Below are 461,373 nucleotides of genomic sequence, written 5' to 3' on the forward strand. Positions count from 1 at the left end.
GATGGACCACTTCGTCTACTGCGTCGACCTGGTCGGCATCGACCACGTGGCGTTCGGCCCGGACACCAACTTCGGTGACCACGTCGGGCTGCACGACAGCTTCACCGGCCACCTGGCGATCGGCAAGGCGCACGGCGCCGTCGACCACCCCCGGGTGCCCTACGTCTCCGGCCTGGAGAACCCGGCCGAGTGCTTCAGCAACATCGTCGGCTGGCTGGTCACGCGCGGCTACTCCGACGACGAGATCGCCAAGGTCATCGGCGGCAACATCATTCGCGTTCTTCGGGAGGTTTGGTGAGCAGGACATTTTCCGGCCGTACCCGCCGGTGGCGGGTCGCGGTCGCGCTCGGCGCGGCGGTCGCACTCGGCCTGTCCGGGTGCGGGCTCAACGAGGACAACTCGTCGTCCGGGGAGAACTCCGGCGGCGGTGACGTGCTGCGGATCGGCACCACCACCGACGTGTCGAACTTCAACCCGCTCCAGTCGCTGAGCAAGACCGACTCCTGGATCCTCAACGCGATGTACCCGCACCTGCTGCGGATCGACGAGAACGCCAAGAAGGCGCCGGAGCTGGCCAAGGAGTACACCTACGAGAACGGCGGCAAGACCGCCGTGTTCCACCTGCGCGACGACTTCACCTGGACCGACGGCAAGCCGGTGGTGGCCGAGGACGTCAAGTTCAGCGCCGAGTCGATCATGAAGTACAAGCTCGGCAACGTGGCCGCCAAGCTGACCTGGGTCACCTCGATCGAGGCACCCGACGCGACCACGGTGAAGTTCCACCTCTCGCAGCCGTACGCGCCGTTCGCCGAGGGCGTCGGGTTCTGGATGTCGATCGTGCCGAAGCACGTCTTCGAGGGCGCCGGTGACCTGTCGAAGTTCGCCAACGACTCCGACTGGGTCGGCGCCGGGCCGTTCGTGCTGGAGAGCGCCACCAAGGGCCAGCGGTACGTGATGAAGCGCAACGACAGGTACCCGCTGGCGCCCGGCGGCAAGCCGGCGGTCGGCAAGGTCGAGTTCCGGCTCTACCCGGACGTCAACACGATGATGCTGGCGCTGCGCAACGGCGACATCGACCTGATGGGCACCCCGGTCCCGGCGTCGGCGGCGAAGACCTTCGCGAACGACTCGAAGATCAAGCTGGCCAAGGTCGGCGCCCTCGGTTTCGCCCACCTGACCTACAACATGAACAACAAGGACCTGGCCAAGCAGGAGGTCCGGCAGGCCCTGTCGATGGCGGTGGACACCAAGTCGATCATCTCGTCGGTGCTCCAGGGTGACGCCCAGGAGATGTCCGGGCCGATCTCGCCGATCTTCGCCGACTACGACAACACCGAGATCCAGCCGTACCCGTTCGACCCGGCCGGGGCGAAGGCGAAGCTGGCGGCGGCGGGCTACTCCGACCGCGACGGTGACGGCCTCTTCGACGGCCTCGACCTCGGTGTCGCCTGCGACCAGTCGAACGCCAACATCACCCGGGTGGTCCAGCTCTTCCGGGAGAGCGCCGCGAAGGCCGGCATCAAGCTGACCAACGAGTGCGTGGAGCGGAACACCTTCCTCTCCCGCACCAAGGACGGCGAGTACGACATCGACGCGTCGCAGTGGGGCGTCTTCGACAACCCGATGGACCAGTTGCGCAGCACCTACCTCTCCAGCAACCCCGGCGGGATCAACTACAACCTGCTCAAGTCGCCGGAGATGGACCAGCTGATCAACGACGCGGCGGCCACCACCGACCCGGCGGCGTTCGCCACGAAGATCAAGAACATCGACAAGGTGGTGCACGAGCAGGCGTACCTGACGCCGCTCTACGTGGAGAACTTCCAGTTCGCCTACAACGCCAGCAAGTTCACCGGCTTCGTGGCCTCGCCGTCCGACCTGCTCGGCATGGTCACCGCCTACTCGCTGGCCCAGGTCAAGCCGGTCGGCTGACCGGCGCGACGAGGTAGAAGGGAGGGGTCCCCCACGTGGCACGCTTCATGCTCAACCGGGCGCTGAAGGCCGTACTGACCGTCTGGATAGCGATCACCGCGACGTTTTTCCTGCTCCGGTTGCTGCCGGGGGACCCCACGACCCTGATGGTCGAGGGGGACATGACGCCGGAGATGCGGGCGGCGCTGCTCGAGACGTACGGGCTGGACCGGCCGCTGCTGGAACAGTACGTCTCGTACCTGCGCGAGCTGCTGCACGGCAACTTCGGCATCTCGTTCCGGCAGATCCAGCCGGTCACCGACATCCTGCTCGACCGGCTGCCCTGGACCCTGCTGCTGGCCGGGGTGGCGTTCCTGCTCACCATCGCCGTCGGCATCCCGATCGGGGTCTCCGCGGCGGCACACCGGGGCCGCTGGCCGGACAAGCTGCTCCAGGGCTTCGGCATCGCCGGGCACGCCCTCTTCGTGCCCAGCGTGGCGATGCTGCTGCTGGTCTGGCTCGGCGCCCGGCTCGGCTGGTTCCCGATCGGCGGGGCGATCGACCCCGACACCCGGGGCCTGGCCGCGTACCTGAGCCTGGCGCACCACCTGGTGCTGCCGGTCGCGTCGCTGGTGCTGGTGCAACTCGGCCCGTACGCGCTGACGCTGCGGACCAACCTGATCGACGTACTCGGCGAGGACTACATCCGGGCGGCCCGGGCCCGGGGGCTCTCCGGCCGGCGTCGACTGTGGAAGCACGGCCTGCGTAACGCGATCCTGCCGGCGCTGACCCTGATGGGGCTGCAACTCGGCACCCTGGTCGGCGGCGCCGTGCTCACCGAGACCGTCTTCGCCTATCCCGGCGTCGGCCGGCTGATCTTCGAGGCGGTCGGGCAACGCGACTATCCCGTCCTGCAAGGAGCGTTCATCATGCTCGCCATCACCGTGGTGGTCGCCAACGCGCTCACCGACCTGCTCTACGCGGTCCTCAATCCCCGGATCCGGCTATGAGTGCGCCGTTGGTGACCGAGGCGGAGGCGGCGGCGACCGCCCCGGCGGCGGAGCCGACCCTGGCCCGCTCGGCGTGGCGGACGTTCTTCCGGCAGCCGTCCGGGCTGCTCGCCGCGATCGTGCTGGCCGTGATGGTGCTGCTGGCGGTCTTCGCGCCGCTGATCGCCGACGAGCCGGGCGGGACCAGCCCGGACGTGCTCCAGTCCCCCTCCGGCGGGCACCTGTTCGGCACCGACGACCTCGGGCAGGACATCTTCGCCCAGGTGGTCTGGGGCACCAGGACCAGCCTGCTGATCGGGGTGGCGGCCTCGCTGATCGCGATCGTGCTGGGTACGGCGATCGGGCTCGCCTCGGCGTACTTCCGCCGGGTCGACGCGGTCGGCACCGTCGTCACCGACGTGATGCTGGCGCTGCCCACACTGCCACTGATGATCATGTTGGCCGCGATCGTCAACCCGAGCGTCTGGACGCTGACCGTGATCATCGGCGTCTTCGCCTGGCCCGAGGTGGCCCGGCTGATCCGCTCGCAGGGGCTGGTGGTCAGCGCGATGCCGTACATCGACGGCGCCCGGGTGCTCGGCGCCACCGGCTGGCGGATCGTCACCCGGGAGATCATGCCGGCGGTGGTACCGCTGATCGTGGTCAGCGTGCTGCTCACCGCCTCCCGGGCGGTCATCTCCGAGGCCGGGCTGAGCTTCCTCGGCCTCGGTGACCCGGACGCCTGGTCGTGGGGGCGGATCCTGCTCAACGCCCAGCGCAGCGGCGTGGTCGCCATCGCCTGGTGGCAGACCCTCTTCCCGTCGCTGGCCATCCTGCTGCTGGTACTCGCCGCGACGGTCGCCGGCATGCGGTTCAACGACATCCGAGACCCCCGCCGGAACGGAGGCTGACCCCGTGCGTCTGCCCGACAGTTTCTACTCGTCCGTCCGGGCCCGGCTCGCCGACGCGCTCGACGCGCGCGGCCTCGACGGGTTCCTGGCCACCTCCCCCGCCGACGTGGCCTTCCTCTCCGGGTTCTTCTACATCGCCACCGAACGGCCGGTCTATCTCTGGATGCCCCGCCAGGGCGACCCGCTGCTGGTCATCCCCCGCCTCGACGAGGAGTACGCCGCACAGCAGGGCGTCGGCGTCGAGACGCTGAGCTACTTCGAGTTCCCCGGCGTGGTGAGTGCCGAGCAGACCCTCGGCACGGCGCTGGCCGGCCGGATCGCGAAGCAGATCGGGGTGAGCGCCGGACTGTCGATCGGGGCGTACCGGGCGCTGTCCCGGGCGCTCGGCGGCAGCACGCTGGTCACCACCGACGCGGTGGCGAAGCTGCGGCTGCGCAAGTTTCCCGAGGAGATCCCGTTCCACGAGGCGGCGGCCCGGATCTGCGACGAGATGCTCGCCGCCGGCCGGGAGCTGATCGCCGACGCGCTGCGCCGGGGCGCGGAACTCCCCCGCGAGGACGAGATCGCCCGGCACGTGATCGGCTACGGCACCGACCGGATGTACGCCGACTACGACCTGGTCGTCTACACCACCAAGCTGGCCGGCGGACTGGTCTACGCCGGCCCGAACTCGGCGCTGCCGCACGGCCTGCCGACCCGGCGACGGGTACGGCCCGGCGACACCCTGATCCTCTCCCTCGGCGCGGCGGTGGCCAGCCGGTTCGTGGAGAGCGAACGCACCTTCGTCATCGGCGAGCCGACCCCGGAACAGCGGCGCTACTACGAGGCGGACCGGGAGGCGCAGGAGGTGGGCACCCAGGCGATGCGGGCCGGCCGCACCTGCGCCGAGGTCAACAGGATCTGCCTGGACGTGCTGCGCGGGCACGGGCTTGGCGAGTACATCCGGCACCGGCAGGGGCACGGGATCGGGTTGCAGAACCACGAGGCGCCCTGGGTCGCCGACGGCGACGACACCGTGCTGGAGCCCGGAATGCTGCTCTCCAGCGAGCCCGGCGTCTACGTACCCGGGCACGCCGGCTACCGGATCTCCGACACCGTACTCGTCGAGGAGGCCGGGCCGCGCCGGTTGACCGGATATCCGCGCGATCTCGCGTCCAACATCATCGAGGAGGTCCGATGACCGTCGACAGCACGCCCAGTTTCGCGGGTCGACTGAAGATCAATGGTGCCGAGCTGGTGGTCGAGGCGTTCGGCCCGGAGGACGCACCGGCGATAATCGTGCACCACGGGGCACCCGGGCTCGGCTCCCGGTCCGAGCCGAAGCGGTCGTTCGGACCCTTCGCCGACCGGTACCGGGTGATCGTCTTCGATGCGCGCGGCTCCGGCGAGTCCAGCGACGACGAGCCGTTCACCCACGCCCAGTGGGTCGCCGACGTGGACGCGATCCGGGAGCACTTCGGCTACGAGACGATCGTGATGGCCGGCGGCTCGTACGGCGGCTTCATCTCCCTCGAATACGCCGTCGCGCACCCGGACCGGGTCGCCGCGCTGATCCTGCGGGACACCGCCGCCGACAACGGGCACAACGAACTCGCGGTCGAGAAGGCGAAGAACACCGACCGTACGACGATTCCACAGTGGGCGATCGACCGGATCGGCACCGGGCACTTCGAGAGCAACGAACAGCTCCGGGAGTACTGGAAGGCGATCCTGCCGCTCTACGACCACCAGCACGACCCGGCCAAGGACGCCGCGAAGCTCGCCGCCACCCGGTTCCACTACCGGACCCACAACGCCGCGTTCGGGCAGAACATGCCACGCTACGACCTCAAGCCGCAGCTCCCCTCGATCACCTGCCCGACCCTGGTCACCGTCGGCCGGCACGACTGGCGTACCCCGGTCGCCGCCTCGCAGGTGATCGCCGACCTGATCCCGAACGCGCGACTGGTGGTCTTCGAGCACTCCGGGCACTCGCCGCAACTGGAGGAGCCGGAGCTGTTCCAGCGCACCGTACGCGACTTCCTCGACTCGGCCGGGATCCGGTAATGGCCCTGCTGGAGGTCGAGGAGCTGCGGGTCAGCTTCCCCGGGCCGGGCGGCGACGCCGGGTCGGCCGGCGCGGTGCGCGCGGTCAACGGGGTGTCGCTGGCGCTGGAGTCCGGCCGGACGCTGGCGATCCTCGGCGAGTCCGGCTCCGGCAAGAGCGTCACCGCGCAGGCCGTGATGGGGATCCTCGACGCGCCGCCGGCCCGGGTGAGCGGCTCGGTCCGGCTGCGCGGCCGGGAGCTGCTGACCCTGACCCCGAAGCAGCGGGACCGGGTCAGCGGCGAGGAGATCGGCATGGTCTTCCAGGACGCGATGGCCGCGCTCAACCCGGTCTACACCGTCGGCGAGCAGCTCGGCGAGCTGCTCCGGGTCCGCCGGGGGCTCTCCCGGTCCGCCGCCCGGCGCCGCGCGATCGAGCTGATCGACCGGGTGCACATCCCGGCGGCAAAGGATCGGGTACGCGACTATCCGCACCAGTTCTCCGGCGGGATGCGCCAACGCATCATGATCGCGCTGGCGATCGCGCTGGAGCCGGACGTGCTGATCGCCGACGAACCGACCACGGCGCTGGACGTCACCGTGCAGGCGCAGGTGATGGAGCTGATCGCGGAGATCCAGCGGGACAGCGGAATGGCGCTGCTGCTGATCACCCACGACCTGGGCGTGGTGGCCGAGGTCGCCGACGACGTGGCGGTGATGTACGCCGGCCGGATCGTCGAACGGGCCACCGTACGGCAGATCTTCGCCGGCCCGGCGCACCCGTACACCGAGGGACTGCTCGCCTCGATGCCCCGGATCGACCGGCGCGACGAGGAGCTGTACGCCATCCCCGGCGCCCCGCCGAACCCGGCCCGGCTGCCCAGCGGCTGCCCGTTCCACCTGCGCTGCCCGCGCGCCGACGACGTCTGCCGGGCCACGCTGCCGGCGCTGGAGCCGGTGCCCGAGGGCCGGGCCAGCGCCTGCCACCACCGGGAGGAGTTGCTGCATGTCAGCCGATGACGAGCTGGTGCTCCGGGTCGACGACCTGGTCCGGCACTTTCCGGTGAAGGGGCGGCTGCCGTTCACCTCCGGCGGGGTGGTCAAGGCCGTCGACGGCGTCTCCTTCGTGCTGCGCCGGGGCGAGACCCTCGGCATCGTCGGCGAGTCCGGCTGCGGCAAGAGCACCCTGGCCCGGATGCTGGTCGGGCTGGAGCGGCCGACCGCCGGCTCGGTGCGTTTCGGCGACGCGGTGGTGCACGCCGCCCGGGGCCGGGACCTGCGGGCGCTGCGCCGACGGATCCAGATCGTGCTCCAGGACCCGTACACCTCGCTGAACCCGCGCCGGACGATCCGGGAGATCCTGCTCCAGCCGTTCGAGATCCACCCCGACGTGCTCGACCGGGGGCGCCGGCTGGACCGGATCAGGGAACTCCTCGACCTGGTCGGGCTCGATCCGAGCGTGCACCTGGACCGCTATCCGCACCAGTTCTCCGGCGGGCAGCGGCAGCGGATCGGCATCGCCCGGGCGCTGGCCCTGCAACCCGACGTGATCGTCTGCGACGAGCCGGTCTCCGCACTCGACGTCTCGGTGCAGGCCCAGGTGGTCAACCTGCTGGAACGGCTTCAGCGGGAACTGGGCGTGGCGTACGTCTTCATCGCGCACGACCTGTCGGTGGTCCGGCACATCTCCGACCGGGTGGCGGTGATGTATCTCGGCAAGCTCGTGGAGAGCGGCCCCGAGCAGTTGCTGTACGACGCGCCGGCACACCCGTACACCAAGGCGCTGCTCTCGGCGGTGCCGGTACCCGAGCCGGTCGGCCGGGGTGAGCGGAAGCGAATCCTCCTCGCCGGCGATCCGCCCAGCCCGGTCGACCCACCCTCCGGCTGCCGGTTCCGGACCCGCTGCTGGCAGGCGACCGAGACCTGCGCCATCACCGAACCACCGCTGGCCGGCGGCGACCGCGCGGTCGCCTGCCACTATCCGCTGGCCGCCGCCTAGCCGCTCGCACCGTCTGCGTTTCGTAAGGAGAAAGTCTTGCTGCAAGAACCCGCTTCCCGGTACCAGGGCCACAAGTCCTACTCGTACCTGGAGCCACACGCCGACTACCGGGTCTTCGAGCTGGCCCCGGAGATCGGTCGGGTGCCCGAACACGACCTCGGGCTCTCCGACGCGCAGCGGCAGCGGGTCACGCGCCTGCTCGCCGAGCACATCGCGATCTCCCTGCACGAGCACCCGGTGATCCTGCCGGCGGACGTCACCGAGCTGCGCGCCTACAACCGGACCGCCCGGCAGCGGACCGGCTACGAGGGGCTGGCCCGGTCCGGGCTGACCGCCGTCTTCGACAACTTCATGGCCGGCGCCTCCTGCGTCACCAGCGAGAACGGCTGGAAGTGGAACGACCTCATCTACGCCCTCGGGATGCGGATGAGCGACCTCTACCAGCAGGACTACGTCACGCTGGCCACCTCGCTCGACGACATCCGGGCGGCCAAGCGGGACGGCAGACTCGCCCTGGTCGCCGGGCTGGAGTGCAGCAGCCCGATCGAGAACGAACTCGACCGGATCGACATCCTGTACGGCTTCGGGGTGCGGCAGCTCGGCATCGCGTACAGCCAGGCGAACATGCTCGGCGGTGGGCTCTCCGAGGCCCGGGACGGCGGGCTGACCCACTTCGGCCGACGCGCCGTCGACCGGATGAACAAGCTCGGCATCGCCATCGACATCTCGCACTCCGGCGACCAGACCTGCCTGGACACCATCGAGGCGAGCCGGGTACCCGTCTTCATCACCCACGCGGGGGCCCGGTCGGTCTGGAACACCTCGCGGATGAAGCCGGACGAGGTGATCCGGGCCTGCGCCGAGCGGGGAGGGGTGATCGGCATCGAGGCCGCCCCGCACACCACGCTCTCCGAGGCGCACCTGGATCACTCGCTGGAGTCGGTGATGGACCACTTCACCTACTGCGTCGACCTGGTCGGCATCGACCACGTGACGTTCGGCCCGGACACGATGTTCGGCGACCACGTCGGGGTGCACAAGACGTACGCCGGCAACTACGGGCACGACTCCGGCAACAAGCCGGAGCACCCCCGGGTCGAGTACGTCTCCGGGGTGGAGAACCCGGGCGAGGCGTTCGGCAACATCGTCGGCTGGCTGGTCAAGCACGACTACTCGGACGACGAGATCGCCAAGGTGATCGGCGGCAACACCATCCGGGTACTGGAACAGGTCTGGTAACGACGTCGGGTGGTTGGGGTGCACCCGCTCGGACGTCGATCCGGCGGGTGCCCAGCTACTACACTCCGTACGCCGTAGCTGGCGCGGCGGAGCGAAGAGGTGAGGGTTGATGGCTCGGCGCGAAACCGCGCTACAGACCGCGCAGGTCCAACTGCGCGATCTGATCGGCAGCGAGTTCCGGACCGGTGACAAGCTGCCCAACGAGCGGGAGTTGGCCGAGCGGCTGGCGGTCAGCCGGGCCACCGTACGGGAGGTGCTGGGGCAGCTCGCCGCCGAAGGCGTACTGACCCGGACCTGGGGGGTCGGCACCTTCGTCAGCGAGCCGGCCGAACGGGTGCCGGTGTCGATCGGTGACGTCACCGCGCTGCGGGACCGGATCACCGCCTCCGGGCACCGGCCGGCGTTGCAGGACGCGGCGGTGAGCCGGGCCGAGTGTCCGGACGACTGCGCGAAGATCCTCGGGCTGGACGTCGGCTCACCGGTCTGGCGGGTGGACCGCCTCTTCGCCGTCGACGGCGTCGCGGCGGCCTGGATCCGCGACCACCTGCCGCTGCGGGTCGGCGAGCGTGACCTCGACCCGTCCGGCCTGGTCAGCATCGACCTGGACATGTTCGAGTTCCTGGCCGGCGCGACCGGGATGCCGGTACGCCGGGCCGAGATCGAGTTCGCGGCTGTGCTCGCCGACGAGGCGGCGGTCGACCGGCTCAAGGTGCCGGTCGGGCATCCGCTGGTCAGCGCGACCCAGATCGGCTACAACGCGGAGGGGTTGGCGCTGTTCCACGGGCACATCACGGTCCGGACCGACGTGCTGACGCTGCGGATCACCCGGGGCGCCTGAGCCTCCCCCGCACGCCGAAGCCTCCCGGGTCTCGTAGCGGGAGGGCGTCGGGGTCAGCCAGCGCCCAGACCGAGAGCGGTGAGCCCGGTCGTCAGGTCGGCGGCGGTGACCAGATGACGTAGGGTCCCCTGCTCGCGTACTCCGATCCGGCAGTCGGCGCCGCTGAACCGGACGGTCACCCACTGTCCGGCACGGTGCGCGCCGAGCCGGCGCAGCATCGGCTCCGGGTCGGCGATCGGCTCCGACATCGGCGCCTGCGGCACCGCGATCGGTTGCGCGGGGTCGTCCGGTACCGCCTCGGCCAGCACGCTGCCCAGGTAGTCGAGGGCATAGGCGATCGCCCCGACCAGCGTCGGCCGGCTCGCCGGCTCGGCCTCCGGCGTCGTAGGTGTCGGGGCGACGGTGAACTCGACGTACCAGCAGATGCCCTGCGCGCGCAGCGGGTCGTCGGCGTTGTGCCGGTTGTCGCGTACCGAGACGTCGACCGCCAGGCCGAGGCCGGGGGCGAGCCGGATCAGGTGCGGCAACGGCGGCACCTCGGGTGGTGCGGCCAGCACGATCAGCCGGCCGCCGGGCCTGCCCCGGCCGGACTGGGCGAGGTGCTGGGTCAGCGGCTCGACGCCGGTCACGTGCAGCGTGACGTACCCCTCGCGGAGATCCTGGTCGACCGGCCAGCCGCCGTCGGCCTCGGTGAGGTCTTCCGGTCGTACCCCGAAGGTGCTGGCGTGGGTGGCCAGCCGGAAGCACTCCGGTAGCTGGACCACCGGCTTGCCGCCGGGTTGGGTCGCGACCAGCCGCGCGGGCGCGGCGTCGCCGGCCCGCCAGTTGAGGTGTACGACCTGGTGGTCCAGGTCGGTGAGGGTGACGACCATGCCCTGGAAGATCCGGTGGCTGTCCAGGCAGGTGTGGCAGGTCAGCATCCCGGCGCGCAGGCCGCTGCCGGCGCAACTGTCGCAGTCGGGATCGACCGCGGTGGCGCCGACGGTGCAGTAGCAGGGCCGCAGCCCGTTGCCGGGGTCGCAGGCCGGGCACGGGGTGTGCGCGATCGCGTCGCCGAGCCAGTCGGGGTCGGGTGGTTCCCAGCCCCGCCGCAGCACCTCGGTGCGGCGGCGCAACAGCTGGCCGGTCTCCCGCTCGACCAGCCGTTCGGTCCGGTCGGCGACCCGCAGGCCGGTGTACCACCAGCGCCCGTCCCGCCAGATCGCGCAGGCGCCGGGCAGCGGCTCCCCGGTGCGCAGATCGACACACTCGGAAACCACCCGACGCTCGACCTGGTCGAGGTCCCGGACGGGCCGTGCCGGGTCGGGCGCCGACTCGACCGAGGGGACGAGGTACCGGGCCGGCGCGGCCAGGCCGCGCGCCGCGATACCGGAAATCGCGGACGAGACGGTCACGGTGCCGAGCGCCTCGGTCAGGCTGTACGCCGTTCCGCGCCGGGTCGCCGGCACCGCCGCCCCGGGTACGTCGAAGCGGATGTCCCAGAGCAGATCGTCGTGGCCGTGGCACAGCCGGCGTGCCTCCAGCACCAGGTCGAGGCAGAGCCGGTCGGCGAGCTCGCAGAGCTGGCCGAGCCGCCGCTCCGGGACGACCGCCGGCGGGGCGATGCTGCGGCCGAGGTACACCTGCCAGCTCTCGCCGGGGTGGCCGGCGATGGCCCGGATCTCCAGCGCCAGCCGCTGGTCGTCGGGTAGCTCCGGGCTCCACTCGCGGGGCAGCAGCACGGCCGACCCGTCGCCCGACTGCCCGTGGCAGTCCGACCAGGTGGCCGCGCCGACGGATTCGGCCAGCTTGTTCACCAGCGGTTTCAGTGGCAGATGCCAACCGCCGCCGGGCGCCGGCCGGGGCGGCACCGCGCCCGGGACGACACTGGCCGAGGCGACCTCGCCGGTGTCCACGTTGGCCACGGTCAGTACGAGCTGCGCCCGCCGCTCGCCGCGCTGCCCGCACCGATGGCAGGCGGTCGCGACCTGTCCGACGCCGCGACACACCTGGCATTCCCGGTACGGCTCGCGGGGTGCCGGATCGTCGGTGACCAGGATCCGGTTGCCGTATCCGACGCAGAGGCAGGCGCCGACCGTGAATGTCAGCCCGTCGCAGCTCGGGCAGGTGATCACCACGGCCCGGCCGGTCATCGGCCCGCCCGCCACTGCCCGGTCTGGCGTGAGCCGTCGGTATCGCGATCGGGTCGGTGGCGGTAGGTGGAATGAATACGACAGAGATTTGCACGCACGGCGGCATCATCCTTTCGCCGAGGATTGTTGATCAGCGCGGCGACCCAGCCGAAAACTTTATGGACGGTCGCTCTCGGAAGCCATCTTGTAGCGTGTGACGGGTGGGTGGCAACGAATTCTCGCGAGAAATCGCCATCGCCTGTTGACTTATTTTCGGTCAACGGATAAACGTTTTATCGGAGGCGGCAGGATGTTGCAGAATCGAACGCGGGGAGTGATCAAATGACCGAGGACATGGGTTCGACCGTGCCGCGCCGCCAGCTCGGCCGCACACTCAAGCAGCTCCGCACCGAGGCCGGGGTGACCCTGGACGCAGCGGCCGACGCCCTGGAGTGCAGCCGACAGAAGGTCTGGCGGATCGAGAGTGGACTCGGCGTCGTCCGCTCGCTCGACGTCAAGGCGATGTGCGCGCTCTACGACGTCAAGCCGGAACTGGTCGGCGCCCTGGTCGGGCTGGCCAGCCAGACGAAGGCCAAGGGCTGGTGGCACGCGTACGGCGACGCCATCCCCGAGTGGTTCGAGCTGTACGTCGGCTTGGAGTCTGTGGCCTCGCGACTGCGCTTCTTCAAGAACACGCTGATACCGGGCATCGTCCAGACCCGTGGATACGCCTCAGGGATGTATGGCATCGACCAGCCGGAGATGAGCGACGAAGATCGGGAGCGCGCAGTCGAAGTGCGACTGCAACGGCAAAGCCTGCTGACCCGGCGCCTGCCGCCCGCGCCCAACGTAGAGATGGTCCTCTCCGAGGCGGTGCTGCTGCAGCCAGTCGGTGACCGGTCCCTAATGGTCGAACAGCTCCAACACATGATCGAGGTAGCTGACCTGCCCAACGTCTCGGTTCGAGTGCTACCGCTGGCTGCCGGCCCACACCACGGCACCGTGGCGGGTGAGTTCGTCCTGCTCGACTTCCCGTCCGGTAACCGCAATACGCCCGAGCCACCGATCGTCTACAGCGAGTCACTAACCGGAGCCCTCTACCTCGACCGCGCAGCCGAATACGCCGCCTACGAGAAGGTCTGGGCCAGCCTTAGCCGGCTGGCGCTGGATGAGGGACAATCGAAGAACCTGATCAACAAATTCATCGGGGAGCTAACCCATGGTTGACCTGACCGACGCCGAGTGGCGCAAGAGCAGCCGGAGCGCTGGCAACGGTGGCGAGTGCGTCGAGGTCGCCGACAACCTGACACACGTCGTCGCCGTACGCGACAGCAAGGACCAGGCCGGGCCGGTCCTCGCCTTCTCGCCGTACACCTGGTCCGCCTTTGTCTCCGGAGTCAAGACCGCCAGCATCGTCCGCTGACCGACCCGCTCCAACCAGTGCCCTCGGCCTTCGGCCGGGGGCATCTGCTGTTCTCCCCATTCCCGAAGCGCAGGACCTGACCTAGTCGGACGCTCAAGTCTCTCAGCCCATGCTGTCGGCTCCAGGGCAGCGACCGATCGATCACACCCGATAGGGTCCGGCCATCGGCCAGACGTGGAGCTTGAATCGGTTCGTGTCCCGACGGCTCGCGCCGATGGCTAGACGACGACGGCGATCTGGAGGACCAGCGTGGCCAGCAAGGATGGCGTGAGGGTGGCACTCGCACGAGCGGCCGACCAGGTCAGCGGCACCGTACCCCAGACCACTGGCTGATCCGGGGCAGGCAGTGACGATCGATGAGGTCAAGGCCACCCTCCGCGCCGGCATCGAGGCAATCGAGCGCGGCCGCTCCACATTCGAGCAGGCTGCCTCCGACGCCGCCGAAGCCATCGCGCGTGCCCACCAGCTCCTGCACGACAGTCAGGATGGCGAAGTCCAGAAGGTGCGGAAAAACCTGACCGAGGCGGAGGGCGAGGTGAGGCCGACGGTCGGCCGATTCCTCGCCGCCGAGAACAACGCCACGTCCTACCTCGCCGACCTCGGATGACCGGCAGCGTCGGCGATGTCGTCGCCCAGTTGCTTGCCGTGCTCCGAAGCCTGGACGCCGCCGCCGTCACCGCATTGCGTGCCCAAGCCGACGCCGACCAGGCCGAAGCACACTTCACCGAGGTCGCCAGGGGCACCAACCACAGCCACATCCGTCAGGCCGTCACGGCCAGCCACACCGCGAGCGAGAAGGCCGCCCGGTACGCCCGGCTCCTCTCGAAGGCAAACGAGAGCCTGACCACCTACATCAACAAAATCGCACCAGGCTCAACCCCCACCCACCAGGCCGTCGAAGCCGCAGCACCGTCGGGCGAGCGACTCGTGGCCGAAGCGGAGAGTGCTGGGAGCAGAGCGGAGACCTTCCTTCGGAGGCATGTGAAGAAGGCTGACGACACCGAGGATGCGCTCAAGCAGACCGAGCAAGCCGTCACGACTGGTGTCAAGGAGATGTTCGGCGGTTTCAAAGGCGGGCCAGGCACGACCGGCACCCCAGGTTCGACCACACCGAGCACCAACGCGCCGGTCGAACGGCCGCAGTTGGAACATCCGGTTACGGCCGTCATCATGGCTGCTGGCGCAGTTGTAGTTGGAGTCCGGGCAATGTGGAAGACAGGCAAGAGGCACCGCGAGAGGAAACGCCATGACGATCAGCCCTGAGATGGTCGAATACATCCGCACGATGGTGAAGGGCGACCACGCGGCCAACGACCGGATCGAGGCCGAGCTGGATGCGCAGGGATGGGATGACTTCCCGACCTTGCTCGGCGCTGTCTTCTACTTTGCGGTCAACCGGCGCTTCAACGCGAGCGCGACGGCAGGCGAGGTCATGCTGTTCGTTGCGGAGATGCGGGCTGCCGCACCCGCCGGAGCGCCAGAGATCGACGCGAACGCTGCGGAAAGTTTGGTCCGAGCCGCCCTCGACCCAAGTCTCGACCTTGACGTCGACCCCCAGATGGCCGGTCGCATCCAAGGACTGGCCATCCTGCACCTTCTCGGCGGCCGGCACACCACCGACAAGGATCTGGATGACCTGCTGGCGAACGCCGTCGAGGCTGCGGAGCGGGCCTGAAGATCAGCCTGATCACGCCGGACCACACACTGCGGGAGAGCGGCGTCGGGCGGTCCGACTCACGTTGCACCTGGAGATCGTGCTACTTCAGGGAAACAGTGCCCTCCGACGCCGAGCGAAGGCACTACTTCCCTGAAGTAGCACGACCTTTCCCGGAAGTAGTACGACCTCCTCCGGCCGAAGCCGGCGTACCCGTGGTCAATGCCGCCTGGACGATCCGGATGGCCTCGTCCGGGTCAATGCCGAGGCTGGCGACCACGGCCGCGTACTCGGCGGCGGCGCGTCGTACCCGCTCACGCCCCTGCGCGCCGGCCGCCGACACGAAGGAGCCCGCCCGCCCCCGGGTCTCGATCAGCCCAGCCTCCTCCAGCTCCCGATAGGTCCTGGCCACCGTGTTGGCGGCCAGACCGAGATCGGTCGCGAGCTGGCGGATCGGCGGCAGGCGGGTACCCACGACCAGGGCATGATCCTGGATCTGCCGGGCGAGCTGTGCACGCAGCTGCTCGAACGGCGGCACCGTCGACGCCGTGTCGATGACTATCCCTGGTACCGCGTCCAGCGCGCCCCTTCCCACCATGCCTCCACTCATGTAGCAACCGTTGTAGCAGGACAATACGCCATAATCCGCAGCGCGACCGGCGAAGGATCGGCGACCAGCCGTGAGATGAGTCATTGGTTAGAATGCGCCGTCCGCTACGGGGAGGACGCGAGACGCTGTGGTCGAGGTTCCTGACGAAGTCGTCGATGTTCCTGACGAGGTTCTGGCGGAGTTGGCCGGAGCGGTCGCCGCCGCGTTGCCGCTGCTCGTCGCCCGCGTGCCGCCGGCACCGGCGGCCGAACTCGGTCGGCTACGGGCGATGGCCGACGACGACTGGCCGATCCGCGAACCGACCGCCCCGCACGTGGCGTTCGCCGGGATCCCTTCCGGCGGTCGGGCCCGAGCCTTCGCCGGGGTTCGTCCCGGCGGCCAGGCCGGGGCGAGCCGCTCGCCGGTACAGGACGCACTGGGCACACTGCCTGCGTTGCTGACCGAACGCCTGCTCGGTGCGCTGGAACTGGCCGTTGCGGAGCTGGACCTGACCGGCGCCCCGGACCTGACCGGCTTTCTGCCGGAGCCGTTCACCGGCAACGTCGCCATCGCCACCATGGGCGGGCAGAGCGAGGCGGTCAGCGGTGCCGCCCTGCTGGGGCAGATCCGGCCCGGTGCCGTACCGCTGGTCGTCGCGCTGGCCCGCCGGCTGGCCGCGCATCCGCAGGTGTCTCCGCGGCTGGAGGTCGCGCCCGACATCACCGACGAGTCCGCTGTCGCTGCCGCGCACGGCGCGGCATGGCTCGGGCTGGCCGTGGCCACCGCCGCCGCCGTCCTGCCCCGGGTGGGCATCCCCCGCTGGGCCACGGCGCCACCGGCCGTGCTCGGCGTCGGGATCGGCACGGCGGTACTGCTGCTGCGCGACACCCCGATGCCGCCCGGTTACGCGGCGGCGGTCCTGGCCCGGGCCAGGGCGGAGTACCTGCTGCCCTGCCGGTCCAGCGGATCGGTGCCGGTGTCGGGACACCGGTTCGCGCTGCTGGAGGGCGATCAGGTTCCGGAGGTCGGTTTCGGCGGCAACGGGCTGGTGACCGTCGTCCCGGGCGGCGCGGTGATCCGCACCGGTGCCGAGAGCGGACACGTCCGGCTGCTCCTGACCATCCTGGACGGACCGCCGCCGGAGGTCGCGACCGGTTGGGAGGAGATCGTCGAGGTCAGCTGGCGGGCGGCCGTCGGCGGCGCCTCGGTGATCGGACCCGACTCGGGTGAGCCGGGGCTGCGCCGGGCCACCCCACCATGGCCGGGCGACTACCGGCTGCGGGTACACGCCCGAGGCAGGGACGACACCGACGAACCCGACCGTGAGTACTACGAACTCGTGGTGTGGCAGGCACCCAGCGCACCCGAAATCGTGTACGCCCGCACCGACCGGCTCGGCCACCGGCTGCGCGGCGAACCCGAACCCGTGCGCCCCGAACGGCCGGAGGCCGCCTACCGGTGGGTGCGCCGCAGCGCCCTCGCCGAGGCCGCCACGGTCACGGTGGTGACCGGGGCGAGCGCCGACGAGGTGCTGCGCGCCTTCGGTGCGGACCCGGACCGGCCGGAGTCGCTGCGGTCCATCGGCGAGGAGCTGATGAGCCGGCAGTCGATCGATCCGTGGGTCGCGGTACTGGATGTCGGCGATGCCGTGGTCGCCGTCGAGTACAACGGCTGGCAGGGTTCGACCGAACCCGTGCTGACCCGGGCCTCCGCCAGCGGGCGGGCCGCCAGCATGTACTGGAACGTCAACGCGCTGACCCGGCTGTCGTTCGCCGAACAAGGCGAGGTGCTGCTCTCGGTGGAGCCGTTCGGCGCGATCGAGGCGCCACCGCCGGTCGCCGTGACGCTCGCCGACCTCGACTTCGCCGACCACCACCGTGGCAAGCGGCTGATGGGGCTGGTCGCGGTGGAGCGGTTCACCGGCCACGGCATCACCGCCGAAGCCCTGGCTCGGATCGAGGCCGCCGACGTCGCCTTCCGGATCGTGCCGGACCTACCGACGCTGTACCCACGCCGGTCGGGACCCGGTGACCTGCTCGCGGACGTCGCCGAGACGCTGACCGGACTACCCGAACCGCAACTGCGGGACCTGGCCTGGCAGGTCGCCGCAGAGGCCGCCCGGTACGCCGGCATCGGCGCCGACCCGGACATCGTCGCCAGCATCGCCGCCCGTGCCCTGACCACGGACGCGCACCTGCGCGCCCGCCGATCCCAACTCAACGACGGTACGCACCGATGGGTCTGGCTCGCCCTGCACCGGGCGACGAACCCGGACCCGGTCGCCGCCGTCACGGACACGGTCGACGCGGCCCGCTACGCCGCCGGCCCGCACGCGGCGGACCTGCTCGCCGAGGCCCGGACCCGGATCGCCGAAGCCCGATCCGGTGCCGGCGGACCCGGGTGCGACGACATCCTTGACGTCAAGCACGGTTGAGCTTCTAGCGTCGTCGGCGACGAGAGGGGTGCGACTATGACGACGCTTGTTACCGGGGCCACCGGCAACACCGGACGACACGTGGTGGCAGAACTCGTCCGCCGGGGAGAACGCGTCCGGGCCCTGACCCGGAATCCGGCCGCTGCCACCGGCAGGTTTCCGGCCGAGGTGGAGCTGGTGGCCGGTACGCACACCATGCCGGAGAGGTTGGACGCCGCCCTCGACGGCGTCGACCGATTGCATATCACGGTGACGACAGGGCTCGCCGAGGTCGGACCGGAGTTGGTTCGACGTGCGGTCGCCGCGGGGGTGGAGCGGATCACCGTGCTGTGGGGTGGCGAGGTGGGGCCGGTCGAGCGGGCTGTGGCGGACTCGGGTGTGGGATGGACACGCCTGGAACCGCAGGAGTTCATGTCCAACACGTTGACCTGGGTCGAATCGATCCGGACCGAAGGGGTCGTGCGCGAGCCGTACGACTTTCCCAGTGCGCTGGTCCACGAAGCCGACATCGCGGCAGTGGCTGCGGTGGCACTGCTCGACGACGGCCATGCAGAGCGTGTGTACAACCTGACCGGACCCGAAGCGCTGACGACGCGCGAGCGGATCGCGATCCTGTCCCGGGCCATCCACCGCGACATCACCTTCGTCCCGATCACGCATGAACAGGCCGTCGACAGGCTGATCGCCACCGGCGTACCTCGGGCGGAGGCCGAATACGTCGTCGGCTGGTACGCCGCTCCCGACGAGGCCGCCAGGACCGTCGTGGACACCGTCGAGCAGGTGACCGGCCACCCGGCACGCACGTTCGCGCAGTGGGTGGCCGAGCACGCGGAGAGGTTCCAGGCGCCCCCGGTCGAGCCCGGCTAGCTGTGCGAGCCAGCCAGCCAGACGGACCGGGCGGGCCGGGTGGCGGCGCTGGCGATCAGCGGCCGAGGCGCTGGTACTGGCGTACGGCCAGCGGGAGGAAGATCGCGGTGATCACCGCCGGCCAGAGTACGGCGGTGGTGACGGCGTGCTCCTCGATCCAGTACCCGCTGGCCACGGCGGGAGACTCGAAGAGTTCCCGGATCGCGCCGGCGGTGGAGGAGACCGGGTTCCAGGCGGCGACCGCGCCGAGCCAGCCGGGCATCAGGTCCGGTGGTGCGAAGACCGAGGAGACCATGCCGAACGGGAAGGCGAGCGCGAAGAGGTTCCCGGCCGCCTCGGTGTTCTTCAGCATCAGCCCGAGTTGGATTCCGACGAAGATCAGGGCCGTACGCAGCCACAGCAGCAGCGCGAAGGCGGTCAGGGTCGCGGCGAGGCTGCCTCCGGGACGCCAGCCGAGTACCAGCGCGATGACGACCAGGATGGCCAGGTCCACCGTGGCGTGGATGACGTCGGCCAGGCCGCGTCCGGTGACCACCGCGGACGAGGCCATCGGCATGGAGCGGAAGCGGTCGATGAAGCCCCGTTCCTTGATCATGGTGACGGCGAAGGCGGTGTTCATGAAGCCGAAGGCCATGGTCATGGCGAAGAGACCCGGCATGGCGAACTCCAGGTAGCCGGCGCCGGCCCCCTGCCCCGAGACGTCCATGGCGCTGCCGAAGACGTAGACGAACATCAGCACCATGACGATCGGGAAGCCGAGCTGCCAGGCGAAGTTGGAGGGCTGCCGGACGAGGTGCACCATCTCCTGGATCAGGATGGTCCAGCAGTCGACGACCGCCCACTTGAGTCGGCTGCCGAGGGTGTCGGTGGTCTCCGGTGCGAGAGGGATCGTCGTCATCTGCTGGCCTCCAGCTGCGCGGTCGGGCGGATCGTGCCGGTCTGCGTGTCGACGCCCCGGCGTTCTTCGGTCAGGTGCAGGAAGGCCTCGTCCAGGGTGGGGCGGCGCAGCCCCAGGTCGGCCACGGCGATGCCCCGCTGACGCAGCTCGGCGGCGACCTCGGTCAGCGCGGCGACGCCGTTGTCCACCGGAACGCTGACCGCGAGTACCCCCTCGTCCACGGTCGCCGTACGTCCGGCGGCGGCGACCTTCGCCACGAGGGTGCGGATCGTCGGCAGGTCGGCCGGTTCGGCGGCGACGATTTCGAGTCGTTCGTTGCCGATCCGGCGCTTCAACCCGTCCGGGGTGTCCTCGACGACGTTCCTGCCGTGATCGATGACACCGATCCGGTCGCAGAGCCGGTCGGCCTCGTCGAGGTAGTGGGTGGTGAGCACCACGGTGGTGCCGCGCGAGGCGAGGTCTCCGACCGCCTGCCACACCTCGCGTCGTCCGGCCGGGTCCAGCCCGGTGGTGGGCTCGTCGAGGAAGAGCACGTCGGGCGCGAGGATCATGCTGGAGGCGAGGTCGAGCCGGCGACGCATCCCGCCGGAGAACTTCTTCGGGGTCTTGTCGGCGGCGTGGGAGAGGCCGAACTGGTCCAGCAACTCCTGGGCGCGTTGCCGGGCGGCGGCGGTGCCGATGTGGAACAGCCGGCCGAACATCACCAGGTTCTGCCGGGCGGTGATGTTGTCGTCGACCGCCGTGTTCTGCCCGGTCAGGCCGATGCGGCGGCGCACCAGGCGGGGCTCGGTCCGTACGTCGTGGCCGGCGACCTCGGCACGGCCGCCGTCCGGGCGGAGCAGTGTGCACAGGATGCGTACGGCGGTGGTCTTGCCGGCTCCGTTGGGGCCGAGCAGGCCGTAGACCAGACCACGCGGCACGGCGAGATCCAGCCCGGCCAGTGCCTGGGTGTCGCGATATCGCTTCTGTAGGCCCTCGGTGACGACGACGTGGCCGGAACTGGGCACGGAAAACCCCCTAGACTGGGTACGGTGTACGGAGATTAGCGTACGCCGTACCCAGATCACAACCGACTTGTAAGATGACCGCACCATGACGAGCGAGCTCAGCCCCACGGAGCAGTTGCGACGCAGCATCGACCTGCTCTGGGGCGGCACCGAGCGCCCCGCCCGTGGACCGAAACCGACGCTGACCCTGGACCGGATCGTGGACGCGGCGATCGCCGTCGCCGACCGGGACGGCACCGCCGCCATCTCCATGCGTCGGGTGGCCGGCGAGCTCGGGGTCGGCGCGATGACCCTCTACCGGTACGTCCCCGGCAAGGCGGAACTCCTCGCGCTGATGCTGGACCGGGTCAGCGGTCCGGGCGAGGAGGCGGTTCGGGCCGCCGAGAAGGGCTGGCGGGAACTGCTGACGGCGGTGGCCCGCGACTCGTACCGACTGCACCTGGCGCACCCCTGGCTGCTACAGGTCAACTGGACCCGCCCGGTGATGGGCCCGAACAGTCTCGCCGGGGCGGAGATCGTCGTCGCCGCGCTGGCCGACCTCGGTCTCACCAGCCAGGAGCGGATCAGCGTGATGGTCACGCTCGACGGCTTCGTCACCGGCTACGCCCGGCATCGGATCCTCTACGACGCGGCGGCCGAGGAGACCGGGGTCAGCGACGAGGAGTTCTGGAGCCAGCATCTGCCGGTGCTGGAGCGCGCCATGACGTCCGGCAACTATCCGGCGATGGCCGCACTCGCCGAGGACGCGTTCGACGCCGGTTGGGACGAGACCTTCGAGTTCGGCCTGAGCTGCCTGCTCGACGGCTTCGCCACGTTCTTCGCCGCCCGCCGCTCGAACCCGCCGGCCGGTACGACCGGGACCGATCCGTCCGCCGGCTGCCCGTGACGTCCTCGGGCGACCCCGGCACCTCGTACGCGACCGCCGGCCACCTGCCGACCGCAGGATCGGCATCGCCGGCACACCACCCCGACTCCGGTGGCCCGGGGCTCGTGGGTGTACCGAGCCCCGGGCCACGGCGAGCGGGTCGCCTCCGCGTCCCCGGCTACCGTCGCTGCTGCCCGGTGCCGTGCTCCGCGTCCCCGCCGCGCTGGATCGTCTCGGCGATCCGCTTGATGCGCCGGAGACGGGAGTCCCAGGCGGCACCGACGTCGGCGAGCTGGGCGACGGCGCGGGCGAGTTGATCCTGATCGACGCGGAACTGCTTCTCGCGGCCGGCGGCGGTGGCGTGCACCAGACCGACCCGGTGGAGGACGACGAGGTGCTTCGCCACCGCCTGCCGGGTCACCGGCAGGTGCTCGCTCAGGCTGGTCGCCGTACCGCCGCCCTCGCTCAGCAGCAGGTCGAGCATCCGGCGCCGGGTCGGGTCGCCGACCGCCGACCAGAGGTCGTCGTCGACCGTCACGCCTACGCCCCCGCCCCGACCTTCGCCGCGTACGTCGGCAGGCGCGGCAGGTAGAAGTCCCAGCCGGTGACGTGCGCGGAGTACTCCGCGACGACCTTGGCCTCGTCCCAGCCGCGCTCGCGGAAGCCGCTCTCGGTCATCCGCAGCAGCGTCCCCGTGCCGGCGGGTTCGAGCTCGAAGACGACCAGGAAGGAGTTGCCCGGACCGGCCACCTCGCCCTCGGCGTGGGTCCACCGGAAGGAGAAGAGCCGCGACGGTACGGCGTCGACGACGGTGAACTGCTCCCAGGTGCCATCCTGCGACACGTCCCCGAAGCCGATCCGCCCCGCTCCCCCGGGCACGGCCGGGAACTCCGCCTCGTCCGGCCACCACCCGCGCAGATGCTCTGGACTGCTCACCACGTCGAAGACGACCTCGGGCGAGGCTTCGATGTGGATCTCTCGTTCGATCGTTCCCAGTTCCATGCTCGTCACCCTCTCGCAACGTTTGGTTGCACATCAGGTTAGCGAACCCACCGGACATGCGCAACCGTTGGTTGCATGACGGCCGTCGGCTCAGCCGCCCGACCGCGGCACCCACCGGTCGCCGAGGGCATCGTGCAGGAACAGCAGCACGGCACCGACCAGGATCGCCGCGAGAACGCCGAGGCCGAACCCGAGAGCGCCACGGTCCCGCCGCTCGCCGCCGCCGAGCATGCCGACCGGCGCCGTCGACCGCGACCACGGGCGGTCCCGGCCCAACCAGAAGAGCAACCCGAGACCGTACGGTGCGATCGCCACCAGCCAGAACCAGAACCACCGGGTGCCGTGTACCGGGGCGGGCCCGGCGACGAGAACACCGAGGAAGACGGCGCTGAGGAGCAGGCCCAACCCGGTGACGGCGGCGGCTCCCAGCGGGTGGACGTCGCCGGCCCGGTGCTCCAGGCCGGCCGCCCGGAGGTGCTGGGCGATGCCGACGGCGCCCGGTCCGGAGTAGTCCGCCGGCTCGACGGTCCCGCCGAGGGTCACCTGATCGAACCTTCCGGTGTCGGTCCAGTGCACCCGGCCGTCGGGCGTCCGCCACACGAACAGCGGACCGAGGGTGCCGGAGGCATGCAGGGTGGGAGCGTGGAACCACGGCAGTGGATCGACATCCCAGCCGTCGCCCCACTGGTACGCGCTCACCCGGCCGTCCAGCACGTCCGCCCTCGCCCGGTCGTAGCTCTGCTCCCGGGGCGCCGCCCACCAGGCCGTGCCCGCCGCGAGCAGCCAGAGCAGGACCAGCGCGACCCGCAGCGGACCCCACCAACGCCAGGTCGGCGCGGCCGACACGACCGGCGCGTTCTGCCTCATGGACACATCGTCCCAGCACGCGAGCCGGGACGAGTGCCACCGCTCTGCGTCGGGTACCAGACTCTCCGACCGGGGGCATCGGAGGGAGTGACCGCATGAGCAGGGTACCGAGGGCCGTCCAATGGCTGCTCCTGGCCGCTATGACGTGCACGTTCGTGGGCCAGGTCCTAACTGGATTCGGCCGACCGGTCAACGTTGTCGCGGCATGGTTGTCGGGCGTCCTCGCGCTCTGGTGCGCCGCCAGCCTGTACGTCGGACGCCGGGACCGTCCCACCCGGTGAACGGCCCGCCGGAACCGGCGACGTACCGCCGCTGTGGACCTGCGGGCCGGAGGTACCGCGAGGTTCAGAGGAAGCCGGGCCTGGTGAGCCGCCAGGCCGCTCCGATGAGGCCGACGTGTGACAGCGCCAACGGAGTGTTGCCGAGGTGCGCGCCGGTGCGCGGGTCGATCTCCTCGGCGAAGAGTCCGAGGTCGTTGGCGAGGGCGGCGGTGCGTTCGAAGAGCGCGACGGCACGCTCGGTCTCGCCCGCCATCGCCAGGCACTCGACGAGCCAGAACGTGCACGCCACGAAGCCGGCCGGATCGTCCGGCCAGCGCCGGACCAGGCCCTCGGTGCTGAGACCGGTCGCGATGGCCTCGATCGTCGCCCGCATCCTGGGATCCGTGGCCGCCACCATCCCGGTGCCCGGCAGCACCAGGACGGAGGCGTCCAGCTCCGCCGAGCCGAGCACCCCGGTGTAGGCGCCGACCCGCTCGTTCCAGCCGTCCCGCAGTACCGTGCTCCGGATCTCGTCGCGGACGGCGGCCCACCGCCGGGGGTCGGCACGCGGGCCGAGGATCGGGGCGAGCTTCACCGCACTGTCCAACGCGCCCCAGCAGAGCGCCTTCGACGCCAGGTAGTGCCGCCCGGGACCGCGTTCCTCCCACATCCCGGAATCCGGTTCCCGCCAGTGTGTGGCCTGCTCGGCCAGGCCGACCAGCAGCGCCTTGGACTCCTCCGACAGCTCACCCAGCGCGTCACGGAGCAGGTACGCGCTGAGCAGTACCCCGGGTACGTCGTGCTGCCGCTGCCGCCAGGCGTCGTTGCCGACCCGCACCGGCCGGCTGTCGGCGTACCCGCGCAGGTGGTCGAGGGAGTACTCGGAGAGGTCCCGCTCGCCGGCCACCCCGTACATGATCGGCACCGGCTCGTCACCGGTGCGCCCCGCCGAACGGGCCGCCCAGCCGAAGAGCCGCCCCGTCTCCTCCGGACACGTGGTCACCCAGAGCGCCCGCATGGTCAGGAAGAAGTCCCGCAGCCACGCGTACCGGTAGTCGTAGTTGTCGGTACCGCCGAGCCGCTCCGGCAACGAGGTGGTGACCGCCGCCACCACCGCCCCGGTGGGCCGGTAGGTCAGGCCCTGCACCACCAGCGAACTGCGCCGCACCGACTCGGGATAGCGGCCGTGGTAGGGGTGCAGGTCCCGGATCACCCGCCACGCCTCGACCGTCTCCGCGAGCGCCGACACCGGCTCCAGGTGCCGTGGCGGCGGGCCGTAGGCCGGCGCGGAGACCAGGTCGAACCCGAGCACCTGACCGGCGACCACGTCGAACTCGGCGTGCGCCCGGCCGTGCGCACACGCCAGCGGCACCGGGCTGCGCAGGGCCAGGGTCAACGGGCCGGCTTCGGCCAGTACCTCGTCGCCGCGACAGTGCAGGTACGGAACGACCAGCCCGTACTCCGGCCGCGGCACGTACTCGCAGCGCATCCGTACCCGGCCGGTCAGTCCCTCGACGACCCGGGCCAGCAGCATCGGGGAGTTCTGCCCGAGCTCGTGCCCGCGCGCTCCGGGCTCCGCGACCAGAGCCTCGGTGACCGCGACCTCGCCGCCTCCGGTGTGGTGGACGGTCCGCAACACCAGCGAGTCGTCGAGGTAGGCCCGCTCCGCCTGCCCGCCCGTCCCGTCCGCCGGGCAGATCCGCCAGTGGCCGGCGTCCGGATCCAGCAGCCGCCCGAACACCGACGGCGCGTCGAACCGGCCCGGGCACCACCAGTCGACCGAGCCGTCCCGGCTGACCAGCGCCGCCGACGCGCAGTCGGAGAGCAAACCGTAATCGGCGATCGCCGCCTCGGACATTCCGCGCGACTACCCGGTTTCGGCCCGGTTAGTGGTCCGGGGCGGAGGGCCGGGCCCGGGACGCGTCTCCCCCGGCGCCGCCAAAAATCGGCACGGACCGTCATGATCGGGCACGGGCGTCGATCCGGCATAGTGGGTTCGGATCGGGGTCGACGGGGAACCAAGCGCCGACCTGCGCGTCACCGGTCACGGCAGGTGTCATTATGATGCGATGACGGACGGAAGGTGGGAGATGTCCCCGGATCTCGAATCCACCGCCGCCGAGCTGTCCTTGACGGTGGTACGCGACGGCGCCGAGGTCCGGGTAGCAGCCGACGGCGAAGTCGACATGAGCACCGCCGACAGCCTACGGGACTGTCTGGACGAGCTGCTGGACCAGAAGCCGGAGAAGGTCGTGGTCGACCTGGCCGGCGTCACCTTCCTGGACTCCAGCGGTATCGCCACCCTCGTCCGTGCCTACAACCGCGCGATCAACCAGGGTGCCGGGCTGAACGTGGTGAACTGCCAGGCGAACGTTCGCCGGGTCCTGGAGCTGACCGGCCTGCTCGCCGTCATGACCGAGGGCACCTGAGCCGGCGGGCCGGTCACGTCCCAGGTTCGCCCGGTCGAGTAGCCCGGGCCGGTTCTGGGTAGCTGGACGTCCGTGAGCGCTATCCCGCAGGTTCTGGTGATCGGACAGCTGGCCCGCGATCTCGTACTGGTGGTCGACCGGATGCCCCCGGCCGGCAGCGCCGCCGACGTCCGGTGCCGGCGCGAGCTGCTCGGCGGGAAGGGCGCCAACCAGGCGGTCGCGCTGGCCCAGCTCGGCGCGCGGCCGATCCTGCTCGCCGTGGCCGGCGACGACCGGGTCGGCGACGATCTGCTGGCCCAGGCGCGTCGGGACGGTGTCGACGTGTCGCAGGTACGCCGTCGGGTCGGAACGCTCACCGGGCTGATCGTGGAGGCGCTGGACGCCGACGGTGGCTGGCGCTACCTGCAACACCTGCCCGACGAGATGCTGCTGACCGAGGCGGACGTGCTGGCGGCCACCGAGGCGTTCGCCGCCGACGCCGTACTCGTGCAGCTCCAACAGCCACCGCAGGCGGCGCTGGCGGCGGCGCGGCTCGCCCGGGAGTCGGGCCGGCTGCTCGTACTCGACGGGACCCCGGCCGACGACGAGCACCGCCGGCCGCTGCTGGCCGCCGCCGACGTGCTGCGGGCCGACGACCGGGAGACCGGGCTGTTGACCGGCGTCTCCGCCGACGACCCGGGGCAGGTCCGCGCCGCCGCCGAGAAGCTCCTGCACGCCGGCCCCGGTCTGGTCGTGCTCGGCCTCGGGCCGGCGGGAAACCTCTTCGTCTGGGCGGACCGTCGCTGGGGCCAGGGACATCTGCTGGTGCCGCTCACCGAGGAGCGGGTCGTGGACACCACCGGCGCGGGAGACGCCCTGACCGCCGCCCTCACCGTGGCACTGCTCCGCGGCGATCCGCCGCCGGACGCGGCCCGGTATGCGGTGGCCGCCGCCGGAGCCAGCGTCGGGCATCCCGGTGGCCGCCCGGCGCTCGACGGCAGCACGCTGCGCAACCGGGTGTCGGGGCTCGACCCCGAGCCGGGCGGGGACCCGCGGATCGGCGGGCCGGCGTGACCGTCGAGACCGGCCCGACCAGCGGACGACGGCACCCGACGATGCCGGTACCACGAGCCAGGACCGGCCGGCCGGCCCCCGCCGCAGAACCGACCTGGGAGATCCGCGAGGAGGGCCTCGGGCACCGGGCCCTGGCCGACCTGGAGTCCGTCTTCGCGCTGGCGAACGGCCGGCTCGGGGTACGCGGCACGCTCGAGGAGGGCGGCGTCAGCGCCAACCCCGGCACCTACCTCAACTCGTGCTACGAGGAATACGACCTCAACTACCCGGAGAACGGCTACGCCTTCCCGGAGCAGAACCAGGTGCTGGTCGGTGTGCCGGAGGGGACCCGGTTCCGGCTCTTCGTCGACGACCGGCCGGTCGAGCCGACCGCCGGCGGCACGCACCGGCACGAACGGGTCCTCGACCTGCGCGACGGCACCCTCCGGCGATCGTTCGGCTGGACCGCCGAGTCCGGCGCGGCGGTGGAGGTGCGCAGTACCCGGCTGGTCTCGTTCGTCCACCCCGGGGTGCTGGCGATCCGCTACGAGGTCGTCGCCGCCGACCGACCGGTCCGGATCCGCCTGCACTCGGAACTCCGGGCCAACCCTGCGCTGCCGGAACGGGACAGCGACGACCCGAGGAGCCCGAACGTCCTCGAACGCCCGCTGCTGCCGCGGCGGCACAGCATCGACGGTCTCGGCGGCCTGCTGGGCCACCAGACCCGGCGCAGCGGACAGCGGATCGTCGCCACCGTCACGCACCTGCTCGACGGCGCGCGGGCCGAGGCCGACGTCGACACCGGCCCGGATCTGGTGCGGGTCGCCGTCGAGGCCGAACTCGCGCCGGGGCAGCGGCTCCGGGTGACCAAACTCGTCGGGTACGCCTCGTCCGGGCAGCGGCCGTTCGACGAGCTGGTCGCCGAGGCGACCACGGCGCTCGCGGAGGCGACCCGACGTGGCTGGGCGGGGCTCCGCGCCGACCAGCGGGGCTATCTCGACCGGTTCTGGGACGACGCGGACGTGGTCGTCGACGGCGACCCGCAGCTTCAGCAGGCCGTACGGTTCGGGCTCTTCCACGTGTTGCAGGCCAGCGCCCGGGCGGGACAGCGTCCGCTGCCGGCCAAGGGCCTGACCGGCAACGGCTACGACGGCCACACCATGTGGGACGCCGAGACGTTCGTGCTGCCGGTACTCACCTACCTGCGGCCGGAGGCGGCCGAGGCGGCGCTGCGCTGGCGGCATGCCACCCTCGACCGGGCCCGGCAGCGCGCCGGTGAACTGCGGCTCGCCGGCGCGGCCTTCCCGTGGCGGACCATCGACGGCCGGGAGTGTTCCGGATACTGGCCGGCCGGGAGCGCGGCCCTGCACGTCAACGCCGACATCGCCGCTGCCGTGCTGCGGTACGTCGCCGCCACCGACGACCTCGCGTTCCTGCGCGACGCCGGTCTGGAGCTGCTGGTCGAGACGGCCCGGCTCTGGAACCGGGTGGGCCACCACGACGACGCGGGCGGATTCCACATCGACGGGGTGACGGGCCCGGACGAGTACACCGCGCTCGGCAACGACAACCTGTTCACCAACGTCATGGCCCGGCACAACCTGCTCGGGGCCGTCGCCGCCACCGAGCGGCTGCCGGAGCGGGCCCGACAGCTCGGCGTCGAGCCGGCGGAGCTGTCCGCCTGGCGGAGGGCGGCCGAGGCGATGCACCTGCCGTACGACGCCGAACGGGGGGTGCACCAGCAGTGCGCCGGGTTCACCGCCCTGCAGGAGTGGGATTTCGCCGGCACCCGATCCGACGAGTACCCGCTGTTGCTGCACTACCCCTACCTGGAGCTGTACCGGCGGCAGGTGATCAAGCAGGCCGACGTCGTACTCGCGATGCAGCACTGCGCCGAGCTGTTCACGCGAGAGCAGAAGGCCCGCAACTTCGACTACTACCACCGGCGTACCGTCGGCGACTCGTCGCTGTCGGCGAGTGCACAGGCGATCATCGCCGCCGAACTGGGGCACCTGGAACTCGGCTACGCCCACCTCGCCGACTCGGCCCTACAGGACCTGCACGACTTTCCGGAGCAGAGCCGGGACGGCCTGCACGTCGCCGCCCTCGCCGGTGTCTGGCTCGCTTTGGTGGCGGGCTTCGGCGGGCTCCGTGACCAGGGCGACGAACTCGCGTTCGCGCCCCGGCTGCCGGCGGCGCTGACCCGGCTGGAGTTCTCGCTGCGCTGGCGGGGTCACCGGCTCCGGGTCACCGTGACCGGCGACTCGGCGACGTACCTGCTGCGGGACGGTACCGACCGGGACGATGCCGACCGGGACGATGCCGACGAGGCGGGGATCCGGCTGCGCCACCACGGGACGCCGCTGCACCTGCGGCCGGGCCGATCCCGCCGCCTGCCGCTGCCGGCACTCCCCGACCCCGGGCCGGAACCCCCCGCACCGCCCAGCCGGGCTCCCCGGCGCCGCCCGGCCGGGAAGCCGGTGACCGCCATCCGGCCGGCCGGGTCGGACGCGGACGAGGCCGCGCCGCCGCCGGCCCGGCCCGGTCCGGCGGCTCCGGTACCCGGGTGACGCCGCTGCCGACCGCCGGTCCGGCACCGCTGCCGGCCGCCGGTCCGGCACCGCTGCCGACGGCCGCTCCGGCACCACTGCCGACCGCCGGTCCGGCACGCCGAACGCCGTCCGGGACCCGCCGGATCAGCCGGACAGTTGCCGGCGGCGGGTCCCGGACGGCGCCGGGTGGACGTTACGACCGGGACCCGGAGAGGTCACCCGGGCCGGTGGGCAGCTCGGTGGCCTGGCCGGCGGCCAGCGGGGAGGCCACCCGGTCCTGGGCGTCCTCCGCACCGGAACTCCCGCCGTCCGGCGCCACCTCCCCGTCGTAGTTGTAGACCAGGTACGTGCCGTCGCCGACCTCTCTGGTCGCGGTCGTCCGGATGTACCGGTGGATCAGTCCGTCGATCTCCAGTTCGATCAGCCCGGTGTCGCCGGCCGCCACGAGGCTCTCGTCTCGCGGGCCGCCTATCAGGATCGAGTCGTCATGTGTCGTCATGACTGCCCACTACCCAGGGTCGGATCCGTTCACTCACCCGTCGCCCGGCCGACGAACCAGGAATGACCTGGGCGGTACGGGGGCAGAGTGACGGCATGGACGAGCGGGCGGGCACAGGGAACGAAGCCGACCTGGTGGTCCAGGGGCAGCGGTCCGCGGAGTGGGGGCCGCTGCACCGCGCGGATCAGGACGACCGGGGCGGGCGGCGAGGCTCCTGACCGACGTCGTGCCCGCCGCCCGCCCGTGGACGACCTGTCCGGCGGCGGTTCAGCCGTTGCCGCCGACGGCGGGCAGGACATGCTTGGCGTAGAGCTCGAAGAGTCCCTGATAGTGCGGCCCGGTGTTGGCCACGTAGACCTCGTCGAAGCCGGCCTGCGCGTACTTGTCGATCATTTCGAGGTGCGCCTCGGGGTCGTCACCGCAGACGAACGCCTGCTTCACCTGCTCCTGGGTCACCAGTTGGGCGGCCTGTTCGAAGTGCCGGGGCGAGGGCAGCACCTGGGACAGCTCGCCCGGTACCCCGGCGTTGGGCCAGCGTTCGTAGGCGATCCTCGCGCCCTCCTCGACGCTGCTGGCGTACGCCGCCTTGAAGCCGGCCTGGCACGGCTTGTCGCCTCCGCCGTTGGCGCGGAACCGGCTGACCATCTCGGCGTCCGGGCTGATGCTGATGTAGCCGTCGCCGATCCTGGCGGCGAGGTCGATGGCCTTCGGCCCGAACCCGGAGATGTAGATCGGCGGCGGGGTCTCCGGCCGGGTGTAGATCCGGGCGTTCTCGACCCGGTAGTGCTTGCCCTGGTGGTCCACGAACCCGCCCTGCCACAGTTCGCGGATCACCTCGACGGCCTCCTCCAGCATCTCCAGCCTGGTGGCGGCGTTCGGCCAGGCGTCGCCGAAGATGTGCTCGTTGAGCGCCTCGCCGCTGCCGACGCCGAGCACGAACCGGCCGGAGTGCAGCACCGCGGTGGTCGCGGCGGCCTGGGCGATCACCGCCGGGTGGATCCGGACCGTGGGACAGGTGACGGCGGTGGTGACCGGCAGCGAAGAGACCTGGCTCAGCGCGCCGAGCATCGACCAGACGAAGCCGCTCTGCCCCTGCGCGTCCACCCAGGGGTGGTAGTGGTCGGAGATCCAGAGTCCCTGGAAACCCGCCGCCTCCGCCCCGCGTGCCTGCTCCAGCAGTTCGGCCGGGGTGTACTCCTCACTGGACAGGAAGTAGCCGATGCGCATGCCGTCCTCCTCGAATAGGGGTGACCTCGCCCTACCCGGATCGTCGGAAAATCAGTCATCGCGACCGGAGAGTCGGCACCGGCCGGAGCACCGGCCGAGGCAGAGGGCGGGACACCGGGCGAGGGCAGGGCATCCGGTCGAGAGCAGGGCATCCGGGCGAGGGCAGGGCATCCGGGCGAGGGCGGAGACGCCGGTGGGCTCGACGGCGCCGGTACCGTCGAGCCCAGGTGTGGGGCGGGCGGCCGGCTCCCGGAGGTGCCGTCCACCCGGTGTGCTGCGTTCGGGTCAGCCCTGCGAGATGGCGTCGACCAGGTCACCGACGGGCCGGTCGGGCAGAGCCCGCGCGACGTCGGCCACCGCGACCACCCCGACGAGGTCGTGCCCGTCGATCACCGGCAGCCGGCGTACCTGGTGGCTGCCCATGGTGCGCAGGATCTCCTCGGCGTCGTCGTCCGCGCCGATGGTCACCGGCTTGCCCTGGGCGAGTTCCCCCGCCGTCACGCTGCCCGGGTCACGGCCCTGGGCGAGTACCTTCACGACGATGTCGCGGTCGGTGAGCATGCCCTTGAGCCGGTTGTCACTGCCGCAGATCGGCATCGAGCCCACCCCGAGTTCCGACATCCGGCGGGCGGCCGTCAACATGTCCTCACTCTCGCCGACGCAGGTGGGATTCGGCGTCATGATCTCCCGTGCGGTTGTCATCACAGATCACCTTCTCTTGGGACGGGGCTTGTCGGTCCTCCTACCCAGAAGCTGGGGATTCGATGCCGGTCTTCGCCTCCGCGACGGGCGATGTGACCCAGCCGTGCCGGCCGGTGGTCATCCCTTGCGGCCGGTGGTGGCGATGCCCTCGACGAAGTGCCGCTGGGCCAGGAAGAACAGAATGATCATCGGTACGGTGGCGATGACGCTGCCGGCGAGGACGATCTCCCACTGCTGTTCGCCGCCGTACCCGAACCGGTCCAGCAGCACCTTCAGTCCCCGGGGCAGGGTGTAAAGCTCCTCGTCGCGGAGATAGATCAGCGGCTTGATCAGGTCGGTCCAGCTCGCCTTGAACTCGAAGACGAAGGCCACCAGCAGAGCGGGCCGGATCAACGGAAACGCCAGCCGCCAGAAGAGTTGCGGATAACTGGCCCCGTCGACCCGGGCCGCCTCGAAGTACTCCCTGGGCAGCGAGAGCAGGAACTGCCGGATCAGGAAGATGTAGAACGCCGACCCGAAGAGGTTGCCGGCCCAGAGCGGCACCTGGGTGCCGGTGAGGCGCAGTTCCGACCAGATCAGGTACGTCGGGATCATGGTGACCGCGAACGGCAGCATCATGGTGGCGAGGACCAGGCCGAAGAGCAGGTTCCGGCCGGGGAACCGGAAGTAGGCGAAGCCGAACGCGATCCAGGCACTGGAGACGGTGACCGCCGCCGCGGCGGCGACGCCGACCACCAGGCTGTTGAAGAGCCAGCTCAGCAGCGGTATCGCCGACCACGCCTCGGCGTAGTTCTCCGGGGCGAAGGGCACGGGCAGGAAGCCGGTGGAGAAGATGTACTCGCGGGGGCGCAGCGAGGCGGTGACGAGCCAGGCGAACGGGAGCAGGAAGAGCAGCGCCGCGCCGACCAGCGCCAGCACGAACGGCAGCCGGCGCCACCGGGAACGGCCGCTCGCCCGCTCCGGTGCCGATCCGGCCCGATCCGGGGGCAGTGGTCCCGGGCCGGCCGGCGGTACGACGAGGGCGTCGCCCGTCCGGGCCGCGGTCTCGGTCATCGGTCCCGCCCCTCGTAGTAGACGAACCGCCGGGAGAGCCGTACCTGCACGGCCGTGATGGCGAGGATCACCAGGAAGAGCAGCCAGGCCATCGCCGAGGCGTAACCCATGTGCAGGAACTGGAACGCCTCCTGGAAGAGCCGGATCACGTAGAACGTCGCCGCGTCGGAGTTGAACCTGTTCTGCGTCTCCCGGTTCCCGAAGTACATCGTGTAGACCTCGGTGAACATCTGGATCGAGGCGATCGTGTTCACGACCAGGGTGAAGAAGAGCGACCCCGAGATCATCGGTACGGTCACGTGCCGGAAGCGCGCCCACGCCCCGGCGCCGTCGATGTTCGCCGCCTCGTACAGGTCGCGCGGCACGTTCTGCAACGCGGCGAGGTAGATCACCACGGTCGAGCCGAGGCTCCAGAGGCTCATCAGGACGATCCCCGGCATCACCCAGTCCGGGTCGGTGGTCCAGGCCGGGCCGTCGACGCCGACCGCCGCCAGGCCCCGGTTGACGAGCCCGTCCTGGGTGTTGAGCAGCAGCAGGAAGAGCACCCCGATCGCCACCGCCGGGGTCATCACCGGCAGGTAGAAGACGGTACGGAAGAAGCCCTGCAACCGGCCCACCCGCAGCAGCAGCATCGCCAGCCCGAGCGAGACCGCCATCGTGAGCGGCACGTGCAGCACGGTGTAGTACAGCGTGTTGGTGAGACTGCGCAGCACCATCGGGTCGTCGGCGATCCGCCGGTAGTTGTCCAGCCCGGTCCAGGTCGGCGCGCTGACCACGTCGTACTCGGTCAGGCTGAGCCAGAGGCTGGCCAGCATCGGGCCGGCCTGGAAGACGAGGAGGCCGACCAGCCAGGGCGCGATGAAGACGTACGCCCAGCGCATCTCGTGCCGGGCCAGCGGCTTCATCCGGCGGCGTCGCCGGGTCCCGGCGGCCCGCTCGGCCGCGGGAACCTCGACGGTGGTGGTCGCCATCGTCGGCCTACTTCGCGGCCCGGTCCAGCGCGGCGGTCGCCTCGGACTGCGCCCGGCGCAGCGCCTCGGCCGGCTCGCTCTGCCCCGACAGGACCCGGTTGACCGCGTCCATCCAGGTCTTGTCGAACTCGGCGCCGGCCCGGGACGCCGGGATGGTGAAGGCGTGCTCCTGCACCGAGAGGATCGTCTGTACGGCGTTGTCGAACCGGGGGTTGCCGCTGGGCCGGTAAATCTCCGACATGATCCGGCGGTCCGCCTCCGCGTTGCCGGTGTAGAGGCCGGTGAAGGGCGCCCCGCTCGCCTGCCGGGCGGTGACCCGCGCCTTCGCCGCCGCCACCCAGGTCTCGGTCGCGGTCATCTGCTTGGCGAACTCGCAGGCGGCCTCGGGGTTCTTCGCGCCCTTCGGGATCGCCCAGGACTGACCGCTGACCAGGGTGAGCGGGTTGCCCTGCCGGTCGACGAAGGGCTTGACGACCAGTTGCGCGTCCGGGGTGTTCTTGGCCACCTGGTTGAGGAACCAGTCCTCCATCGGCCAGACCCCGATCTGGTGCCGGGCCAGCGGGCTGTCGGCGCCGAAGAAGTCGAAGGTGTCCCGGAAGCCCTTGAACCTGTCCCAGCCGGCCTGCCGCTGGAGCAGGCCGTAGGTGGTCTGCAACGCCTCCAGCACCTTCGGGTCGTCGAGTCGGGCGGTCCGCCCGTCGGCGGAGAGCAGGTCGGCTCCGTTGGCCTTGGCCCAGAGCGGCAGGAACTCGGGGATCTTCGGGTCGATGCCGATCCGGCTGAGGCGGCCGTTCGAGACCCTGGCCAGTCGGTCGGTCAGGGCCGGCAGCCCGGCCCAGTTCGCCAGGTCGACCTGGTCGGGGGTGACTCCGGCCTGCCGGAGTACGGCCTCGTCCAGGTAGACGACGCGGACGCTGTAGAACTCGGGGATGCCGTAGAGGACACCGTCCAGGGTGACCTGCTCGCGCGCCACCGGCCGGTACTGGTCGACGTCGATGCCGTGCTCGCGCACACAGTCGGTGAGCGGGGTGACCGCGCCCCGGGTGGCGTAGCTGCCGATGAGCTTCCGGTCCAGATAGACGAGATCCGGCGGGTTGCCGTCGGCGACCGCCGAGAGGAACTGCTGCTCGTCGAAACCACCCTCGGTGATCTCCACGCTGATCTCCGGGTGGGCCTGCTTGAAGGCGTCGACCCGGCTGGTCGCGATCTCGTCCGAGAGGCTGAAGCCGAGGGTGCTGAGCCGGCCGGATCCGCCGGTGCCGCCGCCGCCACCGCCGCCACCGACCCCGCCGCAACCGGTGAGCCCGAGGAGCAGCGCCAACGTCGCCGCCAGGCCCGAATGTCTCCGCATGATGCCCCCTCCCCCGCGTCTCCCGGCCGCCCCGGGCAACACGGCGGGTCACTACTTCCACTCGGCCGTCCGGTTGAAACGCTCGACCGGTTCATACCGCGTGATCTGCACCATCTGCCGTCGGCGGAGCCGCGACGGGCACGGCCACCGGTGACTCACGGCGACGTGCCATGACCGTGCGGAGTCGACCGCTCGGGTGTCACCCGGCGCCAGCGTGGACGGTCTACGTTGGTTGACGCAGCCGACACCCGGGTAGCAGTTCCACCATCCCCACTGTCGACGGGAGGCGGACACGGTGAAGGCGTTGACATGGCAGGGCAAGCGCGACGTGCGGGTGGCGGAGGTGCCGGACCCACGGATCGAGGAACCGACCGACGCGGTCATCCGGGTCACCTCGACCGCCATCTGCGGTTCCGACCTGCACCTCTACGAGGTGCTCGGCGCCTACCTGAAACCGGGCGACATCCTGGGCCACGAGGCGATGGGGATCGTCGAGGAGGTCGGCTCGGCGGTGGACCGGCTCCGTCCCGGTGACCGGGTGGTCGTACCCTTCAACATCTCCTGCGGCTCGTGCTGGATGTGCCAGCGCCAGCTCTACGCCCAGTGCGAGACGACCCAGGTCCGGTCCGAGGGCAAGGGTGCGGCGCTGTTCGGCTACACCTCCCTCTACGGCTCGGTACCGGGCGGCCAGGCCGAGTACCTGCGGGTTCCGCACGCGCAGTTCGGCCCGGTCAAGGTGCCGGCGACCGGAGCCGACGAGCGGTACCTGTACCTCTCCGACATCCTGCCCACGGCGTGGCAGGCGGTACGGTACGCCGACGTACCACCGGGCGGCACGCTCGCCGTCTTCGGGCTCGGACCGGTCGGGCAACTCTGCGCCCGGGTCGGCCGCCATCTCGGTGCCGCCCGGGTGATCGGGCTCGACCTCGTGCCGGAGCGGCTGGCGATGGCCCGGCGGCACGGCGTGGAGACCGTGGACGTCACCGATCTCGACGACGTGCCGGGCGCCCTCCTCGACCTGGTCGACGGCCGGGGCCCGGACGCGGTGATCGACGCGGTCGGGATGGAGTCGCACGGCTCCCCGTGGGGCAAACTCGCCCAGACCACCGTGGGGATGCTGCCGGACGCGGTGGCGCGGTCGATGACCGACCGGTTCGGGGTGGATCGGCTCAGCGTGCTGCACGCCGCGGTCAAGTCGGTACGCCGGGGCGGCACCGTCTCCCTCTCCGGCGTCTACGGCGGGGAACTCGACCCGATGCCGTTGATGGAGATGTTCGACCGTGGCGTCCAACTGCGGATGGGGCAGGCACACGTACGGCGCTGGACCGACGAGATCATGCCGCTGCTGGCCGAGGAGGACGATCCGCTCGGCGTGCAGGACCTGCGTACCCATCGGCTGCCGTTGCAGCGCGCGCCCGAGGGCTACGAGATGTTCCAGAAGAAGACGGACGGCTGCATCAAGGTGGTGCTGAACCCGTAGCGAGGTCGGTGCCGGCCCCGTGGCGACGCCGGTCCCGCAGCCGTCGGTACGGCTGACGGTTTAGCGCGGGGCCGGCGGGGCATCATCCGACCCGACCGACTCGCGGCGGGCTGCGCGGCCGGCGCCGACCGTCTCGGCGAACCGTTCGTCAGACCGAACCGTTCCGCAGACTGGATCGTTCCGCAGACCGGATCGTTCCGCAGACCAGCAGGGAGCACCGACATGACCGACACCTCAGGCCGGCCGCTCGCGCTGGTCACCGGCGCGTCCAGCGGTATCGGCTACGAGTTGGCGAAGGAGTTCGCCCGGAACGGCTTCGACCTGGTCGTCGTCGCCGAGGACGACCGCATCGGCCAGGCCGCCCGGGACGTCGAGGCGCTCGGCGCCACGGTCGAGGCCGTACAGGCCGACCTGGCGACGCCCGACGGCGTGCAGCGGGCGTACGACCGGGTTCTCGCGACGGGTCGCCCCCTCGACGCCTTGGTGATCAACGCCGGTATCGGCGTCAACGGACGGTTCGCCGAGACGGACCTCGCCGACGAGCTGCGGCTGATCGACCTCAACGTACGGTCGTCGGTGCACCTGGCCAAGCTCGGGATACCGCAGATGGTCGCCCGGGGCGCCGGACGGGTCATGTTCACCTCGTCGATCGCGGCCACCCAGCCGGGGCCCTTCGAGGCCGGGTACGCCGCCTCCAAGGCGTTCCTGCTCTCCTTCGCGGAGGCGCTGCGCAACGAACTCGAGGACTCCGGGGTCACCGTGACCGCGCTGATGCCGGGCGCCACCGAGACCGACTTCTTCGATCGTGCCGACATGCGCGACACCAGGCTCGGTGCCGGCCCGAAGGACGACCCGGCCGAGGTGGCCCGGCACGGCTTCGAGGCGATGATGGCGGGCAAGGACCACGTGGTCGCCGGTTCGGTGCACAACCGGCTGCTCGCCGGCGCGGCCAAGTTGCTCCCCGAGCGGGTCAAGGCGGAGCTGCACTCCAGGCTCTCCCGTCCCGGTTCGGCCGGCGACTGAGCCGCCGGCCGAACCGACCGAACCCACCGAACCGGGCCACCGAGCCGCCCGGCCGAACCGACCTGGCCGGGCCACGAGCCGCCCGGCGGGACCGGCCGAACCGACCGGGCCACCGGGCCACCGGGCCGCCCGGCGGCCTGAGCCGCCTGGCGGCGCTGGTCCGGCCAGCGGCACTGTCCTCGACTCCACTCCACATACCGCCGCCCACGAGCCGTTCGGGACAGAACGGATGACCGGTGTGATCGCGTCGACTATCACTGTCGCCCCTGGTCACGGGGCGCGAAAGGTCGGTAGCAGTCGGTATATCAGCCGATCGGCGGGGTAACCGGCCGCCGACACCGCGGGCGAAGCTGGGGGCGGATATGACACAGCACAGTAATGCCGACCCGACCGGTGACGGTCACCGGTCGAAGACCCAGGTTGCGCGGCATGGCGCCACCGAGACCGGACAGCGGTTGGCACAGACCGGAGGCGGTCTGGCGCACAACGCCGCCGATCGGGGCCGGGACGTCGCCGCCGAGGCGGGACGGCAGGCCAACGAGCTGATGGGGCAGGCGTCGGCCCAGCTCAAAGAGCAGGCCAGCGCTCAGCAGCATCGCGCGGCGTCCGGTCTGCGGGCGCTCGGCGACGAACTGCGGGCGATGTCCGAACGCAGCGAACAGCAGGGGGTCGGCAAGGACCTGGTCCAGCAGGCGGCCGACCGGGTCCAGCGGGCGGCGCAGTGGCTCGACCAGCGGGAACCCGGAACGGTACTCAACGACGTGCGCGACTACGCCCGCCGCAACCCGGGACTCTTCCTCGCCGGGGCCGCCGTCGCCGGTGTACTCGCCGGCCGGCTGACTCGGACCCGCGACGCGTTGCAGGGCGGCGGCGGATCCGAGCCCCATCCGGACGGACGGCAGACCGAAGCCGGCCATCCCGACGCGGGGATGCTCGGACGGCCGGCCGGGATGACCGGCCCGTCGCAGGCCGGGCAGCCGCACGGCAACCCGGAGGCGGGGCAGCGCGGCGGGTCCGGTGACGGACGAGCCACCGAGGTACGGCGGTGAGCGTCTCGGCGGGTGGTCTCGGCGCGGACCGGGAGCAGGACCCCACCCGCGCCTCGATCGGCGAGCTGCTCGGCGCCGTCACCCGCGACACGTCGACCCTGGTCCGCCAGGAGATCCAGTTGGCGAAACTGGAGCTGCGGCAGGAGGCGCGCACCGCCGGAAAGGCCGCCGGGATGTTCGGCGGCGCCGCACTGGGCGCGCTGATGGTGCTGCTGTTCCTGTCGTACGCCCTCTGGTGGGGGTTGTCGAACGTGATGGACCAGGGCTGGGCGGCACTGGTCGTCGCCGGAGTGTGGGCAGTGATCGCCGCCGTCCTCGTCGCGGTGGCCAGGCGCCAGGCGCGCAGTCTCCGGCCACTGCCGCAGACGTCCGAGTCGATCCGGCGGATGCCTTCCGCCATGCGTGACGGGACACACCATCGATCGGGGGGACAAGGATGAGTACGGACCCAGGCTCGATGCGGGCCGACGTCGACCGCACCCAGGATCGCCTGGGCGAGAACCTGAGCGCGCTCGGCGACCGGATGAACCCGCGCAACATCGGCGACCGGGTGAACCCGCGCAACATGGCGCAGCACCAGGCCGGCCGGGCCCGAAACGCCTGGCAGCGGGTGCGGGAGTCCGTGATGGGTACCGCCGAGCACGCCCGCCAGGACATGGCCGGCGCGGTCGATCGGACCCGGGAGGGTGCCCAGCAGGCGCGCGGCGGCATGCAGCGGGCCCGGGAGACGTCGCAGGCGGGGATCTCCTCGGCCGGCCACCGGATCCAGGAGTTCGGGCAGCAGACCCGGAAGATGCCCGAAGGGCACCCGCTGGCCGCCGGGCTCGTCGCGTTCGGGCTCGGTGTGCTCGCCTCCGCGCTGCTGCCGGCGAGTTCGGCGGAACGGCGGGCGGTCGGCAAGCTCCGCGACGAGGTCGTCGAACATTCCGACCAGATCAAGCAGCAGGCCGGCGGCATCGCCCAGCAGGCACAGCAGAACCTGCGGGGACCGGCCCAACAGGCCGTCGAGTCGGTCCGTTCGCGCGCCGGCCAGCACGCGGGCGAGATGCGGGACCAGGCGCGCTCCTCGGCGGAGGATCTGCGCGGGCAGACCCAGGAGACGATGGGCGAGGTACGTCGGCGCTGACCGCGTCGGCGTACCCCGCGCCGGGCCGCCGTGCCGGGGTGTCGGGTCAGTCGCCGAGCAGGGCGAGCACCGCCTGCTCGGCCGCCTGGCCGGACGCCCCTTCGAGGGGCCCGAGCCGACTGTCCCGATAGAGATCGAGCAGCCGGGGGTCGACGTACGACGCCCGGGCCACCGCCGGGGTGTTGCCGAGCAGCTCGGACACCTCCCGCATCACCCCGGCCACCACCCGTCGTCGCTTCGCCTCGGAGTTGCGCGGTCCGGCCGCGCAGAGCCGGGTGGCCGCGAGTACGGTGGCGTGCCAGGTACGGAAGTCCTTCGCCGTCATGTCGGTACCGCTGGCCTCGCGGAGGTAGTCGTTGACGTCCTCGGCGCGTACGTCCCACCAGCGCCGCCGCTCCCAGTAGCCGAAGAGCCGCTCCCGGCCCCGGCGCCGCCGCCGCAGGTTGCGGAGCACCTGGCAGACCTCCGGATCGGTCACCCGTCGGCTCTGCTTCACCCCGCCCTTGGCCGGGAACTCCAGCACGACGCAGCCGCCGGACCCCCGGGCGTGCTCCGGCCGGAGTGTGGCGACGCCGAACGTCGGTGCCTCCCCGGCGGCGTACTGGTCGCCGCCGATCCGGAACATTCCGAGGTCGAGCAGGCGGGCGACGGTGGCCAGCACCCGTGGCCGGGTCAGGCCGCGCTCGCGCAGATCGTGGTCGACCTGCTTGCGGAGCTGGCCGAGGTGTCCGGCCACCTCGAGGACGTGCGCGAACTTCTCCCGGTCCCGCCGCTCCCGCCACACCGGGTGGTAGAGGTACTGCTTGCGGCCGGCCTCGTCGATCCCGGTGGCCTGGATGTGGCCCCGGGGGTCGGGTGAGATCCACACCTCCCGCCAGGCCGGCGGAATGGCGAGTCCCCGCAGCCGGCGCAGCTGCGCCGGGTCGGTGACGGTCCGCCCCTCGGAGTCGAGAAACGTCACCCCGCGTCCCCGTCGACGGCGGCCGTAACCGGGCGCGCCCAGGTCAGCGCGACGTAGCTTCATGTCTCACCATCGCTGCCATGCCTGCTGTTCTACCCCCGGACCCACTCGGGCACGCCAGGTCGGTCGGGACCGCCGATCGGAACGGAACCACATCCATCAGAATGGATTTCCGGTTTCCCCTGCCGCCTCCTGGGTAGCTCCTATCCGAGAAGCAGACAGGAGGCGCAGAATGCCCGACCGGGCGCAATACCACGTGATCCCCGAAATCGACTGCTGGAAGGTGGAACGCGACTCGGCCGTCGTCGGGCGCTACGGCAGCAAGGAAAACGCGATCGTCGCCGGTCGCAGGGTGGCCCGGGCGAATCCGCCGAGCCGGCTCGTCGTACACCGGCCCTTCGGGCAGGTGGAAATGGAACACACCTACCAGCACGACCCCCTTCCGCCGCTCGGGCGCTGATTTCGTCTGCCCGCCGCCGGCAACCTCCATTCTGTTCGTTCGGCCACGACACGCCGTGACCAGGTTTTCCGCGAACCTGGGCCGGGAAGCATCGCCCGGGTAGGAGGGATTTCCCCCGACCCGGGAAGTGCACCTCCGGGGAAAGGAGGTCCCGGCATGGGACAGCAGACCCTCGCACCGGGGCGGCCCGGAGCACGCCCCGCGGGCGCGCAGCCGGTCCGCCGGTTCCGTCGCTGGCTGCGGAACAACGGGTTAGCCGTGACGATGTTCGGCGCGTTCCTGCTCTTCCTCGTGCTGCAGAGCCTCTTCGGCTGGCAGACCCGCAACGACGATCTGGTCCAGGCCGGTCTGCGGCCCGAGGGCTATCTCGGCTACCTGGGTACCGGGCACTTCGCCGAGGCGGTCTTCGAGAACTGGGAATCGGAGTTCCTCCAGATGGGCGCGTACGTGCTGCTCACGGTCTATCTGGTGCAGCGGGGTTCTGCCGAGTCCAAGCCCGACCCCGACCAGGACCGGCCCGGCGACAATCCGACGAAGGCGAAGTCGAACTCGCCCTGGCCGGTACGCGCCGGTGGCCTGGTGCTGGCGCTCTACCGCAACAGCCTCTCCATCGCGCTCTTCCTGCTCTTCGGCGCCTCCTTCGTGCTGCACCTGCTCGGCGGCACCGCCGAGTACAACGAACAGCAGATGCTGGACTCCGGTGCGTCGCCCGTCACGGCGTGGCAGTTCCTCGGCAGCAGCGAATTCTGGTTCCAGTCGATGCAGAACTGGCAGAGCGAGTTCCTCGCCGTCGGCACACTGATAGTGCTCAGTGTCTTCCTGCGCCAGCACGGCTCGCCGGAGTCGAAGCCGGTCAACACCCCGCACCACGAAACCGGGACGTGACAGCCCGGCGGTCCCGATCGGAGCCGACATCCTCTCCGATGGCGCAGCCACGGGTGTCATGATTCGCTCGACACGTGTTGTGGACCCGCAATTTCTCGTACTATCTGGTGGCCCGGGCGGTCTCGCTCTTCGGCGACGCGATGCTCGTGGTCGGCGCCGGATTGGCGATCGGAGGGATCTACGGCGCGAGTGGCGTCGGATTCGTGCTCGCCGCCTGGATGATCCCGTTCCTCGGCTGCATCCTCTTCGGCGGCGTACTCGCCGACCGGTTCAGCGCCCGCCCGCTGATGGTCGGCGCCGACCTGACCCGGATGCTCGCCCAGGCCGTCGTGGCCGCCGCGTTCTTCCTCGGCACGCCGCCACTGTGGCTGCTCCTGCTCTGTTGGGCGGTCAGTGGGGCCGCCGCCGCGATGTTCCAGCCGGGCGTGAACAGCATGGTGCCGATCGTCGCCACCGACCTGCAACGGGCGAACTCCACCATCAAGGTCGCCAACTCGCTCGCCGAGATGCTCGGCCCGGCAACCGCCGGCCTGCTCTTCGGCTTTCTGGGCGCGGGTCCGGTCTTCACCGTCGCGGTCGGCGCCTTCGCCGTCAGCGCCGCCTGCCTCGCCGGGCTGCGTCTGGGCCGGCTTCCGGTGGCCGGCACCGGCGGCTCCATGCTGCGCGACCTCGCCGACGGCTGGCGGGAGTTCCGGTCCCGTACCTGGATGTGGAACGTGATCCTGATCTGGGCGGTTTACGGGATCGTGCTGTTCGGCCCGCTGATCCCGCTCGGCGCGGTGCTGATCAGCCAGCGCCTGGGCGCCCCGGCGTACGGCTGGGTCCAGTCGGCCGTCGCCGTCGGCACCATCCTCGGCGGGCTCGGTGCGCTGCGCGTCAAGCCGCACCGGCCGCTGGCCGCCGGTGCGGTGATGATGTTCGGCTACGGGCTGCTGCCGCTGGCGATCGCCCTGCACGCCCCGCTGACGGTGCTGATGGCCGCGGCGACCGTCAACGGCCTGGCCTGGGCCTTCTGGTCGATCATGTGGCAGACCAGCGTGCAGACCCACATACCGCCCCAGCTGCTCAACCGGGTCACCTCGTACGAGGTGCTGGGCTCGAACGGAAGCCTGCCGATCGGTCAGGCGCTCTCCGGTCCGGCGGCCGGTCTGGTCGGTGCCGAACGGGTGCTCGCGACCTCGGTCGCGGTCGGCGTACTCGGCTGCGTCGCCCTGCTGCTCGCTCCGGCGGTACGCGGGCTGCGCCGCGTCTCCGGTCCCAGCCCGTCCGCCGAGGCACCCCTGGCTGCGGCTCGGGCAACCCCGCGCGCGGGTGTCGAGTCCGGCTGACGGTCGACCGGACCGGTGGCAGTGCCGGCCATCAGGGGGTGGAGACAGCCAAAAGCTTTTGTTAGGTTCCTACAAACAGGGGTGCGTACTGTTCGGTGCGTACGACATGGCGCCGCCAGCCGCCAGGCAGCAGGGTGATCACTGCCGGGGGCAGCCGTCCCGTGGCGAGTTGATCGTGGGTCTACCGGAGGGGTCGGTCGGGTGTTCAGCCGTATCGCCATCGTCAACCGTGGTGAGGCCGCGATGCGGCTCATCCACGCGGTCCGAGAGCTGGCTGCGCAGACCGGGACCCGGATCGAGACCGTCGCTCTCTACACCGACGTCGACCGTACCGCGACCTTCGTCCGGGAGGCGGATCTCGGCTACTACCTCGGCCCCGCCTCGGCGCGCCCGTACCTCGACATGGCGGTGCTGGAGCAGGCGCTCGTCCGGTCCGGCGCCGACGCCGCCTGGGTCGGTTGGGGCTTCGTCGCCGAGGATCCGGCCTTCGCCGAACTGTGCGAGAAGCTCGGCATCACCTTCGTCGGGCCGAACCCCGACGCCATGCGCCAACTGGGCGACAAGATCGGCGCGAAGCTGATCGCCGAGGAGGTCGGCGTACCGGTCGCCCCCTGGAGTCGCGGCGCGGTCGAGACCCTCGACGCCGCCCTGGCGGCGGCGGCCGAGATCGGCTACCCGCTGATGCTCAAGGCGACCGCGGGCGGCGGCGGGCGCGGCATCCGCGTGATCACCAGCGATGCCGAACTCTCCGACGCCTTCGAGCGGACCCGCCAGGAGGCGGCGCGGGCGTTCGGCAGCGGCGTGGTGTTCCTGGAACGCCTGGTCACCGGTGCCCGACACGTCGAGGTCCAGGTCATCGCCGACGGCCAGGGCACCGCGTGGGCGCTCGGCGTCCGGGACTGTTCGGTGCAGCGACGCAACCAGAAGGTGATCGAGGAGTCCTCCTCGCCGGTGCTCAGCCCGCCGCAGGCCGCCGAACTCAAGGCGTCGGCCGAACGGCTGGCCGTCGCGGTCGGTTACCGGGGCGCGGCGACCGTCGAGTTCCTCTACCACCCCGGTGACCGCCTCTTCGCGTTCCTGGAGGTCAACACCCGGCTACAGGTCGAGCATCCGATCACCGAGGCGACCACCGGGTTCGACCTGGTCAAGGCGCAGCTGCACGTCGCCTCCGGCGGGCGGCTGGAGGGCGGGCCGCCGGTGGAGCGCGGGCACGCCATCGAGGCCCGGCTGAACGCCGAGGACCCCGACCGGGACTTCGCGCCCTCGCCGGGCCGGATCGTCCGGCTGGACCTGCCCGCCGGGCCGGGCATCCGGGTGGACACCGGCGTCAGCGAGGGTGACACCATCCCCGCCGACTTCGACTCGATGATCGCGAAGATCATCGCGTACGGCCGGGACCGCGACGAGGCGCTCGGCAGGCTGCGCCGGGCGATGGCGGAGACCACGGTGGTCATCGAGGGCGGTGCGACGAACAAGAGCTTCGTCCTCGACCTGCTCGACCAGCCCGAGGTGATCGACGCGAGCGCGGACACCGGCTGGATCGACCGGGTCCGGGGCGAGGGCCGGCTCGTCGCGCACCGGCACTCCGCCGTCGCGCTGGCGGCGGCGGCCATCGAGACGTACGAGGAAGAGGAACGCGTCGAGCGGCGGCGGCTGCTGGCGACGGCGTCCGGCGGGCGCCCGCAGGTGCAGCACTCCAGCGGCCGGCCGTTGGACCTCAAGCTGCGTGGGGTCGGCTACCGGCTGCGGGTGGCCCGGATCAGCCCGCACCGGTTCCGGGTCGGCATCGAGACGGGCGGCGGCGTCCGCACCGCCGACGTCGAACTCGACCGCTTCGACCGGCACAGCGGACAGATCGTCGTCAACGGCAACCGGTACCGCCTGCTCACCGGCACGCACGGGCCGATCCACCTGGTCGAGGTGGACGGCGTGACGCACCGGGTCAGCCGGGACGAGGGCGGTGTCGTCCGCTCCCCGATGCCGGCCCTGGTCGTCGCCACGCCGCTGCCGGTCGGCGCCGAGGTCGAGGCGGGTGCCCCGGTACTCGTGCTGGAAGCCATGAAGATGGAGACGGTGCTGCGGGCGCCGTTCCGGGCGCGGCTGAAGGAATGTGCCGTGTCGGTGGGCAGCCAGGTGCAGGCCGGTGCGCCGCTGCTGCGGCTGGAGCCGCTCGGTGAGGAGGCCGCCGACGATCCGGCCGCCGCCTCCGTCGAGCTGGACCTGCCGGTGGCGCCCGGGGAGATCCCGGCCCGGCAACGCGCCCGGCGCGGCCAGGAGAACCTGCGCGGCCTGCTGCTCGGCTTCGACGTCGACCCGCACGACGACCGTCGGGTGCTCGACGACTACCTCGCCACCCGCCAGGTGGCGATCGAGGAGGGCCACCGGCCGCTGGCCGAGGAACTCGACCTGGTCAACGTCTTCGCCAACCTCGCCGAACTGAGCCGCAACCGGCCCTCCGGTGAGGACGGCGGCGGCGAGGCGCACGTGCACAGCGCCCGGGAGTACTTCCACACCTACCTACAGAGTCTCGACGTCGAGCGGGCCGGACTGCCGAGCGCGTTCCAGGCCAGGCTCGCCCGGGCGCTCGAACACTACGGTGTCACCGAACTGGAGCGCTCCCCCGCGCTGGAAGCCGCCGTGTTCCGGATCTTCCTCGCCCAGCAGCGCGCCTCCGCCGACGCCACGGTCGTCGCCACGCTGCTGCGCGCCTGGCTGCGCGAGCCGCCGCCGGACGAGACGCTGCGCGAGCCGGCCGGTCTCGCGCTGGAGCGGCTGGTGGCCGCGACACAGGTCCGGTTCCCGGTGGTCGCCGACCTCGCCCGAGGCGTGGTCTTCGCCTGGTTCGCCCAGCCGCTGCTGCGCCGCAACCGCGCCCTGGTCTACGCCCGGGTCCGCAAGCACCTGCGCCACCTGGACGCCCACCCCGACGCGCCGGACCGCGCCGAGCGGATCGCCGAGATGGTACGCAGCACCGAGCCCCTGGTCCGGTTGCTCGGCCAGCGACTCGTCCGCGACGACCTCGACAACGCGGTCATGCTGGAGGTGCTGACCCGGCGGTACTACGGCAACAAGGGGCTCACCGGCGTCGACACCCGCCAGGTCGGCGGCTGCACGTTCGTGGTCGCCCGGCGGGCGGACTCGAGCCTGGTCTCCGCGGCGGTGCGCTTCGACGCGCTGGGCGGCGCGCTGCGCGGGCTCGCCGAGGTGGCCGGCGGCGAGGACTCCGTCGACGCCGACCTCTACCTCGGCTGGGAGAACCAGCCGGCGGACTTCGACGCGATGGCGGCCGGGCTGCTGGAGGTCATCGGCGCGCACCCGCTGCCGCCGCAGGTCCGCCGGCTCACCACCACCGTCGCCGGGCGGCACGGGGCGGTGATGCACCACCACTTCACGTTCCGCCCGTCGACCACCGGGATGGCGGAGGAGCGGCTGATCCGCGGCCTGCACCCGTACATCGCGCAGCGGATGCAGTTGGAGCGGCTGCGCGAGTTCGACCTGACCCGACTGCCCTCCCTGGACGAGGAGGTCTATCTCTTCCAGGCGGTGGCCCGGCAGAACCCGTCCGACGAGCGCCTCGTCGCGTTCGCGCAGGTGCGCGACCTGACCGAGCTGCGCGAGCAGGACGGCCGGCTGGTCTCGCTGCCGACGACCGAGGACACCGTCGCCGCCTGCCTCGACTCGATCCGCCGGGCACAGGCGCGGCGACCGTCGAAGACCCGCTTCAACACCAACCGGATCGTGATCTACGTCTGGCCGCCGAGCGATCTCACCCGGGAGGAAATGGAGATGATCGCCGGGCGGGTACGCCCGACGACCGCGGGCGCCGGCCTGGAGGAGATCCTCTTCATCGCCCGGCAGCGCGACCGCAGGACCGGCGAGCTGACCAAGATCGCCGTACGGATCTCCTTCGACGCCACCGGCGGAGCCGAACTGACCGTCGGCGACCCGCCGGTCGACCCGGTCGAGCCGCTCGACGACTACCGGCTGAAGGTGCTCCGGGCGAGCAGCCGCAACACCGTCTACCCGTACGAGCTGACCGGCCTGCTCGGCGACTTCGTCGAGTACGACCTCGACGGCGACCACGCGCTGGTTCCCGTCGACCGGCCGAAGGGGCGCAACAGCGCGGCGATCGTCGCCGGGGTGGTCAGCACCCCGACCGCCGGGCACCCGCAGGGCGTCACCCGGGTCGTGCTGCTCGGCGACCCCACGAAGTCGCTCGGTGCGCTCTCCGAGCCAGAGTGCCGTCGGGTGATCGCCGCGCTGGACCTGGCCGAGCGGATGCGCGTGCCGCTGGAGTGGTACGCGCTCTCCGCCGGAGCCCGGATCTCCATGACCTCCGGCACCGAGAACATGGACTGGGTGGCCGCCGCGCTCAAGCGGATCGTCGAGTTCACCCAGCACGGCGGTGAGATCAACATCGTGGTCGCGGGGATCAACGTCGGCGCGCAGCCGTACTGGAACGCCGAGGCGACGATGCTCATGCACACCAGGGGCATCCTGGTGATGACCCCGGACTCGGCGATGGTGCTCACCGGCAAGCAGTCGCTCGACTTCTCCGGCGGCGTCTCGGCCGAGGACAACTTCGGCATCGGCGGCTACGACCGGGTGATGGGCCCGAACGGGCAGGCACAGTACTGGGCGCCGAACCTGACCGCCGCCCGGGACGTGCTGATGGCGCACTACGAGCACACGTACGTCGCCCCCGGCGAGGAGACGCCCCGGCGTGCCCCCACCAGCGACCCGGTCGACCGCGACGTCTCCGACTTCCCGCACGCCATGCCCGGCAGCGACTTCAGCACCGTCGGCGAGATCTTCTCGGTGGCGGCGAACCCGGACCGCAAGAAGCCGTTCGACATCCGGACGGTGATGCGGGCGCTGGCCGACCAGGACCACCCGGTGCTGGAGCGCTGGGCGGGGATGGCCGACGCGGAGACCGCGGTGGTGCAGGACGTGCACCTCGGCGGCATCCCGGTCTGCCTGCTCGGCATCGAGTCGCGTACGGTGCCCCGGCGCGGCTTCCCGCCCACCGACGGCCCGGACACCTACACCGCCGGCACGCTCTTCCCGGCCTCCTCGAAGAAGGCCGCGCGGGCGATCAACGCGGCCAGCGGCAACCGGCCACTGGTGGTGCTGGCGAACCTCTCGGGCTTCGACGGCTCGCCGGAGTCGATGCGGAAGCTGCAACTGGAGTACGGCGCCGAGATCGGCCGGGCGATCGTCAACTTCCGTGGCCCGATCGTGTTCTGCGTGATCTCGCGGTACCACGGCGGCGCGTTCGTGGTCTTCTCGAAGGCGCTCAACCCCGAGATGACCGTACTGGCGCTGGAGGGCTCCTTCGCCTCGGTGCTCGGCGGGGCCCCGGCCGCCGCGGTGGTCTTCTCCGGTGACGTCGACGGCCGCACCGCCGCCGACCCGCGGGTGCGGGACCTGGAGGCACGGGTCGGGTCCGCCTCCGGCGCCGACCGCGCCGCGCTGACCGCGGAACTCGACGAACTCCGCGCGTCGGTCCGGGCGGAGAAGCTCGGCGAGGTGGCCACCGAGTTCGACCGGGTGCACAGCATCCAGCGCGCCGTCGAGGTCGGCTCCGTCGACGCCGTCATCCGGGCGGCCGAACTGCGGCCACGCGTCATCGAGGTCATCGAGTCACGTCTGGGTCAGACCGGTCGGGGCGCCGCGAGGGCGGTGGCCGGGTGAGACCGGCGGCGGCGCCGGCCCGTCCAGCGCCGAGGCCCGAGCCCTCGCTCTGCCGAGCGCCCGCCGGAAACTAATCTCCGGCGGGCCGTTCCCGGTCACCGGTGACGCCCCCGGCCGGTGCGTCGCCGGGGCTCTGCCCCGGACCGGCGTCCCCCGCCTTCGGCGACCCCCGCGCGGCCGCGGCGCGATCGCTCGCCCTCGGCGCACGTCGGGCGAGCAGGAAGACGCCGACGACGAGTCCGCCGAGCGCGGCGAGTTCGCCGAACAGGCTCCAGGCGTCGCTCCGGATCCGCTCGTCCAGCCAGAGCAGCCCGACCGCCATGGAGACCAGGGGATCCGTGACGGTGAACGTCGCAAGCGCCGGCGCGCCGAGCGGCCCGGCCTGGTACGCGTTCTGGCTCAGCAGGACGCCGATCGGGCCGAGCACCACGATGCCGTACGTCTGCCACTGCCCCAGCACGGCGATGGGCCCGTCGCCGAAGGCGTGCGCGAGGCTGCTGACCAGGCCGGCCGTGACGCCGTAGCAGGTGCCGGCGGCGACCGCCAGCGGAAGTGGGCGCGACCGTCGGCCCAGGCGGGCGGCGAGCAGCAGGCATCCGGCGACGGTGCCGACCAGACCGGCGGCCAGCCACGCCGCGTCGTGCATCGAGTCCAGGCCCTGACCGCGGTTCCTGGTAGGAGCGGCGATCAGCAGGAACGCGGAGAGGCCGACGAGACAGAGCAGCGACTCCAGCAGGATGGGCCCGTCCGGGCGGTGGTGCTCCAGGGCGGCGAGCAGGAGGACGTACCACAGCAGACCGGTCACCAGGACCGATTGCACCAGAATCAGCGGGACGAGGGTGAGCGCTGCCGCCTGTAGCCCGAAGGCCGCCGCCGCCAGCGGGACCGACCACCGCCAGTTGCGCCGGTGCACCAGCCGCCACAGCAGCTTCGGCTGGGCCACCCGTTCCTGGGGTACCCCCTGGTTCGCCCGGTACTGGAGGACCGACGACGTACCGAACGCGGCGGCGGCGGCCACCGCGAGCGCCGTACCGAGCGCCAGTTGCGCGCCCTGGTTCACGGACGAGCAGGTCCGGGCATCGCATCTCCTCAACCAGGTATCCGCGCCATGGTCCGGGCCGGCGGCTGACGACACCGGGGCCGCCCCGGCGCCGGGCTGGCCGCCCGGGGCGTTCCCCGGCGCATCGCCGGCAAACCTCCGCGGAAGCGGCGCGGCCGGCGCCGGTTTACCCGTCCCGAGCACGGGTAGCCGGCTCGCCGGACGCAGGCGTGGGGCGGAACGGACGTGAGCGGGTGGCCGAGGCGGGCGGCGTCGGGCGGCGTTGGCCGCGGAGACCGGTGCCGCTGCTGCTCGCCCTGACCGCCGGTCCCGCCGCGATCGAGGCGGCGGTGCTGAGCTGGACCGCGAACCCGTCCGCGCTCGGGATGGCCCCGCAGGCCGCCGCCGCCAACCCGTTCGGGATCTTCCACGATCTGCGCTGGGTCTTCGTGTACCACAACTCCTGGCTCTCCTTCGCCGTCGCGCTGCTCGCCGCGATCGTGGTGCGGACACTGCTCACGGTCGCGATCGTGGTCGTCGCGTGGCCCCCGGAGCGGCCCCGTCCACCGGTACGCCGGCTGGCAGGTACCGGCCTGGTCGTCACCGCGGCGACCGTGTTCGCGCTCGCGCCGTGGACGGCGATCACCGTGGCGGCCGGTGCCACCGCGCTGTCCTGGTTCTCGGTCGGTACGGTGCTCGCGCTGTTCGTCCTGGCCCTGGTGCTGCAGCGAGGGCCGATGACGGGAGTGTGGTGGCGTGGGCTCCCGCCGCCCTGGACGGTGCTCTGGGCGGCGGCCACGTTCGCGGCGCTCACCGTGGGAGCCCTGGTCGTCGGCGTCGGCCCCGACTGGGCGGCCGTGCCGCTGGCCACCGCCGCCGGCGCCGTCAACGCACCGCTGTGGCGGGCGCTGGTCGCAAGCGCGGTACTGGGCCGATCGCGCCTGCCGCGGTTGCCGACGGTACCGGTCGTGGTAGTGGTGCTACTGCTCGCCCTCGCCGGCAGCGGGCTGCTGGCCCGGTCCGGCTCCCGCGCCGCGGCCCGACCGCCGCCCGCGCTGGTGCAGCGGGACGGCGACCTCGCGCCAAAGCAGGCGCTGCTGTACGTCGGCGGCTACGACTCCCGCTACGACGGCTCGACCGGGCAGCTCCCCGACCCGGCGGGCCGGACGTCGCTACCCGTCCACCGGTTCTCCTACGCCGGGCTCGACCGGCAGGGCCGGCCGCTGCCCTACTCCCCCGCCGACACGCACCAGCCGCTCACCCGCAGCGCGCAACTCCTCGCCGGCCAGGTGATCGAGGTACGTCGGCGGACCGGCCGGTCGGTCGCACTGCTCGCGCACAGCCAGGGAACCCTGGTGGTGCGCGCCTACCTGGACGACGACCCGCATCCCGACGTCGACGCCGTCGCCCTGCTGAGCCCGCTTCCGCAACCCGCCCGCGTCTACTATCCGCCGGCGGGGGCCCGGACCGGGTGGGGCATCGCGACCGGCTGGCAGTTGCGGATCATCTTCGCGGTGGTCGCCAGGATCGGCGGGTCGGACCTCGGCAGTGACAAACCCTTCGCCCGGTCGCTGCTGGACGAGGCGCCGCGGTACCGCGACCGGATGCTCCATCCGGTGGCCGATGTACGGATGATCGCGTTCCTGCCCCTGATCGACGCCATAACGAATCCGCCAGGCCCCGATCCGCGGATCCCGGTCGTCATCGTTCCCGAACGGCACGCGATGGACTACGGCAGGGCGAGGACCCAGCGGCTCCTGATCGCTTTTCTCGACGGCCACTCCCCCCGCCGGGGCGGGGACGGCGGGTACCGGGCGCTCCGCGCCGCCGGTGCCGCCTGGCAGGCGCCGAGCCTGGCTTTCTCGCTCAATCCGGTCTGGCAGACCCGTCCGGCTCCGCCGTGACAATCTGAGCATGGACGACGGAGGTCCCGTCGCCCGAGGCGATCCGCGCCGCCGACCTGGACCGGGCGGTCGGCCCGGGGCCGCTCGACGAGGAGACGGCATGACTGACAAGGGTGGCAGCGCGCTCGGTCGTGTGGTCAGCCGTCGGCTGCCGGACACGCCGTCGCACCCACCCGTTCCGGGGGCGACCCCGCGTCGGGTGCTGATGGTCTCGGCCGACATCGGCGGTGGACACGACGCGACCGGCCGGGCGTTACAGGAACGGATCCTGGAGTTGTGGCCGGGCAGCACGGTGCGGTGGCTCGACACTCTCGACGTGATGGGGCCCGGTGTCGGGCCGGCCTTCCGCCGCATCTACGTCACCAACGTGGAACTGACCCCCTGGCTGTACGAGTTCTTCTTCCGCTCGCTGTGGCGGTACCCCTGGCTGACCCGGGCGTCGAAGGCGTTCACCGGGGCCTGGGCCGGGCGCCGGCTCGGTCCCCGGGTCGAGGCCTTCGACCCCGACCTCGTCATCTCCACGTACCCGCTGGGCAGCGCCGGTCTGGCCTGGCTGCGTCGCCATCGCGGGCTCGGGGTACCGATCGGGGCCTGGGTGTCGGATTTCGCCCCACACCCGTTCTGGGTCTATCCGCAGCTCGACCTGAACCTGGTGGTCCACCCGCAGGCGGTACCAATGGCCGCCGCCGCCGCACCCGGGGCACCGATCGCGGCCTGCCCGCCGCCCGTGCTGAAACGCTTCCACCCCGGTGACCAGGCCGCCGCCCGAGGCCGGTTCGGGCTGGACACCTCCCGGTACGTCGTCGTGGTCGCCTGCGGTTCGTTCGGCTTCGGGGCGGTGGAGGAGGCGGTCCGGGGACTGGCCACGCTCGCCGGCCCGGTGCAGGTGGTCGTGGTGTGCGGGCACAACCGGCAGCTCGTCGACCGGCTCAACCGGCTGGGAGCACCGGCAGACCGGCTCATGGTGCTCGGCTGGGTCGACGACATGCCCGCCCTGTTGCGCGCCGCCGACCTGTTGGTGACCAACGCCGGCGGCGCGACCGCGCTGGAGGCGTGGGCGACCGGTACCCCGATGCTGATGTACCGTCCCATCGCCGCGCACGGTGCCGCGAACGCCGCACTGATGACGGCCTGTGGGCTGACCGACACCTCCCAGGACCTGCCGGACCTGCTGAGGCGGGTACGGCTGGCGGCGCAGGACCGGTCCTCCCCCCGCCCCTACGCCGGGCCCGACGGCGGTACCTGCCTGACCGAGTTCGGCCTGCTCGCCCTGGCCGCCGCGACCCCGCCACCGTCGGTCCCGGCGCCGCCCGCCCCCTCCTCGACCCCGCCGCCGGCCGCGTCGACATCACCGGTCGCCGGCCCCGGGGCCACCGACCCGCGGCGGCGCCGACCCCGGCGTCCCCCGAGCTGGCCGCTACGCGCCCAGGACGCCTTCTTCCTGCACGTCCAGTCCCCCACGGTCGCGCAGCAGATCGGCTCCGTGCTGGAACTCGGCCCGTTGCCGGAGGGTCGACCCGTCGAGCGCGACGAGATCATCGATTTGCTGGCCCGGCGGCTGCCCGCGATCACCACACTGCGTCGCCGGCTGTCGGAGCGCGGCCGGTGGCGACGGCCCGGCTGGGTCGTCGACCCCTGGGTCGATCCGGCGGAGCACGTGGACGAGCACCACCTGCCGCCCGGCTCGGGGGACGACGCCGCCGAATCGGCGATCGACGTCTTCTGGTCGCAGCCACTCCCGATGCACCGACCGTTGTGGCAGATGCTGCTGGTCACCGGCCTGCCCGACGGCCGTACCCGGCTGGCGATAAAGCTGCACCACAGCCTCGGTGACGGGCTGTCCGTGATCGGTACGGTGCAGCGCCTGTTCGATCCGGCCCCCGGACCGAACGGCCACGGCAAACTCCCCGGGCCGGCCCGCCGACCCGCTCTCCGGCACCCCGGGTCGGCACTGGTCGAGGCGGCCAGGACGGGCACCCGGCGCACCCTCGGCGTGATCCACGGACTGGCACGACTGGCCGTGGCCGGGCGGGCCCCCCGTACGCCCGTCAACCGCCCGTTCCGCACTCCGGGCCGGGTCTTCGTCTCGACCACCCTGCCCAGCGACGAACTGCGTCGGATGGCACGACGCAACGGCGCGCACGTCAGCGAGCTGATGTGCGCGCTGGTCGCCGACGCGCTGGGGAACACCTACCTGCCACCGGCGGCCCCGACCGGCCTGCGCGCCATGTTCGCGGTCTCGGTGGATCCCCGGAACCGCTCGCGGACCCACGGGAACTGGACCGGGGCCATCGCCCTCGACCTGCCGGTCGGGCCGCTGCCACCCCTCCGGCGTCTGGCCGCAGTACGTGATCGGTTGCGGAGCAGTGTGACCGCCGGACAGCCGCTCGCCGCCATACTCGTGATGAGGGCCATGGGTGCGCTGCCGGCACCGGTTCACGGTGCCCTGGCCCGCCGGGTCTACAGCCACCGCTTTCTCAACGTCATCGTCTCCTACCTGAGCGAGCGCTCGCCGCGGCCACACCGGCTGGCCGGCGCGCCCGTACGCGCCGTCACCCCGGTCGTCGCACTGGCCGACGGCGTGCCGATCGGTGTCGGCGTGCTGCGCTGGGGCGACACCACGAACGTGGGCATCCTGCTCGACGAGACCCTGGCCCACACCGCGAGCCCGTTCGTGGCGGCGCTGCACGCCGCCTTCGCCGAGATGTCGCGCAGCCATCCCGACCCGGCGCCCGGCAACGGGGGTTGACGGCCCGGCGTCGGCCTGCCTGTCGCGTGCACCGGGCCGGGGCCGGTGACGGCGCGGGGCCGCGGCTGCGTGCCGGGGTCGCGCGGTCTCAGCCGCCGGGCTGCCCTGGCGGCTCAGTGGCCGCGGTACAGCGCCTCGACGTCTGTCGCGTAGCGGTCCTGCACCACGTCGCGTTTGATCTTCAGGGTGGGGGTCAGTTCGCCGTCGGCCTCGGTGAACTCCCGGGGCAGGATGCGGAAGGTCTTCACCTGTTCCGCCCTCGACACCGTCCCGTTGGCCCGGTCGACCGCGGCCTGGATCTCGCGCCGGAGGTTCGGGTCGTCACGCAGCTCCGCCACGGAACTGTCGGGGCGACCGTGGGCGGCGCGCCACCGCGGCCATGCCTGCGGGTCGATGGTGACGAGCGCGGCGACGTAGGGCCGGTCGTTGCCGACGAGCATGCACTGGCTGACGAGAGGGTGTACCCGGACCTTCTCCTCGACGGGTTCGGGAGCGAGGTTCTTTCCGGCGGCGGTGACGACGATCTCCTTCCTGCGTCCGGTGATGCTCAGGTAGCCGTCGTCGTCGACGCTGCCCAGGTCGCCGGTACGCAGCCAGCCGTCGGTGAAGGTGTCCCGGGTCGCGTCGGGGTTGTTCCAGTAGCCGTGGAACACCACCTCGCCACGGGCGAGGATCTCACCGTCGTCGGCGATCCGGATCTCCACACCGGGCAGCGGGCGTCCCACAGTGCCGATCCGGGTCGCCGACGGCAGGTTCACCGTCAACGCGGGCGACGTCTCGGTCAGCCCGTACCCCTCCAGCACGGTCACGCCGGCGCCCCGGAAGAAGTGGGCCAGCCGCTCGCCGAGCGGGGCGCCGCCGACGATCGCCATCCGGCAGCGCCCACCGAGGGTGGCGCGTAGCCGGCGGTACACCAGGGCGTCAAACACCGGGCGGGCCAGCCGCAGCAGCGGTCCCGGGCCGCGCCGGGTCTGCACCGCCCGACTGTGCCGGACGGCGACGCTCTCGGCGGCGGCGAACAACCATCCGCGGCGGGCGTCGTCGGCCGTCTGCCGGGCCCGGGCGTACATCTTCTCGAAGACCCGGGGCACCGCGAGAATGAACGTCGGACGGTACCGGCGCAGTTGATCGAGTACTCCGGCGGTCTCGGCGCCGTGTACCAACGTGGCCCGGTTGTGCACCATGCCGACCTGGATCAGCCGGGGGAACGCGTGGGCGAGCGGCAGGAACAGCACCGTCGTCGCGCCGGGATGCAGCAACTGCGACAGCACCGCGGTCGCGGCGGCGACGTCGCAGGAGATGTTGCGGTGTGTCAGCACGCATCCCTTTGGCCGTCCGGTGGTGCCACTGGTATAGACGATCGTCGCCACGTCCGCGGCGGTGACCGCCCGACGACGCGTCTCCACCTGCTCGTCGTCGACGGCGCGGCCGTGTGCGGCCAGCTCGATCAGGTCACCGGAGTCGATCCGCCACGTCTGCCGCAACGCCGGCAGGTCGGGGCGGAGGCCGGCGAGCATCGCGGCGTGCTCGGCGGTCTCCACGACACATCCCACCGCGCCGGAGTCGGACAGTATCCAGCCGAACTGCTCGGGGCTGGACGTCTCGTACACCGGGACCGTGACCGCCCCGATCGACCAGAGCGCGTAGTCGACAAGCGTCCACTCGTAGCGGGTACGGCTCATCAACCCGACCCGGTCGCCGGATCCCACCCCGGCCGCGATGAGCCCTCGCGCGAGCCCCTGCACCTCATCCCGGAACTGGCGGCAGGAAACCGGGACAGCCCCACCGGTCCCGGTGCGCCGCACCGGCCACGACCGGGGATCCGGATCCGGGCGTACGAACTGCACGGCCTCCGGATCCTGCCGGGCGTTCTCCCACACGACCTCGGCCAAGCTCGACGGTCGAAGACCGGCGAGCGGCGGCGCCGCCGTCACGTCCCGCACCCGGCCACCTCGCAATCACCCTCGCCGGCCCGGCCACCGCACCGCGGCCAGGGTCCGCTCCGGCCATGATGTCGCACCGACAGCCCGGCACGGCGGCGAACTGGCGAAACCAGGCCGGAGCGCACGCCGTCCGGTCACATCGACCGTCGTCGACACCAGCCACCCCGCCGGACCGCGACCACCGGTGGCAGCCACCCCGCCGGACCGCGCCGGACGCCGGCAGGCCGCGGTCCGGTCAGCGCCCGGCGACCGCCCCTGGCCCCGTCCGCTCGACCTCCTCGACCGCCGCCAGGACATCCGCCACTCGAAGTGACGCCAACGCCGGGTGTGGCCCGGACCCGGTCGGCGCCGGTCCCTTCCGCCGGTGCGCAGGTTCCGGCTGTCCCGACGGCTCGCGTCCCGGCTGCCGGGCGGCAGGGATGTCGGGCGTCGGGAGCCGCCACCCGATCGCCGGCCCGGCCCAGAGGGCGCGATGGCAGAGGCGGTCGGCAGGCGGTCCCCACAGCGCCGGTGACACGGGCCCGAAGAGCAGTACCGACGCGGTGCCGTATGCGGTGGCGAGGTGGCCGATGCCGGTATCACCGGCAACCACCAGCCGGCCGTGCGCGACCAGCGCGGCCAGCTCGCCGACGTCGGTGCGCCCGGCCAGCACGGCCGACCCGGGCAGCCCGGCCCGGGCGGCGACCTCCTCGGCGAGGTCGCGCTCGCCCGGTGCACCGGTCACCAGCACCCGGTGTCCCCGGCGGGCCAGTTCCCGAGCCACGGCGGCGAACCGGTCGGGCGGCCAGCGCCGCTCGACGGCCTTCGCACCGGGGTGCACGATGCTGGCCCCGACGGGCAGTTCACCCGGCGTCGGCCGGTGCAGCGCCAGGTCGGACGGGTCGGTGGCGATGCCGTACCAGTCGAGCAGCCGACACCAGCGGGCGACCTCGTGCTCGTCGGGCCGCCACACCGGGCCGACGTGGTGGCCGGCCTCGGCGCAGGCGAAGGCCATCAGCTGCCGGGGCTGGGCGGCCCGCAGCAACCGGTGCGACTGCGGCCCCCGACCGTGCAGGTTCACCGCCCGTTCCGGAGCCATCGGCGGCCACCGGTACGGGCCCAGCCCGTCGACGTCGACCTGCTCGTCGATGCCGCCGACCAGCTCGACCAGGGGCCCGAGCCAGCGCGGTGCGGCCAGCACCAGCCGCTCTCTGGCGAAGGCGGCACGGAGGGCGCGGAGCGCCGGCACGGCGGTGGCGAGGTCGCCGATGCCGAGGGCGCGCAGCACGAGGATCACGGGTACGAACTCTCCCGCTCGGCGCAGACCACCAGCTCCCGTACGGCGCACCCCGGCGGCTGGGAGAGCGCGAAGAGTACCGCGTCGGCGACGTGCCCGGGGTCGTTGAGTACCGCGTCGGCGCCGGGCCGGTACTGCTCGTCCCGGCCGTCGAAGAACGCGGTACGCATGCCGCCCGGGACGAGCAGGGTGACGCCGACCGTGCCGGCCAGTTCGGCGGCGAGAGCCCGGGTGAAGCCGACGACCCCGAACTTCGCCGCGCAGTAGGCGGTGGCGTCGCTGACCGCCTTGACCCCGAGGGTGGAGGCGACGGTGACGACCGTGCCGTGCGAGCGTTCCAGCGCCGGCAGGGCGGCGCGGACGACCGCGGCGGTGGCGAAGAGGTCGACCGTGACGACCCGTTCCCAGACCTCGGCGGGGACGTCGGCCAGCCGTCCGGGCGTGTCGACACCGGCGGCGGTGACCACGCCGTCGAGGCCGCCGGCCTGCTCGGCGAGCTGCCGGGTGGCCCGCTCGGCGGCCCGGGTGTCGGCGAGGTCGCACTCGATCCACGGCACGCCGTCGGCCGGTGCCTGCCGATCCAGCACGTACGGCCGTCCGCCGGCCTTCTGCACCGCGGTCACGACGGCGGCGCCGAGTCCGCTGGCGCCGCCGGTGACCAGGATCGCCTTGTCGGTCAGGTTGTTCATCGTCGTCCTTCCGCGAGTTGACGATCGCCGGCCCGGGCGGCGGCGATGGTGCCGGAGGTGGAGCGGCCGTCGAGGTACGGCACGAGTACCGTCTCGCCGCCCCAGCGCCGGACCTGCTCGGCCTCGGGCAGGTCCGGCTGGTCGGGGTCGGCGCCCCGGGCGTAGTCGCCGCCCTTGACCCAGATGTCCGGGCGGAGCCAGGAGAGCACCGCCTGCGGCGTCGGCTCGTCGAAGATCACGACGGCGTCGACGCAGTCCAGGGCGGCCAGCAGGCCGGCCCGGTCGGCCTGCGGGGTGAGCGGTCGCCCCGGACCCTTCAGCTCGGCGACGCTGCGGTCGGAGTTGAGGCAGACGACGAGGCAGTCGCCGAGCCGCCGGGCGGCCCGCAGGGTGGCCAGGTGACCGGCGTGCAGGAGGTCGAAACAGCCGCCGGTGGCGACCACCGTCCCGCCGTTCGCGCGGGTCCGGGCCAGCACGGCGGAGGCCGCCTCGCGCCCGTCACCGTCGACCCCGGGCGCGCCGACCGGATGCCCGCCGTCCGCTACCGCGCCTGCGACGTCGCGCGCCCCGCCCGGACGGGCTGCGGCGTGCGATCCGGCGGCGGCGTGCGATCCGCCCGCTCCGGCGGCGGCGTGTGATCCGCCTGGGCCGGCCGGTCCAGGGAGCGTGGCGGCACCGGTCGGTCCAGGGAGCGTGGCGGCGCCGCCGGCCGCGACATAGGTCGAGGCGACCCGGACCGCCTCCTCCACCGCCTCCGACAGGAGCGCCCCGTCGGCCAGGGCCGCCGCTGCGGCGACGGCGAACCGGTCACCGGCACCGCAGGTGTCGCCGGTGGCGGCCACCGGCGCGGGTACGACCAGCGGGGCCCCGCCGTTGTGGCAGAGCAGGCTGCCGTCGCCGCCCATCGTGACCGCGACCGCGGCGGCCCGCCACCGGTCCCGCAGCAAACGGGCCGCGCGGGCCACCCCGGACAGTCGCGGCCCGGAGCCGGCGTCGCCGGTGAGCCGGAACAGCTCTCCCTCGTTCGGGGTCACCAGACGGCTGCCGGGCACCGCCGCCGGTCCGCGCGGATGCGGGTCCCACACCACGGGTGCGGTGCTGCCGGCGAGTGCCTGGCGGATCGCCGACAGTCCGGCCACGCCCCGCCCGTAGTCACTGACCAGGATCGCGCCCGCACCGGCCAGGATCTCCAGCGCGGCGTCCGGTGGTTCGCCCGGAGGTTGCGCGTCACCGCCCCGGTCCAGCCGGAGCAGCGTCCGGCCGCCGGTCCGCAGCCGGATCTTCTCCGGAGTCGCGCCGGGCAGCGGCAGCGGATAGAGCCGTACGCCGGCGGCGGTGAGCAGCGCGGTCAGCCGGGCCCCGGCCGGGTCGTCGGCGAGCGCGGTGACCAGCGCGACGTCGTGCCCGTCGGCGGCGGCGAGCAGGGCGGCGAGCCCGGCCCCACCCGGCCGGTCGGTGGCCGACTCCTCCGCCAGGACCGGCACCGGGGCGTCCGGGCAGAGCCGGTCGACCCGACCGTCGACGTCCCGGTCCAGCAGCGTGTCGCCGACCACCACCAGTGGGCCGCTCACGAGCACGCCTCCTCGGTGGAGAGCACGGTGAGCAGCCGCCGCGCGCCGGAGGGATCCCACCCGTTCTGCGCCATGGGCGGCGGCGCCGTACCGTCCCGGGCGGCGACCGGCCGGCCGTTGCCGGGGTGGCGCGGCCGGGACAGGGCCTGGTCGACGTAGGAGCAGAGCAGGTGGGTGGAGACCAGGTGCAGCTCCTGCACCACCTGCGGTTCGGGCGACGGCACCGCCAGCACCTCGGCACAGGCGTCGGCGAGCGGGTTGGGCGCCGGGCCGGTGAACGCCCAGCAGGTCAGTCCGGCCCGCCGGCCGGCGTCGGCCGCCGCGAGCAGGTTCTCGCTGCGGCCGCTGGTCGACATCAGCAACAGGACGTCGCCGGGCCGGCCGTGTGCCCGTACCTGCCGGGCGAAGACCTCGGCGAAGCCGTAGTCGTTGCCGATCGCGGTCAGCGAGGAGGTCTCGGCGGTCAGCGCGATCGCGGAGAACGGGGCACGGTCGTCGCGGAGCTTGCCGACCAGCTCGGCGGTGAGGTGCTGGGCCTCGGCGGCGCTTCCACCGTTGCCGGCGGCGAGCAGCCGCCCGCCGTCGGAGAGGATCCGGGCGAGCTGGCCGCCCCACCGGCTCAGCCGCCGGGCCGCGTCACGGTAGCCGGGCAGGGCGCGGGACAGCTGGCTCAGGTGCGCGTCGAGAAGAAGCTGTTCGGACATCAGGCCACCGCCCCGCTGGTCTGGGGCGTACCGCAGACGGCGGTGTAGACGGCGCCGAGCCGCGCCGCCGTCCGGGTCCACGAGTAGCCGGTACGGATCCGGTCCACGGCGGCGAGACCGTAGCGGTGGCGCCGGTCCGAATCGGCCAGCAGATGGCGCAGCACCGCGCCCAACGTCTCCGGGTCACGGGGCGGTACGAGGTCGCCGGTGAGGCCGGGCACGACCGTGTCGGTGAGACCGCCGACGGCGGTACCGAGCACCGGTACCCCGCAGGCCATCGCCTCCAGCGGGGTCAGCCCGAAGGGTTCGTACCAGGGGGTGGCGACGAGGATGTCGGCCGACCGGTACCACCGGGGCATCTCCGCGCGGGGTACCGCCCCGACCAGGCGTACCCGGTCGGCGACCCCCTCCGACTCGGCCAGCGCACGCAGCCGGTTGGCGAACCCGTCCTCGCCGAGCCGGGCCGCCGGGGGGCCGCCGATCAGCACGTACTCGGCCTCGGGCACCATCCGCAGCGCCCGGACGACGTCGAGGAAACCCTTCCGTTCGACCAGCCGGCCGACGCCCAGCAGCCGGGGCCGGCCCGGTTCCCGGCTGACGGCGGAACCGTCCGGGGTGAAGACGTCCGGGTTGACCCCGGAGGGTACGACGCTGATGGCGGAGCGGGGTACGCCCATCCGGGTCAGTTCGGCCACCTCGTCGCGGCACTGCGCGACGACCCGGTCGACCCCTCGGCCGAGCATCCGCTCGTATCTGATCCGCTGTGGCGGGCTGGTGTCGGCGGCGCCCTGGTGGCGGCGCTTCACGGTGCCGAGGGCATGGTAGGTCTGCACCACCGGCACCCCGCTCTGCCGGCCGGCGACGAGGGTGGCGAGGCCACTCATCCAGAAGTGCGCGTGTGCGACGTCGGGCCGCCACAGCCCGTCCTGCCAGTGTCGGGCGAGCCAGCGCCCGAAGTCGGCCATGTACGGCAGCAGCTCGTCCTTTGGCACCGGCTCCGGCGGGCCGGCCGGCACGTGCAGCACGCTGACCCCGTCCCGCATCGGCACCACCGGGCCCTGGTGCGGCTGGTCGCGTCGGGTGTAGACGTGCACGTCGTGGCCCTGGTCGGCCAGCGCGGCGGCGAGTTCGGCGACGTGGGTGTTCTGGCCGCCGGCGTCCGGGCCGCCGAGTTCGGCGAGCGGACTGGCGTGTTCGGAGATCATCGCGATGCGCATCGTTCCTCCTGAAGCAGTCGGTCCCAGTCCGCGAGGAACCGGTCGAGGCCGTAGCGGGTGGTGGCGGCGTGCCGGGCCCGTTCACCCATGGCCCGCGCGGCGGCCGGATCGTCGATCAGCCAGGCGGCGGCCTCCCGCAGGGTGTCGAGGTTGGTGGAGAGGACGCCCGCCTCGGGCGGTACGGCGGCGACCGCCTCGGTGCTGGCGAGTACGACGACCGGCATCCCGATCGTCATCGCCTCCAGGAGGCTGAGCCCGAGCGACGTCCAGCGGCACAGGTGCAGGTAGGCCCGGCGTCGGGCGAGCTGCTCGTGCAGCCGCGCCTGGGGCAGGTCGTAGGTGCCGAGGCGGTCGGCGGGCAGGCCGACGGCGTCGGGGAGCGCGTCGACGCCCATGCCGAAGACGTCCAGCGGGGCGACCGTGGCGAAGTGTCCGAACAGGTCGGTTCCGGTGACCCGCCAGCGGCGGACCGGTTCGTTGGTCACCACCGCCAGCCGGTCGAGGCTGCCGTCGTACCGGACCGGGGGTGGGACGATGCCGTGTTCGATCACGGCGGTGCGGGTGGCGCCGGTGTCCCAGAACAGGTCGTTGAAGTGGGTGACGTGCGCGACGAGCAGGTCGTCGCGGTCGGCCATCGGGTGCCGGGTGTTCGGTACGTCGCCCTTCGGGGTGTTGTGCTCGACGTAGATCGCCGGTAGGTCCCGGCCGGGGCGCCGGCCCAGCCAGCGTTCGGCCAGCTCCAGTTCCTCCGGCCGTTGCAGGATCACCAGGTCGACCGGTTCGGCGGCGAGCCGCTCCGGGGGCAGTTCGCGTACCGTCGCCGGCCAGTCGTAGGTCCGGGCCCGGCCGAGGCCGTACGGCCCCCGGTCCGGCGTGACCGGTACCAGGTAGTGGTGCTTGCCGTGGACGAACGCGGTGGTCCACGAGCCGTGCACGTGCCACAGCAGGATGTTCACCCTGCGCCTCCTCCTGCTGTCGGGTGGCCGACCCCGAAGCCGGAGCCGGCCGGTGCTCGTGGTGGTGGCGGTCGGGATGCGAGCAGGTCGACGGCGGCGAGCACGGCGGCCGGGTCGAGTCGGTCCAGGCAGGGATGGCCGGGCAGCGGGCAGACGCTGGCGCGGCTGTCCCGGCACCCGGCGCCGGCATCGCCGAGCCGCACCACCGGTACCCGGTAGGGCGCCCACTGTCCGAACGGGACGGTGGGCGCGAAGAGACTGACCACCGGGGTGCCGACCGCGGCGGCCAGGTGCGCCGGCCCGGTGTTGCCGACGACCAGGCAGGCGGCCCGGGTCAGCAGCGCGGCCAGCTCGCCGAGCGAGGTACGGCCGCCGAGGTCGACGCCGCCGCTTGCCGCCACCCGTGCGGTCAGGTCCCGCTCCCCCGGGCCGCCGGTGACCAGTACCCGGTGACCGGCCCGGGTGAGCGCGGCGACGATGTCGGCGCAGCGCTGCGGCGGGCAGGCTCGGGCCGGTACCGACGCGCCGGGGTGCACGACGACGTAGCCGGCCGGCAGGTCGGCGGGCGGTCGTCCGGTCAGCGCGTCGGCCCGCAGCCGCAGCGTTGGCTCGTCGCCGGCCGGCAGCGCGAAACCGGCGGCGGCGGCCAGCGACAGCGCCCGCTCCGGCTCCGGCACCCCGGTCGGCACCCGGTGCCGCAGGTCCAGCAGGCTGCCCGGATAGTCGTCGCTGATCGCACCGACCAGCGGTACCCCGGCCATCCGCAGCAGCAGGGCGAGCGGCAGGGCGGACTGGTGGAAGGAGGTGAAGATCAGCGCCTGGTCCGCCTGCACGGCGGCGAGCCGGGCGGTCAGTTCCCGCATGTCGTCCGGCCGCATCGGGGCCGGTGCCGGGTCGATCCAGGGCAGCGGCCACTCGATCAGCTCGTCGACGCCGGGCAGCAGCCGGGCGGCGCCCCGGCCCCGGGGGCCGCAGAGCATGACGACGCGATCCGCACCGGCGGCGACCGCCCGGATCGCCGGCCCGGTGACCAGGACGTCCCCGGCCGAGTCGCTCCGCGCCACCAGCACCGTGCCCGCTCGCCCGCCGGCCCGGCGCGGCGCCGTCGACGTCCGGCCGGTGGTCGATCCGGTGGGCAGCAGTGCCTGCCGGCGGAGCAGTTGGTCGACCGCGTCGGCCAGGTCGGCGGCGACCGCCGGGGCGGCGGCGACCTCCTCCGGCCGGGTCACCGGGGTCGGTACCAGGATTCCGGTGGCGCCGGCCGCGAGGGCGGCGGTCATGTCCCGGCCGATGTCGCCGATCACCGCGCAGCGGCGCGGGTCGGTGCCGAGCGCCCGGGCGGCGGCCTCGACGAGTCCGGGTGCGGGCTTGCGGCACCGGCAGCCGTCGCCGTCACCGTGCGGGCAGATCTGCCAGGTGTCGAAGGGGCCGAGCAGTTCCTCCACCCGGGCGTTGACGGCGGCCAGCTCGGCGGCGGTGAAGAGGCCACGGGCCAGCCCGGACTGGTTGGTGACCACCCCGAGTCGCAGTCCGGCGGCGCGCAGCCGGGCCAGCGCCGCCCCGGCGCCGGGCATCGGGCGTACCTTTTCCGGGTCGCCGTTGTAGGGCACGTCCTCGATCAGGGTGCCGTCGCGGTCGAGCAGTACGGCGTCGAAGAGCGGTCCGGGCGGCCGTGCCGGCCCGGTCATCGCCGGTCACCGGGGTACCGCCCGATCGGGCGTGGCAACTCGGCGCGGTGCCGCCACCAGCCCCGCAGCCAGTGGGTGACGGCGAGCGGCGGGATGACGGCGCTGGTCACCAGCATCGTGCCGACCTCTGCCGGGGTACCCGGCCCGGGCGCGATCCGCGCGGTTGCGAACCGGGCGGTACCGGCCAGCCAGGCGGTGCCGGCCAGGGCGGCGACGGCGGTGAGCGGGCGGTGCATCCGGGAGCCCCGGGCGGCCACGGCACCGCCCAGGGCGGCGACGGCCAGCACCGCCGCGCCGGTCAGGGCCGCGTGCCGGTGGCGTCGTCCGGCCGGTATGCCGAGTTCGGTGCGCCAGCTCGGGCCGTAGAGCCGGCGCAGCAGGGCGTCGTCGGAGTTGCCCCGCTGGGTGCGCAGGCTGATCCAGCGGCTCTCCGGGCGTACCGGATGGCGGACGCCGCGGGTGCCCCGGAGCAGTCGCCAGCCAGCCAGGCGTACCCGGTGGGCCAGCTCCGCGTCCTCCCGGTAGGCCCGGGGGAACCGTTCGTCGAAGCCGCCGACGGCGGCGAGCGCGACCCGCCGGTAGGCCATGTCCGCGGTGATCCACTCACCGTCGGCGAGGCCCGCGGTGACCCGTTCCCAGTCGGTCGGCCGGCGACCGGCCGGCAGCGGCACGCGTATCCCGCCCTGCACCCCGCCGACCCGGTCCGGCACGGCGAGGTCCGTCCGCAGCCGCGCCAGCCAGTCCGGCGCCGGCAGCACGTCGTCGTCCAGGAACGCCACCCAGGGATGCCGGGCCGCCCGCCAGCCGAGGTTGCGGGCCGCCGCCGGGCCGGCGCCACGTCCGCGCAGGACCTTGGTGTACGGCGCGAGCGCCCCCGGTACGGCCAGCTCGGTGCCGCCGGTGGGCCGGTCGTCGACCAGGAGGATTTCCAGTTCACCGCCCTCGGTCACCTGCCCGGCGAGGATGCCGAGCAGGTCGGCGAGGCTGTCCCGGCCGAGGGTCGGTACGACGACGCTGATCACCGCCCCGCTCCGAGGTCGCCGCGGTGCACGGCGTACGGGCCGATGGCGAGCAGGTCCACCGGTGCGGAGCCGAAGAGTTCCATCGCCTCGCGCGGGGTGTCCACCATCGGCCGGCCGGCGGTGTTGAGCGAGGTGTTGACCACCACCGGCAGCCCGGTGAGGCGGTCGAACTCGGCCAGCATCTCGGCCACCAGCGGTTCGGTCCCCGGGTCGACCGTCTGCACCCGGGCGGTGCCGTCGACGTGCACCACTGCCGGGATCCGGTCCCGCCACTGTGGCGCGACCCGGTGCACGAAGAGCATGTACGGGCTGGGCAGTACGCCGTCGAAGATCTCGGCGGCCCGTTCGGCCCGGACCATCGGAGCGATCGGGCGGAACTGCTCCCGCCCCTTGACGTCGTTCATCCGGCGGGTCGTCTCGGGGTCGCCGGGGTGGGCCAGCAGCGACCGGTGACCCAGCGCCCGTGGCCCGTACTCGCTGCGTCCCTGGAACCAGGCGACGATGCCGTTGTCGGCGAGTACCCGGGCCGCCTCGGCGGCGATCGAGTCCGGTCGCCGGTACGGCAGCGCCGCGCGGCGCAGTTCGGCCTCCAGTTCCTCGTCGGTCCAGCCCCGGCCGAGGTCGACCCCGGGCATCGGCGCGGTGGTGTCGCCGAGCACGCTGTCCAGGTGCAGCGCCGCGCCGAGTGCGGTGCCGGCGTCACCGGCCGCCGGCTGCACCCACACCCGCTGGTAGGGGCCCTCGGCGGCGATCCGGGCGTTGGCCACGCAGTTCAGGGCGACCCCGCCGGCCATGGTCAGCGTGGTCGGGCCGTCGGCCGCCTCGTGCAGCCAGCGGGCGAGGTCGAGGATCACCTCTTCCAGCCGGGCCTGCACGCTGGCGGCGAGGTCGGCGTGCTCGCCGGTCATCTCCGCGTCCGGCGGGCGCGGCTTGGCCAGCGAGGCCCAGTCGATCCGGTCGACGGTGAAGCCGCCGTCGTCGGTCACCCGGACCAGTTCGCGCAGCAGCCCGAGGTGCCGGGGCTCGCCGTAGGAGGCGAGGGCCATCACCTTGTACTCGTCGCTGGAGTGCAGGAAGCCGAGGTGCCGGGTGAGGTCCTCGTAGAGCAGGCCCAGCGAGTGCGGCAACTGCTGGGCGGCGAGCTGCCGCAGCCGTCCCTCCCGGTAGACCCCGCCGAGGTGGCTCGCGGTCTCGCCCCGGCCGTCGAGCACGAGTACCGCCGAGCCGGTCGTGCCGGTCGGGTCCGGGGGTACGGCCAGCCCGGCCGAGGCCGCGTGCGCGACGTGGTGCGGTACGAACCGTACGATCTCCGGGTCGAGGCCGGGCAGCACCTCGGCGAGGAACTGCGGCGCCCGCTTGGCGTACTCGATCCGCAGCCAGTCCCACGGGTCGGTCAGGCCGAGTTCGGCCGCGTCCCGGCACAGGCCGGGGTCGAAGGAGTAGGCGACCGCGTCGAGGCTGGCGGCGTCGATGCCGGCCTGCCGCAGGCACCAGGCGGCGGAGAGTTCGGGCAGTTCCCAGGCGGAGAAGGCGACCGGACGCTTTCCGTGCTTACGCCGGCTGAACCGCTCCTCCTCGGCTGCGGCCACCACCCGGCCATCCACGACCAGTGCGGCCGCCGGGTCATGGAAGATCGCGTTGATCCCGAGTACGCGCATGCCGGCGCTCCTACCCGGCCCGGGGCGCCCTCACACGGAAGATCAGCAACTTCCCATAAGTGAGGGGTGTCCAAATAGTCCCTTGACCGCTCCGGCTGCCGGGCACCGCCACCGGCCTGGACTACGAGGCGCGGTGCTCCGGGTAGCCGTAGAGGTCGAGTAGGCGGGTGCGGGTGGCCTGGAGCCGGTCCAGCATCACGGCCATGAACCGGCGGTTGAGTTCGTACCCGAACGTCGTGTCGTCCGCCATCAGGTGCCGTACCCCGGACGCGTCGAACTCGACGGCCCGGACCGGCTCCACCGCCACCGCCCCGAACTGCCAGCGCTGCGGCGCGAAGAGCCAGGACCAGCCCAGCACGTCGCCGGGGCCGAGAGTCTCGATGACGACGTCGCCCCGGCCCGGCGTGGGCAGGTCCAGTGCCACCTGTCCGGAGCGCAGCAGCCAGAAGCGCGTCGCGGAGCGCCCCGCCGCGAACAGCCGGTAGCCGCGGTTGCGGTACACCGGGTGGGCGTAGGCGGTGAGCCGGTCGAGCCAGGCCGGGGCCAGGCCGTCGAGGAACGACTGCTCGACCAGCAGGTCGCGGGTGCTCGTCATGACTTCCCCAATCGCCGCTCGGGTACGCCGTTCCGTCCGCCGCGCGGTTTCCTCCCTCCATGACACGCCGACCGGCCGGGATCGGACAGGGCCGAAGGACCCGAATGTCACTGCCAACCGGCCCCGCTCTTCCGCATCGGGCCATACGGGCCCGCCGGGGCGGGTACAGGGTCCCCTACCGAACCGACCATCGGCCCTACGCCGCAGACGTCACGCACTGTTACGGTTTGTGATAGGAGCCCGGTAGGCGGAAATTTTCCGGGAAGTCCGGTTGGAGGAAGTCATGAACGTACGCCCCATCACCGTCGGCTACGACGGGTCCGACGGCGCCAGGGCCGCCCTCGGCTGGGCCCTCGACGAGGCGGCCCGTACCGGCGCACAGGTGTCGCTGCTCTTCGCGTTCGAGTGGCCGGCCGTCGCCAGCACGGTCGCCCCACTGGCGACGACTTGGCCGGACCAGGGTGTCCGGGACGACGCGCAGAAGATGCTCGACGCCGCGATCCTCGACGCCTTCCAGACCCACCCGCAGGTGCTGGTCACCCGCACCGTCGCGGACGGTCCGGCCGCGCTGCTGCTGCGGGAGCGTTCCCGACAGGCAGGTCTGCTGGTGCTCGGCAGCCGTGGTCACGGCGGCTTCACCGGTCTCCTCCTCGGCTCGACCAGCGTGGCCGTGACGGCGCACGCGCACTGCCCGGTCGTCGTGGTGCGGGGCGAGCGGGAGCGGCCGGACGGGCCGGTCGTGGTCGGCGTGGACGGCTCGGAGTGCGCACAGCTCGCCCTCGAGTACGCCTTCGCGCAGGCAGCGGCCCACGGCGCCGAGCTGCGGGTGGTCCGGGCGTACCAGCCGGTCGCCTCCGGCGAGCAGCCGTCCGGGTCCGGCCCGGACGAGCAGGCCGGCGCCGAGCGGGCCGAACTCGACGAGGTACTCGCCGACGGACGGAGCAGGTACCCGCAGGTCCAGGTGACCGTCGACGTGGTCCCCGGCCCGGCCGGTCGGGTCATGGTCGACGCGAGCCGGGACGCCCGACTGGTGGTCGTGGGCTCCCGGGGCCGGGGCGGCTTCGGCGGGCTGCTGCTCGGCTCGATCAGCCAGCAACTGCTGCATCACGCGCACTGCCCGGTCGCGGTGATCCGGGAACTCCCGACGACCACCGACTGACCACGCGATCGGGAGTTGGCGGGGGTGTTCCGGCACGCGGTGCCGGGGCGCCGGGGCCTTGTCACCCGCCGGCCGGCCGGGTGACAAGGCCCGGGTGGCTCAGCAGGACAGGTTGGCTCCGGCCGGCACGCCGAGAATGCCGACGAACTGCTGGTACCTGTTGATCCGGCTCTGCACCTGCGCGGGGTTGCCGCCGTTGCACTCGATCGAGCCGTTGATGCTGCGGATGGTCTCGCCGAACCCGGCGCCGGTGACCATGGCGTTGTGCGCGGTCATCCGGCCCGGACCGTTCTGGGTCATCCAGTACCAGATGGCGGTCTTCCAGGCCACGGCCGCGTCGTTCTGCACCAGCCAGGGGTTGGTCAGCAGCGGTAGCCCGAGGGCGTTCCCGGCGGCGTTGTAGTTGAAGCTCCAGCTCAGCTGGATCGGCCCGCGCCCGTAGTAGGCGGCCTGCCCGGCGGGGCAGCCGTAGGGCTGGCCGGCGTCACAGTAGTGCGGGTAGTTCGCGGTGTTCTGCTCGACGATGTGCACGAGTCCGCCGGTCTCGTGGTGCACGTTCGCCAGGAAGGCGGCCGCCTCCTGACGCTGGACGGTGGTGTTGCCGGTCCGGGTGAACGCCGGGTACGCGCTGAGCGCGGCGACCAGCCCGGTGTACGTGTAGAAGGAGTTGCGGCCCGGGAACATCTGGTTGAACTGCGCCTCGCTCACCGCGAAGCTGCCGCCCGGTGGCGGCGGCGTGGTGCCGCCGCCGCAGGTGCCGAGGTCCCGCCAGACGCCGGTGGTGCCCGGCGGCCTCTCGTTCTGGGTCCACCAGTTCGCCTGGTAGTTGCGACCGCCGTGGGAGACCTGGTCGCCTCCCCAGTAGACGGCCGAGGACTGCCACGGTGCCGCGCAGGCCGCCGCCGATGCCGGGGTCGACGGGACGACCGCCACGAGTCCGGCGGCGACGACCAGCGCCGCGAACGCGACCAGAGCGCGCAGTCTCGACATGGTCACTCCTTCCTGGGTACGTGCGGGCGGTGGACGCCGCACATCGATGGAGGTGACCGTAACACGTTCTGTTCACAAACTTTACTAATCTATCAACATGCTTTACTAATAATTCTCCTGACGGCTGGAGGCCGAGCGCTCGCGTCCTGCGGCCACGGGTTGGACCACCCCGGCCCGGTCAGCGCCGGGCGGGCTCCACCGGCCCGCCGGTACGCAGGGACTCGACGACGGCCTCGGCCGCCGCGACGCCCCAGCATGCCTCCTCGACCGGCATCACGTCGGGCTTCCGCCGGCCGGTGAAGACCGCCAGGGCGTACCCGACCTCGCGGCGCAACGCCCCGCCGACCACGCCGTCCTCCTCCGGCCAGAGCGACAGGTCCGGAACCTGGACCCCGGCCGGGGTCCACTCCACCAGCGCGTCGCTGACCAGCCGAGCCTTGAGGATCCCCTCCAGACCCAGCACCTCGACCTCGCCGACGATGGCGCCGTCCAGGGTCAACGGGCCGTCGTCCAGGGTGCCCGGTGCGGTCGCCGGCACCAGCCAGGCGGATTCCACCGTCGCGATCACCCCGTTGTCGAACTCGAGGAGGGCGCTGACCACGCTCGGCGCCGCGTCACCGGCCGCACCGCTGCACATCGCCGTCACCCGGCGCACCGGGGTACGGGCGAACGAGATCGCCAGGTCGATGTCGTGGATGCAGGATTCCCAGACCGGATGCACCCGGTCGCCGAAGCTGAGGAACCAGGCGCGGCTGAAGTCCCGGCGCAGCCGCAGCGCGCAGGGTGTGCCGACCGCGCCCCGCTCGACGCCGGCTCGCATCCGGGCCATCGGCGCGGTGAACCGGGAGATGTGCCCCACCACGACCTGCCGCTGGTGCGCGGCGGCGGTGTCGGCGACCCGCCAGGCGTCCTGGCTCGACAGGGCCAGCGGCTTCTCGACGAAGACGTGGCTCCCCGCCTCCAGCGCGGTCACCGCCAGCCCGACGTGCGATGCCTCGTCGGAGGCGATCACCACGACGTCCGGACGGACCCGGTCGAGCAGCGGGGCGAGGTCGCTCCCCGTCTCCGCCACGTCGTGCGCCCGGGCCACCTCGGCGAGCCGGTCGGGGTCCGGGTCGGCCAGGCCGACGAGCCGGGCGCCGGCCTCGGCCCAGACGCGGGCGTGCAGGGCGCCGAACCGGCCCACACCGGCGATGGCGACGGTCGGTCCGGTCATGAGTTCCTCCCGAGGGTGGTGCTGGACGGTTCGTGCGGGTCCGGGCCGGTGAAGCCGGTCGGGTCGTGCGGGCCGGGGCCGGTGCAGCCGGTCGGGTCGTGCGGGCCGGGGCCGGTGCAGCCGGTCGGGTCGTGCGGGCCGGGGTCGGTGAGCAGGTCGAGGGTGGACGGCTCCTTCGCGCCGTGCCCGGTGAGCACCGCGACGGCGCGCGACCCCGCCGGAACGGCGGAGGTGTGCAGGGCCGCCACGGCGGCGGCCGCCGCCGGCTCCACGAAGAGCCCCCGGCGGGCGAGCGTGCGTCCCGCCTCGGCGATCGCCGACTCGTCGACGGCGACGAGGGCGCCGGCACTGTCCCGGACGGCGGCCAGGGTGAGCAGGCCCTCGTCCTCGTAACCGCGCAGCGCGTCGGCGATCGCGGTAGCGGCGGTCGGGGCGACAGCCAGCGGCTCGCGCAGCGACGACTCCCAGTCCGGCACACCCCAGGCCCGCACCAGCGGCGCACACGCCTCGGCCTGCACCCCGACCATCCGGGGCAGGCCGGTCGTCACGCCCGCGTCCCGTAGGTCGGTGAAGCCGAGCCAGATGCCGCGCAGCAGCGGACCCGCCCCGACCGGTACGACCACCACCTCGGGTACGCCGCCGCACTCCTCGACCAGTTCGGCAGCGATCGGCCGGTACGCCTCGGTCAGCAGCGGGTTCCGGTAGGTGGTGGTGACGTTGAGCCAGCCCTCCTGCTCGGCGCGGGTCGCGGCGGCGTACGCGTCGCTGTAGTGGCCGTCGACCAACTCCACCTCCGCACCGTGCGCCCGGGCGGTCCGCACCTTCGCCCCCGCGTTCGAGCCGGTGGCGCAGAAGACCCGGCAGCGCAGTCCCGCCGCCGCCGCATAGCTGGCGGCCGAGACGGCGGCGTTGCCGGTCGAGGCGAGGACGAGCCCCTCCAGTCCCCGGTCCAGCGCGGCGGACGCGGCCAGCGCCATCGCGCGGTCCTTGAACGAGAGCGACGGGTTCAGCGACTCGAGCTTGACGTGCGCGTCGACACCGTCGAGCCGCAACGGCAGCAGCGGCGTGGCACCCTCGCCGAGGGTGACGGCGTGCCCGGTCCGGGGCAGCATCCCGGCGTACCGCCACACTCCGCTCCCGGAGCCGGGCCGGCAGGCGGCGGCGGAGACCGGGGCCAGCTCCAGCACCAGCGGCGATCCGCAGGCCGGGCAGCGGTAGGCGGGAAAGCCGGTGCTCCGGTGACACCGGAGACAGCCGACGGTGAAGTGCCTCATGGCGCCGTCACCGGCGCGGAGGGCGGCTCCGCCGGTGCCGGACGCGGCTGCGGGGTCCGGTCGACCGGGTCGGCCTGCGGGTCGGTGGTGTCGCGGATCGGCGCACCCGGCCAGCCGAGCTGACCGGAGAGGTCGGCGGCGGCGGCCCGGACCTGCGGGCCGAGCCGGCCGGCGGCCTCGGCGTCGAACCGGGTCGCCGGGGCGGAGATGCTCAGTCCGGCGACGACGTGCCCGGTGTGGTCGAAGACCGGGGCCGCGACGCAGCAGATGCCGTGTTCGCTCTCCTGGATGTCCCGGGCGTAGCCGTCGGCCCGCACCCCGGCCAGCAGCGCGTCGACCTCGGCCCGGTCCGTCCGTTCGCCGGAGAGCCGCCGGTGCGCGTCGACCACCTCGTCCAGCACGTGCGCCGGTGAGTGGGCGAGGATGGCCCGGCCGATCGCGGTGGTCAGCGCCGGGTTGGTCTGGCCGACCCGGCTGTGCATCCGGACCCGGGACGGACTGTCGATCTTTTCGATGTAGACGACGTGCACCAGGGCGAGTACCCCGAGGTGGCAGGTCTCGCCCGTCCGCGCCGAGAGCGGCCGCATCACCCCCAGCGCCTCGTGCCGCAGGTCGAGCCCGTCCAGATAGGAGCGGGCCAGCGTCATCGTGCCGGCGGCCAGCGCGTACCGGCCGTCGGCCGTCTCCCGGACCAGCGCGGTACCGCGCAGCACACCGAGCATCCGGTGCAGGGTGGTGGCCGGGATCTCCGTCGCCTTGACGAGTTCGGTCAGCGACGCCCCCGACGGGGTCTCCGCCAGCGCCGCCAGCACCGCGACGGTCCGTTCGACCGCCCGTAGGCCGTCGGGCTTCCGCTCGTTGTTGACCATCTTCATGCCCTCACCCCGGCGTCGGTCTCCAGCGGGCGCACCGACAGCATCCGCTGCGCCATAGCACAGTAGACCTCGGCCGCGCCGCGCAACTGGTCGACGAGCACCCACTCGGCGAGGGAGTGCGCCTGGGCGATGTCACCCGGTCCGCAGACCGCCGCCGGGGTGCCGGTGGCGGCGAGCAGCGCGGCGTCGGTCCAGAACTGCAACCCGACCGGCTCGGGGTCGGCGGCGACGGCGCAGAGCATCCGCAGGTACGGGTCGTCGGGCGGGCAGTCCAGCGGGGCGTGCACGAAGGTCGACGTACCGGCCATCTCCTCGACTGTCGCGTCCACCCGGGGGTCCGCCCGGCGCAGCTCCGCCACGACCTCGCGCAGCTCGGCGAGTACCTCGTCGTGCCGTTCGGACGGCAGCCACCGCCGGTCGAGTTGGACCACGCAGGAGGCGGGAACCATCGGCGGGCGGTCGCCACCGGCCACCACCCCGACGTTGACGGTCGCGGGCCCGAGCAGCGGATGACGGCGCCGGTCGAGCCGGGGTACCAGGTCCCGCTCGACCGCCGCGATGAACCGGGCCGCGTGGTAGACGGCGTTCACCCCGTCCTGCGGCACGCTGCCGTGCGTGGCGACGCCGCGGAACGTCGCCTCTGCCCACATCGCGCCCTTGTGCGCCCGGCCGACCCGCAGCATCGTCGGCTCGCCCACGATCGCGAAGTCGGCGCGTACGCCGGCCTCCACCAGCGCCCGCATTCCCGGGCTGCCGTTCTCCTCCCCGGCCACCCCGGTCAGCAGCAGTTCACCGTCGAAGGTGACGTCCGGGGCGGCGAGCAGTTCGACGACGGCGATCATCGCCGCGAGCGCGCCCTTCATGTCGACGGCGCCCCGGCCCCAGAGCCGGCCGTCGGCGACCCGGGGCAGCAGCGCGTCCGGCATGCCGTACGGCGGCACGGTGTCCAGGTGGGCGTTGAGCATCAGCGTCGGGCCGGGCCGGTTGCCCCGTACCCGGGCGATCACGTTCGCCCGGTCGCCCCGCACCGGTTGCAGCTCCACCTCGGCGCCGCAGCCGCGCAGCCGGTCGGCGAGGTAGTCGGCTACCGGGCGCTCCTGCCCGGGATGGTCCTGGTGGCCCTCGATCGCGATCAGCCGGGCCGCCTCCGCCAGCACCGCGTCCGGGTCGATCCGCCCGATCATCCGGCACCACCACCTGCGAGGGCCGGGTCGCGGTGCAGCGCGGCGACGGCCGCCGAGGCGGCGGTGTAGCGGTGCCGGGCCCGCCGGTAGGCGCTCCGGTGCGCGTCCGGGGCGGTCAGCGGCGCGCTGTCGTCCAGCACCGCGCAGGCGGCGGCGACGTCCGGCCAGATCCCGGCGCCGATCCCGGCCAGCGCGACGGCACCGCGCGGCGAGGCGTCCTGGCCCAGCCGTCGCACCGGCGCGTCGCAGGCGGCGGCGAACGCCTCGCACCAGACCTCGGAGCGGGTCACCCCGCCGCCGACCCGGATCTCGGTCGCGGCACCGGCACCGTCGAGGAGTTGCTCGACGGCCGCCGCGCAGGCGTACGCGACGCCCTCCAGGACGGCCCGGGCGATGTCGGCGGGTCCGTGTTCCGGTGCCACGCCGAGCAGGGCGCCCCGGACCGCCGGGTCGTGGATCGGGGCGCTGGCGCCGAGCAGGTACGGCAGGAAGGTCAGCCCTGCGGCGCCGGGGCGGCTGTCCCGGGCGAGCCGGTCCGCCGTACCGTCCGGCACCTCCGGGGCGGCACCGGCGAGCAGGTTCCGCTCGGCCCAGCGGATCGCCAGCCCGGCCGCGTACGAGGAGACCATGCCGAGGAAGCCCTCCTCGCCGGCCCGGGCGAAGACGAACCGGTCGACGCCGGCCCTCGGCTCGGCGACCGGGGTGACGATCTGGGCGGCGGTGCCGACGTTGACGTAGACCCGGCCGTCGGCGACCGCCCCGGCGCCGAGCGCGGCGCAGGAGACGTCGCCGCCGCCGGCCACCACCGGGGTACCGGCGGGCAGCCCGGTCGCCTCGGCCGCCTCGGGTCGGACCGTTCCGACGATCTCCGCCGAGCCCTGCACCCGGGGCGCCAACCGCTCGTCCGCCCCGCAGCGGGCCCAGAGCCGGGGCTCCCACCGCCGCCGTCCCACGTCGTAGAGCAGGGTGCCGGCCGCGTCGGTGGGGTCGGTGCCCCAGTCGCCGGTGAGGTGGTGCCGCAGCACGTCCTTGGGCTGGACCAGCCGGACGGCCCGGCGTACCGCCTCGGGTTCGTGCCGGACCAGCCAGGCGAGCTTGGGGGCGCTGAACGCCTCGACCACCGGGTTGCCGGTCAGCTCGCCGAAGAGGTCGTCCCGGTCGCGCAGTTCCCGCACCTCGGCGACGGCCCGCCGGTCCGCCCAGGTCATCGCCGGCCGCACCGGCCGGTCCCGGTCGTCGAAGAGCGCCACCGCGTGCATGTGGCCGCTCAGCCCGACCCCGGCCACCGCGCCGGGGTCGAGGTCGGCGAGCGCCTCCCGGACGGCGCCGGACGTCGCCCGCCACCAGTCGGCCGGGTCCTGCTCGTGCCGCCCCGGCCGGCCGGTGTCCGACGGGTAGTCCCGGTAGGACCGGGCCGCCGTGGCGCCGGTCCCGGCGTCGACCACCACCACCTTCACCCCGGTGGTACCCAGGTCGATGCCGACCAGCAGGGCGTTGCCCGGTACGGCGCCGGTCAACGGCTGCGCCGGGGGACGAAGCCGAACTCCATCAGGTATTCCAGGGACTCCTCCGCGACCCGGTCGAAGTCGGCCAGTCCCACCCCGGCCGGCTCGCCGACGCCGATGTTGCCGCCGACCTGCCAGCCCTCCCACTCGACGCTGACGTACCCGTCGAAGTTGATCTCTGCGAGTGCCTCGTACGTCTCCCGGAAGTCGACCAGCCCGCCGCCGAACCAGATGTGGTTGCAGTGCACGATCGTCGGCAGCCCGACCTCGTCCTTGATCTGCACGATGTCGATGTACGGCCCGAGCCGCTTGATCGCCTCCTTGACGTTCATGAACGGCTTCACCGCGACGTAGAAGGCGCCGGTGTCCATCGTCATCCGCAGGTTGCTCGCGCCGACCTCGTCGAACATCCGCTCGATCAGCTCGACCCGGTTGAGGATGGTGCCCTGCAACAGTTCGATGCTGACGTTGAGCCCGAGCGTCGAGGCGTGCGCGGCCACCTCGGTGATCGCCTCCCGGCACTGCCGCCAGGCGTCCTTCCGGCTGAGCAGCACGTTCAGCGGCGGGTCGTAGTAGCCGTCGCCGATCAGCGTGCAGACCGACTTCGCACCGAGTACGGCCGCCGCGTCGAGGGCCTTCTTGAAGGACTCGATGCCGCGCTCCCGGTCGAACTCCCGGGGGCTGACGAAGGTGGTGTGGTGGCCGAGGTAGCCGATGTCGATGCCGACCCGCTCCGCCGTGGCCCGCACGTCCCGCAGTTGCTGGTCGTACTCGGCCTTCGGCGCCTCCAGCAGCTTCGCGAAGATGAAGTCGACGCCGTCGTAGCCGTACTTCGCGGTCTGCTCCACGCACCAGGTCGCCGGCTTGTCCCCCCAGGAGTTCCAGGCCGGGCCGGCGGCCTCCAGCCGACCCCAGGGCATGTTCGGCCAGACCTCAAAACTGATCTTCACCGGGTCTCTTCCCTTCCTCAGATGTGCGACGGGCTACAGGTGCGGGACGAGGTCGGACATCCGCCGCGCGGCCTCGCTGTTGTGCTCGGCGGCGCCGGGCATGTTCGCGCTCATGAACACCTCCGGCGTCTCGCCGCGCCGGATCTGGATGCCGAGCGCCTCGACGATGATCGCGTCGAGCAGGGCCAGACCGACCACACTGGACGACGGTCCGGCGGACGGCAGCCCGGGGCCCAGCTCGACGAGCGCGTCGCCGGGCGGGCAGTGGTTGTCGACGACCACGTCGGCGATGTCGTGCAGCCGTGGACCGGGCCGGGAGATCGCCGAGGCGTACCGGCGGGAGGTGATCGCGATCAGCGGCAGTCCGCGCGCCTTGGCCGCCTGGGCGACCTCGACGGGCAGCGGGTTCGCGCCCGAGTTGGAGGCGACCAGCAGGACGTCCCGCTCGCCGTCGAGCCGGTACCCGGCCAGCAGCGCCTCGGCGTGCCCGTGCTCCCGTTCCAGCACCGTGCTGCGTACCGCGCCCTCGTGCAGCATGTGCGCCGGCTTGAGGATCGGGCAGACCCGCACCGCGCCGCCGGCCCGGTAGAACGCCTCCTCGCCGAAGATGTGCGAGTGGCCGCTGCCGAAGACGTAGAAGAGTCCCTTCTCGGCGAACGACCGGGCGACCAGTTCGGCGGCCCGCCGTACCGCCGGCAGCTCCTCGGCCAGGGCGCGGCCGAGGACCTCCTGCACGCGTGCCGCGTACCCGCTGGCGGTGACGTCCTGTGGCGACCACGCCGCGCCCTCGGCGGGCGCCGCGCCGCTCACTTGACCGCTCCGGCGGTCAGCCCGCCGACGAAGTAGCGGCCGGCGAAGAGGAACGGGACGATGGCGGGAATGACCGTGCAGACGGTACCGGCCATCAGCAGCCCCCAGTTCACGGTGTACTGGCCCATGATCGCGCTGAGCCCGATCGGCAGCGTCTTGAGCTGGTCGCTGACGATGAGCTGCGAGGCGAAGACGAACTCGGTCCAGGAGAAGACGAAGGCGTAGACGGCGACGGTCGAGATGCCCGGCGCGAGCAGCGGGAGCACGATCCGCAGCATCATCCGGACCGGGCCGGCCCCGTCGACGGCGGCGGCCTCGTCGATGTCCCGGGGGATCGCGAAGAAGAAGCCGCGCAGCAGCCAGGTGCAGAACGGTGCGGTGAACGCGACGTTCACGATCACCAGCGCGTTTCTGGTGTCGATCAGCTCCACCGCCGCGAACGCCTGGTAGAGCGGCACCAGCAGCAGCGTCCCCGGAATCATGTACGCCACCAGGATCGCCCCGGCCAGCTTGTTGCCGCCCGGAATGCGCAGCCGGTAGAGCCCGTACGCCGCCGCGAACGACACCAGCACGGTGCAGAAGGCGGTGGAGAGGGCGATCACGAAGCTGTTGGTGAGATAGCTCGGATAGTCCGTCGCGGTGAAGAGCTGCCGGAAGTTGTCCAGGGTCGGGTGGGTCGGGATCAGCGTCGGCGTCGTACGCAGGATCTCCTCGCGGTCCTTGAACGCCGAGATCGTGATCCAGTAGAGCGGGCCGAGCACGATGGCGGTGAGCACGGTCCAGGTGACCAGGCGCGGCAGCCGCGCCCAGGACAGCCGGGACGTCACGGGTGGCGCGGATGTCACGAGTCCTCCTTCGGCTTCGCGACGCGGATGTAGAAGAAGGCGACGGCGGCCAGCAGGATGATCGTGATCACGCTGACGGCGGCGGCATCGCTCGCCTGGAACTGGTTGAAGGCCTTGTTGTAGATGAAGATCGGGGCCGTCGTCGTCGCGTCGGCGGGCCCGCCCTTGGTGACCAGGTAGATCGAGTCGACGATGTTGAACGACCAGAGCGACCCGACCAGCCCGAGCGCGAAGAGCACCGGCTGGAGCAGCGGGAAGGTGATCCGCCAGAAGATCCGCCAGGCGTCGGCGCCGTCCACCCGGGCGGCCTCGTAGATCTCGCCGGGAATCGTCCGCAGCGCGCCGAAGATGACGACCGCGCCGAGCGGGAACCAGTGCCAGCTGTTCATCAGGATCAGCGCCGGCATCGCCAGCGCGCTGTCCCCGAACGGGCTGCCCAGCCCGTCGATCCCGACCGCGGCGGCGAGCTTCGGCACGATGCCGTAGTTGCTGTTGCTCAGCCACTGCCAGATGACCGCGACCGCGACGGTGGGGATCACCCAGGGGATGAGCACCCAGGTCCGGGAGGCCCGGGCCCAGCGCCCGGAGCGGCCGATCAGCAGCGCGGTGCCGAAGGCGATGAGGGTCTGCACCAGCAGGTTGCCGGCCAGCCAGATCCCGGACCGTCCGATCGCGGCCCAGAACGCGCCGTCGCCGAACGCCTCGGTGTAGTTGTCGAGGCCGACGAAGTTCGAGCTGCTGCCGACGACACCCTGGTCCTGGAGGCTGAGCAGCACCGTGTTCAGCAGCGGATAGCCGATCACGCCGAGCATCAGCAGCACCAGCGGCGCGACGAGGCCGTACCCGAGCAGGTGCGTGTGCCAGGGCCGGCGACGGCGGGCGGCCGTCGCCGGCCGCCCGGCCGCCCGGGTACCGGGGAGGACCTCCCCGGTACCCGGCACCGCGTTGCGGCTGCTCACTTGGCGACCGCCGCACGCATCTGCTCGTCACCCCACTTGGCCGCCGCCTCCGGCGACTCTCCGCTGCTGTACATCCGCTGCACGACCTGGGCCAGGATGTTCTGCCCGGAGATCTTGCCGACGGAGTCGACGTACTGGCCGTCGACGAAGCCGAACAGGGCGCCGGTCTTCGACTGTTCGAGCATGGCGTCGACACAGCCCCGGTACTTCTGGATGACCTCGTTGCTGGTCCACGACTCGGCGGTGGCACCGTCGGCGGTCAGCGGCAGGAACAGCCCCGGCTCGGAGTTGAGCAGCGTGCCGTAGTTCTCCGGCTGGAGGACGTACTTCAGGAACGCCTCCGCACCGGCGGCCTTGGCGTCGTCGTTGGACATCACCATGGCGGCGTTGGAGTAGTAGATGCTGCCCGGCTTGCCGCCGGATTCCGCGACCGGGATCGGGGCGCAGCCCAGGTCGCTCGCCGGACGGCCGGACTCGGACTCGAACGGCGCCAGGTACTGCCCCTTCTCGATCGCCATCGCCGCCGCGCCGCTGTTGAACGCCGCCTGCGGCTCGCCCCACGAGTAGTTGCCGCTGTCCGACGGCGACTGCTTGAGCAGGTCCCGGTAGAGGGTGAGGGCCCGGACGGTTTCCGGGGTGTTGAAGTTGATCTCACCGGTCGGACCGAAGAAGTTTCCGGCTCCGCTGGTCAGCATCAGGCTGTAGAGCACCTGGTCGGTGGCGAGGTTCTTGCCGGCCGGCAGCGCGATCCCCTTCTGGTTGCCCTGGGTGAGCTTCTGGGCGGCCTCCAGCAGCTCGGCGGTGGTCTTCGGCGGCTCGTTGATGCCGGCCTTGCCCAGCAGGTCCTTGCGGTACCAGAGCATCTGCACCATGCCGTAGAGCGGGACGGCCCAGTACTGGTCGTCGTCGCGGTACGGCGCCTTGGCCGCCTCGCCGAAGGTGTGCGCCTTGTCGAGTTCCTCCACCAGCGAGGTCACCGGCCGGACGGCGCCGAGCGGGCGTACGTAGGTGGTGAAGTCGGGGATGGTGAAGAGGATGTCGGGCTGCGTCTTCGACTGCACCGCGCCCGAGATCTTCGTGTAGATCTGGTTCCAGTCCTGGACCTGCGCCTGGACCTTGTATTCCGGGTTCGTGGCGTTGTAGCCGTCGATCAGCTTCTGGAAGCCCTCGACCCGGTTCGGTGGCTGTTCCATGTGCCACAGGATCAGTGTCTTGTCGTCACCGGCTGGCCCACTCGAACCGCCGCACGCGGCGGCCGAGAGCCCGACCACCGCGGCCACGGCCACGGCGGTCAGCCGCTTGACCTTCCCGTACCTCATGAGCTGGTACTCCTCTCACGGCCTTCAGGTGTTCCGCGAGCTTCCGGATCGTCACGACTCTTCGTGCGGCTGACGACGACGCTGCGGACTAGACGGACCGAGCGGTGTTGGAATAATGTTCCGGACCATACCGAGGCGGTCTAGACCAGTCAAGAGCAAGGGAGTACCGGGTCTGGACCGGACCTGGCCGGGTACGGCCGCCAGCCGGAGATACGGGATGCTCACTTCATGTCAACGCCGAAACACGTCGCGATCACGAACGCTCTCCGCGAGCAGTGCCGGAACCTGCCGGTCGGGTCCCGGCTGCCCTCGGAGAAGGATCTCGCCGTGCGCTTCGAGGTCAGCCGGATGACGGTCCGGCAGGCGCTCGACGCATTGGCCACCGACGGACGGGTGGAACGGGTCCCCGGCCTCGGCACGTTCGTCCGCCGACCCACCGTGGCCATGGGCCCCAACCTCTCCTCCTTCACCGAGGACATGCGCTCCCGGGGGCTGCGGCCGAGCAGCCGGCTCGTCGCGATCGAGGAGGTCGCCGCCTCCCCCGAGGTCGCCGTCGACCTCGGCGTCGAGGTCGACAGCCCGGTCATCCGGCTGGAGCGGCTGCGCTTCGCCGACGACGAGCCCATGTGCCTGGAGGACGCCCACCTGCCGGCCCGGTTCCAGCGCATCCTGGAAACCGCCGAACTGGAGGGGTCGCTGCACGAGGTACTCGCCAGGGCCGGCGTGGTGGTCGCGGCGGCCCGACGTCGAGTACGCGCCGTGCCTGCACCGTCACGCGATGCTCAACTTCTCGGCCTGCCGGAACACGCCCCGGCGCTGGAGATCGTCGACATCTTCTACGACACCAACCGCCGCCCGGCGCAGCGTTCCCGGTCCCGTTACCGCCACGACCGCTACGAGGTCATGTCCGACCTGCACCGCCCCAGCACCGAACCGAGGGAGACCGTCAAGTGACCTGGACCGCCCACACCAGCCCGGACCTGCCCGAACCGGCCGGACCCTACAGTCACGTCGTCGACACGGGCACGCTGGTCTGGACGGCCGGTTTCGGACCGAAGAACCCGGCCACCGGCGTCGTCCCGGAGGGGATCACCGCGCAGACCGAGCAGGTGCTCGACAACGTCGAGGGCGCGCTGCGCACCGTCGGGCTGGGCCTCGGCGACGTCGTGAAGGCCACCGTGCACCTGCAACACCTCGACCGGGACTTCGCCGCCTACAACGAGGTGTACGCCAGGCGCTTCCGGCCGCCCTACCCGGTACGCACCACCGTCGGCAGCACCCTCGCCGGGATCCTGGTCGAGGTCGACGTCGTGGCCGTACGCCGCGACCCGACCCAGGCGGGCTGAGCGCGATGGGCGCGGTCCCCCTGCTCGACTCCGTCTGGCTGGTCGGCAGCGGCAGCCACCCCGACGCCCGCACCGACCCGCACGACTGCCACTGCTACCTGATCTGGGACGGCGAGGACGGCGTACTTGTCGACACCGGGACCGGTCTCGGTGCGCGAGCCTGGCTGGCCGCCGTCGCCGAGGTCTGCGACCCGGCCGCGCTCACCGGCGTCATCGTCACGCACTACCACGCCGACCACGCCGGTGGTGCCGCCGCCGCGCAGGCCGCCGGGCTGCCCCTGCTGGCCAGCGCCGAGACCTCGGCCGCACTGGCCACCGCCGACGAGTCCCGCAGCTCGCTGGCGGTGGCCCGGGCGGCCGGCGTCTACCCGGCCGACTACCGGCTCGCACCGGCCACAGTGGACCGGGTACTGGCCGGCGGTGACGTCGTCCGGGCCGGCGACCTCGACCTCCGGATCGTCGACGCACCCGGCCACTGCGACGGCCACCTCGTCGTACTGCTGCGGCGCGCCGGCCGCACCATCCTGTTCAGCGGGGACTGCCTCTTCGCCGGCGGGCGGGTGAGCATCCAGGCGATCCACGACTGCCGGCTCGACCGGTACGCCGAGACGGTCGTCGCCCTCGCCGGACAGGAGGTCGACGTCCTGCTCCCCGGGCACGGCGAGCCGGTGCTGACCGACGCCGGGGTGGAGATCGCCCGGGCGGCCGAATCCTTCCGCCGGCTCGTCCCGCCGCCGAACGTCCTCGGTTCCTGACCGTCCGGTGCTCCTGGCGCTGCACGGCCGACGCTCTGTCGGTGGGCCGCCCTAGACTGCGGCGCCATGGCGATGGTGAGTTTCGTCGACGAGACGACCGCGGGCGAGCGCAGCGCCGCATGGCACCTGGAGATCTTCGAGGAGCGCCTGCCGCTGCGCGAGGTGATCCGCCGACGTGTCTTCCAGGAGGTCGCCGAGCACAACGCGAAGGGCGGCGACCTCTTCCGCGGCCTGGTGCAGCCGACCGACACCGAGCGGACGCTCAACGGTTTCAAGCTCCGGCAGCCCCGCCGGATCGACCCGGAGGAGCAGGCCGACCGTGCCCTGGAGGCGTTCTCCCGCAACGGTTTCATCGTCCTCGTCGACGACCGGCAGGTCGACGAGCTGGACGCGGTGGTGGAGCTGACCCGGGGGACGCGGATCACCTTCCTCAAGCTCGTACCGCTGGTGGGTGGCTGATGTCGACGCCGCTGCTCTTCCCCGAGTACGCCGAGCGGATGGCGGCGCTGGCCCGGCACGGTGACGTCGAGGGCCTCGCCGACGAGACCATGGCCTACACCGCCAGATACACCGGCGACTGGGGCGCGGAGAGCCGGCACGTGACCGACGCGCTCGGGCTCGTCGCCGCCGAACGCAAGCCCGAGCTGCTGATGGCGATCCTCGACCGTTGCTGCCTGGTCACCGGGGCCGAGCAGCGCGACGCCACCAACGAGCTGTTGAAGATCCTCATCAAGCCCTACAGCAAAATCCGCGGCCCGGAGTCGGCCGAGGTCGCGCTCGCCTTCGCCGCCCGGCACACCGCCTACTTCGGCGGCGACGAGCTGCGGCGGATGGCCGAACTCCTGCTCGACGCCGGGCGGCCGTTGCCGCCGGAGGTCGTCGCCGTGATGCGCCGCACCGTCGCGCACGGCTACTGGGGCTCGGCCGACGCGCTCAAGCCGCTGCTGGCCAGGCTGGACGCACCGGCGCTCAACCCCGGTGAGGCGTGGGCCGACCGCGCCCTCGCCGACGTCGCCGCGCTCGACCCGGACCAGGCCCGTCGCTGGCACGAGCTGTTCCGGCACGCGGCGACCGCGACCAGCGCCAGACCGTCGCGGAAGTGGGAGGCGACCGCCCGCGAACTCCTCGGTGGGCTGGCCGAGCGCGGTGACCGGCTACGGAGCTGGCTCGCCCTGGTCGGGCAGCCGCGCACCCTCCGGCTCAACCGCACCCAGTGGGAACACGACGTCAACGAGTCCTTCGACCAGTTCAACACCACCCCGCTGCGGGGACTGGTCTGGCTGCTCTCCTTCCTGCCCGACCACCCCGAGACCGCACGGCTGCTCGGCGCGCTCGTCGAGACGTCACTGCGCAAGGTCGCCGGGCTCGGCCCGCGCAACCCCAAGATCGCCAACGCGGCGGTCCACGCGCTGTCGCGGATCCCGACCGAGGAGGCGCTCGCCCAGATCGCCCGGCTCGCCGCCCGGGTCACCTTCAAGGGCACGCTCAAGGAGCTGAACGCGGCGCTGGACGCCCGGGCGGCGGCGCTGGGCCTGACCCGGGACGAGGTCGAGGAGCTCGCCGTGCCGGCGTACGGGCTGACCGAGGTGGGTGTGCGGGTCGAACGCTTCGGCGACGCCTCGGCTACCCTGGACGCCACCTCCGGGACGGTCACGGTCACCTGGCGCAACGGCGCCGGAAAGACGGTCAAGTCCGTACCGGCCTCGGTGCGGTCCGCCCACCCCGAGGAACTCGCCGACTTCAAAGCCGCCGTCAAGGACGTCGAGAAGATGCTCTCCGCCCAGGCGGAACGCCTCGACCGGCAACTCCTCGCCCAGCGGGTCTGGCCGTTCGACGCCTGGCGCGCCCGCTACCTCGACCACCCGCTGGTCGGTACGCTGGCCCGCCGGCTGATCTGGCTCGTCGACGACGTGCCCTGCGCCTTCGCCGACGGCGCGCTGCGCACCCACGAGGAGAAGGAGATCGTGGCCGGCGAGACGGTCCGGCTCTGGCACCCGATCGGCCGCGAGGTGGCCGAGGTGCTCGCCTGGCGCGGCTGGCTGGAGACCAACCGGATCACCCAGCCGTTCAAGCAGGCACACCGCGAGGTCTACCTGCTGACCGCCGCCGAGGAGAAGACCCGGGTCTACTCCAACCGGTACGCCGCGCACGTGCTGCGCCAGCACCAGTTCCACGCCCTCGCCGCGGCCCGCGGCTGGCGCAACAAACTGCGGATGATGGTCGACGACGCGTACGAGCCGGCCACCCGGGAGCTGCCGCAGTGGGGGCTGCGCGCGGAGTTCTGGATCGAGGGCATCGGCGACGAGTGGCAGGAAGACACCACCGAGTCGGGGGCGTACCTGCGGATCGCCACCGACCAGGTCCGGTTCTATCCGATCGACGCCCCGGAGCACTACGCGCACGCCGGTGGCGGCGGCTACGAGCAGTGGGTCTCCCAGGAGGCGCAACCGACCGAACCGCTACCGCTGACCGAGATCCCGCCGCTGGTGCTCAGCGAGATCCTCCGCGACGTCGACCTCTTCGTCGGCGTCGCCAGTGTCGGCAACGACCCGACCTGGCAGGACGGCGGTCCCGGCGGACGGTTCCGCGAATACTGGGCGTCCTACAGCTTCGGCGAACTCAGCGGCACCGCGCAGACCCGCCGGGAGATGCTCGAACGCCTCGTCCCCCGGCTCGCCATCGCCGAGCGGGCGCAGGTCGACGGCCGTTTCCTCGTGGTCCGGGGCGACCTGCGCACCTACCGGATCCACCTCGGCTCGGGCAACATCCTGATGAGCCCGAACGACCAATATCTCTGCATCGTGCCGAAGCAGACGGGCGGCTCCTCGACCGGCGACGTCTTCCTGCCGTTCGAGGGCGACCGGGTGCTCGCCGTCATCCTCAGCAAGGCGTTCATGCTGGCGAAGGACACCCAGATCACCGATCCCACCATCACTGGGCAGCTCCGGCGCTGACGGACCGGCGTCGTACGGTGGTGCGGTGATCACCTGCGTCGTGCACTACACCATCGACCCCGCGCAGATCGAGGCGTTCGAACGCTTCGCCCGCGCGTGGATGCGACTCGTGGCCCGGCACGGGGGTGTGCACCACGGCTACTTCCTGCCGGCCGAGGGAGCCAGCGACCGGGCCGAAGCCCTGTTCAGCTTCGAGAGCCTGGCCGCCTACGAGCGTTACCGGGCGCGGTTCGGCGTCGATCCGGAGTTCGTCGCGGCCGACCGGATCCGCGACGAGTCGGGCTGTGTGCTGCGGTACGAGCGGACCTTCATGCGTCCACTCCTGCCGACCGACTGACCCTCGACCGGTCGACGGCCCGCCCCGTCGGCCGGGCGTGATCCGCGTCGGCGTCCCCGGGCCACCACGCCAGCCGACCGGGCTTCGTAGAGTCTTCGCAGTCCACGGGGAATGGGGAGACGGGCATGTTCGACGACACCGGGCTGCTGCGACCGCAGGAGGAGCGGGCGTACCGGCTGCTGCTGCGCCTCTCCGCGGCCCGGCCCGCCGATCTCGCCCGGCTGGCCGACGTGCCGCTCGACGAGGCCGCCGACGTGTTGGAGGCGCTGCGGAGCAAGGGACTGGCGGTGGCCCGCCCCGGCCCGGACCCGGTGTTCGAGCCGCTGCCGCCGGACGTCGCGCTGGGCAACACCCTGCTGCGCCGGCAGGAGTCGCTGGAGAGCGCCCGCCAGGCGGTGGCGGCGCTGACCGAGGAGTACCGGACCAGCGCCCGGCGCCGCAACGCCGACCATCTGGTGGAGGTGGTGGTCGGCGCGGCCGCGTTGCGCGACCGGCTGCGTGACCTCCAGGACTCGGCCCGGGAGGAGATCCTCTGGTTCTGCCGGGCCAATCCGCTGGCCATGTCCGGCTCGGAGAACGCCGAGGAGTCCGGGGCGCTGGCCCGTGGGGTGCGCTACCGGGCGATCTACGAGCGCGCCCTGCTGGAGACACCCGGTGAGCTGGAGAGCATCGCGGAGAGTGTCCGTGCCGGGGAGGAGGCCCGTACCCTGCCGACGTTGCCGGTCCGGATCGCCATCGCCGACCGGTCGACCGCGATCTGCCCGCTGGTGCCGGACGACGAGCGCGACGTCGGGGAGCCGACCGCCGCACTGATCCGGCGCAGCGAGCTGCTGGACGCGCTGCTGGCGCTCTTCGAGAGCCACTGGGACCGGGCGACGCCGATCCGCTGGGACGCCGACCAGGGTGGACTCACCGACGCGGCACCCGACGACGCCCTGGACGACGGCGAGCGGTTCCTGCTGTCGCTCTTCGTGGCCGGCTTTCCCGACAAGTCGATCGCGTCGCAGCTCGGAGTCAGCCGGCGTACCGTGCAGCGCCGGCTGGAGCGGTTGATGGCCCTGGCCGGGGTGGACACCCGCACCGGGTTGGCCTTCCAGGCCGCCCGCCGGGGCTGGCTCTGACCGGTCCGGGCGGGACGGCGCGCTGCCGTCCCGCCCGGTACCCGCTCAGCGCAGGCCGTACGCCCGGATCACCGTCTGGGTGACCGCGTTGCCGGACCGGTCGGCGGCCCGGACCCGCAGCGAGACCGTGCCCTTCCCGGCCGGAACACTCGCCCGGTAGCCGTTGCCGTGCCCGGTCACCCGGACGGCCCGCCAGGTGGCGCCCTCGTCGAAGGAGACCTCGGCGGTCAGGCGGGTCCCCCGCGGAGTGGCGTGACCGTCCTGGTGCCGGACGGTCAGCCCGACGGTGTGCGGCCGGCCGCTGGCCCGGCCCGTCAGGTCCACCGGCGCGGCGTAGTCGACCTGCAACAACGGCAGCGGTCGGGCCTCGTCGCCGGGCCGCTGCCCGGACCGGAACTGCCACACCGTCTCGGTACGGGTGCCCCAGCTCCACTCCTCGCCGGTGCGTTCGGTCGTCAGGGCCAGCCGGTAGCCGGCCTCCGGCCCGGTGGTGGGTACGTCCCGGCGGGCGTCGGGCAGCTCGGCGAGGAGCTTCCCGTCGCGCCAGAGCGTAGCGGCGACCCGGGACGCCTCGCCGATCGTGTAGTGGCCCTCGGCGTCGACGAACTCGGGCACCCGCAGCTCGAGAGTGTTGCCGGTGCGGGTGGAGACCAGCTCCGGTATCCCGCGCGGCGAGGCGGGGCGGACCACCGGGGCGAGCCAGGTCTGCTCGGCGCTACGGGCACGGTAGCTGGTGGGCCGCTCGGCCATCCCGCTCTGTAGCGCGCCGAAGTCGTTCCACGGCCACTCGTGGCTCACCCGGTGCTGCCAGACCGAGTCGCCGGTGGTCACCCACTCCTCGCGCTCCTTCGGTGTCGCCACGAACCGGGACGTGTCGTTCCATGCATAGGTCTGCCAGGGGCGCCATCCGAACCGCTGCTCCTTTGCCCAGGGGAATCCGCCGTTGTCGGCGTACCGGGTGGTGATCCGTGTCGAGTTGGCCGGGGTAACCCGGTAGACGATCCGGTCCGGGATCCGGTTCCGTTCCACGTGCTGTACGTCGTAGAGGTAGGGGCTGGAGGTGGTCAGGGTCAGGGCCAGCGTCGCCCGGCCGCGCTGCGCCCGCGCGATCAGCCGCTGGCCGTCGTCGTTCGCCACCGCCAGCATCGGGATCGGCTCGCGGTCGCCGGTGGGCCGCCACACCGTCCAGGCCGACCAGTCCGCCGGGCGCACCATCAGGGTCACCGCCGCACCGGCCCGGGCCGCCGCCGCGGTCACCTCGCTCTCGCTCGGCGCGTCCTCCCCGCCCGGCTCGTTGCTGGACTCGATGAGTACGGCCGCGCCGCGCACCTTCGCCTCGGCCAGCTCCGCCGGGGTGCCCCGGCCGGCGTACACGAGCGGGAAGCGGCGGGTGCCGTGGTACGCCGGGGACTGCCCGGTCAGGTTGACGTCGAGCGGGCCGGAGACCCCGGCGACCTCGGCGCGGACCATCGGCGCGACGAGCTGCCAGCGCGACGAGAACTCGTATCGGCCGCTGGTCAGCCTCCGGGTCGGGGTGACGTTGACCTGCTGGATCGTGCTGAAGTGCATGGTGCCGTGGCTGATCTGCCGGCCGGTGCCGGTGACCCGGTGCGAGTAGTAGCTGAGTACCGACTGCTGCTCGGCGGGTCGGGGCGTCTCGATCCGGATCGGGGTGCCCCGGCGGGCGTCGAGCAGTACCTCGACGTCCCGGTCGACCCGCAGTTCCGGGTCGGTGATCAGGGTGGCCTGCTCGTCGAGTACGCCGCCGTCCTCGATCAGCGCGTGCAGCAGGTAGGTACCCTCGCCGACCTCGACGGTCTTGCTCTCCCCCGCCCAGAGGAAGTCCAGGGTGTCCCAGCGGTAGCTGTCGCCCATCAGCGCGATGACCGGCACCGACACCGGCTGGCCGGCCCGGCCGACGGCGCGGAGGGTGACCCGGTGCCGGGGGCCGTCCAGGCTGATCCCCAGCGCCGTGCTGACGAGCAGGCCGCCCGGACCGGTCGCGGTGATCGAGCCGCCGAAGAGTCCCCGGTCCAGCTTCGTCAGGTCGGCCGTGACCGGCACCTGCACCGAACCCCCGGCCGGCACCGTCACGGTGCGGGAACCGGTGGTGACGGCGTCGGTCTCCGGCGCCTCGGTGGCGACGTTCTCCAGCTCGACGGCGAGGCTGAGGGTCACCGGCGCCGGCCCGTCGTTGGTGTACGTGACGACCTTGCCGACCGGCACCGCCGCCGCACCGGTACGGGCGGTGGCGGCGCCGTCCGGGTCGGTGTGCAGGCCGAAGTCGACCTGGCCGCTGGCGTACACCCGCTGGCCGGTCGCCCGGGCGACGTCCACCCGTCCGGTGCCCTCCTCGAACACCGACAGTTCCGGGTTGCTCCGGGCGGTGCTGACCAGCGCGTCCTTCAGCCGTTCCGGGGACCAGTCGGGATGTGCCTGGGCCAGCAGCGCCGCCGCGCCCGCGACGTGCGGGGTCGCCATCGAGGTACCGGAGGCGGCGGTGTACCGGTCGTCGACCGGGCGGCCCATGGTGGTGCCGGCGGCGCGGGCGGCCACGATATCCACCCCCGGGGCGGTGATCTCCGGCTTCAGCCCCTCGTCGCCGAGGCGCGGGCCCCGGCTGGAGAACTCGGCGAGCGACTCGTCCCGGTCCACCGCGCCGACGGTCAGCGCGGACGGGGCCGCGCCGGGCGTACCGACGCTGTAGTCCGCGCCCTCGTTGCCGGCGGCGACCACGAAGAGGGTGCCGGTGTCGGCGGTGATCCGGTCCAGTGCCTCGCTGAGCGGGTCGGTGCCGTCGGTCGGCCCGCCGCCGAGGCTCAGGTTGACCACCGCCGCGCCCTGCTCGGCGGCCCACTCCATCCCGGCGATGATCCAGGAGTCGTAGCCGCTGCCGTCGTCGCCGAGCACCTTGCCGGCGAGCAGGCGCGCGCCGGGCGCCACCCCCTTGTGGGTGCCGCCGGACCCGGCGCCGGTGCCGGCCACGGTCGCCGCGACGTGCGTGCCGTGGCCGTGCCGGTCGGTCGGGTCCGGGCTGTCGCTGAAGTTCCGGGCCGCGCTCACCCGGCCGGTCAGGTCCGGGTGGGTCTGGTCGACCCCGGTGTCCAGCACCGCCACCGTCACCCCGGTGCCGTCGAGGCCGGCCCGCCAGGCGGTCGGGGCGCCGATCTGGGCGACGCTGCGGTCGAGTACCGGCCGGACCCGGCCGTCCAGCCAGATCTGGCTGATCCCGGCACCGAGGGTGGCGGTGGAGCGGGCCGAGTCGGGGTCGACCGGGGCGACCGTCCGCCAGAGGCCGGCCAGCGAGTCCTTTTCGGCCGTCAGCGCGGCGCCGCCGATGCTGGGCAGTGGCCGGGCGTCGGTCGTACCGGCGAGGGCGCGGAGGGTGTCGGCGGTCGGGTTCCGGTAGCGGACGATCAGCGGCAGGCCGGCGGTGGCGCCGTCCGCGTACCCGTCGGCGATCAGCTCCTGCACGTCGAAGAGGTCCTCGTCCAGGGTGCCGGCCGAGACGTACGGCACGACGTCGCTGGGCAGCACCCGCAGCCCGCCGTCCACCTCCTGGGTGTGGAAGGTGATCCCCTCCCGTCCGGCCGCCGGGCGGACCGAGGCGGCGTACCGGCCGTCGCCGGCCGGCGATACCTCGACGACGTCGCCGGTGACCAGGGTGACCCGCGACCCCGCGCCGGCCGTACCGGGCGCGGCCGACGGTCCGGTCGCCCCCGGTACGGCGGTCGGCGGCCCGGCGCTCGCCGGTGGCGGCCCGGCTGCGGTGAGGGCGAGTACGGCGGCCAGCACGGCGGCGGTACGGCCCAGCGGAGATGACATGGCGGGTCTCCTTCGACTCTCACGAAGACGCCGTCAACGGCGACAGTCGGAGTCTGTGGCCGGAGCATTTGCCCGGTCAGCAACCTGGCGGTGCCGCAGAGGCGACATGGCGCCAAGTGGACACCGGGCCGCCACTGCGGGTACCCCCGGCGTGCACCCAGCGGGTATGCCATCCGGCAGCGGACAGTACAGCGGACGATGTACTATCGTGCCGTGCAGACGCTGACGCACGGACAGGTGCTGGCCCGGTTCGGTCACGCCCTCTCGGATCCGACCCGGGCACGACTCCTGCTCGCCCTGCGGGACGGCCCGGGTTACCCGGCCGAGCTGGCCGAGCTGCTCGGCACCACCCGGCAGAACCTCTCGAACCACCTCGCCTGCCTGCGCGGCTGCGGCCTGGTGGTCGCCGTACCCGAGGGTCGCCGGACCCGCTACGAGCTGGCCGACGCCCGGATGGCGCACGCCCTCGGCGACCTGCTCGGCCTGGTGCTGGCGGTGGACCCGGCCGCCTGTCCCGACGCCGCGACCCGGGGTTGCTGCTGATGGCCGCGCCGCTGCGGTTGCGGCCGGCCGGCCCGACACCGGCCCGCCGCGCCCTGCTCGCCCGGCGGATCCGGCTGCTGGTCGCGGCGACGATCACCTACAACGTCGTCGAGGCGGTGGTGGCGATCACCGCCGGCACGCTCGCCTCGTCGACCGCCCTGATCGGATTCGGTCTGGACTCGGTGATCGAGGTTTCCTCGGCGGCGGCCGTGGCCTGGCAGTTCGCCGGCCGGGACCCGCAGTCGCGGGAGAGGGTCGCGCTGCGGATCATCGCGATCTCCTTCTTCGCCCTCGCCGGCTACGTCACGGTCGAGTCGGTACGCGCCCTCGTCGGCGGCGCCGAGGCGGCACACTCCACCGTCGGACTCGTACTGGCCGCGCTCTCGCTGGCCGTCATGCCACTGCTGTCTTACGCGCAGCGTCGCACCGGCCGGGAACTCGGCTCCCGATCGGCGGTCGCCGACTCCAAGCAGACCCTGCTCTGCACCTACCTCTCGGCGGTACTGCTGGTCGGGCTCGGCCTGAACAGCCTCTTCGGCTGGTCCTGGGCCGACCCGGTCGCCGCGCTGGTCATCGCCGCCGTCGCGGTCCGGGAGGGGCGGGAGGCCTGGCGCGGCGACACCTGCTGCGCCGTACCGCTGAGCGCGCCGCCCGACCCCGACCCGGCCGTCGCCGCCGTCACCACCGGCGACGCGTGCGGTTGCCAACCCGGCTGCTCCGGATGCCGGGACTGACACCCCGGGGCGCGGAGGCCGACCTCGGTCGGTGACCGGGCCACCGGTCGGCTGCTAGCGTCAGACACCGTGACGGTTGACGATCCGGCCGACCTGCGGGTGACAGTGGACGGCAGCCTCGACGAGGTGCTGTCGCTACAGCGGTGGCTCGGCGAGCAGGACGACTTCGCCGGCCGGACCCGGTTGCTGCGGCCCGACCCGGGGCCGGGGCAGATGGGCGCGGTGCTCGACACGATCACCATCGCCGCGGGCGGCGGCGGTGCGGTGACCGCTCTGCTCGGCACGATGTCGGTGTGGATGCGCCACCGTGGCGCCAAGATCACCGCGACCGTCAAGAAGGGCAACCGGAGCGTCACGATCAACGCGGACCGGGTCCGGGCGGCGGACATCGCCCAGTTGAGGGAGATGGTGGCGGAGTTCTCCCGCACCCTGGACGAGAGCTGAGCCGGGCGATGCCGACCAGGGACCTCCGGCTCGCCGACCCGGACCGGTCCCGGGTGATCCTCGTCGGCACGGCGAACTACCGGTACGGGCTGCCGGAGATCCCGCCGGTGGCCGGCAACGTGGACGGTCTGGCCCGGGTCTTCCGCGACCCCCGGCTGGGTGGTCTCGGCGAGCAGAGCTGCCACACCCTGGTCGACCCGAGCAAGGATCTCGCGATCCGGCAGGTCGCGGCGTGGTGCCGGGAAGCCGACGACGTACTCCTCGTCTACTTCTCCGGGCACGGCCTGGTTGGCGAGGACGGCGAACTGCTGCTCGCCTGCGCCGACACCGACCCGGAGATGGCGGAGTACACGGCGCTGCCGATCAGCCTGCTGCGCAGGGCCGTACAGGCGAGTCCGGCCCGGACCAGGGTGCTCGTCCTGGACTGCTGCTACTCCGGCCGGGCGATCCGGGCGCTCGGCGGTGCCGACGCCGACCTGCTGGGCCAGGTGGAGGTCTCCGGCACCTACACCCTCGCCTCGGTACCGGGCGACCTCCAGGCGCTGTTCCACGAGGGCGAGCGCTACACCGTCTTCACCGGAGAGCTGATCGCCACGCTGCGGAACGGCATCCCCGACGGGGCCCCGCTGTTGTCGGTCGACGCGGTATACCGGCACCTGCTGCGCAGGATGCGCGGCAGCGGCCTGCCGGCACCCAAGCAGGTGCACAGCGACACGGCCAGCGACCTCGCGCTCGTGCAGAACGTCGCCTACCTCGGCGCCGACCCGGTGCCACCGTCCACGGGACCGCAGGGTGATCCGTTCCGGCACGTCGACCTGCTGGTACGCCGGGCCGGCGAGGAGGGCCGGGACCGGTTCGTGCTCCGCGAGGCCGCCCGGGACCGGCGCTGGCCGGCACTGGCCCGGCTGCGCATGGCGGCCGAACTCGACCACCTCGGCGAGACCGGAAGCGCCCTGGAGACGCTCCGCGACCTCGGCGTCGACGGCGATCCGCACCAGGCGCTGAAGAGGATGCGCGAGTTCAGCTCGCTGGTGGCGGAGAACCGGATCTGGGCGGCGGAACTGGTCGACTCCTGGGACGTCGGCAGCACCGACGACCCGGAAGTCCTCTGGGGACTGATGATGGCGATCTGGTTGTCCGCGAGCGGGTTGCCGGTGCCCGACCAGACCGCCGCGGCGACCGAACTCGCCGGTCACGGGTACGCCGATCAGGCGCGCAGCGTACTCAGGGGGATGGTGCGCAGACGTGGCCTGCCGGTCTCCGACCGCCGCGCGGTACAGGCCGCGATGAAGGACCTCTGACCGGCCTCAGTCGCGATCGCCGCCCAACCCGGGCAGCAGCCGGTAGACGGGCTCCTCCAGCGCCCGGTCCCGGACGGCGGCGGAGCCCGGACCGGCCAGCGCGTTGCGGCGTTGCCGGAGCGCCTCACGCCGGATCGCCCGCATGACGTTCGACACCCCGGCCACGACGACGGCGCCGCTCATCCAACTCAGCACACTCACCCACTCGGGGTCGCCACCCAGTGCCCGCGCGATCCCGGGCAGGGCGACGCTCGGGGAGAGCAGCAGAACCCCGCCGAGCAGGGCGCCCCGGACGTCGATCCGGGTCTGGGACATCGGCACCGCGTACGCCCCGGCGAACCCGGGGTGGCGCCACATCAGCCCGATGGTGTAGCCGATCGTCGACGCCGCGATCCCGGCCGCGGTCGACGCGGTCACCAGCAGCACCATCGCCCAGCCCGGCATGGTCTGCTGCCACAGCGCGACGACGCCGACGGCCAACAGCAACGTCCACATCATTGCGGTCGTCCAGAGCGCGTGCACGCTCCTCGCCGCCTGCGCTTCTTCGCGGTGCAGTACGTACCGCACCAGCGGGATGTGCACGGCCACCCCGGCCGCCACCACGGCGAGCACCGCCGCAGCCATGATCAGCGAGGACCGGTGCTCGCCGACGTCGTACCGCAGCAGCGCGCCGGTGACCGCCGCCGCGCCGAGCAGCGCCACCCAGGCCCGCCAGCGGTCGTCGCTGCGCATGCTGATCATGATCGCCACCGTCGCCGACCCCACCAGGGTCACGGCGGAGTTCAGCAGCGCGGGCCGCAGGTCCGGCGGCATCCAGGGCGAGACGGACTCCCAGAGCAGCCCGCCGGTGGCCAGGGCCACCGACAGCCCGGCCTGCACGACGGCGTCGCCACGGAACAGGGCAGCTATCAGCAGCCACGCCACCAGCACCAGCGTGCCGGTCTGGATCGCGTCACGCACCGACCCTCACCACCTTCGCGCGATGCCCGGCAGCAGCCGGTAGACCGGCTCCGACTCGACGAGTCCGCGCAGCGCCGAGGCGACCTGCGGGCTCTCCGGTGGCTCCGGACCGTACCGGTGCGAAGCGGCCCGGTCCAATATCCTGCGCAGCATCTCGCCGCCGGCCACCACACACCCCGCGCCGAGGACGAGGAGCGCAACCGTGACCGGTGTGGGTGGCCGGAGAACGTCCGGGACGGCCACCGGAATCCCCAGCATCGTCAACGCACCGGCGCCCGCCGCGCCCCAGCCGACCAGCTCGGTGTTGGCCGCTCGCCGGGTCCGCGACCACCGCCGGGCCCACGCCTTCGCGAACGCGCCGTTGCGGACGAGGATCACCACGAAGGTCGCGAGCTGCGACGCGACGACGAAGCAGGTGAAGCTGAGAAACAGCAGGCCGAGCGCGAGCCAGAGGTGTGGCGCCAGCAGACTGGCGGCGTTGACGAGGATTCCGGCCAGCGCGGTCAGCATCACCCCCCGGCACAACCGCCGGATCGGCAGGTACGTCCCCACGGCGGCGTACGGCCGCAGCACCCGCACCTCGGCGAAGATGTGCAGCGCGATCAGCACCAGGGCGGCGGTCAGCGCCCCCAGTACGACCCGTAGTGCCGGGTCGGGGTCGGCGAACCGCGATGCGCCGAGCGCGGCCAGCGCGAACACCAGAGCCACCACGATGCCGCCGACACCGTCGAGGCGGCGACGCAGGCCGAACGGGATGGCGACGGCCGCCGCCACGACGACCACCCCGAGCTGATAGCTCAGCACCGCCTCCCGGTCGGCGGGCATCCATCCGACGGTCTCCTGGAGGACCAGTCCGACACCGGCCAGGAGCAGGCAGGCGCCACCGACGCTGGCCGCCCGGTATCCGGTCCAGCCGACGAACGCCAGCAGCACCAACACGAAGCCGATCCCAAGCGACGTCCCCGACATCGGGTCTCCACGTCCTCTCGGACAGCCCACCGCGACGATGCGCTCATCCACGGCCGATCGTATCGCCCGGCAACGGTCGCCGGAGACCCCGACACGGCCGTGGAACCGACGGCTCCGGGACAGTGCCCGGTGACGGGTCCCGCACCTCCCCACCCCGCGCCCGCCCGGGCACTGTCGAGCCGCTCAGCCGGCGCCGCCCGATCCGCTCAGCCGCTGCCGCCCTCGTCGGGACGCCGGTTGGCACCGGTCGGATTCGCCGTACCACCGGTGGAGTCGGTGGCCTCGAAGCTGTCTCCCGGCCTGCCGCCGGCCCGGCGTACCTCCCGCTCCGCCTCGTCGTGCGGCAGCCCGGTCGTGCCGAGCAGGTCGGTGCCGATCGCGCGGACCTGCGCCACCACCACGCTGCCGGAGAAGCCGAGACCCTGCCGGTAGGCCACGCTCGCCTGCTCGACGGCGTGGCAGACCAGCTTCGACGCCTTCGGCAGCGAACCGCGACGAAGATCGCGTTGCACCACCCTGGCCGCCTCGGCCAGCGCGCAGAGCGAGGCCACGAGTTCGGCCGGCGCCGGCTCGTCGTCGCGGAGCAGCGTCACCGCCCGCCGGGTGAGCACCCGGGCGTTGCGTACCGCCCGTTCGAGGTATTCGGCGGCCTTCACGTACCGCTGCAACGCGGCCCGCGACCGCCAGCGCAGGGGTGCGATGGTGGCCGCCTCCCTGCCCTCGGGCAGCACGTCGTAGAACTCGTCGAGCTTCTCCTCGCCACGGGTCAACGCGGCCAGCGCCTCCTGCACGCGGTCCTGGTCGCGCTCCGCGAGGCCGCGCGCCGTCCCGGTCAGGCTGTCGACGAGTACGTCGAGTGCCGGCCGAGCCACCCGCGACACCACGGTCACCGGGTTCACCGGCAGCAGCAGGGCCATCACCGCCAACGCCACGGTGCCGCCGATCAACGCGTCGATCAGGCGGGTGAAGTAGATCCCCTCGGTCGGCGGACGCAGCGTGGCCACCAGTACCGACGAGGTGGCCGCCTGGGAGACCACGCCCGCCGACCCACCGGCCAGGATCGTCACCGTCATGGCCAGGACGGCGCCCACGCCGATCTGCCACGAGCCGGTCCCGATCAGATAGATGAGCCCGTCGCCGACGGCGATGCCGGCGGTCACCCCGAGCACCAGCTCCACCGCCCGGCGCAGGCGCTGACCGGAGGAGATCCCGAGGGTGACCATGGCCGCGATCGGGGCGAACACCGGCTGTGGGTTGCCGACCAGTTCCGCGGCGAGGAACCAGGCCAGCGCCGCCGCCACGGCGCTCTGCACCACGACGATCTCGACCGCCCGCAGTTGGCGCCACCGTTCGACCAGCGCGCCGCGAACCTTGCCGACCCGCTGGGTGCTCATCACCGTCGCCCGGACGGTCTGCGGGCCACCACAGTGCCACGATAGGAAGGAAGTACGGCGACGGCGGGCGGATCCGGCATATGCCAATCGCGGGTACGCGGGAGCCCGCCCGACCCGGTCGACTGGCGCGTTTCCGGACGCTGGGTCGAAATCTTCGCGCCCCGCCACGGGAGGCCAACCGCCGAAGCAGCGCCCGGCGCTTGAAGTCGTGCCGGACGGGAATGCTGGGGCCGACAGGCGGACGATCATGGGGAGCGAAGCGTGGGCGCGACCGGTACCGGCACCGCCACGCGGACCGCCCGTCGCGCGGCGCACGGGGAGCGCGCTGCGGCGGGTACGGACGGTTGCCGGGCGGGACCACCCGAGAGTGAACCAACCGAGAGACGGATCATGGCACGGATCGTCACACCGTTCGGGCGGCACTCCACCGCCGAGGAGGTCGTCGCCGGAATCGACCTGTCCGGACGCCGGGCCATCGTCACCGGCGGAGTCTCCGGCATCGGCCTGGAGACGGCGCGGGCGCTGGCCGGCGCCGGGGCGCAGGTGACGGTGACCGCCCGGGACGACAACGCCGGCCAGGTGGCCGCCGACATCGCGGCGTCGACCGGAAACCCCGACGTGCGGGTGGTCCCCCTCGAACTGACCAGCGTCTCGTCGATCCGGACCTTCGTCGACGCCTGGGACGGGCCGTTGCACATCCTGGTCAACAACGCCGGCATCATGGCCCTGCCCGAGCTGCGCCGCACCTCGCAGGGCTGGGAGGAACAGTTCGCCGTCAACCACCTCGGGCACTACCTGCTCGCCGTCGGACTGCGTGACGCGCTGGCCCGGGCCGAGGGCGCCCGCATCGTGTCGGTCAGTTCGAGTGCCCACCACCTCTCCCCCGTGATCTTCCAGGACATCCACTACCTCTCCCGCCCCTATCACCCGCAGCAGGCGTACGGGCAGGCCAAGACCGCGGTGGCGCTCTTCGCCGTCGCCGCCGGCAGCCGCTGGGCCCGGCTGGGGATAACGGCCAACGCCCTCAACCCGGGCGCCATCCCGACCGGGCTCCAGCAGTACATCGGCGGCGACCTGGGTGTTCCCGTGGAGCTACAGAAGAGTCCGCAGCAGGGCGCGGCCACCTCCGTGCTGCTGGCCACCTCGCCGCTGCTCTCCGGCGTCACCGGTCGCTACTTCAACGACTGCGCCGAGGCCACCCCGGTCGCCATCCAGCCCACGGACCAGGCGGAACTCGCTTCGTCCGTCGCCGACTACGCGATCGACCCGGAGAGGGCCGACCGGCTGTGGCGGATGTGCGACCGGATGGTCGGCTGACCCGGGACAGCCTGTGGTCACCGCGCTGACGGGCCGGTCAGCCGACCCGGCCGCCGGGCCGGTCGCCGTCGTCGGACGCGGCGGCGGCGTGGCTGCCGTGCAGCATCGCCTCGATCGCCTCCACCAACTGGTCCGCGCTCCGCAGCGGTACCGGAAAACGCAGCCGGACGTCGGAGTCGTGGCCCGGATGTTCCAGCCGGAGCACGATGCCGAACCGGTCCAGCGCCAGCGGACGGACCTGGCGTACCCCGTGCAGCCGGCGTGGCGGCACCAGCCTGGACAACCGCGCGAGCGTCTCGGGGTGGTGGTCGTTGAGATGGCAGAGCAGGTCGGCCTCGCTGTCGGCCAGCGGATCGGGCCGGGCGGCGGCGAACTCCGCCGGGTCGATCGGGATGGTCGTGTCGGCGGTGACCAGTTCGACCGTGGCCGGCTCGAGTACGGCCGGCAGCTCCGCGTCGGCGGCGCCCTCGGCCACGGTCAACCAGCCGGTGAGGGTGGCGCGGGCCCGGATCCGGTCACGAATCGGGACGGGTGCCAGATCCGTCGCCTCGACCAGTGCCGCCAGCTCGCCCGACTGGCGCAGGTGCCGGGCGAGGCAGCTTGCCGGGGGCAGCTCGACGATCAACCGTCCGGATGCCAGGCGGTGCCGTCCGATCAGCTCCGCCCGGTGTCCGGGCGTACGCAGGCTCAGCGAGCCTGCCGCGACGAGCAGCGAGTGCAGGCGTTCGGCCGGGGTCGCGGCCGGTGCGGGAGCGGGCTGGTTGCCAGACATGACGCCTCCAGTTAGGTTAGGCTCACCTTACACAGGAGAGATCACGGATGAACCAGACACGCCCCAAGGTCAGACGCTCCCGCGCCCTCGGCATCCCGCTCACGCCCAAGTGCGTGCGGTACTTCGAGAACCGCCCCTTCCCACCCGGGCAACACGGCCGCGCACGGCGCAAGGAGAGCGACTACAAGGTCCGACTGCTGGAGAAGCAGCGGCTCAAGGCGCAGTACGACCTGCGCGAGGGGCAACTGCGGCGTGCGTTCGACCGGGCGGCGCACCGCCCCGGCAAGACCGGTGAGGAACTCCTGATCGACCTGGAGACCCGGCTCGACGCACTCGTGCTGCGGGCCGGCTTCGCCCGGACCATCTACCAGGCCCGCCAGACCGTCACCCACCAGCACGTCACGGTCAACGGCCGGCGCGTCGACCGACCCTCCGCCCGGCTGCGCCCCGGTGACACCATCGCGATCGCCGAGCGGAGCCGCGACAAGACGCCGTTCCTCGCCGCCGCGGCCGGCGCACACGCCCCGGCACGCCCCGCGCCCTACCTCGAGGTCAACCTGGCGGGCCTGACCGCCCGCCTCGACCGGCTGCCGGTCCGCGCCGAGATACCCGTCGTCTGCGACGAGCAACTGATCGTCGAGTACTACTCACGCTGACCGGCTCCGGGCGGCGCAACGGGGGCGGCACCGAACGGTGCCACCCCCGTCACGGTTGCTGCTACCTGGCCGTACAGGTCAGGGTCGGTGCGGTGTTCGTGCCGTTCCAGGAACCGTTGAACCCGAAACTGGTGCTGCCGTTGGCGCTCAACGCGCCGTTGTGACCGGCGTTCGTGGCGGTCACCGATGACCCGGACGAGGTTATCGTCGCGTTCCACGAGTTGGTGATGCTCTGGCTGTTGGGCCAGGTCCAGCCCACCGTCCATCCGGAGATCGCGGCGTTGCCGGCCCGAACGGTGACCTGGGCGCCGAAGCCACCCGCCCACTCGTTCGTCTTCGCGTACGTCGCGGTGCAGCCGCCGTTGCCCGACGGCGGCGGGGTGGTCGGCGGCGGAGTGGTCGGGGGCGGGTTCGTCGGCGGCGGGTTCGTCGGCGGCGGGTTGGTCGGGTCGCCGCCACCGCCGAAGATCACGTCACTGCACAGGTAGTACGGCTGGTCGAGGTGGCTCGCCTGCCAGATGGTGTAGACGACGTGCCGGCCGGTGCGGTTGCCCGCGTTCACCTGCGCCTCGTACAGCCCGGTGGTCGGGTAGCTGCCGGTACGCAGCACCAGGTCCAGGTTGCCCCAGGTGAGCGGCTGGCGGGTCGGGTCGAAGCCCTGCTTGGTGATGTAGATCAGCATGTAGTCGGCACCGTGCCGGGCCCCGTCGGTCAGCGTCAGCGTGAAGTTGTTCGGCATCGGCTTCGCGACCCAGGCGCCGACCGCGTCGAGCGAGGCGTACAGCCCGCCCTGGGTACGGCCGCCGCTACAGAGCTGCCCGTCCGGGACGGCGGCCTGGTGGTTGCCGCCGACGTTCTCCCGGAACAGGCCGTTCCAGTTCCACATCGTGTTCGGGTTGGCCTGCCAGGCCTGGGCGCACATCGGGTCGGTCTGCGCCATGTTGGGGTTGAGGTGGTCGTCACCCCAGCGCTCCCAGCACCCGTAGTTCCGGGACGGCGGGTTGGTGACCGATCCGTGCGCCGAGGCCGGGCCGGCCTGGTTGATCACGACCATCGTGAGCCCGGTGACGAGTACGGCGACCGCACCGAAAATCAGACGGCGGGCTCTTCGTGCAGCTTTCATCTGTGCTCCAGCATTCCGTCGACGCCTGCGTCGCTCGACGGGATGCCCTGGCCCACGAGGAAACACGCGCCGACACCAACGTCAATGATCTCGGAACCGCAGGCAGGACTCGTGTGCTGCCCGCGGTGGCTGGGTGGCTCCCGCGGTGAGCGTACTCGACGCATCCAAATATGTGAATCTCATTGCGGGAGTTTCCCCGGCCGGCCGCCCGGGTGGGAACCGGTCGCGCGGGCTCCGGGGCTTGTCAGATCATCCCGGCGATGTGCAATATATTGCATGCCCGTCCCCAGCCACGCGCCCGCGATCGACCGTCGACTGCTGCGCGACGACGTCTACCACCGGCTCCGGGACGTCATCGTCGACGGCAGCCTCGCACCCGGCGAGCAGCTCCGCGACGTGGAACTCGCCGCCTGGCTCGGAGTCAGCCGCACCCCGGTCCGAGAGGCGCTGCTGCGACTGGCGGAAGCGGGGCTGGTCGTGGCCCGGCCGGGACGCTCCACGACGGTCAGTTCACTGGACCTGCGCGCCGTCCGGGACGCCCGCGACGTGGTCGCGGCAATGCACGAGCTGGCCGTACGCGAGGCGGTGGGCAGCCTGACCCGGGCCGACCTGGAGGCGATGCGCGAGGCCAACCACCGGTTCGGCGCCGCGATCGAGCAGGGCGACGTCGAGGCCGCCCTGCGGGCCGACGACGACCTGCACGCCGTCCCGGTGAGCGTCACCTCGAACCGGGCGCTGACCGCCGTCCTCGAACAGTTCACCCCGGTGCTGCGGCGAGCCGAACGGCTGCGCTTCTCCTCGCTCGCCGGCCGCGCCTCGCTCGACCGACACGACGAGCTGATCCGGCTCTGCGCCGCCGGAGACGCGGACCGGGCCGCAGCCGTCGCCTTCGACACCTGGCGCACCCTGCCGACCACCGAGGAGTGACGATGGCCCTCTCCGACTTCCCCCGCCACCCGCTGACCTTCGGGCCGAGCCCGGTCCACCCGCTGCCGCGCCTGACCGCCCACCTCGGGGGCGCGTCGATCTGGGCCAAGCGCGAGGACTGCAACGCGGGGCTCGCCTACGGCGGCAACAAGACCCGCAAGCTGGAGTACATCGTCCCGGACGCGCTGGCGCAGGGCGCCGACACGCTGGTGTCGATCGGCGGCTACCAGTCCAACCACACCCGGCAGGTCGCCGCCGTCGCCGCGTCGCTGGGGATGAAGGCGGTGCTGGTGCAGGAGAACTGGGTCGACTGGCCCGACTGCGTCAGCGACCGCGTCGGCAACATCATGTTGAGTCGGATCATGGGCGCCGAGGTCCGGCTCGACCCGGCCGGCTTCGGCATCGGGTTCAAGGACTCGTGGAAGCGCGCGATCGAGGACGTACGGGACCGTGGCGGCAGGCCGTACCCGATCCCGGCGGGCGCCTCCGACCACCGGCTCGGCGGCCTCGGGTTCGCGAACTGGGCGTACGAGGTCGAGCAGCAGGAGCGTGAACTCGGCGTCTTCTTCGACACCATCGTGGTCTGCGCGGTGACCGGCTCGACCCAGGCCGGCATGATCGCCGGGTTCGCCGCCGCCGAGCAGGCCGGTGCCCGGCCACGCCGGGTGATCGGGATCGACGCCAGCGCCAAGCTCGACGAGACCCGGGCCCAGGTCGCCCGGATCGCGCGGGCCACCGCGGAGTTGATCGGCGTCACCCGGCCGCTGCGCGACGACGAGATCACCGTCCTGCCCGGGTGGGCCGGCGACCGCTACGGGATCCCGGTGGAGTCCACCCTGGAGGCGATCCTGCTCACCGGCCAGCTCGAAGGCATGATCATCGACCCGGTCTACGAGGGCAAGTCGATGGCCGGGCTGATCGACCTCGTCACCAGCGGCGAGATCCCCGAGCAGTCCACCGTCCTCTACGCCCACCTGGGCGGCCAGCCGGCCCTGAACGCCTACAGCGGCCTGTTCACCCAGACCCGTCCGGTCACCCGCTGAGGCACCCGGGTCACGCCGGCCGGACAGACCGACAACCCTGGACGGCGGGTCGGTGGTGCCAGGAACCGCAGGCTGTCAGGATCACCGCCATGGGCATCACCCGCCGTACCCTGGTCAGCGCCGGTCTCGCCGCCGCCACCGCCACCCTCGCCGGCTGCGATCGCCCCGACGGCACCGCACCCGACGCGGCGTGGAGCGGCGGAGGCGGCCGGACGCGCACGACCGGGAGCGGAAGCGCGGACGTCGCCGGTACCGCGCCGACCGGTACGCCGACCCCCGGCGGCGCCCCGGGACCGGCGGGGGCGCCGGAACCGGTGCCCGGCAACCGCCTCGGGTACGCGGCGGAGGTGACCGCCCTGCTCAAGCGGCAGCTACCCGCCACCGCGAGCACCTTCCAGCACAGCGGCTTTCCCGGCGCGATCGCCACGGTCCTGGTCCGAGGGGTCGCCACCGTGCACACGGCGGTCGGCGAGGCGCTGCGCTACGGCGCCGGGCCGAAGCTCCTGCCGGCCGGTCAACGGGTCCCGATGCGCCCCGACTCGATCTTCGACCTCGCCTCGGTCACCAAGGTCTACACCGCGATCCTGCTGCTCCAGCAGGTGGAGCGGGGCCGGGTCGACCTCGATGCCCCGGTCCGCCGCTACCTGCCGGGTTTCACCGGTACCGGCAAGGACAGCGTCACCGTCGAGATGCTGCTCACCCACACCAGTGGCCTCCCGGTCGGCGCCAAGGTCACCGGCCTGCCGGACAACACGGCCCGCTGGAACGCCGTGCTGAGCACCCCGCTGCTCGCCGGTGCGACACCCGGCGACACGTTCCGCTATTCCAGCGTCGGTCTGATGGTCGCCGGCAAGATCGTGGAGAAGGTCACCGGACAGCGCCTCGACCAGGCCCTGAAGAGCAACCTCACCGGGCCGCTCGGCCTGCGCGACACCGGCTTCGTCCCCAACACCTGGCTCTCGGCCACCGCCAGGGCCACCCGGCTGGTCGCCACCGACGCCCGATCCTCCCGAGGCCTGTTGCGCGGCACCGTGCACGACGACGTCGCCAACCACCTCGGCGGGATCGCCGGACACGCCGGCATCTTCGCCTCCGCCACCGACGTCGCCGCGATCGGCCAACTCCTGCTGGGCGGCGGCAGCTACCGGGGGACCCGGATCCTGGCCGCCGAGACCGTGGCCCGGATGCTCCGCAACCACAACGCCGGCAAACCGGCCGTCGACCCGGACCGCCCGCACCGCAGCTCCGCGCACGGCCTCGGCGTGGTCCTCGACCAGCCCTGGTTCATGGGCCGGCTCTCCTCCCCGCACACCTTCGGCCACACCGGTTTCGCCGGACCCTCGCTGCTGGTCGACCCCGCCCGCAAACTCGTGCTGGCCCTGCTCACCAACCGGGCCCACCCCAACTGGAGCTGGGCGGACCCCGATCCGGTACGCGCCGCCGTGGCAGACCTGCTCGCCCGGTCCGTGAGGTGATCGGCAGGTCCGGCGCAACCCGGCCGGGACCCGCCAGCGCCCGGAACCGCCGCACGCCCACCTGACGCGACGTGGCGGCCACGGTACCCGGAGGTGCCGTGGCCGCCACGCGGTCGGGTCGGAGCCGTCGTCACCGCCGGGGCGGGATGGCGACGCCCTTGCGATAGTTCTTGCCCCGACCGTCCGGACGGTAGTTGTTCTCCACGTTGCCGGCCGCGTCCACCGAGAACCAGTGGATCCTGGTGCCGTACCGCACGGTCAGGGTCTCGCCGCCCTCCCGGATGCCGGCCGAGCCGTAGAGCGTGGACGAGTACGTCGGCTTGCGGCCGTCCAGGGTGTAGAAGACCGCCGCCGGCTCGCTCACCTCGAACCTGACGTCCACCATCCCGGGCGTGGCGCTGCGGGTGACCGAGAGGCCGCTCTCCGGCCGCCTGCGGTCGGTGTCGAAGTCCCGGGCCACCCGCATCAGCTCGACGAGTCCGTTGGCGAACTCCATCGTCTCGTCGTGCGCCTCGGCCCACTCCGGCTGGAACGAGGTGCCGACCTCGAAGTTCCAGGCGTAGATGCCGTACCTGTACCAGAGCATGTCGCCGGAGTTCCCGGCGGCCGAGTAGAGCACGTCGGAGATCGGGCCGGTACGGGCCGGCGTGACCGCCATGTTCCGGTGCCGCTTGATCGAGGTCAGGATCCGGGACGAGGCGCCCCAGAAGAACGACTCCTCGCCGAGGGTCGGCCGGGGTGCCGAGATCCGGCCCGGCGTCGCGTACGCGCCCGGCGACCACATGAAGTAGTTGCCGGAGGAGTGCAGGTTCATCGAGAACTTGATGTTCGGTCGGGAGGCGAGCCAGTCGAGGTTCCGGTTCTCCGGCTCGGACAGCTCGCCGGGTCCCGCGTAGGTGCCGCTGGTGCAGCTCGACGAGGCGCCCGAGTAGCCGTCGAAGAGGCTGTACTCGGTGTAGTTCCGGTTGTTGTCCACGCCCCAGGAGTTGCGGCCGAGAGCGTCCGCCGACCCGGTCTGCGGGCAGTGGTTCGTCATGTTCTTGCGCTGCGAGTTGAAGTCGTAGAACGAGTAGTGCCCGCCGTCGGGGTTGATCGACGGCGCGATCCAGATGTCGAGGTTGTCGAGCAGGTCCCTGGTCTTGCGGTCGTGACCGTAGTTGCGCAGCAGCCGTTCGGCGGTCTCGATCGTGACCAGCGGCGGCACCCACTCCCGGGCGTGCTCCTGGGCGTACGCGAGGACACCCAGTTTCCTGGTGCTGCGGTCCTTGCCGATCCTGATCGCGTACACCGGATGCGGGTCACGCGAGACGCTGGCCGGCGCGCTCAGCCCGTCGGTCAGCGGCGTCGAGGCGGCCGGCGCGACCACACCGGCGCCGGTGTCGCCCCGGTAGGTGTAGGCGACGACGAGCGATCCGGCGGTGGCGTTCAACGCCGCGACGACCTCGGCGGCGGTGCTGGTCACCGTGCCGGAGGCGTCGGTACCGAGGCTGACCCGGATGGCGTTGCCGGTCACCTGCACCGACAGCTGGTCGGAGGCGCCGGGGTCGGCGAACTCGACGGTGATGTCGTTGCCGCCCTCGTGTCCCCACGCCCTGGAGTCGACCGCGACCCGGCTCGGGTTCGCGGTGCCGAGCACCGCCTGCGCCTTACGCCGGTAGCCGTTCGTCTTGTACGGCAACTCGACGATCTCGGCCAGCCTCGGGTACTGCTCCGCGAGCTGGTGGATCCGATCGTAGAGTTCGGTCGGGGTCAGGTAGCTGGAGACGAAGTCCTTCTGGTAGCCGGGACCTTCCGGGTTCTCCCTCGGGATGGGCAGCCACTGGTTCACCTTGGCCACCGCCACGTCGCCGCTCGGGCTGGTGATCTGGATGTAGTTCGGCCGGGCCGTCACCGTCGAGGCGCCACGGTGGTAGAGGTACACCCCGGCGTCCACGAAGCGGGCGATGGTCTGGGTACCGCCGGAGCCCATCGGCGTACCGGGGCCGCTGTCCCGGGTGACGGTGAGGACGTCGGTGGCGGTCTGCCCCTGCGCCCACTTCGCCTCCACCGACAGCACCTGGTCGGTGCCGGAGGTGTAGTAGTCGGCCCGGATGATTTTGACGTCGGCGGGCGCCTGGGCGTCCCGGCGGGACTGGGTCTCGCGCAGCGCCTCGTTCTCGGCCGTGTGGGCCGCGATGGTCGCCTCGCGCTCGGCGATCCGGCGGGCCGAGTCGGCGGGGGTGAAGAGTACGTCGCCGAGCCGGTAGCCGCCGGCCCGCAGCGTGGCGACCTCGTTCGGGGTGACGACGGCGTGCACCACGATGCCGCTCGCGGTGCGGCTCACGTGGTGGTCGAGGTCGACGCCGGTGGCGACCAGCCTGTCCAGCTCACCGCTGTCGGCGAGCAGGACCTCCACGACGCTCGCCGCCTCGCCCGCGAGCCGGCCGAGATCGAGGTGTTCGCCGGTGTCGGAACCGGCTGGGGTCGGGGTCGGCGCGCCCGCCGTGGCCGGGCTGACCAGGAGCAGGCCGGCGAGGGCGGCCGACGCGGCGACGAGGACGCGGCGGCGCCAGCCGGGGCCAGGAAGATCTGACATGGCGTTGCAACCTTTCTGCGCAGTTCTCCCCTTGCGGGGCCGGCCGTCGGGGACACGACGGGCCGCTGGATGACACGCAGGATGCAACAGCCACCTGGAGCGGCGGCGATCGTTGCCTACTGCCCGGGCTGGATAATCTTGAAGCCGTCGTGATCGTTCTGTCAATCACCGACCACAGAGGAACGGTTACGCTCCGTCAGCTCGCTCGGCGCCGGCCCGGCTGGGCAACGTTCCGGAAAAACTGAACCGGCCCAGGACGATGTCCTGGGCCGGGTCAGACTCGACTGTCGGTCTTGCCGATCAGGCGATGTTGATGTCGCTGCACCACATGTAGGCCTGGTCGAGGTGCGACGCCTGCCAGATCACGAAGAGGATGTGGTGTCCCGTGCGTCCCGAGGTCGAGACGTTGAACGAGATGTTCTGGGCGGGCGCGTACCGGCCGGTCGTGGTGATCAGGTCGAGGTTCCCCCAACCGAGGCGCTGGGTGGCCGGGTTGAACCCCTGCTTGGTGACGTAGACCCGGAAGTAGTCAGCGCCGTGGCTGGCCTGGTCGTAGAGCTGGACGGTGAAGCTGCGGCCGACGTTGGTCGTCTTCCACGCTCCGGGCTGGTTCAGGCTGTTGTTCCTGGAGAGGCCGTTGCTGCACAGCTGGCCGTCCGGGGTGCTGCCCTGGAAGTTGGCGCGCAGACCGTCCCGCAGCGCGCTCATCCAGTTCCACATGGTGTCGGGGTTGGCCTGGAACGCCTGGTAGCACATCGGGTCCTGTTGCTGCATGGCCGGGTTGGTGTGGTTGCTTCCCCAGGCCTGCCAGCACTTGTAGGCGCGAGATGCCGGGTTGACGATGGTGCCGTGAGCTTGGGCCGCTCCGGTCCAGGCCAGCGAGCCGGCCACCATGGCGAGCACCAGGACGAGCGCTCGGAGGGACTGGTGGGCGGCGGACCGGGGTCGCCGGCCAGACTGGTCGTGGTGGTGTGAACGCACTGTGCATCCTCCTTCATCGGCGCTCAAGATCCGTCTGGGAGCGCTTCCAGAAGTATTACAGCTACGAAACGAAATATCAACGATCGTCTATTAGTGCCGCCGGGAGTCCAGTTCGCCGGAGTCGCCGCTAGTGCAGCCTAGTTTGTTGAGTTGCGACGGTCTGTGGCGATCCGGCGAGCAGCGACGCTGCCAGACATAACCCCAGGTCACAGCCGACTACCACCATCGCCGGGGCACCTGGACCCGACCCCGCGCGAGGAAAATCCCGACGCGGCGACCATCCGACCGTACCCTCCCGGCTGCTGCCGCGCTCGGCTGGCCGAGCCTCGCCTGCTACCCACGGTCACCCCTGGGGGCGGGACGTGCGCCGGAACTCGTACTGCCGCTGGAGTGCACCGTACTGCACGAACCGGTGCTGGAACGTCGCGCCGGTGCGCTCCAGGAGCCTCGTCGATCGCTCGTTGGCGTCCTGTGTCACCGCAATGAGGATCTCCTCTTCCATGTGCGAAAAGAACCATTCGACCAGGGCGTTGATCATCGCCGATGCCAGGCCGCCACCCCAGAACGACGGCCGCAATTGATAGGAGATCTCCCACTGTCCCCAGGCCGCATCGAGATGCGCCGATCTGCGGCGTCCGGGATGGTGACCGGGGTTATGCTCGCCGCAAGATCCTTCGGAGGGCAGGGGCACGGATGCGGGTGGGGATCTCCGGGACGCACGGGACCGGGAAGACGACGCTGGTCGAGGCGCTGTGCGCGCACCTACCGGGGCATGTCGCGGCGGACGAGCCGTACTACCTGCTGGAGGAGGAAGGATACGAGTTCCAGTTTCCACCGTCGCTGGAGGACTATCGGGCGCTGCTGATCCGCTCGGTGCGGAGCCTGCGCTCGTCGCCGTCGTCGCCGCCACCGCCGCCGTCGGGGATGATCTTCGATCGGACGCCGTTGGACTACCTCGCATACCTGGCCGCGACCGGCGCCGACCCCTCGGAGGAGGCCGACGTCAGCACGCTCCGGCCGGCCTTCGCGAGCCTCGACCTGCTGGTCGTCACGGTCATCACGCCCGAGACGGAAGAGGTTCTGCCGGCGGCGGAGTTGCCCGGCCTGCGTTCTCGGATGAACGACGCGCTGCTGGAACTGGCCTACGACGATCCGCTGGATGCCTGGGCGGAGACACCGATCCTGGAGCTGACCGGACCGCTCGACGGTCGACTGGACGTGGTCCTCGCCGCCCTCGGCCAGGCCCGGCGACCGAGCCCGGACCGGGTGTAGCGGAAGGCTGGGGCCAGCGGCAACGCCCCGGAAAATCGGCCGGCGGGGTCACGCCGGCTCGGCGAATCCAGCGGCCTCCCGTCGGCGTACGGTCCGGGTCGGCGGGCGCGGCAGGTGCCGGTGCGGTGGATGCTCCGGCCGGTACCGGGGCAGCTGGCCCAGCTCGCTCGGAAGCCTGCGGTGCAGGATCGCCCGGTGCAGGGCGGTCAGCTCGTCGCCCGGCTCCATCCCGTACCCGGTGATCAGTGCGACCCGCGCGCTCCGGTAGGCGGCCAGCGCCCCCGCCAGGTCGCCACCGCGATAGCAGGCGACCATGAGCTGCCCCCAGGCGCGCTCCCGGTGCGGATGGTCGCCGAGAAACTCGTGCAGCATCGCCCGAGCCGCCTCGTACTCTCCCGTCCGGACCAGCAGGTCCGCGTACTCCTCGGTGGCGGCGAACCGCTCCGCCTCCAGTACGGCGGCGCGGGCGGCCAGCGGGCCACCCTGCGGCACGTCCTGCAACGGCGCTCCCCGCCAGTACCCGACGGCGCGGCGCAGGTGTCCGCCCGCCCCCGCCAGATCACCGGCCTGGGCCGCGCGCCGCCCCTGCGCCAGCGCGGCCTGGAAGCTGGTCACGTCGAGGGTGAACCGGACCCGGGCCGGCGGGACGATCCGCCAACCAGAATCGTCACGTACCAGGTCGGCGCGGTCGGCCAGCCACGCCCGCAGCCCGGACAGGTAGGTGCGCAGGTTGGCCGGTGCCGATCGTGGTGCCGCCCGGCCCCACAGTTCGGCCGCCAACCTGGTACGCGACACGGCGCCGCCGTCGAGCAGCATCAGGGCGAGGATGCGGCGCCGGTTGCCGACCGGCGCCGTAACCGGCTCCCCGTCCTGACGGATGTCCAACGGCCCCAACAGTCCGACCGCGAGTTCCACCGCGACCGCTCCCTCCCCCGTTGCCGCAGAGCACCGTCCGTTCAGGATCACACGGGGGGCGTGGAAGAAGCGTGGAAGGGACGTGGAGCCGCCCCGATAACATCAACAAGTTCCACTGCCGGGCCGAGAAGCCGTCGAAGTGCGAGGTCGCGATGCTGTTGGTTTCGGTGCTGGGACCGCTGCGGGTGCTGCGCGACGGCGTCCCGGTCCGGCTCGGGCCGCGACAGGTCGAGGTGCTGTCGATCCTGCTGCTCAACCGGGGTACGTCGGTGCCGGCCAACCGGATGGTGAACCTGCTCTGGGGCGACGCGGTTCCGCCCGGTGCGCCGGCCACGCTGCGCAGCCACGTGTCGCACGTACGCCGGGCGCTCCGGGCGGACTCCCCCGGCGCCGCCGGCATCATCGGTGGCGCCGGCAACGCCTCCGGCCGGGGGTACCGGCTGGACCTGGCTCCGGAGCGGATCGACGCACACCGGTTCGAGCAGGAATACGCCCGGGCCCGGCAGCTCCTGCGGGCGAACGACACCGAGGCGACGACCCGGGCGGTGGCCGTACTGCACGACGCCCTGGGACTCTGGCGTGGCCCGGCCTTCGCCGACGTGGCCGACCGGCCGTTCGCGCTGAACGAGGTCGCCCGACTCGACGCACTGCACCGCTCGGCCCGGCTCGCCCACGCCGAGGCGCTCGCCTCGCTCGGCCGGTACGGCGAGGTGGTCATCGAGCTCTCCGGTGTGGTGGCCGAGGAGCCGTACGACGAGGGGTTGCGCCGGCTGCTCGCCGTCGCCCTCTATGCCGAGCAGCGGGTCGACGAGGCCGCCCAGCTCTGCCGGGCCGGTCTGCTCCTGCTGCGCCAGCGCGGCATCGACGCTCCGGGCCTCCAGGAGTTGCAGCGCCAGATCCTGCGGCGTGACGTGCCGCTGCACCGACCGCCGCACCGACGGCCGGGCAGCGCCGCCGGCACCGCTCCGGCGGTCCGGGACCCCGCCGCGAGCGGACCGTCGCCGACCTCCGCCACCGAGCCGGCTCCGGCCGCCGGGCCAGCTCCGGCCACCGGGTCCGTTTCGCCGAATCGACCGGATCGCCGGGGCGCAGCCGGCGCAGCCGAGACCGACGGACGGGGGCCGGCCGGGTCGGTCGCGCCGCATCTGCTGCCGCCGGACCCGGCCCGCTTCGTCGGCCGCGAGGCGGAACTCGACGACATCCGGCGCCGGCTCGACGACCTGACCGACCGGGCCGAGACCATCGTCATCACCGGGCCGCCGGGGGTGGGCAAGTCCAGCCTGGCGATCCGGGCCGGGCACGCGGTGACGGAGCGGTTTCCCGACGGCCAGTTGTACGTCAACCTGCGCGGCTTCGACCAGACCGGCTCGGCGCTCGGCCCCGGTGAGGCGATCCGGGGTTTCCTCGACGCGCTCGGCGTACCGCAGCAGCAGTTTCCGGTCACCGAGGCGGCCCAGGCCGGCCTCTACCGGGCGAGGCTGGCCGGCCGGCGGATGCTGGTGGTGCTGGACAACGCCCGCGACGCCGACCAGGTACGCCCGCTGCTCGTCGGGTCGCCGGGCTGCGCCGTACTCGTCACCAGCCGCAACCAGCTCGCCGACCTGGTCGCCGCCGAGGGAGCGCATCCGCTCGGCCTGGATCTGCTCTCCGAACCGGAGGCCCGGCGGTTGCTGGCCCGTCGCCTCGGCGACCGGCGGGTGGCCGACGAACCGGTGGCGGTGGCGGAGATCGTCAGCCGGTGCAGCCGGCTCCCGCTGGCGCTGGCGATCGTGGCCGCCCGGGCGGCCGGCAACCCGCGCTTCCCGCTCGAATCCTTCGCCGACGAGCTGCGCCACGCCGACCAGGGTCTGGACGGGTTCCGGGCGGCCAGTCCGGCCACCAACATCCGTACCGTCTTCTCCTGGTCCTACCACACCCTCAGCCCGGCGGCGGCCCGGCTGTTCCGGCTGCTCGCCCTGACGCCCGGCCCCAGCATCACCGCGCCGGCCGCGGCGAGTCTCGCCGCCGAGCCAGTCGACCGGCTCCGACCGGTCCTCGCCGAGCTGGCCGCCGCGCACCTGGTCGCCGAGGTGGCCCCCGGCCGGTACGCCTGGCACGACCTGCTGCGGGCGTACGCCGTCGAGCTGGCCGGCGGCGACCCGGCGGAGGAACGACGGGCCGCCGAACGCCGGCTGCTCGACCACTACCTGCACACGGCCCGCGCCGCCGACCGGCTGATCTGGCCGCAGCGGGACCCGATCGCCATCGCGCCACCCGGCGACGGGGTTACCCCCGAGCGGCTCGCCGACCAGCAGTCGGCGCTGGCCTGGTTCGCCGCCGAGCACGCCGTACTGCTGGACGTGGTGGCCCGGGCGGTCGACACCGGATCCGACGCCCCCGCCTGGCAACTCGCCTGGACGCTGGTGAACTTCTTCGACCATCGTGGACACTGGGACGACTGGTTGGCCACCGTCGGCCGGGTGATGCCGGCGCTCGACCGCCTCGGTGACCGGTCCGCCCAGGCGCACGCGCACCGGCTCCTCGGTGCCGCGTACGTGCGGTTGCAGCGCCACGACGACGCGCGGGCGGCGTACCGGCGGGCCCTGGACCTCTTCGGCGAACTCGGTCACACCGTCGGCGAAGCCTTTACCCACCGCAGCCTGGGCTGGCTGGCCGAACGGCAGGGCGATCCGGCGGGCGCGCTCCGCAGCGACCTGCGGGCGCTGCGGTTGTTCCAGCAGGTGGGTCACCTGGACGGGCAGGCCAGCGCGCTCAACTCGGTCGGCTGGTGTCAGGCGTTGCTGGGCCGGCACCGCGAGGCGATCGAGCACTGCGAGCAGGCGCTGCTGCTGCACCGCAAGAACGGCAACCGGGGCGGCGAGGCCAGTGCGCTGGACAGCCTCGGCTACGCCCACCACCTCCTCGGCGACCACGGCGCGGCGATCGGCTATCTGCGGCAGGCGGTCGCGCTGTGCCGGGAACTCGGCCAGTGGACACAGGAGGCGGAATCCCTGCACCGCCTCGGTGACGCCCAGTACGCCGCCGGAGCCGTACCCGAAGCCAGGGTGGCCTGGCGGGCGGCGCTGGCCGTTCTCGACCGCCTCGGCCGTCCGGAGGCCGAGACGGTCCGGCACAAGCTCGACCGCGAACCTTTTCGGCGGGAGCCGTAGTCGATTCCACTGCTCAACTTGATGAGGAAAAGCATCCATTGATGTTGGTCGAAGCATTGCCGAAAAGGTTTTCGTCCGTCATGGTGTGATGTGAGATCCGCGACCGCGCATCCGGACCGCCGGGTGCCGACAGCGCCCCGACGACGACACAGCCCGGTGACCGCCCCCATCGGACCGTCTCGTCGCCGGTGCCCGGTCGCTGCCTCCAGGACGCCGGGGAGTGTCGAGGCAGATCTGCCACACCGTCCCGCCTCCGCCACCTCCGGCCCGGACAACGGAAGGACGAACGAGATGGCAACCGAACAGAGGCGACCACCGACGCGGTCGAGACGTCGTGGCTGGCGCATCGGCCTGGCGATCGGCGTGGTGGTGGCGACCGTCCTCGCCGCGGCCACCGTCGCACCGCCGGCCGCGTCCGCCGCCCCGCCGAACGGGACCGTACGCGTCTTCTGGCTCAAGCCCGCCGACGTGGCGTACGACCAGCGCTATCCGGACGGCATCGCCAACGTGATGCGCGAGGCGCAACGGTACTACCGGCAGGAGCTGGGCCGGACGTTCCGGCTCAACGACCCGGTGGTCGAGGTCGTCACCGGCGACCAGCTGCGCACCTGGTACGAGAACACCCCGGCCTGCGGCGCGAAATACTGGTGGACCGTCTGCAACATGCAGGCCGAACTCAGGCGCAAGTTCGGGCTCGGCGCACCCGACAGCCGCTGGATCAACGTCGGCGAGATCAGCGCCGAGGGTGAGGGCGCCGGAGGCGGCGGCGGCAACGGCTGGGTCATCCTCAGCGGCCACGACGCCGACGGGGCGGCGGGCATCAACGGCAACATGAACCGCTGGTACGGCGGCATGGTGCACGAACTCGGCCACGCCCTGGGCCTGCCGGACTCCACCTACACCGACGGCACACCGATGTCGGCGTCCTTCTACAACTACCCGAACACCCACTTCAGCCAGGCGCAGAAGGACAGAATCCTCAACGGACGGTACGGCTCCTTCCTCTCCTGAGAACGGCGATCGAGACGGTACGCGGGCGGTGCCGCCGCCCCGAGCGGCCGAAGCCCGACGCGCCGCTCATCGACGAGGTGAAGCCGATCCGCAGAGCCGACGCACGTCACGAGCCCGCCCCCGGTCCGATCCCGGAGGCGGGCCCGCTCGCCAGGTCGATTCGGCTTTAATGGTCCCGTGCCGACGCGCCGTACCCCGATCGTGGCGTACCTCGCCGCAGCCGCTGCCCTGGCCGCCACCGCTGCCCTCGTCGTCGCCGCGGCGCAGGCGCCCGGCTGGCTCGCCGCGCGCCGCGACGCCGCCCCGGCCGAGATCGTCCCTGGCCAGGTGCGGAACCCGTGGCTCTGGCAGGCGACCGTCGACCAACATCCGGTCGGCCCCGCCTCGGTGCTCTTCTTCACCGCGAACACCCGCTATTTCGAGTCCACCGGTGTCGTGGTCGGCCGGGACGGCGGCTACCGGCTGCTGCCGATCAACATCGGCGAGGAGCACGGACTCCTCTCACCGGACGGCCGCTGGTATCTGCGTCCCGGCACCGGCGGCCTGCTCGACCTGCGCAGCGGCGACGAACGGCGTACCCACCCGCCGGGGTTGCGCCCGCTGGCCTGGTCTCCGGACGGCAGGTCGGTCGTCGCCACCCGGAACAACGACGACCAGGTGATCACGTACGGGCCGGACAACCGGCAGCTCAACGATCCGGCGAAGCCGGACGACCTGCTCGTCGTCGACCCGTGGAGCGGGGTGCAGCGGGTACTGCCGGTCGGCGTTTTCGCCAGCCACAGTGCGGCGGCCTGGTCGCCCGACGGCTCGGCGCTGGCGGTGACCGGCCCGGCGGACCCGGCCGCGCAACTGGCCGAGCGGGAGCGGCTGATGGTGGTCGACCCGGTCAGTGGCGCGGTGCGCTGGCGGGTCGAGTTGGGCGAGCGGCAACGGCTCGCCGGCCGGGCCGCCTGGACACCGGACGGCGGGCGAATCGCCCTGCTGACCCACGACGGCTGCACGACCCGCTGCGCAGACATCGCCGAGACGCTGCGCCGCTCGTGGCGGATCGAGTTCCTCGACGCCGCCACCGGCCGCCCGGCAGGCGCCCCGGTCCCGGTCACCGGCTCGGCCACCGAACTCGTCTCCTGGCGCGGCACGGACCCGGTGGTGGAGCGGCAGTCGCCGGAGACGGACCACGAGAAGCGGCAGACGGCACTCGCGGCGGTCACCGCAGGCGGTGCGGAGCAGGTGCTGCTGACCGCCCCGGCCGGGGTCAGCGACCTGGAGGTACCCGGTGACCTGCTGGCCCGGGCCGCGTTCGGCGGTTCGGATCCGCGTCCGTCCCCGTTCGCCGCGCCGCCGTGGCTGATCGCCGCTTTCGCCGTGGCGCTGCTGCTCGCCGTCCTGTTGCTGCTGCGCTGGCGGCGCCGGAGCGCAGCCGCGGTGCACTCGATCGACTAGCGCGGTGTCCTGCCGATCTTGTAGTGGTTGGCCGTTGACGATGTGCTGGCAATACGTCAAGATCCCAACGTTTAGCGAGATCGCTGATCGTCGCGTACTCCTCGCCTGTCAGCCGCACCCGATGGTCGCCCCGAAGCGCCTCGACCAGACGCTGAAAGCACGGGCGATCCTCGGTCCAGTACACGGCCGAAACATGTCATGACCAGAACTGCCCAATCCATGATCGGCAGGACAGGCCTTAGGCCACCGACTACCACCCGACCGAAACAAAGATCACACCGAGGCGGGCGTTCCGGGTGGTACGCGAAGTCGTCGGCACGGACCGCGCGACCGACGAGCGTCGACCGGGAGGGACAGGCCACGGTCCGGCGGGTGCCGAGTCGGTAACGGCCGACGATCCCTGGGTCTGACCAGCGGGTAGGCGCGCAGTAGACCGGGCCTGACCGACCGCACTCGATCACATGCCGCGACCGGGCAGTGACCTAGGTGTATTTGCCGCTAGGGTGGGCGCTCGTCGGTTCAACTCGAACGAGGACGCCGTGAGCGAGTTCTACGTCGATGTGACAGGCCTGAACGGTCTGTACAACCTGCTGCACCGGGCATCGGGGGATGCCGGCGACACCCTGCGGTATACCCAGACGCACTGCGACCTTTCGTTTCCTGATAGGGGTGTGCTGCTCGACCTGATGGGGCCGCACGAGATCGCCTACGACCAGATGACCGGCGCGCTGCAACGGCTCGGCGAGTTGTCGCAGGGAGCAGCCACCCAGGTCAATCGCGCCCAGCGGTCATACACGAGCACCGACGAGGCCGCGGCCGGCCGACTGGACCGTACCTACCCCGGGGCGAAGAACGCCGCCGAGGTCTTCGGCCTCCTCAGCCAGGGCCGGCCTGATCTGCTGCCAACTCGGTCCGCCTTCGCCACCGTCGCGGAGCCTGCGGACCATCTGGTACCGCCGGAATACGCCTCCCCCATCGAGATGTTCAAAATCAACCCGCTGTCGGATCTGATCAGTCCGGCGGCATGGCTCCGCCAGGTCAGCGTCTGGTTGTTCGACCACGACCCGTTCGAAGGCTGGGGCCAGTTCTTCAGCGGTGACTGGGACGCGTACGTGCACTGCGGCGCCGCCTGGAGCAAGATCGGCAATGCCGCCTTCGCCATCGGCCGCAACCTGAGCGCCGGAGCCGCCGACGTCTCCACGGTGTGGCGCGGCAACGCAGCCGAAGCCGAGCAGGAGTTCCAACTCGCGCTGGCCCGCGCCGCGATGGCGCTGGAGCCCGTCTGCAACCAGTACGCCGATCTCTACCGGCAGGCGGCCGAGGCGGCCAAGAACCTGTTCTCGGCCGTCACCGGCCTCATCTCGAAGCTCCTCGACACGCTCATCATCATCAACGCTGCCGCCATAGTGGGCACCGCAGCCATCGAGACCGGCATCGGTCCGGTCATCGGCTACAGCGTGGCCGCCTACTACGCCTGGCAGGCGTACGACCTGTACAAGGAAATCTCCACCCTCTACGGCAACGCCGAGGCCATCATCAAGGCAGTGGCGGGCAGCATCAGCGCGGTCAAGGCCCAGCTCGATGTCGCCGGGATCCCGTCACTCGCGCCGTACCATCATCCGGCCGTCAGCTAGGGAGCACCATGACCGAGCCGTACCGTGATGAGGTCGGCCAGCAGCCGCTGGCGCGCGCCGTCCTCGCGAAGCTCGCCGCGACGAGGAACGCCGATGACGCCGTCGGCTCCTTCGCCCGTGCCGTGCTCAACGGCGACGCGAGTCTGCGTACCGCAGCCGCCCACTCCTGGCACGGCCAGGCGCTCGGCCCGGCATTCGATCAAGCACTCAAGACGCTCCGCGAGCTGCCCGCAGACGAGCGTGATGCCATCGAACGCCAGGCCCAACGGATACGCGACCACGGAGACGCGGATATCGTCAACGAAGCGATCTCAGGCAACGGCACCGAAGAGGATCAGTGAGCACTTGGAACCGGTGGCGGCTCGCCATCCCCCTGATCGGTTTCTCTGCGCTCTTCTTTGCTGCCTCGCTGACCGGCACGGTCGTCTGGTGGTCACTCAGCACTCCGGGTGATCGCGCCGTCCGGATCGCGACTTCCGTGCTGAGCGCGGTAAGCCTCGCCGCCAGCGTCTCCATCGGTGCGATGCGCGCCGAGGACGTACCCTGGGTGCGCATTGGCGTCGTCGCCGGCGGGCTCGCGCTCTGCTGCGGTCTCGCCGCCGTGTTCTGAGCAGACGAGGACGCCGGGTGACAACCCCAAGCTAACTGTCACGCCAGCGGACCCGGGTCGGGCGGAGGCCGGTGACCGCGTACTCCAGGGCAGCGTCGCGGACCGCGCCCGGGGTCACGCTGGCCAGCTCGGACCGCAGGCGACCCGATCGCCGCCGTGATCGAACTCGATTCGTTCCACCTCGGCCGGCCATGACGGCAACTCCAGCTCGTAGCCCAAACTGGGTTGAGGCCCGGTCGAGTTGAGCGACGTAGCCAGTACCTGCTGGATCTCGCCAGCGCGCATGCGTGGCGGGCGATGACGGCCAAGCCTGCGTAACGCTGCTGGAAGCCCAGAATCTCGCGCCGCAGGAGTTCCGTCACAACCCGGACGCCGGCAAACTGATCAACGAACTGCTCCGGCGCGGACGTACCGGCGCAGAGCAGCGCCTACGGGACCTGGCTACCCGGACAGCCGTTGCAGAGTGGGGAGATTCAGTGGTGGATGTGGCGGGCAAGCGCGTGCTCTACGTCATCGCCTGCGGTGGCCGGCCTGCCGGTGACCTCGCCCCTTTCATCGCACGTTGTCAAGAGTCGGGGTGGGACGTCTGCATGATCGCCACCCCATCGGCACTGAAGTTCATGAACACCAGCGCGCTGGCCGCACAGACCGGCCACCCCGTTCGTTCCGACTACAAGCAGCCGGACGAACCCGATGTCCTGCCGGCTGCCGACGCCATGGTCATCGCTCCAGCCACCTTCAACACCATAAACAAGCTGGCGTACGGCAGCAGCGACACGCTGGCTCTTGGGCTCCTCAACGAGGCGATCGGCCTCGGCCTCCCGATCATCGCCGTTCCCACGGCAAACACCGCTCTTGCGCGGCACCCCGCCTTCCTCGAAGCGGTGATCCGCCTGCGCTCGTGGGGCGTGACGATTCTTCTGGACCCCGACCTGTATCCCCTGCCCGCCCCCAACCAGGGACCGACAGCCGCCGACCTCTTCCCCTGGGAGGCCCTGCACTCGGCGGTCGCAGACCTGGCGGGTCAGCATGGCTGACCACCTCTGGCTCGGCTGACGCCGCCGTGACTTCTCGAATCACTTCGGGCTGCCTCGGCTGACGTGTTCGGGACAGCTCGGCGATACCCGTCCGGCTCTCGGTTCGACGATGATGGCCCGGTGGCTGACACGTACTCGTATACCGACGCCGTACGTCTGCTCGGCGGCGGGCGCAGCCGGGTTGTCACCGCCCTGGACAACCTGGCCGGGGGGCTGCTGCTCGGCGGGTCGCTGCTGGTGCCCGGACTACTCGCGCTCTTCGATGCCAAGGCGGAGTTCGCCCGGCTGAGCCGGGAACTGGTCGGCAAGGCCAGCGAGCAGTGGCACGGGCTGGGCAGGTACGACCGTACCGAGCGGCTGGCCGCCGCGCACTCGGTGCTCGTGGTCACCGCCTATTTCGAGGCACTGGCCGAACTCGACCTGCCGATCTCCTTCGCCGAACTGGAGTTGACCCGCGACGAGCAGTTGCTCCTCACCGGCCACAAGATCGAGAGCACCGTACGCTCGCCACTCAGGGCGTTGTTCTCCTCGCCGGTGCCTCGGCCGGCGCCGCACGAACCGTACGGGGAATTCCGCGGCGCACTCCGACTGATGTACGAGGTCGTCACGGTACGACTGGAGGGTTTCCTGCCCGGTCTCGCCGCCTGGGAGCGGCTGCCACCCTCGGATCGGACCGCCTTCCTGACAAGCGTGGAGCCGCTGCCCGAGCAGGCGATACGCCGGTACGACGAGTTGTTCGGGCGGCTCGCGGCCGACTTCCCCGAGGTGGCGTTCTGGGCGCAGCTCCGCGAGCACGAGGGAACTCGGGCCGAGGTGCGCGGGGTGCTGGCGGTGCTGCGCGACGCGCGGGCCGACGTACGGGAGTTGGGCATCTCACTCGCCGGGCTGGAACGGACGCTCGCGCGGATCGCGGCCGGCCGGACCGCCGCCGACCTGCCGGAGGCGCTGCGTCGGGCCTACGCCGACACTCTCGACGACTCCGTCGTCGAGTCCGGTGAGGTGCCGGACTGGCTCTCGGTGCCGACCCTCGGCCAGGCGTACGTGCCGCCGCTGTGTCGGGTCGCCGAGTTGGTCGGTGACGACGCCAGGCCCAGCGACGAGTGGTGGTGGACGCAGCAGCCGGTCCGGGACGACCTGCCGGAGTTCCTGTTGGGCTATCTCACCTCGCCGCGAGCCACCCGGACGCCGCTGCTGGTGCTGGGCCAGCCCGGCTCGGGCAAGTCCGTGCTGACCCGGACGCTCGCGGCACGGCTACCGGCCGCCGACTTCCTGGTGGTCCGGGTCGAGCTGCGGAACGTGTCGGCCCTCACCGACCTCCAGGACCAGATCGAGCGCGCGGTCCGGGACGTCACCGGTGAGCGGATGGACTGGCCGGCGCTGGCCGGCGCGGCCGGTGGCGCCCTGCCGGTGGTGCTGCTCGACGGTTTCGACGAGCTGTTGCAGGCGACCGGGATCAGCCAGACCGACTATCTGGACCGGGTGGCCCGGTTCCAGCGTCGGGAGGCGGTCCAGGGCCGGCCGGTGGTCGTCGTGGTGACCAGCCGGACCAGCGTGGCGGACCGGGCGGTGCCGCCGGACGGTACGGTCGCGGTCCGGCTGGAGCCGTTCGACGCCGAGCGGGTGTCGGCCTGGCTGGAGGTGTGGAACGCCGTGAACGCCGAGAACTTCGCCCGGCGCGACGTGGCACCGCTGGCCCCCGACACCGTGCTCGCGCACGGGAGGCTGGCCGAGCAACCCCTGCTGCTGCTCATGCTCGCGCTCTACGACGCGGACGGCAACGCGCTGCGCGCTGCGGGCCAGCTCCGCCGCGACGAGTTGTACGAGCGGCTGCTGGACCGGTTCGCCCGCCGCGAGGTGACCAAGCACCGGGCGGGACTGGACCGGTCGGAGTTGGACGCGGCGGTCGCCGCCGAGCTGTACCGGTTGTCGGTGGTCGCGTTCGCACTCTTCAACCGGGGTGCGCAGTGGGTCACCAAGAAGGAGTTGGACGACGACCTCGGCGCGCTGCTCGGCCCGACTCCGTCCAGCCCACCCGCCGAGCACCGTCGCACGCCGCTGCGCCCGGCCGAGATCGTGCTCGGCCGGTTCTTCTTCGTGCACCGCTCCCGGGTGGCCGACAACGCGGCGGCCGGCGACGACGAGCTGGAGACGTACGAGTTTCTGCACGCGACCTTCGGCGAATATCTGGTCGCGCGCCTCGTCTGGCACGTCCTGGCCGGCATGGTGGCAGCGCGGCAGGCGGCGGCCGTCGCACCCTTCGGGATGCCGTTCGGCGACCCGCAGCCGGTGGACGACGGCCGGCTGCACGCGCTCACCTCGTGGGCCGCGCTCTGCGGCCGGGCGCCGGTGGTGGAGTTCCTGACCGGGATGATGTCCACGTTGGATCAGGAGCGCCGGGACTGCCTGGTCGAGCTGCTGATCGGGCTGTTCCGGGCGGCGAACTGGGCGCGCGCCGAGCACCGGTACGACCGTTACCAGCCCCGCCCGGTGCCGGTGCCGGCCCGGCACGCGGCGTACTCGGTCAACCTGTTGCTGCTCGCCGTCTGCGCCGCCGGTACCCTCCCCGGCAGCACCCTCTACGGCGCCGGCACCAACGTCGTGCCCTCCTGGCACCGGCACGTGTTGCTGTGGCGCTCACAACTGCTCTCGGCCGACTGGACCAGTTTCGTCCGGACCGTCGCGCTCGACCGGGTCGGCATGGGCGAGCACCGGGACGTCCAGCTCCGGCTGGCCGGTCCGGAAGACGAGACGCCGCCGCCGATCGACCTGGGCTGGACGATGGGCCAGGTCTGGCCGGACCAGCAGCCGGAGCACGTTCCCCGGGTTGTCACCTTCCGGTGGGGGGCCCGGGAGGTCAACCTGCTCTGCGGGGTCGGCGAGGACATGACCCAACACGCGCTGGACCCGCTGATCGCGCGCCAACCCGACGCCGTCAAGGTGGCGCGGGTCGGGCCCGCGGCGCAGTTGCGGTCCGAGGCGCACGAGCTGGTCGCGCTCCTGCTGACCCCGCTCTCCGAAACCACCCCGACCGAGCGGCTCTCCGTCTATCGGCGGTGGCTCCGGCTGTGCGAGTTCCGACCCTTCGAAACGCTGCCGCTGACGCTGCTGCTGGAGCGGCTCGCCGCCGACACCGACCTGCCGGCGCCGGTCGCGGCCGGAATCCTCTCCAGCGCCACCGGGCAGGCGCGCCAGGGGTACTTCCAGGCGCGTCCGCTGCCACCCGAGCCGTACCTGCGCTGTGTCCGGGTGTGGCTGGGTCGGGACGAGGACGCCGACCGGGAGCTGGCCCGGCTGCTACGGCACCTGCTGCCGGACCTGCTGGTCGCGTCGGATCGTCCAGGGCCGGGGACAACGACGGCGAAGCATCTGATTGCCGTCCTCGACGAGCTGGAACGACTCGACCTGCTCGACGAGGCCGGCGTGGACCCGACCCTGCCACCGATTCTGCGGGCCACCGCCACGATGGCCGGCGACCCGGCCGAGCCCGCCCCGCCCGGCTGACCGGGCTGCGGTCGACCGAGGCTCAACCGGCAGTGGTCGAGGCCGTCGACGTCGTGGCCCGCTGCATCAGCGCGACGTAACCGTCCTCAAGGGAGGGTGCCACCGGCTTCGCGTCCGGACTCGGCCGGGTCGGGCTGACCACCCGGTAGTGCGTACCGTCGGTCCGGCCGATCGCCGACACCACCACCCCGACCGTCGGCGCCGGACCGGAACTGGTCACCTCCCAGGTGGCACCCTCACCGACCCGGACCAGGTCGGTGACCATCCCGGTGTAGACCACCCGACCGGACGCCATCACCGCCGCGTGCTGACAGGTCTGCGCCACGTCCTCGACGATGTGCGTACTCAGCAGCACCGTACGATGCCCGGCCAGCCTGGCCAGCAGGGTCCGGAAGCGTACCCGCTCCTCGGGGTCCAGCCCGGCGGTCGGCTCGTCCACCACGATCAGGGCGGGGTCGCCGAGCAACGCCTGCGCGATGCCGACCCGCCGTCGCATGCCGCCGGAGAAGCCCTTCATCCGCCGGCCGGCGACGTCGGTCAACGCCACCAGCTCCAGCAGCTCGTCGACCTGCCGGCGCCGTGCCCGGGTGTCGTCGAGTCCCTTGAGCAGCCCGACGTAGTCCAGGAACTCCCGAGGTGACAGGTCGGGATAGAGGCCGAGGTCCTGCGGCAGGTAACCGAGCCGGCGCTGCACCGCCAGCCGGCCCGCGCCGGTGGTCAGGTCGTGGCCGCCGACCCGCACCTGCCCGCCGCTCGGTGGCAGTACCCCGGCGAGGATCCGCATCAGCGTGGTCTTGCCGGCGCCGTTCGCGCCGAGCAGGCCGTACATGCCGCCGGGGATGTCGAGGTCGACCGAGTGCAGCGCGGTGACCCGGCCGAACCGGCGGGTCAGACCGGTGGTCTGGATGTCCATGCGAGGTGAGCCTTTCGACAGGCGGACGCGTCAGGCGGCGTGCCGGCGACGGGACAGGAGGGTGTGCGTGACCAGCAGGGGCACGACGCCGAGCAGGACGAGCAGGGCGACGCTGAGCAGCGCGCTGCCGGCACCCGGCTCGGGGCGCAGGAAGAAGAGCCAGCCGGGTGCGCCGGCGAAGAAGGCCAGCTCGCCGGAGAGCCAGCTCGCCTGGTAGTCGCCGATCGGGGTGATCAGCGTGCCGGTCAGCGAGGGCAGGAAGTCCGGGGCGAGCATGTTGCCCCAGAACCAGTAGCCGACGAAGAGCACCCGGAACAGTGGCGCGGAGATCGCCAGCGGGCAGGTGAGGGCGAACCCGGCGACGAAGGCGAGTCCGGGCAACATGATCACGGCGAACGCGAGTACCGCCCAGCCGAGCATCAGCGGGTCGCCCCGGTGCAGTGTTTCGTAGCCACCGGCGACCAGCATCGCCAGCAGCGCCGGCAACGCGGTCGCGGCGAGCCCGCCGAGATACTTCCCGGCCAGCAGCAGACCCGGCCGGACCGGCAGGCTCTCCAGCAGCGCGGCGGTGCCGAGCCGGCGGTCCCGGACCAGCCGGTCCGCCAGCACCATCCCGAAGCCGAGCGGCACGACGATGCCGAAGAGCAGCGCCCAGCCGGCCATCACCTCCGGCGCGGTGGCGTCCGCCGGCAGGTAGCGGGGCCCGCGCGGCCCCTGGAAGAGCGCGATCACCGCCGCCAGGAGCAGCGTCGTCAGCCACAGCGACCGCTTGCGGGCCTGCATCCGGAACTCGTACCGGCCGACCGCGAGCAGTTCCGACATCCCGTTCACTCCTCCTCCTCGGACAACAGCAGATGGGGCCGGCGCAGCAGCAGCTCGACGGCACCGGCGAGCAGCAGCCCGGTGAGCGTCAGCGTCAGCCGGTTCGTCAGCCAGCCCTCCCCGGTCCCCACCCGGCTGGTGGTGAAGAGGTAGAGCGGGCGGGTCCAGTCGTGACCGACCAGCAGGCTCGCCAGGACCTGCTCGCAGAGCCACAGCCCGGCGACCGCACTGGTGGCCAGTACGACGCTGCGGCCGAGTACGGCGAGCAGCACCGCCAGCGCGCCGAGCCAGAGCGTCGGCGGCGCCCAGACCAGTACCGAGGCGAGCGGGTTCGGCCCGGTCCACCAACCGGTGATTCCGACCCCGGCGGAGTAGACCAGCGCGGAGAGCACGGTGGCCAGTGCCAGTACCCCGAGCCGGCGGCCGAGCGTGCGGGCGTACCGGGTGGGGAGCGCGAGTTGCAGTTCGCGGCAGCCGTCCCGGGCCACCAGGGTCACCGCGCTCATCGCCACGGCCAGCGGCAGCACGGCCTCCAGGCCGGTGAGCAGCAGGTCGCCGATCTGCCGTCGCCCGGCCCCGCCGTTGCCGGCGAACAGGGCCATGGTCACCGCGACCAGCAGTGCCGCCGGTGGGGTGGCGACGGCCGCCCAGCCGGCGCGCCTCGCCTCGTACCGCCACAGTTGGCGGGACTCGGCCCGCCGCAGTGGAACGTGCCAGGAATGTTGGGCCATCACGCAACTGGGTGGGCCGGCGGGCCGCCCGGGTTCACGGTGCGGCCGGTGACCCGGACCACATTCCGGGGCCGGTCACCCCGGGTGGGCGCGGCGTCCGACCGCCGGCAGGTGCGGCAGCAGTACGACGGTGCCGGCGATCAGCAGCGCCGCCACCAGCAGCTGCGGTCCGCTGGTCCGCCAGAGCGGTTCGACCAGCCGGTCCACCGTCCCGTCCAGGGCGCTGGAGCCGGCGAGCAGCCGGAGCACCCAGAGACCCATGGCGACCCCGATCCCGACCGCCGGTCGCCAGAGCACCGACAGCGCGAAGCTGACCGCCGAGAGCAGCGCCATCGGCCCGAGCCAGGCGGCGAAGAGGGCCAGTGGTGCCCCGGCGTCGACCCAGACCAGGCCGAGGGAGGCGAGCGAGGAGGCGCCGAAGATCGCCCCGAGCACCAGGGTGAGCCGGGCCAGCAGCACCGCGCGTACCCCGGTCAGGCTCGCCGCGACCAGTTCGCCGGCCGGGTCGGCGCCGCTGCCGCAGGCGCCGGCCACGCCGAGGGCCGCGACCAGGGGTACCACGATGGCCAGGACCTGTTCGGAGATCCCCGGCGGTGCCCAGCCGGCGATGCCGGTGCCGACCGCCAGCACCACGGCGGCGACCAGCCAGATCCGCCGGTCGACCAGGCGGCGCTGCGCGGCCAGGATCCGCGCCGCGCGGCGGGCGGCGGCGCCGCCGAGCGGTGCCGCATACCGGGGTACCGCCGACGCGTCGACCGCCGGCCGGGCCGACGCGATCCGGGACAGCAGCGTGTCGCGCAGTCTGGCCGGCGGTGCCGCAACCGCCGCGACACGGTCGCCGACGGCGTCGGCCACCCGTCGCCAGGCCGCCAGCTCGGCGGCGCAGCCGGGGCATTGCGCGACGTGCCGGGCCACCTGGTCGGCCCGGTCGGCTGCGAGCGTGCCGGCGGCGAAGGCCGCCAGCAGGTCACCCGGGTGGGTCATCGTGCCGCCTCCCGTCCGGAGAGCCCGACCGCCGCGGCGTCGTCGGGCAGCGCCCGGGCGAGCCCCGCCCGGGCGTGGAACAGCCGACTCTTCACGGTGCCGACCGGGATGCCGAGTACCTCGGCGATCTCGGCGTGCGCGAGCCCGGCGCCGAACGCGAGGTCCAGCACCTCCCGGTGCGCCGGAGCCAGCTCGGCCAGCGCGGCGGCCACCGCCCGGGCGTCGGCCCGGGCCAGGGCCACCGCCTCCGGCCCCGGCTCGCCGGCCGGCACCTCGGCGGCGGCCTCCATCGGCAGCGGCGCCGGCCGGTGTGCGGTCATCCGGCCGAGCGCCTGCCGTCGGCAAATGCCGAAGAGCCAGGTACGCACCGTGGACCGCCCCTCGAACGAGCCGGCGCCCCGCCAGGTGGCCAGGAAGGTGTCCTGGAGCGCCTCCTCGGCCCGCCCACGGTCGCCGCCGAGCAGCCCCTCGGCGTACGCCAGCAGCGGCTGGCCGTGCCGGGTGTACAGCTCCTCGAAGGCCCGCTGGTCACCGGCGGCCACCCGCTGCAACAGCGCGCGGTCGACGTCATCCATCCCGTCCTGGGTAGCCGGCCGACCCGCCCGGGTTCACGTCCCGGCGCGGAATGTGCCGCTCGTCACAGTGGGCTTTACCGAATCCGGCGCCGAAGGCGGTCGAACCGGCGGTTACCACCCCGGAAGATCGATCAACATCGGCGGTCGACCGGGTGCGTTCCGAAAGGCGGCAACGAGAAATGATCTTGTAACGCCGAGGAAAACCGGGGCTCGCACCATCGCCGTCACCCCCATCCCGCAACTGGAGGTCGCATTGTCCAGCCTTCCCGGTCGACTCCGGCCGACACCTCGGCGCCTGACCGCCGTACTGGTTCCGGTCCTCACCGCGGCACTCACCGCCACCGTCGTCTCGGTCGTCAACCGCGCCCCCGCACCGACGGCGGTGGCGCTCCCCCCGATCAGCGGCGCCGTCTCCGGGGTCACCGGACCGACCGAGATCAGCAGCGTCGCGTACGCCCAGGCGGTGGCCGGGGCGAGGGCGAAGAAGCCCAGGGTCACCGTGATCGGCACCGGCGGTACGATCTCCGGCGTCGCCACCTCGCGGAGCAGCTTCACCGACTACCAGTCCGGCCGGATCGCCATCGGTGACCTGGTCGCCCGGCTCCAGCCGGAGATCGGCCAGGTCGCCGACGTCTCGACGGTGCAGTTCGGCAACAAGGGCTCCGGCGGCTACACCATCGCCGAGTTCCACGCCCTCACCCTGGCCGTCGAGGCGGCCCTGAAGAAGTCGGACGCGGTGGTGGTGACCAGCGGCACCGACACCATGGAGGAGTTCGCGTACTGGCTGGACCTGACCGTGCAGAGCCGCAAGCCGGTGGTGCTCACCGGTGCCATGCGCCCGTGGGCGGCCGTCACCCCGGACGGGCCGCAGGTGATCGGCGCCGACGGACCCGCCAACCTCTACAACTCGATCGTGCTGGCGGCCAGCCAGTCCACCTACTGCTACGGCACGGTACTGCTGCTCGGCGACGAGTTCCACGCCGCCCGGGACGTCACCAAGACCAGCTCCTACCGGATGGACACCTTCCAGTCCCGCGAACTGGGCGTACTGGGCTGGGTCGACGGGCCGAACATCAAGGTCGGCCGGGCACCGGCCCGGGTCGAGGAGTGTGACACGAAGAAGCGCTGGCTGACCCCGTTCGACCTGTCGAGGATCGCGCCGACCTCGGTGCCCCGGGTCGAGGTGGTCTACGGCTACCAGCAGGCCGGCGGGGAGGCGATCACCGCCTTCGCGGACGCCGGGGTGAAGGGCATCGTCACCGCCGGTACCGGTGCCGGCGGCATCTCCTCGGCGCAGAGCAGCGCCCGGAGCGCGGCGGCGGCGAAGGGAGTCGTCTTCGTCAGCACCACCCGGACCGGCTCCGGCTCCGTCTACGGCGGCAGCACCACCGCGCCGATCATCGCCGGGGACGACCTGCTGCCGCAGAAGGCGCGACTGCTGCTGATGCTCAGCCTCGCCTTCGCCCCGGCCGACGTGGCCAAGGTGCGCAGCTGGGTCGGCACGCTCGGAAACCCGGAGTGGAACACCGCCCCCAAGGGCAGCCCGAAGGACTGACCGGCGCACCGGCGGTGCCGGGCGGACGAGCGGTGGTCACCGGAGTCCGCCCGGCACCGGTGCCGCCGCGCAAACCGCGATCTCCGTCCGGTCGCGCCGGTCGGCCGAGCCGGAGCACGGTGCGGCGACCGTGGACATCAGCGCCCCCGACCGGTTCAATTCGGGACCATGGGTGAGCCGAGCAAGATTCTGCTGGACGAGTCGGAGATGCCGCGTCGCTGGTACAACATCGTGCCCGACCTGCCCGCCGCGCCGCCCCCGGTGCTGCACCCGGGCACGCTGGCGCCGGTCGGGCCGGACGACCTGGCCCCGCTCTTCCCGATGGCGTTGATCGAGCAGGAGGTCACCGCCGAGCGCTACGTGGAGATCCCCGAAGAGGTCCTGGACGTCTACCGGCTCTGGCGGCCCTCTCCGCTGTTCCGGGCGCACCGGCTGGAGCGGGCGCTCGACACCCCGGCCAAGATCTTCTACAAGTACGAGGGGGTGTCGCCGGCCGGCTCGCACAAGCCGAACACGGCGGTGCCGCAGGCGTACTACAACGCGGCAGCGGGGATCCGCCGGCTGACCACGGAGACCGGCGCCGGCCAGTGGGGCACCGCCCTCGCCTTCGCCTGCTCGCAGTACGGCCTGGAGTGCGAGGTGTGGCAGGTGCGCGCCTCCTACGACCAGAAGCCGTACCGGAAGATCATGATCGAGACGTTCGGCGGGACCATCCATCCGTCACCGTCCGAACTCACCGCCGCCGGCCGGGCCGTACTGGCCAGCCAGCCCGACTCGCCCGGCTCGCTGGGCATCGCGATCTCCGAGGCGGTCGAGGTGGCCGCCGGGAGCCCGGACACCAACTACGCGCTGGGCAGCGTGCTCAACCACGTACTGCTGCACCAGACCGTGATCGGCGAGGAGGCGATCGCCCAGTTCGGCAAGGTCGGGCTGACCCCGGACGTGATCGTCGGCTGCACCGGCGGCGGCTCCAACTTCGGCGGCCTGGCGTTCCCGTTCCTCCGGGAGAAGCTGGCCGGCCGGATGGAGGTGACGATCCGGGCCGTCGAGCCGGCGAGCTGCCCGTCGCTGACCCGGGGCGTCTACGCGTACGACTTCGGCGACACCGCCGGGATGACCCCGCTGATGAAGATGCACACCCTCGGACACGACTTCATCCCCGACCCGATCCACGCCGGCGGGCTGCGCTACCACGGCATGTCACCGCTGATCTCGCACATCTACGAGCTGGGGCTGATCGAGGCGGTGGCAAAGAGCCAGCGGGAGTGCTTCGAGGCGGGGGTGCGGTTCGCGCGTACCGAAGGGATCGTGCCGGCCCCCGAGCCCACCCACGCGCTGGCCGCCTGCATCGAGGAGGCGTTGCGGTGCAGGGAGACCGGCGAGGAGAAGGTCATCCTGACCGCGCTCTGCGGGCACGGGCACCTGGACCTCGCCGCCTACGGGGCCTATCTGGCCGGCGACCTCACCGACCACGAACTCGCCGAGTCGCAGCTGCACGCCGCCACCGCCGGGCTGCCGGCGGTACCGGCCGGGCCGGCGTAGCCGCAGCCCACCCGTGATCCGTCAGATCGGGAGGCTAGCCCCGCGAGGAGATCTGCTGCACGGCCCAGCCGTTGCCGTCCGGGTCGCTGAAGAAGACGAATCCGACGTTGTCCAGCGGCTCCGGGACGGGGCGCGGGTTCTCGCCGAGCACCTGGATCTCGCTGACCTCGACACCCCGCGCGACGAGCTGGGCACGCGCCTTGGCCAGGTCGGCGACGACCAGTTGCAGCCCGCGCAGCGAGCCGGGCGGCGGCATGTCCGGTACGACCCCGGTGCCGATCACGACCGAGCAGCCCGAGCCCGGCGGGGTGAGCTGGACGATGCGTACGTCGTCGCCGACCCGGGTGTCGTGGTCGACGTGGAAGCCGAGCTGGTCGGCGTAGAAGGTCTTGGCCCGGTCCACGTCGGAGACGGGTACCACCACCACTTCCAGGGTCCAGTTCACGGTTGCTGCCTCTCTGCGTCTGTGGAGTTCGGTCTCCGGCCGGTGCCGGCACGATCGCCGGGCACCGTGGTCATCGGGGTGGTCACAGGGGCCGCGACCCGCTCCGCGAGCAGGTCGTCGAGCCGGTGGTAGCCCTCGGACACGCCGCGCCGCATCGGATAGCGGAGCACCCGGTCCCGACCTTCCGGGGTCGCGTACCGGATCGTGCTGGTCAGGGTGGTCACGCCGGCCCGTTCGACGAGCCGGTGGTCGATCAGGGTCTCGCCGGGGTAGGACTGGTCGTCGTACCGCTCGGTGTAGACCAGCCGCCGGGCCGGCTCGATCACCTGGTAGATCCCGCCGTGCGCCATCTCCTCGTCCCCCGGGCCCCGGGAGACGAACCGCCACGCGCCGCCGACCCGCAGGTCGATCCGGCAGCCGACGAGCTGCCAGCCTCGCGCGCCGAACCAGCGGCGGAGCAGTTCGGGGCGGGTGAGCGCGTCGAAGACCAGCCCGGCCGGGGCGTCGAAGGCCCGGGTCAGCACGATCTCCCGGTCCGTCGGGGTGGTGACGGTCAACTCCCGGCCGCCGTCGCTCATCAGGCCCGCCCCTCGTCGCCCTCGTCCTGGAGTTCGGCGAGCAGTCCGTCGAGCCGCTGGTAGCTCTCCGCCCAGTAGTCGCGGTAGTTCTCCAGCCAGTCCAGGGCGGCCTTGAGCGGTCGCGCCTCCAACCGGCAGGGCCGGCGTTGCGCGTCCCGCCCCCGGGAGACGAGCCCGGCCCGTTCCAGCACCTTGAGGTGCTTGGAGACGGCGGGTTGGCTCATCGCGAACGGCGCGGCCAGCTCGGTGACGCTCGCCTCGCCGGCCGCCAGGCGGGCGAGGATGGCCCGCCGGGTCGGGTCGGCCAGGGCCGCGAAGGTCGCGTCGAGCAGATCCGCAGTCATCTTTCGTAACCTCTCGGTTCTATAACCATGTGGTTTATATCGTCACCCGGCGCGGACGTCAAGCCGCCGCGCCCGACCTGTCCGGTGTGGACAGCGTGTCCCGGGTGGACAGCGTGGACGGCCGGTCGGGCCATACACGTGGACGGCGCCGGATCATGACCGGCGCTGACGACGATCCGGATGGATACCATGGGCCATGGCCAGACCCCGGATCGACCCCGTCGTGTGGCGACCGGAGCGGGCACCGGCCCGGGCCCGGCAGCGCGGCGGGACCGACCCGATGCCACCGGTACGCCTGCACGCCGTGCCCGGCCACGGGCCGGAGGACGTCGCGGTCGACTCCGCCGGCCGGATCCACACCGGCCTCGCCGACGGCCGACTCGTCCGACTCGCGGCGGACGGCAGCGGAGCACAGGTGGTCGCCGAGACCGGCGGCCGGCCGCTCGGCGTCGAGGTGGATCCCGACGGCCGACTCGTGGTCTGCGACGCCTCGCGCGGGCTGCTCCGGGTCGATCCCGACACCGGCCGGATCGACACCCTGGTCGCCGCCGGCACCCCGGTCGGGTCGGCGCCGCTGCGGCTCTGCAACAACGCGGCGGTGGCCGGCGACGGCTCGGTCTGGTTCAGCGACTCCTCCCAGCGCTTCGCCCTGGCGCACTGGAAGGCGGACCTGCTCGAACACTCCGGCACCGGGCGGCTGCTCCGGTGGCATCCGGACGGGCACACCGAGGAGGTGCTGACCGGGCTGCACTTCGCCAACGGGGTGGCGCTGGCCGCCGACGGGTCGTACGTGGTGGTGGCCGAGACCGGAGCGTACCGGCTCACCCGGCGGTGGCTGGCCGGGCCGCGTACCGGCGAGGTGGACCGGCTGGCCGAGAACCTGCCGGCCTTCCCCGACAACCTCGCCCGGGACGACGACGGACTGCTCTGGATCGCGATGGGTTCGCCCCGCAACGCGCTGCTGGACCTGGTCTCCGCGTGGCATCCCGCCGTGCGCCGGGCGGTCTGGGCCCTGCCGGACCCGCTGCAACCGAAACCGGCGAACACCGCCTGGGTGCAGGCGCTCGACGCCGAGGGCCGGATCCGGTACGACCTCCAGGCCACGATCCCGGGCTTCTCGATGGTCACCGGAGTACGCAGACACGGCGACACCGTCTGGCTGGGCAGCCTGCACGGCGGTGCCGTCGCGGAGTTCGCCCTGCCGACCGTGGCCCGCTAGACCTGGCGGGAGGCAGCCGAAGCCGGGCAGGAGGTCACCCGGCCGCGCGGAGGCGTTCGACGGCCTTCGCCGCCAGGTCCCGGACGTAGGGCTCGGCGCCGCTGGCGCTCTCCCAGCCGAGGTCGGCGACGACCGTGACATGGTCGCCGACCCGGGCCAGCACGGCCGGGGTGGTGGACACGACATCCTCGTCGCCATAGCTGAACCGGGCGGAGACCCGCAGGAGCATCGACTCGTCGCCGGCCACCCCGGTCTCGGCGACCTCCCACCGGTGCTGCCCCGCGCCCAGGCCGCCCGGACACCGCCGTACCGCCGCCGTGATCTCCGCGAAGGCCGCTCCGCCGTGCCCCGGGTGCAACCCCACGTACTGCAACACCACCCGGGGTGTCTCGTTCTGGCCGGGGCTGACGTACGCCCGCATGGCCACGGCCGCGCTCCGGGTCGCGTCGCTCGGGTACGGTTCGGCGCACGGCCGCGCCGGCCGCAGGTGTGCGTTGTCGCCCTCCGGTAGCGGTTCGAGCCGCGCCCCGCCGAGATCCTCGGGTTGGAGCAGTGCCGACGAGGCGATCACCTGCCCGGCGCTCGGCGACGGCGAGCCGGCCGGCCGGCTCGGCGCGCTCGTGGCCGGCCCGGTCGACGCCGTCACCGGACCGCCGCCCGGGCTCGTCCCCGCGCTGCCGTCGCCGTCGCTGTCGCCGTCGGCCGAGCAGCCGACCAGCAGGGCGAGCGCCGCCACCGCGGCGGGAAGGGCTCGTCGAGAACGGCGCATGGCATCCCCCGTCGTGATCCGGTCGCTCCGTCAGGACTGCCCGGCCGGCAGATCGGACAAACCTCACGTCGAGGAGGCGATACCTGGCCGCCGCGTGCCCTCAGGTGGCGTGGTGGAAGCTCCGGACCAGGTCCTCGACCCGGGCCCGCAGCGTCAGGAACTCCGGTGTCCGCTTCAGGTCGAGATCCCGATCGTCCGGCAGCTCCAGGGTGAGGTCGGCGGCGACCCGACCCGGATCGCTGGCCAGCACCACCACCCGCTGGCCGAGGAAGACCGCCTCCTCCACGTCGTGCGTGACCATCAGCACCGTGGTGCCGGTGTCCCGCCACACCCGCCGGATGAAGAGCTGCATGTCCTCCTTGGTCTGCACGTCCAGTGCGCCGAACGGCTCGTCGAGCAGCAGCACGTCGGGCTCGCAGGCGAGCGCCCGGGCGATCGCGACCCGCTGCCGCTGCCCGCCGGAGAGCTGCTTCGGCAGCGCCGAGCGGAGTCCGGTCAGCCCGGTCTCCGCCAGATACCAGGCGACCCGGCGGGCCCGCTCCGCCCGGTCGATCCGGAGCAGTTCAAGACCGAAGGCGACGTTGCGCTCGACCGTCCGCCACGGATAGACCGCACCGCCCTGCGACACCAGGCCCCGGTCCGGGCCGGGCCCGAGCACCGGGTTGCCGTCGAGCAGGATCTCCCCCGCCGACGGGCGGTCGAGGCCGGCGACCAGGGCGAGCAGGGTGGACTTGCCGGAGCCGCTGGCGCCGACGACGCAGACGAACGACGTACGGGCGATCCGCAGGTCGACGTCGGCCAGCGCGGGCACGTCCCGGCCGTGCCGCCGGAACACCCGGTTGACGCCGACGAGTTCGAGCAGTCCGGTGGTCACGGCACCCACCGCCCGAGCCGGTCGCGCACCATTCGGAGTACGACGTCGGCGGTCACCCCGATCAGCCCGATCACCACCAGGATGGCGAAGATCTTGTCCGTCTGGGTGAACCGCTGGGCGAGCAGGATCCGCTTGCCCAGCCCCTCCTGGCTGTTCACCAGCTCGGCGACGACCACCAGCCCCCACGCGGCGGCGAAGTTGACCCGTACCGCGTCGACGATCCCCGGCAGCGCGTACGGCAGGATCACCTTGCGCAGCACCTCACCGCCCCGGGCACCGAGCGTGTACGAGACGTTGACCAGCTCGATCGGCACCTGCCGGACCGCGTCGGCCACCATCAGCATGTTGAAGAAGACGGTGCCGATGAAGATCAACGCGATCTTCGGTGCCTCGCCGATGCCGAGCCAGATCAGCAGCAGCGGCGTGAACGCGGCCGCCGGCAGATAGCGCAGCAGCCCGCTCGCCGGCTCCAGGGCGGAGCGGGCGGCCGCGAAGCTGCCCATCGCCACCCCGAGCGGCACCGCCACGGCGACGCCGAGCCCGTACCCGTAGAGGATCCGGCGGACGGTGGCCCAGGCGTCGGTGAAGAGTTCCCCGCTGGCCGCCATCTCGATCCCGGCCGCCCAGACCGCACCCGGCGGCGGCAGGAACCGGGGCTCGACCGCCCCGGTCGCGCCGAGCAGCAGCCAGGTCAGCAGCGGCAGCGCGACGGAGGCGAGCACCAGCAGGGTACGGGTCCGGCCGCGCAGCGGTGCGCGCAACGCCAGTACGCTGCCCGGCGGCCGGGCCGGGCGGCGTCGGGGCAGCGAGCCGAAGAGTTGCCGGGCGGTCGGCGGGCGCGGAGTCGTCCGCTCCGGAGCGTCGGAGCTGATCAGGCGCTCCATCAGGTCACCGCGTGCACGAACTTCGGCTCCAGCAACCCGTCCAGCGACGGCTTGCCCGGAGCCAGCCCGGTACGGACCAGGAAGTCGGCGATCCGGTCGGCCTGAAAGTCCAGGTGGGTCGCGTCGCCGCCGGGGCTGAACGCGGCGATGTTCCGTTCCCGGTCGAAGATCGTGGTCCCGGCGTCGTACGTCCGGTAGTCGGCCTCGCTCACCCCGCCCCGACGGGCCATGATGGCGACCGCCTCGGCCTCGTTGGCCGCGATCCAGTCCAGGGTGTCGAACCAGGTCTGCACCACCTTCTGCACCTGCTCCGGATGTTTGCGGAGATAGCCGCTGTCGAAGGCGAGGTGGTCCGGGATCGCCCCCGGGAAGTCCTTCGAGGTGGCGACGGCCCGGCTGCCCGCCCGGCCCAGCGCGGTGGTGGTGAACGGCGCGAACGCCCCGACCGCGTCGACCTGCCCGGCCACGAAGGCCGCCGCCGCGGCGTCGGTCAGCAGCGGGGTCAGCACGATGTCCCGCTCGGAGAGCCCCGCCCTCTCCAGGGCGAGCAGTAGCAGGTAGTGGTCGACGGTGCCCTGCTCCACCGCGACCTTCCGGCCGCGCAGCCCGGCGACGTCGGCGATGCCGGGCGCCGCGATGACCTGGTCGTTGCCGGTCGAGTTGTCGTTGACCAGCACGATGGTCTGCTCCGCCCCACCGCTGACCGAGGTGAGGGTGTCGTTCAGGGTCTGGCTGTTGGCGTCGAGGTTGCCGGTGCTCAGCGCCTGGAGGCTGTCGGTGTAGCTGTCGAACCAGGTCAGTTCGACGTCGACGCCGTTCGCCTCGAACAGCCCCTTCTCCTGCGCGACCTGCCAGGGAAACCAGCCCGGCCAGGCGCTGAAACCGAGGCGTACCGTGGTCGACCCGGCGCCGCCGGAGTCCCCGCCGTCGCCGCAGCCGGCGGTACCGAGCAGGGTCGCGCAGGCCGCCACCGCCAACAGTCGGGTCAGCCGTCGTCGTCTCATGCTTTCCTCCCGGGGAGGTGACCGGCGCGCACCAGGCAGCCGAGGGTGTCGCAGATGACCCGGGTGGCGATCAGCGAGGTGATCTCCGCGTTGTCGTACGGCGGGGAGCACTCGACCACCTCGATGCCGGCGAGCGGCCGTTCGGCGACGAGTTGGATGAACTTGAGCACCTCGCGCGGGAGGAAGCCGCCCGGCTCTGGCCAGCCGGTGCCCGGGACGAACGCGGCGTCGAGGCAGTCGACGTCGAAGGAGAGCCAGACCGCCTCCGCACCGTCCCAGGCGACCTCGAGGGCCCGCTCGGCGGCGGCCTCGATGCCCATCTCGACGCAGTCGGTGACGGTCATGATGGTGGTGCCGCGCTCCCGGCCGACCCGCACCCCGGGCCGGGGCGCCTGCCAACCGCCGATGCCGATCTGCACCAGGTTCTTCGGCGGCACGTTCGGAATGTCGGTGGCGTGGAACCACGGCGTGGTGTGCATCCGCTCGTCGAGATCGGTCTCCTGGGTGTCGACGTGCCGGTCGAAGTGGATGATGCCCAGGTTGCCGGCCAGATGCTCGGCGACGCCGCGTACGGTGGGGTAGCCGATCGAGTGGTCGCCGCCGAGCACCACCGGGAAGGCGCCCGAGGCGTAGACGTGGCTGACCGCCTTGGAGATCTGGTCGAAGGTCTTCTCGATGTTGCCCGGGATGGTGAAGACGTCACCGAGGTCGGCGATCGTGATCGACTCCCGCAGGTCGACGCCGAGTTCGAAGCTGTACGGCCCGTAGAGCGCGGAGATCTTCCGGATGCCCTGCGGGCCGAACCGGGTCCCCGACCGGTACGTCGTACCGCCGTCGAACGGGGCGCCGAGCACGGCCACGTCGTACTCGCCGCAGGTGGTGACGTCCTCGACGTAGGGCGCTTTGAGGAACGTGTTGATGCCGGCGAAGTGCGGCAGTTCGCCCCGGGAGAAGGTCGGAATCCGCCGGTCCACTATGGAGTCGGCACCGGGCAGCCCGAGCCGCAGGCCGCGCTCGACCTCGGCCTCCCAGCGGGTGGTCGGCAGCTCCGCCTCGCGCCGCACCGCGTAGCGGGCCTCGGGGCCGTAGTTGTCGCGCGACAGCGGGTCGGGCTCGTCGGCGGTGTTCCCGCCGGGGTGGGCGTGCTGGTGCTGCGGCCGACCGGGGTGGTCGTGTGCGAAACCCATGGGCACCTCCGGGGAGGGTCGCCCGGCCGGGAACAGCCGGGTGGTGGCTGTCTCCCGGGCTTTTGTCCCGCCGTGGAACGACGCCGACCGCGCCGCCGGCCTCGCCTGCGCCTCTCGGACCAGTCCCGCCCCTGGCAGGGGCGACGGAACCCTAGGCGCGCCTCACTGGATGAGTCGCATCGAAACGTAAGGGCCGTCGGTTTCCCGCGTTTTGCCCGCCGGTTGCCGGCAGGTATCGGCCGCGATCGACATCTCTCCCGCCCGCCGCCGCGCGCGGTCCAGCCGGGTGCCGACGATCTGGAGCCGCCTCGACCGGCTCGACCTACCGGCGTGACGGTGGCAACAAACTTCCCTATCACTCCCTATCGTGGGTAGGTTAGGTGCTGATGAGTGAGGAGATGTACTCGGTCGAGCAGGTGGCCGACCGGCTCGGCCTGCACGTCCGGACCGTACGCGGCTACATCCGCTCCGGCCGGCTCAGGGCGGTACGGATCGGCAAGCAGTACCGGATCGCCCGGGCCGACCTGGACGCGCTGACCGGCGGCGCCGGCCCGCCCCGACCCGGCGGCCGTGCCACGGTCGAGGTGTCGAGCATCGTGCAGGTCGACGGCATCGACCGGTCCGGAGCCGACCGGCTCGGCACCCTCCTGCTGGCCGGGGCGAACACCAACCACACTCCGGGGCATCCGCTGCGGGTGCAGATCGTGCACGACGGGGAACGAGGCCGGATGAAGATCGTGATACTCGGCGACGCCGCCGCCACCGCCGAGCTGCTACAGCTGCTCGACGCCGTGCTGCACGGCGACAACGGCCTGCTCGGCGGGGAGGTGCCGGATGCCTGACGAGATCCAGGACCGGGCCGGCGCGTCGGTGCTGGTCTGCGACCCGGCCGGCCCGCCGGTCCGCACCGAGCAGGACGCGCTGGACCTGATCGGCGCGGCCTTCCTCGGTGCCACGGTGGTGGCGGTGCCGGCGAGCCGGCTCGACCCGAGCTTCTTCACCCTCGGCACCCGCTTCGCCGGTGAGGTGATGCAGAAGTTCGTCAACTACCGGCTGCGGCTGGTGGTGGTCGGCGACATCTCCGGGCACCTCGCGGCCAGTTCCGCGCTGCGCGCCCTGGTCCAGGAGTCGAACCGGGCCGACCACATCTGGTTCGTACCGGATCTCGACGCCCTCGACGACCGGCTCCGCGCCCTGGCCGACCGGCCGGACCGCCGACCGGCCTGACCGAGCGCAGCCACCGGTTCCGGCCCGCAGCCGCCGGTTCCGGCCCGGCGCTTCCGGGGCGGAACCGCGCGGACGCCGATGCCGGGCGCCGGGGGGCGGTGGCCGTCGTACCGGGCCGGTAGCCTGCCCGGCGTGCACAGCCAGGCGGGGGCCGGACCGGGCCTGACCGACGAGCGGGCGGCCCGACTCGCCGTGCTCGACCACATACTCGCGCTGGTCGCGGCGGCACCCTGCGGCGACGCCCTGGTGCTGCGCGGCAGCATGACGATGCGGTCCTGGGTCGGTGACCGGGCGCGCGAGCCCGGCGACCTCGACTGGGTGGTGCGGCCCGGCGCGCCGGTCCCGCTGGACGACCTGCACCCGCACCCCTACGTCGACCGCCTCGACCCGGTCCGGCTCTGGCCGGAGGCGGTGCACGGGGTGCCCCGGGACGAGCCCTGGATGTTCGAGGACTTCGACACCGGCGGCCTGCCGGCGCGGCTGCCACCGGAGGGGCTGCACTGGGTCGAGGCCGCCGAGACCGCGCTGCTGCCGAGCCCGCACCGGGACGTCGTCGAGCTGCTGCGCCACCACCCCACGGCCGTCGGCGACCTCCGGGTCGACCCGGCGGGGATCGTCGAGGACAGCACCTGGGGCTACTCGTACGACTCGGACTACCGCGCCGGGGAGGGCGGCGGGGGAAGCCGGCTCGTCGTGCCCTGGCGGGCCGGCGACGCGCTCGCCGGCACGGTCCAGCTCGATTTCGCGTACGACGAGCGGCTGCCCGAGCCGCCCCGACTGCTCGCGGTGCCCCGGCAGGACGGCACCGACCCGCCGACGGTGGTGTGGGCGGCGACGCCGCAGCTCTCGCTCGCCTGGAAACTCCAGTGGCTCTGCACCGACCAGGCGACCGACGGGCACTGCACCGGAAAGGACCTCTACGACGCGGTGCTGCTCGCCGAGCTGCCCGGGGTACGCCTCCCGGCCCGGCTGCTCCGTACGCTGCTGCGCCGCATTCCCGACCCGGAGCTGCTGCGACCGGCGGCGGTCCGGGGCTGGGCGGTGGACTGGTCCGACCTGTCCGACGGGCATCCGCCGGCCGGGACCGACCCGACGCCCTGGCTCGACCGGCTGGCCGTGGCGCTCACGCCGGACCTGCCGCCGTAGTCGGCGCTGCGGACGCTCCGCCTCGACGACCACGAGTGTGTCCTCGGGCGGCTCTTGCGGCGTCGAACGTCGGACGCCCCGGCCAGGTGGGCGGGTGTCGGGATCATCCCCGGGCGCTCTGGTCCCGCTCCTGGTAGACGTCCGGCACCCCGTCGGCGTCGGCGTCGTGCTCCTCCACCGTGCGGATGCGCTGGTAGTGCCGGTTGCGGGCCCGGAGTACGACCGCGGCCAGCAGCGCCGAGAGGAGTGAGCCGACGAGTACGCCGATCTTGGTGTGGTCGTCGCGTTCGCTGCCGGCGCCGAACGCCAGCTCGCCGATCAGCAACGACACGGTGAAGCCGATCCCGGCCAGCAGCGCCAGCCCGAACACGTCCCACCAGCTGAGCCCCTCGGCGAGCCTGGCCCGGGTGAACCGCTGCACCAGCCAGGTCGCGCCGAAGACCCCGACGGCCTTGCCCACGACCAGCCCGACCACCACCCCGACGGCGACCGAGTCGGTGAGGGACGCACCCAGGCCGCCCGCGCCGACCACCGAGACCCCGGCGGCGAAGAACGCGAAGACCGGCACCGCGATCCCGGCGGAGAGTGGCCGGAACCGGTGCTCGAAGTGCTCGGCCAGCCCCGGTCCGGGCCCGGGCTTGCGCCGCAATACCGGTACGGTGAAGGCGAGCGCCACCCCGGCGACCGTGGCGTGCACCCCGGAGGCGTGCACCAGCGCCCAGGTCACCGCCGCCAGCGGGAGCAGCAGCCACCAGGATCGCACCCGCCGCTGGACCAGCAGGCCGAACAGCGCCAGTGGGACCAGCGCCAGCAGCAGCCAGCCGAGGTGCAGCGCGCTGGTGTAGAAGAACGCGATGATCATGATCGCCAGCAGGTCGTCGACGACCGCGAGGGTCAGCAGGAACGTCCGCATCGCCGAAGGCAGATGTGTGTTGATCACGCTGAGTACGGCGAGCGCGAACGCGATGTCGGTGGCGGTCGGGATCGCCCAACCGGCCAGCGCCCCGTCCCCGGTCCGCAGGTTGAACGCCACGTAGATCAGGGCCGGCACCGCCATGCCGCCGACGGCCGCCGCGACCGGCAGCACCGCCCGGCGGGGTTCCCGAAGGTCCCCCGCGACGAACTCGCGTTTGAGTTCCAGCCCGGCGACGAAGAAGAAGATCGCCAGCAGGCCGTCGGCCGCCCAGGTCGCCAGGGAGAGGTCCAGGTGCAGGGCGGCGGGGCCGATCGTGAGGTCACCGAGCGACCGGTACGCCCCGGACCACGGCGAGTTCGCCCAGGCCAGCGCGAGTACGGCGGCGACCAGCAGCAACACGCCGCCGACGGTCTCGGCACGCAGGATGTCACCGATGCGGCGAACCTCGGGCCAACTGCCCCGGTCGAAGAGGTTCGGCATACGGCTGCCGGGGGTGGCCATCACAGTGCCTCCGGTGGGTCGACGAATGAACCGCCGACCAGACTTCCCGGCACACCGGGTCCCACCCTACCGAACCCGCGATCACCGCCCCAGCCGAGTACGGATTCCACCTTCGTGGAGCGCCCGTACCGGGGCTGACCGGCAACTCCGAACGGAAGCGGGACGACAATTGCCGCTGCTAGGTTGAAAACATGTTCATCCGGGCCAGAGGTATCGCCCGGTCCCTGCTGCTCTACCACTGCCGGCCGGCCACCCAGCGCCGGGCCGCGCGACTCTACGGGCAGTTCCTGCGCCCGGGAGATGTCGGCTTCGACATCGGCGCGCACGTCGGCGGCCGGGTGCGGATCTGGCGGCGGCTGGGCGCCCGGGTCGTCGCCGTCGAACCGCAGCCGGACTGCCTGCGCGTGCTGCGCTGGGCGTTCCGCCGGGACCACGGCGTCACCATCGTCCCGGCGGCGCTCGGCGCTCGATCCGGTCGGGCGACGATGGCACTCTCCACGGCCACCCCGACGGTGTCGACGATGTCGGCCGACTGGATCCGCTCGGTGACCACGGACCGCAGCTTCGCACGGGTGAGGTGGGACCGCGCGGTGCAGGTGGAGGTGGCGACCCTCGACGAACTCATCGAGGCGCACGGCGTACCGGCGTTCTGCAAGATCGACGTGGAGGGTTTCGAGGCGAACGTCCTCGCCGGACTCAGCCGACCGCTGGCCGCGCTGTCGTTCGAGTACCTTCCGTCGGCGCACGACGCCGCGATCGCCGCACTGGACATCGTGGACGACCTGGCTGCGCCCGTCGGCGGATACCGCTACAACTACTCGCCGGTCGAGACGATGCGGTTCGCCAGCGAGCGCTGGCTGGACGCCGCCGGCCTGGTGAGCCTGCTCGAACGCTTCCGCCCGCTGGGCCGGTCCGGCGACGTCTACGCCCGGCTGGCGTCGGCCGGGAGCGGCCCGGACCACTCCCGCGCACCGGGTCGGGCGGAGGATCGGCCGGCCAGCGGGGCCGAGGGCGCCACCGGCGGCGGGTAGGCTGCCGGATCGTGCACGCCTCGGACCGGGACCACCGCCACGCCGCGACGGATCCGCTCCGGAGCGCCGAACCCGACCGGTTCGTCCACCCCGACCTGCCACCGGTACTGCGCCGGCTGACCGGGCCGGAGGCGCTGGCGCTGCACGACCGGCTGGTCGAGACGTACGCGGCGGTGTTCTGCGCGCCGCCGTGGAACGACTCCCCCGAGCGGGTCGCCCGGTTCGGCGAGTTGCTGGCCGACTGGGCCGGGCAGCCGGGCTTCGTCGCCGTCCTGGCCGAGGGCGCCGGGCTCGCCGGACCCGATGCCGAGGACGGGACCGTTCCGGCCTTCGCGCTCGGGTTGACCACTCCGACCCCGTTCCCCGCCGACCGCGCCTACGGGCTGGTACGCCGGCTCCTCGGACCGGCCACCGAGACGCTCTCCGGCTGGCTGGAGGTCGCCGAGCTGGCCGTACGCCCGGCGGCCCGGCGGGCCGGACTCGGCCGGCGCCTGCTGGCGGCGCTGACGGACGACCGGCCGGCGTGGCTGCTGACCGTTCCCCAGGTCGCCGGCACCACCGCCTTCTACGACGCGGCGGGCTGGGTCCGGCACGGCACCGGTTACGGCATCACCGTCTACACCAACCGGCCGCTACCGCACTGAGGCGCGGCCGGCGGCGCTGCGGACGAGCCGGGCCGATCCGCACCGCTGCCGGCCCGAACGCCCCGCCACCGGAACACCACGTCACTGGGATGCCGGGCCGCATCGTGTCCAGAAAACTTGACATGATGTCTACGGCTCTTTACTCTTCGACATGTCAATAATTCTTTACCTCTCGAAGGCGGCAACCATGTCGTACGAGGAAAAGGGCACCTGGGTGGCCCTGATGGTCGGCGTCACCGTCTACCTCGGCTATCTCGCGGTCGTCCTGGGCCGGCTGGCCGGCACGCCGGTGGCCGCGGTGACATACGTGCCGACCCTGCTGCTGGCGATCGGCGTCTCGATCGTCGCGTCGATCGTGGCCCGCATCGCGGTCGAGATCGCCCGCCCCAGCGACAGCCACTCCGGCGACGTCCGGGACAGGGAGATCCACTGGCTCGGTGACCGCGTCGGGCAGCGGCTGCTGATGACCGCCGCGCTCGCGGCACTCGGCCTCGCGCTCTTCGAGGCCGAGCACTTCTGGATCGCGAACGTGCTCTACCTCGGCTTCGTCGCCTCCGCGGTGGTCGGGTCGGTGGTCAAGCTCCGCGCCTACCGCAGGGGTATCTAGCCGTGGTCAAACCCACCAGGGTCACCAACTCGATCCGTGCCCTGCGCTTCGCCGCCGGCGAGATGACGCAGGCCCAGCTCGCCGAGCGGATCGGCGTGACCCGCCAGACGATCATCGCGATCGAGCAGGGCAGATACTCGCCGTCGCTGGAGATGGCGTTCCAGATCGCCCGGGTCTTCGCGGTGCCGCTCGACGAGGTGTTCCAGTACCCCGACCCCGGAGGAGAGCAGCCATGAGAGCAGCCGTGTACCGGACGTACGGCCCGCCGGACGTGGTCCGGGTCGAGGAGGTCCCGACCCCCGTTCCCGGCGACCAGGACGTCGTCGTCCGGGTCCACGCCGCGACGGTCGGGGTGACCGACGGTACCGCCCGGCGCGGCTCGCCGGGCTACTCCCGACTCTTCTTCGGGCTCCGCCGTCCGAGGTGGACGGTGCTCGGATCCGACTTCGCCGGTGTGGTCTCGGCGGTCGGGGCCGGCGTGACGCGGCTGCGGGTCGGCGACGAGGTCGTCGGCGTCACCGGGCCGGACTTCGGCGCGCACGCCGAGTACGTCCGCGTCCGCCAGGACGGCGCCATCGCACCCAAGCCGGCCAACCTCGACTTCGCCGAGGCGGTCGCGCTGATCGACGGGACCGCGCTGGCGTTCCTGCGCGACCGGGCCCGGCTTCGCCCCGGCCAGACGCTCCTGGTCAACGGGGCCTCCGGGAGCGTCGGGAGCACCGCCGTGCAACTCGGCAGACACCTCGGCGCCCGGGTCACCGGGGTGTGCAGCACACCCCACCTCGACCTGGTACGCGAACTCGGCGCCGACACCGTGCTCGACTACACCAGGGAGGACTTCACCCGCACCGGCCAGAGCTACGACGTCGTCTTCGACGTGGCCGGCACCAGTACGTTCGGCCGCTGCCGCCGAATACTCAACCCGGCCGGACGCTACCTCAGCCCGGTACCGTCGCCGAGCCTGCTGCTCCTGACCCCGTGGACGGCCGCGTTCGGCCGGCGGAAGGCGGTCGTCTCGTTCACCGGGCTGCGGAAGGCGGCGGAGAAGACCCGCGACCTGCTGCTGGTGCGGGAGCTGGCCGAGGCCGGCGCGCTCCGGCCGGTCATCGCGGAGCGCTACCCGTTGGCGCGGATCGGGCAGGCGCACCGCCACCTGGACCGCGGCAAGTACGGCAACATCGTCGTCACCATGGACCCGGCCGGCTGAGAGCCACGGCGTCGGATCAGCACCATGGACAGTGGCCCCCCGGATCGCGGTACGCTCGCTGCGGCGGAGGAAGTTCGTCTGCTTGAGCATCCTTTGCGATGGGAGAGGACACGATGACCGCTTCTCCGGTACTTCCCCTGAAGCGCAGCTGCCCGTACGCGCCACCGGCCGAACACCTGCGGCTGCAACAGCAGGAGCCGGTGGCCCGGGTGACCCTGCCGGACGGCTCGACGGCGTGGGCGCTGAGCCGGCTCGAAGACATCCGCACCATGCTCACCGATCCACGGTTCAGCTCCGACCGGCAGCGCGACGGATATCCGTTGCAGCCCCCCGGCCGGCCGCGCGCCGCCGACGAACGACCGGTGCTGATCGGGCTCGACCCGCCGGAGCACGGTGAAGCCCGTCGCGCCGTCGTCGGCGAGTTCACCATCAAGCGGATGAACGCGATGCGCCCGCGCATCCAGGAGATCGTCGACGACTGCCTCGACGCCGTCCTCGCCGGGCCACGCCCGACCGACCTCGTGCCGACGCTGGCGCTGCCGGTGCCGTCGCTGGTCATCTGCGAACTGCTCGGCGTGCCCTACACCGACCACGACTTCTTCCAGAGCCGCTCGGCGAACCTGCTGCACCGGTCGACCCCGGCGCAGGAACGCTTCGCCGCGGCCCAGGAGATCCGCGAGTACATGGCCACGCTGATCGCGGAGAAGGCGAAGACACCCGGTGACGACCTGCTCAGCCGGCAGCTCGGCAAGGGAGCCGATCACAGGGATCTGGCGGGCCTCGGCTTCCTGCTGCTGCTCGCCGGGCACGAGACCACCGGAAACATGATCTCCCTCGGCACGATGACCCTGCTGGAGCGGCCGGAGGCGCTGGCCGCGCTGAAGCGGGACCCGGCCGTCACACCGCAGATCGTCGAGGAACTGCTCCGGTACTTCACGATCGCCGAATACGTCACCTCACGGATCGCCGTCGAGGACGTCGAGATCGGCGGGGTACTGATCCGGGCCGGCGAGGGCGTCATCACGCTCGCCAACGCGGCGAACCGGGACCCGGCCGCGTTCACCGACGGCGACACCTTCGACATCGACCGCGGCGCGCGCCACCACATCGCGTTCGGCTTCGGCGCCCACCAGTGCCTGGGGCAGAACCTCGCCAGGGTCGAACTCCAGATCGTCTTCGACACCCTCTTCGCCCGCATCCCCGACCTCAGGCTGGCGGTGCCGGCCGACGAGCTCTCCTTCAAGGACGACTCCACCGTCTACGGCCTGCACTCGCTCCCGGTCACCTGGTAGGAGACGCGATGCGGATAACGGCCGACCTGGAGCGTTGTGTCGGCGCCGGCCAGTGCGTACTCACCGAACCGGCCGTCTTCGACCAGAACGACGACGACGGCACGGTGATCGTCCGGCGCGCCACGGCCGACGACGACGAGACGATCCGCCGGGTACGCGAAGCCGTCCACCTCTGCCCCAGTCAGGCCCTGACCCTCACCGAGCCCGGACCGCCGCGCTGAGCCCCTCCGCCGGGCCGGGGTCGCGCTACTCGTGCCGGCTGACGCCCTCGGAGTGCATGCCGGTCTCCTCCTGCAACGGGTTGTTGCGGAGGTCGTCGAGCGCGGTGTCGTCGGGGAAGAACCGGCGACCCGGCCCGGGGTCGGCCGGGGCGCCGCCCGGTCCCGCTTCCGGGGTACGGGTCGGCTCGACCGAACCGAACCCGTGCTTGCCCGCCCCCTGCGGCCACGGTTGGGGCGGCTGCGCGTCGGCCCGCCGTTCGGCACGCCGTGCCGGTGGCAGGCCGGCCTCCTCGCTCCCCTCGTCCAGCGGCGAGTCCTCGGCCGCGCCCCACGGCGCGTCCCGGTCCTCCGTACCGCCGGTGGTGCCCCACGGTTCGACCGACTGCGGACCGCGGTCCTGCCCGTCCGGGGCCGCCTGACCGCCGTCGGGGTCAGCCGGCCGGAGCTGGCCGCCCGGATCCTGGTCCGCCGGTCGCCTCTTCGCGCCCATCCCCCACCACCCTCGCTGCCGCGTCGTCCCGCCCGGTCGTCCGGTGCGTGTGCGGTTCCCGGCCGACGGCGAGACATGCGGCCGGACCGGAATGGATCTCCGAGGAACGTCCGCGAGCGCCGGAGGGTACGGGGTTGGAGCAGTCTGCCCGGGGTATAGCCGGGTACCGGATGGCGGCATCCGGCCGCACGCGGCCCCGCGCCGCCGTCAGGCGCGCATGACGGTCGCGATCGGGATGCGGGCGGCCCGGATGGCCGGGATGAGACCGCCGAGCAGTCCGGCCAGCAGGCCGGCGATGACTCCGGCGACTCCCGCACGCCACGGGAACACCGTGTCCGCCAGGAACGGCGCCTGGTCGGCGAAGAGGGTGCCGGCGACGTTCAGGGCGAACGCGGACGCCCCGATGGCGGCGGCCGCGGTCAGCAGGCCGGTGAGCAGGGTCTCGGCGAGGACGATGCCGGCCAACAGCAGCCGCGAGGTGCCCACCGCCCGGCGCAGCGCGAACTCCTCGACCCGCTCCCCGACCGTCGCCAGCCCGACGTTGAGGATTCCCGCCACCCCGATCAACAGGACCAGGCTCGCCATGCCGAGGAAGATCCAGCGGATCAGCGCCAGGTCCCGGGCGATCTGCTTGCGGGCCTCGATCGTCTCGAAGTGGATCTGGTCCGCCGGTATCCCGGCCGCGGCGAGCCGGAGCGCCAGCAGCCGCTCCAGTTCGCCCGCAGTCGGGGCCAACATCACCTGGAGGCCCGGACCCAGCTCGCTCGGGTCGGCCGCCGGAGCCATCCAGGTCGCCAGTTCGTCGGCCCGGGAGTAGGCGACCGGCTGCGGGCTGCCGTCGTCGACGACGCCGATGATCCGGGGCGTCGGGTTGGCCGTCGTCCCGTCGATGCGCATCTCGGCCGGCACCTGGTGCCGGTTGAAGCCCTTCGCCGCCTCCAGGTTGAGCACCAGCCGGGGTGCCAGGGAGGGCACCGAGGTGAAGTCCAGCCACTCCCCGGAAACCTCCCGGAAGGGCTTGAACTGGCGGATGTCGCCGGTCAACGTGGTCAGGGTCAACTCGATCGCCTGACCGGGCACCGGTGTGCCCGCGTCGCCGCCCGGCGAGGTCGGGCGGCAGCCGTACTGGTCGCAGTACATGGGACCACCCGGGCCGCCGTAGCCACCGGCCTGGTCGAACGGGGCTCCGCCGGGGTTGACCGGGGCGACTCCGGGCTCGCCGACGATCGCCTGCCGGGTGACGATCGCGACCGCGTCCGGCCGGTTCGCCAGCGTCTCGGAGCTGGCCCGGACGGTCTCCCGGCTGCCCGGAAGGTACGCCTGCCGGGTGCCGTCCTTGCCCACCTGTAGCGCGAGGTTGGCCAGTTGGGCCTCTTCGAGGGTCTCGGCGCCGGCCTGCACCACCACCACGGCCAGTACGCCGAGGAAGAGGCTGACCATCGACAGGAAGGTACGCAACTTGCGGGCCCGGATGCCCTGGACGCCGATGATCAGCGCGGAGCGGAACCGCCCGGAGAGCCGGATCACCGGCCCGCCCCTTCCGGCGCCGGGACGGTCCCGAACGACGCGGTCCCGAACGGCGCTGGTGTTGCGGAGTGCGCGGCCCCGGAAGGGGTGGCTCCGGTCGCGCCCGGCTCCGGGCTCCCCGCCGGCTGGTCCGGAGTGGCGGTCGCCGGTGCGAGCACCCCGTCGTTGAGCCGCAGCACCCGGCGCATCTTGTCGGCGTGGTCCCGGTCGTGGGTGACCAGGATCAGCCCGCAGCCGCGTTCGGTGGCCGAGCGCATCACCTCGATCACCAGGTTGCCGGTCTCGGTGTCGAGCGCGCCGGTCGGCTCGTCGGCCAGCAACAGGCGAGGTTCCCGGACCAGGGCCCGGGCCACCGCCACCCGCTGCTGTTCACCGCCGGAGAGCCGGGCCGGGCGGTGCTTCGCCAGGTGGGCGATGCCGACCTGGTCGAGCGCGGCCATGGTGCGGGCCCGGCGCTTGCGGCGCGGGAGCCAGCCCTGCCCGTTGACCAGGGCCATCGCGACGTTCTGGGCGGCGGTGAGGTGCCCCAGCAGGAAGAACCGCTGGAAGACGAAGCCGAACTCGGCGCTGCGCAGGGCGGCGGCCCGGCGTTCGGGCAGCCGGGTGATGTCCCGGCCGCCGAGCAGATAGCGGCCGCCGTCGGGACGGTCGAAGAGGCCGATCAGGCTGAGCAGGGTGCTCTTGCCGGAGCCGGACCGGCCGAGGATCGCCACGCTCTCCCCCTCGGCGACGGTGAGGTCGACGCCGTCGAGGATCGTCCGGGGCGTGCGCTGCCCCTTCAACGTCTTGGTGATGCCGTGCAGTTCCAGCAGCGCCGTCATTTCCCGCCCATCGGGTCGGCCGGGCCGCCGGGCTGCCCCGGCGCCGGTTTCGCCGGTGGCAGGTTGGGTCCGGGTACGGCGACCGTCTCGTCACCGGTCAGCCCGGACTTGATCTGCACGACCTTGCCGTCGCTGAGCCCGAGCACCACGTCCCGGGTCTCCCGGTTGCCGTCCGGGCCGACCACGTCCACCTTGCCGCTGCCCTGCCCTCCGGCGACCGCCTCGACCGGGAGCACGAGTGCGTTCTTCGCCCGGGCCGTCACCACCTGGAGGGTGGCGGTGGCACCGTTGATCAGTTTGACGTTCGACGGCGCCGTGCAGACCAGCCGCATGCCGGTCGGCTCGGAGGGTTCGACCGGCCGCCCCGGGTCCGGTGGCGGGCCGACCGGTACGACCGGGCGCGCACCCGGGCCGGCGGACGGGTCGGTCGACGGCTCCGGGGCCGGCGGATCCGGGATCGTCCCGGCCGGCAGCGCGGCGATGGTGCCGAGGACCTTGCAGGCGAACGGGCCGGGGCCGTTCTTGATCTGGGCCTGCACGGTCGCCAGCGAGTCCGAGATCTGGTACGCCTGAGCGCCGTCGATCTCCGCGACCAGCCCGTACCCGATCCGCTTCGCCGATACCACCGGCATCCCGGCGGTGACGTTGGAACGGTCGTCGACCAGCCGACCGGCGAAGACGGCACCGGCCGGGACGTCGACCCGGTGCGACTTGCCCTTGGCCCAGACGCTGGCCACCCGCGTCGCCCTGGTCGGCGTGCTCTGCGGCGGGTCGACGTCGCGGTAGCGGATCTGCCCGGCGACCGGTGCCACCACGCCGAAGACCGGGTTCATGGTGACTCTGCCGGTCAGGCTGACCCGGTTGTCGAGATTCTGCCGGGCCGGCTTCGCCGTGGTCATCGTGGTGCCCCGGGCCGCCAGTCCGGGGGTCTGGGCCTCCGGGTCCGACTCGCTGCACGCGGCGCCCGCACCGACGAGCAACACGAGCACGCACGAACGCAGCAGCAGTCGCCTTCGCACCGGCACCCCTCACCGACGTAGTCCTGGATCGACACCTGACAAGACGCAGCCAGCCGGTCATCGGTTGCCTCGGGACGGATGATTCGCGACGAACGACCGGCAAGGTGCGGTGCGCGTGGTCCGCACCGCTACCGCCGTATCAAACCAGAACGCCCGCCGGGGCACTGTCCCCCGCCCGCAGCCCCGGCGCTCCGGGACGGGATCAGTCGAAGTGCCGGACCCGGGGCCACAGCTCGGCCCAGGCCGGCCCCCGGTCGTGGCACACCACGACCGGCACGCCCTGCTCCTCGTTGTCGACCCCGACCCCGTTGTCGAGCCGGCCGGCGGTCCGGCACTCGCCGAAGTAGCGGCGAAGCTCCGCCGCCTCGCCCACGCCGACCCCGATCAGCACGGTCGCCGACTCCGGCGGCGGTCCGTAGAAGCCCAGCTCGTTATGTCCACTGTAGATCGGCGGTAGCCGGTCGGCGCCGAGTCGGGTGAGCGCACCGGCCTCGCCGTAGTTGGCGGTCAGCACGACCGCCGCGGCCCGGTCGGCGGGCGCGAGTTCGTCGTACGCCCGGACCACCTGGTCGACGTAGCGGGGCCAGCCGACCGAGTCGGCGGCGGTGATGTTGATGCCGGGTACCGGCGTGTCGCCGAGCACCTCGACCGGGAGCAGCGGCAGCGCGATCACCGCGCTCGTCGCCGCGTTCAGCAGGTACGCCGCGCCGACCACGAGGGCGCGGAGCCGCCGTCGCCCCCGCCGCAGCCACTCGGCCACCAGTACGCACCCGGCGGCGAAGAGCACGCCGAGCAGCGCGTACGGGTAGTAGGGCTGACCGCCGGAGACCAGCACCAGTACGCAGACGACCAGGTACGCCACGGCGAGCGCGCGTACCGGCCCCCACGGTCGGCGACGCAGCAGCCCGACCAGGCCGGCGAGCCAGACCGCCGCCAGCAGCGGCCCGATCAGCAGGAACTGGAAGGGCAGGAAGGTGGTCCGCGACTCGGCGCCCTTGTTCTCGGCGATCGCGCCGGCCATGTCGGCCTGGGGCAGCTCGTGGCTGAGCTGGTAGACCAGGTTGGGTGCGCCGACCACCAGGGCGAGCGCCACGCCGGCCCAGAGCCAGCGGTTGGCCAGGACCCGACGCGGTCCCACCGCGAGCAGCCCGGCGCCGAGCCCGACCAGCAGGAGCGCCACCAGCAGTTTGTTGTAGAGCCCGATCCCGAGCACCGCCCCGGCCGCCAGCCACCAGCGCGGCTGGTCGCGCAGCAGCGCCCGGGTGGCACAGAGGACGATGCCGAGCCAGACCACCACGTCGAACCCGGCGGTGAGCAGCACGTGTCCGAAGATCAGCGTGGCCGCCCCGGTGCCGAGACCGAACGCGGCCAGGGTCTGGGCGAGCGCGCCGCCGCCGAGTTCGCGGGCGAGCAGGGCGGCCAGCAGCAGCGCTGCCAGCACGCAGAGGGTGGCCGGCACCCGCAGTCCCCAGAGCGAGCCGCCGGAGAGGGTGTCGGCCAGCCGGGCGACCGCCGGGGTGAGCGGCGGCTGGTCCCGGTAGCCCCAGTCGGGGCGGAGCATCAGGAAGTAGAGCTCGTCGCGGTGGTAGCCGTAGCCCCCGTTGGTGGCCAACAGCAGCGTGCCGACCAGCGCGGCGACGGCGCCGAGCGGTCGCCAGGCGACCGGGGGCGGCGCGACCCGCCCGCCGTCGGCGGTCGCGGACGACTCGGGTACTCCCGGCGGCGCGCTGTCCGCGGTGATCGCGGCCGGCCGGACGGCGTGCTCGGTCATCGGTCGCCCCTCCCCCTGGCGCGGCGGTGCCGGCGAGCCCGTGACCCGAACCCCGACCGCCTATACATAACGGTTAGAGCTTAACGGTTATGTATAGGCTGTCAACGCCCTCCGAACAGGACCGACGACCGAACGACCGGCCGGGACGACGTCCACCGTGGCCGTGACAGACCGCGGCCGGGCCGCTCGGCCGCACCGCGCCAGCTTCGACGCGAGGCGGTCCGCTCGGCCCGGCCTGGAGGTCGGGCGCCGGCTCGTGGCCGGCGGTGCGTCAGCGGTAGTCGCAGACCCCCGTCGGGAAGATCTGCTCCAGGCGCCGCCGCTCGGCGTCGGTCGGGCGCCACGATCCGTAGAGGCCCCAGGCGATCGCCACCCGGACCGGCTGCCGGTCGCAGGCGTAGACGCCGCCCTCGATCGGCCCACCGGCGACCGTCCGGGACGTCCCGTAGAGCGGGAACTGTCGGGTGCAGGCGCCGTCGGGCCGGTTGTCGAGGATGCCGTCCCAGACGCGGTCACCCCGGGCGATCTCCGTACCGTCGGTGCGGAAGCAGCGGTCGACGGCGAGCGCCGGCCTGTTGCCCTGCACGCCCCGCCACGGCCGGAGACGCAGGTTGGCCATCCAGTCGTCGATCACCGCCAGCGCCTCCGGGGTCTGGTCGTGCGCCTCGGCCGGGCGGGCGTCGGTGAACCAGATGACCTGGTTGCCGGCGTCCCGGTCGTGGTCGCGCATCCGCTGCCGGGACGCGAAGGACTGGTGCGAGTTGTGCATGTCCAGCTGTTCTTCGAGGTAGTGCCGCCAGTCGATGATGGGGATGTCGATGTCGCCGGTGAAGACGATCCCGGACTCGTACGCGGCCCGGATCGCCCGCCGGTCACCCGTGGTACGCGGTGCCGGTGTCCGACCGCCGTCCGGCGACAGGCGCATGTTCCGGGACGACCAGGGGTCGAACTGGGCCGGGTCGGCACAGGCCGCCGGGGTGAACGGGCAGCCCTCCTGCACCATCTCCGACTGCGGCTTCCAGGAGCCGACCCGGGCGTTCAGGTCGAGGAACTCGGCCGGGGTGATCCGGCCCGAGGTCAGCGCCGAGAGCCCGTACTGGACGCCGACGTTGTCCCAGGTGGACCGGGCGTACCCGTCCGGGCCGGTGCCGTAGATGTTGACCAGGTCGCCCCAGTGCGACCACTGCACCGTCTCGGCCACCCCGGGCGGGTCCATCCGGTCCCAAAGCGGGTCGCCGGGGAACCAGCGCGGGTTCAGTGCCAGCGGGGTCAGGCCGCGCCAGCCCTCGATGCACTCGGTGGAGCCGGGCGCACCACCGAGGTACGGGTTCGGCACCGTGGCGCTGGCGTTCATGCCGATCAGCCAGGTCCGGTTCTCCCAGTTCCGCCACTTCGGGTTCGCGCGATCGGTGACGTCCATGTAGTACTCGAGCAGCTCACAGTCGCCGACGTGGATCGTCTGGGTGGCCATGTCCGGATACGAGTACTGCGGAATCGCGGCGTCGATCACCCGGTTGCCGTAGTTCTGGCCGTAGACGTACTGCTGGATGCCGCCGCCGGAGCCGCCGACCCCGACCGTGTAGAGCGGAACGCCGTACTCCTCGACGAAGTGCTCCTTCAGCATCAGCGCGGTCTCGCCGCCGAGCACGAGGTTGTAGTGGGTGGCGGTGCGGGTGCCGGTGGAGTAGAGGACGGCGTAGCCGAGCGAGAGACCCTCGTGGTAGAGGTGCCCGCCGGGAAGCCGACCCTGGTCGTGTCCGATCGCCACCCCGCCGTCGAAGCGGTAGACGACCCGCCGGTTCCAGTTCCCCTCCAGCACCGCGATCGAGTAGACGAACCGGTTGATGGTGCCGCGTTCCCGACGTACGACGTAGTCGACGGTCCGGCCGTCCAGGGTGCGGGTGGTGGTCAGGTCGGCCGGGCGGCTGCCGTCCGTCGGCATCGGCTTGAACGTGCCGTCGGCGGCCCGGTAGAGCCGGTCGGTGACGGTCGGGGCGGCACAGTCCCGGCTCCAGCCGACGATCGCGCCGTCCGGACCGGACACCCGCATGCCCTGACGGTCCTGGTTGTCCACGAGCGGGGCGCCGAGTCCGTTCTGTTCGGTGCGGCAGAGGAACGGATACTGCTGTGGCCCGGAGAAAATCGGACCGGAGATCGGATGGTTGCGTACGGCCAGGGTCGCGGTACGGGCCGACCGGGCGCTCGCCCGGAGCAGGTTCGCGCCGTCCCGGAGCCCGTCGACGACGCCGCGCAGTGACCGGCCGTCGACCCGGAACGCGCGGGTGACGTCGGCGCCGTTACGGGTGACCCGGACCGAGCGCGGGTCGGTCCGGCCGTCGACGGTGACCCGGACCAGCGCGTCGCCGCCGGTGACCTGATCGGCCCGGCTGGAGAGGACCTCGATGTCGAGCCGCTGCCCGGCACCGCCGGTCCAGGCGGCGGCCGGCGTCGCCAGGCCAGCGCCGAGTACGGCGGTCAGGGTGATGCCGAGGGCACCGGTGAGGCCCCGGCGGGTGCGGGATCGGGCGGACGTGGTGCCGGTCCCGGCGGGCGGGGCGGGGCGGCTCCGTCGGCCGGGTCGGCCGGTGTGGACGGTGCCGTCAGCGGTACGCCGACGGCGAGCGAGGAAGCTGAGCGCGGACATCGTCCCTCCGTCTCCTCCCCCCGGAGCCCGGCAGCCCCGGATGGTGGCGGACACCGACGATGTCATGAGGATCGTTCGCTTGTCGAGATCGTCGGCGTCGGCTCAGCCGCGTTCGCCCTCTTCGGTCCGGAAGGTGCGGAAGCCTCGGCGGTGATAGTTGGGCAGGGCGTGCGGGTGGTCCACCGACGAGGTGTGCAACCAGATCCGCCGTACGGTGGGAGTCAGTTCCCAGGCCCGCTGGACCCCGAGCGTCAACGCGTACCCGCCCAGGCGCCGGCCGACGAACCTCGGCACCAGCCCGAAGGTCTCGATCTCCACCTCGTCGCCGGGATGGAGATCGTAGGCAACCAGTCCCGCCGGCTCACCGGCGAAAGAGAGCAGCCAGAACACCCGGTCCGGGTAGCGGGTGAACCAGGCGCGCCATTCCTCCCCGGTTCGGGTCGCGCACGGCCAGCCGTGCGGAGCGCCGATCTCGACCTGCAACTCGACGACCAACGGCGAGTCCCGGTCCAACGGCTCCAGCGCCAGCCCGGGCACCGGGTCGGCCGGGACGAACTGGTCGCGGGCCGTCAGCTCCAGGTACGTCACGATCTCCCTCACCCGCCGAAGACTACGGGCGGCCCCGAGGCGACCTCGTTCCGAGCCCGGCCGCTCAGCCGACCGAACGGCCGCCCCGGACGGCGGTACCGCGACGGGCCGCTCCCCCGGCCGGGGTGCCGGGCAGGAAGAGCGCGACGATGTCGTCGAGGCGGACGACGACGAGCGCCCCCACCACGGCCAGCGGTACGGCGAGCACGACCGTGCCGACCGTCATCCCGGTACCACCGAGCGAGACGTACCCGCCGATCCCGGCGACCACGGTCAGCACGACGTTGCGGGCGAGGTGCTGCCGGCCGAACGGGGCCGCGGCGGCTTCCCCGAAGCACCGGCAGGAGACCCGGGTACCACGGCGGAGCACCGCCGCGACCGCCACCGTGAACGCCGCCAACAGGGCCGCCGCCAGCGCGAACCCGACCGTGGTCACCTCGGCGACGGGCAGCGGTACCAGCAGCAGCGGCACCACCGCCTCGGCCGCCGTCACCGCCACCGCCAGCGGGACGACCACCCGGGACGGCAGCAGCGCCATCGCCCGCAACGAGTCGGCGAAGGCCCGGAACGCCGCCCGCCCCCGCACCTTGCTGCCGGCCGAGGCCAGGAAGACCAGTACGAGCAGCCACCGGCTGAACTCCGACACGTACGACACGCTCTCCCGCCTCCTGTCAACGCCCGCCCCACGAGGGGCTACCGTGGCGCGGTGCCTGGACCCACTCTGCTGATCGTCGCCGGCTCGTTCGTGACGCTCGGGATCGCCGTCCTGGTTGCCCGCGCCCTGCTCCAGGTCGTCGGGGTCAACGGCGACAGCATGACCCCGACGTACCGGGACGGCGATCAGCTCCTCGTGCTCCGGCGGGGATTCCGGCGGCGACTGCGGGTCGGCGCCGTCGTCGTCTGCCTGCCGCCGCCCGGCATCAGGATCACCTCGGGCGACGTCGACGCCGCCACACAGTTGATGGTCAAGCGGGTGGCGGCGCTGCCGGAGGGACAGGTCTACGTCCTCGGCGACGCACCGCGACACAGCCTCGACTCCCGCGCCTTCGGCGCACTCGCACCGGAACTGGTGCGGGGCGTGGTCGTCCGACGGCTGCGGGCCGCCGTGGAATCAGCGCCCGGCGGGCACGACGTCGCGCCCCGGGGCGAGCTCGGCTAGCTGTGCGGCGCTGTTGCTGACCCCGGCCACCCGCCCGTCGGTGCCGACCAGATAGAACGCGGGGAAGGCGGCGACCTGGAAGGCCGACTGGAGCGCCCCGTCGAGCGGCTCGTGGACGACCGCCGCCCGGGTGTCGGAGACGCCCAGCGCCGCCACCAGCTCGGCGCGCTCGCGCTCCTCCCGGTCCGGCTGCTCCGGGTGCAGCCTGGTGAGCACGACGAGCACCGCCGTCGGCGTCTCCAGCGCCTCGGCGAGCGCCGACCGTACCGAGGGGAGCTGCTCCTGGCATCCCGAACAGTCGGGGGCGAGGAACGCCACCAGGGCGCCGGCCGCGTGCAGCGAGGCGAGGGAGACGACCTCGCCGCCGGCGGTCGACGCGGTGAAATCCGGCACCCGCGCGCCGACCGTGAGGGTCACCGGCGGGCGGACGGCGGCCAACTCCTGCGTGTGCTCGCGCAGCTTCCTGACGACGCCGAAGGTGAGCAGCAGGTTCAACAGCGTGAGTGTGGTGAGGACGACGAGTACGGCGACGACGACGGTCACGGGTTCGCTCCTGACGGGAATGGGCACGAGCGCGTCGCGGCCGGGGGTGTCCGGCCGCGACGCTCTCACGGGCGGTACTTCAGCACTCGGTACCCCACCAGCACTGGCACTGGCTGTTACAGGTGCGCCACTTGAACCGGGTGTTGGTGAACCGGCAGCACATCGGGGTGTTGGTGCAGGACGGCTGGCAGACCGCCGAGGCGGTGGTCTTGGGCAGCATCAGCGCCAAGAACCGGTCCGCCAGGGTGCCGACGTGACGGGTCATCGCGTACCTCCAATCTGGATCTCTAGACTGATCGCGGACGGTAGCCGGCCGTGGTACACGGCGACCTACAACATCGATACAAAACTGGTAGAGGTGCCTTGAGCCTGCGATTCCAGCTACTCGGCCCACTCCGGATCACCGCCGCCCGTCGGGCCGTGCCGGTCGGCCCGCAGAAACAGCGGGCGATGCTGGCCATCCTGCTGCTCTCGGCCAACGAGCGGGTCTCGCTGGACCGTCTCGTCGGCGAGCTGTGGGACCAGCCGCCCCGCTCGGCGGTGGCGAACCTGCGCACCTACGCCAGCGGGCTGCGCCGGTTGCTGTCCGAACTGGAGGGCGGAGCCGCCGACGACGACCGGCTGGTCGCCGGTGCCGCCGGATACCGGCTGCGGGTCGACCCGGAGGAGCTGGACCTGCACCGCTTCCAGAGCGCGGTCGAGCTGGGCCGGGCGGCACTGGATCGCGGCGACCCCGCCACCGCCACCGCACAATTCCGGGCCGCGCTGGAGCTGTGGCGGGGCCGGCCGGCCGAGGACGTACGCCCGGGGCCGGAACTGGCCGCCCGGATCACCCTGCTGGAGGAGCAACACCTGTCGCTGGTCGAGGACCTGATCCAGGTACGCCTCGCGCGCGGCGAGCACGCCTCGGTCACCGGCGAGCTGCGGCTGCTGATCACCGCCAACCCGTACCGGGAGCGGCTGCGTCACCAGCTCATGCTGGCGCTGTACCGCTCCGGCGACGCCCCGGCGGCACTGGCCGCGTACGCGCAGACCCGGGCGGTCTTCGCCGACCAGCTCGGCCTCGAACCCGGCACGGAGCTGTCCCGGCTGCACCAGGCCATCCTGCGCCGGGCCCCGGAGCTGTCCACATCGGACGCGAGCGCCGAGCCCGTCGACCCGCCGCCGGCCGCCGTGCCCAGCGAGCCACCGGGGCCGCCCCGGCAGTTGCCGCCGGACCCGGCCGCGTTCGTCGGCCGGGTCGACGAGCTGGGTACCATCGCGCGGGCCTGCACCGCCGCGAACGGGACGCGGACCGGTCCGGCGGTGGTGGTGCTGCACGGCCCCGGCGGGATGGGCAAGACCACCCTGGCGGTACGCGCCGCGCACCGGCTCGCGGCCCACTACCCCGACGGACAGCTCTACCTCGACCTACAGGGCGGGACCTGCGGCATGCCCGGTCTCGACCCGCTGTCCGCGCTCGGTCAGCTGCTGCGCGCACTCGGCGTGCCGGCCAGGGACGTACCGCTCGACCTGGGCGAGGCGGCCGCGCGGTTCCGGTCCGAGACCGCCGCCCGGCGGTTGCTGATCCTCCTCGACGGCGCGACCGGGGCGGCGCAGATCAGATCCCTGCTCCCGGCCGGTCGGGACTGCGCGGTCCTGGTCACCAGCCGCCGGCCGGCGAGCACCCTCGACGCGCTCCGGCTCCGGCTGGACCGACTCAGCGACGCCGAGGCGCGGCAGCTCCTCGACACTCTCTGCGGGGACGGCCGGGTGGCGGTCGACCCGGACGCGACCGAGCAACTCGTGACGCTCTGCGACGGGCACCCGCTGGCGCTGCGCATCGCCGGTGCCCGACTCGCGGCCCGCCCCGACTGGTCCGTCTCGGTACTCGCCGGCCGGCTGGACGACGAGCGGGAACGCCTCGACGAACTCCGTGCGGAGGACCTCGCCATCCGGTCCAGCTTCTGGCACACCTACCGCCAGCTGCTCGACAGCGCCGATCCGGACGACCGTACGGCGGCGGCCGCCTTCCGGTCGCTGTCGCTGCTGCGGGTGCCGGAGCTGCCGCTGCCGCTCGCGGCGGTCACCATCGGGGTCCCGCAACGGCGCGCCCTGACCCTGCTGGACCGGCTCACCGAGACGCACCTGCTGGACGCGATCGGGCCGGCCCGGTTCCGCTTCCACGACCTGCTCCGGCTCTTCGGCGCGGAGCTGGCCGAGGAGGTGGATCCGACCGCCGAGCGCGAACGCGCGGTCCGGCGCGGGCTCACCGCGTATCTGACCACGGTGCTGCGCGCGGGCCAGCTGCTGCGCCCGCAGCGGGTGGCCGAGCTGGCCGCCGGGCCCACCGTCGCCGAACTGGGCACCATCGACGACGCCGTGCGCTGGGTCGACGGCGAACTGGCCGGAATCATCGCGGCGGCGCGCCAGGCGTGCGACGCGGCACCGCAGCTGAGCCGGCTCTGCGTGGAGGCGATTCCGTCGGTGGCCGTCTGGTTGCAGAAGCACAACCGGTGGGCGGAGGCCGACGCGCTGGTCGGCGTCTGTGAGCAGGCGGCGACCCTGACCCGGGACGACGCCGCCCGGGCCACCGTGCTGCCGCTGCGCGCGACGCTGCACTGGCGTACCGGATCCCCGGAGGCGGCGCGCGGCGCGCTGAAATCGGCGCTCGGGCTGTGGCGCCGGCTGGGTGATCGCGAGGGTGAGGGGCGGGCGCTCCAGAACCTCGGCTGGTTCCACCACCGGACAGGATCGCCCCGCCGGGCGGCGGAACTCGTCCGGGCGGCCGTCGGGCTGCTCGCCGAGGCGAAACCGGTGTGGCTCGCCATGGCGCTGCACAACCTGGCGGAGATCGAGTTCGAGCTTGGCGACTTCCCGGCCTCCGACGTCCACCTCACCCGCTGCCTGGCGATGCGGCGCGAAGACGACGACGCCGTCGGCGAGGCGATCACCCTGGTCGCGCTCGGCCGCACGCAGAGCCAACTCGGACGGCACCTGGCCGCGTTGACGGCCCTCACCGCCGGCCTGCGGCTGTGCCGGCGGACCGGCAACCGGGAGGACGAGTGGGAGGCGCTGCTCAGCCGCTCGGAGGTGTACCTGCGGATCGGCGACGTGGCGTTGGCCCAGCAGGACGGCGAGGAGGCGCTGACCCTGGCCCGGGAGGCCGGCGACCGGTACGGCGAGGCGGCGGCGCTCCGGCAGCTCGGCCGGATACGCGAGCGCCGTGGCGAGCGGGCGGCGGCCGACGGGTACGCCCGACGCGCCAACCTGATCTTCGCCGACCTGCCCGGCCAGCGGGACGGGGTACTCGAGACGTTCCTGGCCGGGGCGGGTCAGCCGGCCGGTGTCGTCTCCGCCTCCGCCTCCACTTCCGCCTCCGCCGGGGCGTAACCCGACGCCTGCATCCGGAAGAGCGTGGCGTAGGTGCCGTCGACCGCCAACAGCTCCTCGTGCCGGCCCGCCTCGACGACCCGCCCACCCGACAGCACCACGATCAGGTCGGCGTCCCGCAGCGTACCGAGCCGGTGCGAGATCAGCACGGTGGTCCGGCCGGCCCGGTAGTGGGCCAGCCGGAGCTGGATGTCCCGCTCGGCCTCGGCGTCCAGACCGGCACTCGGCTCGTCCAGGATGAGCAGGTCCCGCGCCGGGGGCAGTACGGAGCGGGCGATCGCCACCCGCTGCCACTGCCCGCCGGAGAGCAGTACGCCCGCGTCCGCCGGATCGCCGTCCAGTTCGAAGACCCGGGACAGCATCGTCGCGTACCCCCGGGGCAGCGCCTCGATGGTCTCGTGGATGCCGGCCCGGCGGGCGGCGTCGGCGATCCGGGCGGCGTCCTCGGCACGCACCTGGTCCGGGCCGGCCGGGTCGACGTCGCCGAGCCAGATGTTCTCCGCGGCCGTCAGGTCGTAGGTCATGTAGTCCTGGAACACCGCGCCGATCCGGGCCCGCAGCTCCGCCACCGGCAGCTCGCGCAGGTCGAGACCGTCCCAGAGGATCGCGCCCCGGGTCGGGTCGTAGAACCGGCAGAGCAGCTTGACCAGGGTGCTCTTGCCGGCGCCGTTGTGGCCGACCAGGGCCACCGCCTGGCCGGCCGGGATGAACAGGTGCACGCCGCGCAGCACCCACGGGTGGTCCGGGCCGTAGCGGAACCAGACGTCGCGCAACTCGATGCCCCGCCGCAGCGGGGGGACCGGTCGTGGCCGGGTCGGCTCCGGCAGGTCCGGCGGGCAGGTGACGACCTGCTCGTAGTGGGCGAGCAGCAGCATCGCCTGGTGGATGCCGGCGATGTGGTCGATCAGCGTGCTCAGGCTGCTCTGCACCCCGGCGACGGCGGCGACGAAGACGGCCACGTCGCCCACCGTGAGCCCGCCGGACCGGGCGGTGACGACCGCCCACACCAGGCCGCCGCCGGAGAGCGTCGCGCTCAGGATCGCGAGCAGCGCCTGGACGCGTACCTCCCGGCGTTCGAGGGCCCGGCGGGCGGCACTCGCCGTACCCAGCTCGGCGAGCATCCGCCGCCGGAACAACCCGCCCAGCCGCAGCAGGCGGATCTCCTTGGCCGCGGAGAGGCTGGTCAGCAGGCTGGCGTAGAACATCTCGCGCCGCTCGCCCGGCCCGATCTCCCAGAGCAGGTTCGCCCGTCGCCGGCTCAGCCGGACCTCCGCCACCAGCGCCGGTACGCCGCCCGCCGCCACCAGCAGGGCCATCACCGGGCTGATCACCACGAGGGTGCCGAGAAAGCCGGTCAGCAGCACCGTGCCCTGCACCAGGCCGAGCAGCCCGTCGACGCAGCGGCCGGGCCCGTCCCGCCCGGCCTGCTCGGCGAGCCGGAGCGTGTTCTGGAAGGCCGGCTCCTCCAGCCGGCGCAGCCCGGCGAGGCGGTCGGTGGCGGCGTAGAGCTGGTCCAGCGCGACGATGGCGGACGAGCGGCCGAGGTCCGCCCGCAGGTAGTTCGTCAGGTGCGGCACCAGGGCGAGGCCGATGGAGACGCCCGCCAGCGCGCTCGCCACCCCGAGGATCGGGCCACCGGAGGCGTTCGCGACCCGGTCGAGGACGAGTTTGGTGAGCCAGGCCGCCAGTACCGGCAGCGCGCCCGCGATCGGCGCGAGCAGCACGTACGCCGTCAGGTTGGCCCGCCCGGACCGCCAGACCACCGCGACGGCCCGGGCGGTCCGAGCAATGCTGATCATTGCGCGAGGGTACGGACGCCACCTCCAGGAGCAGCTACAGCGGAGGTACAGGTGCCGGTCGGGCCGGCACCGGGAATGCTGCCGGTCGTTGCCACCACCTTCGGCGAGGCCGCCCGGTTCACCGGGAACCGGCCGTCCCGGCGAGCAGCTCGACGACGGCGGATGCGGTCGCCGGATGCGCGCCCAGCAGCAACGCCGCCCCGCTCGACGGCGACCCGCCCCCGGACGCCCCGGCCGGCTGCCAGCCGGCATCGCAGCCGAGCAGCTCGGCAACGGCGTCGCAGGCGGCCGGATGCTCACGCAGCAACCCGACCGCCGGCCCCGACGACAACACCTCGACACCGGCCGGCACGGCACCCGGCCCGACCGGGGCGGTCGCGTCGGTCGACCACGGCGGCGCCCAGGCGTCGAGCGTGGCGAGGCTTCCCGGGAAGGTCCGACCCGCCTCCCGGACCAGCAGCGGAACGAGTTCCCGACCCTGCTCCCGCAGCGTCGTGATCAGCTTCGGCAGCCAGGGCAGCAGCACCGGGTCGGGCAACCGGGCGAACGCCTCGGAGATCACTTCCACGACGAAGGGGGTCAGCGTCGGCACCGGCTCCAACGCCTGGACGAAACCGCTCAGGTACTGCGGGAACGCCGGCACGACCAGCGGATTGCCCAACAGTTCGGCACAGCGGGACCGGAGCTGCGCCACCGACAGCAGCCCCAGCTGGGACTGGGCGGCCCAGAGCAGCGCCACCTTCGCCGGGGCCTCCGGATGCGACTGCCGCACCGCCAGCTCCAGTTGGGCACGGTCGCAGCCGAGGGACAACGCCAGGCTCTCCATCGAGAAGAGGAAGCCGAGCATCGCCCCGACCTGGCGTACCCCGGTCTCGTCGTCGGTGAACGCGGTCGGCAGCAGGGTGCAGTAGTGCGCGTACCCGGTCGTCACGAAACTCTCGCACCAGGCCGGCAGCTCCGGCTCGGTGTTGCGGTAGTGCGCCAGCAGCCGGCGGATCCGGCGCAGCACCTCGGGCGCGTCGTCCACGGTGCGCTCGGCGGAGAGCAGTTCGACGGCCCGCGCACCGAGTTCGTCGACGAAGCGCCGGCTGGGCAGGAAGAGGATCGCGTCCTCGACCGCCGCCAGCGCGACCGCGGCGGTGGCGTCCGGAGCCCAGACCGAGCGACGCAGCCGCTTCTCCAGCACCTGTTCGACGGTGATGCCCTCGTAGCCCAGCTCGATCACCGCGCGCTGGTGCCGGCCCAGGCCCAGGTCCCAGCTCTCCTGGATGGAGCGCTCACCGAGCCGCCGCTCCCCCATGATCGGCCGGACGACGCCGTCGGGCAGCAGCCGGTGCAGCACCCAGAGCAGGTCCGAGCAGGGCGCCAGCTCTGGACGGGCGGTCAGGTCCAGCAGGGCCCGCTGGATGGTGCGGGTCTCCAGGGCCAGCCCCAGCGGCGCGAGCCGGTCGAAGACGTCCCGGGCCAGCGGCGGCAGCGCGTCGTAGCCGACCTGGCCGATCCGGTCACCGCCGAGCAGGATCTCGCAGAGCCGGCGTACGTCCCGCCGGCCCGGGACGACGTCCTTCTCGATGCAGGTGACCGCCGCGTCGGAGAAGTCGTAGGGCGTCGGTCGGGCCCGGTGGCGGATCCCGGCCAGCAGGATCGAGGTCTCGAATACCGCGATCGCGTCGGCGGTGCTGGCCAGGTAGCCGTTGCGGCGGGCCAGCCGCACGATGTCGACGCACCAGCCGAGCAGCTCCGCCTCGTCGACCTCGTCCAGCACCGGCGGCCGGGAGAGGAAGCCGGAGAGCCGGTCGGTGACCGGTGCCGGTGCCGCCGCTGCCGCGGGCTGCTTCTTCGCCCGGCCCCGCTTGCGGCCCGCCTGCTGCCCCGCAAGCTGGTACGGCGTGACACCGCCCCGACCCACCGCCTTCGCCCAGCCGGCCTGGGCGATCGACACCGACCCGGGGGCGAGGTCGAACTGCCGCTCGATCGCCGAGTGGCTGGACGGGATGAGCCCGTACAGCCAGCGGGTGGCGGTGCGCGGGCTGATCTCCCAGTCGGGGGTGCCGGGCGCGGTGCCGAACTCCTCGACCGGGCTGGCCGCGTGGAAGGCGCCGCAGACGTAGAGGCAGCGGGACCGGTCGACGCCGGTGGCCGCCATGTGCTGACGCATCCGGGTCCACATGTAGCGCTCGCGGTCGGCGTCCCGGTCGTCGGGACCGGAACCGGCCGGTGGACGCAGTCGCCGGATCAGGCTGCCGATCAGGACCATCACCTGCCGGTACGTGTCGTAGTCGGCGTCGGCGAGCGGCTGCTCGACATACTGGTCCCACCACTCCGACCAGTGCCGCACCCTGCCGTGGTGCAGCAGGTACGACCGGAGTTCGGCGAACCGGGGACGCAGGTCGCCCATCCCGATCCCGACCGCCTCCCCGTGCAGCGCCGCCTCCTCCGCCGGCTGCCCGCCGGACCCGTCCGGAGTCGCGTCATCCTCACCGGACTCCGGCCCCGCGTCGGAGGCTGGCTCGGCCGACGCGGTGGGCGTCCACTGGAAGACGTGGTCCGCCGACCGGTCCACCAGAACCAGTTCGACGCCCGGGGTCTCCAGCGCGTACGCGATGGCCTGGTATTCGGCCGACGCCTCGCTGATCGGGGCGACGATGTTGAGCGGCGCCCAGGCCGACGGGAACCCGTCGAGATCGGAGGCGAACGCCTGCAACGCCACCGGCAGCCGGCAGTTGCGCAGCTCCTCCAGCAGCGGTCGCAGGTCCTCGCAGAGTTCCAGGTAGATGACGGCGGGCTGCTTCTCGCGGAGCCGGCGGGCCATCGCCAGCGCGGAGGCGGGCGAGTGGTGGCAGACCGGGAAGATCTCCAGCTCCTCCCCCAGCGCCCGGTCGACGTCGTCGACGATTCCGGTGAGGATCTCGGCCACCGCGCCCGGACCACCGGCGAACGTGGTCGCCGCCGCCTCGAGCTGCGCGCGCAGCGGGGCGAAGGTGCCCGCCGACCGGTCCGGGACGTCGACGCGGGTATCGGAGGGGCCGGCGCTCATGAGAGCGTCGCGATCGCCTCGCGACCGCCTTCGAGGAACTCCGGCCACGACCCGCCGTCGGCCTTGCTGCGCGGCTCGACCACGCCGTGCCAGTACTTGTTCAGGATCGCCAGGTCCTCCGGGGCACGTCGGGCCAGCGAGCCGACCAGCGAGCCGGCCAGCGTGGCGGCCCGCAGGGTACGGTCGCCGAAGAAGTGGCTGTGCAGGATCGCGTCCTCCAGCACACCGATCTGTTCGGCGGTGGAGAGCGCCGACTCCAGCTTCTCGTCGTCGCTGCCGGCCGCGGCCGCCGCCGCCCGCAGGTCCGCGAAGCTCTGCAACAGGATGTCCAGCAGTGTCGGCGGCACGTCCAGTTCGATCCGGTGCCGGCGCAGCAGTTCGGTGGTACGGAACCGGACGATCTCGGCCTCGCTGCGCTTGTTCGTCACCACCGGGATGCGGACGAAGTTGAACCGGCGCTTGAGTGCCGAGGAGAGGTCGTTCACGCCCCGGTCCCGACTGTTCGCGGTGGCGATGATCGAGAAGCCCGGCTGGGCGAAGACGATGTTGTCGTCGTCCAGCTCCGGGATGGAGACGTACTTCTCGGAGAGGATGGAGATCAACGCGTCCTGTACGTCGCTGGTCGACCGGGTCAGCTCCTCGAACCGCCCGATCACCCCCCGCTCCATCGCCGTCATGATCGGTGATGGGATCATCGACTCCCGGGACTGGCCCCGGGCGATCACCATCGAGACGTTCCACGAGTATTTGATGTGGTCCTCGGTGGTGCCGGCGGTGCCCTGCACCACCAGTGTCGAGTTGCGACAGATCGCGGCGGCGAGCAGCTCGGCGAGCCAGCTCTTGCCGGTGCCGGGGTCGCCGATCAGCAGCAGGCCCCGGTCCGACGCCAGGGTCACGATGCTGCGCTCGACGAAACTCCGGTCGCCGAACCACTTCTGCGAGATCTCCCGGTCGAGGCCGTCGGCCCGCTCGGAGCCGAGCACGAAGAGCCGGACCATCCGCGGGCTGAGCCGCCAGGAGAACGGCTTGGGGCCGTCGTCGACCGACTCCAGCCAGTCGAGTTCCTCGGCGTACTTCACCTCGGCGGGGGCACGCAACATGTCGGTCATTCGGTGGGTCTCCTAGCTGAGGAAGTTCTTGAGTTCGAAGACGAGCTTTCGGATGTGCCCGGAGAGGACGGGCGCACCGAGATCCTTGAAGCGCTGCCGGAACCACGGGTTCACGCTCTGCTGGCCGCCGCTGTTGACCGAGCCGACCGGGATCACCCGTACCCCGCTGCGGTGCGCCGCCGCCAGTCCGTCGAAGACGCCCTGCGGATTCGCCTCGTAGTAGTCCGAGATCCACACCAGTACGGTGTTGCGCGGCTCGGCGATCTTCGGGCGTACCAGGGTGAGCGCGGCGGTGCCGTCCGTCCCGCCGCCCAGCTTGGTCCGCAGCAGTACCTCGAAGGGGTCGTGCACCCACGGGGTCAGGTCCAGCGCGCGGGTGTCGTACGCCACCAGGTGCACGTCGACCCGGGGCAGCCCGGCGAAGATCGAGGCCAGGATGGTGCAGTTCACCATCGCGTCGACCATCGACCCGGACTGGTCGACCACCACGATCAACCGGGCCGGGGTGGTCCGCCGGGCGGTCTGCCGGTAGTAGAGCCGGTCGACGTAGAGCCGCTGGTCCTCCGGGTTCCAGTTGGTGAGGTTCTTCCAGATGGTGCGTTCCAGGTCGAGGTTGCGGAACACCCGCTTCGGCGGCACCGAGCGGTCGATGCTGCCGACGCTGGTCTGCTGCACCTGGGTACGCAGCACCTCGGCGACCTCGTCGACGAAGCGCCGGATCAGCGCCTTGGCGTTCGCCAGCGCCACACCCGAAAGGTTGTGCTTGTCCCGCAGCAGTTGCTCGATCAGCGACATGCTCGGGGTCAGCTTGCTGGCCAGCGCGCTGTTGCCGAGCACCTCGCGCAACTGCATCCGGCGCACCAGGTCGCCCTCGATCCCGGCCAGCACCCCGGCCAGCTCGCCGGTGCCGGGCTGGGTCCCGACGCCGGGCCCGCCGGTGGCACCGGGCCGGCCGCTGCGCAGTTGTCCCGGTTGCAGCCCGAGCGCCTGCTCGAACCAGCCGGCGTCGGACTGCCAGCGGGCCAACTGGGTGGCGGTGACGTTGCCCGAACCGGTCGCGAAGACGTTGAGCAGCAACTTCGACACCAGGGCGGCCCGGCGCACCTCGACGCCGCCGACCTGCTCGTCCGAACCACCGTCACCGTCCACCCCGCCGCCGCCGTCCACCGCGCCGTCACCGTCTACCGCGCCGTCGCCGTTCACCGCGCCGTCGCCGTTCACCGCGCCGTCGCCGTTCACCGCGCTGTCACCGCCGTGCGGGCCGGAACCGCCCGTGTGGTCCTCCTCGGCGGGTGGCGGCGTCATCAGGTCCCGCAGGTCGGTGGCGAGCTCCGGGAAGCGCTGCACGATGGTGTCGACCGAGACCGTCGGATCCAGCAGCGCCGCCGGCAGGCCGAGGTCGTCGACGATCGCCACGCTGGCCGACTCCAGTGCGGGCTGCTCGTCCGGGTCGAAAAGCCGGGCCAGCAGGCGCCAGTAGAGCACCTGCCGCCGGTTCTCGTGCATCCGGGCACCGCCGCGCGGATCTCCGCTCTGCTCGCTCATCGCCGCAGCAACCGTCCCGCCCGCTCGCGGAGTACGGCCACCGCGTCGCCGGACTTCGCCTCCGCCTTGACCACCCTGGGATCGGTCGGGCCGAGCGCCCAGTCGCCGGTGTGCGCCTCCGCCGTCGCCCGTTTCGAGCCGTGTCGCACGGCGAGCGGTTGCAGCAGCCAGCGGCCGGCGTCCCAGCGGAGCAGGCCGAGACACGCCGACGACCTGGCGACCAGCTCCGGGGTCAGCGGCGCGCAGCGGGGCAGCCGGAACACGTCGACCGGCAGGGACTGCCCACCGAGTTCCAGGGTGACTCCGCCCCGGTCGTCGGCGGTGGCGGAGTAGCCCTCCAGGAGGACGGGTTCGGCGATGCGTACCGGATGGCGGTCCAGCGGGGCGACCGCCGGGGCGACCGCCTCGGGCAGCCGGAGCCGGGCCGTGGCGAACGGGTCGGCCGGCTCGGCCGGCCGGGCCTGGTCGTCCCGCCAGACCAGGTCGCCGCCGGGCAGCAGCGGCAGGTCGGTGATCTCCACGGCGTGCCGCTTGGCGAGCGCGCCGAGCAGCACCGGGTGGCTGCCGAGCAGTCGCCAGACCGCCGGACCGACGATGGTCTCCACCTTCGCGGCCGAGACGCTCGTCCGGACCAGCCGGGCCGGTGCACCACCGGCCGGCTCGAGTACGGCGTGCACCTGCACCTGGATCGCGGTGCCGTGCTCGTGCACGTCGGCACCGAGCGGCAGCAGCCGACCGGAGACCGGCGTGGCGGCGGCCAGCCCCGCCGGCAGGCCCCCGGGCTGGGCCAGCAGCAGGGCCCGGGCCCACAGGTCGGCCCAGCGCCGGGCCGGCAGCCTGTCCATTGTCGACATCGGACAGCAGCCGCGCAGCTCGGCCGCCAGGCCGTCGAGGAGTACCGCCAGCCGGCGCAGCGCCGGCACGGCCAGCGCCGCGTCGAGGGTCGGCGCCGAGGCGGCGACCAGGTCGTGGTCGACGCCGCGCCAGCCCGCGATGGCCAGCTCGCGCAGCCACGACCGGCAGCCGGCCAGCACGTTCTCCGGCACGGACCCGGCGGTCTCGGCCGGCGCGGGTGCCGTCCAGTCCGCCCGGGCGCGGCCGAGCGCGGTGTCCAGCCGGGCGAGCAGCGCGTCGTGCACCGCGCCGAGCAGTGCGGCACGTCCGCCGGCCAGCGCGGTCAGGTGCTCGTCGGCGAGGGAGCCCGCGACCACCTTCTCCACCGCTTCCCGGACCCGTTCGCCCAGTGGCGTCACCGCGAGGGTGTCGGCCAGCGCGGCCAGCGCCGCCCGGGGCTGCTCACCCAGCCGGGCGAAACCGTGGCTGAAACCGTCGTCGAAGCCGCCGACCAGGTCGAGCGTCTCCTCGATCCCGGGCTCGACGGTGGCGAGCCCGGACAGTTGGGTGGCGAGCATCAGCCGACCGTCCCCGTCGCCGGAAACCAGTGCAGTTCGGGCAGCGGCTCGGTGCTGCCGGGGACCTCCAGATAGGACAGGTGCCGGAGGAAGCGGCTGAAGACCACCGCCGCCGGTGTCGGCTGGTGAGCGCCGTTCAGCCGGGCCGCCAGGTCGGCACCGGAGGAGGCCTCGTCGGCCACGTCGATCCGCAGATAGCGGGCGACCCGCTCGACGCCGTACTGCACGGTCGCCTCGTCCAGCAGCGCGTGCAGGTGCTTGCAGGGCGCACCACGCAACCCGCCGCACGGGCGGTTGTTGTTGGTGCTGCAGTTGAAGGCGTGGCTGCCGGCGGCGATCGACGAGACGTAGACCCGCTCGATGTCCGAACCGCTCGACACGACACCCTGCAACCGACCGTCCGCCAACTCGACGAAGGGGACCTTCGCCAGCTTGCGGGGCTGCACCGCCGGCAGCACCCGGACGACACTGCGCCGCTCCCACCCGTCCTCGATCGTTCCCACGACCCCCGCCCTTCTCGTTCGATGCCCCGAGAAGATAGACCGGCGCGGCGACATTTTCCGCCACGCCCGGACGGGCCCCTGGACAACGGCGCGGCGACCCTCCAGACGGGCGTCCGGCGGTGGCGGTACGCCCTCTCGGCAGCGGTGGCCTCCGCCGGGGCGGTGCGGCGCGCGACCGCCGTACCACCCCGACGGGCCACCGCTCAGCCGCCCCGACGGGCCATTACGTTCAGCCGCCCCGGCGGGCCATCGTGTTCAGCCGGCGCTGCGGGCCATCGCGCGTACCCCGACGGTCAGGCCGACGGCGGCGGTGACCAGCGCCGCGACCCAGCCCCAGAGCACGGTCGACGAGCCGATCTCACCGGCGAAGAGCGCGCGCTCGGCGTCGACGAGATAGGCCAACGGGTTGAACTGCGCGGCGACCCGCATCCAGCCCGGACCGGTCTCCAACGGCAGCAGGATCCCGGAGAGCAGCATCAGCGGGAAGATCAGGGTCTGCTGCACGGCCCAGAACATCCAGTCCTGCTTGCGTACGGCGATCGCGAGCGAGTAGCTCAGCGCACCGAGCCCGACGCCGAAGACCGCGAGCAGGGCCAACCCGACCAGCGCGCCGACCGGATAGAGCCGGAAGCCGAACGGGATCATCACCGCGACGATGATCGCCGCCTGCCCGGCCAGCGGCACCATCTCCTTGAGCGCCCGGCCGACCAGCAGCGAGGGGCGGGACAGTGGGGTGACCAGCATCCGTTCGTGCGCACCGGTCTGGAACTCGAAGAGCAGGTTGGCTCCGGTGGCCGAGGTGCCGAAGAGGGCGGTCATCACCAGGATGGCCGGTACGAACCACTGCCAGACGCCACCGGCGCCGAGGGTCGTACCGGCCTGGCCGCCGAGCGAGCCGACCAGCAGCGGCCCGAACAGGCCGAGGAAGACCAGCGGCTGCACCATGCCGAAGATGAGCGAGAACGGGTCGTGCCGCAGCGGGCGCAGTTCCCGGGCCAGCACGATGCCGGTGTCCCGGAGCAGGCCGAGCGGACCCGTCCGGCGTTCCGCCGGAACCAGGGTCGACGAGGTGGCGGTGGCACCGATGGCGGTCATGCGAGGTCCTTCCGGGTCTGCTGGTCCCGCGGGCTCTCCTGCGCGGTCGGGGTGTCGTGCCCGGCCTCGCGCAGGCTGCGGCCGGTGAGGGTGAGGAACACGTCGTCGAGGGTGGGTTGGTGCGCCTGGGCGGTGCCGACCCGTACTCCGGCGGAGACCGCGGCCCGGAGCAGTTCGGGCAGCGCCGCCGGCCCGTCGGCGACGTGCGCCTCGACCCGGGACCCGGCACAGACGACGTCCCGGGCGCCGGGCAGCCGGTCGACGAGCCGGGCCAGCGGCCGGGCGTCGTCCCCGGCGACGGTGACCACGATCCGGTCCCCGGCGAGCTTCGCCTTCAGCGCCGCCGCCGAGTCGTCGGCGATGATCTCGCCGTGGTCGACGATGACGACCCGCTCGGCCATCGAGTCCGCCTCGTCGAGGTAGTGCGTGCTGAGCACCACCGTCATCGCGGCCTCGGCGCGCATCCGCAGGATGTGCTCCCAGAGGTTCGCCCGGTTCTGCGGGTCCAGCCCGGTCGAGGGCTCGTCGAGGAAGAGCAGGGACGGCGCGTGCACCAGGCCCATCGCCACGTCCAGCCGGCGACGCTGCCCGCCGGAGAGGGCCGAGACCTTCCGGTCGGCGAGGTCGCCGAGGTCGAGGTCGGCCAGCAGGTCGTCGGCCCGCCGCCGGGCGGCACGCCGGTCCAGGCCGTAGATCGCGCCCTGGGTACGCAACTCGTCGCGGACCCGCTGGCTGTGCCCGGCCCCGTTGCCCTGGCCGACGTACCCGATGTGCCGGCGGACCTTGCCCGGTTCGCGTACCACGTCGTGGCCGGCGACGGTGGCGGTGCCGGAGGTCGGGGCGATCAGTGTGGTGAGCATCCGCATCGTGGTCGTCTTGCCGGCGCCGTTCGGGCCGAGCAGCGCGACCAGTTCACCGGGTTCGATCCGCAGGTTGACGCCCCGGACGGCGTGCACGGTCTGGGTGCTGCTCACGACGAAGTCCCGGGTCAGCGAGCGGGCGTCGATCATGGGCTGCCCCCCGGTCGGAGGATCGGTTCTGTCATGTCCGGAACGCTAGGCGGCATAGCGGCCACTTTCTGGCCTGAATGTCGGGCAGACTTGCCGGCATGGCGAACACCAGCTCCCGGACCCTCCGCCTGCTCTCCCTCCTGCAGACCCACCGCTACTGGCCCGGCACCGAACTCGCCGACCGGCTCGGCGTCTCGGTCCGCACCCTCCGCCGGGACGTCGACCGGCTGCGCGAACTCGGCTATCCGGTCGACGCCCACCGTGGCGTCGACGGCGGCTACCAGCTCGCCCCGGGCGCCGCCCTGCCGCCACTGGTGGTCGACGACGAGGAGGCCGTCGCGCTCGCCGTCGGATTGCAGGCCGCCGCGCACGGTGCGGTCGCCGGCATCCAGGAGTCGTCGATCAGAGCCTTCACCAAGGTCGTACAGGTGATGCCGGCCCGGCTGCGGCGGCGGGTCGACGCGCTGCGCGCGATGACCGTACCGGCCCTCTGGGGCGACGGCGGGCCGACCGTCGAGGCGGCGGTCCTCACCACCGTCGCCCAGGCGTGCCGGGACACCGAACGGCTGCACTTCGGCTACACCGCCCGGGACGGGCAGCGGACCGAACGGCACGTCGAGCCGTACCGGATGGTCTCGCTCGGCCGGCGGTGGTATCTGGTCGGCTACGACCTGACCCGGCACGACTGGCGCAGCTTCCGGCTCGACCGCCTGCACGACCCGCGCGGCACAGGAGCCCGGTTCCACCCCCGGCAACTCCCCGCCGAGGACGCCGCCGCGTTCGTCCGGGCCGGCATCGAGAACCTGCCCGCGCCCTACCGGGTCGAGGTGCTGGTCCGCGCGCCGCTGGCCGTCGTCGAGGAGCGGCTGTCCCGCTGGGCCACGATCGAGTACGTCGACGAGCGGCACTGCCGGATGGTGATGACCACCGACACCCTGGACTGGCCCGTGATGGCGCTCGGCTCGCTCGGCGCGGAGTTCGAGGTGCTCTCCCCGCCCGAGCTGACCGAGCAGCTCCGGGAGTGGAGCGAGCGGTTCCGGCGGGCGACCGCGACCGGCCAGGCGGCCAACGGCGAAGACTGATCCGGCTCACCCGTCGGCACCGCCGATACGCCAACCGATGCCGTGCGGGGCGAGGCAGGCGAGGAAGTCCCGGGGGTCGAACGCCTGCGCCGGGGCGAGTACCCCGGGTCGGGCGCCGTCGGCGACGAGGCGGCGGGCGGCTTCGACGGCGATCACCGCCGTACTGCCGTAGGTGTCGCTGCCCCGCACGATCCCCCGGAGCTGGCGCCCGTCGGCACCGACGGCGTCCACCAGGTAGCTGAACCGCTGGCCACGGCGCTCCTCCTCGTCCGGCCCCTCGGGCAGGGCGTCGACGACCTCGGGTGGCAGTGGCGCGCTCAACCCAGCGGTCAACCCTGCCTCGGCGAGGCTCTCGACCCGTCGGACCGGCACATGCCGTGGAATGGTCACCACCTCCGCCAGCGGGAACCGGGTCACCTCGGTCGGCTCCGACGCGCCGGGCAGCGTCACCGAGGTACGCCGGGGCGGCACCCCGGTACGCCAGTCACCGCCCTCGTAGGTGAGCCCGCCCGTCCTGATCACGTCGATCGTCGCCGCGAGCGACCGCAGCGAGCCACGGGACGGTGCACCGCCACCGGCGATGAAGTGACTCACCACCATCTCCTCGACGGGTCGTACGGCCTCGGCGAGCAACCGGGCGAGCAGATCAACGGGCACGCAGGCGTCGTTCGCGGCGGGTACGACGGTGACTCCCGCGCGCCCGGCCGGCGCGGCGAAGGTGTCGAAGACCGTCCGGAGATAGAACTGTTCCCCTGCGGTGTCGACGTACTGGCAGCCGGCGGCGATGGCGGCCCGGATCACCGCGTGCCCGGAGAGGGTGAACGGCCCGGCGCAGTTCAGCACAGCGGCGCAGTCCCGCAGGGCCGCGACGAGTCCCCGATGGTCGTCGGTGGCGGCCACCCGCCGCTCGGCGCCGGCCATTCCCGCCCGGGTGGCCGCCTGGCGCAACCGGGCGTCGTCCCGGCCGACGAGGACCGGCTCCGCGCCCCGTCGGATCAGTTCGGCCAGCACCAGACCAGCCTGGTAGCCACTCGCGCCGTAGACAGCGATCCTCATCTGGACTCCTTGCTCGGTTCGTCCGTGATCGGACGGGTTCCACGTCACGCTATGCCGGGATGGCGAGACGACGAATGCGTGCAACTCTTCCGGGCATACGCGATCGTCTCTGCTGATGGCCGGCGGATACGCTGCCCCGATGGACGTGCTCTCCGACGCCGTCACCGCCGTGCGTACCGGTCGTCCACACTCCGCGCGGGTACGCCGGCCGGCCCCGTTCGGCGAGCGGTTCCCAGCGGTCGACGGAGCCGGCTTCCACGTCGTCGTGCAGGGTTCATGCTGGCTCCGGCCGCCGAACGGTGAGCCGTTGCGCCTCGGCGTCGGGGACGTGGTGTTCCTGCCGCGCGGCGCCGCCCACGCACTGGCCGACAGCCCGTCGACACCACTGGCCGACAGCCCGTCGACACCACTGGCCGACAGGCCGTCGACACCGCTGGCGGCGACCTTCGCCTCGTCGGCCGAGACGTCGCCGGACGGGAACGGAGACACTCTAGGGCAGGCCGGTGGTCGGGGCCCGGAACGGCTCGGCCGGCAGCTGACCGGCGCGACCGGTGCCGAGACGGTTCTGCTCTGTGGCGCATACCTGCTGGACCGATCCCGCACCCATCCGCTGCTGCACGACCTGCCGGAGGTGGTCCACTTGCCGGCCCGGATCGAGCGGCACCCCGGACTGGCCGCCACGGTGGAACTACTCGGCGCCGAACTGCTTCAGCCCCGCCCCGGTGGCGACGCCATGCTCCCCGCGCTGTTGGACGTGCTGCTGTTGCAGATCCTGCGCGCCTGGTTCGCCGAGCGGGCCGACGACGACACCGCGACCGGCTGGGCGGCGGTGCTGCGCGATCCCGCGGTGGCCGCGGCGTTGCGGGCGGTCCACGGCGACCCTGGTCGACAGTGGACGGTCGGCGAACTCGCCGGCCGGGTCGCGCTCTCCCGGGCCGCGTTCGCCCGGCGCTTCAGCAGGCTGGTCGGCCGGCCGCCGCTGGCGTACCTGACCTGGTGGCGGATGACGCTCGCCGCCCGGCTGCTCCGGGACGGGGACGCACCGCTGGCCACGGTGGCCCGGCAGGTGGGCTACGCCTCCGAGTTCGCCTTCGCCCACGCGTTCAAGCGGGAGTACGGGTCGGCTCCGGGGCGATTCCGCCGAGCCGCGCGTACGGAGGACGCAGCGACGGTGCCCCGGGCAGACCGAGCGGAGCCGACTTGATCCGGCTCCCTCCGATGGCACGTCCCGTGATCCCGGAGGGTTCCAGGTCGCCTGCTGCTCCCGCTGACGTTGCCGGCGACACCGATGCCGCCCGGCCGACCGGCGCCGGAGCCTGCTCAGTCGGTCGCCTTCTCGACCCGGGGCCAGAGCCGGACCGCCCGGGTGGCGGCGTCGAGTATCAGCCGGCCGTCGACCTCCATCCGTGACTCGGGAATGCCGTATCCCGGCCACTCGCCGACGAACGTGACCGGTCCGGGCGGGGGCAGCGGCCAGACCCAGTAATGCGCCACGCGTCGCCGGTCGTCCGCCTCGGCGCCGCCGGGTACGAGCAACGGGCCGGCTGGCTCGGCGCCCAGCGGAGGGAAGGCGTCACGGTCCAGGTTGGTGATGCTGCTCCCGTCGGCGAAATGCACACCCACGCGGAGGAATTCGGGCGGCAGGGTCCCACCGGCCCAGTACCCCATCGGATGGATGCCGTGGTGTGCAAGGCCGGGGCGGCGATCCGGCGCCCGGAGCACGGCGGTCACGCTGAACTCGAAGCCGCCGGGGTACGCGAGCAGGCCGGTGATCGCGATCGCGGCGCTGTCGGTGTGTGCCAGCAGGCGATGCTCGGCCACGACGCCCGGAAACACGGCCTCGGGCTTCATCCACGCCGGACGGGGCGGCGCGGCCGGTTCCGGTTGTGGATCCAGCGCGGCGATCGGACGGTCGAAGAAACCCATACCGGCCACCTTCGCACAATCCGATCCGCAGCCGGCGGCCCGGCGGAGGCCGAGTTGACGTCCGCCCCGACGTAGGCGAGGCTGCTGCAACCGATTGTGGATCATCGTCCCGAGGTGTGCGGGACAGCCGAGACGCCGGGAAGCCTGGGACATGGAACAGACATTCGAGTTGACCGTCAACGGCGAACGCCGGAAGGTCGACGCCGACGCCGACAGCTCCCTGCTGCACGTGCTGCGCGAGGTGCTCGGCCTCAAGGGCTCCCGGTTCGGCTGCGGCCAGGGCCTCTGCGGCGCCTGCTTCGTCCTGTTGGACGGCCGACCCGCGCCGTCCTGCGACGCTCCACTCCGGTCGGTCGCCGGCCGGGCGGTCACCACCGTCGAAGGGCTGGCCGACGGCGACGTACCGCATCCGGTGCAGCGGGCGTTCCTCGACGAGCAGGCCGCACAGTGCGGGTACTGCGTCTCGGGGATCCTGGTCAGCGCGGCCGCACTGCTCGCCGCGCAGCCGCGGCCGGACGAGGCGACGGTCGCCGCCGCGCTCGACCGGCACCTGTGCCGCTGCGGTGCCCAGCGGCGGATGATCCGCGCCGTGCTCCGGGCCGGGCAGTCCATGGTCGACGGCTCCGCCGCGAACGGGACCAGCACCAGCCAGGCAGGCAGGGGTGACGCCGGTGGCACCGGGGCGGATCCTGCTGACCGGGGCGACGGGGTGGCGGCAACGGCGGTCGAGCGATGATTGTCGACGGGAACGGCGGCCCAACGGTGAACGCCGACGGTCCGGCGGTCAGCCGCGACCTGCCACCGCTGCCCCGAGGGGTGGTGGCCAATCCACGGCTCGCCCGCTGGATCACCGTGCACCCGGACGGCACCGTCACGGTCCGGGTCGGCAAGGTCGAACTCGGGCAGGGCATCCTCACCGCGCTGGCCCAGATCGCCGCCGACGAACTCGACGTCGACCTCGCCGCCGTCCGGATGGCAGCGGCCAGCACCGCCGAGGGGCCCGACGAGGGACTCACCGCCGGCAGCCTCTCCGTCGCCGACTCCGGCGCCGCGCTCCGCCAGGTATGTGCCGAGGTACGGGCGCTCTTCGTCGCCGAGGCGGTGCTGACCCTGCCCCTCGATCCGCAGACCGTCACGGTCCAGGAGGGTGTGATCACCGGTGCGGCCGGTGCCCGACGCACCTGCTACGGCGAGCTGGCCGACCGGGTCGACCTGGACCGGGAGGCGACCGGGGCGGTCCGGCCGAAGCCGGCGCAGCAGGCCCGCTGGGTGGGCACCAGCGTGCCCCGGCTGGACCTGCCCGACAAGCTCGCCGGCCGGCCACGCTTCATCCAGGACCTCGCACTGCCCGGGCAGCTCTCCGGCCGAGTGGTGCGGCCGCCGTCACCGGCGGCGACCCTGGTCGAGGTCGACACCGCCGCCGCCCGGCGGCTGCCCGGAGTGCAGGCGGTGATCCGGGACGGCGACTTCCTCGGCGTGGTCGCCGAGGGCGAGGCGAACGCCGAACGGGCCGCCTCGGCACTGGCCGACGCGGCGCGCTGGCACGAGGAGCCGACCCTGCCGGACGAGGACGACATCTCCACCTTCCTGCGCGAGGGTCCGGCCGAGTCGATCCCGGTACCCGAGCCCGGTGGCGCCGCCCGGCCGGACGTACCGGCGGGGCAGGCCGGCGGAGCGGTCGTCCGGCGGTTGCGGGCGAGCTACAGCCGGCCGTTCCTGGCCCACGCGTCGATGGCGCCGAGCTGCGCTGCCGCCCGCTGGGCCGAGGACGGTACGGCGGTCGCCGTCTGGAGCCACAGCCAGGGCATCCACGGGCTGGGTCGGGCGATCGGCGCGGCCCTGGGATTCGACGCCGACCGGGTCGACGTGCGACACGTCGAGAGCGCCGGCAGCTACGGGCACAACGGCGCGGACGATGCCGCCTTCGACGCCGTACTGCTCGCCCGGGCGGTTCCCGGCCGGCCCGTGCACGTGCGGTGGAGCCGCCGAGACGAGCTGACCTGGGCACCGTTCGGCTCGGCGATGGTGGCCGAGGTCCAGGCCGGTGTCGGCACCGACGGTACGGTGCTGACCTGGAGCTACGACGTGTGGAGTCAGGGGCACACGGCCCGGCCCGGTTACGCCGGCAGCCCCGGTCTGCTCGCCGCCACGCACCGGGACCGGTCCCGCCCGACGCCACCGGCGGCCGATCCACCGGCCTGGGGCGGTGGCGGGACGACCCGCAACGCCTGGCCGATCTACACCTTCCCGGAGCGCCGGATCCACGGCCACCGGGCGCTGCGGACCGCACTGCGCTCCTCGTCGCTGCGCTCGCTCGGCGCGTTCACCAACGTCTTCGCCATCGAGTCCTTCATGGACGAACTGGCCCTGGCCGCCGGTACGGACCCGGTGGCGTACCGGCTGGCCCAGCTCGCCGACCCCCGGGCCCGGGAGGTGCTCTCGACCGCCGCCGAACTCGGCGGCTGGCAGCGACGCGGCACCGAGGAGAGCGTCGGCTACGGCATCGGCTTCGCCCGCTACAAGGACCGGGGTGCGTACTGCGCGGTGCTGGCGGAGGTGGAGACCCTGCACGAGGTACGGGTACGCCGGCTGACGCTGGTCGTGGACGTGGGTCGGGTGGTCAACCCGGACGGGGTCCGCAACCAGATCGAGGGCGGTGCCGTCCAGGCGACCAGTTGGACGCTGAAGGAACGGGTCCGGTTCGACCGCTGGCGGGTCACCAGCGCGGACTGGGAGAGCTATCCGATCCTGCGGTTCGGTGAGGTGCCGCAGGTCGACGTACACCTGGTGGATCGCCCGTCGGAGCCGTCGGTCGGCGCGGGCGAGGCGGCCCAGGGTCCGACGGCGGCCGCCATCGCCAACGCGGTCGCGGACGCGCTCTCGGTCCGGGTACGCGACCTGCCGATCACCGCCGACCGCATCGTCGCCGCCCTCTAGCCAGCGAACCGTCGGCCGCTCCGTGGTGGCGAGCACTGCGTGGGCAAGGGCTTTCCTGACCGGGCGGCTTCGCACCTCCTGTGCGACTGCCGCAGCCGGCGGATCGATAGCCTTCGGTCATGCGAGGCTCGCGGGAAGACGACGGTTCGGCCGAACTCGACGACGTCGAGCGCCGGCTACGCGCGATCCGGGACGACCCGGAGAAGTCGACGACGCTCCGGGAACTGGCCCACTACCAGCTTGAGCGGATCGCCGCGCTGCGGGCCGCCCGCACCGGCATCGGCACCGGTACCCCCGCCGTGACGGTGGACCGGCTCGGCCCGTTCCGGTTCTCGGCGATGCCCGCGACCGGCCTCGTCAGCATCGAGATCGACCGTGCGGACGACCTCGCTCCGCTGGTGGCGGTCGTCTCGGCCGACGAGATCCGCCAGTTGATGCCGCTGTTCCAGCACGTCCGGGACCATGCCGCGCGCGGCGAGTCGACCCGGATCGACGTCCGGGAGGCGTTCCTCGAACTCCTCGGCCACGATCCGTTCGACGACCAGCTCGACGAGCGCTGACGGCCGACCGGCGCAGGCGTGCCGACACCTTCCCCAGCCGTGCCGCCACCCGTCCGCTATCCGCGCGCGGCGCCGACCCGGTACTGGTGCGGGCTGACGCCCCGTTCCCGCTTGAAGGCCGTACTCAGGGCGAACGGGCTGCCGTAGCCGACCCGTCGGGCCACCGAGGCGACGGTGCTGTCCGGCTCCCGCAGCAGGTCGGCCGCGAGCGCCAGCCGCCAGCCGGTCAGGTAGGTTGGCGCCGCTGCGCGAGGGCGAACTCGTGCTGCCGGTCGGTGACGTTGGAGAGCCCTTCGTCGACGCCGACGACATCGCCGAGGTGGCCGAGGCGGCGCTGACCGGGGACGGTCACGTCGGCCAGCTCTACGAGCTGACCGGCCCCCGGCTGTTGACCTTCGCCGAGGCCGTCGCCGAGATCGCCGGGGCGGCCGGCCGGGAGATCCGGTTCCGGACGATCCCGGTCGAGGAGTACGCCGCGATGCTGGCGGAGCAGAAGTTGCCGGCGGAGGTGGCCGCGCTGTTGACGTACCTCTTCGTGGAGGTGCTGGACGGGCGCAACGCGCGACTGGCCGACGGGGTGTCGCGGGCGCTCGGCCGCGAGCCCCGGGACTTCCGCGACTTCGCCCGGCGTGCCGCCGCGACCGGCATCTGGTCCGGGTGACGCCCCACCCCGGCCCGGACCGCGCACCCCGGGCCGGGGTGGGGTGGTCAGACCCGGACGACCGGCTCCGGGGTGACGGGGTCGGCCGGATCGGCCGGCCCCGCCGCCGGACCGACCGGCTCTGCCGGTGCGTCGACCAGCTCTGCCGGTATCTCGACCGGCTCCGTCGGTGCGTCGAGCGGGTGCGCCAGTTCGTCCTGCGGCATCCGGGCCAGCACGATCGCCAGCCCGGCGAGCACGGCGGGCAGCAGTCCGGCGAGCGCGAACGTCGTACCGAGGCCGATGCCGGCGCTGACCGGGCCGGCGATGGCCATCGACAGCGGCATGAAGACCAGCGAGACGAAGAAGTCGAGGCTGGAGACCCGGCCGAGCATGTGCGGCGGAACCCGGCGCTGGAGCAGGGTGCCCCAGATGACCATCGGGGCGGAGAAGCAGATCCCGACGGCGAAGACCGCCAGGGCGATCAACCAGACCTGGCTGGCGATGCCGACCACGGCCAGCGGCAGGCAGCCCAGGCCCCAGAGGAGGTTCATGATGGTCAGGTAGCGCCGGGGCATCCGGAACGCGGCCATTCCCAGCGAGCCGATCGCGCCGCCGATGCCGAACGCGGCCATCACCAACGCGTGGTCGCCGGGCCCGCCACCGGCCCGATCCTTGACCACGAACGGGATCAGCACCTCGATCGGCCCCATGATCAGCAGGATCAGGACGGAGGCGTAGAGGAGCGTGGCGAGCAGCCAGGGAGTACGGCCCATGTAGGTGAAGCCGTCCCGCAGGTCGATCAGCGTCGAGCGGACCGGGTGGGCCGCCGGGGCGGCCTGGTCGTGCCGCAGCGGCACCGGACGCAGCGCCAGCAGGAACGCCACACCGGCGACCTCCAGCGCGGTCACCACCAGCAGCGCGGCGCCGGGTGACCAGGCGGCGATCAGCACGCTGGCCAGGGCCGGGCCGGCGGCCTGCATGATCGTCGGCCGCAGCATCCCCTCGACACCGTTGGCCGGCATCAGGTCCTCGGGCGGCAGGATCGAGGGGAGCAGTGCCGAATATGCCGGGAAGTGGAAGCCGTTGCCGACCCCGATCAGCAGTGCCACCGCCGCGAGCTGCCACAGCCGGAGCTGGTCGGTCACGGCCAGCAGCGAGACCAGACCGATCGCGACCGTCCGGCCGCCGGCCACCGCCAGCAGGATGCGGCGCTGCGGGACGCGGTCCGCCAGTACCCCACCGAGCAGCGTGGTGAGCAGCATGCCGACCGCCATCGCGGCGGAGACGAAGGAGAGTTCGCCGGGCCCGCCGTCCATCTCGATGACCTGCCAGACGACGGCGATCATCCACACCCCGGCGGCGAAGAGCGACATCGTCAGGGCACCGGCGAGGAGCTGGTATTGCCCGTTGCGGAACGGGCGCAGCGGCCCGCGCAGCCAGCCCGGTCGGCTCTCCCCCGTGGCGCTGTCCATCGCCCGTCCCCCTCGTGTCACAACCGCTCGATAATGTCACGGCCCGAACCCGCCGGACCCGTTACCGTCCGGGCCGACGGACCGGCCTCGGGTCCCCCGATCGGAGCCCGCGCCATTGTCGTCGGCACCCCCGACATTTTCCGGGCCGAAGCGCGCGGGGCGGGCACCCGGCGAACCCGGCGCGGGGCGAGACCATGGATCAAAGGATGTAGCGACGAATCGTCATGGCGGGCGAGGAGAACGGCCGACCCGGTCGGCACGCTGGCACCATGCCCAGACGGATCCTCACCGGTATCGGTGTCGCGCTGCTGATCGCCGCCCCGGCCGCACTGGCACTCTTCGACGGAGCGGAGGTGCGGACCTCCGCCGACGCCGAGGCGCCGGCCAAGCCGCTGGCCGGGATCGTCGCCGCCACCCTGGTCGGCCTGCTGCTGGTCCGGCTCGTCCCGCTCCGGCTACCGGCGATGCCGGCCGCCGGGGCCGCCGAGCGGCCCGCACTCGGCCGGCAGGCGACCGGGCTGGTCGGGATCGCCCTGCTGCTCCCCGCCGTGGTGCTCGCCGTCGACCCCGGCATCTGGTACGCGCCGATCAAGCTCCTGCTCTTCTTCGGCGGCGCCGCGCTGGTGCTGAGGTGCTGGCCGACGCAGTGGCGGGGCGGCCGGGAACACCGACGCGCCCTGCCGAGCCGCTGGTACTGGCTCGGCCCGCTCCCCGCCCTGGTCGGCTGGGCGTACCTGCTCTACTACAGCCCGCTCGCCGGCAGTCAGGACATGTCGGGCTACCGCCAGTACGACCGGGTCTACCTGCTCGCCGCCACCCTGCTGACCTTCGTCACCGCGAGCCTCGCCGAGGAGATCTTCTACCGGGCGCTGTTGCAGACCCGCCTGGAGGCGCTGTACGGACGCTGGCCCGCGATCGTCGCCACCTCGCTGCTCTTCGCTCTCATGCACGTGCACCGGATCGGCGACGGTCCACTGTGGGAGATGGTAGCGGTGATGCTCGCCTGGAACGGAGGATTCGGCCTCCTCGCCGGCTATCTCTGGGCCCGCCACCGCAACATCTGGGCCATCTTCGCACTGCACACCGCGGTCAACTCGCTGAGCCTGCTGCCGCTGCTGCTCGGCTGAGCGACCGGGCGGCGGTCGGATCGGGGCACCCTGATCCGTGCCCCGCAGCGGTGGCGGGAGCCGGAGCGGTCGTCGGCGGTCACCCGATCCGGAACGTGGCCCGTTCCCGGTCGACGCGGCGGTTGCCGGGCCGGCCGACGGTCAGCCGCCCGTTGCCGTCGTGCGTGACGTACCGGTCGGGGTCGTCGCCGAGCCGCAGCGACACCGCCCGCCGGTCGGCGAGCCCACGCACCTGCACGAAGCTCGCGGCGGCGGCGTACGCGTCGCTGTCCTCGTACGGGTCGACCCGCAGCACGGTGCCGTCGAGCCGGGCGTACCGGTCGGGGAAGTTGACCGACTGCACCGCCACCCGGCCCGGACCGGTGAACCCGGGCACGAGCCGGAACTGCGTGTCGGCGACCTCCCGCACCCCGTCCTCGACCCGGAGCAGATAGCCGAAGTGCCGGACGTACGCCTCCGGCGCGTCCAGCGGGGAGAACCGGAGCACCGGCCCGCCGTCCCCGACCGGCACCCCGAAGCTGGGCGTACCGTCGGTGTTCCAGTACAGCCGCTGCACCCGGGTGTGCCGGTTCGGGTCGAAGAGCGGGTCGCCGGTGATGTCGCGGTAGTCCCGGGCGTGGTAGACGAGCACGTCCGTCTCGCCGTCCTCGGCCACGGTGAACGAGTTGTGCCCCGGGCCGTACCGGCGGGTGTTCTCGTTGGTGGCGAAGACCGGCTGCGCCGACTTGGTCCAGGAGCGGGCGTCGAGCAGGTCGGCGTTCTCGTCGGCGGTGAGCAGCCCCATGCAGTAGCGGGCGTCGGTGGCGCTGGCCGAGAAGGTGACGAAGACCCGGCCGTTGCGGATCAGCACCGCCGGCCCCTCGTTGACCCGGAAGCCCTGCACCTCCCAGGGAAGCGTCGGCACGGCGATCCGCACCGGGTCGCCCTGGATCGCCAGCGGGGAGGCCATCGCGGCGATGTAGAGGTTGCTGTTGGTGGCGATCCCCGGCTCGCTCTGCGCCCAGAGCAGGTAGCGGACCCCACGGTGCGCGAAGGTGGTGGCGTCCAGGGTGAAGGTGTCCCAGGCGGTGACGAGCTGACCGCGCAGCACCCAGCCGGCCGCCGTGCGGGGGTCGGACTCGGCGGACTCCAGCACGTAGGTCCGGATCCGGAACGGGTTGTCGGAGTCACCGGCGGCGAAGTAGATGTACCAGCGCCCGTCGATGTGGTGCAGCTCCGGCGCCCAGATGTAGCCACCCATCGGGCCGGCGGCCGGGCGTCGCCAGACGGTACGCTCCCGCGCGCTGGCCAGGCCGTCCAGCGTCGGCGCGCCGCGCACCACGATCCGGTCGTACTCCGGCACCGAGCCGGTCAGGTAGTACATGCCGCGTACCGGTCGGGTGACGAACGGGTCGGCGCGCTGGGCGACCAGCGGATTCCGGGTGGTCAGGCCGGTGCCGGCCGACCCGGCCCGGCGGTCGGCGCCGGGCGCCGGGCCGGTGTCGGGCGCCGCCCAGGCCGCGCCCCCGGTGGCCAGCGGCAGCGCGCCGGCCGCTCCGGCGACGACCAGGCCGCTCCCGGCCGCGTGCAGCAGTCCACGCCGGCTGACTCCGTCGGTGCTCACCGCGCCGTCCTCTCCGTTGCTCCGCTTCCGGGTGCTGTTTCCGTGACGCCGAGCCGGACGAAGGTCACCGAGTACGCCGGGAAGGTGTACGAGAAGGTGTTCCGGACCCCGGTCAGCCGGGACTCGCGGGGCTGGATCGGCGTGAACGAGGCGGTGTTGACGTCGTCCGGCCCGCCGGTCAGGGTCGTCACCCGGGCGGTGGAGCCGACCCGCACCCGCTCGCCGAGGTCGATCCGGGTCGCCGCCTCGGACGCCTGCGCGTTGACCACCTTCAGCACCAGCTCGCCGGTGGCCCGGTCCCGGGTGACCACCTGACGGAACGGCTCGGCGACCCGGTCGTCGGTGAAGCTGCCCCACTCCTGCCCGTCCAGATAGAGGGTCACCGTCCGGTTCCGCACCGAGATCCGCAGGTCGTAGGCGCGGCCGGTCTCGACGCTGCCGGGCTTGGCGATCATCGTCTGCTTGCCGCCGCCGCTGGCCTTCTCCACCGCCGTCTGGGTGTTGTTCCAGCCGCCGACGTTCCACCAGTAGAAGTTGCCGGTGTCCCGGACCCCGAAGGCGACCAGGAAGCCCTCCCGGCCGGAGCGCTTGGTGGCGGTGACCCGCAGGTCGTAGTCGCGCCAGCCCGGGTCCCCGGCGGTCACCATGGTGTCCTCGGCGACCGCGTCGGACTGCACGTACGCACCGTCCACAACGGACCACGATCCCCGTCCGGTGGGGTGGCTCCACTGCGAGGCGCCGCCGGAGAAGTCGTCCCGGAGCAGGGTGGTGCCGTCGGCGGAGGTGACCGTGACGTCGTCGTACGCCGCACTGGTGGCCCAGGTCGACAGCCCCACCGCCCCGGTGATCGGTGCCGTGCTGGCCGGCGTCCCGGAGGCGCGGCTCGGCACCACCTCGTCGCCGACGTTGGTCATGAACAGCTTCTGCACCTGATAGCTCGCCGACGGCCAGGAGGTGTTGTTGTTGAACCAGATCAGGTCCGGCCGCCACTGCACGTAGTCCTCGTTGGCCAGCAGCGGCGCGTACGACGCCAACTTCACCACGTCGGCGTTGCGCTCCAGCCCGGTCATGTACGCCGCCTCGGCGAGCGCGTTGTAAAACCGGTTGTCCTGCGAGGCGTACTCGCCGAGGAAGACCTTCGGACCGTTGCGGTCGTAGGAGTCGTACCGGTCGTTGTGCTGGAGGAACCACTCGGGGCTGTTGTAGTAGTGCTCGTCGACCATCTCGACCCCGGCATCCCGGTTGAGCTGCCAGAGCCGGTCGAAGGTGCCGCCCGCGTCGTCCGGCCCGGAGTTGCTGATCACGGTGATCTCCGGGTACGCGGCCTCGATCGCCGCCCGGAACTGCTGGAAGCGGGCGAAGAACTCGTCCGGCAGGTTCTCCTCGTTGCCCACCCCGAGGTGGGTCAGTCCGAACGGCGCCGGGTGGCCCATCCGGGCCCGCAGGCCGCCCCACTGCGAGGTCGCCGGGCCGTTGGCGAACTCGATCAGGTCCAGGGTGTCCTGGATGTGCCGGCGCAGCAGTTCCGGGTCGTCGGTGGCCCGGTTCTGCCCGCAGCCGGTGACCAGCGCCGGCACCACGGGCAGCGGCATCGCGCCGATGTCCTCGGCGAACTGGAAGTACTCGTAGTAGCCGAGGCCGTAGGACTGGTTGTAGCCCCAGAAGTTGGCGTTGGTGGCCCGCTCCTCGACCGGCCCGACGGTGTCCTTCCACTGGTAGGAGCGCTGCCGGGGGTAGTCGGGCGCCGTGTAGCCGTAGTGGCTGCCGGTGTTGACCAGGCAGCCGCCGGGGAAGCGCAGGAAGCCGGGGCGCAGCGCGGCGACCTTCTCGGCCAGGTCCCGGCGCATCCCGTTCGGCCGGCCCTTGAAGGTGTCCCGGGGGAAGAGCGAGACCATGTCGAGGCGTACGGTGCCGCCGCCGGTCCCGGTCACCGCCAGCCGGCCGGTACCGCTGGTCGCGGTGGCCCGGAAACTGCCGGTGTACTTCGTCCAGCCGTCGCCCCGGACCACGATCCGCAGCGGTGCGGCGAGGTCGGCGCCGGCCGGGTCGGTGAGCCGGACGGTCAGCGGGGTGCCGGCGGCGGCGCCGGTGCGGGCCCAGAGCGAGAAGTCGTACCAGCGCTGCCGGTCGAGCCGGATGCCGGAGTTGTAGCCGGCGTTGACCACGCCGTAGCCCTGTCCACCGGCCGGCAGGTCCAGCCGCAGGTAGCGGCGGTTGCGCTCGTTGAGTCGTCCGGCGTCGTCGACCACCGCGACGGTGCCCCGGACCCCGTCCGGCGCGGTCGGGGCCCACGAGGTCATCCCGGTGTACGCGGCGTTGTCCGCCGGGTCGTACTCGAAGGAGCGGTTCTGCACGAGTTCGGCGTAGAGCCCGCCGTCGGCAGCCCGGTTGATGTCCTCGAAGAAGACCCCGTACATGGTGTCGGCGATCGCCGGACCGGTGCCGGCGGCGTCGACCTCGACGGTGTAGTCGGTGCTGGGCGCGGCCGAGGCGGCGGCGGGGACGGTGCCGAGCACACCGGTCAGCACCAGGGCGCCCGCGAGGGCGCGGGTCGGGCGGGATCGGGACATCGCTCCTCCGTCCGTTGCCGGTCGGCCCGGTAGCCGCCCGCTGCGCCGAAGCGGTAGGTGGCGCGGATGAGCGTTAACATAGATAGATCGACATTCGGTGTCAACCCTGGGCCGATCCACACCCGACGAACCGGTTAGCGTTCACACCACTGGCACCAGCCGACCCCGACCCGCCGTTCGGAGGTGGCCGGCCGCGGACCGGCGACCGACACGGCCCGACTCAGGCCGGGACGGGGGTGAACCCGAACCCGTCAGGCCGGGACCGGGTTGACCCGATCAGGCGGGACCGAGGTGAGCCCGATCAGACCGGTGCCGAGGTGAGCCCGATCAGACCGGGACGGAGGTGCACCCGATCATGCCGGGACCGAGGTGAGCCGATCATGCCGGGACCGGGGTGAACCGGGCGACGTAGCGGCGCTGCCACGGCGTCTCGACCGCACCCCTGGCGTAGTGCTGGCGGACGAAGGCGACCGCCTGCTCGGCCGGCAGGCCGTCGAGGACGGCGAGGCAGGCCAGCGCGGTGCCGGTGCGACCCTTGCCGCCGCCGCAGGCGAACTCGACACGTTCCTCCGCCGACCGCTCCCAGGCCTGCCGGAGCGCGGCCCGGAAGTCGGCGTCGTCGCGGGGCAGCCAGAAGTCCGGCCAACGCACCCACCGGCTCTGCCAGGGGATCTCCGTCGGCGGGCGGCCGAGCAGGTACACACCGAACGTCGGTACCGGTCCGGACGGCAGTGGGTGGCGCAGGCCACGACCCCGCACCAGTCGCCCCGACGGCAGCCGCAGCACACCGGGGTCGGAAGACGGCCAGGAATCGGTCATTCCGGCAGTCTAGGTCAGCACGCCCCCGGCCACCGTCCGGTACGCCGAGGTGCTGGTACGCCCGCCGGAGCCCGCGTCGGGTCGAGACACTGACCCCGGCCCGGCCGGCGGGAGCGCCGCCCCCGTCCCGTCGTCGATCGGGCGCCGGGACGGGGGCGCTACCGCAGGATCAGCCGGCGGGTGTGCCCCGGACCGTCAGGTCACGCAGCCGGCCGACGTTGTCGAACGAGCCGAAGCCGACCCGGCCGGAGCCGAAACTGCTGTCCGCGGCCGTCATCAGCGGATCCCGGGAGCCGTCGAGATAGACCGCGATCTCACCGCTCGCCGGCCGGTGCACCAGCCGCACCCGGTGCCAGCGGTCGTCGGTGATCGCCGGGGCCGCCCCCTCGGAGCGCCCGTTCCACTGGTGGTCGATCCGTTCCCGGTCGGCGTTGTCCACCTTGAAGATTCCGTTGTGCGGATAGATCGTGTTGTCGGTGGAGAGGTGTGCGTAGTAGAACTCCGCGTCCGACCGCCAGCCGAACACGATGATCACGTCCCGGTTGGTCTCCTCGACCGGCGTGTCGAGGCGTACCTCCGCGTTGATCTCCACCGCGCCGAACTCGGGCCCGGCGGTCAGCACCGCGTACTCGTAGGGGCGGCGCGGGCCGGGGCGCTGGGCGCCCGCCTCGGCGAGGACCACCTGGCTGCCGGTGAACCGCCACTTCTCCGGGGTGACCGGTGCCCAGTTGGTCGCCCGCATGGTGTCCCGGACCCGGGTGGTGCCGACCGGTCCACCGGCGTACTCCCGGGTGCCGGTGACCTTCCAGATCTTCCCGTTGGCCTTGGCGAGGAGATACAGCTCGCCCTGTGCGTCGGTGCCGAACCGCAGGTCCACCCGGTTCGGGTCGCCCGGTGCACCCGGACCGGAGAGGTCCTGCATCCGCACCGGAGTGCCGGCCGCGTCGAAGAGGGCGAGCCGGTGGATCGGCGCCGGGTCGGCACCCCGCCGCATCTGGTCGACCTCGGTGTAGAGCACCCGGCCGTCGACGAGGTCGCCGAAGACGTACCTGCCGCGCAGCGCGGGTACGTCCCGGCCCCGGTAGACGAAACCGCCGGCCACCGCGACGCCGATGTCCGAGGTGCAGTCCCAGCCCGGCGCCGGTTCGTGGTCGTAGGCGGCGACCGGGTACGTGTAGCCGAAGCTCGCGTCGTCCGGCGGCAGCGGGAAGATCCGGTCACACGGGTCGGCCGGCGTCCGGTCGAAGACGAAGGCGCCCTCGCGCTCGCTCCAGCCGAAGTTGTCGCCGGCCCGCACCTCGTAGATCGCCTCGATGGCGTGCTCGCCGATGTGCCCGAGATACATCCGGCCGGTGGCCCGGTCCCAACTGAACCGGTGCGGGTCGCGCATCCCGAGCGCGTAGATCTCGCCGAGCGCGCCGGCCCGACCGACGAACGGGTTCGACGGCGGGATGCCGTACCTCCCGTTCGGGGCGTTGCTGCCGGCCGGGTCGATCCGGAGCAGCTTGCCGTGCGGCATCGCCAGGTTCTGCGGGTCGGTGTTGCGTACCCCGACACCGCCGTCACCGGCGGCGATGTAGAGCAGGCCGTAGTCGGCGTCGCCGCGCCGGGCGGTCGGGTTGAAGTTGATCTCCTGGATGCCGTGCACCCGACCGCCGAAGCCGATCCGCAGCACCTCGCGCCGGCTGCCGGCGAAGGTGTCGGCGGCCGGGTCGGTGGCGGTCCACTCGGTGATGATGCCGTGGAAGACGGTCTCCGGCTGGCTGTAGTCCGGCACCACCGTCGTCGACGGAGCCGACTCGGTGTGCACCGTGTAGAACCGGCCGTTGCGCCCGAAGTCAGGGTGGAAGGCGACGTACCCGAAGCCCTGGCCGAGGCCCTGGCCGGAGAAGAAGCGCGGCGCGAAGGTGCCGGCCACGTCGAGGTAGACGTGTGGCACGCCGTTCTCGACCAGATAGAGGCTGCCGTTGAGGTCGGGTACCGCCCGCCGGCCCGATCCGTCCGGCAGCTCCATGATGGTGTTGATCCGGGCCTGCCGCATCAACCGCCGATCCGTGGGTGCGGGCGTCGGCTCCGACTTCGGAAACGCCGCGTACTCGGTCAGGACCAGCCCGAGCCGCGACTGGATCTGCTGTTCGGGTACGGGATCGTAGACCGCGTCCGCGGCCCGGGCCGGTGCCGCACCGACCAGAGTGGAGAGAACGACGGCGGCGGCGGCGAGCGAGGCGGTGCCGAGCGGTCTGCGGAGCCGACGGGTGGAAGTACGCACGCGGGGTCACTCCGTTCTCGGGAGGGAACTTCGGCGGATGGGGGGTCAACGTCCTCCGGTCACGTGGCGGTACTGCTTCTCGACCTGACGTGCGGAGACGACACGGTCGAGGAACATCAGCGAGTCCATCCGGCAGTCGCAGGGATTCTGCTCCCGGGTGTCCTGCGGGAAACTGCCGCCGATCTTGATGCCCCGGGGGTCGGTGGCGCTGCTGCGGTGCCGCCCCGGGCCGGCGACCTGCCACGGGTCGTCGGTCCGGGTGTAGAAGCCGTCGAGCGGCCGGCCGTTGCGATAGAGCGCCATACTGCCGTCGGTGAAGTCGAAGGTGGCGGCGAGGAAGACCCACTCGCCGACCGGCAGCAGGGTCCGCCAGTCCGCCGCCGCCGCGAAGGTCTGCGACTCGCCGCCGTCCAGCCGCCGGCCGAGGGCGACCAGCCGCAGTTCGCCGTCGACGGTGATGAGTTCGAGCAGCGCCCGGACGGCGTGCCCGTCCGAGTCGCCGGTGAGTACCCCGGCCAGCCCGACCGCGTTGAACCGGTCGCCGGGGTCGGCGGTGTTGGAGTTCGGCGCCGGCCCGTCGCCGAGCATCTTGAACCAGCCCAGCACGCTCGCCCCGGCGGCGCCGTTGAAGGCGTGCAGGCTGGGCAGCCCGGTCGGCGCGTAGACGCCGGCCTTCCAGTCGTCGTTGCCGGCGGTGCCCGGGTCGACCTGCCGGGTCTGCACCGCCCGGCCACTGCCCCGGTGGGCCCGGTCCGGCACCCGCATCGCGGCGCCCCCGTTGACCAGGTCGAGGGTGGTGTCGGAACGGCCGAGGTCCCGCTCCCGGGCCGGGTCGCCGCGCAGCGGGTGGTCGAAGTCGTAGTGCGCGACGAGCCGGTACCGCAGTTCGGGGTGGACGGCACGGTGGCGGTCGCCGTACCCCTGGGCCGGTGTCGCCGTGCCGGTCGCGACCAGCAGCGCGGCCAGCAGGGCGGCGGCGCCGGCCACGGCGGTACGTCTGGGTCTCGACATCGGGTACACCTCTCTCTGCGTCGCGGCGAGGTGGCGCCGGGCGGGTCGATGTCGCGCCGGCCCTAACCGGTGGGTTCGCCGGTGCCGTCGTCACCCGCCTGGTCGGTGGAGCGTCGGGCCGCCGTGCCGACGGCGGGTGGCGAATCGCCGGGCCGGCCGCCGAGGTAGAGGTCGCCGAGCTGCGGGTCGGCCAGCAGTTCGGCCGCCGGCCCGGAGATGTGCACCCGGCCGAGGTCGAGCACACAGCCGAGGTCGGCGGCCTCCAGCGCCCGCCGGGCGTTCTGCTCGACCAGCAGCACCGCCGTGCCGGCGTCGCGCATCCGGATCACCTGCTCGAAGACCGTGCTGGTCGCCTTCGGGTCCAGCCCCATCGACGGCTCGTCGAGGAGCACCACCCTCGGTTCGACCATCAGCGACCGGGCGAACTCGACCTGCTTCTGCTGCCCGCCGGAGAGCAGCCCGGCGAGGCTCCCCCAGCGCTGCGCGACCACCGGGAAGACGTCCCGGACGAAGTCGGCCCGCCGGGCCAGCAGCGCCTTGTCCCGCAGGGTGTAGCCGCCGAGCAGCACGTTCTCGGCGACCGTCATCTCCCGGAAGACGCTGTGCCCCTGGAGCACGTGCGCCACCCCGGCGGCGAGCATCCGCTGCGGTCCCTGGCCGGTGACGTCGACCCCGCCGACGAGGATCCGGCCGGAGCGGGGCTTGAGCAGCCCGCTGGCCACCTTGAGCACCGTCGACTTGCCGGCGCCGTTGGGGCCGACGAGACAGACGATCGAGCCGGCCTCGACCGAGACGGAGAGCCCGCGCAGCACCGGGGCCGCCCGCCCGTAACCGGCCTGGACGTCGACGAGTTCGATCTCAGATGCCAAGGTACGCCCCCAGCACCCGCTCGTCGGAACGGATCACCGAGGGCGGTCCCTCGGCGATCGGCCGTCCCCGGTCGAAGACCACGATGTGGTCGCTGATGCCCATCACCAGGTCCATGTTGTGCTCGACGATCACGAAGGTCCTCCCCTCGGCGTTGAGCTCCCGCACCAGCGCGCCGATCCGGTCCAGCAGCGCCGGGTTGACCCCGCCGGCCGGCTCGTCGAGGAGCACGGTCTCCGGGCCGCTCATCAGCACCCCGGCGAGTTCCAGGAGTTTCTGCTGCCCCCAGGACATGTTCCGGGCCTCGATGTCGGCCAGGTGCTCGATGCCGAGCCGGGTCAGCCAGCCCCGGGCCCGGTCCAGCTCGGCGCGGCGCCGGGCGCCCCGCAACTGGCCGAGGAACCCGACGGGGCGGGCCGCCGCGAGGACGTTGTCCAGCGCCGACATCCGGGGGAAGACCCGGCAGAGCTGGAAGGTACGCCCGATGCCGGCCCGGGCGATCGCGTGCGGGCTCCGCCGGGTGATCTCCTCGCCCCGGTACGACGTCCGCCCGCTGTCCGGCCGGATCATCCCGGTGACGCAGTTGAAGAAGGTCGTCTTGCCGGAGCCGTTCGGCCCGATCAGCGCGTTGATCTGCCCGTGCCGGAACGCCACGGTGGCCGCGTCCAGCGCGGTGACCCCGCCGAACGCCTTGGTCAGCCCGACGGTCGCCAGGCTCTCCGTGCCGCCCGCCTGATTCGGGCTCGACGTGCCTGCCTGTTCCGCGCTCGACGGCCCGCTCGCCTGTTCCGGCCCCGACGCCCCGCTCGTCGCCGGACCCGTCGGGCCGGTCGGTCGGCCGGTCACGACCGCTGCTCCGTCGACCGGCCGTCGGGGGCACCGACGGGAACCGTGGGCGGCGGATCGGTCGCCGGACCGGCGTCCGGGCCGGTGGTGGCGCGGTCGCGCAACTCGGCCGCGGTCACCTCGCGGATCGAACTCTGCGCCGGCCGCAGGAAGCGGTCGACCAGGGCGCCCAGTGCCGGCAGCACCCCGTCGGGCATGAACATCACCACCAGGGCCAGCAGCAGTCCGGTGGCGACCAGGTGCAGCGGGGTGTTGCCGAACTCCACCTTGAAGTACTCCAGTCCGATGCCGACGATCAGCGCGCCGACCAGCGGGCCGAAGAGCTGGCGTACCCCGCCGAGCAGCGCCATCAGCACCAGGTAGGCGCCGGTCAGGATGGAGAACTGGAAGACCGGGTCGAGGTCGCCGAACCAGAGCGCGTAGAGGCCGCCGGCCAGGCCGGTGAAGCCGGCCGACACCACGAAGACCACCAGCTTGTACCCGAAGGTCGGGGTGCCGAGCGACTCCGCCTTGTCCTCGTCCTCGCGGATCGCCTTCAGCCCCAGCCCGAAGCGGGACCGGTCGACCAGCCACCAGACCAGCAGCGCGACCGCGAGCAGGGCGGCGAACAGATAGAAGAAGACCCGGTGGTGCTCGGGCCGGAGCAGCCCCGGGAACGGGCGCGGCACGACCAGCCCGCGCGACCCGCCGGTGAACGACGCCCAGCTCTGGAAGACCAGCAGCAGGATCAGCACCAGGGCGATCGACACGATCACGAACGACGCACCGCGCACCCGCAGCGCCGCGTAGCCGACCGGGACCGCGAACACCGCCACCAGCAGGGTCGCCACGGCGAGCGCGACGAAGCTCGGCAGCCCGGCCCGGACCACGAGCAGGCCGGTGGCATAGCCGCCGAGCCCGGCCAGCGCGCCGTGCCCGAGCGAGATGTACCCGGTGAAGCCGCCGACGAAGTTCCACGCCGTCGAGAGCACCGCGTAGTTCAGCACCACGATGCCGGCCGAGAGGATGTACGGGTTCGGCGCCCAGGACGGGAACGACAGCACGGCGGCGGCCAGGGCCACGATCACGACCACCCGGAACAGTCCGGCGAGCCGCTGCGCCGGTGCCGGTGCCGGTGAAAGCTCAGAAGCGCTGGGCAAGCCGGCCTCCGAAGAATCCCTGCGGGCGGAACGCCAGCGTCGCGAAGAGAGCCAGATAGAAGACCGTCTGCGCCCAGGTGGTGCCGAGCGGGATCTGCAACAGGCTCTGCACCAGCCCGAGCAGCATCGCGGCGACGGCCGCCCCCGGTACGCTGCCCAGCCCGCCGACCACGATGATCGCCATCAGCGGGCCGATCCAGTGCCAGTGCAGCGACGGGTAGATGGTGGTGTCCAGGGCCAGCGCCGTACCGCCGACGGCGGCGGTGGCCAACCCGACCCCGAAGCCGAAGCTGGCGACCCGGTCGGTGTCGATCCCGAGCAGCCGGGCGGCGTCGGGGTGCTGGATCGTCGCCCGCAGCGCCCAGCCGAACCGGGTCCGCTTGAGCAGCAGGTAGAGCGTGAGCAGCGCGACCGCGGCGAGCCCGAAGGCGATCAGCTTGACCACCGCGATCCGGGCGCCGAAGAGGCCGAGGCTGGCCGAGCCGTAGCCGAGCTGGATCCGCCGCTGGGTACCGGTGAAGGCGTAGCCGAGCAGCCCCTCGATGAGTACGGCGATCGCGAAGGTGAGCAGTACCGACATCATGGTGAGGGTCACCGGGCGCAGCCGGGCCAGCAGCAGCCGTTGCAGCAGGACGCCGAGGCCGAAGAAGAGCGGCACGGTGACGACCATCGACAGCAGCGGGTCGACGCCCAGCCTGGCATGCGACCACCAGGCGAGGTAGGCGGCGAGGATGAGGAACGCCGAGTGGGCGATCATCACCACCCGCATGATGCCGAAGTAGAGCGTCAGGCCCGCCGCCAGGAGGGCGTACAGCCCACCCAGCAGCAGGCCCAGGATGACGCTCTGGAAGAGCAGGGCGCCGGACGGCATCCGTTACCTCACCAGGCCGGCTTCGGGTAGACGAGGTCGACTTCCTTCGCCTCGGTGGGCAGCACGATCTGGATCTGCCCGCCGACCCACTGCTGGATCATGTGCGCGCCCTGCGGCTTGCCGGTGGCGTCCCAGGTGAGCGGCCCGACGACGGTCTCGACCTTGTTGCCGCGGATCCAGTCGACCAGCTTCTGCTGGCACTCCCCCTGCTCGGCGCAGCCGACGGCGGTGACGGCGGCGGCCACCACCTGGCCGGTGGTGTACGCGTTCGCCTCGTCCTCCTCCGGCGGCGAGCCGAACTGGGCGGTGTACTTCTGCACGAACTCGACGTTGCTCGGATAGGGCGCCTTCTGGGTGTAGCCGGTCGGCGCGAGGATGCCCTCGGTCTTGTTGCCGATCGCGGCGGCGAACTCGGGGCTCGTCGGCGCGGTCGAGAAGGCCGCCAGCTTCGGCTGGTACCTCAGCTGTTGCAGGGCGACGATCAGGTTCACGCCGTCCTGGTACTGCGAGCCGCCCACCACCATGTCCGCCTTCGACGCCGCGATCTTGGCGGCGATGGTGCCGAAGTCGGTGGTGTTCGGCGGGTACACCTCGTCGACGACGGTACGCACCCCGCCCGCCTCCAGCTTCGCCTTGAGCCCGTACGCGGTGCCCTGGGCGAACGGGTCGTCCATCGCGGCGTACGCGACGGTGGTCGGCCGCTGCCCGGGTGGCAGGGCCAGCAGGTATTCGGCGAGGTGGTTGTAGTGGTCGTCGGCGACGGCCGGTGCCGCGTAGAAGAGGTTCTTGAAGCCCTGCGCGAAGACCTCCTTGGCCGCGCCGGCCGGCTCGACGAAGAGCATGCCGTACTCCTCGGCGACCCGGGCGGCCGGGACGACGAGGCGGGTCGAGAAGGGACCGACCACGATGTCCACGTTGTCCTTGCCGATCAACTGCTCGTAGTCGGCGACCACCCGGTCGGCGTTGGACTGGTCGTCGAGAATCTTCAGCTCGACCTGCCGGCCGAGCAGTCCACCCTTGTCATTGGTGATCTTGGCCCATGCCTCGTAGCCGCGTTGTACACCCTTGCCGGGCTCGGAGAAGTCCCCGGTCAGCGGGAGCGAGATCCCGACGACGATCGGGTCGTCGGAGGAGCCCGACCCGCCGCCGTCGTCGCCGCAGCCCACCAGCAGAAGTGCCACCGCCGCACCGAGGGCCGTTGCCCGTCGTGCACGTGTCGCTCGGGATGTCATTCCTGACGCTCCTCTGCAGAGGGTGAGGAAAGCGCTTTCGTAAGCGCTTTCGTACCATAGGCTGTGTCCTGCGTCACTCGCAATAGGTACCGCCGCAGTAGTTGATGTTGTCCCGGGAGTTGCCGATGCCGAAACCTGGCGGGCGGTTGCGCCTCGTCGACGTCGCCGAACGGGCCGGTGTGTCGCTGGCGACCGCCTCCCGGGCGCTCGCCGGCCGCGACGGGGTCAGCCCGGCCGTCGCCGACCGGGTCCGGCAGGTCTCCCGGGAACTCGGCTATGTCGCCAACCCGTACGCCCGCACCCTGGCCGGGGGCGTCAGCTCGACAGTCGGACTCGTCGTGCACCAGGTCGACGACCCGTACTTCTCCGAGATAGCGGGCGGGGTCATCCAGGTCGCCGACGAGCAGGGCCTGCTGGTGCAGATCTGTCACTCCGGCCGCGATCCCGAGCGCGAGCTGCGGCAACTGCGGCACCTCATCGCCCAGCGGGTCGGCATCATCCTGATCGCCGGCTCCGGCTACGACGATCCGCGGGTCCAGGCCGAGGCGCGGCGGGAACTGGCGGGGTACCAGAGCCTCGGCGGCCGGGTCGCGGTGATCGGCCGGCATCCCCTCGGGATGGATGCGGTGCTGCCGGACAACGAGGCCGGCGGCCGGGCCCTCGGCGAGCACCTGCTGGCGCTGGGGCACCGCCGGATCTCGGTGGTCGCCGCGACCGGCGGGCTGACCACCGTGATCGACCGGCTCGCCGGGGTGGCCGCCACGCTGCGCCGGCACGGACTGGCCCTGGAGGATCTGCCGATCGTGCACACCGACTTCACCCGCGACGGCGGCCGGATCGCCGCCGAACGGATCCTGCGGGAGCACCCCGACACCACCGCGATCGTGGCGCTGAACGACTCGATGGCGATCGGGGTGCTCGCGACGCTGCGGGCGCACCGGGTCGGCGTACCGGAGCGGGTCTCGGTGGTCGGGTTCAACGACGTCTCGGTCGCCGCGGACCTGGCGCCCGGCCTCACCACGGTCCGCCTGCCGATGACCGACATGGGCCGGATGGCCCTGGAGCTGGCCCTGAGGCCGAGGTCGAAGCGACCACGGCGCCGGCCCACCGGGCACGCGCTGGTGATCCGCGACTCGACCGGGCCGGTGCCCGGCTGACTCCAGCCCGGACGCCCCGCACCGGACGGATCCGACCCGGGCGCTCTCCGCCGCCACGTCACGGAGAGCGCCGGTCCAGTGCTATTCGGTACGCAGTGCGGTGGCGGTACGGGTCCGCGCCGCCCAGCCGGCGGGAAGCAGCGCGCCGAGTACGGCGATGAGCAGGCCGCCGAGGCCGAAGAGCGCCAATTCGACGGGGTGATAGATATCGATCACCGAGGCGGGCAGGTTGAACCCCGCGGCGTGGCCCATCTCGGCGACGGTCACCCGCTGCATGACGACCCCGACCGGCACTCCGACGGCGCCACCGACCAGACCCGTGACGACGACCGAGGCGACGACCATCACGGTGGTCTGCCGTGGGGTCATCCCCAGGGCCTTGTGCACCCCGAGATCGTGGACGCGTTCCCGGGTCTCCAGCACGACCATGTTGAGTACGCCCAGCGCGGCCACCGTGACCAGCATCAGGGTGAGCAGGCCGGTCAGCGTGTTGATGACCACGAGGATCTCGTCCACCTCCTGCTCGACGACCTCGGCGGTGGCCTCCACCGATCCCAGCGCGGCGTTCAGCGCCTCGACGTACCGGGCCGGGTCGGTGCCGGGGTCGAGGGTGACGTGGTACTCCATCGGCCGCAGCTCCGGTTGGCTGGCCGCGAGCGTCGCGGCGGCGGTGAGGATCTGCATGCCCCTGGATTCGGGGTTGAAGGTCTCGCCGACGATCCGGGTGTCGATCCGGGTGCCGTGGTCGACCAGGACCACCCGGTCGCCGACCTCGGTGCCGGTGGCGGTCAGGAACGGTCTGGAAACCACGATCTCGCCGGATCGACCGAACCAGTTGCCGGAGATCATCTCGTAGCCGTACGCCGAACCGTCACCGGTGAAGGCGAGCAGGTCGAGCGGACTGGTCAGCCCGGCGGTGGTCACCTCGGTGTGCGCGACGCCGCTGTACCCGCTGGTCCCGGCCTGTGCGGTGATGGCCCGGACCACCGCGAGCGGGTCCGGCAGCGGCGGCGGCTCCGCCGAAACCCTCGGCGGGCCCTCCGGAGCACCCCCGGGTGGCGGTGGACCGGAGACCGGTGCGCCCGGGTGGATGACGACGTCGCCGTGGTTCTCCGTGGCCTGGACCTTGTTCAACGAGGCGCCCAGACCGACGGCGAAGGTCGCGGCGGCGGCGCCGAACGCGATCGCCGCGACGATGGTGGCCGACCGGAGCGCCCGGGCGAAGGGCTGGGCCAGACCGAGGGTCACCGGTCGGGGCAGCGGCAGCCGGGCGGCCAGCCGGGCGGCCCACTGGCCGCGTCCCGGGCCGGGGGTGCGGCCGACCGCGAGCACGTCGACGGTACGCAACCTGCCGGCCCGGGACGCCGCCACCCAGGCGGTCACGGTGACGGTGACCAGCGCACCGGCCAGTACCAGGAGGTTGACCAGCGGGCTGACCCCGGTGTCCGTCGTACCGTAGACCTCGTTGGTCTGCGCCAGGACCGGCACGACCAGCAGGTTGCCGGCGAGGACGCCGAGCAGCGCGCCGACGACGGCCGGCACCAGCGCCTGCACCGTGTACGCCCGGACCACCTGCGACGGGGTGCAGCCGAGTGCCTTGAGGATGCCGATCCGGTGTGTCCCGGTGCTGACCGCTCCGGCGATGACGTTGGCGATGATCAGCACCGCCATGAGTACGCCCAGCACCCCGAAGGCGATGAGGAACGGCACGAAGAGCAGCGTGCTGCCGGCGCTGTTGGTCCTGGTGGTGAGCCAGGAACGGGCCCCGGCCAGCGCGCCTGCGGGTACGCTCGCCTCGATCGCGGCCCGGCCCGAGTCGACCTGCGCGGTGGTGTCGCTCGCGGCGAGCCGGTAAAGCATCTGGTATCCGGGCGCCGCGCCCGGCGCGGTCAACGCGGCGACCTGTTCCGGTGCCACCCAGCCGCCGGCGGTCTCGCTGACCGACCGGGCCACCCCGACCACCGTCAGGGCCGGGCCGCCGGCCGGGTCCGACAGCGACAGCGCGTCGCCCAGCTGCGGCTGGAGACTCCTCGGGAGCCGGTGGTCGACGTGGATCACGATCTCGCCCGGGCCGGTCACCCAGCGCCCCTCGAGCAGCGTCACGGCGTCGACCGGACCACCCGGATCGGCCCGTCCGACCACCGTGACCGGTTCCACCGGTCCACGCCGGGCCGGGGCCGGGGTGATCGTCGCGGTCCGGAACGGGCCGGCCGCCGCCGCGACCCCGGCGGCTCGGGCGGATGCCGGCAGTTGCGCCACGCCGACCTTGGCCCCGTCGAACTGCGCGGTCAGGTGCGCGCCGTGCTGCTGCGCGAAGGCCCGGTCGAACGGTGCCGTGGAGGCCACCATCAGCGACCCGCCGAGTACTCCGGCGGTCACCGCGATCGCCACCACCAGCCCGACCACCACGGTCTGCACCCGGCGACGGCCCACCCCGGACCGGACCACCCCGCCCAGCGCACTCATCGGACCGGCTCCACCGTGCGGTCGGCGGCGACCCGGCCGTCGACGAGTTGGACGGTGCGGGTCGCGCAGGACCGCGCCAGGGTCAGGTCGTGGGTGACCAGCACGATGGTCTGGCCCTCGGCGTGCAGGGCCGTGAGCAGGTGCCGGACCTCCTCGCCGGAGGCGGTGTCCAGCGCCCCGGTCGGCTCGTCGGCGAGCAGCAGCGCCGGTCGGTTCATCAGGGCTCTGGCCACCGCCACCCGCTGCCGCTCGCCGCCGGAGAGCCGGCCGGGATAGGCGGCGGCGTGCCGGTCGATGCCGAGGGTGCCGAGCAGCTCCATCGCGCGACGCCGGGCGGCGGTACGGGCCGTGCCGACCAGTTGCGCCGGCAGCATGACGTTGTCCACGACGGTCAGGTCGTCGAGCAGGTTGAAGAACTGGAAGACCATGCCGATCTTCGCCCGCCGGTAGCGGGCGGAGCCCGCCTCACCCAACTCGTCGACCCGGACACCGTCCACGGTGACCGTGCCGCTGCTCGGCCGATCCAGCCCGGCGACGAGGTTCAGCAGGGTGGACTTGCCACTGCCGGACGGGCCGAGGATCGCGACCGCCTCCCCGGCCGCGATCCGCAGCGACACGGCGTCCAGCGCCGGCGGGCCGTCGTCGTACCGGCGGCTCACGTCGTTCAACTCGATCACCGGTGTGGTCATGGTGAATCCCTCCTGCTCGCTGCGCCTCTGGCCGCTCGACGCTAGGTCCGGCGCCGGATCGCGGGCGTCGGCCGCCGGAGGCAAATCCGGTACCGCCCCGGGATGAGCGGAGCCGGGGTCATCCCTGCGGCGTAGTCGACGGAGGTAGCCGGGTGGTCAGCTCGGCGGATATCGCCGGCCGGATACGGCGGGTGAGAATGGCCCGGTGAGGAGCGCAGGGCTGCCCAGCCGGCTGTGGGCCCGGGTCAGGCTGCTGACACAGCCGTCCGGTCCGCTGCCCGGCCTCTCCTGGCGTGGCCGGGTCTTCGACGGGCTGCTGGCGCTCGGCCTCCTCCTCGCCGCGATCGTCGAGGGCGACAGTCAGGACCGGAGCGACCAGACGTCGGTCGTCGGCTCCGACCGCCGGGACCTCTCCGGGCCGCCTGAGCCACCCGAGCCGGATCTGCCGCCGATCCCGCCCGATCCGTTCCGGCGCCGGGAGATGCCCGAGCCCTTCCTGCCGATCGAGGACTACGAGATCGCCGGGACGATCCTCATGCTCCTCGTGGTGGTGGTACCGCTGGTGCTGCGCCGCCGCTATCCGCTCGCCGTACTCTGGGTCGTCCTGGTCACGGCCCCGCTGGCCAGCGACTTCAACGCCGCGTTGCGGGTCTCCTTCTACGCCTGCGTGATCGCCGGCTACACGGCCGCCGTCTACAGCCCCTACCGGTTGCCCGCGCTGGCCAGCCTGCCGGTGGCGGCGTTCATCTACACCCAGCTCCGGGAGCCGGCCGTGCCGACCGTCCCGGACAACGCCGTCCCGTTCCTGATCCTCATCCCGATCGTCCTCGCCGCCAACGGACTGCGGCGGTGGAAACGCCGTGCCGACGAGGACCGGGCCCGACTCTCCGCCCTGGAGCACGAGCAGGCCGAGGCGCTGCGCCGGGCCGCCGAGCACGAACGCGCCCGGATCGCCCGGGAACTGCACGACGTGGTGACGCACAACGTGAGCGTGATGGTCATCCAGGCCGGCGCCGCCCGCAAGGTGATGCGGGCCGACCCCGACCAGGCCCGGGACGCGCTGCTCTCGGTCGAGGCCGGCGGCCGGGCCGCGATGGCCGAACTGCGGCACGTGATGGGGCTGCTGACCATGGACAGTGACGGCGCCGATCCGGCGGCCACCAGCGGGCTGACCCCGCAACCCAGCCTCGACCGGGTCGAGGCGCTGGTGCAGCGGGTACGCGACACCGGGATACCCGTCGAGCTGACCGTGACCGGCGAACCGCGTCCGCTGCTCTCCGGAATCGAACTGACCGCCTACCGGGTGATCCAGGAGGCGCTGACCAACACGGTCAAGCACGCCACCGGGGCGGCCGCCCGGGTGCTCGTCGAGTACGGCACCGACGAACTGCTGGTCGAGGCGACCGACAGTGGCGGCACCCCGGGCGTCTCCGCCTCGACCGGCGACGGGCACGGCCTGATCGGTCTACGCGAGCGGCTGGCCGTCTACGGTGGCACCCTGGAGGCCGGACGACGGCTCAGCGGGGGCTACCGAGTCGCCGCGCGGATTCCGCTGGAGGCGCCGTGACCGCACCGCTCCGCGTCGTCGTCGCCGACGACCAGGCGCTGGTCCGTACCGGCTTCCGGATGATCCTGACCGCCGACGGCATCGACGTGGTCGCCGAGGCGACCAACGGCACCGAGGCGGTCGACGCGGTCCGGCGTACCGTGCCGGACGTCGTACTGATGGATGTTCGGATGCCCGAGATGGACGGGCTGGAAGCCACCCGGCGGATCCTCACCGGCACCACCGGGGATCCGCGCGTGATCATCCTGACCACGTTCGACCTGGACCACTACGTCTACGCGGCGCTCTCCGCCGGCGCCAGCGGCTTCCTGCTCAAGGACGTCACCCCGGAGCATCTGGTCGCCGCCGTCCGGATGGTCCGGTCCGGCGACGCGCTGTTGGCCCCCACCATCACCCGTCGGCTCGTCGAGCGGTTCGCCAGCCGCAGCGCGGACCCCGCCGCACCGCACCGTGACCTGTCCACGTTGACGCCCCGCGAACTCGAGGTGCTGCGACTGCTGGCCCAGGGGCTGAGCAACGCCGAACTCGCCGCCCGCCTCCACCTCTCCGAGGCGACCGTCAAGACGCACGTCGCCCGCATCCTCGGCAAGCTCGGGCTCCGCGACCGGGTCCAGGCCGTCGTCGTCGCCTACGAGACCGGCCTGGTCAGCCCCGGCGGCGGATAGCCCGGCGGCCGAGCCGGGCCCTGGTCTGCGTCGACCCCTGCCGGCGACCCGACCTTTCGCGCCGAAGGCACGGGAAGAGCCCCTTCCCGGGCGGATTCACGCTGCCGCTCTCCGCACCGGGAGCGGGACCCTTCCCACCATGCGCCGTGGGTCAGGACTCGTCGTCGGCCACCTTGCCGCCGGGCCCGTACGGCGAGGTCTGTCCCTTCGGCACCGGACGCTTCGCGGTCTTGTCGTGGCTGCCGCCCGGCGGGTCGGTCGGGTTGGCGTCCTGGATCCGCTGCTTGGTCGTCCCCGTCTCGCCGCTGCGGCGCATCTCCGGCTGCTGGATGTTGGTCATCACGGTCTCCTCTCGGCGTCCCGACTGTTCGCCTACCCCGGCTCACCCCGCTCATGCCGGCCGGCGCCTCGCGTTGGCGGGCACCGCGGGGTGTACGGGCCGGACCGGTGCCCGACGGCCCCGATGTCGCCGGGAGCCGCGCTCCTCCCGTCCGGGTCCGGAGGGCCGTCGGAGGGTGTGCGGGGCGGCTTGGGTCCGATGGGTGGTATGCCGGAGATCGGTGCCCGACCGGCCCGCGTCACCGGCCCCCGGAACGCTGCCCGGGGACCGGTTTTCGCGGTCAGAGTCCCCGGCACTGCCCGATCGCCGGCCCGCGCAGCGTGTTCGGTACGCCGTTGTCGACCGGTGCCGGGGTGTTGCCGGTACAGACCAGCGGGCCACCGACGGTGTTGCCGGCGATCACCGGTGCCCGGACGGTCTCGGTGCCGGTGACCACGAGCGGGCCGCCGACCCGGACGCCCTCGACGACGAGCTGCCCGGTGGTGCCGGTGAGGCTGACCGGGCCGGCGACCGAACCGCCGAGGAGTTCCAGCGTGGTCGCGCCGGTGGCCTGCACCGGCCCCTGCACCGAGGCGGCCGTGGCGATCAGCGAGCCGCCGGGCCGCACGGTGACCGGGCCGGTGACGGTGGCGCCGGCCAGGCAGGTCACCCCGGTCCGGACCACCAGGGCGCCCCGGTGCTGCCCGGAGAGCCGGGTGGTGCAGGTGTCGACGGTGACGGTGAACTCGGCACTGCTGGTCACCCCGCCCGGCCGGGTCGCGGTGAGGGTGGCCCGGTAGACGCCGTCCCGGGCGTACCGGTGGCTGGCGGTCGCGGTGTAGAGGCCGTTGACCCTGGTGACGGTGCCGGCCGTGCCGCTGACCGTGGCCGGGGAGCTGGTGCCGTCGCCCCAGTCGACGGTCGCGGTCACCTGGTCGGGGGCGACTCCCGGCGCGGAGATCGTGCCGAGCGCGCCGTCGACGGTACGCGTGTCGCGCTCGACGTCCGGGGCGGTCACGTCGACCCGCCACGGCACCTGCGGCGAGGGGTGGAAGTTCTGCCCCCGGAGCTGCCAGCGCAGGCCGTGCCCGGCCAGCCGGTTCACGAACGAGTCGAGGTTGCGTTCCGGGTGGACGTTCGGCGACCAGCCGATCTCCGCCGTCGCCGGCAGCCGGGGGAACGCCTGGAACTCGATGTCGGCGCCGGTGCGCAGCGTCTCCGACCACATCGGCGCCTCGACGCCGAGGATGTGCGCGTCGGTCACCGCCGGCAGGGTCTCGCCGTCCACGGTGCGGGCCGGGATGTAGCTGCCCGGGTCGCTGCTGGTGCCGGACCAGTGGTAGAAGTGCGACACGTCCAGGATGCCGGCCCAGCCGAGCCCGAGCGGGCTGCCCGGCCACTGCCGCATGTCCAGGTAGGTGTGGTTGGCCGGTGACATGACGACCTTCATGCCCTTCTGCACGGCCCGCCGGGCCGAGTCGCCGCCGGCACCGGCCGGGTTGCCGTTGTTCCAGAACTGCGCGACCGCCGGGGCGGCGCCGGGCCGGTCGAAGTTCGCCTGGGAGATCTCGGCCCAGCCGATCCCGGTCTTGCCGTGCGCCGTGACGAGGTCGGCCTTGCGGTCGACGAAGTCGACGAAGCGCTCGTGCGAGAGGATGGAGGCCGGCACCTCGTCGCCGCCGAAGTGGTAGTACGGGCCGGGGGTCAGCGCGCTGAGCTGCGCGACGATGTCGGTGAGGATCGCCCAGGTGTTCGGGCTCTCCGGGCAGAGCGCGCTGTAGCCGACGTCCGTGCTGAGGTTCCACACCGGCGGCGTACGGTTGCTGCAGTTGACGTCCGGCAGCACCGGGTCCGCCTCCGGGCCGGCGTACGACATGATGATCGCGTTGGTGTGCCCGGGGGTGTCCACCTCGGGGATGACGGTCATGAAGCGTTCCGCCGCGTAGTTGACGACGTCGACGTACTCGGCCTGGGTCCAGTAGCCGCCCGGGTCGTTGTTGATGGAGAACTGGGCGCCGATCTCGGTGAGTTCGGGGCGGCCGTCGATGGCGATCCGGAAGCCCTGGTCGTCGCCGACGTGCAGGTGCAGCGTATTGATCTTGTATGCGGCGGCCTGGTCGACGTACCGCTTTACCACGTCCGGGGGCTGGAAGTGCCGGGCGATGTCGAGCATGATCCCCCGGTAGCCGTAGCGCGGCACGTCCTCGATCCGCACCCCGGCCACCGTCCACGGTCCGGGTCGGACGGTCCGGCTCTCGATCCACGGCGGGAGCAACTGCCGCAGCGTCTGCACCCCGTAGAAGAGCCCGGCCGGGCGGGCCGCCGTCAGGCGTACCCCGGCGGTCGTGACGTCGAGCCGGTAGCCCTCGGCGCCGAGTTCGGCGGCGGTGACCAGCCGCAGTTCGATGTCGCCGGTGCGCGGCGCGGCGGCGGTGACGGGCAGCGGATAGCCGGTGGGTGGCCGCAGCAGCGTCGCCAGTCCGTCGGCCACCGAGGTGGTCTGGGCGCCGCCGTCCGGGGCGACGACGATCCGGCTCTCCCGGTCGAGGGTGAAGGTCTCCCCCGGCACCGGGACCGCGCTGACCGGTACCGGGACGACCTGGGCGGCCACCGGGACCTGGGCGGGCTCGCTCGGCGCGGTGGCCGCTCGGGCGGTCGGGGTGCCGAACTGACCGGCCAGCACGAGGCTCTGGGCCACGAGGGTTATCCCGAGGGCGGCCCGGCCGAGCCGGGCCGGACCGCTGCCGGCGGTACGCCTGCTGCGGGGTGGTGGTGTCGACGTGTCCGGCCTCTGCATTGTCACGCCCTCCTGCTGCGGCTGGGGCGGGCGCCCGCCGGGCACCGGCCCGTCCCCGGTGGCCCGGGACGGTGCGGGCGCGGACGGCGGTCGATCGCCACGGATCAGGGTCATCGACGAAGTTGCATCCGCCGAATGATAGAGATCGGAGAGCGCAACTGTAAAGAGTCCTTACACTTCGGGCGCTTCCAGCCGACGCCGGAGCCGGCGACCCGGGCCACATTGACAGCTCTCGTTGATTGATTCACAGTATCCGAGAGAGCGCTCTCTTGCCCGATCGTCATCAGCCCGCAACCGGCCGGAAACCGTCGCGGGCCTCACCTCAGGGAGCACTGATGGACAGCGCTCTGTCCCCACCCCGCCGCCGACCATCCCGGGCACGCCGCTGGCGGGCCATCGCCGGGTCGGCCGTCGCGATCCCGGCGCTGCTCGCCGGCTATCTCGCCATCTCCGGTACGTCGGCCGGTGCGGCCGAGACCCTGCTCTCGCAGGGCAGGCCGGCCACCGCCTCCTCGACCCAGTCCGCCGGCTACCCCGCCTCGGCCGCGGTCGACGGCAACCCCGGCACCCGCTGGTCCAGCGGCTTCGCCGACCCGCAGTGGATACAGGTCGACCTCGGCGCGGTCACCCCGGTCAGCCGGGTCGTGCTGAACTGGGAGGGCGCCTACGCCCGCGCCTTCACCATCGAGACCTCGACCAACGGCTCCACCTGGACGACCGTGCACAGCAGTACCACCGGCAGCGGCGGCAACCAGGAGATCGGCGTCACCGGCAGCGGGCGGTACGTCCGGCTGCACGCCACCCAGCGGGGCACCGCGTACGGGGTGTCGCTCTGGGAGTTCCAGGTGTACGGCGAGACCGGCACCAACGCCTGCGGCACCGGCAACGCCGCCCAGGGCCGGCCGGCGACCGCCTCCTCCACCGAATCCGCCGCCTACCCGGCCTCGGCCGCGGTCGACGGCAACACCGGCACCCGCTGGGCCAGCGCCGCCGCCGACCCGCAGTGGCTCCGGGTCGACCTCGGCAGCACCCAGTCGATCTGCGGGATCACCCTGGTCTGGGAGGCCGCCTACGCCACCGCGTACCAGATCCAGACCTCCACCGACGGCTCGACCTGGACCACCGTGCACACCAGCACCACCGGCACGGGCGGAACACAGAACCTGACCGTCACCGGCACCGGCCGGTACGTCCGGATGTACGGCACCGCCCGGGCGACCGGGTGGGGCTACTCGCTCTGGGAGCTGGCGGTACGGACCGGCAGCGGCGGGCCGACGACGCCGCCGACCACCACCCCGCCGCCGGCCACCACTCCGCCACCCGGCGGCAGCGTGCTGCTGTCGTACCAGAAGCCGGCGGTCGCCTCCAGCAGCCAGAACGACGGCACCTGCTTCGAGTGCCTGCCCGCCCGGGCCTTCGACAACGACCCGGCCAGCCGGTGGGCGACCAGCACCACCACCGGATGGGTCGACCCCGGCTGGATCTACGTCGACCTGGGCGCCACCGCCAGCATCACCCAGGTGGTGTTGCAGTGGGACCCGGCCTACGCCACCGCCTACCAGATCCAGGTCTCCGCGAACGCGAGCAGCTGGACCCCGATCTACTCCACCACCGGTGGCCGGGGCTTCAAGGAGACGCTGAACGTCACCGGCACCGGCCGGTACGTGCGGATGTACGGCACCGCCCGGGTTGGCCCGTACGGCTACTCGCTCTACGAGTTCAAGGTCTACGGCACCGGGGGCAACCCGACGACCCCACCGGCGATGCCGCCCGACCCGACGTTCCCGGCCAACAACCTCGTCTGGAGCGACGAGTTCAACGGCGCGGCCGGCAGCAAGCCCGACCCGGCAAAGTGGACGATCGACCCGGGCACCGGGCAGAACAACGAGATCCAGTACTACACGAACAACAACAACGCCTCGATGAACGGCACCGGCGCCCTGGTGATCGAGGCACGTCGGGAGACGGCCGGCGGGCGCGACTACACCTCGCACCGGATGAACACCGGCAACAGGTTCCACGTCCAGTACGGCCGGATCGAGGCCCGGATCCAGGTCCCGAAGGGCAACGGCCTCTGGCCCGCCTTCTGGATGATGGGCGCCGACTTCCTCACCGGGCGGCCGTGGCCGTACAACGGGGAGATCGACATCATGGAGGTGCTCGGCCGGAACACCCTGGAGGGATACTCGACGCTGCACGCACCGCAGTACAACGGCGGTGGCGGCTACGGGCAGAAGTATCCGGCGCCGGGCGGGGTCGACTTCTCCGCCGGCTTCCACGTCTGGGCCGCGGAGTGGGACAGCCGGGGCATCACGTTCAAGGTGGACGGCCAGACGGTCTTCTACGCCAGCAAGGAGACGGTGGAGTCGACCCGTGGCCCGTGGGTCTTCGACCACCCCTTCTATCTGATCCTCAACCTCGCCGTCGGCGGTGACTTCCCCGGACCGGTCGATTCGAGTACGCCGTTCCCGTCCCGGATGCTCGTCGACTACGTACGCGTCTACCGCTGAACATCGGATGGCCGGTACGGCGGACCGGCCACTCCGCGGCACACCCCCGGTGTCGGATCACCGCTTCGGGTATTCGGGCCCTTGCCTCGGTTTCGCCCGCACGCCACCCTGTTAGGCATGGGGGCGGCATGGTCGTAGCTCACGAAAGCGCCTACGGTGTCAGCGTTTTCGGGGAGTCCGGCGACGGCGGCGTCGACACGGTACGGCTGGAGATCCTCGGCTCGGTGCGGGCCTGGCGCGGTGGGCACCAGATCGCCTTCTCCTCACCCGGCCAACGGGCCGTGCTCGGCCTGCTGGCGCTCGCCGCCGGCCGGCCGATGACCCGGGCCGAGATCATCGACGTGCTCTGGGACGACAGCGAACCGCCGGCGACGGCCACCAACGTGATCCAGACGCACGTCAAGAACCTCCGTCGACTGCTCGAACCCGACCGGCGCACGCACACCGCCAGCGCCGTCCTGCCCCGGGTCGGCGACGGGTACGCGGTGGGCGTACCCGCCCGCAACCTCGACCTCTGCGTGTTCCGGGAACTCGCCGGGGCGGCCTCCGAGGCGTACCGCCGGGACGACCTGGCCGGTTCGGTCCGGCTCTGGCAGCGGGCGCTGGCGCTGTGGCGGGCCGAACCGCTGGTCGACGTCCCCTCGCTCGCCGGGCACCCGAAGGTCGTCGCGCTGGCCGAGGAACGCCGGGCGGCGGTACGCCGGTACGGCGAGGTCATGATCGCCGTCGGCGGGGCCGCCGACGTGCTCCCGGCGCTGGAGGAACTCGCCGCCGGCAGTCCGCTGGACGAGACCGCCCAGGCACTGCTGATCCGCGCCTACCACGCGCTCGGCCGCCGGGACCGGGCCGTCACGGTCTACCGCGCCGTCCGTCGGCGCCTCGTCGAGGAGTTGGGAGTCGAACCCGGCCCCGAACTGGCCGGCGCCTACCGGGACGCGCTGCGGGCCGCCGAGACGGCGGCACCGGCCACCGCGCCCGATACCCGCGACACGCCGGCCGTCCCCGCGCAGCTCCCCGCCGACGTACCCGGATTCTGCGGCCGCTCGGCCGAACTCGCCAGGCTGGACCGGCTGCTGGTGCGCCCCGCTCAGCACGCCCGGCCGGACCCGTCGACCGTCCCCGTCGTGGTGCTCGCCGGCACCGCCGGAGTCGGCAAGACCGCCCTCGCCCTGCGCTGGGGGCACCACGCCCGGCACCGGTTCCCCGACGGACAGCTCTACGTCAACCTGCGCGGCTACGACGTCGACCGGCCGATGCCGCCGCAGGAGGCGCTGGCCGGGTTCCTCCGCGCACTGGGCGTACCCGGCACCGAGGTGCCGTTCGACCTCGACGAGTGCGCGGCACGGTACCGCAGCGCCCTGGACGGCCGGCGGATGCTGATCGTGCTGGACAACGCCGCCTCGGTGGAGCAGGCCCGGCCGCTCCTCCCCGGCAGCGCCTCCTGCGCCGTGCTGGTCACCAGCCGGGACACCCTCGCCGGGCTGGTCGCCCGGGACGGCGCCGAGCGGATCGAACTCGGCCTGCTCACCAGCGCCGACTCGGTCGAGCTGCTCTGGCGCACCCTCGGCGAGCGGGTCGCCCGGGAACCGGCCGCCGCCGCGGCGCTCGCCGAGCGCTGCGCCCACCTGCCGCTGGCGCTGCGGGTCGCCGCCGAACTCGTGCTCACCCGACCGACCGCACCGCTGGCGGTACTCGTCGCCGAGCTGGCCGACCAGCAGCACCGGCTCCGGCTCCTCGACGCCGGGGGCGACCCGCGCACCGGCGTACGGGCGGTGCTCTCCTGGTCGTACCAGCAACTGCCGTCCGCCGCCGCGCGCGCCTTCCGGATGCTCGGGCCGCATCCCGGACCGGACGTCGACCGGTACGCCGCGGCGGCGCTCTTCGACACCGAACCGGAGCCGGCCCGGCACCTGCTCGACACGCTCGCCCGGGCGAACCTCGTGCAGACGGCGGGCAACCACCGCTACACCTTCCACGACCTGCTCCGGGCCTATGCCACCGAACGCTGTGCCGCCGACGAGCCGGCCTCGGCGGCCGACGCCGCCGCCGACCGCCTCTTCGACTACGAACTGGCCGCCGCGACGGCGGCGATCGACACGCTCTACCCGGCGGAACGGCACCGCCGGGCACCCGTGCACCGGCCGCCGGTCCCGCCACCGCCGATGCCGGACCCGCAGGCGGCCCGGGAGTGGCTGGACGCGGAGCGGCCGACCCTGGTGGCGACGGCGGTCCGGGCCGCCGAACGCGGCCGGTCGGCACACGCGGTACGGCTGACCCTGACCCTGCTGCGCTATCTGGAGAGCGGCGGATACTTCGCCGACGCCGAACGGATGCACACGCACGCCCTGGCTGCGGCCCGGCAGGACGGCGACCGGGTCACCGAGGCGCACCTGCTGACCGGCCTCGCCGTGATGTACGCCCAGCAGGGCCGGTACGCCCCCTCGATCGCCCGGCTGCGTGAGGCGGTGGCGCTGAGCCGGGAGAACGGCGACAGTGCGGGTGAGGCGCGGGCGCTGGGCAACCTCGGTCACGTCCAGCAGCGGCAGGGCCGGTACGACGAGGCGGCCGAGGCGCTGCGTGCCGCGCTGCTGCTCTGCCGACGGGCCGGTGACCCGGCCGGCGAGGCCCGGGCCGGCGGCAACCTCGGGCACGTACTGCTGCGGCAGGGCAACTACCGGGAGGCGGGGGTGCACCTGCGTACCGCCGCCGTGCTCTGCCGGCGGATCGCCGACGCGACCGGCGAGGCGTACGCGCTGACCAGCCTCGGGGACCTGCACCTGCGCGCCGGACGGCTGCGCACCGCCGCCGGTCGGCACCGGCGGGCGCTGGCGCTGTTCGAGGCGGTCGGCGACCGGGCCGGCCGGGCGCTCGCGCTGGACGGGCTCGGCCGGGTACGCCTGCGGCAGGGGGACCACGAGTCCGCACTGGAACTGGTCGAGCAGGCGCTCACGCTGCTGCGCCGGGTCGGTGAGCGGGCCGGCGAGGCCGCGTCCACCAACAGTCTCGGCGAGATCCTGCACCGGCTGGGCCGGCCCGAACCGGCGCGGGCGCAGCACAGCGGCGCGCTCAGCCTGGCCACCGAGATCGGGGACGCGTACGAGCAGGCCCGGGCGCACGCCGGACTCAGCCGGGCGTACCGGGCGGCCGGCGACGACGGGCGTGCCGAGACGCACTGGAGTTCCGCCAACGCCCTCTACCGGATGCTCGGGGTGCCCGAGGCGGCCGAGTCGCCGGATCGGCTGGCCGTGCTCGGCCGGCCGTCCTGACCGCGCCGCCGGCTACTCCTCGATGGCGCCACCGATCCGGCGCAGGTGCCGCCGGAAGCTGTATCCCGGATCGGCGGCCCGCCGGGCCAGATAGTCGGCGAAGCGGGTCTGCTCGCGCAGGGACTGCCCGGCCCGGATCCGGTCGGCCTGGTCGCGTTCGGTCCGCCGGATCTGCCGCGCGGTCGTCAGCACCTCCTCGGTCCGGTCGACGGCGACGAACAACACCCCGTCGTCGTCGGCGAAGACGGCATCGGCCGCACCGACGGAGTGCGTACCGAACGCTGCGCTGACCAGGGCCGCCGGCTCGGGTTCGTCGAGGCGTACCGGACCGGCCGGGTAGCTGCCGTAGCTGAAGACGGGCAGACCGATCTCCACCAGCTCCGGCGTGTCGCGGTGCAGGCCCCAGGTCACCAGGCCGGCCAGCCCGGCCGCCCGGGCCTCCAGCACCACCAGGTCGCCGACACAGGCCTCGTCGGTCCGCCCGCCGTTGTCGACGACCAGCACGTCGTCCCGGTCGGCGGCCTCCAGCGCCGCCAGGAAGACGTCCACACTGCCGTAGTGCCGGGCCGGCAGGACGCGCCCGGCGAGCCGCTGTCCGGGTACGACCGCGGCGATGCCGGGCGGGGCGATCCGCAGCGGCACACCGAGGCGTACGCAGGCGTCGGCGACCAACGGCGTTGACAGCTCGGCGAAGGCGTCGCGCACGAGGGTTTCCTCCCTGGTCGGATGCGGTCCGGCGGTGGTCTCGCGCCACCGGCGGGAGGCCCGATGCTACCGACGGTCGACCGGTTGCCGGCCGGGCCAATCCGCCACCGGTGGCCCTTGGTCGACGGCGGCACGCTGCCGGCCGGGGCGGGAGTCAGCGGGGTGCGGGCTCCCCGGAGAACCGGGCCGCGCTCTCGCCGTCGAGCCGGCCGGGTGGCAGCCGACGTCCGCAGATCACCAGCAGCAGGTCCTGGGCGAGACCCCGCAGCGGGCTGCCGGTGCCGTAGCTCCAGTCCAGGTCGGTGGCGTGCAGCGCCACCCCGTCGAGGTCCACTCCGAAGTACCCGATGTTTCTCGGTCGCATCCGGGACAGCACCAGGCCGACCCGGTCCGGTGGTGTCCGGCGGTCCAGCCCGAGTCCGACGGTGATGTCGAGTCCGTGGATCACGTCGTGCGAGAGCGCGCCGTGCGCGCCCCCGCCGGGTGGTGTCCAGGTGTGCGCGACGTTGTCCCGCAGCGACCCGAGCAGGCGCTCGGCGGAAAGTTCGGCGGCGTCGCGCCGGGCGCACCGGTCGGCCATCCGGTCGAAGCTTCCCCGGGCCCTGACCAGGTCCACGACGAAACGCCCGAACGAGTTCCGGAACGGCAGGGTGGTGTGTGCGACGACCTCGCGTACCCGCCAGCCGGCACAGAGCGTGGGCGCGTCCCACTGCTCGGGGCGGAGTGCGGCGAGCAGGTCCACCTGTTCCTGGCGCTCGGCCCGTACCTCGGCCCACAAACGATCTTCACTCATCGACTCTCCTCCCGTCCGGCCGCACCGGCCCGGCGGCTCCTGCCGGTGATACGGGGCGGGCGCGGAAAACTCATCGGTGCCCGGACACGTCCCTTTCGGGGGTGGCCGGGCCGGCCGGGCTGGGTATGGTCGGACCGGTGGTGGAACCGACGACCGTGCAGACATCCCGGCTGGACGCGCAGACGTCCCGGCTGGAGCCGTTCCGGACGGAGCTGACCGGATACTGCTACCGGATGCTCGGCTCGGGGTTCGAGGCCGAGGACGCCGTCCAGGAGACCCTGGTGCGGGCCTGGCGGTCGTTCGACCGGTACGACGAGCGGCGCGGGTCGCTGCGCACCTGGCTCTACCGCATCGCGACGAACATCTGCCTCGACATGCTCCGCAGCGCGCAACGCCGGGCGCTCGCCATGGACCTGGGGCCGGCCGCCGACGGGCCGGGCATCGGCGCACCGGCCCCGGAGCGGGTCTTCGTCCAGCCGGTCCCGGACGGCGCCGCGCTGTCGATGCACGGCGACCCCGAGGAGCTGGCGTTACGCCGGGAGACGATCCGGCTGGCGTTCGTTGCCGCGTTGCAGCACCTGCCGCCCCGGCAGCGGGCGGTGTTGATCCTGCGCGACGTGCTCTGCTGGCGGGCCGAGGAGGTCGCCCACCTGCTGGAGAGCACGGTCGCGTCGGTGACCAGTGCGTTGCAGCGGGCCAGGGCGACGCTGCGGACCGTCGACCGGGCCCCCGGCGAACCGTTCCGGCCGGCCGACCCGAACCAGCGCGACCTGCTCGCCCGGTACTGCGACGCGTTCGAGCGCCACGACGTCGAGGCGCTGGTGGCGTTGCTGCACGAGGAGGCCACGATGTCGATGCCGCCGGTCCGGTTCTGGTTGCGGGGTCGCGATCAGATCCGGCTGGCCCTGCTGGATCCGGCCGCGTCGTGCGCGGGTGCCCGGCTCGTTCCGGTCGCGGCGAACGGCTCCCCGGCGTTCTGGCAGCTCCGGCCGGCTCCCGAGGGCGGCTACCGGCCGTTCGGGCTGGTCCTGCTCGACGTGGCCGACGGACTGGTGACCGGGATGACCACGTTCCTCGACGCCGACCGGCTGGTGGCCCTCTTCGGGCCGCCGGCCGAGCTGCCGCCCGCCGACCGATGAGTTCCGGCCTTCCGCCGCGTACCTCCCGACGGAAGTGCTACGACGGATCCCGGAGGAGACCGACATGACCACCGTGCAGCCGATCATCGTCACACCCGACCTGCCCCGCCTGCTGAATTTCTACCAACGGTTGCTCGGGGCGGTGGAGGTACGCCGGTTCCCGGACGACGGGCCGGTCTTCTACGTCTTCCTGCGGCTGGGCGACTCCGACCTCGGGGTGGTCAGCGAGGCCGAGGTCGACCTCTCGACCCCGTCGCGGATCGCCCTCAGCGTGGCCGTGCCGGACGTCGACGGGCTGCTGGACGAGGTGACGGCGCTCGGCGGGCGGGTGCTGGGCCCGCCGAACGACATGCCGTGGGGCCAGCGGGTGGTCCACCTGCACGATCCGGACGGCAACATGGTCAACCTGACCCAGGAGCTGGGCGAGGGCGACCGGGCGGGCTGAGTCGCCGGGTGTCCGGCGCCGGAGGGGCCGGCGCCGGACGGGCCCGTTCAGCAGCCGATCACCCAGTGGGCCGGACCGGTCTGCCGGAGGGTGCTGGTGGCGAAGATGTTGTAGAGACCCATCCGGGCGCCGGAGCCGAGCGCGTAGGCGTACCCGCCGGACTGGTAGGCGCGGCCCGCCTGGACGTGCGCGTAGTTGCTGGCGGTGACGCAGACCGGGTCCTCGCCCGGGTCACCGGGATCGCCCGGATCACCGGGATCTCCGGGGTCGCCGGGGTCGGTGCCGGTGCCGAGGCCGAAGAAGAGCGCGTCCCGGTACGCCGAGCAGATGGTGTCCAGGAAGTAGGCGGCGGCGGTGCCACACTGCTCGGTCCCGGAGCCCGGGTCGACCGGGGTGCCGTGGCCCATGCCGGCGACCCGGTAGAGGCGCACCTGGTCGGCGCCGTACGTCTCCAGCGTGGTGCCGCCGGGCAGGCTCGACGTGCCGCTCGGGGTCTGCGACACGCCCAGCACGTTGGTCCACTGGTCCCGGGACTCGGTGGCGTTGGTGGTGCCGACCGTGTAGTCGGCGGTGCCGTGCCAGATCGCCACCTTCGGCCGGGCGCCGGAGTAGCCGGGGTACGCCTGCCGGACCAGGTCGCCCCACTGCGCCGGGCTCCGGTCGACGCCCGGGTTCATGCAGCTGAACGCGTTGACCATGCTGGTGGCGCAGCGGTAGGGGATGCCGGCGACGATCGAGCCGGCCGCGAAGGTGTCCGGATAGCTGGCGAGCATCGCCGCGGCCATCGCGCCACCGGCGGAGAGCCCGCTGACGTAGACCCGGTTGGCGGCGATGCCGAAGCTGCTCCGGGCGTGGTCGACCATCTGCTTGATGGAGAGCGCCTCGCCCTGGCCCCGGGCGGTGTCACCCGGCTCGAACCAGTTGAAGCAGGAGGTGGAGTTGTTCGCCGACTTCTGCTCCGGCACGATCAGCGCGAACCCCCACTGGTCGGCGTACTTGCGCCAGCCGGAGTTGCTGAAGTAGCCGTTGGCGTTCTGCGCGCAGCCGTGCAGCAGTACCACCGCGGGGGCGTTGCCGGGCAGGTTGTCCGGCCGGTACGCGTACATGGTGAGGTTGCCGGGGTTGGAGCCGAAGCCGGTCACCTGGCCGAAGGTGGCGGCCTGGGCGGGCCCGCTGACGGCGAGTACGCCGACCGCGGCCAGTACGGGCACGAGGGCGGCCCGCACGAGGCGGGCCAGGACGGGTCTGTGGCGCATGGTGGGCCTCCGGCGGCGGTGTGGGCTGGATCACGTGGAAGTTGCCGCGACGTTACGACCCGAAGACGAACCGCCGACATGGCGCGTCGTCACACATTTCCCGACGTCGAAGTGATGCCGATCCCCATGGCCGCAGAGGTGGCGGCGGGGCGCCGGTCAGCCCTTGATCCCGGTCGCCATGATCCCGCGCACGATCCACCGCTGGGCGACCAGGAAGACCAGGGCCAGCGGGAGGACCGAGACGACCGCGCTGGCGAAGAGCGCCGGCAGGTTGATCGCCTGTGCGGTGAGGTTCGTCGACATCGCCACCTGGACCGTCCAGAGTGCCGGATCCTGCCCGATCACCAGCGGCCAGAGGAACGAGTTCCAGTGCTCGATGAAGGAGAGTACGCCGAGCGCGGCGAGCAGCCCCGCCGAGTTGGGCAGCGCCAGCCGCAGGTAGACGCCGAGGTGGCCGAGCCCGTCGATCCGGCCGGCGTCCTCGATCTCCTGCGGGAAGCGCAGGTAGAAGCCGCGGAAGAGCAGCACGGCGAGGGCGTTGAACAGCCCCGGCACGATCAGCCCCCAGAGCGTGTTCACCCCGCCCAGCGAACCGACCACCACGAAGGTCGGCACGAAGGTGGCCGCGCCGGGCACCATCATGGTCGCCACGACCAGCAGGAAGACCGGCCTCGCCGCGGCGACCCGGATCCGGGCGACCGCGTAGCCGGCCATCGAGGCGAGGAGCGTGGAGACCGGGGCCGAGACGATCGCGACCAGCGCCGAATTGAGCAGTGCCCGCCCCAGCGGGGCGCTGCTGTTGGCGAACGCGTCGGTGAAGCCGGTCAGGTCGATCCGCTCCGGCCACCAGCGCCACTCCAGGGCGCCCAGCTCGGTCTGGGTCATCAGCGAGTTGCGCAGCAGCAGATAGAACGGGAGCAGGAACGGCACCGCGAAGACGACGGCCGCCAGGTAGCTGCCGATCCGGGCCCGGCCGATCCGGCCGGCACGGCGGCGTGGGAGGCGGTCGTCGTTCATTCCCCGTCCCCTCTGCCGAAGCCGACCAGCCGGCCCTGCACCAGGGTCACCAGCACGATCAGCAGGGTGACCACGAACGCGCCGGCCGAGCCCAGGCCGTAGTCCTGCTGCACCAGCGAGACGTCGTAGAGGTAGACCAGCGGCGGGCGGCCGTCCGGACCGGGCGCGCCGGCCAGGCCGGTACTGAGCAGGTTGTAGAACTCGTCGAACGCCTGGAACGCCGCGATCACCAGCAGCAGGGTCACCGCCACGGAGGTGTTGCGCAGCAGCGGGAAGGTGATGTGCCGGAACAGCCGCCACTCGCCCGCCGCGCCGTCGACCCGGGCCGCCTCGTACAGCTCGCCGGGGATCTCCTGCATGCCGGCCAGGAACAGGATCATGTAGAGGCCGATCTGCAACCAGAGCCGGACGGTGATCAGCACGATCCAGTACAGCGGCGGGTCGACGGTGGCGATCCACGCGGTCGGCTCCTGGCCGAAGAGGGCGGCCAGCGAGTTGGCCGCGCTGGACGGTACGCCGCTGAACAGGCTCATCTTCCAGATCAGCGAGGCGACCACGTAGGAGACGGCGGCCGGCAGGAAGAAGGTGGTCCGGAACAGTGCCCGACCCCGGCGCAGCCGGTTGACGAGTACGGCCAGGCCGAGGGCGATCGCGAAGGTCAGCGGCACGATCACCAGGGTGAAGACCACGATCATCGACAGCGAGGTGCGGAACCGGGGATCGCCGAAGAGGGTCCGGTAGTTCTCCAGTCCCGCCCAGTCGCCGAGCGCGATGGTGCCCCGGGCGTTGCTGAAGCTGAGCAGCAGTCCCCAGCCCATCGCGACGTACTTGAAGAGCAGCAGCCCGACCAGCAGCGGCGCGGTCAGCAGCGCGAAGGCCCGCCAGGCCGACCAGTCGACCCGGCGGCGGCGCGGCGGCGCGGGCGCCGGCCGGACCGCCGGCCCGGCGTCGGCCTGGAGCGGACCGGTACGCACGGACACCGGGGCCTCAGACCGTGGGCAGCTTGTCGAGCGCCTCCTGGGAGCGGCCCGCCGCGGCGGTCAGCGTCGCCAGCGGGTCGGCGTTCTTGCGGATGATGTCGGAGGCGGCGTCGTCGTACGGCTTGCTGACCGTCGGCGCCCAGAGCGCGGTGGTCCGGGTGCCGTACTGGTTGAGCAGGTCCACCACCTTCTTCGCCGGCCCGGTCCGCAACGGCTCGGCCTGGGCGGCGAGGCTGGCCCGGGGCGGCACGTGGAAGCCGTAGCTCAGCGCCCAGTCCTGCTGCACCTCGTTGTTCTGCAACCAGAGCCACTGCACGTACTTCTTCGCCTCGTCGACGTGCTTGCTCTTGCCGTTGACCACCTGGGACCAGCCGCCGAGGATCACCACCGGCTTGCCGGTCGGGCCGTGCGCCGGCCACGGGACGAGGTCGAAGTCGTCGCCGAGTTCCTTGCTGATCCGGGGCAGCGCCCAGAGCCCGCCCCAGGCGATCGCGGTGGCGCCGGTGATCAGGGCGCCCGGGTCGTACCACTCGGTGGCGTAGCCGAGCAGCATCGACTTGTCGGTGAACATCCGGCGGGCGACGGCGAAGGCGTCGGCGATCTCCGGGGTGGCGTAGCTGACCTTCCGGTCGGTGAGCACGGTCTGGCCGACCGAGAACGGCAGTACCCCGCGCATCCCGGCGAGGCCGTCGTTGCCGACGAAGATGCCCTTGGTCTTGCCCTTGGTGAGCGCCTTCGCGGCGGTGACCAGCTCGGTGAGGGTGGCGGGTGCCGCGATGCCGGCCCCGGCGAGCAGGCTCTTGCGGTAGTAGAGCAGCATCACGTCGATGATCATCGGTACGCCGTACGCCTTGCCGCCGTGGGTGAGCGGGCTGAGCGCGTGCGGGTTGAGTTCGGCCTTGGCCGCCCCGAGGATGTCGTCGAGGGCGGCGACCTGTTGCTGCGCCACCATGTCCGGGGTGACCTCGTTGATCTCGTACACGTCGGGGCCCTCCGGGGTGAGCACCGACGACTGCCACTTCGTCTTGTAGTCGCCCGGCACCCAGGTCACCTTGACCGCGACGTCCGGGTTCTGCTTGGTGTAGTCGGCGGCGTAGCGCAGCGCGGCCTCCCGGGTGCCCTGCTCGCCGTACTCGTGGTACCAGTGGTTGAGGGTGACCTTGGCCGACCCCCCGCCGCCGCCGGTCGGGTCGGACTGGCAGGCCGGGAGCACGGCGCCGCCGACGACCAGCAGCGAGCCGCCGAGGAAGCGCCGTCGGGACAGGCCGGAACGGGTACCGCTCATGGTGCGCCTTCCTTCTCGCGCGGCAATCGGCGCGGGCATTGGAGCTGGTGGATGGCGTCGCTGGGGTGAGCCGTAGCCTAGGCTTCTGCAACTACTTCGTCAAGGACAAAGAATAAGCCTCTGTGGCCGGTTGACGCCCCGCCGTCCAGATCGGACGATCTAGGCATGGCCTTCGATCTCCCGGCCCTGCCCGGCTTCGCCTTCGGCGGCGACTACAACGCCGAGCAGTGGCCGGAGCAGGTCTGGACCTCCGACGTCCGGCTGATGCAGGACGCGCGGGTCGGCCTGGTCACCGTCGGCGTCTTCGGCTGGGCGATGCTGGAGACCGAACCCGGCCGCTACGACTTCGACTGGCTCGACCGCCTACTCGACCTGCTCGCCCGGCACGGCGTCGCCGTCGACCTGGCCACCGCCACCGCCGCCCCGCCGCCCTGGTTCAGCCACGCCCACCCCGAGTCGCTGCCGGTCGGCCCGGACGGCAGCCGGCTCTGGTGGGGCAGCCGGCAGGCGTACTGCCCCAGCTCACCGGCGTACCGGGCGGCGGCCGTGGCCCTGGTCGAACGGCTCGCCACCCGCTACGCCGACCACCCGGCGCTGGCCATGTGGCACGTCAACAACGAGTACGGCTGCCACGTCGCCCGCTGCTGGTGCGACACCTCCGCCGAGGCGTTCCGGAGCTGGCTGCGCGACCGCTACGCCACCCTGGACGCGCTCAACGCCGCCTGGGGCACCGCGTTCTGGTCGCAGCGCTACACCGACTGGGCGCAGATCCTGCCGCCCCGGCAGACCCCGAGCTTCACCAACCCCACCCAGCAGCTCGACTTCCACCGCTTCTCCTCCGCCGAACTGCTCGACTGCTACCGGGCCGAACGCGACGTGCTGCGCCGGCTCAGTCCGGGCGTACCGGTGACGACGAACTTCCTGGTCGACCGGTGGAGTGTGGACTTCTGGGCCTGGGCCGGCGAGGTCGACGTGGTCGCCATGGACCACTACCTGAGCGCCGACCGTGCCGACCCGTACGCCGACCTCGCCTTCATCGCCGACCTGGCCCGGTCACTGGCCGGCGGCCGGCCCTGGGCGCTGATGGAGCACGCCGCCAGCGCCGTCAACTGGCAGCCGCGCAACCTCGCCAAGCCGCCCGGACGACTGCGCCGGGACTCGCTGGCACACGTCGCCCGGGGCGCCGACTCGGTGCTCTACTTCCAGTGGCGGGCCTCCCGGTCCGGCGCCGAGAAGTGGCACTCCGGCATGGTGCCGCACGCCGGCACCGACACCAAGGTCTGGCGCGAGGTGGTGGCGCTCGGCGCCGAACTCGACGAGCTGGCCGAGATCGTCGGCAGCGAGGTGGTCGCCGACGTCGCCGTACTGCTCGACTGGCCGAGCATCTGGGCGCAGCAGCACCCCAGCCAGCCGAGCGTGGACGCCGAACCGGTGGCGTTGCTGGAGCAGTGGCACCGGGTGCTGCGTACCGCCACCGTCACCTGTGACTTCGCCCGACCCGGCGGCGACCTCGGCCGGTACCGGCTGGTGCTGGTCCCGGCACTGCACCTGGTCAGCGACGCCGACGCCGAGAACCTGACCCGGTACGTCGCCGACGGCGGCACCGTGCTGATCGGCCCGTACGCCGGGGTGGTCGACTCCGACGACCGGATCCGGCTCGGCGGGTACGGCGCCTGGGCCGAACTGCTCGGCGTACGGGTCGAGGAGTTCTTCCCACTCGACGAGGGCCAGCGGGTGCCGCTCGGCGACGGCACGTACGGTCGACTGTGGACGGAGATGGCGACGGCGGAGACGGCCGAGGTGCTGCTGACGTACGCCGCCGGACCGCTGGCCGGCGCTGCGGCGCTGACCCGTCGGCGGCACGGCCGGGGCACCGCCCACTACCTCGGTACCCATCTGGCCGACGCCGACCTCGGCCGGCTGCTGACCCGGCTGGCCGGCGAGGCCGGGGTGGTGCCGGTGCTGGCCGCCCCGCCGCCCGGGATCGAGGCGGTGCAACGCCGGCATCCCGACGGTCGCCGCTACACCTTCCTGGCCAACGACACCGACGGCCCGGTCGAGGTCACCGTCGACGGCCGGGTGCTGTGCGGTGCCGAGCCGGCGCCGGGCGGCGTCCGGATCCCGCCACGCGGCTTCGCCGTGCTCCGCGCGGGTTGACCGGGCGGCGTCCGGATTCCCCCGCGCGGCTTCGCCGTGCTCCGCACGGGTTGACCGGCCCGGCGTCCGCCGGGAACGGAGCGCATCGCGCCCGGACGGCGGCCGAGTAGCACGGGTCGAGCGGCACGGCAGCCGATCGGCGGCGGCGATCGGACCGGTTCCCGGCCCACGGCGGTGCCGGGCGGTCAGCGTTGCCGGATGAGGCCCCCGGCGGTGGTGCCGATGCCGGCGAGGAAGCGCTTGAGGGCGAAGGTCGCCGCCCCGAGGCTGACCGGGTTGCCGGGGATCCGGCAGAGCGTGATCTCGGTCGCCGCCAGCGGCCGGCTCAGCGCGTGCTGGGCCACCACCGCCCGGACCTCCGCCAGCAGCGCCTCGCCGAGCCGGGCCGCGACCCAGCTGCTGAGCACGATCACCTCCGGGTTGACCAGGTTGACGAGGTCGGCGACGGCGACGCCGAGATAGCGGGCGGTCTCGGTGACCACCTTGGCAGCCACCGGATCTCCGGCGGCGACCCCGGCGGCGAGCGCCTCGACGGTCGCGGTCTGGTCCTCGGGGTGCAGCAGTGGACTGTTCGGCGCCAGGTCGCGCAGTGTCTGCATGATGCCGGGGGCACCCACGTACGTCTCGACGCAGCCACGGCTGCCGCAGTGGCAGAGCCGCCCGTCGACCACCAGGGTGGTGTGCCCCCACTCCCCCGCACTGTTGGTGGCGCCCCGGTAGAGCGCCCCGCCGAAGGCCAGCCCGGCGCCGACCCCGGTGCCGAGGTTGACCACCACCACGTCGTCGCGCCCCCGGCCGGCCCCGAACCACAGCTCGGCGACGACGCAGGCGCGCAGCGGGTTGTCCAGATAGAGCGGCAGGTCCAGCGAACCGGCGAGCAGGTCGCGCAGCGGTACGTCGTGCCAGTCCCAGTTCGGGGCGTACACCGAGACCCCGCCCTCGCGGTCGACCTGGCCGGGCACGCTGACCCCGACCCCGAGCACCCGCTCCGGGTCGACGCCGCCCTCGGCGAAGGCCGCCCGGACCGCCGAGGCGATGTGCGCCACCACCTGCTCGGGCCGGTTCTCCGTCCGGTGCAGCTCCTCCTCGACGCTGGCCAGCACCCCCAGCCCGGCGTCGAAGAGGTCGACGTGCACGTACGTCTCGGCCACGTCGACGCCGACCAGCGCGCCGCCGGCCGGGTTGACCGAGACCACACCCCGGGGCCGCCCGCCGCCGGAGTCCTGGTAGCCCACCTCGACCAGCAGCCCCAGCTCCAGCAGCTCGCCGATCAGGTTGGCGGCGGTGGCGAGGCTGAGCCCGGTGTCCTGGGCGATCTGCTGCCGCGACACCATCGGCGCGCCGATGATCCGGCGCAGCACCTCGAAACGGTTGGCGATCCGGATGTCCCTGGAGGTGCGCTTCACGGCGAAACTCTAGACCCTTCGTGGCCGGCACCCCGGCGGACCCGGCGGCGGCTGACGCTCGTCGAAGACATCGACTAACGCTTATGATAAGCAGACGAGATAGTCTCCGCGCCAGCGCGAGATCGGACCGAACGGACCGGCCGGTGCCGTCACCCCGGGCCGCACGGTCCGGGAGGTGGCTCGCGCGGTTCAGGGGCGGCGGGTACCGATCACCGTCGAGAGGTCCGGGGCCAGCCGCACCTCGGTGGCGAGCAGCGCCGGATGGTCGAGCCAGCCCAGCCGGGCGGCATCCGGAGCCGGACCGAGCATCGGCGGCCACCCGGTCAGCGGGGTGAAGTCGTCGACCACCACCGACCCGGCCGGCCGGAGCAGCCGCTCGGGATCCGCCGCCGCACCCTGCTTGCCGTTACCACCGCCGTCGAGGACCAGCAGGTCGAACGGGCCGTACCCCTCGATGCGCGTCCAGTCGCCGGAGACCACCTCGACCCCCGGCACATCGGCGAAGAGCCCGGCCACCCGCTCGGCCCGCTCGGCGTCCCGCTCGACGCTGACCACCCGGACCCCGGGCCGCCGGCCGGCGACCAGCCAGGCCAACCCGACACCGCAGCCCGTACCGGTCTCGCCGATGGCGGTGGTCGCGCCGGCCGCCAGCGCGGTCAGCAACCGCCCCTGTTCCAGCCGGCACGAGCATCCGAACTCCAGCTCCTCGGCGAGCGCCACCGCCGCCGAGACGAGCGGCGGCAGCCCGGTCACCCCGGCATAGCTCGCGGTACCCCGCATCGACACGTCGCTACCTCCCCCGTCGTCCGGGCCACCACCGCCCGCTCCCTAACGCTTCGGCCACTGCCAGGCCGGCTCGTCCAGCCGGCCCCGTCCGGCGACCCGGGTCTCGCCGAACTCCTTCACCAGCTCGATCGTGCTCAGTTCGGCCGCGTCGTGCTCCAGCGCGCCGGTCAACGCCCGGGAGTGGCTGACCACCACCACCTGGGTACGTGCCGAGCCGGCCAGGATCAGCCCGGCCAGCGGCCGCAGCAGCTCCGGATGCAGGCTCGTCTCCGGCTCGTTGAGCACCAGCAGCGCCGGCGGTCGCGGGCTGAGCAGCGCGGCGACCCAGAGCAGGTACCGCAGCGTGCCGTCGGAGAGTTCGGCACCGCCGAGCGGGCGCAGCAGGCCCGGCTGGTGCAGCCGCACCTCGAACCGCCCGGACTCGACCCCGATCGTCAGTTCGGTGCCGGGAAACGCCGCGTCGACGGCGGAGGCCAGCGCCGCGGCGTCGCCGGTCTCCCGGATCGTCTGCAACGCGGCGGCCAGGTCGGCACCGTCCGGGCCGAGCACCGGGGTCCGGGTACCGACCTGCGGCTGCCGGGCCGGCGCGGCCATGTCGGTACGCGGCTGGTCGTAGAAGCGCCACGACCGGATCCGCTCCCGTACGGTGAGCAGCTCCGGGGCGCGCTGCGGATCGGTGTACTCGCTGAGCATGCTGTCGAACGGGTGCACCGCGTCCGGCACCGCCAGCCACGAGCGGCCGTCACGGATCCGCAACGCGGTACCGGCGCGCTCGGCCAGCAGCGTCGACGGGCGCAGCAGCGGCCCGGACCAGACCGCCTCCCGCTTCACCTCCGGATCCCGGGTGAAGGCAGAGTCCTTCGACGGCGGAGGCAGCCCGAAGTCGACGGCGTACCCGAAATCGTCCCCGGCGAAGCCGAGGCGCAGGCTGACCGGGCCGCGCCGGACCGTCCCCTGCACCGGATGCTCACCGGCCCGGACCGCCCGGCCGATCGTCTCCGACCCCGCCCAGAGCGTCGACGACAACCCGCCCTTCCGGGCCAGCGCCGCGACCGCCCCGTTGCGGGCCGAGTCGGCCAGCAGCCGCAACGCCCGGTACAGGCTCGACTTGCCGGTGCCGTTCGCCCCGGTCACCACCGTCAGCCGGCCCAGCTCCACCACCAGGCTGCGCAGCGACCGGTAGTTCTGCACGGCCAGGGTGCGGATCATCCGCCCAGGTTACGGCCCCACCGACCGGCCCGGGGTGCGGAGGCCACCCCGGCCGGCCCGGGAGAATGCGCCGACCGGCCACGGGCGGCTCCCGGTGCGGTACCCGGGAGGCACGCCCGTGGCCGGTCAGGCCCGGAGCTGATGCCCTGGGAGCAGGTTCAGTCGACGGCCGGCCTGCGCGGTTGCCGGAGGGCCGGCTGCGCACCGGTGATGGTGAAACTCGACCCCGGCTCGACCACGATGTTGCCGGTGGCCGAGTTGGTGATGGTCACGTTCGACAGCGTCGCGCTGCCGCGCGCCCCGTTCATCGCCAGGATCCCGGCCCCGTTGTTGGACCGGTCGATCCGGACGTTGCTGATCACGACGCCCGGCATGTTGCCGCCACCGGTCTTGAACTGGATGCCGTCGTACGTCGAGTCGACGATCTCGGTGTCCCGGATGGTGACCCCGACGATGTCCCGGGTCGCCGGGAAGAGCGTGATCGCCCCGAACTTCTGCTGCTCGCCCCAGAAGGCGCCACCCGTGCGGTAGAGCCCGTTGTTGGCGATCAGCGTCTGCCCGGAGAACGGCAGCGGGTCATGGTCGGTGGCGAGCATGATCCCCGGGTAGTTCATCGTGTCGTAGATCAGGTTGTTCTCGATCCGGTTGCCGTACCCGCCGTAGACCGCGATGCCGTTGGCCCGCCACGGAAGCTGGATCGTGTTGTTGACGAAGGCGTTGGAGTGGCCGATGTCGACCGAGGTGTCCCGGACGTAGCGGCTGGCCCAGACCGCCAGCGCGTCGTCGCCGGTGTTCCGGAACGACGAGTTGAAGACCCGCGAGTTCCGGGTGCCGTTGGTGAAGTTGATCCCGTCGGCGTACGTGTTGCGGATCCGCATCCCGGTGAACTCCAGCCCGTCGCCGGGACCCCAGAGCGCCGGGATGTTCTCGTAGTCCCGGCCCACCCAGACGCCGACGTTGGCGTGCTCGATCCAGACGTTGCTGATCCGGGTACCCACGCCGAACCGGCCGTTGAGCCCGACGCCGCCCTCGGCACCGCCCGGCCCGCCCCGGATCCGGCCCGAGCCGAAGATGGCGATGTCCGAGATCTGGGTGTTGGCGTCGATGTCGAAGCCGAAGTTCCCCTCGTGCGGGTGGTTGATCCCGCCGACCACCAGGTGCGGTTCGGTCAGCGTGTAGAGCTGCGAGTGCCACATCCCGGCACCCCGGATGGTGACGTTGCTGATCCCGACCTGGTTCCACTGCCCCCGGTTCAGCGGGTCGTCGGTGAGGATCTTCTGCTCCTGGCGCCACTGCCCCGGCGGGATCCAGACACAGCCGATCACACCGTTCTGGTCGTCGGTGACCGCCCGCTGGATCGCGGCGGTGTCGTCCAGCCCGTCGTTCGGCACCGCGCCGTACTGGGTGATCGACGTGCAACCGGCCGGCTGGCTGGTCGCCGGGGCGACCTGCTCCAGGTCGACCAGGTCGATGATGTAGAACGCCGCCGTGTCGCCCGCGTCCCGCTGGAGCCGGAACCGGGTGCCGGCCGGGTACGACTGGGCCAGCAGCGCGTTCGCCTCGTCGAAGAGCCGCCGGGCGTCGCCACCCGGGCTGTTCGACAGCCCCTCGGGGTCGTCGGTGTTGCCGTACAGCCAGCTGTGCGGGGAGGAGAGGGTCAGCTTGCGCAGGAAGGTGTCGTTGACGTACAGGCTGATGGTGGCCTCGATGCCGCCGCCGCCCGGCGCGTCCGGGATGGAGTTGCGCACCACGATCGAGTTCGCCGCGTTGGTCGAGGTGAACTCGACGAACTGACCGGTGCTGTTCAGCCGCACCGACCTGCGCCCCGAGGACTCGGTGGCGAAGTTGGTGTGCCCGAAGGTACGCAGCGGATCGGCCTCCAGCAGGGTGCCCTGGTAACGGCCGGCCTCCGCCTCGTACGACACGTACGGCAGCGCCGCACCGCGCCCGACGACGATCGACTGGGTGCGTACGTTGTTGCCCTCGTTCGTCTCCGCGACCACGTTCGTCGCGTCGGCGGTGGCGGTGATGGTGGCCCCGCCACTGGTCGCGGTCCAGCTACCGCTGATCGCCACGGTGCTGGTTGCACCCGCCGCGATCGACGGGGTGTTGGTGTTCAGCGTGGTGCCGCCGACCGTGACCCGGGTGACCGTGGTGGCGCCGGTCGCGGCGGTACCCCGGTTCTGCACCGAGACCGTGAAGGTCACCGCCGCCCCGACCGCCGGGTTCGGCGGGTTCGAGGCGATCCCGGTCACCTGGAGGTCCGGGCCGGGCGCCTGGCCGACGACCAGCGGTGACGGGGCGGTGAAGCTGTTGTTGGCGTCGTTCTGCTCGACGATCGTGTTGGTCGGGTCGACCACGGCGACGACCGGATAGCTGCCCATCGGCCGGGTACCGGCGTTCACCGTGACCGTGGCCGAGGCACCGGCGGCCAGCGCGGGCACCGGGGCGCTGCCGGCGACGGTGCCGCCGAGGCTGATGTTGACCGTGGTCGCCGCGGCCGCCGCCGAGCCGCTGTTGCGGACCGTTGCCGAGAGGGTGACCGGGGTGGTCTCGCTCGGCGCGGCCGGCGTCCAGCTGGTCGAGGTGACCACCAGGTCCGGGTTGGGCGCGGGGGTGCCGCAGACCTCCAGCTCGGCGACCTGGCCGGACGGGGCACCGGTGTTGGAGTTGAACCGGAGCTGCACGTCCGCCGTGGTCGCGCTGACCGGGACCACCACCGCGTTGCTGCCCGCCACGAACTGGTAGTTCGCCGCCGGCACCAGGCTGGTGTAGGTGGTCGCGGCCTGGTCCCGGCCGAGCACCTGGAAGTTCTGGGTACGGGTGCCCCAGGCGGGATCCGGGTTCAGCTTCACCTGCACCGCCGTGATCGCGTGGTTGGCGCCGAGCGCCACCGTCAGGGTCTGCGGATAGCCGGGCGCCCCCTCCCAGTACGTGCCGAGCGAGCCGTCGACGGCGTTCGCCGGTACGAAGGTGAAGGTGGAGCCGCTGGCGGTGGCCGGCCTGCCCCGGGCGACGTTGACACAGCCGGGCTGTTGGCTGCCGGTCCGGGTGACGGTGTTGCTGTTGCCGGAGAGGTTGCCGGCCACGTCCCGGGCCCGGACGAAGTACGACACGGTGGTGTTGGTGGGCTGGGTGTCGTTGAAGCTGGTCACGTTGCCGAGCGAGGCGACCTGGGCACCGTTGCGGTAGACGTTGTAGCCGGCCAGGCCGCTGCCGCCGGGGTTGTCGGTCGAGGCGCCCCAGCTCAGCGCGATCGTCGTACCGGACTGGGTGAAGCCGAGCGTGCCGGGCACGGCCGGCGGGGTGGTGTCGGTGCCGCCGCCACCGTCCGGGCCGTAGACCTCCAGTTCGGAGAGCTGCCCGGCCGGCCAGCCGCTGTTGGCGGTGATGGTGATCCGCAGGTAGCGGGTGCTGGCCTGCCCGAACGTGATCGTCACCGAGTTGGCGTCGACCGCCGGGTTGAAGGTGTACGTCCGGGACGCGGCCAGGTCACCGAAGGACGACCCGTTGGTACTCCCCTGCACGCTCAGCGTCTGGGTACGGGTGCCCCAGCCGGCGGCCGGGAGCTTCAGTACGACCCGGTTGACCGGGACGGCCGAGCCGAGGTCAACCTGGAGCCACTCCGGGAAGGCGTTGTTGACGCTCTCCCAGTAGCTGCCCTGGTTGCCGTCGACGGCCCGGGACGAGTCGTAGACGTCGGCGTGGCCGCTCTCCTGGGTGGGGCGGCCCTGGGCGAGGTTGCCCTCGGCCAGTACGGCGGCGGCCGGGTCCGGTCGGCCGGCGGGGTCGGCCGCGACGGCCGGTTGGTGGGCGAGCTGTGCCGGGCCGGCGGCGTGCGCGGCGGGCACCCACAGCGCCAGGGTGGCGATCACGGCGGCGGCGACCGTCGTCGCCGTCGCCGGGACCAGATCGGAGCGTCTCATCACTGTCCTTTTCGCTGAGGGACGGTTCCGCGGGTGGCGGGGGCCACGTCGCGGCGGCGGGGGGTGGTCGGCAGACCGGCCGCGCCGGGAAGGTCGGGCGGGGCGGCCGGGGCGGTGCCGGGTCAGCGCGGTGGAAGTGGTGCCGTGGGTCGGACCGGGGACGGGCCGACCGGTGCGGGCATGCCGATCGCATCACCGGCCTCTCTGGACCGAGGAGGACCACCAGCGGGAGGAGCGGGTGCTGTACGGAAGTTCCGCTTGGCAGTGGTAAACAGAGCATCGATCTGTTCTGTTCTTGCAAGAGGTTGGCCAAAGGTTACCGGCGGGCTACCGACACGTCAACGCTTCCATTCCGATCGATGCGACCTCGGCAGGTCACCGCCGGCCCGACACAGAGCCGCCCGCCCCGCGACCACAACGGGTCGCGGGGCGGGCGGGCTCACGCCGGCTACCGGCGTCGGCGCGGCGTGACTACCCCGCCGGCCTGCCGCAGACCGCGTCCGCCACGATCTCGTCGGCGCGGCGCAACACCGCCATGGCGGCCTCGTCCCCGGCCAACTGGGTGGTCAGGGAGAGCACGACGACCCGCCGGCCGTCGGTGGTGGCGCCGTTGACCGTACTCATCCCCGGTACGTCGCCGCCGTGGCTCCAGTACCCGCCGCAGGCGTTCGGCGCCCACATGACGCCGAGCCCGTAACGGGCGCCCGGCAGGTAGTCCTGGAAGGTCTCGGCGAGCACGGTACGCCGCATCTCGGCCAACTGGGCCGGGGCGAGCAGCCGGCCCTGTTGCAGGGCCTGCCAGAAGCGGACCAGGTCGGACGGGGTACTGACCAGATCGCCGGCCGTGTAGGCCATGGTGGTGTTGAACAGCGTGGTGTCGTCCAGCGGCCCACCCGGCTCCCACTGCTGGTAGCCCCTGGCGTGCGGCCCCGGCAGGTACGCCCGGTCCCCCGGCGTGGAGGTCTCGGTCAACCGCAGCGGCCGCAGGATGCGGTCCCGCAGTTCGGCCGCCCAGCTCCGGCCGGTCACCCGCTCGATCAGCATCCCGGCCAGGATGTAGTTGGTGTTCGAGTAGTCCCAGCTCGTGCCGGGGGCGAACGTCGGCGGGTGCGCCATGGCGAGCGCCACCAGTTCGGCCGGCTCGTAGTGGTCGAACCGGTGCCGGGCGTACCCCCCGGCGGAGGAGAGACCGGGCAGGTCCCGGGTGTAGTTGTAGAGGCCGCTGGTGTGCTGTAGGAGCTGGCGGACGGTGATCCGCCGGCCGTCGTTGCCGTTGCCCGCCACCACGCCGGGCAGCCAGCGGTCGACGGTGTCGTCGAGCCGGAGCCGACCCTCACCGACCAGTTGCAGCACCACCACCGCGGCGAAGGTCTTGGTGTTGCTGCCGATCCGGAAGTACCCGTCCCGGGGTACCGGCGCACCCGTGGCCAGGTCTGCCGTCCCGGCCCGGGCGTAGCTGTCGCGTACGCCGTCCCGGGCCAGCCCCTGCACCCCGGTGATGCCGAGGGCGTGCAGGTCGGTCACGCCGACCCGCAACCACCGTCCACTATCGACGGCAACGGACGCCGACGCCGGTGGCGCGACGGCGACGCCGAGCATCGCGGTCACCAGCGTCGCGACCATCAGGCGCCGCGCGCCTCGACCGAGCTTTATGGACACGTTGGTCTCCTCCCCCTCCGAGCACATGGGCCCCACCCTAGGAAGCCCGTCGATGCGTCCACATCGGTGTTCGCCCCGAAGGGATGTCCCCGGGCCAAGCGGGTGGTCGGGTCGGGAGGGTGCTGCGGCGCACTCCCCGTAAAGCATCCTAGGACAATCTCGGTGTCCGGCCTGCCCGAGACGGCGAAAGGCCGCCCGGCCGGGCCCTCCGCCCGCCGCGTCGGCGGGTCACGCTCCCACCCCGACGCCGCCGCATCTGTACCAAGACGGTACGAGCGCGGTGGGCTGCGGATCGGGTACGACCGGGGCACACTGCGTGCATGACTCATCACGGTAGGCAGGTGCCGGATCATCTGCTGATCCGGATCACGCAGCGGAACGATCCGGTGTCGGCGGTCTCCGAGGACGACGCGCGCCGCCGGTCGCTCGCCTATCCGAAGCTGATGTGGGGAGCGCCGGTCTTCGGGTACGCCGAGGAGGTGGCCGGCCGGTGGCGGATCCTCAGCCTCAGCGGCGACCAGCCGCAGGGCAGCCGGGACGGCCTCGGCTCGCACTTCCGCCGACTGCTCAGCGAGACGCCGGAGACCGCCGGACACGCGACGCGACGCCGGGAATACCGGGAGGCGATCCGGCTGCTCGACTGGGAGGTGGTCGACGACCTCACCGTGCACGGCCGGCGTTACCGGATCATCCGCGCCCAGCCGTTCATCCGGATGGGGCCGGACGGGCCCGAACCACCCCGGCCCACCGACCCGGACCCGTACCCGCCGGGCAAGACGCGCGGCGTCCGCTCCCAGGAGGAGGGCTTCGTCATCGACCCGACCGCGAGTACCGGCCTCTCCGACGGGCTACTGCGGATAGAGATGGTCCCCGCGTTCTACAAGGCCGGCATCGTCCCCGACGACGTCCGGGCCGACTCCCGCCGGGCACTCGTCACCCACCCGAACGTGGTGCTGCTGCCGGTCGGCTTCACCATCGGCGAGTACGTGCACGGGAGCTGGCAACCCCGGTCGTTCAGCACGTACCCGACGCCGCAGGCCGCCCGCGACTCGGCCGCCTTCCGGTTCAGCGACATCGTCCCGCACGAGGACGCGTCGCTGGAGGAGATCCGGGCCGCGTACACCCGGGCGCTGGAGGAGTTCGAGGCGCCGCGTACGGACGAGTTCGAGATCCGGGGCGTGCGCTGCCGGGTGACCCGGGTCGAGCGCTTCGTCCGGGTCGGCCCGGACGGCCCGGAGGGGCCCCGCGCCTCCGACTGGGATCCGGAACCGCCGCCGGAACTGCACTGCCAGCAACTGCGCGAGCAGGGCCTGCTCCCCGACCCGGACTGAGCCGAGCGCGGACGGATTCCGTCGAAGGCCCGGCCCGGCACCCGGCCCGCTGCTACGGTCGGGCCAGATTCGCGCGGAGGGTTCCGCAGGTCATCGAGGGGTTGACGGCCGTGTCCGAGTCCCCGCCAGCCGGCCAGCGCGGCCGGGCGTTCAGCGGGACCCGGCAGCCGGGCCGGGTGGTGACGTTCAGCGACGCCGTCTTCGCGATCGCGGTGACCCTGCTCGTCCTGGAGATCCACCCACCCGGTGACTTCGGGCGGCTGTCACACGCCCTGACCGCACTCTGGCCGTCCTTCCTGGCCTACGGGATCACCTTCCTGCTGATCGGCCAGGTCTGGGTCAACCACCACGTGATGTTCGACCACATCCGGGCCGTCGACCGACTCGTGCTGTTCCTCAACACGCTGCTGCTGATGGACATCGCGTTCCTGCCGTTCGCCGCGTCGGTCCTCTCCGACGCGTTCCACCACGGCGAGGGCCAGCGGGTCGCGGTGGTCTTCTACGGCCTGACCCTGGAGGCGGCCCCGATCCTGTTCAACGTCATCTGGGAGTACGTCCGCCGACGACCCGGACTGCTCGACCCCGGCACCGACCGGACGGTGGCCGCCTCGATCGCCCGACGATTCCGGCTGGCCCTCTTCTGGATCGCCGCCGGTACCGCGCTCGGCGGGTTCTTCCCGCTCTTCGGCGTGGCCGTGATCGCCGCCTTCATCCCGGCGTACTGGCTGCCGATCAGGGGCGAGGCCGCCCGGTCCCGGCACGGCGGGGAGCAGGCCGGCTGACCGTCCGGGCCCCCGGTCAGACGGTGCTGGGTCGGTCGGCACGGCGGGGCCGCCGCCACCGGTATCCGGCGACGAGTCCGAGCCCGGCGAGCGCCACCGCCAGCAGCGTGCCGGCGACCAGCAGGGCACGCCGGGACGTGCCCGTCGCCCGATCCGGCGCGGCTTCCGATCCGGCCGCCCCGGCCGCGGCACTCGGGTCGTCGACCGGCGCCGGGGCGGCCACCGCGAACGGGTCCCGGTCCGGGTCGACCGGAACCGTCGGCGGCCGGATCGCGCCGGGCCAGTACCTCTCGGTCTCGTCCGCCCGCAGCGGCGCCGGCACGCCGAGCACCGCCAGCCCGCCGGGCACGGTGAGGGTGCCGATCCGGTAGTCGGTGAACCGGCCCTGTACGGCGGTCACCGTCCAGGCGCCGGCGTGCGGCACCGCGACGGCCGCCGCGTAGTGCGCCGGCTCCGGCAGCGCCGACGCCGGGAAGGAGAGCGAGCCGCCCTTCCCGTCCTCCAGCCGCAACGCCACCCGGCCGAGATCACCCTCGAAGGGGCGGAAACCGTGCTGGAGCACCCAGAGCCCGACGGTGTAGCCCCGGCCCGGTTCCAGCCGCTCCGGCAGCGGATCCAGCAGGGTGGCCGCCCAGTTGCCGGCCTGGGCCGGCGTCGGGGCGAGCAGTAGGGTGCCGGCCAGCGCGACCAGGGTCGCGGCGACGGCGGCGAGCATGCGACGGGTGCGCATCGTTGACCACCTCCACCGCAGACGAGCCGCGGCCCCGCCGCCCGGTTCCCCCGGCCGCGCCGGTACCCCGGAAATCCCCGGACGACGGCGGACCCGGCGCTCCGGGTGGAGCGCCGGGTCCGTCCGGCGTCGCTCGGGTGGCCCCGCCGCCGGTCAGCGGCCGGGCAGCGGCACCCGGGACCAGTCGATGTCCGAGCCCAGATAGAAGCTCGGGTACGACGGCTGGTTGTACGTCGTCTGCTGCCGGGCCACCTCGACCCGGTACTGCGGATCGTGCATCAGCGTGTAGAGCTTGCGGTCGGTCAGCTCGGTGCTCAGATAGATCCGGATCGCCGAACTGTCCACCGTGCGGACCAGCAACTCCTCACGCCAGTCCCCGAGGACGTCGGCGACCAGCCCCGGGTTGCCCTTCGTCCCGTTGTTCGTCCGGGTCCCCTCGGCGGTGAGCAGCCGGCCCCGCTGCCAGTCGTCGATGGTCGGGGTCACCTCCCCGGCGCCGTTGACGATCTGGGTGGTCATGTCGGCCGCCCACCGGATGCTCTGGTTGGTGCCCGGGATGACGGTGCCGAGCAGGTCGCCGTCGGCGGTACGCAGGCCCGGCCCGTCCGGCTGGCCGCCGACCACCGTCGCCCAGGTCTCCAACCCCGGCTCGGCGGGTACGACGTCGCCGACCATGCCCCGCCCGGTGTCCACGCCGGTGTAGCCGCCGTAGATCACCTCACCGGTACGGGCGTCCCGCAGCGCGTAGCCGTACGGTGCCCCGGACGCGCCCTCGTGCACCATGAAGATCTCCAGCCCGGGACGGGCCGGGTCGATGTCGGTGACGTGCAGCGCGTCGCCGTGCCCGACCTTGGCCCGGGCGCCCGGATTGGCGCTGCCCGGCGGCAGGACGCCGTAGGAGCTGTAGAGCAGGCTGCCGTCGTGGTCGATGGTGGCGCCACCGTAGACGATCTCCTGCTTCCCGTCGGCGTCCACGTCGGCGACGCTGAGCGAGTGCGCGCCCTGGGTGGTCAGGGTGCCGTACTCCGGGTCGGTGCCCTCCCGGCCGTGCGGGCCGTCGTTGAACGGGTTGCTCATCGGCACCCAGCCGCTGTCGACGTACCAGCCCTCGCGCAGCCGGCGGCCGTCCCAGCGGTAGGCGACCAGGGTGGCCCGGGTGTAGTAGCCGCGGGCGAAGACCGCCGACGGGTGCCGGCCGTCCAGGTAGGCCACTCCGGCGAGGAACCGGTCCACCCGGTTGCCCGGCTCGATCCGGCTCATCGCGTAGTCGCCCCACATCAGCCCGTCGTCGTGCCGGCCGGGCTTGTAGTGGATGGTCTGCAACTCGCGGCCGGTCGCCCCGTCGAAGACGGTCAGGTATTCCGGCCCGTCCACGATGAAGCCCTGGAACGACCGCAGCACGTTGCGGGCGCTGCGCGCCGGGGCGTAGACGTCGAGGAAGTGGTCGACCAGCGCCTCGGCGTCGGGGCGGGAGAGCGGGTAGGTGTAGGTCGGGGCGAGCCCGAACGCCTGCTCCAGGGTGGCCGGCCAGCGCCCGGCGACCACCTCGGGGTGCCGGTGCCAGCCGAGGAAGAGGTCGACGAGCTTCTGCCGGTACTTCTCCGGGGTCAGCCGGTAGTCGTCGGTGTGCGCGTACCCGGCCCGGACGTCCTCGCGGGGCATCGTGACGTACCGCTCGGAGACGACCCGGCCGCGCTTGTCGTACCGGGTGACCTTGGTGCCGGGCGCGGTCTTGAGCATCATCTCGGCCCGGTTGTCGCCGTCGAAGTCGTAGACCAGGAACTGCGTGTAGTGCGCCCCGGCCCGGATGTTGACCCCGAGCGAGACGCGGTGCAGCAGGGTGCCGTCGAGTTCGTAGGTGTCGAGGTAGACCTCGCCGGTGTAGCCGACCTGGGAGACGTCCTTGGAGTTCGACGGATCCCACTTGACGACGTACTCGTACTGCCCGTCGCCGTCGACGTCGCCGACGCTCAGGTCGGACGCCGAGTAGGTGTACGCCTCACCGGTCGGGGTCACCCCGTCGGCCGGCTTGCGCAGCGGCAGGTCGCGGTGCCCCTCGGCCCACGCCGTCACGGCCGCGCTCCGGGCGCCCGTCCGGCCCCGGACCACTGCCGCGACCTGGTAGCTGGCGGTGCCGGTGCCGGCCCGGTCGAGATAGTTGGTGCTGTCGGTGACGGTGCCGATCCGCCGGCCGTCCCGGTAGACCGCGAAGTCGGCCCCGGTCAGGCCGGTACGGCCGCGGCCGGTCGCCTCGGCGCCGAGCAGCCGCCAGCTGAGGAACACCCCGTCGGAGGTGGCGACCGCGACGAGTCCGCGGTCGAGGCGTTCGAGGTGGGGGCCGGCGCCGTGCCCGCCGCCGCCCGGTCCGGCGGTGACCGCCGCCGGACTGCCGACCAGCAACACGGTCACCGAGAGGGCCGCGACGGCCGCCCGCGACAGCGAGGCGAACCTCCGGCCTGCCCTGGTTCGAGATCTCATGGGTCTCCAATGTGGGTCCGACCCGATCCTGCCGGTGGGACGAACGCGACCGGGCTGAAACGATACAACCCACTGAGAATTCTGGATCCCGGGCAGCCTTGTCAAGGTCGTGGCGCCGCGAGCGGCAGCGGCTCAGCCGGACACCGCGATCCCCAGCACCAGGCAGCCGAGGGCGAGCGCCAGGAAGCTGCCGGCGTACCCCACGGTGTCGAGGACCCGGGCCCGCAGGTGCACGGTCACCGCCCCGACGAAGAAGAGCACCAGGCCGGTCGCCGCGGCGAGCCCCACCACCGGCACCCCGAGCAGCCCGAGCAGCAGGCCGGCCGCCCCGGCGGCCTTCAGCGCGGCGAGCGGCGGCAGCCAGGACGGCGGCACACCCACCCGGGCGGAGTTGGCGAGCACGAACTCCGTCCGGGCCAGGTCGACGGCGGCACTCCAGGCACAGGCCACGATCGTCAGCAGGGCCACCACGACGTACGCGGTCAGCATGGCCCACCTCCGGGCTGCCGGTGGACGGGCAGGGCCGAGCGCTCGGCGCGGGGCACCATCGGTAGTCTCACGGGGTCGTTCTCCTCGGCTCTCACGGACACGGTCGTCTCGGGCTGGTCACCCCCATGACGTCTGATGCCTGGAGAAGGTGACCCGTGAGCCCCGACGAATTCCTCGCCGACCGGTTCGCCCGCGACCGGCAGCACCTGCGGGCGGTCGCTTACCGCCTGCTCGGTTCGCTGCCCGACGCGGAGGACGCCGTGCAGCGGGCCTGGCTGAAGGCCGACCAGGCCGACCTGGGCGAGGTACGCAACCTGACCGGCTGGCTGACCACCGTCACCGCCCGGGAGTGCCTGGACGTGCTCCGGGCCCGGAGCCGCCGGGCCGAGGTCGCCCTCCCCGACCCGGAGTTCCCGGCACCGGGCGCGACCCCGCTGACCGCGCCGGCCCGGACCGGGGAGGAGGAGGTGCTGCTCGCCGAGTCGGTCGGGCTGGCGCTGCTCGTCGTACTGGACCGGCTCTCACCGGCGCAGCGGGTCGCCTTCGTACTGCACGACCTCTTCTCGGTACCGTTCGAGGAGGTCGGCCGGGTGCTGGACCGTACCCCGGCGGCGGCGAAGAAGCTGGCGAGCCGGGCCCGGGACCGGGTGCGGGGGTCGGCTCCCGGGCAGCGGCGGCTCGCCGCCCGGCACCTCCCGCTGGTGGCGGCCTTCCTCGCCGCGTCCCGGGGCGGTGACCTGGAGACCCTGCTCGACCTGCTCGCCCCCGACGTCGTGCGCCGGGCCGACCCGGTGCTGCTGCCCGCCGGGATGCCGACCGAGCTGCGCGGGGCGCGGGCGGTGGCGGAGGAGACCCGGCACTTCGCCGCCCGGGCCCGGCGCGGCGGTGTCGCCTGGATCGACGGCAGCCCCGGCATCGTGATCGCTCCGCGCGGCCGGCTCCGCGCCGTGCTGCGGCTCACCGTCGAGGCGGGCCGGATCCACGCCGTCGAGGTGATCGGCGACCCGGACCGGCTCGACCGGGTGAGCATCACGGTTCCCGGCGAGACCGGCCGGTCGCCGGAGCACGCCTGGTGAACCCCCGTCCGGGGCGACCTACCGCAGCACGCCCCGGACGGCGAGTTCGAACTCGGGGCGGCGCAGCGAGGCGCCGAAGACCGGGCCGCCGGGTTCGAGCAGCCGTCCGGCGGCGAGGCTCTCCAGCCGTACGGCGTCGTAGCCGATGCGCTCGACGACCTCGGCCACCAGATCCGTCGCCGCCCTGTCGTCACCGGCCACCCCGAGCGCGCGCCGGTCCGGGTCACCCGCCGGCCGGCGCTCCTCCTCGATCTGGTGGTAGCCGGCGTGGTTGAACGTCTTCACCACCGTCGACCGGTCGAGCCGGCGGGCCACGATCTCGCTGCTGCCGTACCGGGGGTCTTCGAACAGCGCCTGTACGCCGTCGGTGGGCGGCCAGTAGTTCATCGTGTCCACGACCAGCTTGCCGGCGACGAGTCCGGGGTCGAAGTCCGCGAACCGGTGCAGCGGGATCGCCAGTACCACGAGGTCGGCGTCGCGTACGGCGTCGGCGGCCCACCGGGGCTCGACGCCCGGCACCAGGATCTGGGTGATCAGGGCGATCCTCTCGGGGTCACCGGAGGCGGCGATCGTCACCCGGTGGCCGGCCGCGAGCGCGACCCGGGCGATCACCGGGCCGACGTGCCCGGCACCGAGTACGGCGATCCGGGGCAGCGACGAGCCGTTCATGATCGGGAAGTCCTCGCGGCGGGAGCGGCCAGCACCGGAAGGGGCCGCTCCGGTCGCATTCCGAGCACGGCGGCGACGATGCGGGCGTGCCGACGGATCAGACCCCGCTGTGTCCGCACGACCCTCCCCCGTCTCGTTGACGCGTCAAGTATACCCGGGCAACCTGGCCCACCCGCCGGTTATTCCGGCTCGGCGCCCACCCCGGCGGCGGGCGGGGCGGTGAGCCGGAGCTGCCACCCCGGGCCGCGTCCGGTCAGCCGGACCACCGCCAGCGGCGCCACCTCCAGCCGCCAGAAGGTGTCGGCCGGCAGCCGCAGCGCCCGGACCAGCGCGGCCCGGACCACCACCGGATGGGTGACGGCGACGATCCGCTCGCCCCGGCCCAGCTCCCCGGCCAGCCAGCCGTCGACCCGGTCGAGCAGCGCCCGCACGGACTCGCCGCCGTGCGGGGCCGCCCCGGGGGTACCGAGCCAGTCCCGCAGCGCGTCGGGCTCCCGGGCGGCGACCTCGGCCAGGGAGAGCCCGGTCCACCGGCCGTAGTCGCAGTCGGCGAGCGCGGGCACGGCGGTCGGCCGCAGGCCCAGCGCGTACCCGGTCTGCCGGCCCGCCTCGGCCGGAGTGCTGAGGCAGGCGTCGACCCGACCGAACGGCCCGCGCCGACCCGACCCGGTGTGGGCCAGGGCGCGGGCCGCCGCCAGGCCGGCGCGGTCCAGGCCGTCGTCGCCGCCGAACACCGCCCGGCGCAGCGCGACGGTGTGCGCGTGGGCGACCAGGTGCAGACTGGTCGGGCTCACCGTCCGGCCGGAACCCCGGCACCGTCCGGCGTCCCGGCGGACCGCCCCGGTCCACCGTCGACAGTTGGCCGTCGGTCCCGACCCCGCCAGCCGAGCAACACGGCGAAGAGCAGGCCGATCCCGGTCCAGAGCACCACCTGGGTACCCAGCGAGGCGAGCCGGAACTCCCACAACAGGGTCGCCGGGAAGTCGTCCGGCACCTCCCGGTACGACGGCAGCACGGTGTAGGCCACCACGGCGACCAGCAGGAAGCCGCCGACCGCCGCCGCAGCCCGCAGTGCGTACGGGGTGTGCGGCGGGACCGAGCGGTGGGCGAGCGCACCGGCCCAGACCGCCACCAGACCGAGCACCACCAGCAGCAGGTAACTGCCGGTCCGCTGGTCGATGGTGTCCGGGTTGCCGACCGCCGGAGGGTTCGCCGGATACTTGCCGAACGGTACGACGACCGCCCCGAGCAGCGCCCCGCCGGCCAGCAGCAGCGCCGCCCGGCCGTCGTCGGTGCTGTGCAGTCGACGGCGCAGCAGGACGTACCCGGTGGCGAGCAGGCCACCCATCGCGGCACCGAAGAGCCCGGTGGCCAGGAACAGCCCGGCGCGCTGACCATCCCGGCCGACGAGTTCCTCGGCGTGGTGGTCGGCCTCGACGCCGGGGGTGGAGTGGGTCGCCGCTTCCTCGATCGCGATCGCGGCGTCGATCCGCGGCTCGCCGACGAGATAGGCGAAGGTCCCGGCGATCAGACCGGCGACCAGGCCTGCGAGCAGGCCACGCAGCAGTACGGACAGAAACGTCGGCACGGTGCTGGGTCGATCAGTGGCAGGGGACGCCGAGCAGGTGCCGACCGTCGTGCATCAGCTCGTGCAGGTACATGCCGCTGCGCGAGACGGCCCCCTGGTCGAAGGCGACCAGGTAGACCAGCAGGGCGAGCAGCGCGACGACGGCGAGGGCCGTCCACAGTAGCCGGGCGGAGACCACCGGCTGGGAGAGCGGGCGGGCCGGAGCAGGGCTGGACATGCGCGTAGAACCTCCTCGGGGATGACGCGTCCCCGTCGACAGGCTGCGACGACCGAGCGTCCTGGCTCGCGGGACCCCGACCGGGTCGGGACCGCTCACAGTGGCGCGACCGCGCCGGACTTTCACCGGCTTCCCTCGTACCGCCGCAGATGGCCAGTCGACCGTAACCGGGCGGTACCCGCCGGTCAACCGGGACACCGCTCGGGCGGCGCGGCCCACCGTCGGCCGGTACGGCGCACCGCCCGCCCCGGGTGTCGGAGGTCACCGCCGCAGCACCGTACCGTTGTGCCGACCGGGGCCGGCCGATACCGTCGCGCCCGTGACGACCCGGGTGCTGCTGCTCGGCGGCACCGCCGAGGCGCGGGAGCTGGCCGCCGCGCTGGTCGACCGCCCCGACACCGTGGTGGTCTCCTCGCTGGCCGGGCGGGTCGCCGACCCCCGGCTGCCGGTCGGCGAGGTGCGGATCGGCGGGTTCGGCGGACCGGCCGGACTCGCCCGCTGGCTGGTCGAGCACCGGATCGACGTACTCGTCGACGCCACACACCCGTACGCGGCCCGGATGAGGTCGTCGGCGGTGCAGGCGGCCGAGGCGACCGGGGTGCCGTACCTGCGGTTGGAGCGTCCCGGGTGGACGGCGGGTCCCGGGGACCGGTGGCACCGGGTACCGGATCTCGCCGCCGCCGCCGACCTGCTGCCCCGGCTCGGCCGCCGGGCCTTCGTCACCACCGGCCGGCAGGGGCTCGGCGCCTTTCTGCACCTGACCGGCACCTGGCTGCTGGTCCGGGTGGTCGACGAGCCGACGGTCCCGCTGCCGGACAACGTCACCCTGCTCCGCGACCGGGGACCCTACCGGGTGGCGGCGGAGCGGGAACTGCTGACCGCGCACCGGATCGACGTGCTGGTCAGCAAGGACAGTGGTGGGACGTACACGATGGCGAAGCTGGCCGCCGCCCGCGAGCTGGGGCTGCCGGTGGTGCTGGTGGACCGACCGGCGCCGGTCGCCCTGCCGGCGGCGGTCGGCGAGGTGACGGCGGCGCTCGCCTGGCTGGAGCGGGCGCTCCCGGCAGGTTGACCGGCCGGGAGCCTGGCCGGGCCGGCGGTGCTCAGCCGGGGTAGGTGCGGGGCGTCCAGACCACGGTCGAACCGTCCGCCCGCCGGTCGGTCCGGGTGGTGGAGGAACCGACGATCAGCAGGCAGCGCATGTCCACATCGGACGGATCGAGGTCGGCCAGCGGTACCACGGTGATCCGCTCCCCCGGTCGGCCCACGTCCCGGGCGATCACCACCGGCGTGTCGGCGCTCCGGTGCCGCAGCAGCACCTTCTGGGCCGCCTCGACCTGCCACCGCCGGCTGGCCGAGGCCGGGTTGTAGAGCGCCAGCACCAGGTCGGCGGCGGCCGCACCGGCCAACCGCTGCTCGATCACCGCCCACGGCTTCAACCGGTCCGAGAGCGAGAGCACCGCGAAGTCGTGGCCGAGCGGGGCACCGATCCGGCTCGCCGCCGCCTGCGCCGCGGTCAGCCCGGGCAGCACCCGTACCGGTACGGCGTCGAACCGCTCGTCGGTGGTGGCGACCTCCAGCACCGCCGTGGCCATCGCGAAGACTCCCGGGTCACCGGAGGAGACCACGGCCACCCGGGCGCCGGCCAGGGCGAGTTCCAGGGCGTGCCGGGCCCGGTCGATCTCGACCTGGTTGCCGGAGGTGTGCCGGTGCTGTCCGGGGCGGTGCGGCACCCGGTCGACGTACGGGCCGTAGCCGACCAGGTGCTCCGCCTCGCGCAGCGCCTGGCTGGTCTCCGGGGTGAGCCAGCGGGTGCCGGCGGGACCGAGGCCGACCACCGTCACCCCGCCGGCCGGCTCCCCGCCCCCGGTCGCCGCCGTCGAGCCGGTCAGCGCTGCCGTCGAGCCGGTTACCGCTGCCGTCGACCCGGTTCGCGCTGCGGCCGGAGTGCTCGATGGCGCCACGCCGGGGTCCGCGCCGACACCGGCCGCCACGGCGTCGCCGGTGGGGCTGGTCAGCACGGCGAGGGAGAAGTACGGCACCCCGTCCGGGTCGACCTCGGCCAGCGGCAGCTCCCGGCCACCCTCGGTGGTGGCCCGCTCGACGTACCAGGCGTCGGCCAGCCGTCCGGCATCGGCGAACGCCGCCCGTACCTGCGGAAACGTCCGCCCCAGCTTGAGTACGGCGGCGGCGTCGGTGTCGGCCAGCCGGCGGGTCAGCTCGTCGGCCGGCAACGTCCCGGGCAGTACGGTGAGCACCTCGTCCCGCTCCACCAGCGGCCGCCCCAGTACGGCGGTGGCGGCGCTGATCGAGGTGACCCCGGGTACCACCTCGGCGGGAAACCGGTGCGCGAGCCGCTCGTGCAGGTACATGTAGGAGCCGTAGAACATCGGGTCCCCGGCGCAGATCACCACCACGTCCCGGCCGGCCGACAGGTGCGCGGCGAGCCGCTCGGCGCTGGCGTCGTAGAACTCGGTGATCGCCGCCTCGTAGCCGCCCGGATGGTCGGTCGTCTCGGTGGTGACCGGATAGACCAGCGGCTCGGTCAGTTGGTCGTCCCGGAGGTAGGGCGCGGCGATGGACCGGGCGATGCTCCGGCCGTGCCGGGCCGAGTAGTAGGCGACCACGTCGGCGGCGCCGATCACCCGGGCTGCCTTCACCGTCACCAGTTCGGGATCGCCCGGCCCGACGCCGACGCCACGCAGCGTCCCCACCCGGCCACCGGCCCCGGTCGACCCGCCGGCCAGCTCGGTCGCGCTCATTCGACCTCGCTCGCGATCGCGTTGACGGCGGCGGCGGTGACGGCGCTGCCGCCGCGCCGGCCGTGCACCACCAGGTACGGGATGCCGGCGCCGTGCTCGGCCAGCGCCTGCTTCGACTCGGCCGCCCCGATGAACCCCACCGGTACGCCGACGATCGCCGCCGGTCGGGCGGCGCCCTCGTCGATCATCTCCAGCAGCCGGAACAGCGCGGTGGGGGCGTTGCCGATCGCCACCACGGCACCGTCGAGCCGGTCCCGCCACAGTTCGAGCGCGGCGGCGCTCCGGGTGGTGCCGAGCCGGCGGGCGAGGTCGGGCACCTCGGGGTCGCGCAGCGTGCAGAGCACCTCGTTGTCGCGGGGCAGCCGGGCCCGGGTGATGCCGGCGGCGACCATCACCGCGTCGCAGAGGATCGGCGCACCGGCCCGCAGCGCGGCCCGACCGGCGCGGACCAGGTCGGGCGCGGCCTCGACGTCGTCGACCAGGTCGACGCTGCCGCTGGCGTGGATCATCCGGACCACCACCGGCGCCAGCTCCGGCGGCAGCGCGGAGAGGTCGGCCTCGGCCCGGATGGTCGCGAACGACCGCCGGTAGATCTCCGCACCGTCGCGGATGTACTCGTAGCTCACTTCTGCCTCTCTGCCCGTGCGGCCAGGGCGGCCGCCGGGGTGCCCGGTCGGCTGGTGCCGCCGGCCTCGATCCGGTACCCGGTGCCGGTGGCGACCGCCAGTACGGCCGGTCCGGCCGGTCGGCCGCAGCCACGCTCGCAACCCACCACGTGCACCGGAAGCGCCGCCACGTGCGCCGGCAGCGCCGCCCCGCCCGCCGTACCGGCGTCGGCCAGCGCCCCGGTGACGTCCCGCCGTACGTCGGCGAGCGCGCTGGCGCAGCCGGGCCGTCCGGTGCAGGCGGTAACACCGAGCCAGGGCGAGGCCGGGTCGACCAGCAGGCCGGCCGTGGCCAGCCGGCCGACGATATCGGGTCCCTCGGTGTCGAGCACCAGGCTGCGCCACGGCGTGACGACGATCTCGTCCGTGCCGGCGAGGTCGGCCAGCAGCTCGGCCTGGTCGGCGGTCAACCGGCCGAGCCGGGTACCGGCCACCAGCACACCGCCCGGATGAAGGCCCACCGCCGGTGCCGGCGCCGACCCGCTCGGCGCGGAGGGCAGCTCGGCCGGGACCGCGGTGCCGTCGGGACGGAGTGCCGCGGTAACCCGGGCCGGCCCGTCGGGCAGGTCCGCGAGCCGCCACAGGTCCCGGCGGTCGCCGCGGACCCGCAGGAAGGCACGGGCGGCCGCGATCAGCAGCTCGACGGCATCCTCCGGACCGGCCCGCAGCCCGGTGTCGGTGCCGGCCAGCCAGAGCACCTGCGAGTCGCCGGTCCAGCAGAGGTCCGCGCCGAGGGCGGCGACGTCGTGCCGGCCGTCGTCGAGGGCGAACAGGAAACGCCCGCTGAGCGACGCCAGGTCGGCGGCGCCGCGCAGCGCCGCGTCCAGGTCCCGCACCATCGGGCGTACGTCGAGCCGCCCGGCCCGGTCCCGCCCGCTCAGCGGGGACGCGAGCAGGTTGCGTACCCGTTCGTGGGTGGCGGTGGGCAGCAGCCCCACCTCGGCGATCCGGTCGGCGACCCGGCGTACCGAGGCGTCGTCGGCGAGGCGGCGGAGCTGGAGGTTGCCCCGGGAGGTCAGCTCCAGCGCGCCGTCGGACTCGACCCGGGCGAGGTCGGCGAGGACCCGCAGTTGGCCGGGGCGGAGTTGACCGCCGGGCAGCCGCACCCGGACCAGCAGCCCGTCGGCGGCCCGGTGGGCCCGCAGCGCACCGGGACAGCGGTCCTCCGGCGGCCGGGGGGACGGGGTGGCGAGGGCGGACACGGGCTCATCGTAGAGTCGTGGTCCTCGGCGTCGACCGGCGGCGAGAAAAGCATCACGCGGTGGACCCGGAGGAACCCGGTGCGAGTCCGGGGCGGTCCCGCCACTGTCACCGACCTGCGTACGGGTCGGGAGCCAGACACTCCGGACCGCCGTCACAACGGACCACGACCACGGGCGCGGACCCGGGGAGGAGCCACCCATGCCTGCGGCGGACGCTGCCACCATCCTGCTCCTGTCCACTTCGGACACCGATTTGCTGTCGGCCCGGGCCAGCGGCGCGGCGTACCGGCTGGCGAACCCGGCCCGGATCGACCCGGCCGAGCTGACCGACCTGGTCGACGGCGTCGACCTGGTGGTGGTACGCATCCTCGGCGGCGCCCGGATGTGGGCCGAGGGGCTGGCGGCGCTGCGGGCCGGCACCCGGCCGGTGGTGGCGCTCGGCGGCGAGCAGACCCCGGACGCCGACCTGATGGCCCGGTCCACGGTGCCGGCCGGCACCGCCGCGCAGGCGCACGCCTACCTGGCCCAGGGCGGGCCGGAGAACCTGCGCGAACTGCACGCCTTCCTCTCCGACACGGTGCTGCTGACCGGGCACGGCTTCGCCCCGCCGGTCGCGCAACCTACCTGGGGCGTCCGGCCCCGCCCGGCCGGCCCGGCGACCGGGCCGGTGGTCGGGATCCTCTACTACCGGGCGCACCAGCTCAGCGGGAACACCGGCTTCGTCGACGCGCTCGCCGACGCCGTCGAGGAGGCGGGCGGCCGGGCGCTGCCGGTCTTCTGCGCCAGCCTGCGTACCCCGGAACCGGAGCTGCTGGCGACACTCGGTGCGGCCGACGCGCTGCTGGTCACGGTGCTGGCCGCCGGTGGCACCCGGCCGGCGGACGCCGCTGCCGGCGGCACCGAGGAAGCCTGGGACGTCGGGGCGCTGGCCGCGCTGGACGTGCCGATCCTCCAGGCGCTCTGCCTCACCTCCACCCGAGCGGCCTGGTCGGACAGTGACGACGGCCTCTCGCCGCTGGACGCGGCGACCCAGGTCGCGGTGCCGGAGTTCGACGGGCGGCTGATCACGGTGCCGTTCTCGTTCAAGGAGACCGACACCGACGGGCTGCCGCGCTACGTGGCGGACCCGGAGCGGGCCGCCCGGGTCGCCGGCACCGCCGTCCGGCTGGCCCGGCTCCGGCACACCCCGACCGAACGACGCCGGATCGCCCTGGTGCTGTCGGCCTATCCGACCAAGCACGCCCGGGTCGGCAACGCGGTCGGGCTGGACACCCCGGAAAGCGCGGTACGCCTGCTCCGGGCGATGCGCGACCTCGGCTACGACGTCGGCCCGGTCGACGGCCCGGACGCGCTGCCCGGACTCGTCCCGGCGACCGTCCGCGAGACCGGACCCGACGCCCGCTCCCCCGGCACCGACTCCCCCGACGCCGACTCCCCTGATGCCGGCTCCCGGGACGCCGGGTTGCCCGACGGTGACCGGCTGATCCACGCGCTGATCGCGGCCGGCGGCCAGGACCAGGAGTTCCTGACCGAGGAGCAGCTCGCCGCCAACCCGGTACGGATCCCGCTGGCCCGCTACCGGCGCTGGTTCGACGCGCTGCCGGCGGAGCTGCGCGAGGCGATGGTGACGCACTGGGGGCCGCCACCCGGACAGCTCTACGTCGACACCTCGCGCGACCCGGACGGCGAGATCGTGCTCGCCTGCCTGCGGGCCGGCAACGTCGTGTTGATGATCCAGCCGCCGCGCGGCTTCGGCGAGAACCCGGTCGCCATCTACCACGATCCCGACCTGCCGCCGACGCACCACTACCTGGCCGCGTACCGGTGGCTGGACGAGGAGTTCGGCGCGGACGCCGTGGTGCACCTCGGCAAACACGGCTCGCTGGAGTGGCTGCCTGGCAAGACCGTCGGGCTCTCCGCCTCCTGCGGTCCGGACGCGGTGCTCGGCTCGCTGCCGCTGGTCTATCCGTTCCTGGTCAACGATCCCGGCGAGGGCGCGCAGGCGAAGCGGCGGGCGCACGCGGTGATCGTCGACCACCTGGTGCCGCCGATGGCCCGGGCGGAGAGCTACGGCGACATCGCGCGACTGGAGCAGCTCCTCGACGAGTACGCCAACATCGCCGCGATGGACCCGGCCAAGCTGCCGGCGATCCGGGGGCAGATCTGGACGTTGATCCAGGCCGCCCGGCTCGACCACGACCTCGGGCTGGAGCAGCGCCCGCACGACGCCGAGTTCGACGAGTTCCTGCTGCACGTGGACGGCTGGCTCTGCGAGGTCAAGGACGCGCAGATCCGGGACGGCCTGCACGTGCTCGGCGAACCGCCGAGCGGCGCGGCGCAGGTGAACCTGGTGCTGTCGATCCTGCGCGCCCGGCAGGTCTGGGGCGGGCAGGCCGGCGCCGTCGACGGGCTGCGGGCCGCGCTCGGCCTGACCGAGGGCGCGGACGAGCAGGGCACCGCCGAGGTCGACCGGGTCGAGGCGGTGGCCCGGACCCTGGTCGAGGCGCTCCAGGCCCGGGGCTGGGCGGTCGAGGCGGTACCGGCCGTACTGCGTGACGTGCTCGGCGACGACGACCCGCGCGGCGCGGCGGTACGCCCGGTGCTGGAGTTCGCCGCCACCGAGGTGGTACCCCGGCTGGCCCGGACCACCGACGAGCTGACCCACCTGCTGCACGCCCTCGACGGCGGGTACGTGCCGGCCGGGCCGAGCGGGTCGCCGCTGCGCGGACTGGTCAACGTGCTGCCGACCGGCCGGAACTTCTGCACGGTGGACCCGAAGGCGATCCCGAGCCGGCTGGCGTACGCGACCGGGCAGGCGATGGCGACCTCGCTGGTCGAGCGCTACCGCCGGGACACCGGCGAGTGGCCGCGCTCGGTCGGGCTCTCCGCCTGGGGCACCTCGGCGATGCGTACCGCCGGGGACGACGTGGCCGAGGTGCTGGCGTTGATCGGTGTGACGCCGACCTGGGACGAGGCGTCCCGCCGGGTCAACGGCTTCGAGATCGTGCCGCTGGCCGAGCTGGGCCGGCCGCGCATCGACGTGACGGTGCGGATCAGCGGCTTCTTCCGGGACGCCTTCCCGCACGTGGTGCTGCTGCTCGACGACGCGATCCGGGCGGTGGCCGCGCTCGACGAGCCGGACGAGCAGAACTTCCTGCGCGCACACGTCCGGGCCGACGCCGCCCGGCACGGCGACGAGCGCAGGGCCACCAGTCGGATCTTCGGCTCCAAGCCGGGCGCGTACGGTGCCGGGCTGCTGCCGCTGATCGACAGCGGGAACTGGCGGGACGACGCCGACCTGGCCGAGGTCTACACCGTCTGGGGCGGCTTCGCCTACGGGCGCGGCCTGGACGGGCGGCCGGCCCGGGAGGAGATGGAGGACGCGTACCGCCGGATCGCGGTGGCGGCGAAGAACACCGACACCCGGGAACACGACATCGCCGACTCGGACGACTACTTCCAGTACCACGGCGGGATGATCGCCACGGTGCGGGCGCTGACCGGGCAGGCGCCGAGGGCGTACATCGGGGACAGCACGACTCCGGACGCGGTGCGGACCCGCTCGCTGACCGAGGAGACCGCCCGGGTGTTCCGGGCCCGGGTGGTGAATCCGCGCTGGCTGGCGGCGATGCGCCGGCACGGCTACAAGGGCGCGTTCGAGCTGGCCGCCACCGTGGACTACCTCTTCGGGTACGACGCCACCGCCGGGGTCGTCGCCGACTGGATGTACGAGGACCTGGCGCAGACGTACGCCCTCGACGCGGAGAACCAGGAGTTCCTGCGCCGGTCCAACCCGTGGGCGCTGCGCAACATCATCGAGCGGCTCTCCGAGGCGGCCGACCGGGGGCTCTGGGCGAAGCCGGACCCGGCGACGATGGCGGCGCTGCGGGAGACGTACCTCCGGCTCGAAGGTGATCTTGAGGACACCGACCGAGGTGCCGGCTCGACGTGACCGTCCGGTTGGCGTTAGATGACGTCGCCGGGCGGACCGGCGGAGGCAGCGAGGAACAGGTGGGGCAGATGGAACAGACGGACAGGACGACCACGGACCCGGTCCGGACCTATCTCGACGCCACGGCAGAGCGGCTGCGGGCCGACGGATGTGTCGTGACGACCGAGGACTGGGCCGGCGTACCGGTGCTGGTCGGCTACCGCGCCGACTTCAAGGTGCAGTGGATGGCCACCAAGCTGCACCTGTTCACCATCGCCGCGCCGGCACCCGTGGTCACGGCGAGCGCGATCGAGCAGTTCACCACCTCGGCCCTGGACAACGTCGTGGCCCGCAAGGGGCAGCTGCGCGGCTTGCAGAGCGGAGTCGCGGTCTTCCCCACCCTGGTGAGCACGCAGGTCGAGCCGGAGGCGGTGGCCTGGGCACAGCACGGGCAGCGGGTCCGGTTCGCCGCGATGGCCCGCCCGGTGGTGGTGGACGCCGGCACGGGCACGGCCGCCTGCTTCCGGGGCAACTCGGCGCTCGGCCGGCTCTACTCGGCCCACTTCCGCCGGAAGCTCGCCGCCTACTTCCCCGGCAACTGACCGTCAGGTGCCCCGTCGGTCAGCGCACGTGACCGGAGGGAGCGTCATCGGCTCCGGAGCCGTTCACGCGGAGGATTTCGTCGATCGCCTCTTCGATGGAGGTGCAGAAGAGTGCCTGGAGGCGTTTCTGTACGTCGTTCTCCGGCGTGGTGGCTCGGAGACGGCTCAGGACGGCGCGCATGGGTTCCACCGCCCGCTGGTCGCCGAGCCTTCCCAGCGCTCCGGCCACGGTGTTGAGGACGAGTTCGGTGGGATCGGCCAGACGCTTGAGCAGGATGTCGGTCGCTCGGGGATCACCGATGTTACCGAGCGCGATGACGGCGGTGTCGCTCGCACCGCCTCTACCCTCGGCAAGGGAGATCAGCGGCGGCACGGCACGTGCGTCGCCGATGTGGCTGAGCGCCCTGGCCGCCTGCTCGGCCAGCGCGGGATCGTCGAGCATGCCGATCAACGGCTCCACGGCGGCGGGATGACGTAGGTCGGCAAGAAACCAGAGGGCACGCAGGCGGGTGTCCTGGTTTCGGTGGCTCAACGCCTTCAGCAGGCCGGCGGTGTCGCCGCGCTCGCGTAGTACCGCGAGGTCGGCCCGGTCGCCCAACCGCGCCTGCCGGCTGGCCCGGCGGTCATAGGTACGAGCCAGGGCGAGGGCCCGGTTGCGCAGCCGGAGAGCGGTGGCGATCTTCTCGGGCGCGGCCCGGTAGTCCAGGTACGGTTGGTAGTACTTGCCGGAGATCGTGTAAGCGGTCCGGAACACCTCGCCGTACTCGGCCTCGATGGCGCGGGCCCTGCTGGCCGTCGCCTCGGCCACCTCCTCCAACCACTGCGCCAGCTCGCGGAGATGACGAGCGGTCTGGGTCGGAGTCATGTCGTCCCGATCCGCCAGGAGTGCTCGCGCGGAGCGCTGGCCCGAATGTTCCGGACGCTGGCCGAAGCGGGAGACCGCCCAGACGAGTTTTCGGATCGGGCGCCGCCTCATGGACGACCACCAACCACCCGACTTCGCCACATCTACGACCATACTCGGGCTCAGCGATGCGACACGACGGCGGTCAGCCGCGTCGAAGACCGAGGGCGTCGGTTGGAGCGGGCTGGTCAGGGCAGGATGGTGGCGGCCTTGACTCCGGCGACGAAGGCGGACCAGGCGTACGCCGGAAAGGTCAGGGCCGGTCCGGCCTGGTCCTTGCTGTCGCGTACGGCGACCACGCCGGCCAGGTTGTCGGCGACCTCGACGCACTCGCCCCCGTTGCTTCCGCTGCGGGCGCTCTTGCGCCACCGGGCGCCGGTCAGATCAACCATGGTGGACCTCCCCGACGATTCAACGGCAAACACGTCGACAGCGGAGGGCGTATCCCCTTTAATCCGGTGCGATCCCACGTGTCGCACACTACAAGGCGGCCACCGAAAAGGAGATTGACGATAGAGAGTGTCAGACAAAAGTCCGCTGATCAACAATTCCTGATAGCCGGAGCTGGCACTCCGGCGTACCGGGCCGCCGCCGTGACGAACCGGGCGGCCAGTGCCGGATGCCCGGCCCAGTGCACGTGCAGGTAGGAGGCGTGCAGGTTGCCGTCGACCACACCCTCCTCGACCGTCGCGTCGAGCCCGTGCGGGCGGGAGGGCCGGGGCCGGAACCGCCAGGCCGGCACCCGATCGCCACCGTATTCGACCCGGGTGCGGTGGAACTCATGCCCGGTCACTACGGTCTCCGGCCCGGTCACCACCGTCCCCGGCTCGGCGAGCAGGCTGGAACCGGCCGCGACCGCCTCCCGGTAGCCGAGGGTGAGCCGGCCGGTCATCCGGGCCGAGGCGTCCAGCACGCCGGTCATCGGGTGGCCGTCGAGGTCCCGGCAGAGGTAGAGCAGCCCGGCGCACTCGGCCACCACCGGCATCCCGCCCCGGGCCGCCCGGCCGACCGCGTCACGCAGTCGCGCGTTGGCGGAGAGTTCCGCCGCGTAGACCTCGGGGAAACCGCCGCCGAGGTAGAGACCCGCGCACTCCGGCGGCAACTCCTCGTCGCGGAGCGGATCGACGGGTACGACCCGGAGGCCGGCAGCCGCCAGGAGTTCGTCGGTCTCGGCGTACCGGAAGGTGAACGCCGAACCACCGGCGACCGCGACCGTCACCGGGGGCAGCCGGGGCACCTCCTCGGCGGGTCGCCACTGCCCGGCCGGCAGCTCCGGTGCATGCCGGGCGACGGCGAGCACGGCGTCCAGGTCCACCGCCCGGGCGAGCTGCCCGCCGAGCGCGTCGACGGTACGCCGGGCCGCCGCCCCGCGCTCGGCGGCGGGTACGAGTCCGAGGTGCCGGCTCGGGGTGTCCAGGGACGCGTCCCGGCGCAGCGCCCCGAGCACCGGTACGCCGGTCCGGGCGACCGCCTGCCGCACCTCCGCCTCGTGCGTCTCCGAACCGACCTTGTTCAGGATCACCCCGGCGATGGTCAGTTCGGGGTCGTAGCCGGCGAAGCCGTGCACCAGCGCGCCGATGCTGCGGGAGGCGCCGGAGACGTCGACCACCAGCAGCACCGGGCTGCGGGTCAGCCGGGCGACGTGCGCGGTGGAGGCGAAGCCCTCCCGGCCGATGGCGCCGTCGTGCAGCCCCATCACGCCCTCGATCACCGCGATGTCGGCCGGCGCCGGCACGTTCGCGCCGTGCCGCAGCAGCGGGACGATCCGCTCCTCGCCCTGGAGGTGCGGGTCGAGGTTGCGGCCCGGCCGGCCGGTCGCCACCGCGTGGTAGCCGGGGTCGATGTAGTCGGGGCCGACCTTGTGCCCGCTGACCGTCAGGCCCCGGGCTCGCAGCGCCGCCATCAGTCCGGTCGCCACCGTCGTCTTGCCCTGCCCGGAGGCGGGCGCGGCGATCACCACCCGGGGCAGCCGGGTCACCACTCGATCCCCCGCTGTCCCTTCTGGCCGGTGTCCATCGGATGCTTCACCTTGGTCATCTCGGCCACCAGGTCGGCGGCCTCGACCAGTCGGGGGTCGGCGTCCCGGCCGGTGACGACGACGTGCTGGTGGCCGGGGCGGTTCCGCAGGGTGTCGACCACCTCGGTCACGTCCACCCAGCCCCACTTCATCGGATAGGTGAACTCGTCGAGCACGTAGAGCTGGTGCCGTTCCTCGGCGATCCGGCGCCGGATCTCCCGCCAGCCCTCCAGGGCGTCGGCGGCATGGTCGGCCTCGCTGCCCGGCCGGCGGCTCCAACTCCAGCCGGCGCCCATCTTGTGCCACTCGATCGGGCCGCCCTCGCCGGTCTGCTCGTGCAGCCGGCCGAGCGCGAGCAGCGCGGACTCCTCGCCGACCCGCCAGCGGGCCGACTTGACGAACTGGAAGACCGCGATCGACCAGCCCTGGTGCCAGCCCCGCATGGCCAGCCCGAAGGCGGCCGTCGACTTACCCTTCATCGGGCCGGTGTGCACCATCAGCAGTGGGCGGTTGCGGCGCTGCCGGGTGGTCAGCCCGTCGACGGGTACCGTCTCCGGTTGTCCCTGCGGCATCAGGCGGCCCTCCCCCACCGGCTCCCGACGCCGCCGGAGGCGTCGCGGGCATGGTCGTTTCGGGTACGCGTACCGGTGCGATCGCGTACCGCACCGGTCAGGGTGGCGGCGGCGACCCGCTCCAGCGGCAGGTGTTCGGCACCGAGTGCGTCGGCGAGTTCTACGGCCAGGCCGAGCCGGATCCGTCCCGCCTCGCAGTCGACCACCACCGAGCGGACACCGCTGCCGGCGAGCAGCCGGGCGGCGTACCGGGAGCGGGTCACCGCGTCCGGGCCGGCGGTGGCCCGACCGTCGGTCAGCAGCACCAGCAGCGGGCGGCGGCGCGGGTCCCGGATCCGTTCCACCCGCAGCACCGCACCGGCCCGGAGCAGTCCCTCGGCCAGCGGGGTACGGCCACCGGTCGGCAGCCCGGCCAGCCGGGTGGCGGCGACGTCCACACTGGAGGTCGGTGGCAGCGCGAGTTCGGCGGCGTTGCCCCGGAAGGTGACCAGACCCACCTTGTCCCGCCGCTGGTAGGCGTCGAGCAGCAGCGAGAGTACGGCGGTCTTCACCTCGCGCATCCGCTGCCGTGCCGCCATCGAGCCGGAGGCGTCGACGCAGAAGAGGATCAGGTTCCCCTCCCGGCCCTGTCGTACCGGCATTCGGAGGTCCTGCGGCCGCAGTTCCAGCCCCGGGCCGCGCCGGCCGCGCATCCGCTGGTGTGGGGCTGCCGCCCAGAGCGTGGCGACCAGGTGTGGCCGGTTGCCGGCAGCCGCCCCGGCCGGCGTGGTCCGGATCGTCTGCCCGACGGTGGTGACCGCCGGTGAGCGGCGCCCGGCGACGCCCGCCCCGACGCCGGGTACGACCAGCAGCCGGGCCCGGTACGGCCGCCCGGCGGCGAGTGTCCGGCTGCCCCCCGACCCCTCGCCCGCCGGCCTGTCCGGATCCGCCGAGCCGTCCGGTGCCGCCGAGCCGTGCGGCGCGGCCGGCACCTGCACCCGGTCCGGCCGCTCGGCTCCCATGCCGTCGGTCGTGCCGTCCGGCCCGGCGTCGACCTGCGGGACGGGACCGGTGCCCGGCGGGCTCCCCGGCGCCAGGCCGTCGTCGGGTGGCGGCGCACCGCCCGGCCCACCCGGATCGGGCTCGTCCGGCCCGGGGCCCTGCGGCGGCGGACCACCGTCCGGAGGCGGCTCGGCCGGCTGGTCGAGTCCCGCGTCGGCGAGCGCCTGGTCGAGCCGCTCCTGTTCGATGCCGGGCGGGTCGAACGGGTCCCGCCGACGCCGGTGCGGCAGCGCCAGCCGGGCGGCGGCGCGGATGTCGACCCCGGTGACCGTGGTACGCCCACACCACGCGGCGTGCACCATCGCGGTCCGCGCGGTCACCAGGTCGGCGCGCATCCCGTCCACCTCGAACGAGGCGCAGACCGTCGCGATCCGGTACAGGGTGTCGTCGTCGAGTTGCACCTCGGGGAGGAGTCGACGGGCTCGGGCGATCCGGGCGGCGCGCTCGGCGTCCGCCGCCGCGTACCGGCCGGCGAACCCGTCCGGGTCCGCCTCGTAGCCGAGTCGCCGCCGGGTCACCTCGGCCCGTACCGCCGGGTCCCGGCTGGCGGCCACCTCGACGGTCAGGCCGAACCGGTCCAGCAGTTGCGGGCGGAGTTCCCCCTCCTCCGGGTTCATCGTGCCGACCAGCACGAACCGGGCGGCGTGGGCGACCGAGACGCCCTCCCGTTCCACGGTGGCCCGACCCATCGCCGCCGCGTCCAGCAACACGTCGACCAGGTGGTCGTGCAGCAGGTTGACCTCGTCGACGTAGAGCAGTCCCCGATGCGCCGAGGCGAGCAGCCCCGGCTCGTACGCGGTGACGCCGTCGCGCAGCGCCCGTTCCAGGTGCAGGGCGCCGAGTACCCGGTCCTCGGTGGCGCCGACCGGCAGCTCGACCAGCCGGGCCGGCCGGGTCGCCGACGGTGCCGCCGGATCGTGCGGCCCGTCCGGGCAGTCCGGGTCCGGTGCGGCCGGATCGCAGGAGAACCGGCAGCCGGTGACGACGGTCACCGGTGGCAGCAGTGCGGTCAGCGCCCGGACGATGGTGGACTTCGCGGTCCCCTTCTCGCCCCGGATCAGCACCCCGCCGATGGCCGGTGAGACGGCGCTGAGGGTGAGGGCGAGGGCCATGTCGTCCATTCCGACGACGGCGGAGAACGGGTACGACCGCACGGGGCCAACCTCCTGCCTCGCGGGTGTCCACGCCCGCGACCGGTCCGGTACCGGGCCGCCCGGAGGGCCGACCCGGGACGGGGGCGGAGTGTCTGGCTCCCGGCCGTCGGCCGGTCACAGTGGCGGGACCGCCCCGGAGTCGCCGGCCCTGTCGGACCGACCCACCGGTGTTCCTCGCCGCGCCGTCGCCGCCGATGATGACACAGCCCGGCCGACCGGGCACCGTCGGCGGTGGCGCAGCTCGGATCGCGGTGGTCCACGGCACCGGCGGGCCGGCGGGGCCGACGATGACCCGGCTCACCCGGCGGGGCATCGGCGGCGGCGGGTCGGCTAACGTTCCGGCTCGTGACCGCGACGAGTGCCAGAGCTGGGCTGACCGTGGTCGGCATCGGCGCGGACGGCTGGGCCGGGCTCGGCGACGCCGGCCGGCGGGCGTTACAAGACGCCGAGGTCGTGCTCGGCGGACGCCGGCAGCTCGACCTGCTCCCGGCGGAGCTGCCGGCCGAGCGGGTGAGCTGGCCGAGCCCACTGCTGCCGGCGCTGCCCGGCCTGCTCGACGGGTACGCCGGCCGCCGGCTCGCCGTCCTCGCCAGCGGCGATCCGATGTGGTTCGGGATCGGGGTGCGGATCGTCGAACTGGTCGGCCCGGAGCGGGTGCAGGTACTGCCGCACCCGTCGTCGATCAGCCTGGCCTGTGCCCGGCTCGGCTGGCCGGTCGAGCGGGTCGCCGTGGTCAGCGCGGTCGGCCGCGACCTGGCCCGGGTACGCCGGGTGCTCGCCCCCGGCCGGCGGATCCTGGTACTCAGCGCGGACGCGTCCACCCCGTCGGCCCTGGCCGCCCTGCTCACCGACGCCGGCTACGGGGCGAGCCGGCTGGTCGTGCTCTCGTCCCTCGGCACCGGGCGGAAGCCGCAGCTCGACGGCGCCGGGCGGGAGCCGCAGCTCGACGGCGGCGGGTGGGAGCCGCAGCTCGACGGCGGCGGTCGGGAGCGTCGGCTCGACGGGACGGCCGAGGAGTGGTCGCATCCGCCGGGTGATCCGTTGAACGTGGTGGCGGTGCACGCCACGGCCGGGCCGGACGCCGTACTCCGGTCGACGGTGCCCGGGCTGCCCGACGAGGCGTACGCGCACGACGGCGCGCTGACCAAGCGGGAGGCGAGGGCGCTGGCGCTGGCCCGGCTCGCCCCGGCCCCCGACGAGCTGCTCTGGGACGTCGGCGCGGGTTCGGGCAGCATCGGCATCGAGTGGCTGCGGGCCGAGCCGAACGCCCGGGCGGTGGCGGTCGAGGCGCGGGCGGACCGGGCCGAGCGGATCGTCGGCAACGCCTCGGCGCTCGGGGTGCCGGAGCTGGCGGTGGTGGTCGGCCGGGCTCCGGCGGTGCTGGCCGGGCTGCCCACCCCGGCGGCGGTCTTCGTCGGCGGCGGGCTGGCCGCCGACGGTGTCCTGGACGCGTGCTGGGCGGCGCTGGCCCCGGGTGGCCGGCTGGTCGCGCACGCGGTGACGATCGAGGGGGAACGCGAGTTGACCATCCGTGCCGATCGCCTCGGCGGCGACCTGACCCGGCTCGGCGTGGAGCGGGCCGCACCGCTGGGCGGCTTCACCGCGTGGAAGCCGGCCCGGGCCCTGGTGCAGTGGGCGGTGGTCAAGCCGTGCCGGTGACCTTCATCGGCGCCGGACCGGGCGCCGCCGACCTGATCACCGTACGCGGTCAGCGGGCGCTGGCCCGCGCCCAGGTCTGCCTCTACGCCGGCAGCCTGGTCCCGGCCGAGCTGCTGGAGTCGTGCCCGCCGGACGCGGAGTTGGTGGACACCGCCGACCTCACCCTGGACGAGATCGTGGCCCGGATGGTGGACGCGCATCGGGCCGGCCACGAGGTGGCCCGGCTCTGCTCCGGCGACCCGTCGATCTACAGTGCCGTGGCCGAGCAGTTGCGCCGGCTCGACGAGGCGGGCGTACCGTACGAGATCGTGCCCGGGGTGCCGGCCTTCGCCGCCGCCGCCGCGACGCTGGGCCGGGAGCTGACCGTGCCGACGGTCGGTCAGACGGTCATCCTGACCCGGGCCCGCGCCCGGTCGACGGTGATGCCGGAGACCGAGGATCTCGCGGTGCTCGGCGCCAGCCGGGCGACCCTGGTGCTGCACCTGGCGGTCGGCCGGACCCGTCACCTTGTCGAGCAGCTCGTCCCGCACTACGGCGCGGACTGTCCGGTCGCGGTGGTGGCCCGGGCCAGCCGCCCCGACGAGCTGGTGCTGCGCGGTACCCTCGCCGACATCGCCGACCAGGTCGAGCAGGCCGCAGTACGCCGGACCGCCGTGATCGTGGTGGGCCGGGTACTCGCCGCCGAGGGTTTCCCGGACTCCTACCTCTACTCCGCCGGCCGTGACCGCTCGGCGAAGCGCTAGGGGGCGGCCGGTCGTGCGGAAGATCCTGGTCATCGGCATCGGGGCGGGCGATCCCGCGCAGTTGACCCTGGAGGCGGTCGAGGCGATCGCCGGGGTCGACGTCTTCTTCGTCCTGGACAAGGGCGCCGTCAAGCAGGATCTGCTCGGGCTGCGGCAGGAGATCCTGCGCCGGCACCCGACGAAACCGGGGCACCGGGTGGTGGAGGTACGCGACCCGGACCGGGACCGGAGCGCACCGGACTATGTGGACGCGGTGGACGAGTGGCGCCGCCGCCGGGCCGAGCTGTTGCGATCGTTGGTCCGTGACGAGGTACCGGTCGACGGCTGCGGCGCCTTCCTGGTCTGGGGCGATCCGGCGCTCTACGACAGCACGCTCGGGGTCATCGAGGAGATGCTGACGGACGGGTCGGTCGAGTTCGACTACGCGGTGATCCCGGGGGTGAGCAGCGTGTCGACGTTGGCCGCCCGGCACCGGATCGGGCTGAACCGGGTCGGGCGGCCGTTCCAGGTCACCACCGGCCGGCTGCTGGCCCAGGGTTGGCCGGCCGGGGTGGACGACCTGGTGGTGATGCTCGACGCGCACTGCACGTTCCTGCGGGTGGAGGAGCCCGACGTGCAGATCTACTGGGGCGCCTACCTCGGTACCGCCGACGAGATTCTGGTCGCCGGCCCGCTCGCCGAGGTCGGTCCGGAGATCGTCGAGGTACGCCGGGCCGCCCGGGAACGCAAGGGCTGGATCATGGACACCTATCTGCTGCGCCGCCGGGCCGGATAGCCCGCTCACCCCGTACCCCTTCCCAGCTCGGCCCCGCTCGCGGGCCGGGGCGGGTCGCGGCCGCCTTCTTCGTCACGGCTTTCGTCATGGCTTCGGTATATCGGGCGACCAAATACTTGGTATTATGTTCCGCATGATAGCGGCGGAGCACCAGCCGACCGACGACAACGACCGGCACACCCAGCTGCTGCGCGGCGTGCTCGACATGTGCCTGCTGGCACTCCTGGCCCGGCAGCCGGCCCACGGCTACGAACTGGTCCGCCGGATGGAGACCGCCGACTTCGGCGTGATCAGCTACGGCACCATCTATCCGCTGCTGACCCGGATGCGTCGGCTGGGCCTGGTCGCCGACGAGCAGCAGGCGAGCCCGAACGGCCCGCCCCGGAAGGTCTACGCGCTGACCGACCTCGGCCGGGCACACCTGGATGCCTGGCAGAAACAGTGGAACCACTTCGCCGACACCGTCGGCGCCCTCCTCGGCCCACCCGACCACGACCCCAGCAGGAGTTGACCGTGGACACCATCGACAGCGTCATGGCGGAAGCCGAGCGGGCCTGGCGGGCCTACGGGGTCGGCCGGGCCGACCGGGCGGCACTCGCCGCCGACCTGCGCCTAGACCTGGAGGCCGCGGCCGCCGACGGCGGCGACCCGGCACAGTTGCTCGGTGGCGACGTGACCGGATTCGCCCGCCGACTCGCCGACGAGGCCGGGGTCCAACGGGTACGCCGGCACTACGGCCCGCTGCTCGGCACCGCGCTGACCGGTGCGGTGCTCGGCGCCGTGCTCGGCTACGCCGCGCTGGCCCTGCTGTATCCGATGTTCGTACGCGCGGTGGACATCCCCCGCTCGATCGAGATACCGATCCAGCTCGCCGTCGTCGTCTACTACGGCGTGCCGGCCGCTGTCGTGGTGACCGGCGCGGTCGTCGCGGTCCGGCTCTGGCTGCCCGAGGTGCCGCGGATCAGGAGGACGTCCCGGTTGATGGGGCTGCTGCTCCCGGTCGCCGGCATCCTCGTCACGCCGCTCACCATGGCGTTCGCCTGGTCGACGGATTACAGCACCGCACCAGAGGTCGTGGTCACCGAGATCGCCATCGTGCTGGCCGCGCTCGGCGGCGCCACGATCCTGGCCCGCCGACTGTCACTCCGCGACAGCCGGGAGCCCTCCGACACCACCGGCCCGTACTCGGCGCAGGTCAACTCGGCCTGACGGCTCGACGGTGGCAGGATCTGTCCCCATGGAGTTCGCCGAGGTGATCCGCCGCCGCCGGATGGTGCGCCACTATGCCGACCGGCCGCTCAGTCCCGACGTCGTCGACAGGATCCTGGCCAGTGCGTTGCGGGCACCGTCGGCCGGCTTCTCGCAGGGCTGGGCCTTCCTCGCGCTCACCGACCCGGCCGACCGGGCCAGGTTCTGGCCCTTCGTCCCGACCCGCGTCGCGCAGACCCCGACCATGCAGGACGCGCCGCTCGTCGTGGTGCCGCTGGCGCACAAGGCCGCGTACCTGGCCCGGTACGCCGAGGCCGACAAGGGCTGGACCGACCGCTCCGAGGCCCGCTGGCCGGCACCGTACTGGTACGTCGACACCGGCATGGCCACGCTGATGATGCTGCTGACCGCCGTCGACGAGGGGCTGGGCGCCTGCTTCTTCGGCATCATGCCGATGGCCGGCGACGACTTCGACCCGGTGGTGGAGGTTCCCGCGCACACGGCCGCGTTCAAGGCCGAGTTCGGCATCCCCGACGAGTACTCGCCGATCGGTGGCATCTGTGTCGGTTACCGGGCCGAGGACCTGCCGCCGCAGAATCCCACCATCGCCGGACGCCGCCGCGACCGCGACGAGGTGATCCACCGAGGACAGTGGGGCCGCCGATCCTGACCGGTTTCACTGCGGCAGCGGTCCTGACCGGATTCACTACGGCAGCGGTCCTGACCGGATTCGCTGCGGCAGCGGCGGCCGGCAGGGGTACCCGGTCGGCAAACGCGAGGCTCAGCCGAAGCGGCCGGGTGCGCCGTCGACGAACGGCCAGGTGATCCGCTCCGCCCGCAGGTCGGCCACCAGGTCGCGCACATACCGCAGTTCCGCGTCTACGACTTGGCGCCGGTATTCCGTCTCGATCCCGAAGAGTCGGGGCAGGAAGGTGGCGACCTCGGCGATCTCCCGGTCCAGGGCGGCGAGCCGCTCCTCCAGCCGGGTCACCCGCAGCGTCAGCGCCGCGACCGCGTCGGCCGGGGAGAGGTTCGGCAGGAACGACAGCGCGGCCGGGAACTCGGGATACTCCGCGGTCGGGCTGGCGAGCATCGCGCGGAGCCAGTCGGCCAGGATCGCCCGGCCGGCATCGGTGATCCGGTACGTCGTGCGCTCCGGCCGATTCTCGGCGCGTTCGGTCCCGACGACGGCGACGAGCCCGTCCCGGACCAGCCGCTGAATCGTCTGGTAGACGCTGTTGCGCTGACTGACGTTCACCACGTCGTCCTTGCGGCGCGTTTTGATCAACTGCTGCATCCGGTACGCGTGCATCGGCTCCTCGGTGAGCATCGACAGCACGGCCAGCGCAAGGACGGATCGGCGTGATTCGGGCACACACCGAGCCTATCCAGACCTAAGGACCAGTCATAAGATGTATAGTCAATTTATGACTAGCTCCCCTCGCGTCGTTCCTGCCACCCGTTCCGACACCCGCCCCAGCGTCCAGCCCGGACACCCGATCGCTCGACGGCTCGCCTTGGGCGCCGTCGTCGGGCCGGCGCTCTTCACCCTCGCCTGGCTCGTCCTCGGTGTCGTGAGCGACGGCTACACCCTCTTCGACCACCGGTTCACCGACTACTCGCCGGTCAGCCAGCCGATCAGCGGGCTCGGCATGGGCGCGACCGCGTCGTACATGAACAGCGCGTTCGTCGTCACCGGGCTGATCCTGCTCGTCGGGGTGGTGGCGGTGTTCCGCGCCGTCCCCACCGGCCGGCCCGCCCTGCGCCGCTGGTCGGTGGTACTGCTCGGATGCAGCGGGATAGGGCAGGCCGTCTGCGGCATCTTCAACCTGGAGGCCGTACTGCCGCACACGTTCGGCTTCGTCCTCGCCATCGGTACACCGGTCGCCGGCTTCCTCGTCGCCGGTTACTACTTCCGGGGCGTACCCGGCTGGCGGCGGTTCGGCAGTTGGCTGCGGCTCGGCAGCCCGTTGACGCTGATCCTGCTGGTCGCCTTCTTCGCCACGTTCCAGCCGACCGCCGACGGGGCCGAGCAGGGCATCGCCGGGCTCGTACAGCGGATCGGCATCCTCGAACTGCACGCCTGGTTCGTGGCGATGGGCTGGCTCGCGTACCGGCGTACTCCAGCAGGTGCGTTGGAGCGGATCGGAGAGGTCACCGGTCGGCGGCCCGGGTGAGATCTCCGGACCTGGCACGGCGCCAGTGAGCGAGCCAGTGGGTCAGCGACCTGCCGGTGGTGACCCGAACAGCTGACACTGGAAGCGGTCAGACAAAACGCCCGGGTCAACGTCTCCTTCATGCAGGACATGGGTGCCGGGAGCAGGGCCACCATCCCCGCGTGCGTGGGATCAGCCGACCGTCGACCATCGGTCGGCCTTGAGCACGGGATCATCCCGCGTGTACGGGGAGCAGGGGCTGACCGACGAAGGCAAACGCACAACGCAGCCCTAATATGCCTGGCCCGCAAAACTGCTACGTCCATTCGCCATCTCAGCGACAAGGCCCGCTAGCAGCCACGGCCCCTCGCAGCCCTAGCATCACCGTCATGATGGAACTGGACCTTGATGACTTCACCACCGCAGTGGCCGCCCGAGGCGCACAGTGGCAAGCAGCCGGAGTCCAGTGGCAGCTGCATTACGGGCCCACCTGCTCCAAATCGTCTGCTTGGGTCGAATGCACCACTGCCCGTCATTTGGCCCAGTTGATCGTCTGGACCAGCGGCGAAGCCGACCTAGAGGTAGGCGACATCTCGACCGGGGCTATCACCATCACTCGCTACGAGATGAGCAATGCCGCCGAACTCACCGCTTGCTTCGACACCCTCACCCAATGGTTGACCGACCCCACGCCTCCTGCTTAACGAAAGCCGTGGGCAGCCCTCGATTCTCAGGATCATCCCCGCATGCGCGGGGAACAGGCTTGTTGCTCGGCGAGCCGCAGCTCTCGCGGGGGATCATCCCCGCGTGCGCGGGGAGCAGACTTCTTGACCTGCGGCACTAGAGATCAAGTACGCCGATTTTCTTCACTTTCGTTCGCAACGACTACGCCTCCACAGGTAGGTCGAACGAGAGGTGGCGGCTGGTTCAAGGGAAGGAGCCTACACGGCGGTGGTACGGGGTCGCTGACGAACGTGGCTTGCCATCACCGCCCTATCGTCAGCGGCCTGTTCGATTCCGTCCTATCGCCATAGTCCGCCTCGCTCACAACCCCAGTACGCTGCGGCGTACCTCGGCGCTGTCCCGCAACTCGTCGGCCGAGCCGGTCAACACCACCCGCCCCTCGCCGAGCAGGTACGCCCGACTCGCCACGTCCAGGGCCCGCTGCACGTCCTGCTCCACCACGAGCACGCTCACTCCGCCTCCATTGATCCGCAGGATGGCGTCGTACACCTCGTCGACCCGGACCGGCGCGAGCCCCAGCGACGGCTCGTCGAGCAGCAGCAGGCGCGGCCGGGCCATCAGCGCCCGGCCGATCGCCAGCATCTGCTGCTCTCCCCCGCTCAGGCTGCCGGCGCCCTGGCCGGCGCGTTCGGCGAGCCGGGGGAAGATCTCGTAGACCTCGGCCAGGGTGCCCCGGTGTTCCCGGCGGGCCTCCCGTCGGTAGGCGCCGAGCATCAGGTTGTCCAGCACCGTCATCCGGGGGAAGATCCGCCGTCCCTCCGGGACGACCGCCACCCCATGCGTGCAGACCCGGTGGCCCCGCAGCCGGGTGATGTCGGTACCGCCGACGCTGATCTGCCCCCGGTGCGCCGGATGGATCCCGGCGACGGCATTGACCAGAGTGGACTTTCCGGCACCGTTCGGGCCGACCACGCAGACCGTCTCCCCCTCGCGCACCTCCAGCGTGACGTCCCAGAGCGCCTGCGCGTCGCCGTAGCGCACCTCCAGGTCGCGGATCCGTAGCAGCGGCTCAGACATGCGCTTGCCTCCCCAGGTAGGCGCGGACCACGGCCGGGTCGTTCAGCACGGTCTGCGGGTCGCCGTCGGCCAGGCAACTGCCCCGGTCGAGCACCACGAGCCGGGTCGCGAGCTGGTTGAGTACCCGCAGCAGGTGCTCGACGATCACGATGGTGATCCCGCTGTCGTGGATGCGCCGGACCACCTGGACCGCGTTGTCCACCTCGGCCGGGTTCAGCCCGGCCAGCGCCTCGTCCAGCAGCAGCACCCGGGGGTTGGCGGCGACCGCCCGGGCCATCTCCAGCAGTTGCCGCTGGTGCAGGTTCAAACCGTTCGGGTACGCGTCGGCGAGGTGCCCCAGCGCGACCGTCTCCAGATGCCGTTCGGCGATCGGCCGGGCCCGGTGCAGCGACATCGGGGTACGCCCGAACATGATGGCCATCGCCACGTTGTCCCGGACGGTCATCGAGTCGAACGGCCGGGGGATCTGGTAGGTCCGGGCCATCCCGACGTGGGCGATGCGGTGCGGCGCCAGCCGGGTGGTGTCCCGCCCGCCGATCCGGATCGTGCCCCTGGTCGGCCGGATCGTCCCGGAGAGCAGGTTGACCAGGGTGGTCTTGCCGGAGCCGTTGGGGCCGACGAGACCGACGAGTTCACCCTCCCGGATCTCCAGGGTCACGTCCTCCAGCGCGTGCACCCCGCCGAAGTACCGGGCCACGCCACGGCATTCGACCAGTACCGCGCCGGACTCGCCCCCTCGCGCCCCGGCGACCTGGACCGGAATCCGACGGGTGTCCATGACGGTGGGCAGGTGGGTCGCGGCGGGACCGGTCGCGGCGACATCCGCCGGAACGGGTTCGGGCGACGCGACGTCAGTCGGAGCAGGGTCGACCGACCCGGGGTCGGCCACCTTGGCGTCGGCCGGAGCGGTCGGAGGCGCCGGCTCGGCCCGGCGCCCGGGTGGGCGTAGTCCGAGTCGGGCGGAGATCCGGGGCGAGCCGAGCACGATGGCGACCAGGCTGGCGGCGAGCATCCCGACGACCAGCCAGTCCAGCAGTTCCCCCCAGACCTGGAGCACCGCCAGTGCGCCGCTCACCCCGACCAGGGTGCCGAGGGCGACCAGCGGGCGGGCCCGCAGCCGCGCGTAGAGCCCGTCGGGGGCGAGCGCGACCAGCAAGGCGAGGATGCCACCCAGAATGATCATGTTGTACGCGTCCAGGCCGTACGAGGAGAGCCGGTCCTGAAGCGTCACGATCAGCACCGCGCCGATCACCGGACCGAGCCAGTGACTCCGTCCGCCGAGCACCCCCATCACGATCACGAAGAGCGGGATGGTCAGCCCGAAGACGCTCTCCACGGTGACGAAGCCGATCTGGAGCGCGTAGACGCTCCCCGCCACCCCACCCAGCACCCCGCTCAGCAGCATCGCCAGCATCTTGTACCGGAACGTCGCCACCCCGGTCACCTCGGCGACGTCCTCGGCGTCCCGGATCGCGGCGAGCGCGGAACCGGACCGGGTGTGCTGGACGACGTAGGCGACCGCGACCGCGAGCGTCGCCACCAGCAGCGCCAGCAGGAACTGGAACTGCTGGAAGGAGCTGACCGGCCCCGGCAGCGTGGGCACCGGGACGTTCGCTCCCTGTCCCCCGTCGATCGACCGGTTGATCCGGGCGAACGCGGCCAGGATGAACGGCACGGCGAGGGTCAGCAGCGCGAAGATCTCACCCCGCAGCGAGCCCAGCCGGAACGCCACCGCGCCGACCCCGAGGGCGAGCAGTCCGGAGAGGACGGCCGCGATCGGCAGGGTGAGGAAGAAGTCGACGCCGTGCCGCCCGCTGAGCACCGCCGTGGTGTAGGCGCCGATCCCGACGTACGCGGCCTGGCCGAAACTGAAGTAGCCGCTGTAGCCGGAGAGCAGGTTCCAGCTCGTCGCCTGGGCGATCCAGAAGCAGATCGAGCCGAGCAGTACCAGATAGAACGACCCGATCCCGAGCCGGTCGGCGGAGGCGCCGAGCACGGCGAGCACCAGGAACGCCACCAGCAGCCCGACGCCACCCCGGCGGATCACCGGACGCCTCCGGCGGCGAAGAGTCCCTGCGGGCGCAGCAGCAGGGCCAGGATGATCGCCGAGAAGAGCACGAACGGCGCGGCCGCCGGGGACCAGACCGTCGAGACGACGCCGGAGAGCACCCCGACCAGGATGCCGGAGGCGAAGGTACCGACCACCTCGCCGATCCCGCCGAGGATCACCACCGCGAAAACGGTGCCGAACCACTCGTACGCGGTCTCCGGGGTGAGCGCGTTCGCCAGCGCGAAGACCATCCCGGCCAGCGCGGCGGTGGCCCCGACCACCCCGCCGAGCAGGACGCTGAGCCGGCGGTGGTCGACCCCGAAGGCACCGGCGACCGCCCGGTCCTGGGCGATCGCCCGCATCGCCCGGCCGACGAAGGTACGCCGGAGCACCAGGTGTGCGCCGACCACCACCGCCACGGCGAGGCCGAACGCCAGCAGGGTGGTGACCGGGAAGACCAGCCGGCCGAGCGCGACCGACCCGGTGGCGTACGGGTTGACCGTGGCCGGCATCCGCTGGAAGTCGGCGCTCCAGACGTTGCTGACCAGCTGGATGGTGATGCTCAGCAGGCCGAAGCTGACCAGCAGCGAGTTGAACTCGCTCAGCCGCAGCCGGTCGAAGAGCCACTGGATCGCGGCGCCGGCCACGAACATCAGCGGCACCGTCACCACCAGGGTGAGGATCGGGTCGAGCCGCCACGAGGTGGCGATCTGGAAGGTGAGGTACGCGCCGAGCAGGATCAGGCCGAAGTGGGCCAGGTTGATGACGCGCAGCACCCCCCAGGTGACGGAGAGGCCGGTGGCCATCAGGGCGTAGAGGCCACCGATCAGCGCTCCGGTGAGGGCGGCCTGGATGACGTTCATGCGGGGCATCGCCTCGGTCTGGTCGGGTCGGCGGGCCGCCGGAGGGTACGGCCGACGGTGCGACGACGCGGTCAGGGTGGGCGCGTCCGGGCCCGGACGGGGGCGCCGAGGCCCGGACGCGCGATCAGGAACGGGCCGGGGCGAACGGCGCGGCGGCCCGGTCGGCCGGCCACACCGTCACCCAGTCACCCTTCTGGATCTGCTTGATGGCCTGGGTGGTCGGCCAGAAGTTCTGCACCTTCGGGTCGAAGCTGAGGTGCCCGCTGAAGGTGGTGTCGGCACCCTTGCCGTGCAGCGAGTCGCACATCTTCCGGTGGTCGGTGCCGTCGGTGTCCCGGACGGCGGCGGTCAGGATCTCCCAGGCGTTCCACGAGGCGGCGGCCTGGGTCTCGAAGACCGGGTACGGCAGCCCGGCCGCCTTCGCCCGCGCGGTGAAGTCGTCCACGATCTCGGTGGCCGGCGAACCGAGCCGGTCCAGGGTCGGCTTGTTCGGCTCGAACATCGACACCGAGAGCACGCCCTCGGAGACCTCGCCGAGGTCGAGCAGGGGTCCGGGCGCCGGGAAGAGGCTGAACAGCCGCTTCGGCCGGTAGTTGAGCTGCGCCATCGCCTGGAGGATGTTCACCGCGTCCACCCCGAGCCCGTTGTTGATCACCAGGTCGGGGTCGGCGTCGCGTACCTGGGTGGCGATCGGCGCCCAGTCGGTCGTCGTCGGCGGGTAGTGCACGTCGACCACCACGTCGAGGCCACGCTCCCGGGCGATGCTCAGTGCGCCGGACTTGTCATCGCCGTAGCCGTCCGAGACGAAGGCGGCCGATCCACTCTGGCTGGTCAGTACGGCGACCGTCTTCGGCGGCCCGGGCTGGGCGGCCAGCGCGTCGAAGAGCTGGGTCGGGATGAACCGGTTCGGGGTGGGCCCGATCGACCAGGCCGGGAACTGGCACTCGTACGTGAGCTGCGGGGCGAGTACGGCGGTGTGCTGGGGCATCACGTACCCGTGCCGCTGGGCGACCGCCATCGCGGAGAGGATGTTCGGGGTGGCGTACGGGCCGATGACCAGGTCGACCCGGTCCTGGCTGATCAGCCGCTCGTAGAGCTGGCTGACCTTGGACTGGTCGGACTGGTCGTCGACGACCTTCCACTCGACCTGGCGGCCGAGCAGTCCACCGGCGGCGTTGAGCCGGGCGACGTACGCCTCACCGGCGATCTTGTGGATCTGACCGGTGGCGGCGAACGCCCCGGTCAGGGAGAGGGTCGAGCCGACCACGATCGGGTCGTCGGTGGAGCCGGATCCGGAGCCGTTGCCGCATCCGGTGGCCGCCGCGCCGAGCGCCAGGACGGTGGCGACGGCGGCGAGGGAGCGCCTGCGCATTGTCGGGTACCTTTCGTAGCTTCGCGGGAACGGTCGGCGCGGGTACGGCCGGGGTCGCCGACCTCGTTTGTCGGCCGGGGTGCCGGCCGGCGCCGGATCGGCGCCCGTGATGTGTGTGGTCCGGTCGGCGGGGCGGTCAGTCGCCGGCGGCGAGGGCCCGTCGCCGCCGCAGCAACGGCGGTACGCTGCCGAGCAGCCCGACGGCCAGGGCGAGGCTGCCCCAGCCGTAGCCGGCGAACCCGTCCAGCCCGACGAGGTGGTCGAGGGACCAGGCACCCGGCCCGGTGTATGCCAGCACGACGGCCAGCGCACCGTAGACGGCGGCCACCTCGCAGCCGCCGAGGTGCGCCCAGAGCCCGTTCGGCAGGTTGACCGAGGCGGCCACCACCATGGTGCCGAGCACGATCGCCGCGCCGAGCGGGGTGGCCAGGCCGAGCGCGACAAGTGCCGCCCCGACCAGTTCGGCGGCGCCGGCCAGCAGCGCCATCTGCCGGCCGGGCCGGAAGCCCCAGGTGTGGAAGGTGGCGCCGGTGCCGGCGGGACCCTGGCCACGGAACCAGCCGAAGAGTTTCTGGCTGGCGTGCCCGAAGAGCAGCGCCGCGAGGAGCAGCCGGAGCAGCAGCAGCCCGAGGTTCACGCCGCACCTGCCGAACCCGGCGCGGACGGCCGGCCGGTCCGGGCGGCGGGGGCCGACCGGGCAGCGCGGCCGGCGGACCGGCGGAGCCGGACGTGACCGGTGGGAGCGGGATCTGGGACTGCGGTCGGCGGCGCCATAACTTGCTCCTCCGAGGACTGAGCCCTGAGCGTCCGCTTTTGCGGACGCCCGTCCGCTGGACGGACGCGGCGCACATCACAATCTCCGCCGGTGCCTGAAAGATGTCAAGACTCAGGGTGGAAACATTTGCACCTGGCTCCGGACTGGTGTTCGCTTGACGGTCAGATGCTGCGCGAGCGAGCCACCGACGCCGCCGCGTCCGAGCCGGACCGGGCCGGGGACACCGTCCGGCGCACCGGTTCGGCGCATGGTGAACTGGTGGGCGCTCGCCCGCCGGTCGGCCCGGCGACCCGGGCGATGGCACCGAGACGGCGACGACGGATAGAGGCGGACGATGGCACAGCGTGGCGAAGGACCCGACTTCATCGAGGCCCTGGCCCGAGGACTGAAGGTCATCACGGTCTTCCATGCCGACCATCCCCGACTGACCCTCAGCGAGGTCGCCACCGCCGCCGGACTGGCCCGACCCACCGCCCGACGCTTCCTGCTCACCCTGGAGGAACTCGGCTACGTCCGCGCCGAGGCCGGCAGCTACGAACTCACCCCGCGGGTACTCGAACTCGGCATGGCGTACGTCGGGGCGCTCTCGCTCTGGGACATCGCCCGCCCGCACATGCAGGACCTGGTCGCCGCCACCGGGGAATCCAGCTCGATGGCCCAGCTCGACGGCTCGGACATCGTCTACATGGCCCGGGTCGCGGTACCGAAGATCATCGCACTGCGGGTGCAGATCGGCACCCGGTTCCCGGCGAGCGTGACCTCGCAGGGAAAGGTGCTGCTCGCCGCGCTCGACCCGGAGACGCTCGACACGGCGCTGGCCCAGCCCAGCCGCTCCGGGGTGCAGCCGAAGGTCCGGCACAGCCGTACCGCGCTGGACGCCATGCTCCGGGAGGTCCGGGCCCGGGGCTGGGCGCTCGCCGACGACGAACTCGCCCCGGGGATCCGCTCGGTGGCGGTGCCGATCCGGGACGGCCAGGGTGCGGTCCGGGCCGCGATGAACGTCACCGTCAACTCGGCCGAGACCAGCGTCAAGGTGCTGGTCGAGCAGCATCTGCCCCAGCTCATCCGGGCGGCCAGCGCGATCAGCGCGGACTGGGCCCGCTGGCAGTCCCGGCCGCAGGTCGAGGTGGCCGACGCCGCCACCGCCGCCCGACACTGACCCGAACGGCGGTGGCGGTGGCGCGGCTCAGGTCGCGATGTCCGGGTACGGCAGCGCGAAGTGCGCCAGCCGGGCCGCGTATTGCTTCTGGAAGGCGAGCGGTTCGGGGTGGTCCCGCTCGAACATCGCGATGAAGAGGGTCAGGGTCAGGAACGGGTGCGCGCCCAGCTCGAAGAGCTTGACGTAGTCGTGGCTGGCCAGCGCCTCCCGCTCGGTGTCGGTGAAGCGCAGCCAGGTGCTCGCCTCGCCGGTGTGGCAGTTCAGCACCGCGTTGGCCCGTTCGGCCTCCCACCAGGCGACGGTGCCGCGCGGGTCTTCCCGGTACCGCTCGACGAGTTCGGCGTCCCGGTCCACGGTGTAGAGGAACTTGTTCAGCAGGTACCTGCTCACGACGCCACCCCCGTCCCGCCCGGCACCCCGTTCGGATACCAGGTGAAGTACGCCTCCATGGTGTGAAACAGGTCGAGGGTGTCGACGTGGTCCGCCTTGGCGCCCGCCCCGGCCACCCCCATCATCAGCATGAAGTCCATGAAGCCGTGGGTGGCGTTGCCGGGCGAGTGCAGGCTCTCCAGGGTCACCTCGGCCAGGCAGCGCTCCAGGTCGCCGGTGGCGATCCACTCCACCGCCTTCCGGTCGAACTCCGGGTCCGGGCCGTGCGGGCCGAACTGGCGGGGACCGCCGAGTTCCAGCGACAGGTGGCCGGTGCCGACGATCGCCACCCGCAGGTCGCTCGGCCAGGACTCGACCAGTTCCCGGACGGTCTGGCCGAGCTGCACGAACCGTTTCGGCTGCGGCAGCGGCGGCGCGAAGATGTTGGTGTAGATCGGCACGATCGGCAGGTCCGCCTCGGGACGCAGCGTGATGATCGGGCAGGTGATGCTGTGGTCGATCCGCAGCTCGTTGCTGAACGCCAGGTCGAAGCCGGCGTCCAGCCCCTGGCGCAGCAGGTGTGCCGACAGCTCCTCCTGGCCCCGCAGCAGCATCCGGGGCAGCCCGAACTCGCGTTCCTCGTTGTACCAGTTCGCGTCGTAGAACGGGGCCTTGCCGATCAGGAACTGCGGCATGTTGTCCAGCCAGAGCTGGTGGAAGTGGTCGGAGCCGACCATCACCAGCACGTCGGGGTTGGCCCGGGTGAGGGTCTCCCGGAAGGCCAGGATCTTGCGTACCCACTCGTCCGCGAAGGGCGGCCGGTCCTCGCCCTGCGCGGTGCTGGCCCGGTAGTAGAACGGATGGTGGGTGGAGGCGATCACCGCGGCGATGGTGGCCATCGCGGCTCCTCTCAGGCGGGGTCGGGGGGTGTGTAGCGGGCGTTGCGGTCGACGGTGCGGTAGATCTCCATCCCGATGCCGGTGCGGCGCTCCTCGGCCAGGTGGCCCAGCAGCCCGGCGGCCCGGGCCAGCAGCGCGAAGCCGCGCAGCAGCTCCGGCGGCAGCCCGAGGTCGGCCAGGGCGGCGCCGCAGACCCCGGCACCGTTCAACGGCAGGGTACGACCGAGCACCCGGGAATGGACCCGGCCGATCGCCTCGAAGAGCCGCAGGTGCGGGCCGCGCAGCCCCTCCCGCTCGGCGAGCGCGATCAGCACCGGGGTACGCGGATCGTGCACCTTGTGCACCGGGTGCCCGAGTCCGGGGACGAGCCGGCGTTCGGCCCGGGCCCGGGTGACGGCGGCCAGGGCGAGGGTGTCCCAGCCGGCGTCGTCGGTCGGCAGCTCGGTCAGGTCGGTCAGCTCGGTCAGCCCGGCCAGGGTGTCGGCGAGGAACCGGCCGCAGTCCTCGGTGACGCCGAGGAACCGGGAGCCGCCGCCGAGCAGTCCGGCGGCGAGCGCCCCCTGCAACGCCTCGGGCGCGCTCTGGTAGGTGACCCGGGCGGCGATCGCGGTCGGGGTGAAACCGTGGTCGGCGAGCGAGACGAGGACCGCCTCGAAGACGCGTACCTGGGCCGGGGTGGGTCGGCGCCCGGCGACCAGCCAGAAGGCGAGTTCACCGAAGCCCACCTGGCCGATCAGCTCGGTCGCGAGGTCGTGGCCGAGCAGCCGGATGCTGTCGGCGTCGGAGGTGCCGATCGAGGTGGGGAAGCTCAGTTCTTCGTCAGCCACGCGCGGATCTCCTCGCCGTGCTCGTCGAGCCCCGGTGGGGGCAGGTCGTACCGGGGACGGGTGGCCGAGAAGGTGATCGGGTTGCGGACCATCGGCACCGCGTCGGCCCCCTCCCCCAGCGTCACCACCGGGTCGAGGCCGACCTGCTCGGCGAAGGCGACCCCGCGGTCGATGGTGTTGATCGGCGCGCACGGCACCCCGGCGGCGATCAGGTCGGCGAACCACTCGTCCCGGGTCCGGGTACGCAGCCGTTCGACCAGCAGCGGACGGAGTTCCTCGCGGTTGGCGGTACGGTCCTGGTTGCGCCCGAACCGGGGGTCGTCGACCAGTTCCGGCAGCCCCAGCACCTCGCAGAGTTTGCGGAACTGGCCGTCGTTGCCGGCGATGACGATCAGTTCCCCGTCGGCCACCGGCAGCGGCTCGTACGGGAAGAGGCTCGGGTGGGCGTTGCCCATCCGGTACGGCACCACCCCGCCGGCGACGTAGCCGCTGCTGTGGTTGACCAGTCCGGACAGCGCCGAGGAGAGCAGGTTGACCTCGACGTGCTGACCGCGACCGCTGGCCGTCCGGTGGTGCAGTGCGGCCAGGATGCCGATGTTGGCGTGCATCCCGGCCATCACGTCGAAGACCGAGATGCCGGCCCGGTAGGGCGAGCCGTCCGGGTCGCCGGTGAGGCTCATCAGTCCGGAGATCGCCTGCACCATCAGGTCGTAGCCGGGCAGCGCGGCGCCGGCGCCGGTGCCGAAGCCGCTGATCGAGGCGTAGACGATGCCGGGGTTCTCCGCCGCCACCGACTCGTAGTCGAGGCCGAACCGCCGCATGCCGCCGGGCTTGAAGTTCTCGATCATCACGTCGGCGCGGGCGGCGAGGGCGCGGGCCACGGCGAGGTCCTCCGGTGACCGCAGGTCGAGGGTGATCGACCGCTTGTTCCGGTTGATCCCGAGGTAGTAGGTGGCCACCCCGTCCCGGACCGGTGGCATCCAGGTGCGGGTGTCGTCCCCGGCCGGTCCCTCCACCTTGATCACGTCGGCGCCGAGGTCCGCCAACAGCATCGTGGCGTACGGGCCGGCGAGGATTCGGGAGAAGTCCGCCACCACCAGTCCGGCCAGCGGTCCCGGCGTGTCACCGGTACCCGGCTGATCCGCCATGCTCCTGCCTCCGTCCGTCTCGCGGACGTTTGTCCGTGCTCGCAAGTCTGTTCGCGGCCAACCACCGCTGTCAACCTCCGGGCACGAATACTGCTCGTTGACAGGCGCGAAACGCCGGGACAATAATTGCGCCACCTGTTGCGCCCGCTATACGGACGATCGTCCGCGTAGATCACTCCGCCGATGGGAGTTGGCGATGGCCACGACCGAGTCCGACCGCCCGGTGCTGCTGCGCGACGGGCTGGTGCTGACCATGGACGACGCGCACACCGTGCTGGCCGGCGGCGACGTGCTCGTGGTCGGCGACCGCATCGCCGAGGTCGGCGTCGGGCTGACCGCCCCGGACGGCGCACTGGAGATCGACGCCAGCGGCGGCATCGTGATGCCCGGGATGATCGACACCCACCGGCACATGTGGCAGACCGCGATGCGCGGCTACGGCGCCGACTGGACGCTCACCCAGTACTTCGTCTGGTACTACCTGGAGTCCGGCAAGCTCTTCCGGCCCGAGGACATCTACGCCGGCAACCTGCTCGCCGCCATCGAGGCGATCGACGCCGGGGTCACCACCACCGTCGACTGGTCGCACGGGCTACAGACCCCGCAGCACGCCGACGCCGCCGTCGACGCCCTGGAGGCGGTACCCGGCCGCTTCGTCCTCGCCTACGGCAACATCCAGCAGGGGCCGTGGGAGTGGGCGACCAGCCCGGAGTTCCGCGACTTCGTCGAGCGGCGCATCGCCGGCAAGGGCGACATGCTCGGCTTCCAGATGGCCTTCGACGTCACCGGCGACCCCGCCTTTCCGGAGCGGGCCGCCTTCGAGGTCGCCCGCGAACTCGGCGTACCGGTCACCACCCACGCCGGAGTCTGGGGCGCCACCAACGACGACGGCATCCGGCTGATGCACGAGAACGGCTTCATGACCCCGGCCAGCGTCTACGTGCACGCGGCCACCCTGACCCGGGACTCGTACAACCGGATCGCCGCCACCGGCGGCTCGGTCTCGGTCTCCACCGAGAGCGAGCAGAGCGCCGGCCAGGGCTACCCGCCCACCTGGCAGCTACGCCACCACGACATCCCGGTCTCGCTCTCCATGGACACCAGCGTCTGGTGGAGCGGCGACCTCTTCACCGCCATGCGCGCCACCCTCGGCGCGGACCGCTCCCGGGAACACCTGGAGGCGCACGGCAGGCAGGACACCATCACGCACTGCCACCTGCGTGCCGAGCAGGTGGTCGAGTGGGCCACCCGGGGCGGCAGCCGCGCCCTCGGCCTGGACGACCGGGTGGGCAGCCTGACACCGGGCAGAAAGGCGGACATCGTACTGATCAAGAACGACGACTCGCCGGTGATGTTCCCGATCCTCAACCCGTACGGCCACGTCGCCTTCCAGGCGCAGCGCGGCGACGTGCACACCGTCCTGGTCGACGGCCGGCTCGTCAAGCACCGGCACCGGCTGGTCGGCGTCGACCTCGGCCAGGCCCGGCGCGCGGTGGAGCGGACCGTCGAATACCTGATCGAGTCGATGGGGCGGGACGCCTGGGCGAAGGGCATGAACCCGGACGTCCCGGAGACGAAGGTGCGGGACAACCCGTACACGTACACCGAGTGGGACGCCGGCTCGGCCCAGTGGAAGCGCTGAACACCGGCGGCGGAGGCTAGAGCATCTCCAACGGCTGCGGGCCGCTCGGCGGCGGAAAGACCGCGTCGAGTGCGGCCAGGTCCTCCTCGCCGAGACGCAGTTCGAGTGCTCCGGCGTTCTCCCGGGTGTGCCCCGGATCCGACGAGCGGGGAATGGCGGCGACCGAGTCCTGCCGCAGCACCCAGGCCAGCGCCACCTGTGCCGGTGTGACCCGATGCCGGGCCGCGACCTCCGAGAGCTGGCCGTCGCCGAGCAGCCGGCCCTGCTCGATCGGCGAGTACGCCAGCACCGGGATCCGGTGCTCGGCCAGCCACGGCAGCAGGTCGTACTCCGGACCGCGCCGGGTCAGGTTGTAGAGGATCTGGTTCGCCGCGCAGTCGGTGCCGCCCGCCGCCATCAGGTCGACCATGTCCGACAGGTCGAAGTTGCTCACCCCCCACTGCCCGATGTCGCCCGCCGCCACCAGCTCGGCGAACGCCTCGATCGTCCCGGCCAGCGGATGGCTGCCGCGCCAGTGCAGCAGATAGAGGTCGATGTGGTCGGTGCCGAGCCGTCGCAGGCTGCGCCGACACGCCTGTACCGTGCCCTGGCGGGTGGCGTTCACCGGCAGCACCTTGTCGACCAGGAACACCTCGTCGCGGCGCCCGGCGATCGCCGACGCGACGAGTTCCTCGGCGGAGCCGCCGCCGTACATCTCGGCGGTGTCGATCATCGTCATCCCGAGGTCCAGCCCGGTACGCAGCGCCGCGATCTCGTCCTGCCGCTTCCCGGGGCTCTCCCCCAGATACCAGGTTCCCTGGCCGAGCACCGGCATCGTCCGGCCCGACGGCAACGTGATCGCGGGCATCACGACGGTCATCTGGCCTCCCGGCAGCGTGCGGACGCGTACTGACGACAGCGGCTCGCCGCCTACCCGTTGCGCCATCGGCCAAACACGTCGAGGTGGGAGTCTCGCACGGCGGATGCCGTTACCGGCCAATGGGTCGGCCCGGTCCCGAGGGGGTACGTCGGCAGCCCGGCAGCGGACGTACCCGGGAGGAGACCCGGCACCGGGCGTCGCAGGCGGCGGAAGGCGGCGGCCGGGCCCACCGGCGACCGGGGCCGCGATCCGTCGCCCGGGTGGGCCGCCCGGCCCCGGCCAGGCGCGACGGCGCCCGAGTGGACGGACGACGGAAGCCGCGTCCGCGTCCGCTCGACCACCACCCCGAGGCCGCGCCGACGGCGCCACCGCCCCGGCGGCCACGGTCCCCAGTCGATCTACCGGAGGTAGGTCCGTGCTGCTCATGGCCGGCGAGGCCACCGGGTAAAGTGGCCGTCGTGCCGGCACAAGCGGGCGTCGACCGCCACCGGAAGGGACTGCATTGACACCGCCACCGGCCACCACGTCGGGCAAGTCGATCAACCGCTCGGCCACGGCGCTCCCGCTGCTCGCGGTGCTGGCGCTGGTCGCGGTCTGGGGGCGGGACCTGCCCGTCGCGGTCGAGGTCGTCGTGGTGCTCCTGCTGGCCGGCTCGGTGCTCGCCGCGGTGCACCATGCGGAGGTCGTCGCACACCGGGTCGGAGAGCCGTTCGGCTCGTTGATCCTGGCGGTCGCCGTGACCGTCATCGAGGTGGGCCTGATCATCACGCTCATGATCTCCGGAGGCCCGGGCACGGCGTCGCTGGCCCGGGACACGGTCTTCGCGGCTGTCATGATCACCTGCAACGGCATCGTCGGACTGTCGCTGCTGGTGGCCACCGCGCGCGGCCGGGTGACGCCGTTCAACGCCGAGGGTACCGGCGCCGCGCTGGCCACCGTCCTCACCCTCGCCGTGCTCAGCCTCGTCCTGCCCACCTTCACCACCAGCACGCCGGGGCCGGAGTTCACCGGGGCCCAACTGGCGTTCGCCGCGGTGGCGTCGCTGGTCCTCTACGCCCTCTTCGTCGTGGTGCAGAACGTCCGCCACCGGGACTACTTCCTGCCGGTCGAGGACGCACCCACCCAGCGGCGACGCAAGCCCGTGCCGCCGCTCCCCGACGCCGACCCGGACGACACCGACCCGGACGACACCGACCCGGACGACGACGAGCACGCGGCGGCGCCGTCCACGCGCACCACATTGGCCAGCCTCGGGTTGCTCGTCGCCGCCCTCGTCGCGGTGGTCGGCCTGGCCAAGGTGGAGTCCACCACCATCGAGAACGCCGTCACCGGCGCCGGCCTGCCGCACGCGGTCGTCGGCGTGCTCATCGCCCTGCTGATCCTGCTGCCGGAGACCATCGCCGCGGCCCGCAACGCCCGCCGCAGGCGGGTCCAGATCAGCCTCAACCTCGCCCTCGGCTCCGCGATGGCCAGCATCGGCCTGACCATCCCGGCCATCGCGATCGCCTCGATCTGGCTCGACGGTCCACTCCTGCTCGGCCTCGGCCCGACCCAGATCGTGCTGCTGGCGCTGACCGCCGCCGTCAGCATCCTGACCGTGATGCCCGGCCGGGCGACGGTACTCCAGGGCGCCGTGCACGTCTCCGTCTGCGCCGCGTTCCTCTTCCTCGCCACCAATCCCTGAGGTGGGCCGGGTCCGCGCCTGGGTCGGGCGGAGCTGCCCGGGTCCGTTCTCGGCTGGTCAGCGCGGAGCCGGCTTGACCGCCCGGGTGGCGAAGTAGCCGGGCAGCCAGCCGGCGGTGGCGTCGGAGTGGTGCGGTGCCTCCGCGAACCCGACGACGACGAAGCCGGCGGCGAGCTGTCCGCCGATCTGCTCGGCCAGCGTGTGGCTGTACTCCAGCGGCGCGTCCGTACCCCAGAGCCGCTCGCGCTCCTCCGCCGGGACGTGCGTGAGGTCGCTGTACGGCAGCCGGTGGCGTACCACCAGCTCGCCGCGCTGGTCCAACGCCTCGTGGTCGAAGAGGAAGACGTCGGGGTTGACGAAACCGCACAGCAGCGCGCCGCCGGGGCGCAACACCCGGAAGCACTCCCGCCACACCGGGGCGAGTTCGGGTACGAAGAGGTTCGAGACCGGATTGAAGACCAGGTCGAAGGAGGAGTCGGCGAAGACCGACAGGTCGCGCATGTCGCCGAGGACCGTCCGCAACTCCAGGCCGTCCCGGCCGGCCACCATCTCGTCCTGTTCGAGCTGGCGCGGTGAGTTGTCGAAGACGGTGACCCGGGCGCCGGCGGCGGCGAGCGTCGGGCCCTGCTGGCCGCCGCCGGAGGCGAGGCAGAGCACGTCCGCGCCCGCGAGGTCGGCCGGGAACCAGGCCCGGTCGACCGGCTGGTAGCCGATCAGTACGACGGACCAGTCCCCGGCCCGCGCGTGGGCGATGGTCTCCGCCGAGACCGGGCGGGACCATTCGTTGCCCTTCTCGACCTGCCGGTCCCAGGCGGCTCGGTTGTGCGTCACCGGGTCAGGGTTCATCGCCCCACGCTAGCGGCCGGGCCGTGGATCGCCGCCTGGTTTTCCGGGCACCCGTCTTGCGGCTCCGGCTGTCCACTGTCGACGGGACAGGCCGCCCCAGGGCCGGCCCGGGTCCCGGCTGCCCGACGCCGGCCGGCGAACCGGCGGCCGGCTCGCCGTGCGGTGGGCCGACCGGTCAGACCGGGGGTAGCCCGGACGTGAGGTCGAGGGCCGTCGCGATGAGGGCGTGTGCGCGGGCGGTGAGCGCGGTGAGCAGGCCGTGGGCATGTTCGTCGCTGTGCCGGGCGGCGGCCTGGAGGGCGTGCAGGGCGCTGTCGAGCTGGTCGAGCTTGGCGTCGAGGTCCTCGGCCACGGGCTGACGCAGCGCCGCCGCGATCTCCTGCAACGGCACACCGTGCGCCTCCAGGGCACGGATCGTGGCGATCCGCTCGATCACCTCGGGGTGGTAGAGCCGGTAGTTCCCGCCGGAGCGGGCGGCGGGGGCGATGAGGTCCAGGCTGGTGTAGAAGTCGACGGTGCGCGGTGAGACGCCGGCCTGCGCGGCCACCTCCCCGATCCGCAACAAGGTCGCGTCGACGGTGCACCTCCTAGCCTCGTCCGGCGCTGTGGAAACTGTACAAGCGGCGGGCGGAACCGACCGGCGAAGGTCCCCGAAGGGCGGCGGCCACGGGGTGGCCTCCTCAGCCGCCCGACGGGGTCGAGTTCTCCGTCTCGGAGTTTTTCGTCCCGGAGTTCTCCGTCCCGGACGACTTCGTCTCGGACGACTTCACGTAGGTGGGGTGCAGGTGCACGGGCTGCGCCGCGCTGCGCTGCTGCCGGGCCCGTACCCGCAGGTTGAGGAACTCGACGAAGATGGAGAACGCGATCGGGCCGTACACGTATCCCTTGGGGATGTGCTGGTCGAAGCCCTCGGCGATCAGGCTGGCGCCGATGAGCAGCAGGAACGACAGGGCCAGCATCTTGACCGTCGGGTGCGTGTTGACGAACCGGCTGACGGCGCCGGCCGAGACCAGCATGATCACCATCGCGACGACGACGGCCGCGACCATGATGAACAACTGGTCCACCATGCCGACCGCGGTGATCACCGAGTCGAGCGAGAAGACGATGTCGAGGACCAGGATCTGGGCGATCACCGCGGCGAACGACGACGTGGCCCGGGCCGAGCGGCCGTGTTCCGCACCCTCCAGATGCTCGTGGATCTCATATGTCGCCTTGCCGAGCAGGAACAACCCACCCAGTAAGAGGATCAGGTCGCGGCCGGAGATCTCCTGCCCGAGAACCGTGAAGAGCGGTGCGGTCAGTCCGATCACCCAGGAGAGTGAGGCGAGCAGCAGCAGCCGGGTGATCAGGGCCAGGGACAGGCCGATGGTGCGGGCCCGTGCCTGCTGGTGCTCGGGCAACCGGCCGGCCAGGATCGAGATGAACACCACGTTGTCGATGCCCAGTACGACCTCCAGCAGCAGCAGCGTCGCGAACGCCACCCACAGCTCGGGGCTGCTCAAGAACTCCATGTCACCCTCGACGTCTCGGCGTGCCGGCCCGGGGTTGCCAGCGGGTGCGAAAACCATACAGTGCCACGTCCTGCTGAAGGTGAGACGGGCACGGGTCGGGGCCGACGCTCGCTCTCCCGGGATCCGGTGATGACAGAGTGTCATCACTAAGTACCTTCTGTGAGGTTTCGCGTAACCCGTCCCAATTCGTCTCGTTCTCCGGAGGTAAGGGCGGGACTCCGCGTCTGCCCTCCACCGGTACCGCGCCTGAAATTCCACGGGGGAAACGTGACGTCCATTCGGAGAACGCTGTCCATGCTGTCGGTGACACTGGTCGCCGCCGGCGCCGTACTGCACCTGCCGGCACCCGCCCTGGCCCAGCCGGGCTCCGCCAACGCCCGCGGGCTGGTGGTCGACCTCTCCGCCGACGTCGCCGGCATCGTGGTCATCGACGCGGACGCCACGATCGGCAGCGCGACCGCGCCGGCCGGTGGCGGCACCGACACCTCCACCCTGGTGGACATCTCACTGACCGGGGCGACCGGGGTGGCCGCCGACGGCACCGTCGAGGAGGTGACCGCCACCCGTGGCGCGACCGCCTCCTCCGCCTTCTCCAGCGTCAACGGCCTGAACCTGACGGTGCTCGGCATCGACGTGCTCGACGCCGGGGAGGCGAGCGCCACCGCCATCTGCCCACTGGTCGGCGCACAGACCGCCGGGACCACGCTCACCGGCCTCTCGCTCTTCGGCACCGCCGTGGTGCTGACGGCGAACGGCCCGAGCGTGCAGGGCAGCGCCGGGGTGACCGTACCGGGACTGCTCGGTGCCACCCTCAACGCGACGCTGACCCGTACCGAGACCACCACCGCGGCCGGCGCGGCGGCGACCGCCATCCTGGCCACGCTCACCCTGACCGGGACCGTGCTCGGCGAGCCGGTGACCATCCCGGTCGGCACCGTGATCGTGGCCCAGGCAACCTGTGAACGCCCGCCGGCACCCGCGCCGCCGACCGCGTCCGCGATCGACCCGGACTCCGGGCCACAGTCCGGCGGCCAGACCGTCACCATCACCGGTACCGGCTTCGCGCCCGGCGAGACCACGGTCACCTTCGACGGAGTACCCGCCACCGGCGTCACGGTGGCACCCGGCGGCACCTCGCTGACCGCCGTCACCCCGGCGAACCCGGTCGGCCCCGCCGCCGTCGTGGTCACCACCCCCGGCGGCTCGGCGGCACCGCTCGACTACACCTACCTGGCCGACGGCAGCGACGCCGACATCACCGGCCTGACCCCGACCTCCGGCCCGACCAGCGGCGGCACCACCGTCACCATCACCGGCACCGGCCTGACCGGCGCCGTCGGGGTCGACTTCAACGGCCTGCCCGGCACCGACTTCACCATCGATCCCGCCGGGACGACGATCACCGTCGTCACCCCGCCGAACCCGGCCGGCCCGGCCCTGGTCGAGGTCGTCTTCCCGGCCGGCCGGGTCACCGCGCCGACCTTCAGCTACGTCGCACCGACGATCACCTCGATCGTTCCGAACACCGGCCCGAGCACCGGCGGCACCAGCGTGACGATCACCGGTACCGGCCTCACCGGAGCCACCGGGGTCACCTTCGGGGACAACCCCGGCACCGACCTGGTGGTCGACCCGAGCGGCACCTCGCTCACCGTCACCACCCCGCCCGGCGCACCCGGCCCGGTCGACGTCACCGTGCTGATCCCCGGGGCCGACGCGGTCGCTCCGAACGGATTCACCTACCAGGCGGTCGCACCGACCGCGTCCGCGATCGACCCGGACTCCGGGCCACAGTCCGGCGGCCAGACCGTCACCATCACCGGTACCGGCTTCGTTCCCGGTGACACCACCGTCACCTTCGACGGGGTGCCGGCGACCGACGTCACCGTCGCTCCCGGCGGTACCTCGCTGACCGCCGTCACCCCGGCCAACGCGGTCGGCCCGGCCGCCGTCGTGGTCGGCACACCGGGTGGCTCGGCGGCACCGCTCGACTACACCTACCTGGCCGACGGCAGCGACGCCGTGGTGACCGGGCTCGACCCGACGACCGGCCCGACCACCGGCGGCACCACCGTCACCATCACCGGCACCGGCTTCACCGGAGCCACCGGGGTCACCTTCGACGGCGTCCCGGGGACCGGCTTCACCGTCAACCCGGCCGGGACGACGATCACCGTCGTCACCCCGCCGAACGCCGCCGGCCCGGCCGAGGTCGCCCTGACCTTCCCGGCCGGCACCGCCGACGCCGGCACCTTCGGCTACGTCGGGCCGACGATCACCTCGGTGTCGCCGCCGGCCGGGCCGAGCACCGGCGGAACCCGGGTGACGGTCACCGGTACCGGCCTGGGCGGGGCGACCGGTGTCAACTTCGGCGGCAACCCCGGCACCGACCTGGTGGTCGACCCGAGCGGTACCTCGCTCACCGTCACCGCCCCGCCCGGCACACCCGGCACGGTGGACGTGACGGTGCTGCTGCCCGGCGAGGACGCCGTCGCCGAGGACGGCTTCACCTACCAGGCCGTGGTGCCGGTGATCGAGACGGTCGACCCGGGTCAGGGGCCCGCCACGGGCGGAACGGTCGTGACCGTCGGCGGCAGCGGCTTCGTACCGGGGCAGACGACGGTGACCATCTGCGGGCGTACCATCCCGGCGAGCGCCGTGACGGTCGCCCCGGACGGCACCTCGCTGACGTTCCGCACTCCGGCCTGCCCGACCGGGGACGCCGCGATCACCGTCGGCACGCCGGGCGGCGTCTCCAACACGCTTTTCTTCCGGTACGTCGGGGCGCTCCCCGTCACCGGTGATCCGGTGATCTCGCTGGTCGGGGTCAGCGCCGCCGTGACGGCTCTCGGGGTCGTCCTGCTGCTGCTCGGCCGCCGACGCCGCAGCGGGCACGCTGTCGGCTGAGCGGAGCCGAAGACGTCGCGGGCCCCGGGATGCAGCCATCCCGGGGCCCGCGTCGGGCTGCACCGGAATGCCTAACCGGCTAACGGCCGGCGGCACGCGCAGAGCGTGTCCTGTCCGGCGATTCCGCGCTCGGTAGTCCGCTCGGTGGTCCGCTTGGTGGTCCGCTCGGCGGTGTTCGGGCGCCGAAGGGCGCTCAGGTCAGGGCGGAGGGCAGCGGGTCTTCGGCGCCCGGAAGCGGGGCGTGCCCGGGGTGCCGGCCGCGCCGGTCGGCGGGAAGCGCCGGCAACCGGGTCGCGGTGGCGGGGACGACCTCGTCCTCGCCGATCCGGCCGAGCAGGTAGCGACTGGTGTCGTCGAGCCGCAGTACCCGGACCCCGGGCCGGTCGTGCAGCCAGCGTCGGACGGTGGCTGCGGCGTACCACCGGTTGATTCGGCGTACCGGTGCCAGACTCCGACCGAAGGGCAGTAGGACCGGCGGCGTGGCGTGCCAGACCGAGGCGCCGTCGAACTGGACGCGCAGCCGTCGACCGCGCAACCGGCGTGGCCGGTGCACCAGCAGGGTCCGCTGGTCGTGCGTTCGCTGCCCGGTGACTATCCGGAAGTAGTGCTCGGCGGCGCACTGGCCGTCGCCGGAGAGCACCGACCACGCCCGGGTGTCGCCGTCGGGCAGTACGCCGACGTCGCCGCGCAGTGCCGCGCCCAGCTCGCGCAGGCCCAGGGCCGTCGGACGACGGGCGAGCCGGCTGCCGAGATGGTCGGCCAGCAGCACGAGCCGGAACACCGCCAGGCGGTGCCGGGGCTCGGTCGAGCGCAGGTAGCGGACCAGTCCGCCGATGCGGTGCCGGGTGCGTGTCGCGGTGCCGAGCAGCCGGTCGGAGGCGCCCCGGCCGCGCGTGGCGTCCGCCTCGGGGACCAGCCGGAGCCGGTGCCCGGCGTCCCAGAGCGAGCGGGCGAGCATCAGGTCGTTCCCGTAGAGCGGAAAGCGTTCGTCGAGAATCCCGTCCGGCTCCAGCACCTGGCGGCGGAGCAGCAGGCAACCGGGGGTGCCGAACGGCCGGGCCCCGGACAGGTCGTCGGCATCCGGCCGGGGCCGGTCGAGCGCCGAGCGGAAACCCGGGAGCCGACGTCGCGGGGCGCCGACGGCGAGTACGGCGGGAAAGCTCGGCACCCAAAGGTGGTGCTGCCGCTCCGTGGCATCCGGGTGCAGACAGCGCGGGCTGACTCCGGCGGCGTCGGCGCGGTCACGGAGAAAGCCGACCATGGTGTCCAGGGCGCCGGGGTGCAGTCTGACGGCGCTGGTGAGCAGCAGGATCAGCTCCCCGCCGGCCTGCCGGTACGCCTGGTTCACCGCCGCGGCGTAGCCGACGTTGCGCTCGTTGCGGATGAGCCGTACCCGTGGGTCCCCGGCCAGCAGCTCGGCGGACCCGTCCGTCGAGGCGTTGTCGACCGCGACCACCTCGATCGGGACGGCGTCGGTGCGGGCGGCCCAGAGCGCGTCGAGGCAGCGACGGGTCTCGTCCCGGCTGTTCCAGATGACCAGCAGCACCGAGACGGTCGGGCCGCTCACGGCCGCCCCGCTGCCGCGATGGTCAGCACGGTCGGTCTGCCTGGTCCGGTGGTCGTCGAGCGTGGCACCACCCGTTTGCTCCGCACCGCAACGATTCTAATCGCGACAAATCTGGCATAAGTAACTAATCAGGTAAGCGGCCGATCGGGCTCGGTACTCGACGACGACAGCGCGGACGTCAGCCGAGGCGCTGCCGGATCGCCCGCAGGTAGGCGAGGTTGTCCCGGAGCCGGTCCTCCAACGGCAGGACCGTGGAGAAGTCCTCGACGGTCACCCACCCCTCGTAGCCGTGCCGGTGCAGCGCCCGCAGGTACGCCTCGACGTCGGCCTGCCCGTCGCGCAGCGTCGCCCACTCCTCGGTCCAGATCGACGAGCCGTCCGGGGTGTAGCCGGTACGGTGCCAGGCGGCATTCTTGACGTGCACGTGCGCGAGGTACGGGCCGAGCATCTGGAAGCCGGCGAGGTAGTCCTCCCGCCCCTCGACGACGAGGTTGCCGAGGTCGTGGATGACGCCGACGGCGGCCGGGTCGAGCCCGTCGACCAGCCGGATCGCGGCGGAGGCCGAGGCGACGACGGTGCGGTGGTGCAGCTCGACCAGGGCCGTGACGCCGTGCCGCGCGGCGCGTCCGGCCACCCACTCCAGGTCCCGACGGGTGGCGGCGAAGAGCTCCCGGTAGTCGGCCCGGGAGAGCGCCGGCATGGTCACCCGGACCCGTCCGGCACCGAGCCACGCGGTGGCGGCCAGCATCCGTTCGACGCCCGGCCGATCGTGGCAGGGGACGTATCCTCCCAGGGCGGAGAAGTCCAGCCCCGCCTCCCGGGTGAGCCGGGCGATCGCCGGCAGGCTCTCCTCCAGCCCGGTCAGCGGCCAGGTCGCCCGGTTGCCGGCCCAGAAGCCGGGATCGGGGGCGTCGTCCTGGTCGGTGATCCGCCACTCGACACCGTCCCAGCCCTGATAGGCGAGGATCGCCGTCACCTCGGCCGGCGTCCACTCCGGGGTCGACGCGGTGAAGACCGAAAACCTCATCGCCGGCTCTCCCACTCCCGCTGCTCTCCCATCGACTCCGCCGACCACCCCGGCCGCTGTGCCGGCGCACCGGCGGGCTGGACGACCGAGGAGGCCAACGCCGACCCGGCCGGGCCGCCCACCGGCCCCGTCGTCACCGGTACGTCGTCGAACGCTCCCCGGGCCACCTCGTCGACCGGGATCGGCCGGCCCAGCGTCGCGGCGAGATAGACCGCCCTGACCAGGGCCAGCGCGGCGAACCCGTCCTCGACCCGGATGCTCGGCCGGCGCCCGCCGTCGATCGCCGCGACGATGTCGGCGTACTGCCGCAGGTGACCGAGGACGAAACTGTCCGGCGGCTTCGCCGCGCCGCGCAGCTCCGCCGCCGGCAGCACCCCGGCCGCCTGGTTGCCCGGCTCGGCCGGTTCGTCCGGGCCGCTCGATCCGTCCGGGCCGGTCCCCTCGGCGGCGTGCAGATACTCCAACTGGTCGTCGTCGAGGACCGCCGAGCCACGGGTGCCGTGGATCTGGAGCCGGGCCGAGAGCCCCGGATAGGCACCGGTGCTGGCGTGCAGTACGGCGAGGGCGCCGGAGGCGAACCGGACGGTCGCCACCGCCACGTCCTCGACCTCGATGCGCTGGTGGGCGAGTCGGGAGGTGTACCCGAACACCTCGGTCGGCGGCCCGAGCAGCCAGCGCAGCAGGTCGACGGTGTGCACCGCCTGGTTCATCAGCGCGCCGCCGCCGTCCAGCGCCCAACTGCCGCGCCAGTCCGCCGAGTCGTAGTAGCGCTGGCTGCGCCACCAGGCGACGGAGGCGACCGCCGAGGTGATCCGGCCGAGCCGGCCCGCCGTCACCGCCCGGTGCACCGCGAGGCTGGCCGGGTCGAAGCGGTGCTGGCTGATCACCGAACAGACGAGTCCCCGGGTCTCGGCCTCGGCGGCCAGCCGGGCGAGCCGGCGGGCCCGGGGCAGGGAGACGTCCAACGGCTTCTCGATCACGACGTGCCGGCCGGCGCCGAGCGCCTCCTCGGTGAGACCGGCGTGCGTACCGCTCGGGGTGCAGACCACGACCAGCCCGATCTCCTGCTTGGCGAGCGCGTCGGTCAGCGACTCGTACCGGGCCGGCGGCTCGGCGCCGCTCTCCGCCGCCACCCGCTCGGCGAGCGCGCGACCGGCCGGCGGCGCCGGGTCGACGACACAGCCGACCCGCAGCCGGGGGTGCCGGAGGATGGCGGCGGCGTGGTTGCGCCCGATGACACCGCCGCCGACGATGGCGACCGGGATCGGCGGGAGGCTCGCGCCCGGCTCCGCGCCGGTACCGGTACGTCTGGTCGTCACTTGACCCCTCCCGCCGTGAGTCCGCTGATCAGGTAGCGCTGGAAGACGAGGTAGAGCAGCACCACCGGGGCGGCGCAGACGAGCGCGGCGGCCATCAGCTGGCCGTACACCGGGATGGCCCCGCCCTCCTGGGTGGCGCCGAACACCTGCAACGCCACCGCCGCCGTGCGGGTCTCGGGGTTGGTCAGCACCGACGCGAAGAGCACGTCGTTCCAGCCGAGCAGCAGCGCGAAGATGCCGGCGACCACCAGGCCCGGCCAGCTCAGCGGCAGGATGACCCGGGTCAGCACCTGCCAGGCGGAGGCGCCGTCGACCCGGGCGGCCTCGTCCAGTTCCGGTGGCAGCCCGCGCAGATAGGTCACCATGACCCAGGTGGAGAAGGGCAGCGCGAAGGTCAGGTAGGTGACGAACAGCGCCCACCGGGTGCCGATGACCGGGACCCCGAGCAGTTGCGCGGCGCTGGCGAAGAGCACGAAGACCGGCAACAGCATCAGGGTGCCCGGGATGCTCTGTAGGGCGAGCAGGCCGCGCAGGATGGCCAGCCGGCCCCGGAAGGCGTACCGGACCAGCACGTACGCGCTGCCGAGCGCGACGAACGCGCAGACTGCGGCCACCGCACCGGCCACCAGCAGGCTGTTGACCAGTCCCCGGCCCAGCTCCACCGTCGACCAGATCCGCAGGTAGTTGCCGAGGTCGGGGCTGCTGGGCAGGAAGGAGCCCTCGGCCACCGAGAGGTCGGAGCTGACCGAGGCGAAGACCATGTAGAGCACCGGGGCGAGGACCACGACCAGCAGTACGCCGAGGACGAGTACCCGCAGCGGCGCCGGCAGCAGCCGGTGGACCGCGCCGCTGCCACCACCGGGGCGGTGCCGGGGCCCGGCGGTGCCACCGGCACGTCGTGTCGCGGCGACCGCGCCCCGGGTCGTCGTCTCCTCCCGGACCGTCATGCCCGGCTCCCCTCGGCCGCGCCGTCGGTGCCGACGTCGAGCCGGACCGCGCGCAGGTAGACGGCGAGCGGGACGGCGATCAGCACCAGGGAGAGCACCGCCATCGCCGCGCTGAGCCCGAACCGGAAGTTCTGGAAGCTCTCCACATAGGTCAGCACCGGCAGCACCTCCGCGTCCCGGGGGCTCGGCACGCCGAAGAGCACGAACGGCAGCGTGAAGTTGTTGATGTTGTGCAGGAACGCGATGATCACGGCGAGCGAGACCGGCCCCCGCAGGTGCGGGAAGATCACATACCGCAGCTTGGTCCACCAGCCGGCCCCGTCGAGCGCGGCGGCCTCGTGCAGCACCGGATCGACCGCCTGGAGGCCGGCGAGGGCGAGCAGGTAGAGCAGCGGCCAGCTCGCCCAGATCTGCACCACCACCAGGGCCCAGAAGCTGCGCGGCCCGTTCAGCCACAGCCCGCCGTCGACGCCGAGCCGGGCCAGCAGTGCGTTGGCCACCCCATCGGGCTGGAGGATGATCCGCCAGACGGTGCCGACGACGAACGCCGGCAGGACGTACGGGACGAGGAAGAGCGAGCGGACGAGTCCCCGACCCCGGAACCGGTCCTGGCTGGCGAGTGCCGCGGCGACTCCGATCGGCAGGGTCAGCACGGTGACGAGCGCCGCGTACGAGGTGCTGAGCACGATGGCGTGCACCGCCCCGGAGGCGCGTACCGCCTCGGTGTAGTTGCCCAGCCCGACGAAGGGCGCCCGCACCCACTGCCGGAACGAGTACTGGTCGAGGTCGAGCAGGGAGATGTGCAGCGCCACCGCCAGCGGCACCACGACCACCAGGACGGTCAGCGCCGCCCCGGGTGCGAGCATCCACAGCGGACGATGCCGCCGCACCCTGCGGTGTGGCGGGGCGGCTGCCGGCATCACTTCGCCTTGTCGAGCGCCGCCTGCGCGGACGACTGCGCCTGGGCCAGCAGGGTGTCGAGCCGGCCGTCGTCGACCCGGCCGGCCGAGAGCCCGGGTACGGACTGCACCACCACGTTGACCAGGGCCAGCTGCACCTGGCTCCACGCCCCGCTGAACGGGGTCGCCACCGACCTCGCCGACGAGTCGACCATCGCGGCCAGTGCCGGGTCGGCCTGCAACGCCGCCGCCGCGCTCGCGTCGGTGGGCAGCTCGCCGAAGGTCTCGTAGTAGCGGCGCTGCTGCTCCGGGCTGGTCAGCAGCTTCACCAGCGCCAGGGCCAGGTCGCGGTGTCTGGTGTATTTGGCCACCACCAGGTTGTCCCCGGAGAGGATGCTGGTGGCGTCCTGCCCGTCGGCGGGCCGGGTGGTGGCGCCGGGCGGAACGGTCGGCATGACCGCGTAGCCGTACTTGCCGGCCACGGCGGAGGCGTCGAGGGTGACCTTTGAGGTCGCCGAGACCATCGGCAGGAAGGCGGCCTTTCCGGCGCCGAAGGCCGCGATCGCCTGGGCGTTCTTCCAGCCGACGGCGGCGGGGGCGACCACCTTGTCGGTCGCCAGCCAGCCGAGATACGTCTGGTAGGCGGTACGCACCACGGGGTCGTCGAGCCGGGCCCTGCCGTCGTCGACCAGCGGGTTGCCCGCCTGGAGGCTCATCGCCCAGATGAACTTCCACGGGTCGTAGCTGTCGGCGTAGGCGACCGCCATCCCGTGACGGCCGCCGGTGGTGAGCCGCTTCGCCTGCTCACGCAGCCCGTCCCAGCTCTCCGCCGGCCTGTCGATCCCGGCCGCCGCCAGCAGTTCCCTGTTGTACGCCATCACGAACGGCCGGGTGGTGAACGGTACCCCCACCTCGTGGTCCCGGTCGGGGCCGGAGATGCCGAGCGTCGCCGGCAGGAACCGGTCCCGGCCGCCGAGCCTGGTCCAGTCGTCCGGGGTCAGTTCGAGGAACGCCCCGGTGGCGTAGACGGTGGGGGTGAAGGTGGTGCCGATCGCGTAGATGTCCGGGCCCTGCCCGGAGAGCACGGAGGTCTGAATCTTCGTCAGCTCGTCGTTGGGGGTGGCGAACGTTTCGAAGTTCACCTTCGCCCCGGACTCGCGCTCGAATGCGGCGGAGATGTCGCCGAACCATTTCCGCTGTTGTTCCGGATAGATGCTGTTGGCCCCGATGAGGACGTTGAGGGTCTCTCCCCCGCTGGTCGAGCCGCTGTCGGAACCACAGCCGGTCAACGTCGCGGCAAGGACGACCGCGCCGGACAGCGCGCCGAGGATTCTTTTCGCTGTCATGTTGCCTGCTCCTCGTGAGGAAATGCAGATAGCCGGAATGCGCCGCGACGAAAGCGGGCATCCAGGTATTTACATCGGCGACGGACTAGGGCGACCGTAACAGTCTGGCAATCTGGTGGCAATCGTTTGCCAACTTTTGCCACCTGTGCTTGTCTGTGCTTCGTGGACAGTCCTCGGCCAGCCAAGCGCAGCCGCCCGGTCACCATCACCGACATCGCCGCGCTCACCGGCGTGGCGCCGTCCACGGTCTCCCGGGCCCTCACCCGGCCCGGTCGGGTCAACCCGGTCACCCGGGAGCGGATCGAGGCGGCGGCCAGGCAGCTCAACTACGTACCGAACTCGCAGGCCAGGGCGTTGACCTCCGGCCGGACCCGGACGATCGCCGTACTCGTCTCCGGGGTGACCAACCCGTTCTACTTCGGCATCATCCGCGGCACCCAGCAGGAACTGAAGGCCGCCGGGTACGCGCACCTGCTGATCGACGTCGAGGACTCCGGCGAACTCGAAACCCAGATGCTGCACCGGATGCGGCAGTCCCTCGACGGCGCGATCCTGGCCGCGTCCCGGCTCTCCGAGCGGGAACTGATCGGCCTCGCCGCCGAGATACCCCTGGTCACCATCAACCGGGAGGCGCGCGGGGTGCCGAGCGTCGTGATCGACACCCCGGCCGGGATCGGTCAGGCGGTCGAGCACCTGATCTCGCTCGGGCACCGCGACATCGTCTACGTCTCCGGCCCGGAACGCTCCTGGCCCAGCGAGGCCCGCTGGCAGGCCATGCGGGCCACCGCCGCCGGTCACGGCCTCCAGGTACGCCGGGTCGGGCCCTTCCCGCCGGAACGGCCCTCCGGGTCCGCCGCCGCCGACGCCGTGGTCAACACCCGGGCCACCGCCTGCATCGCCTTCAACGACCTGCTCGCCATCGGCATGCTCACCCGGCTGCGAGACCGGGGCGTCCGGGTACCCGAGGACCTCAGCGTGGTCGGCTGCGACGACATCTTCGGCGCCGACTTCTGCAACCCGCCGCTGACCACCCTGACCGCCCCGATCGACCAGGCCGGTCGGGTCGCGGTGGCCATGCTGCTCTCCCGGCTCGTCGAGCGCAGCACTCCGCACCCGCCACGCCGCTCGGTGGTGCTCCCCACCCACCTCACCGTCCGGCAGTCCACCGGACCGGCCCCGGCCGAGGCCGGCCGGCCCTGACACCGGCCGGCGCGGGTCGCGGTACCGGATGCCAGTGGGGATCGGCATGATGTGTGGCGCGGGCGACGGCCGGTCCGTGTGCCGGGTGCGTTTCCCGGCCGCCCCTCCCCCGGCTGTCGTGGTTCGGGGGCGTCCCGGCCGGTCGCTTCGGGCAGAGCCGGACCAGACGACGGAACGAGGGTGAGCGTCGGTGTTCGAGACGGCGGGCCGCTCCCGGTGGGGGCGGGCGGGTGAGCGGATCGTCGACTGGCTCCGGGTGCCGAGCGTGCGGCGGGCCGTACTGGTGACCGCGGTACTCACCGGCTGCTTCGTCTGGGTCATGGTCGTGGTCGGATTCTCCTTCGCCCTGGTCGAGCACGGCGCCCGGCACTGGTGGCTGATGCTCCCCTTTGGCCTGCTCGTCCCGCTGGTCGCGCTGGCCGCCGTACGCGCCGTCCCGACCGTCGCCCGGTCCAGCAGCCGGCCGCACGGGGCGGTTCCGCCCTCGGCGGCGCCGTCCGTCCGGCACGACGGATCCGCTCCGGCCGGGGAGACCACCGTGCCGCCGGCCGGTGGCGACGCCGCCGAGGCGCCGGCAACCGAACCGGTACCGCCGGACGGCTCGTCCCGCCGGCTGCCGGTGGAGCCGCTGAGCCAGCGGGAACTTCAGGTGCTGGCCCAGTTGGCCGCCGGCCGCTCCAACCGGGAGATCGCCAACGCGCTGTACGTCGCGCCCGGCACCGTCAAGGCACACCTCAACCGCATCTTCCGCAAGCTGGAGGCGGCGAGCCGGCTCCAGGCGGTCCTGCACGCCCGCCAGGCGGGCCTGCTGGACCGGGTCGACGACGGAATAAACCCCCGCTGAACCCCCGGCATGGCCATTTGGCAGACGCGGTCCAGACCGTCGGCTGCCTAGCGTCGGGCCCCTGCGTTCGATCCCACCGGAGCACGGTCCGCCGAGGCGGATCGCGACCGCTCCGAGTGACCGGAAGACGAGGAGCCCGCCGCCACCATGAGATGCGATGCCGAGCCGAGCCAGCCCCCCGCACGCCCGCCGGAGACCTTCGGACGCGCCGCCGCCGTTGCCGCCGGGTCGGCGCCACCACCCGGGCGCGGGACGGGAGGACCGCGATGAGGACGGTCACCCCCGCCGGAAGTACCCGGACATGGCTGCCACCGCTCGCGCTGGCCGTGGCGTTCGTCGCCGTCGTCGAGGGACTCTCCCTGGTGGAGTTCCTTCCGGTCCCGGTCGCGCTGCTCGTCGCGCTCGGTTGGGGGGTCGGGATCGGCCTGCTCGCCACCTGGCTGCGCGGCAGGGCGACGCTGGCCGCCTGGCTGGAGGACGGCCTCGTCGCCCTCGGCGTCGTGACGATGGCGCTGTTCGCCTTCGGCGGTGCGGCCGGGCTCCTGATGCTCGACGCCGCACTGGAGAGCCCCACGCTGACCGGGCAGACCCTGGTGCTGATGTTCCTGCCGAGCATCCCGGTCGCGATCCTCGGGAACGTCCCGACCGAACTGGTCGTCATTCCGATGCTGCTCGTCCTCGGCTGGCGACCGGGAAGGCGGCGGATCCTCATCGTCGTCGCCGCGGCGCTGTACTTCGTACACCGGGTCTGGACCTATCTGGTCTTCTCCTCCGCCCGGCTGGACTTCGCCGAGACGGAGCGCTCCACGACGCCGCTGACCGAGGCGGAACGCGAGCGGCTCGGCTCGGCCCTGCACGTCGACGACCCTCGCTGGATACTCAACCTGGTCATCTTCGCGGTCTTCCTGCTGGCCGCGCACTTCTCCCGGGTACGGGAACCGCGAACCCCGGCCCGGTCCGTCGGGTCGTAGCGGGACTGGTCGCCGCTGGTCGGGCTGGCCCGGCCAGCGGCGCCCTGCAACAGGAGTTCGACGCCGGATCGTCGATGTCACGACACCTGTAGATAGACCGACTTCACTGTAGTCAGTAGCTTTTCACTGCTGCCCGCTATCGGTCCATCTCGGAGGTCCGGCATGTCCAGGCGATTGACCGCGCTCCTCGTGGGCGCCCTCGTCGTATCCGGTCAGGGGGTCGGCACCGGCGCGCATGCCGACGGTCCCCCGGCCGGCACCGTCGACCTTCCGATGGTCGCGCCCGAGGCCCCCAACCTGGCCGGCCAGGGACAACTGGCGGTGACCCTGGTCAGCACCGCCACCGTGGACGCCAGCCGGATCGACCCCGGAACGGTACGGCTCGGCCCGGTCGGGTCGGTCGACAACGGCGGCGCCACGGTCGCCCGCTGGGTCGGTGGCGGCTTCCTCAGCACCGTGACCGACGTGAACGCCGACGGCCGGCCGGATCTGCGGCTCTTCTTCGACAAGGAGGTGCTGCGGAGCACCGGGCAGCTCGGCGCCGCCAGTACCGCGCTGACCGTCACCGGTCGACTCCCCGACGGCCGGCCGGTACGCGGCTCGGACGGCGTGGCGCCCGCCGTCGTACTCGAGGTCAAGTTCGCGGAGACGGCGGCGGTACGCGGCACGGACCGCGCCCTGCGCAGCGAGCGGGGTCGCGACCTCGCCCCGGTCCGGACCGTCCTGGACCGGCACCGCGCCGTCGAACTCAGCCCGCTGCTGCCGGCGCAGACACTGACCCGGCTCGCCGGCGCGGCGGCGACGGCGCGAGCCCGCTCCGGCCGGGCCGTTCCGGACATGGCCTCCTGGTATCACCTGACCCTGCCCGCCGGGGCGGACGTGTCGGCGGCACTGCGCGACCTGCGGGCCCTGCCCGACGTGGCGTACGCCTATCCGGCGCCGGAGCCGGCACCGCCGCCCGCCACCCCCGACTTCACCTCGATGCAGGGCTACCAGCGGCCGGCGCCGCAGGGCGTCGACGCCGACCACGCCCGGCAGGACCCCCGGGCCCGGGGCGCGGGGATCCGGATCGTCGACCTGGAATACGACTGGAACCCCTTCCACGAGGACCTTCAACTGGACTGGTCCAGCGACCTCGGCGGCACCCAGTTCCCCCGCAACACCAGCTTCGCCGACGAGCACGGCACGGCGGTCTTCGGCGAACTCGTGGCCCGGGAGAACGGCTACGGGGTGACCGGTGGCGTACCGGACGCCGAGATGTTCGGCATCTCGCCGATGCAGCGGCTCAGCAGTGGCCAGACGAGCTACCGGCCGGCGGCAGCGCTGTCGCACCTCGCCCAGTTCCTCCGGCCCGGCGACGCGGTGCTGATCGAGCAGCAGACCTCCGGCCCGAACGGCGGCACCCGGTACGTGCCGGCCGAGTGGGTGCAGTCGGTCTTCGACGCGACGGTGCTGCTCACCCGGCTCGGCGCGGTGGTGGTGGCGACCGGCGGCAACGGGGGCGAGAACCTCGACGCTCCGGAGTTCCAGGGCCGGTTCGACCGGTCGGTACGCGACTCCGGCGCGATCATGGTCGGCGCCGGTTCGTCGACGAACCGGTCCCGGCTGAACTTCTCGGTCTACGGCTCCCGGCTCGACCTCCAGGGCTGGGGGCAGAACATCACCACCACCGGCAGCAACGGCAACCTCCAGGGCGGCACCAGCCCGGCGAACCGCGACATCCGCTACACCCGGTCGTTCGGCGGCACCTCCGGCGCCGGGCCGATCGTCACCGGTGCGGTGGTGGCGATCCAGTCCTACCTGAAGGCGACCGGCCGACCGGTGCTGACCGCCACGGCGGTGAGCAGCCTGTTGAAGAGCACCGGCACACCGCAGGGCGGCGACACCACCCAGCGGATCGGGCCGCTGCCTGACCTGCGGGCCGCCCTCGGGGCCGTCCCGGTGTCGAGGGCGGCCTCGACCACTGCGGCCGACTGAGCGCCGTCGACCCCGGGCGGCAGGCGGGTCAGGCCCGGTGGACCGTCGGCACCATCTCGACCGGCCGGGCCGGCTGGCCCGGCTCGGCGCAGAGCCGGGCCAGGTGCGCGATGATCTTTTCCGGGTCGTCGAACGGATCCAGCGCCGCGACCTCGGCGGGGCTCAGTGCCGGAACGGGTACGTGTGAGATCAGCGGATGCCGGGGCCGGACGTCGGCCTCGGCGGCGCCGAAGAGGTCCTCGTGCAGCTTCTCGCCGGGTCGCAGTCCGGTGTAGACGATGGCGGGCGGGTCGGGGACCTGCGCCGCGAGTCGCCGGGCGAGGTCGTCGATCCGGACCGGCTCGCCCATGTCGAGCACCAGCGCCTCGCCGTCGTTCCCGATCGCGGCGGCCTGGAGGACCAGCTGCACCGCCTCCTGCACGCTCATCAGATAGCGGGTGACGTCCGGATGGGTGACGGTGATCGGCAGTCCCGCCTCGATCTGCGCCCGGAAGGCGGTGACCACCGACCCCCGGCTGCTCAGCACGTTGCCGAACCGCACGCTGAGGAACGTACCGGGTGAGTTTGCCGCGGCGTGCGCGGTCAGGCGTTCGGTGATCCGTTTGGAGTACCCGAGCACGCTGACCGGGTCCGCCGCCTTGTCGGTGGAGATGTTCACGAACCGGCCCACGTCCCGGGCCGCGTTGAGGACGGCCAGGGTGCCCCAGACGTTGGTCTTGACCGCCTCGCCCGGGTGCCGCTGCAACAGGGTCAGGTGCTTGAGCGCGGCGCAGTGGAAGATGACGTCGGGGCGGCGGGCCCGGACGATCCGGTCGATCCCCTCGGCGTCGCGCAGGTCGGCGAGGATCAGTTCCGGCCCGTCCAGCATGGCCCGACCCGAGAGCGAGAGTTGCAGGCCGTGCAGGGCCGACTCGTCCCGGTCCAGCATCATCAGCTCGCCGGGGTCGGCCCGCAGGATCTGCCGGCACAGCTCGGAGCCGATCGAACCGCCGGCACCGGTCACCAGCACCCGCCGGCCGGTCAGCACGGCCTCCGGCCGGCCGAGTTCGGTGACCACCTGCCGGCGGCCCAACAGGTCGTCGATCCGCACGTCGCGGACGTCCGTCACGCTGATCCGGTGGTCGACCAGTTCCCGGATCGGCGGCATGATCTTGAATGCCGCCCCGGCGGCCAGGGTGCCGGCCCGGACCGTACGGACCAGCTCCGCGTCGGCGTTCGCGACGGAGAAGATCACCGTACCGGCGCCGGTCCGGGTCACCGCCGTCGCGATGTCGCCCCGGCCGCCGTGGGTCCGCACGCCGTCCACCCGCAGGTGGCGCTTGTCGGGATCGTCGTCGAGGAGCCCGACCGGCAGGTACCGGCCGTCCGGATCGGTGAGCATCGCCCGGAGCAGCCGCTGGCCGGCGAGCCCGGCTCCGAAGATCAGCACCCGGGTGGCGGAACCCGCGCCGGGGCGCAGCGAGCGGTCCAGCCGGTACCGGTGTCCGGCCCGGACGGCGAACATCAGCAGCAGGGCCAGCGCGCCACCCACCACGGGAGCGCTGGCCGGCAGTGGACGGTCGTCCATCGGCAGCAGCGCGCCGAGCAGCACCAGGGCGGTACCGGTCGCGACGGCGGTCAGGGTGCGGGCCTCCTGGAGGCTGCCGTCCGGATGCCGGGCCCAGTACCTGCCGCAGAGCCAGGCGAGTACGGCGTGGATGGTGGCCGCGAGCAGGGCGGCACCGAGTACGCTGCCCAGCCGGCCGGCGGTGAGGTCGAACTCGTACCTGGTCCAGGCGGCGCAGGTCATCCCCAGGATCCAGCCGGCGGCGTCCACCGCCGGCAGTGGTACGGCGTGCCGCCGGCGTACCGGTCGGGACCGGCCTACCGGTTCGGACCGGTACGGGTCCTCGGTGGGCTGCATCTGGGCTCCTCGCTGCGGGAAGGCGACCGACCCGCACCCGTCGGACGAAGGCCCCCGACCAGGCAGTAAGCGGGCAATCTGCTACAAATCTCTTATCCGATGCTCCGGAGGTCGCGGGTGGGGTTCGGAGCTTTCCATCCCAAAGGTCCGGTTCTTCGCCTCCGTGACGGGTTCATCCACCCTGAGCGAGGCCCAAAAGCGACAAACGCGGTAAAGTTGGCACTGGTCGGACCAGAGCCGGCACGGCTGGGCCGCGACAGCGAGGAATGCCAGTGAAGGTGATCGTCTCCACCGAATCCCGCTTCGTCCGCACCCCGGACGGGGCGGTCTGGACCAACGGCGGTCCGACCCGGCGATTCTTCGCCCGATACCTCTCCGGCTTCGACCAGGTCCGGGTGCTGGCCCGGGTCGCCGAGGTGACCGCGCCGCCGGACGACGCCCACCGGGTGGACGGCGACGGCGTCTCGATCTGCCCGGTGCCGTACTACGTCGGCCCCCGGCAGTACCTGCGTCGCCGGGCGGCGGTACTCCGCGCCGTCCGGCAGGCCGCCGCCAGCGCCGACGCGGTGATCGTCCGGGCCCCCTCGCCGATCGGCACCCTGCTGGTCTCGGCCCGCCGACGGATCGGCTCGCCGTACGCGATCGAGGTGGTGGGAGACCCCTTCGACGTCTTTGCTCCCGGGGTGGTCGAGCACCCGCTGCGCCCGCTGCTGCGCCGCCGGTACATGGCGGCGATGCGGCAGCACTGCGCCACCGCGACCGGGGTGGCGTACGTGACCGAGGCGTACCTCCAGGCCCGCTATCCGGCCGCCCCCGGCGCCGTCACCGCCAACTACTCCAGCGTCGACCTTCCGGCCGAGGCCTACGTGCCCGCGCCGCGCGGCGTCGAACGCTGCCGCGACGCCCACACGCTCATCTCGGTCGGCTCGCTGGAGCAGATGTACAAGGGGATCGACACCCTGATCGGGGCACTTCCCCGGCTCGCCGCGGCCGGCACGCCGGTCCGGCTGGTGCACCTCGGCGACGGCCGGTACCGGCCCCGGCTGGAACGGCTCGCCGCCGACCTCGGCGTACGCCGGCAGGTGCACTTCGCCGGCACGATCAGCGCCGCCGCCGAGGTACGCCGGCAACTCGACGCCGCCGACCTCTTCGTCATGCCGTCCCGCACGGAGGGGCTGCCGAAGGCCCTCATCGAGGCGATGGCCCGGGGACTGCCCGCCGTCGCCACCTCGGTCGGCGGCATCCCCGAGCTGCTGCCCCCGGAGGACATGGTGGCCGCGGACGACGTCGCCGGCCTCGCCCGGCTGATCGGCGCGCACCTGACCCAGCCCGACCGGATGTCGACCGCCTCGGCCCGCAACCTCGCCCGGTCCCGGGACTACCTGGACGAGGAACTCACCCGCCGCCGCAACGGGTTCTACCGCGAGGTCCGGGACGCCGTCGTCCTCGGCGCCTCGGCCGGTCGCTGAGCGGCGGCGCCCACCGGCCCGGCCTTCGCCCGCAGCACCGTGGTCGCGAAGAGCACCGCCAGGCCCACCGGCGCGAAGCGGGTGAGCAGGACGATGGTGATGTTGTCCAGGTCGCTGGTGAGCATGAGCACGGACGCCAGGCACAACGACGGCGCCAGGATCCTGGGTGCCAGCCGGTCACCGTCCCGGGCCCGCAGGTAGAGCGAGGTGACCCCGCGGATCAGCAGGCCCAGCACCAGGAACGAGGCGACGGCGCCGGCCGGACCGAAGTTCAGCATCGCCTCCCCGGCGATGCCGTAGACCCGGCTGACCCACCGTCCCGACTCGTAGTCGAACGCCCCCGGACCGGCGATCACCTCGGTACCGAAGTCGATTTTGCTCGGCACCCGTTCCGGCAGCACCGCCCGGGGAACCACCGTCGTCAGGTCGCCGAGATAGGACACGCCGTAGCCGAGCTCACCGACGCCGGAACGCTTGCGGTCCAGCAGTACCGCCTGGATGTCGGCCCGGGCCAGGTCGCCCAGGAGCAGCGTGGGCACGTCCCGGCCGGTCTCGGCGGAGAGCTGCGTGACGCTGCGCCCACTGCGCACGGCGTCGACCGCCTGGGTACCGCCGCTCTTGTAGATCCCGTACAGGTACATGAAGCAGACGAAGAAGAGCGCGACGATCGCCAGCGCCTTGCGGGAGACCTGGACGACCAGCAGGTGCACCAGGATCAGGCCGAGGAGCACCGGCCAGACCGTGTTGCTCCGGCTGCCGCGCAGGCCACCGACCAGGAACTGCACGACCGCCAGCCCGACCAGCAGCAGCGCCACCACGCCGGGACGGCCGACGAGGGTACGACGCCAGCGCAGCAGCACGAGCAGGAAGGTCAGCAGCGGGAACGACTCGGCCAGGATCAGCAGCCAGCCCGTCCCGGAGAGGACGCCCCGCTCACCGGTCATCGCGGTCAGATATCCGCTGAATCCGCCGAACATGGCGATCTCGACGCCGAACGCCAGCACCCCGAGCGCCACGGCGACGGCCACGACCCGCACGAGCCGCTTCTCGTCCACCCGGAACCGTCCGCCCCCGGCCCGGCGCCGGTACGCCGGCAGCACCAGGACGATCCGGTAGAGCAGCAACCCGATGCAGTTCAGTACGGCCATCGCGCCGAGCGCGTCCCGCCAGCTCGTCGGCGGCTGCACAGTCGCCGGCCAGTAGTCGAGCATGACGTGCAGCAGCGGGGCCAGGAAGAAGAAGTGGAAGCCCAGCAGACCGAGCATCGCCCGCGGGTCGAAGACGTCCAGTCGACGGCGCAGCCAGGCCGCCACGTCCACGCCGACCAGCACCCCGCAGGCGGCGACCGGGACGACGAACGGATGCCAGAGCAGCGGCTCGACGGCCAACAGTACGGCGGTGATCGTCCCCACCAGGGCAGCGGCGAGCAGCAGGTCGCCCTGGAGGTCGGCGGCGGCCCGCCGCACGCCGCCCGGCATCACCGGGACCACGACGTCCGGCACCGCCGGACCGCCGCCGGAGCGCCGGGACGACGGCCGGAGCCGGCCCGTCCCCGCGACCCGCGCCGGCTCACGACGGTCCACCGCTCGGTTCGGGTTCCGCCGCGCGACCGCGCGACGGCGGGACGAGCGCGGACGGCGCCGGCCGGGACGCGTAGACGTAGTACGGGATCCACGGCCGGGGGTCCCGGGGACGGGTCCGGATGGAGTACCCGGCCGCGTTCAACAGCGCGGTGACCTCGTCGAAGGTGCGCTGCCAGCCCCGCCCCGGCAGGTCCGCCAGGAAGTCGTGGCAGGAGACCACGAGGTGGCGTACCCGGTCCAGCGCCCCGGTCGAGCCGGCCAGCACGGCCGCCTCCGCCCCCTCGATGTTCATCTTGAGCAGGTCGACCCGCCGCACGTCGAGCGTCGTCAGGATCTCCTCCAGGGTCCGCCCGGGCACCAGCACCCCGGCGGCCGGGTCCGAGGTCAGCCCGTTGCGGATGTGCAGCTCCGGATCGTCCTCGATGAGCACCGGCCCCGGCCGGCCGACCACCGCGCACTGCAGCGTCGTCACGTTGGTCAGCCCGTTCTCCGCCACGGTGCGGGTCAGGCAGCGGAAGGTGCGGGGATGCGCCTCGATGCTGACCACCCGACCTTCCGGACCGACCAGCCGGGAGAAGAGCCGCACCTCGCCGCCGACCCCGGCACCGATGTCCAGCACGGTGTCGCCCGGCTGCGGCCGGTAGTCGTGCAGGAAGACGTCGGTGGTCATCCGGTCCTGCATCGCCGGTGTCGGGCCACCGACCCGGGTGTTCACCAGCACCCCGTCGCGGTACCGGTGGATCCAGTCGCCGTCGTCGTGGCGCAGCACGCAGCGGCCACGCGCGCGGACCGACAGGTAGCCGGAGCCGATCAGCGCGGTCAGCCGGGGGTCCAGCCCGGTCCGGACGATCCCGCCCAGCCGACTCCGCAGGCTCATCGCCGCGGCCCCGGCTCGGCCGGCCCGGCGGACGCCCCGACGTGGTCGCGGTACCACTCGAAGGTCCGGCGGACACCCTCCTCCAGCGGCACCTCCGGCTCGAAGCCGGTCAGCCGGCGCAGCAGGCCGAGGTCGGGGCAGCGCCGGGCGACCGAGTCGGCCGGGGCGGGCAGCGCGGCCAGCGCGGTGTCGACCCGGGCCACCCGCAGCACCAGCTTGGCCAGGTCCGCGATGTTGGTCTCCTCGGTGTCGTTGCCGATGTTGACCACGCCGGGTGCCTCCGGCAGCCGCATCAGCCGCAGCACCGCCTCGACCGCGTCGTCGACGTGGCAGAAGGCCCGCGACTGGTCGGCGCCCCAGACCCGGAACGGGTTCTCCGCACCGAGCGCCCGCAGCACCATCTCCGGGATGACGTGGTCGGCACCCATCCGGGGGCCGTAGACGTTGTGGAAGCGGCCGATCACCAGGTGGCAGCCCTTCGCGGCGGCGCCGTGCAGCAGGGCGGCCTCGCCGAGCAGCTTGCTGATCCCGTACGCGAACCGGGGCGCGGCCACGTTCGGCACGAGTACCGGCACCCGCTCGTCGGTCGGCACCGGCACCACGCCGGCGGTCACCCCGCCGGCGTAGACCTCGCTGGTGGAGCTGAAGAAGACCCGGTCACCGGGGGTCAGCCAGTCCAGCAGGTGCAGTGCGGTCAACGTGTTCACCCGGACCACCCGGCTCGGGTCGGCCGCCACGTTGCGTACCCCGACGACCGCCGCCAGCAGGTAGATCTGGTCGTACCCGTGCGGCAGGGCGGCCCAGGCCGAGGGGCGGGTCAGGTCGGCCGAGACGACCTCGACGCCGGCCGAGGAGACCACCTCGGCCAACTCGTCGTCCCAGCGGCCCCGGGAGAAGTCGTCCACGCAGGTCACCTGGTGGCCCTCGGCGACGAGCCGGCGGGTCAGGTGCAGTCCGATGAACCCGGCACCGCCGAGCACGAGAGCGCGGCTCATGCCGGCACCGTCGGCAGCGTCCGGGCGCCGGCCTGTCCGCGCGCCGGCCGGTAACCGATCCCCGCGTACCGGACACCGGCGGCGACGAGGGCCGCCTCGTCGAGGATCCGCCACGAGTCGTAGACCACCGCCGGACGGACCTCGCCGAGCAGCTTCTCGACCTGGATGGCGCAGTAGTCCGGGTGGTCGGTGAGCACCAGCACGGCGTCGGAGTTCCGGAACGCCTCGTCCAGGCTGACCGGCTCGCCGCCGTGCCGCCGGATGACCTCGGGCGGGACCAGCGCGTCGTGCCCGGAGACGGTCAGCCCGGCGGCCTGGAACATCGGCATCATGGTGTCGATCGGAGCGCCGCGCATGTCGTCGGTGGGCGGCCAGCCCTTGTACGCCCAGCCCAGCACGGCCAACCGGGCACCGGCGGTCTCTCCCCGCTCCTGGCGGAGCAGCTCCACCACCGTCTCGGCCACGTGTCCGGGCAGCCGTTCGTTGAGCCGGCGCGCGGCGGCGACCAGGAAGGGCGGCGCGTCCCCGGCGCTCTCCACCATCAGGTACGGGTCCTTGGAGAGGCAGCCGCCGCCGACGTACCCGGGCCGGGCGAGGTCGGGGCGCGGATAGTCGAGGTTGGCGGCCCGGATCACCTCCAGCGGGTCGAGCCCGTGCCGCTCGGCGACCAGGGCGACCTCGTTGCCGTAGGCGTAGATCAGGTCGGTGTGGCAGTTGTTCGAGAGCTTGACCAGTTCGGCCGCCTCCAGGCTGGAGACCGGCACGATCTGCCGGGCGATCCCGGCGAAGAGGTCCTGGCCGGCCCGCAGGCTCTGCTCGTCGAGCCCGCCGACCACCTGCGGCAGTTCGACGAGTTCGCGCAGCGCCTGCCCCTGGATGGTGCGTTCCGGCGCCATCACCAGGCGGGCGGTCCCCCAGCTCCGGGTCAGCGCCGGCAGCACCACCCGGCGGCAGGTCCCGACCGGCACGGTGCTGCGCACCACCACCAGCGTCTCCGGCGCGCAGGTGCGGGCGACGTCGGCGGCCGCCCGGGCCAGGTTCGTCAGGTCGGGTCGGTGGGTGTGCGGGTCGACCGGGGTGGAGACGCAGATGATGACGGCGTCGACCTCGGGATCCAGTTCGGTCCGCAGGCTGAGCGAGTCGCCCACCGCGGCACCGAGGATCCGTTCCAGGCCGGGCTCGAAGAGGTGCAGCCGGCCGCGCCGCAGCGACTCCAGCACCTCGGGGTTCGCGTCCACGCCGCAGACCCGGTAGCCCCGCTCGGCCAGGACCGCGCTGAGCGTCAGCCCGACGTAACCGAGTCCTACGACGCCGATTCTTGGATACACGCCGACTCCTTTGGCTGTGCTGGCGGGGTGACGGACGGGACCACGCCCCGGTCCGGGAGCTGGATGCCGGCGGTGGCGTACCACAGCGCCGAGACGGAGGCCGGCAGGTCGTAGCTGGGCCGCCAGCCGAGCAGGTCGGCGGCGGCGCGGATGTCGGCACACGCCCAGCCGACCCCGCCCGACCGGGAGGTGCCGGGCGGGCCCGCCTCCTCCTCGATCCGGCCGGTGAAACCGGCGGCCCGGGCCAGCAGCTGCACCGCGGTCCGGGTCGGCACGGCACGACCGCTGCCGATGTTGAAGATTCGTCTGGGCAGGGCCCGGATCCGTACCGCGGCCCGGACCGCGAGCGCCACGTCCCGGACGTCGACGAAGTCGCGGTGGGCGTCGAGGCTGCCCAGCACGATCCGGTCCTCGCCCCGGGCCAGCGCCTGGCGCAGCAGTAGAGCGGCGCGGCCGAGGACGTTGCCGGTGGGCAGGCCGGGGCCGACCGGGTTGAAGACCCGCAGCACCACCCCGTCGACCCGGCCGGCCCGGCAGGCCAGCTCGACGAGCCGGGTACCGGCCAGGTGGCTGACGCCGTACGCCCCGATCGGGCGGGTGGCGGCGGATTCGTCGGCCGCCTCACCCGGCGGGATCGGGCCGTACTCGCCGGCCGAGCCGATCCGGACGAGCCGGGCCCGTGGCGCGCCGGCGGCGACCGCCTCGACGAGTTTCGCCGTCACCAGCGTGTTGGCCAGGACGAGTTGGTCGTCGGTGCCGTCCAGCGCGCCCGTACAGTTGACGACCGCGTCCGGTGCGACCGCCCGGACCAGTCGGGTCAGCTCCCGGAGTTCGACGGTGCCGAGGTCGCAGTCGGCGCGTCCGGGGCAGCGCAGTTCGGCGTCGGGGGCGAGTACGGCCCGGACCTGCCGCCCGACGAACCCCGACGCCCCGAAGAGCAGTACGGTGCTCACACCGGCTCCGGCACGGTCGAGGGCAGCAGCAGCGGCCGGAGCATCTCGAACGACCGGTTGGCCTCGTCGTAGTCCTCGGGCCGGCCGATGTCCAGCCAGTAGCCGTCGAAGTCGTAGCTGGCCGGCAGCCGCTCCTGGGCGATCAGGTCGAGCATGAGCTGGTCGAACCCGAAGGCGAGTCCGGCCGGGTAGGACTCGATCGCGGCGGCGGAGAGGCCGTAGACGCCCATGCTGACCCGGTAGTCGAGGGTGGGCTTCTCCTCGAACCGCACCACCCGGCCGTGTTCGGTGGCGAGCACCCCGAAGTCGATTTTGACGGTACGCCGGAACGTGGCGACGGTGAGCGGGGCGCCGGAGTCGGCGTGCACCCGCAGCAGGTCGGCGTAGTCCAGGTCGGTGAGGATGTCGCCGTTCATCACGAGGAAGTGCTCCGGCAGCCGGTCGCGCATCATGAACAGCGGGCCGACCGTCGACAGCGGGACGTGTTCCTCCAGGTATTCCACCTCGATGCCGAACCGGGAGCCGTCTCCGACGAAGGCCCGGACCAGCGAACCCAGGTGGTTGATCGCCAGTGTCGCCCGGGTGAAGCCCCGCGCGGCGAGCTGCCGCAGCACGATCTCCAGTACGGCGTAGCTGTCCCCGATCGGCACCAGCGGCTTGGGCAGCGCGGTCGTGTACGGCCGCAGCCGGACACCCTTGCCGCCCGCCATGATCACTACATGCATGTCGCCCCCTGTCCACCCGTCGCGCCCTGAGCCGGCACCAGCACCGGTGCCGCCGGGGCGACACCCCGACCGCCGGCGAGTTCGATCTCGAACCAGGCCACCGTCGAACGGAGCCCGTCGGGCAGCGGTGCCGGCTCGACGCCGGGAAAGAGTTCGCGGAGCAGCGCGCCGTCCGCCTGGGAATGCCGCACGTCGCCCGGACGCGGCGCGGCGACCTGTCGGGGGATCGGCCGGCCGAGCACCGTCTCCAGGGCCGCGACCAGGTCACGCAGGCTGGTCCGGGTCTCGAAGGCGAGGTTGACCGGCTGGTCGTGCCGCACGCCGCGCCGGACGGCGTCGAGCAGGACGGCGGAGACGGTGTCCACGTGGGTGAAGTCGCGGGACTGGTTGCCGTCGCCGTAGAAGACCACGGGTTCGCCGGAGAGTGCCGCGTGGACGAACCGGGGGATCACCGCGGCGTACGGGTGGTCGTGCCGCTGCCGGGGTCCGTACACGTTGAAGAACCGGAAGGCGAGCGCGGCGATCCCGTACGACGCCTGGTAGGCCAGCGTGTACGCCTCGGTGGCGAGCTTGCTCGCCGCGTACGGGCTCAGCGGCCTGGTCCAGTCCAACTCGTTCTTGGGCAGTCCCGGGTTCGCCCCGTAGACCGATGAGGAGGAGGCGACGACGACGTGGCCGACCTCGTGCCGGCGGGCCGCCTCCAGCACCAGCACCGTTCCGGTGGCGTTGGCGGCGTGCGAGTCGAGCGGGTACCGCACCGAGCGCGGCACGCTGGGCAGGGCCGCCAGGTGCACGACGGCGTCCCGGCCGGCCATCGCCCGGTCCAGCGCCGTCTGGTCCAGGATGGACGCCTCGACGAGTTCGACGTCCCGGTCGCGCAGGTTGCCGGCCCGGCCGGTGGAGAGGTCGTCGATGACGCGCACGTCGGTGATCGCCGGATCGGCCAGCGCGGACTCGACCAGGTTGGACCCGATGAATCCGGCTCCGCCGGTCACGAGAAGTCGCATCGCACGGCCCCCTCCCTATCCACCGGCGCGGCACCGCTGGACGGGTGCGCTCGGTCTCCGGCTCCCGGACGGAGGGGTGAGGTACCGGGAGCGGCAGTGTTGACGACGTCAGGCTACCGTCGCTATTAACCCTTTACGGTGATTTTGAGCATGTTTATACTATTTTCTGGTTGCTCGGCTGCTCGTCGTACCAGCCGCCACCGCAACAGTGTCCAGGCTCCGACGGAGAGTGCCGCGTACAACACGCAGCAGGCCAGCGCCGCGCCGGCCAGCCCGAGCAGCGAAACCAGCGAGGTGTAGGCCAGCACCGCCAGCACGCAGCCCGCCGCACCCAGCAGCCCGGCCGTACCCATCCAGCCGCCACCGAGCAGTCCCCGGCTCGCCACCTCGAACGGCGCCAGGATCACCCCCGCGCCGAGCAGGGCGGGCAGCAGGAACCGCACCGGGGCGAACTCCGGACCGAAGACCGGGACGACCAGCACCCAGCCGGCCACCGCCACCGGCACGCTGAACGCGGCCGCCCAGCGGACCGCCCGCCAGGCGGCACGCCGGACGAAGTCCAGGCCACGGCCCGCCGCCACCTCCCGGAGCGCGAGCTGCCCCATCGCGGCCGGCACCAGGGCGGGCAGTCCACTGATCGTCACCGCCAGCGAGTAGACGGCGACGTCGGCCGGGCCGGCGACCGCACCGAGCACGTAGCGGTCCAGCCGCATCACCACCACCAGCCCCAGGGTCATGCCCAGGGCGCGCACCCCGGCGCCGGGCAGCTCGACGAGGCGGCGCCACGGCAGCGACGGGAGCGCGAAGAGCCCGGCAGCGCGCAGGCGTACGGCCTGCCAGCCGCCGGCCACCGCCATCAGCAGACCCTGACCGAGCAGCAGCGCCCACGCCGTACGGTCCAGGGCGGCCGCGCCGACGACGCCCAGCGCACCGGCCAACGCCACCAGCGCCGCCCAACCGCTGCCGGCGCGGAACCGGCCACCCGCGTACCAGGCGTCGGGCAGCTGGGTGAGCGCGACCTGACCGGCGGCGTTGACGAAGACGCCGACCAGCAGTGCCGGTCCGGCCAGTTCGGGACCGATCAGCGGGGCGGAGAGGGCGCAGAGCAGCACGGCGAGCACCCCGGCGGCGCCGGCCGACAGCACCGTCCACCAGGCGAACGAGGCGACCAGGAGCTGCCGCCCGACGGCGTCGGCGCCGGGGATCCGCGACCGCAGCGCCGACCCGGTGCCCATCCCGACCAGCAGCGCGGCGACGCTGCCGAAGGTCACCCCGAGCACCATCAGGCCCCGGTCGTGCGGGCCGAGCAGCCAGGTCGCCACCACGGCACCGCCGGCCACCAGCGCGGCGCGCAGCGCGCCGAAACCGGTCAGCCCGACCAGCGGCGAGGAGCGCAGCCGGTTCAGCGGGCCCACATCCGGGTCCACTCGGCCACCGCGCGCGGCAGCACGAAGGGTGAACCGAGCAGGCTGCGCCGGATCCGGTGCCGCTGCGTCGCGGAGGTCTCCGCGAGATCCAGCGCGACCCGGGCCCACCGCTCGGGCCCGGCGGCGAGCGGCAGCAGCGTGACACCCTCCACCTGGGCACCGACCTCGCGCAGGCACGCCAGGTCGCTGGCCAGCACCGGCAGGCCGAGGGCCAGCGCCTCGAGCACCACGCCGGGCAACCCCTCCCGGCGGGACGGCAGCACGAAGACGTCGGCCGCGGCCAGCACCTCGGTCACCTCGTCGACCTCGCCGGCCAGCACGATCCCGGGCTCTTCCGGGAACTCCGGGTAGACCGAGGTGAGATCGACGACCCCGCCCGGGCCGGCCAGCAGCAGCGTGCTGTCCGGACGGATCCGGCGGGCGGCGCGGAGGAGTTCGACCAGGTACGGCCGGTTCTTCGCCTCGGCCGCCCGACCGAGGTGCAGCAGTACCGGCGTCTCCGGCGCGATGCCCCAGCGGCGCCGGGCGGCGGCCCGGTCGGCGCCGGCCAGCCGGGCGACGTCCACACTGTTGTAGAGCACCCGGTAACGGCGGTCGCCGGGGCGGGGCCCGGCGAACGCGAGGGCCGCTTCGGTCACCCCGACCACGTCGGTGCTGACCTGGCGCAGCAGGAGCCGCAACCCGGCCCGGCGCAGCCGGCGGCCCGGCCGGTCGGCCCGGCCGTCGCCCTCGCTCCACATCCGGGCCACCCGGACCGGTACGCCGAGCACCCGGGCCACGCCGAGCACGACGGCGCTGCTGAGGCTGACGTGCGCGACGACGACGTCCGGGCGCAGGGTCCGCAGGCAGTGCCAGAGCCTGGGCAGGAAGAGCCGCGCGGGCCGGAGTGGACACTGCCTGACCTGTGCGCCGGCGACCCGGAACAGGTGGGCGAGGCTGCCCTCCGTGCCGCCCAGCGTGACGAAGGTCTGCGCGAACTCGTCGGCGGGCACCGCACGGCAGATGTCCAGGGAGACCGTCTCGGCGCCACCCCGGTCCAGGGAACCGACGACGTGCGCCACCCGCACTGTCACTGCGGCCCCTCCTGGTCCCGGCGAGCACACCGGCGTCGAACCGATCGGACGCGACGCGCCCCAGTTTTGTCCATCTTAGCATGGAAGACGCATATACGTCCGTTATGGTCCAACGGTAGCTTGAGGAGGCCGCCGGTGGACAGCATCTCCGTGACCAACGAACGTGCCGGGTCGGCGCGGCTGCGGATCGTCGTGGTGTTGAAGACCAACACCGGCGGTCTCTGGACCGTCCCGCAGGTCGAGGCGCTCCGGGCGCGCGGCCACGACGTGCGGATCGTCCTCCCGCCCGGCCAGGGCCGGCTGACGGCGGAACTCGCGGCCCGGGGCTTTGCGGTGGTTCCCTCCCCCTTCGACTTCCGGTTCCGGCCGGCGCCCGGCGTACTCCGGGCACTGTGGCGACTGCGCCGGCTGCTGCGCGACCTCCGGCCCGACGTCGTCCACTACCACCTGTACGCCTCGGCGATGGCCATCCGGCTCGCCGCCGCCGGACTGGGAGTCCGCAAGGTCCACATGGTCGCCGGGCCGCTCTTCCTCGAATCGCCGATCATCCGGCGGGTCGAACGACTCCTGTGGCGGATGGACGATCTCGTCGTCTGCGGCACCGAGTTCACCTCCCGGCTCTACGGGCGACTCGGCTGCCCCCCGGGCCGGCGACCGGTGGTGACCTACGGGGTGGACACCGAACGGTTCAGCGTCGACCACCTGCTGCGCGAGCGCGGCCAGCCCACGCACCGGCCGGCACACGCGGAGCTGCGCAGGAAGGTCCGCGCGGACCTCGGGGTGGCCGACGACGTGCTGCTGGTCGTCATGGTCGCCTTCGTCTACCCGCCGCGCCACCTGGTCCACCGGGGCCGAGGCATCAAGGGCCACGACGTCCTGCTGACGGCCTGGGACCGGTTCCACGCCCGCCACCCCCGCTCCCACCTGCTGCTGGTCGGCGGCGGATGGAACCAGGCCGGCCGGGCGCACCGGGCCGAGCTGATCCGGCGCTTCCGGGTGACCGAGCGCGCCGACGTCACCTGGACCGATTCGGTCACCGAGGTCCGCGAGGTGTACGCCGCCGCCGACCTGAGCGTCAGCCCGTCGCTCTCCGAGGGGCACGGCGCGGTCGTCGAGGCCAGCGCGATGGGGGTACCGAGCATCGTCAGCGACGCCGGAGGACTGCCCGAGACCGTCGACGAGTACGCCGGCTGGGTGGTACCGGCCGACGACGCCGCCGCGCTGGAGGCGGCACTCGACACCGCCGGGCAGGAGTTCCGGGCCGGACGCCTGCCGGCCCGGGGTACCAACGCCCGGCGCCGCGCCGTGGCACTCTTCGACAGCGCGGCCGCCGCCACCCGGCTCGCCGCGATCATCGAACAATCCGTCGCGGCCGGGTCGGCCCCGGAGGTCAGGTCAGCAGTTCCCCGTTGACCCGGCGCGGAATGCCCAGCGGGTTGGCCGCCCGCAACGCCGCCGGCAGCAGCTCGTCGGGCATCCCCTGGTAGGCGACGGGACGCAGGAAACGGCGCACCGCCGTCACCCCGACCGAGGTGTGCAGCGAGCCGGTGGTGGCCGGCCACGGCCCGCCGTGCTGCATCGCCCAGGTCACCGCGACCCCGGTCGGCCAGCCGTTCCAGATCACCCGGCCGGCCCGCCGGGCCGCGAGGTCGACCACCCGGGCCGCCACCGGGTCGTCGGCGCCCTCGCCGTGCACGGTGGCGGTCAGCGCGCCGGGTACGACGTTCAGCGCCGCCAGCAACTCCGCCTCGTCGGCGTACTCCACCAGCAGGGCGGCCGGGCCGAAGCACTCCTCCAGCAGCCGCTCGGCCTGCCGGACGAGGTCACCGGCCGAGACCGCCAGCAGTTGGGCACCGGCCCGGTATCCGGGCTCGTCGACCGGGGCGGGCGGGACGATCGTCCGTACCCCGGGCACCTCGGCCAGGGCGGCGGCCTCCTCCTGGTACGCGTCGCGGATCCGGGCGTTCAGCAGCGGGCCGAGCGACGCCGCGCCGACCGCCTTGCCGAGTACCCCCTCCAGCTGGTGGCCGACGGGCAGGAAGAGCAGCCCCGGCTTGGTGCAGAACTGCCCCGAACCGAGGGTGACCGAGCCGACGAACGCCTCGGCGATCGTGTTGCCCCGGGCGGCCAGCGCCGCCGGGGTGACCACGGTCGGGTTCAGCGAGCCGAGTTCGCCGTAGAACGGGATCGGGTCGGGGCGGCCGGCGGCGAGGTCGGCCAGCGCCCGGCCACCGGTGGCGGAGCCGGTGAAGGAGCCGGCCGCGATCGCCGGATGGGTGATCAGGGCCCGGCCGGCCTCCATCCCCCGGACCACCGCGAAGGTGCCGACCGGGGCACCCCCCTCGGCGAGCGCGTTGGCGACCAGCGCGCCGCAGAGGTCGGAGAGTCCGGGGTGGCCCGGATGCGCCTTCACCACGACCGGGCAGCCGGCGGCCAGCGCGCTGGCCGTGTCGCCGCCCGGCACCGAGAAGGCGAGCGGGAAGTTCGACGCCGCGTAGACCGCGACCGGGCCGACCGGGACCAGCATCCGGCGCAGGTCCGGTCGGGGCGCCGGCAGCGCGTCCGGATCGGGCAGGTCGATCACCGCCTCCAGGAACGACCCCTCGGCCACCGCGTCGGCGAACATCTCCAACTGCACCCGGGTCCGGGTCAGCTCGCTGTGCAGCCGGGCCGTGCCGAGACCGGTCTCGGCGTCGCCGAGCGCGACGATCTCGTCCCGGGAGCCCTCCAGCGCGGCGCCGATCCGGCGGAGCAGGTCCGCGCGGGTGGTCAGCGGCAGTGCCGCGTACGCGGGTGCGGCGGCGGCCGCCAGCCGGCAGACCGCGTCCAGTCCGTCGGTACCGGTGTGCGGCACCGGATGACCGGTCGGCGCGCCGGTGTAGGGGTTCATCGGCTGGTCGGTGTCCATGCCAGTCTCCGTCGGTCCAGTGTGGGTCACGGGGCGAGTACCAGTTTCCGCAGCGTGCTGTCGAGGGTGGCGGCGTCCACCCCGCCGGGCCAGCCCCGCAGCAGCGTGCCGCCCTTGGCGACGACGACCACCGCCGGGGGTTCCCGGACCGCGTACGCCCGCGCTATGCGCTGGTCACCGTCGACCAGTACCGGATATTCCACCCGGTGCCGGCGCAGGTACTCCTGGAGGGCGTCCGGGTCGTCCTCGCCGGCCACCCCGACGAAGACCACCCGGTCGCGGTGCTCGCGGGCCAGTTCGCCGAGGGCGTCCTGCCGTCCGGCGCAGGTGTTGCACCAGGAGCTGAAGAAGGTCAGCACCACCGGCCGGTCGGCCCACAGCTCCGCCACCGCCAGCGCGCTGCCGTCGGTCAGCGTACCCGTGACCTTCGGGGCGCCCGGCAGGTCGGTCGGCGCCGGTCGCAGCGCCAGGTCGCTCGGCACCGGGCCGGGCAGTCCGGCGGCACCGCCGGCCACCGGCGGGGTCGGCTCGGGGTCCGCGCCGTCACCGGTGCAGCCGGTGGCGAGCACCGCGACCGTCACGGCGACCCCGACCAGCGCGGCGAGCCGGCCCCGGCGCGGCCGACCGGCCCGGTGCGACGCGGCGACGGTGGGCTCGGCGGCTTTCCGGGCGGTCACGACGGCACCACCGCGACCAGCGCGGGCCCCTCGCTGTCGTCCCTGGTCAGCGGGATCGGCCGGCGGTCGTCGACGATCAGCCGGTACGCGTCCCGGTCGGCCACCGAGACCGGGACGGCGAACTCGCAGTACGTCGGGATGCGCGCCACCTCCAGGTCCTCGGCGAAGGTCCGGACCGACGTGCCGGGCGGCAGTTCGCCCTCGGCCAGGGTCTCGCCGTCGCCGTCCACCACCCGGTAGGCCGCCCTGTTGTGGAAGTGCGTGTACGGCCCGGTGCCGGCGCACTCGACGCCCTCGGGCCGGATGTTGATGTCCCGGACCAGCACCCGGACGGTCATCGCGGCCCGTGGCTCCTCGTCGTCGCCGCACCCGGTCAGCGGTGCGAGCAGCAGCAGCGGCAGTACCGCCAGCAGGTGGCGGTAGCGGACCCGCCGCATCTTTCCTCCGGGATGGTCGGAGCGAGGTGCCCGGGAGGCGGTGCGGGGTGCACCACCTCCCGGGCGTCCCGCCGGGCGCGTCAGGACTTCTGGACGCGGCACTGCTTGGTGACGGTCTTCGTCGGGTCGCTCTCCGAGGTGGCGGTGAGCTTGACGACGCCGGTCTGGGTGGCCGACGGGGTCGCCCCCACCGAGACCCGGACCGGGGTGGACTTGCCGAACCCGGCCGTGGCCAGCGCGTTCGGCACCTCGACCCGCCAGCCCTTGCCGTTCACCTCCGCGGTGAGCCGGTAGACGTCCGACTTGAGGTAGGCCGTCGCGTTCTCCGGGTGCGCCTGGCCGCCGGCCGCGTACGCCCCGGTGTTGGTCAGGGTGAACGAGCAGGTGACGCCCCGGTTGGTCGGCCGGGTCGCGGTGGTCACCTCGCCGGCCGAGAGCGCCACGCCGTGGCTGCTCGGTCCGGCGCCGTCGAGCGAGCGCACCGCCACCGTGTACGACAGCACGCCGTCGCCGTTGCGCTTCAGGTCGAGGACGTAGAAGTGCAGCCGGTTGGCCTCGTCCACGTACTCGTACTCGCTGCCCGACCGGGTGCCGGCGTGGAACAGCGCGTCGGAGAGCTGCCGGTAGTCCCCCATGGTGATCTTCTGCGGGGTGCCGTCCGGCTGGTAGAAGTCGATCATGTCGATGTCCTGCGGGTTGGCGTCGACCACCCAGACGAAGGGAGCGCTGTCGGCGTTCTTCGTCTTGGAGAGCAGCACGCCGCTGTCCGGGGTGAACGAGTCCGCACCCATCCGGTCCACGACCTCGACGGTGTAGTTGTTGAAGCTGCCGCCGTCGCAGAGCGGGTCGGTGCTGGTGTCGCAGGCCGGCGACCGGTCCCGGTTCATCGCGATGTTGATCCCGGTGAGCCCCTTCGGGCCGGCGTCCACCGCCCGGGCGGTCACCGTCGCCACCACCATGCCGGAGGTGGCCAGCGCCTCCCGGCTCAGCCGCAGCAGGTGCTCCTCACCGAGCAGGCCGATCTTCATCTTGTCCCGGACGGTGTGCAGCGAACCCATCGAACCGCCGTTCACCGGCGGGATCTGCCACCGGGTGTGCGGACCGCCGGGCCCGTTGAACGAGCCGCGCGACATCATGCTCCAGATGCCGGTGTACGCCCGCCGCAACGGTGTGCCGTACGGGTTGTTGTAGTTGTCGCCGATGCTGAGCAGGTGGCTCAGCTCGTGCGCGTACACGCCCATGCCGGAGCTCTCGGCCTGGGTCGAGGAGCCGCCACCGGCGTTCGGCCAGATGGTCGAGGCCGCCTTCCAGGAGGTCCACTCGACATACCGGGTACGCGCGTAGTTCGGCAGGTTCGGGTCCGGCGGACCCCAGGCGTCCGGCACGTCCTCCTTGGTCTGGAACATCATCTGGCCGAACTCCTGCCAGGTGGACGACTCGTCCTGCCCAGCGGAGAGGATGAAGACCAGCTCGAACGAGTCGGCCACCTCGTCGCCGACCGCCGCCCGCCAGGCGCCCAGCCCGTCGGTGCGGATGTTCTTGGCACACTGCTCGCCGCTCGGGCAGGCGCCCGGGTTGAAGCCGTTGTCGATGCCGTACTGGTAGGACTTCGCCGGCATCTCGTACGGGCCGAAGCCGGTCAGGTCCACCCCGTACCGGCCGTTGGAGTCCTGCATCCAGTACTCGTGCAGGGTGTGGCCCTTGTTCAGCTCGTTGGGCTTGTTCAGGAAGTCGGTGTAGAAGCCCGCGACCTGGTCGCGCGGGATGTTCGCCGCCGTCGACTGGGGGTTGCCGAAGACCGTCGACCGGGGCCGCTGGGTGACCACGAACGGCTGGTCCGGATAGTCGAGGGTGACCAGAGCGATCTTGAAGTTGCGGACCGAGCCGGCCACGGTCGGGTCGGCCCAGTTCGTGTTCGGCGGCGTGACGTAGTCGTCCCAGGTCATGCCGTCCGGGTTCTCCCAGGACTGCGGGTCGAGCACGTCGAACGGGCCGGTGCCGCCGGCCGGGTTGCCCGGTGCGGCCGAGGCCGGCGTCGTGGCGACACCGGCGACCAGTGCCGCCGCGAGCGTCGCCGCCAGCGCCGACCGCCACGCGGTGCGTCTGGTGGACAGTAGGTGCATCCAGTCACCTCTCGTTCTCCCTGGGTGCGCCGACGGCGCTCCACTGCGGTGCGCGGGACACCCTCCCCGTGCTGATGGCACCGGTTGGGCTCCTGTCCCGACACCTCCGGCCCGATCATCCATGATCACGCGACGCGAATCTATGCGGCCCGATCCGCGACGTCACCCTACAGATGTCGTCGGGTGCCCCGACCGGTTCCGACACCTGCCGAAGCCGTCCGCCCGGACCCGCCGAATCGGACGGTCCGGGACCGGCGGGTCAGATCCGGAAGCCCTCCGGGAACGGATCCTCCGGGTCGAGCAGGTACTGCGCGGTACCGGTGATCCAGGCCCGGCCGGTGACCGTCGGTACCACCGCCGGCAGCTCGCCGACCGTGGTGGTGCCGACCAGCCGGCCGGTGAAGCGGGTCCCGATCACCGACTCGTTGACGAACGGCGTCTCCAGCCCGAGCAGGCCACGCGCGTGCCGCTGGGCCATCCGGGCCGAGGTGCCGGTGCCGCACGGTGACCGGTCCACCCAGCCGGGGTGGATCACCACCGCGTTGCGGGCATCCGCACCGTCGGTGCCGTCCTGCACCACCTGGACGTGCCGGCAGTCGTCGATCGCCGGGATCGTGGGGTGCCGGGGCGGCGCCTGCTCGTTGATCGCGTCCATGATCCGCAGCCCGCGCGCGATCAGCTCCGGCACCGCCGCCGGCTCGACCGGCAGCCCCAGGTCGGCGGCGTCCACGATGGCGTAGAAGTTGCCACCGAAGGCCATGTCGTAGCGGATGGTGCCGATCTCCCCGCCCACCTCGACCTTCCGGTCGGCGGCGAGCAGGAACGACGGCACGTTCCGCAGCGTCACCCCGGTCGCCCGGCCGTCCCGGACCGCGACGTCCACGCTGACCAGCCCGGCCGGGGTGTCCAGCCGGATCGTGGTGACCGGCTCGACGACCGGCACCATCCCGGTCTCCACCAGCACGGTGGCCACCCCGATGGTGCCGTGCCCGCACATCGGCAGGCAGCCGGAGACCTCGATGAACAGCACCCCGACGTCGGCGTCCGGCCGGGTCGGCGGCTGGAGGATCGCCCCGGACATCGCCGAGTGGCCGCGCGGCTCGCACATCAGCAGCCGGCGCAGCCCGTCCCGGTCCCGCTCGAAGAGCCGCTTGCGCTCCAGCATGGTGTCGCCGGGCAGCACCCCGACACCACCGGTGATCACCCGGGTCGGCATCCCCTCGGTGTGCGAGTCGACGGCATGCAGGACCAGCCGGCTACGCATCGGCGTCGGCCTTCAACGCCCGCTCCATTTCCTTGGTCACCTGGATCCGGGCCGGCTCGGCGAGGGCGCCCCGGGGTGGCCGGCACGGGCCGCCGTACCGGCCGGCCAGCTCCATGCCGAGCTTGATGGCCTGGACGAACTCCGGCTTCGAGTCCCAGCCGAAGATCGGGTGCAGCTCGGTGTAGAGCGGCAGCGCCGCCGCCAGGTCGCCGGCCCGGCACAGCTCGTAGAGGCGTACGGAGAGCCGGGGCAGCGCGTTCGGGAAGCCGGCGATCCAGCCGGTGGCCCCACAGACCACCAGCTCCAGCAGTACGTCGTCGGCGCCGGCCAGTACGTCCAGGTGCGGGACGAGGTCGCGGATGCGGTGCAGCCGGCGTACGTCCCCGCTGAACTCCTTCACCGCCACCACTCCGTCGGTCTCGGCGACCGCCGCCAGCAGTTCCGGGGTGAGGTCCACCTTGGTGTCGAACGGGTTGTTGTACGCCACCACCGGCAGCCCGACCGCGGCCACCTCCCGGTAGTGCGCGAGCACGTCCACGTCCCGGGCCGCGTAGGTGTTCGGCGGCAGCGCCAGTACGGCGTGCGCGCCGGCCGCGAGCGCCTGCTCGGCCCAGTGCCGGGACTGCCGGCTGCCGTACCCGCCGACGCCGGGGACCACCGAGAAACCGGCCGGGGCCGCCTCGACGGTGGCGCGGACCACGTCGGCCCGTTCCGCGTCGGAGAGGTTCTGGTACTCCCCCAGCGAACCGCACGGGGTCACGCCGTGACAGCCCTCCTCGGCCAGCCACCGGACGTGCTCCTGCAACCGGTCGAAGTCGACGGAGAGGTCGTCGCGGAACGGGGTGGGGATGGCGACGACGACACCCTGCCATGGTTTGCGAGCTGTCACTGGGCTGGTCCTTCCTCGGCGACGGCACCCAGGGGTACCGGCATGACGATCTGACGCTTGGCGAAGTCTTCGAGCGGCTGGTCCCGGCCGGAGGCGGCGGCGAGCAGGCAGGCGGCGGCCCGGCCGCAGACCCGGCCCTGGCACAGCCCCATCCCGACCCGGGTGACGAGCTTCAGCGCGCGGACGTCGTCCAGGCCGTACCGGGCCACGTCGGCGCGGAGCCGGCCGGCGGTGACCTCCTCGCAGCGGCAGATCACGGTCTCGTCGCGCAGCCAGCCGGTCCAGCCGTCCGGCACCCGGTGCACCCGGTGCATGGCGGCGGCGAAGCGGCGCTGCCGGGCGGTGCGGCGTACGACCGGCGCGGCGGCCCGGGCCAGCCCGGCGTCGTCGAGCAGCCCCAGCCGGTGCGCGGCGGCGAGTCCGGCCAGCCGCCCCTCGTCGACGGCGAGGTCGGCACCGCCGATCCCGGTCGCCTCGCCGGCCACCAGCACCCCCGGTACCCCGCTGCGGCCGAACTCGTCCACGACGACTACCAGGCTGCCGTCGGCCGGGTCGGTCCGGGTGGCACAGCCGAGCGCGACGGCGAGGTCGACCGACGGGGTGAAGCCGTGTCCGACGCAGACCGCGTCGACCGGCACGCTCCGGGTCACCTCGCCGGCCCGCCAGTCGGCGTCCACCCGGCGCACCGTGGCGCGCAGCCCGGTGCCCTCCTCCACCACCTCGGTGACCGCCTGGCCGCGCCAGAGCGGTATCCGGTGCCGGCGCAGCGCGCCGAGGTACCGGGCCGCCTCGGCGAGCTTGCCCGGCGCCCCGGCGACCGCCAACGGGTGCCGGTACCAGCGGCGCAGCGGAGCCGCCTCGACCACCCCGGCGACCTCGGCACCGGCCGCGGCCAGCCCGGCGGCGACGACGAGCAGGAACGGGCCGGTACCGGCGATGAGTACCCGCCGGCCGACCAGTACGCCCTGCCCCTTGGCGAGCGCCTGGGCGGCCCCGGCGGTGACCACGCCGGGCAGGTCCCAGCCGGGGAAGGGCAGCACCCGGTCGTACCCGCCGGGGGCCAGCACCACGACGGGCGCCGCCAGGGTGGTCGGCCCGGCCGGGCCGGAGAGCCGCAGCGTCGCCCCACCGTCGGCACCGCCCGGTTCGGCGGACCAGACCTGGTCTCCGGAGCGGACGGTGATCCGAGGATGGGTGCCGGCCCGGCGCAGCAGGTCGGCGAAGCGGGCCGGATGCCGGGCCGGCCGGACGCCTCGCACGGTCGGCTGGCGCAGGTACTGCCCGCCGGGCCGCTGGCCCAGGTCGACCACGGTGACCTCGGCACCGGCCTCCGCCGCCGCGAACGCGGCGGCGAGTCCGGCCGGACCGGCGCCGACCACGGCCAGCCGGCCGGTTCCGCCGCCGCTCATCGGACTCCCTCTCCGGCACGCAACCCGGACGGGTCCCCCGGCTCCGCGCCGGTTTCCACCACGTCGCCGGGCTCGGCCGGGCGCAGGCAGGCCCGCACACCCGGCTCGCCGTTGCAGACGACCAGGCAGTCGAAGCAGATCCCGATGCCGCAGAAGACGCCGCGCGGCCGGCCGGCGAACCGGGTCCGCCGGGTGCTCCGGCGACCGGCGGCCAGCAGCGCCGCCGCCAGCGTCTGGCCGGCGCGCACCGGTACCTCCCCGCCGTCGACGGTGATCGTGAAGCCGTCCGGACCGCCGGCCCGGCCGTCGGCGGGCTCAGGCGGCGGCACCGGCGGTCTCCACATCGGACGAGAAGCGGGCCGGGGCGAACGGGTGCAGCGGCAGGTCGGTCGGCTCACCGGTCACCACCTGGGCGACCAGGTGCCCGGTGGCCGGCGCCAGCCCGATCCCGGCGCCCTCGTGCCCGTGCGCGTGCACCAGCCCGGGGACGCGCGGGTCGGCGCCGATCACCGGCAGGTGGTCCGGGGAGAACGGCCGGAAACCGTGGTAGACCCGCATCGCCCGGACCGCCGCCAGCGGTGGGAAGAGCCGTACCGCGCCCTGGGCCAGCCGGCGGACCGCCTCGGCGTTGTGGCGCCGGTCGAAGTCGACGAGTTCCCGGCTGGCGCCGATCAGGATGGTGCCGGCCGGGGTGCCCTCGACGACCGTCGAGGTCTGCAACCCGGCGTCGCCGCTGGCCACGTTGTCGAGATAGTCGGCCGAGTAGACCTTGTGCCGGACCAGCGGCGGCACCGGCTCGGTGACCAGGATGAAGCCCCGGCGCGGCGCGACCGGGGTGTCGGCGCCGGCCAGCCCGGCGAGCCGGCCGGCCCAGGCTCCGGCCGCGTTCACCACCTGCCCGGCGGCCACCGGACCGGCACCGGTCCGCACCCCGACCACCCGGCCGACGTCGTCCCGGAGCATCGCGGTGACCTCGGTGCGCAGCCGCACCTCGGCGCCGTGCTGCCGGGCGGCGGCCAGCAGCGCGACCGTCGCCTTCGCCGGCATGAGCTGCATGTCCTGCGGATAGAAGAGGCCGCCGGCCAGCTCCGGGGTGATCGCGGGCTCGCGCTCGCGCACCCCGGCCGGATCGAGCGGCTCGACGAGTACGCCCGCCGCCGCCTGTGCCCGGGCGGTCGCCCGCAGGCCGGCCAGCCCGGCCGCGCCGTCGGCGCCCGGACCCACCCCGGTGACCACCAGGCCGCCCTTGGGCTCCAGCTCGATGTCGCCGTACCGGTCGCCGAGGTCGGCCGCCCAGCGCCGCCAGAGACCGTTGCTGAGCAGCGCCAACTCCAGTTCCGGGCCGGGCAGCTTGTCCGAGACCAGCAGGTTGCCCTCGCCGGAACCGGTGGCACCGGCGACCAGACCGGCCCGCTCCAGTACGACGACGGTCAGCCCCCGCCGGGCGCAGGCGTACGCGCAGGCCGCGCCGACGATACCGGCGCCGACCACCACCACGTCGAAGCTGCCCGCCATGCCCTTCCCTCCGTCACCCCGGCCGGACCACCTCCCGCACGCCGGCCGGGGCAGAGGTGGTCCAGCGGTCCGTTCCGCTACCGGTTCACCCGGCAGGTGGCCGTCGCCGTCCGGCTCGGATCACTCTCCGATCGGGCCGTCAGGGTGACCCGGCCGACCTGGGTCGCCCCGGCGGTGGCGGTGGCCACCGCCCTGACGTTCACGGTCCGGCCGAACTCGGCCGTGGTCAAGGCGTTGGGCAGGGTGACCGCCCAGCCCGCCCCGTTGACCGTGGCGGAGAGCCGGTAGACGTCCGCGCGCAGGTACGCCGAGGCGTCCTCCGGGTGCGCCTGGCCACCGGCGACGTACCGGCCGGTGTTGGTGACGGCGAAGGTGCAGGTCGCGCCCCCGCCGGTCGGGCTGCCGGTGGGGCTGCCCGAGGCGGCCGCCCCGACGCCCCGCACCGAACTGCCGGCCCCGTCGAGGTGCCGCACGCCCAGGGTGTACGACAGCACACCGTCCGCGCCGACCCGCCGGTCGAGCACGTAGAAGTGCAGCCGGTTGGCGGTGTCGACGTACTCGTACTCGCTGCCGGAGCGGGTGCCGGCGTGGAACAGCGCGTCGTTGAGCTGCCGGTAGTCGGCGATCGTCCGCTTCACCGGGGTACCGTCCGGCCGGTAGTAGTCGACCATGTCGATGTCCTGCGGGTTGGCGTCGACGACCCAGGTGAAGCAGGTGTAGCCGCAGGTGTTCGTCTCGGCGTCCTTGTTCCTGGCCAGCAGCACCCCGTTGTCCGGGGTGAACGAGTCCGCGCCGATCCGCTGCACGGTCTCCAGGCTGTACCAGTTGTAGACCGGGGTGCCCGGGCAGAGCGGGTCGGTGTTGATGTCACAGGCCGGGGTGAGGTCCCGGTCCATGCCGATCCGGACGCCCTGGATGTCCCGGGCCGCCGGCACCGCCGTACGCGCCTTGACGGTCACCACCGCGACACCTGTGGTGCGCAGCGCCTCCCGGGAGAGCCGGAGCACCTGCGCCTCGTCGATGTGCCCGAGCTTGAGCTTGCTGCGCAGGGTCTGCCCGGCCGGCATCGCCGCGCCCTGGGCCGCCGGCACCACCCAGCGGTTGTGCGGACCGCCCGGGCCGTTGAACGAGCCCCGGTCCATCACGTCCCAGGTCCCCGACCCGACCCGCCGGTACGGCGACACGTACGGATTGTTGTTGTTGTCGGCGATCCCGAAGGTGTGCGCGATCTCGTGCGTGATGGTGCCGGAACTCTCGCCCTGCCGCATGCTGGACGAGCCCCAGAGCTGGGAGCCGGCCTTCCAGGAGGTCCAGTCGACATAGCGGGACCGCACCCAGTTCGGCAGGTTCGGGTCCGGTGGGCCCCAGGCGTCCGGCACGTCCTCGCGGGTCTGGAACATCATCTCGCCGAACTCCTGCCAGACCGACGTCTCGTCGTAGCCGGCGTAGACCCGCAGCACCAGGTCGAACCGGTTGCGCACGTCGGCGCCCTCGGCGGCCCGCCACAGCGCGTCCACGTCGGCGTCGAGGTTGCCGTTGCAGGTGGAGCCGGCCGGGCAGCCGGTGCCGTTCTGCCCGATGTCGTTGAGCCCGTACTCGAACTGCTTGCGGGGCAGCCGGTACGGGCCGAACGGGGTGAACTCGACCCCGACCCGCCCGTTGGTCTGCTCCATCCAGTATTCGTGCACCGTGTGGCCGTGGTTGAGCGCGCTCGGCGTACCCCAGAAGTCGGCGTAGAACCGGGCCACGTCGGCCCGGGCCACCGGGTTGACCTGCGGGTTGCGGAACGGGTCCGAGCCCCGGTTCTGGGTGATCACGAACGACTGGTCGGGATAGTCGGCGGCGACCAGGGCGATCCGCAGCTTGCGCTGGCTCGGCTGGCGGCTCGGGTCGGCCCAGTTCGCGCCGGGCACCGGCCGGTAGTCGTCCCAGGTCATCGTCTCCTGGTCCTGCCAGGTCTGCGGGTCGACCGGGTCCAGTGGCGCGGCCGCGGTGCCCGGGCCGGCCTGGGCCGGTCCGCTCGCGGGCCCGGTGAGCAGGGCGGAGGCGGCGACGACCGCGACGGCCGCGGCGAACGCCCTGCGGAGCTGGTCTGTGCGGGTGGCGCGACGCAACGCATCTCCTTCGGGTCGGGGGCTCGGGTGCCGGGGTGTTCGGGTGCCGGGTGCTCGGACCGGCCGGGGCGCGGGAGGTCGCGGCCCCGGTCGGCGGATGTCGCAAGCACGGTAAGGACAGCGACGTTTCCGGGTCTTCGGACAGATGCAGGAAGCCCGCTGGGCGGATCAGGACTTCTGTCGGGACTTGTGCCGTACGCCCCGAAGCACTTGCGTCGCGGGCCGGTGCCGTCGGAGGGTGAGGACCGGCGGTGCACCACGTCGGGCCACCCGACGGGGTGGGCCGGCGGCCGGCCACGGGGAGGATCAGGGGAAGGCATGCACACGGAGCTGCAACGGATCGTCGACGCGGTGGCGGCCCGGGTGGGCCGGCCGGCGCTGATCGAGGACCGCCGGCAGCGGGTGGTCGTGTACAGCGAGCACACCGGACTGATGGACGACGTACGCAAGACCTCCATCCTGCGCCGGCACACCACGCCCGAGGTCATCTCCTGGTTCCACGACGTCGGCATCATGAAGGCCCGTACCCCGGTCCGCACCCCGGCCTGCCCGGAGCTGGACCTGCTGCCCCGGCTCTGCGTGCCGATCACCCACCACGACCTGCTGCTCGGCTTCGTCTGGTTCATCGACGCCGACGGCGGGATGACCGATGACGACATCGAGACCGTGACCCGGGCGATGTCCGACCTCTCCCTCGCGCTCTACCGGGAGAACCTGCTCGGCGAGCTGGCCTCGCAGCGGGAGGCGGAGGCGGCCCGGACGCTGCTGGTGGACAGTCCGGAGATCCGGGCCGAGGCGGTCCGTTCGCTGCTCGCCGAGGGGGTGGTCGCCGCCGACGGGCCGGCCAACGCCGTGGTGGCGCAGCTGGTGCCGGCCCGGGGGCAGGTACTCGACGAGGTGGCCCGGATCGCCCTGGAACAGGTGCTGGTGGCCACCCGCCGCTGGGTCGGGGTACGCGAGGCGCTGCACCTGGTCCGGCACGACCAGGGAGTACTGCTGATCTGCGGTGCTCAGGGTGCCGGCCGGCCCTCCGCCGAGGCGACCGCCAGGCACCTGAGCGAGGCGCTGCACAAGGCGACCCGGAGCCTGCCCTCGGTGGCCCGGGTGGTGGTCGGGATCGGCGAGCCCCGGCCCCGGCTGGCCGAGGTGGTGCACGCCTACGACGAGGCGCTCCAGTCGGCCCGGGTGGGTGGGCAGCTCTCCGCGCTCGGCCCGATCATCGCCTGGTCGAACCTCGGCATCTACCGGATGCTGTCCCGGATGAACGGCCAGCACCTCGACGTCGCGGGCGTGCACCCGGGGCTGGAGCGGCTGCTGCGCGACGACTCCAACCAGGTGCTGCTGGAGACGCTGGAGGCGTACCTCGACCTGGCCGGGAACGCGCATGCCACGGCCGAGCAGCTGCGGCTGCACCGCACCACGCTCTACTACCGGCTGCACCGGGTGGAGCAGCTCGCCGAGACCGACCTCAAGGACGGCAACGAGCGGCTCTGCCTGCACCTGGCGCTGAAACTCGGCCGGCTCACCGGTCACTACCGACCGGCGAACTGACCCTCCGGCCCCGTCCCGGCCGCGACCCGCGGCGTCGGCAACACCGAGGAGGCCACCGTGAGCGAGCACCTGTCCCGACGGGACGCCCTGCGCCTCGGCGCGCTGGCGGCCACCGTACCCGCCGCCGCCTCGGTCGGGCCGGCCCGGGCCGACGCGGCGGCGCCGACCGGCGACGCCGGGACCGGCGCGGACCCCGGACCGCTCCCCCGGCCCGGCTGGGTCGCCGACAACTGGGTGGTCAAGCCGTTCGCCCTCAACCAGGTGGCGCTGCGCGACGGGATCTTCCAGCAGAAGCGGGACCGGATGCTCAACTACGCGCGGAACTATCCGGGCACCGGGGGCGTCCTCGACGGCCCCGACCGGATGCTGCACCTGTTCCGGGCCAACGCCGGGCTGCCCGCCCCGGGCACCTGGCCGGGCGGCTGGGACACCCCGAACCACCTGCTCCGGGGCCACTTCACCGGGCACTACCTGACGATGCTGGCGCAGTGCTACGCCGACACCGGCGAGGAGATCTTCCGGGAGAAGCTCGACTACCTGGTGACCGAGCTGGGCAGGTGCCAGCGGGAACTCGACCGGCGCAACTTCGGCCGGGTCGCCGGCCGCGCGGGTCGGGCCGTCCGGCTCGGCGACCCGCACCCCAACCAGTACGTCCTGATGCCGGCCGGAATCCTCGACGGCGTCACCGAGCTCACCGTCGCCACCTGGGTGAACCTGGCGGCCGCGCAGACCGCCGCCCGGATCTTCAGCTTCGGCGCCGGGCCGCAGTCCTACCTGTCGCTGACCGCCCGGATCGCCGCCGGTGCCGGCCCGAGGTTCGCGATCACCACCGGCGGCAGTGCCGGCGAGCAGCGGGTCGACGCCACCGTGCCCGTCCCGGTCGGCGAGTGGGCGCACCTGGCGGTCACCCTCTCCGCCGCCGACGCCACCGCCCGGATCTACCTCGACGGTGCCGAGGTCGGCGCCGGCGCCGTGACGCTCGGCCCGGCCAACCTCGGCCGGACCACCGACAACTGGATCGGCCGCTCCCCCGCCAACAACGATCCGCTGCTCACCGCGACAGTGGACGACCTGCGGATCTACGACCGGGCACTCGGCCCGGACGAGATCCGCGCGCTCGCCGCACCGGACGGGACGGCCGGCACGTCGACCGCGGCCACCCCGCTGGCCTGGTACCGGTTCGAGGAGGAGGGCGAGACCGCCGCCGACCACTCGGGCAACGGCCACGCCGCCACGATCGTCGGCACCGCCCACCCCGGTTTCCTGGCCGCGTTCCCGGAGGGGCAGTTCAGTCGCCTCGAACCGCCGACGTTCCAGCCGAACAGCGGGCCGAACGCCGTCTGGGCGGTCTGGTACACCTGCCACAAGATCATGCGCGGCCTGCTCAACGCGTACCAGTTGGTCGGCAACGAGGAGGCGCTGGCGATCGTCTTCCGGATGGGCGACTGGGCGCACAGTCGACTCAGCCGGATCAGCCGGGCCGACCTGGACCGGATGTGGGACATCTACAGCGCCGGTGAGGCCGGCTCGATGAACGAGGTGATGGCCGAACTCTCCGCCCTGGCCCCCGACCGCGAGCGACGCGCCCGGTACCTCGACACGGCGAAGGCGTTCACCTTCAGCACCCTCTTCGCCGCCTCCCTGGCACAGCGGGACGAACTCGCCGGCCGGCACGCCAACCAGTACATGGCGCCGAACATCGGCTACCTGCGGATCTTCGAGCGGACCGGCGAGCGCGACTACCACCGGGCGGCCCGGAACTTCTGGTCCATGGTGGTGCCGCACCGGATTTTCAGCAACGGCGGTGCCGGGCAGAGCGAACACTTCCGGGCGCGCGGGATCATCACCTCCGGGTTCACCTCCGGCAGCGATCCCCGGCACGCCGAGACCTGCTGCGCGTACAACATGCTCCGGCTGACCCGGAACCTCTTCTTCCACGACCCGGACCCGGCGTACCTGGACTACTACGAGAAGGCGCTGCACAACCAGATCCTCAGCTCCCGCCGGGACGTCGACAGCGTCACCAGCACCGAGGTGACGTACCACCAGAACATGTGGCCCGGCCGGTCACGGCGGATCGGCAACGTCGTGGAATACAGCCGGTACGGCGGCAACGGAAGCTGCTGCAACGGCACCGGCCTGGAGAGCCACACCAAATACCAGGAGACGATCTACTTCCGCTCGGCGGACGACTCCGCCCTCTACGTCAACCTCTTCATCGCCTCCGTGCTGACCTGGCCGGAACGGGGCTTCGTGATCAGCCAGGAGACGGCCTATCCGACCGAGGGCGCCAGCACGCTCCGGTTCGACCGGGGGCACGGCCGGCTGCGGGTGAAGCTCCGGGTGCCGTCCTGGGCCGGCGCCGACTACACCGTCCGGGTCAACGGTCGCCAACAGCACGTGAAGGCGGTGCCGGGCAGCTATCTCACCCTCGACCGGTGGTGGCGGGAGGGCGACCGGATCGACATCTCGATGCCGCTGCGCTTCCGGGTGGAGAAGGCTCTCGACGACAGGTCGGTACAGTCCATCATGTACGGTCCGACGCTGATGGTCGTCCGGGACGCCACCCCCAGCTACCGCGAGTTCACGTTCTTCCCCACCCTCGGGCTGGACGGCGACCTCGGCAGGGCGATCCAACCCACCGGGACGCCGATGCACTTCAGCACCCACGGCTACCTGCTGGCCCCGTACTACGTCTCCGACCCGGTGCCGGGAGAGTTCAACGCCTACCACCCGTACGTCCGGCGGGTCGAGCCGGAGGTGGTGTTCGGGTCGGTCCGCACCGGCGTACCCAACGACGGCCTGCGGGACGCCGACGGCGAGACCTTCCTCGACCGGGTCTGGGCGGCGGCGCCGTTCCGCCGGCACGGCGACTTTCTCCGTACCGTCAGGGACGTCTCGGACGAGTGGCTGGCGGCCGGCCGGCACACCGCCGCGCAGCGCCGGGCCATCCTCGTCGCGGCGGTCCGTGCCCGCCGGGACCTGGCGCACTGACCGTCGGCGTCACCGGTCGTCGGCCCGCAGCGACTCCTCGGTCGCCTCGGCCACCCGGCGCGACAGCTCCGCCCGGGCGGCCCGGACGGTGGCCAGGATCTCCTCGGCCACCCGGGCCGCCGGCTGCTGCCGGGTCCGCTCGTCCAGCCGGAGGTCGACCAGCGCCCCGGACGAGTCGAGCGTCACCTCGACCAGCCCGTCGGCGCCGCGCGTCGTCACCCGCAGCCCGGCCAGCCGACGGGACAGCTCGGCGGCCCGCTCCGCCCGGTCGGCGGAGGACGCCTGCCACGCCTGCACCCGGCGCCGGGCCGCTTCGAGTTCCGCCTCGTTGCTCCACATCCCGGAATCCTCCCCGCGGTCGCCACCGACAAGTCTGCCGGTTTCCGCTGTCCGGCACCCGGTGCACCGCCGCCGACCGCACACCCTCGACCGGGCGCGCGTCGACGAGTGGGCGAGCGCCTCGGGGCGTCATCCGCCGGGCGGCCCGGCGTCGAACCGTGCACTGTCGAGTGTCGGGGCGGCGGGTGGTCAGGGGATCGGCAGGACCGGGCGCACCGGGGTCTCGTCGGTGAGGCCGCCGTCGTAGACGACCTCGGCCAGCTCCGCCTCCCGGTAGGCGGTGGCGAGGGTGAGCCAGCTCAGGAAGCTGCCGTACCCGCCGCAGAGCGCCGAGCCGCCGTCGCCGCCGCAGAACACGTCCGGCTCGGTGGTGAACTCGGAGCGGTACGGGTCGTCGCCGATGACCAGGCCGAAGAGGTTCGGCTCCTGGATCAACGGCACCCTGCCGTACGGTTCGCCCTCCGGATAGTCGTCGCCCCAGCGGAACAGGGTGGCGGCCCCGGCGCCGCAGGCGTACTCCCACTCGTCGGGGGTCGGTGGCCGAAGGCCCCGGCGGGCGAGCCCGGCCATCAGCCAGGCGTGGTCGTGCTCCCCCTCGCCGTCGTCGAGATCGGCCTCGTCGTCGACCGCCAGCAGCGTCCCGGCCTCCACCGAGCGCACGGCGACGAGTCGAGCCGGCACCGAGACCCGGCGCGGCGGCGAGGTGGTCTCGGCGACGAAACGATCGAGCGGCCCGGTCAGCCCCCACTCGTCGGCGGCCTCGGCGAAGTCGGCGAGCTGCCGGGCGCTGGGACGCAGCCGGGCCGCGTCGTGGCCGAGTTGCACCGTACCGCCCGGCACCAGGGCGTAGCGGATGCCGTCGCGGTCGAAGAAGGCGACCCGGCCGGTCCGGCCGGCGTACCCGTGCGGGGCGGTGCCGGCGAGCCGGGCGTCGAGGCTCCGGGCGATGGCGGCGGCGGTCCGGTCGGCAGCCTCGTCGGAGAGATCCGACCAGGCGGACAGGGTGAGATCGGCATGCGACACCCGGGCATTATGCCCGCAGCCGGTACTCCGCCCGGCCGTCGACGCCGGGGCAGCAGGTCAGCCGGCCGTCGACGCCGGGGCGGCCGTTCAGGTAGCCGACGATCCGCTCGTCGGTCCAGCCGTGGCTGGCCCGCAGGCCACGGGCGACGGTGGCCAGGTACGCCGGGGCCGGCGGGTTCGGCGGCACCTCCCCGGCCCGCCAGGGCGCGGTGAGGGTGAGCACCGGGTGCCCGTCGAGGATGCCGGCGCAGACCACCGTCTCGTACCGGCCCGGGCCGGCACTGGCCCGACCGGCGGCGACGGCGGCGGCGATCAGGTCCAGCGGACCGCTCGGCAGCCGGTGCATCTCCTGCGCGGCGACGTCCGCGAACTGGTCGGCGGAGAGCAGGTACGCCCGAGCGGCGACCACACCGGGCAGCCCCGGGTCGTAGAAGGCCATCCCACCGGACCAGGTCCGCGATTCGAGGGCGAAGTAGAGACCGCCGGGAAGCAGCACCGGGCGGTCGTCCCGGGGCGGGCTGCCGTCCCGGCACCCGGGATGGTCACGCTGACCGCCCACCGGTCGGCCACCACCGAGATAGCAGCCGAACCGGTCGGCGTCCAGGTTCGACCCGTACGCCGCGTACCAGACCGGGTCGAGGCCGGTTACCGGGGCGCCGGGGCGGCGACTGAGCAGGATCGGTTCGGGTACGGTCATCGCCACGTCAGTCCCGGGTCAGCAGGTAGGCCCGGTCCGGGTCGATCCGCACGTTGACGCTGGTGCCCTCGGCGAGAGCCTCCCGGGGATCGGCGCCGGGATCGGTCACGGTCAGCGTGCCGCTGGTGGTCTCGATCTCGTAGTCCACGGCCGGTCCGTGGAACGTCGAACGGAGCACCGCGCCGATGCCGGTCCCGCCGTCGGTGACCGGCGCCAGTGTCATGGTCTCCGGCCGGGCCATCAGATAGGTGTCGTCGCCGTTCGCCGACACCTGGGGGTGGGCCGCCACGGTCAGCCGCTGCCCGAGGGCGTGCACCACGGCCCGGCCGTCGCCGACCCGCTCCGGCAGCACCTCGACGAAGTTGGCCCGCCCGATGAAGTCCGCGACGAAGACGCTGGCCGGGCGCAGGTAGATCTCTCCCGGCACGGCCACCTGCTCGACCCGTCCCCGGTTCATCACCACGATCCGGTCCGACATGCTCATCGCCTCGTCCTGGTCGTGCGTGACGTAGATGCTGGTGATCCCGAACATCCGCTGGATGCGCCGGATCTCCGCGCGCATCGAACCCCGCAGCTTGGCATCCAGATTGGACAGCGGCTCGTCGAAGAGCAGCACCTTCGGCTGCACGACCAGGGCCCGGGCCAGGGCGACCCGCTGCTGTTGACCGCCGGAGAGTTCGTGCGGGCTCCGGTCCTCCAGACCGACCAGATTCATGCTGGTCAGCGCCATCCGCATGCTGGTGGCGACCTCCTCGCGGCCACGTCGCCGCAGCCTGAGCCCGTACGCGATGTTCTCGCCGACCGTGAGGTGCGGAAAGAGGGCGTAGCTCTGGAAGACCATCGCCATCGGACGCCGCTGGGGTGGCATCGAGTCGATCACCCTGTCGTCGAGCCGGATCTGTCCACTGGTGGCGTCCTCGAAGCCGGCGACCATCCGCAGCGTGGTGGTCTTGCCGCACCCGGACGGCCCGAGCAGCGTGATGAACTCGCCCGGCGCGACGTCGAGGTCGACGGCCTCGACGGCGGTGACCGGGCCGGTACGGCTGGCGAACGTCTTGGTCAACGCCTCCAGGCGCAGCCGTCCGGTGCCGGCAGCGGCGGACGCGGCGACGGCCAGGTCGGGCAGCACTGTGCTCATCGTTTCGGCCTTTCGGTGTCGGTGGCGACGCGGTTCAGGTTGGCCCCCGCGCCGACGACGAGACGGATGAGCGCGAAGGCCGCCAGCACGATGGCGGTCAGCACGGTGCAGTAGGCGAAGGCCACCCCGTACCGGCCGGCGCTGGCGGCGCTCAGCACCTGGGAGGTGATGATCTTCGTCTCCGGCGTGACCAGCAGGACGATCGTCGAGATCGAGGTCATGCTGCGGGCGAAGCTGTAGCTCAGGCCGGTCAGCAGCGCCGGCCGGATCAGCGGCAGGGTGACCCGTCGGAAGGTGTGCAGCGGGCCCGCTCCGAGGTCCGTCGAGGCCTGCTCGATCTGCGGGTGGATCTGGGTCAGGGCGGCGACCGCGGTGCGTTGGCCGGCGGGGAGGCTCCGGATGACGTACGCGACGACGATCGCCGCCGCCCCACCGGCGATGGCGCTGCCGCCGACCAGGCTGGGAAAGACCTGGATCGGGCCGAGCCACCGCTCCGGCCGGTACGCGAGCACGAAACCGATGCCCAACACCGTCCCCGGCACGGCGACCCCGAGCGTGCCGGCGAAGTCCAGCAACCCGGCGGCCCGGTGCAGGTGCCGGACCACGAGCCAGGAGATGACCAGCCCGAAGAACGCCGCGACCGGGGTGGCGAGAGCCGCGAACACGACCGTGTCGCGCACGGCTTCCTGCCCCACCCCGGCGACCACCTCCCGCAGATATTCCAGGGTCACCGTGTTGTCCACCCCGAACACCCGGGTCACCGAACCGAGCAGCACCGTGCCGTAGACGCTGACGACGAGCGCCGCGGCCAGCAGCGCGAGCCCGAAGATCGGCCACCGTACCCAGTTGTCGATCAGGTGCACGCTGCCCGAGGGCCGCCCGGTGATGGTGGTCCGGACCTTGCGGTTCAGCCAGTACCGCTGCGCGACGTACAACCCGAGCGCGGGCACGAGCAGGATCACGCAGTAGACGGCGGCGCTGGTGGTGTCGTACTCGCCGGTGACCGCCAGGTAGGCCCGGCTGGCCAGCACCGTGTGGTCGCCGCCGAGTACGAGCGGGTTGGCCAGGTCGGCGATCGCCTCCACGAAGAGCAGCAGGAACGGCGCCACCAGCCCCGGCGCCAGCAGCGGCAGGACGACGGTGCGCAGGGTCCGCCACCGGCTGGCCCCGAGGTTCATCGCGGCCTCCTCCAGCGCCGGGTCCAACCCGCGGAGCATGCCGAGCAGGCCGAGGTACGCCACCGGGAAGAGCGACAGGGAGAGCACGAAGACCAGACCGTCGAGCCCGTAGATGTCGTACTCCAGGCCGAGGAGGCCGTTGCTGATCACGCCCCGCCGCCCGTAGAGCACGACGGTGGCGGTGGCGACCGCGAACGGCGGGCTGACGATCGGCACCAGCGCCACCACGTGCAGGATCCGTTTGCCCGGTACGGCGAGGCGGGTCTGGACGAAGGCGAAGAGGAAGCCGAGCGCCGTCCCGAAGAACCCGACCAGCACGCCCAGCACCAGCGTGTTGCGCAGGATCGCCAGGTCGACCGGGGAGCTGAGGAAGCGTGCGTAGCGCGGCAGCGCCTCCGGGCCGAACGCCGCCGCGAGGACGGCGACGAGCGGGACGACGCTGCCGATCGTCACCAGCCCGACGCAGGCGACGAGGAGCAGTCGGATGCCGAGGTCGAGCCGCCGCCGGCGCCGACGGCGCGGTGGCGCCGCCGGGCCGGGGGCCAGCTCCGGAACGTGGATCATGGTGGTCATGACTTCGGCGCCCGGGCCACTTCGGCGTCGAAGCGCCGGTTCAGCGCGGTCTTCGCCGCCCCCGCCGCGACCGCGTCGTAGTCGACCAGCTTGATCGTGCGCAGGTCCACGACCTTGTCCGAGACCTTCGCGCCCGGGTTGGTCGGGAACTGGTACGACCGCACCGTCGGCCCGATCTCCTGTGCCTCGACGGTCAGCGCCCAGTCGATGAACTTCCGGCCGCTGTCAGGGTTCCTGGCGCCGCTGACCAGCGCCACCCCGCCGGTCTCGTAGCCGGTTCCCTCTTCCGGGAAGGAGACCACCAGGTCGGGGAAGCCCGCCTCCCTGGCCGCCACACAGTCGTGGGAGAAGATGACCCCGACCGCCACCTCGCCCCGGGCCGTCATCTGGGCGGGTGCCGCACCGGACTTGGTGTACTGCAACACGTTCGGGTGCAGCCGGCGCATGTACTCCAGCGCCCTGCCCTGGTCGCCGCCGGCGAGCAGCACCTGGGTCCAGAGCGCCGTGTAGGCGGTGCCCGAGGTGGACGGATGGGCGATACCGATGTCCCGGGCGAGTTTCGGGTCGAGCAGGTCGGCCCAGGAGTCCGGCACCTCGACTCCGGCCTCCGCCAACAGCTCCGGGTTGCCGCAGAACCCGAGCGCTCCGACGTAGACACCGGTCCAGAGCCCGGACGTGTCCCGGTATCTGGCCGGGATCGCGTCGGCGTTCGGCGAGACGTACGCCTCCAGCATCCCCTCGGCGGCGCCGGCCGCGTAGCCGTCGGCCGGGCCGCCGTACCAGACGTCGAACTCCGCGTTGCCCCTACCGGCCTTGATCCGGGCCAGCGCCTCGCCGCTGGAGAGTCGGACGAAGTCGGCCCGGAGCCCGGTCGTCGCGCTGAACCGGGCCGTGGTCGCCGCGCACCACTCCTCCGTCCCGCCGCACACGACGTGCACGACGCCACCGTCGGTCGTACCACCGGAGCCGTTGCCCGGCTCCCGGGCGCAGCCGGCGGCCAGTACGAGGACCGCCGCGCACCCCAGCCAGCTCACGCCGCGCCGAAATCGACTCGTCATCGAAGCCCGACCTCCCAGGTTGTCGCAGTGTTGCGGCCAGGTTAGGTGCGGATGACGACGGCTCCGGTAACACGTTCGTGAGCCCTGGTGACACCGCTGTCACCCGGCTCCGCCCTCGGGGGCGTCGCCGAGGGAGTCCGGCATCAGATAGCCGACACCGCGCAGGGTACGGATGTATCCCGCTCCGTCCGGGGTCGCCGCCAACCGGGAGCGCAACCGGTAGACGGTGGACTTGACCACGTCCCGGCCGCCGATCAGGTCGGTCGTCCCCCACACCTCGCGGAGCAGGTCCTGCCACGACTGCGGGGTGCCGCGGCGGGCCGCGAGGTGGGCGAGCAGCTTGAACTCGGTGTACGGCAGGTTGAGCTGACGACCGGCGAGCACGACGGTCCGGTTGGTCAGGTCGATCACCAGCTTGTCGACCCGGATCGCGGAGCCGGTGTCGCGACGCCGGCGCACCAGCGCCTGGGCCCGCAGCGCCACCTCGCGGGGGTGGAACGGCTTCGTCACGTAGTCGTCGGCCCCGTGTTCCAGGCCGGCGATCACATCGTCCTGTTGGGACAGGGCGGTGAGCAGCATGATCGGGACCTCGGAGCGGGCGCGGATCCGCTGGCAGAGGCTCAACCCGTCCATGGTCGGCATGAGCACGTCCAGGACGACCAGGTCGATCGGTCGGGTCCGCAGCAGGTGCAGCGCGGTCGCGCCGTCGTGCGCGACGAGCACGGAGAACCCCTGGGTCTCCAGGGCGAACTCGACGATCACCGTCATCTGCGGTTCGTCGTCGACGACCAGGGCCGTCGGACCGGAACGATCGGAGCGGGCCTCGACCGGACCGGTCACGATCCGGTACCGGCCGGCGCGGTGCGGGGCAGGGTGAAGAGGAACGTGGTTCCCCGCTGCGACGCGGTGTGCACCATGATCTCGCCTCCGTGTAGCTCCACTATCGTCTTGGTGATGACCAGGCCGAGTCCGGTCCCGTCGGCCAGCGGTCGCCCGGTGGCGAACCGGTGGAACAGCCGGTGCCGCTCCTCCCGGCTCATCCCGGCCCCGTCGTCGGTCACGTAGACGGCGAGCCCGGTGTCGATCGCTGTCACCCTGACGTCGATGCTGCCACCGGTGGTGGTGAACCGGCTGGCGTTGGAGAGCAGATTGGTGATGGCCTGGGCCAGCAGCATCGGATCGGCCTCGATCCTCGGCGTCACCTGCGGGGCGTCCAGACTGATCCGCTGTTGCCGCTGCGCGCAGAGTGGACGCATCGCGGTGACGACGTCCCGGGCGACCACCGAAAGGTCCACCCGTTCCAGTTTCGGGACGAAGAGCCCCGCCTCGATCTTCGCCTGGATCAGCAGGCTCTCACAGAGCCCGATCACCTGGGTGGACTGGTGGTCGAGCACCTGGAGCAGCCGGCCCTGCGCCGGGGTCAGCGGACCCGGCATCCCCTCCCGGAGCAGGTCCACCGCCCCTTTGATCATGCTGAGCGGGGTGCGCAGTTCGTGGCTGAGCGAGGTCACCTGGTCGGCCCGCCGCTGCACCGAATGCTCCAGCTCGACGAGTTCGGCCCGGAGCCTGGCCCGGATGTGACGGCCGCGCAGCGCCGTCAGAATCGCGCCGGTGAACGCACCGGCCAGCAGCGCGAGCGCCACGAGCCACATCGATCCCACCCGTCGGCCGGGTCCGGGTCACTCCGGCGAATGCACGCCGGGGCGCCTGCCCTTCGCCGCCGCCATCGGGTGGGGCGTGCGACGGAGGACGTCCTGAAGCTTGTCGACGTCGCCGATCGTACGCGGGTCAGCGGGATCCGCGACCTCCGGAGAGCGCGCTGCCCAGGCGACCCGCCAAACCGCGAGCGCGCCTGGGCAGCGCCGGTACCGGCCGGGCGGCCAGCTTCGGGTCAGGCGGCCGGAATGTACTTCTCCAGGTCGTCGAGGATCTTTCCGGCTGCGGTGACACCGATCCCGGTCATCCAGGTCTCGTCGGCGACCACGTACGCCCTGCCGGCCCTGACCGCCGGGAGGTTCTTCCAGAGGCTGCCGCCGGTCACCCTCGCCTGCTCGGCGGCGGCCTTCTCGCCGAACGCGGTGACGAAGATGATGTCCCCGTCGACCTCGGAGATCCGTTCCGGGCTCACCTTGTCGAACCGCTTGTCCTCCTTGTTCGCCAGCAGTTGCCGCTCCGGCCGGCCCAGCCCGACGTCACCGAGGACGAGGCCGGAGAAGGACTCGGGGCCGTACACCCGGATCTCGGTGGGCCGGAAACGGACGATCGAGATCTTCCGGGCGGCGGCGTCGCCGAGCTCGGCACCGAGGTCCTTGGCCCGCTTCTCGTACGCGGCCAGCAGGTCCTTCGCCTCCTGCTCCTTGCCGAGCGCCTGCCCGTCGAGGAGGAAGTTCTCCTTCCAGCTGATGCCGACCCGCTCGGTGAAGACGGTCGGGGCGATCGCGGTGAGTTCGTCGTAGAACTTCTCCTGCCGGAACTTGCTGCCGAGGATCAGGTCCGGCTGGAGCGCGGTGATCGCCTCCAGGTCCGGCTCGGTGAGCAGGCCGACCTGCTTGATCCCGGCGACCTTCTCCGCACCGAAGTACGACGGCCAGCCGGCCACCTCGCCGGCCTGGGCGGCGCCGACGGGCACCACCCCGAGGGAGAGGGCGGTGTCGATCTTGTCGGAGTCGAGTACGACGACCCGCTTCGGCTGCGCCGGCACCTCCGTACTGCCCATCGCGTGGGTGACGGTCCGGGTCTGCGCCCCGGCCTCCGCACCGACCACCGGATCGCTGCTGGTGCAGCCGGCCAGACCGGCGCCGAGAGCGGCGACGGTGAGCAGGGTCATGACTGTGCGGCGCATGAGGAACCTTTCTCCAGGGACAGCGTGCCCAGGGCCGGGACGACCAGTGGCGCCCCGGTCACCGGGCAGGGCACGACGACACAGTCGAGCCCGAAGACGTCGCGGACCAGCTCCGCGGTGAGAATCTGCCGGGGCGGCCCGGCGGCGACCACCGCGCCGTCCCGCATCGCGACCAGGTGGTCGGCGTACCGGGCGGCCTGGTTGAGGTCGTGCAGGACGGCGACGACGGTACGGCCGCGCTCGGTACGCAGCCGGTGCAGCAGGTCCAGCACCTCCACCTGGTGGGCCAGGTCGAGGAAGGTGGTCGGCTCGTCGAGCAGCAGCGCCTCGGTGTCCTGGGCCAGCGTCATGGCGATCCAGACCCGCTGCCGTTGCCCGCCGGAGAGGGTGTCGACGGGGCGCTCGGCCAGCGCGGCGACGTCGGCCAGCACCATCGCCTCGCGGACCGCCACCTCGTCCTCCGGGGACCACTGCCGCCACCACCGCTGGTACGGCTGCCGCCCCCGGCCGACCAGGTCGGCCACGGTCACCCCCTCCGGCACCAGCGGGCTCTGCGGCAGTACGCCCAGCCGGCGGGCGACCGCCCGGGTCGGCAGGTCCCGGATCGCCTCCCCGTCGAGCAGTACGGCGCCCCGGCGCGGGGTGAGCAGCCGGGCCATGGTCCGCAACAGGGTCGACTTGCCGCAGGCGTTCGGTCCGACGATGACGGTGAACGCGTCGGAGGGCAGTTCCAGGTCGAGGCCGTCGATGACGGTCCGGTCCTCGTACCCGACCGTGAGATCGCGCGTGGAGAGCATCTAGGAGACCTTCCGTCGGCCACGGAGCAGCAGGTAGATCAGGTACGGCCCGCCGAGGGCGGCGGTGAGTACCCCGGCCGGAAGCTGGGTGGGGGCGAAGAGCCGGCGGCCGGCGAGATCGGCGAGGACCACCAGCAGCGCCCCGACCAGGGCGGCGCAGAACAGCGGCGGCCGTTCGGCCCGGACCAGCCGCCGGGCCATCTGCGGGGCGGCCAGGGCCACGAAGTCCACCGCGCCGACCTGCGCGGTGACCATCGCGGCGGCCAGTACCCCGGTGGTGGCCAGGCCGACGCGGCGGGCGACCGGACGCAGCCCGATCCCCCGGGCGGTGTCGTCGTCGAGCGCGCTGCCGTTCAGCGCCCAGCCGGCCCAGGCGAGCACCGGCAGCAGCACCAGCAGGGTCACCCCGAGGTACGCCGCCTCCGTCCAGCCCTTGCCGGCCAGCGTGCCGACCAGCCAGATCTGCGCCCGGATCCCGTCGATCGGGTCCGCCGAGAGCATCACCACCTCGGTCAGCGCCCGCAGCGCCACCGCGACGGCGACCCCGGCCAGCACGAACCGCTGCGCGGCGAGGCCGTGCCGCAGGCCGAGCAGCAGCACCGCGACCGCCGCGAGGAGTCCACCGGCGAGCGCGGCGGGGGCGATCAGCGCGGCGCTCGCCCCGGTGGTCAGCGCCACGGTGGCGGCGAGTCCGGCCCCCTGGCTGACGCCGATGACGTCGGGACTGGCCAGCGGGTTGCGGGCGACGGTCTGGATCAGCGTGCCGGCGATGCCGAAGACCGCCCCGACCGCCACCGCCAGGACCACCCGGGGCAGCCGCAGTTCGAGGACGACGAGGTCGTAGCGGGTGCCGGTGCCGAGCAGCGACGCGAGCACGTCCTGCGGGGCGACGTACGGGGTGCCGAGCGACAGCGCCAGCACCACGGCGGCGGCGAGCAGCACGACCAGTACCCCGCCGACCAGCAGCGGCCGGTGCCGTACGACCAGCCGGGTGGGGCCGAGCCGGAGCATGGTCCGGCCCAGCGGTACCGCCGGGATCGTCCCGCTCCGGCCGGTCACGCGGTCACCGTCCGGGCCCGGCGGATCAGCACGACCAGCAGCGGCGCGCCGAGCAGCGCGGTGACGATGCCGGCCGGCACCTCGCCGGGCGGCGCGACGAGCCGGCCGATGACGTCGGCGGCGAGCAGCAGCGCCGGCCCGAGCAGCGCCGCCACCGCGAGGGTCCAGCGATGGTCGACGCCGACCAGGGCGCGGGCCAGGTGCGGCACGGCGAGTCCGACGAACGCGATCGGCCCGGCCGCGGCGACCGCCGCCCCGATCAGGAGTACCGCGCCCGCTCCCCCGGCGAGCCGGACCAGCCCGATCCGGTGGCCGAGCCCGCGGGCGACGTCGTCGCCGAGCGCCAGCGCGTCGAGGCCACGGGCGGCGAAGAGGGCCAGCAGGACACCGGCGACCACGAACGGGGCGACCTGGCCGGCGACGGCCGCGTCCCGGCCGGTCAGCCCCCCGACGACCCAGAAGCGGTACTCCTCGAAGGTGCGGGCGTCGACGGTGAGCAGGGCGATCACCGTCGCGCCGAGGCTGGCGTCCAGGGCGACGCCGACCAGGGCCAGGGTCACCGGGCTGGCGCCCTCGCGGGCCCGGTTCGCGATACCGAAGACGAGCAGGCCGGCGAGGAGGGCGCCGACGACACCGAACCAGACGTACCCGGCCAGGGTGCCGACCCCGAACACCGCGATCGCGAGCACCACGCCGAGGGAGGCGCCGGCGCTGACCCCGAGGATCCGGGGCTCGGCCAACGGGTTGCGGGTGAGTGCCTGGAGCAGTACCCCGGCCAGCGCGAGCGCGGGACCCACCACGAGGCCGAGCAGGGTACGCGGGACGCGCAGTTCCCGGACGATGGTGCTCGCCTCGCCGCCGTCCGGTGCGACCAGCGCGTGCCACACCTCGGCGGGTGCCAGCGGCTTGCTGCCGAGTGCGAGACTGGCCAGCACCGTCAGGACCAGCAGTACGGCCACCGCGCCGGTGACGGCGACGCGCCGGCCGACCCGGCGGCTCGGCCGGGTTCCGGTCCTGGTGACCTCGGCCGCTACCGTCGTCACGATGTTTCTCCGCACCCCTCGGATTAGGTTCGGCTAACCTTACGATTCCCGACCTGCCGCGCCTAACCGGGATGACGGATCTCACCGCCGCGACCTGCACCGGAGCGCGAGGCGAAGCCACCCGGCACCGGCTCCGGAGGGTCGCCTCACGCAGAGCGCCCGAACCTTGACCAAGGGTGATGGAATGCCGGACCCGATCTTTACCCACCCGCTGCTCGCAGCCGTCTACGACGCCTTCGACGGCGACCGCGACGACCTCGCCGGCTATCTCGCGATCGCCGACGAACTGGGCGCGGAGACGGTGCTCGACGTCGGTTGCGGCACCGGATCGCTGGCGATCCTGCTCGCCCGGCACGGCCGCTCGGTGGTCGGCGTCGACCCGGCCGAGGCGTCGTTGCAGGTCGCGCGCGGCAAGGACCCGGCGGGGACGGTCCGCTGGATCCACGGTGACTGCACGGCGCTGCCACCGGTCGAGGCCGACCTGGCCACGATGACCGGAAACGTCGCCCAGGTCTTCCTGACCGACGACGACTGGGCGCGGACCCTCCGGGGCATCCGCGCCGCGCTCCGCCCGGCCGGCCACCTCGTCTTCGAGACCCGGCGACCGGAACGCCGTGCCTGGCAGGAGTGGGCGGCCACGGTGGACCCGGTCACCCTGGAGATCCCGGGCACCGGTCCGGTGCAGCGACGCCTGGAGGTCACCGAGGTCGGCCTCCCGTTCGTCTCCTTCCGGTACGTCTACCGGTTCCTGGCCGACGGCACGGTCGTCACCTCGGACTCCACGCTGCGGTTCCGGGAGCGCGACGAGGTGGCGGCGAGCCTCGCCGCCAACGGCTACCGGGTCCTCGACGTGCGCGACGCACCGGACCGGCCCGGCCGGGAGTTCGTCTTCGTCGCCCGGCGCTCGCGCTGACCCGGCCCCGCCACCGGAACAGGCGGTGACGCCCCGGGTACCGGTCAGTCCTCGTGGCCGAGGATGGACGGCGGTGGGTCCGCCTCGCCGCTCCACTCCAGCGTCCCGTCGCCGGACCAGGCAGTGCCGTCGTCGGCCAGCCGGGGGTCGGTGATCGGGTACCCGTCGGCGGGCCGACCGGCGAAGCCGGCACCCGGCCGCCCCATCATCGGTGCGGCGCCGGCCGCCGCGACCGGCCGGCGGTGCCGGTCCCGGAGCCGGGGCGGCCCTTGGCGCCGGCCGTACGACTGACCAGGTGGTTGCCGAGCCCGGCCAGGGCTCTCGGCAACGCCGATCACGGGCGAGGGTGGCGGCCAAACACTAAGCCGATGAGGTTCAGAAACATCGAGTCGGTGGAAGTCGGTGCGACCGGCGGGATCCACAGACGACGGCCGGGCCGCCGCACCCCGGCCGGAGCGCCCGTCAACGCCACCTGAAGGCTGCGGGGGTGGCCCGGCCGACGGTCTCCGCCCGAGCCACGGCACAGAACTCGCGGATCCGCTCCCGGACCGGTTCCGTCTCCATGCCCAGCACCCGGTAGAGCAGGCCCGCGTCGTTCGGCAGCCGGCTCGCCCCGGCCGCCAACGGGACGTCGGCGTCCCAGACCGGTGGCGTCCGGTCGGCCACCCGTCCGGCCCGCTCCGCCGAGGTCAGCAGCACGACGGTGCCGAGGACGTGGAACTCTCCGAAGACGCCCCGCCGGTCGGCACCGAACCGGCCGGGCTCGACGACGAACTTCTCGACGAAGAGGTCCGGCCCGCCGGGTCGGTTCACCCGGAGGGTGGCCGAGAAGAGGTCGTACTGGAAGAGCTCGCCGTCCCGGTGTTTGCGTCCGGGCAGCAGGACCTCCGCGTACAGCGCGGTGGCGGACTCCGGCAGGGTGACCTCGGTGTACGAGTGGAACCGGCTGTGCCGGTACGGGATCACCGGCTCGGGCAGGTACTCCAGATACGCCTCGTCGGCAAGGCTGATCCGCTGCACCTGGGCGGCGTAGTTCGCGTCCATCTGCTGGATCTTCTGGGCCGCCTGTGTGGCGAGGTGCACCCGTGCCCGTGCGCCGAGCGCCACGTCGATCCGGTACCGGTCGCCCTGCACCGTCCCGCCGGAGGTGGAGACGAGGAACACGCAGGCCATCTCCGGCATCGCCGCGTCCCAGTACAGTGCGCGCTGCACCAGCAGCGGGGCCTGCCGGAACAGGTCGACCAATGCCGTGCGACGGCCGCGGCACGCGAAGTCGAGCCGGAGCAGTCCCACCTTGCCGGGCGCGGCGGCCGGCAGTTGGGCCGGTTGGTCCTGGTACGGCGCCAGCTCCGGTACGCCGTCGAGCCACCTCACGCCGGTACGTCGAGCGCGCCCGCCGACCGGCCGGTAGGCGGCTGAGGACCGGTACCGACCGGCGGGGCAAGGTCGAACAGCACGTCGTACCGGATCAGGGAGATCAGTTCGTCGACCCCGGAACCGGTACGGCAGTTGGTGAAGACGAACGGCTTCCCGTCGCGCATCGCGGCAGCGTCCCGTGCCATCACCTCCAGATCGGCGTCGACGTACGGGGCAAGGTCGATCTTGTTGATGACGAGGATGTCGGAGCGGGCGATACCCGGACCGTTCTTCCGGGGGATCTTGTCACCGGCCGCCACGTCGATCACGTAGACGAAGTGGTCGACCAGGGCCGGGCTGAAGGTGAGCGTCAGGTTGTCCCCGCCGCTCTCGATGAGCACCAGGTCGCTGTCCGGGAAGCGCCGCTCCATGTCCTCCACGGCGGCGAGGTTCATGCTCGGATCCTCCCGGATCGCGGTGTGCGGGCATGCCCCGGTTTCCACCCCGATGATCCGCTCGGGCACAAGCACACCGGTGAGCGCCCGCCGCACGTGCGCGGCATCCTCGGTGGTCACCACGTCGTTGGTCACCACCAGCACCCGCAACCCGCTCTCGACCAGCCTCGGCACGATGGCCTCGATGATCGCCGTCTTGCCGCTGCCGACCGGGCCACCCACCCCGATCCGACTCGCTGTCTTCACCACACCACTCCCGATCTCGTCCCCAGCAATCAGTTCATGAACATCCGCACGTGCGCCCGCACGTGGGCCGCCGCGAGCACGTCCAGCACCGGCCCGAAGGTGGCCATGTCGTCCAGGCCGACACCAGCCACCCGGCGGTACTCGTCGGCGGCGGTCGCGTTCACCGCGTACAGGATCGACTGGGTGTCGAGGTGGTCGACCCGGATCAGTCGTACGGCGGCCCCGAGCACCATCGTCGCGACCCCGTACTGGTGTACGGCGAACGCGTCCACTTCGGAGAGGCCGAGGATGGCGAAGAGCACGCCGAGCGCAACCGGATAGGTGACCGGGACCCGGTCTTCGGCCGCCTCCCGGAACCGCTTGTCGAGCAGCGAGTCGCCGACGATGTGCCCGGCGGCCTCGGCGAGCTTGCGACCCATCCGTACCGTCATGGTCCGGCTCTCCTCGGAGAGCTTGCGCAGGTGCACCGCCTCGTCGGCGCGGCGGATCCCGGCCAGGTCGCCGGCCCGGGCCGCCCGGTGCCCGACCAGCAACGCCACCCCGTCACAGCCGGCAGCCAGGTGGGCCACGGTGGCGACGAACTCCGCCAGCTCGGACCGGTCCCGCACCACTCCGAGCTGGACAGCCATCTCCAGGCCGCCGGAGAAGGCGAACCCGCCGACCGGGAACATCGAGTCGCCGAACTGGAGGATCTTCACCGTCGCCGAGATGTCCGGCAGGCTGGACGGCGGGTCGGGCGGCATCAGTCGGCGATCTCGGCGACGTGCGAGTGCGGCGTCGAGTCCGCCCCGCCGAAGAGCCGGCGGGCCTCGTGCGGGGCGAGGTAGGCGATCACCTCGGTACCGGGCAGGAACTCGTGGCGGATCCCGGCCAGGTCGTGGGTCCGCATCACCGAGTCCATCACCGTCCGGTCGACGGTCACCGGCACGTACATCCGGGTACCCCGGACCACCGCCGGCCAGTGCTGGTTGCCGATCGCGTGCCCGAGTTCCACTGCCGAGCGGAGGCCGAGCTCTACGGGTTCCTTCTCCAGCCCGCCGAGGTGGACGACCATCACCTCGCCGAGTTCGACCTCGGCGACGATCGCGGTCGCCGCCACCTCGTCCCAGTGCAGCACGTCTCCGTCGCGCAGCCGGCTGCCCCGGCCCAGCGAGAGCGCGACCTCGACACCGTGCGCGGTCCGCTTGCGCAGCCGGCTCTTCTGCGCCTGCCACTGGTCGAGTCGCAGGCTGTCCACCCGCGCCACGTCCAGCCGGCTCCGCCAGTGCGGGTCGGCCGCGTTGCCCAGTACCGATTCCACGAGCATCTCGATCTCCTGTAGTTCCGGTCCGTCCCGGGTACCGCTAGCTGAAGAAGTAGAGCTGGCTCAGCGGCAGGGTGCGGGCCGGCGGGACGGTGGCGTGCACCCCGTCGACCCGGACCGCGAAGGTCTCCGCGTCCACCTCGATGCGGGGCAGGACGTCGTTGCGCACCATGTCCCGCTTGGTCAGGCTCCGGGTGCCGCGCACCGGAAGGACCTGGCGGCGCAGCCTGAGCTTCTCCGCCACCCCGGCCTCGCAGCCGGCCTGCGACATGAAGGTCACGCAGCTCTCGCTGAGCGCGGTGCCGTACGCGCCGAACATCGGCCGGTAGACGACCGGCTGTGGGGTCGGCACCGAGGCGTTCGGGTCACCCATCAGCGACCAGGCGATCATCCCGTTCTTGATCACCATCTTGGGTTTGGCGCCGAAGAAGGCCGGGTCCCAGAGCACCAGGTCGGCGAGCTTGCCGGGCGCGACGGAACCGAGCACGTGGGCGATGCCCTGGGTGACCGCCGGATTGATGGTGACCTTGGCGATGTAGCGGAGTACCCGGAAGTTGTCGTTGTCGGGCGAGTCCTCCGGCAGTTTGCCCCGGGCCAGCTTCATCGTGCCGGCGAGCTGGACGGTGCGCAGCCAGGTCTCGCCGATCCGGCCCATCGCCTGCGAGTCGCTGGACATCATCGAGATGACGCCCATGTCCTGGAGGACGTCCTCGGCGGCGATCGTCTCGGCGCGGACCCGGCTCTCCACGAACGCCACGTCGGACGGGACCTTGGGGTTGAAGTTGTGCGCCACCATGATCATGTCGAACAGCTCGGCCTGGCTGTTGATCCCGTATGGGTTGGTCGGTGTGGTGGAGCTGGGCAGGCAGTTGATCTGGCCGGCGACCTTGATGATGTCCGGTGCGTGCCCACCGCCCGACCCCTCGGTGTGGTAGGTGTGGATGGTCCGGCCGGCGAACGCGGCGATGCTGTCCTCCACGTACCCGCTCTCGTTGAGCGTGTCGGTGTGCACGGCCACCTGGACGTCGAACCGCTCTGCGGCGGTCAGCACCGAGCGGATCGCCTCCGGCGTCGCACCCCAGTCCTCGTGGATCTTGAAACCCGCCGCACCGGCGAGCGCCTGCTCGGCCAGCGGCCCCCAGCCCGAACTGTTGCCCTTGGCGATCAGCCCGACGTTGATCGGGATCCCCTCGAAGGCCCGCATCATGGCGTGCAGGTTCCACGGCCCGGGTGTGGCGTTAACCCCGTTCGAACTGTCGCTCGGGCCGGTGCCGCCGCCCCAGATGGTGGTGACCCCGTTGCTGAGCGCGGCGTACGCCTGCTGGGGCGCGACGAGGTGCACGTGGGTGTCGACGCCCCCGGCGGTCAGGATGAGATGCTCCCCGGAGATCGCGTCGCTGCCCGGGCCGGTCACCAGCCCCGGGGTGACCCCGGCCATCACGTCCGGGTTGCCTGCCTTGCCGATCCCGGCGATCCTGCCGTCCTTCACCCCGACGTCGGCCTTCACCACGCCGAGGCAGGCGTCCAGCACGGTCACGTTCGTGATGACCAGGTCCAGTACGCCGTTGGCACTGGTGAACTCGGCACTGGAGCCCATGCCGTCCCGCAGGGTCTTGCCGCCACCGTAGACTGTCTCGTCGCCGAGGGTGCGCAGGTCCTCCTCGATCTCGATGTAGAGGTCCGTGTCGCCCAGCCGGATCTTGTCACCGGTCGTCGGGCCGTACAGTCCGGCATACTCCTGCCGGGATATCCGACTCATTCGCTCTGCTCCCGGACTGTTCGCTCAGGTCCCGGGCCACCCGCCGGCGGCCTTCGTGCTCTGCCGTCGCGGCTACTTCCGCCGGCCGTGCGGAGTGCCGCCGGCCGTCGCCGGACCCTCCCCAGTATCGTTCCGGCCGCTGCCGGCGACGTCCTTTTCGGAGGTGGACCGGAAACCGCGCAACCGGGCGCGACGGGCGACCTCCGGGCGGTCCGGCTGATAGCCCGGCTCCGGGCCGGTGCCGGTCCAGCCGTTCACCAGGCCGTTGAACCCGTACGCCCGCTGCCGGCCGGCGTACGGCACGAGCTGGACGGTCCTGCTGTCACCGGGTTCGAACCGGATCGACGTGCCGGCCGGGATGTCCAGCCGCCAGCCGAAGGTCGCCTCCCGGTCGAATTCGAGGTACCGGTTCGTCTCGTAGAAGTGGAAGTGCGAGCCCACCTGGATGGGGCGGTCCCCGGTGTTGTGCACCTCGATCTGGATGGTGGGCCGGCCCGCGTTCAGTTCCAGCGGCTCGTCGGAGAGGACGTAGCCGCCGATCGGCTGGGTACGCTTCGGGCCGGGCCCGGGGTGTCGCCGCGGGTCGGGCATCTCCGCTCACCTCCTGTCCGGGTCCGGCCAGCGGGCATCGACTGCCTGCTACTGGATCGGCGAGTGCACCGTCACCAGCCGACTGCCATCGGTGAAGACCGCCTCCACCTGGACCATCGGCACCAGGTCGGCCACTCCCTCCATGACGTCGTCCCGGGTCAGGACGTGGCTGGCGAGGTGCATGACCTCCTCCACGGTCTTGCCCTCCCGGGCTCCCTCCAGCGCCGCCGCGGCGACCACCGCGACCGCCTCCGGATGGTTGAGCTTGACGCCCCGACCCTTGCGGGCGGCGGCGATCTGGGCCACCGAGAGGATGGTCAGCTTGTCGAACTCCTTCGGGGTGAGGTGCATGCTCCGTCCTCACGTTCCTTTCGCTGGCCGCCGGGTCCGGGATTCCGCGTCGGCGGCACGAGCTGTTCGTACCCGCGCTGCGCGCCTGGCACCACCACGATAAGCGACACAACGCTGCAACAACGGCGAAATGCCGCAATAGACCCGGGGCTGGAGACAGTCGCCACGGGCGCGCGATCCCGGAGAGCCGATCCCGGGCCGGCGGCCGCCTCCTGGCCGGAGCCGATCAGACTCCGGCCAGGCCCTGCGGGCTGTTGTACGGGATGCCCACGCTGGTGATCTCTTCGAGCGACCCGTCCGGCTGGACGGCGTACCCCACCAGCTTGGCGGCGTTCCCGTAGATCTGGTACAGGTACGCGCCGTCGGGAGTCAGCCAACTGTCGCTGGGACCACTGCTCACGGTGCCGTTGAGTGCCCGGAACGTACCGTCGCCGGGAACCCTCGGGCAGGCGGGGTCCTTGGCGATCGTCGGCCGCATGCCGTCCAGGTGGTAGCTGCTGATGTTGCTGTAGCCGAAGTTCGTCGCGAACACCTTGCTGTCGTCCGGCGAGACGGAGAGCCAGCAGAGTTCGGAGGGCTTGCCGGCGCTAGTGTCGATCGTGACGAGCGGGCCGATCTGGATCCCGCCGTCCGGGGCGATGGTGCCCATCACGATTCCGTCGCCGACGGCCTGCCCGACCACGAAGGTGTCGGGGCGACCGTGTAGGAAGGAGATGAAGAACGGGGAGCCGCCGCCCCCGTCGTGGAACGTCGGTGCGCCGAGCGTGCCGTCGCCGGTCACCGGGAAGACGGCGAGCCCGTCGGGATCCGGTTCGTTCGAGGCGATCGACTTCGGCGCGCCGTCCGGCCCCCGCACCCAGAGGATCGCCGAACCGTCCGGATTGGCGGTGGGCGGCTGGTCGAAGGTGGTGCCGACCAGGGTGAACCGCTCGTCGGGCGAGAGCGTGACCATGGTCGCCACCCGGTGGGGCTTGTCCGGCAGGTTTACCGAGTACCGCTCCAGGCGTACCGCGAGCCTGCCGTCGTTGTCGACCGACATCAGCCGGAGGTGGTCGGGGCCGAACGCGTGCAGCACATAGAGCGTGCCGGTCGTCGGCGCGTACGCCAGCGACTTGGCGGTGCCGCTGCGTCCGGTGACGGGATTGCCGGTCGGTTTGTAGTCCAGCGACGTCAGCCGGCCGTCGTCGGCGACGGCGAAACTGGAGACCGAGTTGTCGCCCCCGTTGGTGGCGAACAGGAACCGCCGGTCCGGGCTGAGGATGACGCTGCCCGCGCCCTCGAACGCGTTCGGCGCGCTCTCCTGGCCGCTGATCGGCTTGAACTCCCCGGACCCGGCCCCGCCGGTGGGGACCCGCTCCGCCTCGGTGAGCATGCCGTCCGCCGACCGTACGTAGTGGACGATGGCGTTGCGGGTCTCGTTCGTCTGCATGTAGAGATGCCCACCGTGCCGCGCGTCGCGGTGCGGAGCCTCGGTCGGCACGGCCCGTTGATCCGACATACCCGTTCCCCCGTATCCCGCCGCCGGGTCGCCCCGGCGAAGCGGCAGCCGATCCAACCTGAGGCTACTTCGGCGCCCACGGCGCCGAAGCCGGTACCGGATTTCTCCCCCGCCGCTCGCCGTCCGCCACCGATGGGCACGGCGCCGCGGCCATGTGCCGTGGGCGGGCCTTGGCAGAATGCGAACGGTCGTGCTATCAATGCCGGGTGAGCAAGGGTGCGGCCACCCGACAGGCGGTGTTGGCGGAGGCGACCGAGGTCGCCAGCCGGCTCGGTCTCGGCGGCCTGACGATCGGCTCGCTCGCCGCCCGGCTCGACATGTCCAAGAGCGGGCTGTTCGCACACTTCCGCTCCAAGGAGGCGCTGCACCTCCAGGTGCTCGCCTACGCCCGGGACGCCTTCAGCGCCGAGGTGGTCCGTCCCGCACTGCGCGCCCCCCGGGGTGAGGCCCGACTGCGGGCCCTCTTCGAGAACTGGGTGGGCAGTTTCGATTTCGCCGCCGGCTGCCTCTTCGTCTCGGCCTCCACCGAGTTCGACGACCAGCCGGGCGCGGTCCGGGACCAACTGGTCGCCGACCACAAGGACCTCGCCGACGTCATCGCGCAGGTCTTCCGGACCGGGATCGCCGAGGGCGAGTTCGACGAGGCCGCCGATCCGGAGCGGTTCGCCCACGACCTGCACAGCGTCATGCTCGGCGCCTTCCACGCGCGACGCCTGCTGAACGACCCGCGCACCGAGACCTGGACCCGGCAGGCTTTCGAGGCCCTGCTGGACGCCGCACGACCGAAGTCCGACTGAACGCACCACAACCCCGAGGAGCCCGTCATGGCCAGCTCACACGTCCGGCGCAAAAAAAGCACGATCGTTCGTTCCTTTAGTCGCGCCGTCGTCGTCGGCGGGTCGCGGGTCCTCTTCGGTACCCTCGAACACCTCGCACCGGAGGCCGGCGGCCGGCTCGCGCTCCGGCTCTGGTGCACCCCGCCCCGTCGGCGTACCACCGCCCCCACCGTGCCGGCCGGACCGGGCGGAGCCGCCACCTTCACCGGCCCGTACGACGGCGCCCCGTTCACCGTCGACGTCGACGGCGGTACGGTCACCGGCCGGGCCTGGGGCAGCGGCCCCCTCGTCTACCTGGCGCACGGCTGGGGCGGTTCGGCCAGTCAGTTGCACGGCTTCGTCCCCACGCTGGTGGCGGCCGGATACCGGGTGGTCGCCTGGGACGCGCCCAGCCACGGCCGGTCCGGACCGGGCGCGCTCGGCCCGCGCCGCAGCACCCTCGCCGAGTTCGCCGACGCGCTGGTGGCGGTCGTCCGGGCGCACGGCCCGGCGCACGCCGTGCTCGCCCACTCGCTCGGCGCCACCGCGACCGGGCTCGCCGTCCTCGACGGGCTGGCGGTGCACCGGCTGGTGATGATCGCGCCAATGGCCGACCCTCTCCCCTACATCCAGGCGTTCCGGCGGACGCTCGGCATCGGCCCGAGGGTCGGTGACCGGCTCGTCGCGGCGATGGAGTCGCTGGTCGGCCGGCCGATCGCCGACTACGACCTGGGCACCCGGGCTCGCGCGGCCGGCGAACTCCCGCCGCTGCTAACCGTGCAGGACCGCAAGGACCGTGAGGTGGACCCGGCCGACGGCGTCACCATCGCCACCGCCTGGCCCGGCCGGCTGCACCGCACCACCGGGCTCGGGCACGTGCGCATCCTGGCCGACCCCGACGTCGTACGCCGGGTGGTCGACTTCGTCCACGACACCGAGCCGGAACCCAAAACGGCAAGCCAGCACGGAACCGAGTGCACGAGCCAGCACGAAACCGAGACCACGAGCCAGCACAAAACCGCGAGCACGGGCGAGCACGGGACCGCGAACGGGAGCTACGCGGAATCCCGCGGCACCGCCGGCATCGGTCCGGCCCCGGACGCCGCCACCCGGCGCCGGTCAGGTGCCCCCGGCGGGGCGGGAGGAGACGCCTCCCTCACCACGGAAGGTGCTCTGAGCGGCGGCGGTCCCGCGATGGGCTGACCCCCGACGGGTACCGGCCCGAAACGTGAAACCCCGTGCCACACTTGCCGGATGCGGCGCCTGGTGATCCTCGTGGCTGCGGCGGTACTGGCGCTTCCGGCGGGCGGCGCGGCGGGCGAGCCGGCCGCCGCCGGGCAGCCACCAGGGCAGGTCGCGGCCGGTGCCCGGGCCGCCGCCGGCACCCCGGTCTGCACGATCGAGGACGAACGGTTGCCCGAGGTGTCCGGGCTGGCCGCCACCGACGACGGCTACGTGGTGGTCAACGACAGCTCCGATGTGGACAATCGGCGGCGGATCTTCTTCCTCGACCGGGACTGTGCGGTCACCCGTACCGTCCGTTATCCGTCGCGGCCCCGGGACACCGAGGACCTGGCCCGGGCACCGGACGGCACCATCTGGGTCGGCGACATCGGCGACAACGACCGGGTACGCGAGACCGTGGCGCTCTGGAAACTGGCCCCGGGCGCGCGGTCGCCGGTACTGCACCGGGTCAGCTATCCGGACGGCGCGCACGACGCGGAGGCGCTGCTGCTCTCCGGCGACGGCACCCCGATCATCGTCACCAAGGACTCCGGCACCCCGGGGCTCTACGCCCCGGCCCGGGGGCTGCGGGCCGGGCAGACCACCCCGCTGCGCAGGGTCGGCCAGTTCACCCTGCCGAGGAGCAGCACCAGCAACCCCTTCTCGATCTTCGGACGGCAGCTCGTCACCGGCGGTGCGGTCGCCCCGGACGGCAGCCGGGTGGTACTGCGCACCTATGCCGACGCCCTGGAGTTCGACGTCACCAACGGCGACGTGGTCCGCGCCGTCACGCAGGGGACGCCCCGGGTCATCCCGCTGCCCGACGAACCGCAGGGCGAGACGGTCACGTACGGCTCGGACGGCACGGCACTGCTGACCCTCTCGGAGAAGGCGGAGGGCGAGTCCGCCGCCGACCCGGTGCTGCTGCGCTATCCGTTGGCGGATCGGGAGCCGAGGCCCTCCTCGTCGCCCGGTGCCGCCACCCCGGCGGTACCCGACGACACCCGACCCGACCGGGACCGGGCGGCGGAGTCGAGCCGGGACCTGCCCGGCCGGTTCGTCGGCGCGGTCGCGCTGACCCTGCTGCTCCTGGTGGCGGTCGGCGGATTCGCCATCTGGCGGGCCCGCCGCCGGCCGTCCGGCCGGGGTCGATAGCCGGCCACTCCCCGCCCGGGCAATCGATCCCGGGCGGCGCTAGCCGAGCCCCACCGACCGCCTGGCACTGGTCAACGCGGCCTGCTGCTCCCCGGGGAAGTAGCCCCACGGCCAGGACGACGCCCGGTCACCGCCGCGCTCCAGGTGGGTCCGGGCCCGGTCGCGCACTCCCGCCCTGCTGTAGTAGGCGCCGAACATCTGGTGCGCCACCATCAGCCAGGGATGGTCGGCGTAGGCGGCGGCACCGGCGAGGAACCGGTCCGACGCCGCGTCGACCTCGGCCCGCGCGGCGCGCTTCTTCAACGGGCCGCTGGTCATCACCCGGTACATCCGGGTCGCCATGTTGCCGACCATCCAGCCGTCGACCCAGACCTCGATGTACGCCTGCGGCGCGAGCGACCACAGCGGGTGCCCGTCCGGCAGGGTGGTGCGGCGCTCACGGGTGAAGCCGAGCATCTGGTCGGTGCTGCCGTACCACTTGCGGCAGAGGATGCTCAGCCGCTGGTGGTTGCCGAGGAAGGAGTCCGGGGCGAGCGCGAGCAGCCGGTTCCAGACCGCGTGCGGCTCGTCCGGGTGGATCGGGGCCGCCTTGGCGATGCTCTGCATGACCGTCCACGGCACCGGATCGTCCGGCGCCAGTTTCGCCGCCAGTCGCAACATGTCGCGGGACTCGCGGGACAGCTCCAGCAACCCGCGTACCTGCCGCTCCGAGGTGTATTTCATCTGCGCCGCGCCACGGGCCGCCCACGCGGCGGACCGCATGGCGGAGCCGGACAACAGCCACCAGTGCGGGTCGTCGGCGGCCCGTTCCGCCTCGGCCCGCAGGGTGCCGAGCCGCGCGGCGCCGACGTCACCCAGCACGTCGACGTAGAGTTCACGGCGGTCCGGGTCACCGGCGCTCTCGGCCAGGGCCCGGTAACCCGGGATCGCGTCACCGGCGGCCAGGGCGTCGACCGCGTGTTGCAGCACCGGGTCGGACCAGGCCAGGTTCATGTCGCTCGGCAGTGTCACGGCGGCGGACACTATCAGGTCCGCCTCCGCCCCCCGCTGGCCGTCACGACCCCGCCGGACCCCGCCGCGCCGACCTCACCGACGGGCGGCGGGTCAGCTCCCGTCGGCGCCGTCGAAGAGCCGGCGGTACTCGCCGTAGCCCTCGCGTTCGAGGTCGGCCAGCGGTACGAAGCGCAACGAGGCCGAGTTCATGCAGTACCGCATCCCGCCCCGGTCCCGTGGGCCGTCGTCGAAGAGATGGCCGAGATGGCTGTCCCCGTGCGCCGACCGCACCTCGGTACGGACCATCCCGAGGGTCGTGTCGTCGATCTGCACCACGTTCGCCGGTTCGATCGGGGCGGTGAAACTCGGCCAGCCGGTACCGCTGTCGTACTTGTCGACGGAGGCGAACAGCGGCTCGCCGGAGACGACGTCGACGTAGATGCCGGGTTCCTTGCTGTCCCAGTAGGCGTTCCGGAACGGCGGTTCCGTGCCGCTCTCCTGGGTGACGTGGTACTGCTGCTCGGACAGCCGGGAAATCGCCTCCGGGTCCTTGCGGTACTCCTTCGACACCACCAGTCCTCCTTGCCCGGATCCTGCCCGGACGGGTACGCCGGGCACTGCACCGCCACCGGCGGACGCTGGTCGCGCGGGCGGCAGAGCCGGAGTTTGCTACCCGGCCGGCGGCACCGGAAACCCGGCCGGCCGGTGCGGGTCGCCGGTCGCCCGGGGCAGTCGTTCGCGTGCGGTTGGGCCGGTGGTCACCGAAGCCGGGTGGTCAGGCAACGTCCGGCCGGTAGACCTCGGGGCGATCAAAGTTCGGACCCAGCCCAGGAGGACCGATGACCGCACTCGATCGGCGTACCCTGCTCCGCGCCGGCCTGACCACCGGAGCCGGACTCGCCGGCGGCGCCCTGCTCGGCGGCGCCGCCGCGACCGCCGTCCCCGACCGGGCCGGGCGGTCCGGTGCGCCCGGCTGGCGGCCCGGCGGACGCCCGGTGCTGACCCACGGGGTGCAGAGCGGGGACGCGACCGCGCACTCCGCGGTGGTCTGGACCCGGGCGGACCGGGCGGGACGGCTGCACCTGGAGGTCAGCCGCCGGCCCGACCTGCGCGGGGCCCGCCGGCTCCGCGGCCCGGTGCTGGATCCGCGCGGCGACTTCACCGGCCGGGTACGCCTGACCGGGCTGCCCGCCGGGGAACGGCTCTACTACCGGGCCCGGGTGGAGAGCCTGGACCGGCCCGGCCTGTTCAGCGCGCCGCTCGACGGCAGCCTGCGCACCGCCCCGGGGCCCGGGGACCGGCGCGACGACATCCGGTTCGTCTGGACCGGCGACATCGCCGGCCAGGGCTGGGGCATCGCGCCCGATCTCGGCGGCATGGGCATCTTCGGCGCCATGCGGAAGGTACGCCCCGATTTCTACCTGTGCAGCGGCGACACCGTCTACGCCGACGGGCCGCTCGCCGAGACCGTGACGCTGCCCGACGGGCGGATCTGGCGCAACCTGGTCACCCCGGAGAAGAGCAAGGTCGCCGAGACGCTGGCCGAATATCGGGGACAGTTCGCCTACAACCTGCTCGATGAGCACTTCCGGGGCGTTCGTCGCCGAGGTGCCGCAGGTCAACCAGTGGGACGACCACGAGGTGACGAACAACTGGTACCCCGGCGAGATCCTCGACGACGTCCGGTACACCGAGCGCCGGGTCGACGTACTGGCCGCCCGGGCCCGGCAGGCGTTCCACGAGTGGGTGCCGACCCCGTCCGACGGGCGGCTCTACCGGCGGCTGCCGTACGGGCCGCTGCTGGACCTCTTCGTGCTGGACATGCGCACGCACAAGGATCCCAACGACGGCAACACGTACGCCGACCCGTCGCGCGGACTGCTCGGCCGTGAACAGCGGCAGTGGCTGGTCCGGGAACTGAAGCGGTCGACGGCGACCTGGAAGGTGATCGCCGCCGACCTGCCGATCGGCCTGGTGGTGCCGGACGGGGCTACCGCACAGGAGGGCGTCGCCCAGGGCGACGGTGGCGCGCCGGCCGGGCGTGAACTGGAGTTCGCCGAGATCCTGCGCGCCACGCACCGCGCCGGGGTACGCGGCATCGTCTTCCTCACCGCCGACGTGCACTACACGGCCGCGCACCACTACGACCCGGCCCGGGCGGCGGTCGCCGACTTCACGCCGTTCTGGGAGTTCGTCTCGGGGCCGGCACACGCCGGCGCGTTCGGCCCGAACGCCCTGGACGGCACGTTCGGGCCCCGGGCGGTCTTCGTGCACGCGCCACCCCGGGCGAACACCTCGCCGGCCGAGGGATTCCAGCACTTCGGCGAGGTGGCCATCGACGGCCCCTCGGGTGCGCTGACCGTGCACCTGCGGGACCAGGACGGCCGTGCACTATGGACGACGACCCTGCCGGCGCCGCGCTGACCGGACGGTTGGCCGATTCCCCGGCAGCCGATGTCCCCCGTTCGACCCGCGCCTCGTCGCGGCGTTCGGGCTGCCGGCCTGCCTCTGAGTCGACCGGCACCCCGGCCGCCGTCCGGCGGCCGAGCACCCCGGCCGAGGGCGGCTCACCACCGGTGGGCCGCCCCGTCGGCGCCGACCACGGTCCCGACCACCCGGCCCGGGTGGTCCAACCCGGCGAGCTTGCCGCGCACCTGCCCCGCCTCGATGTGGTCGACCTCGGCGAGCACCTCCAGCGCCTCCCGCCAGACGTCGGCGGCGGCGCGCAGGTCGCCGAAGGCGTGGTGGGTGTCGCCGAGATGCGACAGCGTGATGCCCTCCAGGTGGCGGTCACCGATCGCCCGGTAGAGCCGCACCGCCTGGTCGTAGCAGTGCACCGACCGGTCCCGGTGGCCGAGGTGGTGGTGCACCCGTCCGAGACTCCCCCAGGTGTTGGCCTGACCGTTGCGGTCGTCGAGTTCCTGGAGCTGGGCGAGGGCCTGCTCGCAGTAGGACAGTGCCGAGGAGTGGTCCTCCAGCAGGGTGAGGCACCAGCCGACCGCGTTGCGGGCCCGCGCCTCCCCGTGCCGGTTGCCGGCCGCCTCCAGCAGTCCGAGCCCCCGCCGGGCGTGGTCGAGCGCCTCGGAGAGCCGACCCCGGCGTTCCCACATCAGCGCCAGGTTCAGGTGGGTGTGGCCCTGTCCGACCTGGTCACCGGCATGGCCGTACAGCTCCAGGGCGTTGCGGAGCTGGGCGTCGGCGTCGTCGAGCCGGGCCAGCCGGGTGTAGGCCCGGGCGAGGAACCGGTGCGCGACGGCCTGGGCCGCCGGGTCGGCCAGCCGGCGCGCGGCGGTGACCGCGGCCCGCTGGGTGGCGACCAGGTCGTACCAGTGGCTGCTGCGGTCCAGGTAGGTGGCGAGGATCCAGCCGAGCTGCCACGTCTGGGTGTCCCGTCCGGTGCCGGCGGCGTAGTCGAGGAGGGCCAGCAGCACGGGGCGCTCGGCGGCGAACCAGTCCAGCGCCCGCTGGTGGTCCACCGGTTGCTCCCGGGTGACCCCGGGGCGGATCGGGCCGAGCGGGAGGGGAGCCGGTTCGGTCCGCAGCAGGGCGTCGGCGGCGTCCCCGCTGTGCAGGTAGTGGTCGAGCAGCCGGTCGACGGCGGCCCGGCGCCGCCGCTCCGAGTCGATCCGCTCGGCCACCTCGGCCGCGTACGCCCGCAGCAGGTCGTGCGGGGCGTACCGGCCGTTGGACCGCTGTCCGACCAGGTTGGACCGGGTCAGTTCGGCCAGCGTCTCGCGGGTCTCGGCGAGCGGCCGGCCGGCGAGACTCGCCGCGGCGGCGGCCGAGAGGTCCGGCCCGGGGTGCAGGCCGAGCAGCCGGAACAGTCGCGCGGCGGCGGGGCGCAGCGACCGGTACGACCAGGAGAAGACCGCCCGCAGGTCGGTGGTGGGGTCGCCGGTGCTCAGCGCGTCCAACCGGTCCGCGCCCCGGCGCAACTGGCCGGCCAGCTCGCCGAGGGAGAGGTTCCGGCTGGTGGCGACCCGGGCGGCCACGATCGCCAGCGCCAGCGGCAGCCCGGCACACCGGGCCAGGATCTCGGCCACCGCCTGCGGCTCGTCGCCGGCCCGGGGCCCGCCGATCCGGCGCAGCAGCAGTTCGCGGGCCTCCCGGGCCGGCAGCGGGTCCACCGGTACCGGTCCGGCACCTTCGATGGCGACCAGGTCCGCCAGCCGGGCCCGGCTGGTGACCACGACCAGGCAGCCGGGACCGCCGGGCAGCAGCGGCCGGACCTGGGCGGCGTCCCGGGCGTTGTCCAGCAGCACCAGCATCCGCCGGTGGAACATCTGGCTGCGGTAGAGCGCCGCCTGGGCGTCCAGGTCGGTCGGGATCCGCTCGGCGGGCACCGCGAGCGCGTCGAGGAACTGCCGTACCGCCTCGGCCGGATCCACCGCCGGGCCGGCGGGGTCGAAGCCGCGCAGGTTGACGTAGAGCTGGCCGTCCGGGAACCGGTGCGCCACCTGGTGCGCCCAGTGCACCGCCAGGGTGGTCTTGCCGACCCCGGCCGTGCCGGAGACCACGGCGATCACCGTCGCGCCCGGTCCGGGCGGCCGGGTCGCCCGGTCCAGCAGCCCGTCGAGCCGGGCCAGCTCGGCGGTCCGACCGGTGAACTCGGCCAGGTCCGCCGGAAGCTGCGCCGGCCTGGGTGCGCTGCGGGCCGCCGCCGGCACGGTCACCGTCTCCGCACGGGTCGGTCGGCCGGTCGGCTCCTCGTCGTGCAGCAGCGCGCTGTGCGCCGCCGCCAGCTCCGGCCCGGGGGCCACCCCGAGGTCGTCGGCGAGCCGCCGGCGCACCTCGTGGTACGCGGCGAACGCCTGCCCCCGCCGCCCGGCCGCGTGGTACGCCCGGATCAGCCGCGCGTGCGCCGCCTCGTCCAGTGGCGCGGCGACCGCCGCCTCCGCCAGGATCGGCAGCCCCTCGGCCGCCCGACCGGCGGCGATCATCACCTCGCCGTACCGGCCGAGTGCCGACTGCCGCTCGCCGACCAGCGCGACCACCTTCGGATGGCTCGCCAGGGCGGGTACGTCGGCCAGTGGTGCACCGTGCCACAGCGCCAGTGCCTCGCCGAGCAGTTCCGCGGCCGCGTCGAGCTGGCCACGCCGTTGCGCGGCCGTGGCGGCGTCGATCCGCTGCCGGAACCGTGTGACGTCCAGCCCGGCGTCGGGCACGTGCAGCGCATAGCCGTCGCCGACCAGCCGCAACACGGTGCCCTGGTCCCGGGGGCGCCGCTCCGGCTCAAGTAGCCGGCGCAGGTGCTTGACGTGGGTCTGGATGACGTTTGCCGCGCTGGTCGGCGGCTCCCGGTCGTACCAGAGTCCGCTCATGAGTTCGGCGCGTTGTAGCGGTCTGCCGCCGGCCAGCGCCAGCAGCCCGAGCACCACCCGGCGGGCCGCAGGCCCCAGGTCGAGCGGTTCGTCGTCCCGCCAGGCCCGTACCGGACCGAGCAGCTGAATCCGCACGAGCGCCCCCCGCCGTCCGTCCACCAGCCGCCGCGCGCGGGTGATCCGGTGCGGCGCCCACTGCCGTCGAACTTAGATCAGCGTCGGTTGATGTGCCTATCGGACCAACGGCGGTTTCCGGGCGTACGCCCGAACGTCGGCCCGGCCCGCCGCGCCGGCCGGCGGATTCTCCTTGACAGCAATCAGTGCTGTAGACCTATAGTCCTAGGAGACTAGATAAATAGAGGTAGCAGTGATCGAATTCCACCTGGACACCCGCTCGGGCCTCGCGCCGTACCTGCAACTCGTCCAGCAGGTGCAGCAGGCGCTGCGGCTCGGCCTGCTCTCCGCCGGTGACCAACTGCCGACGGTCAAGGAGGTCGTGGCGCGGTTGGCGATCAACCCGAACACCGTTCTCAAGGCCTACCGGGAGCTGGAACACCAGGGTCTGGTCTCACCCCGTCCGGGGGTGGGGACGTTCGTGACCCGGACGCTGACCGACGACTCCCTCGCCGCGCACGAGTCACTCCGGGCCGAACTGGTCGGGTGGCTCTCCCGGGCCCAGCGCGCGGGCCTGGACGCGGAAAGCATCGAAGCCCTCTTCATGAGCACATTCCGAAAGGCCACAGAGGTGAAACCATGACCCCGGTCCTGCGGACCGACGCACTCGGCAAGCGCTACGGCCGGCGCCCGGCGCTCACGGACGTGACCCTGAGCATCCCCGCCGGCCGGGTGGTCGGCCTGGTCGGCCCCAACGGCGCCGGCAAGTCCACCCTGCTCAACCTCGCCTCCGGCATGATCGCGCCGACCGCCGGCACGATCGAGGTGCTCGGATCCCGGCCCGCCGCCGACACGGCCCAACTGGCCAGGGTCGGCTTCGTCGCCCAGGACACCCCGGTCTACCCGGGCCTCTCCGTCGGCGACCACCTGCGGTTGGGCGCCCGGCTGAACCCCGGCTGGGACGACCGGCTGGCACGGCAGCGGATCGGCCAGGTCGGCCTCGATCCGACCCAGAAGGCCGGTCGGCTCTCCGGGGGCCAGCGGGCCCAACTCGCCCTGACGCTCGCCGCCGCCAAGCGGCCCCAACTGCTGATGTTCGACGAGCCGGTGGCCGCCCTCGACCCGCTCGCCCGGCGGGCGTTCCTACAGAGCCTGATGGAGTTCGTCGCCGAACTCGAGGTCAGTGTCGTGCTCTCCTCCCACCTGCTCGGTGACCTGGAACGGGTCTGCGACCACCTGATCGTGCTGGCCGCCTCCCGGGTCCAGCTGGCCGGCGAGGTGGAGGAACTGCTCGCCGCCCACTACCGGCTGGTCGCGGCGCGCGCCGACCTCGATCCGCCACCCCCGGGGACCGAGGTCATCCAGGCCACGCACACGGCGCGGCAGACCACGCTGATCGTCCGCGACACCACCGGTACGCTGCTCGACCGCCTGCCCGCCGCCGAACACCTCGACCTGGAGGAGATGGTCCTCGCCTACCTCGCCCGGGCCGCCGAACCCGCCGGCACCCCGCACCCGGCACAGCCGCTGGAGGTCTCCCGATGATCTGGCTGACCTGGCGTCAGTTCCGCGGCCAGGCCCTGGTCGCCGTCGCGGTACTGGTCGCCCTCGGCACCTACCTGGTCGTGCTCGGGCTGCGGATCCGCAACGCCTACGAGGTGAACGTCGGCTGCGCCGGGTGCGACGTCGGAGCGGCCAAGGACGTCTTCGAGAACGCCTACTTCACACCGCTGCTGCTGACCGGCTTCCTGGTCGTGCTGGTGCCCGGCATCCTCGGGGCGTTCTGGGGCGCGCCGCTGCTGGCCCGGGAGTTCGAGTCCGGCACCCACCGTCTGGTCTGGAACCAGAGCGTCACCCGCACCCGCTGGCTGGCCGTCAAACTGGGTTTCGTCACCCTGGCCGGGGTGCTCCTCACCGGCGCGCTCAGCCTCTTGCTGACCTGGGCCGCCAGCCCGTACGACAGGCTGTTCGAGGGCCGGTTCGACCCGCTGCTCTTCCCGGCCCGCAACATCGCCCCGCTCGGCTACGCCGTCTTCGCGGTCGTCGCCGGGATCACCGTCGGGTTGCTGGTCCGCCGGACCCTCCCCGCGATGGCCATCCTGCTCGCCGGCTTCGTCCTGTTGCAGATCCTGATCCCGACGACGGTCCGCCCGCACCTGCAACCCGCCGTCACCGAGACCGTCGCCTGGACCGCCGCCAACGCCAGGGGGCTACAGCTCAACGGGGCGGGCGAGGTCCGGACCGAGGGGTTCGCCGTACCCGGTGCCTGGGTGCTGACCGGCAATCCGCAACTCTTCGACGCCTCCGGGCAGCCGGCGAACCGGGAGCAGTTCGAGGACTGCCCGCACACCTCGCCGGACGTGCACAAGGCGTGCGTGGAGTCGAAGGGCTTCCACATGGTCCTGTCGTACCAGCCCGCCGACCGGTACTGGACCTTCCAGTGGCTGGAGTTGGGGCTGTATCTGGTGCTCGCCGCGCTGCTGGCCGGATTCGCCTTCTGGCGGATCCCGCGCGGCCTGAACTGAACCGACCCGGCGTCGGCGGCCGGTCCCGCCTGGACCGGTCGCCAGCGCGGCGTCCCGAGGTCGTCTCCGCCGGTTCGTCCGAAGCCGGCCGGGTGCCGGGAGCGGACGGGGTCCGGCGGCGGCGATTACCGGTACCGCTCCCGGGTAGCCGGTCGCCGTGGGTGGGCCAACCGAGGACATCGGGGCAGAGACGGACACCGGCCGTGCCGAGGGGTTCAGCGACGGCGTACTCGCGATCGTCATCACCCTGCTCGTGCTCGACCTGCGGATGCCGGAGGTCGAGCCGGGCCGGCTGCTCTCCGAACTGCTGGAGCAGTGGCCGAGCTACGCGGCGTACGTGGCGTCGTACCTGTACATCGCCGTCGTCTGGCTGAACCACAAGGCCACCTTCGGCCGGATCCGCCGGGCCGATCGAGGGCTGCACTGGATGAACCTGCTCGTCCTGTTCAGTACCGCACTGCTGCCGTTTCCGACCTCGGTGCTCTCGCGGGCGCTACAGGAACACAACCTCGCCGACCAGCGGGTCGCCGCCGCGTTGTACGCCCTGGTCGGCGCGGTGCTCTCCGCGAGCTGGCTGGCGTTCTACCACTATCTGGCCACCCACCGGGAGCTGCTGGTGGACGGGGTCGACGAGCGGTTCTTCCCCAGCGAGCGGCTCCGGGCGGTGATCGGTCTGGTGCTGTACGCCGTGGCTGGTCTGCTCGGCGCCCTGGTCACGCCGCTGGCCGGCCTGGTGATCTTCATCCTCCTGCCACCGTTCTACGGCCTCACCAGTGGCGGCCTCTACAGCGCGCCGCTCGTCTCCCGGGGCCGCTCCCGGGGCGGGGCCGGGAGCTGACCGCCGATCCGGCCGACGAGCCGCCGGGGCACGGGTGGCCCGCCGACCCGGGTCGGCGGGCCACCGTCGGATGGGCCCGGTCTACTGTTCGGCGCCGTTCCAGTCGACGAGCTGCACGATCACGCCGTTGGGGTCGCGGACCTGGAAGGCCCGCTCCCCCCACTCCTCGACGGTGAGCGGCATGGTGATCGTCACGCCCTCGGCCTGGAGGCGGGCGAGTTCGCCCTCCAGGTCGTCGACGACGAAGGCCAGGATCAGCCCACGGGCGTGGTCGTCACGCTGGTCGGCCGGCAGCGTCGGCAGGCCCTGGCGCAGGAAGACGACGTTCATCCCGACGTCGTCCCTGGTCAGCGACGCGAAGCCGTCGGCGGCCATCGCCTCGTGGAACCCGAAGTGGGTGACGAGGAAACGGCTGGAGGCGGCGACGTCCGCCACGTTCAGCGAGACGGCGGAGGAGGTGATTTTCACTAGCGGCTCCCTGGCGGTCGATTAACTCCTTACATCGTACACTATACGGGGTACGGATATTCCCGCCGGGCCGGAGGTGGTGCGCGAAACGGAGATCACCTAGATCGGGGAGTCGACCCCGACACGCCCCGCCCCAGCCGGGCGGTTCGCACACCTGTCGGGTAATTTCAGTGGCTGGCCGTCGCCCGCCGAGGAGCTGGCGCCAGGCGGCCCCCGCCCGGACAGGAGATAGCGCAGGCATGGGTAAGCGGACGGTTCACGTCTCCGACTTCAGTGGCAAGGTGGTCCAGTCCGCCGACGAGGTGGTCCGGATCGTGGTGCTGGACCACCCCGACCTGGTCGCCGGGCCGGTGCAGTTGGAGGCCGAGCCGACCGAGGTCGAGAGCATCGACGACGCCGCGCTCGACGTCGCGGTCGTGGAGATCCACGACCGCCGGCCGGGCGAGGCTCCCCGCCGGGTGGTGCTCACCGCCAGCGAGTTCGACGCGCTCGCCACCGACGTGCCGATGGCCCAGCTACTGCGGACCGCCGAACGGGTACGCCCGGCCAAGGCGAGCCGGGAACGCGTCGACTACGCCACCCTGGAGCATGCCGGCCGGCCGCACCGGGGGCGGGTCACCGAGGAAGAGGCGCGGTTGGTGCGCGACCACCTCGACGAGGTGAACAAGCGACTCGCCGACGAGGGGATCCGGCAGATCGACCCGGCCGACCCCGAGCACGCCGCCCGGTACGGCTTCCCCACCACCTGACCGAAGCTCGGGCGGCCGGCCACCCGGGGACGACCGAACCCGGGCGGCCGAACCGCCCCGGTCCGGTTACCCGGCCGAACCACCAGGTCCGGTTACCGGGCCGCGCCGGTCCGGGCGGGCGCGGCACTCGACTCCGGGCGCAGCGGGAAGTGGCACGCCACCTGATGCACGTCGCCGGCCAGCGGCGGCTCCGTCTGGCAGATCTCGGCCGCGATCGGGCAGCGGGTACGGAACCGGCACCCGGTCGGCGGGTTCAGCGCGCTCGGCAGCTCACCCCGGATCGTCATGCTCTCCCGGTCCGTCGCGGCGGCATCGGGGCGGGCTGACGGGACCGCGTCGATCAGCGCCTGGGTGTACGGGTGCCGCGCCGATCGGACCACGTCGTGCGCCGGACCGACCTCGACGAGCTTGCCCAGGTACATCACCCCGACCCGGTCCGACATGTAGTCGACGACGGAGAGGTCGTGACTGATGAAGACGTACGCCAGGCCGAGTTCGCGTTGCAGGTCCCGCATCAGGTTGAGCACCTGCGCCTGGATCGAGACGTCGAGCGCGCTGACCGGCTCGTCCCCGACGATCAGCCGGGGTTGCAGGGCCAGTGACCGGGCCAGCCCGATGCGCTGCAACTGACCGCCGGAGAACTCGTGCGGATAGCGCTCCAGTACCCGTCGGGAGAGCCCGACCTGGTCGAGCAGGGTGCCGATCCGGGCCCGCCGGGCCGCCCCGTCGCCCACCTGCTGGATCTCCAGCGGCTCGGCCAGGATGGCGTCGACCCGCATCCGGGGGTTCATCGCCGCGTAGCTGTCCTGGAACATCAACTGGACCTGCCGGTGCATCCGGCGCCGCTCCCGCCGGCCAAGGGTCGCGATGTCGGTACCGTCCAGCACGATCCGCCCCGCCGTCGGCCGCTCCAGCCCGACCACCAGCCGGCCCACGGTCGACTTGCCGCACCCGGACTCGCCCACCAGCCCGAAGGTCTCGCCGGGATGGACGTCCAGCGACACCCCGGCGACCGCGCTCACCTGCCCGGCGGCCCGGCGCAGCAACCCGGCACCGCTCGCCGGGTAGTCCTTGACCAGCTCGCGGACCGAGAGGATCGGTGCCGGTGAGACCGGCCGGGACTCCGTTGTCCCAACCGGCCCGCCCGGACGGAGCGCCGGTGCCGGCTCGTCCGCCCGGAGCGTCACCGCCTCGACCGGCCCGGCCCCCTCGACCGGCCCGGCCCCCTCGACCGGCCCGGTCGACTCGTCCCGCCCCGTCGACTCGTTCCGCCCGGTCGGCTCGTCCCGCCCGGTCGGCTCCACCGGTCCGGTCGCCGGCTCGGCGGAGGTGCCGGTCGGCGGGGCCACCGGGTGCAGGCAGGCGTACTGGTGCCGGCCGGCGGTCAGGGCCACCTCGGTGGTCCGGCACTCCTCGGTGGCGTACCGGCACCGGGGTGCGAACCGGCAGCCGGTGAGCGGTCGGGACAGGTCCGGCGGCAGGCCGGGGATGCTGTAGAGCCGGGCGTCCGGCTCCCGGGTGGCCGACTCCGGCAGCGCCTCCATCAGCGCCTCGGTGTAGCGGTGCCGGGGTGACCGGAAGAGTTCACCGGTGGTGGCGGTCTCGACCACCCGGCCGGCGTACATCACCGCGACCCGGTCGGCCCGGCCGGCGATCACCCCCAGGTCGTGGGTGACCAGCACGACCGCCATCCCGAAGTCCTCCCGCAGGTCGTCGATGAGTTCGAGGATCTGCCGCTGGGTGGTCACGTCCAGCGCGGTGGTCGGCTCGTCCGCGATGAGCAGCCGGGGCGAGCAGACCAGCGCCATCGCGATCGCGACCCGCTGCCGCATCCCGCCGGAGAGTTCGTGCGGATAGTTGTCGACCACCCTGTCCGGGCGGGGCATCCCGACCCGCCGCAGGATGTCGATCGCCCGCTCCCGAGCCTGCGCCCTGCCGACGCCCTGGTGCACCCGCAGCGGCTCGGCGACCTGGACGCCGATCCGCATCGTCGGGTTCAGCGAGGTCAGCGGGTCCTGGAAGACCATGCCCATCCGGACGCCCCGGATCCGGCGTACCTCCTGCGGTGGCAGCGACCGCAGGTCGCGGCCCTCGAAGAGGATCTCGCCGCCGACGACCTCGCCGCCCGACGGCAGCAGGCCCATCACCGACAGTGCGGTCATCGTCTTTCCGCTGCCCGACTCGCCCACGATGCCGAGGGTCTCCCCCGGCCGGACCTCCAGGCTGACGTCGTCCAGGGCGTGCACGACGCCGCGCCGCAGCGCGATGTCGGTACGCAGGTGCCGCAACTCCAGCAGCGGGCCGGATTCCCCGGACGCCCCTGCCGGCGCGGCCGTCGAGTCGATCGGTGCGCTCATTCCCCCACTCCCCCTAGCGTCGCCGGAGGCGGACCTCGAAGGCGTCCCTCAACCCGTCGCCCATGAAGTTGAAGGCGAGCACGATGAGGATGATGGCGATTCCGGGCGGATACAGCAGCCACCAGTGGCCGCTGTAGGTGTCCGCCAGCCCGTCCGAGAGCATCCCGCCCCAGTTCGCGGCCGGTGGCGGGACGCCGAGGCCGAGGAAGGAGAGGTAGGCGACGTAGAGGATGGCGTCGGCGACCTGGAAGGTCGCGTTCACGATCACCGTGCCGATGGCGTTCGGCACGATGTGCCGGCGTACCGCCCGGCCGCCGGTGCCGCCCATCCCCCGCATCGCGTGGACGTACTCCCGGGAGCGCAGCGTCAACGCCTCGCCCCGGACGAGCCGGGCCGGGCCGAGCCAGGCGAAGGCGCCGATGATGACGATCAGCATCGGTACGCTCGGCGTGACGATCGCGGCCAGCAGCATGAAGAGGAAGAGCGACGGGATCGACATCATCGCGTCGACCACCCGCATCATCGCGGCGTCCACCCAGCCGCCGACGAAACCGGCGACGGCGCCCCAGAGCGTGCCGAGGAAGGTGGCGAGGATCCCCGCCGCGAGCCCGACCACGATCGAGGTCTGCCCGCCGAGCATCAGCCGGCCGAGCTGGTCGTAGCCGACCCCGTCGGTGCCGAGCGGGTGACCGGAGCCCGGTGCCAGGTGTACCCGGGTGAGGTCGGTGTGCACCTGGTCGGTGTGGTAGAAGATCGGCCCGAGGAAGCAGACCCCGGCGAGCAGCACGAAGAGCCCGAGGCCGACCAGGGCCAGCCGGTTCTCGCAGAAGACCGCGACCCCCTGCCGCCAGAGGCCGCGTACCGGGGCGTCGTCGGGGGCGGCCGGCTGCGGTGCGCCCACCGGTGGGGTCGGCGCCAGTTCGGTCAGGGTGGTCACGAGGTGCTCCCCCGGAGTCGTACCCGCGGGTCGACCGCGGCGTAGAGCAGGTCGGCGATCAGCGCGCCGAGCACCGTCGCCACCGAGATGATCAGGGTGACCCCGAGCAGGATCGGGAAGTCACGCTTGAGTGCCGCCTGCCAGAAGAGTTGTCCCATGCCGGGGAAGTTGAACAGCGACTCCACCACCAGGGCACCGCTGAACAGCGCCGGCAGGTACATCCCGAGCAGGGTGATGACCGGGAAGAGCCCGTTGCGCAGGGTGTGTCGGACCACGACCCGCCGCTCGGAGAGGCCCTTGCTGCGGGCCGTCCGGACGTAGTTCTCGTTGAGGTTGTCGACCATCGAGGAGCGGACGTAGCGCGAGTAGACCGCGATGGTGACGATCGCCAGGGTGACGGTGGGCAGCACCAGCCCGGCCGGGTCGGCCAGCACCTCGCCGACGGTGAAGCCCTGCGGCGCCTCCGGCGGCAGGATCGGCCAGACCTGCGAGAAGAGGATTATCAGCATCAGGCCCATGAAGAAGATCGGGGTGGCGTACGCCAGCAGCGACAGCGAGGTGATGGTGTAGTCCGGCCAGCGGTTGCGGCGCACCGCCTGGATCACCCCGAGCGGGATCGCCACCACGATCGCCAGCAGGGTGGAGAGCAGCGACAGCACCATGGTCTTCGGCAGCCGCTGGGTGATCGCCTCGGTGACCGACTGGTTGAGCTGGAACGAGTAGCCGAGGTCGCCGTGCAGCAGGCGCTGCACGTACATGCCGTACTGCTGGATCCAGGGCCGGTCGTAGCCCATCTCGTGGTTGAACGCGGCCAACTGCTCCAGCGTCGCCTCCTTGCCCAGCGTCGCCCGGGCCGCACCGCCGGGCAGCAGGTGCAGCAGGACGAAGGCGATCACGGTGACGAGCACGACGACGATGAGAGCCTGGCCCAGGCGCGTGACGAGGTACCGGACCACTGGCGGATCCCTCCCCGGTCGGGGGCTCCGACGGCACCCGCTGGGGGCACCGCCGGAGCCGGACGGTCAGTGACTGCCGACTACTTCCAGGACCAGTCCTGGAAGTACATGTTGTTCATCGGGTCCTGCGGTTCGACGCCCTGCAACCCGGACTTGTACGCCGAGATCTGGAACACCGGGTTCGGCATCCAGAGCACCGGCAGGTCCCTGGCGAGGAAGTCGTTGTACGCCTTCAGCGCGGTGTCGTCGGCGCTGAACTGGGTCGCCTCGATGAGCTGGTCGGCCTGCGGGTTGCTGTAGCTGCCCAGGTTGACCGGGGCGTCGGTGGCGAAGAGCCGCTCGCCGCTGGCGAAGGCCGGGTAGTACCAGCTGCCCTGGGAGCCGAAGAAGGACATGTCCCAGGTGCAGGTCGCCTCGGTCGGCTTGCAGGCCGGGGTGACCGCGACCGAGTCCGGCACCTCCTTGATGGTCAGCTCGATGCCGAGCTTGGCCATCTGGGACTTGATCTCGGCGAACATCTTGGTGGTGGCGGCGAAGCCGCTCTGGCTGGTCACCGTGAAGGCCAGCGGGGTGCCGGCGGCGATGCCCTGGCCGCACTGGTTCGCCCCGGTGCCCGGGGTCTGGCAGGTGGTCTGACCGTCCGGGGTGACCTTCCAACCGTGGCTCTCCAGCAGTTCCTTCGCTTTGGTCGGGTCGAAGGAGTAGACGCAGCCGTTCTCGGCCGAGCCGGCGGTGCCGGGCTTGAGCGGCACCGGGCCGCAGGTCGGCTCGGCCATGCCGGACCAGATGACCTTGTTGATGGTCGGCTGGTCGATCAGCATCTGCATCGCCTGGCGCAGGTAGTCCTGCTTGAACAGCACGCCCGTCTTCGGGTTGTTGAAGTTGAGCTGGAGGTAGGTGATCGACCAGCCGTACCAGGGCGCGACCCGGTAGTCCTTGGACTCCAGGTACGACTTCTGGGAGAGGTTGGCCGCCGGTACGTAGCCGTAGTCGATCTCACCGGCCCGGAGCACGTTGAACTCGGCGTCGTCGCTGGTGAACGGCCGCAGCACGATCTTCGACAGCTTCGGCTTGTCGGTGCCGGAGTAGTTCGGCTGGGCGGCGAGCACGACCTCGCCGTTCGGGACGTACTTCTCCAGCTTCCAGGGGCCGCTGTTGACCTTCCAGAGGTCGTTCGTCGCGTACGTCTTGGGGTCCTTCGATGCCGCGACCAGGAAGTCGAAGACCTTCCTGGCCCCTTCCGGGGTCTTGTCCAGGTCGCTCACGCTCGCGGTGGCGGAGTCCCTGTCCCAGACGTGCTGCGGCATCGGAGTGATCCGGTTGAGCTGGTTCCCGACGAACCAGGCGGTGTTGTAGGCCTGGGTCGTCGTCACCGAGAAGGTCTTCGCGTCCTTGATCGTCCAGGCGGCGATGTTGTCCGGGAAGCCGCCCTTGCGGTAGGAGGCCCACTTGTCCTTGTTCGCCGTGACGACGTTCCACCAGAAGTCGATGTCCCGGGTGGTGATCGGCTTGCCGTCGGACCAGGTGTTGTCCTTCAGCGTGATCGTCAGGGTCTTGCCGCCGTCGCTCACCTCGGGCGGGTTGGCCAGCGACCGCTCGGTGTCGATGTTGTACTTCGCCGACCCGTCGAGCTTGTACTGGTACAGCGGCCGGTACTGCGCCGAGCCGAAGATCTGGTTCTCGCCCTGGGTGAAGCCGGGGGCCGAGATGGGCAGGATCCAGTTCGGGGTCCGGAAGGCGACGGTCGCGGTGTCCCTGCCCTGACTTCCGCCCTTCCCCGACGAACTGCTGTCGCCGCCACAGGCGGCGAGGCCCAACCCGAGGGCGAGCGCACTGGCCACGGCGACGGTGCCGCGGAGTGCGCCCCGGTGGAATCTGCTCCTCATGAGTCTCCTCGATCGATGTGCACGTGCCCCGCGTCGCCGGGCGCGTTCGGCGCCGCGTCCAGCCTGCGCGCTTCCCGAGCGATCAATGCGGAGAATGTATAGGCGATTAAGTTTCGCGTCAACGAAACTAACCCACTTCCTTCGGGGACTTTCATCAGGATAGGATCAAAGCCGCCGAAGCATCGTCCGGAGTTCGCCGACCGCTACCCTTCGCGGTGATCCCCGTCCCGTGCCTGGCGGTAGCCGCGAGGGAACCCGGACGATCCGGCTGGAAGAAGGAGAGGTATGTCGGACCCGTCGATCTCCGCCACCCTGCGCGACCAGACGCTCAACCTGCTGGCCAGCGGCGAGGCCACCTCCCGGGCCGACCTCGTCGAGGCGTTGCAGGTGGCGCCCTCGACCGTCACCGGAGTGGTGCGCCGGCTGCTGGAGGAGGGCGCCATCCTGGAGGAGGGCGTCGGCCGCTCCACCGGCGGGCGACGGCCCCGGATCCTGCGGCTGCGGGAACCCTCCGGCGTCTTCGCGGTCGCCGAACTCGGCGCCCGGCACGCCCGGGTCGGCCTCAGCACCCCGAACGGCCGGCTGCTCGCGACCGAGGAGATCGCCATCGACATCGCCGCCGGCCCCGGCGAGGTCTTCGAGGTGGTCGGCACCGCCTTCACCCGACTCCGCACCGCCACCGCACCCGGTCAGGCACTACTCGGCGTCGGCGCCGCCATGCCCGGCCCGGTCGCGTTCCCCCGGGGCCGGCTGGTCGGCCCCGCCCGGATGCCGGGCTGGAGCGGCGTCGACGCCCAGGCCGAACTCGGGGCCCGCTTCGACGTACCGGTGGTGATCGACAACGACGCCAAGGCGGCGGCGATCGGCGAGTACGTCACCCGGGGCCGGGACACCGGCGACATGATCTACGTCAAGGCCGGTACCGGCATCGGCGGCTGCCTGGTCAGCGGCGGTCAGGTCTACCGGGGCGGCCGGGGACTCAGCGGCGACGTCACCCACGTACGGGTGGCCGACAGCGGCGAACGGCAGTGCTCCTGCGGCAGCCGGGGCTGCCTGGAGACCGTCGCCAGCGGCGCCGCGCTCGCCGCCCAGCTCGCCGAGCAGGGCCAGCCGATCACCGGTACCCGGGACGTCATCGGCGCGGTCGTCGACGCCGAGCCGGCCGCGGTGACGCTGGTACGCCGGGCCGGCGGGCTGCTCGGGGTGGCCCTCTCCGGACTGGTCAACTTCCTCAACCCCGACGCCGTGGTCATCGGCGGAGCCCTCTCCAGCCTCGACGTCTACGTCGCGGCGGCCCGGGGCATGCTCTACGAGCGGTGCCTGCCGTCGATGACCCAGTCCCTTTCCATCGAGGCCAGCGTCGCCGGCCCGGATGCCGGCCTGGTCGGCCTCGGGCATCTGGTCCGCGCCGCGGCCGACGCCCGACCCGCCTGAGGAGTTCCACCCGTGCACCGTCCCCTGCGGATCGCCATCGGCGGCATCCACATCGAGTCCAGCACCTTCTCGCCGCACCTGAGCACCGCCGACGACTTCGAGGTCACCCGGGGCGACGCGCTGCTGGCCCGCTACGCCTGGCTCTCCCCGGCCCAGCCGTGGGCCGCCGACGTCGAGTGGCTGCCGCTGGTGCACGCCCGGGCACTGCCCGGCGGCGCGGTCGACCCGGCCAGCTACGACGCCTGGACCGCCGAGATCGTCGACGGGCTCGCCCGACTCGGCCCGGTCGACGGGATGCTCCTGGACATCCACGGCGCGATGAGCGTGGTCGGCCGGACCGACGCCGAGGGCGACCTGGTCACCGCGATCCGGTCGACGATCGGGCCGGAGCCGTACGTCTCGGCCGCGATGGACCTGCACGGCAACGTCTCGCCGACGCTCTTCACCGGCTGCGACCTGCTCACCTGCTACCGCACCGCGCCGCACGTCGACGTCTGGGAGACCCGCGAGCGGGCGGCCCGCAACCTGGTCGAGGCGCTGCGCCGGGGCGAGCGCCCGCACAAGGCCCTGGTGCACGTGCCGATCCTGCTGCCCGGCGAGATGACCAGCACGAGGGTCGAACCGGCGCGCGGGCTCTACGCCCGGATCCCCGAGATCGAGTCCCGGGACGGGATCGTCGACGCCGCGATCTGGATCGGCTTCGCCTGGGCCGACCAGCCCCGCTGCCGGGGCGCGGTGGTGGTCACCGGCACCGACGCCGCCGCCGCGACCAGCGCGGCCCGGGAACTCGGCGAGCACTTCTGGGCGGCCCGCGACGAGTTCGCCTTCGTCGCACCGACCGGCAGCCTGGACGAGTGCCTCGACACGGCACTGGTCGCGGTCAAGGAGCCGGAGCGGCGGCCGTTCTTCGTCAGCGACTCCGGCGACAACCCGGGAGCCGGCGGCGCCGACGACGTCACCTACGCGCTGGCCCGGATGCTCGCCCGGCCGGAGATCCGGGACGGCGAGGTCCGCGCCGTGTACGCCTCGCTGGTCGACCCGGACGCCGTGGCACAGCTCGCCGACCAGCCGACCGGCACCCCGGTCAGCGTCCCGGTGGGCGGCCGGATCGACACCCGGGACCCCGGTCCGGTACGCCTCGACGGCGTACTGGAGGCGGTCGCCGAGGACCCCGACGGGGGGCGGTGCGTGAGCGTACGGGTGGGTGGGCTGAGCGTCTTCGTCACCTCGCGACGGATGCAGTACCGCCAACTCGCCTCGTACGCCCGCCTCGGCGTGCGGGTGCACGAGGTCGACCTGGTCGTGGTGAAGATCGGCTATCTCGAACCGGAGTTGTTCGAGGCGGCCGGGGACTGGCTGCTGGCGCTGACGCCGGGCGGGGTCGACCAGGACATCGAGCGGCTGCCGTACCAGCGGCTGTTGCGGCCGGTGTTCCCGCTGGACCGCGACTTCGTCGCGGACCTGACCGTGGCGACCCGGTGATTCCGCCCGTCGCCAGCGCCCGGCCCGGCACCTCGCCTCCCGCGCAACCGTCCACCGGTCGCTGCGTCCTCGCGGTCGACGTCGGCGGGACGACCATGAAGGGTGCGGTCTTCGGCGAGCAGGGCCAGGTCCGACACTCGCTCGTGGTGCCGTCCCGGGCCGACGGCGACCCGGTCGGCGCGCTCCGGGAGCTGTGCCGGCGGCTGCGCGACACCGCCCTCGACGGCGGCGTCGAGCCGGCCGGGATCGGCGTGGTCACCCCGGGCATCGTCGACGAGGCCGCCGGCCTGGTGCTCTACGCCTCCAACATCCGGTTCCGCGACGTACCGCTGCGCGCGCTGGTGCAGGACGACCTGGGGCTGCCGGTGGCGGTCGGGCACGACGCCCGGGCGGCCGGCGTCGCCGAGGCGGTGGCCGGAGCCGGCCGGGGACTCGCGAACTTCGTGCTGCTGCCGCTCGGCACCGGCATCGCCGCCACCGTCGTGCTGCACGGCGAGCCGGTACCGGGTACCGCCTGGTCGGCCGGGGAGGTCGGGCACATGCCGGTACACCCCGGTGGCGAGCCGTGCAGTTGCGGCCAGCGCGGCTGCCTGGAGGTGTACGCCTCGGCCGGCGGGCTGGCCCGGCGCTACGCCCGGCTGGGCGGCACGCCGGGGCTGGACAGCCGGGGCATCGCCGCTGCCGTCGGCACCGATCCGCTGGCCCGCTCGGTGTGGGACACCGCGACCCAGGCGCTCGGGATCGCCCTGGCCACCCTGACCCTGACCCTGGACCCGGCCCGGATCGTCCTCGGCGGCGGCCTGGCCGAGGCCGGCGCCCAGCTCTTCGACCCGGTACGCAACGCACTGCGCGCGGCGCTGACCTGGCGGGCCGCGCCCGAGGTGGTGCCGTCCGCCTTCGGCGCCCAGGCCGCCCAGGTCGGCGCCGCCATCCTGGCCCGCCGGGCCGCCGGGCTGGCGGTGCCGGAGGGCTGGGCTGGGCGGCCTTCTGCACGGTTCGGCTCCGCCGCCATCCCGCCCCGCACCGCATCCGGCTGTCAATCATGATCTGCCCCGTCAGGCCGACCACGCTGTTCGCCGCAGCAGATATTCAGAGCGCGACGATGGTCAGCAACAGCCCGGATGCCAGAATCAGCGACGGCATCAGGAACCAGAAACGCTGCGTACTACCGGTGAACCCTCTCGTCCAGCGATAAAGACGGGCACGCTCATGCCGTTTGTCCGCCTCGTACAGGAGGGCGGCGATGGTGCTGCTATCGTCCGCAAAGTACTTGTCGTCCAGGACGGCGCGGATCATCATGGCCCGTTGCCTGTTGCGCTCATGCAGTTCGGTGTAGGACGCAGCGAAGACGAGCCCGAGCAGACCGACCAGGACAATCGCCAGGCACAGCGGCAGCTCGGCCCGGGTGACGTGCCCGTCGTTCGCAATCACTGCGATCAGGACCGACGCGACCACGATCATGAAATTGACAACGTTGGACCGCAACGTCTCGGCGTGCCGTGCGTGCGCCCGGAGGTCTGTGTACATGCCCCAAAGCAGGTCCTTCTGGGTCTTGGTCACGTCGGACAATTCGCCGGCCATGCCGCCCTCTTCCTTCACCTGACCTCCGCACCGATTCACTTGATCACGGTCGAAGTCTAGATTGTCGTTACCCGTCACATCAGGCTCCGGGAGGCCGCATGGGGCAACTGCGCGACCGGAAAGCGTGGGACATCCTGCCGGACGACGTCGTGGACAGGCTCGAGGCCTGGCTGGCGGAGGAAGCGTTTCATCTCGAGCACCGGGAGTGGTTCACGACAGGCCGCAGTAACGACCCGGTGGCCCGCGTGGTCCGCTGCGACCCGGACGAGGGAGATCAGCAACTCATCCTCAAGTTCTGTGCCTCCGACGGAGGCAGAAAGGTGGCGACGCTTCGTCGGGCCTGGAAGCAGTCGTCGGGTTTCCGACAACGGCATCTGGCCGAGACTCAGGACCAGGTGATACGGCTTGGCGGCTGGCGAGCCGTCTTCATGCACGTCGCGGGAGGCGACCTCGCTACCATCCGTCCGTTGACGGACTTCGTGGGAGATTCTGAATTTCCGAGCCATTGCAGTACGGTCGTTCGTTCGCTCCTAACCGATTGGAACGGACGACGTGTCAAGAGGACTGCGAGGAGCGTCGCCGCTGTGCTCGCCGACTCGTTGGGACGGCGCTGGGAGGACGTCAAGTCGTGGGCCGAATCGGCAGGCATCCCGGTCGCCGGGGCACCAGAGCGGGTACGGCGCCCCGGCTGGGGGAAAGAGCTGCCGAACCCCTTCACGCTGCTCGTCGGCGACGCGGCACATCGTGAGGTCGAGGATCTCATCATCGGCAAGGCCCACGGCGACCTGAGCGGCCGCAACATCCTCGTACCTACGCGGGGCCGAGTGGACGCCCGTTCGTACGTGCTTATTGACTACGACCGCTTCAGCGAGCACGCCCCGTTGACGCGAGATCCCATGCACCTGCTCGTCGCGCTGGCCCTGGACCACTTCGACGATTTCGGCCCAGCGCTGCGCACCGACCTCGCAAAGGTGCTGGTAGACCCGACCACCGGGAACGCCTCAGGGAACCTCAACCACTTCCAGCGGATCAGTACAGCCGTCCATCAAGCATCGACAGGACTGATGAAACGGACGGGATGGGGCGCGGCATGGACCCAACAGTGTTTGCTGTCTCTCGTGGGTGCGGGCCTGGTGCATCTCGGTAGGCCGTTGCGAACTGCCGATCCAGAGAAGACGAAGGAGTGGTGCTTCCATCTGGCGGCGACCGCCACCGAAGCCTACTTGCAGGCCTGCGGATCGACCAGCGGAGTAGGCATTCCGGCATCTCCGCCACCGGCTGTGACCAGCAGCGACATGCGCGGCGCCCTCCTGGATCGCAAGAGCGAGACTCGCGGCCTGCGAACGAGGCTAACCGACGGTCCGTGGGGCGTGGTGGTGCTGCGCGGGAGGCGTGGCGTCGGTAAGACGAGACTGGTCGACGCAGTATTGGCGGAGCTGTCCCGGGAACAGCAGACCACGGCAACGTTACGCATTCGGCGGCACGACGTGAACCCTGTCACTCGGCTGGACGTGCGGGCCCTGGTCCATTCCGTCGAAGGCGGGTCGGATCCACCCCCCTCCGGCCCGCCCGGCCTGCCCTCGCTCGTAGGGTTGGAGGCCGCGTTGCGCCGGCTCGGTGACGGCCGAGTGGTGATCGTCGTGGACTCCGCCGAGAACCTCCTGGATCCCGCCACCTTGAAGCTGGTAGACCCCGATCTGGACGACGCCTTGGAACTGCTCGCCACCGAGCCTGGGCATCGGGTCACGGTCCTCCTAGTCACCCAACTCGATCCGACCTCCTCAAGCGACGGGATCTGGCCGACGGCGGAGGATCCGATCTTCGTCGGCAAGCTGCCGCGCCACGATTTCTTCGACTACCTCGCCTTCGTAGACCGGACTGGGGTACTGGCTCCGGCCGGCCTTCCCGAAGAGGCGCGCCGCATGTTGTACGACAGATTGCAGGGCAATCCGCGACTCGCCGAACTGGCCTACGGTGTCGTCGCGGTCGCGGAAAGTGGGCTCAATCTCTCCGCGCTGGTCGGTCGTCTGCGGCTGCAGCAAGCCAAGGATGTGCCGGCGTACCTTACCCGGCTCCTCATTGACGGGCTGAGTCCGGTTCGGCGCCGAGTTGTCGAAGCCCTCGCGGCGTTCGCCACACCGGTCCCCGCCCATGCGGTGACCGGAATGCTCGGCGACGAGTCGCCGGCGCGGGTCCGCCAGGCGCTGTCCGTCCTTGCGGCCGACCGGGTCGTACATCAGGTCGCGCCGGATCAGTACTTCCTGCCGTTCCATGACCACCAACTGGTGCTGAGCCGGATCCCGGACGAGGCCGCGCGATTCGACCTGCTTCATCGCGCCGCCTTCGAACTGTCACCACTGCAGTGCCGGACGCCCCAGAGAATCGCCGACCTCCGGGTGCACTTTGCCGAACTAGACGCGTTGCTAGGCGCTGAACTGCCCGACGCCGCGTACGAGATGATCGAGGCGATCGACGACGTGCTGCGCGAGTGGAACTGCGGCTACCTGCTGCTGGATCAGCGCGAGGCGGTGCAAGGCCAACTCAACGACGATCACCTCGAGATGGCCAACGACAATGCCCTCGCCGACATCTACCTCTCCCGTGGTCGGTTAGGGGAGGCGTACGCCGCATACGGGCGCGCATTGAAAGTGGCTGATATACGCAGGGACGAAACCAACCGGATGAGGATCTACGCTAACTTCGGAGGGTTGTACTGGGAGCAAAATGACACCGATCGCGCTCTCGGCTACTACGAGCTCGCCCGGGACGAGGCCCGCCGACTGGGCAGCGCGATGGTGCAGATGGGGGCACTCGAAGGGATTGCCGACTGCCACCGGCGGCGGGGGCGGTACGACCTCGCCGTCACGTGCGCCGAGGAGGCGATGGCCTTACCCGGATCACCGAACTATCCCGGCACCGACGAGGCGGGCCGCTTCGCGACTTCCCGGACCGTCGCCATTGCCATCAAGCTCGCCCGCTGGCACATGGAACTGGGGCAGATCGAGATTGCCAGACAGCTCATTCAAAAGGCCGACACCGCCGCCGGCAGCCTGAACGGCTGGCTGCGGGCCTCCGTTCTGGACGGTCAGGCGGACATGCTACTCGACCAAGGTGAGCTGGAGCAGGCGGAAGCCGCAGCGTTGGTCGCGGTGGAGCAGGCATTGCTACTGCACGACCCGGTCACGTTGTTGCAGGCGCGGACTACATTGTGCGTCACGTACCTGAGAACGGATCAAATCGAAAAGGCCCGGCGCGAAATCGAACGGGCCGGGCGTTATCGACGCAGGGGCCGCTCTCTGATAGTACTGGCGCTGGGAGCTCTGCTCGCCCGGCAAACCGGTGACCCTCCTCTGGCGGATGAGCGATTTCAGCGCCTCCTCGTCGAAGCAACCGACCGCGTTGAACGCGATCCGGAAGACTTCGGAGCCTGGGACTTCCAGGGCTATGCCATCTGCGGCAAACTCCTGGACAGCCAGCAGAACCTCGACGGGGCGGTACACGCCTTCCGGCTCGCGCGAAGCCTCACGCCGTCCACACCTCGGTTGGTGGGCCGGCTCCGCTTCTTGCTCGATCAACTTGACCATCTCAGCCATTGGCCACGGCGCTTGCAGCCGGCGATCGATGCCCTCTCTGGTTCCGGCCGGGAGTAGGGCACCGCCTTGGCTGTCACAACCAGCCCGCCTCCTGGGCCCGCATGATTGCCTGGATCCTGCTGCCGGCACCGATTTGGCGGTAGAGCGCGTTCAGGAGCCGAAACATCGCCCGCTCCGAATAGCCGGCCCGGTCGGCCAACTGAGCCACGGTGGAGCCGGCCGCCAACTGCCGTAGCCACGACAGTTGCTCGGCAGACGGGCTCCGCTCCACACCAGATCGGGTATCCGCAGCGAGGGCGGCAGCTACCGCAGACGGCATCACGGCCTGGCCGCCGATCATCGCTTCCACCGTCCGCTGCAGCGTCGCGACGGTGACCCCCCTCGGAAGGACCGACCGCGCACCCGCGCGCATCGCACGAGTGCCCAGCACGACAGATTCATCGTCCAGCAGCGCGATCACGCCGTAGGACGTGGCGGTCGCGCAGAGCTGTGCCAGAAGATCCCAGTCAGACTCCGAGAGCACTGTCAGGAGTACGACAGCAGATCCCCGACGTCGCGCCCATCCAACCACGTCAGCCGGTGTTTCGACGTCGTGTCCGACTGCGGACAGGACGGCAACGACCCCCTGCTGGAACATCGGCAGTGGGTCGACAACCGCGATACGCACGGCCACCGGTGTGAAGGTCCCTTCCCCGGCGGCCGAGACTTCCACCGGCGCTCGGTGCCGGGCACAGCCCGACGGAGACTGCTCCCAACATAGGCACCGAGGATCATGCCATCGCCACTCCCCGCACCGCAGAGGCGGTCATAGACGCGCCGCAACCTGTCAGGATCCTGCCTCTCAACTGGTCATGGACCCGCGTGTGACGTCGTTCCTAGCGTCGTACGAAAGGGGGGCCGCGCTGATGGTCTATGACGACGACACCGGGAGACGGGTGCACTTCAAAATTGGGAGCGAGGATCGACCGTCAAGCGGGTCCGAGCAAGGAGCAGAACACCTCTCGAAGGCGATCCGAGATCAAATCGTCCAACTGGCGCAACGTCCCGGATGGGGAGTGGCGCGCATCTACGCCTGGCTACGTCGCACCCACCACGACATTACGCTTGAGGCCATCAGACAGGTCCTCACCCAGGCGCGGATGAGTGAGCGTCCTTGAGACTTCGCCGTGGACCGTCCGTGTCCGGCGACTGCCTCCGGCACCCTACGGACATGCCGGGCCGCCTCGACGGGCGACGCCCCCCATGGCCATAATCAATGCTGGCTCATGGCGGCCGGTTCAGCACGACGCCGCAGATGGTCCACTCTGCCCTGATCCGACCGTAGGCCAACCGCCTCGGAGGTGCCGTGAGCGACACGACCAGTCCGGCCGGCAAGCTGGACACGAACGTGGCGCATCCCGCCCGCCGCTACAACTACTGGCTGGGCGGCAAGGACAACTTCGCCGCCGACCGGGTCTCCGGCGACCAGGTGGCCGCCGTCTTCCCGACCGTGAAGCGGGCCGCCCAGGAGAACCGCAACTTCCTGCGCCGCGCGGTCGGTTTCCTGGCCGGTGAGGCCGGCATCCGGCAGTTCCTCGACATCGGCACCGGGCTGCCGACGGCAGACAACACCCACGAGGTGGCCCAGCGGATCGCACCTGAGTCCCGGGTCGTCTACGTGGACAACGACCCGCTGGTGATGGCGCACGCCCGGGCCCTGCTGACCTCCTCGCGGGAGGGCAGGAGCGCATACATCGAGCGGGACCTGCGGGAGCCGGAATCGATTCTGGACGCCCCGGAACTGCACGCCACCCTCGACCTGCGGCAGCCGGTCGGGCTGACGCTGGTCGCGATCCTGCATTTCGTACGCGACTTCGAGGACCCGTACGGCGTCGTCGCCCGGCTCGTCGCCGCGCTCCCCTCCGGCAGCTACCTGGTGATGTCACACGGCACCTACGACGGGCTGCCGGCCGAGGCGGTCGCGAGGCTGGAGGAGGCGAACGCCGCCACCGGCGGGCTCAGCCGGCCGCGCAGCCGGGACGAGTTCACCCGCTTCTTCGCCGGGCTGGACCTGGTCGACCCGGGGGTCGTACCGATCGGGAACTGGCGGCCGGCACCCGGCAGCCAGCCGCCGGAGCCCGTCGACATCTGCATGTACGGCGCGGTGGCCCGGATCCCCTGAGCAACCGGATCCCCTGAGCGCCGGATGCCCTGGGCACCGGGCACTCCGCCGAGGCCGCTCCCGCACCCCACCGAGCGCCGACAGCGGGGCCGGTCTGAAGAGTTCCTTAAGCCGACCGGCCTGACCTCGGCCTACCCGGCGCCGGGACCTACGATCTGCCGGTGCGTACCAGGATCATGTCCGCGCTGATCACGACGGCGCTGGTGGCCGCCGTCGGCCTGGCTGGCTGAGGCTCGTCGCCGGCCGACCGGCCGGCGGATCCGCAGTGGGCTCCGGCGGCCGCCGGGACCGGTTCGGCGACCCCGCCGCCGTCCGCCTCGCCCACCGGTTCGCCGACGGCGCGGCCGTCCGCCTCGGGCCGGCCGGCACCGGCGCTGCCCCGGCCGGGCAACCCGAAGGGTCGGGCCAGCGTCCCGGCCGAGGCCCGCGCGGTGAACACCGCGAAGCCGACCCGGGTGATCGGCACCGGTACCCCGGCGAGCTGCACCTCCGAGGCGGTGGTGGCGGCGGTCGCCAAGGGCGGCGTCATCACCTTCTCCTGCGGCCCGGCCCCGGTGACCATCACGATGAAGGCGACCGCGAAGATCCGGAACTCGACCGGGCCCCGGATCGTGCTCGACGGCGGTGGCAGGGTCACGCTCAGCGGCGGCGGCAAGCGCCGGATCCTCTACATGAACACCTGCGACGAGGCGCAGGGCTGGACCACCTCGCACTGCCAGGACCAGGACCACCCGCAGCTCACCGTGCAGAACCTCACCTTCGCCGACGGCAACTCGACCGGTGAGCGGACCGAGGGTGGCGGTGGCGGTGCGATCTTCGTCCGGGGCGGGCGGTTCAAGGTGGTCAACTCGCGGTTCGTCCGCAACCGCTGCGACCAGACCGGCCCGGACCTGGGCGGCGCGGCGATCCGGGTGTTGAGCCAGCACCGGGGCCTGCCGGTGTACGTCGTCAACAGCACCTTCGGCGGCGCCGCCGGACAGGGCGGTAGCTGCGCCAACGGGGGCGCGTTGAGCAGCATCGGGGTCTCCTGGGTGGTGCTCAACAGCGTGCTGACCCACAACCGGGCCGTCGGCCGGGGCGCCAACCCGGCCCGGGGCGGTACGCCCGGCGGCGGCAGCGGCGGCGCCATCTACACCGACGGGAACCGGTTCACCGTGACGATCGCCGGCAGTGTCGTGACGGACAACCGGGCCAACGAGGGCGGCGGAGCGGTCTTCTTCGTCAGCAACGACCGGACCGGGACGATGCGGATCGAGGGTTCGACGCTGCGCCGCAACCCCAGCGACGGGTTCGAGACCCGTGGCCTGCCCGGCATCTTCTTCCTCGGCGCCCGCAACCCGACCGTCACCGGCTCCACGCTGCGATGACCGCCGGCCGAACTGGATAATGGACCGACCATGGCCGAACGAAGCCTCGTCCTGCTGGACACCGACATCGGCAACGACATCGACGATGCCGTCTGCCTCGCGTACCTGCTGGCGCAGCCGGACTGCGACCTGCTCGGCATCACCACGGTCAGCGCCGAGCCGGAGGCCAGGGCGGCGCTGGCCAGCGTGCTGTGCCGGGCGGCCGGACGGAGCGTACCGATCCTCCCCGGTGCCGCCGAGCCGCTCGCGAGCCCGCCCGTGCAGGGCCCGCCGCCGCAGGCCGCCGCGCTGGCCCGGTGGGAGCACGAGACCTCCTTCCCGACCGGCGCGGCGGTGGAGTTCCTGCGGCAGACCATCCGCGCCCATCCGGGCGAGGTGACCCTGCTGGCGATCGGCCCGCTGACGAACGTGGCCCTGCTCTTCGCGGTCGACCCGGAGGTCCCGGCGCTGCTCCGCTCGCTGGTGCTGATGGGCGGCGCCTTCACCTCCGTACCCGGCCCGGAGTGGAACATCCACTGCGACCCGTACGCCGCCGCCCGGGTCTACGCCACACCGGTGCCGGTGCACCGCTCGGTCGGCCTGGACGTCACCACCCGGGTGCGGATGGACGCCGACGCGTTCCTGGAGCGCTGCGCCAACCCGCTGCTGCGGCCGGTGGCCGACATGGCGGCGTCCTGGTTCGCGGAGCGGCCGGAGGTCACCTTCCACGACCCGCTGGCCGCGACGACGCTCTTCGCGCCGTCGCTCTGCACCTTCGCGCCGGGCGAGGTCTCCGTCGACACCGGCCTCGGGCCGGCCGCCGGGACCACCACCTTCCGGCCGGCGGACGGCGGAAACAGCCCGGCTGCCGGGTCCGCGCCGCACGAGGTCGCCGTCGAGGTACGCCCGCAGGCCGCCCTCGACCACTATTTCGAGGTGGTCGACGCCGCCGGCTGAGCGCTTCCCCGCGAACGCGGTGGTCGACGGTCAGGCCGGTATCGTCCAGAGTGGACTGCGGCGGGGCGCGGCTTCGAGCCTGTTCGCGATGGCCCGGTACGCCGGCTTGGCCGCGAGTTCGTCGTCGTAGGCGAGCGGCCGGCGGGGTGCGCCGTCCTCGCGCGGATAGTCCTCCTCTAGCCAGGTGTAGCGGTCGGTGAGCCCGAACGCCATCACCGCCTTCACCGCCCGGTGCGAGAGCGCCACGTCGAGGTAGCGCCGGTAGACGTCGGCGACGGCGGCATCCCGGACGGCGACGTCGGCGGGCAGGCCGTCGTCGAGTACGTCCAGTTCGGTGATGAGGATGTCCAGTCCCCGGTCGGCCACCTCGGAGAACCAGTTCAGGTAGGCCCGAGCCGCGAAGCGGTCGGCGAACCGGTCGGCCAGCAGGTGTGCCTGCACCCCGAGGGCGTGCACCGGGACGCCGTCGGCGAGCAGCCGGTCGATGACCTGGAGGGTGGCCCGGCGTCGGGGGCCGGGCTCGTCGCCGTACTCGTTGACGGTCTCGAAGCCGAACTCGTTGAGTACCAGTACCGCCGACGGGTCGGCGTCGTGCGCGACCTGGAACGCCTCGGCGACGTACGACGGCCCGATCGTCTCCCACCACGGCACGTCGGTACGGAATCCGCGCTGCCCCTCGGGGCTGGTGACCTCGTTGGCGACGCTCCAGGCGTCGACCCGGCCACGGTAGCGCCTGACCACCGCCTCGGCGGTGCCGAAGAGCAGCTCCCGGGCCTCCCGCTCGCCCAGGCCCCACAGGTCGTCCTCGGTCCAGCCCTCGCCGAAGCCCTCGTCCCAGACCAGGTGTGCGCCGAAGACGCGCATCCGCTGGCTCTCGGCGTACCCGATGATCTGGTCGGCGTAGCTGAAGTCGAGTTCGGCGTCCGGGGTCGGCTTGAGCCGGTACCAGAGGAGGTCGTCCTCGGTGAAGAGCAGGGTCGCCTCCCGGCCGACCAGGTCGAGGTAGTCGGTGTCGGGCATGTGCCAGGTCGCCAGCGAGGTGCCGAAGGCAAGGCCGTTCGGCTTGGCGAGTTTCCACAGTGGCGGGCGGGCTGCGCGGGCCCGGCCGGCGGAGGCGGGGGCGGTGACGCCGAGGGCCCCGGTGGCCAGGCCGGCGGCTCCGGCCGCGCCGAGGATCAGGGATCGGCGGGACAGGGTGCTGTCGTTCATGGGATTGCCCTCCTCGCAGGGACGGTGCTGGGACGCGGTGCCTCGGGAGTTGCAAAACGATTTGTTCGACGTGTGGCAGGAGCCTACGGCCGGCCCGCAGCGGCGGCAAGGGACCGGCGTCGGATCTGTTGCCCGGCTTGTCGACGAGCGGTTAGGCTGCCCGCGACCCGTAGCCAAACGTTTTGCATGACGGAAGGGGTCCCGCGTGAGTCGGCTTTCCCTGGGAGTCATCGGGCTGGGCGAGGTCGCCCAGGTCGTCCACCTCCCGGTCCTGCGGTCACTGCCCGAGCTCTACGACGTCACCGCCGTCTGCGACATCTCCCCCGGCCTGCTCGACCGGGTCGGCGGCGGATACGGCGTACCGCACCGGCACGCCGACTTCACCGAGATGCTCGACCGCAACGACCTCGACTGCGTACTCGTGCTCAACAGCGACGAGTACCACGCCGAGGCGGTGGTCGCGGCGCTCGACCGGGGCGTGCACGTGCTGGTGGAGAAGCCGATGTGCCTCAGCCCGCGCGAGGCGGAACGGATCATCGCCGCCCGGGACCGCTCCGGCGCGTGCGTGATGGTCGGCTACATGCGGCGGTTCGCGCCCGCCTTCGTCGAGGCGACCCGCCGGATCGGCGACCTGGGCCGGATCAACTACGCCCGGGTGCACGACATCATCGGCCGCAACCAACTGATCATCGATCAGACGGTGCGGGTCGACCGCCCGACCGACATTCCCCGCTCGGCGGTCGAGGCGCGCTGGGCACGGGGGCGGTCCCTGGTCACCGACGCGCTGGGCGAGGTGCCCGACGTGCTCGCCGGGGCGTACCGGCTGCTCTGCGGGCTGGGCAGCCACGACCTGTCGGCAATGCGCGAACTGCTCGGCCGGCCGCGCGGGGTGGCGGCCGCCCGGCAGTGGCGGGACGGCCGTTTCCTCGCCGCACTGCTGGAGTACGACGACTTCCTGGTCACCTACGAGACCGGCGTCGACGAGCAGCTCCGGTTCGACGCGCACATCGAGGTCTACGGCGAGCACGCCTGCCTGCGGGTGCAGTACGACACCCCGTACGTCCGGCACTTCCCCACCACGCTGGTCACCGAGGAGACCCGGGGCGACGGACTGCACCGGTCGGTGTCCCGCCCGCACCTGAAGGACCCCTACACGCACGAGCTGGAGTACTTCCACGAGATCGTCACCGGGGGCGGTCAACCGAAGACCGGACCGGAGGACTTCGTCGAGGATCTCGAACTCTTCGCCGAGCTGATCCGGGTGATGGCGACCCAGCCGGCGAGCCGGACCTGAGGCAGAACCGAAGATAGGTCGAGTCCCGCCGGGGATAGTCGCCGCGCCGGTCCCGGCGGCTCGCCTAGCGTCGAGTCCGACGAGGTCACCGCCGCGAGCGGCGGCCACGACCGGCCGCCACCACCGGCGGCGGCCACGGCCAACCAGGAGGTGTTCGGTGTGCTGACCGCACAGGATGTCGACTTCTACCGGACCAACGGCTACTACCTCAACCGCGAACAGCTCTTCTCCGCAGAGAAGCTGGACACGCTCGAACAGATCTTCACCGAGCATCTCGCCGACAAGGGCGACAAGCTCTCCGACGAGCTGGACACCCCGCACTTCCGCGACCCCCGGCTGCTGGACTTCCTCCTCTCCGACGAGGTGCTCGACCTGGTCGAGCCGCTGGTCGGGCCGGACATCGCGCTCTGGACCAGCCACTTCATCTCCAAGGACCCGCTGGTCGGCCGGGCCACCCCCTGGCACGAGGACAGCGCCTACTGGAACGGCCGGCTCAGCGAGTACGACCGGATCGTCACCGTCTGGCTGGCGCTCGGCCCGAGCAACCGGGAGAACGGCTGCATGCGGGTCATCCCGGGCAGTCACGACGGCGGCGGCTTCTCCGATTACGTGCCGACCGACAAGACCGTGCAGACCTTCCACGCCGAGATCCCCGGCGTGGACGAGAGCCGGGCGGTCTACTTCGAGCTGGAACGCGGCCAGTGTTCGCTGCACGACGGGCGGATCATCCACGGCGCCCGCCCGAACACCAGCGACGTACGCCGGACCGGCTACACCATGCGGTACTTCCCGGCCTCGGTGAAGGTGCTGCCGGTACCGGAGAACGAGGGCTGGCAGATCTGGCTCGCCCGGGGTCGGGACAGTGCCGGCAACACCTACCAGCCGGACCCGCGGTGAGACTCGGACTGCTCACCGCCTGCCTGCCCGGCGAACCGCTGGACGCGATCGCCGGGTGGGCGGCCGGGCACGGCTACCGGGGACTGGAGGTGGCCGCCTGGCCCCGCGAGCCGGACCGGCCGTGGCAGGCGAGCCACCTCGACGTCGACGGCTTCGACGCGGGCGCGGCGGAACGGGTCCGCGCCCTGCTGGACGGCCACGGTCTCACCGTCTCGGCGGTCGCCTACTACGAGAACAACCTGCACGCCGACCCGGCCGTCCGGGAACGGATCCACCGGCACCTGCGCCGCTGCGTGGACGCCGCCGCCCTGCTCGGCTGCGAACACGTCGGCACCTTCGTCGGCCGGGACGTCACCCGGACGGTGACCGAGAACCTGCGGCTCGGCGAAGAGGTACTGCCGCCCCTGGTGGCGTACGCGGCGGACCGGGGCGTACGGCTCGTCGTGGAGAACTGCCCGATGGAGGGCTGGCACCCGGACGGCTACCCGGCCAACCTGGCGTACTCGCCGGAGCTGTGGGACTGGCTGGGCGGGCTCGGCCTCTTCCTCAACTACGACCCGTCCCACCTGGTCTGGCTCGGCATCGACCCGGTCGCGGCGCTGACCGGGCACCTCGACCTGGTCCGGCACGTGCAGGCGAAGGACGTCCAGGTCGACCCGGCCGCCCGGAACCGGTTCGGGGTCTTCGGCCAGCTCGTCGGGAAGCCGTCGCCGTGGGCCAGCGGCTGGTGGCGCTACCGGGTCCCCGGCCTCGGCGAGGTGGACTGGCGCCGCCTGGTCGACGTCCTCTACGAGGGCGGCTACTCCGGCTTCGTCTCGGTGGAACACGAGGACCCGGTCTGGTCCGGCTCGCCGGACCGGGTCCGGCAGGGCCTGGTGATCGCCGAACGCACCCTCAACCCACTGCTCGTCGCCTGAGACCGGGTGGCCACCCGAGACCGGCCCGCCAGCCGAGACCCGATCGCCACCGGCACCGCACACCGCACACCGCACACCCCCACCCCAGCGCAAGGAGCCCGAGGCATGCAACGTGGCGTGTACTTCGACGCCTGGTTCCCCCGACAGCACTGCTACCACCCGAGTTTGCCGCCCCGCCGGCTCCGGATGATCGACGACCTGGTCGACTACCGGGCCACCACCCTGGTCTGGGCCTCCCTCGGCGGCGGCTCGATCTCGCTGCCCTACCTCGAACAGGAGGCGTTCGGCCCGGTCGACGCCCGGGCCCGGTTCTACGGCTTCGTCAACGACAGCGAGTTCATCGCCGCCGCCCAGGCCCGGGGGATCAAGGTCTTCGGAATCGTCTTCGAGGCGCAGGGCTGGGAGTTCCCGGTCGAACTCTCCGCCGGGGAGGACGAGATCCTCGCCCTCAACGAGCTGCGCGGGGTCGGGCACCGGGACTGGCTCGGGTTGCGCGAGTTCGGCCAGAACCGGTACCCGAAGCTCTGGAAGCCGGTCGAGCACTACTTCCCGGGCGGCCTGGTCAACAGCGACGGCGAGCCGGTCACCGACCTGATCGAGGAGTGCTGCGCCCGGGACATCCGGCAGACCGCCCTGCACGCCCGCTGGGTCGAGTGCCCGGACCGTGAGCACCAGTGCTTCTACATGGACCGGAACAACCCGGTCTGGCGGGAGTACCTCAAGGCGGTCATCCGGATCCAGATCGACGCGGGCGTGGACGGCGTACAGCTCGACGAGACGGAGCTGCCGCTCGGCTCGCTCCAGTACGGCGGCTGCTTCTGCAAGGACTGCATGAAGGGTTTCCGGGCGTACCTGGCCGCGCTGCCGCCCACCGAACGCGACCCGCTGCTGGACGGGGTCGACCTGGAGACCTTCCACTACGGCGACTGGCTGCTGGAGCGCGGCTACGACTTCACCGACCGGCACGACGCGACGCCGCTCTTCGGCGAGTACTACCGCTACCAGTGCGACGCGATCCGCCGGCACTTCGCCGAGCTGGCCGCGCACGCCCGGTCGTACGCCGCGCGCAAGGGCCGGAAGGTGCTGGTCTCCGGCAACTTCTTCAACATGGACCCGCAGTACCTCGGGCTGGCCGACGACGTCGACGTGATCGTCACCGAGATGCGCAACACCACGTACCGGCAGCCGGAGTGGTACCGCTACGTCGCCGGTTTCGCCGGGGACAAGGACGTCATCGTGGTGGAGAACCCGTACGGCGGGGTGGTGCCGGAGCTGGTCGAGTTGCTGCGCAACGGCCGGGGGCACGACCTGCTGCGGCTCTCCTGCTACGAGGCGGCGGCGTTCGGGGTGAACATGGCGGTGCCGTACGGCTCCTGGATGGGTGCGACGATCCAGGACTCCTTCTCCGCCCCGCACGAGCTGGCGGCCGAGATCCAGGGGTTCCTCGCCGACCACGAGCGGCTCTTCGCCCGGGGCAGCCGCAACGAGGTGGCGGTGGTCTACAGCGTGGAGAGCAACCGGGATCTGGTGGCCCGGGCGGACATCGGCGACAACCTGCGCAACGCCCGGGACGAGAGCGTGCGGGTGCCGTACCGGGAGGTGACCTCGGCGCTGGCCGGCGCCGCCGTACCCTTCGACGTGCTGCTCTTCCCCGACGACCGGACGGCGCCGGACCGGATCACCGCCGACGACCTGCGCCGCTACGCCACGGTGCTGCTGCCGGCCTGCACCCACCTGACCCCGGCCCAGCTCGCGGCGGTGCGCGGCTACCTCGACGGCGGCGGCCGGGTGGTCCGGGTCGGCGGGCTCGGCGACAACCTCGGCAACCCGGACCGGGCGGCGCTGCTCGGCCATCCGGGGCTGACCGGGTCCGGGCCGGACGACCTGGCGGCGCTGCTGCCGCACGGCCGGCAGGTCGAACTCGCCGCGCCCGCCGGCACCGGCGCGGTCGCGGCCAACATCGCCGGGCTGGCGAACGGGTCGGCCGCCGTCCACCTGGTCAACTACGACTACCGGACCGACGAGGACCGGGTACGCCCGGTCGCCGACCTGGACCTTCGGGTACGGCTGCCGGAGCGGCTGCCGACCGCCACCGGGTACGGCTGCGACGGCTCGGTCACCCCGCTCGACGTACGGGTCGACGACGGCGGGTTCCACTCGGTACGGCTCGACGCGCTCGGCCCGTACGCCGTCGTCGTCTTCACAGCGGACTGAGCGAAGGGGTGTGGGGATGCGGATAGCGGTGTTGACCGGTCCGGAGCGGTTCGAGATCGCCGAGGTACCGCCGCCGGAGATCGGCCCGGACGAGTTGCTGGTCCGGGTCGCGGCCAGCGGGGTCTGCGCGTCGGAGCTGGCCACCTGGGCCGGCGACCCGCCGGTCGACTACCCGCGGCACCTCGGCCACGAGGTGAGCGGCACGGTGGCCGCGGTCGGTGCCGACGTCGACTCGTTCGCCGTCGGTGACCCTGTCGGGGTCTGGGTCACCTCGCACGGCTTCGCCGAGTTCGTGGCCGCGAAGGCCGCGCACTGTCGGCCGGCCGGCGACGTACCGCTGGACGAGGTGCTGGCCGAGCCGCTGGCCTGCGCGGTGAACGCGGTGGAGGAGGCCGACGTGCGGCTCGGCGACGACGTGGTGCTGATCGGCGCCGGCTTCATGGGCAACCTGGTGCAGTCGCTGGTCCGGTTGCGCGGGGTGCGGCAGCTCGTGGTGGCCGACACCCGGCCGGACGCGCTGGACCGGGCCAGGGCGCTCGGCGCGACCCGGGTGGTGGACGTCCGGCACGAGTCGCTGGCCGAGGTGGTCGGCGAGCTGACCGGCGGGCGGGGTGCCGACCTGACGTTCGAGTGCACCGGCGGGCAGGCGGCGCTGGACGCGGTCGGCGAGGTGACCCGGATGAGCGGCCGGATCGTGCTGGTCGGCTTCCACCAAGGGGCGCCGCGCCAGATCAACCTGGCGCACTGGAACTGGATGGCCTTCGGCATCGTCAACGCGCACTACCGGGACGTCGACACCATCATGCGCGGGATGACCGTCGGCATGCGGCTGCTGGTCTCCGGGGCCGTCTCGCTGCGCGGCCTGGTCACGCACCGGTTTCCGCTGGCGGAGGTCGACGCCGCCTTCCGGGCCGCCCGGGAGAAGCCGCCGGGCTTCGCGAAGGCGACGGTGACGTTCGACTGAGCCTCGCCGCCGACGGCGGCCGTCGCCCCAGCGTCAGGCGGAGCGCCGGACCACCAGGGGGCAGGGCAGCACGATGGTCCGGCCCTCCCCGGTGTACTCGCCGGTCATCCGGCTGAGCAGCAGCTCACCGGCGCTCTGCCCGGTCTGGTACGCCGGGTTGCGCACCGTGGTGAGCGGCGGGTTGACGATGGTGGCCGCGTCGACGTCGTCGAACCCGACCACGGCGATGTCGTCCGGCACGGTCAGGTCCCGCTCGTGTACGGCGTCGATGGCGCCGATCGCGGTCAGGTCGTTGGCGCAGAAGACCGCGTCCGGGCGGCGGTCCGGCGACAGCGCCAGTAGCCGGTGCATCGCGGCCCGGCCGCCCGGCCGGGTCCAGTCGCCGCGCACCGTCAGCTCCGGCTCGACCGTGAACCCGTGCTCGCGCAGGGCCCGCCGGTATCCCTCGTCGCGGGCCGAGCCGGTCGCCTCCGGTCCCTCGATCATGCCGATCCGGCGGGCGCCCCGCCGGATCAGGTGGCTGACGGCGGCGTGCGAGCCGACCCCGTCGTCCGGGGTGACCAGGTCGACGTGCGGGTCGTCGTCGAGGGCGCCGCCGACGCAGACGGCGGGGATGCCGAGGCCGGCCGGGCCGGTCCGCAGTTCGGCGGTGACGTCGCCGGCCGCCATCACCACCCCGTCCACTCCCCGGTCGCGTACGTCGGCCAGGAAGGCGTCCTCGCGTTCGGGTACGCCGTCGGTGTTGCAGACGTAGCTGCCGTAGCCGGCGCCGTCGACCGCGTCGGCGAGCCCCCGGGTGAGTACCGCGTAGAACGGGTTGGTGATGTCCGGTACGACCACGGCGACCATCCGGGAGCGTCGGGTACGCAGGCTCCGGGCCACGTTGTTGGGGCGGTAGCCGAGCTGTCGGATGACCTCCCGGACGGTCTCCTGGGTGGCCTCGGCGACCCAGCGCTTGCCGGAGAGCACGTGGGAGACGGTGGTCGGACTCACCCCGGCCAGCTTCGCCACCTGGACCAGGGTCACCCGGGTCTCGTCGGGACCGGGTGCCGGCGGCCGTGTCTGCGACATCGACCTCGCCCTCTCGCGTCGTTGACCGCTGCGGTGTCGGTCCGTACGGTAGCAAAACGTTTTCCTGTGTTCCTGCGGGATCGGACGGAGGAACCCGGATGACCCGACTCCTCGACCGTTACATGATCGACGGGCTGGTCGCCGACGGGCTGGTCGCGGGCGGTTCCGGCGTACAGGTGATGCGCCCGGACCTGCGGGACGTACCGGCGCACTGGCACGACTACTACGAACTCGGCTACGTCCTCGACGGCACCGCCCGGCACGTGGTCAACGGGGTGCCCCGGCCACTGCGGCCGGGCGGCGTCTTCCTGCTCACCCCGACCGACTTCCACGAGCTGCACGTCACCTCGGACACGCCGCTGAGCTGCTACAACGTCGTGATCGAGCCGGACGTGGCGGAGCGGTGGCTGGACCGGGCGCTGCCGGTCCCGGCCGGGCTCGCCGGGCCGCCCTGGCTGACCGACGACCCGTCGTTCGGCCCCGACTTCGACCGGCTCTGGCGGGAGTCCTCCGACGGCCGGCGCCCCGGCGCGGCGGCGCTGGCCGACGCCGTGCTCGGCTGCATCCTGATCGAACTCGCCCGACGCTGCGCCGACCCGGTCGCGGCGGAACCCGGACCGGAGCCGCGCGGCGGTGCCGATCCGGCCGGCGGCGACATCCGGCGGGCGGTGCAGTACATCGAGCGGCGGTTCCGCGAGCCGCTGACCCTGGCCGAGGTGGCGGCGTACGTGCACCTGTCGCCGAACTACTTCAGCGAGCGGTTCGGCCAGGTGGTCGGCACGTCCTTCCAGTCCTATCTGCAGGCTCGCCGGCTGCGCTTCGCCCGCTCGCTGCTCGCCTCGACCAGCCTCGGGGTCACCGAGATCTGCCACGCGGCCGGCTTCAACAGCCCGTCGCACTTCGGGCGCGCGTACCGGCGCCGGTTCGGTCAGGCGCCGTCGGCCGGGCGTACCCCGAGACCGTCGCCGCCGGGCGAGCCGGGGTGGTCCGGCCCGGGTTGACTGGTGGCTGGTTAACCGCCGATTACCAGCCCGTTGCGTTTGTTACCCGAGATCTCTTGACATCCCTGGCCGGGCGGATGACCCTAGCCGCAGCATGCCAAACGTTTTGCACCTAGGTAGCCGTGACCCCACCACCTTGGCGGCAACGACATAGGGAGCTGATCCGATGAAGCATCGCTCGCCCCGGAGAATCCTGGCGGTGGTCGCGACGGCCACCATCGCCGCCTCGGCCCTGGTCGGCTGTTCCAGCGGCGGTTCGTCCTCGGACGACCACGGTGCCGGCGAGGGACCCGTCCCCGAGCCGACCGCGCCGGTCACCATCTCGTTCGCCTCCTGGGTCGGCGAGCAGCCGGAGATGAAGAAGCTGGTCCAGCAGTTCCAGACCGAGCACCCCAACATCAAGATCGAACTTCAGAACGTACCCGCCGAGGAGGCGAACGAGAAGCTGACCGCGCAGGTCGCCGGGGGTAACCCGCCGGACGTGGCCTTCATCGACGCCAGCACCACGGCCAACTTCGCCTCCCGCAAGGCGCTGGTCAACCTCGACAACTACCTGCGGCGCAGCGAGATCGTCAAGGCCGACGCCTACGTACCGGCGTTCAAGACCTTCACCACCCACGACGGCAGCATGTATGGGCTGCCCTTCGACGGCGAGTCCACCGCGCTCTTCTACCGGACCGACCTCTTCGCCGCCGCCGGGCTGAGCGGCCCGCCCACCACCTGGGAGCAGTACGAGGCGGCGGCGAAGGCGCTGACCGACCCGGCGAAGCGGACCTACGGGCACGCGATGTTCGCCAGCTCGCCCGAGGCGGCGTACTACTGGTACCCCTGGCTCTGGCAGAACGGCGGCCACCTGCTCTCCGACGACGGCAAGGAGGTGCTGTTCAACAAGGCCGAGGGGAAGAAGGCCGCCGAGTTCTACGTCAACCTGGCGAAGTACGCCCCCAAGGACTACCTCAACTCCAACTCGTACGACGGCCGCCAGGCGTTCGCCAACGGCCAGGTCGGGATGTACGTCGCGGGTTCGTGGTTCGCCGGTACCCTCGCCGACGAGTTCCCGGCGATCGACGGCAAATGGGCCACGGCGCCGCTGCCGAAGGGCTCGGCCGGCTGCGGCACCACCATCGCCGGTGACGCGCTGGTCATCTTCAGCCAGAGCAAGAACAGCGACGCCGCCTGGAAGTTCATCGAGTTCCTCTCCAAGCCGGAGAACGTCGCGCAGTGGACCTACAAGTCCGAGGACGGCACCACCCTCCCGCCGATCACCAGCCTGCTGGAGTCACCCGACCTGGTGGCGACCAAGCCGGTGCTGAAGGGCTTCGCCGAGGCCATGCCGTGTGGGGTCAGCAACGTCGTCGCCAACCCCGACTGGCCGAAGATCGAGGAGGCCCTGAACGAGCAGCTCGCCAAGGCCATCTACGGCGAGCAGACGGCCGACCAGGCGCTGGACGCGGCCGCCGCGGAGGCCGAGAAGATCATCAGGTGAGGAACCGGGCCGGCCGCCATCCGTGGCCGGCCCGGCAACTCTTCGGGCAGACAGCCGAGCGAGGAATGGTGGTGGCAACGGTATGGCGGCGCTGACCGCAGCCCGGACCCCGGCTCCGGAACAGGGCGGGGGAACCCGGCGGCCCGACCCCGGACCCGGCCGACGGCGACGCGGCGTACGGGGAACGCTCTGGCGGGCCTGGCGGGAGCGGTCGGCGTACGCCTTCCTGGCCCCCGGCCTGATCCTCTTCTCCGTCTTCACCGTCTTCGCGCTCGGCTTCGCCTTCTACCTGACGTTCCGGGAGTGGAACATCCTGGAGCCGGAGAAGCCCTTCGTCGGCCTCCAGAACTACCGGGACATGGTGCAGGACGAGGACTTCCGCCGCTCGATCATCAACACCGCCTACTTCACCGGCGCGTCGGTGCCGCTCGGCATGGCCGTCGGGCTCGGCGTCGCCCTGCTGCTCAACCAGCCGATCCGGGGTCGGGGCCTGCTGCGTACCCTCTACTTCCTGCCCAACATCACCCCGTTCGTGGTGGCGGCCATCGTCTGGAAGTGGCTCTACAACGGCGACTTCGGCCCGATCAACTTCTACCTGCTGAAGACCCACCTGATCACGGAGCCGCTGGTCTGGCTCTCGGACAAGAACCTGGCGATGCCGGCCGTGGTGCTGATGAGCGTCTGGGCCAGCACCGGCTTCTCGATGGTGGTCTACCTGGCGGCGTTGCAGGCCATCCCGCACCAGCTCTACGAGTCGGCCCGGATCGACGGCGCCGGGCCGTGGGCCCGGTTCCGCTACGTGACGCTGCCGATGCTGGCCCCCTCGACGCTCTTCCTGATGGTGATGGGGATCATCGGCTCGTTCCAGGTCTTCACCCAGATCTACATCATGACCGGCGGCGGCCCGGTCAACCGGACCACCACGATGGTCTATTACATCTACGAGGCCGCCTTCAAGTTCTACGAGATGGGGTACGCCAGCACCCTCGCCTACGGGCTGTTCGTACTCCTGCTGGTCTTCACGGCGATCCAGCTCCGGCTCTACCGGAAGGCGGACCTGTGAGTCGAGGAAACCGAGGAGCCGTCGTGACCGCCACCGTGCAGGACCCGCCACCCGCCCCGACCGGCCCGGACCGGGTCGCCGCACCGGCCCGCCGGCCCGTGCTCGGACGCCGGCTCCGGCTCGCCGCCTGCTACCTGATCCTGGTACCCGGGGCGATCCTCTTCGTCGCCCCCTTCGCCTGGCTGGTCAGCGCCTCGTTCCAACACGTCGGCGACATCTTCTCCTGGCCGCCGCAGTGGATCCCGGAGAATCCGACCCTCGACGGCTACAAGGGCTTCTTCGGCATCGGCAAGGCCGGCGAGCTGGCCCAGGGCAGCGAGGGCGCCTGGCGCTGGTTCCTGAACAGCGCCTTCGTGGCCACCTCGGTGACCGTGCTGCAACTGTTCTTCAACTCGCTGGCCGCCTACACCTTCGCGAAGCGGAAGTTTCCCGGCCGGGACGCGATCTTCCTGCTCTTCCTGGCCACCATGATGGTGCCGCCGCAGGTGACCCTGATCCCGAACTACCTGGTGCTCAAGCACATACCGTTCTTCGGCGGCAACGACGCGCTCGGCGCCGGTGGGCACGGCTGGCTCGACTCGTACTGGGGGCTGATCCTGCCCGGGGCGGTCAGCGCGTTCGGCATCTTCCTGCTCCGCCAGTACATGCTGGCGATCCCCGACGAGTTGCTGGACGCGGCCCGGATCGACGGTGCCGGCGAGTTCCGGGTCTTCTGGCGGGTGGTGCTGCCGCTCTGCGGCCCCGCCCTCGCCGCCACCGCGATCTTCACCTTCACCTACGCCTGGGAAGACTTCCTCTGGCCCCTGATCGTCATCTCCAGCTCCGACAAATACACTGCTCCGCTCGGTTTGGCCCTGTTCGTGGTGAAGAATCGGACATCCTGGAACCTGCTGATGGCCGGTTCGGTCGTCGCCACCCTGCCCATGATCGTGACTTTCCTGGTGTTCCAACGCCGGTTCATCCAGGGCATATCGATGAGCGGACTAAAAGGATGACCGAGAACGGCAGCGACCCGACCGGGGCGGAGAGCGGCGCGACCAGGGCGCTGGTCGAGGAACTCCTGAACGACGGCAACGGGGTGTTCCGGCTCGCGCCCGCCTTCGTCGCCCGCGACCTGGTGCCGCCCGGCCGGCGGCTCGGCCTGGCCGAGCAGGATTACGACCTCGGCGAGCGGGGCTACGTCTGCGAACGCTGGCTCGGCTCGACCACCCGGGCCGACAACCGGATCGGCCCGCCCGACGAGGGGCTCGGCCACGTCGTCGACCGGGACGGGCGGCCCCGGCTGACCCTGCGGGACGCGGTACGCGCCGACCCGGCCGCGATCATGGGTACGGCGTACGCGGCGAGCCACCCGGAGGGGCTCGGCCGGCTCGCCAAGCTGCTCGACTACGGCGCCCGGATCCCGTACCACATCCATCCGCCGCAACGCTTCGCCGAGCTGGTCGGGCGGCGCTCGAAGGACGAGGCCTACTACTTCCCCGCCGGGGTGGAGACCGGCCCGCATCCGGAGACGTTCTTCGGGGTGCACCCGTGGATCGCCCGGGAGCGGGCGTACGACGTGCTGCTGCCGTACCTGGTCGACTGGGACAGCGACCTGATCCTCCGGCACTCCCGGGCCTATCTCCAGGTGCCCGACGACGGTTTCCAGGTGCCGTCCGGGGTGCTGCACGGCCCCGGCACCGCGCTGACGGTGGAGCTACAGGAGGACTCCGACGTCTTCGCCATGTTCCAGGCGCTCAACGCCGGCCGGATCATCGCCAAGGAACTGCTCTTCAAGGACGTCCGGCCACAGGACCGGCAGGCGCAGGGCGAGCGGTTCCCGCTCGGGTTCGTCGAGTGGAAACTCAACGGCGATCCGTACTTCTACGAGCACAACCACCTGACACCACGCCCGGTCGACCCGGCCGCCTCGGCCGACGACGGCCAGGAGTGGTGGATCTTCTACAACACGCCGAAGTTCAGCGGGAAGAAGCTGGTGGTGCCGCCGGGACGGACCCACCGGTCGACGGAGCGCGGGGTGTACTCGATCCTCGTCTGGTCCGGCGCCGGCCGCTACTGCGGCCACGACGTGCGCGGCGGCGACGCCGAGCGGGACGAGCTGCTCGTCTCGCACGACGTGGCGACCGCGCCGCACCCGGTGGAGAACACCGGCTCGGAGGAGTTGGTGGTCTTCAAGTTCTTCGGCCCGGACGTCAACGACGACGCTCCGACGATCCCCCGGATCGCGCCGGCCTGACCCCGGGCCGGCTCCGGCAACCAGTGCCGCTGTCTCGGAAGGTCGATTGGGTAACCCTCTGGGCGACGCGGCACCGGCATCGCTGGGCGGACAGCCGGCACCCACAGGAGCGACCGGGGGCGGAGCGGGGGTCAGTCGGCGCGGAGACTGTCGAGCTGGGTGCACAGGCGGGGCACGGAAGTCGGGGTTGCCGACGGCGTGCTACGGTTCGCCGCCGACCGGCGGGCGGGACGGGGGTTAGGGCGGCCCGGGAGGGTGGGCGCACAAGCGGGGCAGCTCGACAGTCTCCTCGGCGACTATCCCCACCCCGCACCCAACCCGACGTGAGATCGCCGGGTCAGGGATACCGGGAAGCACCGGGTTACCCGATCGACCTGCAAAGACAGGGCACTAGCGGCCGGGATTGACGTCCGGCTGCGTGGCCAGGTCGACGAAGCCGCGCCACTGTCGAGGAGTGAACGTCAGGACCGGCCCGCGCGGGTCCTTGCTGTCCCGGACGAGGACCCGACCGGGGAGGTTGTCGGCCACCTCGACACAGGATCCGCTGTCGCTGCGGGTCGACTTGCGCCAGTTCGGGGCGTCACTCAGGTCCATTTCTCAGCCGTCCTCGTGATCAGTTCCAGGCTTTGCTCACTGGATAGAGCGTAGGCCCGGATGGCCTCCCAGGCACCCTCAAGATCCGTCGTGGCATCCGGGCTCTCCACGAGCCGACCCTCCAGGTGTCCTTCCAGGAAGCCGACCAACCGGCCGTCCACCGTCGCGATCGCCAGCGCACCGTCCATCCCCACGTAGGCACCGGCGTCGGACGGAACGACCTGCACCCGGATGTGGGGCTGCTCGCAGGCTGTCACCAGGGCTTTCAACTGGTCACGCATGACGTTCGCGTCGCCGACCCGGCGGTGCAGGGCTCCTTCGTCGACGACGGCGACCAACTGACAGGGGTCAGGACGGCGGTGGAGGATCTCCTGTCGGCCGAGCCGCGCCGCCAGCATGCCGTCCAGGGAGTCCGTCTGGAAGCGGTACCCCGTCAGGACAGCTCGCGCGTACGCCTCGGTCTGCAACATGCCGGGAACCAGCAGCGGGTGGTACACCCTGAGCAGGCTCGCCCGGCCCTCGTGCTCGATGAAGGGCCGGTACCAGACGGGGACGAGTTCTCCCTTCACGAACATGCGGTAGAACTCCATGAAGGTGGTGCCGAACGCGCGATCGACAGCTCCCAGATAGTCGGGAAGCGGCGGACGCTCACCTCGTTCCACGGCACCGACGTGCTTCGCCGAGAAGTGGATTCGTTCTCCCCAAGCTTCCTGTGTCAGACCGAAGATCTCCCTGGTACGACGGAGGTCTCTTACCAGATATTCGCTCGCGGACATAGGCTTTCACGTCCCCCAAATCTCTCCAGCCTGATCGTCAAGTTCATCGACCGGGCGGCAAAATGCTGACCGGGCTCGGGAAACGTGCAGTCACAGGTGGGGCCACAGTCCAGGGTGGATTCCAGGTCTTCGCCCAACCCCCGTGGCTGCGCCGAGCCGGAGTGCGTGTCCACGCTTTTCGAGCGGAAGGGAATTGACCATCACCTCTGGCGGAAAATCGGATCCCTGTCACCGCCGATCTTCCGGCGGCTCTGGCGCTCCCCGATCAGCCGTACGAGCTTTCCGGAGCGGTGACGAATCGCCTCAGCGGGGGCGCAGGTCGGTCAGCACCTCGTCCGGGCCGCGCTTCGACGGCGCCGAGCGACGGCAGGCGCCACCCGACGGCGGGCGCGACTGTCCCGGCCGTCGCCCCGGCCGTCCGTCCCGACGGGCAGGCTTGTCAGCCTCGACTCAGATTGCATACTGTAGTCAGCATAACGCATACGGGAAGGCACGCCGCTGCTGCGTCGCCTCGGCGCCGCGCGGACGTCGTACGAGAAGGGAGCAGCCCGTGCGAGTTGCAGTGCTCGGAGCCGGCGCCATCGGCGCGTACGTCGGTGCGTCCCTGTGCCGGGCCGGGGTGGATGTCCAACTGATCGCCCGCGGCGCACACCTGGCCGCGCTGCGGGCAGACGGGGTACGGGTGCACAGTCCCCGGGGAGACTTCGCGGCGCACCCGCACGCCACCGACGACCCGCGCGAGGTCGGGCCGGTGGACTATGTGTTCCTCGGCCTCAAGGCGCATTCCTACGCCTCGGCGGGGCCGCTGCTGGAACCGCTGCTCGGCCCGGAGACCGCCCTGATCGCGGGGCAGAACGGCATCCCGTGGTGGTATTTCCACAAGCTACCGGGGCCGTACGAGGGCCAGCGGATCGAGGCCGTCGACCCGGGCGGGGCGACCTCGGCGGTGATGGCCCCGGAACGGGCGATCGGCTGTGTGGTCTACCCGGCCACGGTGATCGAGTCGCCCGGGGTGATCCGGCACCTGGAGGGGACCCGGTTCTCCATCGGGGAGCCGGACGGCACGATCTCGCAGCGGTGCCAGCGGTTCAGCGACGCGATGGTGGCCGGCGGGCTGAAGTGTCCGGTCGAGCCGCGACTGCGGGACGACATCTGGATCAAATTGATGGGCAACGTGTCGCTGAACCCGATCAGCGCACTGACCAGGGCGACCATGGCGGAGATCTGCGAGAGCCCGGGCACCCGCCGGGTGGTCGAGCAGATGATGGCCGAGACGCTCGACATCGCCAACCGGGTCGGCAGCACGCCGGAGATCTCGATCAGCAAGCGGGTCGAGGGCGCCCGGCGGGTCGGCCACCACAAGACCTCGATGTTGCAGGACCTCGAGGCGGGCAAGGAGATGGAACTCGACGCGGTGGTCGCCGCCGTGGTCGAGATCGCCGACATCACCGGTGCGCCGGCACCCACGCTGCGCACCATCTACGCCGCGACCGAGCTGCTGGCCAAGACCATGGCCCGGCCGGCGCCGACCCCCAGCGTGACGGCGGCCTGACGGGTACGCCACCAGCACCGGCGTACCGGCGAGGCGCCGGGCAGGTATTGCACTGAATCTGCCGACAGAATACTGTATGCAGACCTCCTAACCGGTCCTGCCGGGCACCGGGATCCGGTGCCGGTCAGCCGAGGGACGCACCGGACGCACCGATCCCCGTCCCGGCCCGGCGCTCTCGCCAATCCACAGGACAACTTCCCGACCCACGCCACTACCCGGAGGTCTGAACGCATGGCCAAGATTCCCTGCATGGACGCCGTCGTCTCGGTGCTCGCCTCGGAGGGCGTGGACATCGCCTTCGGCTGCCCCGGTGCCGCGATCCTGCCGCTCTACGCGGCGCTGCGGCGCAGCGACATCCGGCACCTGATCGTCCGGCACGAGGAGGGCGCCACCCACATGGCCGACGGCTGGGCCCGGACCAACGGCCGGGTCGGCGTCGCGATCGGCACCTCCGGCCCGGCCGGTACCAACATGATCACCGGTCTCTACACCGCACAGGCGGACTCCATCCCGATGGTCTGCATCACCGGCCAGGCGCCGACCGCCAAGCTGCACCAGGAGGCGTTCCAGGCGGTCGACATCGTCGAGATCGCCAAGCCGGTGACGAAGTGGGCGGTGCAGGTCAAGGAGGCGGCCCAGGCACCCTGGATCTTCCGGGAGGCGTTCCGGGTCGCCCGCTCCGGGCGCCCCGGTCCGGTACTGATCGACCTGCCGATCGACGTGGCACGGCAGGAGATCGAGTGGGACGCCTCGATCGACGCCCCGCTGCCGGTGACCCGGGTCGAGCCCCACCTGCCCCGGGTGGAGCGGGCCCTGGACCTGCTGCTCGCCGCCGAGCGACCGCTGATCCTGGCCGGTGGCGGGGTGATCATCGGCGGGGCGAGCGACCTGCTCCGGGAGGTCGCCGAGACGCTGAACATCCCGGTCCAGGTCACCCTGATGGGCAAGGGCGCGATCCCGGAGGACCACGACCTCTTCGCCGGGATGACCGGCATCCAGACCACCCAGCGGTGGGGCAACGCCTCCTTCCTGGAATCCGACCTGGTGCTGGCGCTCGGCGCCCGGTTCGGCGACCGGCACACCGGGGACCTGCCGACCTACCGGGGCGACCGGAAGTTCATCCACGTCGACATCGAACCGACCCAGCTCGGCAAGGTGTTCGGCCCGGACCTCGGGATCGTCTCGGACACCGGGGCGTTCCTCGCCGCGCTGCTCGACGCCGTACGGCGCCGGGGGGTGCGGCGGGACCGGGGCGAATGGGTCTCGACGGTCCGCAAGCTGCGCGAGACGCTGCGCCGCCGCGACGACTTCGATTCGGTACCGGTCAAGGCGCCCCGGGTCTTCAAGGAAATCAACGAATTCTTCGGCCCGGACACCTACTTCGTCACGGCGATCGGTCTCTACCAGATCTGGTCCGGACAGTTCCAGCAGGTCTTCAAGCCCCGGCACTACCAGGTCTGCGGCCAGGCCGGCCCGCTGGGTTGGGAGATCCCGGCGGCGATCGGGGTGAAGTCCGCCCGGCCCGACGCCGAGGTGGTCGGGGTGGTCGGCGACTATTCGTTCCAGTTCCTGGTCGAGGAGCTCGCGGTCGCCGCGCAGTACAACATCCCGTTCGTGTTGGTCATGCTGAACAACGAGTATCTCGGGCTGATCCGGCAGGCCGAGATCGGCTACGAGATGAACTACGAGGTGGACATCCACTACGACGAGTACGGCACGGACAACGTCAAAATCATGGAGGCGTACGGCTGCGCCGGCCGCCGGGTACTGCGGCCCGACGAGATCGCCGACGCCCTCGCCTGGGCCAGCAAGGAGGCCCGGCGGACCAGCCGTCCGGTGCTGGTCGAGGTGATGATCGAGCGGGAGGCGAACACCGCGCACGGGCTCTCCATCGCCCAGGTCAACGAGTTCGAGCCGGTACCGGAGGTCGAGTACCGGGACGCGGTCTCGGGCTGAGCCGGCCCGGTGGCCCCCGGGTTCGGGGCCCGTGGCGGAGCGAGCGCGTCCCGGCCTGCGGTCGGGGCGCGCTTGTCGTCAGGACGGCCGTCGCCGAGGCACCAAATGGAATCGTTCCCGATCAATGCTCCTTGCCGACCGAAAAGTGCATCTGGACTACTGTATGCTATAACCCACAATGGGGCGCCAGCGCCCGACCGATTCTCGCAGCCGGAGGTAGTCCATGACCGAATGGGGCGGCTCGGCCTCACCCGCCGGCGGCAGTGGTGGTCGACGACGGCTCGCCTCGGCCCGTCGCGAGCCACGGGCCGTCCGGCAGCCCCTGGAGCGGCCCGCGCCGCTGCGCCAGGCGGTCTACGACGTCATCGCCGAGATGATCATCAACCGTGAGCTGCGCCCCGGCGAGCACCTGGTCGAGAACGAACTCGCGGCCCAGCTCGGCGTCAGCCGGCAACCGGTCCGGGAGGCGCTGCAACGGTTGCAGAGCGAGGGATGGGTGGACCTGCGCCCGGCGCTCGGCGCGTTCGTGCACGTGCCGACCGAGGAGGAGGCCGACCAGCTCCTCGCCACCCGTACCCTGCTGGAGTCCGAGTCGGCCCGGCTGGCGGCCCGACAGGCAACGCCGGAGCAGATCGAGCGGCTGCGCGAGTTGCAGGCCGCCGGGGAGAAGGCGTTGCAGGACGACGACCAGGTGGAGCTGGTCGACGCGAACGCGGCCCTGCACGCGTACGTGGTGGAGATGTCCGGCAACAAGGTCCTCGCCGAGCTGATCGCGATGGTCGACCGGCGGGTGCGGTGGTATTACTCCCCGATCGCCCGCTCCCGGGGCCGGGAGGCCTGGGACGAGCACGCCGAGTTGATCGAGGTGATCGCCAGCCGCAACGGCCGACGGGCCGGCGAGCTGATGCGCAAGCACACCGAGCGCACCCGGGAGAGCTACCACCAGCGCCGCAAGGAGGCCGCCGAACGGGAAGCGCTGGGCTGACCCGCTCCCCCGCTCCCCCCGCACCGTCACGCCGCACGTCCCGTCGACTCCCGACGGGACGTGCGGCGTTGGTTCACGGTGCCCGGTGCGTACGCGTACGGGTCTCCGAGTCCGGCCCGCATCCCCTCACAGCCGGATGGATTTCTTGTTCATGAACTCCTCGATGCCGGCCGCGCCGAGTTCCCGACCCATCCCGGAGCGCTTGATCCCGCCGAACGGCAGGTCGGCCTGCGACCCACCGGCGCTGTTCAGATACACCATGCCGGACTCGATCTGGCCGGCAACCCGGCGCAACCGCTCGGGATCCGTGCCCCAGACGCTGGCGCCGAGCCCGAACGGCGAGTCGTTCGCGATCGCGACCGCCTCCTCCTCGGTCTCCGCCCGGAAGACCAGCACCACCGGACCGAAGATCTCCTCGTAGTAGGCGTCCATCTCGCGGGTCACGTCGGTGAGCACGGTGGCTTCGAGATAGGCGCCGGGCCGGTCGAGCCGACGTCCACCGGTACGCAGCGTCGCCCCCTGCCGGACGGCCTTCTCCACCTGACCGGCCACCTCGTCGGCGGCGGCGACCGAGGCCAGCGGCGGCAGCTTCGTCGCGGGATCACCGGGGTCGCCCGGTACGAAGGTCTCGGCCACGTGCGCGGTCAGCCGCTCGACGAACTCCTCGTAGATGTCGGCGAGCACGATCATCCGCTTCGGCGAGTTGCACGACTGGCCGCAGTTGCGCATCCGGGCGGTCGCGGTGGCCCGCACCGTCTGCTCCATGTCGTCGGTGTCCAGCAGGATCAGCGGGTCGGAGCCGCCCAGCTCCAGGACGACCCGCTTCAGGTTCTTTCCGGCCTCGGCCGCGACCGAGATGCCCGCCCGCTCGCTGCCGGTCAGCGAGACCCCCTGGATGCGGGGGTCCGCGAGTATCCGGGGGACCTGCGAGCTGGACGCGAAGATGTTCACGTACACGTCCTCGGGCACTCCGGCGTCGTGCAGGATCCGCTCGATCGCGACTGCCGACCGGGGGCAGATCGAGGCGTGCTTCAGCAGGATCGTGTTGCCGAGGACCAGGTTCGGCGCCGCGAACCTGGCGATCTGATAGCAGGGGAAGTTCCACGGCATGACGCCGAGCAGCGGCCCGATCGGGTTCTTGGTGATGACTGCCCTGCCGCCCCTGATCTCCAGCGGCTCGTCGGCCAGCAGCGCGGGACCGTTGTCGGCGTAGTACCGGAAGATGTCGACGACGACGCCGATCTCACCGCGCCCCTCGTTGATCCGCTTGCCCATCTCCAGCGTCATCGTCTCCGCCAGCTCGTCGGCGCGCTCGGCGAACAGGTCCGCCGCCCGGGACACGATGCCGGCCCGCTCGGCGACCGGCCGACGCCGCCACGACTGGTACCCGTGGTGGACGCGCTCGATCGCCGCACGGACCTCCGCCTCGGTCGCGTTCTCGATCTTCTCGATCAGTTCACCCGTCGCCGGGTCGGTAACTGTGTACATGGGGATCCACGCCTCCGTTCTCTACCAGCGCTGTGCCGGGACACTCTGTGATTACGCCTGCGTGCTGTGCACAGGCTTGCCGGATGCGAGGCTCCTCGCCGGTCGCGGGGAACGCCCCGGACGGCCGGGATCCGGTCGACGGCGGCGGGCAGCGCCACGGCAGTCGTACCCGGATCGGTCCGGTGGCGGCGACCCGTGAGCCGCCCCGGCGGATCCGCACGGGCGGTCGGCCTCCGGGGCGGCAGCTCGCCGGGCGGCCCGACCACGATGCGGGACGCCCCGCCCACCACGGCGAGTACGCGATCGCGCGTCGCCGGGGCGCCCACCCACGCCGCGGGTTCGTCGGAGCGGTGGCTGGTGTCGTTGTCGTTGCTCAGAACGCGTGAGCCGGCCGAGTCGTCCGGGCGGGACGTTCGACGCCCTCCCCGCCGGCCCGGCCGGTACGGTGCCGCCCGGCCATCGCCCCCGCACCGTGCGGTGCGGGGGTGACGCTCGTGCTCACCGCTGTACCGTGATGCCCTTCGGGTTGAGGTGCGCGATGTTGCCGCTCTCGGTTCCGTCGGTGGGGTCGATGACGCAGTCGATGAGCGCGGGCTTGCCCAGGGCCAGGGCCTCGCGCAGGGCGGCGGTGACCTCCGCCGGTGTCGTCGCCCGGTAGCCCTTCCCGCCGAACGCGGCGATCATGAGGTCGTGCCGGGCCCGCAGGGCGGTCGGTGCCGGATCCTCGGAGGTCGACCCCTCGTCGCCACGGTAGACCCCGCTGTTGTTCAGCACGATCGTGACCACGGGCAGCCCGTAGCGGCAGATCGTCTCCAGCTCCATGCCGCTGAACCCGAACGCGCTGTCGCCCTCGATGGCGACGACCGGGTCTCCGCTCTCGACCGCGGCGGCGATCGCGTACCCCATGCCGATGCCCATCACGCCCCAGGTGCCGCTGTCCAGCCGGTGTCGCGGCACCTGCATGCCGATCGTGTTGCGGGCCAGGTCGAGCGCGTTCGCGCCCTCGTTGACGACGTACGTCTGCGGGTTCTCCCGCAGGACGTCGCGGATGGCCTGCAGGGCGCCGAGGAACTTCATCGGGTGTGCCGTCTCGGCGGCCTTGAGGCGCTTGGCCATCTTGCCGACGTTCTCCGCGGAGCGGGCCGAAAGCTCGTCCCGCCACTGGGTCGGTACGGCGATCTGGCCCGGCTTGGTCCGGTCGATCAGGGCCTGCAGCACCGAGCCGACGTCACCGACGAGCGGCGCCGCGATCGGCTGGTTGCTGTCCAGCTCGGTGCTGGCGATGTCGACCTGGATGAACTTGGCGTCGGGGTTCCACTGCGGTGCGTCGCCGTGCCCGAGCAGCCAGTTCAGGCGCGCACCGACCAGCAGCACGACGTCGGCCCGGCGTAGCGCCAGCGACCTGGTGCTGGCCACCGACTGTGGGTGGTCGTCGGGCAGCAGGCCCTTCGCCATCGACATGGGCAGGTAGGGCACGCCGGTCAGCTCGACGAACTGGCGGATCTCCTCGTCCGCCTGCGCGTACGCCGCGCCCTTGCCGAGCACGACGAGCGGCCGTTCGGCGCCCGCGAGCAGTTCGATCGCGCGGTCCAGGGCGGCGGGTTCGGGCATCTGCCGCGGTGCCGGGTCGACGACCCGCCACAGCGACGCGGCGCCCAGATCGGCATCGATGACCTCGCCGAGGACCGCGGCCGGGATGTCGAGGTAGACCCCGCCCGGTCGGCCGGAGACGGCGGTGCGGATCGCCCGGGCCACGCCTCGGCCGATGTCCTCGGCCCGGTGCACCCGGTAGGCCGCCTTGGCAAACTGTCGGGCCGCCGCGAGCTGGTCCATCTCCTCGTAGTCGCCCCGTTGCAGGTCGACGAGGTGCCGCTCGCTGGAGCCGGAGATCTGCACCATCGGGAAGCAGTTCACGGTGGCGTTGGCCAGCGCCACCAGCCCGTTGAGGAAGCCCGGAGCGGAGACCGTCAGGCAGATTCCCGGCTTCTTCGTCAGGAACCCGGCCGCCGCCGCGGCGTGCCCGGCAGCGCTCTCGTGCCGGAAGCCGATGAAACGGATGCCGGACGCCTGCGCCAGGCGGGCCAGGTCGGTGATCGGGATGCCGACGACGCCGTAGATGGCGTCGACCTCGTTGAGCTTGAGCGCGTCGACGACCAGATGGATCCCGTCGGTGAGTTTCTTCGCACTTACCAGGCCGCCGGCTTCTGACTCCCGAAGGGAAGCGATGGTCATGATCAGGGTCCTCCATCATCGTCGTGCGCACGGGAAGCGACGTCCTTCCCCTCGCCGTCCCTAGAAGTGCATACCGTATGGGGTAGGCAATAATCGTGGACCATGTGACAGCGGGGTGTCTAGGGGGTGGCAGAGACGTTTTCCGGGCAGGCCGGCCCGTACCGGCGCCGAGCTGGCGGTCGCGGGACCGGGCGGCGACGCGGTGGCTTTGGTCACTGGATCGGTTTTTTGTATACCGAAGGCGGTATCCTGGAACCGTCGAACAAGGACCTGTCGCCGGACAGGACGAGCACGAGGACGAGGGTTTGTGGTGACGCAGGACCGGGTAGCTCCACAGAGGAGAGGCCGGCGTACCGTTCACACCACCGACCGGGCCGCCAGGCTGCGGCCCCGCACGGCCGCCGCGGGCGACCCCCGCCGGTCATCGATCCGGCGACAGACATAGATCCGGCCGCCACGCGACGAGGCGTGACGGCGAAGATCCGGCGACCCGGGGTGTGCCCGGGCCCCACCAGGCACACCCGGGTGTCCTGCCGGACCACCGTCCCGGACGGTCTCACGCCGCCCGGTCCGGTGCGCACGGTCCCGGGAAGCGTCGTTTCCCGGGAAGACCGACAAGCAGGAGTGATGCTGTCATGACCACCTGGCGAACGTTCGCACGTTCCCTGACCCGACTCTCCGACCGGCTGGCCCTGCCGACCGGATTCCCGGCTGACGGCCGCTCCCTCGGGCTCGGCCTGGCGGCCGCGCTGGAGAACCAGCGTCGGGCCGCCCGGCCGAGCGACGAGGAGATCGAGCGCTTCCTCCGTGGCTCCGCCTCGGACGAAGACCTGATCAAGGTCTGACGACCGGTCAGACCGCGTCCCGGTCCGCCGTCACGGTGTCGCGGGTAGCGGGGGTTTCGGCCCCCGCTCCCTCCGTGGCGGCGGACTGTCGTTCCGCCCCGTCCCGCCGGGACTTCGCCAGGCTCGCCACGGTGGTGACCAGCAGCGTGCCGACGATGACCCCGAGCGAGACGGCGATCGGCACCGACGGCGCCCAGGAGACCCCGTCGTGGTGCGCCGCCTCCAGCACGAGCTTGACGCCGATGAAGGCCAGGATGAACGCCAGGCCCTTGCTGAGGTACACCAGCCGGTCGAGCAGGCCACCGAGCAGGAAGTAGAGCTGCCGCAGGCCCATCAGCGCGAACGTGTTCGCGGTGAAGACCAGGTACGGCTCCTGGGTCAGTCCGAAGATCGCCGGAATCGAGTCGAGCGCGAACAGCAGGTCGGTGGTACCGATGGCGATCATGACGATCAGCATCGGAGTCACCATCGTCCGACCGTTCAGCCGGACGAAGACCGACGCACCCCGGTACGACTCCGTGGTCGGCAGGATCCGCTTCGCCGTACGGAGGGCGACGTTCTCGGAGAACTCGTCCTCCTGCTGCGGAGCGACCAGCTTGACCGCGGTGTAGATCAGGAACGCGCCGAAGAGGTAGAAGAGCCAGTCGAACCGGGCGACCGCCTGCGCGCCCGCCGCGATGAAGATGCCCCGCATCAGCAGCGCCAGCACGATGCCGATCAGCAGCACCTTCTGCCGATACTGGACCGGCACCGCGAACCGGCTCATGATGATGATGAAGACGAAGAGGTTGTCGACACTGAGCGAGTACTCGGTGAGCCAGCCGGCGAAGAACTGTCCTCCGTAGCTGACCCCCGCCGTCCCCATCACCGCGAACCCGAAGGCGATGGCGGCCAGCACGTAGAAGCTCACCCAGGCGACGCACTCCCGGAAGGCCGGCTCGCGCGGGTTGCGGGCGACCAGGTAGAAGTCGAAGGCGATCATCACCAGGAAGCCGACGATCGTCACGGCCCATACCCAGACCGGCAGGTTCATAGTTCTCCCTTTGCTCGGAACAGGGCCGGTCGGCCGTTACCCCGACCGGCGGCCCGGGCCCGCCGACGGCTCTCCCGGGCCTTCCACTGCGCCTCGGCGTGCCGCAGGTAGAAGGCGTACAGCCGGTCGGCGGCCGGGTTGCGGTGCCGGATCCGGCGCAGCCAGCCCGGTGCGATCCGCTCGTGCAGCCAACTGAACCCGATCGCGAAGCCGAGGCTGACGATCGCCTGGTAGGCCAGGAAGCCGGGCAGGTCCGGCGGCAGCGCCGGCCGGCCGACGACCATCAGGCCGACCAGCATCTCGTGGGTCACCCGGGCGACCGGGAAGCCGATGAACCAGTAGAGCGCCGCCGGGGCGAAGACGCCCGGTGAGGCGATGCCGGTGGCCAGCAGCAGCCCGAAGCCGCCGCCGAGCAGCACCAGCGGCAGGCCGAGCCCCACGCCGGTGGCCAGGGCCCAGCCGACCGGTTGGCCGGCGAGCAGCGCGAGCCCGGCGGCCGCCACCCCGGCGGTCGCCCCGATGCCGGCTCCCGGCAGGGCGAGCTCACCGAGGTGGCGTACTTTGTCGCCGGTCATGTCCTCTCCCCGTTCTGTCCGGTCACAGCGCTTCGCCGGCTCATATGACCACACCGAACCGGATCAGACTGTAGATCAACATCCCGAGATAGAACACCGCGCCGAACCCGATCACGGCGTTCTGCACGATGCCCGGCCGGATCGGCTTCGGCAGCATCCGGTTGTTCACCAGCAGCAGGACGACGCAGTACGCGCCCATCGCGAAGGTGGAGAGGAAGGCCAGTACGTCGAGGATCGCCCCCGGGCCGTCCGCCGGACCGAAGTTCAGGATCAGGATGCCGAAGGTGATGACGCCCCAGAGGAACCCGGCGTACAGCTTCGACATGCTGAACCGCTTCGCCCCGGGTACGAAGTGGTAGGTCATGTCCGCCTGGCCCCGGGAGAACGAGTCGAAGAGGCCGAGCGTGGCGTTGAGACCGATCAGCGCGATGAACCCGAGGAAGACCCCGTGCAGCACCGGCGCCCCGGCCGAGGCGAACGCGTCGGCCATCGCGGTCAGCGCCGCCTCCCGCTCACCGTCGCGGATCACGTCCCCGACGCCCGGGTTCTCCCGGACGGCGGTCTGGGCCAGCACCGTGAACGAGATGGTGACCAGCATCGTGACGCCCCAGAAGAGCAGCAGGGCGTCGAAGGTGACCCAGCGCCGCCAGCCCTTCCACTTCTTCATCTCCTCCGGGTTGTCGGTGTCGAACATGAAGCCGCGGGAGGGCATCTCCTCCTGGTCACCCGCGTGCCGCAGGCCGCGGATCTTCGGGATGTGCGCGCCCATGCCGGCACCGGAGTCCCGCAGGTGCAGCGTGTACCACATCTGCTGCATCCCGGACGGGCCGGCGAAGGCGATCGCACCGACGATCACCGGGAACCAGGCCGCCGACATCGCCTCGCTGGGCAGGTAGCCGAAGTGGAACATCCCGGCGAGGGTCGAGGTGACGTCGCTCCACTGGCCGACGATGGAGGCGACCACCGAGGTGCCGACCACGAGTACGCCGATCAGGATCCCGAGCAGGCTCTCCAGCAGCGGGTAGATCACCTTTGCCAGGCTGAACACCACGCCGACCAGGATCAGTCCGACACAGGCACTGACCGTCCAGGGTATCCCGGTCACCTCCTCGAAGGCGGCGGCGCCGGTGGAGAGGTGTCCGGGCCAGATGTAGACCAGGATCGCCACGCTGAAGAAGAACCACATCAGTGGTTTGAAGACCCGGGCGGCCCCGAAGAAGATGCTCTCCCCGGTGGCCATCGCGTACCGGGCCATCTCCAGCATCACGAAGGCCTGCAGGGTGACACCGATCAGGAAGAGCCACCGGATCTCCGGTCCGAAGATCAGGACCAGCCGGGGCCACATGTACGACTCGCCCATCCCCACGCCGAGCGCGACGAGGAAGACGGTCGGGCCGAGCAGGTGGACCGAGGGCGGAGCCTTGGGCAGCTCCCGGATCGGCATCGGTTCGAGTTTTCCGGCCCGCCACACCCGTTCCTCGGTGGGCGGGGCCGGCGGGACGGCACCGCCGCGCTGCTCGGGCAGCGCCGCGGTACCGGCCGCCGGGGTGGTACTTGTCGGCTGAGTTGGGTAAGGGCTGTTCGAAGCGTCCACGCTGGACCTCCTGGGGACTGTGACGTCGTGCGGAGCCGGAGGACGGGCCGGTTCCGACGCTTGTGTCCGTTGACCCTTGGCCGCGGAGCGGGTCGCCGTGTCGCTTAGTGGCCCCTCCAACTGCCCGGTCGGGTGGAACTGTCGTGCATCGCTCAGCGGCCGTCCGGTTGGCCGCCCAGCAGACCGGCGGAACGTGCCCACCGGTACTTGGCGCCGAGCACCGCGACCGGCTTCTCCGTGGTGTACGGATAGGCGACGATCCCGTGCCGGTACAGGTGCTCGCTGGCCTCCTCGACCTCGACGTCCCCGGCGAGGGAGGCGACCACCGGCTTGTGGATGCCCTTGGCCCGGAACTCCTCGACCACGTCGACGACCAGCTCGGCGAAGACCATCGGCGGGGTGACGATGGTGTGCCAGTAGCCGAGGATCAGCGAGTGGATGCGGGGGTCGGACAGGCCGAGGGCGATGGTGTTGCGGTAGGTGGACGGCGGCTCGCCGCCGGTGATGTCCACCGGGTTGCCGGCCGCGCCGAACGGCGGGATGAACGCGCGGAACGCCTCGTCCAGGTCCGGCGGGATCTCCATCAGGGTGAGCTTGTTGTCCACGCAGGCGTCCGAGAGCAACACTCCGGAACCGCCGGCGCCGGTGATGATGACGACGTTCTCGCCCTGCGGGGTGGGCAGCAGCGGGATGCCCCGGGCGTACTCCAGCAGGTCGTTCAGGCCGGGGGCCCGGATGACGCCGTTGGAGCGCAGGATGTCGTCGTAGACCTTGTCGTTGCCGGCCAGCGCGCCGGTGTGCGAGCTGGCCGCCCTGGCACCCTGGTCGGTGCGGCCCGCCTTGAGCACCACCACCGGCTTGGTCTTCGAGACCCGGCGGGCGGTGTCGGCGAACGACCGGCCGTCCTTGAGGTCCTCCAGGTGCATGGCGATGAGCTGGGTGTTCGGGTCGCTCTCGAAGAAGGTCAGCAGGTCGTCCTCGTCGATGTCGGCCTTGTTGCCGACCCCGACGATCGCGGAGACGCCCATCTTGGCGGCCCGGCTGAAGCCGAGGATCGCCATCCCGATGCCGCCGCTCTGCGAGGAGAGCGCCACCCCGCCCTTGACGTCGTACGGGGTGCAGAACGTCGCCGAGAGGTTCTCCGGGGTGTAGTAGTAGCCGTAGATGTTCGGCCCGAGGATGCGTACCCCGTGTTCGCGGGCGACCCGGACGACCTCGGCCTGCAACTCGTGGTTGCCGGTCTCGCCGAAGCCGGACGGGATCAGGATCGCCCCGGCGACGCCCTTGGCGCCGACCTCGGCCAGCGCCTGCGGCACGAACTTGGCCGGGATGGCGAAGACCGCCACGTCGACCGGGCCGGGCACGTCGGCGATGCTCCTGAACGCCTTACGGTCCAGGATCTCGCTGGCCTTCGGGTTGATCGGGTAGATCTCGCCCTGGTAGCCGCCGTTGACCAGGTTCTTCATCACCGAGTTGCCGATCTTGCCGGCCTCGGCGGAGGCGCCGATCACCGCGACCGAGGCGGGCCGCATGATCCGGTTCATGCTGGCCAGGATCTCCTCGTCGGTGAAGCGCTCCGGCTGCACGGCGGCGGCCGGGTCGACCAGGATCCGCACGTCGACCGCGGTCGCGCCGGCGGCGGTGGCCAGCACCGGGTTGAGGTCCACCTCGGCCAGCTCGGGGAAGTCGGTGACCAGGTTCGACAGCCGGACGACCAGGTCGGCCAGCACCTCCCGGTTGGCCGGCTCGGCGCCGCGTACGCCGCGCAGGATCTCGGCGGCGGCGATCCCGTCGATCATCGACAGGGCGGTCTCGGTGTCGGTCGGGGCGAGCCGGAACTGGACGTCCTTGAGCACCTCGACGAGTACGCCGCCGAGCCCGAACGCGACCACCTTGCCGAAGGTCGGGTCGGTGACCGTACCGACGATGACCTCGTGGCCGGAGTCGAGCTGCTGCTGCACCTGCACCCCGACGATCTTGGCATCCGCCCTGTACGCCCGCGCGTTGCCGAGAATCGTGTCGTACCCGGAAGCCACCTCCTCGGCGGTGCGCAGGCCGACGAGCACGCCGCCGGCCTCGGTCTTGTGCAGGATGTCCGGCGAGACGATCTTGAGTACCACCGGCAGGCCGATCCGCTCGGCCAGCGCCACCGCCTCCTCGGCGCTGCCGGCCAGACCCTCACCCGGGGTGGCGATCCCGTACGCCTCGACCACCAGCCGCCCCTCGGGGGCGGTCAGCGAACTGCGGCCCTCCGCGGCGGCCTGGTCCAGCACCCGCCGCACTGCCTCGCGGTCGTAGCTGCTGTCGTTGGTTGGCATTACGTCGTCTCCTTCAAACGCCGGTGCCGGCGGGCCGGCGGGCCGGGAACGTGCGGGTTCTGGTCGGACGGAGCGGTGGGGCGGTGCGGTGCCGGGCGCCGCCGTGACGGCGCCCGGCCGCTTCAGACGGCGCCGGCGGCGCGCAGCTCGCCGACCTGCTCCTCGGAGTAGCCCAGCTCGCCGAGGACCTGGAGGGTGTGCTCGCCGAGCAGCGGCGAGCGCTCCACCTCGACCTGCGAGTCGGAGAGCTTGATCGGGTTGCCGACGGTCTTGTACGCGCCCCGGGCGGGATGGTCGACCTCGACCACCGAGCCGAGCTGGGCGAGGGTCTCGTCCTCGATCAGCTCCCTCGTCGACAGGATCGGCCCGCACGGGATGTTGTACGCGTTGAGCTTCTCCATGACCTCCCGCTTGGTGTGCCGCTCGGTCCACTCCTCGATCAGCGCGAACGCCTTGTCGAGTTTGTTCAGCCGCACCTGCGGGGTGTTCCAGGCGGGGTCGTCGGCCAGCTCGGGCTTGCCGATCAGCTCGCAGAGCGGCTTCCAGCCCACCGGCTGGATGATCACGTAGATGTAGTCGTTCGGCCCGCCGGGGGCGCAGCGCACCGCCCAGCCGGGCTGGCCGCCGCCGGAGGCGTTGCCGGAGCGCGGCACCTCGTCGCCGAAGGTCTCGTTCGGGTACTCCCCCAGCGGGCCGTGCGCCAGCCGCTGCTGGTCGCGCAGCTTGACCCGGCAGAGGTTGAGCACCGCGTCCTGCATGGCGACCTGGACCCGCTGGCCCCGCCCGGTGCGGGTGCGCTGGTAGAGCGCGGCGAGGATGCCGGCGACCAGGTGGATGCCGGTGCCGGAGTCGCCGATCTGCGCTCCGGTGGCGGTCGGCGGTCCGTCCTCGAAGCCGGTGGTGCTCATCGCCCCGCCCATCGCCTGGGCGATCACCTCGTACGCCTTGAAGTTGGCGTAGCGGCCCGGCCCGAAGCCCTTGATCGAGGCGTAGACCAGGCCGGGGTTGATCTCCTGTAGCCGCTCCCAGGGGAAGCCGAACCGCTCCACCACGCCGGGGCCGAAGTTCTCCACCAGGATGTCCACTCCGGAGACCAGCCGGGTGAAGACCTCCTTGCCCTGCTCGTGCTTCATGTTCAGCGTGATGCTGCGCTTGTTGCTGTTGAGCATGGTGAAGTAGAGGCTGTCGACGTCCGGGATGTCGCGTAGCTGGGTACGGGTGATGTCACCCTGGCCCGGTGCCTCCAACTTGATCACGTCCGCGCCCAGCCACGCCAGGATCTGCGTGGACGAGGGGCCGGACTGTACGTGCGTCATGTCGAGGACCCGTACGCCCTCCAGCGCCTTACCCATTCCAACCTCCTGTGCGCGCCCCGCCCCGGCACTGCCGGCCGTGGAGCTGATGCCTCGGTTGCCCTGCCCTGCCGTCGCGGTTGCCGTGGACCGGTGCCCCGGTCCACCCCTTCCTCGGGATTGCATACCGTATGGGGTAGGCAATATCGTGGCGCATGTAACAGCGGGGTGTCTAGGGGGTAGCGGGACGTTTTCCGCCGAAGTCAGCGAGGCCCAGGCGGTACGACCCCCGTTCGTCAGCGCGGGCCAGAGCCCGGATCCGCTCCCCGGCACCCCACCCCGGTCCGATCTCTGCACACCCGGTCCGGTCTCCACTCCCCCGTCTCTCCGCCGCCCGTCCGGGAACCACCCCGGCGGGCCGTCGGAGGCAACCCACCGAAGGTCGAGAAGAAGGGAGGCCCGGTGGACCTGTTGGAGCACCAGGCACAGGAACTCTTCGCCAAGCACGGCGTACCGGTCAGCCGCAACCGGGTGGCCAGCACCCCCGACGAGGCACACGCCGCCGCCACCGAGATCGGTGGCCGGGTCGTGGTCAAGGCACAGGTCAAGACCGGCGGCCGGGGCAAGGCCGGCGGGGTCAAACTGGCCGACGGGCCGGACGCGGCCCGGGAGGTCGCCGACCGGATCCTCGGCATGGACATCAGGGGCCACACCGTGCACCGGGTGCTGGTCACCGAGGCCAGCGACATCGCCGACGAGTATTACGTGTCCTTCCTGCTCGACCGGTCCAACCGGTCGTTCCTGGCCCTCGCCTCCGCGCAGGGCGGCGTCGAGATCGAGCAGGTGGCGGCGGAGAACCCGGCGGCGCTCGCCCGGGCCCGGGTGGACCCGGCCGACGGCTTCGACCTGGCAAGCGCACGCCGGCTGGCCGCCGACGCCGGCCTGCCCGACGAGGTACGCGAGGACGTGGCCCGGGTACTCGTCCGGCTCTGGCACGTGTTCCGCTCCGAGGACGCCACCCTGGTCGAGATCAACCCGCTGGCCCGGCTCGCCGACGGCAGCGTACGGGCCCTGGACGGCAAGGTGACGCTGGACGACAACGCCCGGTTCCGCCAACCCGGGCACCCGCAGTACGTCGACATCAGCGCCACCGACCCGCTGGAGGTCAGGGCCGCCGAGAAACACCTCAACTACGTCAAGCTGGACGGCTCCGTCGGAGTGATCGGAAACGGCGCCGGTCTGGTGATGAGCACCCTCGACGTGGTCGCCTACGCCGGTGAGCAGTACGGCGGGATCCGGCCGGCCAACTTCCTCGACATCGGCGGCGGCGCCTCGGCCGAGGTGATGGCGAACGGCCTGGAGATCATCCTCAGCGATCCCGACGTACGCAGCGTCTTCGTCAACGTCTTCGGCGGGATCACCGCCTGCGACGCGGTCGCCGACGGCATCGTCGCGGCGTTCGGGCTGCTCACCGGCAGAGGCGAGACGATCAGCAAGCCGCTGGTCGTCCGGCTCGACGGCAACAACGCCGCACAGGGGCGGCAGATCCTCACCGAGGCGGCGCTATCGGGCGTACGGCTGGTGGACACGATGGACGGTGCGGCGCGGCTCGCCGCCGAACTCGCCGGCAAGGGGGCGTGACGACGATGGCAATCTTCCTCACCGAGAAGAGCCGGGTGCTGGTCCAGGGCATCACCGGCACCGAGGGCACCAGGCACACCCGCCGGATGGTCGCCGCCGGCACCAACATCGTCGCCGGGGTCACCCCGGGCAAGGGCGGCCGGGACGTCGACGGCATCCCGGTCTTCGACAACTGCGCCGAGGCGGTCCGGGCGACCGGGGCCGACGTGACGGTGGTCTTCGTACCGCCCCGGTTCGCCAAGGCGGCCGTGCTGGAGGCGGTCGACGCCCGCCTCGGCCTGGCCGTGGTGCTCACCGAGGGGATCCCGGTGCACGACACCGCCGAGTTCTGGGCGTACGCCCGGAGCACCGGCAACCAGACCCGGATCATCGGACCGAACTGCCCGGGGCTGATCAGTCCCGGACAGTCCAACGCCGGCATCATCCCGGCCGACATCACCAAGCGGGGCCGGATCGGCCTGGTCAGCAAGAGCGGCACCCTGACCTACCAGATGATGTACGAGCTGCGCGACTTCGGCTTCTCCACCTGCGTCGGCATCGGCGGCGACCCGATCGTCGGCACCACGCACATCGACTGCCTCCAGGCGTTCGAGGACGATCCGGAGACCGAGGCGATCGTGATGATCGGCGAGATCGGCGGGGACGCGGAGGAGCGTGCGGCGGCGTACATCGCCGAGCACGTCAGCAAGCCGGTGGTCGGCTACGTCGCCGGGTTCACCGCGCCGGAGGGGAAGACGATGGGGCATGCCGGGGCGATCGTCTCCGGGTCGTCCGGTACGGCACTGGCCAAGCAGGAGGCGCTGGAGGCGGTCGGGGTCCGGGTCGGCCGGACCCCGTCCGAGACCGCCGCGCTGATGCGCGAGACGTTGCTGGCGCGCTGATCCGCGAGGCGTTGCCGAGGCGCTGACCGTCGGCGGGGACGCCGGGTGCCGGATCGGGCGGACGCGACCGGCACCCGGCGACCGCCGTACCCGAGAGGTCGGCGCCGGTCCGGGCGGAGGCCGACACCTCCGCCCGGACCCCTCGCCGCACCGGGCACACGACGAAGCCGCCGCGGCCGGGGTACGGCCGCGGCGAACTTTTCGGAGGGTCAGGCAGACAGGATGCTCGGGGCCCGCCGGGTCAGCCGGTGCGCCCCGGCGTAGACGTTCATCGAACTGCCGCGCAGGAAGCCGACCAGGGTGAGCCCGGCGTCGGCGGCCAGGTCGGCGGCGAGCGAGGAGGGCGCGGAGACCGCCGTCAGGGCCGGGATGCCGGCCATCACCGCCTTCTGCACCAGTTCGAACGAGGCCCGCCCGCTGACCATCAGCACCGTGCCGCGCAGCGGCACCCGGCCGTTGCGCAGCGCCCAGCCGACCACCTTGTCCACCGCGTTGTGCCGGCCGACGTCCTCGCGCAGGCAGTGCAGCCGACCGTCGGCGGAGAAGAGCGCCGCCGCGTGCAGCCCACCGGTCCGGTCGAAGACCCGCTGCGCGGCACGCAGGGTGTCCGGCAGCGCGCTGACCACGTCGGGGTCGAGCCGGAGCGGGTCGTCCGCCACCGACCAGGTTGCGATGGTACGCACCGCGTCCAGGCTGGCCTTGCCGCAGAGCCCGCAGGAGGAGGTGGTGTAGAAGTTGCGCTCCAGCGACGGGTCCGGCGGTGCCACCCCGGCCGCCAGCACCACGTCGACCACGTTGTAGGTGTTCACCCCGTCGGCGGTGGCGCCCGCGCAGTAGCGGATCCCGGCGATCTCACCGGTGGCGCGTACCACGCCCTCGCTGACCAGGAAGCCGGCCGCCAGGTCGAAGTCGTCGCCCGGGGTCCGCATGGTCACCACCAGGGAACGCCCGTTCACCCGGATCTCCAGTGGCTCCTCGGCCGCCAGCGTGTCCATCGGCTCGCTGACCTCGCCGTCGACGATCCGGACCACCCGGCGTCGACTCGTCACCCGTCCCATTCCGCCCACCACCCGTTCCTCGCGCTGTCCCGTGCCTCCGGCCGGCCCCGCTGCACGCGGGGTCCACCGGCTGACCTCTGGCCCGCCCCGGAGCCGGTCGACCTCCGTCCGCCCTAGAGCCGGTCGGCGCGCAGCGGCGACGGGAGCCGGACCATCGCCAGTCCGGGCTGGCGCATCCAGCGGGTCAGCGCCGCGCCGAAGAGCCCCAGCGAACCGGCCACCAGGAACGGCAACACGGAGTCCGGAGTGGTCACCACCAGCCCGGCGAGCACGATGCCGAGCAGCCCGCCGACCGACTTGCCGGTGTAGACGATGCCGTAGTTCGGCACCGTGGCGGCGTCACCGAACCAGTCCCGGACCAGGCTGACCAGCAGCGAGTAGCCGGCTCCGGTGCCGGCGCCGGCCAGCGCGGCGAAGCCCACCACGGCGGCCGGGTGGTTGTCGTTGGTCGCCGCCGCGAGCAGGCCGAACTGGGCGATCCCGCCGACCAGCAGGGAGAGGCCCAGGGTGCCGCGCCGGCCGATCCGGTCGGAGAGCGAACTGGTCACCGCCCGCCCGATCCCGTTCGACGCGGCCAGCGCGCCGATCCCGGCCACCAGGGTCAGCGCCGGCAGCCCCTGGGTGTACGCGGCACCGGCCAGGTACGCGATGTCGAACAGCGCCATCGTCGCGGTGAGTACCACCACCACGAACATCAACGGCAGCATGCCGCTGCGTACCGCCGCCCGGGGCGGGTAGGGGCGGGCGGCGGGGCGGTTGTGCGGGATGCTGCGGTTGAGCCGCCGGTCGACCGCCCAGCGCCGCGGGTCGATGTGCGCCGGCCACCAGTTGCGGGGCGGCTTGCGCATCAGCATGCCGCAGAGGGCCACCACGGCGAAGACGGCGACGGCGGTCCCGGTCAGCACGGTCGTCCGGTTGCCGGCGTCCAGGCCGTAGCCGGCGAGCACGACGAACGGGATCGACCCGTAGCCGAACGCGGCGCTGACCACCGCCACCCGGCCGGCGATCCGCTCCGGGAACCACTCGGTGACGCAGGCGATGCAGGTCATGTAGACCAGTCCGGCGCCGACGCCGCCGAGCACCGAGTAGCCGAGCAGCACGGTACCGAGGTCGGCCCGGTGCGCCAGGGTGAGCAGTGCGGCGAGGCAGCAGGCGGCGCCGACGAGCATCGGTACGACCAGCCGGCCGCCGAGCCGCTGGTACCACCACCCGGCCAGTGGCGAGCTGGCCGCCTGGCAGACCACCCAGAGGGCGAGTACCCCGAACGCCTGCCACAGGCTCCAGCCGTTCGCCTCGATCAGGGTGGGCAGGGCGGCGCCGTAGCCGTACTGGAACAGGCTGATCGCCAGCATGGCGGCCCAGGGCAGCAGCAGCATCCACGCCCGGGACCGGCCCAGCAGGGCGCGGTCGGTCTCGCCGATCCGGTAGCGGCGGCCGTAGAGGTCGCTGATCTCGCGCACCGCCGTGTCGTTGCTGGAGTCCGTCATCTGGTGCCTCCAACTGGCCACTGTATACTGTATGTTGAGTGCACTATTCTCTACCACGGACGGGGAACTGTCCAGGTCGATCGGGCGGACCGAGGAGATGGCATGAGCGTGCTGGACGAATGGACCCGACAGGCCATCGACGAACTCGGTCTCGACCCGGCGGTGCTGGACCAGCGGCTCGTGCTGGACGTCGCCCGGGACGTCGCGCACGGCGTCACCCGCCCCGCCGCACCGCTCGGCGCCTTCCTGCTCGGCGTGGTGGTCGGCCAGGGCGCCACCCTGCCAGAGGCGGCGGACCGGCTGACCCGGCTCGCGCAGGAGTGGTCCCGGCGGGACGCCGGACGATGAGCGCCGTCGCCTGGCCCGAGGCCCGGCGGTACGCCCGGAGCGCCGCCCGCCCCCTCGGCGCCGTGCAGCGGCCGCTGGCCGAGACCGTCGGCTCCGCCCTGGCGGTGCCACTCGTCGCCCTCTCCGCACTGCCCGCCTACGACAGCGCCGCGATGGACGGGTACGCGGTGTCCGGACCCGGCCCGTGGCGGCTCACCGGGCGGGTACTCGCCGGAGATCCCGGCACGCCGACCCCGCTGGCCGCCGGAGACGCCGTGGAGATCGGCACCGGTGCGGTGGTGCCGGCCGGCGCCGACGCGGTGCTGCCGTACGAGCGGGCCACCCGGACGGACCGGACGGTGCACGGCCGGATCGAGCCCGGCCGGCACGTACGCCGCCGGGGCGAGGACTGTCCGGTCGGCCAGGAGGTACTGCCGGCCGGCACGGTCGTCAACCCGGTCGTGCTCGGGCTGGCCGCCAGCCTCGGGCACGACACGCTGACCGTGCACCGGCAGCCGAGGGTCGGCATGGTGGTGACCGGAGCGGAGCTGCGCACCGCCGGCATCCCGACGGCGGGACAGGTCCGGGACGCGATCGGGCCGATGCTGCCGGGGCTGGTCCGGTCCGCCGGAGCCGAGCTGGCTTGGTCCACCCGGATCGCCGACGACGCCTCCGCGCTGGTCGCCGCGCTGCTGCGCTCCGACGCCGACGTGCTGGTGGTCTGCGGAGCCACCTCGGCCGGCGCCGCCGACCACCTGCGCCGGGCCCTGGACACGCTCGCCGCCGAGGTCCCGGTACGCGGCGTCGCCTGCCGGCCGGGACATCCGCAACTCCTGGCCGGGCTGCCGGACGGCCGGTTCGTGGTCGGGCTGCCCGGCAACCCGTACGCGGCCCTGGTCGCCGCGCTGACCCTGCTCTCCCCGCTGCTCGGCCGGCTGGCCGGGCGTACCGAACCGGCGACGGTGACCGCGACGCTGGCCGGGCCGGTGGCACCGCACGACCGGGACACCCGGTTGGTGCCGGTGGCCCGGGTCGGGTCGGCGGCGCTGCCGGTCGGGCACGACCGCCCCGGTTCACTCTGGGGCGCCGCCGGGGCGGACGCGCTCGCGGTCGTCCCGCCGGGCTGGGCCGGCGCCGAGGTCGAACTGCTCCCGCTGCCGAGCGCCGAAACCGCGCTGACGTCGCCGGCACCGGTTTCGTGCCGACCGGTCGTCGCCGCCACGGCCTGAGGGCGTGGCCCGTCCCCGGCTGCCCGCGTCCGGCACCCGGGCTCGCCGGGCACCACCTCGGGTAGCCTGTCGCCATGACTACGCGGCCAACTCGTTTCGGTGGCCGGAACGACGTGGTCCTGGCGGTGGTCCTGGATTGTTCCGACCTGGCCCGCTCGGCGACGTTCTGGTCCGGCGCGCTCGGCTACGTCGCCGAACCCCCCTCGCCGGGCCGCTACCGGCGGCTGCTGCCGGCGAACGGGGACGGCGTGGAACTGCTGTTGCAGCGGGTTCCCGAGGCCAAGCGGGACAAGAACCGGATGCATCTGGACCTGCGCGTGCCCGACCTGGAGGCAGAGCTGGCCAGGCTGCTGTCGCTGGGCGCCCGATGCCTGACCGAGCGTCCCATCGAGGAGGACGGCTGGGCCTGGCACGTGCTCGCCGACCCCGACGGGAACGAGTTCTGCGTGCTGCGGCCACCGGCGACCTCCACCGGAGCGTGAGCGGCCCCGGGGTGACCCGGCTCAGCGCCGCCTGACCCGCCCGGACCGGTCCAGCCAGTCGGCGGCCAGCAGCTCCGCGACCTTCTCGACCAGCTCGGCGGCGCGGTCCAGGCAGGCCGCCGGGTCCGGTTCGACCGAGGTGAGCGGATAGACCGCCTCGATGCCGGCACCCCGCAACCGCTCCGGGCCGACACTGACCTGACCGGCGACGGCCACGGTGGGCACGCCGGCCAGGACGGCCGCCCCGGCCACCCCGACCGGCGCCTTGCCGTGCAGGCTCTGCCCGTCCAGCGACCCTTCCCCGGTGACCACCAGGTCGGCGCCGGCCACCGCCTCGGCAAAGCCCAGCAGGTCGAGCAGCAGTTCGATGCCGGGCCGGAACCGCGCACCGAGGAAGCCGAGCGCGGCGAACCCGACCCCGCCGGCCGCGCCCGCACCGGCCCGGTCCCGGACCCGGGGGCCCGGGGCGGCGCCGCGCAGACCCGCTGCCTCGATCGCCGGCTCGGCCAGGTCGGCCCAGCGGGTCAGGCCCGCCTCCAGTACCGCGACGTCGTCGGCGGTCGCACCCTTCTGCGGGCCGTACACGGCGGCGGCGCCGGTCGGGCCGAGCAGCGGATTGTCCACGTCCCCGGCCACCACGAAGCGGGTACGCCGGACCGCCGGGTGCAGCCCGGTCAGGTCGACCCGGTGCAGGTGGCGCAGCGCCGCACCACCGGGCGACAGCTCCGCACCGCTCTCGTCGAGCAGGCGTACCCCGAGCGCGCCGACCAGCCCCGCCCCGCCGTCGGTACTGGCGCTGCCGCCGAGCCCGAGCACCACCTCGGAGCAGCCGTACGCCAGCGCCGCCCGGATCACCTCGCCGGCACCGCGACTGCTCGCGCGCAGCGGTTCGGGTACCCCGGCCGGCAGCCGGCGCAGCCCGCAGGCGTCGGCCAACTCGACCACGGCGACGCCGTCGGCGTACCCGAAGGCGGTCCGCACCTCGGCGCCGGTCGGGCCGGCGACGGAGACCGGGACCCGGCGGAAGCCGGCCGAGACCGCCGCGTCGAGGGTGCCGTCGCCGCCGTCGGCGACCGGGAAGCCGCGTACCTCGATGTCGGGTGCGGCCCGGCGCAGCCCGGCGGTCAGGTGCCGGACGACCTCGACGGCGGTCAGTGAGCCCTTGAACTTGTCCGGTGCCAGCAGCACGTGCCCCATCGGCGTGCCTGGCTAGCCGGCGGACCGGCCGGAGAGCTGCTCGACCAGCTTGAGCAGCGCGCTGTGGTCGAGGCCGCCGTCGCCCTGTGCCTTGAGCGCGGCGATGAGCTGGGCGACCACCGCGCCGAGCGGGATCACCACCCCGGCCTCCCGGGCCGCCGAGGTGACGATCCCCATGTCCTTGTGGTGCAGGTCGATCCGGAAGCCGGGCTGGAACTGCCGGGCCAGCATCCCGGGCGCCTTGCGGTCCAGGATCCGGTTGCCGGCCAGGCCACCGGCGAGCACCCTGACCGCCGCCTCGGTGTCCACCCCGTAGGCCTCGAGGAAGACGATCGCCTCGGCGACCAGTTCGATGGTGCCGGCCACGATGAGCTGGTTGGCCGCCTTCACGGTCTGGCCGGCCCCGGCCGGGCCGACGTGCACGACGGTGGCCCCGAGCACCTCCAGGATCGGCCGGGCCGCGGCGAAGTCCGCCGGCTCGCCACCGACCATGATGGAGAGGCTGCCCTCGATCGCGCCCGCCTCGCCGCCGCTGACCGGGGCGTCCAGCACCCGCACCGAGCGGGTCGCGGCGGCCTCGGCGACCTGCCGGGAGGTGCCCGGCGAGATGCTGCTCATGTCGACGTAGAGCTGGCCGGGGCGGGCATGGGCCAGGATGCCGTCCTCGCCGAGGGCGACCGCCTCGACGTCGGCCGAGTCGCGGACCATGGTGATCACCACGTCGACCTGGCGCACCAGCTCGGCGACGTCGGCGGCGACCTTGCCACCGGCCTGTTCCAGGGCGGCGTTGCGGGCCGGGCTGACGTCGTAGCCGACCACGTCGTGGCCCGCCTTGATCAGGTTGGCGGCCATCGGGCCGCCCATGATGCCGAGGCCGATGAAACCGATGCTGGTCATCTCAGCGATCCCCTTCGTTGGTCTGGTCGGCACCGCCGCCCCGGCGCTGCCGGGGCAGCCAGCCGAAGCTCTCCGCGCTCGCCCCGCTGGGCAGGTATTCCAGGCCGACCCAGCCTCGGTAGCCGGACCGGCCGAGTTGGTCGAGGTGGCCGTCGAGGTCGATCTCGCCGCTCCCCGGCTCGTGCCGGCCGGGTGCGTCGGCGATCTGCACGTGCCCGATCCGGTCGGCGTGCTCGGCGAGCACCTTCGGCACGTCGTCGCCGTTCACGGTGAGGTGGTAGAGGTCGGCGAGGAGGGCCAGGTTGCGGATGTCGCGTTCGACCAGCAACTGGTCGAGTACGGCGACCACGTCGGCGGCGGTACGCAGCGGGTAGGGCTGGGGGCCGCTGACCGCCTCGACGAGTACGGTGCCGCCGATCCGGGCGACCGCCGAGGCGGCGAAGGCGAGGTTGGCCACCGCCGTCTCCTCCTGCACGGTCGGGTGCAGGTCGGCGATCCGGTTGCCGTAGAGGGCGTTGAACGACCGGCAGCCGGTGGCGGCGCCGATCATCGCGACCAGTTCGACGTTCTCCCGGAACTCGGCGGAGCGCGCCGGCCAGGAGACCACTCCCCGGTCGCCGCCGGGCATGTCGCCGGCGAAGAAGTTGAGCCCCACCAGTTGGACGTCGGCGTCGTCGATGGCGGCGAGGAACGCCTCCACCTCGGAGGCCCGGGGCACCGGTTCGGCGAACGGCCACCAGAACTCGACGGCGTCGAATCCGGCCGCCTTCGCCGCCGCCGGCCGCTCCAGCAGCGGCAGCTCGGTGAAGAGGATCGAGCAGTTCACGTCGTAGCGGAGCTGGTGTCCGGGCACGGGCCCTCCTGCGGCTCGGCGACTACTGCTATTACCTACAGGATTCTGTATGCAGTATGGAGAAGAGTCAAGGAGGAACCACATCCGCCGAGGGTCCCGGCTCGGGGCAGTGACCTTGGGTCTTGAGTGTTTTGCTGAGCACGACGGTGAGCGATCGCCGTCGTCCGAGCGTGGCCGTCAAGTGGCATGGGGAAGGGTGTCATGGTGGATAGCGCGCGGGTTTTCATCAGTCACACCTCGGACATGGCGCAGCATCCGGATCGAGACGCGTCGTTCGTGCGAGCGACGATCGATGCGGTGAATCGGGCGCGGCTGGTGCCGGTGGATATGGCCTACTTTGCGGCCCGTGACAGTCAACCCGCAGGGTACTGCCAGGAGCAGGTCCGGTCCTGCGACGTGTACGTGGCAGTGGTGGGGTTCCGGTACGGCTCGATCGTGCCCGACACGTCGGTGTCGTATACCGAGGTGGAGTTTCAGGCGGCTACGGAGGCCGGGCTTCCGCGGCTGGTGTTCCTGCTCGACGAGCGTCCTGATCTGCCGGTGGGGTTGCTGGACGCGGACCGATCACGCATTGACGGGTTCCGGGCTCGGCTGGGCGGCGCCGGACTGATCCTGCGCACGTTCTCCACAGTGGATCGCCTGGAGTTCGAGGTGTTCCATGCCTTGACCGAACTCAACCTGGGAAGTGGTGGGGGGCCGGCGCGGGACACGCTACCTGCCGGACAGACGGTGTTCGTCGGCCGCGACGGTGAGCTGGAGCGGATTACCGCCACCGTCACCGGCGCCGCCCCCGGCAGTGGTGTGGTCGCGATCCATTCCATCGATGGAATGCCCGGTATCGGCAAGACCGCGCTTGCCGTGCATGCCGCGCGCCGGTTGGCTGGTCGGTTTCCGGATCGACGGCTCTTCGTCGACCTGCGCGGCCACACCCCGGGGCACGAACCCACCGATCCGGCCGACGCCCTCGCCGATCTACTCCGTGCCGACGGCCTCGATCCCCGCCAACTGCCCGACGGGGTGCACGCCCGCTCGGCCCTGTGGCGGGACCGGATGAACGGCAAAAGGGCCCTCCTCGTGCTCGACAACGCGAGGTCAACGGCACAGGTACGCCCGCTGCTACCCGGCACTGACGGCGTGCTGGTGCTGATCACCTCCCGGCTCCGCCTGGCCGACCTGCGCGAAGCCACCCACCTCAACCTGCACCTCCTGCCCTCGGAAGACGCGGCGGCGATGTTCCAGCGGCTGGTCCCCCGCGCCGAAGTCGAACCCGACCGGGTTGCGGAACTGGTCGAGGTGTGTGGGTTCCTACCGCTGGCGATCGCCATCACCGCGAGCCGGTTCGCCAGCCGGCCCACCTGGTCCATTGCGGACCTACTCGCCGAACTCCGCGTCGACGGGCGAATGCTGACCGTCAAGGGCGAGGACGCCACCGTACGAGCCGCGTTCGACCTTTCCTACCGCCACCTGCCGCCCGAGCGGCAGCGCTTCTTCCGGCTCCTCGGTCTGCATCCCGGCGACGAAATCGACCCCTACGCCGCAGCCGCCCTCGCCGACACCACCCTCGACCACGCCGCCGAGCACCTGGACGAGTTGTACAACGACCACCTCCTCGATGAAACGGCACCCCGCCGGTACCGGATGCACGATCTGATCCGCGCCTACACCCACAACCGCACCACCACCGCCGACTCATCCGAGGTGCGCGACGCGGCCGTAGCACGGCTGCTGGACTACTACCAGCACACTGCCGGCCGCGCCGACCGGCTGACCGCCCATCACACCCACTCCATGATCAGAACCGTGATGACGCCGGCAACGGCTCCCGTCCTGAGCGATTGGGACGCAGCCGTCGCCTGGCTCCGGGTCGAACGGGCCAACCTGCTTGCCTGCCTGCACCACGCCACGATCCGCAACGAGCACCAACAGGTGGTCGGGCTGACCGCAGGCCTCACCAGCCTGCTCCGCAGAGAAGGTCCCTGGGACACGGCAGCCGACCTGCACCAGAGGGCCGCTGATCACGCCGCGCAGATCAACGATCGACTCGGCCAGGCCAACGCCCTCACAGATTTGGCGGCCACGCATTGGCTGACCGGGGACTACCGGGGTGCTGACCACCTGCTGCGGCAGGCGCTGGACCATTACCACGAACTCGACCACGGGCTTGGACAGGCCCACGCGCTCACCCAGCTAGGGACCGTGCAGCGGCTGATCTCGGCGGACTACTCGGACGCGGAGGACCTGCTGCGACAAGCCCTGGAGATCTACCGCGCGCTCGACCACCGGCTCGGCCAAGCCCACGCCCTCACTCAGCTGGGGCTCGTACGGTGGCGGACCGGAGACTACGCAGGCGCGATCGAGGTGCTGTGTGAAGCCCTGGAGATCTACCACGCGCTCGACCACCGGCTCGGTCAAGCCACTGCCCTTTACACGCTGGGAGCCGTGCGGCGGCTGGCCGGAGACTATCCCGGCGCGGAGGACCTGCTGCGACAAGCCCTGGCCCTATCCCGCACACTCGACCACCGGCTGGGCCAGGCAAATACCATCCACCGACTGGGAAGTCTGCGGCGACTGACCGGGGACTACCAGGGCGCCGAAGATCTACTTCGACAAGCCCTGGAGCACTACCGCGCACTCAACGACCGGCTCGGCCTGGCCAGTGCACTCGCGGATCTGGGGATCGTACGGCGGCTGACCGAGCACTACCCGGACGCGGACGACCTGCTGCGCCAGGCTCTGGACCTCTACCGGGCACTCGAACACCCGCACGGTGCGGCGTATACCCTCGCCCATCTCGGAGTGGTGCGATGTCGAACTGGTGACTATGCCGCCGGTGACCATCAGCTCACGCAGGCACTTACCGCCCTGCGCGAGGTGGGCGCCCTCGACGACGAGGTCGAAGCCATCAACTACCTCGCCAGCCTACGCCGGATGTCCGGGTACCCGGACCGGGCCCACGCCCTGCACCAGAAGGCCCTCGCGGTCGCCCACGACCGCGGTTACCGCCTTGAAGAAGCACGCGCACTCGAAGGCCTCGGCAGGGCCGCCGCCGACCTCGGCGACATCGCTTCCGCCACCTCCCACCTACGGCGGGCTCTGGACCTGTACCAGGCGCTCGGCGTCCCGGAAGCCGCCCAGGTGGCGGGCGCGCTCGCGGCTCTGGACCCTCCACATCCTGACGAGACGGACGACGGCACGCCATAACGCTCGCGTCGTGCGGATGGAGAGGAGTCAAGGCAGCCCTTCCGGCGGCTTCACGCGGACCGCCGCCCAGCGGTCCGGCGATACCGTCGACCGATCCTGCACCAGGCCGGCGGGGACGACCGCCAGTGACACGGGTACCCGGCGGTTGCCGGTACGTCAAGGGGCACCTCGCCAACATCCACCGCAAGCTCCAGGTCGCAACCGGGTCGAGATCGCCATCTGGGCACACGAGAACGGCTGCACCTGAGGCGGGACCTGCGCGCGTCGTGGCCCGCGCCAGCACACGGGCCACGACGCGTCGTGCGACGGGCGGGGCGTCAGCCGGTCAGCAGCCGGGCGGCGGCCAGGGCCAGGGGGTCGAACGCATCCGGCTCGGCCTCGGCCCGGGCCAGCAACTCGGCCCGCATCCGCGGATCCCAGAACGCCCGGATGTGCTCGGCGATCGCCGCCGCTGCCTGCTCGGGCGCCTGGTGCCGGAAGTGCACGGCGATCTCGTTGGCGAGCCTGACCTGCGGCGAGGTCCCGGTGTGGGTCGACATCTCAGTCCGCCATCGCCGGAAGCCGGGTCTCCGCCACGGTCGCCCCGGCCGGTGCCGGCGGATTCTTCAAACCGACCTGCACTGCCGTCACCTTGTATTCGGGACAGTTGGTCGCCCAGTCGGAGTTCTCCGTGGTGACCACGTTCGCCCCGGTGACCGGGTGGTGGAAGGTCGTGTAGACCACGCCGACCGGCATCCGGTCGGAGAGGACCGCGCGCAGCGAGGTGGCGCCGACCCGGCTGGCCAGGGTGACCTCGTCGCCGTCGTTGATGCCCCGGACCTCCGCGTCGTGCGGATGGATCTCGAGTACGTCCTCCGGGTGCCACTCCACGTTGCTGGTCCGCCGGGTCTGCGCCCCCACGTTGTACTGGCTGAGGATCCGGCCGGTGGTCAGGATCAGCGGGAACTTGCGGGTACTCCGCTCCCGGGTCGGCACGAACGGGGTCTGCACGAACCGCCCCCGGCCCCGGACGAAGCCCTCCATGTGCATGATCGGGGTACCCTCCGGCGCGCTGTCGTTGCAGGGCCACTGCACGCTGCCCAGCTTGTCGAGCTTGTCGAAGGAGACCCCGGCGAAGGTCGGGGTGAGCGCGGCGATCTCGTCCATGATCTGGCTCGGGTGGTCGTACCGCATCGGGTAGCCCATCGCCTGGGCGATCTCGGCGACGATCTCCCACTCGTGCTTGCCGGTCTTCGGCGGCATCACCGGGCGTACCCGGTTGATCCGGCGCTCGGCGTTGGTGAAGGTGCCGTCCTTCTCCAGGAAGGAGGTGCCGGGCAGGAAGACGTGGGCGAACTTCGCCGTCTCGTTGAGGAACAGGTCCTGCACCACGACCAGCTCCAGCGCCGCCAGCGCGGCGTGCACGTGCTTGATGTTCGGGTCGGACTGGGCGATGTCCTCGCCCTGCACGAAGAGCGCCCGGAAACTGCCGTCCAGCGCCGCGTCGAACATGTTCGGGATCCGCAGCCCCGGCTCGGCCAGCAGCTCGCGCCCCCACATGTTCTCGAAGACCCCGCGTACGACGTCGTCGGAGATGTGCCGGTAGCCGGGCAGCTCGTGCGGGAACGACCCCATGTCGCAGGAGCCCTGCACGTTGTTCTGCCCGCGCAGCGGGTTGACCCCGACGCCGTCCCGGCCGATGTTGCCGGTCGCCATCGCCAGGTTCGCCATCCCCATCACCATGGTCGAACCCTGGCTGTGCTCGGTGACACCGAGGCCGTAGTAGATCGCCGCGTTGCCGCCGGTCGCGTAGAGCCGGGCCGCCGCCCGCAGCTCCTCGGCCGGTACCCCGGTGAGCTCCTCGACCGCCTCCGGGCTGTTCTCCGGCCGGGCGATGAACTCGGCCCAGCCGTCGAAGTCCTCGCAGCGCTCCTCGACGAAGCTCCGGTCGACCAACCCCTCGGTGAGCACCACGTGCGCCATCGCGTTCACCACCGCCACGTTGGTGCCGGGGGCAAGCTGGAGGTGGTGCGCCGCCTCGACGTGCGGCGAGCGGACCAGGTCGATCCGGCGCGGGTCGACGACGATCACCTTGGCGCCCTCGCGGATCCGGCGCTTCATCCGGGAGGCGAAGACCGGGTGCGCGTCGGTCGGGTTCGCGCCGATCACCATGATCACGTCGGACTTGGCCACCGAGCGGAAGTCCTGGGTACCGGCGGAGGTGCCGAAGGTCTGCTTCAGGCCGTACCCGGTCGGCGAGTGGCAGACCCGGGCGCAGGTGTCCACGTTGTTGTTGCCGAACGCGGCCCGGATCATCTTCTGCACCACGTAGACCTCCTCGTTGGTGGTACGCGAGGAGGTGATGCCGCCGATCGAGCCGACCCCGTGCCGGGCCTGGATGTCCTTCAGCTTGGCGGCGGTGTAGGAGATCACCGTCTCCCAGTCGACCGGGCGCCACTCGTCGGTGATGCTCTCCCGGAGCATCGGGGTGAGCACCCGGTCCGGGTGGGTGGCGTAGCCGAACGCGAAGCGGCCCTTGACGCAGGAGTGCCCCTCGTTCGCCCCGCCGTCCTTGTGCGGCACCATCCGGACCAGCTCGGCGCCGCGCAGCTCGGCCTTGAACGAGCAGCCGACCCCGCAGTAGGCACAGGTGGTGACGACGCTGCGGGTCGGCATGCCGAGCTGCACCACCGTCTTCTCCTGAAGGGTGGCGGTCGGGCAGGCCTGCACGCAGGCGCCGCAGGAGACGCATTCGGAACTCATGAAGTCGGTGCCGCCGGCCGACACCTTGGAGCCGAAGCCACGCCCCTCGATGGTCAGCGCGAACGTCCCCTGCACCTCGCCGCAGGCCCGTACGCAGCGGGAGCAGGCGATGCACTTGGACGCCTCGAAGTCGAAGTACGGGTTGCTGGAGTCGGTCTTCTCGTCGAGGTGGTTGGCGCCGTCGTAGCCGTACCGGACCTGGCGCAGCCCGACCACACCGGACATGTCCTGCAACTCGCAGTCGCCGTTGGCCGAGCAGGTGAGGCAGTCCAGCGGGTGGTCGGAGATGTAGAGCTCCATCACGCCCTGGCGGAGCTTCTCCAGCTTCGGCGACTGGGTGGTCACCTTCATGCCCTCGGTGACCGGGGTGGTGCAGGACGCCGGGGTGCCGCGCCGGCCGTCGATCTCCACCAGGCAGAGCCGGCAGGAGCCGAACGCCTCCAGGCTGTCGGTGGCGCAGAGTTTCGGGATGTCGATCCCGCTCAGTGCCGCCGCCCGCATCACCGAGGTGCCCTCGGGGACCGCGACGGGGTGCCCGTCCACCTCGACGGTGACGGTCGCCGGGCCGGGCCTGGCCGGGGTACCGAGGTCGGGTTCCTTCAACAGGCTCACGGTGTGGCCTCCTCGTATCGGCCGGCGGACGGCTCCCCGCGAACGGTGAAGTCGTCCGGGAAGTGCAGCAGTGCGCTGCGTACCGGCATCGGTGTCAGGCCGCCCATCGCGCAGAGCGACCCCTCGGTCATCAGCTCGCAGAGATCACCCAGCAGGGCCAGGTTGCCGTCCGGGTCCTGACCGGCGGTGATCTTGTCGATCACCTCGACGCCCCGGACCGCTCCCACCCGGCAGGGGGTGCACTTGCCGCAGGACTCCTCGGCGCAGAACTCCATGGCGAATCTCGCCATCGCCGCCATATCGACGGTGTCGTCGAAGACCACGATGCCACCGTGGCCGAGCATCGCGCCGGCGGCGGCGAAGGCCTCGTACTCCATCGGCAGGTCCAGGCCGGTCGCCGGCAGGTACGCCCCGAGCGGGCCGCCGACCTGGACCGCCCGGACCGGCCGGCCGGTGCGGGTGCCGCCGCCGTAGGTGTGGATCAGCTCGCCGAGCGTCATCCCGAAGGCGGTCTCGAAGATCCCGCCCCGGGCGACGTTGCCGGCGAGTTGGAAGACCTGGGTGCCCCGGGACCGCTCCATCCCGAGCGCCTGGTACGCCGCCGCCCCGTCGGCGAGGATCGTCGGCACCGAGGCCAGGGTCAGCACGTTGTTCACCACGGTCGGCCTGCCGAAGAGGCCGGTGATCGCCGGGATCGGCGGCTTGGCCCGGACCATGCCGCGCTTGCCCTCCAGGCTCTCCAGCATCGCGGTCTCCTCGCCGCAGATGTAGGCGCCCGCGCCGACCCGGACGTGCAGGTCGAAGCGGAGCCCGGAGCCGAGGACGTCGCCGCCGAGCCAGCCCTGCTCCCGGGCCACCGCGATCGCCTGGCGCATCGTCCGGACCGCGTCCGGATATTCGGAGCGGATGTAGACGTAGCCCTCGGTGGCACCGACCGCGTGCGCGGCGATGGTCATCCCCTCGATCAGGGTGAAGGGGTCGCCCTCCATCAGCATCCGGTCGGCGAAGGTGCCGCTGTCGCCCTCGTCGGCGTTGCAGCAGACGAACTTCAGCGCGCCGGGGGTGTCCAGCACGGTCTTCCACTTGATCCCGGCGGGGAAGCCGGCGCCGCCCCGGCCGCGCAGTCCGGAGCCGGTGACCTCGGCGACCACCTCGGCCGGGGTGAGTTCGAGGGCGCGACGCAGTCCGGCCAGGCCGCCGTGTGCGAGGTAGTCGTCCGGGGAGAGCGGGTCGGTGACGCCGACCCGGGCGAAGCAGAGCCGGGTCTGGTCGCGCAGCCAGGGCAGTTCGGCGACGACGCCCTGGCAGAGTTCGTGGTCGGCACCGTCGAGCAGCCCGGCGGCGACCAGGTCGGCGACCGCCTCCGGCGCGACCGGCCCGTACCCGATCCGGCCGCGCTCGGTGACCACCTCGACCAGCGGTTCCAGCCAGAGCATGCCGTGCGAGCCGTTGCGGACCAGCCGGACCGGCCGGCCGGCCTCGGCGGCGGCTCGCTCGATCTCGGCGGCGACCAGGTCGGCGCCGACCGAGAGCGCCGCCGAGTCGCGGGGTACGTAGACCGTCACCGGGGCCGTCATGCGTCCACCGCCTTCGTCACCAGGGCGTCCAGCCGGGCGGGGGTGAGCCGCCCGTGCACCCGTTCGTCGATCTGACCGGCCGGGCCGAGCGCGCAGTTGCCCAGGCAGAACACCTGCTCCAGGGTGACCGAACCGTCCGATGTGGTCTGTCCTACCTTGACGCCCAGGGTCCGCTCCGCGTACGCGACGAGCTGCTCGGCGCCGACCGACTGGCAGGCCTCGGCCCGGCAGAGCTTGACCACCGTCCGCCCGGCGGGCTCGGCCCGGAAGTCGGTGTAGAAGGTGATCACGCCGTGCACGTCGGCACGGGAGATGTTCAGCTCGCTGGCCAGCACCGGCACGACGTCGGAGTCGACGTAGCCGAACTCGGCCTGGATCCGGTGCAGGATCGGCAACAGCGCACCGCGGTCACCACGATGCGCCGCGACCAGCGCGCGCACCCGATCCGTCACCGAGGGGTCCGGACTGGCCACGGGGATCCCACCTCCACTCGCGCCTACTGGACCTCCACCATACGTCGCCTTGGATACCGTATGCAATATCGCCGGGAGACGCCCCCCGAGGAGGGGTGTACCAGTTGATCAATTTCCAGTATCGCCTGCGGAAAGGCGTTCCGACAGAGGGTGCTCCACTCCGGACGGCGGCGCCGGTGTCGCGGCCGGGCCGGAATCCCGGCGACGGCAAGCCTCCCAAGTGCGGGTTGATCCGCCATAGCGACACAGCAGACGCCGATGGTGGCCGACACCGGCGGCTCCCCCGATCGCGGGCAGCCCGCCGCCGAGCGCGACGTCGCCGGAGACTCCCCGGATCAGCCGACCGTCGGGCTGCGCCGCTCCAGAAGCACCACGTCACGCCACTTGCCGTGGTGCCGCCCGACCCGCTCCCGTACGCCGACGACCCGGAAGCCGGCCCGCTCGTGCAGGGTGAGGCTGGCGGCGTTCTCCGGAAAGACCCCGGACTGGATCGTCCAGATCCCGGCGGCCTCGGTCGAGGCGATCAACGCGTCCAGCAGCGCACGCGCCACTCCCCTGCCCTGGGCGGCGGGATGGACGTAGACGGAGTGTTCGACCACCCCGGCGTAGACGGCCCGGGTGGAGACCGCGCTGACCGCGACCCAGCCGAGCAGCGTACCGTCGTCGTCCACCGCCACCAGCCGATGCGCGGCGAGCCGACCGGCGTCGAACGCCGGCCAGCTCGGCGCGACGGTCTCGAAGCTCGCCTGTCCGGTGTCCAGCCCGGCCTGGTAGATCGCGAGCACGGCGGCGGCGTCGCCCGGCTCCATCGCCCGGATCCGCATCAGCGGCCTCCGGCCGGCGGCGGGGCGGACCTGCCCCGCACCGCGTCGGCGTGGGCGTCGGCCATCTCCACCCTCGTCGTCAGACAGCGATAGACGGTGACACCCTATCCGAGGCGGGTGCGCGGCGTCAGTCGGTGAAGTGCGGATTGCCGGCGGTCAGCCGGAGGGTGAAGGCGCCCGGGCTCCGGTTGATCGACACGTGGTTGCACGACTGGTAGGTGATCCACAGGCCGAGCCCGCCCGCGCCGCCGTCGGCCGCCGGCAGCAGCCCGGCGAAGGGGTCCGCCGGGCCGCCTCCCTCGTCGCTGACCGCGACCACGATCCGGTCCACGCCGGCCCAGAGCCGGAACCGGACCGGCGGACGGCCGTGCCGCAGGGCGTTCGTCACCGTCTCGCTGACCGCGACGACCAGGTCCTCGACCTCCTCGATCGGGAGCACCCCGGAGTCGGCCTGGTAGACCGCCTGCCGGGCCCGGGTCGGCGACGGGTCGACGAGTTCGACGAGCGGCGGCGTCCGCTGGATCGGATCGGGCAGTGCCGCTCGCTCCTCGGTCAGGTACGCCTTCGGCTCGGTGTACGTCTCGCTCGGCCGGCGGCCGTCGGCGGTGACCACCCGGGGGTGGGTACGCAGCACGTCCTCGAGCACCGGCGCCGGAGTGATCCGGGTGTCGTACGCGCACATGCTCCAGAGCGGGAAGCTGTCGTACGCGTGGTTGATCGCCGACTCGTAGCGGGCCCACCAGTCCCAGGTCGCGCCGAGCGCGGCCCGGGGCACCTCCCCGATGATCCGGATCTGCCGGGCGCCCTCGGCGACGTATCCGGCCAACATCCGCTGGTAGGACCGGATCGCGACGGCCGGGCGGGCGTAGAGGTCACCGCCGGGCAGGAAGGTGACGCCGGAGCCGGCCGGCAGCGCGGCCCGGACCAGCGCCCCGGTCCGCTCGCCGAGGGAGACCACCGTCGGCTCCCCGGCCGAGACGCCGCCGAGCAGGAACGGCAGCACCACAGCGAGGAGTTCGTCGTCGGAGTGGTATGTCACGGCCTCGTGGTAGTAACCCTCGTGGCCGGCGGCGGCGCCTGTCCTCATCGGGCCGCCTCGACCCGCACCCCGGAGAGCCCGAGCATCTCCACCAGGCGGGCGGCGGCGCTCCACGGGGTCCGCAGCACGGCGGTGGCGTCCCGGCCACCGGCGTAGTCGTGCAGCCGGGTGAGGCAGTTGTGGTCGATGAACCGCAGGTCGCCGGCGCGCACCACCAGCTCGCCGTCGACCGGGTTCAGGTCGGCGTGCTCCAGGGCGGTGGCGAACATCTCGTGGTTGAGGGTGTCCAGCTCCCCCGCCAGCGCGGCGGCGCCGTCGCCGGGATGGCAGGCGTAGAGCCGGAACAGGACGTCCGGGACGTTGCTCACCGGGTGCAGGCAGGCCAGATCGGCGACCGTCCGGTCACCCAGCTCGGGCCGGTGGTAGGCGCACATCGCCGAGAGCGGCCGGACACGCATGTAACGGTCGATCACATGCTCGTAGCGGGCGAACGCCGCGAGCTGGGCCGGAGTACGCACCAGCGACGTCGCGTCCGCCACGACCCGCAGCCCGGTGTAGCCGGCGGCCAGGGCCGCCTCGGTCGCGGCCGTGTAGCGGCGTACCTGCTCCATGGGGTCGATGACGTCGCCCGGATAGGTCGAGTCGAGTGCGACCACCTCGGCGGCGCCCCGCCGCAGCGCGTCGGCGAACTCGACCAGCCCGGCCAGCCGCTCGACGACCGGCTCCGGCTTCCCGGGCAGGACATACCAGACACGCTCCCCGGCGGCCAGCCCCTCGGCGAGGAACCGCCGGGCCCGCTGGTCGAAGGCCGCCGGATCGTCGTAGGACCAGCAGACATGACCGTACGGCGCATCCGTACGAAGGTCGATCATGCTGGCTGCCACATCCGAGAGTGTAGTTCGGGCGCGCCCGACGGTCATCCGCCGGGTAACCGGCACGTCGCCCTCCGGTCGGCCCCTGACCTGCCCCGTCGACCGGGTTTGCCGCCGCGACGCCGGGGTAGCCGCCTGTCTGCTAGCACCGTCGCCGGACGGAAGGGGCGTGCGATGAGCGGTCCGGGACAAACCGTCGGAAGTCAGCCGTGGCTGCACCAGCACGACGGGCGGATCCAGGAGTTCGGCACCGTACGGCAGTTTCCGCTCGGGCTCTCCTCGAACGCCCGGATGTACTCCTGCCAGCGGCTCAACCAGGTGCTGGCGGACACCCAGATCCTGTACGCCCTCTACAAGAAGCACCACTGGTTGATGCGCGGCCCCACCTTCTACCAGCTCCACCTGCTGCTCGACAAGCACGCCGGCGAGCAACTGGCGCTCGTCGACATGCTCGCCGAGCGGGTGCAGACGCTCGGCGGGGTGGCGGTCGGCGATCCCCGGCACGTCGCCGAGATCACCCGGATCCCCCGGCCGCCGGACGGCGCCGAACAGGTGCCGGTGATGCTCTCCCGGCTGCTGGAGGCGCACGAGACGATCCTGATCGACGTACGCGACGCCGCCGGGCGGGTGGCCGAGGCGGGTGACGACGGCAGCAACGACCTGCTGGTGTCGAACGTGCTCCGCACCGGTGAGTTGCAGGCGTGGTTCCTCGCCGAACACCTGGTCGAGGTACCGCTGGCCCGGAGCTGACCACCTGGTCGAGGTGCCGTGGCCCGGCGCTGACATCAGCTCGGATAGACCTCCAGCTCGGAGAGCTGCCCGGCGGGCCAGCCGGTGTTGCCGGTGAACTCCAGCCGGACGTACCGGGTCGGGGTGGCCGGGAAGGTGACCGTGACGGTGTTGCCGGCGGCCGGGTCGAACCGGCGCGGTGCCGATGCCGACAGGGTGCCGAAGGAGTTGCCGTCGGTGCTGCCGCGTACCGCCAGGGTCTGGGTACGGGCGCCCCAGGCGGGCGAGGGCGGCAGCCTGAGCACGAGCCGCCCGACCGCCGTACCCGCCCCGAGGTCGACCTGCACCCACTGCGGGAAGGCGTGGTTGGGGCTCTCCCAGTAGCTGTCCGGGTTGCCGTCGACGATGTTGCCCGAGCCGTAGTGCTGGACGTGCCCGCTCTCGGCGGTCGGCCGGCCGCGCGCCAGGTTGGTGCCGGGCTGCGGACCGGGCCCACCACCGGCGACCGGCGGGGTGGGCCGGACCGGGGTCAGCGGGAGCTGGCCCTTGAGCATCCGGCCACCGTCGGCGGTGATCCGCAGGTAGTAGTCGGAGGAGCAGAACGTGCCGTCCTCGTCCAGCGCCCGGATGCCGGCGCCGGCCGGGGTGCTCGCCTGGGTCTCGCTGGTCTTGGCGATCTGGTTGCCCTCGTTGAACTCGTCGAACATCGAGACGTAGAGGCCCTGGGCCCCGAGCCGGATCATGTTGTAGAGGTGCCGCCAGTAGAAGTCGCCGTGCCGGCGGTGCCCCGCGGAGAGGTCGCCGGGCATCACGCACGGCTGGTAGTCGATCCCCCGGGCGTCGCAGTCGGCCTGGTCGGGCCGGTTGACGTTGGTGTAGAACCAGTCCAGCCCGTCGAGGGTGCCGGTGCGGCCGACCATCCACGGCGAGATCATGTTGAACGCGTGGTAGACGTCGAGGAAGCCGGGCCGGGAGTCGTTGATCCCCTCCCGCCAGTACGTCGGCACCCCGCCGATCACGTAGCAGCCCTGCGCCTTGAACCAGTTGACCACGTCCAGGCAGGGTGCCGGCGGGAACGGGCGGCCGGGGTCGTTGAAGCCGAAGCCCCAGACGCAGACGACGGGCCTGCCGTTCTGCCGCGCGTACGCCGGTGAGGAGGTGTGCGCCGACATCTTCGTCGACCAGTCGGTCTTGATCTCCGTCTGGAAGTTCGTCCAGCTCGTGACGTCGTACATGATGTAGTACTTGCGACCGAACCGTTCGGCGGCGGCCCGGACCTTGGCCGCCATCGCGTCCCGGGTCGGCCCCTCGTCGCCCATCGGGTTGAAGCGTTGCAGCGCGGCGGTGTCGCAGTTGTGCTCGCGCATCCACCGGAAGTGCGTGTCGACGGTCTGCTGGTCGTAGGAGGAGAAGAGTTCGGCCGGGGCGCCGTTGCCGAGGTTCGGGTATGCGGTGGGATAGCGCCGGTCCAGCTCGCGGAGGTCGGGCCAGGAGACGATGGTGGTGTTGGCCGGCGACGGCGGCTGGAACCGGTCGCGGCTCCAGTGCCACCAGCCGCCGATCGGTGCGCCGTCGCCGGGGCAGGCGAACCAGCCCTGGTAGCCGACCGAGATCTTGCCGACCACGTCGCCGGGCGGGCTGGCCGCGCCGGCCGGGCGGGTCATCGCCGTGAGCAGTTCGGTGGTGGCGACGGCGGCCAGGGCTCCGCCGGCGGCCGTGGAGGTCAGGAATCGTCGGCGTGGTAGCGCCATGGCTGCCGCTCCTCGGGGGGAAGGGATGCGGATCGATGCCTCAGCCTGCCAGGACACGACTCGCTCTCGCAATAGTTCGACACCAGCGTGAAAAATTATAGTGTCGAGCAGAAAGAAGGGAACTTCCTCTGTTCAGCCCCGGCCCGACCGCCGGCGCCGCCGGGGTTCGATCCGGGCCCGCGCCCGGGCGATCTTGACCGCCCGGGTCAGGGTCTCGATGTCGTACGCGCCGTAGTGCCGGCGGTCGTTGATGAAGAAGGTCGGGGTACCGGAGACCCCGCTGATGTCGGCCGAGTCCACGTCCCTGGCGACCCGGGCCGCGTGCTCGTTCGTCCTCAGGTCCGCCTCGAACTGCTCCCGGTCGAGGCCGAGTTCGCCGGCGAACCCGATCAGGTCGTCGATGCGCAGCCGGTCCTGGTGGTCGAACAGCAGGTCGTGCATCTCCCAGAAGGCGCCCTGCGCGGCCGCCGCCTCGGCCGCCTCCGCCGCGAGCTGTGCCTGCGGATGGACGTCCGTCAGCGGCAGGTGCCGCCAGACGTAGCGCAGGTCGACATCGGTCAACAGCTCGCGCACCGCCGGTTCGGCCTGACCGCAGTACGGGCACTGGAAGTCGCCGTACTCGACAACGGTCACCGAGGCGTCCGCCGGACCGCGGACATGGTCCCGGCGCGGGTCGACCGGCGGGACGAGGTCGAGGAGCTGGTCCGCGTCGCCGAGCAGCGCCCGGGTCCGCTGCGGCTTCGGCAACGCCGAGGTGATCCGGAAGACGACCCAGGTGAGCAGGGCGGCGACCAGCGAGGCTGCCAGCACCCCGACCTTCGCCTCGGCGAGCTGGTCGTCCTGGAAGGCGAGGGTGGCGATCAGCAGCGACAGGGTGAAGCCGATGCCGGAGATGGTGCCGCTGGCGAGTACCCCGGCCCAGCCGACCGCCGGCCGGATCCGGCCACCGGTGATCCGGTCCACCAGCCAGGAGACCCCGACCACCGCGACCGGCTTGCCGACGACGTACCCGAGGAAGACGCCGACGGTCACCGGCGCGGTGAGGGCCCGGGCGAGGAAGCCGGCGTCGAGCACGATGCCGGCGTTGGCCAGACCGAAGAGCGGGACGATGAGGAAACTCGACCACGGGTGGTAGATCCGCTGGAGCCGGTCGTTCGGCGACAGGGTACGGGTCAGCCCGACCGTGGCACTGCGGGCCAACTCGGCGGTGGGCTGCTCCCGGAAGAGCTTGAACAGGCCGCTGGCGTACTCCAGGGCACCCCGGGCCGGCGAGTACGCGGTCGCGGTGAGCCCGATGGCGAGCCCGGCCACCACCGGCTCCACGCCGCTGGCCAGCAGCGCCGCCCAGAGCGCGACGCAGAACGGCAGGTAGACCAGCCCGCGCCGCACCCCGAGCGCCCGCAGCCCGAGCAGTGCCGCGAAGAGCCCGATCGCCACCCCCAGCGGCACCACGGAGACGTGCTCGGTGTAGACCACCGCGATGACGACCAGCGCCACCAGGTCGTCGACCACGAAGACGGTCAACAGGAAGATCCGCACCTGGTCGGGTACGCCGCGCCCGAGCAGCGAGATCAGCCCGAGGGCGAGCGCGGTGTCGGTGGACATCGCCACACCCCAGCCGTGCGCGCCGGGACCGCCCCGGTTGACCAGCAGGTAGATCCCGACCGGGATCACCATGCCGAGCACGCCGGCCGCGAGCGGGAGCACGAACCGCCGCCGGTCCCGCAGGTCGCCGAGATCGAACTCCCGGCGCGCCTCCAGCCCCACCACCAAAAAGAAGATGGTCATCAGGCCGCTGTTGACCCAGGTACGCAGGTCGTGCGCCACGCCGACGCCGTCGAGCCGGATCGACAGCTCGGTGCCCCACACCGCCTCGTACGACGAGTTGTCGACGTTCGCCCAGACCAGCGCCGCGACGACGGCCGCGACCAGTACGCCGGAGCTGCCCGCCTCGGTACGCGCGAACCGCCGCAACGGCGCGGCGATGTCCTGGGCCCACGCCGTCCGACCGGACATCCGGGACGAAGGCCGCTCGGTCACCGGTATCCCCCGTCCGGTCAGCTATCCCCACTGCCGGGCACGAACCCGACGGACGGCCCGCCGGACCCGGCCCGCACGGCCCCGCACCCGAGTGCCCGCCGCCGGGAGTGTCGACTCCCCCGAGATTTACCACGTTCTCCCCGGTCACCTGGGCCGCTCCGCCGAACCCCGGCGGGAATCCGCACCCCGCGCCGGTGGTTGTGCCGGACGGAAACCGGCGGAGCAGCCGCCGGTACGAGGCGGAGGAGAGCAGTCATGAAGGTCCGCAGCTCGCTCCGGGCGTTGAAGCAGAAGCCGGGCTCGGTGGTCGTACGCCGGCGCGGCCGGGTAGTCGTGATCAACCGCGCCAACCCGAGGTGGAAGAGCCGCCAGGGCTGACCCGAGCGTCCCGGCGCGTCAGTGACGCGGTGGATGTGGCGTCGGTGACGCGGGGTGGATATGGCGTCAGTGACGCGGTGGATATGTCAGTGACGCGGGTAGATATATTGTGACCGTTCCACCACACTGCGCAGGTCGATGACCGCGAGCCATGGAGGACGGGTGACCGACCGGTCGGGCGAACGATCGCCGGGGCTGTCGCACCGGGAGGTGGCCCGGGTGGAGACCGTCGCCGAACTGGCCGCACTGCTGCGTCAACTCCGGCGTCGGGAGGCCCGGCTGGAGGGGGTGAGCCCGCTCACCTACCGGGAGCTGGCCGCCAAGACCGGCTGGTCGCGGGGCATCCTCGGCGAGTACTTCGCCGGCCGGGTGCTGCCACCCACCGACCGGTTCGACATCCTGATCCGGCTGCTCGGCGCCACCCCCGGCGAGCAGGGCGCCCTGGCCACCGCCCGGGACCGGGTCGAGGAACGACGCCGTTCCGCCGCGACGACGGTCACCCCGGCGGTCCCGTCCTCGCGCCAGCTTCCGCCGGCCGTGCCCGGCTTCGCCGGCCGGGCCAGCCAGCTCGCCGCACTCGACCGGCTGCTGGAGGCGGACCCGGCCGCGCCGGTCGCACTGATCACCGCCGTCTCCGGCACCGCCGGGGTCGGCAAGACCGCGCTGGCACTGCACTGGGCACACCGGGTCGCCGACCGGTTCGCCGACGGGCAGCTCTACCTCAACCTGCGCGGCTTCGACCCGACCGGAGCCCCGGTCGGCCCGGCCGAGGCGATCCGTACCCTGCTGGACGCCCTCGGGGTGCCGCCGCAGCGCATCCCGACGACCCTGGACGCACAGGCGGCCCTCTACCGGGGGCTGCTCGCCGAACGGCACGTCCTGGTGCTCCTCGACAACGCCCGGGACGCCGACCAGGTGCGCCCGCTGCTGCCCGGCGGTCCCGCCTGCCGGGTACTGGTGACCAGCCGCAACCAGCTCGCCGGTCTGGTCAGCACCGGAGGCGCCCGGCCGATCACCCTGGACCTGCTGACGAGTGCCGAGGCCCGGCAGCTGCTGGCCGCCCGGATCGGTCCGGCCCGGGTGGCGGCCGAACCGCAGGCCGTCGACGACATCATCACCGCCTGCACCCGACTGCCGCTGGGCCTGGCGATCGTGGCCGCCCGGGCCGCCCTGCACCCCGAGTTTCCGCTCGACGCGCTGGCCGGGGAACTCCGCGACGCCCGGGGCGGACTCGCCGCCTTCGCCGGCAGCGATCCCGCCTCCGACGTACGCGCCGTCTTCTCGTGGTCGTACCGGGCACTCGGCCCCGAGGCAGCACGGCTGTTCCGGCTGCTCGCCCTGCATCCCGGGCCCAGCGTCGGCGCACCGGCGGTGGCCAGCCTCGCCGGCCTGCCACCGTCCCGGGTCCGGCCACTGCTCGCCGAGCTGACCGACGCCAACCTGGTCGCCGAACAGGGCCCCGGGCGGTACGCCTGTCACGACCTGCTGGTCGCGTACGCGGCCGAACTGACCGCCGGGGTCGATCCGGAGCAGGAGCGGCGGGCCGCCACCGCGCGGGTACTCGACCACTACCTGCACACGGCGCACGCCGCGGATCGCCGACTGGACCCGCACCGTGACCCGATCCCGCTGCTCACCGCCTCGCCCGGCGTCACGCCGGGGCAGATCGCCGACCACTGCGCCGCGCTGGCCTGGTTCGACCTCGAACTGCCGGCGCTGCTCGCCATCGCCGAGGAGGCCGCCGCCGCCGGACTCGACCGGCACCTGTGCCGGCTGACCCGCACCATGGCGCACGTGATGGAGCGGCGCGGGCACTGGCACCGGTGGGCGGCGGTGCAGGAACTCGCCGTGGCGGCGGCCCGGCGGCTGAGCGATCCGGCCGAGGAGGCGCACGCCCGGCGCAGTCTCGGCCGGGCCCAGATCCACCTGGGACAGATCGACCGGGCCGTCGACCACCTGGACACCGCACGCGGGCTCTACCGGCTGGCCGCCGACCGGCTCGGCCAGGGCCGGATCCAGTTCGACCTGAGCTGGATCGCGGTCCGGCAGAACCGCTACCCCGACGCGCTGCGGCACAGCCGGGAGGCGCTCGAACTGTTCACCGCCGCCGGCAGCCGTTCCGGACAGGGCCGGGCGCTCAACAACATCGGCTGGTGCCTGAGCTGGCTCGGACACCACGAGGAGGCTGTCGAGTACTGCCGCCAGGCCCTCGACATACTGCTCGAACTCGACGACCGGTTCGGTGCCGCCGACGGCTGGGACAGCCTCGGGCATGCCCAGCACCAGCTCGGCCGGTACCGGGAGGCGGCCGAGTCGTACCAGCACTCGTACGCGCTCTGGCGGGAACTCGGACACCGCTACCAGGAGGCGGACCTGCTCACCCGGCTCGGCGAGACCCAGTCGGCGATCGGTGACCTCGACGCCGCCTCGGATGCCTGGCACCGGGCGCTGGACATCCTGGACGGCCTCGACCACCCGGACGCCGAGCAGGTGAAGGCCCGCCTCGACCGGCTCGGCCGGACACCGCGCCGCTGACCCGTCCCCCGGCTTTCCCGCCTCGATCGCCCCCCGCATCCCGGGTCGGCCCGACGGCCGCTGCGGGGTGCCGGGCCGACGGGTGGCCACGTCGGCCCGGCCCACCCGGACACCCCCTCGTCGTCCGGGCCACCCGGTGTGCGGGACCGACTTTGCCGCCCGGCGAGGCCCCAGGGGCTGGATCTTGGACCGGGTTGGACACCGTTGGACAGCACCGCCCGGCACGGCCGTCGCTGCCGCCTCCGCCGGACCGGCCACCGAACGGGCGGTGTCGGACGGTCTACGCCGGGTAGTCCGTCGGGCCGGCCCACCCGCGCCCGCACCGGGCACGGCGTCGGCGACCGGTAGGGGCGAAGTGAGGAGCGAGGGTGCGGTCCGGCGACCCGGATGAGCAGAGCCCGACGGTGGACCGGCGACAGCCCGGACCGTACGCGCTGCGCGAGTATGCGCTGCTCGCCGACGGTCACCGGGGTGCGCTCGTCGACCCGGCCGGGAACGTGAGCTGGCTCTGCGCCCCGCACTGGGACAGCCCGGCCGTGTTCAGCAGCCTGCTCGGCGGTGCCGGCCACTACAGCATCGTCCCGACCGATCCGCGCTTCGTCTGGGGCGGGTACTACGAACCCGACTCCCTGATCTGGACCAGCCGCTGGGTCGGTACCGACGGGATCATCGAGTACCAGGAGGCACTGGCCTTTCCCGCCGACCCGTCCCGGCTGGTCCTGCTGCGCCGGATCCGGACGCTCGGCTGCCCGATCCGGCTCTCGGTGTGGCTGGAGCCCCGGGCGAACTTCGGTCGGGAGCCGCTGCGTGACCTGCGTACCGTCGACGGGTCGTGGACGGCCCGCACCGGCCCGCTGCACCTGCGGTTCACTGCCGACGCCCCGTTCCGGCCGGTCGGCGACGGCGCACTGGAGGGGGTACTGAGCCTGCCGGCCGGCGGCCGCCACGACCTGGTCCTGGAGGTCTCCACCGCGGCGCTCGACCAGCGGGTGCCGGACCCGGACGAGACGTGGCGGACCACCGAGCACGCCTGGCGGTCGGCGGCCGTGCCGCTCACCGGCTGCCTGGCCCGCCGCGACGCCCGGTTCGCGCACGCGCTGCTGCGCGGGATGACCCGGCCCGGCGGTGGCCTGGTCGCCGCCGCCACCACCTCGCTGCCCGAGCGGGCCCGGGCGGGACGCAACTACGACTACCGCTACGCCTGGATCCGCGACCAGTGCTACGCGGGCCGGGCCGCCGCGACCGCCGGTGACCACAACCTGCTGGACGGTGCGGTCGCCTTCATCCGGGACCGGCTGCTCGCCGACGGCGCACGGACCGCCCCGGCCTACACGGTCGCCGGCGCACCGGTACCGGCGCAGGAGGCGCTGCCCTGGTTGCCCGGCTATCCGGGCGGCACGGTGCACACCGGCAACCTGGTCCGCGACCAGTTCCAGCTCGACGTCTTCGGCGAGTGCCTGCTGCTGCTCGCCGAGGCCGCCCGTCGGCAGCGGCTCGACCTGGACGGCTGGCGGGCCGTCGAAACGGCCGTCGAGGTGATCGGGAGGCGGTGGCGGGAGCCCGACTCCGGGATGTGGGAGCTGGAACCGCGGCAGTGGACGCACTCCAAGCTCACCTGCGTGGCCGGGCTGCGCGCGGTGGCCCGGCTGGCACCGGCGGCTCAGGCCGGGCGCTGGGCGGGCCTCGCCGACGCGGTACTGGCCGACGCCGGGCGGCACGGTGTGCATCCGTCCGGCCGCTGGCGCCGCTGCTACGACGACGACCGGGTCGACGCGGCGCTGCTGCTGCCGGTGATCCGGGGCGCCGTCCCGGCCTCCGACCCGCGCGCGGTCGCGACCCGGCACGCGGTCCTCGACACCCTCGCCGAGGACACCCACCTCTACCGGTTCCGCCCGGACGAGCGCCCGCTGGGCCACGCCGAGGGGGCGTTCCTGCTCTGCGGCTTCCTCGCCGCCCTCGCCGCGCACCAGGCCGGGGATCCGGTCGGCGCGGCGCGCTGGTTCGAACGCAACCGCTCCGGCTGCGGCTCGCCCGGCCTCTACAGCGAGGAGTACGACGTACCGCAGCGGCTGCTCCGGGGGAACCTGCCACAGGCGTTCGTGCACGCGTTGCTCCTGGAGACGGCGGTGACGCTGAGCGACGCCGCCGATGACGCGGACCGGCGCTGACCCCACCCGACGCGCACGGCCAGCGACGCTCACGGGCGGCGGGCCTCACGGGCGGCGGGGCTCACGGGCGGCGGCGGTCACGGGCGACGGCGCTCACGGCCAGCACCGGTCACGGGCGGCGGCAGTCACGGGCGGCGGTCAGGGGCGACGGCGGGCGCCGGCCAGGGCGGACAGCACGGCGGCGAGGGCGGCGGTACCGGCCATCCCGACCGCCGCGCCGACCAGGGCACGGACCGGTGAAGCCGGTGGACGGGGCCGGGCCGCCCAGCGCCGCTCCGGACAGGGCAGCGGCCGCTCGCCCCGCAGACCGGCCCGGAGCAGTTCGGCGAGGTGCACCGCCCGGCGACCGTTCGCGGCACCCTGCTCGATCTGGGTCCGGCAGCTGAACCCGTCCGCGAGTACCGCGACGTCCGGGTCGGCGGCGCGCACCGCGGGCAGCAGTACCCGCTCGGCACAGGCCACCGAGACGTCGTAGTGCCCCTGCTCGAAGCCGAAGTTGCCGGCCAGCCCGCAGCAGCCGGAGTCGAGGAAGGTGGCGGCGATCCCCGCCCCGGCCAGCACCGCCCGGTCGGCGGCGGTGCCGAGTACGGCGTGCTGGTGGCAGTGCGTCTGCACCAGGGCCTGGGCGGGCAGCGTCGGCGGACGCCAGTCGGGGGTGTGCTCGTGCAGCAGTTCGGCGAGCGTGACGGTCTGCCGGCGCAGCGTGGCGACGTCCTCGTCGTCGGGGAAGAGTTCGGCGGCGTCGGAGCGGAACACCGCCGTACAGCTCGGCTCCAGGCCGACGACGAGGGTACCGGCGCGCAGGTACGGCCGGAGGATCTCGACGCTGCGCCGCAGCACCCGCCGCGCGGTGTGCAGTTGCCCGGTGGAGATCCAGGTGAGCCCGCAGCAGAGCGCCTGCTCCGGAACCCGTACCCGCCAGCCGGCCGCCTCCAGCACCTCCACGGCGGCCTGCCCGACCGCCGGGGAGAAGTGGTTGCTGAAGGTGTCCGGCCAGAGCAGCACCTCGCCCCGGCTGCCGGTACCGCCGGGGCGACGAGCCCTGAACCAGCGCTGGAACGTCTGGTCGGCGAAGAGCGGCAGCTCGCGGCGCCGGTCGATCCCGCCGACCACCTTGACCAGCGGGGCCACCCCGGGCAGCCGGAACACCGCGTTGACCAGCCGGGGCGCCCGGGCGGCGAGGGCGGCGGCCAGCGGCAGCCAGCCCATCGAGTAGTGCGCCCGGGGCCGGAGCCGACCGGCGTAGTGGTGGGAGAGGAACTCCGCCTTGTAGGTCGCCATGTCCACGTTGAGCGGGCAGTCGGACTTGCAGCCCTTGCAGGCCAGGCAGAGGTCGAGGGCGTCGCGTACCTCCTCGGAGCGCCAGCCGGCCCCGACCGGCCCGCCCCGGGCGGTGCCGTCCAGCATCTCGAAGAGCAGTCGCGCCCGGCCCCGGGTGGAGTGCTTCTCCTCCCGGGTCACCTGGTACGACGGACACATCACCCCGCCGTGCTGGCGTCGGCACTTGCCCACCCCGACGCAGCGCAGTACGGCCCGGCCGAAGCTCCCGCCGTCGTCCGGATAGCCGAAGACGGTGTCGACGTCCCCGTGCCGGTAGTCGGGGCCGATCCGCAGCGTGCTGTCCAGCGGCAGCGGGGCGACCACCTTGCCCGGATTCATCCGGTCGTCCGGATCGAAGATCGCCTTGAGCTGGCCGAAGGCCCGGACCAGCCGGTCGCCGAACATCACCGGCAGCAGCTCGGCCCGGCCCTGCCCGTCGCCGTGCTCGCCGGAGAGCGAGCCGCCGTACGAGACGACGAGGCTGGCGGCGCGCTCCAGGAAGGAGCGGAACCGGGCGATCCCGTCGGCCGTGGTCAGCGGGAAGGGCAGCCGGTTGTGCAGGCAGCCCTGGCCGAAGTGGCCGTAGATCGAGGCCTGGTCGAGGTCGTACTCCCGGTAGAGCGTGCGCAGGTCGCGCAGGTACTCGCCGAGCCGGTCCGGTGCGACCGCCGAGTCCTCCCAGCCGGGCCAGGTGTCCGGCATCCCGGCGACGAAGGCGGTGGCGCCGAGCCCGGACTCCCGGACCGCCCAGAGCTGCGCCTCGTGCGCCGGGTCGACGAAGCGGCGCACGCTCGGCCCGCCCGGCCGGCGCATCGCCTCGGCGAACCGGGCGGCGGCCTCGTCCGCCTCCGGCTGGCTGTCGGCACCGAACTGCGCCATCAGCCAGCCGCCGGCCGGCGGCACCAGGTGCAGGGCCGCCGGGTGCAGGTGCTTGCGCTTCTCGAAGTCGATCAGCTTGTCGTCGACGCCCTCCAGCGCGATCGGCTGAAACGGCAACACCCGGGGCACGTCGTCGGCGGCCGCCGCGATGTCCGGATAGCCGAGCAGCACCAGCGAGCGGGCCCGAACCACAGGTACCAGCCGCAGCCGGGCCCGCAGGATCGTCACCAGGGTCCCCTCGGCACCGACCAGGGCCTGGGCGACGTGGAAGCCCCGCTCCGGCAGGAGACTGTCCAGGTTGTATCCGGAGACCCGGCGGGGGATGTCGGGATAGCGTCGCCGGATCTCGTCGGCGTACTCGTCGCGCAGCGCCCGGAGCTGCCGGTACACCTCGGCCGGGCGGCCGCCGCCGCGCTGGATCCCGGCGTACCGGTCGTCGTCGGTGGCGCCGACCCACATCCGGGTGCCGTCGTAGAGGAGTACCTCCAGCTCGACGACGTTGTCGACCACCTTGCCGGTGCGCTGGGCGCTCGCCCCGCAGGAGTTGTTGCCGATCATGCCGCCGACGGTGCAGTGGTCGTGGGTGGCCGGCTCCGGGCCGAACTCCAGGCCCAGCGGGGCGAGCCGCTCGTTGAGGGTGTCCCGGACGATGCCGGGCTCGACCAGGCAGGTACGTCGCTCGGCGTCCACGTCCAGCAGCCGCGAGCAGTACTTCGACCAGTCCAGCACCACCGCGACGTTGCTGGACTGGCCCGCCAGGCTGGTGCCGCCGCCCCGGGAGAGCACCGGGGCGCCGAAGCGCCGGCAGACCGCGACCGTCTCCACCGCCGCCTCGACGGTGCGCGGCACCACCACCCCGAGCGGGATCTGCCGGTAGTTGGAGGCGTCGGTGGAGTAGGCGGCCCGGCTGCCGGCGTCGAACCGCACCTCGCCGTCGACCGTGGCCCGCAGCTCGGCCGCCAGCCGGCCCAGGTCGACGTGGCCGCTCCCGGGGGCGCGCGTCACCGGGTCCGGCAGCGAGACGGTGCTCACGACCGGGACACCGGGCTCCGGCGCTGCCCGGCGCTCACGACCGGAGCTGCCGGATCTTGTCGCGGGCGACGGTGGCCAGGGTGGCGATCCGGTGCGGCTGCCCGCGCAGGAACGCCTCGGTGAACTCCTTGGCCTGCTCGTAGCGGATCCGGCCGGGCATCGGCGGCTCGTTCGGGTTGACGGTGCAGTCGACCAGTGCCGGACCCGGGTGCGCCAGCGCCGTCCGGACCGCGTCCGACACCTGCCCCGGCTCGGTCACCTTGACGCCGTACCCGCCGCAACTGCGCGCCCAGGCGGAGAAGTCCGCCGCCGGCTCCCGGTGCCGGACGGCGTACTCGGGATAGCCGAGCAGGATCTGCTCCCAGAGGATCTGCCCGTACGAGTTGTTGTTGTTCACGATCACCTTCACCGGCAGGTCGTGCCGGACGGCGGTGAGGAACTCGGCCATCAGCATCGCGAAGCCGCCGTCCCCGACGTACGCGATCACCTGCCGGCCCGGGAAGGCGAGCTGCATCGCGATCGCGTACGGCAGGCCGCAGGCCATCGTGGCCAGGTTGCCGGAGAGGTGGTATTCGCGGCCGCCCCGGATCGTCCAGTACCGGGCCGACCAGGTGGCGACGGTGCCCGAGTCGCAGGTCAGGATCGCGTCGTCGGCGGCCAGTTCGTCGACGCACCCGATCAGGTACTGCGGGGCGACCGGCCGCCGTCCCGGGTCGCGCAGCGCCGCCATCTCGGCCCGCCACCGCGTCGCGGCATCCTGGTACTTCTCCAGGAACGACCGTTCGGCGGCCCGGTCCAGCAGTGGCAGCAGCTGCCGCAGCGCGGTACCGGCGTCGGCGGAGATCGCCACCTCCACCGGCAGCCGCATGCCGATCTGGCTGGCGTCCCGGTCGATCTGCACCACCCGGACCCGGTCCGGTGCCGGCAGGTATTTGCGGTACGGGAAGCAGGTGCCCACCATCAGCAGGGTGTCGCACTCCTCCATCAGTTCCTCGCTGGGCCGGGTGCCGAGCAGTCCGAGGCCGCCGGTGGTCAGCGGATGCTCGTCCGGCACCACCTGCTTGCCGGGCAGCGTCTTCACGATCGGCGCGCCGAGGCGGTCGGCGACGGCCAGCACCTCGTCGCGGGCGTCCCGGGCGCCGACCCCGACCAGCATCGCGATCTTCCGGCCCTCGCCGAGCACCCGGGCGGCCCGGTCGAGTTCGTCGGCTGCGGCCGGCACCGGCGGGTAGGACAGCGCCGGACTGCTCACCGGCGGTGCTCCGGGGCTGACGTGCCGGTACGGGTCGGTGCCGGCCTCGGCCACCGAGATGTCGTTCGGGAAGGTCAGGTGTGCCACGTTCCGCCCGGCCAGGGCGCTGCGGATGGCGATGTCGACGACTCCCGGCACCTGCTGCGGGTTCGTCACCATCAGGTTGTACCCGGCGACGTCGGCGTACAGCTGGGTGGTGTGCACCTCCTGCTGGTACTGCGAGCCGAGGACCGAGGTCTCCTGCATGCCGGTGATCGCCAGCACCGGTACGTGGTCGAGCTTCGCGTCGTAGAGCCCGTTGAGCAGGTGGATGGCGCCGGGGCCGGAGGTGGCGACGCAGACCCCGAGCCGGCCGGTCGCCTTGGCGTAGCCGGTGGCCATGAAGGCCGCCGCCTCCTCGTGCTGCACCAGCACGAAGCGGAGCCGGTCACGGAGTCGGCGGAAGCCCTCCATCAGCCCGTTGATGCCGTCGCCGGGCAACCCGAAGACCGTGTCGACCCCCCAGTCGCACAGCCGGTCGGCCAGCGCCTCTCCGACTATCTTCCGCATCGCTGACCCCCCGGTGCCGTCTCCCGGCGACAGACCGAATTATTCCGGCAAAGCCGGAGGGCCGGCATCAAACCGGGTAAGTCCCATCCAACCGGCGGAGGTGTGCGCCGACGACGGCAGTAATTTCACCAATACCCGCACGCCGGGTCGCATCGGTACGTTCGAATCCCCAGGACGTGAGGAGAGGCCGTGACGGTTACTGTGTCCCAGCTCGGCGACCGCGTCGGCTCGGCACCGGCGACCCCGCGGTACACCATCGACACCCTCGCCCGGCTGGTCGGAATGTCCCCGCGCAACATCCGGGCGCACCAGGCCCGCGGCCTGCTCGCCCCGCCAGCCCGGTACGGCCGGACCGCCTACTACGGCGCCGGCCACGTACGCCGGCTGGAGAGCATCAAGGCGCTGCAACGGCAGGGCTTCAACCTGGTCGCCATCGAGGCGATGCTCGGGGTACGCCAGCCGCTGCCGCCGCCCGCCGAACCGCTGACGACCGCGCTGAACCGGCTGGCCGCCGAGCACCCCGCCCTGCTGCACAGCCTCGCCCGGCACGGCGTGCTGGTACGCGCCCAGGACGGCTCGGTCACCGCGGCCCGCCCCCGGGCCGTGCAGCCCGCACTCGACCTGCACCAGGCCGGCGTACCGGTGCTGGCCGCGCTGCGCCTGCTCGGCGAGGTACTGGACCGGCTCCGCCCGGTCACCGACGAGCTGGTGCCGGCCGCCGGCACCCGGTTGGCGCGGTTGCGCCGGACCGCGTCCCCGACCCCCGCCGGGCAGCAGCCGGAGACCGAGACGGCGGCGCTGGTCCCGGGCCTGGCCCGGCTGCTCAGCGAGGCGTTCCGGGTCGTCGCGGAGAACGCCTGCACCGCGGCCGCGGCCACCGGCCCGACCGCCCCGGACGGCGCCCCGACCGGCCACCCCGGCCCGGATCGCGACCCCGCCGCCCACCCCGGCACCGGCCGGGTCGCGCCCGGCGACCACTGACCGCCGTCAGCTCGCGGCTCGACGGCGGACGTAGCGGCCCGGTGTGGTGCCGAGGTGCCGGACGAAGTGCCGGTGCAGGTGGGCCTGGTCGTGGAAACCGACCGCCACGGCCACGCTCGCCGGTCGCTCCCCGGCCAGCAGCAGCCGGCGGGCCCGGTCGACGCGCCGGCCGGTCAGGTACGCGTGCGGCGGCAGGCCGTAGCTGCGGGTGAAGCACCGGATCAGGTGGCTGGGATGGGCGTCCAGGATCGTCGCCGCCTCCGCCAGGGACATCCCGACCGAGATCCTGGCGTCCAGCAGTTCCCGCAACCGGGTGGCGAGCCGATCCGACCGGCCACCCGGGGCAGCCGGTCCGAGCGCGTCGAGGTGCTCGTGCAGCCGTTCCCGGATCAGGGCGAGCCGGGACTCCGCCTCGAACCCGTCGCCGGGATGGCCGAGCGCGGCGTGCAACTGGTGGATCCGGTGCCGCAGCAGCCCGTCGTCCAGGACCGGGCCGTCCACCGCGCTGCCGCTCAGGCGCTCCGGCAGTACGGTCGTGTCGAGGTAGAGGACCCGCTTGCGGAAGCCGGCCGGGGTGACCGTCCGGCCGTCGTGGGTGACCCCGGGCGGGAGCAGCAGCACGGTGCTTCCGGCGGTCATCCCGTGCCGGTGCCGGTCGAGGGCGAAGTCCACCGATCCGCCGTCGAGGATCATCAAATCCCAGGTGTCGTGGGTGTGCGCCGGATAGGCGTGCTCGGTGAAGTGCGCGTGGAAGACCTCGGCGATCCCGGGCACCGTCGGCCGCCAGGCGCTGATCGTCGTACCGGGGCGCTCGCCTGCCATGTCAGGAACGTACAAGACCGGCGCGGCGGGGTGCGCGACGCTCGGTGCCGGGTCCGTCGACTGCCGGCGGGCCGACCGGAACTTCCGAAGGGCGTACGCGTGTCCGAGTCTCCCGTACCCGTCAACCTGGCCGAGCGGCTCGGCCGGTTCACCGAGCTGTGGACCCAGAAGAAGGTCGCCGACCTCAACGACTACGAGATCAAGCTCGCCAAGCTGAAGGGCGAGTTCGTCTGGCACCGCCACCCGGAGACCGACGAGCTGTTCCTGGTGCTCAGCGGCCGGCTCACCATCAGGCTGCGGACCGGAGACGTCGTCCTCGGCCCCGGCGAGCTGTTCGTGGTGCCCCGGGACGTCGAGCACTGCCCGGTGGCGGAGGAGGAGACCGCGATCCTGCTGGTCGAACCGGCCGGGACCCTCAACACCGGTACGGCGGGCGGCCCACTGACCCGCCCCGCCGAGCTCCTCGACGGTGCCGCCGACCGCCTTTGAGCAGGCTCGGCAGCTCATGACCCGCCAGCCTCCGCTGCGAGCTCTGCCAGGCTTCAGCCGGCCCGCACGTCAACGCGTAGCTCCGCGATGGTCATCTGAGTAAGTTCGGGGAGTTGGTCTTCGCCGAGGGTGACCCCGTGCAGGTTGATAAGCGCCGCCTTGAGACCACGGAGGTGGTTACCCCGGAGGTCAGCGCCTTGGAGCTGGCAGGATTCGAGTTCAAGGTCGGTCAACTGACAGGACCTGATGGCGATTTTGGGCAGTCGGCAGGACGACCACCTGGCGCTGCTGAGTGTGCAATCGGTAAAGGCCACAGCTCCAGCGGCGACGACGCGCTGGAAGGTGGCGTAGTCGAAGCGGCAGCCGTCGAAGAGGACGTCTTTGAGGCGTACATCTGTCAGCCGGGTACCGGTGAACCGCGAGCCGGTGAACGCGCAGCGTTCGATGGTGACCCCGGTCAGAGTCGCACCGGAAAAATCGGTGCGGGTGATCTCGCTGCCCCAGGTGGTGCCGGATTCCCAGGTGCTCTCACTGAAGTCCGCGCCACTGATCCGGCTGCTCCGGATGCTGACATCGTCCAGTTGTGCGCCGTGCCAGGAGACACCCTCGATGCTGGCCTCAGTGAGGTCGCTCGCCGAATCGTGGACGCTGTCAAGATCTTCCGATTCGAGATCCGGGAGCAGAAGTTTCACGTCACCGATGGTGGTCGTCCGCATGAGTCCTCAGTCTGCTTGGACGCGCGGCGGCGGCGCCACCCCGCGTACGAATGCCTACTCCTGTTTCAGCAGGTCACTTCTTCTTGTTCCAGTTGTCCCAGGCGGGCCGGCTGTCGAACCCTCCCTTGTTGTCCCAGGTGGGACGGTTGTCGAACTTGGCCGCGTCGATCGACGCTACCGCTCGAGACGGCTCGACGCCGAGACGTGCGAGGCGCTCCGGCGTGGCGGCCACGAGGCTCGCAAGGGCGTTGGTCACGGTGATCCTCCTAGCTGACGAGGTGGTTTGCGGTGGCGCGGACCAGGGCCTGCCGAGTGGTGCGGCAGTAGCTGGTCTCGCGGGCGGTGAAGGTTCGGTGCTCGAAGTAGCGGTTGCCGGCCTGCGCACCCCTGCAGAAGTTGTAGAACGTGCAATGGCTTGCGCACTCGTTGAGTCCCGCAATGAACTCGGTGACATACCGTAGCTTGCCGGCCCGGGCCAAGAGGTCGGTGATCGACTCGCGGAGCACGTTCCCCGCAATGAAATCTCCGTACTGCGAGTCCCTGACCCCGAGGAGTTCCGGTGACAGGAGGACAACGTGCCCGTCCCAGGAGACGGTGGGGATCGGTTCGTACGGCGCGTCGTTGACGAGCCCAGCGCGCGTGGCGGTGAGGTAGTCGGCCAAGCGGTCCACATCGCGGATGCTCAACGGACTGCCGTCGATCCGTCGTTGGACGAGTCGGTGCCAGAACTGGTAGGCCGCTTCCTCCGACACCGGTGTCCGTGCCGCACCCTCCTGTTCCTCGATGTTGAAGCCCACAGAGCGACAACCGGGCAAGTCGGTGAAGAAGTCAACAAGGTCGTCGGCGTGATCGATGGTTTCCGGGGTGACAACGCAAATCACTGAAAACCGCAATCCTGCCTCGGCGAGAGTCCGCATCCCTCGAAGGGTCCGGGCCGTTGTTGGATTGCCGGCCCGATCGAGTCTGTTGCGGTTCAGAGCGCCGGGGCCGTCGATGCTCACGCCAACTTCGAACTCGTAAGCGGCGAACAGCTCACACCATCGCTGATTGATCAGGGTGGCGTTGGTCTGGATCTCGTGGCGCACCTGTCCGGACTGCCTCAGCTCCTCGAACGGGGTAAGCAGCTCCCGGAGGGTGCCGAGAGGCGCGGCGGTGGGCTCACCGCCGTGCCACACCACGCTCACTGGATACGGGCTGCCCTGCTCCCCTACTGATCGGGCACACCCTGCGGCGGCTGGGACCGTCATGAGCCGTCGGGATCGTCGGTCGGGCAGGTAGCAGGTGCAGTCCAGGTTGCAGAAGCTGGTGGGCTGCAAGACCAGAGTGTGGAATGTACGGGCTATGGCGGCCCGCCCATCGGCGTTGATCACACCGATGCCGTTCACTGTCCTGCCTCCTTGGCCTCCACGCAGTCGTCGTGGTCAGTCGGTGCTGACGGGCGGGACGCGCGCAGCCAACCAAGAAACCGGTCGAATAGATCCGCGGTGCTTCCCGTCACGCTGGGATTAAGTTTGAGCAGGTCGTCGATGGCATCGCAGAGCAGAGTGGCCAGGTAGAGACACAGGCTCACACGGCTGCCCTGGTACTCGGCCAGAAGATCCAGCTTCGCCCGTCCGCATGGCCACGGGTGAGCGCAGGTCCGGCATAACCAAAGCGGGCGCATCGGCAGGTGCTCCCTCGACGCTTGCTCTCCTTGCCTAGAGGCGCGATGGTGAGGTGCGGCGTCGCGCTGAGCCTCCGTCATCGGCGCTTTCCCTCCCGGACCTGTCGCTCGAAATGCCGACGCCACGCGTGAGTGAGCAGCGGCGGCTCGGTCATCCGCTCCAGCGCCGTCGGACCGATGTACTCCGGCGGATCCAGCCACCACGGTCGGCCGGTCGTCACGTTGCGCGAGACGTACACCGTCATGGCCGCTCCCGGACGTGGGTGGACACCGGCAAGCGGTGGGCTCGCCTGGGTACGACGAGCCCACCGCCGCAGTGCGACGGCTGGGAGCAGACCGCCGCTCACCCTCCCGCGCAGCCCTCATGGCGGTACGCAGGCGGGGAGTTTCGGGAGCAGGCAAGGAGGTTTTCTGGGGCGATGCCGGCCGATGCGCCCGAAGACGCTTCTGACCTCGACTTGCCGCATCCTTCATCTCGACCCTCCCTGCTGAGAGACTGTGGGTCTGCCGACGGCCGGTCATCACGACGAGGCGGGCCGGGCAGATTCAGGTTTGCCGGAAATCGGAACGATGGAAATGTCCTATCGGTGCACTCGCGGCGCACTCACAGTGCACTCACCAACACGCCACGTGCCGCTACGATCGACAAGTTGAGACGGTCCCATCGAGAGGACATCCGATGGCCGCAGTGACTACTTGGACGGGCCGGGAGGCAAACGCCCTGCGGCAGGCATTACGGCTGAGCGTCACCGGCTTCGCCGAACATCTGGGCGCGGCCCGACGTACCGTGGCCAAGTGGAGCAGCCAGGGCGAGAAGGTCCAACTACGTGCCGACATGCAGGCCGCGCTCGATACGGTGCTCGCGCGGGCCGCCCCCGACGTTCTGGAACGTTTCGAGGTCCTGAGGAGGCGAGACACCAGCGGTGCATTTGCCGATGTCGCCGGACCGCCAGCCGCAGCGAACGCCGATACTGACAAGAACGGACCTGGCTCTGACTCGGACGGTGACGTGCGGCGTAGAAAGTTTCTGCAGGGTGCGACGGCTAGCGGCATGGCTGCCCTGCCCGGCGTCACGCCACTACTCGACGCGCTGGTTTCTCAACCGATGGCTCACAAGTCCGATCCGGTTGCACTGCCCCTCCGGCAGTTCGCTCACGACGTGGCCGCCGCCAAGGCTGCCTATCAGGCATGCCGGTACGAGCAGGTCCTCGGCAATCTCACGGCCCTGGTGCCCGCACTGGCACCGACACGATCGGAAGCCGAGGGTGATCAGCGGAGGCGGGTCGACGCCCTGGCCAGCGACCTGTACCACGTCGTGGGCAGCGTGCTACTCAAGGTCGGCGACCGAGGTATGGCTTTGGTGGCAGCGGAAAGAAGCGCCCGGGCGGGCTCGGCCAGCCGGGACCCGGTCGCGATGGCGACCAGTGCGCGGATCATGACCCATGCCTTGATGAGCAACGGCCACACCAGGCAGGCGAGGAGCCTGGCCGAGAACGCGGCCGGCGCTCTCGAACAGGAGACTCGCCTCATGTCCACCGATCAGGTGGCTGTCTACGGTGCCCTCCTGCTCCGTGGTGCGATCGCCGCCGCGCGCAGCGACGACCGGGACACCGCAGAAGCCATGATCGACGAGGCCACCCGCGCCGCCGCCCGGCTCGGCTACGACGGCAACGACCGGTGGACCGGCTTCGGCGCCACCAACATCCTGCTCCACCAGGTCAACATCGCGCTGACCCTGGGCGACGCCGGTACCGCGATCACCCTCGCCCGCCAGGTGCCGCTGGACAAGATCCGCCTCGCCGAACGCAAAGCCTCGCTCTTCGTCGACGTGGCGCGGGCCTACGCACAGTGGGGACGCTACGAACGCGGCCTGCACGCGCTGCGCATTGCGTACGAAGTGGCGCCCGAGGAACTCCGGTGCCGACCAGCCGTCCAGCGCATTGCCAGCGACCTCGCGGCCCTCAGCCGGGGCCACGTCCGCGCCGCGGTCGTCGAGTTCGCCCACCGCGTCGGGATACCGGTATGACAGCCGGTCACCTACAGATCGTCGTCTGCGGCGCTGGCCCTGCGGCAGACGTCACAAAACTGATCGATACCGCCAAGGGAAGGTCCTGGAGGGCGGCGGTCACCGCCACGCCGAGCGCCATCGACTTCATCGACACCCAAGCGATCGAGTCGATGACCGGGCACCCGGTCAGGTCCACCTACCTGTCGCCTCCGGGTGCTCGCCGTACGCTTCCTGGCGCCGACGCGCTCGTCATCGCCCCCGCGACGTACAACTCCATCAACAAGATTGCCCTCGGCATCGCCGACAACTACGCCATGACCTCGGTCGCCGAGCTGATCGGACGCCAGGTGCCGACCGTCATCGTCCCGTTCGTCAACGCCGCCCTGGCCGCCCGCGCACCGTTCCAACGCGCGGTGGCCGACCTTCGCCACGAACACGTACGCATCCTGCTCGGCGAAGACGACGGATGGGAGCCCCACCCGCCGGGCAGCGGCACCGACCGACAGGAAGTCTTCCCCTGGACGGCGGCGTTCGCGACAGCGGCCCGGCTCGTCCACGAGTCGCGCCCGGCTGCCAACTATCAGGGCTGACAGCCGTAGACGCCACCCAGTCACAATGCCCACCCGCCGGGCCTGTCCACGACAGCGGCGGACAATTCCAGTTCAGCAATCCGTACAATGGCTTTCGAGTACCCCTAGGGACGCGATCCGCGCCCGCATGACCAAACCGGCGAGACCTACCACCGGGCCGCCACCGCCCTATGTCGGGCAGTACCAGCCGCCTGGCTGCCCCCCGCGACCGACAGCGAATGCGTCGATCGGTGCGAATCGACCTATCGCGTACACGACACCGCCGGCGCCGACGGCTGCTCCCTGACCACCTGCGCGCACTGCCCGGGGTCAGTCTGTCTTGAGTGCTGCCTGTTCCGCCGGCAGGCTCCTGGGTCTGACCCAATTGAGCGGGCCAGACCCAGGATTCGACGAGCCAAGTACCGTCGAGTCGTCCAGCGACGTACCACTCCCGCATCTTGCCGGTCCGGTATGACCTGGGAGACGAGGCGATCGCGGGTGCCATCATCGCCCAGCTCAACGACGCGATACGTGTCGTCTGCTCAGCGACAGGCGCGGCCTCGCGCACCTCTAGTCGGTAGCGCATCCTACTCACGACCGAGACACTTGCAAACCTGCCCTTTCCGCCGGATCGGACCGGCAAAAGGAGGGATCAGTCCGTCTCTTTCGCGGCTCCACGCTACACGATCACTCGGTAACATCCCTCGTTGCCCTGGAATTTCGACTCGCCAACCCCCGGGAATGCAGGCAGCGTACGGCGCCTTGTCGCCTATTCCAAAGAAGGAGCGTGCTCAATGGAGTTCGATGAACGGGTCGCCGCACTCGCCACGAAGGTCCGGAATCAGCGGGATGCGATTCAGACGGAAGAAGCCGCCAAGAATGCTTTCGTCATGCCGTTCATCTCAATGATCCTTGGCTACGACGTCTTCGATCCGCTGGAGGTAATACCGGAGTTCACCGCCGACGTTGGGGTCAAGAAAGGCGAGAAGGTCGACTACGCGATCATGCGTGCCGGCGAGGTGCAGATCCTCATCGAATGCAAGCAGCCGCGCGACTCCCTGAAGATTGAACACGCGTCTCAGCTCTATCGATACTTCTCCGTTACGAATGCTCGGATCGCCGTCCTCACCAATGGACAGGTCTACCATTTCTACACCGATCTCGACGCCCCCAACAAGATGGACACCAAGCCCTTCCTCGTGTTAGACCTGGAAGATATCGACGACACCCTCTTGCCGGAACTGCGTAAGCTCACAAAGGAGGTATTCGATCTCGAATCCATCATCAGCGCGGCCGAAGAGTTGAAGTATCTCGGTCAGATCAAACGTTCGATGGCGACGCAGTTCAAGGAGCCCGAGGATGAGTGGGTCAGGTTCTTCGCGACGAGAGTGTACGACGGTTCGCTCACTCAAAGGAGGCGCGACCAGTTCAGGTCACTCGTTGCCAAAGCGGCCTCGCAGTTCGTCAGAGACCAGGTGAACGAACGACTGAAGGGCGCACTCTACGCAAGCCTTCCCAAGCAGGCCGCGGAGGCGCCCTCCGAAGTGCTCGAGAGCGAAGAGGTCGCGCTGAGCGATGTAGCCCGTGACACGGAGGTGGAAACCACGCTCGAAGAGCTTACCGGCTATCAGATAATCAAGGCGATTGCGTGTAGCGAAGTCAAACCCCAACGCATTGTGGGCCGTGATGCCAAGTCGTACTTCGCCGTCATTCTCGACGACAATAACCGCAGACCCATTGCGCGACTGCATTTCAACGGAAAGGCCAGAAAGTACATTGGAACGTTCGACGCCGACAAGACGGAGACTCGCCACCTGATCGGCTCTCTTGACGATATCTACCTCCACGCTGACGCAATACGGAATGCGGTAAGGGCTTTCATGGGCGAAGGCGGAAACAGAGATTCCGGTAGGACCGCAGTCGGATAGGAACGACCGCCCAGAACGGCAGCCATCAGACGCTCAACACGGTACGGCGGGTGGCCCGCTGACCCGCCCCGCCGAGATCCTCGACGGGGCGGCGGCCGACCGCCTCAACCCCGGGCCAGCAGACTGACCAGGGCGGTACGGGAGGTCACCCCGAGCTTGCGGTAGATCCGCATCAGGTGCGCGTCCACGGTACGCGGGCTGATCTGGAGCTGCCGGGCGATGGCCCGGGACGTGGCGCCGGTGACCGTCAACTCGGCGACCTCCCGTTCCCGCCCGGTCAGCAGTGCCAGCGGATGCGTCTCGTCCGGCACCGCCCCGGCCCGGTCCGCCGGCACGGCCCGCCGGGAGAGCCGGGCGGCCAGCCGGCGCTGCGCCCGATCCGCCTGCCCGGCCAGCCAGCGGGCACCGCTGGCCGAGAAGAGCCGCTTGGCCCGGCCGAGCTGTTCGCGGGCCGACCCCGGATCCCCGGTCGCCGCCCGCGCCTCGGCGAGCACCATCCGGGCCTGCCCCTCCGGCACCGGCATCCCGGCCGCGCCCAACTGGTCGATCGCCGGCACCACCTCCGCCACGGCGTCACCGGGGGCGCCGTGCGCCAGGGCCAGGGTCGCGCCGGCCATCCCGACCAGCCCGAGTCGTCCGGGCAGGTCGCCGGCGGCATCGGCGGCCCGGGCCAGCCAGCGCCGGGCCTGCGGTGGCAGCCCCGCCGGCCCCGCCGACCCCGATCCGGCCCGACCGGCTCCGGCGGCGGAGAGTGCCCGTACCACCAGGACACCCGCCTCGGCCGGCCCGAGGCAGCGGTACGTCTCCGCGTCGGCCAGCAACTCCTGGCAGCCGGTGTCGTCGCCTACCGCCGCGCTCGCCTCCGCCAGGTGCATCCGGACCACCGCCCGGTACAGGGTGGAGCGTGGCGCCGCGCTGCCGCGCAACCGGTCCAGGGCCGGGCGTACCGCGTCCGGCCCGGCGAGCCAGAGCAGCGGCCGGAGCCGTACCGCCGCCGCCAGCGTCGCCGCCTCGGCACCCCCCTGCCAGCGGGCGATCTCCTCGGCCTCCTCGGCGTCCCGCAGCGCGTCGTCGACCCGGCCCACGGTGCCGTAGAGCACGGACCGGGCCGCGTAGAGCAGCGGGTGCACGTGGATCCGCCCGTACCGCAGCCCCACCTCGATGCCCCGTTCGGCGTGTGCCAGCCCGTCGTCGACCCGGTCCAGCATCGCCTCGACCCAGGCGAGCAGGGCGATCGCGCCCAGCTCGTCCCGGAGCGCGACGTCGCCGAGGGCGTCGATCATCCGGGCGGCGTACGAGACCCGTAGCCGGGCGGTGGCCAGCGGCTCCCGGGCGACCGCACAGGTGGCGAGTACGGTGCTGGCGGCGGCCTCGATCCCCCGGTACCCGCCCTGGCGCGCCCGGTCCATGGTCTTGCCGGCGTGCCGGGCACCGGCCCGCCAGCGGCCGGCGAGCATCTCCGTCACCGCGAGTTCCAGCCGCAGCATCGCCTGCGACGTGCCGGTGGCGCCGAGCCGTTCCAGCTCGGTGCTGAGCAGCGCACTGGCCACGTCGAGCCGGCCGGCCAGCCGCTCCAGCACGGCGAGCTGCTCGACCGCCGCGTGCCGGTGCGGGCCGGCGACCGCGACGAGATCGTGCAGCACGGTCCGCGCCTCGTCGAACTGGCCGGTCACCCCGAGCGCCTTGGCGAAGAGCAGCCGCAGCTCGGCCCGCCGCTCCGATCGACCGGGCCCGTCCGGCAGCGCCGACAGCGCGACGCGCAGCCAGGCGGCGCTGGTGCTCGGCGCCGTACCCATGGTGGTCATCGCGGCGGTGGCGAGCACCCCGGCGGCGACCTCGTCGCCCGGCTGGATCGCCTTGGCCAGGTGGTGCGCCCGGAGCGTCAGCGGGGCGCCGCCCTGTTCCAGATGGGCCGCGGCCCGACGGTGGGCGGCCAGCCGCCAGGCCGGACCGGCCAGCCAGTACGCCACCGCGCGCACCAGCGAGTGCCGGAAATCGAGCTTCGCGCCGACCTGCCGGAGCAGGTCGCGGGCGACCAGCGCGTCGAGCGCGGCGGTGGTACGTCGGGCGTCAATTCCGGCCGCGGCGGCGACGGTGCCGATGTCGAGGCCCGGCCCGACCACGGCGGTGGCCTGGAGCACCAGGCGTTCGGTCGGGCCGAGCCCGCGGATCTCGATCGCCATCGCGCCGTGCAGGGCGCTGGTCACCGGCTCGTCGGGAAAGTCGCCCCGGCGCAGCGCGCCGAGGACCTGCGTCGAGGTGCCGGCGAGCAGTTCCAGATAGAGCGGGTTGCCGCCGCTGACCTGGTGCAGCAGCCGGCGCCGGGACGCCGGCTCGGCCGGCAGCAACTGGTCGACGTCGGCGCCGCGCAGCGGGTCGAGCCGGAGCCATTCGGGCAGCGGCGCCAGGTGGGCGAGTTCCTCGGCGAGTCTCGGCGGGCACTGCTCGGACCGGAACGCCAGCACCACCGTCATCCGGGCGTCCGGCGGATGCCGCAGCAGATAGCCGAGGAACTCGACGGAGGCGTCGTCGGCCCACTGCACGTCATCGAAGACCAGCAGCGCCCCGCCGGGTCGGGCGGCGGCGGTGACCAGGCTGCGCAGCCGGCGGTGCCGCCGGTGCCGCTCGACCGCGGCGGTGGCCGGCCCCGGCCCGTCGGGGTCGCGCGGCGCGAGGGTGTCGAGCGACGCGTGCAGTTCGGCCAGATGATCGGGTACGCCGGCCAGCGCGTCCAGCAGCACCCCGTACGGGAGGGAGCGCTCGAACTCGGTCGCCCGGCCGAGCAGCACCCTGCGGCCCCGGCCGGCGGCCACCTTCGCCAGCTCGGCCACGAGACGGCTCTTGCCGATCCCCGGTTCGCCGTGCAGCACCAGGAACCTGGGCCGTGACCTGTCCTCGTCGAGCAGCGCGACCGTCCGGGCCAGCTCGGCACCGCGACCGACCAGGGCGGCGACGGCGGGTGCCGCCGCCGGTCGCGGTACGGCCGTCGGCTCCGACGGCGATGTGACCGGCACCTGCGTACCTCCAGGACATGGGCTGATCCTGGTCCGAGGTAACCGCGTAGACGGTCGTCCATGCCAGAGCGATCGGGCCGAACTATAAGCAGTCATCAGTCCATTGACACCACCGCGCCGAGAACCTATGGCCGACGGCTCCGGGACGCACCCGGGCACCGGTGACGTTTCCGCAGCTCAGCGCTGCCGGGCGGGTGACCGCCGGGAGCGGCTGCCGGAGGCGTACTGCCGGTGCACGTCGCCCGGCCCGGTTGCGCGGTGTCGCGGATGGTGCCCGCTGCCGGGCACCACCTTCCCGCAGTACGGGACGACGGGGTCCCGCAGGTAGGACCCGCCGCCACCCGCGCGGCGGCACGTCGCCGCGAGGCGGGCGTCAGCGGCGGAACTTCGCCACCGCGCCCCGGGCCACCCGCATTCCGGCCACCCCGGGCAGCACCCTGGTCACCAGCCCCCGCGCGCCCTGACCGGCCATCCCGGGCATCCGCCGATCGAGCATCTCCCGCAGGCCCTTGCCGGTCATCCCGCCCATGCCGATGCCGGCCAGCCCACGCACCTGCTTGGTGGCCATCCCGCGCACGCCCCTGGCCCGGTGCCCGATCCCGTTCATCCGGTTCAGCACGCCCTGCACCACCTGGCCGGGCTTCTGCTGCTCACCGGCGAACGCGGTGACCACGATCAGTCCGCCGGTCAGGGCCGGGATCACCCACTGCAACACCCGCAACTGTCGCTGCCGCGCCGCGACGCCCGCCGGCGTGCCGTTCTCCGGTGCCGTCGTCGCCACCACCGGCGCCTTGCCGGTCTTCTCCAACTGCATCCCGAGCATCCGGCTGTAGCCGGTCGCCGCCAGCGCCGCCACCGTCAGCCCGGTCTTGACGGCGCTCATCCGGCCCACACCGGCCTGGACGAACATCCGTGGACTCTCGGTGATCAGCTCACCGGCGGCACCGGCGACATGTGTGCCGATCGCCGCCGCGTTCACCGGCGTCCATTTCGCCCAGCCGGCCGAGGCCACCCCGAGCCGCTGGGTCGAGTCGCTCACCTTCGCCGCCGCGCCGTTGACCCCGATCGCCCCCATCAGGGAGCCGCCGAACCAGGCAGCCAGGCCGAGATCGTGCATCGAGCGCAGTACGGTATGCCGCTCCGACATGTGCCAACCTCCGTCGTAGGAGATGCGCCGGGTACCCGCGCCGGAGGCTTCCAATCCCGTGACCGGGGCGCTAGTCCAACACCACGCCGTCGTCGGGTACGCCCAGGTCCTGGATCCGGTAGTCGATCCCGTGCAGCGGCAGGTTCCGGACGAAGAAGACCCGCGACGGCAGCCCGCTGGACCGCCGGGCCCCCTGGGTGATCCCGGTACCGGTGAAGCAGAGCCAACTGATCCCCAGTACCTCCCGGATGAAGTAGTCCGGACCCCACGGGGTGTACCGGCGCTCCCGGGTGGTGCAGCTCGAATACCACGCCTGCTGGTCGTCGGAGTAGTAGTTGCGGGGCGGCAGCCCGAGCAGGGTGCGTTCCTCGTCGGTCGCCTCGAAGCACCCCGCCCGGGTCGGGTCGGAGAGGATCCGGAACGCCGCCTTCCAGGTCGCCGGCAGCAGGTCCATCTTGCGGCGGTTCAGCTCGCCCAACTCGATGGTGAGGGCCAACCAGGGACCGTTGGAGTTGTCGACCTGCTCGAAGGCGTCCCCGATCCAGAGGTTGGAGAGGATCTCCCGCAGGGTACGGTGCCGCTGCTCCTCGTAGTCGCCGACGAAGACGTACTTGCGGGTCTCCAGGCCGAGCCGTCCGGCCGGATCGAAGCCGTCCCGGGGTACCAGCCGGACAACCCGCTCGACCGTCGTCCGCTCCTGGTAGCGGCGGAGCAGTTCGTCGGGCGGCAGCGCCAACCGATGCCGCAGGGTGCTGCGGAGCCGCTCGGCGACCTGCCGCAGGCCACCGGTGGCGGTGACCGGGACGGCCTGCTCGAACGGCATCCCGTGGGGCAGGTCGGCGGCTGTCGCCGTCTCGTCCAGCAGGATCGGCACGACCAGGTGCCGGCCGTCCTCCGCGTGCGACGGTTCGACCGCCCCGGCCGGCCCCGCCCACTGCTGGTAGGCGCCGTCGCTGCCGCCCCGGACCAGCAGCAGGGTGACCGCCGCCCGGCGCCGCCCGGCGGGGAGCCGACCGTCCCGGTCAGCGCCGGTGGCGCCCAGCGACGGGTCGCCGGAGGGCAGGCTGCGGTGGTCGAGAAGGACCCGGAAGGGCGGACTGAGCAGGTCGTACAGTTCCTCCGCGGCGGCGCGGTCCGCAGGCGCGTACGCGATGAAGAAGTCCCAACGGTCCTCTTGGGTCATTCCCCTGCTCCCTCTCCTCGGCCTCGTCGCCGATCGGGATCGCACCGACGCCTCATCCAAGCAGTCCACCCGGCGTCCGTCGATGTGCACCACCGGCACGTTGGTCGCCGGTCTGCCGACTTTCGCAGTCGGCCCGGAGCCGTTCGTCGGGATCGGTCCAGTACCCGGGCCGGTTCCGGCCGTTCGGCGGGGGTGGCGCGGTAGCCTGCTGACCGGGCGGCGGGATGTCGCCCCGCTGTGCCACACTCCGAGGCTGCGCCTGCACAGCAGGTGGCGATGACACCGGCCGCGCCACGCCGGAACCCCCAAAGAAACACGCCGGAACCCCCAAAGAAAAAGGAAACTGCCCATGCAGCTCGATGTGCTCCAGTCCCAGCGCCAGTTCCACATCCGGCAACGGATCCGGTTCATGGTGAACCAGTACGAGGTGCACGCGGTCAACCCGGACGGCTCCGAGGGTGAACTGCTGGCCTTCGCCCAGCAGAAGCGGCTCGCCTTCAAGGAGCAGGTGACGCTCTACGCGGACGACAGCAAGCAGCAGCCGGTGCTCGGCTTCAA

General features: G+C 72.4%; 385 protein-coding genes, 8 pseudogenes and 4 riboswitches (2 of these 397 only partly in view). Of the genes and pseudogenes, 161 read left to right on the forward strand and 232 right to left on the reverse strand.

The features are described 5' to 3' along the window. The 10 genes from C6361_RS07280 to C6361_RS07325 all read left to right on the forward strand — a co-directional run. Positions 1 to 298 carry the final stretch of a dipeptidase gene (locus C6361_RS07280; protein WP_107267218.1) on the forward strand. Its footprint begins 905 nt before the window's first position, so only the last 298 of its 1,203 coding nucleotides appear in the window; its start codon lies off the left edge, out of view; its stop codon occupies positions 296 to 298. Next, positions 295 to 1,932: an ABC transporter substrate-binding protein gene (locus tag C6361_RS07285; RefSeq protein WP_107267219.1), complete on the forward strand. Its 1,638-nt coding sequence runs from the start codon at positions 295 to 297 to the stop codon at positions 1,930 to 1,932. Before C6361_RS07280 ends, C6361_RS07285 begins: the two co-directional genes overlap by 4 nt. Before the next feature lie 35 nt (positions 1,933 to 1,967). Continuing rightward, complete coding sequence (locus C6361_RS07290) at positions 1,968 to 2,921, forward strand: ABC transporter permease (RefSeq protein WP_107267220.1); 954 nt, start codon at positions 1,968 to 1,970, stop codon at positions 2,919 to 2,921. Then, the gene (locus C6361_RS07295) at positions 2,918 to 3,811 is read left to right on the forward strand and encodes an ABC transporter permease (RefSeq protein WP_107267221.1); all 894 of its coding nucleotides are present in this window, start codon (positions 2,918 to 2,920) and stop codon (positions 3,809 to 3,811) included. The genes C6361_RS07290 and C6361_RS07295 overlap by 4 nt, the downstream gene beginning before the upstream one ends. A 4-nt stretch (positions 3,812 to 3,815) precedes the next feature. Next, entirely contained in the window at positions 3,816 to 4,991 is a 1,176-nt protein-coding gene (locus tag C6361_RS07300; protein ID WP_107267222.1) for a Xaa-Pro peptidase family protein, read from the forward strand. Then, the gene (locus C6361_RS07305; protein WP_234359383.1) at positions 4,988 to 5,857 is read left to right on the forward strand and encodes an alpha/beta fold hydrolase; all 870 of its coding nucleotides are present in this window, start codon (positions 4,988 to 4,990) and stop codon (positions 5,855 to 5,857) included. The genes C6361_RS07300 and C6361_RS07305 overlap by 4 nt, the downstream gene beginning before the upstream one ends. Then, on the forward strand, positions 5,857 to 6,855 hold the full coding sequence (locus tag C6361_RS07310) for an ABC transporter ATP-binding protein (RefSeq protein ID WP_107267223.1): 999 nt from the start codon (positions 5,857 to 5,859) through the stop codon (positions 6,853 to 6,855). The genes C6361_RS07305 and C6361_RS07310 overlap by 1 nt, the downstream gene beginning before the upstream one ends. Continuing rightward, on the forward strand, positions 6,842 to 7,834 hold the full coding sequence (locus tag C6361_RS07315; protein WP_107256599.1) for an ABC transporter ATP-binding protein: 993 nt from the start codon (positions 6,842 to 6,844) through the stop codon (positions 7,832 to 7,834). The genes C6361_RS07310 and C6361_RS07315 overlap by 14 nt, the downstream gene beginning before the upstream one ends. Before the next feature lie 36 nt (positions 7,835 to 7,870). Continuing rightward, complete coding sequence (locus C6361_RS07320; protein ID WP_199853280.1) at positions 7,871 to 9,073, forward strand: dipeptidase; 1,203 nt, start codon at positions 7,871 to 7,873, stop codon at positions 9,071 to 9,073. 109 nt (positions 9,074 to 9,182) lie between these two features. Further along, positions 9,183 to 9,911 carry a GntR family transcriptional regulator gene (locus C6361_RS07325; protein WP_107256601.1) on the forward strand — a complete coding sequence of 243 codons (729 nt, stop codon included), beginning with the start codon at positions 9,183 to 9,185 and terminating at the stop codon, positions 9,909 to 9,911. Between the two features lie 53 nt (positions 9,912 to 9,964). On the opposite strand, the gene C6361_RS07330 is transcribed toward C6361_RS07325, so the two are convergent. Further along, positions 9,965 to 12,043, reverse strand: coding sequence for a hypothetical protein (locus C6361_RS07330; protein WP_159079224.1), 2,079 nt, complete (start codon positions 12,041 to 12,043; stop codon positions 9,965 to 9,967). Between the two features lie 321 nt (positions 12,044 to 12,364). On the opposite strand from C6361_RS07330, the gene C6361_RS07335 reads away from it, so the two are divergent. The 5 genes from C6361_RS07335 (at position 12,365) to C6361_RS07355 (ending at position 15,120) form a co-directional block, all read left to right on the forward strand. Next, complete coding sequence (locus C6361_RS07335) at positions 12,365 to 13,249, forward strand: helix-turn-helix transcriptional regulator (protein WP_107267225.1); 885 nt, start codon at positions 12,365 to 12,367, stop codon at positions 13,247 to 13,249. Next, complete coding sequence (locus C6361_RS07340) at positions 13,242 to 13,445, forward strand: DUF397 domain-containing protein (RefSeq protein ID WP_107256607.1); 204 nt, start codon at positions 13,242 to 13,244, stop codon at positions 13,443 to 13,445. Before C6361_RS07335 ends, C6361_RS07340 begins: the two co-directional genes overlap by 8 nt. 346 nt (positions 13,446 to 13,791) lie before the next feature. Continuing rightward, the gene (locus C6361_RS07345; protein WP_107267226.1) at positions 13,792 to 14,052 is read left to right on the forward strand and encodes a hypothetical protein; all 261 of its coding nucleotides are present in this window, start codon (positions 13,792 to 13,794) and stop codon (positions 14,050 to 14,052) included. Continuing rightward, positions 14,049 to 14,708 carry a hypothetical protein gene (locus C6361_RS07350; protein WP_107267227.1) on the forward strand — a complete coding sequence of 220 codons (660 nt, stop codon included), beginning with the start codon at positions 14,049 to 14,051 and terminating at the stop codon, positions 14,706 to 14,708. The genes C6361_RS07345 and C6361_RS07350 overlap by 4 nt, the downstream gene beginning before the upstream one ends. Then, positions 14,692 to 15,120, forward strand: coding sequence for a hypothetical protein (locus C6361_RS07355; RefSeq protein WP_234359384.1), 429 nt, complete (start codon positions 14,692 to 14,694; stop codon positions 15,118 to 15,120). The genes C6361_RS07350 and C6361_RS07355 overlap by 17 nt, the downstream gene beginning before the upstream one ends. Before the next feature lie 124 nt (positions 15,121 to 15,244). Here the strand turns inward: C6361_RS07355 and C6361_RS07360 are convergent, their stop codons facing one another. Continuing rightward, on the reverse strand, positions 15,245 to 15,709 hold the full coding sequence (locus C6361_RS07360) for a GntR family transcriptional regulator (protein WP_369931367.1): 465 nt from the start codon (positions 15,707 to 15,709) through the stop codon (positions 15,245 to 15,247). Positions 15,710 to 15,836: 127 nt separating this feature from the next. Here C6361_RS07360 and C6361_RS07365 point away from each other — a divergent pair, with 127 nt between their 5' ends. Both C6361_RS07365 and C6361_RS07370 read left to right on the forward strand, forming a co-directional pair. Further along, positions 15,837 to 18,122: a DUF6461 domain-containing protein gene (locus C6361_RS07365; protein ID WP_199853281.1), complete on the forward strand. Its 2,286-nt coding sequence runs from the start codon at positions 15,837 to 15,839 to the stop codon at positions 18,120 to 18,122. Positions 18,123 to 18,158: 36 nt separating this feature from the next. Continuing rightward, positions 18,159 to 18,989, forward strand: a complete 831-nt coding sequence (locus tag C6361_RS07370; protein ID WP_107267230.1) for an NmrA family NAD(P)-binding protein — start codon at positions 18,159 to 18,161, stop codon at positions 18,987 to 18,989. A 55-nt stretch (positions 18,990 to 19,044) separates the two neighbouring features. Here C6361_RS07370 and C6361_RS07375 read toward each other — a convergent pair whose 3' ends face one another. Further along, positions 19,045 to 19,887 (reverse strand): ABC transporter permease, encoded by an 843-nt coding sequence (locus C6361_RS07375; protein ID WP_107267231.1) that lies wholly within the window; start codon positions 19,885 to 19,887, stop codon positions 19,045 to 19,047. Beyond that, on the reverse strand, positions 19,884 to 20,894 hold the full coding sequence (locus C6361_RS07380) for an ATP-binding cassette domain-containing protein (RefSeq protein WP_234359385.1): 1,011 nt from the start codon (positions 20,892 to 20,894) through the stop codon (positions 19,884 to 19,886). Before C6361_RS07380 ends, C6361_RS07375 begins: the two co-directional genes overlap by 4 nt. Positions 20,895 to 20,979: 85 nt before the next feature. On the opposite strand from C6361_RS07380, the gene C6361_RS07385 reads away from it, so the two are divergent. Continuing rightward, positions 20,980 to 21,780 (forward strand): TetR/AcrR family transcriptional regulator, encoded by an 801-nt coding sequence (locus tag C6361_RS07385; RefSeq protein WP_107267232.1) that lies wholly within the window; start codon positions 20,980 to 20,982, stop codon positions 21,778 to 21,780. Between the two features lie 157 nt (positions 21,781 to 21,937). Here C6361_RS07385 and C6361_RS07390 read toward each other — a convergent pair whose 3' ends face one another. The 4 genes from C6361_RS07390 to C6361_RS07410 all read right to left on the reverse strand — a co-directional run bounded on the left by C6361_RS07390 (position 21,938) and on the right by C6361_RS07410 (position 25,746). Continuing rightward, positions 21,938 to 22,297 carry a helix-turn-helix domain-containing protein gene (locus tag C6361_RS07390; RefSeq protein ID WP_107256622.1) on the reverse strand — a complete coding sequence of 120 codons (360 nt, stop codon included), beginning with the start codon at positions 22,295 to 22,297 and terminating at the stop codon, positions 21,938 to 21,940. Positions 22,298 to 22,299: 2 nt separating this feature from the next. Beyond that, the gene (locus tag C6361_RS07395) at positions 22,300 to 22,761 is read right to left on the reverse strand and encodes an SRPBCC domain-containing protein (protein ID WP_107256624.1); all 462 of its coding nucleotides are present in this window, start codon (positions 22,759 to 22,761) and stop codon (positions 22,300 to 22,302) included. A 90-nt stretch (positions 22,762 to 22,851) separates the two neighbouring features. After that, on the reverse strand, positions 22,852 to 23,628 hold the full coding sequence (locus tag C6361_RS07400) for a hypothetical protein (protein WP_107267233.1): 777 nt from the start codon (positions 23,626 to 23,628) through the stop codon (positions 22,852 to 22,854). 345 nt (positions 23,629 to 23,973) lie between these two features. Next, positions 23,974 to 25,746: a glycoside hydrolase family 15 protein gene (locus tag C6361_RS07410; protein WP_107267234.1), complete on the reverse strand. Its 1,773-nt coding sequence runs from the start codon at positions 25,744 to 25,746 to the stop codon at positions 23,974 to 23,976. A gap of 211 nt (positions 25,747 to 25,957) precedes the next feature. Between C6361_RS07410 and C6361_RS07415 the strand changes: the two genes are divergently transcribed. The 3 genes from C6361_RS07415 (at position 25,958) to C6361_RS07425 (ending at position 29,919) form a co-directional block, all read left to right on the forward strand. Next, a complete protein-coding gene (locus C6361_RS07415; protein WP_107256631.1) occupies positions 25,958 to 26,317 on the forward strand; it encodes an STAS domain-containing protein in 360 nt (119 codons plus the stop codon). 72 nt (positions 26,318 to 26,389) lie between these two features. Continuing rightward, complete coding sequence (locus C6361_RS07420; RefSeq protein ID WP_234359386.1) at positions 26,390 to 27,370, forward strand: PfkB family carbohydrate kinase; 981 nt, start codon at positions 26,390 to 26,392, stop codon at positions 27,368 to 27,370. Positions 27,371 to 27,411: 41 nt separating this feature from the next. Next, positions 27,412 to 29,919: a glycoside hydrolase family 65 protein gene (locus C6361_RS07425; RefSeq protein WP_107270799.1), complete on the forward strand. Its 2,508-nt coding sequence runs from the start codon at positions 27,412 to 27,414 to the stop codon at positions 29,917 to 29,919. Between the two features lie 175 nt (positions 29,920 to 30,094). Here the strand turns inward: C6361_RS07425 and C6361_RS07430 are convergent, their stop codons facing one another. The 6 genes from C6361_RS07430 to C6361_RS07455 all read right to left on the reverse strand — a co-directional run bounded on the left by C6361_RS07430 (position 30,095) and on the right by C6361_RS07455 (position 35,704). Then, entirely contained in the window at positions 30,095 to 30,400 is a 306-nt protein-coding gene (locus C6361_RS07430; RefSeq protein ID WP_159079225.1) for a hypothetical protein, read from the reverse strand. A gap of 267 nt (positions 30,401 to 30,667) precedes the next feature. Further along, complete coding sequence (locus tag C6361_RS07435) at positions 30,668 to 31,627, reverse strand: TIGR03557 family F420-dependent LLM class oxidoreductase (protein ID WP_107256634.1); 960 nt, start codon at positions 31,625 to 31,627, stop codon at positions 30,668 to 30,670. Between the two features lie 285 nt (positions 31,628 to 31,912). Further along, entirely contained in the window at positions 31,913 to 32,329 is a 417-nt protein-coding gene (locus C6361_RS07440; RefSeq protein ID WP_199853282.1) for a CBS domain-containing protein, read from the reverse strand. A 117-nt stretch (positions 32,330 to 32,446) separates the two neighbouring features. After that, entirely contained in the window at positions 32,447 to 33,382 is a 936-nt protein-coding gene (locus tag C6361_RS07445; protein ID WP_107267235.1) for a carbohydrate ABC transporter permease, read from the reverse strand. Beyond that, positions 33,379 to 34,353, reverse strand: coding sequence for a carbohydrate ABC transporter permease (locus tag C6361_RS07450; RefSeq protein ID WP_199853283.1), 975 nt, complete (start codon positions 34,351 to 34,353; stop codon positions 33,379 to 33,381). The genes C6361_RS07445 and C6361_RS07450 overlap by 4 nt, the downstream gene beginning before the upstream one ends. A gap of 7 nt (positions 34,354 to 34,360) precedes the next feature. Then, the gene (locus C6361_RS07455) at positions 34,361 to 35,704 is read right to left on the reverse strand and encodes an extracellular solute-binding protein (RefSeq protein WP_107267236.1); all 1,344 of its coding nucleotides are present in this window, start codon (positions 35,702 to 35,704) and stop codon (positions 34,361 to 34,363) included. A 295-nt stretch (positions 35,705 to 35,999) separates the two neighbouring features. Between C6361_RS07455 and C6361_RS07460 the strand changes: the two genes are divergently transcribed. The 5 genes from C6361_RS07460 to C6361_RS07480 all read left to right on the forward strand — a co-directional run bounded on the left by C6361_RS07460 (position 36,000) and on the right by C6361_RS07480 (position 40,382). Continuing rightward, on the forward strand, positions 36,000 to 37,184 hold the full coding sequence (locus tag C6361_RS07460; protein WP_107267237.1) for a zinc-dependent alcohol dehydrogenase: 1,185 nt from the start codon (positions 36,000 to 36,002) through the stop codon (positions 37,182 to 37,184). A gap of 222 nt (positions 37,185 to 37,406) precedes the next feature. Next, entirely contained in the window at positions 37,407 to 38,207 is an 801-nt protein-coding gene (locus tag C6361_RS07465; RefSeq protein WP_107267238.1) for an SDR family oxidoreductase, read from the forward strand. Positions 38,208 to 38,569: 362 nt separating this feature from the next. Next, complete coding sequence (locus C6361_RS07470) at positions 38,570 to 39,256, forward strand: hypothetical protein (protein WP_107267239.1); 687 nt, start codon at positions 38,570 to 38,572, stop codon at positions 39,254 to 39,256. Next, on the forward strand, positions 39,253 to 39,696 hold the full coding sequence (locus C6361_RS07475) for a phage holin family protein (protein ID WP_199853284.1): 444 nt from the start codon (positions 39,253 to 39,255) through the stop codon (positions 39,694 to 39,696). Before C6361_RS07470 ends, C6361_RS07475 begins: the two co-directional genes overlap by 4 nt. Further along, a complete protein-coding gene (locus C6361_RS07480) occupies positions 39,693 to 40,382 on the forward strand; it encodes a DUF3618 domain-containing protein (protein WP_107267240.1) in 690 nt (229 codons plus the stop codon). Before C6361_RS07475 ends, C6361_RS07480 begins: the two co-directional genes overlap by 4 nt. A 46-nt stretch (positions 40,383 to 40,428) precedes the next feature. Here C6361_RS07480 and C6361_RS07485 read toward each other — a convergent pair whose 3' ends face one another. Continuing rightward, positions 40,429 to 41,406, reverse strand: a complete 978-nt coding sequence (locus C6361_RS07485; protein WP_107267241.1) for a DNA topoisomerase IB — start codon at positions 41,404 to 41,406, stop codon at positions 40,429 to 40,431. A 169-nt stretch (positions 41,407 to 41,575) separates the two neighbouring features. On the opposite strand from C6361_RS07485, the gene C6361_RS36890 reads away from it, so the two are divergent. From C6361_RS36890 to C6361_RS07505, 4 genes are all read left to right on the forward strand, one after another. After that, positions 41,576 to 41,803 (forward strand): DUF2188 domain-containing protein, encoded by a 228-nt coding sequence (locus C6361_RS36890; RefSeq protein ID WP_159079226.1) that lies wholly within the window; start codon positions 41,576 to 41,578, stop codon positions 41,801 to 41,803. A gap of 156 nt (positions 41,804 to 41,959) precedes the next feature. Beyond that, complete coding sequence (locus C6361_RS07495; protein WP_234359387.1) at positions 41,960 to 42,688, forward strand: DUF6766 family protein; 729 nt, start codon at positions 41,960 to 41,962, stop codon at positions 42,686 to 42,688. A gap of 74 nt (positions 42,689 to 42,762) precedes the next feature. Beyond that, on the forward strand, positions 42,763 to 44,016 hold the full coding sequence (locus tag C6361_RS07500) for an MFS transporter (RefSeq protein ID WP_107267243.1): 1,254 nt from the start codon (positions 42,763 to 42,765) through the stop codon (positions 44,014 to 44,016). A 201-nt stretch (positions 44,017 to 44,217) separates the two neighbouring features. Further along, entirely contained in the window at positions 44,218 to 49,710 is a 5,493-nt protein-coding gene (locus tag C6361_RS07505; protein WP_107267244.1) for a carboxyl transferase domain-containing protein, read from the forward strand. Positions 49,711 to 49,780: 70 nt separating this feature from the next. Here C6361_RS07505 and C6361_RS07510 read toward each other — a convergent pair whose 3' ends face one another. Beyond that, the gene (locus C6361_RS07510) at positions 49,781 to 50,803 is read right to left on the reverse strand and encodes a DMT family transporter (RefSeq protein ID WP_234359388.1); all 1,023 of its coding nucleotides are present in this window, start codon (positions 50,801 to 50,803) and stop codon (positions 49,781 to 49,783) included. 245 nt (positions 50,804 to 51,048) lie between these two features. On the opposite strand from C6361_RS07510, the gene C6361_RS07515 reads away from it, so the two are divergent. Next, positions 51,049 to 52,653: a hypothetical protein gene (locus C6361_RS07515; protein ID WP_159079227.1), complete on the forward strand. Its 1,605-nt coding sequence runs from the start codon at positions 51,049 to 51,051 to the stop codon at positions 52,651 to 52,653. Between the two features lie 100 nt (positions 52,654 to 52,753). Next, complete coding sequence (locus tag C6361_RS07520; RefSeq protein WP_159079228.1) at positions 52,754 to 55,402, forward strand: wax ester/triacylglycerol synthase domain-containing protein; 2,649 nt, start codon at positions 52,754 to 52,756, stop codon at positions 55,400 to 55,402. Between the two features lie 113 nt (positions 55,403 to 55,515). Here C6361_RS07520 and C6361_RS07525 read toward each other — a convergent pair whose 3' ends face one another. The 11 genes from C6361_RS07525 to C6361_RS07575 all read right to left on the reverse strand — a co-directional run bounded on the left by C6361_RS07525 (position 55,516) and on the right by C6361_RS07575 (position 68,721). Next, the gene (locus C6361_RS07525) at positions 55,516 to 57,345 is read right to left on the reverse strand and encodes a long-chain fatty acid--CoA ligase (protein WP_107267248.1); all 1,830 of its coding nucleotides are present in this window, start codon (positions 57,343 to 57,345) and stop codon (positions 55,516 to 55,518) included. A gap of 235 nt (positions 57,346 to 57,580) precedes the next feature. Beyond that, positions 57,581 to 58,621: a glycosyltransferase family 9 protein gene (locus C6361_RS07530; protein WP_107267249.1), complete on the reverse strand. Its 1,041-nt coding sequence runs from the start codon at positions 58,619 to 58,621 to the stop codon at positions 57,581 to 57,583. Then, a complete protein-coding gene (locus tag C6361_RS07535; protein ID WP_107256661.1) occupies positions 58,618 to 59,310 on the reverse strand; it encodes an SDR family oxidoreductase in 693 nt (230 codons plus the stop codon). The genes C6361_RS07530 and C6361_RS07535 overlap by 4 nt, the downstream gene beginning before the upstream one ends. Then, positions 59,307 to 60,881 (reverse strand): PfkB family carbohydrate kinase, encoded by a 1,575-nt coding sequence (locus C6361_RS07540; RefSeq protein ID WP_234359389.1) that lies wholly within the window; start codon positions 60,879 to 60,881, stop codon positions 59,307 to 59,309. The genes C6361_RS07535 and C6361_RS07540 overlap by 4 nt, the downstream gene beginning before the upstream one ends. Next, complete coding sequence (locus C6361_RS07545; protein ID WP_369931368.1) at positions 60,878 to 61,585, reverse strand: SIS domain-containing protein; 708 nt, start codon at positions 61,583 to 61,585, stop codon at positions 60,878 to 60,880. The genes C6361_RS07540 and C6361_RS07545 overlap by 4 nt, the downstream gene beginning before the upstream one ends. Continuing rightward, entirely contained in the window at positions 61,585 to 62,802 is a 1,218-nt protein-coding gene (locus C6361_RS07550) for a glycosyltransferase (RefSeq protein WP_107267250.1), read from the reverse strand. The genes C6361_RS07545 and C6361_RS07550 overlap by 1 nt, the downstream gene beginning before the upstream one ends. Continuing rightward, entirely contained in the window at positions 62,787 to 63,758 is a 972-nt protein-coding gene (locus C6361_RS07555) for a glycosyltransferase (protein ID WP_107267251.1), read from the reverse strand. The genes C6361_RS07550 and C6361_RS07555 overlap by 16 nt, the downstream gene beginning before the upstream one ends. Then, entirely contained in the window at positions 63,755 to 65,446 is a 1,692-nt protein-coding gene (locus C6361_RS07560; protein WP_107267252.1) for an HAD-IIIA family hydrolase, read from the reverse strand. The genes C6361_RS07555 and C6361_RS07560 overlap by 4 nt, the downstream gene beginning before the upstream one ends. Further along, positions 65,443 to 66,468 carry a glycosyltransferase family 2 protein gene (locus tag C6361_RS07565; protein ID WP_107267253.1) on the reverse strand — a complete coding sequence of 342 codons (1,026 nt, stop codon included), beginning with the start codon at positions 66,466 to 66,468 and terminating at the stop codon, positions 65,443 to 65,445. Before C6361_RS07565 ends, C6361_RS07560 begins: the two co-directional genes overlap by 4 nt. Next, complete coding sequence (locus tag C6361_RS07570) at positions 66,465 to 68,126, reverse strand: carbamoyltransferase C-terminal domain-containing protein (protein WP_107256671.1); 1,662 nt, start codon at positions 68,124 to 68,126, stop codon at positions 66,465 to 66,467. Before C6361_RS07570 ends, C6361_RS07565 begins: the two co-directional genes overlap by 4 nt. A 121-nt stretch (positions 68,127 to 68,247) precedes the next feature. Beyond that, positions 68,248 to 68,721 carry a Crp/Fnr family transcriptional regulator gene (locus tag C6361_RS07575; RefSeq protein WP_107256673.1) on the reverse strand — a complete coding sequence of 158 codons (474 nt, stop codon included), beginning with the start codon at positions 68,719 to 68,721 and terminating at the stop codon, positions 68,248 to 68,250. A gap of 283 nt (positions 68,722 to 69,004) precedes the next feature. On the opposite strand from C6361_RS07575, the gene C6361_RS07580 reads away from it, so the two are divergent. Next, entirely contained in the window at positions 69,005 to 69,880 is an 876-nt protein-coding gene (locus C6361_RS07580) for a universal stress protein (protein ID WP_107267254.1), read from the forward strand. 99 nt (positions 69,881 to 69,979) lie between these two features. On the opposite strand, the gene C6361_RS07585 is transcribed toward C6361_RS07580, so the two are convergent. The 11 genes from C6361_RS07585 to C6361_RS07635 form a co-directional block, all read right to left on the reverse strand. Further along, positions 69,980 to 70,870, reverse strand: coding sequence for a glycoside hydrolase family 19 protein (locus C6361_RS07585; RefSeq protein WP_107267255.1), 891 nt, complete (start codon positions 70,868 to 70,870; stop codon positions 69,980 to 69,982). 178 nt (positions 70,871 to 71,048) lie between these two features. Continuing rightward, positions 71,049 to 72,086 (reverse strand): Gfo/Idh/MocA family protein, encoded by a 1,038-nt coding sequence (locus C6361_RS07590; RefSeq protein WP_107267256.1) that lies wholly within the window; start codon positions 72,084 to 72,086, stop codon positions 71,049 to 71,051. Continuing rightward, the gene (locus C6361_RS07595; RefSeq protein WP_107267257.1) at positions 72,083 to 73,360 is read right to left on the reverse strand and encodes a pyridoxal-phosphate dependent enzyme; all 1,278 of its coding nucleotides are present in this window, start codon (positions 73,358 to 73,360) and stop codon (positions 72,083 to 72,085) included. The genes C6361_RS07590 and C6361_RS07595 overlap by 4 nt, the downstream gene beginning before the upstream one ends. Continuing rightward, positions 73,357 to 74,235, reverse strand: a complete 879-nt coding sequence (locus tag C6361_RS07600; protein ID WP_107267258.1) for an IclR family transcriptional regulator — start codon at positions 74,233 to 74,235, stop codon at positions 73,357 to 73,359. The genes C6361_RS07595 and C6361_RS07600 overlap by 4 nt, the downstream gene beginning before the upstream one ends. Beyond that, the gene (locus C6361_RS07605; RefSeq protein ID WP_107267259.1) at positions 74,232 to 75,419 is read right to left on the reverse strand and encodes a M20 family metallopeptidase; all 1,188 of its coding nucleotides are present in this window, start codon (positions 75,417 to 75,419) and stop codon (positions 74,232 to 74,234) included. Before C6361_RS07605 ends, C6361_RS07600 begins: the two co-directional genes overlap by 4 nt. Then, the gene (locus C6361_RS07610; RefSeq protein ID WP_107267260.1) at positions 75,416 to 76,936 is read right to left on the reverse strand and encodes a xylulokinase; all 1,521 of its coding nucleotides are present in this window, start codon (positions 76,934 to 76,936) and stop codon (positions 75,416 to 75,418) included. Before C6361_RS07610 ends, C6361_RS07605 begins: the two co-directional genes overlap by 4 nt. Beyond that, on the reverse strand, positions 76,933 to 77,874 hold the full coding sequence (locus C6361_RS07615; RefSeq protein ID WP_107267261.1) for a sugar phosphate isomerase/epimerase: 942 nt from the start codon (positions 77,872 to 77,874) through the stop codon (positions 76,933 to 76,935). The genes C6361_RS07610 and C6361_RS07615 overlap by 4 nt, the downstream gene beginning before the upstream one ends. A 33-nt stretch (positions 77,875 to 77,907) precedes the next feature. Next, positions 77,908 to 78,684, reverse strand: coding sequence for a sugar isomerase domain-containing protein (locus C6361_RS07620; RefSeq protein ID WP_159079229.1), 777 nt, complete (start codon positions 78,682 to 78,684; stop codon positions 77,908 to 77,910). Then, entirely contained in the window at positions 78,681 to 79,529 is an 849-nt protein-coding gene (locus C6361_RS07625) for a carbohydrate ABC transporter permease (RefSeq protein WP_199853285.1), read from the reverse strand. Before C6361_RS07625 ends, C6361_RS07620 begins: the two co-directional genes overlap by 4 nt. Next, positions 79,526 to 80,488 carry a carbohydrate ABC transporter permease gene (locus C6361_RS07630; RefSeq protein WP_107267262.1) on the reverse strand — a complete coding sequence of 321 codons (963 nt, stop codon included), beginning with the start codon at positions 80,486 to 80,488 and terminating at the stop codon, positions 79,526 to 79,528. The genes C6361_RS07625 and C6361_RS07630 overlap by 4 nt, the downstream gene beginning before the upstream one ends. Next, positions 80,485 to 81,807 (reverse strand): ABC transporter substrate-binding protein, encoded by a 1,323-nt coding sequence (locus tag C6361_RS07635; protein WP_107267263.1) that lies wholly within the window; start codon positions 81,805 to 81,807, stop codon positions 80,485 to 80,487. Before C6361_RS07635 ends, C6361_RS07630 begins: the two co-directional genes overlap by 4 nt. 228 nt (positions 81,808 to 82,035) lie before the next feature. Between C6361_RS07635 and C6361_RS07640 the strand changes: the two genes are divergently transcribed. From C6361_RS07640 to C6361_RS07670, 7 genes are all read left to right on the forward strand, one after another. After that, positions 82,036 to 82,761, forward strand: coding sequence for a GntR family transcriptional regulator (locus C6361_RS07640; protein WP_107256695.1), 726 nt, complete (start codon positions 82,036 to 82,038; stop codon positions 82,759 to 82,761). Beyond that, positions 82,758 to 83,153, forward strand: coding sequence for a RidA family protein (locus C6361_RS07645; RefSeq protein ID WP_107267264.1), 396 nt, complete (start codon positions 82,758 to 82,760; stop codon positions 83,151 to 83,153). The genes C6361_RS07640 and C6361_RS07645 overlap by 4 nt, the downstream gene beginning before the upstream one ends. A 5-nt stretch (positions 83,154 to 83,158) precedes the next feature. After that, entirely contained in the window at positions 83,159 to 83,908 is a 750-nt protein-coding gene (locus C6361_RS07650; protein ID WP_107267265.1) for an MBL fold metallo-hydrolase, read from the forward strand. 66 nt (positions 83,909 to 83,974) lie between these two features. Then, entirely contained in the window at positions 83,975 to 84,367 is a 393-nt protein-coding gene (locus C6361_RS07655; RefSeq protein ID WP_107256701.1) for a hypothetical protein, read from the forward strand. Continuing rightward, a complete protein-coding gene (locus C6361_RS07660) occupies positions 84,367 to 86,862 on the forward strand; it encodes a DUF4132 domain-containing protein (RefSeq protein ID WP_199853286.1) in 2,496 nt (831 codons plus the stop codon). The genes C6361_RS07655 and C6361_RS07660 overlap by 1 nt, the downstream gene beginning before the upstream one ends. 25 nt (positions 86,863 to 86,887) lie before the next feature. Then, positions 86,888 to 87,199, forward strand: a complete 312-nt coding sequence (locus C6361_RS07665) for an NIPSNAP family protein (RefSeq protein WP_107267266.1) — start codon at positions 86,888 to 86,890, stop codon at positions 87,197 to 87,199. A 125-nt stretch (positions 87,200 to 87,324) separates the two neighbouring features. Continuing rightward, positions 87,325 to 88,320 carry a helix-turn-helix domain-containing protein gene (locus tag C6361_RS07670; RefSeq protein WP_107267267.1) on the forward strand — a complete coding sequence of 332 codons (996 nt, stop codon included), beginning with the start codon at positions 87,325 to 87,327 and terminating at the stop codon, positions 88,318 to 88,320. A 45-nt stretch (positions 88,321 to 88,365) separates the two neighbouring features. On the opposite strand, the gene C6361_RS07675 is transcribed toward C6361_RS07670, so the two are convergent. Beyond that, positions 88,366 to 92,145, reverse strand: coding sequence for a S8 family serine peptidase (locus C6361_RS07675; protein ID WP_107267268.1), 3,780 nt, complete (start codon positions 92,143 to 92,145; stop codon positions 88,366 to 88,368). 198 nt (positions 92,146 to 92,343) lie between these two features. On the opposite strand from C6361_RS07675, the gene C6361_RS07680 reads away from it, so the two are divergent. From C6361_RS07680 to C6361_RS07695, 4 genes are all read left to right on the forward strand, one after another. Next, on the forward strand, positions 92,344 to 92,688 hold the full coding sequence (locus C6361_RS07680) for a helix-turn-helix transcriptional regulator (RefSeq protein ID WP_107263650.1): 345 nt from the start codon (positions 92,344 to 92,346) through the stop codon (positions 92,686 to 92,688). Then, the gene (locus C6361_RS07685) at positions 92,688 to 93,422 is read left to right on the forward strand and encodes a cation transporter (protein WP_107270805.1); all 735 of its coding nucleotides are present in this window, start codon (positions 92,688 to 92,690) and stop codon (positions 93,420 to 93,422) included. Before C6361_RS07680 ends, C6361_RS07685 begins: the two co-directional genes overlap by 1 nt. Positions 93,423 to 93,491: 69 nt before the next feature. Then, a complete protein-coding gene (locus C6361_RS07690) occupies positions 93,492 to 93,866 on the forward strand; it encodes a hypothetical protein (RefSeq protein ID WP_107267269.1) in 375 nt (124 codons plus the stop codon). Positions 93,867 to 93,874: 8 nt separating this feature from the next. Then, positions 93,875 to 95,167, forward strand: a complete 1,293-nt coding sequence (locus tag C6361_RS07695) for a caspase family protein (RefSeq protein WP_107267270.1) — start codon at positions 93,875 to 93,877, stop codon at positions 95,165 to 95,167. A 6-nt stretch (positions 95,168 to 95,173) separates the two neighbouring features. Here C6361_RS07695 and C6361_RS07700 read toward each other — a convergent pair whose 3' ends face one another. From C6361_RS07700 to C6361_RS07710, 3 genes are all read right to left on the reverse strand, one after another. Beyond that, a complete protein-coding gene (locus C6361_RS07700; protein WP_107267271.1) occupies positions 95,174 to 96,127 on the reverse strand; it encodes a hypothetical protein in 954 nt (317 codons plus the stop codon). 6 nt (positions 96,128 to 96,133) lie between these two features. Then, positions 96,134 to 97,096 carry a hypothetical protein gene (locus tag C6361_RS07705; protein ID WP_107267272.1) on the reverse strand — a complete coding sequence of 321 codons (963 nt, stop codon included), beginning with the start codon at positions 97,094 to 97,096 and terminating at the stop codon, positions 96,134 to 96,136. A gap of 206 nt (positions 97,097 to 97,302) precedes the next feature. Continuing rightward, positions 97,303 to 98,490, reverse strand: a complete 1,188-nt coding sequence (locus tag C6361_RS07710) for an aromatic acid exporter family protein (protein WP_159079230.1) — start codon at positions 98,488 to 98,490, stop codon at positions 97,303 to 97,305. Between the two features lie 390 nt (positions 98,491 to 98,880). Here C6361_RS07710 and C6361_RS07715 point away from each other — a divergent pair, with 390 nt between their 5' ends. Beyond that, the gene (locus C6361_RS07715; RefSeq protein ID WP_107267274.1) at positions 98,881 to 99,807 is read left to right on the forward strand and encodes an SDR family NAD(P)-dependent oxidoreductase; all 927 of its coding nucleotides are present in this window, start codon (positions 98,881 to 98,883) and stop codon (positions 99,805 to 99,807) included. 37 nt (positions 99,808 to 99,844) lie between these two features. On the opposite strand, the gene C6361_RS07720 is transcribed toward C6361_RS07715, so the two are convergent. Then, positions 99,845 to 100,579: a DUF2470 domain-containing protein gene (locus C6361_RS07720; protein WP_107267275.1), complete on the reverse strand. Its 735-nt coding sequence runs from the start codon at positions 100,577 to 100,579 to the stop codon at positions 99,845 to 99,847. Between the two features lie 47 nt (positions 100,580 to 100,626). Between C6361_RS07720 and rpsD the strand changes: the two genes are divergently transcribed. Continuing rightward, positions 100,627 to 101,235 (forward strand): 30S ribosomal protein S4, encoded by a 609-nt coding sequence (rpsD, locus tag C6361_RS07725; protein ID WP_107267276.1) that lies wholly within the window; start codon positions 100,627 to 100,629, stop codon positions 101,233 to 101,235. Positions 101,236 to 101,296: 61 nt separating this feature from the next. Here the strand turns inward: rpsD and C6361_RS07730 are convergent, their stop codons facing one another. Beyond that, positions 101,297 to 102,358, reverse strand: coding sequence for a lytic polysaccharide monooxygenase (locus tag C6361_RS07730; RefSeq protein WP_107256725.1), 1,062 nt, complete (start codon positions 102,356 to 102,358; stop codon positions 101,297 to 101,299). 276 nt (positions 102,359 to 102,634) lie between these two features. Between C6361_RS07730 and C6361_RS07735 the strand changes: the two genes are divergently transcribed. The 3 genes from C6361_RS07735 to C6361_RS07745 all read left to right on the forward strand — a co-directional run bounded on the left by C6361_RS07735 (position 102,635) and on the right by C6361_RS07745 (position 105,803). Next, the gene (locus C6361_RS07735; RefSeq protein WP_107256726.1) at positions 102,635 to 103,285 is read left to right on the forward strand and encodes a GntR family transcriptional regulator; all 651 of its coding nucleotides are present in this window, start codon (positions 102,635 to 102,637) and stop codon (positions 103,283 to 103,285) included. Between the two features lie 2 nt (positions 103,286 to 103,287). Then, entirely contained in the window at positions 103,288 to 104,328 is a 1,041-nt protein-coding gene (locus C6361_RS07740; RefSeq protein ID WP_107267277.1) for a 1-aminocyclopropane-1-carboxylate deaminase, read from the forward strand. A gap of 89 nt (positions 104,329 to 104,417) precedes the next feature. After that, positions 104,418 to 105,803 (forward strand): serine hydrolase, encoded by a 1,386-nt coding sequence (locus tag C6361_RS07745; RefSeq protein ID WP_107267278.1) that lies wholly within the window; start codon positions 104,418 to 104,420, stop codon positions 105,801 to 105,803. A gap of 130 nt (positions 105,804 to 105,933) precedes the next feature. Here the strand turns inward: C6361_RS07745 and C6361_RS07750 are convergent, their stop codons facing one another. From C6361_RS07750 to C6361_RS07760, 3 genes are all read right to left on the reverse strand, one after another. Continuing rightward, positions 105,934 to 108,378, reverse strand: coding sequence for a M14 family metallopeptidase (locus C6361_RS07750; protein ID WP_107267279.1), 2,445 nt, complete (start codon positions 108,376 to 108,378; stop codon positions 105,934 to 105,936). 300 nt (positions 108,379 to 108,678) lie between these two features. Continuing rightward, positions 108,679 to 109,359, reverse strand: coding sequence for a lytic polysaccharide monooxygenase (locus tag C6361_RS07755; protein WP_199853287.1), 681 nt, complete (start codon positions 109,357 to 109,359; stop codon positions 108,679 to 108,681). A 343-nt stretch (positions 109,360 to 109,702) separates the two neighbouring features. Further along, the gene (locus C6361_RS07760) at positions 109,703 to 110,050 is read right to left on the reverse strand and encodes a GNAT family N-acetyltransferase (RefSeq protein WP_107267280.1); all 348 of its coding nucleotides are present in this window, start codon (positions 110,048 to 110,050) and stop codon (positions 109,703 to 109,705) included. Between the two features lie 2 nt (positions 110,051 to 110,052). On the opposite strand from C6361_RS07760, the gene C6361_RS07765 reads away from it, so the two are divergent. Beyond that, complete coding sequence (locus C6361_RS07765) at positions 110,053 to 110,631, forward strand: AAA family ATPase (RefSeq protein WP_107267281.1); 579 nt, start codon at positions 110,053 to 110,055, stop codon at positions 110,629 to 110,631. A gap of 48 nt (positions 110,632 to 110,679) precedes the next feature. Here the strand turns inward: C6361_RS07765 and C6361_RS07770 are convergent, their stop codons facing one another. Continuing rightward, the gene (locus C6361_RS07770) at positions 110,680 to 111,546 is read right to left on the reverse strand and encodes an AfsR/SARP family transcriptional regulator (protein ID WP_107267282.1); all 867 of its coding nucleotides are present in this window, start codon (positions 111,544 to 111,546) and stop codon (positions 110,680 to 110,682) included. A gap of 71 nt (positions 111,547 to 111,617) precedes the next feature. Between C6361_RS07770 and C6361_RS07775 the strand changes: the two genes are divergently transcribed. The 8 genes from C6361_RS07775 to C6361_RS07810 all read left to right on the forward strand — a co-directional run bounded on the left by C6361_RS07775 (position 111,618) and on the right by C6361_RS07810 (position 123,931). Then, on the forward strand, positions 111,618 to 114,695 hold the full coding sequence (locus C6361_RS07775) for a tetratricopeptide repeat protein (RefSeq protein ID WP_159079231.1): 3,078 nt from the start codon (positions 111,618 to 111,620) through the stop codon (positions 114,693 to 114,695). 291 nt (positions 114,696 to 114,986) lie between these two features. Continuing rightward, complete coding sequence (locus C6361_RS07780; RefSeq protein WP_234359390.1) at positions 114,987 to 115,706, forward strand: hypothetical protein; 720 nt, start codon at positions 114,987 to 114,989, stop codon at positions 115,704 to 115,706. A 177-nt stretch (positions 115,707 to 115,883) separates the two neighbouring features. Then, positions 115,884 to 117,149 carry a hypothetical protein gene (locus C6361_RS07785; protein ID WP_107267284.1) on the forward strand — a complete coding sequence of 422 codons (1,266 nt, stop codon included), beginning with the start codon at positions 115,884 to 115,886 and terminating at the stop codon, positions 117,147 to 117,149. Between the two features lie 539 nt (positions 117,150 to 117,688). Further along, positions 117,689 to 118,783: a hypothetical protein gene (locus tag C6361_RS07790; protein WP_159079232.1), complete on the forward strand. Its 1,095-nt coding sequence runs from the start codon at positions 117,689 to 117,691 to the stop codon at positions 118,781 to 118,783. Positions 118,784 to 118,791: 8 nt separating this feature from the next. Beyond that, positions 118,792 to 119,124: a hypothetical protein gene (locus tag C6361_RS07795; protein WP_107267286.1), complete on the forward strand. Its 333-nt coding sequence runs from the start codon at positions 118,792 to 118,794 to the stop codon at positions 119,122 to 119,124. Further along, positions 119,121 to 119,393 carry a hypothetical protein gene (locus tag C6361_RS07800; RefSeq protein ID WP_107267287.1) on the forward strand — a complete coding sequence of 91 codons (273 nt, stop codon included), beginning with the start codon at positions 119,121 to 119,123 and terminating at the stop codon, positions 119,391 to 119,393. Before C6361_RS07795 ends, C6361_RS07800 begins: the two co-directional genes overlap by 4 nt. A 287-nt stretch (positions 119,394 to 119,680) precedes the next feature. Next, positions 119,681 to 120,430, forward strand: a complete 750-nt coding sequence (locus tag C6361_RS07805) for a flavoprotein (protein WP_234359391.1) — start codon at positions 119,681 to 119,683, stop codon at positions 120,428 to 120,430. A 120-nt stretch (positions 120,431 to 120,550) separates the two neighbouring features. Further along, the gene (locus C6361_RS07810; RefSeq protein WP_107267288.1) at positions 120,551 to 123,931 is read left to right on the forward strand and encodes an NACHT domain-containing NTPase; all 3,381 of its coding nucleotides are present in this window, start codon (positions 120,551 to 120,553) and stop codon (positions 123,929 to 123,931) included. A gap of 22 nt (positions 123,932 to 123,953) precedes the next feature. Here C6361_RS07810 and C6361_RS07815 read toward each other — a convergent pair whose 3' ends face one another. The 5 genes from C6361_RS07815 to C6361_RS07835 all read right to left on the reverse strand — a co-directional run bounded on the left by C6361_RS07815 (position 123,954) and on the right by C6361_RS07835 (position 127,956). Further along, complete coding sequence (locus C6361_RS07815) at positions 123,954 to 124,844, reverse strand: ABC transporter ATP-binding protein (protein WP_107267289.1); 891 nt, start codon at positions 124,842 to 124,844, stop codon at positions 123,954 to 123,956. Between the two features lie 30 nt (positions 124,845 to 124,874). Continuing rightward, positions 124,875 to 125,675: a hypothetical protein gene (locus C6361_RS07820; RefSeq protein WP_107267290.1), complete on the reverse strand. Its 801-nt coding sequence runs from the start codon at positions 125,673 to 125,675 to the stop codon at positions 124,875 to 124,877. Further along, positions 125,672 to 126,397 (reverse strand): hypothetical protein, encoded by a 726-nt coding sequence (locus C6361_RS36895; RefSeq protein ID WP_159079233.1) that lies wholly within the window; start codon positions 126,395 to 126,397, stop codon positions 125,672 to 125,674. Before C6361_RS36895 ends, C6361_RS07820 begins: the two co-directional genes overlap by 4 nt. A gap of 75 nt (positions 126,398 to 126,472) precedes the next feature. Beyond that, positions 126,473 to 127,381 (reverse strand): zf-HC2 domain-containing protein, encoded by a 909-nt coding sequence (locus tag C6361_RS07830; protein WP_107267292.1) that lies wholly within the window; start codon positions 127,379 to 127,381, stop codon positions 126,473 to 126,475. Next, positions 127,378 to 127,956 (reverse strand): RNA polymerase sigma factor, encoded by a 579-nt coding sequence (locus C6361_RS07835; RefSeq protein WP_107267293.1) that lies wholly within the window; start codon positions 127,954 to 127,956, stop codon positions 127,378 to 127,380. Before C6361_RS07835 ends, C6361_RS07830 begins: the two co-directional genes overlap by 4 nt. A 253-nt stretch (positions 127,957 to 128,209) precedes the next feature. On the opposite strand from C6361_RS07835, the gene C6361_RS07840 reads away from it, so the two are divergent. Next, complete coding sequence (locus tag C6361_RS07840) at positions 128,210 to 129,511, forward strand: asparaginase (RefSeq protein WP_199853288.1); 1,302 nt, start codon at positions 128,210 to 128,212, stop codon at positions 129,509 to 129,511. A 168-nt stretch (positions 129,512 to 129,679) separates the two neighbouring features. After that, on the forward strand, positions 129,680 to 131,053 hold the full coding sequence (locus tag C6361_RS07845; RefSeq protein ID WP_107267294.1) for a TrpB-like pyridoxal phosphate-dependent enzyme: 1,374 nt from the start codon (positions 129,680 to 129,682) through the stop codon (positions 131,051 to 131,053). A gap of 34 nt (positions 131,054 to 131,087) precedes the next feature. Here C6361_RS07845 and C6361_RS07850 read toward each other — a convergent pair whose 3' ends face one another. The 3 genes and pseudogenes from C6361_RS07850 to C6361_RS07860 all read right to left on the reverse strand — a co-directional run bounded on the left by C6361_RS07850 (position 131,088) and on the right by C6361_RS07860 (position 132,420). Beyond that, on the reverse strand, positions 131,088 to 131,498 hold the full coding sequence (locus C6361_RS07850) for a VOC family protein (protein WP_107267295.1): 411 nt from the start codon (positions 131,496 to 131,498) through the stop codon (positions 131,088 to 131,090). 98 nt (positions 131,499 to 131,596) lie between these two features. Then, positions 131,597 to 132,076, reverse strand: a pseudogene (locus C6361_RS07855) (SRPBCC family protein); the annotation flags it as partial. Next, positions 132,076 to 132,420, reverse strand: a complete 345-nt coding sequence (locus C6361_RS07860) for a helix-turn-helix transcriptional regulator (RefSeq protein ID WP_107267297.1) — start codon at positions 132,418 to 132,420, stop codon at positions 132,076 to 132,078. The gene C6361_RS07860 and the pseudogene C6361_RS07855, both read right to left, overlap by 1 nt. 196 nt (positions 132,421 to 132,616) lie before the next feature. On the opposite strand from C6361_RS07860, the gene C6361_RS07865 reads away from it, so the two are divergent. Beyond that, positions 132,617 to 133,639, forward strand: a complete 1,023-nt coding sequence (locus tag C6361_RS07865; RefSeq protein WP_199853289.1) for an SMP-30/gluconolactonase/LRE family protein — start codon at positions 132,617 to 132,619, stop codon at positions 133,637 to 133,639. Positions 133,640 to 133,673: 34 nt separating this feature from the next. Here C6361_RS07865 and C6361_RS07870 read toward each other — a convergent pair whose 3' ends face one another. The 5 genes from C6361_RS07870 to C6361_RS07890 all read right to left on the reverse strand — a co-directional run bounded on the left by C6361_RS07870 (position 133,674) and on the right by C6361_RS07890 (position 138,357). Continuing rightward, entirely contained in the window at positions 133,674 to 134,408 is a 735-nt protein-coding gene (locus C6361_RS07870; RefSeq protein ID WP_159079234.1) for a hypothetical protein, read from the reverse strand. A 100-nt stretch (positions 134,409 to 134,508) separates the two neighbouring features. After that, positions 134,509 to 135,282 carry an ABC transporter ATP-binding protein gene (locus tag C6361_RS07875; RefSeq protein WP_199853290.1) on the reverse strand — a complete coding sequence of 258 codons (774 nt, stop codon included), beginning with the start codon at positions 135,280 to 135,282 and terminating at the stop codon, positions 134,509 to 134,511. After that, positions 135,279 to 136,166, reverse strand: coding sequence for an ABC transporter permease (locus C6361_RS07880; RefSeq protein WP_107267300.1), 888 nt, complete (start codon positions 136,164 to 136,166; stop codon positions 135,279 to 135,281). The genes C6361_RS07875 and C6361_RS07880 overlap by 4 nt, the downstream gene beginning before the upstream one ends. Beyond that, positions 136,166 to 137,170, reverse strand: coding sequence for an ABC transporter substrate-binding protein (locus tag C6361_RS07885; RefSeq protein ID WP_107267301.1), 1,005 nt, complete (start codon positions 137,168 to 137,170; stop codon positions 136,166 to 136,168). Before C6361_RS07885 ends, C6361_RS07880 begins: the two co-directional genes overlap by 1 nt. Beyond that, on the reverse strand, positions 137,167 to 138,357 hold the full coding sequence (locus C6361_RS07890; protein WP_107267302.1) for an agmatinase family protein: 1,191 nt from the start codon (positions 138,355 to 138,357) through the stop codon (positions 137,167 to 137,169). Before C6361_RS07890 ends, C6361_RS07885 begins: the two co-directional genes overlap by 4 nt. Positions 138,358 to 138,406: 49 nt before the next feature. Then, a riboswitch (guanidine-I (ykkC/yxkD leader) is annotated at positions 138,407 to 138,523 on the reverse strand. 220 nt (positions 138,524 to 138,743) lie between these two features. Between C6361_RS07890 and C6361_RS07895 the strand changes: the two genes are divergently transcribed. The 3 genes from C6361_RS07895 to C6361_RS07905 all read left to right on the forward strand — a co-directional run bounded on the left by C6361_RS07895 (position 138,744) and on the right by C6361_RS07905 (position 140,730). After that, positions 138,744 to 139,199: a helix-turn-helix domain-containing protein gene (locus tag C6361_RS07895; protein WP_234359392.1), complete on the forward strand. Its 456-nt coding sequence runs from the start codon at positions 138,744 to 138,746 to the stop codon at positions 139,197 to 139,199. Next, a complete protein-coding gene (locus C6361_RS07900; protein WP_107267303.1) occupies positions 139,192 to 139,584 on the forward strand; it encodes a DUF4180 domain-containing protein in 393 nt (130 codons plus the stop codon). The genes C6361_RS07895 and C6361_RS07900 overlap by 8 nt, the downstream gene beginning before the upstream one ends. A gap of 132 nt (positions 139,585 to 139,716) precedes the next feature. After that, positions 139,717 to 140,730, forward strand: coding sequence for a nucleotidyl transferase AbiEii/AbiGii toxin family protein (locus C6361_RS07905; RefSeq protein ID WP_199853291.1), 1,014 nt, complete (start codon positions 139,717 to 139,719; stop codon positions 140,728 to 140,730). Positions 140,731 to 140,833: 103 nt separating this feature from the next. Here the strand turns inward: C6361_RS07905 and nhaA (C6361_RS07910) are convergent, their stop codons facing one another. Then, entirely contained in the window at positions 140,834 to 142,147 is a 1,314-nt protein-coding gene (gene nhaA / locus C6361_RS07910) for a Na+/H+ antiporter NhaA (protein WP_107267304.1), read from the reverse strand. Positions 142,148 to 142,338: 191 nt separating this feature from the next. On the opposite strand from nhaA (C6361_RS07910), the gene C6361_RS07915 reads away from it, so the two are divergent. The 7 genes from C6361_RS07915 to C6361_RS07945 all read left to right on the forward strand — a co-directional run bounded on the left by C6361_RS07915 (position 142,339) and on the right by C6361_RS07945 (position 147,149). Next, complete coding sequence (locus tag C6361_RS07915) at positions 142,339 to 143,178, forward strand: FkbM family methyltransferase (RefSeq protein ID WP_107267305.1); 840 nt, start codon at positions 142,339 to 142,341, stop codon at positions 143,176 to 143,178. 11 nt (positions 143,179 to 143,189) lie between these two features. Then, positions 143,190 to 143,822, forward strand: a complete 633-nt coding sequence (locus tag C6361_RS37550; RefSeq protein WP_199853292.1) for a GNAT family N-acetyltransferase — start codon at positions 143,190 to 143,192, stop codon at positions 143,820 to 143,822. A 151-nt stretch (positions 143,823 to 143,973) separates the two neighbouring features. Next, positions 143,974 to 144,429 carry a hypothetical protein gene (locus C6361_RS07925; RefSeq protein ID WP_234359393.1) on the forward strand — a complete coding sequence of 152 codons (456 nt, stop codon included), beginning with the start codon at positions 143,974 to 143,976 and terminating at the stop codon, positions 144,427 to 144,429. Positions 144,430 to 144,431: 2 nt separating this feature from the next. Next, entirely contained in the window at positions 144,432 to 144,665 is a 234-nt protein-coding gene (locus C6361_RS07930; RefSeq protein WP_101365586.1) for a helix-turn-helix transcriptional regulator, read from the forward strand. Further along, positions 144,662 to 145,636, forward strand: a complete 975-nt coding sequence (locus C6361_RS07935; protein WP_107267306.1) for an NAD(P)-dependent alcohol dehydrogenase — start codon at positions 144,662 to 144,664, stop codon at positions 145,634 to 145,636. Before C6361_RS07930 ends, C6361_RS07935 begins: the two co-directional genes overlap by 4 nt. 113 nt (positions 145,637 to 145,749) lie before the next feature. Beyond that, entirely contained in the window at positions 145,750 to 146,928 is a 1,179-nt protein-coding gene (locus C6361_RS07940; protein WP_107270811.1) for a cytochrome P450, read from the forward strand. An 8-nt stretch (positions 146,929 to 146,936) separates the two neighbouring features. Then, complete coding sequence (locus C6361_RS07945) at positions 146,937 to 147,149, forward strand: ferredoxin (RefSeq protein WP_107267307.1); 213 nt, start codon at positions 146,937 to 146,939, stop codon at positions 147,147 to 147,149. 25 nt (positions 147,150 to 147,174) lie between these two features. Here the strand turns inward: C6361_RS07945 and C6361_RS07950 are convergent, their stop codons facing one another. The 8 genes from C6361_RS07950 to C6361_RS36900 all read right to left on the reverse strand — a co-directional run bounded on the left by C6361_RS07950 (position 147,175) and on the right by C6361_RS36900 (position 156,664). Further along, positions 147,175 to 147,639, reverse strand: coding sequence for a hypothetical protein (locus tag C6361_RS07950; RefSeq protein ID WP_234359394.1), 465 nt, complete (start codon positions 147,637 to 147,639; stop codon positions 147,175 to 147,177). A gap of 207 nt (positions 147,640 to 147,846) precedes the next feature. Then, on the reverse strand, positions 147,847 to 149,166 hold the full coding sequence (locus C6361_RS07955; RefSeq protein WP_107267308.1) for an ABC transporter permease: 1,320 nt from the start codon (positions 149,164 to 149,166) through the stop codon (positions 147,847 to 147,849). Continuing rightward, a complete protein-coding gene (locus C6361_RS07960) occupies positions 149,163 to 149,987 on the reverse strand; it encodes an ABC transporter ATP-binding protein (protein WP_107267309.1) in 825 nt (274 codons plus the stop codon). Before C6361_RS07960 ends, C6361_RS07955 begins: the two co-directional genes overlap by 4 nt. Continuing rightward, complete coding sequence (locus C6361_RS07965) at positions 149,984 to 151,006, reverse strand: HlyD family secretion protein (RefSeq protein WP_107270812.1); 1,023 nt, start codon at positions 151,004 to 151,006, stop codon at positions 149,984 to 149,986. Before C6361_RS07965 ends, C6361_RS07960 begins: the two co-directional genes overlap by 4 nt. Before the next feature lie 202 nt (positions 151,007 to 151,208). After that, positions 151,209 to 152,777, reverse strand: a complete 1,569-nt coding sequence (locus tag C6361_RS07970; RefSeq protein WP_107267310.1) for a glycosyltransferase family 39 protein — start codon at positions 152,775 to 152,777, stop codon at positions 151,209 to 151,211. 271 nt (positions 152,778 to 153,048) lie between these two features. After that, entirely contained in the window at positions 153,049 to 155,421 is a 2,373-nt protein-coding gene (locus C6361_RS07975) for a DUF6351 family protein (protein ID WP_107267311.1), read from the reverse strand. Between the two features lie 102 nt (positions 155,422 to 155,523). After that, positions 155,524 to 156,021, reverse strand: a complete 498-nt coding sequence (locus tag C6361_RS07980; RefSeq protein WP_107267312.1) for a GNAT family N-acetyltransferase — start codon at positions 156,019 to 156,021, stop codon at positions 155,524 to 155,526. Between the two features lie 52 nt (positions 156,022 to 156,073). Next, positions 156,074 to 156,664 (reverse strand): MauE/DoxX family redox-associated membrane protein, encoded by a 591-nt coding sequence (locus tag C6361_RS36900; protein WP_159079235.1) that lies wholly within the window; start codon positions 156,662 to 156,664, stop codon positions 156,074 to 156,076. A gap of 51 nt (positions 156,665 to 156,715) precedes the next feature. Here C6361_RS36900 and C6361_RS07990 point away from each other — a divergent pair, with 51 nt between their 5' ends. Next, complete coding sequence (locus C6361_RS07990; RefSeq protein ID WP_234359395.1) at positions 156,716 to 157,168, forward strand: S26 family signal peptidase; 453 nt, start codon at positions 156,716 to 156,718, stop codon at positions 157,166 to 157,168. On the opposite strand, the gene C6361_RS07995 is transcribed toward C6361_RS07990, so the two are convergent. Both C6361_RS07995 and C6361_RS36905 read right to left on the reverse strand, forming a co-directional pair. Continuing rightward, positions 157,121 to 157,711: a peroxiredoxin gene (locus C6361_RS07995; protein WP_159079236.1), complete on the reverse strand. Its 591-nt coding sequence runs from the start codon at positions 157,709 to 157,711 to the stop codon at positions 157,121 to 157,123. The two genes, C6361_RS07990 and C6361_RS07995, sit on opposite strands and share 48 nt — an antisense overlap. Before the next feature lie 79 nt (positions 157,712 to 157,790). Beyond that, positions 157,791 to 157,976, reverse strand: coding sequence for a hypothetical protein (locus C6361_RS36905; protein WP_159079237.1), 186 nt, complete (start codon positions 157,974 to 157,976; stop codon positions 157,791 to 157,793). 98 nt (positions 157,977 to 158,074) lie between these two features. Here C6361_RS36905 and C6361_RS08000 point away from each other — a divergent pair, with 98 nt between their 5' ends. After that, positions 158,075 to 161,083 (forward strand): BTAD domain-containing putative transcriptional regulator, encoded by a 3,009-nt coding sequence (locus tag C6361_RS08000; protein ID WP_107267315.1) that lies wholly within the window; start codon positions 158,075 to 158,077, stop codon positions 161,081 to 161,083. Here C6361_RS08000 and C6361_RS08005 read toward each other — a convergent pair. The 9 genes and pseudogenes from C6361_RS08005 to C6361_RS08040 form a co-directional block, all read right to left on the reverse strand. After that, positions 161,026 to 162,882 carry an ABC transporter ATP-binding protein gene (locus tag C6361_RS08005; RefSeq protein WP_107267316.1) on the reverse strand — a complete coding sequence of 619 codons (1,857 nt, stop codon included), beginning with the start codon at positions 162,880 to 162,882 and terminating at the stop codon, positions 161,026 to 161,028. The two genes, C6361_RS08000 and C6361_RS08005, sit on opposite strands and share 58 nt — an antisense overlap. Before the next feature lie 118 nt (positions 162,883 to 163,000). After that, positions 163,001 to 165,919, reverse strand: a complete 2,919-nt coding sequence (locus C6361_RS08010; protein WP_107267317.1) for a DUF5682 family protein — start codon at positions 165,917 to 165,919, stop codon at positions 163,001 to 163,003. Beyond that, a complete protein-coding gene (locus C6361_RS08015) occupies positions 165,916 to 167,028 on the reverse strand; it encodes an AAA family ATPase (protein ID WP_107256803.1) in 1,113 nt (370 codons plus the stop codon). Before C6361_RS08015 ends, C6361_RS08010 begins: the two co-directional genes overlap by 4 nt. A 12-nt stretch (positions 167,029 to 167,040) precedes the next feature. Further along, positions 167,041 to 168,144: pseudogene (locus C6361_RS08020) on the reverse strand (VWA domain-containing protein); the annotation flags it as partial. A gap of 120 nt (positions 168,145 to 168,264) precedes the next feature. Next, a pseudogene (locus C6361_RS39165) lies at positions 168,265 to 168,573 on the reverse strand (hypothetical protein); the annotation flags it as partial. Next, positions 168,570 to 169,985 (reverse strand): hypothetical protein, encoded by a 1,416-nt coding sequence (locus C6361_RS08025; RefSeq protein ID WP_107267319.1) that lies wholly within the window; start codon positions 169,983 to 169,985, stop codon positions 168,570 to 168,572. The pseudogene C6361_RS39165 and the gene C6361_RS08025, both read right to left, overlap by 4 nt. Then, entirely contained in the window at positions 169,985 to 170,488 is a 504-nt protein-coding gene (locus tag C6361_RS08030) for a hypothetical protein (RefSeq protein WP_107267320.1), read from the reverse strand. Before C6361_RS08030 ends, C6361_RS08025 begins: the two co-directional genes overlap by 1 nt. 255 nt (positions 170,489 to 170,743) lie before the next feature. Then, positions 170,744 to 171,583 carry an ABC transporter permease gene (locus C6361_RS08035; RefSeq protein WP_107267321.1) on the reverse strand — a complete coding sequence of 280 codons (840 nt, stop codon included), beginning with the start codon at positions 171,581 to 171,583 and terminating at the stop codon, positions 170,744 to 170,746. After that, the gene (locus C6361_RS08040) at positions 171,580 to 172,593 is read right to left on the reverse strand and encodes an ATP-binding cassette domain-containing protein (RefSeq protein WP_107267322.1); all 1,014 of its coding nucleotides are present in this window, start codon (positions 172,591 to 172,593) and stop codon (positions 171,580 to 171,582) included. Before C6361_RS08040 ends, C6361_RS08035 begins: the two co-directional genes overlap by 4 nt. Before the next feature lie 98 nt (positions 172,594 to 172,691). Here C6361_RS08040 and C6361_RS08045 point away from each other — a divergent pair, with 98 nt between their 5' ends. After that, positions 172,692 to 173,675 carry a YafY family protein gene (locus C6361_RS08045; protein ID WP_107267323.1) on the forward strand — a complete coding sequence of 328 codons (984 nt, stop codon included), beginning with the start codon at positions 172,692 to 172,694 and terminating at the stop codon, positions 173,673 to 173,675. 6 nt (positions 173,676 to 173,681) lie between these two features. On the opposite strand, the gene C6361_RS08050 is transcribed toward C6361_RS08045, so the two are convergent. After that, positions 173,682 to 174,731: a trans-acting enoyl reductase family protein gene (locus C6361_RS08050; protein WP_107267324.1), complete on the reverse strand. Its 1,050-nt coding sequence runs from the start codon at positions 174,729 to 174,731 to the stop codon at positions 173,682 to 173,684. A gap of 139 nt (positions 174,732 to 174,870) precedes the next feature. Here C6361_RS08050 and C6361_RS08055 point away from each other — a divergent pair, with 139 nt between their 5' ends. Continuing rightward, on the forward strand, positions 174,871 to 175,935 hold the full coding sequence (locus C6361_RS08055; RefSeq protein WP_107267325.1) for an AraC family transcriptional regulator: 1,065 nt from the start codon (positions 174,871 to 174,873) through the stop codon (positions 175,933 to 175,935). A 116-nt stretch (positions 175,936 to 176,051) separates the two neighbouring features. Here the strand turns inward: C6361_RS08055 and C6361_RS08060 are convergent, their stop codons facing one another. Beyond that, on the reverse strand, positions 176,052 to 176,657 hold the full coding sequence (locus C6361_RS08060; RefSeq protein ID WP_107267326.1) for a hypothetical protein: 606 nt from the start codon (positions 176,655 to 176,657) through the stop codon (positions 176,052 to 176,054). Positions 176,658 to 176,808: 151 nt separating this feature from the next. Here C6361_RS08060 and C6361_RS08065 point away from each other — a divergent pair, with 151 nt between their 5' ends. The 3 genes from C6361_RS08065 to C6361_RS08075 all read left to right on the forward strand — a co-directional run bounded on the left by C6361_RS08065 (position 176,809) and on the right by C6361_RS08075 (position 180,154). Further along, a complete protein-coding gene (locus C6361_RS08065; RefSeq protein ID WP_107267327.1) occupies positions 176,809 to 177,393 on the forward strand; it encodes a (2Fe-2S)-binding protein in 585 nt (194 codons plus the stop codon). Then, positions 177,390 to 179,594 (forward strand): molybdopterin cofactor-binding domain-containing protein, encoded by a 2,205-nt coding sequence (locus tag C6361_RS08070; protein ID WP_234359396.1) that lies wholly within the window; start codon positions 177,390 to 177,392, stop codon positions 179,592 to 179,594. The genes C6361_RS08065 and C6361_RS08070 overlap by 4 nt, the downstream gene beginning before the upstream one ends. 119 nt (positions 179,595 to 179,713) lie before the next feature. After that, a complete protein-coding gene (locus tag C6361_RS08075; RefSeq protein ID WP_107267328.1) occupies positions 179,714 to 180,154 on the forward strand; it encodes a hypothetical protein in 441 nt (146 codons plus the stop codon). Between the two features lie 56 nt (positions 180,155 to 180,210). Here C6361_RS08075 and C6361_RS08080 read toward each other — a convergent pair. After that, positions 180,211 to 180,390: pseudogene (locus tag C6361_RS08080) on the reverse strand (helix-turn-helix domain-containing protein); the annotation flags it as partial. Between C6361_RS08080 and C6361_RS08085 the strand changes: the two are divergent. Then, positions 180,390 to 180,815 (forward strand): annotated as a pseudogene (locus tag C6361_RS08085) (NmrA family transcriptional regulator); the annotation flags it as partial. The pseudogenes C6361_RS08080 and C6361_RS08085 overlap by 1 nt on opposite strands. 47 nt (positions 180,816 to 180,862) lie before the next feature. On the opposite strand, the gene C6361_RS08090 reads toward C6361_RS08085, so the two are convergent. Next, positions 180,863 to 182,269, reverse strand: coding sequence for an MFS transporter (locus C6361_RS08090; protein WP_107267331.1), 1,407 nt, complete (start codon positions 182,267 to 182,269; stop codon positions 180,863 to 180,865). A 269-nt stretch (positions 182,270 to 182,538) separates the two neighbouring features. On the opposite strand from C6361_RS08090, the gene C6361_RS08095 reads away from it, so the two are divergent. Continuing rightward, on the forward strand, positions 182,539 to 183,396 hold the full coding sequence (locus C6361_RS08095; RefSeq protein ID WP_159079238.1) for a CPBP family intramembrane glutamic endopeptidase: 858 nt from the start codon (positions 182,539 to 182,541) through the stop codon (positions 183,394 to 183,396). A gap of 79 nt (positions 183,397 to 183,475) precedes the next feature. Here the strand turns inward: C6361_RS08095 and C6361_RS08100 are convergent, their stop codons facing one another. From C6361_RS08100 to C6361_RS08145, 10 genes are all read right to left on the reverse strand, one after another. Continuing rightward, positions 183,476 to 184,999: a family 43 glycosylhydrolase gene (locus C6361_RS08100; RefSeq protein ID WP_107267333.1), complete on the reverse strand. Its 1,524-nt coding sequence runs from the start codon at positions 184,997 to 184,999 to the stop codon at positions 183,476 to 183,478. Next, positions 184,996 to 187,569 (reverse strand): alpha-L-arabinofuranosidase C-terminal domain-containing protein, encoded by a 2,574-nt coding sequence (locus C6361_RS08105; RefSeq protein WP_107267334.1) that lies wholly within the window; start codon positions 187,567 to 187,569, stop codon positions 184,996 to 184,998. Before C6361_RS08105 ends, C6361_RS08100 begins: the two co-directional genes overlap by 4 nt. A 378-nt stretch (positions 187,570 to 187,947) precedes the next feature. Next, positions 187,948 to 188,388, reverse strand: coding sequence for a protein-tyrosine phosphatase family protein (locus tag C6361_RS08110; protein WP_107267335.1), 441 nt, complete (start codon positions 188,386 to 188,388; stop codon positions 187,948 to 187,950). A 169-nt stretch (positions 188,389 to 188,557) separates the two neighbouring features. Beyond that, the gene (locus tag C6361_RS08115) at positions 188,558 to 190,657 is read right to left on the reverse strand and encodes a sorbosone dehydrogenase family protein (protein WP_107267336.1); all 2,100 of its coding nucleotides are present in this window, start codon (positions 190,655 to 190,657) and stop codon (positions 188,558 to 188,560) included. Positions 190,658 to 190,702: 45 nt separating this feature from the next. Beyond that, complete coding sequence (locus C6361_RS08120) at positions 190,703 to 191,668, reverse strand: hypothetical protein (protein ID WP_107270814.1); 966 nt, start codon at positions 191,666 to 191,668, stop codon at positions 190,703 to 190,705. Positions 191,669 to 191,730: 62 nt separating this feature from the next. Beyond that, complete coding sequence (locus C6361_RS08125; protein ID WP_107256834.1) at positions 191,731 to 192,537, reverse strand: ABC transporter ATP-binding protein; 807 nt, start codon at positions 192,535 to 192,537, stop codon at positions 191,731 to 191,733. Then, on the reverse strand, positions 192,527 to 193,381 hold the full coding sequence (locus C6361_RS08130; protein ID WP_234359397.1) for an ABC transporter ATP-binding protein: 855 nt from the start codon (positions 193,379 to 193,381) through the stop codon (positions 192,527 to 192,529). Before C6361_RS08130 ends, C6361_RS08125 begins: the two co-directional genes overlap by 11 nt. Continuing rightward, positions 193,378 to 194,520: a branched-chain amino acid ABC transporter permease gene (locus C6361_RS08135; RefSeq protein WP_234359398.1), complete on the reverse strand. Its 1,143-nt coding sequence runs from the start codon at positions 194,518 to 194,520 to the stop codon at positions 193,378 to 193,380. The genes C6361_RS08130 and C6361_RS08135 overlap by 4 nt, the downstream gene beginning before the upstream one ends. Further along, the gene (locus C6361_RS08140) at positions 194,504 to 195,391 is read right to left on the reverse strand and encodes a branched-chain amino acid ABC transporter permease (RefSeq protein WP_107267337.1); all 888 of its coding nucleotides are present in this window, start codon (positions 195,389 to 195,391) and stop codon (positions 194,504 to 194,506) included. Before C6361_RS08140 ends, C6361_RS08135 begins: the two co-directional genes overlap by 17 nt. An 8-nt stretch (positions 195,392 to 195,399) precedes the next feature. Next, entirely contained in the window at positions 195,400 to 196,572 is a 1,173-nt protein-coding gene (locus C6361_RS08145; RefSeq protein ID WP_234359399.1) for an amino acid ABC transporter substrate-binding protein, read from the reverse strand. Positions 196,573 to 196,748: 176 nt separating this feature from the next. Between C6361_RS08145 and C6361_RS08150 the strand changes: the two genes are divergently transcribed. Beyond that, complete coding sequence (locus tag C6361_RS08150; protein ID WP_107267338.1) at positions 196,749 to 197,780, forward strand: LacI family DNA-binding transcriptional regulator; 1,032 nt, start codon at positions 196,749 to 196,751, stop codon at positions 197,778 to 197,780. Between the two features lie 81 nt (positions 197,781 to 197,861). On the opposite strand, the gene C6361_RS08155 is transcribed toward C6361_RS08150, so the two are convergent. Together C6361_RS08155 and C6361_RS08160 are read right to left on the reverse strand one after the other, a co-directional pair. Further along, positions 197,862 to 200,246, reverse strand: coding sequence for an FtsX-like permease family protein (locus tag C6361_RS08155; RefSeq protein ID WP_107267339.1), 2,385 nt, complete (start codon positions 200,244 to 200,246; stop codon positions 197,862 to 197,864). Then, on the reverse strand, positions 200,243 to 200,935 hold the full coding sequence (locus tag C6361_RS08160; protein WP_107267340.1) for an ABC transporter ATP-binding protein: 693 nt from the start codon (positions 200,933 to 200,935) through the stop codon (positions 200,243 to 200,245). The genes C6361_RS08155 and C6361_RS08160 overlap by 4 nt, the downstream gene beginning before the upstream one ends. 205 nt (positions 200,936 to 201,140) lie before the next feature. Here C6361_RS08160 and C6361_RS08165 point away from each other — a divergent pair, with 205 nt between their 5' ends. Both C6361_RS08165 and C6361_RS08170 read left to right on the forward strand, forming a co-directional pair. Further along, on the forward strand, positions 201,141 to 202,502 hold the full coding sequence (locus C6361_RS08165; protein WP_199853293.1) for a sensor histidine kinase: 1,362 nt from the start codon (positions 201,141 to 201,143) through the stop codon (positions 202,500 to 202,502). Continuing rightward, entirely contained in the window at positions 202,499 to 203,167 is a 669-nt protein-coding gene (locus tag C6361_RS08170; protein ID WP_107267341.1) for a response regulator transcription factor, read from the forward strand. Before C6361_RS08165 ends, C6361_RS08170 begins: the two co-directional genes overlap by 4 nt. A gap of 151 nt (positions 203,168 to 203,318) precedes the next feature. On the opposite strand, the gene C6361_RS08175 is transcribed toward C6361_RS08170, so the two are convergent. Both C6361_RS08175 and C6361_RS08180 read right to left on the reverse strand, forming a co-directional pair. Continuing rightward, the gene (locus C6361_RS08175; protein ID WP_107256846.1) at positions 203,319 to 203,507 is read right to left on the reverse strand and encodes a hypothetical protein; all 189 of its coding nucleotides are present in this window, start codon (positions 203,505 to 203,507) and stop codon (positions 203,319 to 203,321) included. A gap of 280 nt (positions 203,508 to 203,787) precedes the next feature. Beyond that, the gene (locus tag C6361_RS08180) at positions 203,788 to 206,283 is read right to left on the reverse strand and encodes a family 20 glycosylhydrolase (protein ID WP_159079239.1); all 2,496 of its coding nucleotides are present in this window, start codon (positions 206,281 to 206,283) and stop codon (positions 203,788 to 203,790) included. 335 nt (positions 206,284 to 206,618) lie between these two features. On the opposite strand from C6361_RS08180, the gene C6361_RS08185 reads away from it, so the two are divergent. Together C6361_RS08185 and C6361_RS08190 are read left to right on the forward strand one after the other, a co-directional pair. Continuing rightward, entirely contained in the window at positions 206,619 to 208,793 is a 2,175-nt protein-coding gene (locus C6361_RS08185; RefSeq protein ID WP_107267343.1) for a discoidin domain-containing protein, read from the forward strand. Between the two features lie 128 nt (positions 208,794 to 208,921). Then, positions 208,922 to 212,059: a tetratricopeptide repeat protein gene (locus C6361_RS08190; protein WP_107267344.1), complete on the forward strand. Its 3,138-nt coding sequence runs from the start codon at positions 208,922 to 208,924 to the stop codon at positions 212,057 to 212,059. Between the two features lie 12 nt (positions 212,060 to 212,071). Here the strand turns inward: C6361_RS08190 and C6361_RS08195 are convergent, their stop codons facing one another. Then, complete coding sequence (locus C6361_RS08195) at positions 212,072 to 212,764, reverse strand: RraA family protein (protein WP_107267345.1); 693 nt, start codon at positions 212,762 to 212,764, stop codon at positions 212,072 to 212,074. A 154-nt stretch (positions 212,765 to 212,918) separates the two neighbouring features. Continuing rightward, complete coding sequence (locus C6361_RS08200) at positions 212,919 to 213,557, reverse strand: maleylpyruvate isomerase family mycothiol-dependent enzyme (RefSeq protein WP_107267346.1); 639 nt, start codon at positions 213,555 to 213,557, stop codon at positions 212,919 to 212,921. Positions 213,558 to 213,694: 137 nt separating this feature from the next. Here C6361_RS08200 and C6361_RS08205 point away from each other — a divergent pair, with 137 nt between their 5' ends. Together C6361_RS08205 and C6361_RS08210 are read left to right on the forward strand one after the other, a co-directional pair. Continuing rightward, the gene (locus C6361_RS08205) at positions 213,695 to 214,696 is read left to right on the forward strand and encodes a sigma-70 family RNA polymerase sigma factor (RefSeq protein ID WP_234359400.1); all 1,002 of its coding nucleotides are present in this window, start codon (positions 213,695 to 213,697) and stop codon (positions 214,694 to 214,696) included. A gap of 64 nt (positions 214,697 to 214,760) precedes the next feature. After that, positions 214,761 to 215,141 carry a VOC family protein gene (locus C6361_RS08210; RefSeq protein WP_107263666.1) on the forward strand — a complete coding sequence of 127 codons (381 nt, stop codon included), beginning with the start codon at positions 214,761 to 214,763 and terminating at the stop codon, positions 215,139 to 215,141. 47 nt (positions 215,142 to 215,188) lie between these two features. Here the strand turns inward: C6361_RS08210 and C6361_RS08215 are convergent, their stop codons facing one another. From C6361_RS08215 to C6361_RS08230, 4 genes are all read right to left on the reverse strand, one after another. Further along, the gene (locus C6361_RS08215; RefSeq protein ID WP_107267347.1) at positions 215,189 to 216,397 is read right to left on the reverse strand and encodes a PHB depolymerase family esterase; all 1,209 of its coding nucleotides are present in this window, start codon (positions 216,395 to 216,397) and stop codon (positions 215,189 to 215,191) included. Between the two features lie 156 nt (positions 216,398 to 216,553). After that, a complete protein-coding gene (locus C6361_RS08220; RefSeq protein ID WP_107267348.1) occupies positions 216,554 to 217,414 on the reverse strand; it encodes a carbohydrate ABC transporter permease in 861 nt (286 codons plus the stop codon). After that, positions 217,411 to 218,394 (reverse strand): carbohydrate ABC transporter permease, encoded by a 984-nt coding sequence (locus tag C6361_RS08225; protein WP_234359401.1) that lies wholly within the window; start codon positions 218,392 to 218,394, stop codon positions 217,411 to 217,413. The genes C6361_RS08220 and C6361_RS08225 overlap by 4 nt, the downstream gene beginning before the upstream one ends. A gap of 7 nt (positions 218,395 to 218,401) precedes the next feature. After that, positions 218,402 to 219,679, reverse strand: coding sequence for an ABC transporter substrate-binding protein (locus tag C6361_RS08230; RefSeq protein ID WP_159079240.1), 1,278 nt, complete (start codon positions 219,677 to 219,679; stop codon positions 218,402 to 218,404). A 165-nt stretch (positions 219,680 to 219,844) separates the two neighbouring features. Between C6361_RS08230 and C6361_RS08235 the strand changes: the two genes are divergently transcribed. Then, positions 219,845 to 221,836, forward strand: coding sequence for a beta-galactosidase (locus C6361_RS08235; RefSeq protein WP_107267349.1), 1,992 nt, complete (start codon positions 219,845 to 219,847; stop codon positions 221,834 to 221,836). Between the two features lie 185 nt (positions 221,837 to 222,021). On the opposite strand, the gene C6361_RS08240 is transcribed toward C6361_RS08235, so the two are convergent. The 5 genes from C6361_RS08240 to C6361_RS08260 all read right to left on the reverse strand — a co-directional run bounded on the left by C6361_RS08240 (position 222,022) and on the right by C6361_RS08260 (position 230,822). Beyond that, a complete protein-coding gene (locus tag C6361_RS08240; protein WP_107256861.1) occupies positions 222,022 to 223,242 on the reverse strand; it encodes an ROK family protein in 1,221 nt (406 codons plus the stop codon). 189 nt (positions 223,243 to 223,431) lie between these two features. Continuing rightward, positions 223,432 to 224,022 (reverse strand): SAM-dependent methyltransferase, encoded by a 591-nt coding sequence (locus C6361_RS08245; protein ID WP_199853294.1) that lies wholly within the window; start codon positions 224,020 to 224,022, stop codon positions 223,432 to 223,434. Between the two features lie 48 nt (positions 224,023 to 224,070). Beyond that, the gene (locus C6361_RS08250) at positions 224,071 to 225,237 is read right to left on the reverse strand and encodes an AAA family ATPase (RefSeq protein ID WP_107267351.1); all 1,167 of its coding nucleotides are present in this window, start codon (positions 225,235 to 225,237) and stop codon (positions 224,071 to 224,073) included. Between the two features lie 158 nt (positions 225,238 to 225,395). Continuing rightward, positions 225,396 to 229,163, reverse strand: coding sequence for a CARDB domain-containing protein (locus C6361_RS08255; protein ID WP_107267352.1), 3,768 nt, complete (start codon positions 229,161 to 229,163; stop codon positions 225,396 to 225,398). Positions 229,164 to 229,634: 471 nt separating this feature from the next. After that, positions 229,635 to 230,822: a serine hydrolase gene (locus tag C6361_RS08260; protein WP_234359402.1), complete on the reverse strand. Its 1,188-nt coding sequence runs from the start codon at positions 230,820 to 230,822 to the stop codon at positions 229,635 to 229,637. Positions 230,823 to 231,163: 341 nt separating this feature from the next. Between C6361_RS08260 and C6361_RS08265 the strand changes: the two genes are divergently transcribed. Beyond that, on the forward strand, positions 231,164 to 232,153 hold the full coding sequence (locus C6361_RS08265; RefSeq protein ID WP_234359403.1) for a DUF5954 family protein: 990 nt from the start codon (positions 231,164 to 231,166) through the stop codon (positions 232,151 to 232,153). Between the two features lie 110 nt (positions 232,154 to 232,263). Continuing rightward, positions 232,264 to 232,935, forward strand: coding sequence for a TMEM175 family protein (locus C6361_RS08270; protein WP_107256873.1), 672 nt, complete (start codon positions 232,264 to 232,266; stop codon positions 232,933 to 232,935). A gap of 16 nt (positions 232,936 to 232,951) precedes the next feature. On the opposite strand, the gene C6361_RS08275 is transcribed toward C6361_RS08270, so the two are convergent. From C6361_RS08275 to C6361_RS08285, 3 genes are all read right to left on the reverse strand, one after another. After that, on the reverse strand, positions 232,952 to 233,665 hold the full coding sequence (locus C6361_RS08275; protein ID WP_159079241.1) for a hypothetical protein: 714 nt from the start codon (positions 233,663 to 233,665) through the stop codon (positions 232,952 to 232,954). Positions 233,666 to 233,818: 153 nt separating this feature from the next. Beyond that, positions 233,819 to 236,143 (reverse strand): rhamnogalacturonan lyase, encoded by a 2,325-nt coding sequence (locus C6361_RS08280; RefSeq protein ID WP_107267356.1) that lies wholly within the window; start codon positions 236,141 to 236,143, stop codon positions 233,819 to 233,821. Between the two features lie 132 nt (positions 236,144 to 236,275). Next, positions 236,276 to 236,632, reverse strand: a complete 357-nt coding sequence (locus tag C6361_RS08285; RefSeq protein ID WP_107256878.1) for a DoxX family protein — start codon at positions 236,630 to 236,632, stop codon at positions 236,276 to 236,278. 155 nt (positions 236,633 to 236,787) lie between these two features. On the opposite strand from C6361_RS08285, the gene C6361_RS08290 reads away from it, so the two are divergent. After that, the gene (locus C6361_RS08290; RefSeq protein ID WP_107267357.1) at positions 236,788 to 237,708 is read left to right on the forward strand and encodes a sigma-70 family RNA polymerase sigma factor; all 921 of its coding nucleotides are present in this window, start codon (positions 236,788 to 236,790) and stop codon (positions 237,706 to 237,708) included. 18 nt (positions 237,709 to 237,726) lie between these two features. Here C6361_RS08290 and C6361_RS08295 read toward each other — a convergent pair whose 3' ends face one another. The 4 genes from C6361_RS08295 to C6361_RS08310 all read right to left on the reverse strand — a co-directional run bounded on the left by C6361_RS08295 (position 237,727) and on the right by C6361_RS08310 (position 240,182). Continuing rightward, positions 237,727 to 238,377: an NADPH-dependent F420 reductase gene (locus tag C6361_RS08295; protein ID WP_107267358.1), complete on the reverse strand. Its 651-nt coding sequence runs from the start codon at positions 238,375 to 238,377 to the stop codon at positions 237,727 to 237,729. Between the two features lie 179 nt (positions 238,378 to 238,556). Next, positions 238,557 to 239,171, reverse strand: coding sequence for a histidine phosphatase family protein (locus C6361_RS08300; protein ID WP_107267359.1), 615 nt, complete (start codon positions 239,169 to 239,171; stop codon positions 238,557 to 238,559). Continuing rightward, positions 239,168 to 239,965, reverse strand: a complete 798-nt coding sequence (locus tag C6361_RS08305; RefSeq protein ID WP_107256899.1) for a CbtA family protein — start codon at positions 239,963 to 239,965, stop codon at positions 239,168 to 239,170. Before C6361_RS08305 ends, C6361_RS08300 begins: the two co-directional genes overlap by 4 nt. 13 nt (positions 239,966 to 239,978) lie before the next feature. Continuing rightward, positions 239,979 to 240,182: a CbtB-domain containing protein gene (locus tag C6361_RS08310; RefSeq protein WP_107256901.1), complete on the reverse strand. Its 204-nt coding sequence runs from the start codon at positions 240,180 to 240,182 to the stop codon at positions 239,979 to 239,981. A 56-nt stretch (positions 240,183 to 240,238) separates the two neighbouring features. Continuing rightward, a riboswitch (cobalamin riboswitch) is annotated at positions 240,239 to 240,316 on the reverse strand. A 185-nt stretch (positions 240,317 to 240,501) separates the two neighbouring features. Here C6361_RS08310 and C6361_RS08315 point away from each other — a divergent pair. Then, on the forward strand, positions 240,502 to 241,254 hold the full coding sequence (locus C6361_RS08315) for a cobalt-precorrin-6A reductase (protein WP_107267360.1): 753 nt from the start codon (positions 240,502 to 240,504) through the stop codon (positions 241,252 to 241,254). A 31-nt stretch (positions 241,255 to 241,285) separates the two neighbouring features. On the opposite strand, the gene C6361_RS08320 is transcribed toward C6361_RS08315, so the two are convergent. The 3 genes from C6361_RS08320 to C6361_RS08330 are packed head-to-tail and all read right to left on the reverse strand — an operon-like array spanning position 241,286 to position 244,811. Next, on the reverse strand, positions 241,286 to 242,944 hold the full coding sequence (locus C6361_RS08320; protein WP_107267361.1) for a precorrin-2 C(20)-methyltransferase: 1,659 nt from the start codon (positions 242,942 to 242,944) through the stop codon (positions 241,286 to 241,288). Beyond that, complete coding sequence (locus C6361_RS08325) at positions 242,941 to 243,570, reverse strand: precorrin-8X methylmutase (RefSeq protein WP_107267362.1); 630 nt, start codon at positions 243,568 to 243,570, stop codon at positions 242,941 to 242,943. Before C6361_RS08325 ends, C6361_RS08320 begins: the two co-directional genes overlap by 4 nt. Further along, a complete protein-coding gene (locus tag C6361_RS08330) occupies positions 243,567 to 244,811 on the reverse strand; it encodes a precorrin-3B synthase (RefSeq protein WP_107267363.1) in 1,245 nt (414 codons plus the stop codon). Before C6361_RS08330 ends, C6361_RS08325 begins: the two co-directional genes overlap by 4 nt. 68 nt (positions 244,812 to 244,879) lie before the next feature. Continuing rightward, a riboswitch (cobalamin riboswitch) is annotated at positions 244,880 to 244,953 on the forward strand. Between the two features lie 57 nt (positions 244,954 to 245,010). Between C6361_RS08330 and cobN the strand changes: the two genes are divergently transcribed. After that, on the forward strand, positions 245,011 to 248,763 hold the full coding sequence (gene cobN / locus C6361_RS08335) for a cobaltochelatase subunit CobN (protein WP_107267364.1): 3,753 nt from the start codon (positions 245,011 to 245,013) through the stop codon (positions 248,761 to 248,763). 68 nt (positions 248,764 to 248,831) lie between these two features. Further along, entirely contained in the window at positions 248,832 to 249,344 is a 513-nt protein-coding gene (locus C6361_RS08340; protein ID WP_107270820.1) for a levansucrase, read from the forward strand. A gap of 19 nt (positions 249,345 to 249,363) precedes the next feature. Here the strand turns inward: C6361_RS08340 and C6361_RS08345 are convergent, their stop codons facing one another. The 5 genes from C6361_RS08345 to C6361_RS08365 form a co-directional block, all read right to left on the reverse strand. Continuing rightward, on the reverse strand, positions 249,364 to 250,209 hold the full coding sequence (locus tag C6361_RS08345; RefSeq protein ID WP_234359404.1) for a HEAT repeat domain-containing protein: 846 nt from the start codon (positions 250,207 to 250,209) through the stop codon (positions 249,364 to 249,366). A 227-nt stretch (positions 250,210 to 250,436) separates the two neighbouring features. Continuing rightward, positions 250,437 to 250,640, reverse strand: coding sequence for a DUF397 domain-containing protein (locus tag C6361_RS08350; RefSeq protein WP_107267366.1), 204 nt, complete (start codon positions 250,638 to 250,640; stop codon positions 250,437 to 250,439). 149 nt (positions 250,641 to 250,789) lie between these two features. Further along, a complete protein-coding gene (locus C6361_RS08355; protein WP_199853295.1) occupies positions 250,790 to 252,226 on the reverse strand; it encodes a cobyrinate a,c-diamide synthase in 1,437 nt (478 codons plus the stop codon). Beyond that, the gene (gene cobO / locus C6361_RS08360; RefSeq protein WP_107270821.1) at positions 252,223 to 252,837 is read right to left on the reverse strand and encodes a cob(I)yrinic acid a,c-diamide adenosyltransferase; all 615 of its coding nucleotides are present in this window, start codon (positions 252,835 to 252,837) and stop codon (positions 252,223 to 252,225) included. The genes C6361_RS08355 and cobO overlap by 4 nt, the downstream gene beginning before the upstream one ends. Beyond that, positions 252,837 to 254,999: a magnesium chelatase subunit D family protein gene (locus C6361_RS08365; protein WP_199853456.1), complete on the reverse strand. Its 2,163-nt coding sequence runs from the start codon at positions 254,997 to 254,999 to the stop codon at positions 252,837 to 252,839. The genes cobO and C6361_RS08365 overlap by 1 nt, the downstream gene beginning before the upstream one ends. 119 nt (positions 255,000 to 255,118) lie before the next feature. Further along, positions 255,119 to 255,208: riboswitch (cobalamin riboswitch) on the reverse strand. A 169-nt stretch (positions 255,209 to 255,377) separates the two neighbouring features. Between C6361_RS08365 and cbiE the strand changes: the two genes are divergently transcribed. From cbiE to C6361_RS08395, 6 genes are all read left to right on the forward strand, one after another. Further along, a complete protein-coding gene (gene cbiE, locus C6361_RS08370) occupies positions 255,378 to 256,691 on the forward strand; it encodes a precorrin-6y C5,15-methyltransferase (decarboxylating) subunit CbiE (protein WP_107267369.1) in 1,314 nt (437 codons plus the stop codon). Then, positions 256,688 to 257,434, forward strand: coding sequence for a precorrin-4 C(11)-methyltransferase (gene cobM, locus C6361_RS08375; RefSeq protein ID WP_234359405.1), 747 nt, complete (start codon positions 256,688 to 256,690; stop codon positions 257,432 to 257,434). The genes cbiE and cobM overlap by 4 nt, the downstream gene beginning before the upstream one ends. Before the next feature lie 13 nt (positions 257,435 to 257,447). Next, positions 257,448 to 258,209 (forward strand): precorrin-6A synthase (deacetylating), encoded by a 762-nt coding sequence (gene cobF, locus C6361_RS08380; RefSeq protein ID WP_107267371.1) that lies wholly within the window; start codon positions 257,448 to 257,450, stop codon positions 258,207 to 258,209. Positions 258,210 to 258,333: 124 nt separating this feature from the next. Then, positions 258,334 to 258,720: a PadR family transcriptional regulator gene (locus C6361_RS08385; RefSeq protein WP_234359406.1), complete on the forward strand. Its 387-nt coding sequence runs from the start codon at positions 258,334 to 258,336 to the stop codon at positions 258,718 to 258,720. Between the two features lie 2 nt (positions 258,721 to 258,722). After that, the gene (locus C6361_RS08390; RefSeq protein WP_107267372.1) at positions 258,723 to 259,418 is read left to right on the forward strand and encodes a hypothetical protein; all 696 of its coding nucleotides are present in this window, start codon (positions 258,723 to 258,725) and stop codon (positions 259,416 to 259,418) included. 28 nt (positions 259,419 to 259,446) lie between these two features. Further along, positions 259,447 to 260,088 (forward strand): nitroreductase family protein, encoded by a 642-nt coding sequence (locus C6361_RS08395; protein WP_107267373.1) that lies wholly within the window; start codon positions 259,447 to 259,449, stop codon positions 260,086 to 260,088. A 111-nt stretch (positions 260,089 to 260,199) separates the two neighbouring features. On the opposite strand, the gene C6361_RS08400 is transcribed toward C6361_RS08395, so the two are convergent. Continuing rightward, positions 260,200 to 260,793, reverse strand: a complete 594-nt coding sequence (locus C6361_RS08400; protein ID WP_234359407.1) for a PadR family transcriptional regulator — start codon at positions 260,791 to 260,793, stop codon at positions 260,200 to 260,202. Positions 260,794 to 260,845: 52 nt separating this feature from the next. Here C6361_RS08400 and C6361_RS08405 point away from each other — a divergent pair, with 52 nt between their 5' ends. Together C6361_RS08405 and C6361_RS08410 are read left to right on the forward strand one after the other, a co-directional pair. After that, a complete protein-coding gene (locus C6361_RS08405; RefSeq protein WP_159079243.1) occupies positions 260,846 to 261,595 on the forward strand; it encodes a DUF998 domain-containing protein in 750 nt (249 codons plus the stop codon). Between the two features lie 368 nt (positions 261,596 to 261,963). Next, positions 261,964 to 262,278 (forward strand): hypothetical protein, encoded by a 315-nt coding sequence (locus C6361_RS08410; protein WP_369931369.1) that lies wholly within the window; start codon positions 261,964 to 261,966, stop codon positions 262,276 to 262,278. Between the two features lie 340 nt (positions 262,279 to 262,618). Here C6361_RS08410 and C6361_RS08415 read toward each other — a convergent pair whose 3' ends face one another. From C6361_RS08415 to C6361_RS08435, 5 genes are all read right to left on the reverse strand, one after another. Next, a complete protein-coding gene (locus C6361_RS08415; RefSeq protein WP_107267375.1) occupies positions 262,619 to 263,335 on the reverse strand; it encodes an ABC transporter ATP-binding protein in 717 nt (238 codons plus the stop codon). Then, positions 263,328 to 265,382 (reverse strand): ATP-binding cassette domain-containing protein, encoded by a 2,055-nt coding sequence (locus tag C6361_RS08420; protein ID WP_159079244.1) that lies wholly within the window; start codon positions 265,380 to 265,382, stop codon positions 263,328 to 263,330. The genes C6361_RS08415 and C6361_RS08420 overlap by 8 nt, the downstream gene beginning before the upstream one ends. Continuing rightward, positions 265,379 to 266,248, reverse strand: coding sequence for a branched-chain amino acid ABC transporter permease (locus tag C6361_RS08425; RefSeq protein WP_159079245.1), 870 nt, complete (start codon positions 266,246 to 266,248; stop codon positions 265,379 to 265,381). The genes C6361_RS08420 and C6361_RS08425 overlap by 4 nt, the downstream gene beginning before the upstream one ends. A gap of 124 nt (positions 266,249 to 266,372) precedes the next feature. Next, positions 266,373 to 267,620 carry an amino acid ABC transporter substrate-binding protein gene (locus C6361_RS08430; protein ID WP_107267377.1) on the reverse strand — a complete coding sequence of 416 codons (1,248 nt, stop codon included), beginning with the start codon at positions 267,618 to 267,620 and terminating at the stop codon, positions 266,373 to 266,375. Positions 267,621 to 267,756: 136 nt separating this feature from the next. Further along, complete coding sequence (locus tag C6361_RS08435) at positions 267,757 to 268,257, reverse strand: DoxX family protein (protein ID WP_107267378.1); 501 nt, start codon at positions 268,255 to 268,257, stop codon at positions 267,757 to 267,759. A gap of 472 nt (positions 268,258 to 268,729) precedes the next feature. On the opposite strand from C6361_RS08435, the gene C6361_RS08440 reads away from it, so the two are divergent. After that, positions 268,730 to 269,554, forward strand: coding sequence for an IclR family transcriptional regulator C-terminal domain-containing protein (locus tag C6361_RS08440; RefSeq protein ID WP_107256946.1), 825 nt, complete (start codon positions 268,730 to 268,732; stop codon positions 269,552 to 269,554). 27 nt (positions 269,555 to 269,581) lie between these two features. Here the strand turns inward: C6361_RS08440 and C6361_RS08445 are convergent, their stop codons facing one another. From C6361_RS08445 to C6361_RS08460, 4 genes are read right to left on the reverse strand one after another with little or no spacing between them, the layout of a single operon-like run. Next, the gene (locus C6361_RS08445; RefSeq protein WP_107267379.1) at positions 269,582 to 269,944 is read right to left on the reverse strand and encodes a hypothetical protein; all 363 of its coding nucleotides are present in this window, start codon (positions 269,942 to 269,944) and stop codon (positions 269,582 to 269,584) included. Then, the gene (locus C6361_RS08450) at positions 269,941 to 270,822 is read right to left on the reverse strand and encodes an extradiol ring-cleavage dioxygenase (RefSeq protein ID WP_107256950.1); all 882 of its coding nucleotides are present in this window, start codon (positions 270,820 to 270,822) and stop codon (positions 269,941 to 269,943) included. The genes C6361_RS08445 and C6361_RS08450 overlap by 4 nt, the downstream gene beginning before the upstream one ends. 11 nt (positions 270,823 to 270,833) lie before the next feature. After that, the gene (locus C6361_RS08455) at positions 270,834 to 271,649 is read right to left on the reverse strand and encodes a citryl-CoA lyase (RefSeq protein WP_107267380.1); all 816 of its coding nucleotides are present in this window, start codon (positions 271,647 to 271,649) and stop codon (positions 270,834 to 270,836) included. Beyond that, entirely contained in the window at positions 271,631 to 272,797 is a 1,167-nt protein-coding gene (locus C6361_RS08460; RefSeq protein WP_107256953.1) for a CaiB/BaiF CoA-transferase family protein, read from the reverse strand. Before C6361_RS08460 ends, C6361_RS08455 begins: the two co-directional genes overlap by 19 nt. 196 nt (positions 272,798 to 272,993) lie before the next feature. Between C6361_RS08460 and C6361_RS08465 the strand changes: the two genes are divergently transcribed. Then, complete coding sequence (locus C6361_RS08465; RefSeq protein ID WP_107267381.1) at positions 272,994 to 274,439, forward strand: amidohydrolase family protein; 1,446 nt, start codon at positions 272,994 to 272,996, stop codon at positions 274,437 to 274,439. 16 nt (positions 274,440 to 274,455) lie between these two features. Here C6361_RS08465 and C6361_RS08470 read toward each other — a convergent pair whose 3' ends face one another. Then, entirely contained in the window at positions 274,456 to 275,298 is an 843-nt protein-coding gene (locus tag C6361_RS08470) for an aldo/keto reductase (protein ID WP_107256957.1), read from the reverse strand. A 502-nt stretch (positions 275,299 to 275,800) separates the two neighbouring features. Here C6361_RS08470 and C6361_RS08475 point away from each other — a divergent pair. Beyond that, complete coding sequence (locus C6361_RS08475) at positions 275,801 to 276,982, forward strand: calcium:proton antiporter (protein ID WP_234359408.1); 1,182 nt, start codon at positions 275,801 to 275,803, stop codon at positions 276,980 to 276,982. Between the two features lie 57 nt (positions 276,983 to 277,039). Here the strand turns inward: C6361_RS08475 and C6361_RS08480 are convergent, their stop codons facing one another. The 3 genes from C6361_RS08480 to C6361_RS08490 all read right to left on the reverse strand — a co-directional run bounded on the left by C6361_RS08480 (position 277,040) and on the right by C6361_RS08490 (position 279,342). Beyond that, a complete protein-coding gene (locus tag C6361_RS08480; RefSeq protein ID WP_107267382.1) occupies positions 277,040 to 277,828 on the reverse strand; it encodes a class I SAM-dependent methyltransferase in 789 nt (262 codons plus the stop codon). 175 nt (positions 277,829 to 278,003) lie between these two features. Further along, positions 278,004 to 278,375 carry a MerR family transcriptional regulator gene (locus C6361_RS08485; RefSeq protein ID WP_199853296.1) on the reverse strand — a complete coding sequence of 124 codons (372 nt, stop codon included), beginning with the start codon at positions 278,373 to 278,375 and terminating at the stop codon, positions 278,004 to 278,006. A 133-nt stretch (positions 278,376 to 278,508) separates the two neighbouring features. Next, on the reverse strand, positions 278,509 to 279,342 hold the full coding sequence (locus tag C6361_RS08490; RefSeq protein WP_107267384.1) for a TerC family protein: 834 nt from the start codon (positions 279,340 to 279,342) through the stop codon (positions 278,509 to 278,511). 294 nt (positions 279,343 to 279,636) lie between these two features. On the opposite strand from C6361_RS08490, the gene C6361_RS08495 reads away from it, so the two are divergent. Next, positions 279,637 to 282,249, forward strand: a complete 2,613-nt coding sequence (locus C6361_RS08495; protein WP_107267385.1) for an IPT/TIG domain-containing protein — start codon at positions 279,637 to 279,639, stop codon at positions 282,247 to 282,249. A gap of 193 nt (positions 282,250 to 282,442) precedes the next feature. Here the strand turns inward: C6361_RS08495 and C6361_RS08500 are convergent, their stop codons facing one another. The 6 genes from C6361_RS08500 to C6361_RS08525 all read right to left on the reverse strand — a co-directional run bounded on the left by C6361_RS08500 (position 282,443) and on the right by C6361_RS08525 (position 289,354). Then, a complete protein-coding gene (locus tag C6361_RS08500) occupies positions 282,443 to 283,816 on the reverse strand; it encodes a glycosyltransferase family 2 protein (RefSeq protein WP_107267386.1) in 1,374 nt (457 codons plus the stop codon). 178 nt (positions 283,817 to 283,994) lie between these two features. Next, a complete protein-coding gene (locus C6361_RS08505) occupies positions 283,995 to 284,843 on the reverse strand; it encodes a sugar phosphate isomerase/epimerase (RefSeq protein WP_107270825.1) in 849 nt (282 codons plus the stop codon). Beyond that, on the reverse strand, positions 284,840 to 286,162 hold the full coding sequence (locus C6361_RS08510) for a Gfo/Idh/MocA family protein (RefSeq protein WP_107267387.1): 1,323 nt from the start codon (positions 286,160 to 286,162) through the stop codon (positions 284,840 to 284,842). The genes C6361_RS08505 and C6361_RS08510 overlap by 4 nt, the downstream gene beginning before the upstream one ends. Further along, the gene (locus C6361_RS08515) at positions 286,159 to 287,109 is read right to left on the reverse strand and encodes a carbohydrate ABC transporter permease (RefSeq protein WP_107267388.1); all 951 of its coding nucleotides are present in this window, start codon (positions 287,107 to 287,109) and stop codon (positions 286,159 to 286,161) included. Before C6361_RS08515 ends, C6361_RS08510 begins: the two co-directional genes overlap by 4 nt. Next, positions 287,106 to 287,975, reverse strand: coding sequence for a carbohydrate ABC transporter permease (locus C6361_RS08520; RefSeq protein ID WP_234359409.1), 870 nt, complete (start codon positions 287,973 to 287,975; stop codon positions 287,106 to 287,108). The genes C6361_RS08515 and C6361_RS08520 overlap by 4 nt, the downstream gene beginning before the upstream one ends. Before the next feature lie 53 nt (positions 287,976 to 288,028). Continuing rightward, entirely contained in the window at positions 288,029 to 289,354 is a 1,326-nt protein-coding gene (locus C6361_RS08525; RefSeq protein ID WP_107267390.1) for an ABC transporter substrate-binding protein, read from the reverse strand. A gap of 162 nt (positions 289,355 to 289,516) precedes the next feature. Between C6361_RS08525 and C6361_RS08530 the strand changes: the two genes are divergently transcribed. The 4 genes from C6361_RS08530 (at position 289,517) to C6361_RS08545 (ending at position 294,346) form a co-directional block, all read left to right on the forward strand. Beyond that, positions 289,517 to 290,554, forward strand: a complete 1,038-nt coding sequence (locus C6361_RS08530) for a LacI family DNA-binding transcriptional regulator (protein ID WP_107267391.1) — start codon at positions 289,517 to 289,519, stop codon at positions 290,552 to 290,554. Between the two features lie 190 nt (positions 290,555 to 290,744). Beyond that, a complete protein-coding gene (locus C6361_RS08535; protein ID WP_107267392.1) occupies positions 290,745 to 291,398 on the forward strand; it encodes a response regulator transcription factor in 654 nt (217 codons plus the stop codon). Between the two features lie 266 nt (positions 291,399 to 291,664). Beyond that, positions 291,665 to 292,369, forward strand: a complete 705-nt coding sequence (locus tag C6361_RS08540) for a hypothetical protein (RefSeq protein WP_107267393.1) — start codon at positions 291,665 to 291,667, stop codon at positions 292,367 to 292,369. A gap of 162 nt (positions 292,370 to 292,531) precedes the next feature. Next, complete coding sequence (locus C6361_RS08545; protein ID WP_159079246.1) at positions 292,532 to 294,346, forward strand: S8 family serine peptidase; 1,815 nt, start codon at positions 292,532 to 292,534, stop codon at positions 294,344 to 294,346. A gap of 28 nt (positions 294,347 to 294,374) precedes the next feature. Here C6361_RS08545 and C6361_RS08550 read toward each other — a convergent pair whose 3' ends face one another. After that, positions 294,375 to 296,249, reverse strand: a complete 1,875-nt coding sequence (locus tag C6361_RS08550) for a nucleoside-diphosphate sugar epimerase/dehydratase (RefSeq protein WP_199853297.1) — start codon at positions 296,247 to 296,249, stop codon at positions 294,375 to 294,377. 272 nt (positions 296,250 to 296,521) lie between these two features. Between C6361_RS08550 and C6361_RS08555 the strand changes: the two genes are divergently transcribed. Next, on the forward strand, positions 296,522 to 297,718 hold the full coding sequence (locus C6361_RS08555; protein ID WP_107267395.1) for a glycosyltransferase family 4 protein: 1,197 nt from the start codon (positions 296,522 to 296,524) through the stop codon (positions 297,716 to 297,718). On the opposite strand, the gene C6361_RS08560 is transcribed toward C6361_RS08555, so the two are convergent. The 9 genes from C6361_RS08560 to C6361_RS08600 all read right to left on the reverse strand — a co-directional run bounded on the left by C6361_RS08560 (position 297,667) and on the right by C6361_RS08600 (position 307,686). Further along, positions 297,667 to 299,220 (reverse strand): hypothetical protein, encoded by a 1,554-nt coding sequence (locus tag C6361_RS08560; RefSeq protein ID WP_159079247.1) that lies wholly within the window; start codon positions 299,218 to 299,220, stop codon positions 297,667 to 297,669. The genes C6361_RS08555 and C6361_RS08560 overlap by 52 nt on opposite strands. Before the next feature lie 67 nt (positions 299,221 to 299,287). Continuing rightward, on the reverse strand, positions 299,288 to 300,178 hold the full coding sequence (locus C6361_RS08565) for an FkbM family methyltransferase (protein WP_159079248.1): 891 nt from the start codon (positions 300,176 to 300,178) through the stop codon (positions 299,288 to 299,290). Beyond that, positions 300,175 to 301,173 (reverse strand): NAD(P)-dependent oxidoreductase, encoded by a 999-nt coding sequence (locus tag C6361_RS08570; protein WP_107267396.1) that lies wholly within the window; start codon positions 301,171 to 301,173, stop codon positions 300,175 to 300,177. Before C6361_RS08570 ends, C6361_RS08565 begins: the two co-directional genes overlap by 4 nt. Next, entirely contained in the window at positions 301,170 to 302,501 is a 1,332-nt protein-coding gene (locus tag C6361_RS08575) for a nucleotide sugar dehydrogenase (protein WP_107267397.1), read from the reverse strand. Before C6361_RS08575 ends, C6361_RS08570 begins: the two co-directional genes overlap by 4 nt. Further along, a complete protein-coding gene (locus C6361_RS08580) occupies positions 302,477 to 303,454 on the reverse strand; it encodes an NAD(P)-dependent oxidoreductase (RefSeq protein WP_234359410.1) in 978 nt (325 codons plus the stop codon). Before C6361_RS08580 ends, C6361_RS08575 begins: the two co-directional genes overlap by 25 nt. Continuing rightward, positions 303,451 to 304,179, reverse strand: coding sequence for a sugar phosphate nucleotidyltransferase (locus tag C6361_RS08585; protein WP_107256988.1), 729 nt, complete (start codon positions 304,177 to 304,179; stop codon positions 303,451 to 303,453). The genes C6361_RS08580 and C6361_RS08585 overlap by 4 nt, the downstream gene beginning before the upstream one ends. Then, positions 304,170 to 305,186 carry an NAD-dependent epimerase/dehydratase family protein gene (locus C6361_RS08590; protein WP_107267398.1) on the reverse strand — a complete coding sequence of 339 codons (1,017 nt, stop codon included), beginning with the start codon at positions 305,184 to 305,186 and terminating at the stop codon, positions 304,170 to 304,172. The genes C6361_RS08585 and C6361_RS08590 overlap by 10 nt, the downstream gene beginning before the upstream one ends. Positions 305,187 to 305,311: 125 nt before the next feature. Then, a complete protein-coding gene (locus tag C6361_RS08595; RefSeq protein WP_159079249.1) occupies positions 305,312 to 306,613 on the reverse strand; it encodes a lipopolysaccharide biosynthesis protein in 1,302 nt (433 codons plus the stop codon). Then, positions 306,589 to 307,686, reverse strand: a complete 1,098-nt coding sequence (locus C6361_RS08600; RefSeq protein ID WP_159079250.1) for a glycosyltransferase — start codon at positions 307,684 to 307,686, stop codon at positions 306,589 to 306,591. The genes C6361_RS08595 and C6361_RS08600 overlap by 25 nt, the downstream gene beginning before the upstream one ends. 135 nt (positions 307,687 to 307,821) lie before the next feature. Here C6361_RS08600 and C6361_RS08605 point away from each other — a divergent pair, with 135 nt between their 5' ends. After that, positions 307,822 to 309,099, forward strand: a complete 1,278-nt coding sequence (locus tag C6361_RS08605; protein WP_234359411.1) for a glycosyltransferase — start codon at positions 307,822 to 307,824, stop codon at positions 309,097 to 309,099. On the opposite strand, the gene C6361_RS08610 is transcribed toward C6361_RS08605, so the two are convergent. The 10 genes from C6361_RS08610 to C6361_RS08650 all read right to left on the reverse strand — a co-directional run bounded on the left by C6361_RS08610 (position 309,077) and on the right by C6361_RS08650 (position 321,022). Next, positions 309,077 to 310,594, reverse strand: coding sequence for an aldehyde dehydrogenase (NADP(+)) (locus C6361_RS08610; protein WP_234359412.1), 1,518 nt, complete (start codon positions 310,592 to 310,594; stop codon positions 309,077 to 309,079). The genes C6361_RS08605 and C6361_RS08610 overlap by 23 nt on opposite strands. A 26-nt stretch (positions 310,595 to 310,620) precedes the next feature. Continuing rightward, the gene (locus C6361_RS36910) at positions 310,621 to 311,271 is read right to left on the reverse strand and encodes a TlpA disulfide reductase family protein (RefSeq protein WP_159079251.1); all 651 of its coding nucleotides are present in this window, start codon (positions 311,269 to 311,271) and stop codon (positions 310,621 to 310,623) included. Beyond that, positions 311,268 to 311,708, reverse strand: coding sequence for a hypothetical protein (locus C6361_RS36915; protein ID WP_159079252.1), 441 nt, complete (start codon positions 311,706 to 311,708; stop codon positions 311,268 to 311,270). The genes C6361_RS36910 and C6361_RS36915 overlap by 4 nt, the downstream gene beginning before the upstream one ends. Positions 311,709 to 311,788: 80 nt before the next feature. Then, positions 311,789 to 313,831 (reverse strand): M6 family metalloprotease domain-containing protein, encoded by a 2,043-nt coding sequence (locus C6361_RS08620; RefSeq protein WP_107256997.1) that lies wholly within the window; start codon positions 313,829 to 313,831, stop codon positions 311,789 to 311,791. A 259-nt stretch (positions 313,832 to 314,090) separates the two neighbouring features. After that, on the reverse strand, positions 314,091 to 315,095 hold the full coding sequence (locus tag C6361_RS08625; RefSeq protein ID WP_107267400.1) for a proline racemase family protein: 1,005 nt from the start codon (positions 315,093 to 315,095) through the stop codon (positions 314,091 to 314,093). Then, positions 315,088 to 315,984: a dihydrodipicolinate synthase family protein gene (locus C6361_RS08630; protein ID WP_107267401.1), complete on the reverse strand. Its 897-nt coding sequence runs from the start codon at positions 315,982 to 315,984 to the stop codon at positions 315,088 to 315,090. The genes C6361_RS08625 and C6361_RS08630 overlap by 8 nt, the downstream gene beginning before the upstream one ends. After that, on the reverse strand, positions 315,981 to 317,393 hold the full coding sequence (locus C6361_RS08635) for an NAD(P)/FAD-dependent oxidoreductase (RefSeq protein WP_107267402.1): 1,413 nt from the start codon (positions 317,391 to 317,393) through the stop codon (positions 315,981 to 315,983). Before C6361_RS08635 ends, C6361_RS08630 begins: the two co-directional genes overlap by 4 nt. Then, positions 317,390 to 317,722: a (2Fe-2S)-binding protein gene (locus C6361_RS08640; protein ID WP_234359413.1), complete on the reverse strand. Its 333-nt coding sequence runs from the start codon at positions 317,720 to 317,722 to the stop codon at positions 317,390 to 317,392. The genes C6361_RS08635 and C6361_RS08640 overlap by 4 nt, the downstream gene beginning before the upstream one ends. Then, positions 317,709 to 318,908, reverse strand: a complete 1,200-nt coding sequence (locus C6361_RS08645; RefSeq protein WP_107267403.1) for an FAD-binding oxidoreductase — start codon at positions 318,906 to 318,908, stop codon at positions 317,709 to 317,711. The genes C6361_RS08640 and C6361_RS08645 overlap by 14 nt, the downstream gene beginning before the upstream one ends. 77 nt (positions 318,909 to 318,985) lie before the next feature. Continuing rightward, positions 318,986 to 321,022: a peptidase M6 gene (locus C6361_RS08650; protein WP_199853299.1), complete on the reverse strand. Its 2,037-nt coding sequence runs from the start codon at positions 321,020 to 321,022 to the stop codon at positions 318,986 to 318,988. Between the two features lie 318 nt (positions 321,023 to 321,340). Between C6361_RS08650 and C6361_RS38980 the strand changes: the two genes are divergently transcribed. Together C6361_RS38980 and C6361_RS08660 are read left to right on the forward strand one after the other, a co-directional pair. Then, on the forward strand, positions 321,341 to 322,573 hold the full coding sequence (locus tag C6361_RS38980) for a CdaR family transcriptional regulator (protein WP_107257007.1): 1,233 nt from the start codon (positions 321,341 to 321,343) through the stop codon (positions 322,571 to 322,573). A gap of 57 nt (positions 322,574 to 322,630) precedes the next feature. After that, positions 322,631 to 325,567 carry a beta-L-arabinofuranosidase domain-containing protein gene (locus C6361_RS08660; RefSeq protein ID WP_107267404.1) on the forward strand — a complete coding sequence of 979 codons (2,937 nt, stop codon included), beginning with the start codon at positions 322,631 to 322,633 and terminating at the stop codon, positions 325,565 to 325,567. A gap of 9 nt (positions 325,568 to 325,576) precedes the next feature. On the opposite strand, the gene C6361_RS08665 is transcribed toward C6361_RS08660, so the two are convergent. The 12 genes from C6361_RS08665 to C6361_RS08720 form a co-directional block, all read right to left on the reverse strand. Continuing rightward, the gene (locus C6361_RS08665; protein WP_107257011.1) at positions 325,577 to 325,906 is read right to left on the reverse strand and encodes a YbaB/EbfC family nucleoid-associated protein; all 330 of its coding nucleotides are present in this window, start codon (positions 325,904 to 325,906) and stop codon (positions 325,577 to 325,579) included. A 189-nt stretch (positions 325,907 to 326,095) separates the two neighbouring features. After that, positions 326,096 to 326,929 carry a hypothetical protein gene (locus tag C6361_RS08670; protein ID WP_107267405.1) on the reverse strand — a complete coding sequence of 278 codons (834 nt, stop codon included), beginning with the start codon at positions 326,927 to 326,929 and terminating at the stop codon, positions 326,096 to 326,098. A 7-nt stretch (positions 326,930 to 326,936) separates the two neighbouring features. Beyond that, positions 326,937 to 327,626 (reverse strand): histone deacetylase, encoded by a 690-nt coding sequence (locus C6361_RS08675; protein WP_107270831.1) that lies wholly within the window; start codon positions 327,624 to 327,626, stop codon positions 326,937 to 326,939. Between the two features lie 7 nt (positions 327,627 to 327,633). Then, a complete protein-coding gene (locus tag C6361_RS08680) occupies positions 327,634 to 328,764 on the reverse strand; it encodes an ABC transporter ATP-binding protein (RefSeq protein WP_107267406.1) in 1,131 nt (376 codons plus the stop codon). After that, the gene (locus C6361_RS08685; RefSeq protein WP_107267407.1) at positions 328,761 to 330,515 is read right to left on the reverse strand and encodes an iron ABC transporter permease; all 1,755 of its coding nucleotides are present in this window, start codon (positions 330,513 to 330,515) and stop codon (positions 328,761 to 328,763) included. Before C6361_RS08685 ends, C6361_RS08680 begins: the two co-directional genes overlap by 4 nt. Next, on the reverse strand, positions 330,512 to 331,573 hold the full coding sequence (locus C6361_RS08690; protein WP_107267408.1) for an ABC transporter substrate-binding protein: 1,062 nt from the start codon (positions 331,571 to 331,573) through the stop codon (positions 330,512 to 330,514). The genes C6361_RS08685 and C6361_RS08690 overlap by 4 nt, the downstream gene beginning before the upstream one ends. Before the next feature lie 99 nt (positions 331,574 to 331,672). Further along, positions 331,673 to 332,413: a response regulator transcription factor gene (locus C6361_RS08695; RefSeq protein ID WP_199853300.1), complete on the reverse strand. Its 741-nt coding sequence runs from the start codon at positions 332,411 to 332,413 to the stop codon at positions 331,673 to 331,675. After that, a complete protein-coding gene (locus C6361_RS08700) occupies positions 332,410 to 333,225 on the reverse strand; it encodes a sensor histidine kinase KdpD (RefSeq protein ID WP_107267409.1) in 816 nt (271 codons plus the stop codon). Before C6361_RS08700 ends, C6361_RS08695 begins: the two co-directional genes overlap by 4 nt. A 239-nt stretch (positions 333,226 to 333,464) precedes the next feature. Beyond that, complete coding sequence (locus C6361_RS08705; RefSeq protein WP_107267410.1) at positions 333,465 to 334,415, reverse strand: ABC transporter substrate-binding protein; 951 nt, start codon at positions 334,413 to 334,415, stop codon at positions 333,465 to 333,467. Further along, positions 334,397 to 335,212: an ABC transporter ATP-binding protein gene (locus C6361_RS08710; protein ID WP_107267411.1), complete on the reverse strand. Its 816-nt coding sequence runs from the start codon at positions 335,210 to 335,212 to the stop codon at positions 334,397 to 334,399. The genes C6361_RS08705 and C6361_RS08710 overlap by 19 nt, the downstream gene beginning before the upstream one ends. After that, a complete protein-coding gene (locus C6361_RS08715; protein ID WP_234359414.1) occupies positions 335,213 to 336,271 on the reverse strand; it encodes an iron chelate uptake ABC transporter family permease subunit in 1,059 nt (352 codons plus the stop codon). Beyond that, the gene (locus C6361_RS08720; RefSeq protein WP_107267412.1) at positions 336,268 to 337,314 is read right to left on the reverse strand and encodes an iron ABC transporter permease; all 1,047 of its coding nucleotides are present in this window, start codon (positions 337,312 to 337,314) and stop codon (positions 336,268 to 336,270) included. The genes C6361_RS08715 and C6361_RS08720 overlap by 4 nt, the downstream gene beginning before the upstream one ends. Before the next feature lie 184 nt (positions 337,315 to 337,498). Between C6361_RS08720 and C6361_RS08725 the strand changes: the two genes are divergently transcribed. Next, positions 337,499 to 338,227: a class I SAM-dependent methyltransferase gene (locus tag C6361_RS08725; RefSeq protein ID WP_107267413.1), complete on the forward strand. Its 729-nt coding sequence runs from the start codon at positions 337,499 to 337,501 to the stop codon at positions 338,225 to 338,227. Between the two features lie 44 nt (positions 338,228 to 338,271). Here the strand turns inward: C6361_RS08725 and C6361_RS36920 are convergent, their stop codons facing one another. The 9 genes and pseudogenes from C6361_RS36920 to C6361_RS08765 all read right to left on the reverse strand — a co-directional run bounded on the left by C6361_RS36920 (position 338,272) and on the right by C6361_RS08765 (position 345,786). Beyond that, positions 338,272 to 338,565, reverse strand: a complete 294-nt coding sequence (locus C6361_RS36920) for a hypothetical protein (protein WP_159079253.1) — start codon at positions 338,563 to 338,565, stop codon at positions 338,272 to 338,274. 124 nt (positions 338,566 to 338,689) lie between these two features. After that, complete coding sequence (locus C6361_RS08730) at positions 338,690 to 339,601, reverse strand: urease accessory protein UreD (RefSeq protein ID WP_107267414.1); 912 nt, start codon at positions 339,599 to 339,601, stop codon at positions 338,690 to 338,692. Next, a complete protein-coding gene (gene ureG / locus C6361_RS08735; RefSeq protein WP_107270832.1) occupies positions 339,598 to 340,284 on the reverse strand; it encodes an urease accessory protein UreG in 687 nt (228 codons plus the stop codon). The genes C6361_RS08730 and ureG overlap by 4 nt, the downstream gene beginning before the upstream one ends. A gap of 29 nt (positions 340,285 to 340,313) precedes the next feature. Further along, positions 340,314 to 341,027 (reverse strand): urease accessory protein UreF, encoded by a 714-nt coding sequence (locus tag C6361_RS08740; protein ID WP_234359415.1) that lies wholly within the window; start codon positions 341,025 to 341,027, stop codon positions 340,314 to 340,316. Further along, positions 341,027 to 341,590 (reverse strand): urease accessory protein UreE, encoded by a 564-nt coding sequence (gene ureE, locus C6361_RS08745; protein WP_107267415.1) that lies wholly within the window; start codon positions 341,588 to 341,590, stop codon positions 341,027 to 341,029. Before ureE ends, C6361_RS08740 begins: the two co-directional genes overlap by 1 nt. A gap of 37 nt (positions 341,591 to 341,627) precedes the next feature. Continuing rightward, positions 341,628 to 343,346 carry an urease subunit alpha gene (locus C6361_RS08750; protein ID WP_107267416.1) on the reverse strand — a complete coding sequence of 573 codons (1,719 nt, stop codon included), beginning with the start codon at positions 343,344 to 343,346 and terminating at the stop codon, positions 341,628 to 341,630. Between the two features lie 249 nt (positions 343,347 to 343,595). Beyond that, a pseudogene (locus C6361_RS08755) lies at positions 343,596 to 343,937 on the reverse strand (urease subunit beta); the annotation flags it as partial. A 48-nt stretch (positions 343,938 to 343,985) separates the two neighbouring features. Further along, a complete protein-coding gene (locus tag C6361_RS08760; protein ID WP_107267418.1) occupies positions 343,986 to 344,288 on the reverse strand; it encodes an urease subunit gamma in 303 nt (100 codons plus the stop codon). 226 nt (positions 344,289 to 344,514) lie between these two features. Continuing rightward, a complete protein-coding gene (locus C6361_RS08765) occupies positions 344,515 to 345,786 on the reverse strand; it encodes a beta-propeller fold lactonase family protein (RefSeq protein WP_107267419.1) in 1,272 nt (423 codons plus the stop codon). Positions 345,787 to 345,992: 206 nt separating this feature from the next. On the opposite strand from C6361_RS08765, the gene C6361_RS08770 reads away from it, so the two are divergent. From C6361_RS08770 to C6361_RS08780, 3 genes are read left to right on the forward strand one after another with little or no spacing between them, the layout of a single operon-like run. Next, positions 345,993 to 346,583, forward strand: coding sequence for a TetR/AcrR family transcriptional regulator (locus C6361_RS08770; protein WP_107267420.1), 591 nt, complete (start codon positions 345,993 to 345,995; stop codon positions 346,581 to 346,583). Positions 346,584 to 346,610: 27 nt separating this feature from the next. Further along, positions 346,611 to 347,804: an alpha/beta fold hydrolase gene (locus C6361_RS08775; RefSeq protein WP_107267421.1), complete on the forward strand. Its 1,194-nt coding sequence runs from the start codon at positions 346,611 to 346,613 to the stop codon at positions 347,802 to 347,804. A 51-nt stretch (positions 347,805 to 347,855) separates the two neighbouring features. After that, positions 347,856 to 348,980 (forward strand): esterase-like activity of phytase family protein, encoded by a 1,125-nt coding sequence (locus tag C6361_RS08780; protein ID WP_234359416.1) that lies wholly within the window; start codon positions 347,856 to 347,858, stop codon positions 348,978 to 348,980. A 39-nt stretch (positions 348,981 to 349,019) separates the two neighbouring features. On the opposite strand, the gene C6361_RS08785 is transcribed toward C6361_RS08780, so the two are convergent. Beyond that, the gene (locus tag C6361_RS08785) at positions 349,020 to 349,991 is read right to left on the reverse strand and encodes a hypothetical protein (RefSeq protein ID WP_159079254.1); all 972 of its coding nucleotides are present in this window, start codon (positions 349,989 to 349,991) and stop codon (positions 349,020 to 349,022) included. A gap of 93 nt (positions 349,992 to 350,084) precedes the next feature. After that, positions 350,085 to 350,546, reverse strand: coding sequence for a peptide-methionine (R)-S-oxide reductase MsrB (msrB, locus tag C6361_RS08790; protein WP_234359417.1), 462 nt, complete (start codon positions 350,544 to 350,546; stop codon positions 350,085 to 350,087). 266 nt (positions 350,547 to 350,812) lie between these two features. Between msrB and C6361_RS08795 the strand changes: the two are divergent. Continuing rightward, positions 350,813 to 352,397 (forward strand): annotated as a pseudogene (locus C6361_RS08795) (alkaline phosphatase). A gap of 143 nt (positions 352,398 to 352,540) precedes the next feature. Here C6361_RS08795 and C6361_RS08800 read toward each other — a convergent pair. Next, a complete protein-coding gene (locus C6361_RS08800) occupies positions 352,541 to 355,429 on the reverse strand; it encodes a BTAD domain-containing putative transcriptional regulator (RefSeq protein WP_234359418.1) in 2,889 nt (962 codons plus the stop codon). A 232-nt stretch (positions 355,430 to 355,661) separates the two neighbouring features. On the opposite strand from C6361_RS08800, the gene C6361_RS08805 reads away from it, so the two are divergent. The 4 genes from C6361_RS08805 (at position 355,662) to C6361_RS08820 (ending at position 358,771) form a co-directional block, all read left to right on the forward strand. Next, on the forward strand, positions 355,662 to 356,051 hold the full coding sequence (locus C6361_RS08805; RefSeq protein ID WP_107257046.1) for a GntR family transcriptional regulator: 390 nt from the start codon (positions 355,662 to 355,664) through the stop codon (positions 356,049 to 356,051). Beyond that, a complete protein-coding gene (locus C6361_RS08810; protein WP_107267423.1) occupies positions 356,048 to 356,953 on the forward strand; it encodes an ABC transporter ATP-binding protein in 906 nt (301 codons plus the stop codon). Before C6361_RS08805 ends, C6361_RS08810 begins: the two co-directional genes overlap by 4 nt. Further along, positions 356,950 to 357,933 carry a transporter gene (locus C6361_RS08815; RefSeq protein WP_107267424.1) on the forward strand — a complete coding sequence of 328 codons (984 nt, stop codon included), beginning with the start codon at positions 356,950 to 356,952 and terminating at the stop codon, positions 357,931 to 357,933. The genes C6361_RS08810 and C6361_RS08815 overlap by 4 nt, the downstream gene beginning before the upstream one ends. A 157-nt stretch (positions 357,934 to 358,090) precedes the next feature. Then, positions 358,091 to 358,771, forward strand: a complete 681-nt coding sequence (locus C6361_RS08820) for a TMEM175 family protein (RefSeq protein ID WP_199853303.1) — start codon at positions 358,091 to 358,093, stop codon at positions 358,769 to 358,771. 81 nt (positions 358,772 to 358,852) lie between these two features. Here C6361_RS08820 and C6361_RS08825 read toward each other — a convergent pair whose 3' ends face one another. Further along, on the reverse strand, positions 358,853 to 359,239 hold the full coding sequence (locus tag C6361_RS08825) for a VOC family protein (protein ID WP_107257052.1): 387 nt from the start codon (positions 359,237 to 359,239) through the stop codon (positions 358,853 to 358,855). 239 nt (positions 359,240 to 359,478) lie between these two features. Between C6361_RS08825 and C6361_RS08830 the strand changes: the two genes are divergently transcribed. Next, positions 359,479 to 359,988 (forward strand): hypothetical protein, encoded by a 510-nt coding sequence (locus C6361_RS08830; protein ID WP_107267425.1) that lies wholly within the window; start codon positions 359,479 to 359,481, stop codon positions 359,986 to 359,988. Positions 359,989 to 360,080: 92 nt separating this feature from the next. Here C6361_RS08830 and C6361_RS08835 read toward each other — a convergent pair whose 3' ends face one another. The 4 genes from C6361_RS08835 to C6361_RS08850 form a co-directional block, all read right to left on the reverse strand. Next, a complete protein-coding gene (locus tag C6361_RS08835) occupies positions 360,081 to 362,345 on the reverse strand; it encodes an ABC transporter ATP-binding protein (protein ID WP_107267426.1) in 2,265 nt (754 codons plus the stop codon). A 13-nt stretch (positions 362,346 to 362,358) separates the two neighbouring features. After that, complete coding sequence (locus C6361_RS08840; RefSeq protein ID WP_369931413.1) at positions 362,359 to 363,246, reverse strand: ABC transporter permease; 888 nt, start codon at positions 363,244 to 363,246, stop codon at positions 362,359 to 362,361. A gap of 32 nt (positions 363,247 to 363,278) precedes the next feature. Next, positions 363,279 to 364,238, reverse strand: coding sequence for an ABC transporter permease (locus C6361_RS08845; RefSeq protein WP_107257060.1), 960 nt, complete (start codon positions 364,236 to 364,238; stop codon positions 363,279 to 363,281). Positions 364,239 to 364,318: 80 nt separating this feature from the next. After that, entirely contained in the window at positions 364,319 to 366,124 is a 1,806-nt protein-coding gene (locus tag C6361_RS08850) for a peptide ABC transporter substrate-binding protein (RefSeq protein ID WP_107267428.1), read from the reverse strand. Positions 366,125 to 366,409: 285 nt separating this feature from the next. On the opposite strand from C6361_RS08850, the gene C6361_RS08855 reads away from it, so the two are divergent. The 3 genes from C6361_RS08855 to C6361_RS08865 are packed head-to-tail and all read left to right on the forward strand — an operon-like array spanning position 366,410 to position 370,086. Then, a complete protein-coding gene (locus C6361_RS08855; RefSeq protein ID WP_107267429.1) occupies positions 366,410 to 367,558 on the forward strand; it encodes an ROK family transcriptional regulator in 1,149 nt (382 codons plus the stop codon). 12 nt (positions 367,559 to 367,570) lie between these two features. Next, positions 367,571 to 369,040, forward strand: coding sequence for a M81 family metallopeptidase (locus tag C6361_RS08860; RefSeq protein WP_107267430.1), 1,470 nt, complete (start codon positions 367,571 to 367,573; stop codon positions 369,038 to 369,040). Then, positions 369,040 to 370,086 carry an ROK family protein gene (locus tag C6361_RS08865; protein WP_304598545.1) on the forward strand — a complete coding sequence of 349 codons (1,047 nt, stop codon included), beginning with the start codon at positions 369,040 to 369,042 and terminating at the stop codon, positions 370,084 to 370,086. The genes C6361_RS08860 and C6361_RS08865 overlap by 1 nt, the downstream gene beginning before the upstream one ends. Positions 370,087 to 370,129: 43 nt before the next feature. On the opposite strand, the gene C6361_RS08870 is transcribed toward C6361_RS08865, so the two are convergent. After that, entirely contained in the window at positions 370,130 to 370,639 is a 510-nt protein-coding gene (locus C6361_RS08870; RefSeq protein ID WP_107267431.1) for a hypothetical protein, read from the reverse strand. Between the two features lie 80 nt (positions 370,640 to 370,719). Between C6361_RS08870 and C6361_RS08875 the strand changes: the two genes are divergently transcribed. After that, positions 370,720 to 374,271 carry a tetratricopeptide repeat protein gene (locus C6361_RS08875; RefSeq protein ID WP_107267432.1) on the forward strand — a complete coding sequence of 1,184 codons (3,552 nt, stop codon included), beginning with the start codon at positions 370,720 to 370,722 and terminating at the stop codon, positions 374,269 to 374,271. Between the two features lie 16 nt (positions 374,272 to 374,287). Here C6361_RS08875 and C6361_RS08880 read toward each other — a convergent pair whose 3' ends face one another. Beyond that, the gene (locus tag C6361_RS08880) at positions 374,288 to 374,887 is read right to left on the reverse strand and encodes a response regulator transcription factor (protein ID WP_107270837.1); all 600 of its coding nucleotides are present in this window, start codon (positions 374,885 to 374,887) and stop codon (positions 374,288 to 374,290) included. Between the two features lie 672 nt (positions 374,888 to 375,559). Here C6361_RS08880 and C6361_RS08885 point away from each other — a divergent pair. The 3 genes and pseudogenes from C6361_RS08885 (at position 375,560) to C6361_RS08895 (ending at position 378,678) form a co-directional block, all read left to right on the forward strand. Further along, a complete protein-coding gene (locus C6361_RS08885) occupies positions 375,560 to 376,375 on the forward strand; it encodes an SAM-dependent methyltransferase (RefSeq protein ID WP_234359419.1) in 816 nt (271 codons plus the stop codon). 257 nt (positions 376,376 to 376,632) lie between these two features. Further along, a pseudogene (locus tag C6361_RS08890) lies at positions 376,633 to 377,742 on the forward strand (hypothetical protein); the annotation flags it as partial. A 30-nt stretch (positions 377,743 to 377,772) separates the two neighbouring features. Then, positions 377,773 to 378,678 (forward strand): nucleoside hydrolase, encoded by a 906-nt coding sequence (locus C6361_RS08895; protein WP_107267433.1) that lies wholly within the window; start codon positions 377,773 to 377,775, stop codon positions 378,676 to 378,678. 30 nt (positions 378,679 to 378,708) lie between these two features. On the opposite strand, the gene C6361_RS08900 is transcribed toward C6361_RS08895, so the two are convergent. Continuing rightward, positions 378,709 to 379,887: an endo-1,4-beta-xylanase gene (locus C6361_RS08900; RefSeq protein WP_159079255.1), complete on the reverse strand. Its 1,179-nt coding sequence runs from the start codon at positions 379,885 to 379,887 to the stop codon at positions 378,709 to 378,711. Positions 379,888 to 380,092: 205 nt separating this feature from the next. Here C6361_RS08900 and C6361_RS08905 point away from each other — a divergent pair, with 205 nt between their 5' ends. The 5 genes from C6361_RS08905 (at position 380,093) to C6361_RS08925 (ending at position 386,173) form a co-directional block, all read left to right on the forward strand. Continuing rightward, on the forward strand, positions 380,093 to 381,181 hold the full coding sequence (locus C6361_RS08905; RefSeq protein WP_107267435.1) for a Gfo/Idh/MocA family protein: 1,089 nt from the start codon (positions 380,093 to 380,095) through the stop codon (positions 381,179 to 381,181). Positions 381,182 to 381,340: 159 nt separating this feature from the next. Continuing rightward, entirely contained in the window at positions 381,341 to 382,078 is a 738-nt protein-coding gene (locus tag C6361_RS08910) for a phytanoyl-CoA dioxygenase family protein (protein WP_107270839.1), read from the forward strand. Then, positions 382,075 to 382,995 (forward strand): sugar phosphate isomerase/epimerase, encoded by a 921-nt coding sequence (locus tag C6361_RS08915; RefSeq protein WP_107267436.1) that lies wholly within the window; start codon positions 382,075 to 382,077, stop codon positions 382,993 to 382,995. Before C6361_RS08910 ends, C6361_RS08915 begins: the two co-directional genes overlap by 4 nt. Positions 382,996 to 383,100: 105 nt before the next feature. After that, complete coding sequence (locus tag C6361_RS08920) at positions 383,101 to 385,209, forward strand: hypothetical protein (protein WP_159079256.1); 2,109 nt, start codon at positions 383,101 to 383,103, stop codon at positions 385,207 to 385,209. A 16-nt stretch (positions 385,210 to 385,225) separates the two neighbouring features. Then, positions 385,226 to 386,173 (forward strand): zinc-binding dehydrogenase, encoded by a 948-nt coding sequence (locus C6361_RS08925; RefSeq protein WP_107267438.1) that lies wholly within the window; start codon positions 385,226 to 385,228, stop codon positions 386,171 to 386,173. Between the two features lie 33 nt (positions 386,174 to 386,206). On the opposite strand, the gene C6361_RS08930 is transcribed toward C6361_RS08925, so the two are convergent. Next, complete coding sequence (locus C6361_RS08930; RefSeq protein WP_107267439.1) at positions 386,207 to 387,244, reverse strand: LacI family DNA-binding transcriptional regulator; 1,038 nt, start codon at positions 387,242 to 387,244, stop codon at positions 386,207 to 386,209. Between the two features lie 98 nt (positions 387,245 to 387,342). Between C6361_RS08930 and C6361_RS08935 the strand changes: the two genes are divergently transcribed. The 5 genes from C6361_RS08935 to C6361_RS08955 all read left to right on the forward strand — a co-directional run bounded on the left by C6361_RS08935 (position 387,343) and on the right by C6361_RS08955 (position 393,030). After that, positions 387,343 to 388,245 (forward strand): AraC family transcriptional regulator, encoded by a 903-nt coding sequence (locus tag C6361_RS08935; RefSeq protein ID WP_107267440.1) that lies wholly within the window; start codon positions 387,343 to 387,345, stop codon positions 388,243 to 388,245. Positions 388,246 to 388,411: 166 nt separating this feature from the next. After that, positions 388,412 to 389,731: a sugar ABC transporter substrate-binding protein gene (locus C6361_RS08940; RefSeq protein WP_107257086.1), complete on the forward strand. Its 1,320-nt coding sequence runs from the start codon at positions 388,412 to 388,414 to the stop codon at positions 389,729 to 389,731. A gap of 82 nt (positions 389,732 to 389,813) precedes the next feature. Continuing rightward, positions 389,814 to 390,794, forward strand: coding sequence for a carbohydrate ABC transporter permease (locus C6361_RS08945; RefSeq protein ID WP_107267441.1), 981 nt, complete (start codon positions 389,814 to 389,816; stop codon positions 390,792 to 390,794). Between the two features lie 23 nt (positions 390,795 to 390,817). Continuing rightward, complete coding sequence (locus C6361_RS08950; protein WP_159079257.1) at positions 390,818 to 391,789, forward strand: carbohydrate ABC transporter permease; 972 nt, start codon at positions 390,818 to 390,820, stop codon at positions 391,787 to 391,789. Further along, the gene (locus tag C6361_RS08955; protein ID WP_107267443.1) at positions 391,786 to 393,030 is read left to right on the forward strand and encodes a hypothetical protein; all 1,245 of its coding nucleotides are present in this window, start codon (positions 391,786 to 391,788) and stop codon (positions 393,028 to 393,030) included. Before C6361_RS08950 ends, C6361_RS08955 begins: the two co-directional genes overlap by 4 nt. 390 nt (positions 393,031 to 393,420) lie before the next feature. Here C6361_RS08955 and C6361_RS08960 read toward each other — a convergent pair whose 3' ends face one another. Together C6361_RS08960 and C6361_RS08965 are read right to left on the reverse strand one after the other, a co-directional pair. After that, the gene (locus C6361_RS08960) at positions 393,421 to 393,624 is read right to left on the reverse strand and encodes a DUF397 domain-containing protein (RefSeq protein WP_107267444.1); all 204 of its coding nucleotides are present in this window, start codon (positions 393,622 to 393,624) and stop codon (positions 393,421 to 393,423) included. Beyond that, complete coding sequence (locus C6361_RS08965; protein ID WP_107267445.1) at positions 393,615 to 394,400, reverse strand: helix-turn-helix transcriptional regulator; 786 nt, start codon at positions 394,398 to 394,400, stop codon at positions 393,615 to 393,617. Before C6361_RS08965 ends, C6361_RS08960 begins: the two co-directional genes overlap by 10 nt. A 550-nt stretch (positions 394,401 to 394,950) precedes the next feature. On the opposite strand from C6361_RS08965, the gene C6361_RS08970 reads away from it, so the two are divergent. The 3 genes from C6361_RS08970 (at position 394,951) to C6361_RS08980 (ending at position 398,893) form a co-directional block, all read left to right on the forward strand. Then, on the forward strand, positions 394,951 to 395,952 hold the full coding sequence (locus C6361_RS08970) for a 2-dehydropantoate 2-reductase (RefSeq protein WP_107267446.1): 1,002 nt from the start codon (positions 394,951 to 394,953) through the stop codon (positions 395,950 to 395,952). A gap of 231 nt (positions 395,953 to 396,183) precedes the next feature. Beyond that, the gene (gcl, locus tag C6361_RS08975; RefSeq protein WP_107267447.1) at positions 396,184 to 397,908 is read left to right on the forward strand and encodes a glyoxylate carboligase; all 1,725 of its coding nucleotides are present in this window, start codon (positions 396,184 to 396,186) and stop codon (positions 397,906 to 397,908) included. Between the two features lie 223 nt (positions 397,909 to 398,131). Next, entirely contained in the window at positions 398,132 to 398,893 is a 762-nt protein-coding gene (locus C6361_RS08980) for a GntR family transcriptional regulator (protein WP_101365491.1), read from the forward strand. A gap of 126 nt (positions 398,894 to 399,019) precedes the next feature. On the opposite strand, the gene C6361_RS08985 is transcribed toward C6361_RS08980, so the two are convergent. Together C6361_RS08985 and oxc are read right to left on the reverse strand one after the other, a co-directional pair. Next, positions 399,020 to 400,381 (reverse strand): NAD-dependent succinate-semialdehyde dehydrogenase, encoded by a 1,362-nt coding sequence (locus C6361_RS08985; protein WP_107267448.1) that lies wholly within the window; start codon positions 400,379 to 400,381, stop codon positions 399,020 to 399,022. Between the two features lie 498 nt (positions 400,382 to 400,879). Then, positions 400,880 to 402,613: an oxalyl-CoA decarboxylase gene (gene oxc / locus C6361_RS08990; RefSeq protein WP_107257104.1), complete on the reverse strand. Its 1,734-nt coding sequence runs from the start codon at positions 402,611 to 402,613 to the stop codon at positions 400,880 to 400,882. Between the two features lie 635 nt (positions 402,614 to 403,248). Between oxc and C6361_RS08995 the strand changes: the two genes are divergently transcribed. After that, positions 403,249 to 403,458, forward strand: coding sequence for a hypothetical protein (locus C6361_RS08995; protein WP_107257106.1), 210 nt, complete (start codon positions 403,249 to 403,251; stop codon positions 403,456 to 403,458). A gap of 7 nt (positions 403,459 to 403,465) precedes the next feature. On the opposite strand, the gene C6361_RS09000 is transcribed toward C6361_RS08995, so the two are convergent. From C6361_RS09000 to frc, 5 genes are all read right to left on the reverse strand, one after another. Beyond that, a complete protein-coding gene (locus C6361_RS09000; protein WP_107257108.1) occupies positions 403,466 to 404,491 on the reverse strand; it encodes a TerC family protein in 1,026 nt (341 codons plus the stop codon). After that, positions 404,488 to 405,066 (reverse strand): hypothetical protein, encoded by a 579-nt coding sequence (locus tag C6361_RS09005; RefSeq protein ID WP_107267449.1) that lies wholly within the window; start codon positions 405,064 to 405,066, stop codon positions 404,488 to 404,490. The genes C6361_RS09000 and C6361_RS09005 overlap by 4 nt, the downstream gene beginning before the upstream one ends. A gap of 40 nt (positions 405,067 to 405,106) precedes the next feature. Next, the gene (locus tag C6361_RS09010) at positions 405,107 to 406,510 is read right to left on the reverse strand and encodes an Nramp family divalent metal transporter (RefSeq protein WP_107263687.1); all 1,404 of its coding nucleotides are present in this window, start codon (positions 406,508 to 406,510) and stop codon (positions 405,107 to 405,109) included. A 302-nt stretch (positions 406,511 to 406,812) separates the two neighbouring features. Next, a complete protein-coding gene (locus C6361_RS09015) occupies positions 406,813 to 408,978 on the reverse strand; it encodes an acetate--CoA ligase family protein (RefSeq protein WP_107257112.1) in 2,166 nt (721 codons plus the stop codon). Positions 408,979 to 409,100: 122 nt separating this feature from the next. Continuing rightward, positions 409,101 to 410,330, reverse strand: coding sequence for a formyl-CoA transferase (gene frc, locus C6361_RS09020; RefSeq protein WP_107257113.1), 1,230 nt, complete (start codon positions 410,328 to 410,330; stop codon positions 409,101 to 409,103). Positions 410,331 to 410,732: 402 nt separating this feature from the next. Between frc and sucC the strand changes: the two genes are divergently transcribed. After that, positions 410,733 to 411,911 (forward strand): ADP-forming succinate--CoA ligase subunit beta, encoded by a 1,179-nt coding sequence (gene sucC / locus C6361_RS09025; RefSeq protein WP_107267450.1) that lies wholly within the window; start codon positions 410,733 to 410,735, stop codon positions 411,909 to 411,911. Positions 411,912 to 411,916: 5 nt separating this feature from the next. Next, entirely contained in the window at positions 411,917 to 412,792 is an 876-nt protein-coding gene (sucD, locus tag C6361_RS09030) for a succinate--CoA ligase subunit alpha (RefSeq protein WP_107263688.1), read from the forward strand. Between the two features lie 209 nt (positions 412,793 to 413,001). Here sucD and fdhD read toward each other — a convergent pair whose 3' ends face one another. Both fdhD and C6361_RS09040 read right to left on the reverse strand, forming a co-directional pair. Beyond that, a complete protein-coding gene (gene fdhD / locus C6361_RS09035; RefSeq protein ID WP_107267451.1) occupies positions 413,002 to 413,850 on the reverse strand; it encodes a formate dehydrogenase accessory sulfurtransferase FdhD in 849 nt (282 codons plus the stop codon). Between the two features lie 113 nt (positions 413,851 to 413,963). Continuing rightward, positions 413,964 to 415,337 (reverse strand): OFA family MFS transporter, encoded by a 1,374-nt coding sequence (locus C6361_RS09040; protein ID WP_107267452.1) that lies wholly within the window; start codon positions 415,335 to 415,337, stop codon positions 413,964 to 413,966. 102 nt (positions 415,338 to 415,439) lie between these two features. Here C6361_RS09040 and C6361_RS09045 point away from each other — a divergent pair, with 102 nt between their 5' ends. From C6361_RS09045 to C6361_RS09055, 3 genes are all read left to right on the forward strand, one after another. Continuing rightward, complete coding sequence (locus C6361_RS09045; protein WP_107267453.1) at positions 415,440 to 415,685, forward strand: DUF6457 domain-containing protein; 246 nt, start codon at positions 415,440 to 415,442, stop codon at positions 415,683 to 415,685. Next, positions 415,682 to 416,893, forward strand: a complete 1,212-nt coding sequence (locus C6361_RS09050) for a molybdopterin molybdotransferase MoeA (RefSeq protein WP_107270840.1) — start codon at positions 415,682 to 415,684, stop codon at positions 416,891 to 416,893. The genes C6361_RS09045 and C6361_RS09050 overlap by 4 nt, the downstream gene beginning before the upstream one ends. A 74-nt stretch (positions 416,894 to 416,967) precedes the next feature. Beyond that, complete coding sequence (locus C6361_RS09055) at positions 416,968 to 417,375, forward strand: VOC family protein (RefSeq protein ID WP_199853304.1); 408 nt, start codon at positions 416,968 to 416,970, stop codon at positions 417,373 to 417,375. 21 nt (positions 417,376 to 417,396) lie between these two features. On the opposite strand, the gene C6361_RS09060 is transcribed toward C6361_RS09055, so the two are convergent. From C6361_RS09060 to C6361_RS09070, 3 genes are read right to left on the reverse strand one after another with little or no spacing between them, the layout of a single operon-like run. Then, complete coding sequence (locus C6361_RS09060) at positions 417,397 to 418,572, reverse strand: glycerate kinase (RefSeq protein ID WP_107267455.1); 1,176 nt, start codon at positions 418,570 to 418,572, stop codon at positions 417,397 to 417,399. A 12-nt stretch (positions 418,573 to 418,584) separates the two neighbouring features. Further along, complete coding sequence (locus tag C6361_RS09065) at positions 418,585 to 419,469, reverse strand: 2-hydroxy-3-oxopropionate reductase (protein WP_107267456.1); 885 nt, start codon at positions 419,467 to 419,469, stop codon at positions 418,585 to 418,587. 1 nt (position 419,470) lies between these two features. After that, positions 419,471 to 420,322: a hydroxypyruvate isomerase family protein gene (locus C6361_RS09070; RefSeq protein WP_234359421.1), complete on the reverse strand. Its 852-nt coding sequence runs from the start codon at positions 420,320 to 420,322 to the stop codon at positions 419,471 to 419,473. Positions 420,323 to 420,523: 201 nt separating this feature from the next. Between C6361_RS09070 and C6361_RS09075 the strand changes: the two genes are divergently transcribed. Then, on the forward strand, positions 420,524 to 423,523 hold the full coding sequence (locus tag C6361_RS09075) for a tetratricopeptide repeat protein (RefSeq protein WP_159079258.1): 3,000 nt from the start codon (positions 420,524 to 420,526) through the stop codon (positions 423,521 to 423,523). Between the two features lie 317 nt (positions 423,524 to 423,840). Here C6361_RS09075 and C6361_RS09080 read toward each other — a convergent pair whose 3' ends face one another. From C6361_RS09080 to C6361_RS09110, 7 genes are all read right to left on the reverse strand, one after another. Continuing rightward, entirely contained in the window at positions 423,841 to 424,062 is a 222-nt protein-coding gene (locus C6361_RS09080; RefSeq protein ID WP_107257122.1) for a formate dehydrogenase subunit delta, read from the reverse strand. Position 424,063: 1 nt separating this feature from the next. Further along, positions 424,064 to 426,877, reverse strand: coding sequence for a formate dehydrogenase subunit alpha (fdhF, locus tag C6361_RS09085; RefSeq protein ID WP_107267458.1), 2,814 nt, complete (start codon positions 426,875 to 426,877; stop codon positions 424,064 to 424,066). Further along, positions 426,874 to 428,454: an NADH-quinone oxidoreductase subunit NuoF gene (locus C6361_RS09090; RefSeq protein WP_107267459.1), complete on the reverse strand. Its 1,581-nt coding sequence runs from the start codon at positions 428,452 to 428,454 to the stop codon at positions 426,874 to 426,876. Before C6361_RS09090 ends, fdhF begins: the two co-directional genes overlap by 4 nt. Continuing rightward, complete coding sequence (locus C6361_RS09095) at positions 428,451 to 428,927, reverse strand: formate dehydrogenase subunit gamma (protein ID WP_199853305.1); 477 nt, start codon at positions 428,925 to 428,927, stop codon at positions 428,451 to 428,453. Before C6361_RS09095 ends, C6361_RS09090 begins: the two co-directional genes overlap by 4 nt. A 335-nt stretch (positions 428,928 to 429,262) precedes the next feature. Further along, complete coding sequence (locus C6361_RS09100) at positions 429,263 to 429,751, reverse strand: GNAT family N-acetyltransferase (protein ID WP_107267460.1); 489 nt, start codon at positions 429,749 to 429,751, stop codon at positions 429,263 to 429,265. A gap of 127 nt (positions 429,752 to 429,878) precedes the next feature. Next, positions 429,879 to 430,838: a sensor histidine kinase gene (locus tag C6361_RS09105; RefSeq protein WP_107267461.1), complete on the reverse strand. Its 960-nt coding sequence runs from the start codon at positions 430,836 to 430,838 to the stop codon at positions 429,879 to 429,881. Continuing rightward, positions 430,835 to 431,674 (reverse strand): MEDS domain-containing protein, encoded by an 840-nt coding sequence (locus C6361_RS09110; RefSeq protein WP_234359422.1) that lies wholly within the window; start codon positions 431,672 to 431,674, stop codon positions 430,835 to 430,837. The genes C6361_RS09105 and C6361_RS09110 overlap by 4 nt, the downstream gene beginning before the upstream one ends. Positions 431,675 to 431,836: 162 nt before the next feature. Here C6361_RS09110 and C6361_RS09115 point away from each other — a divergent pair, with 162 nt between their 5' ends. Then, positions 431,837 to 432,412 carry a Dps family protein gene (locus C6361_RS09115; protein ID WP_107257128.1) on the forward strand — a complete coding sequence of 192 codons (576 nt, stop codon included), beginning with the start codon at positions 431,837 to 431,839 and terminating at the stop codon, positions 432,410 to 432,412. A 35-nt stretch (positions 432,413 to 432,447) separates the two neighbouring features. Here C6361_RS09115 and C6361_RS09120 read toward each other — a convergent pair whose 3' ends face one another. Next, a complete protein-coding gene (locus C6361_RS09120) occupies positions 432,448 to 434,142 on the reverse strand; it encodes a discoidin domain-containing protein (protein WP_107267463.1) in 1,695 nt (564 codons plus the stop codon). 132 nt (positions 434,143 to 434,274) lie between these two features. Continuing rightward, complete coding sequence (nhaA, locus tag C6361_RS09125; RefSeq protein ID WP_107267464.1) at positions 434,275 to 436,158, reverse strand: Na+/H+ antiporter NhaA; 1,884 nt, start codon at positions 436,156 to 436,158, stop codon at positions 434,275 to 434,277. 279 nt (positions 436,159 to 436,437) lie between these two features. Between nhaA (C6361_RS09125) and C6361_RS09130 the strand changes: the two genes are divergently transcribed. The 3 genes from C6361_RS09130 (at position 436,438) to C6361_RS09140 (ending at position 441,263) form a co-directional block, all read left to right on the forward strand. Further along, positions 436,438 to 436,560, forward strand: a complete 123-nt coding sequence (locus C6361_RS09130; protein WP_107267465.1) for a 50S ribosomal protein L36 — start codon at positions 436,438 to 436,440, stop codon at positions 436,558 to 436,560. A gap of 162 nt (positions 436,561 to 436,722) precedes the next feature. Then, entirely contained in the window at positions 436,723 to 439,095 is a 2,373-nt protein-coding gene (locus C6361_RS09135; RefSeq protein WP_159079259.1) for a tetratricopeptide repeat protein, read from the forward strand. Positions 439,096 to 439,463: 368 nt separating this feature from the next. After that, positions 439,464 to 441,263 carry a glycoside hydrolase family 15 protein gene (locus C6361_RS09140; protein ID WP_234359424.1) on the forward strand — a complete coding sequence of 600 codons (1,800 nt, stop codon included), beginning with the start codon at positions 439,464 to 439,466 and terminating at the stop codon, positions 441,261 to 441,263. A 138-nt stretch (positions 441,264 to 441,401) separates the two neighbouring features. On the opposite strand, the gene C6361_RS09145 is transcribed toward C6361_RS09140, so the two are convergent. After that, positions 441,402 to 444,494 (reverse strand): FAD-binding and (Fe-S)-binding domain-containing protein, encoded by a 3,093-nt coding sequence (locus tag C6361_RS09145; protein ID WP_107267467.1) that lies wholly within the window; start codon positions 444,492 to 444,494, stop codon positions 441,402 to 441,404. Positions 444,495 to 444,528: 34 nt separating this feature from the next. Continuing rightward, positions 444,529 to 446,295 carry a thiamine pyrophosphate-dependent enzyme gene (locus tag C6361_RS09150; RefSeq protein ID WP_107257134.1) on the reverse strand — a complete coding sequence of 589 codons (1,767 nt, stop codon included), beginning with the start codon at positions 446,293 to 446,295 and terminating at the stop codon, positions 444,529 to 444,531. 189 nt (positions 446,296 to 446,484) lie between these two features. Here C6361_RS09150 and C6361_RS09155 point away from each other — a divergent pair, with 189 nt between their 5' ends. Then, entirely contained in the window at positions 446,485 to 447,276 is a 792-nt protein-coding gene (locus tag C6361_RS09155; protein WP_199853306.1) for a MerR family transcriptional regulator, read from the forward strand. Between the two features lie 6 nt (positions 447,277 to 447,282). Here C6361_RS09155 and C6361_RS09160 read toward each other — a convergent pair whose 3' ends face one another. After that, positions 447,283 to 448,098, reverse strand: coding sequence for an AraC family transcriptional regulator (locus C6361_RS09160; protein ID WP_107267468.1), 816 nt, complete (start codon positions 448,096 to 448,098; stop codon positions 447,283 to 447,285). A gap of 99 nt (positions 448,099 to 448,197) precedes the next feature. Here C6361_RS09160 and C6361_RS09165 point away from each other — a divergent pair, with 99 nt between their 5' ends. Beyond that, the gene (locus C6361_RS09165) at positions 448,198 to 448,587 is read left to right on the forward strand and encodes a cupin domain-containing protein (RefSeq protein WP_107267469.1); all 390 of its coding nucleotides are present in this window, start codon (positions 448,198 to 448,200) and stop codon (positions 448,585 to 448,587) included. A gap of 53 nt (positions 448,588 to 448,640) precedes the next feature. Here the strand turns inward: C6361_RS09165 and C6361_RS09170 are convergent, their stop codons facing one another. The 5 genes from C6361_RS09170 to amcA (C6361_RS37560) all read right to left on the reverse strand — a co-directional run bounded on the left by C6361_RS09170 (position 448,641) and on the right by amcA (C6361_RS37560) (position 451,211). Continuing rightward, on the reverse strand, positions 448,641 to 449,303 hold the full coding sequence (locus C6361_RS09170; protein ID WP_107267470.1) for a pentapeptide repeat-containing protein: 663 nt from the start codon (positions 449,301 to 449,303) through the stop codon (positions 448,641 to 448,643). A gap of 73 nt (positions 449,304 to 449,376) precedes the next feature. Next, positions 449,377 to 449,559 (reverse strand): multiple cyclophane-containing RiPP AmcA, encoded by a 183-nt coding sequence (gene amcA, locus C6361_RS09175; protein ID WP_107267471.1) that lies wholly within the window; start codon positions 449,557 to 449,559, stop codon positions 449,377 to 449,379. Between the two features lie 10 nt (positions 449,560 to 449,569). After that, entirely contained in the window at positions 449,570 to 450,688 is a 1,119-nt protein-coding gene (gene amcB, locus C6361_RS09180) for a cyclophane-forming radical SAM peptide maturase AmcB (protein WP_107267472.1), read from the reverse strand. Next, positions 450,685 to 450,966 carry a hypothetical protein gene (locus C6361_RS09185; RefSeq protein WP_234359579.1) on the reverse strand — a complete coding sequence of 94 codons (282 nt, stop codon included), beginning with the start codon at positions 450,964 to 450,966 and terminating at the stop codon, positions 450,685 to 450,687. The genes amcB and C6361_RS09185 overlap by 4 nt, the downstream gene beginning before the upstream one ends. A 77-nt stretch (positions 450,967 to 451,043) precedes the next feature. Beyond that, entirely contained in the window at positions 451,044 to 451,211 is a 168-nt protein-coding gene (gene amcA, locus C6361_RS37560; protein WP_199853307.1) for a multiple cyclophane-containing RiPP AmcA, read from the reverse strand. Between the two features lie 434 nt (positions 451,212 to 451,645). Between amcA (C6361_RS37560) and C6361_RS09190 the strand changes: the two genes are divergently transcribed. From C6361_RS09190 to C6361_RS09200, 3 genes are all read left to right on the forward strand, one after another. Continuing rightward, on the forward strand, positions 451,646 to 452,992 hold the full coding sequence (locus tag C6361_RS09190) for a hypothetical protein (RefSeq protein ID WP_107267473.1): 1,347 nt from the start codon (positions 451,646 to 451,648) through the stop codon (positions 452,990 to 452,992). Next, complete coding sequence (locus C6361_RS09195) at positions 452,989 to 453,564, forward strand: flavoprotein (protein WP_107267474.1); 576 nt, start codon at positions 452,989 to 452,991, stop codon at positions 453,562 to 453,564. The genes C6361_RS09190 and C6361_RS09195 overlap by 4 nt, the downstream gene beginning before the upstream one ends. A gap of 773 nt (positions 453,565 to 454,337) precedes the next feature. After that, the gene (locus tag C6361_RS09200; RefSeq protein WP_107267475.1) at positions 454,338 to 455,471 is read left to right on the forward strand and encodes a type I restriction endonuclease; all 1,134 of its coding nucleotides are present in this window, start codon (positions 454,338 to 454,340) and stop codon (positions 455,469 to 455,471) included. A gap of 104 nt (positions 455,472 to 455,575) precedes the next feature. Here C6361_RS09200 and C6361_RS09205 read toward each other — a convergent pair whose 3' ends face one another. From C6361_RS09205 to C6361_RS09215, 3 genes are all read right to left on the reverse strand, one after another. Then, a complete protein-coding gene (locus tag C6361_RS09205; protein WP_159079260.1) occupies positions 455,576 to 458,485 on the reverse strand; it encodes a LuxR family transcriptional regulator in 2,910 nt (969 codons plus the stop codon). Positions 458,486 to 458,858: 373 nt separating this feature from the next. Then, entirely contained in the window at positions 458,859 to 459,632 is a 774-nt protein-coding gene (locus C6361_RS09210) for a hypothetical protein (protein ID WP_234359425.1), read from the reverse strand. A 70-nt stretch (positions 459,633 to 459,702) separates the two neighbouring features. Then, on the reverse strand, positions 459,703 to 460,815 hold the full coding sequence (locus C6361_RS09215) for a hypothetical protein (protein WP_107267477.1): 1,113 nt from the start codon (positions 460,813 to 460,815) through the stop codon (positions 459,703 to 459,705). Positions 460,816 to 461,164: 349 nt separating this feature from the next. Here C6361_RS09215 and C6361_RS09220 point away from each other — a divergent pair, with 349 nt between their 5' ends. Then, positions 461,165 to 461,373 carry the 5' end (the start) of a hypothetical protein gene (locus C6361_RS09220; RefSeq protein ID WP_107267478.1) on the forward strand. The gene runs 370 nt beyond the window's last position, so only the first 209 of its 579 coding nucleotides appear in the window; it begins with the start codon at positions 461,165 to 461,167; the stop codon falls past the right edge of the window.

The organism is Plantactinospora sp. BC1, from assembly GCF_003030345.1.
GTDB lineage: Bacteria > Actinomycetota > Actinomycetes > Mycobacteriales > Micromonosporaceae > Plantactinospora.

Coding starts and splice junctions, on each gene's coding strand:
- C6361_RS07295 (WP_107267221.1), top strand. CDS start 2,918: ATGAGTGCGCCGTTGGTGACCGAGGCGGAGGCGGCGGCGACCGCCCCG.
- C6361_RS07305 (WP_234359383.1), top strand. CDS start 4,988: ATGACCGTCGACAGCACGCCCAGTTTCGCGGGTCGACTGAAGATCAAT.
- C6361_RS07310 (WP_107267223.1), top strand. CDS start 5,857: ATGGCCCTGCTGGAGGTCGAGGAGCTGCGGGTCAGCTTCCCCGGGCCG.
- C6361_RS07315 (WP_107256599.1), top strand. CDS start 6,842: ATGTCAGCCGATGACGAGCTGGTGCTCCGGGTCGACGACCTGGTCCGG.
- C6361_RS07325 (WP_107256601.1), top strand. CDS start 9,183: ATGGCTCGGCGCGAAACCGCGCTACAGACCGCGCAGGTCCAACTGCGC.
- C6361_RS07330 (WP_159079224.1), bottom strand. CDS start 12,043: ATGACCGGCCGGGCCGTGGTGATCACCTGCCCGAGCTGCGACGGGCTG.
- C6361_RS07335 (WP_107267225.1), top strand. CDS start 12,365: ATGACCGAGGACATGGGTTCGACCGTGCCGCGCCGCCAGCTCGGCCGC.
- C6361_RS07340 (WP_107256607.1), top strand. CDS start 13,242: ATGGTTGACCTGACCGACGCCGAGTGGCGCAAGAGCAGCCGGAGCGCT.
- C6361_RS07350 (WP_107267227.1), top strand. CDS start 14,049: ATGACCGGCAGCGTCGGCGATGTCGTCGCCCAGTTGCTTGCCGTGCTC.
- C6361_RS07355 (WP_234359384.1), top strand. CDS start 14,692: ATGACGATCAGCCCTGAGATGGTCGAATACATCCGCACGATGGTGAAG.
- C6361_RS07360 (WP_369931367.1), bottom strand. CDS start 15,709: ATGAGTGGAGGCATGGTGGGAAGGGGCGCGCTGGACGCGGTACCAGGG.
- C6361_RS07370 (WP_107267230.1), top strand. CDS start 18,159: ATGACGACGCTTGTTACCGGGGCCACCGGCAACACCGGACGACACGTG.
- C6361_RS07375 (WP_107267231.1), bottom strand. CDS start 19,887: ATGACGACGATCCCTCTCGCACCGGAGACCACCGACACCCTCGGCAGC.
- C6361_RS07385 (WP_107267232.1), top strand. CDS start 20,980: ATGACGAGCGAGCTCAGCCCCACGGAGCAGTTGCGACGCAGCATCGAC.
- C6361_RS07395 (WP_107256624.1), bottom strand. CDS start 22,761: ATGGAACTGGGAACGATCGAACGAGAGATCCACATCGAAGCCTCGCCC.
- C6361_RS07400 (WP_107267233.1), bottom strand. CDS start 23,628: ATGAGGCAGAACGCGCCGGTCGTGTCGGCCGCGCCGACCTGGCGTTGG.
- C6361_RS07410 (WP_107267234.1), bottom strand. CDS start 25,746: ATGTCCGAGGCGGCGATCGCCGATTACGGTTTGCTCTCCGACTGCGCG.
- C6361_RS07415 (WP_107256631.1), top strand. CDS start 25,958: ATGACGGACGGAAGGTGGGAGATGTCCCCGGATCTCGAATCCACCGCC.
- C6361_RS07425 (WP_107270799.1), top strand. CDS start 27,412: ATGCCGGTACCACGAGCCAGGACCGGCCGGCCGGCCCCCGCCGCAGAA.
- C6361_RS07430 (WP_159079225.1), bottom strand. CDS start 30,400: ATGACGACACATGACGACTCGATCCTGATAGGCGGCCCGCGAGACGAG.
- C6361_RS07435 (WP_107256634.1), bottom strand. CDS start 31,627: ATGCGCATCGGCTACTTCCTGTCCAGTGAGGAGTACACCCCGGCCGAA.
- C6361_RS07440 (WP_199853282.1), bottom strand. CDS start 32,329: ATGACAACCGCACGGGAGATCATGACGCCGAATCCCACCTGCGTCGGC.
- C6361_RS07445 (WP_107267235.1), bottom strand. CDS start 33,382: ATGACCGAGACCGCGGCCCGGACGGGCGACGCCCTCGTCGTACCGCCG.
- C6361_RS07450 (WP_199853283.1), bottom strand. CDS start 34,353: ATGGCGACCACCACCGTCGAGGTTCCCGCGGCCGAGCGGGCCGCCGGG.
- C6361_RS07455 (WP_107267236.1), bottom strand. CDS start 35,704: ATGCGGAGACATTCGGGCCTGGCGGCGACGTTGGCGCTGCTCCTCGGG.
- C6361_RS07465 (WP_107267238.1), top strand. CDS start 37,407: ATGACCGACACCTCAGGCCGGCCGCTCGCGCTGGTCACCGGCGCGTCC.
- C6361_RS07470 (WP_107267239.1), top strand. CDS start 38,570: ATGACACAGCACAGTAATGCCGACCCGACCGGTGACGGTCACCGGTCG.
- C6361_RS07480 (WP_107267240.1), top strand. CDS start 39,693: ATGAGTACGGACCCAGGCTCGATGCGGGCCGACGTCGACCGCACCCAG.
- C6361_RS07485 (WP_107267241.1), bottom strand. CDS start 41,406: ATGAAGCTACGTCGCGCTGACCTGGGCGCGCCCGGTTACGGCCGCCGT.
- C6361_RS36890 (WP_159079226.1), top strand. CDS start 41,576: ATGCCCGACCGGGCGCAATACCACGTGATCCCCGAAATCGACTGCTGG.
- C6361_RS07495 (WP_234359387.1), top strand. CDS start 41,960: ATGGGACAGCAGACCCTCGCACCGGGGCGGCCCGGAGCACGCCCCGCG.
- C6361_RS07520 (WP_159079228.1), top strand. CDS start 52,754: ATGACTGACAAGGGTGGCAGCGCGCTCGGTCGTGTGGTCAGCCGTCGG.
- C6361_RS07535 (WP_107256661.1), bottom strand. CDS start 59,310: ATGAACAACCTGACCGACAAGGCGATCCTGGTCACCGGCGGCGCCAGC.
- C6361_RS07545 (WP_369931368.1), bottom strand. CDS start 61,585: ATGTCCGAACAGCTTCTTCTCGACGCGCACCTGAGCCAGCTGTCCCGC.
- C6361_RS07550 (WP_107267250.1), bottom strand. CDS start 62,802: ATGCGCATCGCGATGATCTCCGAACACGCCAGTCCGCTCGCCGAACTC.
- C6361_RS07560 (WP_107267252.1), bottom strand. CDS start 65,446: ATGACCGGGCCGGCACGGCCGCCCGGACCGCTCTTCGACGCCGTACTG.
- C6361_RS07570 (WP_107256671.1), bottom strand. CDS start 68,126: ATGCGCGTACTCGGGATCAACGCGATCTTCCATGACCCGGCGGCCGCA.
- C6361_RS07575 (WP_107256673.1), bottom strand. CDS start 68,721: ATGACGAGCACCCGCGACCTGCTGGTCGAGCAGTCGTTCCTCGACGGC.
- C6361_RS07580 (WP_107267254.1), top strand. CDS start 69,005: ATGAACGTACGCCCCATCACCGTCGGCTACGACGGGTCCGACGGCGCC.
- C6361_RS07585 (WP_107267255.1), bottom strand. CDS start 70,870: ATGTCGAGACTGCGCGCTCTGGTCGCGTTCGCGGCGCTGGTCGTCGCC.
- C6361_RS07590 (WP_107267256.1), bottom strand. CDS start 72,086: ATGACCGGACCGACCGTCGCCATCGCCGGTGTGGGCCGGTTCGGCGCC.
- C6361_RS07595 (WP_107267257.1), bottom strand. CDS start 73,360: ATGAGGCACTTCACCGTCGGCTGTCTCCGGTGTCACCGGAGCACCGGC.
- C6361_RS07600 (WP_107267258.1), bottom strand. CDS start 74,235: ATGAAGATGGTCAACAACGAGCGGAAGCCCGACGGCCTACGGGCGGTC.
- C6361_RS07605 (WP_107267259.1), bottom strand. CDS start 75,419: ATGATCGGGCGGATCGACCCGGACGCGGTGCTGGCGGAGGCGGCCCGG.
- C6361_RS07635 (WP_107267263.1), bottom strand. CDS start 81,807: ATGAGGTACGGGAAGGTCAAGCGGCTGACCGCCGTGGCCGTGGCCGCG.
- C6361_RS07640 (WP_107256695.1), top strand. CDS start 82,036: ATGTCAACGCCGAAACACGTCGCGATCACGAACGCTCTCCGCGAGCAG.
- C6361_RS07650 (WP_107267265.1), top strand. CDS start 83,159: ATGGGCGCGGTCCCCCTGCTCGACTCCGTCTGGCTGGTCGGCAGCGGC.
- C6361_RS07655 (WP_107256701.1), top strand. CDS start 83,975: ATGGCGATGGTGAGTTTCGTCGACGAGACGACCGCGGGCGAGCGCAGC.
- C6361_RS07660 (WP_199853286.1), top strand. CDS start 84,367: ATGTCGACGCCGCTGCTCTTCCCCGAGTACGCCGAGCGGATGGCGGCG.
- C6361_RS07670 (WP_107267267.1), top strand. CDS start 87,325: ATGTTCGACGACACCGGGCTGCTGCGACCGCAGGAGGAGCGGGCGTAC.
- C6361_RS07675 (WP_107267268.1), bottom strand. CDS start 92,145: ATGTCATCTCCGCTGGGCCGTACCGCCGCCGTGCTGGCCGCCGTACTC.
- C6361_RS07680 (WP_107263650.1), top strand. CDS start 92,344: ATGTACTATCGTGCCGTGCAGACGCTGACGCACGGACAGGTGCTGGCC.
- C6361_RS07685 (WP_107270805.1), top strand. CDS start 92,688: ATGGCCGCGCCGCTGCGGTTGCGGCCGGCCGGCCCGACACCGGCCCGC.
- C6361_RS07695 (WP_107267270.1), top strand. CDS start 93,875: ATGCCGACCAGGGACCTCCGGCTCGCCGACCCGGACCGGTCCCGGGTG.
- C6361_RS07705 (WP_107267272.1), bottom strand. CDS start 97,096: ATGTCGGGGACGTCGCTTGGGATCGGCTTCGTGTTGGTGCTGCTGGCG.
- C6361_RS07710 (WP_159079230.1), bottom strand. CDS start 98,490: ATGAGCACCCAGCGGGTCGGCAAGGTTCGCGGCGCGCTGGTCGAACGG.
- C6361_RS07715 (WP_107267274.1), top strand. CDS start 98,881: ATGGCACGGATCGTCACACCGTTCGGGCGGCACTCCACCGCCGAGGAG.
- C6361_RS07720 (WP_107267275.1), bottom strand. CDS start 100,579: ATGTCTGGCAACCAGCCCGCTCCCGCACCGGCCGCGACCCCGGCCGAA.
- rpsD (WP_107267276.1), top strand. CDS start 100,627: ATGAACCAGACACGCCCCAAGGTCAGACGCTCCCGCGCCCTCGGCATC.
- C6361_RS07730 (WP_107256725.1), bottom strand. CDS start 102,358: ATGAAAGCTGCACGAAGAGCCCGCCGTCTGATTTTCGGTGCGGTCGCC.
- C6361_RS07735 (WP_107256726.1), top strand. CDS start 102,635: ATGCCCGTCCCCAGCCACGCGCCCGCGATCGACCGTCGACTGCTGCGC.
- C6361_RS07740 (WP_107267277.1), top strand. CDS start 103,288: ATGGCCCTCTCCGACTTCCCCCGCCACCCGCTGACCTTCGGGCCGAGC.
- C6361_RS07745 (WP_107267278.1), top strand. CDS start 104,418: ATGGGCATCACCCGCCGTACCCTGGTCAGCGCCGGTCTCGCCGCCGCC.
- C6361_RS07750 (WP_107267279.1), bottom strand. CDS start 108,378: ATGTCAGATCTTCCTGGCCCCGGCTGGCGCCGCCGCGTCCTCGTCGCC.
- C6361_RS07765 (WP_107267281.1), top strand. CDS start 110,053: ATGCGGGTGGGGATCTCCGGGACGCACGGGACCGGGAAGACGACGCTG.
- C6361_RS07780 (WP_234359390.1), top strand. CDS start 114,987: ATGGCAACCGAACAGAGGCGACCACCGACGCGGTCGAGACGTCGTGGC.
- C6361_RS07795 (WP_107267286.1), top strand. CDS start 118,792: ATGACCGAGCCGTACCGTGATGAGGTCGGCCAGCAGCCGCTGGCGCGC.
- C6361_RS07815 (WP_107267289.1), bottom strand. CDS start 124,844: ATGGACATCCAGACCACCGGTCTGACCCGCCGGTTCGGCCGGGTCACC.
- C6361_RS36895 (WP_159079233.1), bottom strand. CDS start 126,397: ATGGCCCAACATTCCTGGCACGTTCCACTGCGGCGGGCCGAGTCCCGC.
- C6361_RS07830 (WP_107267292.1), bottom strand. CDS start 127,381: ATGACCCACCCGGGTGACCTGCTGGCGGCCTTCGCCGCCGGCACGCTC.
- C6361_RS07835 (WP_107267293.1), bottom strand. CDS start 127,956: ATGGATGACGTCGACCGCGCGCTGTTGCAGCGGGTGGCCGCCGGTGAC.
- C6361_RS07845 (WP_107267294.1), top strand. CDS start 129,680: ATGGGTGAGCCGAGCAAGATTCTGCTGGACGAGTCGGAGATGCCGCGT.
- C6361_RS07860 (WP_107267297.1), bottom strand. CDS start 132,420: ATGACTGCGGATCTGCTCGACGCGACCTTCGCGGCCCTGGCCGACCCG.
- C6361_RS07865 (WP_199853289.1), top strand. CDS start 132,617: ATGGCCAGACCCCGGATCGACCCCGTCGTGTGGCGACCGGAGCGGGCA.
- C6361_RS07870 (WP_159079234.1), bottom strand. CDS start 134,408: ATGCGCCGTTCTCGACGAGCCCTTCCCGCCGCGGTGGCGGCGCTCGCC.
- C6361_RS07880 (WP_107267300.1), bottom strand. CDS start 136,166: ATGGAGCGCCTGATCAGCTCCGACGCTCCGGAGCGGACGACTCCGCGC.
- C6361_RS07885 (WP_107267301.1), bottom strand. CDS start 137,170: ATGAGACGACGACGGCTGACCCGACTGTTGGCGGTGGCGGCCTGCGCG.
- C6361_RS07890 (WP_107267302.1), bottom strand. CDS start 138,357: ATGGGTTTCGCACACGACCACCCCGGTCGGCCGCAGCACCAGCACGCC.
- C6361_RS07895 (WP_234359392.1), top strand. CDS start 138,744: ATGAGTGAGGAGATGTACTCGGTCGAGCAGGTGGCCGACCGGCTCGGC.
- C6361_RS07900 (WP_107267303.1), top strand. CDS start 139,192: ATGCCTGACGAGATCCAGGACCGGGCCGGCGCGTCGGTGCTGGTCTGC.
- nhaA (WP_107267304.1), bottom strand. CDS start 142,147: ATGGCCACCCCCGGCAGCCGTATGCCGAACCTCTTCGACCGGGGCAGT.
- C6361_RS07915 (WP_107267305.1), top strand. CDS start 142,339: ATGTTCATCCGGGCCAGAGGTATCGCCCGGTCCCTGCTGCTCTACCAC.
- C6361_RS07925 (WP_234359393.1), top strand. CDS start 143,974: ATGTCAATAATTCTTTACCTCTCGAAGGCGGCAACCATGTCGTACGAG.
- C6361_RS07935 (WP_107267306.1), top strand. CDS start 144,662: ATGAGAGCAGCCGTGTACCGGACGTACGGCCCGCCGGACGTGGTCCGG.
- C6361_RS07940 (WP_107270811.1), top strand. CDS start 145,750: ATGACCGCTTCTCCGGTACTTCCCCTGAAGCGCAGCTGCCCGTACGCG.
- C6361_RS07945 (WP_107267307.1), top strand. CDS start 146,937: ATGCGGATAACGGCCGACCTGGAGCGTTGTGTCGGCGCCGGCCAGTGC.
- C6361_RS07950 (WP_234359394.1), bottom strand. CDS start 147,639: ATGGGCGCGAAGAGGCGACCGGCGGACCAGGATCCGGGCGGCCAGCTC.
- C6361_RS07960 (WP_107267309.1), bottom strand. CDS start 149,987: ATGACGGCGCTGCTGGAACTGCACGGCATCACCAAGACGTTGAAGGGG.
- C6361_RS07970 (WP_107267310.1), bottom strand. CDS start 152,777: ATGACCGAGCACGCCGTCCGGCCGGCCGCGATCACCGCGGACAGCGCG.
- C6361_RS07975 (WP_107267311.1), bottom strand. CDS start 155,421: ATGTCCGCGCTCAGCTTCCTCGCTCGCCGTCGGCGTACCGCTGACGGC.
- C6361_RS36905 (WP_159079237.1), bottom strand. CDS start 157,976: ATGACCCGTCACGTCGGCACCCTGGCGGACCGGTTCTTGGCGCTGATG.
- C6361_RS08005 (WP_107267316.1), bottom strand. CDS start 162,882: ATGATCAGCATTGCTCGGACCGCCCGGGCCGTCGCGGTGGTCTGGCGG.
- C6361_RS08010 (WP_107267317.1), bottom strand. CDS start 165,919: ATGAGCGCCGGCCCCTCCGATACCCGCGTCGACGTCCCGGACCGGTCG.
- C6361_RS08015 (WP_107256803.1), bottom strand. CDS start 167,028: ATGACCGACATGTTGCGTGCCCCCGCCGAGGTGAAGTACGCCGAGGAA.
- C6361_RS08025 (WP_107267319.1), bottom strand. CDS start 169,985: ATGCTCGCCACCCAACTGTCCGGGCTCGCCACCGTCGAGCCCGGGATC.
- C6361_RS08035 (WP_107267321.1), bottom strand. CDS start 171,583: ATGACCGCCATCGGTGCCACCGCCACCTCGTCGACCCTGGTTCCGGCG.
- C6361_RS08040 (WP_107267322.1), bottom strand. CDS start 172,593: ATGATCGACGCCCGCTCGCTGACCCGGGACTTCGTCGTGAGCAGCACC.
- C6361_RS08045 (WP_107267323.1), top strand. CDS start 172,692: ATGGCGAACACCAGCTCCCGGACCCTCCGCCTGCTCTCCCTCCTGCAG.
- C6361_RS08050 (WP_107267324.1), bottom strand. CDS start 174,731: ATGAGGATCGCTGTCTACGGCGCGAGTGGCTACCAGGCTGGTCTGGTG.
- C6361_RS08055 (WP_107267325.1), top strand. CDS start 174,871: ATGGACGTGCTCTCCGACGCCGTCACCGCCGTGCGTACCGGTCGTCCA.
- C6361_RS08060 (WP_107267326.1), bottom strand. CDS start 176,657: ATGGGTTTCTTCGACCGTCCGATCGCCGCGCTGGATCCACAACCGGAA.
- C6361_RS08065 (WP_107267327.1), top strand. CDS start 176,809: ATGGAACAGACATTCGAGTTGACCGTCAACGGCGAACGCCGGAAGGTC.
- C6361_RS08070 (WP_234359396.1), top strand. CDS start 177,390: ATGATTGTCGACGGGAACGGCGGCCCAACGGTGAACGCCGACGGTCCG.
- C6361_RS08075 (WP_107267328.1), top strand. CDS start 179,714: ATGCGAGGCTCGCGGGAAGACGACGGTTCGGCCGAACTCGACGACGTC.
- C6361_RS08090 (WP_107267331.1), bottom strand. CDS start 182,269: ATGGACAGCGCCACGGGGGAGAGCCGACCGGGCTGGCTGCGCGGGCCG.
- C6361_RS08095 (WP_159079238.1), top strand. CDS start 182,539: ATGCCCAGACGGATCCTCACCGGTATCGGTGTCGCGCTGCTGATCGCC.
- C6361_RS08105 (WP_107267334.1), bottom strand. CDS start 187,569: ATGTCCCGATCCCGCCCGACCCGCGCCCTCGCGGGCGCCCTGGTGCTG.
- C6361_RS08110 (WP_107267335.1), bottom strand. CDS start 188,388: ATGACCGATTCCTGGCCGTCTTCCGACCCCGGTGTGCTGCGGCTGCCG.
- C6361_RS08120 (WP_107270814.1), bottom strand. CDS start 191,668: ATGTCGAGACCCAGACGTACCGCCGTGGCCGGCGCCGCCGCCCTGCTG.
- C6361_RS08140 (WP_107267337.1), bottom strand. CDS start 195,391: ATGCCGTCCGGCGCCCTGCTCTTCCAGAGCGTCATCCTGGGCCTGCTG.
- C6361_RS08150 (WP_107267338.1), top strand. CDS start 196,749: ATGCCGAAACCTGGCGGGCGGTTGCGCCTCGTCGACGTCGCCGAACGG.
- C6361_RS08155 (WP_107267339.1), bottom strand. CDS start 200,246: ATGAGTGCGCTGGGCGGGGTGGTCCGGTCCGGGGTGGGCCGTCGCCGG.
- C6361_RS08160 (WP_107267340.1), bottom strand. CDS start 200,935: ATGACCACACCGGTGATCGAGTTGAACGACGTGAGCCGCCGGTACGAC.
- C6361_RS08175 (WP_107256846.1), bottom strand. CDS start 203,507: ATGACCAACATCCAGCAGCCGGAGATGCGCCGCAGCGGCGAGACGGGG.
- C6361_RS08180 (WP_159079239.1), bottom strand. CDS start 206,283: ATGCAGAGGCCGGACACGTCGACACCACCACCCCGCAGCAGGCGTACC.
- C6361_RS08185 (WP_107267343.1), top strand. CDS start 206,619: ATGGACAGCGCTCTGTCCCCACCCCGCCGCCGACCATCCCGGGCACGC.
- C6361_RS08190 (WP_107267344.1), top strand. CDS start 208,922: ATGGTCGTAGCTCACGAAAGCGCCTACGGTGTCAGCGTTTTCGGGGAG.
- C6361_RS08200 (WP_107267346.1), bottom strand. CDS start 213,557: ATGAGTGAAGATCGTTTGTGGGCCGAGGTACGGGCCGAGCGCCAGGAA.
- C6361_RS08210 (WP_107263666.1), top strand. CDS start 214,761: ATGACCACCGTGCAGCCGATCATCGTCACACCCGACCTGCCCCGCCTG.
- C6361_RS08215 (WP_107267347.1), bottom strand. CDS start 216,397: ATGCGCCACAGACCCGTCCTGGCCCGCCTCGTGCGGGCCGCCCTCGTG.
- C6361_RS08220 (WP_107267348.1), bottom strand. CDS start 217,414: ATGAACGACGACCGCCTCCCACGCCGCCGTGCCGGCCGGATCGGCCGG.
- C6361_RS08230 (WP_159079240.1), bottom strand. CDS start 219,679: ATGAGCGGTACCCGTTCCGGCCTGTCCCGACGGCGCTTCCTCGGCGGC.
- C6361_RS08235 (WP_107267349.1), top strand. CDS start 219,845: ATGGCCTTCGATCTCCCGGCCCTGCCCGGCTTCGCCTTCGGCGGCGAC.
- C6361_RS08245 (WP_199853294.1), bottom strand. CDS start 224,022: ATGCGGGGTACCGCGAGCTATGCCGGGGTGACCGGGCTGCCGCCGCTC.
- C6361_RS08250 (WP_107267351.1), bottom strand. CDS start 225,237: ATGATCCGCACCCTGGCCGTGCAGAACTACCGGTCGCTGCGCAGCCTG.
- C6361_RS08255 (WP_107267352.1), bottom strand. CDS start 229,163: ATGAGACGCTCCGATCTGGTCCCGGCGACGGCGACGACGGTCGCCGCC.
- C6361_RS08275 (WP_159079241.1), bottom strand. CDS start 233,665: ATGCGCACCCGTCGCATGCTCGCCGCCGTCGCCGCGACCCTGGTCGCG.
- C6361_RS08280 (WP_107267356.1), bottom strand. CDS start 236,143: ATGAGATCTCGAACCAGGGCAGGCCGGAGGTTCGCCTCGCTGTCGCGG.
- C6361_RS08285 (WP_107256878.1), bottom strand. CDS start 236,632: ATGCTGACCGCGTACGTCGTGGTGGCCCTGCTGACGATCGTGGCCTGT.
- C6361_RS08295 (WP_107267358.1), bottom strand. CDS start 238,377: ATGAACGGCTCGTCGCTGCCCCGGATCGCCGTACTCGGTGCCGGGCAC.
- C6361_RS08310 (WP_107256901.1), bottom strand. CDS start 240,182: ATGTCCAGCCCTGCTCCGGCCCGCCCGCTCTCCCAGCCGGTGGTCTCC.
- C6361_RS08320 (WP_107267361.1), bottom strand. CDS start 242,944: ATGAGCGCGACCGAGCTGGCCGGCGGGTCGACCGGGGCCGGTGGCCGG.
- cobN (WP_107267364.1), top strand. CDS start 245,011: ATGCCTGCGGCGGACGCTGCCACCATCCTGCTCCTGTCCACTTCGGAC.
- C6361_RS08340 (WP_107270820.1), top strand. CDS start 248,832: ATGGAACAGACGGACAGGACGACCACGGACCCGGTCCGGACCTATCTC.
- C6361_RS08345 (WP_234359404.1), bottom strand. CDS start 250,209: ATGACTCCGACCCAGACCGCTCGTCATCTCCGCGAGCTGGCGCAGTGG.
- C6361_RS08350 (WP_107267366.1), bottom strand. CDS start 250,640: ATGGTTGATCTGACCGGCGCCCGGTGGCGCAAGAGCGCCCGCAGCGGA.
- cobO (WP_107270821.1), bottom strand. CDS start 252,837: ATGCCGCAGGGACAACCGGAGACGGTACCCGTCGACGGGCTGACCACC.
- C6361_RS08365 (WP_199853456.1), bottom strand. CDS start 254,999: ATGGACGACATGGCCCTCGCCCTCACCCTCAGCGCCGTCTCACCGGCC.
- C6361_RS08385 (WP_234359406.1), top strand. CDS start 258,334: ATGTTCCGCATGATAGCGGCGGAGCACCAGCCGACCGACGACAACGAC.
- C6361_RS08395 (WP_107267373.1), top strand. CDS start 259,447: ATGGAGTTCGCCGAGGTGATCCGCCGCCGCCGGATGGTGCGCCACTAT.
- C6361_RS08405 (WP_159079243.1), top strand. CDS start 260,846: ATGACTAGCTCCCCTCGCGTCGTTCCTGCCACCCGTTCCGACACCCGC.
- C6361_RS08410 (WP_369931369.1), top strand. CDS start 261,964: ATGATGGAACTGGACCTTGATGACTTCACCACCGCAGTGGCCGCCCGA.
- C6361_RS08415 (WP_107267375.1), bottom strand. CDS start 263,335: ATGTCTGAGCCGCTGCTACGGATCCGCGACCTGGAGGTGCGCTACGGC.
- C6361_RS08425 (WP_159079245.1), bottom strand. CDS start 266,248: ATGAACGTCATCCAGGCCGCCCTCACCGGAGCGCTGATCGGTGGCCTC.
- C6361_RS08430 (WP_107267377.1), bottom strand. CDS start 267,620: ATGCGCAGGCGCTCCCTCGCCGCCGTCGCCACCGTCCTGGCGCTCGGC.
- C6361_RS08440 (WP_107256946.1), top strand. CDS start 268,730: ATGGCACAGCGTGGCGAAGGACCCGACTTCATCGAGGCCCTGGCCCGA.
- C6361_RS08450 (WP_107256950.1), bottom strand. CDS start 270,822: ATGGCCACCATCGCCGCGGTGATCGCCTCCACCCACCATCCGTTCTAC.
- C6361_RS08460 (WP_107256953.1), bottom strand. CDS start 272,797: ATGGCGGATCAGCCGGGTACCGGTGACACGCCGGGACCGCTGGCCGGA.
- C6361_RS08465 (WP_107267381.1), top strand. CDS start 272,994: ATGGCCACGACCGAGTCCGACCGCCCGGTGCTGCTGCGCGACGGGCTG.
- C6361_RS08470 (WP_107256957.1), bottom strand. CDS start 275,298: ATGACCGTCGTGATGCCCGCGATCACGTTGCCGTCGGGCCGGACGATG.
- C6361_RS08480 (WP_107267382.1), bottom strand. CDS start 277,828: ATGAACCCTGACCCGGTGACGCACAACCGAGCCGCCTGGGACCGGCAG.
- C6361_RS08490 (WP_107267384.1), bottom strand. CDS start 279,342: ATGGAGTTCTTGAGCAGCCCCGAGCTGTGGGTGGCGTTCGCGACGCTG.
- C6361_RS08495 (WP_107267385.1), top strand. CDS start 279,637: ATGCTGTCGGTGACACTGGTCGCCGCCGGCGCCGTACTGCACCTGCCG.
- C6361_RS08505 (WP_107270825.1), bottom strand. CDS start 284,843: ATGAGGTTTTCGGTCTTCACCGCGTCGACCCCGGAGTGGACGCCGGCC.
- C6361_RS08515 (WP_107267388.1), bottom strand. CDS start 287,109: ATGACGGTCCGGGAGGAGACGACGACCCGGGGCGCGGTCGCCGCGACA.
- C6361_RS08520 (WP_234359409.1), bottom strand. CDS start 287,975: ATGCTCGCACCCGGGGCGGCGCTGACCGTCCTGGTGGTCGTGGTGCCG.
- C6361_RS08525 (WP_107267390.1), bottom strand. CDS start 289,354: ATGACAGCGAAAAGAATCCTCGGCGCGCTGTCCGGCGCGGTCGTCCTT.
- C6361_RS08540 (WP_107267393.1), top strand. CDS start 291,665: ATGAGGACGGTCACCCCCGCCGGAAGTACCCGGACATGGCTGCCACCG.
- C6361_RS08545 (WP_159079246.1), top strand. CDS start 292,532: ATGTCCAGGCGATTGACCGCGCTCCTCGTGGGCGCCCTCGTCGTATCC.
- C6361_RS08550 (WP_199853297.1), bottom strand. CDS start 296,249: ATGCAGCCCACCGAGGACCCGTACCGGTCCGAACCGGTAGGCCGGTCC.
- C6361_RS08565 (WP_159079248.1), bottom strand. CDS start 300,178: ATGAGCCTGCGGAGTCGGCTGGGCGGGATCGTCCGGACCGGGCTGGAC.
- C6361_RS08570 (WP_107267396.1), bottom strand. CDS start 301,173: ATGAGCCGCGCTCTCGTGCTCGGCGGTGCCGGGTTCATCGGACTGCAC.
- C6361_RS08585 (WP_107256988.1), bottom strand. CDS start 304,179: ATGCATGTAGTGATCATGGCGGGCGGCAAGGGTGTCCGGCTGCGGCCG.
- C6361_RS08590 (WP_107267398.1), bottom strand. CDS start 305,186: ATGCGACTTCTCGTGACCGGCGGAGCCGGATTCATCGGGTCCAACCTG.
- C6361_RS08610 (WP_234359412.1), bottom strand. CDS start 310,594: ATGGACACCGACCAGCCGATGAACCCCTACACCGGCGCGCCGACCGGT.
- C6361_RS36915 (WP_159079252.1), bottom strand. CDS start 311,708: ATGCGGCGGGTCCGCTACCGCCACCTGCTGGCGGTACTGCCGCTGCTG.
- C6361_RS08620 (WP_107256997.1), bottom strand. CDS start 313,831: ATGCACCTACTGTCCACCAGACGCACCGCGTGGCGGTCGGCGCTGGCG.
- C6361_RS08625 (WP_107267400.1), bottom strand. CDS start 315,095: ATGCGTAGCCGGCTGGTCCTGCATGCCGTCGACTCGCACACCGAGGGG.
- C6361_RS08635 (WP_107267402.1), bottom strand. CDS start 317,393: ATGAGCGGCGGCGGAACCGGCCGGCTGGCCGTGGTCGGCGCCGGTCCG.
- C6361_RS08645 (WP_107267403.1), bottom strand. CDS start 318,908: ATGGCGGGCAGCTTCGACGTGGTGGTGGTCGGCGCCGGTATCGTCGGC.
- C6361_RS38980 (WP_107257007.1), top strand. CDS start 321,341: ATGCACACGGAGCTGCAACGGATCGTCGACGCGGTGGCGGCCCGGGTG.
- C6361_RS08665 (WP_107257011.1), bottom strand. CDS start 325,906: ATGTGGAGCAACGAGGCGGAACTCGAAGCGGCCCGGCGCCGGGTGCAG.
- C6361_RS08675 (WP_107270831.1), bottom strand. CDS start 327,626: ATGACCGTACCCGAACCGATCCTGCTCAGTCGCCGCCCCGGCGCCCCG.
- C6361_RS08680 (WP_107267406.1), bottom strand. CDS start 328,764: ATGAGCACAGTGCTGCCCGACCTGGCCGTCGCCGCGTCCGCCGCTGCC.
- C6361_RS08685 (WP_107267407.1), bottom strand. CDS start 330,515: ATGACCACCATGATCCACGTTCCGGAGCTGGCCCCCGGCCCGGCGGCG.
- C6361_RS08690 (WP_107267408.1), bottom strand. CDS start 331,573: ATGACGAGTCGATTTCGGCGCGGCGTGAGCTGGCTGGGGTGCGCGGCG.
- C6361_RS08700 (WP_107267409.1), bottom strand. CDS start 333,225: ATGTGGCTCGTGGCGCTCGCGCTGCTGGCCGGTGCGTTCACCGGCGCG.
- C6361_RS08705 (WP_107267410.1), bottom strand. CDS start 334,415: ATGCGCCGCACAGTCATGACCCTGCTCACCGTCGCCGCTCTCGGCGCC.
- C6361_RS08710 (WP_107267411.1), bottom strand. CDS start 335,212: ATGCTCTCCACGCGCGATCTCACGGTCGGGTACGAGGACCGGACCGTC.
- C6361_RS08725 (WP_107267413.1), top strand. CDS start 337,499: ATGCCGGACCCGATCTTTACCCACCCGCTGCTCGCAGCCGTCTACGAC.
- C6361_RS08740 (WP_234359415.1), bottom strand. CDS start 341,027: ATGCCGCCCGACCCGCCGTCCAGCCTGCCGGACATCTCGGCGACGGTG.
- ureE (WP_107267415.1), bottom strand. CDS start 341,590: ATGCTCGTGGAATCGGTACTGGGCAACGCGGCCGACCCGCACTGGCGG.
- C6361_RS08750 (WP_107267416.1), bottom strand. CDS start 343,346: ATGAGTCGGATATCCCGGCAGGAGTATGCCGGACTGTACGGCCCGACG.
- C6361_RS08760 (WP_107267418.1), bottom strand. CDS start 344,288: ATGCACCTCACCCCGAAGGAGTTCGACAAGCTGACCATCCTCTCGGTG.
- C6361_RS08765 (WP_107267419.1), bottom strand. CDS start 345,786: ATGTCGGATCAACGGGCCGTGCCGACCGAGGCTCCGCACCGCGACGCG.
- C6361_RS08775 (WP_107267421.1), top strand. CDS start 346,611: ATGGCCAGCTCACACGTCCGGCGCAAAAAAAGCACGATCGTTCGTTCC.
- C6361_RS08780 (WP_234359416.1), top strand. CDS start 347,856: ATGCGGCGCCTGGTGATCCTCGTGGCTGCGGCGGTACTGGCGCTTCCG.
- C6361_RS08810 (WP_107267423.1), top strand. CDS start 356,048: ATGACCCCGGTCCTGCGGACCGACGCACTCGGCAAGCGCTACGGCCGG.
- C6361_RS08815 (WP_107267424.1), top strand. CDS start 356,950: ATGATCTGGCTGACCTGGCGTCAGTTCCGCGGCCAGGCCCTGGTCGCC.
- C6361_RS08830 (WP_107267425.1), top strand. CDS start 359,479: ATGGGTAAGCGGACGGTTCACGTCTCCGACTTCAGTGGCAAGGTGGTC.
- C6361_RS08835 (WP_107267426.1), bottom strand. CDS start 362,345: ATGAGCGCACCGATCGACTCGACGGCCGCGCCGGCAGGGGCGTCCGGG.
- C6361_RS08850 (WP_107267428.1), bottom strand. CDS start 366,124: ATGAGGAGCAGATTCCACCGGGGCGCACTCCGCGGCACCGTCGCCGTG.
- C6361_RS08855 (WP_107267429.1), top strand. CDS start 366,410: ATGTCGGACCCGTCGATCTCCGCCACCCTGCGCGACCAGACGCTCAAC.
- C6361_RS08875 (WP_107267432.1), top strand. CDS start 370,720: ATGGGGCAACTGCGCGACCGGAAAGCGTGGGACATCCTGCCGGACGAC.
- C6361_RS08895 (WP_107267433.1), top strand. CDS start 377,773: ATGGCCGAACGAAGCCTCGTCCTGCTGGACACCGACATCGGCAACGAC.
- C6361_RS08900 (WP_159079255.1), bottom strand. CDS start 379,887: ATGAACGACAGCACCCTGTCCCGCCGATCCCTGATCCTCGGCGCGGCC.
- C6361_RS08920 (WP_159079256.1), top strand. CDS start 383,101: ATGCAACGTGGCGTGTACTTCGACGCCTGGTTCCCCCGACAGCACTGC.
- C6361_RS08925 (WP_107267438.1), top strand. CDS start 385,226: ATGCGGATAGCGGTGTTGACCGGTCCGGAGCGGTTCGAGATCGCCGAG.
- C6361_RS08930 (WP_107267439.1), bottom strand. CDS start 387,244: ATGTCGCAGACACGGCCGCCGGCACCCGGTCCCGACGAGACCCGGGTG.
- C6361_RS08935 (WP_107267440.1), top strand. CDS start 387,343: ATGACCCGACTCCTCGACCGTTACATGATCGACGGGCTGGTCGCCGAC.
- C6361_RS08940 (WP_107257086.1), top strand. CDS start 388,412: ATGAAGCATCGCTCGCCCCGGAGAATCCTGGCGGTGGTCGCGACGGCC.
- C6361_RS08945 (WP_107267441.1), top strand. CDS start 389,814: ATGGCGGCGCTGACCGCAGCCCGGACCCCGGCTCCGGAACAGGGCGGG.
- C6361_RS08955 (WP_107267443.1), top strand. CDS start 391,786: ATGACCGAGAACGGCAGCGACCCGACCGGGGCGGAGAGCGGCGCGACC.
- C6361_RS08960 (WP_107267444.1), bottom strand. CDS start 393,624: ATGGACCTGAGTGACGCCCCGAACTGGCGCAAGTCGACCCGCAGCGAC.
- C6361_RS08965 (WP_107267445.1), bottom strand. CDS start 394,400: ATGTCCGCGAGCGAATATCTGGTAAGAGACCTCCGTCGTACCAGGGAG.
- gcl (WP_107267447.1), top strand. CDS start 396,184: ATGGCCAAGATTCCCTGCATGGACGCCGTCGTCTCGGTGCTCGCCTCG.
- C6361_RS08980 (WP_101365491.1), top strand. CDS start 398,132: ATGACCGAATGGGGCGGCTCGGCCTCACCCGCCGGCGGCAGTGGTGGT.
- C6361_RS08985 (WP_107267448.1), bottom strand. CDS start 400,381: ATGTACACAGTTACCGACCCGGCGACGGGTGAACTGATCGAGAAGATC.
- oxc (WP_107257104.1), bottom strand. CDS start 402,613: ATGACCATCGCTTCCCTTCGGGAGTCAGAAGCCGGCGGCCTGGTAAGT.
- C6361_RS08995 (WP_107257106.1), top strand. CDS start 403,249: ATGACCACCTGGCGAACGTTCGCACGTTCCCTGACCCGACTCTCCGAC.
- C6361_RS09000 (WP_107257108.1), bottom strand. CDS start 404,491: ATGAACCTGCCGGTCTGGGTATGGGCCGTGACGATCGTCGGCTTCCTG.
- C6361_RS09005 (WP_107267449.1), bottom strand. CDS start 405,066: ATGACCGGCGACAAAGTACGCCACCTCGGTGAGCTCGCCCTGCCGGGA.
- C6361_RS09010 (WP_107263687.1), bottom strand. CDS start 406,510: ATGCCGATCCGGGAGCTGCCCAAGGCTCCGCCCTCGGTCCACCTGCTC.
- C6361_RS09015 (WP_107257112.1), bottom strand. CDS start 408,978: ATGCCAACCAACGACAGCAGCTACGACCGCGAGGCAGTGCGGCGGGTG.
- frc (WP_107257113.1), bottom strand. CDS start 410,330: ATGGGTAAGGCGCTGGAGGGCGTACGGGTCCTCGACATGACGCACGTA.
- sucD (WP_107263688.1), top strand. CDS start 411,917: ATGGCAATCTTCCTCACCGAGAAGAGCCGGGTGCTGGTCCAGGGCATC.
- fdhD (WP_107267451.1), bottom strand. CDS start 413,850: ATGGGACGGGTGACGAGTCGACGCCGGGTGGTCCGGATCGTCGACGGC.
- C6361_RS09040 (WP_107267452.1), bottom strand. CDS start 415,337: ATGACGGACTCCAGCAACGACACGGCGGTGCGCGAGATCAGCGACCTC.
- C6361_RS09045 (WP_107267453.1), top strand. CDS start 415,440: ATGAGCGTGCTGGACGAATGGACCCGACAGGCCATCGACGAACTCGGT.
- C6361_RS09050 (WP_107270840.1), top strand. CDS start 415,682: ATGAGCGCCGTCGCCTGGCCCGAGGCCCGGCGGTACGCCCGGAGCGCC.
- C6361_RS09055 (WP_199853304.1), top strand. CDS start 416,968: ATGACTACGCGGCCAACTCGTTTCGGTGGCCGGAACGACGTGGTCCTG.
- C6361_RS09060 (WP_107267455.1), bottom strand. CDS start 418,572: ATGGGGCACGTGCTGCTGGCACCGGACAAGTTCAAGGGCTCACTGACC.
- C6361_RS09065 (WP_107267456.1), bottom strand. CDS start 419,469: ATGACCAGCATCGGTTTCATCGGCCTCGGCATCATGGGCGGCCCGATG.
- C6361_RS09075 (WP_159079258.1), top strand. CDS start 420,524: ATGGTGGATAGCGCGCGGGTTTTCATCAGTCACACCTCGGACATGGCG.
- C6361_RS09080 (WP_107257122.1), bottom strand. CDS start 424,062: ATGTCGACCCACACCGGGACCTCGCCGCAGGTCAGGCTCGCCAACGAG.
- C6361_RS09090 (WP_107267459.1), bottom strand. CDS start 428,454: ATGACGGCCCCGGTGACGGTCTACGTACCCCGCGACTCGGCGGCGCTC.
- C6361_RS09100 (WP_107267460.1), bottom strand. CDS start 429,751: ATGCGGATCCGGGCGATGGAGCCGGGCGACGCCGCCGCCGTGCTCGCG.
- C6361_RS09105 (WP_107267461.1), bottom strand. CDS start 430,838: ATGAGGACAGGCGCCGCCGCCGGCCACGAGGGTTACTACCACGAGGCC.
- C6361_RS09115 (WP_107257128.1), top strand. CDS start 431,837: ATGAGCGGTCCGGGACAAACCGTCGGAAGTCAGCCGTGGCTGCACCAG.
- C6361_RS09120 (WP_107267463.1), bottom strand. CDS start 434,142: ATGGCGCTACCACGCCGACGATTCCTGACCTCCACGGCCGCCGGCGGA.
- nhaA (WP_107267464.1), bottom strand. CDS start 436,158: ATGTCCGGTCGGACGGCGTGGGCCCAGGACATCGCCGCGCCGTTGCGG.
- C6361_RS09130 (WP_107267465.1), top strand. CDS start 436,438: ATGAAGGTCCGCAGCTCGCTCCGGGCGTTGAAGCAGAAGCCGGGCTCG.
- C6361_RS09150 (WP_107257134.1), bottom strand. CDS start 446,295: ATGCGGAAGATAGTCGGAGAGGCGCTGGCCGACCGGCTGTGCGACTGG.
- C6361_RS09160 (WP_107267468.1), bottom strand. CDS start 448,098: ATGGCAGGCGAGCGCCCCGGTACGACGATCAGCGCCTGGCGGCCGACG.
- C6361_RS09170 (WP_107267470.1), bottom strand. CDS start 449,303: ATGCGGACGACCACCATCGGTGACGTGAAACTTCTGCTCCCGGATCTC.
- C6361_RS09185 (WP_234359579.1), bottom strand. CDS start 450,966: ATGCGCCCGCTTTGGTTATGCCGGACCTGCGCTCACCCGTGGCCATGC.
- amcA (WP_199853307.1), bottom strand. CDS start 451,211: ATGACGGTGTACGTCTCGCGCAACGTGACGACCGGCCGACCGTGGTGG.
- C6361_RS09190 (WP_107267473.1), top strand. CDS start 451,646: ATGGCCGCAGTGACTACTTGGACGGGCCGGGAGGCAAACGCCCTGCGG.
- C6361_RS09195 (WP_107267474.1), top strand. CDS start 452,989: ATGACAGCCGGTCACCTACAGATCGTCGTCTGCGGCGCTGGCCCTGCG.
- C6361_RS09200 (WP_107267475.1), top strand. CDS start 454,338: ATGGAGTTCGATGAACGGGTCGCCGCACTCGCCACGAAGGTCCGGAAT.
- C6361_RS09210 (WP_234359425.1), bottom strand. CDS start 459,632: ATGTCGGAGCGGCATACCGTACTGCGCTCGATGCACGATCTCGGCCTG.
- C6361_RS09215 (WP_107267477.1), bottom strand. CDS start 460,815: ATGACCCAAGAGGACCGTTGGGACTTCTTCATCGCGTACGCGCCTGCG.